437 protein-coding genes, 6 tRNA genes, 1 other RNA gene, 9 pseudogenes and 2 riboswitches (1 of these 455 only partly in view) are annotated in these 447,849 nt (G+C 60.7%); of the genes and pseudogenes, 248 read left to right on the top strand and 205 right to left on the bottom strand.

Annotated features, from left to right (window positions below; all coding sequences use genetic code 11):
- The first annotated feature begins 29 nt into the window (after positions 1-29).
- Positions 30-287 (top strand): hypothetical protein, encoded by a 258-nt coding sequence (locus QM780_RS00005; protein ID WP_415068438.1) that lies wholly within the window; start codon positions 30-32, stop codon positions 285-287.
- A gap of 201 nt (positions 288-488) precedes the next feature.
- Here the strand turns inward: QM780_RS00005 and QM780_RS00010 are convergent, their stop codons facing one another.
- The 9 genes and pseudogenes from QM780_RS00010 to QM780_RS00050 all read right to left on the bottom strand — a co-directional run bounded on the left by QM780_RS00010 (position 489) and on the right by QM780_RS00050 (position 4,982).
- A complete protein-coding gene (locus QM780_RS00010) occupies positions 489-920 on the bottom strand; it encodes a PEP-CTERM sorting domain-containing protein (RefSeq protein ID WP_415068439.1) in 432 nt (143 codons plus the stop codon).
- A 203-nt stretch (positions 921-1,123) separates the two neighbouring features.
- Complete coding sequence (locus QM780_RS00015; RefSeq protein ID WP_415068440.1) at positions 1,124-1,243, bottom strand: autotransporter-associated beta strand repeat-containing protein; 120 nt, start codon at positions 1,241-1,243, stop codon at positions 1,124-1,126.
- Positions 1,244-1,260: 17 nt separating this feature from the next.
- Positions 1,261-1,884 (bottom strand): autotransporter-associated beta strand repeat-containing protein, encoded by a 624-nt coding sequence (locus QM780_RS00020; RefSeq protein WP_415068441.1) that lies wholly within the window; start codon positions 1,882-1,884, stop codon positions 1,261-1,263.
- Entirely contained in the window at positions 1,838-1,978 is a 141-nt protein-coding gene (locus tag QM780_RS00025; protein ID WP_415068442.1) for a hypothetical protein, read from the bottom strand. Before QM780_RS00025 ends, QM780_RS00020 begins: the two co-directional genes overlap by 47 nt.
- A gap of 294 nt (positions 1,979-2,272) precedes the next feature.
- A complete protein-coding gene (locus QM780_RS00030; protein WP_415068443.1) occupies positions 2,273-2,713 on the bottom strand; it encodes a hypothetical protein in 441 nt (146 codons plus the stop codon).
- 717 nt (positions 2,714-3,430) lie between these two features.
- The gene (locus QM780_RS00035) at positions 3,431-3,877 is read right to left on the bottom strand and encodes a helix-turn-helix domain-containing protein (RefSeq protein WP_415068444.1); all 447 of its coding nucleotides are present in this window, start codon (positions 3,875-3,877) and stop codon (positions 3,431-3,433) included.
- A complete protein-coding gene (locus QM780_RS00040; RefSeq protein WP_415071949.1) occupies positions 3,832-4,248 on the bottom strand; it encodes a sigma 54-interacting transcriptional regulator in 417 nt (138 codons plus the stop codon). Before QM780_RS00040 ends, QM780_RS00035 begins: the two co-directional genes overlap by 46 nt.
- A pseudogene (locus QM780_RS00045) lies at positions 4,208-4,603 on the bottom strand (sigma 54-interacting transcriptional regulator); the annotation flags it as partial. The pseudogene QM780_RS00045 and the gene QM780_RS00040, both read right to left, overlap by 41 nt.
- Entirely contained in the window at positions 4,557-4,982 is a 426-nt protein-coding gene (locus QM780_RS00050) for a hypothetical protein (protein WP_415068445.1), read from the bottom strand. The gene QM780_RS00050 and the pseudogene QM780_RS00045, both read right to left, overlap by 47 nt.
- Before the next feature lie 444 nt (positions 4,983-5,426).
- Here QM780_RS00050 and QM780_RS00055 point away from each other — a divergent pair, with 444 nt between their 5' ends.
- The 8 genes and pseudogenes from QM780_RS00055 (at position 5,427) to truA (ending at position 12,608) form a co-directional block, all read left to right on the top strand.
- Entirely contained in the window at positions 5,427-7,193 is a 1,767-nt protein-coding gene (locus QM780_RS00055) for a type II and III secretion system protein family protein (protein ID WP_415068446.1), read from the top strand.
- A gap of 378 nt (positions 7,194-7,571) precedes the next feature.
- A complete protein-coding gene (locus tag QM780_RS00060) occupies positions 7,572-7,982 on the top strand; it encodes a hypothetical protein (RefSeq protein ID WP_415068447.1) in 411 nt (136 codons plus the stop codon).
- Positions 7,983-8,024: 42 nt separating this feature from the next.
- Positions 8,025-8,666 (top strand): tetratricopeptide repeat protein, encoded by a 642-nt coding sequence (locus QM780_RS00065; RefSeq protein WP_415068448.1) that lies wholly within the window; start codon positions 8,025-8,027, stop codon positions 8,664-8,666.
- An 87-nt stretch (positions 8,667-8,753) separates the two neighbouring features.
- On the top strand, positions 8,754-9,740 hold the full coding sequence (locus QM780_RS00070; RefSeq protein WP_415068449.1) for an NAD-dependent epimerase/dehydratase family protein: 987 nt from the start codon (positions 8,754-8,756) through the stop codon (positions 9,738-9,740).
- Positions 9,741-9,776: 36 nt separating this feature from the next.
- Positions 9,777-10,283, top strand: a complete 507-nt coding sequence (gene def / locus QM780_RS00075; protein ID WP_415068450.1) for a peptide deformylase — start codon at positions 9,777-9,779, stop codon at positions 10,281-10,283.
- Positions 10,284-10,405: 122 nt separating this feature from the next.
- Positions 10,406-11,346 (top strand): annotated as a pseudogene (fmt, locus tag QM780_RS00080) (methionyl-tRNA formyltransferase).
- A gap of 133 nt (positions 11,347-11,479) precedes the next feature.
- Positions 11,480-11,737, top strand: a complete 258-nt coding sequence (locus tag QM780_RS00085) for a hypothetical protein (RefSeq protein WP_415068451.1) — start codon at positions 11,480-11,482, stop codon at positions 11,735-11,737.
- Positions 11,738-11,807: 70 nt separating this feature from the next.
- Positions 11,808-12,608, top strand: a complete 801-nt coding sequence (truA, locus tag QM780_RS00090) for a tRNA pseudouridine(38-40) synthase TruA (RefSeq protein ID WP_415068452.1) — start codon at positions 11,808-11,810, stop codon at positions 12,606-12,608.
- Here truA and folE read toward each other — a convergent pair.
- Positions 12,556-13,150: pseudogene (gene folE, locus QM780_RS00095) on the bottom strand (GTP cyclohydrolase I FolE). The gene truA and the pseudogene folE overlap by 53 nt on opposite strands.
- Before the next feature lie 217 nt (positions 13,151-13,367).
- Positions 13,368-14,738, bottom strand: a complete 1,371-nt coding sequence (mgtE, locus tag QM780_RS00100) for a magnesium transporter (RefSeq protein ID WP_415068453.1) — start codon at positions 14,736-14,738, stop codon at positions 13,368-13,370.
- A gap of 339 nt (positions 14,739-15,077) precedes the next feature.
- Between mgtE and QM780_RS00105 the strand changes: the two genes are divergently transcribed.
- Both QM780_RS00105 and QM780_RS00110 read left to right on the top strand, forming a co-directional pair.
- The gene (locus QM780_RS00105) at positions 15,078-15,308 is read left to right on the top strand and encodes a hypothetical protein (RefSeq protein ID WP_415068454.1); all 231 of its coding nucleotides are present in this window, start codon (positions 15,078-15,080) and stop codon (positions 15,306-15,308) included.
- A gap of 344 nt (positions 15,309-15,652) precedes the next feature.
- Complete coding sequence (locus tag QM780_RS00110; RefSeq protein WP_415068455.1) at positions 15,653-16,672, top strand: NAD(P)-dependent methylenetetrahydromethanopterin dehydrogenase; 1,020 nt, start codon at positions 15,653-15,655, stop codon at positions 16,670-16,672.
- Positions 16,673-16,733: 61 nt separating this feature from the next.
- On the opposite strand, the gene QM780_RS00115 is transcribed toward QM780_RS00110, so the two are convergent.
- Positions 16,734-16,808 (bottom strand) — tRNA-Thr (locus QM780_RS00115).
- A 198-nt stretch (positions 16,809-17,006) separates the two neighbouring features.
- Between QM780_RS00115 and QM780_RS00120 the strand changes: the two genes are divergently transcribed.
- The 5 genes from QM780_RS00120 (at position 17,007) to QM780_RS00140 (ending at position 21,015) form a co-directional block, all read left to right on the top strand.
- Positions 17,007-17,183: a hypothetical protein gene (locus QM780_RS00120; protein ID WP_415068456.1), complete on the top strand. Its 177-nt coding sequence runs from the start codon at positions 17,007-17,009 to the stop codon at positions 17,181-17,183.
- Between the two features lie 127 nt (positions 17,184-17,310).
- Positions 17,311-18,603, top strand: coding sequence for a UDP-N-acetylglucosamine 1-carboxyvinyltransferase (murA, locus tag QM780_RS00125; protein WP_415068457.1), 1,293 nt, complete (start codon positions 17,311-17,313; stop codon positions 18,601-18,603).
- Positions 18,604-18,701: 98 nt separating this feature from the next.
- Positions 18,702-19,175, top strand: coding sequence for a DUF2948 family protein (locus QM780_RS00130; protein ID WP_415068458.1), 474 nt, complete (start codon positions 18,702-18,704; stop codon positions 19,173-19,175).
- A 37-nt stretch (positions 19,176-19,212) separates the two neighbouring features.
- Positions 19,213-20,511, top strand: a complete 1,299-nt coding sequence (gene hisD / locus QM780_RS00135) for a histidinol dehydrogenase (protein ID WP_415068459.1) — start codon at positions 19,213-19,215, stop codon at positions 20,509-20,511.
- 6 nt (positions 20,512-20,517) lie between these two features.
- Entirely contained in the window at positions 20,518-21,015 is a 498-nt protein-coding gene (locus tag QM780_RS00140) for a UPF0262 family protein (protein WP_415068460.1), read from the top strand.
- Positions 21,016-21,036: 21 nt separating this feature from the next.
- Here QM780_RS00140 and QM780_RS00145 read toward each other — a convergent pair whose 3' ends face one another.
- Together QM780_RS00145 and QM780_RS00150 are read right to left on the bottom strand one after the other, a co-directional pair.
- The gene (locus QM780_RS00145; protein WP_415068461.1) at positions 21,037-22,317 is read right to left on the bottom strand and encodes an adenylate/guanylate cyclase domain-containing protein; all 1,281 of its coding nucleotides are present in this window, start codon (positions 22,315-22,317) and stop codon (positions 21,037-21,039) included.
- 31 nt (positions 22,318-22,348) lie between these two features.
- Entirely contained in the window at positions 22,349-23,056 is a 708-nt protein-coding gene (locus QM780_RS00150; protein WP_415068462.1) for a Crp/Fnr family transcriptional regulator, read from the bottom strand.
- Positions 23,057-23,219: 163 nt separating this feature from the next.
- Here QM780_RS00150 and QM780_RS00155 point away from each other — a divergent pair, with 163 nt between their 5' ends.
- The 11 genes from QM780_RS00155 (at position 23,220) to QM780_RS00205 (ending at position 33,321) form a co-directional block, all read left to right on the top strand.
- Positions 23,220-23,954, top strand: coding sequence for a Maf family nucleotide pyrophosphatase (locus QM780_RS00155; protein WP_415068463.1), 735 nt, complete (start codon positions 23,220-23,222; stop codon positions 23,952-23,954).
- Positions 23,955-23,962: 8 nt separating this feature from the next.
- A complete protein-coding gene (locus tag QM780_RS00160; protein WP_415068464.1) occupies positions 23,963-24,187 on the top strand; it encodes a DNA gyrase inhibitor YacG in 225 nt (74 codons plus the stop codon).
- Positions 24,188-24,276: 89 nt separating this feature from the next.
- Positions 24,277-24,352 (top strand) — tRNA-Phe (locus QM780_RS00165).
- A gap of 224 nt (positions 24,353-24,576) precedes the next feature.
- Positions 24,577-25,716: an acyltransferase family protein gene (locus QM780_RS00170; RefSeq protein WP_415068465.1), complete on the top strand. Its 1,140-nt coding sequence runs from the start codon at positions 24,577-24,579 to the stop codon at positions 25,714-25,716.
- Positions 25,717-26,119: 403 nt separating this feature from the next.
- The gene (locus tag QM780_RS00175; RefSeq protein ID WP_415068466.1) at positions 26,120-27,238 is read left to right on the top strand and encodes an FkbM family methyltransferase; all 1,119 of its coding nucleotides are present in this window, start codon (positions 26,120-26,122) and stop codon (positions 27,236-27,238) included.
- Complete coding sequence (locus tag QM780_RS00180) at positions 27,235-27,870, top strand: acetyltransferase (RefSeq protein ID WP_415068467.1); 636 nt, start codon at positions 27,235-27,237, stop codon at positions 27,868-27,870. Before QM780_RS00175 ends, QM780_RS00180 begins: the two co-directional genes overlap by 4 nt.
- Before the next feature lie 68 nt (positions 27,871-27,938).
- Positions 27,939-29,045: a DegT/DnrJ/EryC1/StrS family aminotransferase gene (locus QM780_RS00185; protein ID WP_415068468.1), complete on the top strand. Its 1,107-nt coding sequence runs from the start codon at positions 27,939-27,941 to the stop codon at positions 29,043-29,045.
- Positions 29,042-29,827, top strand: a complete 786-nt coding sequence (locus QM780_RS00190) for a sulfotransferase family 2 domain-containing protein (RefSeq protein ID WP_415068469.1) — start codon at positions 29,042-29,044, stop codon at positions 29,825-29,827. Before QM780_RS00185 ends, QM780_RS00190 begins: the two co-directional genes overlap by 4 nt.
- A gap of 67 nt (positions 29,828-29,894) precedes the next feature.
- On the top strand, positions 29,895-30,926 hold the full coding sequence (locus QM780_RS00195) for a glycosyltransferase family 4 protein (RefSeq protein ID WP_415068470.1): 1,032 nt from the start codon (positions 29,895-29,897) through the stop codon (positions 30,924-30,926).
- Entirely contained in the window at positions 30,923-31,960 is a 1,038-nt protein-coding gene (locus QM780_RS00200; protein ID WP_415068471.1) for a glycosyltransferase family 4 protein, read from the top strand. Before QM780_RS00195 ends, QM780_RS00200 begins: the two co-directional genes overlap by 4 nt.
- A complete protein-coding gene (locus QM780_RS00205) occupies positions 31,957-33,321 on the top strand; it encodes a glycosyltransferase family 4 protein (RefSeq protein ID WP_415068472.1) in 1,365 nt (454 codons plus the stop codon). Before QM780_RS00200 ends, QM780_RS00205 begins: the two co-directional genes overlap by 4 nt.
- Positions 33,322-33,339: 18 nt before the next feature.
- Here the strand turns inward: QM780_RS00205 and QM780_RS00210 are convergent, their stop codons facing one another.
- The 3 genes from QM780_RS00210 to QM780_RS00220 form a co-directional block, all read right to left on the bottom strand.
- Complete coding sequence (locus QM780_RS00210; RefSeq protein WP_415068473.1) at positions 33,340-34,311, bottom strand: NAD-dependent epimerase/dehydratase family protein; 972 nt, start codon at positions 34,309-34,311, stop codon at positions 33,340-33,342.
- A 189-nt stretch (positions 34,312-34,500) separates the two neighbouring features.
- Positions 34,501-35,565 (bottom strand): FkbM family methyltransferase, encoded by a 1,065-nt coding sequence (locus tag QM780_RS00215; RefSeq protein ID WP_415068474.1) that lies wholly within the window; start codon positions 35,563-35,565, stop codon positions 34,501-34,503.
- A 152-nt stretch (positions 35,566-35,717) separates the two neighbouring features.
- Positions 35,718-35,993, bottom strand: coding sequence for a hypothetical protein (locus QM780_RS00220; protein ID WP_415068475.1), 276 nt, complete (start codon positions 35,991-35,993; stop codon positions 35,718-35,720).
- A gap of 428 nt (positions 35,994-36,421) precedes the next feature.
- Between QM780_RS00220 and QM780_RS00225 the strand changes: the two are divergent.
- Positions 36,422-37,677: pseudogene (locus tag QM780_RS00225) on the top strand (cupin domain-containing protein).
- A 38-nt stretch (positions 37,678-37,715) separates the two neighbouring features.
- On the opposite strand, the gene QM780_RS00230 reads toward QM780_RS00225, so the two are convergent.
- Positions 37,716-39,008, bottom strand: a complete 1,293-nt coding sequence (locus QM780_RS00230) for an MFS transporter (protein ID WP_415068476.1) — start codon at positions 39,006-39,008, stop codon at positions 37,716-37,718.
- A 288-nt stretch (positions 39,009-39,296) separates the two neighbouring features.
- Here QM780_RS00230 and QM780_RS00235 point away from each other — a divergent pair, with 288 nt between their 5' ends.
- Positions 39,297-39,845 (top strand): tetratricopeptide repeat protein, encoded by a 549-nt coding sequence (locus QM780_RS00235; RefSeq protein ID WP_415068477.1) that lies wholly within the window; start codon positions 39,297-39,299, stop codon positions 39,843-39,845.
- A 57-nt stretch (positions 39,846-39,902) separates the two neighbouring features.
- On the opposite strand, the gene QM780_RS00240 is transcribed toward QM780_RS00235, so the two are convergent.
- Entirely contained in the window at positions 39,903-39,983 is an 81-nt protein-coding gene (locus QM780_RS00240; protein WP_415071950.1) for a hypothetical protein, read from the bottom strand.
- Here QM780_RS00240 and QM780_RS00245 point away from each other — a divergent pair.
- Positions 39,982-40,680, top strand: coding sequence for a Crp/Fnr family transcriptional regulator (locus QM780_RS00245; RefSeq protein WP_415068478.1), 699 nt, complete (start codon positions 39,982-39,984; stop codon positions 40,678-40,680). The genes QM780_RS00240 and QM780_RS00245 overlap by 2 nt on opposite strands.
- Positions 40,681-40,687: 7 nt before the next feature.
- Here the strand turns inward: QM780_RS00245 and QM780_RS00250 are convergent, their stop codons facing one another.
- Both QM780_RS00250 and QM780_RS00255 read right to left on the bottom strand, forming a co-directional pair.
- Positions 40,688-41,212, bottom strand: coding sequence for a hypothetical protein (locus QM780_RS00250; protein ID WP_415068479.1), 525 nt, complete (start codon positions 41,210-41,212; stop codon positions 40,688-40,690).
- A 78-nt stretch (positions 41,213-41,290) separates the two neighbouring features.
- Positions 41,291-41,443 (bottom strand): hypothetical protein, encoded by a 153-nt coding sequence (locus QM780_RS00255; RefSeq protein WP_415068480.1) that lies wholly within the window; start codon positions 41,441-41,443, stop codon positions 41,291-41,293.
- Positions 41,444-41,728: 285 nt separating this feature from the next.
- Between QM780_RS00255 and QM780_RS00260 the strand changes: the two genes are divergently transcribed.
- The 3 genes from QM780_RS00260 to cbiB all read left to right on the top strand — a co-directional run bounded on the left by QM780_RS00260 (position 41,729) and on the right by cbiB (position 45,166).
- Complete coding sequence (locus tag QM780_RS00260; protein ID WP_415068481.1) at positions 41,729-42,541, top strand: rhodanese-related sulfurtransferase; 813 nt, start codon at positions 41,729-41,731, stop codon at positions 42,539-42,541.
- A 119-nt stretch (positions 42,542-42,660) separates the two neighbouring features.
- Positions 42,661-44,151: a uroporphyrinogen-III C-methyltransferase gene (gene cobA / locus QM780_RS00265; RefSeq protein ID WP_415068482.1), complete on the top strand. Its 1,491-nt coding sequence runs from the start codon at positions 42,661-42,663 to the stop codon at positions 44,149-44,151.
- Positions 44,152-44,191: 40 nt separating this feature from the next.
- Positions 44,192-45,166 carry an adenosylcobinamide-phosphate synthase CbiB gene (gene cbiB, locus QM780_RS00270; RefSeq protein WP_415068483.1) on the top strand — a complete coding sequence of 325 codons (975 nt, stop codon included), beginning with the start codon at positions 44,192-44,194 and terminating at the stop codon, positions 45,164-45,166.
- Here cbiB and QM780_RS00275 read toward each other — a convergent pair.
- Genes QM780_RS00275 through cobU form a run of 3 tightly spaced genes read right to left on the bottom strand, consistent with a single transcriptional unit; the run spans position 45,150 to position 47,770 of the window.
- Positions 45,150-46,622, bottom strand: a complete 1,473-nt coding sequence (locus tag QM780_RS00275) for a cobyric acid synthase (protein WP_415068484.1) — start codon at positions 46,620-46,622, stop codon at positions 45,150-45,152. The two genes, cbiB and QM780_RS00275, sit on opposite strands and share 17 nt — an antisense overlap.
- A complete protein-coding gene (cobO, locus tag QM780_RS00280; RefSeq protein WP_415068485.1) occupies positions 46,622-47,242 on the bottom strand; it encodes a cob(I)yrinic acid a,c-diamide adenosyltransferase in 621 nt (206 codons plus the stop codon). The genes QM780_RS00275 and cobO overlap by 1 nt, the downstream gene beginning before the upstream one ends.
- A gap of 3 nt (positions 47,243-47,245) precedes the next feature.
- Positions 47,246-47,770, bottom strand: coding sequence for a bifunctional adenosylcobinamide kinase/adenosylcobinamide-phosphate guanylyltransferase (gene cobU, locus QM780_RS00285; protein ID WP_415068486.1), 525 nt, complete (start codon positions 47,768-47,770; stop codon positions 47,246-47,248).
- Between the two features lie 72 nt (positions 47,771-47,842).
- Positions 47,843-48,028, top strand: a riboswitch (cobalamin riboswitch).
- A gap of 110 nt (positions 48,029-48,138) precedes the next feature.
- On the opposite strand from cobU, the gene cobW reads away from it, so the two are divergent.
- The 6 genes from cobW to cobJ are packed head-to-tail and all read left to right on the top strand — an operon-like array spanning position 48,139 to position 55,819.
- On the top strand, positions 48,139-49,176 hold the full coding sequence (cobW, locus tag QM780_RS00290) for a cobalamin biosynthesis protein CobW (protein ID WP_415068487.1): 1,038 nt from the start codon (positions 48,139-48,141) through the stop codon (positions 49,174-49,176).
- Entirely contained in the window at positions 49,176-52,436 is a 3,261-nt protein-coding gene (gene cobN, locus QM780_RS00295) for a cobaltochelatase subunit CobN (RefSeq protein ID WP_415068488.1), read from the top strand. The genes cobW and cobN overlap by 1 nt, the downstream gene beginning before the upstream one ends.
- Positions 52,433-53,701, top strand: coding sequence for a precorrin-3B synthase (gene cobG, locus QM780_RS00300; RefSeq protein WP_415068489.1), 1,269 nt, complete (start codon positions 52,433-52,435; stop codon positions 53,699-53,701). The genes cobN and cobG overlap by 4 nt, the downstream gene beginning before the upstream one ends.
- Positions 53,698-54,327, top strand: a complete 630-nt coding sequence (locus QM780_RS00305) for a precorrin-8X methylmutase (RefSeq protein ID WP_415068490.1) — start codon at positions 53,698-53,700, stop codon at positions 54,325-54,327. The genes cobG and QM780_RS00305 overlap by 4 nt, the downstream gene beginning before the upstream one ends.
- Positions 54,324-55,067 carry a precorrin-2 C(20)-methyltransferase gene (locus tag QM780_RS00310; RefSeq protein WP_415068491.1) on the top strand — a complete coding sequence of 248 codons (744 nt, stop codon included), beginning with the start codon at positions 54,324-54,326 and terminating at the stop codon, positions 55,065-55,067. Before QM780_RS00305 ends, QM780_RS00310 begins: the two co-directional genes overlap by 4 nt.
- A complete protein-coding gene (gene cobJ, locus QM780_RS00315) occupies positions 55,064-55,819 on the top strand; it encodes a precorrin-3B C(17)-methyltransferase (protein WP_415068492.1) in 756 nt (251 codons plus the stop codon). Before QM780_RS00310 ends, cobJ begins: the two co-directional genes overlap by 4 nt.
- Here the strand turns inward: cobJ and QM780_RS00320 are convergent.
- Complete coding sequence (locus QM780_RS00320) at positions 55,792-56,580, bottom strand: cobalt-precorrin-6A reductase (RefSeq protein ID WP_415068493.1); 789 nt, start codon at positions 56,578-56,580, stop codon at positions 55,792-55,794. The genes cobJ and QM780_RS00320 overlap by 28 nt on opposite strands.
- Before the next feature lie 14 nt (positions 56,581-56,594).
- Between QM780_RS00320 and cbiE the strand changes: the two genes are divergently transcribed.
- The 7 genes from cbiE to QM780_RS00355 all read left to right on the top strand — a co-directional run bounded on the left by cbiE (position 56,595) and on the right by QM780_RS00355 (position 62,088).
- Positions 56,595-57,818, top strand: a complete 1,224-nt coding sequence (gene cbiE / locus QM780_RS00325; RefSeq protein ID WP_415068494.1) for a precorrin-6y C5,15-methyltransferase (decarboxylating) subunit CbiE — start codon at positions 56,595-56,597, stop codon at positions 57,816-57,818.
- Complete coding sequence (locus QM780_RS00330; RefSeq protein ID WP_415068495.1) at positions 57,815-58,201, top strand: cobalamin biosynthesis protein; 387 nt, start codon at positions 57,815-57,817, stop codon at positions 58,199-58,201. The genes cbiE and QM780_RS00330 overlap by 4 nt, the downstream gene beginning before the upstream one ends.
- A complete protein-coding gene (gene cobM / locus QM780_RS00335; protein ID WP_415068496.1) occupies positions 58,198-58,956 on the top strand; it encodes a precorrin-4 C(11)-methyltransferase in 759 nt (252 codons plus the stop codon). The genes QM780_RS00330 and cobM overlap by 4 nt, the downstream gene beginning before the upstream one ends.
- Positions 58,956-60,272, top strand: a complete 1,317-nt coding sequence (locus tag QM780_RS00340; RefSeq protein ID WP_415068497.1) for a cobyrinate a,c-diamide synthase — start codon at positions 58,956-58,958, stop codon at positions 60,270-60,272. Before cobM ends, QM780_RS00340 begins: the two co-directional genes overlap by 1 nt.
- A 176-nt stretch (positions 60,273-60,448) precedes the next feature.
- The gene (locus QM780_RS00345; protein ID WP_415068498.1) at positions 60,449-60,649 is read left to right on the top strand and encodes a NepR family anti-sigma factor; all 201 of its coding nucleotides are present in this window, start codon (positions 60,449-60,451) and stop codon (positions 60,647-60,649) included.
- Positions 60,646-61,200, top strand: a complete 555-nt coding sequence (locus QM780_RS00350) for a sigma-70 family RNA polymerase sigma factor (RefSeq protein WP_415068499.1) — start codon at positions 60,646-60,648, stop codon at positions 61,198-61,200. Before QM780_RS00345 ends, QM780_RS00350 begins: the two co-directional genes overlap by 4 nt.
- Before the next feature lie 81 nt (positions 61,201-61,281).
- A complete protein-coding gene (locus QM780_RS00355) occupies positions 61,282-62,088 on the top strand; it encodes a response regulator (protein WP_415068500.1) in 807 nt (268 codons plus the stop codon).
- Positions 62,089-62,164: 76 nt separating this feature from the next.
- Here the strand turns inward: QM780_RS00355 and QM780_RS00360 are convergent, their stop codons facing one another.
- The 3 genes from QM780_RS00360 to QM780_RS00370 form a co-directional block, all read right to left on the bottom strand.
- Positions 62,165-62,362: a CsbD family protein gene (locus QM780_RS00360; RefSeq protein WP_415068501.1), complete on the bottom strand. Its 198-nt coding sequence runs from the start codon at positions 62,360-62,362 to the stop codon at positions 62,165-62,167.
- A 33-nt stretch (positions 62,363-62,395) separates the two neighbouring features.
- Positions 62,396-62,569 (bottom strand): DUF1328 domain-containing protein, encoded by a 174-nt coding sequence (locus QM780_RS00365; RefSeq protein WP_415068502.1) that lies wholly within the window; start codon positions 62,567-62,569, stop codon positions 62,396-62,398.
- Between the two features lie 342 nt (positions 62,570-62,911).
- Positions 62,912-64,828, bottom strand: a complete 1,917-nt coding sequence (locus QM780_RS00370) for a sensor histidine kinase (RefSeq protein ID WP_415068503.1) — start codon at positions 64,826-64,828, stop codon at positions 62,912-62,914.
- Between the two features lie 236 nt (positions 64,829-65,064).
- On the opposite strand from QM780_RS00370, the gene QM780_RS00375 reads away from it, so the two are divergent.
- From QM780_RS00375 to QM780_RS00435, 13 genes are all read left to right on the top strand, one after another.
- Positions 65,065-65,436, top strand: a complete 372-nt coding sequence (locus tag QM780_RS00375) for a hypothetical protein (protein ID WP_415068504.1) — start codon at positions 65,065-65,067, stop codon at positions 65,434-65,436.
- A gap of 150 nt (positions 65,437-65,586) precedes the next feature.
- On the top strand, positions 65,587-66,171 hold the full coding sequence (locus QM780_RS00380) for a DUF2796 domain-containing protein (protein ID WP_415068505.1): 585 nt from the start codon (positions 65,587-65,589) through the stop codon (positions 66,169-66,171).
- Between the two features lie 3 nt (positions 66,172-66,174).
- A complete protein-coding gene (locus QM780_RS00385; protein ID WP_415068506.1) occupies positions 66,175-66,933 on the top strand; it encodes an ABC transporter ATP-binding protein in 759 nt (252 codons plus the stop codon).
- Entirely contained in the window at positions 66,930-68,189 is a 1,260-nt protein-coding gene (locus tag QM780_RS00390) for an ABC transporter permease (RefSeq protein WP_415068507.1), read from the top strand. The genes QM780_RS00385 and QM780_RS00390 overlap by 4 nt, the downstream gene beginning before the upstream one ends.
- A 26-nt stretch (positions 68,190-68,215) precedes the next feature.
- Entirely contained in the window at positions 68,216-68,788 is a 573-nt protein-coding gene (locus QM780_RS00395; protein WP_415068508.1) for a DUF3299 domain-containing protein, read from the top strand.
- Between the two features lie 199 nt (positions 68,789-68,987).
- A complete protein-coding gene (locus tag QM780_RS00400; protein ID WP_415068509.1) occupies positions 68,988-70,022 on the top strand; it encodes a sulfate ABC transporter substrate-binding protein in 1,035 nt (344 codons plus the stop codon).
- Positions 70,023-70,184: 162 nt separating this feature from the next.
- Positions 70,185-71,039 carry an RBBP9/YdeN family alpha/beta hydrolase gene (locus QM780_RS00405; protein ID WP_415068510.1) on the top strand — a complete coding sequence of 285 codons (855 nt, stop codon included), beginning with the start codon at positions 70,185-70,187 and terminating at the stop codon, positions 71,037-71,039.
- A gap of 121 nt (positions 71,040-71,160) precedes the next feature.
- Positions 71,161-72,501: a porin gene (locus QM780_RS00410; RefSeq protein WP_415068511.1), complete on the top strand. Its 1,341-nt coding sequence runs from the start codon at positions 71,161-71,163 to the stop codon at positions 72,499-72,501.
- A 243-nt stretch (positions 72,502-72,744) separates the two neighbouring features.
- Complete coding sequence (locus tag QM780_RS00415; RefSeq protein ID WP_415068512.1) at positions 72,745-73,380, top strand: helix-turn-helix domain-containing protein; 636 nt, start codon at positions 72,745-72,747, stop codon at positions 73,378-73,380.
- Between the two features lie 221 nt (positions 73,381-73,601).
- Positions 73,602-74,438: a sulfate ABC transporter permease subunit CysT gene (gene cysT, locus QM780_RS00420; protein WP_415068513.1), complete on the top strand. Its 837-nt coding sequence runs from the start codon at positions 73,602-73,604 to the stop codon at positions 74,436-74,438.
- The gene (cysW, locus tag QM780_RS00425) at positions 74,438-75,331 is read left to right on the top strand and encodes a sulfate ABC transporter permease subunit CysW (RefSeq protein WP_415068514.1); all 894 of its coding nucleotides are present in this window, start codon (positions 74,438-74,440) and stop codon (positions 75,329-75,331) included. Before cysT ends, cysW begins: the two co-directional genes overlap by 1 nt.
- Positions 75,331-76,425, top strand: coding sequence for a sulfate/molybdate ABC transporter ATP-binding protein (locus QM780_RS00430; protein WP_415068515.1), 1,095 nt, complete (start codon positions 75,331-75,333; stop codon positions 76,423-76,425). Before cysW ends, QM780_RS00430 begins: the two co-directional genes overlap by 1 nt.
- Positions 76,422-77,360, top strand: a complete 939-nt coding sequence (locus QM780_RS00435; RefSeq protein ID WP_415068516.1) for a CysB family HTH-type transcriptional regulator — start codon at positions 76,422-76,424, stop codon at positions 77,358-77,360. The genes QM780_RS00430 and QM780_RS00435 overlap by 4 nt, the downstream gene beginning before the upstream one ends.
- A gap of 21 nt (positions 77,361-77,381) precedes the next feature.
- Here QM780_RS00435 and otnI read toward each other — a convergent pair whose 3' ends face one another.
- The 3 genes from otnI to QM780_RS00450 form a co-directional block, all read right to left on the bottom strand.
- Positions 77,382-78,173: a 2-oxo-tetronate isomerase gene (gene otnI, locus QM780_RS00440; RefSeq protein WP_415068517.1), complete on the bottom strand. Its 792-nt coding sequence runs from the start codon at positions 78,171-78,173 to the stop codon at positions 77,382-77,384.
- 16 nt (positions 78,174-78,189) lie between these two features.
- Entirely contained in the window at positions 78,190-79,158 is a 969-nt protein-coding gene (gene lipA / locus QM780_RS00445; protein WP_415068518.1) for a lipoyl synthase, read from the bottom strand.
- A gap of 158 nt (positions 79,159-79,316) precedes the next feature.
- Positions 79,317-80,588: a L,D-transpeptidase family protein gene (locus QM780_RS00450; RefSeq protein WP_415068519.1), complete on the bottom strand. Its 1,272-nt coding sequence runs from the start codon at positions 80,586-80,588 to the stop codon at positions 79,317-79,319.
- Between the two features lie 388 nt (positions 80,589-80,976).
- Between QM780_RS00450 and QM780_RS00455 the strand changes: the two genes are divergently transcribed.
- Positions 80,977-81,501, top strand: coding sequence for an OB-fold nucleic acid binding domain-containing protein (locus QM780_RS00455; protein WP_415068520.1), 525 nt, complete (start codon positions 80,977-80,979; stop codon positions 81,499-81,501).
- A gap of 53 nt (positions 81,502-81,554) precedes the next feature.
- On the opposite strand, the gene QM780_RS00460 is transcribed toward QM780_RS00455, so the two are convergent.
- A complete protein-coding gene (locus QM780_RS00460) occupies positions 81,555-81,812 on the bottom strand; it encodes a hypothetical protein (RefSeq protein ID WP_415068521.1) in 258 nt (85 codons plus the stop codon).
- 175 nt (positions 81,813-81,987) lie between these two features.
- Here QM780_RS00460 and QM780_RS00465 point away from each other — a divergent pair, with 175 nt between their 5' ends.
- Genes QM780_RS00465 through QM780_RS00475 form a run of 3 tightly spaced genes read left to right on the top strand, consistent with a single transcriptional unit; the run spans position 81,988 to position 85,256 of the window.
- On the top strand, positions 81,988-82,413 hold the full coding sequence (locus QM780_RS00465; protein WP_415068522.1) for a cupin domain-containing protein: 426 nt from the start codon (positions 81,988-81,990) through the stop codon (positions 82,411-82,413).
- A 57-nt stretch (positions 82,414-82,470) separates the two neighbouring features.
- Complete coding sequence (gene ggt, locus QM780_RS00470; RefSeq protein WP_415068523.1) at positions 82,471-84,216, top strand: gamma-glutamyltransferase; 1,746 nt, start codon at positions 82,471-82,473, stop codon at positions 84,214-84,216.
- Between the two features lie 41 nt (positions 84,217-84,257).
- Positions 84,258-85,256 carry an FAD-dependent oxidoreductase gene (locus QM780_RS00475; protein ID WP_415068524.1) on the top strand — a complete coding sequence of 333 codons (999 nt, stop codon included), beginning with the start codon at positions 84,258-84,260 and terminating at the stop codon, positions 85,254-85,256.
- Here QM780_RS00475 and QM780_RS00480 read toward each other — a convergent pair.
- Positions 85,215-88,658, bottom strand: a complete 3,444-nt coding sequence (locus QM780_RS00480; protein ID WP_415068525.1) for an acyl-[ACP]--phospholipid O-acyltransferase — start codon at positions 88,656-88,658, stop codon at positions 85,215-85,217. The genes QM780_RS00475 and QM780_RS00480 overlap by 42 nt on opposite strands.
- Before the next feature lie 188 nt (positions 88,659-88,846).
- Between QM780_RS00480 and thiS the strand changes: the two genes are divergently transcribed.
- From thiS to QM780_RS00515, 7 genes are all read left to right on the top strand, one after another.
- Complete coding sequence (gene thiS / locus QM780_RS00485) at positions 88,847-89,044, top strand: sulfur carrier protein ThiS (RefSeq protein ID WP_415071951.1); 198 nt, start codon at positions 88,847-88,849, stop codon at positions 89,042-89,044.
- Positions 89,045-89,063: 19 nt separating this feature from the next.
- Entirely contained in the window at positions 89,064-89,879 is an 816-nt protein-coding gene (locus QM780_RS00490; protein WP_415068526.1) for a thiazole synthase, read from the top strand.
- Positions 89,880-89,904: 25 nt separating this feature from the next.
- Complete coding sequence (locus QM780_RS00495) at positions 89,905-90,507, top strand: thiamine phosphate synthase (RefSeq protein ID WP_415068527.1); 603 nt, start codon at positions 89,905-89,907, stop codon at positions 90,505-90,507.
- A 113-nt stretch (positions 90,508-90,620) separates the two neighbouring features.
- Complete coding sequence (locus QM780_RS00500; protein WP_415068528.1) at positions 90,621-91,673, top strand: CHAD domain-containing protein; 1,053 nt, start codon at positions 90,621-90,623, stop codon at positions 91,671-91,673.
- Positions 91,674-91,714: 41 nt separating this feature from the next.
- Positions 91,715-92,776: a ferrochelatase gene (hemH, locus tag QM780_RS00505; RefSeq protein ID WP_415068529.1), complete on the top strand. Its 1,062-nt coding sequence runs from the start codon at positions 91,715-91,717 to the stop codon at positions 92,774-92,776.
- Between the two features lie 173 nt (positions 92,777-92,949).
- Positions 92,950-93,936 carry an SPFH domain-containing protein gene (locus tag QM780_RS00510; RefSeq protein ID WP_415068530.1) on the top strand — a complete coding sequence of 329 codons (987 nt, stop codon included), beginning with the start codon at positions 92,950-92,952 and terminating at the stop codon, positions 93,934-93,936.
- 43 nt (positions 93,937-93,979) lie between these two features.
- Complete coding sequence (locus QM780_RS00515; RefSeq protein WP_415068531.1) at positions 93,980-94,432, top strand: NfeD family protein; 453 nt, start codon at positions 93,980-93,982, stop codon at positions 94,430-94,432.
- A gap of 11 nt (positions 94,433-94,443) precedes the next feature.
- Here QM780_RS00515 and QM780_RS00520 read toward each other — a convergent pair whose 3' ends face one another.
- Together QM780_RS00520 and galU are read right to left on the bottom strand one after the other, a co-directional pair.
- Positions 94,444-95,478, bottom strand: a complete 1,035-nt coding sequence (locus QM780_RS00520; RefSeq protein WP_415068532.1) for a KpsF/GutQ family sugar-phosphate isomerase — start codon at positions 95,476-95,478, stop codon at positions 94,444-94,446.
- Between the two features lie 245 nt (positions 95,479-95,723).
- Entirely contained in the window at positions 95,724-96,620 is an 897-nt protein-coding gene (gene galU, locus QM780_RS00525; protein ID WP_415068533.1) for a UTP--glucose-1-phosphate uridylyltransferase GalU, read from the bottom strand.
- 202 nt (positions 96,621-96,822) lie between these two features.
- Here galU and galE point away from each other — a divergent pair, with 202 nt between their 5' ends.
- The 5 genes from galE to QM780_RS00550 all read left to right on the top strand — a co-directional run bounded on the left by galE (position 96,823) and on the right by QM780_RS00550 (position 101,492).
- Complete coding sequence (gene galE, locus QM780_RS00530; protein WP_415068534.1) at positions 96,823-97,824, top strand: UDP-glucose 4-epimerase GalE; 1,002 nt, start codon at positions 96,823-96,825, stop codon at positions 97,822-97,824.
- A gap of 84 nt (positions 97,825-97,908) precedes the next feature.
- Entirely contained in the window at positions 97,909-99,162 is a 1,254-nt protein-coding gene (locus QM780_RS00535) for a lytic murein transglycosylase (RefSeq protein ID WP_415068535.1), read from the top strand.
- A 112-nt stretch (positions 99,163-99,274) separates the two neighbouring features.
- Positions 99,275-100,606, top strand: coding sequence for a DUF459 domain-containing protein (locus QM780_RS00540; protein WP_415068536.1), 1,332 nt, complete (start codon positions 99,275-99,277; stop codon positions 100,604-100,606).
- Positions 100,607-100,657: 51 nt separating this feature from the next.
- Positions 100,658-101,056 carry a hypothetical protein gene (locus tag QM780_RS00545; protein WP_415068537.1) on the top strand — a complete coding sequence of 133 codons (399 nt, stop codon included), beginning with the start codon at positions 100,658-100,660 and terminating at the stop codon, positions 101,054-101,056.
- Positions 101,016-101,492: an EamA family transporter gene (locus QM780_RS00550; protein WP_415068538.1), complete on the top strand. Its 477-nt coding sequence runs from the start codon at positions 101,016-101,018 to the stop codon at positions 101,490-101,492. The genes QM780_RS00545 and QM780_RS00550 overlap by 41 nt, the downstream gene beginning before the upstream one ends.
- 15 nt (positions 101,493-101,507) lie before the next feature.
- On the opposite strand, the gene QM780_RS00555 is transcribed toward QM780_RS00550, so the two are convergent.
- From QM780_RS00555 to QM780_RS00565, 3 genes are all read right to left on the bottom strand, one after another.
- A complete protein-coding gene (locus QM780_RS00555; RefSeq protein WP_415068539.1) occupies positions 101,508-102,947 on the bottom strand; it encodes a glutamate synthase subunit beta in 1,440 nt (479 codons plus the stop codon).
- A gap of 49 nt (positions 102,948-102,996) precedes the next feature.
- On the bottom strand, positions 102,997-107,724 hold the full coding sequence (gene gltB, locus QM780_RS00560; RefSeq protein ID WP_415068540.1) for a glutamate synthase large subunit: 4,728 nt from the start codon (positions 107,722-107,724) through the stop codon (positions 102,997-102,999).
- Positions 107,725-108,264: 540 nt separating this feature from the next.
- Positions 108,265-108,723 carry an Hsp20 family protein gene (locus QM780_RS00565; RefSeq protein ID WP_415068541.1) on the bottom strand — a complete coding sequence of 153 codons (459 nt, stop codon included), beginning with the start codon at positions 108,721-108,723 and terminating at the stop codon, positions 108,265-108,267.
- Positions 108,724-108,937: 214 nt separating this feature from the next.
- Between QM780_RS00565 and QM780_RS00570 the strand changes: the two genes are divergently transcribed.
- Positions 108,938-109,906 carry an alpha/beta fold hydrolase gene (locus QM780_RS00570; RefSeq protein WP_415068542.1) on the top strand — a complete coding sequence of 323 codons (969 nt, stop codon included), beginning with the start codon at positions 108,938-108,940 and terminating at the stop codon, positions 109,904-109,906.
- Here the strand turns inward: QM780_RS00570 and hisN are convergent.
- Positions 109,903-110,715: a histidinol-phosphatase gene (gene hisN, locus QM780_RS00575; RefSeq protein ID WP_415071952.1), complete on the bottom strand. Its 813-nt coding sequence runs from the start codon at positions 110,713-110,715 to the stop codon at positions 109,903-109,905. The genes QM780_RS00570 and hisN overlap by 4 nt on opposite strands.
- Before the next feature lie 564 nt (positions 110,716-111,279).
- Positions 111,280-112,179, bottom strand: a complete 900-nt coding sequence (locus tag QM780_RS00580; protein WP_415068543.1) for an N-formylglutamate amidohydrolase — start codon at positions 112,177-112,179, stop codon at positions 111,280-111,282.
- 282 nt (positions 112,180-112,461) lie between these two features.
- Between QM780_RS00580 and cpdR the strand changes: the two genes are divergently transcribed.
- Both cpdR and QM780_RS00590 read left to right on the top strand, forming a co-directional pair.
- Positions 112,462-112,848, top strand: coding sequence for a cell cycle two-component system response regulator CpdR (cpdR, locus tag QM780_RS00585; RefSeq protein ID WP_415068544.1), 387 nt, complete (start codon positions 112,462-112,464; stop codon positions 112,846-112,848).
- Positions 112,849-112,934: 86 nt separating this feature from the next.
- Positions 112,935-113,009: transfer RNA gene (locus QM780_RS00590), tRNA-Val, on the top strand.
- Between the two features lie 78 nt (positions 113,010-113,087).
- On the opposite strand, the gene QM780_RS00595 is transcribed toward QM780_RS00590, so the two are convergent.
- Positions 113,088-113,732 carry a class I SAM-dependent methyltransferase gene (locus QM780_RS00595; RefSeq protein WP_415068545.1) on the bottom strand — a complete coding sequence of 215 codons (645 nt, stop codon included), beginning with the start codon at positions 113,730-113,732 and terminating at the stop codon, positions 113,088-113,090.
- A 239-nt stretch (positions 113,733-113,971) separates the two neighbouring features.
- On the opposite strand from QM780_RS00595, the gene ykgO reads away from it, so the two are divergent.
- Both ykgO and QM780_RS00605 read left to right on the top strand, forming a co-directional pair.
- Positions 113,972-114,097, top strand: a complete 126-nt coding sequence (gene ykgO, locus QM780_RS00600) for a type B 50S ribosomal protein L36 (RefSeq protein ID WP_013216601.1) — start codon at positions 113,972-113,974, stop codon at positions 114,095-114,097.
- A gap of 86 nt (positions 114,098-114,183) precedes the next feature.
- Positions 114,184-114,918, top strand: a complete 735-nt coding sequence (locus QM780_RS00605; RefSeq protein ID WP_415068546.1) for a tetratricopeptide repeat protein — start codon at positions 114,184-114,186, stop codon at positions 114,916-114,918.
- Between the two features lie 16 nt (positions 114,919-114,934).
- Here the strand turns inward: QM780_RS00605 and QM780_RS00610 are convergent, their stop codons facing one another.
- The 4 genes from QM780_RS00610 to QM780_RS00625 form a co-directional block, all read right to left on the bottom strand.
- The gene (locus QM780_RS00610; RefSeq protein WP_415068547.1) at positions 114,935-115,681 is read right to left on the bottom strand and encodes a DUF4336 domain-containing protein; all 747 of its coding nucleotides are present in this window, start codon (positions 115,679-115,681) and stop codon (positions 114,935-114,937) included.
- A 35-nt stretch (positions 115,682-115,716) separates the two neighbouring features.
- The gene (pyk, locus tag QM780_RS00615; RefSeq protein WP_415068548.1) at positions 115,717-117,162 is read right to left on the bottom strand and encodes a pyruvate kinase; all 1,446 of its coding nucleotides are present in this window, start codon (positions 117,160-117,162) and stop codon (positions 115,717-115,719) included.
- Positions 117,159-117,599 (bottom strand): DUF1036 domain-containing protein, encoded by a 441-nt coding sequence (locus QM780_RS00620; RefSeq protein ID WP_415068549.1) that lies wholly within the window; start codon positions 117,597-117,599, stop codon positions 117,159-117,161. The genes pyk and QM780_RS00620 overlap by 4 nt, the downstream gene beginning before the upstream one ends.
- A gap of 69 nt (positions 117,600-117,668) precedes the next feature.
- Positions 117,669-118,964, bottom strand: coding sequence for a glycerate kinase type-2 family protein (locus QM780_RS00625; RefSeq protein ID WP_415068550.1), 1,296 nt, complete (start codon positions 118,962-118,964; stop codon positions 117,669-117,671).
- Between the two features lie 180 nt (positions 118,965-119,144).
- On the opposite strand from QM780_RS00625, the gene QM780_RS00630 reads away from it, so the two are divergent.
- The 3 genes and pseudogenes from QM780_RS00630 to QM780_RS00640 all read left to right on the top strand — a co-directional run bounded on the left by QM780_RS00630 (position 119,145) and on the right by QM780_RS00640 (position 121,055).
- Entirely contained in the window at positions 119,145-119,453 is a 309-nt protein-coding gene (locus QM780_RS00630) for a DUF1244 domain-containing protein (RefSeq protein WP_415068551.1), read from the top strand.
- Between the two features lie 150 nt (positions 119,454-119,603).
- On the top strand, positions 119,604-119,900 hold the full coding sequence (locus QM780_RS00635) for a DUF2312 domain-containing protein (protein ID WP_415068552.1): 297 nt from the start codon (positions 119,604-119,606) through the stop codon (positions 119,898-119,900).
- Between the two features lie 225 nt (positions 119,901-120,125).
- Positions 120,126-121,055: pseudogene (locus tag QM780_RS00640) on the top strand (LysR substrate-binding domain-containing protein).
- Between the two features lie 9 nt (positions 121,056-121,064).
- On the opposite strand, the gene QM780_RS00645 reads toward QM780_RS00640, so the two are convergent.
- From QM780_RS00645 to QM780_RS00655, 3 genes are all read right to left on the bottom strand, one after another.
- Positions 121,065-122,621: a DUF882 domain-containing protein gene (locus QM780_RS00645; RefSeq protein ID WP_415068553.1), complete on the bottom strand. Its 1,557-nt coding sequence runs from the start codon at positions 122,619-122,621 to the stop codon at positions 121,065-121,067.
- 217 nt (positions 122,622-122,838) lie between these two features.
- A complete protein-coding gene (locus QM780_RS00650) occupies positions 122,839-124,923 on the bottom strand; it encodes a L,D-transpeptidase family protein (protein WP_415068554.1) in 2,085 nt (694 codons plus the stop codon).
- Between the two features lie 445 nt (positions 124,924-125,368).
- Complete coding sequence (locus QM780_RS00655; RefSeq protein WP_415068555.1) at positions 125,369-126,877, bottom strand: sigma-54-dependent transcriptional regulator; 1,509 nt, start codon at positions 126,875-126,877, stop codon at positions 125,369-125,371.
- 403 nt (positions 126,878-127,280) lie between these two features.
- Here QM780_RS00655 and QM780_RS00660 point away from each other — a divergent pair, with 403 nt between their 5' ends.
- The 8 genes from QM780_RS00660 to QM780_RS00695 all read left to right on the top strand — a co-directional run bounded on the left by QM780_RS00660 (position 127,281) and on the right by QM780_RS00695 (position 137,068).
- Complete coding sequence (locus tag QM780_RS00660) at positions 127,281-129,128, top strand: M3 family oligoendopeptidase (protein WP_415068556.1); 1,848 nt, start codon at positions 127,281-127,283, stop codon at positions 129,126-129,128.
- A gap of 194 nt (positions 129,129-129,322) precedes the next feature.
- Positions 129,323-131,239: a potassium transporter Kup gene (locus QM780_RS00665; RefSeq protein WP_415068557.1), complete on the top strand. Its 1,917-nt coding sequence runs from the start codon at positions 129,323-129,325 to the stop codon at positions 131,237-131,239.
- A 164-nt stretch (positions 131,240-131,403) separates the two neighbouring features.
- Entirely contained in the window at positions 131,404-131,562 is a 159-nt protein-coding gene (locus QM780_RS00670) for an aa3-type cytochrome c oxidase subunit IV (RefSeq protein WP_415068558.1), read from the top strand.
- Positions 131,563-131,676: 114 nt separating this feature from the next.
- Complete coding sequence (locus tag QM780_RS00675) at positions 131,677-132,816, top strand: Re/Si-specific NAD(P)(+) transhydrogenase subunit alpha (protein ID WP_415068559.1); 1,140 nt, start codon at positions 131,677-131,679, stop codon at positions 132,814-132,816.
- A gap of 11 nt (positions 132,817-132,827) precedes the next feature.
- Entirely contained in the window at positions 132,828-133,229 is a 402-nt protein-coding gene (locus tag QM780_RS00680; protein WP_415068560.1) for a proton-translocating transhydrogenase family protein, read from the top strand.
- Between the two features lie 67 nt (positions 133,230-133,296).
- Positions 133,297-134,724, top strand: a complete 1,428-nt coding sequence (locus QM780_RS00685; protein WP_415068561.1) for an NAD(P)(+) transhydrogenase (Re/Si-specific) subunit beta — start codon at positions 133,297-133,299, stop codon at positions 134,722-134,724.
- Between the two features lie 117 nt (positions 134,725-134,841).
- The gene (locus tag QM780_RS00690) at positions 134,842-136,230 is read left to right on the top strand and encodes a YiiX/YebB-like N1pC/P60 family cysteine hydrolase (RefSeq protein ID WP_415068562.1); all 1,389 of its coding nucleotides are present in this window, start codon (positions 134,842-134,844) and stop codon (positions 136,228-136,230) included.
- Positions 136,231-136,264: 34 nt separating this feature from the next.
- Positions 136,265-137,068, top strand: coding sequence for an alpha/beta hydrolase (locus tag QM780_RS00695; RefSeq protein ID WP_415068563.1), 804 nt, complete (start codon positions 136,265-136,267; stop codon positions 137,066-137,068).
- A gap of 71 nt (positions 137,069-137,139) precedes the next feature.
- Here the strand turns inward: QM780_RS00695 and rpsU are convergent, their stop codons facing one another.
- Entirely contained in the window at positions 137,140-137,493 is a 354-nt protein-coding gene (gene rpsU / locus QM780_RS00700) for a 30S ribosomal protein S21 (RefSeq protein WP_415068564.1), read from the bottom strand.
- Between the two features lie 253 nt (positions 137,494-137,746).
- Between rpsU and QM780_RS00705 the strand changes: the two genes are divergently transcribed.
- Entirely contained in the window at positions 137,747-138,277 is a 531-nt protein-coding gene (locus QM780_RS00705) for an SgcJ/EcaC family oxidoreductase (protein ID WP_415068565.1), read from the top strand.
- Positions 138,278-138,432: 155 nt separating this feature from the next.
- On the opposite strand, the gene QM780_RS00710 is transcribed toward QM780_RS00705, so the two are convergent.
- The 3 genes from QM780_RS00710 to QM780_RS00720 all read right to left on the bottom strand — a co-directional run bounded on the left by QM780_RS00710 (position 138,433) and on the right by QM780_RS00720 (position 141,147).
- Positions 138,433-138,747, bottom strand: coding sequence for a hypothetical protein (locus tag QM780_RS00710; protein WP_415068566.1), 315 nt, complete (start codon positions 138,745-138,747; stop codon positions 138,433-138,435).
- A 119-nt stretch (positions 138,748-138,866) separates the two neighbouring features.
- On the bottom strand, positions 138,867-140,189 hold the full coding sequence (locus QM780_RS00715; RefSeq protein ID WP_415068567.1) for a glycoside hydrolase family 3 N-terminal domain-containing protein: 1,323 nt from the start codon (positions 140,187-140,189) through the stop codon (positions 138,867-138,869).
- A 94-nt stretch (positions 140,190-140,283) separates the two neighbouring features.
- Positions 140,284-141,147 (bottom strand): transporter substrate-binding domain-containing protein, encoded by an 864-nt coding sequence (locus QM780_RS00720; RefSeq protein ID WP_415068568.1) that lies wholly within the window; start codon positions 141,145-141,147, stop codon positions 140,284-140,286.
- Between the two features lie 134 nt (positions 141,148-141,281).
- Here QM780_RS00720 and QM780_RS00725 point away from each other — a divergent pair, with 134 nt between their 5' ends.
- On the top strand, positions 141,282-142,823 hold the full coding sequence (locus tag QM780_RS00725) for a glycosyltransferase (RefSeq protein ID WP_415068569.1): 1,542 nt from the start codon (positions 141,282-141,284) through the stop codon (positions 142,821-142,823).
- A gap of 129 nt (positions 142,824-142,952) precedes the next feature.
- Positions 142,953-144,206, top strand: coding sequence for a class I SAM-dependent methyltransferase (locus QM780_RS00730; RefSeq protein WP_415068570.1), 1,254 nt, complete (start codon positions 142,953-142,955; stop codon positions 144,204-144,206).
- Between the two features lie 18 nt (positions 144,207-144,224).
- Here QM780_RS00730 and QM780_RS00735 read toward each other — a convergent pair whose 3' ends face one another.
- Both QM780_RS00735 and QM780_RS00740 read right to left on the bottom strand, forming a co-directional pair.
- A complete protein-coding gene (locus QM780_RS00735; protein WP_415071953.1) occupies positions 144,225-144,926 on the bottom strand; it encodes a lysophospholipid acyltransferase family protein in 702 nt (233 codons plus the stop codon).
- Positions 144,927-145,136: 210 nt separating this feature from the next.
- On the bottom strand, positions 145,137-145,283 hold the full coding sequence (locus QM780_RS00740) for a hypothetical protein (RefSeq protein ID WP_415068571.1): 147 nt from the start codon (positions 145,281-145,283) through the stop codon (positions 145,137-145,139).
- A gap of 348 nt (positions 145,284-145,631) precedes the next feature.
- Here QM780_RS00740 and QM780_RS00745 point away from each other — a divergent pair, with 348 nt between their 5' ends.
- Positions 145,632-145,817, top strand: coding sequence for a hypothetical protein (locus QM780_RS00745; protein ID WP_415068572.1), 186 nt, complete (start codon positions 145,632-145,634; stop codon positions 145,815-145,817).
- A 24-nt stretch (positions 145,818-145,841) separates the two neighbouring features.
- On the opposite strand, the gene QM780_RS00750 is transcribed toward QM780_RS00745, so the two are convergent.
- Complete coding sequence (locus QM780_RS00750; protein ID WP_415068573.1) at positions 145,842-146,069, bottom strand: hypothetical protein; 228 nt, start codon at positions 146,067-146,069, stop codon at positions 145,842-145,844.
- A gap of 365 nt (positions 146,070-146,434) precedes the next feature.
- Between QM780_RS00750 and QM780_RS00755 the strand changes: the two genes are divergently transcribed.
- Entirely contained in the window at positions 146,435-146,671 is a 237-nt protein-coding gene (locus tag QM780_RS00755) for a hypothetical protein (RefSeq protein WP_415068574.1), read from the top strand.
- Between the two features lie 11 nt (positions 146,672-146,682).
- Here the strand turns inward: QM780_RS00755 and QM780_RS00760 are convergent, their stop codons facing one another.
- The 9 genes from QM780_RS00760 to QM780_RS00800 all read right to left on the bottom strand — a co-directional run bounded on the left by QM780_RS00760 (position 146,683) and on the right by QM780_RS00800 (position 154,608).
- Entirely contained in the window at positions 146,683-148,008 is a 1,326-nt protein-coding gene (locus tag QM780_RS00760) for a GGDEF domain-containing protein (RefSeq protein ID WP_415068575.1), read from the bottom strand.
- Between the two features lie 103 nt (positions 148,009-148,111).
- Positions 148,112-148,990: a dimethylarginine dimethylaminohydrolase family protein gene (locus tag QM780_RS00765; protein WP_415068576.1), complete on the bottom strand. Its 879-nt coding sequence runs from the start codon at positions 148,988-148,990 to the stop codon at positions 148,112-148,114.
- Positions 148,987-149,580 carry a DUF1989 domain-containing protein gene (locus QM780_RS00770; RefSeq protein ID WP_415068577.1) on the bottom strand — a complete coding sequence of 198 codons (594 nt, stop codon included), beginning with the start codon at positions 149,578-149,580 and terminating at the stop codon, positions 148,987-148,989. The genes QM780_RS00765 and QM780_RS00770 overlap by 4 nt, the downstream gene beginning before the upstream one ends.
- Positions 149,580-150,365, bottom strand: coding sequence for a creatininase (locus tag QM780_RS00775; protein ID WP_415068578.1), 786 nt, complete (start codon positions 150,363-150,365; stop codon positions 149,580-149,582). Before QM780_RS00775 ends, QM780_RS00770 begins: the two co-directional genes overlap by 1 nt.
- 13 nt (positions 150,366-150,378) lie before the next feature.
- Complete coding sequence (locus tag QM780_RS00780) at positions 150,379-151,092, bottom strand: SDR family NAD(P)-dependent oxidoreductase (protein WP_415068579.1); 714 nt, start codon at positions 151,090-151,092, stop codon at positions 150,379-150,381.
- Complete coding sequence (locus QM780_RS00785) at positions 151,089-151,862, bottom strand: SDR family NAD(P)-dependent oxidoreductase (RefSeq protein ID WP_415068580.1); 774 nt, start codon at positions 151,860-151,862, stop codon at positions 151,089-151,091. The genes QM780_RS00780 and QM780_RS00785 overlap by 4 nt, the downstream gene beginning before the upstream one ends.
- A 24-nt stretch (positions 151,863-151,886) precedes the next feature.
- Positions 151,887-152,666, bottom strand: coding sequence for an ABC transporter ATP-binding protein (locus QM780_RS00790; protein ID WP_415068581.1), 780 nt, complete (start codon positions 152,664-152,666; stop codon positions 151,887-151,889).
- 10 nt (positions 152,667-152,676) lie between these two features.
- Positions 152,677-153,552 (bottom strand): ABC transporter permease, encoded by an 876-nt coding sequence (locus QM780_RS00795; protein ID WP_415068582.1) that lies wholly within the window; start codon positions 153,550-153,552, stop codon positions 152,677-152,679.
- Positions 153,553-153,582: 30 nt separating this feature from the next.
- The gene (locus tag QM780_RS00800) at positions 153,583-154,608 is read right to left on the bottom strand and encodes an ABC transporter substrate-binding protein (protein WP_415068583.1); all 1,026 of its coding nucleotides are present in this window, start codon (positions 154,606-154,608) and stop codon (positions 153,583-153,585) included.
- 138 nt (positions 154,609-154,746) lie between these two features.
- On the opposite strand from QM780_RS00800, the gene QM780_RS00805 reads away from it, so the two are divergent.
- Complete coding sequence (locus tag QM780_RS00805) at positions 154,747-155,679, top strand: LysR family transcriptional regulator (protein WP_415068584.1); 933 nt, start codon at positions 154,747-154,749, stop codon at positions 155,677-155,679.
- A 128-nt stretch (positions 155,680-155,807) separates the two neighbouring features.
- The gene (locus QM780_RS00810) at positions 155,808-155,975 is read left to right on the top strand and encodes a hypothetical protein (RefSeq protein WP_415068585.1); all 168 of its coding nucleotides are present in this window, start codon (positions 155,808-155,810) and stop codon (positions 155,973-155,975) included.
- A gap of 157 nt (positions 155,976-156,132) precedes the next feature.
- Here QM780_RS00810 and QM780_RS00815 read toward each other — a convergent pair.
- Positions 156,133-156,206 (bottom strand) — tRNA-Gly (locus QM780_RS00815).
- Positions 156,207-156,357: 151 nt separating this feature from the next.
- Here QM780_RS00815 and QM780_RS00820 point away from each other — a divergent pair.
- Positions 156,358-156,651: a hypothetical protein gene (locus QM780_RS00820; RefSeq protein WP_415068586.1), complete on the top strand. Its 294-nt coding sequence runs from the start codon at positions 156,358-156,360 to the stop codon at positions 156,649-156,651.
- Between the two features lie 84 nt (positions 156,652-156,735).
- On the opposite strand, the gene mscL is transcribed toward QM780_RS00820, so the two are convergent.
- On the bottom strand, positions 156,736-157,125 hold the full coding sequence (mscL, locus tag QM780_RS00825; protein WP_415068587.1) for a large-conductance mechanosensitive channel protein MscL: 390 nt from the start codon (positions 157,123-157,125) through the stop codon (positions 156,736-156,738).
- Positions 157,126-157,372: 247 nt separating this feature from the next.
- Between mscL and QM780_RS00830 the strand changes: the two genes are divergently transcribed.
- The 3 genes from QM780_RS00830 to pip (QM780_RS00840) all read left to right on the top strand — a co-directional run bounded on the left by QM780_RS00830 (position 157,373) and on the right by pip (QM780_RS00840) (position 160,507).
- Positions 157,373-157,633, top strand: a complete 261-nt coding sequence (locus QM780_RS00830; protein WP_415068588.1) for a DUF4212 domain-containing protein — start codon at positions 157,373-157,375, stop codon at positions 157,631-157,633.
- Between the two features lie 9 nt (positions 157,634-157,642).
- Positions 157,643-159,478: a cation acetate symporter gene (locus QM780_RS00835; protein ID WP_415068589.1), complete on the top strand. Its 1,836-nt coding sequence runs from the start codon at positions 157,643-157,645 to the stop codon at positions 159,476-159,478.
- A 69-nt stretch (positions 159,479-159,547) separates the two neighbouring features.
- Positions 159,548-160,507 carry a prolyl aminopeptidase gene (gene pip / locus QM780_RS00840; protein ID WP_415068590.1) on the top strand — a complete coding sequence of 320 codons (960 nt, stop codon included), beginning with the start codon at positions 159,548-159,550 and terminating at the stop codon, positions 160,505-160,507.
- 7 nt (positions 160,508-160,514) lie between these two features.
- Here the strand turns inward: pip (QM780_RS00840) and QM780_RS00845 are convergent, their stop codons facing one another.
- Positions 160,515-161,057 carry a hypothetical protein gene (locus tag QM780_RS00845; RefSeq protein WP_415068591.1) on the bottom strand — a complete coding sequence of 181 codons (543 nt, stop codon included), beginning with the start codon at positions 161,055-161,057 and terminating at the stop codon, positions 160,515-160,517.
- Between the two features lie 370 nt (positions 161,058-161,427).
- Here QM780_RS00845 and QM780_RS00850 point away from each other — a divergent pair, with 370 nt between their 5' ends.
- The 3 genes from QM780_RS00850 (at position 161,428) to QM780_RS00860 (ending at position 165,883) form a co-directional block, all read left to right on the top strand.
- Positions 161,428-164,055 carry a sel1 repeat family protein gene (locus QM780_RS00850; RefSeq protein WP_415068592.1) on the top strand — a complete coding sequence of 876 codons (2,628 nt, stop codon included), beginning with the start codon at positions 161,428-161,430 and terminating at the stop codon, positions 164,053-164,055.
- A 122-nt stretch (positions 164,056-164,177) separates the two neighbouring features.
- Positions 164,178-165,101, top strand: coding sequence for a sulfite exporter TauE/SafE family protein (locus QM780_RS00855; RefSeq protein ID WP_415068593.1), 924 nt, complete (start codon positions 164,178-164,180; stop codon positions 165,099-165,101).
- Positions 165,101-165,883, top strand: coding sequence for a TIGR02186 family protein (locus tag QM780_RS00860; RefSeq protein WP_415068594.1), 783 nt, complete (start codon positions 165,101-165,103; stop codon positions 165,881-165,883). Before QM780_RS00855 ends, QM780_RS00860 begins: the two co-directional genes overlap by 1 nt.
- A gap of 3 nt (positions 165,884-165,886) precedes the next feature.
- Here the strand turns inward: QM780_RS00860 and pdeM are convergent, their stop codons facing one another.
- The 4 genes from pdeM to QM780_RS00880 form a co-directional block, all read right to left on the bottom strand.
- Positions 165,887-166,609 (bottom strand): ligase-associated DNA damage response endonuclease PdeM, encoded by a 723-nt coding sequence (gene pdeM, locus QM780_RS00865; RefSeq protein ID WP_415068595.1) that lies wholly within the window; start codon positions 166,607-166,609, stop codon positions 165,887-165,889.
- Positions 166,606-169,095 carry a ligase-associated DNA damage response DEXH box helicase gene (locus QM780_RS00870; RefSeq protein ID WP_415071954.1) on the bottom strand — a complete coding sequence of 830 codons (2,490 nt, stop codon included), beginning with the start codon at positions 169,093-169,095 and terminating at the stop codon, positions 166,606-166,608. The genes pdeM and QM780_RS00870 overlap by 4 nt, the downstream gene beginning before the upstream one ends.
- Before the next feature lie 177 nt (positions 169,096-169,272).
- A complete protein-coding gene (locus QM780_RS00875) occupies positions 169,273-170,361 on the bottom strand; it encodes a quinone-dependent dihydroorotate dehydrogenase (RefSeq protein ID WP_415068596.1) in 1,089 nt (362 codons plus the stop codon).
- Positions 170,355-170,708 (bottom strand): DUF952 domain-containing protein, encoded by a 354-nt coding sequence (locus QM780_RS00880; protein ID WP_415068597.1) that lies wholly within the window; start codon positions 170,706-170,708, stop codon positions 170,355-170,357. The genes QM780_RS00875 and QM780_RS00880 overlap by 7 nt, the downstream gene beginning before the upstream one ends.
- Before the next feature lie 197 nt (positions 170,709-170,905).
- On the opposite strand from QM780_RS00880, the gene QM780_RS00885 reads away from it, so the two are divergent.
- Positions 170,906-172,696 (top strand): DUF262 domain-containing protein, encoded by a 1,791-nt coding sequence (locus tag QM780_RS00885; protein WP_415068598.1) that lies wholly within the window; start codon positions 170,906-170,908, stop codon positions 172,694-172,696.
- A gap of 17 nt (positions 172,697-172,713) precedes the next feature.
- Here QM780_RS00885 and QM780_RS00890 read toward each other — a convergent pair whose 3' ends face one another.
- Together QM780_RS00890 and QM780_RS00895 are read right to left on the bottom strand one after the other, a co-directional pair.
- Positions 172,714-174,366 (bottom strand): lysine--tRNA ligase, encoded by a 1,653-nt coding sequence (locus QM780_RS00890; RefSeq protein ID WP_415068599.1) that lies wholly within the window; start codon positions 174,364-174,366, stop codon positions 172,714-172,716.
- A gap of 71 nt (positions 174,367-174,437) precedes the next feature.
- Positions 174,438-175,049 carry an alpha/beta family hydrolase gene (locus tag QM780_RS00895; protein ID WP_415071955.1) on the bottom strand — a complete coding sequence of 204 codons (612 nt, stop codon included), beginning with the start codon at positions 175,047-175,049 and terminating at the stop codon, positions 174,438-174,440.
- Between the two features lie 270 nt (positions 175,050-175,319).
- Here QM780_RS00895 and mepA point away from each other — a divergent pair, with 270 nt between their 5' ends.
- Positions 175,320-176,780 carry a penicillin-insensitive murein endopeptidase gene (gene mepA, locus QM780_RS00900; RefSeq protein WP_415068600.1) on the top strand — a complete coding sequence of 487 codons (1,461 nt, stop codon included), beginning with the start codon at positions 175,320-175,322 and terminating at the stop codon, positions 176,778-176,780.
- 61 nt (positions 176,781-176,841) lie between these two features.
- On the opposite strand, the gene msrA is transcribed toward mepA, so the two are convergent.
- Together msrA and QM780_RS00910 are read right to left on the bottom strand one after the other, a co-directional pair.
- Positions 176,842-177,498 (bottom strand): peptide-methionine (S)-S-oxide reductase MsrA, encoded by a 657-nt coding sequence (gene msrA / locus QM780_RS00905; protein ID WP_415068601.1) that lies wholly within the window; start codon positions 177,496-177,498, stop codon positions 176,842-176,844.
- Positions 177,499-177,623: 125 nt separating this feature from the next.
- The gene (locus tag QM780_RS00910; RefSeq protein ID WP_415068602.1) at positions 177,624-178,115 is read right to left on the bottom strand and encodes a hypothetical protein; all 492 of its coding nucleotides are present in this window, start codon (positions 178,113-178,115) and stop codon (positions 177,624-177,626) included.
- Between the two features lie 132 nt (positions 178,116-178,247).
- Between QM780_RS00910 and QM780_RS00915 the strand changes: the two genes are divergently transcribed.
- The 21 genes and pseudogenes from QM780_RS00915 (at position 178,248) to hypB (ending at position 195,563) form a co-directional block, all read left to right on the top strand.
- Positions 178,248-178,337, top strand: a tRNA-Ser gene (locus QM780_RS00915).
- Positions 178,338-178,875: 538 nt separating this feature from the next.
- Positions 178,876-180,330, top strand: coding sequence for a sigma-54-dependent transcriptional regulator (locus tag QM780_RS00920; RefSeq protein WP_415068603.1), 1,455 nt, complete (start codon positions 178,876-178,878; stop codon positions 180,328-180,330).
- Positions 180,327-180,569, top strand: coding sequence for a hypothetical protein (locus QM780_RS00925; protein ID WP_415068604.1), 243 nt, complete (start codon positions 180,327-180,329; stop codon positions 180,567-180,569). The genes QM780_RS00920 and QM780_RS00925 overlap by 4 nt, the downstream gene beginning before the upstream one ends.
- 206 nt (positions 180,570-180,775) lie before the next feature.
- On the top strand, positions 180,776-181,738 hold the full coding sequence (locus tag QM780_RS00930; RefSeq protein WP_415068605.1) for a hydrogenase: 963 nt from the start codon (positions 180,776-180,778) through the stop codon (positions 181,736-181,738).
- Between the two features lie 51 nt (positions 181,739-181,789).
- Complete coding sequence (locus tag QM780_RS00935) at positions 181,790-183,388, top strand: nickel-dependent hydrogenase large subunit (protein WP_415068606.1); 1,599 nt, start codon at positions 181,790-181,792, stop codon at positions 183,386-183,388.
- Positions 183,389-183,479: 91 nt separating this feature from the next.
- Positions 183,480-183,797 carry a hypothetical protein gene (locus QM780_RS00940; protein WP_415068607.1) on the top strand — a complete coding sequence of 106 codons (318 nt, stop codon included), beginning with the start codon at positions 183,480-183,482 and terminating at the stop codon, positions 183,795-183,797.
- A gap of 33 nt (positions 183,798-183,830) precedes the next feature.
- Positions 183,831-184,160, top strand: a complete 330-nt coding sequence (locus tag QM780_RS00945; protein ID WP_415068608.1) for a hypothetical protein — start codon at positions 183,831-183,833, stop codon at positions 184,158-184,160.
- A 1-nt stretch (position 184,161) separates the two neighbouring features.
- A complete protein-coding gene (locus QM780_RS00950) occupies positions 184,162-184,653 on the top strand; it encodes a hydrogenase maturation protease (protein WP_415068609.1) in 492 nt (163 codons plus the stop codon).
- Complete coding sequence (locus tag QM780_RS00955) at positions 184,650-184,967, top strand: hypothetical protein (RefSeq protein WP_415068610.1); 318 nt, start codon at positions 184,650-184,652, stop codon at positions 184,965-184,967. Before QM780_RS00950 ends, QM780_RS00955 begins: the two co-directional genes overlap by 4 nt.
- 116 nt (positions 184,968-185,083) lie before the next feature.
- Positions 185,084-186,094 (top strand): hypothetical protein, encoded by a 1,011-nt coding sequence (locus QM780_RS00960; protein ID WP_415068611.1) that lies wholly within the window; start codon positions 185,084-185,086, stop codon positions 186,092-186,094.
- A gap of 27 nt (positions 186,095-186,121) precedes the next feature.
- Positions 186,122-186,331 (top strand): hypothetical protein, encoded by a 210-nt coding sequence (locus QM780_RS00965; RefSeq protein ID WP_415068612.1) that lies wholly within the window; start codon positions 186,122-186,124, stop codon positions 186,329-186,331.
- Positions 186,332-186,337: 6 nt separating this feature from the next.
- Positions 186,338-186,565 (top strand): hypothetical protein, encoded by a 228-nt coding sequence (locus tag QM780_RS00970; RefSeq protein WP_415068613.1) that lies wholly within the window; start codon positions 186,338-186,340, stop codon positions 186,563-186,565.
- Between the two features lie 6 nt (positions 186,566-186,571).
- Positions 186,572-187,447: a NifU family protein gene (locus tag QM780_RS00975; RefSeq protein ID WP_415068614.1), complete on the top strand. Its 876-nt coding sequence runs from the start codon at positions 186,572-186,574 to the stop codon at positions 187,445-187,447.
- On the top strand, positions 187,444-188,634 hold the full coding sequence (locus QM780_RS00980) for an NHL repeat-containing protein (RefSeq protein WP_415068615.1): 1,191 nt from the start codon (positions 187,444-187,446) through the stop codon (positions 188,632-188,634). Before QM780_RS00975 ends, QM780_RS00980 begins: the two co-directional genes overlap by 4 nt.
- Positions 188,631-191,087: a carbamoyltransferase HypF gene (gene hypF / locus QM780_RS00985; protein WP_415068616.1), complete on the top strand. Its 2,457-nt coding sequence runs from the start codon at positions 188,631-188,633 to the stop codon at positions 191,085-191,087. Before QM780_RS00980 ends, hypF begins: the two co-directional genes overlap by 4 nt.
- Positions 191,057-191,337, top strand: a pseudogene (locus tag QM780_RS00990) (HypC/HybG/HupF family hydrogenase formation chaperone). The gene hypF and the pseudogene QM780_RS00990 overlap by 31 nt, the downstream one beginning before the upstream one ends.
- Positions 191,338-191,372: 35 nt before the next feature.
- Positions 191,373-192,503, top strand: coding sequence for a hydrogenase formation protein HypD (gene hypD / locus QM780_RS00995; RefSeq protein ID WP_415068617.1), 1,131 nt, complete (start codon positions 191,373-191,375; stop codon positions 192,501-192,503).
- Positions 192,500-193,570, top strand: coding sequence for a hydrogenase expression/formation protein HypE (gene hypE, locus QM780_RS01000; RefSeq protein WP_415068618.1), 1,071 nt, complete (start codon positions 192,500-192,502; stop codon positions 193,568-193,570). The genes hypD and hypE overlap by 4 nt, the downstream gene beginning before the upstream one ends.
- Positions 193,571-193,604: 34 nt before the next feature.
- Positions 193,605-194,210 (top strand): HupE/UreJ family protein, encoded by a 606-nt coding sequence (locus QM780_RS01005; RefSeq protein WP_415068619.1) that lies wholly within the window; start codon positions 193,605-193,607, stop codon positions 194,208-194,210.
- A gap of 64 nt (positions 194,211-194,274) precedes the next feature.
- Positions 194,275-194,613: a hydrogenase maturation nickel metallochaperone HypA gene (locus QM780_RS01010; protein ID WP_415068620.1), complete on the top strand. Its 339-nt coding sequence runs from the start codon at positions 194,275-194,277 to the stop codon at positions 194,611-194,613.
- Positions 194,613-195,563, top strand: coding sequence for a hydrogenase nickel incorporation protein HypB (gene hypB / locus QM780_RS01015; protein ID WP_415068621.1), 951 nt, complete (start codon positions 194,613-194,615; stop codon positions 195,561-195,563). Before QM780_RS01010 ends, hypB begins: the two co-directional genes overlap by 1 nt.
- Before the next feature lie 18 nt (positions 195,564-195,581).
- Here hypB and QM780_RS01020 read toward each other — a convergent pair whose 3' ends face one another.
- Positions 195,582-195,947, bottom strand: coding sequence for a carboxymuconolactone decarboxylase family protein (locus tag QM780_RS01020; RefSeq protein WP_415068622.1), 366 nt, complete (start codon positions 195,945-195,947; stop codon positions 195,582-195,584).
- Positions 195,948-196,271: 324 nt separating this feature from the next.
- Between QM780_RS01020 and QM780_RS01025 the strand changes: the two genes are divergently transcribed.
- Positions 196,272-197,138 carry a hypothetical protein gene (locus QM780_RS01025; protein ID WP_415068623.1) on the top strand — a complete coding sequence of 289 codons (867 nt, stop codon included), beginning with the start codon at positions 196,272-196,274 and terminating at the stop codon, positions 197,136-197,138.
- 33 nt (positions 197,139-197,171) lie between these two features.
- Here the strand turns inward: QM780_RS01025 and QM780_RS01030 are convergent, their stop codons facing one another.
- Positions 197,172-197,441, bottom strand: a complete 270-nt coding sequence (locus QM780_RS01030; protein ID WP_415068624.1) for a hypothetical protein — start codon at positions 197,439-197,441, stop codon at positions 197,172-197,174.
- A gap of 142 nt (positions 197,442-197,583) precedes the next feature.
- On the bottom strand, positions 197,584-198,342 hold the full coding sequence (locus tag QM780_RS01035; RefSeq protein WP_415068625.1) for a type 1 glutamine amidotransferase: 759 nt from the start codon (positions 198,340-198,342) through the stop codon (positions 197,584-197,586).
- 399 nt (positions 198,343-198,741) lie between these two features.
- Here QM780_RS01035 and QM780_RS01040 point away from each other — a divergent pair, with 399 nt between their 5' ends.
- Positions 198,742-199,035 carry an MliC family protein gene (locus tag QM780_RS01040; RefSeq protein WP_415068626.1) on the top strand — a complete coding sequence of 98 codons (294 nt, stop codon included), beginning with the start codon at positions 198,742-198,744 and terminating at the stop codon, positions 199,033-199,035.
- A gap of 27 nt (positions 199,036-199,062) precedes the next feature.
- Here QM780_RS01040 and QM780_RS01045 read toward each other — a convergent pair whose 3' ends face one another.
- Both QM780_RS01045 and QM780_RS01050 read right to left on the bottom strand, forming a co-directional pair.
- Positions 199,063-199,557: a hypothetical protein gene (locus tag QM780_RS01045; protein WP_415068627.1), complete on the bottom strand. Its 495-nt coding sequence runs from the start codon at positions 199,555-199,557 to the stop codon at positions 199,063-199,065.
- 97 nt (positions 199,558-199,654) lie between these two features.
- Positions 199,655-201,328, bottom strand: coding sequence for an FAD-dependent oxidoreductase (locus QM780_RS01050; protein WP_415068628.1), 1,674 nt, complete (start codon positions 201,326-201,328; stop codon positions 199,655-199,657).
- A gap of 170 nt (positions 201,329-201,498) precedes the next feature.
- Here QM780_RS01050 and QM780_RS01055 point away from each other — a divergent pair, with 170 nt between their 5' ends.
- Entirely contained in the window at positions 201,499-202,089 is a 591-nt protein-coding gene (locus QM780_RS01055) for an NADPH-dependent FMN reductase (RefSeq protein WP_415068629.1), read from the top strand.
- A gap of 48 nt (positions 202,090-202,137) precedes the next feature.
- Here QM780_RS01055 and QM780_RS01060 read toward each other — a convergent pair whose 3' ends face one another.
- Entirely contained in the window at positions 202,138-202,356 is a 219-nt protein-coding gene (locus QM780_RS01060) for a hypothetical protein (RefSeq protein ID WP_415068630.1), read from the bottom strand.
- A 169-nt stretch (positions 202,357-202,525) separates the two neighbouring features.
- Here QM780_RS01060 and QM780_RS01065 point away from each other — a divergent pair, with 169 nt between their 5' ends.
- From QM780_RS01065 to QM780_RS01080, 4 genes are all read left to right on the top strand, one after another.
- Positions 202,526-203,596: an ROK family protein gene (locus QM780_RS01065; protein ID WP_415068631.1), complete on the top strand. Its 1,071-nt coding sequence runs from the start codon at positions 202,526-202,528 to the stop codon at positions 203,594-203,596.
- 263 nt (positions 203,597-203,859) lie between these two features.
- Positions 203,860-204,360: a hypothetical protein gene (locus tag QM780_RS01070; protein WP_415068632.1), complete on the top strand. Its 501-nt coding sequence runs from the start codon at positions 203,860-203,862 to the stop codon at positions 204,358-204,360.
- Between the two features lie 75 nt (positions 204,361-204,435).
- Positions 204,436-204,903, top strand: a complete 468-nt coding sequence (locus QM780_RS01075; RefSeq protein ID WP_415068633.1) for a hypothetical protein — start codon at positions 204,436-204,438, stop codon at positions 204,901-204,903.
- Between the two features lie 196 nt (positions 204,904-205,099).
- Positions 205,100-205,756 (top strand): Spy/CpxP family protein refolding chaperone, encoded by a 657-nt coding sequence (locus QM780_RS01080; RefSeq protein ID WP_415068634.1) that lies wholly within the window; start codon positions 205,100-205,102, stop codon positions 205,754-205,756.
- Positions 205,757-205,860: 104 nt separating this feature from the next.
- Here the strand turns inward: QM780_RS01080 and QM780_RS01085 are convergent, their stop codons facing one another.
- Positions 205,861-207,663 carry a DEAD/DEAH box helicase gene (locus QM780_RS01085; RefSeq protein WP_415068635.1) on the bottom strand — a complete coding sequence of 601 codons (1,803 nt, stop codon included), beginning with the start codon at positions 207,661-207,663 and terminating at the stop codon, positions 205,861-205,863.
- Positions 207,664-207,904: 241 nt separating this feature from the next.
- Positions 207,905-208,870: a prolyl aminopeptidase gene (pip, locus tag QM780_RS01090; protein WP_415068636.1), complete on the bottom strand. Its 966-nt coding sequence runs from the start codon at positions 208,868-208,870 to the stop codon at positions 207,905-207,907.
- Between the two features lie 269 nt (positions 208,871-209,139).
- Between pip (QM780_RS01090) and QM780_RS01095 the strand changes: the two genes are divergently transcribed.
- The 3 genes from QM780_RS01095 to QM780_RS01105 all read left to right on the top strand — a co-directional run bounded on the left by QM780_RS01095 (position 209,140) and on the right by QM780_RS01105 (position 210,882).
- Positions 209,140-209,568, top strand: coding sequence for a hypothetical protein (locus QM780_RS01095; RefSeq protein ID WP_415068637.1), 429 nt, complete (start codon positions 209,140-209,142; stop codon positions 209,566-209,568).
- A 294-nt stretch (positions 209,569-209,862) separates the two neighbouring features.
- A complete protein-coding gene (locus QM780_RS01100; protein WP_415068638.1) occupies positions 209,863-210,453 on the top strand; it encodes an HdeA/HdeB family chaperone in 591 nt (196 codons plus the stop codon).
- Between the two features lie 114 nt (positions 210,454-210,567).
- Positions 210,568-210,882, top strand: coding sequence for a hypothetical protein (locus tag QM780_RS01105; RefSeq protein WP_415068639.1), 315 nt, complete (start codon positions 210,568-210,570; stop codon positions 210,880-210,882).
- Between the two features lie 9 nt (positions 210,883-210,891).
- On the opposite strand, the gene QM780_RS01110 is transcribed toward QM780_RS01105, so the two are convergent.
- On the bottom strand, positions 210,892-211,101 hold the full coding sequence (locus QM780_RS01110) for a hypothetical protein (RefSeq protein WP_415068640.1): 210 nt from the start codon (positions 211,099-211,101) through the stop codon (positions 210,892-210,894).
- Positions 211,102-211,131: 30 nt separating this feature from the next.
- Positions 211,132-213,304, bottom strand: a pseudogene (gene scpA, locus QM780_RS01115) (methylmalonyl-CoA mutase).
- 220 nt (positions 213,305-213,524) lie between these two features.
- Between scpA and QM780_RS01120 the strand changes: the two are divergent.
- From QM780_RS01120 to QM780_RS01135, 4 genes are all read left to right on the top strand, one after another.
- The gene (locus QM780_RS01120) at positions 213,525-214,424 is read left to right on the top strand and encodes a DUF817 domain-containing protein (RefSeq protein WP_415068641.1); all 900 of its coding nucleotides are present in this window, start codon (positions 213,525-213,527) and stop codon (positions 214,422-214,424) included.
- Between the two features lie 92 nt (positions 214,425-214,516).
- On the top strand, positions 214,517-214,795 hold the full coding sequence (locus tag QM780_RS01125; protein WP_415068642.1) for a hypothetical protein: 279 nt from the start codon (positions 214,517-214,519) through the stop codon (positions 214,793-214,795).
- A gap of 140 nt (positions 214,796-214,935) precedes the next feature.
- Positions 214,936-215,139 carry a hypothetical protein gene (locus QM780_RS01130; RefSeq protein WP_415068643.1) on the top strand — a complete coding sequence of 68 codons (204 nt, stop codon included), beginning with the start codon at positions 214,936-214,938 and terminating at the stop codon, positions 215,137-215,139.
- Positions 215,140-215,394: 255 nt separating this feature from the next.
- Positions 215,395-216,045 carry a hypothetical protein gene (locus QM780_RS01135; RefSeq protein WP_415068644.1) on the top strand — a complete coding sequence of 217 codons (651 nt, stop codon included), beginning with the start codon at positions 215,395-215,397 and terminating at the stop codon, positions 216,043-216,045.
- Positions 216,046-216,075: 30 nt separating this feature from the next.
- On the opposite strand, the gene QM780_RS01140 is transcribed toward QM780_RS01135, so the two are convergent.
- On the bottom strand, positions 216,076-217,374 hold the full coding sequence (locus tag QM780_RS01140; protein ID WP_415068645.1) for a chloride channel protein: 1,299 nt from the start codon (positions 217,372-217,374) through the stop codon (positions 216,076-216,078).
- Positions 217,375-217,466: 92 nt separating this feature from the next.
- Positions 217,467-219,344: a methylmalonyl-CoA mutase family protein gene (locus tag QM780_RS01145; protein WP_415068646.1), complete on the bottom strand. Its 1,878-nt coding sequence runs from the start codon at positions 219,342-219,344 to the stop codon at positions 217,467-217,469.
- 216 nt (positions 219,345-219,560) lie between these two features.
- Between QM780_RS01145 and QM780_RS01150 the strand changes: the two genes are divergently transcribed.
- Both QM780_RS01150 and QM780_RS01155 read left to right on the top strand, forming a co-directional pair.
- Positions 219,561-220,997, top strand: coding sequence for a helicase HerA-like domain-containing protein (locus QM780_RS01150; protein WP_415068647.1), 1,437 nt, complete (start codon positions 219,561-219,563; stop codon positions 220,995-220,997).
- Between the two features lie 58 nt (positions 220,998-221,055).
- Positions 221,056-221,406, top strand: a complete 351-nt coding sequence (locus QM780_RS01155; RefSeq protein ID WP_415068648.1) for a DUF4236 domain-containing protein — start codon at positions 221,056-221,058, stop codon at positions 221,404-221,406.
- Positions 221,407-221,485: 79 nt separating this feature from the next.
- Here the strand turns inward: QM780_RS01155 and QM780_RS01160 are convergent, their stop codons facing one another.
- Positions 221,486-222,757 carry a patatin-like phospholipase family protein gene (locus QM780_RS01160; RefSeq protein WP_415068649.1) on the bottom strand — a complete coding sequence of 424 codons (1,272 nt, stop codon included), beginning with the start codon at positions 222,755-222,757 and terminating at the stop codon, positions 221,486-221,488.
- A gap of 228 nt (positions 222,758-222,985) precedes the next feature.
- A complete protein-coding gene (locus QM780_RS01165) occupies positions 222,986-223,576 on the bottom strand; it encodes a superoxide dismutase (RefSeq protein ID WP_415068650.1) in 591 nt (196 codons plus the stop codon).
- Between the two features lie 640 nt (positions 223,577-224,216).
- Between QM780_RS01165 and QM780_RS01170 the strand changes: the two genes are divergently transcribed.
- The 4 genes from QM780_RS01170 to QM780_RS01185 all read left to right on the top strand — a co-directional run bounded on the left by QM780_RS01170 (position 224,217) and on the right by QM780_RS01185 (position 227,980).
- Complete coding sequence (locus tag QM780_RS01170; RefSeq protein WP_415068651.1) at positions 224,217-224,546, top strand: H-NS family nucleoid-associated regulatory protein; 330 nt, start codon at positions 224,217-224,219, stop codon at positions 224,544-224,546.
- Positions 224,547-224,974: 428 nt separating this feature from the next.
- The gene (gene groES / locus QM780_RS01175; RefSeq protein ID WP_415068652.1) at positions 224,975-225,289 is read left to right on the top strand and encodes a co-chaperone GroES; all 315 of its coding nucleotides are present in this window, start codon (positions 224,975-224,977) and stop codon (positions 225,287-225,289) included.
- A gap of 42 nt (positions 225,290-225,331) precedes the next feature.
- The gene (gene groL / locus QM780_RS01180; RefSeq protein ID WP_415068653.1) at positions 225,332-226,978 is read left to right on the top strand and encodes a chaperonin GroEL; all 1,647 of its coding nucleotides are present in this window, start codon (positions 225,332-225,334) and stop codon (positions 226,976-226,978) included.
- A 267-nt stretch (positions 226,979-227,245) separates the two neighbouring features.
- Positions 227,246-227,980: a hypothetical protein gene (locus tag QM780_RS01185; RefSeq protein WP_415068654.1), complete on the top strand. Its 735-nt coding sequence runs from the start codon at positions 227,246-227,248 to the stop codon at positions 227,978-227,980.
- A gap of 43 nt (positions 227,981-228,023) precedes the next feature.
- Here the strand turns inward: QM780_RS01185 and QM780_RS01190 are convergent, their stop codons facing one another.
- On the bottom strand, positions 228,024-229,100 hold the full coding sequence (locus tag QM780_RS01190; RefSeq protein WP_415068655.1) for an acyltransferase family protein: 1,077 nt from the start codon (positions 229,098-229,100) through the stop codon (positions 228,024-228,026).
- A gap of 208 nt (positions 229,101-229,308) precedes the next feature.
- Between QM780_RS01190 and QM780_RS01195 the strand changes: the two genes are divergently transcribed.
- Positions 229,309-230,190, top strand: coding sequence for an IS1595 family transposase (locus tag QM780_RS01195; RefSeq protein ID WP_415068656.1), 882 nt, complete (start codon positions 229,309-229,311; stop codon positions 230,188-230,190).
- 112 nt (positions 230,191-230,302) lie between these two features.
- On the opposite strand, the gene QM780_RS01200 is transcribed toward QM780_RS01195, so the two are convergent.
- Positions 230,303-231,097 carry a hypothetical protein gene (locus QM780_RS01200; RefSeq protein ID WP_415068657.1) on the bottom strand — a complete coding sequence of 265 codons (795 nt, stop codon included), beginning with the start codon at positions 231,095-231,097 and terminating at the stop codon, positions 230,303-230,305.
- Positions 231,098-231,350: 253 nt separating this feature from the next.
- Between QM780_RS01200 and QM780_RS01205 the strand changes: the two genes are divergently transcribed.
- On the top strand, positions 231,351-232,124 hold the full coding sequence (locus QM780_RS01205; RefSeq protein WP_415068658.1) for a hypothetical protein: 774 nt from the start codon (positions 231,351-231,353) through the stop codon (positions 232,122-232,124).
- Positions 232,125-232,309: 185 nt separating this feature from the next.
- Positions 232,310-232,492: a hypothetical protein gene (locus QM780_RS01210; protein WP_415068659.1), complete on the top strand. Its 183-nt coding sequence runs from the start codon at positions 232,310-232,312 to the stop codon at positions 232,490-232,492.
- On the opposite strand, the gene QM780_RS01215 is transcribed toward QM780_RS01210, so the two are convergent.
- From QM780_RS01215 to QM780_RS01250, 8 genes are all read right to left on the bottom strand, one after another.
- Positions 232,485-233,036, bottom strand: coding sequence for a hypothetical protein (locus QM780_RS01215; protein WP_415068660.1), 552 nt, complete (start codon positions 233,034-233,036; stop codon positions 232,485-232,487). The genes QM780_RS01210 and QM780_RS01215 overlap by 8 nt on opposite strands.
- A 169-nt stretch (positions 233,037-233,205) precedes the next feature.
- Positions 233,206-233,859 (bottom strand): class I SAM-dependent methyltransferase, encoded by a 654-nt coding sequence (locus QM780_RS01220; protein ID WP_415068661.1) that lies wholly within the window; start codon positions 233,857-233,859, stop codon positions 233,206-233,208.
- A gap of 8 nt (positions 233,860-233,867) precedes the next feature.
- Positions 233,868-235,112, bottom strand: a complete 1,245-nt coding sequence (locus QM780_RS01225) for a DUF3419 family protein (RefSeq protein WP_415068662.1) — start codon at positions 235,110-235,112, stop codon at positions 233,868-233,870.
- A gap of 48 nt (positions 235,113-235,160) precedes the next feature.
- A complete protein-coding gene (locus QM780_RS01230) occupies positions 235,161-235,967 on the bottom strand; it encodes a UDP-2,3-diacylglucosamine diphosphatase (protein ID WP_415068663.1) in 807 nt (268 codons plus the stop codon).
- A 260-nt stretch (positions 235,968-236,227) separates the two neighbouring features.
- Complete coding sequence (locus QM780_RS01235; protein WP_415068664.1) at positions 236,228-236,461, bottom strand: hypothetical protein; 234 nt, start codon at positions 236,459-236,461, stop codon at positions 236,228-236,230.
- Between the two features lie 95 nt (positions 236,462-236,556).
- Positions 236,557-237,813: a CCA tRNA nucleotidyltransferase gene (locus QM780_RS01240; RefSeq protein ID WP_415068665.1), complete on the bottom strand. Its 1,257-nt coding sequence runs from the start codon at positions 237,811-237,813 to the stop codon at positions 236,557-236,559.
- Between the two features lie 4 nt (positions 237,814-237,817).
- Entirely contained in the window at positions 237,818-238,120 is a 303-nt protein-coding gene (locus QM780_RS01245) for a DUF6111 family protein (RefSeq protein ID WP_415068666.1), read from the bottom strand.
- Positions 238,117-238,773, bottom strand: a complete 657-nt coding sequence (locus tag QM780_RS01250; RefSeq protein ID WP_415068667.1) for a CoA pyrophosphatase — start codon at positions 238,771-238,773, stop codon at positions 238,117-238,119. Before QM780_RS01250 ends, QM780_RS01245 begins: the two co-directional genes overlap by 4 nt.
- A 124-nt stretch (positions 238,774-238,897) precedes the next feature.
- On the opposite strand from QM780_RS01250, the gene QM780_RS01255 reads away from it, so the two are divergent.
- On the top strand, positions 238,898-240,133 hold the full coding sequence (locus QM780_RS01255) for a hypothetical protein (RefSeq protein WP_415068668.1): 1,236 nt from the start codon (positions 238,898-238,900) through the stop codon (positions 240,131-240,133).
- 36 nt (positions 240,134-240,169) lie between these two features.
- Here the strand turns inward: QM780_RS01255 and QM780_RS01260 are convergent, their stop codons facing one another.
- The 3 genes from QM780_RS01260 to hemF form a co-directional block, all read right to left on the bottom strand.
- Positions 240,170-241,234, bottom strand: a complete 1,065-nt coding sequence (locus QM780_RS01260) for an alkene reductase (RefSeq protein WP_415068669.1) — start codon at positions 241,232-241,234, stop codon at positions 240,170-240,172.
- Between the two features lie 171 nt (positions 241,235-241,405).
- The gene (locus QM780_RS01265; RefSeq protein ID WP_415068670.1) at positions 241,406-242,575 is read right to left on the bottom strand and encodes a DUF2235 domain-containing protein; all 1,170 of its coding nucleotides are present in this window, start codon (positions 242,573-242,575) and stop codon (positions 241,406-241,408) included.
- A 207-nt stretch (positions 242,576-242,782) separates the two neighbouring features.
- Positions 242,783-243,691, bottom strand: a complete 909-nt coding sequence (gene hemF / locus QM780_RS01270; protein ID WP_415068671.1) for an oxygen-dependent coproporphyrinogen oxidase — start codon at positions 243,689-243,691, stop codon at positions 242,783-242,785.
- A 142-nt stretch (positions 243,692-243,833) separates the two neighbouring features.
- On the opposite strand from hemF, the gene QM780_RS01275 reads away from it, so the two are divergent.
- A complete protein-coding gene (locus QM780_RS01275) occupies positions 243,834-245,711 on the top strand; it encodes an ABC transporter ATP-binding protein (protein WP_415068672.1) in 1,878 nt (625 codons plus the stop codon).
- An 85-nt stretch (positions 245,712-245,796) separates the two neighbouring features.
- Here QM780_RS01275 and QM780_RS01280 read toward each other — a convergent pair whose 3' ends face one another.
- Together QM780_RS01280 and QM780_RS01285 are read right to left on the bottom strand one after the other, a co-directional pair.
- Positions 245,797-246,426 (bottom strand): methyltransferase family protein, encoded by a 630-nt coding sequence (locus QM780_RS01280; RefSeq protein WP_415068673.1) that lies wholly within the window; start codon positions 246,424-246,426, stop codon positions 245,797-245,799.
- Positions 246,427-246,502: 76 nt separating this feature from the next.
- Positions 246,503-246,973: a tRNA (cytidine(34)-2'-O)-methyltransferase gene (locus tag QM780_RS01285; protein WP_415068674.1), complete on the bottom strand. Its 471-nt coding sequence runs from the start codon at positions 246,971-246,973 to the stop codon at positions 246,503-246,505.
- A 236-nt stretch (positions 246,974-247,209) separates the two neighbouring features.
- Between QM780_RS01285 and petA the strand changes: the two genes are divergently transcribed.
- The 5 genes from petA to QM780_RS01310 all read left to right on the top strand — a co-directional run bounded on the left by petA (position 247,210) and on the right by QM780_RS01310 (position 251,583).
- Positions 247,210-247,782: a ubiquinol-cytochrome c reductase iron-sulfur subunit gene (gene petA, locus QM780_RS01290; RefSeq protein ID WP_415068675.1), complete on the top strand. Its 573-nt coding sequence runs from the start codon at positions 247,210-247,212 to the stop codon at positions 247,780-247,782.
- A gap of 13 nt (positions 247,783-247,795) precedes the next feature.
- Complete coding sequence (locus tag QM780_RS01295) at positions 247,796-249,112, top strand: cytochrome b (protein WP_415068676.1); 1,317 nt, start codon at positions 247,796-247,798, stop codon at positions 249,110-249,112.
- Positions 249,113-249,124: 12 nt separating this feature from the next.
- Complete coding sequence (locus QM780_RS01300; protein WP_415068677.1) at positions 249,125-249,985, top strand: cytochrome c1; 861 nt, start codon at positions 249,125-249,127, stop codon at positions 249,983-249,985.
- A gap of 96 nt (positions 249,986-250,081) precedes the next feature.
- A complete protein-coding gene (locus QM780_RS01305) occupies positions 250,082-250,954 on the top strand; it encodes an S-methyl-5'-thioadenosine phosphorylase (RefSeq protein WP_415068678.1) in 873 nt (290 codons plus the stop codon).
- 20 nt (positions 250,955-250,974) lie between these two features.
- Entirely contained in the window at positions 250,975-251,583 is a 609-nt protein-coding gene (locus tag QM780_RS01310; RefSeq protein WP_415068679.1) for a GNAT family N-acetyltransferase, read from the top strand.
- Here the strand turns inward: QM780_RS01310 and QM780_RS01315 are convergent.
- Positions 251,567-251,944, bottom strand: a complete 378-nt coding sequence (locus tag QM780_RS01315) for a hypothetical protein (protein ID WP_415068680.1) — start codon at positions 251,942-251,944, stop codon at positions 251,567-251,569. The genes QM780_RS01310 and QM780_RS01315 overlap by 17 nt on opposite strands.
- 178 nt (positions 251,945-252,122) lie before the next feature.
- On the opposite strand from QM780_RS01315, the gene QM780_RS01320 reads away from it, so the two are divergent.
- The 6 genes from QM780_RS01320 to QM780_RS01345 all read left to right on the top strand — a co-directional run bounded on the left by QM780_RS01320 (position 252,123) and on the right by QM780_RS01345 (position 257,014).
- Positions 252,123-252,662, top strand: a complete 540-nt coding sequence (locus QM780_RS01320; protein WP_415068681.1) for an adenine phosphoribosyltransferase — start codon at positions 252,123-252,125, stop codon at positions 252,660-252,662.
- A gap of 9 nt (positions 252,663-252,671) precedes the next feature.
- Positions 252,672-252,893 (top strand): hypothetical protein, encoded by a 222-nt coding sequence (locus tag QM780_RS01325; protein ID WP_415068682.1) that lies wholly within the window; start codon positions 252,672-252,674, stop codon positions 252,891-252,893.
- Between the two features lie 2 nt (positions 252,894-252,895).
- Complete coding sequence (locus tag QM780_RS01330) at positions 252,896-253,606, top strand: alpha/beta fold hydrolase (RefSeq protein WP_415068683.1); 711 nt, start codon at positions 252,896-252,898, stop codon at positions 253,604-253,606.
- Complete coding sequence (gene mtnA, locus QM780_RS01335; protein WP_415068684.1) at positions 253,596-254,696, top strand: S-methyl-5-thioribose-1-phosphate isomerase; 1,101 nt, start codon at positions 253,596-253,598, stop codon at positions 254,694-254,696. The genes QM780_RS01330 and mtnA overlap by 11 nt, the downstream gene beginning before the upstream one ends.
- Before the next feature lie 4 nt (positions 254,697-254,700).
- Positions 254,701-255,372: an L-fuculose-phosphate aldolase gene (locus QM780_RS01340; RefSeq protein ID WP_415068685.1), complete on the top strand. Its 672-nt coding sequence runs from the start codon at positions 254,701-254,703 to the stop codon at positions 255,370-255,372.
- Between the two features lie 133 nt (positions 255,373-255,505).
- Positions 255,506-257,014 carry a catalase gene (locus QM780_RS01345; RefSeq protein ID WP_415068686.1) on the top strand — a complete coding sequence of 503 codons (1,509 nt, stop codon included), beginning with the start codon at positions 255,506-255,508 and terminating at the stop codon, positions 257,012-257,014.
- An 83-nt stretch (positions 257,015-257,097) separates the two neighbouring features.
- Here QM780_RS01345 and QM780_RS01350 read toward each other — a convergent pair whose 3' ends face one another.
- On the bottom strand, positions 257,098-258,147 hold the full coding sequence (locus QM780_RS01350; RefSeq protein WP_415068687.1) for a PAS domain-containing protein: 1,050 nt from the start codon (positions 258,145-258,147) through the stop codon (positions 257,098-257,100).
- Between the two features lie 254 nt (positions 258,148-258,401).
- On the opposite strand from QM780_RS01350, the gene QM780_RS01355 reads away from it, so the two are divergent.
- Positions 258,402-258,704 (top strand): plasmid stabilization protein, encoded by a 303-nt coding sequence (locus QM780_RS01355; protein ID WP_415068688.1) that lies wholly within the window; start codon positions 258,402-258,404, stop codon positions 258,702-258,704.
- 10 nt (positions 258,705-258,714) lie between these two features.
- Here QM780_RS01355 and QM780_RS01360 read toward each other — a convergent pair whose 3' ends face one another.
- The 5 genes from QM780_RS01360 to QM780_RS01380 form a co-directional block, all read right to left on the bottom strand.
- Entirely contained in the window at positions 258,715-258,954 is a 240-nt protein-coding gene (locus QM780_RS01360) for a DUF3297 family protein (RefSeq protein ID WP_415068689.1), read from the bottom strand.
- 11 nt (positions 258,955-258,965) lie between these two features.
- Positions 258,966-260,063, bottom strand: coding sequence for a redox-regulated ATPase YchF (gene ychF, locus QM780_RS01365; RefSeq protein WP_415068690.1), 1,098 nt, complete (start codon positions 260,061-260,063; stop codon positions 258,966-258,968).
- A gap of 93 nt (positions 260,064-260,156) precedes the next feature.
- Entirely contained in the window at positions 260,157-260,882 is a 726-nt protein-coding gene (locus QM780_RS01370; protein ID WP_415068691.1) for a hypothetical protein, read from the bottom strand.
- Positions 260,883-260,909: 27 nt separating this feature from the next.
- Positions 260,910-261,638 carry an aminoacyl-tRNA hydrolase gene (pth, locus tag QM780_RS01375; protein ID WP_415068692.1) on the bottom strand — a complete coding sequence of 243 codons (729 nt, stop codon included), beginning with the start codon at positions 261,636-261,638 and terminating at the stop codon, positions 260,910-260,912.
- 108 nt (positions 261,639-261,746) lie between these two features.
- Complete coding sequence (locus QM780_RS01380) at positions 261,747-262,484, bottom strand: 50S ribosomal protein L25/general stress protein Ctc (protein WP_415068693.1); 738 nt, start codon at positions 262,482-262,484, stop codon at positions 261,747-261,749.
- 283 nt (positions 262,485-262,767) lie between these two features.
- On the opposite strand from QM780_RS01380, the gene QM780_RS01385 reads away from it, so the two are divergent.
- The gene (locus QM780_RS01385; protein WP_415068694.1) at positions 262,768-263,178 is read left to right on the top strand and encodes a Fur family transcriptional regulator; all 411 of its coding nucleotides are present in this window, start codon (positions 262,768-262,770) and stop codon (positions 263,176-263,178) included.
- A gap of 68 nt (positions 263,179-263,246) precedes the next feature.
- Here QM780_RS01385 and QM780_RS01390 read toward each other — a convergent pair whose 3' ends face one another.
- The 5 genes from QM780_RS01390 to lgt all read right to left on the bottom strand — a co-directional run bounded on the left by QM780_RS01390 (position 263,247) and on the right by lgt (position 268,392).
- Positions 263,247-264,182 (bottom strand): ribose-phosphate pyrophosphokinase, encoded by a 936-nt coding sequence (locus tag QM780_RS01390; protein ID WP_415068695.1) that lies wholly within the window; start codon positions 264,180-264,182, stop codon positions 263,247-263,249.
- A 178-nt stretch (positions 264,183-264,360) separates the two neighbouring features.
- Positions 264,361-265,413 (bottom strand): hypothetical protein, encoded by a 1,053-nt coding sequence (locus tag QM780_RS01395; protein ID WP_415068696.1) that lies wholly within the window; start codon positions 265,411-265,413, stop codon positions 264,361-264,363.
- 204 nt (positions 265,414-265,617) lie between these two features.
- Positions 265,618-266,400 (bottom strand): peptidoglycan editing factor PgeF, encoded by a 783-nt coding sequence (gene pgeF, locus QM780_RS01400; protein WP_415071956.1) that lies wholly within the window; start codon positions 266,398-266,400, stop codon positions 265,618-265,620.
- A 19-nt stretch (positions 266,401-266,419) separates the two neighbouring features.
- Complete coding sequence (locus QM780_RS01405; RefSeq protein ID WP_415068697.1) at positions 266,420-267,556, bottom strand: class I SAM-dependent methyltransferase; 1,137 nt, start codon at positions 267,554-267,556, stop codon at positions 266,420-266,422.
- Positions 267,553-268,392, bottom strand: coding sequence for a prolipoprotein diacylglyceryl transferase (gene lgt / locus QM780_RS01410; protein ID WP_415068698.1), 840 nt, complete (start codon positions 268,390-268,392; stop codon positions 267,553-267,555). Before lgt ends, QM780_RS01405 begins: the two co-directional genes overlap by 4 nt.
- 179 nt (positions 268,393-268,571) lie before the next feature.
- Here lgt and QM780_RS01415 point away from each other — a divergent pair.
- The 3 genes and pseudogenes from QM780_RS01415 (at position 268,572) to proC (ending at position 270,470) form a co-directional block, all read left to right on the top strand.
- Positions 268,572-268,833, top strand: a pseudogene (locus tag QM780_RS01415) (accessory factor UbiK family protein).
- Between the two features lie 266 nt (positions 268,834-269,099).
- Positions 269,100-269,597: a YbjN domain-containing protein gene (locus QM780_RS01420; RefSeq protein ID WP_415068699.1), complete on the top strand. Its 498-nt coding sequence runs from the start codon at positions 269,100-269,102 to the stop codon at positions 269,595-269,597.
- A 45-nt stretch (positions 269,598-269,642) separates the two neighbouring features.
- Positions 269,643-270,470, top strand: a complete 828-nt coding sequence (proC, locus tag QM780_RS01425) for a pyrroline-5-carboxylate reductase (RefSeq protein ID WP_415068700.1) — start codon at positions 269,643-269,645, stop codon at positions 270,468-270,470.
- 247 nt (positions 270,471-270,717) lie between these two features.
- Here proC and QM780_RS01430 read toward each other — a convergent pair whose 3' ends face one another.
- Genes QM780_RS01430 through QM780_RS01440 form a run of 3 tightly spaced genes read right to left on the bottom strand, consistent with a single transcriptional unit; the run spans position 270,718 to position 273,469 of the window.
- Positions 270,718-272,130: an ATP-binding protein gene (locus tag QM780_RS01430; protein ID WP_415068701.1), complete on the bottom strand. Its 1,413-nt coding sequence runs from the start codon at positions 272,128-272,130 to the stop codon at positions 270,718-270,720.
- A gap of 47 nt (positions 272,131-272,177) precedes the next feature.
- On the bottom strand, positions 272,178-272,882 hold the full coding sequence (locus QM780_RS01435; protein ID WP_415068702.1) for a response regulator transcription factor: 705 nt from the start codon (positions 272,880-272,882) through the stop codon (positions 272,178-272,180).
- The gene (locus QM780_RS01440) at positions 272,882-273,469 is read right to left on the bottom strand and encodes a MarR family winged helix-turn-helix transcriptional regulator (protein ID WP_415068703.1); all 588 of its coding nucleotides are present in this window, start codon (positions 273,467-273,469) and stop codon (positions 272,882-272,884) included. Before QM780_RS01440 ends, QM780_RS01435 begins: the two co-directional genes overlap by 1 nt.
- A gap of 196 nt (positions 273,470-273,665) precedes the next feature.
- On the opposite strand from QM780_RS01440, the gene QM780_RS01445 reads away from it, so the two are divergent.
- The gene (locus tag QM780_RS01445) at positions 273,666-274,562 is read left to right on the top strand and encodes a branched-chain amino acid aminotransferase (protein ID WP_415068704.1); all 897 of its coding nucleotides are present in this window, start codon (positions 273,666-273,668) and stop codon (positions 274,560-274,562) included.
- Between the two features lie 63 nt (positions 274,563-274,625).
- Here the strand turns inward: QM780_RS01445 and QM780_RS01450 are convergent, their stop codons facing one another.
- Entirely contained in the window at positions 274,626-274,925 is a 300-nt protein-coding gene (locus QM780_RS01450) for a hypothetical protein (RefSeq protein WP_415068705.1), read from the bottom strand.
- A gap of 353 nt (positions 274,926-275,278) precedes the next feature.
- Between QM780_RS01450 and QM780_RS01455 the strand changes: the two genes are divergently transcribed.
- Both QM780_RS01455 and arfB read left to right on the top strand, forming a co-directional pair.
- Positions 275,279-275,650, top strand: coding sequence for a glyoxalase superfamily protein (locus QM780_RS01455; RefSeq protein WP_415068706.1), 372 nt, complete (start codon positions 275,279-275,281; stop codon positions 275,648-275,650).
- A gap of 7 nt (positions 275,651-275,657) precedes the next feature.
- On the top strand, positions 275,658-276,077 hold the full coding sequence (arfB, locus tag QM780_RS01460) for an alternative ribosome rescue aminoacyl-tRNA hydrolase ArfB (protein ID WP_415068707.1): 420 nt from the start codon (positions 275,658-275,660) through the stop codon (positions 276,075-276,077).
- Between the two features lie 22 nt (positions 276,078-276,099).
- On the opposite strand, the gene QM780_RS01465 is transcribed toward arfB, so the two are convergent.
- From QM780_RS01465 to mnmA, 4 genes are all read right to left on the bottom strand, one after another.
- Positions 276,100-276,510 (bottom strand): hypothetical protein, encoded by a 411-nt coding sequence (locus QM780_RS01465; protein WP_415068708.1) that lies wholly within the window; start codon positions 276,508-276,510, stop codon positions 276,100-276,102.
- Between the two features lie 207 nt (positions 276,511-276,717).
- Positions 276,718-276,794: transfer RNA gene (locus QM780_RS01470), tRNA-Met, on the bottom strand.
- 136 nt (positions 276,795-276,930) lie between these two features.
- Complete coding sequence (locus QM780_RS01475) at positions 276,931-277,668, bottom strand: class I SAM-dependent methyltransferase (protein WP_415068709.1); 738 nt, start codon at positions 277,666-277,668, stop codon at positions 276,931-276,933.
- A 41-nt stretch (positions 277,669-277,709) separates the two neighbouring features.
- Entirely contained in the window at positions 277,710-278,888 is a 1,179-nt protein-coding gene (gene mnmA / locus QM780_RS01480) for a tRNA 2-thiouridine(34) synthase MnmA (protein ID WP_415068710.1), read from the bottom strand.
- A gap of 453 nt (positions 278,889-279,341) precedes the next feature.
- Here mnmA and QM780_RS01485 point away from each other — a divergent pair, with 453 nt between their 5' ends.
- Complete coding sequence (locus QM780_RS01485) at positions 279,342-279,620, top strand: DUF1153 domain-containing protein (RefSeq protein WP_045836900.1); 279 nt, start codon at positions 279,342-279,344, stop codon at positions 279,618-279,620.
- Positions 279,621-279,693: 73 nt separating this feature from the next.
- On the opposite strand, the gene QM780_RS01490 is transcribed toward QM780_RS01485, so the two are convergent.
- Together QM780_RS01490 and QM780_RS01495 are read right to left on the bottom strand one after the other, a co-directional pair.
- Entirely contained in the window at positions 279,694-280,380 is a 687-nt protein-coding gene (locus QM780_RS01490) for a hypothetical protein (RefSeq protein ID WP_415068711.1), read from the bottom strand.
- A 217-nt stretch (positions 280,381-280,597) separates the two neighbouring features.
- Positions 280,598-280,978, bottom strand: coding sequence for a flagellar export protein FliJ (locus QM780_RS01495; protein ID WP_415068712.1), 381 nt, complete (start codon positions 280,976-280,978; stop codon positions 280,598-280,600).
- A gap of 674 nt (positions 280,979-281,652) precedes the next feature.
- Here QM780_RS01495 and ctrA point away from each other — a divergent pair.
- Complete coding sequence (ctrA, locus tag QM780_RS01500) at positions 281,653-282,357, top strand: response regulator transcription factor CtrA (protein ID WP_415068713.1); 705 nt, start codon at positions 281,653-281,655, stop codon at positions 282,355-282,357.
- 96 nt (positions 282,358-282,453) lie between these two features.
- On the opposite strand, the gene QM780_RS01505 is transcribed toward ctrA, so the two are convergent.
- Positions 282,454-283,923 carry an outer membrane protein gene (locus tag QM780_RS01505; protein ID WP_415068714.1) on the bottom strand — a complete coding sequence of 490 codons (1,470 nt, stop codon included), beginning with the start codon at positions 283,921-283,923 and terminating at the stop codon, positions 282,454-282,456.
- A gap of 238 nt (positions 283,924-284,161) precedes the next feature.
- On the opposite strand from QM780_RS01505, the gene QM780_RS01510 reads away from it, so the two are divergent.
- Entirely contained in the window at positions 284,162-284,827 is a 666-nt protein-coding gene (locus QM780_RS01510; RefSeq protein WP_415068715.1) for an MBL fold metallo-hydrolase, read from the top strand.
- A 17-nt stretch (positions 284,828-284,844) separates the two neighbouring features.
- Here QM780_RS01510 and QM780_RS01515 read toward each other — a convergent pair whose 3' ends face one another.
- From QM780_RS01515 to QM780_RS01535, 5 genes are all read right to left on the bottom strand, one after another.
- Complete coding sequence (locus QM780_RS01515; RefSeq protein WP_415068716.1) at positions 284,845-285,225, bottom strand: hypothetical protein; 381 nt, start codon at positions 285,223-285,225, stop codon at positions 284,845-284,847.
- 36 nt (positions 285,226-285,261) lie between these two features.
- The gene (locus tag QM780_RS01520) at positions 285,262-285,759 is read right to left on the bottom strand and encodes a hypothetical protein (protein ID WP_415068717.1); all 498 of its coding nucleotides are present in this window, start codon (positions 285,757-285,759) and stop codon (positions 285,262-285,264) included.
- Positions 285,760-285,957: 198 nt separating this feature from the next.
- Positions 285,958-286,545 (bottom strand): histidine phosphatase family protein, encoded by a 588-nt coding sequence (locus QM780_RS01525; RefSeq protein WP_415068718.1) that lies wholly within the window; start codon positions 286,543-286,545, stop codon positions 285,958-285,960.
- A gap of 71 nt (positions 286,546-286,616) precedes the next feature.
- On the bottom strand, positions 286,617-287,321 hold the full coding sequence (locus QM780_RS01530; protein WP_415068719.1) for a histidine phosphatase family protein: 705 nt from the start codon (positions 287,319-287,321) through the stop codon (positions 286,617-286,619).
- A gap of 21 nt (positions 287,322-287,342) precedes the next feature.
- Positions 287,343-287,789 (bottom strand): acyl-CoA thioesterase, encoded by a 447-nt coding sequence (locus QM780_RS01535; RefSeq protein ID WP_415068720.1) that lies wholly within the window; start codon positions 287,787-287,789, stop codon positions 287,343-287,345.
- A 210-nt stretch (positions 287,790-287,999) separates the two neighbouring features.
- On the opposite strand from QM780_RS01535, the gene QM780_RS01540 reads away from it, so the two are divergent.
- Positions 288,000-288,302, top strand: a complete 303-nt coding sequence (locus QM780_RS01540; RefSeq protein WP_415068721.1) for a hypothetical protein — start codon at positions 288,000-288,002, stop codon at positions 288,300-288,302.
- Between the two features lie 32 nt (positions 288,303-288,334).
- On the opposite strand, the gene uvrB is transcribed toward QM780_RS01540, so the two are convergent.
- Positions 288,335-290,962: an excinuclease ABC subunit UvrB gene (gene uvrB, locus QM780_RS01545; RefSeq protein WP_415068722.1), complete on the bottom strand. Its 2,628-nt coding sequence runs from the start codon at positions 290,960-290,962 to the stop codon at positions 288,335-288,337.
- Positions 290,963-291,451: 489 nt separating this feature from the next.
- Between uvrB and QM780_RS01550 the strand changes: the two genes are divergently transcribed.
- Positions 291,452-291,655 carry a PsiF family protein gene (locus QM780_RS01550; protein ID WP_415068723.1) on the top strand — a complete coding sequence of 68 codons (204 nt, stop codon included), beginning with the start codon at positions 291,452-291,454 and terminating at the stop codon, positions 291,653-291,655.
- 109 nt (positions 291,656-291,764) lie between these two features.
- Positions 291,765-292,481 carry an SDR family NAD(P)-dependent oxidoreductase gene (locus QM780_RS01555; protein ID WP_415068724.1) on the top strand — a complete coding sequence of 239 codons (717 nt, stop codon included), beginning with the start codon at positions 291,765-291,767 and terminating at the stop codon, positions 292,479-292,481.
- Between the two features lie 36 nt (positions 292,482-292,517).
- Here QM780_RS01555 and QM780_RS01560 read toward each other — a convergent pair whose 3' ends face one another.
- Together QM780_RS01560 and QM780_RS01565 are read right to left on the bottom strand one after the other, a co-directional pair.
- On the bottom strand, positions 292,518-293,012 hold the full coding sequence (locus tag QM780_RS01560) for a hypothetical protein (protein WP_415068725.1): 495 nt from the start codon (positions 293,010-293,012) through the stop codon (positions 292,518-292,520).
- A gap of 125 nt (positions 293,013-293,137) precedes the next feature.
- Positions 293,138-293,569: a hypothetical protein gene (locus QM780_RS01565; protein ID WP_415068726.1), complete on the bottom strand. Its 432-nt coding sequence runs from the start codon at positions 293,567-293,569 to the stop codon at positions 293,138-293,140.
- 296 nt (positions 293,570-293,865) lie between these two features.
- Between QM780_RS01565 and QM780_RS01570 the strand changes: the two genes are divergently transcribed.
- Positions 293,866-295,068, top strand: a complete 1,203-nt coding sequence (locus QM780_RS01570; RefSeq protein ID WP_415068727.1) for a pyridoxal phosphate-dependent aminotransferase — start codon at positions 293,866-293,868, stop codon at positions 295,066-295,068.
- A gap of 69 nt (positions 295,069-295,137) precedes the next feature.
- On the opposite strand, the gene QM780_RS01575 is transcribed toward QM780_RS01570, so the two are convergent.
- Complete coding sequence (locus tag QM780_RS01575) at positions 295,138-295,386, bottom strand: hypothetical protein (protein ID WP_415068728.1); 249 nt, start codon at positions 295,384-295,386, stop codon at positions 295,138-295,140.
- Positions 295,387-295,747: 361 nt separating this feature from the next.
- Between QM780_RS01575 and QM780_RS01580 the strand changes: the two genes are divergently transcribed.
- Complete coding sequence (locus QM780_RS01580) at positions 295,748-297,832, top strand: elongation factor G (protein ID WP_415068729.1); 2,085 nt, start codon at positions 295,748-295,750, stop codon at positions 297,830-297,832.
- 166 nt (positions 297,833-297,998) lie between these two features.
- Here QM780_RS01580 and QM780_RS01585 read toward each other — a convergent pair whose 3' ends face one another.
- The 7 genes from QM780_RS01585 to QM780_RS01615 all read right to left on the bottom strand — a co-directional run bounded on the left by QM780_RS01585 (position 297,999) and on the right by QM780_RS01615 (position 306,115).
- A complete protein-coding gene (locus QM780_RS01585) occupies positions 297,999-298,244 on the bottom strand; it encodes a formate dehydrogenase subunit delta (RefSeq protein ID WP_415068730.1) in 246 nt (81 codons plus the stop codon).
- 30 nt (positions 298,245-298,274) lie between these two features.
- Positions 298,275-299,093, bottom strand: coding sequence for a formate dehydrogenase accessory sulfurtransferase FdhD (gene fdhD, locus QM780_RS01590; RefSeq protein WP_415068731.1), 819 nt, complete (start codon positions 299,091-299,093; stop codon positions 298,275-298,277).
- A 33-nt stretch (positions 299,094-299,126) separates the two neighbouring features.
- Positions 299,127-302,024, bottom strand: coding sequence for a formate dehydrogenase subunit alpha (gene fdhF, locus QM780_RS01595; RefSeq protein ID WP_415071957.1), 2,898 nt, complete (start codon positions 302,022-302,024; stop codon positions 299,127-299,129).
- Between the two features lie 58 nt (positions 302,025-302,082).
- Positions 302,083-303,648: a formate dehydrogenase beta subunit gene (locus QM780_RS01600; protein WP_415068732.1), complete on the bottom strand. Its 1,566-nt coding sequence runs from the start codon at positions 303,646-303,648 to the stop codon at positions 302,083-302,085.
- Positions 303,645-304,175, bottom strand: a complete 531-nt coding sequence (locus QM780_RS01605) for an NAD(P)H-dependent oxidoreductase subunit E (RefSeq protein ID WP_415068733.1) — start codon at positions 304,173-304,175, stop codon at positions 303,645-303,647. The genes QM780_RS01600 and QM780_RS01605 overlap by 4 nt, the downstream gene beginning before the upstream one ends.
- Positions 304,176-304,376: 201 nt before the next feature.
- Positions 304,377-305,282, bottom strand: coding sequence for a LysR family transcriptional regulator (locus QM780_RS01610; RefSeq protein WP_415068734.1), 906 nt, complete (start codon positions 305,280-305,282; stop codon positions 304,377-304,379).
- Between the two features lie 98 nt (positions 305,283-305,380).
- Entirely contained in the window at positions 305,381-306,115 is a 735-nt protein-coding gene (locus QM780_RS01615; RefSeq protein ID WP_415068735.1) for an SDR family NAD(P)-dependent oxidoreductase, read from the bottom strand.
- Between the two features lie 332 nt (positions 306,116-306,447).
- Here QM780_RS01615 and QM780_RS01620 point away from each other — a divergent pair, with 332 nt between their 5' ends.
- Together QM780_RS01620 and QM780_RS01625 are read left to right on the top strand one after the other, a co-directional pair.
- Positions 306,448-308,439: an EAL domain-containing protein gene (locus QM780_RS01620; protein WP_415068736.1), complete on the top strand. Its 1,992-nt coding sequence runs from the start codon at positions 306,448-306,450 to the stop codon at positions 308,437-308,439.
- 115 nt (positions 308,440-308,554) lie between these two features.
- Entirely contained in the window at positions 308,555-309,412 is an 858-nt protein-coding gene (locus QM780_RS01625; RefSeq protein WP_415068737.1) for a TIGR01459 family HAD-type hydrolase, read from the top strand.
- An 82-nt stretch (positions 309,413-309,494) separates the two neighbouring features.
- Here the strand turns inward: QM780_RS01625 and QM780_RS01630 are convergent, their stop codons facing one another.
- Entirely contained in the window at positions 309,495-310,493 is a 999-nt protein-coding gene (locus QM780_RS01630) for an NAD(P)H-quinone oxidoreductase (protein ID WP_415068738.1), read from the bottom strand.
- 155 nt (positions 310,494-310,648) lie between these two features.
- Between QM780_RS01630 and QM780_RS01635 the strand changes: the two genes are divergently transcribed.
- The gene (locus tag QM780_RS01635; RefSeq protein WP_415068739.1) at positions 310,649-310,837 is read left to right on the top strand and encodes a DUF1192 domain-containing protein; all 189 of its coding nucleotides are present in this window, start codon (positions 310,649-310,651) and stop codon (positions 310,835-310,837) included.
- Positions 310,838-311,211: 374 nt separating this feature from the next.
- Entirely contained in the window at positions 311,212-311,760 is a 549-nt protein-coding gene (locus QM780_RS01640; protein WP_415068740.1) for a DUF1465 family protein, read from the top strand.
- 90 nt (positions 311,761-311,850) lie between these two features.
- On the opposite strand, the gene rpmE is transcribed toward QM780_RS01640, so the two are convergent.
- Positions 311,851-312,075, bottom strand: coding sequence for a 50S ribosomal protein L31 (gene rpmE / locus QM780_RS01645; RefSeq protein ID WP_415068741.1), 225 nt, complete (start codon positions 312,073-312,075; stop codon positions 311,851-311,853).
- Positions 312,076-312,352: 277 nt separating this feature from the next.
- On the opposite strand from rpmE, the gene QM780_RS01650 reads away from it, so the two are divergent.
- Positions 312,353-314,176, top strand: coding sequence for an ABC transporter transmembrane domain-containing protein (locus tag QM780_RS01650; protein WP_415068742.1), 1,824 nt, complete (start codon positions 312,353-312,355; stop codon positions 314,174-314,176).
- A gap of 216 nt (positions 314,177-314,392) precedes the next feature.
- Here QM780_RS01650 and QM780_RS01655 read toward each other — a convergent pair whose 3' ends face one another.
- The 5 genes from QM780_RS01655 to QM780_RS01675 all read right to left on the bottom strand — a co-directional run bounded on the left by QM780_RS01655 (position 314,393) and on the right by QM780_RS01675 (position 319,216).
- Positions 314,393-315,421, bottom strand: coding sequence for a peptidoglycan -binding protein (locus QM780_RS01655; RefSeq protein ID WP_415068743.1), 1,029 nt, complete (start codon positions 315,419-315,421; stop codon positions 314,393-314,395).
- A 3-nt stretch (positions 315,422-315,424) separates the two neighbouring features.
- Entirely contained in the window at positions 315,425-316,477 is a 1,053-nt protein-coding gene (locus QM780_RS01660) for a flagellar motor protein MotA (RefSeq protein WP_415068744.1), read from the bottom strand.
- 117 nt (positions 316,478-316,594) lie between these two features.
- Positions 316,595-317,392 carry an inositol monophosphatase family protein gene (locus QM780_RS01665; protein WP_415068745.1) on the bottom strand — a complete coding sequence of 266 codons (798 nt, stop codon included), beginning with the start codon at positions 317,390-317,392 and terminating at the stop codon, positions 316,595-316,597.
- Positions 317,393-317,477: 85 nt separating this feature from the next.
- Complete coding sequence (locus tag QM780_RS01670; RefSeq protein ID WP_415068746.1) at positions 317,478-318,566, bottom strand: SEL1-like repeat protein; 1,089 nt, start codon at positions 318,564-318,566, stop codon at positions 317,478-317,480.
- Positions 318,563-319,216, bottom strand: coding sequence for a thiamine phosphate synthase (locus QM780_RS01675; RefSeq protein ID WP_415068747.1), 654 nt, complete (start codon positions 319,214-319,216; stop codon positions 318,563-318,565). Before QM780_RS01675 ends, QM780_RS01670 begins: the two co-directional genes overlap by 4 nt.
- A gap of 313 nt (positions 319,217-319,529) precedes the next feature.
- Between QM780_RS01675 and QM780_RS01680 the strand changes: the two genes are divergently transcribed.
- On the top strand, positions 319,530-321,962 hold the full coding sequence (locus QM780_RS01680; protein WP_415068748.1) for a L,D-transpeptidase family protein: 2,433 nt from the start codon (positions 319,530-319,532) through the stop codon (positions 321,960-321,962).
- Positions 321,963-322,048: 86 nt separating this feature from the next.
- Here the strand turns inward: QM780_RS01680 and QM780_RS01685 are convergent, their stop codons facing one another.
- Positions 322,049-323,083 (bottom strand): class I fructose-bisphosphate aldolase, encoded by a 1,035-nt coding sequence (locus QM780_RS01685; protein ID WP_415068749.1) that lies wholly within the window; start codon positions 323,081-323,083, stop codon positions 322,049-322,051.
- A gap of 78 nt (positions 323,084-323,161) precedes the next feature.
- On the bottom strand, positions 323,162-324,172 hold the full coding sequence (gap, locus tag QM780_RS01690; RefSeq protein ID WP_415068750.1) for a type I glyceraldehyde-3-phosphate dehydrogenase: 1,011 nt from the start codon (positions 324,170-324,172) through the stop codon (positions 323,162-323,164).
- Positions 324,173-324,455: 283 nt separating this feature from the next.
- Here gap and QM780_RS01695 point away from each other — a divergent pair, with 283 nt between their 5' ends.
- From QM780_RS01695 to QM780_RS01715, 5 genes are all read left to right on the top strand, one after another.
- On the top strand, positions 324,456-324,677 hold the full coding sequence (locus QM780_RS01695; protein WP_415068751.1) for a hypothetical protein: 222 nt from the start codon (positions 324,456-324,458) through the stop codon (positions 324,675-324,677).
- A 43-nt stretch (positions 324,678-324,720) separates the two neighbouring features.
- Positions 324,721-325,038, top strand: coding sequence for a cell division protein ZapA (locus QM780_RS01700; RefSeq protein WP_415068752.1), 318 nt, complete (start codon positions 324,721-324,723; stop codon positions 325,036-325,038).
- Between the two features lie 66 nt (positions 325,039-325,104).
- Positions 325,105-325,265, top strand: a non-coding RNA gene (ssrS, locus tag QM780_RS01705) — 6S RNA.
- A 27-nt stretch (positions 325,266-325,292) separates the two neighbouring features.
- Complete coding sequence (locus QM780_RS01710; protein WP_415068753.1) at positions 325,293-325,868, top strand: 5-formyltetrahydrofolate cyclo-ligase; 576 nt, start codon at positions 325,293-325,295, stop codon at positions 325,866-325,868.
- Between the two features lie 12 nt (positions 325,869-325,880).
- Entirely contained in the window at positions 325,881-326,708 is an 828-nt protein-coding gene (locus QM780_RS01715; RefSeq protein ID WP_415068754.1) for a TIGR00282 family metallophosphoesterase, read from the top strand.
- Positions 326,709-326,722: 14 nt separating this feature from the next.
- Here QM780_RS01715 and QM780_RS01720 read toward each other — a convergent pair whose 3' ends face one another.
- Entirely contained in the window at positions 326,723-327,022 is a 300-nt protein-coding gene (locus tag QM780_RS01720) for a hypothetical protein (protein WP_415068755.1), read from the bottom strand.
- 178 nt (positions 327,023-327,200) lie between these two features.
- Here QM780_RS01720 and QM780_RS01725 point away from each other — a divergent pair, with 178 nt between their 5' ends.
- Entirely contained in the window at positions 327,201-327,950 is a 750-nt protein-coding gene (locus QM780_RS01725) for a YebC/PmpR family DNA-binding transcriptional regulator (protein WP_415068756.1), read from the top strand.
- Positions 327,951-327,955: 5 nt separating this feature from the next.
- Here QM780_RS01725 and QM780_RS01730 read toward each other — a convergent pair whose 3' ends face one another.
- Entirely contained in the window at positions 327,956-328,264 is a 309-nt protein-coding gene (locus QM780_RS01730) for a hypothetical protein (RefSeq protein ID WP_415068757.1), read from the bottom strand.
- Between the two features lie 166 nt (positions 328,265-328,430).
- Between QM780_RS01730 and QM780_RS01735 the strand changes: the two genes are divergently transcribed.
- The 19 genes from QM780_RS01735 to QM780_RS01825 all read left to right on the top strand — a co-directional run bounded on the left by QM780_RS01735 (position 328,431) and on the right by QM780_RS01825 (position 348,802).
- Entirely contained in the window at positions 328,431-330,533 is a 2,103-nt protein-coding gene (locus tag QM780_RS01735; protein WP_415068758.1) for a hypothetical protein, read from the top strand.
- Positions 330,530-331,057, top strand: coding sequence for a crossover junction endodeoxyribonuclease RuvC (ruvC, locus tag QM780_RS01740; protein WP_415068759.1), 528 nt, complete (start codon positions 330,530-330,532; stop codon positions 331,055-331,057). Before QM780_RS01735 ends, ruvC begins: the two co-directional genes overlap by 4 nt.
- 13 nt (positions 331,058-331,070) lie before the next feature.
- Positions 331,071-331,700: a Holliday junction branch migration protein RuvA gene (gene ruvA / locus QM780_RS01745; RefSeq protein WP_415068760.1), complete on the top strand. Its 630-nt coding sequence runs from the start codon at positions 331,071-331,073 to the stop codon at positions 331,698-331,700.
- A gap of 37 nt (positions 331,701-331,737) precedes the next feature.
- Positions 331,738-332,175, top strand: a complete 438-nt coding sequence (locus QM780_RS01750) for a hypothetical protein (RefSeq protein WP_415068761.1) — start codon at positions 331,738-331,740, stop codon at positions 332,173-332,175.
- 74 nt (positions 332,176-332,249) lie between these two features.
- Complete coding sequence (ruvB, locus tag QM780_RS01755; protein ID WP_415068762.1) at positions 332,250-333,296, top strand: Holliday junction branch migration DNA helicase RuvB; 1,047 nt, start codon at positions 332,250-332,252, stop codon at positions 333,294-333,296.
- Positions 333,297-333,393: 97 nt separating this feature from the next.
- Positions 333,394-334,344, top strand: coding sequence for a metallophosphoesterase (locus QM780_RS01760; RefSeq protein ID WP_415068763.1), 951 nt, complete (start codon positions 333,394-333,396; stop codon positions 334,342-334,344).
- Complete coding sequence (locus QM780_RS01765; protein ID WP_415068764.1) at positions 334,341-334,832, top strand: YbgC/FadM family acyl-CoA thioesterase; 492 nt, start codon at positions 334,341-334,343, stop codon at positions 334,830-334,832. The genes QM780_RS01760 and QM780_RS01765 overlap by 4 nt, the downstream gene beginning before the upstream one ends.
- Positions 334,833-335,188: 356 nt before the next feature.
- A complete protein-coding gene (gene tolQ / locus QM780_RS01770) occupies positions 335,189-335,905 on the top strand; it encodes a protein TolQ (RefSeq protein ID WP_415068765.1) in 717 nt (238 codons plus the stop codon).
- Positions 335,906-335,908: 3 nt separating this feature from the next.
- A complete protein-coding gene (gene tolR, locus QM780_RS01775; protein WP_415068766.1) occupies positions 335,909-336,361 on the top strand; it encodes a protein TolR in 453 nt (150 codons plus the stop codon).
- A gap of 97 nt (positions 336,362-336,458) precedes the next feature.
- Positions 336,459-337,673, top strand: a complete 1,215-nt coding sequence (tolA, locus tag QM780_RS01780; RefSeq protein ID WP_415068767.1) for a cell envelope integrity protein TolA — start codon at positions 336,459-336,461, stop codon at positions 337,671-337,673.
- Between the two features lie 86 nt (positions 337,674-337,759).
- Positions 337,760-339,100, top strand: coding sequence for a Tol-Pal system beta propeller repeat protein TolB (tolB, locus tag QM780_RS01785; protein WP_415068768.1), 1,341 nt, complete (start codon positions 337,760-337,762; stop codon positions 339,098-339,100).
- 1,004 nt (positions 339,101-340,104) lie between these two features.
- On the top strand, positions 340,105-340,626 hold the full coding sequence (pal, locus tag QM780_RS01790; RefSeq protein WP_415068770.1) for a peptidoglycan-associated lipoprotein Pal: 522 nt from the start codon (positions 340,105-340,107) through the stop codon (positions 340,624-340,626).
- Between the two features lie 182 nt (positions 340,627-340,808).
- Positions 340,809-341,585 carry an OmpA family protein gene (locus QM780_RS01795; protein WP_415068771.1) on the top strand — a complete coding sequence of 259 codons (777 nt, stop codon included), beginning with the start codon at positions 340,809-340,811 and terminating at the stop codon, positions 341,583-341,585.
- A gap of 148 nt (positions 341,586-341,733) precedes the next feature.
- Complete coding sequence (gene ybgF, locus QM780_RS01800; protein WP_415068772.1) at positions 341,734-342,747, top strand: tol-pal system protein YbgF; 1,014 nt, start codon at positions 341,734-341,736, stop codon at positions 342,745-342,747.
- Between the two features lie 50 nt (positions 342,748-342,797).
- Entirely contained in the window at positions 342,798-344,144 is a 1,347-nt protein-coding gene (gene tilS / locus QM780_RS01805) for a tRNA lysidine(34) synthetase TilS (RefSeq protein ID WP_415068773.1), read from the top strand.
- Between the two features lie 149 nt (positions 344,145-344,293).
- A complete protein-coding gene (gene ftsH / locus QM780_RS01810; protein WP_415068774.1) occupies positions 344,294-346,243 on the top strand; it encodes an ATP-dependent zinc metalloprotease FtsH in 1,950 nt (649 codons plus the stop codon).
- Positions 346,244-346,342: 99 nt separating this feature from the next.
- Positions 346,343-347,446 (top strand): dihydropteroate synthase, encoded by a 1,104-nt coding sequence (gene folP, locus QM780_RS01815; RefSeq protein WP_415068775.1) that lies wholly within the window; start codon positions 346,343-346,345, stop codon positions 347,444-347,446.
- Between the two features lie 119 nt (positions 347,447-347,565).
- Positions 347,566-348,165, top strand: a complete 600-nt coding sequence (locus QM780_RS01820; RefSeq protein WP_415068776.1) for a glutathione S-transferase family protein — start codon at positions 347,566-347,568, stop codon at positions 348,163-348,165.
- Positions 348,166-348,181: 16 nt separating this feature from the next.
- On the top strand, positions 348,182-348,802 hold the full coding sequence (locus tag QM780_RS01825; RefSeq protein WP_415068777.1) for a pyridoxamine 5'-phosphate oxidase family protein: 621 nt from the start codon (positions 348,182-348,184) through the stop codon (positions 348,800-348,802).
- Here QM780_RS01825 and QM780_RS01830 read toward each other — a convergent pair whose 3' ends face one another.
- From QM780_RS01830 to QM780_RS01840, 3 genes are read right to left on the bottom strand one after another with little or no spacing between them, the layout of a single operon-like run.
- Positions 348,803-350,134, bottom strand: coding sequence for an APC family permease (locus QM780_RS01830; RefSeq protein ID WP_415068778.1), 1,332 nt, complete (start codon positions 350,132-350,134; stop codon positions 348,803-348,805).
- A gap of 31 nt (positions 350,135-350,165) precedes the next feature.
- Positions 350,166-350,651 carry a hypothetical protein gene (locus tag QM780_RS01835; protein ID WP_415068779.1) on the bottom strand — a complete coding sequence of 162 codons (486 nt, stop codon included), beginning with the start codon at positions 350,649-350,651 and terminating at the stop codon, positions 350,166-350,168.
- A 27-nt stretch (positions 350,652-350,678) separates the two neighbouring features.
- Complete coding sequence (locus QM780_RS01840; protein ID WP_415068780.1) at positions 350,679-351,587, bottom strand: ParA family protein; 909 nt, start codon at positions 351,585-351,587, stop codon at positions 350,679-350,681.
- 353 nt (positions 351,588-351,940) lie between these two features.
- On the opposite strand from QM780_RS01840, the gene glmM reads away from it, so the two are divergent.
- From glmM to QM780_RS01880, 8 genes are all read left to right on the top strand, one after another.
- Complete coding sequence (gene glmM / locus QM780_RS01845; RefSeq protein WP_415068781.1) at positions 351,941-353,293, top strand: phosphoglucosamine mutase; 1,353 nt, start codon at positions 351,941-351,943, stop codon at positions 353,291-353,293.
- A 141-nt stretch (positions 353,294-353,434) separates the two neighbouring features.
- Positions 353,435-353,740, top strand: coding sequence for a GIY-YIG nuclease family protein (locus QM780_RS01850; RefSeq protein ID WP_415068782.1), 306 nt, complete (start codon positions 353,435-353,437; stop codon positions 353,738-353,740).
- A 171-nt stretch (positions 353,741-353,911) separates the two neighbouring features.
- A complete protein-coding gene (locus QM780_RS01855; protein WP_415068783.1) occupies positions 353,912-354,703 on the top strand; it encodes an outer membrane protein in 792 nt (263 codons plus the stop codon).
- 277 nt (positions 354,704-354,980) lie between these two features.
- Positions 354,981-355,907 carry a hypothetical protein gene (locus QM780_RS01860; protein WP_415068784.1) on the top strand — a complete coding sequence of 309 codons (927 nt, stop codon included), beginning with the start codon at positions 354,981-354,983 and terminating at the stop codon, positions 355,905-355,907.
- A gap of 92 nt (positions 355,908-355,999) precedes the next feature.
- The gene (locus QM780_RS01865) at positions 356,000-357,181 is read left to right on the top strand and encodes a phosphoserine transaminase (RefSeq protein WP_415068785.1); all 1,182 of its coding nucleotides are present in this window, start codon (positions 356,000-356,002) and stop codon (positions 357,179-357,181) included.
- 141 nt (positions 357,182-357,322) lie between these two features.
- Positions 357,323-359,005: a mucoidy inhibitor MuiA family protein gene (locus QM780_RS01870; protein WP_415068786.1), complete on the top strand. Its 1,683-nt coding sequence runs from the start codon at positions 357,323-357,325 to the stop codon at positions 359,003-359,005.
- A gap of 102 nt (positions 359,006-359,107) precedes the next feature.
- Positions 359,108-360,397: an adenylosuccinate synthase gene (locus tag QM780_RS01875; protein WP_415068787.1), complete on the top strand. Its 1,290-nt coding sequence runs from the start codon at positions 359,108-359,110 to the stop codon at positions 360,395-360,397.
- Between the two features lie 22 nt (positions 360,398-360,419).
- A complete protein-coding gene (locus QM780_RS01880) occupies positions 360,420-361,214 on the top strand; it encodes a YdcF family protein (protein WP_415068788.1) in 795 nt (264 codons plus the stop codon).
- A 24-nt stretch (positions 361,215-361,238) separates the two neighbouring features.
- Here QM780_RS01880 and QM780_RS01885 read toward each other — a convergent pair whose 3' ends face one another.
- The 4 genes from QM780_RS01885 to QM780_RS01900 all read right to left on the bottom strand — a co-directional run bounded on the left by QM780_RS01885 (position 361,239) and on the right by QM780_RS01900 (position 365,106).
- On the bottom strand, positions 361,239-361,547 hold the full coding sequence (locus QM780_RS01885) for a hypothetical protein (RefSeq protein WP_415068789.1): 309 nt from the start codon (positions 361,545-361,547) through the stop codon (positions 361,239-361,241).
- Positions 361,548-361,686: 139 nt separating this feature from the next.
- Entirely contained in the window at positions 361,687-363,876 is a 2,190-nt protein-coding gene (locus QM780_RS01890; protein WP_415068790.1) for a DUF1217 domain-containing protein, read from the bottom strand.
- A 172-nt stretch (positions 363,877-364,048) separates the two neighbouring features.
- Entirely contained in the window at positions 364,049-364,567 is a 519-nt protein-coding gene (locus QM780_RS01895; RefSeq protein ID WP_415068791.1) for a GNAT family N-acetyltransferase, read from the bottom strand.
- 53 nt (positions 364,568-364,620) lie between these two features.
- Positions 364,621-365,106, bottom strand: coding sequence for an NUDIX domain-containing protein (locus QM780_RS01900; RefSeq protein WP_415068792.1), 486 nt, complete (start codon positions 365,104-365,106; stop codon positions 364,621-364,623).
- Positions 365,107-365,164: 58 nt separating this feature from the next.
- On the opposite strand from QM780_RS01900, the gene QM780_RS01905 reads away from it, so the two are divergent.
- The 3 genes from QM780_RS01905 to QM780_RS01915 all read left to right on the top strand — a co-directional run bounded on the left by QM780_RS01905 (position 365,165) and on the right by QM780_RS01915 (position 368,077).
- A complete protein-coding gene (locus tag QM780_RS01905) occupies positions 365,165-366,070 on the top strand; it encodes a metallophosphoesterase family protein (protein ID WP_415068793.1) in 906 nt (301 codons plus the stop codon).
- 325 nt (positions 366,071-366,395) lie between these two features.
- Positions 366,396-367,487 (top strand): patatin-like phospholipase family protein, encoded by a 1,092-nt coding sequence (locus QM780_RS01910; protein ID WP_415068794.1) that lies wholly within the window; start codon positions 366,396-366,398, stop codon positions 367,485-367,487.
- A 101-nt stretch (positions 367,488-367,588) separates the two neighbouring features.
- Entirely contained in the window at positions 367,589-368,077 is a 489-nt protein-coding gene (locus QM780_RS01915; RefSeq protein WP_415068795.1) for a DUF3280 domain-containing protein, read from the top strand.
- A 10-nt stretch (positions 368,078-368,087) separates the two neighbouring features.
- Here QM780_RS01915 and QM780_RS01920 read toward each other — a convergent pair whose 3' ends face one another.
- Positions 368,088-368,885 (bottom strand): helix-turn-helix domain-containing protein, encoded by a 798-nt coding sequence (locus tag QM780_RS01920; RefSeq protein ID WP_415068796.1) that lies wholly within the window; start codon positions 368,883-368,885, stop codon positions 368,088-368,090.
- Positions 368,886-369,117: 232 nt separating this feature from the next.
- Between QM780_RS01920 and QM780_RS01925 the strand changes: the two genes are divergently transcribed.
- A complete protein-coding gene (locus QM780_RS01925; RefSeq protein ID WP_415068797.1) occupies positions 369,118-369,501 on the top strand; it encodes a lysozyme inhibitor LprI family protein in 384 nt (127 codons plus the stop codon).
- On the opposite strand, the gene QM780_RS01930 is transcribed toward QM780_RS01925, so the two are convergent.
- Both QM780_RS01930 and QM780_RS01935 read right to left on the bottom strand, forming a co-directional pair.
- Positions 369,480-370,139, bottom strand: a complete 660-nt coding sequence (locus QM780_RS01930; RefSeq protein WP_415068798.1) for a septal ring lytic transglycosylase RlpA family protein — start codon at positions 370,137-370,139, stop codon at positions 369,480-369,482. The genes QM780_RS01925 and QM780_RS01930 overlap by 22 nt on opposite strands.
- A gap of 137 nt (positions 370,140-370,276) precedes the next feature.
- Entirely contained in the window at positions 370,277-370,822 is a 546-nt protein-coding gene (locus tag QM780_RS01935; protein ID WP_415068799.1) for a septal ring lytic transglycosylase RlpA family protein, read from the bottom strand.
- Between the two features lie 540 nt (positions 370,823-371,362).
- Here QM780_RS01935 and chrA point away from each other — a divergent pair.
- A complete protein-coding gene (gene chrA / locus QM780_RS01940; protein ID WP_415068800.1) occupies positions 371,363-372,670 on the top strand; it encodes a chromate efflux transporter in 1,308 nt (435 codons plus the stop codon).
- A 6-nt stretch (positions 372,671-372,676) separates the two neighbouring features.
- Here the strand turns inward: chrA and QM780_RS01945 are convergent, their stop codons facing one another.
- Positions 372,677-373,642, bottom strand: a complete 966-nt coding sequence (locus tag QM780_RS01945) for a magnesium transporter CorA family protein (protein WP_415068801.1) — start codon at positions 373,640-373,642, stop codon at positions 372,677-372,679.
- A gap of 189 nt (positions 373,643-373,831) precedes the next feature.
- On the opposite strand from QM780_RS01945, the gene QM780_RS01950 reads away from it, so the two are divergent.
- Positions 373,832-374,140 carry a hypothetical protein gene (locus QM780_RS01950; RefSeq protein WP_415068802.1) on the top strand — a complete coding sequence of 103 codons (309 nt, stop codon included), beginning with the start codon at positions 373,832-373,834 and terminating at the stop codon, positions 374,138-374,140.
- A 79-nt stretch (positions 374,141-374,219) separates the two neighbouring features.
- On the opposite strand, the gene QM780_RS01955 is transcribed toward QM780_RS01950, so the two are convergent.
- On the bottom strand, positions 374,220-374,729 hold the full coding sequence (locus QM780_RS01955) for a bactofilin family protein (protein WP_415068803.1): 510 nt from the start codon (positions 374,727-374,729) through the stop codon (positions 374,220-374,222).
- 191 nt (positions 374,730-374,920) lie between these two features.
- Positions 374,921-375,238, bottom strand: coding sequence for a hypothetical protein (locus QM780_RS01960; protein ID WP_415068804.1), 318 nt, complete (start codon positions 375,236-375,238; stop codon positions 374,921-374,923).
- 221 nt (positions 375,239-375,459) lie between these two features.
- Here QM780_RS01960 and QM780_RS01965 point away from each other — a divergent pair, with 221 nt between their 5' ends.
- Entirely contained in the window at positions 375,460-376,815 is a 1,356-nt protein-coding gene (locus QM780_RS01965; protein WP_415068805.1) for a polysaccharide deacetylase family protein, read from the top strand.
- Positions 376,816-377,497: 682 nt separating this feature from the next.
- Here the strand turns inward: QM780_RS01965 and QM780_RS01970 are convergent.
- The 11 genes and pseudogenes from QM780_RS01970 to QM780_RS02020 all read right to left on the bottom strand — a co-directional run bounded on the left by QM780_RS01970 (position 377,498) and on the right by QM780_RS02020 (position 391,793).
- Positions 377,498-378,148, bottom strand: a complete 651-nt coding sequence (locus tag QM780_RS01970; RefSeq protein ID WP_415068806.1) for a hypothetical protein — start codon at positions 378,146-378,148, stop codon at positions 377,498-377,500.
- A gap of 70 nt (positions 378,149-378,218) precedes the next feature.
- Complete coding sequence (locus tag QM780_RS01975) at positions 378,219-378,503, bottom strand: hypothetical protein (RefSeq protein ID WP_415068807.1); 285 nt, start codon at positions 378,501-378,503, stop codon at positions 378,219-378,221.
- Positions 378,504-378,570: 67 nt separating this feature from the next.
- Entirely contained in the window at positions 378,571-379,269 is a 699-nt protein-coding gene (locus QM780_RS01980) for a glutathione S-transferase family protein (protein WP_415068808.1), read from the bottom strand.
- A gap of 11 nt (positions 379,270-379,280) precedes the next feature.
- Positions 379,281-379,691 (bottom strand): hypothetical protein, encoded by a 411-nt coding sequence (locus QM780_RS01985; RefSeq protein WP_415068809.1) that lies wholly within the window; start codon positions 379,689-379,691, stop codon positions 379,281-379,283.
- A gap of 83 nt (positions 379,692-379,774) precedes the next feature.
- Positions 379,775-381,736, bottom strand: coding sequence for a phosphomethylpyrimidine synthase ThiC (thiC, locus tag QM780_RS01990; protein ID WP_415068810.1), 1,962 nt, complete (start codon positions 381,734-381,736; stop codon positions 379,775-379,777).
- A gap of 106 nt (positions 381,737-381,842) precedes the next feature.
- Positions 381,843-381,951, bottom strand: a riboswitch (TPP riboswitch).
- A 202-nt stretch (positions 381,952-382,153) separates the two neighbouring features.
- Entirely contained in the window at positions 382,154-383,749 is a 1,596-nt protein-coding gene (locus QM780_RS01995) for a DUF4332 domain-containing protein (protein ID WP_415068811.1), read from the bottom strand.
- A 98-nt stretch (positions 383,750-383,847) separates the two neighbouring features.
- Positions 383,848-384,618 (bottom strand): NAD(P)-binding domain-containing protein, encoded by a 771-nt coding sequence (locus tag QM780_RS02000; RefSeq protein ID WP_415068812.1) that lies wholly within the window; start codon positions 384,616-384,618, stop codon positions 383,848-383,850.
- A gap of 19 nt (positions 384,619-384,637) precedes the next feature.
- Positions 384,638-386,780: pseudogene (locus QM780_RS02005) on the bottom strand (hypothetical protein).
- A gap of 12 nt (positions 386,781-386,792) precedes the next feature.
- Entirely contained in the window at positions 386,793-389,792 is a 3,000-nt protein-coding gene (locus QM780_RS02010; protein ID WP_415068813.1) for a DUF4159 domain-containing protein, read from the bottom strand.
- The gene (locus QM780_RS02015; RefSeq protein WP_415068814.1) at positions 389,789-390,787 is read right to left on the bottom strand and encodes a DUF58 domain-containing protein; all 999 of its coding nucleotides are present in this window, start codon (positions 390,785-390,787) and stop codon (positions 389,789-389,791) included. The genes QM780_RS02010 and QM780_RS02015 overlap by 4 nt, the downstream gene beginning before the upstream one ends.
- Positions 390,788-390,794: 7 nt before the next feature.
- A complete protein-coding gene (locus QM780_RS02020; protein ID WP_415068815.1) occupies positions 390,795-391,793 on the bottom strand; it encodes an AAA family ATPase in 999 nt (332 codons plus the stop codon).
- Between the two features lie 220 nt (positions 391,794-392,013).
- Between QM780_RS02020 and QM780_RS02025 the strand changes: the two genes are divergently transcribed.
- The gene (locus QM780_RS02025) at positions 392,014-392,595 is read left to right on the top strand and encodes a DUF1285 domain-containing protein (RefSeq protein ID WP_415068816.1); all 582 of its coding nucleotides are present in this window, start codon (positions 392,014-392,016) and stop codon (positions 392,593-392,595) included.
- 79 nt (positions 392,596-392,674) lie between these two features.
- Here the strand turns inward: QM780_RS02025 and QM780_RS02030 are convergent, their stop codons facing one another.
- From QM780_RS02030 to QM780_RS02050, 5 genes are all read right to left on the bottom strand, one after another.
- Positions 392,675-392,884: a cold-shock protein gene (locus QM780_RS02030; protein ID WP_415068817.1), complete on the bottom strand. Its 210-nt coding sequence runs from the start codon at positions 392,882-392,884 to the stop codon at positions 392,675-392,677.
- Between the two features lie 352 nt (positions 392,885-393,236).
- Positions 393,237-394,412 carry a phosphatase PAP2 family protein gene (locus tag QM780_RS02035; RefSeq protein WP_415068818.1) on the bottom strand — a complete coding sequence of 392 codons (1,176 nt, stop codon included), beginning with the start codon at positions 394,410-394,412 and terminating at the stop codon, positions 393,237-393,239.
- A 253-nt stretch (positions 394,413-394,665) separates the two neighbouring features.
- Positions 394,666-395,043: a DUF930 domain-containing protein gene (locus tag QM780_RS02040; RefSeq protein ID WP_415068819.1), complete on the bottom strand. Its 378-nt coding sequence runs from the start codon at positions 395,041-395,043 to the stop codon at positions 394,666-394,668.
- Between the two features lie 264 nt (positions 395,044-395,307).
- Positions 395,308-395,784, bottom strand: a complete 477-nt coding sequence (locus tag QM780_RS02045; RefSeq protein ID WP_415068820.1) for an HXXEE domain-containing protein — start codon at positions 395,782-395,784, stop codon at positions 395,308-395,310.
- 186 nt (positions 395,785-395,970) lie between these two features.
- Positions 395,971-396,180, bottom strand: coding sequence for a hypothetical protein (locus tag QM780_RS02050; RefSeq protein WP_415068821.1), 210 nt, complete (start codon positions 396,178-396,180; stop codon positions 395,971-395,973).
- A gap of 320 nt (positions 396,181-396,500) precedes the next feature.
- On the opposite strand from QM780_RS02050, the gene QM780_RS02055 reads away from it, so the two are divergent.
- Entirely contained in the window at positions 396,501-397,514 is a 1,014-nt protein-coding gene (locus QM780_RS02055) for a sensor histidine kinase (RefSeq protein WP_415068822.1), read from the top strand.
- A gap of 66 nt (positions 397,515-397,580) precedes the next feature.
- Here the strand turns inward: QM780_RS02055 and QM780_RS02060 are convergent, their stop codons facing one another.
- A complete protein-coding gene (locus tag QM780_RS02060) occupies positions 397,581-397,868 on the bottom strand; it encodes an usg protein (RefSeq protein WP_415068823.1) in 288 nt (95 codons plus the stop codon).
- Between the two features lie 225 nt (positions 397,869-398,093).
- Here QM780_RS02060 and QM780_RS02065 point away from each other — a divergent pair, with 225 nt between their 5' ends.
- The 3 genes from QM780_RS02065 to QM780_RS02075 all read left to right on the top strand — a co-directional run bounded on the left by QM780_RS02065 (position 398,094) and on the right by QM780_RS02075 (position 399,852).
- On the top strand, positions 398,094-398,741 hold the full coding sequence (locus QM780_RS02065; protein WP_415068824.1) for a MarC family protein: 648 nt from the start codon (positions 398,094-398,096) through the stop codon (positions 398,739-398,741).
- 129 nt (positions 398,742-398,870) lie between these two features.
- A complete protein-coding gene (locus QM780_RS02070; RefSeq protein WP_415068825.1) occupies positions 398,871-399,272 on the top strand; it encodes an adhesin in 402 nt (133 codons plus the stop codon).
- A gap of 40 nt (positions 399,273-399,312) precedes the next feature.
- A complete protein-coding gene (locus QM780_RS02075; protein ID WP_415068826.1) occupies positions 399,313-399,852 on the top strand; it encodes a GNAT family N-acetyltransferase in 540 nt (179 codons plus the stop codon).
- A gap of 111 nt (positions 399,853-399,963) precedes the next feature.
- On the opposite strand, the gene QM780_RS02080 is transcribed toward QM780_RS02075, so the two are convergent.
- Together QM780_RS02080 and bcp are read right to left on the bottom strand one after the other, a co-directional pair.
- Entirely contained in the window at positions 399,964-400,365 is a 402-nt protein-coding gene (locus tag QM780_RS02080; protein WP_415068827.1) for a bactofilin family protein, read from the bottom strand.
- A 350-nt stretch (positions 400,366-400,715) separates the two neighbouring features.
- Complete coding sequence (bcp, locus tag QM780_RS02085; RefSeq protein WP_415068828.1) at positions 400,716-401,183, bottom strand: thioredoxin-dependent thiol peroxidase; 468 nt, start codon at positions 401,181-401,183, stop codon at positions 400,716-400,718.
- 167 nt (positions 401,184-401,350) lie between these two features.
- On the opposite strand from bcp, the gene QM780_RS02090 reads away from it, so the two are divergent.
- Complete coding sequence (locus QM780_RS02090; RefSeq protein WP_415068829.1) at positions 401,351-405,142, top strand: AsmA-like C-terminal region-containing protein; 3,792 nt, start codon at positions 401,351-401,353, stop codon at positions 405,140-405,142.
- A 7-nt stretch (positions 405,143-405,149) separates the two neighbouring features.
- On the opposite strand, the gene tyrS is transcribed toward QM780_RS02090, so the two are convergent.
- Positions 405,150-406,406, bottom strand: coding sequence for a tyrosine--tRNA ligase (gene tyrS, locus QM780_RS02095; protein ID WP_415068830.1), 1,257 nt, complete (start codon positions 406,404-406,406; stop codon positions 405,150-405,152).
- 87 nt (positions 406,407-406,493) lie between these two features.
- Between tyrS and QM780_RS02100 the strand changes: the two genes are divergently transcribed.
- Positions 406,494-407,615 (top strand): anhydro-N-acetylmuramic acid kinase, encoded by a 1,122-nt coding sequence (locus tag QM780_RS02100; protein WP_415068831.1) that lies wholly within the window; start codon positions 406,494-406,496, stop codon positions 407,613-407,615.
- A gap of 29 nt (positions 407,616-407,644) precedes the next feature.
- Here QM780_RS02100 and QM780_RS02105 read toward each other — a convergent pair whose 3' ends face one another.
- The gene (locus tag QM780_RS02105; RefSeq protein ID WP_415068832.1) at positions 407,645-408,436 is read right to left on the bottom strand and encodes an alpha/beta hydrolase; all 792 of its coding nucleotides are present in this window, start codon (positions 408,434-408,436) and stop codon (positions 407,645-407,647) included.
- Between the two features lie 306 nt (positions 408,437-408,742).
- On the opposite strand from QM780_RS02105, the gene QM780_RS02110 reads away from it, so the two are divergent.
- From QM780_RS02110 to QM780_RS02145, 8 genes are all read left to right on the top strand, one after another.
- A complete protein-coding gene (locus QM780_RS02110; protein ID WP_415068833.1) occupies positions 408,743-410,320 on the top strand; it encodes an aminotransferase class V-fold PLP-dependent enzyme in 1,578 nt (525 codons plus the stop codon).
- A gap of 56 nt (positions 410,321-410,376) precedes the next feature.
- Positions 410,377-411,846 carry a Fe-S cluster assembly protein SufB gene (sufB, locus tag QM780_RS02115; protein ID WP_415068834.1) on the top strand — a complete coding sequence of 490 codons (1,470 nt, stop codon included), beginning with the start codon at positions 410,377-410,379 and terminating at the stop codon, positions 411,844-411,846.
- A gap of 72 nt (positions 411,847-411,918) precedes the next feature.
- A complete protein-coding gene (sufC, locus tag QM780_RS02120; RefSeq protein ID WP_415068835.1) occupies positions 411,919-412,674 on the top strand; it encodes a Fe-S cluster assembly ATPase SufC in 756 nt (251 codons plus the stop codon).
- A 1-nt stretch (position 412,675) separates the two neighbouring features.
- Positions 412,676-414,013 (top strand): Fe-S cluster assembly protein SufD, encoded by a 1,338-nt coding sequence (gene sufD, locus QM780_RS02125; RefSeq protein ID WP_415068836.1) that lies wholly within the window; start codon positions 412,676-412,678, stop codon positions 414,011-414,013.
- A gap of 18 nt (positions 414,014-414,031) precedes the next feature.
- Positions 414,032-415,315, top strand: a complete 1,284-nt coding sequence (locus QM780_RS02130) for a cysteine desulfurase (protein WP_415068837.1) — start codon at positions 414,032-414,034, stop codon at positions 415,313-415,315.
- Between the two features lie 86 nt (positions 415,316-415,401).
- Positions 415,402-415,797 carry an SUF system Fe-S cluster assembly protein gene (locus QM780_RS02135; protein WP_415071958.1) on the top strand — a complete coding sequence of 132 codons (396 nt, stop codon included), beginning with the start codon at positions 415,402-415,404 and terminating at the stop codon, positions 415,795-415,797.
- An 82-nt stretch (positions 415,798-415,879) separates the two neighbouring features.
- Entirely contained in the window at positions 415,880-416,248 is a 369-nt protein-coding gene (locus QM780_RS02140; protein ID WP_415071959.1) for a HesB/IscA family protein, read from the top strand.
- A 25-nt stretch (positions 416,249-416,273) separates the two neighbouring features.
- Entirely contained in the window at positions 416,274-416,675 is a 402-nt protein-coding gene (locus QM780_RS02145; protein ID WP_415068838.1) for a TfoX/Sxy family protein, read from the top strand.
- A gap of 222 nt (positions 416,676-416,897) precedes the next feature.
- On the opposite strand, the gene QM780_RS02150 is transcribed toward QM780_RS02145, so the two are convergent.
- Both QM780_RS02150 and QM780_RS02155 read right to left on the bottom strand, forming a co-directional pair.
- Complete coding sequence (locus QM780_RS02150; RefSeq protein ID WP_415068839.1) at positions 416,898-418,505, bottom strand: DEAD/DEAH box helicase; 1,608 nt, start codon at positions 418,503-418,505, stop codon at positions 416,898-416,900.
- Positions 418,506-418,805: 300 nt separating this feature from the next.
- Entirely contained in the window at positions 418,806-419,477 is a 672-nt protein-coding gene (locus tag QM780_RS02155; protein WP_415068840.1) for an aquaporin, read from the bottom strand.
- A gap of 362 nt (positions 419,478-419,839) precedes the next feature.
- Between QM780_RS02155 and QM780_RS02160 the strand changes: the two genes are divergently transcribed.
- A complete protein-coding gene (locus QM780_RS02160; RefSeq protein WP_415068841.1) occupies positions 419,840-421,243 on the top strand; it encodes a fatty acid desaturase family protein in 1,404 nt (467 codons plus the stop codon).
- 53 nt (positions 421,244-421,296) lie between these two features.
- Here the strand turns inward: QM780_RS02160 and parE are convergent, their stop codons facing one another.
- Positions 421,297-423,303, bottom strand: a complete 2,007-nt coding sequence (parE, locus tag QM780_RS02165) for a DNA topoisomerase IV subunit B (RefSeq protein ID WP_415068842.1) — start codon at positions 423,301-423,303, stop codon at positions 421,297-421,299.
- Between the two features lie 171 nt (positions 423,304-423,474).
- Complete coding sequence (gene panC / locus QM780_RS02170) at positions 423,475-424,326, bottom strand: pantoate--beta-alanine ligase (protein ID WP_415068843.1); 852 nt, start codon at positions 424,324-424,326, stop codon at positions 423,475-423,477.
- A gap of 169 nt (positions 424,327-424,495) precedes the next feature.
- Here panC and putA point away from each other — a divergent pair, with 169 nt between their 5' ends.
- Entirely contained in the window at positions 424,496-427,678 is a 3,183-nt protein-coding gene (gene putA, locus QM780_RS02175; protein ID WP_415068844.1) for a bifunctional proline dehydrogenase/L-glutamate gamma-semialdehyde dehydrogenase PutA, read from the top strand.
- Between the two features lie 47 nt (positions 427,679-427,725).
- On the opposite strand, the gene QM780_RS02180 is transcribed toward putA, so the two are convergent.
- Both QM780_RS02180 and QM780_RS02185 read right to left on the bottom strand, forming a co-directional pair.
- On the bottom strand, positions 427,726-428,091 hold the full coding sequence (locus QM780_RS02180; RefSeq protein WP_415068845.1) for a cupin domain-containing protein: 366 nt from the start codon (positions 428,089-428,091) through the stop codon (positions 427,726-427,728).
- 68 nt (positions 428,092-428,159) lie between these two features.
- The gene (locus tag QM780_RS02185) at positions 428,160-429,833 is read right to left on the bottom strand and encodes a serine hydrolase (RefSeq protein WP_415068846.1); all 1,674 of its coding nucleotides are present in this window, start codon (positions 429,831-429,833) and stop codon (positions 428,160-428,162) included.
- Positions 429,834-430,512: 679 nt separating this feature from the next.
- Here QM780_RS02185 and clpS point away from each other — a divergent pair.
- Both clpS and clpA read left to right on the top strand, forming a co-directional pair.
- Entirely contained in the window at positions 430,513-430,860 is a 348-nt protein-coding gene (clpS, locus tag QM780_RS02190; RefSeq protein ID WP_372641756.1) for an ATP-dependent Clp protease adapter ClpS, read from the top strand.
- Between the two features lie 7 nt (positions 430,861-430,867).
- Positions 430,868-433,318: an ATP-dependent Clp protease ATP-binding subunit ClpA gene (gene clpA / locus QM780_RS02195; protein ID WP_415068847.1), complete on the top strand. Its 2,451-nt coding sequence runs from the start codon at positions 430,868-430,870 to the stop codon at positions 433,316-433,318.
- Positions 433,319-433,404: 86 nt separating this feature from the next.
- Here clpA and QM780_RS02200 read toward each other — a convergent pair whose 3' ends face one another.
- From QM780_RS02200 to QM780_RS02215, 4 genes are all read right to left on the bottom strand, one after another.
- Complete coding sequence (locus QM780_RS02200; protein ID WP_415068848.1) at positions 433,405-433,824, bottom strand: HIT family protein; 420 nt, start codon at positions 433,822-433,824, stop codon at positions 433,405-433,407.
- 47 nt (positions 433,825-433,871) lie between these two features.
- Positions 433,872-435,044, bottom strand: coding sequence for a GNAT family N-acetyltransferase (locus tag QM780_RS02205; RefSeq protein WP_415068849.1), 1,173 nt, complete (start codon positions 435,042-435,044; stop codon positions 433,872-433,874).
- Between the two features lie 106 nt (positions 435,045-435,150).
- On the bottom strand, positions 435,151-435,900 hold the full coding sequence (locus QM780_RS02210) for a glycerophosphodiester phosphodiesterase family protein (protein ID WP_415068850.1): 750 nt from the start codon (positions 435,898-435,900) through the stop codon (positions 435,151-435,153).
- A gap of 5 nt (positions 435,901-435,905) precedes the next feature.
- Positions 435,906-436,367, bottom strand: a complete 462-nt coding sequence (locus QM780_RS02215; protein ID WP_415068851.1) for a RidA family protein — start codon at positions 436,365-436,367, stop codon at positions 435,906-435,908.
- A gap of 149 nt (positions 436,368-436,516) precedes the next feature.
- Here QM780_RS02215 and QM780_RS02220 point away from each other — a divergent pair, with 149 nt between their 5' ends.
- On the top strand, positions 436,517-437,368 hold the full coding sequence (locus tag QM780_RS02220; protein ID WP_415068852.1) for a cell envelope integrity EipB family protein: 852 nt from the start codon (positions 436,517-436,519) through the stop codon (positions 437,366-437,368).
- A 6-nt stretch (positions 437,369-437,374) separates the two neighbouring features.
- On the opposite strand, the gene QM780_RS02225 is transcribed toward QM780_RS02220, so the two are convergent.
- Entirely contained in the window at positions 437,375-437,695 is a 321-nt protein-coding gene (locus tag QM780_RS02225) for a DUF3572 domain-containing protein (protein WP_415068853.1), read from the bottom strand.
- Positions 437,696-437,787: 92 nt separating this feature from the next.
- On the opposite strand from QM780_RS02225, the gene QM780_RS02230 reads away from it, so the two are divergent.
- Together QM780_RS02230 and QM780_RS02235 are read left to right on the top strand one after the other, a co-directional pair.
- Positions 437,788-438,222 (top strand): response regulator, encoded by a 435-nt coding sequence (locus QM780_RS02230; protein WP_415068854.1) that lies wholly within the window; start codon positions 437,788-437,790, stop codon positions 438,220-438,222.
- Between the two features lie 22 nt (positions 438,223-438,244).
- Positions 438,245-439,615 carry a PleD family two-component system response regulator gene (locus QM780_RS02235; protein ID WP_415068855.1) on the top strand — a complete coding sequence of 457 codons (1,371 nt, stop codon included), beginning with the start codon at positions 438,245-438,247 and terminating at the stop codon, positions 439,613-439,615.
- A gap of 598 nt (positions 439,616-440,213) precedes the next feature.
- Here the strand turns inward: QM780_RS02235 and rpmG are convergent.
- The 6 genes from rpmG to dprA all read right to left on the bottom strand — a co-directional run.
- The gene (gene rpmG, locus QM780_RS02240; protein WP_013946760.1) at positions 440,214-440,381 is read right to left on the bottom strand and encodes a 50S ribosomal protein L33; all 168 of its coding nucleotides are present in this window, start codon (positions 440,379-440,381) and stop codon (positions 440,214-440,216) included.
- Positions 440,382-440,459: 78 nt separating this feature from the next.
- Positions 440,460-441,164: an NUDIX hydrolase gene (locus QM780_RS02245; RefSeq protein WP_415068856.1), complete on the bottom strand. Its 705-nt coding sequence runs from the start codon at positions 441,162-441,164 to the stop codon at positions 440,460-440,462.
- A gap of 12 nt (positions 441,165-441,176) precedes the next feature.
- Complete coding sequence (locus QM780_RS02250) at positions 441,177-441,629, bottom strand: DUF983 domain-containing protein (protein WP_415068857.1); 453 nt, start codon at positions 441,627-441,629, stop codon at positions 441,177-441,179.
- 71 nt (positions 441,630-441,700) lie between these two features.
- Positions 441,701-443,977 carry a ribonuclease R gene (rnr, locus tag QM780_RS02255; RefSeq protein WP_415068858.1) on the bottom strand — a complete coding sequence of 759 codons (2,277 nt, stop codon included), beginning with the start codon at positions 443,975-443,977 and terminating at the stop codon, positions 441,701-441,703.
- 38 nt (positions 443,978-444,015) lie between these two features.
- Positions 444,016-446,793 (bottom strand): type I DNA topoisomerase, encoded by a 2,778-nt coding sequence (gene topA, locus QM780_RS02260; RefSeq protein WP_415068859.1) that lies wholly within the window; start codon positions 446,791-446,793, stop codon positions 444,016-444,018.
- 439 nt (positions 446,794-447,232) lie between these two features.
- On the bottom strand, positions 447,233-447,849 hold the 3' portion of the coding sequence (gene dprA, locus QM780_RS02265; protein ID WP_415068860.1) for a DNA-processing protein DprA. It continues 568 nt past the right edge of the window; only the last 617 of its 1,185 coding nucleotides appear in the window; its start codon lies off the right edge, out of view; the stop codon is at positions 447,233-447,235.

Below are 447,849 nucleotides of genomic sequence, written 5' to 3' on the forward strand. Positions count from 1 at the left end.
TCAGAAGCAAGTGACTCGTTTGCTGTTCATTGGCAAGACCGGGGAACTTTTTAACGACGTCGGGCGATCAATCGGTCAAGACCTGGGACAAGAACGGCAGGAACTCGAAGACGCTGCAAGGGGGAACTGATTTTGTCTATGCAGTGGGTTGCAGCGGCGACGGCAAGGTAGTAGTGACTGGTGGCGAAGAGGGCGTCATCCGCATGTATGGCGATGGCGGCAGCACACCCAAAGTGCTTTATCCGCCGGGTGAAGAGCCGAAAAAGGAAGAGCCGAAGAAAAAGTGAAGCGATCACGCCGATTGAAGACGGTCGACTCGACAATGCTCATTTGTTGGAATCAAAATGTAAGTGAATGACGAAAAGTTCACTGGGTGGGGGATGTTGCTATGGAGGCAGCGACGAGGCTGTCGCATCGGTGCACTTGAAGTCGCTCGCATTTCTTACATGGTCGTATTCGCGACTCAAACGCAACAAGGACCCGTTTGATCAACCTTGTGCAGCAACCATATCCCGCTGACGACGCATGAGAAGTCCAAGTCCCAGCACTCCCGCACAAATTAGGAGCACATGGCCGGGTTCCGGAACGGGCGCCGCGGAGAAAACAACATCGACATGGCCGCCGGTCACCAAGACTTGCCAGTTGCTCGTCGTGTTGAAATTGGCCACCGACACGTTGAGGACAGCTTGTCGGCCGCCACGTAAGGCGCCGCCCGCTCCGCTGCCGCCGCCGGCCGTTAGATTGCTCAACGTAGTATACGTCAAGACTCGCCGCGTATAGGATGTCGTGCCGTCCGGAAGGATAGTCCCGTTTGAGGTGAGTTCAATATTGATCAGGTTTCCGGACGAGCTGCTTCTCCCGAATTGCTGAGCCGCGATTAGGCTTTTCTGCAGTCGTGGTGTCAGTTGCTGTCCCGCCATTGCCTACAAACACATCGATGATGCCGTTGTTGGCGACAGACCGTGTTGCCGGTGGCGATCGTAGACGTCTGGCTTAACGCGGCCCCCGTGCCGCCGACGAGTGTTCCCCCGCCTTGAACGGTGATCGATTGGCCAGAGGTTAGCTGAATCCTTCCCGTTCCGCCTAAGATGCCGCCCGATTGCACGACGACATTGTTCGTGCCTCACGACGAGTTGGTAGCGGAGTTTGCCAACAGCGTGCCGGCCGAGATCGTTGTTCCGCCGGAATAAGTATTTGGGCCGGCGAAGATAACGACACCCGAGCCCGAACTATTGACGGCCACGGCGCCCGAGCCTGAGATTACGCTGGTGCTGTTGACCGTGATGCCGCCCGAGCTGGTAGCATAAAAGTCATCGTGCCGCCCGAAGCCACGGTCGTGCCTACGGTAGACAATTGGAGCAGATTCCCCGTCGTGTTGGTGAGACCGCCGCCGCCCGCGTTAACGGTGAAGCCACGAACGTAGGTAGCGGCCGAACCCGTATAACTCAGCGTTCCCGCGGTCGACGGCGAGTCCAAGATGACGGCACTCGACGCATTGCCGATTCCGCTCTTGGTCGCCGTCACGACGATGGTGTCCGCCGACAATGTTCCTTGCGAGATTGTGGTTGTCCCGGTGTAGGTGTTCGACGCGCCGCTCAGCGTGACCACGCCGGCTCCACTGCTGTTGACTTCGATTCCGCCACGCACCGAAATCACGCTTGAACTATTCACTGTGATCCCGCCGGTGCTCGTAGCGCTGAACGTCATAATTCCGTTCGTCGTGATCGCCGTGCCTCCCGTCGACATCTGCAATAAATTGGCCGTGGTATTGGTCAATCCACCATCGCCTGCATTGACGGTGAAACCGCGCGTGTATGTAGCTGCAGCGCCGAATAACTCAATATTCGTCTGGTGCTGGCATTCCCAAAACGGTCCTTGTTGCATTTCCCAAGCCGCTCGCCCCTGAAGCCACCACCACCGAGTCGACGACCAAGGTGCCTTGATTGATAGTTGTCGTACCCGTGTACGTGTCGCACACCGCCGAGCGTTTGCTGGCCCGTCCCTTGTTTCACCAGGCTGATTGCGCCGAAATGACTCCCGAATTGGCTGCGGTTCCGTCACCGTAGGCATAGGTTCCCGATCCGCCAATTGTCAGGGTAGCAGCGCTCGTGGAAGTGACGACATTAGTGCTTGCACCAAGTTGTTCCGGTGACCGAGTTCAAACCGGCAATTTGCTGGCTGAGTCCAGCCAGATGAGGTGTCCTAGATTGGCGCTGGCGGCTTGGCCAAGACTACAACAGTGCCCGTCGGCAAGCGATTACACTGCTTAATTTCAACGTACCGTTGGTGATGTTGGTATTGCCGCTGTAGGTAAAGGCCCACCTATTGTGAGAGTGCCGGTTCCTGATTTTGTGATTCCCGCCGAGCCGGAGATGACTGGCACTAAAGTCAGCGTCGCGGTTCCGTCAACTTGCATGGCTGCGAATGTGCCTGATGATCCTCCAAGTGCGATACTTAATGAACCGCTTCCCGTGCCGAACTCTTGAACGGTCAGCGTGCTCGTGTACCCACCCGTCAGCGTAATCCCGGTGTTTATCGTCAAAGTTTGGGCGTTATTTTTCGTGTTCTCGACCAGCAGATTGTTCGGGAGTGCGGTGTTTACGTTGCTAAATGTGATGGTCCCGACTGTAAAATTTGCTCCGAGCAATAGCGGCGAACTGAACGTTCCATTGTTGAAAACAAGATCCGACCCTGAAGCTGGCGTAGCCTCCACCCAATTCGTTCCCGAATTCCAGTTAAAACCGTGCACCGTTACCGTTCCAAGTGTAGGTGGCGGAAATCATTTTTCGCCGTGAAACTCAGCAAAGCACAACACAATAAAAAAATGATGGCTAATAGACGCATCAGGAGCAACTCTCAAGTTAGTCAATCAAGTTTGCGAGTAAACGCGTAAGGGCAGCATTCGATGTGCCAATAAGCGTTCCAAAGCTCAATTTCTTGCCGCAGCAAAGAGGTAACTGATTGATGAGTCGAATGTTCCGCTTCAAATGGCTTTAAATTCGCGCTGAATGAAGTTCGAACAAGGTTCTTAATACGATCATCAATCGCATACTTTTGAGGCAGAGTGTAAGCACTGTCAACATTTGTTGACAATGAATAAGGGGGGTTCGGTGTGATGGTCGAGCCGGTTGCCGGTATCACAAACCTGAGGCGCTTGCGAAGAGTCCATTCGCCTTATCAAGCGAAAATGTTCGCTTGTGCGTTTGGCTTGTGAATTATGGCGATTGAGCCATTCCTCGCAGGGAGAAGGATAGGTTTTTAATAGGGTGATTGTCAAGTAACGACCCGGGAAATTCGCCAAACCTTTACGATGCAATCACCAATTCATGTCCGTAAAATTAAGTGATAGCTGAATCAGCTGAAAGCGTCTATTCTCGGACATTAATCGTTCGCTCCCAACTGAAATCACTTCGCTTGGCAGCGGTTCAATTCAGTCAGTATGGCGTCGCGTGAAGCGACAGTTGGCAGTCGCTTCTTCCGAAGCCGGCCATGTGCCTTCCGAACCCGGCGTAACCAACCCGTAGCGATAAAGCTTCTTATAAAGCGTCATGCGACTGATGCCGAGGTCGGCGGCGGTCTTTTGCCGATTGTTGTTATTCCGCCGCAGTACGCGAGAGATAAAGGCCGCTTCAGCTCGCTCTCGAGCGGCCGTCAATGTCGCAATGTCGCTGCCGAATTCCAGATCGGTCGCACGACGGCCAATCCGATTCGTCCGGCGTTCCGCTCCAGGCTGCGCGTTGGAGACGCCCGAGGCTTCTTGAAGCGCCGGAAGTTTCGCGAACACCGGCCTCGGCCGTTCGGAAACGAATGGCCTCGGGAAGATCGACGAGTTCAATGCGCTCGCCGGCGCAAAGCATGACGGCGCGTTCCAGAACATGGGCGAAGTTCGCGAATATTGCCCGGCCATCCAAACTGCTGCAAGGCCGTCATCGCGTCGGGACTAATGCCGTACTCGGGAAAATTTAATTGCCGGCAGAACTCGACGATAAAACGGCCGACCAAGTTGGGGATGATCTCGCTTTCTTTGCGCAAAGCGGGAAGGTGAAACGTCACGCCGTTGAGTCGATAGAACAAATCGGAACGGAATCGTCCGGCCGCCACCTCCTGTTCGAGCGGCCGATTGCTCGCGGCAATCAATCGCGCTTGCATCGGGACGGTCTGATTGGATCCAACCGGTTCGAATACCCGCTCGTCGACAATGCGCACAGAGTTTTGCTTGAATCTCGATCGGCAGCGAATCGACTTCATCCAGTAGGATCGTACCACGACCGGCCTCGGTGAACTTACCTTTGTGATCGCGATCGGCGCTGGTGAATGCACCACGAACGTGCCCAAACATCTCGCTTTCGATCAGTGCGCCGTAAAGGGAACCGCAGTTAATCACCAGAAACTTCTGATCGCGCCGGGGCGAGAGATTATGGATCGCCTTGGCCGACGAGCTTTTACCGGTGCCCGTTTCGCCTTGAAGCAAAACGTTGATGCCGAGCGGGGCTATCTTGCGAATTTGCTTGAGCAAGGGCGATCGGGACGCCGACGAGTAGTCCAACGAACGATCGTCAATGCTGAGCTCGCCGGGACTCTGGCTGAGCGTGACCGGCGCCATGTCGCAGCCGAAGAGTGTGCACGTCGAGAAGATAGGCGAGCCGGCGCAGGTTCAGGGGGCGTTCAAGACATTCCGCAACACCGTGGCGCAGCATGGCCAGTGTTTGTTCCGGTTGGTTGCCATCCACAATCACCAGCGTGACAACTCGCTTCGCCAGAGTGGTCGTCTCTTGGATTAGACTCGCAATCCGCTGTGCATCCGCCGGTTCTTGAAGATGGGCGATGATGACGGCAGGAATTGGATCGCGCAGGGAGCGGCCGGCATTCGCATAAGTGGGAACGGATTTGAATTGTAAGCCGCTGATTGATTGGACGACTTCCGCAACCGACTGAACCAGGGACGATTCAGAGGAAATCATCTGGAGTAGAATATCGGCCATGACAATGCTCCTGGGGGGAGAGCAAGGAATCTTCCTTAAAACTCTCAAGCGAAACGCTACGTCAACGCTGTCAAACACATGGTGTGGAGAGTCAAATTCAACAACTTAAGTCGCGAGTTTCGATCTAAGTGTCAGCTATCACTAATGGAAATTCTCGAATGAAGTAGATCGCCCCGATGCGGCAATCAACGTTCACTCTAACAAGAGGGCAACTGTTAAAAGTCACTAGGTTGGGTAAGTTATCTGGAAGGCGTCCTTTGCGAATCTCACAATCCTTTCGCAGTCCATTTTTAACTACCTTAGTCTCGCAATTACTCCATATAAGTCAAGTCAAATCTGATACAAGCCGATAATTTTACCACACCAACGATTGACGGAAAATATATATGCCGGGGCGAAATGAGAAGAGGTGTTCCCATGCGATCATTTTACTGCCGCACACGAATGATCACGGCTTCGCCCCGATTGCATGCGAGTGCGATCATCACACTGTTTTTTTTATGCCTTACATCAATTGCTCAGACACCACAAATTGCCCAAACTACCCAATCTGGCTTTCCGCCTCATTTGCCTGCTCCTCCTGAAAAGCCCACACTTCCACCGAATGGTCCAGGTTCGGTCGACTCTTTTGTTCAAAGTATTGGCAAAAACGACTCGGCATTTGAAGTGTTGGCTGGCCAGGGACGCATCTTAACAACAAAAGCCGATTTGTCGGTGCGTGGCAAGCCATCGGCCTTGATCGCCATCGGCGACCCGCGCGTGATTGAATACGCCGTTCTCAACACCCGCCAGATTCGAATTGTCGGCCAACGGCTGGGAGTGACCGATCTGTCTATCACAACACCTGAAGGACAGACATTTAGTTTCGAAGTGCGCGTTGTGATGGATCTCGATGTGGTGCGCGGGCAGTTGGCTTACCTATTTCCCGATGCGAGCATCCGCCTCTATCAGGTCAGAGATCATCTCGTTGTCGAGGGGCAGCGGCGCGACACCGCCCAGATCAACCGAATCATGGAAACAATCCGCGCCTACCTGACCTCAGTCCAAAATCAACAACGCCAAGCGAATCAACAACAAGGTTCGGGGGCTGCCATATTGCCGCCAACTGCGCCTCCAGTGCCGATGCCGCCCGATGGCGCTGACTTACCGCGCCCCGTCGGTGTGGAGCTCGCTCGACGCGGCGGTGGTGGCGGACTTGGAACCGCGTTCGTCACGCCGCAAGTCATCAACATGCTGCGCGTTCCCGGTTCCAAGCAGGTGCTGCTCAAAGTTCGCATCGCCGAACTGAATCGCACCTCGTTTCGCCAGGTCGGAGCCGACATCCTGGTGAAAACCAAATCGTTCACGTTCGGAACCCAGTTGAGCAACTCGTCGATCAGCGGCTCGGCCTCGAACGTTCCAGGCGCCGGTCTGGAAGGGATGGCGTCGATTTTCAGCGCCCCCGCCACGAGTGCCTTCGCGATTTTCGACCGAGCCGATTTCGCACTCTTCTTTAGCGCCCTTCAGAAGAACAACTTGCTCAAGATTCTCGCCGAACCGAACCTGGTAACGCTGAACGGCCATGCCGCCAACTTCCTCGCCGGCGGCGAGTTCCCCGTTCCGCAGACGGTCACTACTATTAGCGGCGGCGCCACGCCGAATGTGACATTCAAGGAATTCGGCGTTCGTCTTGCCTTCTTGCCGTTCATCTTGGATGGCGACGTCATCCGCTTGAATGTCGATCCGGAAGTGAGCAATCTCGATTTCACGATCGCCACCACGCTGGTTCCCGGCGGATCGCCCGTTCCCGGCCTCAGCACACGCAAAGCCCATACCGTGGTCGAAATGAAAGAGGGACAGACGCTGGCCATTGCCGGGTTGATGCAGTTAACCCTAGACGGGAATACCACGCGTTTGCCCTTCTTGGGCAATCTGCCGGTTCTTGGGCCGTTCTTCAGCAACACCAACGGCAGCCGAACCGAGAAGGAACTCATCGTCCTGGTGACGCCCTATTTGGTCGAGGCGAGCACATGCGATCAGGTTCCGCCAGTCCCGGGCGACGAGGTCAACGCACCGAACAACTGCGAGTTCTATTTCCTCAATCGGATCGAAGGCCGTACGGGCAAGGATTTCCGAGCCACAACCAATTACGAAAACAAATTGCCGATTCTGCGGAGCCTGCTGAAGCTCGAGCAAGACAACATCAACGGCCCGCACGGATTCACCAAATAACGCACCGACCAAAACGCGGAGATGAGAGTCATGATCATTCGAATTGCCAGACCCGCGGTAGCGACCTCCTTGCTGATCGGTTGGGCGGCAGCGGACGTGAACGCTCAGCCTCGTCCCAATGCGCCGACGGCCGATCCGCGCGGCGGCGAGATTCGCGTATTGCCGGCGCCGGCATATTTACCTTCGCAAACGTCGCCCATAATGCCCATGACGCCCGGTTGCTTGCCTGGGAACCCGGCTCTGTCCGCGGCTCCGGTCGCGCCGAGGCACGACTATGAAGGCAAATGCATCGGTTACCTCTCCGAGTTCCAGTGCTCGCCGCTTGGCTACACGATCGCCGAGCATTTCCGGACGCACGTTCGCAATGGCTATCCGCGCATGACGCTTTACGATTTTGATTTCGTCCAGGGCACCAACCAACTCAATTATCGCGGCAAGGATCGAGTGGCCCAGTGCGCCCAGATGATGCAAGGGCTCCCCTTCCCATTGGTAATCGAGCGGACGCCGCGCTGCCCCGAATTGGCCATGGCTCGACGATTGGCCGTGCTGGACGAATTGGGCTTCATGAAGATTCCGATCCATCCGGAACAGGTAATTGTGGGCATTCCTCGCGCCTTTCCGCTCAATGGACAGGAAGCCGAGTTGATCTATCAGAACCTTCTGCACCAGACGGAGTCGCGCGGCGAGAGCCCCAACGGTTCGACTCAGTCTTCATCGGGCGCCTCGTCGGGTTTCGCTCCATCGACCGGTTTCGGCTCCAGTGGAAGCGGTTCGGGCGGCTCGCGCTGACGGCGTTTAACGAACACGCACCGGAACGGCCAAGCGATCCGGATGAGAATGCTTGACAGAGGAGTGATCTCTATGCCCCCGATCTTTCGCAGCAGAACCGGCGCCTGCATCGCCCTTGGGCTAACGCTCCTTTCCGGCTGTCAGTCGACGCTCGGACACAAACCGGCCGGTTCGGAAGACGTGGCCCATTTCGAGGGCGACAATCATCTAAACGGCGCCCAGGTGGCGGACGTGCAGGTAGCACTTGGACACGGCTTCGAGAATCGCGGCGAAATCGAACAAGCCCAGGCGACGTATACGAAGGCGATCGAAAAGGATCCGAATCGTTCCGACGCCTATGTCCGACTCGCGGTCTTACACGATCAGCAGGGGCAGTTCGGCGAATCGGCCAAGATGTACGAAAAGGCGTTCCAGCTTCAGCCCAAAGATGCGGACACCTGGAACAATCACGGCTACAGCCTGTATCTCCAGCAGCGCTGGGACGAAGCGGAACGCTGCTTCCGCCGGGCTCTGCTGAACTGGGGCCGGGCGACATTGGGAACCGTGCCTTTCGTGATCTGGGGCGGAAAGCTCTATGGCGCCGAAGGCGTGCTGGCGGGCAACATGGTCGGCGGCGTGGCTTTTGGGTTGATTGCCATATTCGCGGGCTATCGTTCTGATCGCGCGTCTTGGGGAAAACGCTGAGGCTTTGATCGCCGAAGCGTTGCACTTTCGGACAAGACGGTCCTAGATCGGCGGGCAAGTCGATCCCTTTTCGGACGGAGAGAGGGTGTGGGCATCGCGCAGCGCATTCTCGTGACCGGAGCGTCGGGCTTTATCGGTCAGCACGTGGTTCGGGTGCTGGCGGAGCGTGGCTACAGCATCCGGGCGGCTGCGCGGCATCCGATCGTGTTTGATAGTCCGCGTGTTGAAGGTGTGGCGGTTGGTGATATGTCGCGCTCGTTCGCCGCCGAGTTTCTCGTCCGCGGTGTCGACGCCGTTATTCACGCCGCAGGGCTTTCGGCGTCCCGCGCGGATCTGCCGGCCGCCGCCTATACCGCTATTAATGTCGATGCAACGCGGCAGCTGGCGAAGGCGGCGAGGGCAACGCGCGTGAAGCGCTTCGTTCTGATGTCGTCGATCCGGGCGCAGGTCGGCGCGACGTATTCGGGCGTCGTGAGCGAGGCGACGCCGCCGGCGCCCACCGACGATTACGGCCGTTCGAAGCTGGCGGCGGAAGCTGCAATGGCGGAGGTGCTGCAAGGCGCGTCGACGCACTGGACAGTGCTGAGGCCGGTGCTGGTCTACGGGCCGGGCGTCGAGGGCAACATGGCGGCCCTGACGCGGCTCGCGGCCCTGCCGGTGCCGCTGCCGTTCGGAGCGCTGAAAGCCAGGCGGTCGCTGGTCAGCATCGGCAATCTGATTAGCGCGCTGCAATATATCCTGCAAACGCAAACGGCCGAGAACGCATCGTTTATCGTCGCCGACCGAGAAGCCTTAACGATGGCCGAGATCATCCGGTCACTGCGACGGGGGCTCGGGCGTCCGGACCTGCTGCTGCCGGTGCCCGACGGCTCGCTCGCCAGCATCCTGCGGTTCGTCGGAAAAGGGGATTTCGCGGACCGGCTGACGGGCGATCTGGTGGCCGATGCGGTCGGCCTCCGGCGGATCGGCTGGTCGCCGCCCGAACCACGGCCAAGGCGCTCGAGGCGTCCGCCCGTGGCAACAAAGCCGTCAAACAACCGGCGTCCGGAACGGTATAGAGCCGCACGCCATTGACCGGGAAACCCGGCGGCCTTTCATATGTCAGGCGCCATGGCCGTACTTCCCATAATCACGATTTCAGATCCCGTCCTGCGCAAGATCTCAGATCCCGTCGAGCGGGTGGACGATGCCGTCGTCAAGCTGATGGACGACATGCTCGAGACGATGTACGCGGCGCCGGGCGTCGGACTTGCGGCGCCGCAGGTCGGCGTCCTGAAGCGGGTCGTCGTGCTCGATACCTCGGAAGAGGGGGAGCCGCCCAACCCGCTCGCCATGGCGAACCCTGAACTCGTCGCGCTCGGTTCGACTACGCGCCTGCACGAGGAAGGCTGTCTGTCGATCCCGGACGTGCGCGTTGAAATCGAGCGCCCGGCGGAGGTGACCGTCCGCTACATCGACCGGCACGGCAAGGAGCAGGAGCTCGCGGCCACAGGTCTGCTCGCGACCGCGATCCAGCATGAGATCGATCACCTCGACGGCCAGCTCATCATCGACTTCCTGTCGCGGCTCAAACGCGACATGATCATCCGGAAATTCAAGAAGCAGGCGAAGAGCTAAATTTTTTGCTGTCGCGCACGCCTCGCTGTCGTCCTCGGGCTCGTCCCGAGGATCCACCGGGCTTCGCTTGAATTGCGGAATGGATCCTCGGCATAAAGCCGAGGATGACGTATGGGGTCTGTATGCCGCTGAAGATCGTATTCATGGGGACGCCGGATTTTTCCGTGCCGGTGCTCGATGCGGTCGTGGCGGCGGGGCAGGAGGTCGTCGCGGTCTATAGCCAGCCGCCACGACCGGCGGGGCGCGGCATGGCCGAGGTCAAGTCGCCTGTGCAACGGCGCGCGGAAGCGCTGGGCATTGCGGTCCGCACGCCGGTGAATTTCAAAAGCGAAGAAGATCGCGATGCATTCGCGGCGCTTGGGGCGGACGCGGCGGTCGTCGTCGCATACGGTCTGCTGCTCCCGCCGAAAGCGATCCTCGAAGCGACCCGTCTTGGCTGTTTCAACGTTCATGCCTCGAAGCTGCCGCGCTGGCGCGGCGCGGCGCCTATCCAGCGCGCGATCATGGCAGGCGATACCGTCACCGCCGTCAACATCATGCGGATGGAACAGGGTCTCGACACGGGTCCCGTCTGCCTCGGGCGCGATGTACCGATTGCGGCGGACACGACAGCGGGGGAACTCCACGATCAGCTGTCAAAGCTCGGGGCGGAGCTGATGGTTCAAGCGCTCTCAATGCTGGAGGCGGGACGTCTTCAATGTGTTCCGCAGCCAAGCGACGGCGCGACGTACGCGGCCAAGATTGACAAGGGCGAGACGAAAATCGATTTCTCTCGGAGTGCCTCAGACGTCGCCAACCACATTCGCGGGCTGTCGCCCTTTCCCGGCGCGTGGTTCGATGCCGAGATCGGTGGCAAGAGCGAGCGGATCGAGGGTGCTTTTGGCGGCGCCGGTCGAGAGCTCTGGTGAACCCGGCGTGTTGCTCGACGATCGTCTGACCGTCGCGTGCGGAACCCGGGGCAATCCGGATCGAAAAGCTGCAACGGGCGGGAAAGCAACCGATGGCCGCTGCAGACTTCCTGCGCGGGACGCGGCTTTCTGTTGGAGAGCGGTTCGGGCGTTAATGATTTCGCCGATTTCGACTGCGAAACGTTCGCGCTTGAGGCTACAACTCAGCGGTTGGTAGCGGCGAGTACGAAGATGTTTCGGCGGATCTGCATTTTTCTAGTTTCGACGGCCGCGTTTCAAGGTGCCGCAATGGCTGCGGACTTCGGGGGGCCGAGGGCGGCAACGGGAAGGTATCTGGTGCCCGGCGCCGATGTGACGATCGAAGCGGGAGTTAGAGTTATTGGTCCGATTCCGTTCGATCCCGCCTGGGTGGTTGACGAAAAGACCGAGATTCCTGGCGGGGTCGTGTATCGGGGAGCCGCGTTCTACCGGGTTCCGAGCGCGCGAGCGCCGAAGGCCATCCATAAAGCCAAGCCCGAAAGTCCGGCGAAGCAGGACGAAGAATAGGCGTCAAACGTTGAGCCCGCGCTTCGGAACGTCTAGGGATGACGCAATCATCCCTCATCGCCGAGTTTGAATGCCGCGCTATCGCATCACCATAGAATACGACGGAACGTCTTTTGTCGGCTGGCAACGGCAGGCTGTCGGCGTGTCGATCCAGGGGTTGCTCGAAGACGCGATCGCCAAGTTTTCGCAAGAGGCGGTCGGCGTGCGCGGCGCGGGTCGCACGGACGCGGGTGTTCACGCGCTGGGCCAGGTTGCGCATTTCGATTTGAGCAAAGAGTGGGCGCCCGGCCGCGTTCGCGATGCGATGAACTTTCATTTGCGGCCGCACCCAGTCGGCATCGTGGCCTGTGCCGAGGTCGACGAGACTTTCGATGCGCGCTTCAGCGCAATCAAGCGGCATTACAAATATCGTCTGCTCACGCGAAGGGCGCCGCCGATCCTCGATCGCAACCGCGTGTGGTGGACGATGCAGGAACTCGATGCGGGCGAGATGCACGAAGCGGCGCAGGCGCTGGTCGGCAAGCACGATTTCACGACCTTCCGCGCCGCGCAGTGCCAGGCCGCATCGCCGGTGAAGACGCTCGATATCTTCGAAATTTCGCGCGACGGCGACGAGATCATCTGCACGGTTTCAGCGCGATCGTTTCTGCACCATCAGGTGCGGTCGATGGTCGGCAGCTTGAAGCTCGTCGGAGAAGGCAAGTGGACGCGTCGCGATCTTGAGGCTGCGCTGAGGGCAGCAAACCGCGAAGCGTGTGGACCCGTTGCGCCCGCGTCGGGCCTTTACCTGGTTGCCGTCAATTATCCGCCGCCTGAGGTCAGGACGTCTTCGTATCCTCCGTCACCAACGCCAGAAACTCCTGACGCGTGATCGGGTTGTCGCGGAAGACGCCAAGCATGCGGCTCGTCACCATATCGGTGCCGGGCTTATGGACGCCGCGCGTCGTCATGCAATGATGCTCGGCCTTGAGGATGACCGCGACGCCTTGAGGCTGAAGCACATCCTGGATGGTGTTGGCGATCTGCGCGGTCATCTTCTCTTGGATCTGAAGGCGCTTGGCGTAGGCGTCGACGATGCGTGCAAGCTTGGAAATCCCGACGACGCGGCCGTTCGGAATATACGCGACCCAGGCGCGGCCGATGATCGGCGCCATGTGAATGTTCGCAATGGCTTTCGAAGCGGATGCCGCGCAGGACGATCATCTCGTCGTAGCCTTCGATCTCTTCGAAGGTCTTATTCAGAATGGCTTCCGGGTCTTCGCCGTAGCCGCGGAACCATTCTTCGAAAGCTTTGGTGACGCGCTCGGGGGTTTCGAGCAGGCCATCCCGCGCCGGATCGTCGCCCGACCAGCGGATGATGGTTTTGACGGCCTCTTCGACTTCGTCGCGCGTCGGCTTGTTGTCTGAATTCATATGAACACTGAGCTGGTGTGAAATCCTGGCGGGGCCATCTACGGCAAGCGGAGCGCCCTTATAGACCCATCGGAATCGGAACGGCAAACATGAGCTTGCGTCGGGCTAAGTATGGTGATTGTCGCCGGCTTTGTCGACCCTATCGGGCCGGAGAAGTTAATTTGACCTCTCTCCCGCCGGAATGAGTATCCGGCGGGACGCACGGAAGGGCACCTTGTCAGAGCAATGTGCCTCGCAGCACGAGCATGGCGACGCTGAAGTAAATCATCAGGCCGGTGACATCGACGAGGGTTGCGACAAAGGGCGCAGATGCGCTCGCGGGGTCGAAGCCGACGCGCTTCAAAAGGAACGGCAGCATGGCGCCGGTCAGGGAGCCGAAGGTGACGATGCCGATCAGGCCGAGGCCGACAGTCAAAGCCACCAGTTGCCAGTGCTCGCCGTAGTCGAAAATGCCGATCTTTTGCCAGAGTGCGATGCGGCCCATGCCGATGATTCCGAGAATAGTGCCGAGGGTGATGCCCGTCGGGATCTCGCGGACTGCGACGCGCCACCAATCTTTGAGCCGCAATTGCCCAAGCGCCAGCGCGCGGATCAGCAGCGAGGTGGATTGCGAACCGGAGTTGCCACCCGAGCTCATGATCAGCGGGATGAACAGCGTCAGGACGACGGCTTTTTCAAGCTCGTCGGAATAGTGCTGCATTGCGCTCGCCGTCAGCATTTCGCCGAGGAAGAGGGCGCAGAGCCAGCCGGCGCGTTTGCGGATCATCTCGAAGAAGCCGATTTCGAGGTACGGTTCGGCCATGCCTTCGACGCCGCCGAACTTCTGCACGTCTTCGGTACTTTCGGCCAGAATGGCGTCGATCACGTCGTCGACAGTGACGATGCCGAGGACGCGATGGCGAGCATTCAGAACGGGAACGGCCAAAAGGTCGTGGATCGAGATCAGACGAGCGACTTCCTCGCGGTCGGTGTCTGGTTCGACTGTGATCGGATCGCGGTCGGGCGCGACGTCGAGGATGTTATCTTCCGGCGCGCCGGTGATCAGCTGACGCAGCGTGACGGTACGCACCAACTCGCGGGTTACGGGATCGGTGACGTAGATGGCGTAGACCGTTTCGCGCGTGTGCTCGACCTCGCGGATGAGCTTCAGGGTGTCGGCGACGGTGAAGGTCGACGGGACGCTGACGAACTCGGTCGTCATGATGCTGCCGGCGGTGCCTTCGTGGTAGGCGAGCAGCAGCTTCAGGGACTGGGCCGTCTCGAAGTCGAGGAGGGCGAGAAGGCGGGTCTGGTCCGGTCCGTCCATCTGCCGTAGCAGGTCGGCGGCTCGGTCGGCGGACATGCCGGTCAGGACCTTGCCGGCGAATTCCTCGGGCAATTCCAGGATCAGGTCGCTGGCGCGTGAAAGCTCGGGCCGGTCGAAGATCTCGACCACGCGGTCGAGAGGCAGCTGCGACAGGATCGATGCCGCCGTCTCGAGATCCTGCTCGTTGAGCTGAGCGACAATGTCGGCGTCGTGCTCTTCGAGCAACTCGACCAGGACGATCGGGTCGACATCGTCGCCCGATGCGTTACGGATGTTTTCCATGGCTCACCTTCCGATCCGCCGTCGCACGGATCGCGGGAGCCGACCCAACGGTCAGTCCACGAGCCTCGACGGCCGGGGCAATCGACTACTGTCGCTAGACAAGGGTTGGGTTCCTTCGGATTTGCGGCGTTGCAAACGCTTCGGCCGCACGCGTCACATGAGCCGTTCGCGACTAATAGTCAAGATAGACCCGTTGGCCTTTTCATTTTTTTGCGAAGGCGGCGATCGGGCTCCGCGTGGCGCAGGCAGAATTCGGGAGATGATGCGAAGGCTGCCTTGCGTATGACGCGATTTCGTCGGCAAACTCTGGTCGGCTCTGGCTGATGCGGTGCGCGGAACATGAGTGGCCCGAAAACAGGCACTCCTGATCTTCTCGAACCCGGGACCCACGTGTTCTCGGGAACGCTCCGAGTGTGGGGAAGCAATTATGCCGAGCTTCTGACCGACAGTGGGGTCACCATCCAGCTCGTGACCCAGGGATCCCCCAGCCTTAGGGACGGGGCCCGCGTTACGGTCGTCACGCGGCGATACCGGCCGCTTTATCAGGTCGAAGAGGTGCGCGAGAAGTAATCGCCGATTAAGCATTTAAAATGCCGTCCGATAATTTCTGGAAATACTAATAAATCGGCTCCCGCCAATTGATTTCAGCGTTTTTTATTTTCGTTTTCGGCCTTCGCGCCATTGCCGCCTTAACGCAATATTGGCTTTGGCCGACCTAATTTCGGCATGCGCACCGATGGCCGGAATAACGGCCTTCGCAGGCATGATGCCGAACGTCGCGCCGCCGTTGTCCGAACGGCATGTCTTAAGCGTTCTTCACATCCAGCCGAATGTTCTGGCCGTTGCGAACGGGTGATTTCATATCCCGTCCGAAAGTGCCTGCGTATCGGATCGACGGTCAAAAGGAATGAGTCATGCCGATGGACGAGTCGCTGCGAATTAAGATCGACACCGAGGATCGCCTATTCGATCTGGAAAGCGAAAGCATCGGTACAGAGAAGAGCGCGAAACAAAATAAGCGGACAAAAAAAGCCACACCCATTTTGCATTTCCTTTCGACGCAATCATTTGCGAGCCCGTTCGATGTGAACATGGCCGTGGATGCCGGCTTCACGGTTGTCGTTCCGCATACGAATGTCGGACTGGAGCACACGCGCGGCCTGGTGCAGGACGCCATCTTCTCGCGGCCGCCTGAATTCGGCAGCCGGACGGCGGTCTTTATTGGCGGCAAGGACGCGCTGCTGGCGCTCGATATGCTTGAGGCCGCGAAATCGGCGCTCGTGCCGCCGTTCACGCTTTCGGCGCTGGCCGATCCCGGCGGCTCGTTTACGACAGCGGCGGCCATGGTCGCGTGCGTCGAAGAGGTCTATCGGAATAAAACAGCGAAATCGCTGAAGGGAGCGACGGTCGCCGTGTTCGGCGCGACGGGCGTGGTGGGCTTTGCCGCCGCCGTCATCGCAGCACTTCAGGGTGCGAAAGTCGAAGTCGTATCGCATATGGGCCTAGCGCCGCTTCGGCCGTTGGTTCGGGCGGCGAAGGAGCGGTTTGGCGTCAACCTGGTTCCGGTTCTCGGCGGCCGCGACGCGGATAAGGCCAAGATCGTTGCGCGCGCCGACGTCGTTCTGTGCGCGGCAGCGGCAGGCATCCGGGTTTTGACGGCGAAGCAATTGCGCGCCTCGAAACGGCTCAAGGTCGTTGCCGACGTCAATGCCGTCCCGCCGTCGGGAATTGAAGGCGTCGAGCTGTTCGATTTCGGGCGCGAGCTGGAAAAAACGGCGATTGCGTCGGTCGGGCCGCTCGCGATCGGCGACATCAAATACAAGACGCAGGCTGCGCTGTTGCGCCGGATGATCGGAGCCAAGGCGCCGCTGATGCTCGACTTCACGCACGCCTTCGAAATGGCGCGGCGGCTTGCGTGGCAGAAAGCGCGATAATCGCCTAGCGTGTTTCGGATTGATGGGGCGCAGGCCAGGCGGCTTGCGCCCTGTCGTTTTATGGTGCTGCCGGAGGGGATTGAACTCTCGACCTCTCCCTTACCAAGGGAGTGCTCTACCACTGAGCTACGGCAGCTAAAGGGGCGGATTGCCTCGAAGATTTACAGAGATTTACGCGCACCAAACGGTGCGCCGCAAAGGCTCCTGCTTCGGGCGGGCGGACACTGCCACAAGGCTTGACGGCGAGCAAGCCGGAAAGCCAAGCTAATGCGTGGAAGACGACGGGGCGTAAATTGCGAGTTTTGCGACACGCATCGAAACGTGCGAAAGGCCGATGAACGAGGAATTGCCGCCAAAACCGTCAGTAAACTCGGGGGCGAAGCCGTCTTCGCAGCGGATGACGCGCAAGGAGCGGCTGGCTGAGGAACTCAGGGCCAATCTGAAGCGCCGCAAGGCTGCGGCTCGACGCGACAAAGAGACCAAAGCGGATGGCGGGGGAAACGCCGGTTGATGACGAGGCATGGCGGTCTTTCTGCCGGAAAAGCAGCTTGCCGAGACTAATGCGCAACGGATAATCACGCGCTTTCAGCCTTTCGGCCGATTCGCGCGATTTTCCTACCTGGAGACGATTGGAATTCATGGATCGCATCAGAATTGTCGGCGGCCAGCAGCTTCGCGGGACCATTCCGATTTCCGGCGCCAAGAACGCGGCTCTGCCCCTGCTGATCGCGAGCCTGCTGACTGAAGACCGCCTGACGCTCAAGAACGTTCCCAATCTGGCCGACGTCAATCTTCTGGTCCGGATTTTGCGCAATCATGGCGTCGACTTGGCGGTTGACGGCAAGCGGTCGAGCCCGCCGAGCCATCTCGGCGATACGATCCATCTCACCGCGCGCGACATCGTCGACACGACGGCGCCTTACGAGATGGTGTCGCGGATGCGGGCAAGCTTCTGGGTGCTGGGGCCGCTGATCGCGCGCATGGGGCAGGCGAAGGTTTCGCTGCCGGGAGGCTGCGCCATCGGCACGCGGCCGGTCGATCTTCATCTGATGGGGCTCAAGGAACTTGGCGCCGACATCGATATCGACAGCGGGTACGTGGTCGCCAAGGCGCCGAAAGGGCTCAGGGGCGCGCATATTGTTTTTCCGAAGGTTTCGGTGGGCGCCACCCACAACGTGCTGCTGGCTGCGGCGCTGGCGAAGGGCGAAACGGTAATCGAGAACGCCGCACGCGAGCCGGAAATCGGCGATGTCGCGGTGTGCCTTACAAAGATGGGCGCGAAAGTCGAAGGCATCGGCACGTCGGTGCTGCGTATTCAGGGCCGCGATAGGCTGGAGGGCGCCATTCATACGGTTTTGCCCGACCGTATCGAGACCGGCACGTTTGCGATGGCGGTCGCGGCGACAGGCGGCGACGTGATGCTGGAAGGCGCGCATTACCACGATCTCAAGACTGCGCTCGATGTTCTGGCCGAGACGGGTGCGTCGGTCGAAGCGACGGCGACGGGCGTGCGGGTTTCGAGGAACGGCGGCGGCATCGAACCGATTTCGGTCGAAACGCAGCCCTTCCCCGGCTTTCCGACCGATCTGCAGGCGCAACTCATGGCGCTGCTGACACGGGCCTCGGGAACGAGCGTTATCCGCGAGACGATCTTCGAAAATCGATTCATGCACGTCCAGGAGCTGGCGCGGCTTGGGGCCGATATTCAGCTGCACGGCGACACGGCGACGATCAAGGGCGTGAAGACGCTCAAAGGTGCGCCGGTGATGGCGACCGATCTTCGGGCGTCGGTGTCGCTGGTGATCGCAGGGCTCGCCGGCGAAGGCGAAACGGTGATCAACCGTGTTTACCATCTGGATCGCGGTTTTGAGCAGCTGGAGCGAAAGCTTGGCGCGTGCGGAGCCGAGATCGAGCGGTTGAGCAGCGGCTGACGTTGGCGCCGGGTGCAGCCGTTGCGGCATGCGACGCGTCTTTGTAACACTCGGCGACAGCCAAGCCGCCCGGCTACCTGCGGGAGACATTCGTTACGATGCCGGATTTGAAACTCATCGCATTCGATGCCGAAGATCTCGGGGTCATTTCCGCGCATTTACAGGATGCGGTTTTGCGCGTCGGGGATATGGCCTATCTGCCGAAGGAAAAGCGTTTCGTCGCCATCGCCAACCGCTTCGACTGGGCGAACGCGGCGGATGGAGCGCTAAAGGCGAAACGCGGGGCGGAGCCGCAGTTCGAGCGTCGCCGGGCCGCGGTCCGCTTCGAGCGGGTGAATGCCGCGCAAATCCAGGGGTTAGATCTGAAGGACAAGCGGACTTCATTGGCGCTTCTGGCCGTCACATTCGAGCCGACGGGGGGTGCCGAATCCCCCGAAGGCAATGTCACGTTGACATTTTCCGGTGGCGCGGCCATTCGGCTGGGCGTCGAATGTATCGAGATCGAATTGAAAGATCTCGGGGCGGCGTGGGCAGCCAAGCGCTCACCCGAGCATCCCGAGGGCGCAAGCTGAGTTTTGCTTCGATCAATTCCCAAGGACTGAAGTTCCGATGCCTGTGCGGCTTAACAACAACGATAAAGATTTCGAAGCGCGCTTCACGGAACTGCTCGGTCTGAAGCGCGAGGTGTCCGTCGACGTCGACAATGCCGTGCGCGAGATCATCAATGACGTTCGTGCGCGGGGCGACGCGGCGCTGATCGATCTGACCCAGAAGTTCGACCGGCTCGACCTGAAGCGCGCAGGCATTGCAGTAACGGCGGCCGAGGTCGACGCGGCGTATGCCGAATGCACCAAGGAAACGCTCGACGCGCTGACGTTCGCATGCAATCGCATCGCCGATCATCATAAGCGGCAGCTGCCGTCGGATGATCGCTATACCGATGCCGCCGGCGTGGAGCTTGGGCACCGCTGGACGGCGGTCGAGTCCGTCGGGCTCTATGTTCCGGGTGGCCTGGCATCATATCCGAGCTCGGTTCTGATGAATGCAGTGCCGGCGAAGGTCGCGGGCGTGCCGCGCATCGTCATGGTGGTGCCGTCCCCGAGCGGCGATCTCAATCCGCTCGTGCTGGCGGCGGCCAAGATCGCGGGCGTTTCGGAAATCTATCGTGTTGGTGGGGCGCAGGCTGTCGCAGCGCTCGCTTATGGCACGGAGACGATCAAGCCGGTGGTCAAGATCGTCGGGCCGGGAAATGCCTATGTCGCGGCGGCGAAGCGGCAGGTGTTCGGCGTCGTCGGCATCGATTCCATCGCCGGGCCTTCAGAAGTTCTCGTGATTGCGGACAAGAACAACAATCCCGAATGGATCGCTTCCGATCTCTTGGCCCAGGCCGAGCACGATACGGCGGCGCAGTCCATTTTGATGACGGATGACGCCGCTTTCGCGACGGCGGTCGAAAAAGCCGTAAAGCGGCAGCTCGAGACGCTGCCGCGTGGAAATATCGCGGGCGAAAGCTGGAACACGTTCGGCGCCACAATCATTTTGGATTCGCTCAGCGAGGCCGTGCCTCTCGCGGACCGGATCGCCGCCGAGCATCTCGAGATCGCGACGGCGGACGCCGAGGGTCTGGGGAAGCAAATCCGCAATGCCGGTGCGATCTTCATCGGCGGAGTGACGCCGGAGGTCATTGGCGATTATGTTTCGGGTTCGAACCATGTCCTGCCGACTGCGCGGAGCGCACGGTTTTCGTCCGGATTGGGCGTGCTCGATTTCATGAAGCGGACCTCGATCTTGAAGCTCGATCCGGCCGCGCTTGCGAAGCTTGGGCCAGCGGCAATGACGCTGGCGAGGTCGGAAGGGCTCGAAGGACATCGGCGGTCCGTCGAGATCCGGCTCGAAAAAGCAGGTTGAAACTCGATGGACCAATCCGTCGCATCACCGGAGAAGAGTCGGGATCGTTTGATCGAGATTACTCTCGATGCGAAATCGCTTGGCCGTGCCAACTCCAATATCGAGCATGAGCGCGAAGTGGCGATCTTCGATATCCTCGACGGCAATGCGTTTCGCATCGATGGCACCGATGCAGGTCCCTACAAGCTCCATCTTTCGCTGGCGGATGAGCGTCTGCTGTTCGCCGTCAGTCCGGCGGACGGCGGCGAGACGATCGAGCACGGCATCGCGCTGACGCCGCTCAAGAGGATCGTCAAAGACTATTTCATGATCTGCGAGTCCTACTACGAGGCCGTTCGCACCGCGCCGCCCGCGCGCATTCAGGCGATCGACGTCAGCCGCCGTGCTTTGCACGATGAAGGCAGCGTGCTGCTCAAGGAAAAACTCGGCCCGAAGATCATTGTCGATGACGACACGGCGCGGAGACTGTTCACGCTGGTGTGCTCGCTGCACTGGAAGGGCTGAGGCCGACCGAGAGCCATGCGGTCATTTGCGGCCGCGCAGATACCACGACTCCTGCTGGCCTACCCCCTTGATCTCGATGGCGCCGCGCGGATGTAGAACAAAGTCCTTTTCGAGCGCCGCGGCGCAGCCCGGGCAGATTGCGATCGAGCCTGCGACGCTCGATTGCTCGAGCCGGCTCGCCAAGTTCACCGGATCTCCCCAAATATCGTAGCTGAATTTGTTTTTGCCGATGATGCCGGCCGTCATCGGACCAGAGGCCATGCCGATGCGGACGCTGATCGGTATCTTTTCGCTGGCGCTGATGCGCGCAACCGCATCGACGAGATCGAGTGCCATCGACGCCAGCGCGTGGACATGGTCGTCGCGCGGAATGGGTACGCCAGATGCCACCATGTAGGCGTCGCCGATGGTCTTGATTTTTTCGACGCCGTGATTGTCGGCCAGATGATCGAAGGCGCTGACGAGTTCGTTAAGGAGTGCCACGGTTTTTTCCGGGCCGAGGTTGCGGGCCATGGCGACGAAGCCGGTGATGTCCGCGAACATTACCGAGGCTTCCGAAAAGCCGTCGGCGATGGCGTTGCCCGGCTGTTGCTTCAGGCGTTCGACGACGCTGTCGGGAAGCACATTACGCAGCACCATTTCCGTCTCGGCCTTGGCGTGCTCGAACAGATTGAAGGCGTAATAGACGCAAGCCGCGATCAGGCCGAATGTCGTGACGGCGCCCTGGATGTAGAGCGAGTTGATCGTGCGCTCGTCGGCGTGGAACTGAGCGGCTTCCATCGGAAACGTGAACCAGGAGAAAAGGTGCAGGCCGAGCGCGAGCGTTACGATGGCAATGATGATCCAGAAGCGTCGCGCCTCGAAAATTACGAAAGGCGCGGCTGCGGCGATGACGTATTGAAGCGGTGCTCCGCCCATCCTGCCGAAGAAAGCCGTAAAGCCGACAAGAGCGGAGAATTCGGCGACCACGAGCAGAAGACCGCCGGCAATTTCGTTGAAACGGTGCATCAGCGGCACCAGCGAGACGATGAGCGCAACGCCGAGATTGATGAATACGGCCGGCAGCATTTCCTTGTTGCCCGACGCCCAGAGCTGGAGCGCGTAGATGCAGGTCGTCATCACGACGAGCGCCGAGAAGACATTCACGATCTTGAGACGGCGCTGGATGTCGGGCGGATATCGCTTGATGCCGAGGTTCGCGATGCCGCGAATGAAGCGGCGAATGCCTTCGAACACGCGGCTCGCGCCGATGGCCCGGATGGCCGACCCAACACGCTCTTTCTGCCGATCAACGATCGTCATGCGCATGACCCGGCGAACGGTGCAACGGCGGCTATTCCTTGTCGTCGAGACGGCCTATGTCGCTCAGGGCCGCGACGTTGCAGATGACTTGCTGGCCTCGGCGCTCGATTGCGCCTTCCGATTCGAGCATGCCCAGGGCGGCGTTGACCTTGGGACGACTGGCGCCGACAAGAAGTGCAAGCTCGCTTTGTGAAATGGGCAGGGCGAGCGAAATCTTCTCGGCCTTGCCCGAAGGATCCTTCTGGCGGACGGATGCCAGGAAGAAGCGTGCGAGCCGGGCCTCGATCGGGTGCAGCGCGATCGCTTCGAGTTGCTCGTCGGCGTCGCGCAGCCGTCCGGCAAGAAAACGCACGGCGGCTTCGCCGACCGCCGGCTGAGTCGACAGCAGGCGGACGAAGGCGGATTTCGACAGCATCAGCGTCTCGACCTTGTTGACGGCGGTGGCGTCGGCTGAGCGCGGGCGGCCGTCGAAGACGGCGAGTTCGCCGAAGATCGAAGGCGGCTCAACGTGCGCAAACGACAGTTCGCGGCCGTCGGCGGTCAGCACCGAAAGGCGGACACGGCCCTTGGTGACGATATGGAGTTCGGACCCCGTCTGGCCCCGGGAAAAAATGATCTGTCCTGGTTCATAGGCAGATTCGCGAAGCTCGGCCGCAACGGCTTTCCGGCTCGGTTCGTCAAGGGTGCCAAAAAGCGGTGTCCGGGCGAGTAGGTCTGCTGGGTCTGGTTTCAGAGCCATTGCCGCCATCAATTCTGTGAAAGAATGGGGTATTCATGCCCTGTTTTCTGCGCCTCCGCAACGCGTGCGATCTTGCAAAACATTCAATGCCCAAGTCATTGTTCGCGCCGCGTGTGTCGCCTTTATTCTTTCGTCCGCGGTTGCGATCATGGTAACGACGCTCATGAGCAGTTTATTGCCCATTTTTGCCCGGTCCGCGGCTCCCGGCCGGGAAACGCTGCGGCGCACGCTGTCGCGCGAGCGGTCGGAAACAAATGCCGCCATCGAGCGGCCGCAACTCGTGCTGGCGAGCGCCAGCCCGCGCCGGGTTACGCTTTTAGCGCAGGTTGGCGTCACGCCCGATGCGCTCCGTCCGGCCTCGATCGACGAGACCCCAAAGCGGGGAGAAATGCCGCGTGCGCTGGTCTCCCGGCTTGCGCGCGAGAAGGCGGAAGTGGCGCGCGCCCAGATCGCCAATGACCCGGATCTGGCCGGCGCCTACATTCTTGCGGCCGATACCGTCGTTGCCATGGGGCGCAAGATCTTGATGAAGCCGGCGCATATCGAAGAGGCGATGGCGTCGCTACAATTGCTGTCGGGCCGGACTCACAAAGTCCAAACCTGTGTCTGCCTGATCACGCCAGACGACCGGGTGCGGACGAAGATCGTCGATACGCGCGTGCGTTTTCGCTATATCAGCAAGCCGGAACTCGAATCCTATATCGCCTCGCGCGAATGGCGCGGGAAGGCCGGCGGATATGCCATTCAAGGGCTGGCCGGATGCTTCGTCCAGCGTCTGATCGGGTCTTACACCAATGTCGTCGGCCTGCCCCTGACCGAAGTCGTCGGGCTTCTCAATTCGGAAAAATTTCCGATCCAGTATAATTGGCTGAAGTACGCCGAAGTCGACCACGATTGAGTTCCGTCATGTCTTCGTCTTCGTCAGGCGGCAAGCCGCTGCGCTGCCCGATTTGCAGCAAGGATGCCGTCGAAGCCTATCGACCATTCTGTTCCAAGCGCTGCGCCGATATCGATCTCGCGCGCTGGTTCACAGGGGGCTACGCGATCGGGGGGCGACATGAAGACGAGGGCGACAACGCGGCTCCGGCGGAGGAGCGGAAACGGGCCGACGAGGACGGCGAGGGGGAGTGAAATTGCGGCGCCTGAGGCGCTTGCATACCGCCGATCACCCCCCTATAAGGACCGCCTACTTCGTTCGGGGCTCAGCGCCGCGGAGGCAGGCCCAGGTAGCTCAGTTGGTAGAGCATGCGACTGAAAATCGCAGTGTCGGCAGTTCAATTCTGCCCCTGGGCACCATTTCACAAAAGCCAATCAAAACCTTAGAGCGCTCGTTGGGTCCCAGTCGGGTGCCGGGAACCGTTTCAAGCTTGAGTGCTCTCAAGGCGAGCGGTTGTGAGTGCGTGCGTCGCGCCACAACTCCGGCACTTGATCAACGTTGCCCACAACAGTCTGATCGCCTGCAATTGTTCGCTCGCCATTGGTCCAATAGCGTTCGTCCGGCCTGAAGCCGGACGGCGAGAATGACGAATAACCGTAAGTCTGCGCTCGATGGATTACGCGGGTTAGCGGCATGTGTAGTCGTTATTCACCACGGAATCCATCTGAGCGATAAAACGTTGTGGGGCCGTGTCAGCATCGGATACCCTCAGGATCTTCCGGCTTCTTATATCGTCGAGCGTGCGACCGTCAGCATTTTCAGCGGCGGCATGGCGGTCAATATCTTCTTCATTTTGAGTGGTGCGGTATTAGCGCAATCTCTTCTGCGCAATGAGGGACGGAACTTTTCTGCGACCGCGCTTGATTTCACCGTTCGCCGGATCTTCCGGCTCTACCCCGCATTGATCGCCGCCGTCTTACTGCTGGGCATCACTGGTCATATGGTGGGATCCAGGCTTGGAATGCCTGAATACGCTTTCCAGACCATTTTTGATAATGCTGCACTTCTCGGCAAAGGCGTAAACGGTGCGACGTGGACGCTGCAAATCGAAGTGATCGCTATACCGGTCATTCTCGCGGTATTCTATTTCTTCAGAATCTATGGAACGGCAGCGATTTTCGCGTTTGTCATGTATGCCGAATGTTGTTTCTTCGTTGGCGCGCCATTTGGTCCTGTGTCTTTCAACGTTGCCCTGCTCTGTTTTGCCCTCGGAATGCTGATACCCACCGACGTGATCAGCAAAGGATTGGCCAAGGTATCCGGTGATGCCTGGTTGCCGGCCCTTTTTGCGATGGCTGCGGTGCGCTTTATTTTTCCCGCTGCTTCCGGGGGCGCGCTTTTTGCCATTATTTGCTTGTCGTTCTTTTGTGTTGCCGTGCTCTATCACAGAGAACGACCGGACTGCGTTCTGAACCAGCCGGTTGTTCAGTTTCTCGGGCGCATCAGTTATAGTTTGTACTTAAATCATGTATTTTTCCTGCTGGTCCTTTTTCATATCATCAATCTCGTGCTTGGCGCGGGAACCATTGCCACCTACCATCTTCCTGTGGGGCTGGCCTTCGGCGCTCTAGTCTTGTTGATAACAATTCCGCTGGCAGTCTTCGCCGAGCGTTTTGTCGAGGTTCCCGGCATAGCCCTGGGCAGATATGTGGCGCGAAAATTTTCAGCTTTGTCCGAAATGGAACGACCGACGATCGCTGCCGGGTCGACAACGTCGTGCTAGAATTTCTGCCAACGTGATATCGTTGGCGGCGACGGCAGCATGCTGCTGACATTAAGACGGATGTCCTCTCCCAATGAATAGAGTGATGCGAAGCGGAGTAAGCCTGCAAGTCGCGGCAAGATCGATCGAGACAATTGCGGCTATCACAGAGCGGGATGGGGCCACGGCTTCGTTTGCTGACGAAGGGCCGAGTAAGACACAAAATCAAAGCTATGTATCTCGCTTCCGCCTCAAGACGCGCCCACTACGTCGAAAGATTTCTCTAGCGCTGAAGAGCGCCGGCGGTTTTCTTTTCGGGTCAACGAGACACGCCGAGGTCGTCGACAAAATCTCGACCGCCGGTGATTCACTGGCTCAAATTCTCAATCATTCGACCAGTACGACGCTTGGCCGCATCGATGCGGTGAAATCTTCAATAAATTCGCTTGGTCAGGTGCTGACGCGTGTGGAGGAACAGGGTCGTTCGGTCGAGGCCAGGCTTTCCCAGCTCGAAGCTGCGCAATCGACTTTGACTACCGTCTCAAGCCAGCTTCTGCGCATCGAAAGGCTGCTGAAGGATATGGCCGACGATCGGCGCGAGGCGATTAAAGGCGTTCATAGCGCGGGGATCGTGGCTACCAACCAAGTTCGCGCTGAAGCGGGCGCGATGCTTCGCGGAGTTGAGGCGCGAGTGGCGAAAATTTTGCCAGCTATCGGCAGGATTGAGAAATATTCGCTGACGAGCGCCAAGAGAGTGGCGTTGAATACCGGAGGCGGTGCGGCTCTAATCAGGACGGAGGTCGGTTACGTACTTTGCCCTTCCGATGATTTTGCGCTTCTTTCGCTTCTTGCAGAAAGGGGCGATCTGGAGCCAGGAACGCGGCTCTTCATTCAGCGATATCTGCGCGAAGGCGACACTTACGTCGATATCGGCGCCAACATCGGAATGCATGTCTTGGCGGCAGCTCGAGCGATGGGCGGCGTGGGAAAAGTCGTTGCGCTTGAACCCTATGGTCCAACGCGAGAGTTATTGACGAAATCGATTTCGAATAACGGCTTTTCGGACATCACCGATATTTATGGGGCGGCGGCCTGGAATCAGAATGGTCGCGCCCGTTTGCATCTCGCGACAACCTGCGGTTGCCATTCTCTCTTTCCGATCGGGCAAGACCAAAACAGCTCCACCGTCGAGGTGTCGCTGCTTCGCGTAGATGACGTCCTGGACTTTAATGCGTCGGTGGTTTTGATGAAGATTGATGCCGAGGGGGCCGAACTTGAAGTCCTGGCTGGCGCTTCGAAGACGATTTCGCGCTGTGCCGACATTGGGCTCATTGTCGAATTTGGTCCGTCACATATCGCACGTGCCGGCAAGTCTCATGACGAATGGATGAAGGCGTTCGCCGAGCACGGGCTCGAGTTCAGAGTTATCAATTCCGAGACGGGTAAGCTCGAGGAATGGTCTCTGGAACAAATGAAGCATGAGAATTCGCTAAATCTGTTCTTTTCGCGGAACACAGACAGCGTCCGCGATCGACTTCGATGACGAAGAGCGAAGTTGTCGTCGTCGGCGCCGGCGGGCACGCCAAAGTCTGCATTGAGAACCTGCAATCGTCCGGATTTGAGGTAGCTTATTGCGTCGCGAACGCATCAGCGCCGGATGCGTGCTTGGGAATTCGGGTATTGCAAGGAGACGATCACCTCCGCGAGCTTCGCGATCAGGGCTTTAGAAAGGTGTTTGTTGCCATCGGGAATAATTTTCTAAGAGCCCGCCTGGCGGAAGATATTTTAAACATGGGCTACACGCTCGTGAATGCCATCAGCGCGTACGCGATCGTGTCGCCGAGCGTGACGCTTGGAAATGGTATCGCGATCATGCCCGGCGCAGTTATAAATGCTGAGACGAACGTTGGAGATCTTGCAATTGTCAATACCGGCGCAACCGTAGATCATGACTGTATCATAGGAAGAGCTGCGCACGTGGGTCCGCAGTGCGGCCTTGCTGGCAACGTTGTCGTGGGAAAACATTGCTTTCTCGGTGTGGGTGTGAAGGCGATCCCAGGGGTTCGGATTGGAAGTGCCGCAACGATTGGAGCCGGCGCGGTCGTCGTAAACGATATCGATCCCGAAGTTACGGCGGTGGGCATTCCGGCGCGACCGTCAACGTTGTCGGCGTAAGGATTTTTGGACCGGTCAGCTTGCCGCTTTTTATACGTCGCGGCCATGGATTGGAATAAGGGGGGGGTATGGAACGAATACCGGTTGCGATGCCGGCGCTTCTTGGAAATGAACGCGCATATGTGATGGATTGCCTCGATACGAATTGGATCTCGTCGAACGGCAAGTACATCAGCGCTTTTGAGCAAGCTTTCGCGGACTTTTGTGGTGCCAAAAGAGCAATTGCGGTGTGTAACGGCACCGCTGCCTTGCATCTTGCTCTGCTGGGTTTGGGCGTTAGCGCCGGTGACGAGGTAATCGTACCAACGGTGACGTATGTCGCGACAGCGAATGCCGTGACCTACTGTGGAGCCACCCCGGTTTTCGCGGATGTGACGGAGAATTTTCTGACGATTGATCCTTCGGACATTGAGAAGAAAATCACTCCGAAGACTCGTGGCATTATCGTCGTGCACCTCTATGGCCATCCCGCTGAGATGCAATCAATCAGCGAGCTTGCTCGCAAGCACGGGTTATGGGTCGTCGAGGATGCGGCCGAGGCCCATGGAAGCGAAGCATATGGGAGAAAGATTGGTACATGGGGCAAATGCGCTACTTTCAGCTTTTTCGGCAATAAGATCATCACCTCCGGGGAAGGTGGAATGATTACTACCGACGATGTCGAATTGGCTGACCGCATCCGATTGTATCGCGGGCAGGGGATGGACCCGGAACAGCGTTACTGGTTTCCGGTCGTCGGCTACAATTACCGCATGACTAATATACAAGCGGCTATCGGGCTGGCGCAGCTCGAAGGCATCGATAGCGCATTGGAGGCACGGAAGCGCGTCGCGCGGTGGTATGATGAGGCGTTGTCCGAATTAGATGACGAAATTGTTCGGCCGGCCCAGGCGAATTGGGCTCAGCATGTTTTCTGGATGTACACGGTCTATCTTCGTAAAGGCGACGCGAAGCGGCGCGATGCAACCATGAAGCGTCTCGATGAAATGGGAATTGAAACACGGCCGGTATTTTATCCCATGCACGTGCTTCCTCCCTACAAGTCTGAAGAAAAGTTCCGGACGGCGGACAGTTGGTCCAGCCGGGGGATAAATCTTCCCACGCATCAACAGCTGACGAAAGACCAGATCGGTCACATCGCAAAATGCCTGAAGCTTGCGCTGGCTCAAGAATGAACGAGAACTTTCGGCCACTGCTCTTTATGCATATCCCGAAGACCGCCGGTACTTCGGTGCTGGTATATCTGAGATCGGTCTACGCCAGCCGCAATACACTTGAACTCAGATGGCAGGATGACTCTCTCGGAATTGTCACTGAAGATGCAGTCAAGGGCGCCGACTTTTTATGGCTTCATGAGCCGTTTTGCGAACTTCCCTACGACACGGGAAAATTTTTCAAGATCACCTTTTTAAGAGATCCGATTGATCGCGTTCGCTCGGCCTTTAGTTATCTGCGCGATCCGGCTGTCATCGCAGAGCAAAACTTCCTCTATACCTCGCGTCGAACCGTGCGTGCGCTCAAAGAAATATCTGAGATGTCGTTCCGGGAATTTGTCCTGTCGACGGATCCAGTACACGACGACAATGTACGAGCCGTATATCGCTCTTGGTTTAGATCCGACGGCGGGGTGCCGTTGGCTACGAGCGCGCTCCCCGAATACCTCGACTGCATGAGCAAGTGTTTCGATTATGTCGGAACGACAGAAACACTTAGCGAGGATATGGACGCGATCCGACGCTTTTGCTTCCCAACATACCCCGACAAGTTTGGTCGCACCCGCGAAAATGCCTCGCGAAAGATCGACGCTGACCTAATGCTCGATGACGCGGCGCTCGCCGTACTCAAAGAAAAACTCTATTTCGACTTCGTTCTCTACGAACACGCGAAGAAATTGCGCGAAGTTCACTACAACCGCTATGTGCTGGACGAACGGTGTGGGCCTGCGTATTTCGTATGATGGCCCTCTGGAGTTCTGACGTTGTGTGTCGTTGGCGGAAAAGTCGTAGTCTGGACGTCTCGAACTTATGAAAATTGCATTGTGCTCGTCGTTCGTACCGTTTGTTCGGGGCGGAGCTAGAAACATCGTCGATTGGCTTGCTATTGCACTCAGAGATGCCGGGCATCAGGTCGAGACCATATATATTCCCGAGGTCGACGAACCGGATCTTTTAATCGATCAAATGTTTGCTTTCAGGTGGCTCGATTTAAGTGCCGCGGATCGCGTGATTTGTTTTCGACCTCAATCGCATCTCATAAGGCATCCAAACAAGATAGTATGGTTTATCCATCACATACGCTTGTTTTACGATCTTTGGGACACTCCTTATCGAACGTTTCCAGATGATTCTCGACACCGTGGGATCCGCGAAACGCTTCATGCGCTCGATCGCGAGGCGTTGCTCGAAGCGAAGGCTGTGTTCTCCAATTCATCGATCGTGAAGAAACGGCTAAAGGCCTTCAACGATATCGATTGTGAAGTCCTCTACCCGCCGGTTTGGGCGCCAGAGAGGTTCTATTGTGCGGATTTCAATGACGAGATCGTAAGCGTCTGCCGCTTGGAGCATCACAAGAGGCCGCATTTATTGATCGATGCGATGAGCCACACCCAATCGAACGTAAAGCTGCGCCTGGCAGGGCAGGGGAGCGCGAGTTATGTTCGAAAACTTAAAGAGCAAATTGCAAAGTTGGGCTTGTCGGACCGAGTACTTCTCGAAGAGCGCTGGATCAGCGAAGCCGAGAAGGTTGGGTATCTCGCCAACTGCTTGGCCTCAGCATATCTGCCGCTCGATGAAGACTCATACGGTTATCCCACAATAGAAGCGGCGCATGCGGCGAAGCCGACTTTGACCGTAACCGACGCGGGCGGAGTGGGGGAGTTCGTGATCGATGGCATAAATGGCGTCATAGCCGAGCCCTCTCCGCAAAGTATTGCCGCAGAAATGGATAGGCTGTTTGTACAGCGGGCGACGACAAGTCAAATGGGCATCAACGCTCGTGACCGAATAGCCGGACTTGATATTCGCTGGTCCACGGTTCTTGAAAGATTACTGGCGTGAAAGTTCTGATCGTCAACAATATGGCCCCGTTTATTTGGGGAGGCGCCGAGGAACTCGCGTCACATCTTTGTCGGAACATCCAGATCGCTGGACACGACGCTGAAGTTTTGCGCATTCCGTTTCAGTGGGAACCTGCATATGGCATCCCGGCTCAGATGCTGCTGGTCCGCACATTGGAATTGACGAATGTGGATCTCGTCATAGCGCTTAAGTTTCCGGCGTATCTCGTGCGTCATCCAAACAAAGTGCTGTGGCTGCTACATCAGTACCGGCAGGCGTACGATCTTCATGACGCAGGCCAAAGTAATCTGCCCGAGGGCCGTGATGGCGTAGAGCTCCGATCTGTCATCAAGACCGCAGATAACGAAAGTTTTTCGGAGTGCACAAAGATCTTCACGAACTCCGAAGTGACCAAACAGCGACTTCAAAAATACAATGGAGTCGACGCTAAGGTTCTATTGCCGCCAATCAATGATCCTGAGTTGTTCCAGGGCGGCCCGCTGGGCGACTATATTTTCGCAGGTGGTCGGGTCAATTCAATGAAGAGACAACATTTACTTCTCGAAGCATTGGCGCGGACGAGCGATCGGGTAAGGCTCGTCATTGGCGGTCCGCCGGACAATCAGGCGGATGCAAATTTGCTGCGAGCAACAGTTGATCGACTTGGGCTGGAGAGCCGAGTGACGCTCGATCTTCGTTTCTTGCCCCGGGACGTATATGCAAATTACGTAAATGGATCTCGTGCGGTCGCCTATTTGCCGTTCGACGAGGATTCGCTGGGGTATGTCGCAATGGAAGGCGCCAATGCTTCAAAGGCGCTGCTGACGACCTCAGACAGTGGGGGAATCCTGGGGCTCGTCCATCACAAAACGACTGGTTGGGTAGCGGAACCGACTGCCCAGGCATTGGCTGACGTCATGGACGAAATTTTTACAGACGAGAGCGCGTGCGTCGGATATGGCCGCGAAGCGCGAATTCAGTGGGACGATCTTGGAATTAGCTGGCCTGAAACGGTGAAGGCGTTGCTAAGATGAATTTCGTTTTTTTCACGCCAACAATCACAGCGTCAGCAATCGGCCGCATGGCCAGCTTGGTGGTTCGTCAGCTGATCCGCGATGGGCATAGCGTTACGGTCATTCAAGCAGAGTCCGAGGAACTTCTGAAACTTCCAACTCATGACTTTGGCTGTCGCCTCTATCCGTGGACATCGGTTGATATCAAAAATCCAGATATCCGGGCGGCGGATGCCGTCATCTATCAAATCGGCGACAGCTATGAGATGCACAAAGGAGCCGTAAACTTTCTGCCTGCAATTCCAGGCATCGTTTGCTTGCACGATTTTTTTCTGGGCGATTTATTCTGGGGGTGGGCGGCAACACGGCGGCCGGAAGCGCACGGCGTTCTCCGAGCTTGGTATGGAGATGCGGTGGCATCCTCATACTTCCGCTACGAAAATAATGAAAGTTTCATCGAGGGCACGAGAAACACTGCTCCGATGGTCGAATGGATTTGCGCGCATGCATTAGCTTGCGTCACGCACAGCGCGTGGGGCTGTGATAGGGTGCTGAATTCATGCCCTGGACCTGTTTGCCTGGCGCCGCTCGCATATTCCGCATCTCGTCCGATTCCCATCGAAAGCAATTTGAGGCGTCGAGAAGGTGATAGGCTTTATGTGCTCACCATCGGACACGTGAATCCGAACAAACGTGTCGCACGCGTCATCGAGGCCATCGGAACGAGCGCTGCGCTTCGAGATTCAGTCACTTATCGTCTCGTCGGCCGCATATTGCCCGAAACGCGAGCCGAGATGATTTCTCAAGCGGAGGCTTTGGGAGTAAATCTTGTCGTCAGCGGAGAAGTCGATGATGATACTCTCGCCGAGGCCATCGAACAGAGCGATATCATAAGCTGTCTCCGGTGGCCGACGCTTGAAGCCGCTTCGGCATCCGCGATCGAGGGGATGCTTTACGGGAAGCCAATAATCGTTACTGATTTTGGATTCTATCGCGATATTCCCGATGACTGCGCCATAAAAGTTAATCACGAAAATGAGCTCGAGGACCTTCGATCGGCTATCGAGCATCTAGCCTCGAGCGAACAGGTTCGCCGGGAAATGGGCGCGCGCGCACGCGCATGGGCATCTCGTACTTTCACCGCGGAAAATTACGCGCGCGTATTGCTGAATGCTGTGGACGCTTCGTTGCGGGCCCGGCCTGTTCTTTCTGCATTCAATCGATGCTCAAACACATTGAGGAGATGGTCCGGTTCCGCCGGAATGATCGGCCGCAGCGAACTCATCGAACCCTTGAGCATATTTGAAAGCGGTCCGGTGCTCGAAACTGACACGGGCCAACTCCGCTCTTCAGATTTGCCCGAATTCAAAGGTAGAAGCTGACGCGATCTGCTTGTGAGTTTAGAGATCATTCACAACGATTTCCTTCGCCACCCGTTCTCGACAGTTGTCCAAGACGGCGGCGAGAGTATCAGAGAGAGTATATCTCGGCGTCCAGTTCAGAGTGTTCCGAAGCAAGGTTGAGTTCCCCAGAAATACCGGGAGATCGCTTGGGCGCATACGCGAAGGATCAATCTCAATCTGCATGTTCAAATGGGCCATCGATAAGAGATTTTGAAGCAGATCGCTCAATTTTGTGGGGACGCCCGAGGAGAGGTTAAGGACGGTGCCCGGCTCAAGCCGATCGCAGTATTTGATCGCTAACGAATAAGCGGCGACGACGTCTCTCACGTCGAGAAAATCGCGGACCGCTGAAAGATTCCCAACGCTGATACTGTTCGGCGATAGTCCTTTTTCCGCGCGCGCAATCTGCATTGCAAATGCGGGAACAGCAAATGCCTCTGATTGGTCAGGGCCGGTGTGATTGAAAGGGCGGAATCGAATGCAGCGCAAACCTCTTTGTGCCATCGCGCCAATGGCGAGATCGGCGGCAGCCTTGCTCGCGGAATACTCATCGATCGGTTGGAGCGAACTCATTTCGGTTACTGGCACACCTCGTTTTGCCGAAGCACCGTAGACCATTCCGGTACTGACATGGATGAGCCAGCACTCCGGTACATGGAGCATAATGGCCCTGGCTAAATTAAGCGTGCCCTGGAGATGAATTTTCCAGGCGGCATCAAGGTCTCGGTTCGCCTGCTGAGGTGCGGCAATGCCAGCCAAATTCACCACATGAGTGGGCCGAAAATCCAAGAGCTGTTGGCTAACGGAGTCGGGGTCGGTAACGTCCAGCCAGTGCATCCCCTGTTCAATTAAGTGATTTCGTCCAAGTGAGGTTCCTCGTATTCTGACGTCAGCTCCCAAAATTCTTGGAAGAGCCGATAGCAAGTGTTGGCCAACAAAGCCGCTTGCTCCAGTGACCATCACACGCATAGCGTCGTTCTTCACCTCGATTTGGCTCGAATGGGGAGTGCTGGAAGTTGTCGCTGTATCGCACTGAGTACTTGCGACTCTCATTAGAGCGTTGTGCGCTTTTCCTGGCAAGCCTCAACAGCATGATGTGAAATGGCGTTCCTATCGCGGTCGATTTCACGTCGATGGTCAAGAGTTTTGGAATAAGGGTTAGCGCGGCGGCATGCCGAGAAGGCGGCGTCCGATTTTGCGCAGCTCTCTCTTCTTCGGCCACAGGCGGCGCGATGTCGTCGGCGGTTGTGCTCCGGCGTCAGATTGAAGCCCAGCGGCAGGGCCGACGGATATTCCTACGGAGGTCGGTGCAGGAGGCTTCTTTGCCGCTTTGACGGAGTCGTCGAGATCGAACAGCGGATTTCGATAGAGACTGGTCGAATAGCGATTCAAGCTCGTGGGGATGTGTTCCAGCGCGAGCGGTTCGCGGCCAGAATAGGCGACGATCAAGCCATCTCCGCTGAAGCTTTCATGGACGTCGTGCTCGGAAAGGATCTTGACGCCCGCTTTTTGCAGAATGGCGAGGCACTTCTGGTGGGTGAGGGGATCGCCGCTGATGTAATGCGAGTGGGTGGAGATCACGCAGAACCTTATGCGATGATTCTTCAGGAGGTCTTCGCAGGATTCCAGGATTGCCGTTTCGGCGCCCTGGGTATCGCAGTGTAGAATATCGAGGGTTTCGATCCCGAACTTTTCGAGAAGGTCGGGCACCAACTCGTGCGGGGCGGACGCGAATTCCGCAGCGATTGGACTATCGGCCGGCAGCGGGCTGCCGAGATAGGCATGAAGAAATTCGATGTTGAGGCCGTTCAACGCCGCGTTTGTTTTTCCGACGGCGAGATTGTCAGGTTTTGGTTCGACGACGATCGAACGGCGTGTGTTGGGGGCTTGGCGCAGAAACCACATCGAATAATACGCCCAATAACCTCCGAGTTCGATCATCGTCGCGTTCGGGCCAACGTGCTTCAGCAGTTCGTCGAAGACTTTTTCTTCCTGCGGTTCGTGGTGGCCACTAAGTCGAGTGATGATCTCGGTCATCCAGCTGCCGTAGTAGCAGTCTTTGGTGATGCGCAGGCCGTTGTGCATGATCTGAACGGGCGAGCCGTTCTCATCGATGACTGCGCCTGCTTGCTCGACTTTTGCGATGTGATCGCAGTCGCGGCAACCGACGGTCATTTCGATGCGGAAGCGCTCGTTGCGCAGCCACGGTTCGGTCAAGTCCATTCGTGCCCTCTATGTCCTGGCCGCCTCAGCAATGGACGTCATCTCTATCACATGCGATGGGCGCGACCAACGCACCGATTGTTCCAGCAAAATAAAGCCCGCCGGGAGGAGCGGCGGGCTCTAACTACGCTGAGAAAATTTTGTCGTATTCGTTAGTGGGGGATCTGCTCGAGTTCCATCTTGACGAGCGATTCATCGTGCCCACGCGACGCAGAAGCATCCACATCAGGGCGAGCCGAGTTGCCGAACTGCTCGATTTCCTGCTCGGTGACCGAAGCGTCCGAGCCATGGGCGGCGCCAGAATAGGTCGGGACCGCGCGGTCGCTGATCTGCCCAATTTCAAGAGCCGGAAGAGATTCTGCGAAGGCCGGAACACCCGAGATTGCCAGTGCGCCGGCGACCAGGACGAGGGAAAAGATCTTGTTCATAGCGGTAACTCCCAAAAAGCTTTCGATTTGCCTATCGCTGCTTTCGGGCCTCGGAGGTGTCCGAGCAGCTGTCGTCAATTTGATCCGCGCACGGCATTGCCGCCATCGCACGTAGGTTCCGTCGGAAGGCACGTTTGGGTTAGCGTGCAAGACGATCGTTTTCCGAGAGCTATACGTTGGTATAGCCGGAGACCGGATTGGCCGCGCGTTTAGCGCCGCAGATGTTCAATTCCGACGCGGATAGCCAAAATGGGATCGCGACCGTGACGGAGGCGATTGCAATTGCGGTCCGCGGTTATGCGATTTCGAAACCCTGTCGGCATTTCGGAAAGAACTGTTGCGTTTGCAGGCCTACGTTCCAGCGACGCATTCGATCGGCGGCTGCGAGAGCGGGCCGAGTTCAATCAAACGAACAGGAGGACGGCTCCATGGATGATTTCTCCCGACGTAATATTCTCGCGCTTTCGGCGATGACGGGAACGCTTGCCGCTTCCGGCGCCGCGCGCGCAGCGACATTCGGAAATCCGGATCAGCCGGCGCAAGGCGCGATCAATGCCAATCCGGCGGGGCTTTCGGATCCCGGCCCGAAGAACCCTGTCCTCTACAGCCAGTTTCCTTCGTTCGAGAGTCCGCCTCCGACGGATGTCGGCGGCATGCCGCTGTTCTGGGGTTCGTTCAACAATGCGCAGAAGCGAATTCAGAACGGTGGCTGGGCGCGGCAGCTGACGCAGTCGGATTTCGCGATTTCGGAGGCCGTCTCGGGCGTCAACATGAGACTCGGTCCGGGCGGTGTCCGCGAGATGCATTGGCATTTGGCCGCCGAGTGGGCCATCGTGACGAACGGGCTTTGCCGGGTGACGGTTCTTGACCCGCAAGGGCGCGCTTATGTCGATGACGTCGGACCGGGAGATCTGTGGTATTTTCCGTCAGGGTTTCCGCACTCGCTTCAGGGGCTCGGGCCCGACGGCTGCGAGTTCGTGATCGTATTCGATGAAGGGCGGCAGTCGGAATACAACACATTGCTCGTCAGCGATTGGATCGCGCATACGCCGCCGGATATCCTCGCCGCGAATTTCGGCGTGCCGAAAGACGTCTTCAAGAATATTCCGCTGCAAGATCTTTGGATTTTCCAGGGCAAGGAACCGGGGCCGCTGGCGGCAGATCAGGCGGCCGTCGCTTCTGGAGGAACGCCGCCCAATCCGTTCACCTACAAGCTCGGCGCGTCCAAGCCGATCAAGGCCAATGCGTCAGGCGAGTTGAGATTGGCGGACAGCTCCGTATTCAAAGTGTCGAAGACGATCGCCGCCGCGATCGAGGTTTTGAAACCCGGCGCGGTTCGCGAGATGCACTGGCATCCGAATGCCGACGAGTGGCAGTACTGGATCGAAGGTGAAGGCCGCATGACCGTATTCGACGTCCGCGTGCCGTGACAGCTGACTTCAGGCCGGGCGATGTCGGTTACGTCAAGAAGAGCCAGGGCCATGTCATTCAGAACGTCGGCAAGACGGATTTGAAGTTTCTGGCGGTCTTCAAGGTTCCGGAGTACCAAGAGATCAGCTTGTCGGATTGGCTGACGCACACGCCGCCCGCGCTCGTCGCGCAGCATCTCAATGTCGACCTGGCGGATATCGCGAAGTTTCCGAGTGATGCGCCTGGTATCGTTCCCGGCAAGGTATCAGGCTGAGGGTCTCGAAACCGGGTAGGGGCGGGCCGGCCTTTCAATCATTGTGCTCGTCCGGCGCCTTGCTGCGAACGCAGCAGCCAAAGTCCCACGCCGACGCCGAGCAGGCAGAGGAATATCACGTAATAAATGTGCGCGAACGGATGGATTTGCATCAGCGGCGGCACGATCACGGGCGTCAGGCCGCCGGATATGGCGTACGCGACGTTGTAGGAAAAGGACAGACCCGAGAAGCGGACCGCCGGCGGGAAGACACGGACCATCACCACGGGCACTCCCGCCACGACGCCGACGAGAAATCCTGTCACCGCATAAAGCGGTGTGAAAAGCGCGAGGTCGGCGACGCCTTTCGTATAGAAAACGACGGCACTGACCGCGAGCAGCGCGCAGCCGTACGTGAAAAATCGTCCAGGGCCGATGCGATCGATGATCAGGCCTCCCGCCACGCAACCGATCGTCAGGAATAAGGTCGCGACGGTATTGGCCGCAAACGCCACTTCGCGCGGAACGCCCTGATGCTGCAGCAGTGCGGGCGTCATCAGGATGATCAAGACGATGATGCCGGAAAGCATCCAGGTCAGGATCATCGAGACGATGACCGCGGCGCGATGATCGCGGACGACGGCCTTCAGCGGTAGCTCGGCGGCGAGTTCCTTACGCGCCTGCATTTCCAGAAAGACCGGGGTTTCGGCGAGTAGGAGCCGGAGATAAATCGATATCATGCCGAAAGCGCCGCCGAGAAGGAACGGAAGCCGCCAGGCCCAGCTCGCGATTTCGGCAGGCGTATAGGCGTGGTTGATCAGCGTCGCGACGAGCGAGCCCAATAGAATACCGCTGGTCAGGCCGGCGGTCAGCGTTCCGCAGGCATAGCCGACGCGGCCGGGCGGCAGGTGCTCGGAGACGAAAACCCAGGCACCGGGGACCTCGCCGCCGATTGCGGCGCCCTGAATGATCCGAAGCGCGAGGAGGAGGATCGGCGCCCAAATCGAGATCTGGGCATAGGTCGGCAGGAAGCCCATGCCGAGCGTCGAGGCAGCCATCAGGACGATGCTGAAGGTGAACATCCGTTTCCGGCCAAGGAGGTCGCCAAAATGGGCCATTACGATGCCGCCCAATGGCCTCGCCAGATAACCGGCGGCGAAGATTCCGAAAGTCTGAAGCTGGCGGAGCGCGTCGGGCATCTCGGGAGGGAAAAACAGGCCGCCGAGGGCGTTTGCGAAGAAGACAAATATAATAAAATCGTAGAATTCGAGGGCGCCGCCGAGTGCGGCCAGCACGAGCGTCTTGTAATCGCTGGCGGTCAGAGGCCGCCTGGCGTCGTCGACGTAATCCATTTGCCGATATATCTCCCCCGGTCGGTCGGCGCGTCGGAGGTTTATTCCCGATTGGTGACGCAACGTCTACGGGCAGCGGGCCTCAGCCGACGGCCATTGGCGGGACAGCGTATTTTGGCTGCTTGATATCGAGACCGAAGGCAGAATGGCGGCCAGCGCAAATCAGGAGTGCATAGAGTCGATCTGTTATGGAATTTTTACCCGGGGCGCGCCATGTTTGATGCTGTGCCGAAACTGGCAGCTTTGATTGCGGAAAAGTCCTGTTTCTGAGTAACAAGGCATTATTCTGTGAAACATGTGGTCTTCCTGGTGTTCGGGATGTTGGCGGTTTTGCCGGCCACCGCCCGTGCTGACGCGATTTCGGACTGCAATGGCAGCTCCAACACGCTCCGGCAGATAAGCGGCTGCACGAAAGTGATCCAGCGGACGATGCTCGGCGATCCCTTGTCGACCGCCTACATGAACCGCGGCATCGCCTATGCCCAGCGGAACCAGCCGAAAAAGGCGATCGCGGACTTCACGTCCTCGATCGAGGCCAACCACGCGAACAATTTCGCCTATTACAATCGAGGCAATGTTTATCTCGATCAGGGTCAGGCGAAGGAAGCGATCGACGACTACACCAAGGCGGTCGAGCTGGCGCCCGACATGTCGCCGGCATTTCTGAACCGGGGTCTCGCCAACGAGATGCTTGGCGACCGAACGGCCAGCATCGCCGATTTCCGGGCCGCGCTGAGCCTGGAGCCGACGCTTTACGCGGCGTCCGAAGGCCTGAAGCGGCTCGGGGCGGATTCCTTGGGAGCCAATCCCCAGGAAGGCGCTCAGCTCGGGAATTGACCCCCGGAGAGGCCCATTTTCGAGGGGCCCGCGCCTATTACAATCTATTACAAACCGTCACGCCCCTCGCATAACGCACGGACGAAGCACCGTTAGACCTCCTGATGTACCGCAGACATCGCAATGGAGGACGGACATGCTTGGTGCTTCTCAGGAGATCTCGGCCAGTTCGTTTGGCGGATCGTTTGCTTCTACCGGCGCACTGTCCCCCAGCGAGATTCCGGCAGATCGTTTTGAACGCGGCACCATCCGGCGCGTTGATGCCAAAGAGCATGTCTTCTGCGACGGTGACCCAAGGACCCACGTTTTCCGCATCGAGGAAGGCGTGATCGCACTGTCGAAGCTTCTCGGCGACGGTCGTCGGCAGATCATCGAATTTGCGTATCCGGGAGATTACATCGGCCTCGGGACGCTGCGTGAGCATATCTTCGATGCGCAGGCGACTTGCGCGGCGAAGGTGCGATGCCTTTCCGCAGCCGCCCTTGAACAAGAAGCTTCCCGCGATGCAGCCCTGGCCTTGAGGCTTTACAAGGCAGTGTCGGCGGAGCTCGCTGCGGCTCGCAGCCTTCTGGTTTCGGTCGGTCAGCAGAGTGCGATGGAGCGTCTTGCTGGTTTTCTGCTCGGCCTGTCGGCGCGCGCTTCGTCGGACGGCAACGAAAGCGTCGTCAAGCTGCCGATGCGGCGTTCGGATATCGCAGATCTGCTGGGCCTGACGATCGAGACCGTCAGCCGGACGATCACGAAGCTGCGGACGATGAACGTCATCGACGTCGTGCGCGGGACGGAAGTGCATATTCTTGACGGCGACCGTCTGGCTGAACTTGCCGGGCAGTAAAGCGCGGTCAGGCTTTGGGCGCGTCGCCGTTGATCGGCGCGCCTGAGATTTTCGCGACCTCGGATGATGTTTCGGCGGTATCGTTGCGTGATCTCAGATTTCTAATCAGGGCTCCCATCAAGGGTAGGATAACCGAGCTGATCAGCGCCTCGCTCGCCGGATAAATGTAGGCGCTGGGGTTCACCGCATTGGTTCTGATATTCTGTTCAAGGGTGGAGATCGTCGATCGGCGCATCTCCATGGCGACCGAGAATTCACGCCCCGGACGCTGAAGCACGGCGACGGTTGCGATAATGCCGGCGACGAGGCAGCCGATAACGCCCACCAAGGCCGCCGCCCCGATGGCGCCGAGGCTACTTTCCAGAAGCCAATACAATGCCGCTCCTAGCAGGCCGAGCCCGCTTATCGCCAGAAGAGAAGCGAGGAAATAGAGCGCGCCCTTTCTGAAGACATACCTCAGGTAACTGTCGGCGACGACGGCATCGGCCGTTGCAAGTTTATCGAGGTCGCGGGCGAGACTTTGCAGATCCACGAGATGTCCGTTTTGGCAGGAAGCGGGCTTTATCGAGGATTGAATACTAGCAGAATGCTTAAAAATCGCGAATGGGCGTTACGCCGTGCCGCCCTCGCTGCGGTCGTTCTTGACCTTCCGGCTCGACAGCCAATCGGACAGATTTTCCCAGAACGCGGCTACTGCCACGGCGATCGTGATAAGAAAGAGGGAAACGACCATCTCGATGACGTTGAAGTTCACCGAAGTCACGCGAAACGAACCAGCCGGCGATGATGGCCGCAAAAAACAGTATAGGCCGAAGGAGAAGATTTACCATCGCGCTCGCTCCAGAAAGAACCAACGCTACTTCTACCGGAAAACATGGTCCTGATCCGTTGATGCCAATCAAGAAATGCGGTTCATTTTTTAGGGATTTCGCCGGCTGAGTGACCTCGGCTCTTGCGTGCCGCGGGCTGCGATCGTATTGGGTTCTAACGCCTGTTCAATCCATATCGATGCAGGCCATTTCATCGTCAATTGCCGGAAGTCGTTCGCGTGGCTGTCAACGTCGCTGCTTTCTATAAATTTGTTTCGATCGACGATTCCGGCGCGCTTCAGGCGAGGCTGCGCGATCGTTGCGCGGCACTTGGGATCAAGGGAACGATCCTGATTGCGAGTGAGGGCATCAACGGCACGTTGTCGGGAGCATCGGCGGCGCTCGACGCGTTGCTTTTCGACATCCGCGCGGACGATCGCTTTTCGGATCTTACCGTCAAACTCTCGGAGGCGGCGGAGCATCCGTTTCAGCGCCTCAAGATAAAAATCAAACGCGAGATCGTGACCTTCGGCGTGCCGGAGGCGGAGCCCGTGGTGGCGATGGGTGAACTCGTGGAGCCCGAGGACTGGAACGCGCTTATCGCCGATCCGGAGGTTCTCGTGATTGACACGCGCAACGATTACGAAGTCGAGATCGGAACGTTCGAGCGGGCACATAATCCGCACACGCGGGCTTTCAACGAATTTCCCGCGTACGTGCGACAGACGCTCGCGAATGACCGCTCACGGAAGATCGCGATGTTCTGCACCGGCGGCATCCGCTGCGAGAAGGCAAGCGCCTTTCTGTTGAAGGAGGGGTTCGAGAACGTCTATCAGCTGCATGGCGGAATCCTGCGCTATCTCGAACGCATCGCGCCTGAAGATAGTCTTTGGCGCGGCGAGTGCTTCATCTTCGACGAGCGCGTCGCGCTGGAGCATGGCGTTCGGCCGGGGCAGCATGTTCTTTGTTCGCAATGCGGCTTTCCAGTCAGGCGCCCCGCCGACGACCAGACCGCTCTATGCGACCGTTGTGGCGACCGAAACACAGGCTAACGGCATCCTCCGAACTAAGGTCGCAGGGCGGAAAAGCCGGCTCTTGCGCGGCGCGCACGGAATGGTGCTATAGGTCAGAAAGGCCGACGATCTTTCATTAACCGAGCGCAATTTCCGCAATGACCGCCCGCAATACCGGGGATGATCAGCACCAGGACGGCAGAGCCACGCTCGAGCAACTCGTGCGCTGGCGTCGCGACGTCCGGCGGTTCCGGACTGATCCCGTACCCGATGACCTAGTTGAGCGGCTGCTGAGGCTCGCGGATCTGGCGCCGTCTGTCGGCAACAGCCAGCCGTGGCGCATCGTCAATGTCAGATCGCGTGATGTGCGGTCGGCCATCGTCCGGAATTTCGAGGCGGTGCGTGGCAAGTCGGCGGAGGTCTACGCCGGGGAGCAGGCCGAGCTTTACTATCGGCTGAAACTCGCGGGTTTCGATGCGGCGCCGGTGCACCTTGCGGTCTTCTGCGACCGCAACGCGCTGCAAGGCCATGGCCTAGGGCGGCAGACCATGCCCGAGACGCTCGATCATTCGTGCGCGTGCATGGTGACTGTGCTGTGGCTCGCGGCGCGCGAGGCTGGGCTCGGCCTCGGCTGGGTTTCGATCATCGATCCGGCGGAAGTTTCGAAAGCGCTCGATGTGCCGCCCGACTGGAAGCTTGTCGGCTATCTGCTGATCGGCTGGCCGGAAGAGGAGCATCTCGATCCGGAGCTGCAACGCCACGGATGGCAGCCGCGCACGCCGTTCGAAGCTCGCTATTCGGTGGCTGGTTCGGTGCCGCCGGCAGTGGAAACGAAGGCTGCAGCAAAGGCGGATTCAGTTTCGGGATCGGTGGTGCTGGTCGGTGCCGGGCCGGGCGACCCCGAGCTTCTCACAATCAAAGCTTTGAAGGCGCTGCAGTCGGCCGACGCTGTCCTGTTCGACGATCTGGTCGCGAAGCCGATCCTCGATTTCGTCCGCCCCGGCGCGCGGATGATCGACGTCGGCAAGCGAGGTTATCGGAAGTCGTGCAAGCAGCCCGACATCAATGCCATGATGGTGTCGCTGGCGCGGGAAGGTTTGAAGGTGGTTCGCCTGAAATCGGGCGATCCGCTGATTTTCGGCCGCGCGGGCGAGGAAATCGAGGCGTGCCGCGATGCCGGTGTGCCGATCAGTGTCATCCCGGGCGTAACCTCGGCGCAGGGTGCGGCGGCGAGCCTCAAGGTTTCGCTGACCAACCGCGATCATGCGCGGCGGCTGCAGTTCATTACAGCGCATGATCGCCGCGGTCATCTGCCGAGCGATATCGATTGGAGCGCAGTCGCGGACGGCGCGGCGACGACCGTCATCTACATGCCGAAGCGGACGTTGGCGGAGCTGACCGAGGTCGCCCTGGTGCATGGCCTCGATCCCAAGACGCCGACGATCGCCGTCGCCAACGCGACGCGACCGGACGAGCGCGTCTTCGTATCGACGGTCGGCGCGATTGCGACGGAACTAGAAGCTGCACATCCGGACGGCCCGGTGCTCGTCATGGTCGGGGAAGCGCTGCGCTACGCGACAGTGCGGGATGCTGCCGAGCAAGCTGAGGCGGTGCTCGCGGCGTTGCAAGTTTTGCCGGGGCAGCCGTGACGCGCTCCGGTTGGACTATCGCTCCTTTCCGCGAAACGCCGTGACCGCCGGGCAAACGCTTTTCGTGCTGGTGGGCGCCTTGGTGCTCGAAGCCACGTTCGGTTATCCCGATTGGCTCTATCAGCGCATCGGCCATCCGGTATCGTGGATCGGCCGGCTCATTTCCTTTCTGGACCAGCGGCTCAACCGCGAGAGCGACAGCACACAGGCGCGGCGAAGAGCGGGCATGGTCGCGCTTCTGATCATCGTAGCGGTGCCGGGAGTGATCGCGTGGCTGGTCGAGGATATTCTCGATCATCATGTGATCGGGCCGGTTGTCGTCGCGCTTTTTGCGTCTACTCTGATCGCCAGCCGTAGCCTTTACGATCACGTCGGAGCGGTGGCGCGGGCGCTCGATCAATATGGGCTTCAGGATGCGCGGGAAGCGGTCGGACGGATCGTCGGGCGCAACCCGCAGACGCTCGATGAACATGGCGTCGCGCGCGCGGCAATCGAGAGTCTTGCGGAAAATGCCTCGGATGGGATCGTGGCGCCAGTGTTCTGGTTCGCAATCCTGGGGCTGCCGGGGTTCGTCGCTTACAAGGCGATCAACACGGCCGACAGCATGATCGGCCACCGCACGCCGAGGCATGAAGCGTTCGGCTGGGCCAGCGCGCGGCTGGACGATCTCGTCAATCTGCCGGCGTCGCGGCTGACCGCGCTACTGCTGGCGGTTGCGGCGATGGTGACGCCAGGCGCGTCAACTGCCGGGGCGCTGGAAGCCGTTTCACGGGATGCGTCCAAGCATCGTTCGCCGAATGCCGGCTGGCCGGAGAGCGCGATTGCCGGTGCGTTGGGGCTCAAGCTCAATGGCCCGAAAGTCTATGGCGAGGTGCGCGTCGAGGATGCCTATATGGGTGACGGCCGGCGCGATGCGACCGCTGACGACATACGGGCGGCGTTGCGGCTGACGGCGACGGCGTGGGGCATCATGGTCGCAACGTTGCTCTTTCTCGCGATCATTTTGCAAGATTGAGAAGGTCATCGACTGCGATGTGCCGCGCAAGATGTTCGGCGAGGCGATCGAGCGTGGCGTCGATCTCGGCCTCGTAGTTTGTCGAGGATGTTTCGATGCCGAATGTCGCGAGGAAGTCCGCGCGTGCGGCGTCGGATGAAAACAGGCCGTGGACGTAGCATCCGGAAACGCGGCCATCCGGGGATGTCGCGCCGTCGCGGCGGCCGCCGGGAAACGTCAGCAACGGGCGCGAGGTGTCCGGCCCCGCCGTTTTGCCGACGTGCATTTCGTAACCCTCGAACGGCGCGCCGGATTGCGTCAGCGTGCCGGAGACGTGTTCCAAGGTCTTTTCGGTTCCAAACTCGGTTTCGATGTCGAGAAGGCCGAGACCTTCGACGGTGCGCGGTGGTCCTTCAATGCCGTTTGGATCGGCAATGCGTTTGCCGAGCATCTGATAGCCGCCGCAAAGGCCGAGCACGCGGCCGCCGCGCCTGACGTGGGCTTTGATGTCGATGTCCCAGCCTTCGGCGCGGAGTGCCGCAAGATCGTCGATCGTCGTTTTGGAGCCGGGGAGGAGGATCAAGTCGGCATCGAGCGGAAGCGGGCGGCCGGGTTCGATCAACTCGATCGAAACGCCGGGCTCATTGCGAAGTGGATCGAGGTCATCGAAGTTCGAGATGCGCGGGAGCAACGGCACAGCGATGCGAAGCTTCGTTTTATCGTTCCGCTTTGATGATTTGGCGAGGTCGCGTAGCCCGAGGGCGTCTTCGGCCGGAAGCTTGCGGGCATCAGGGAAGAAGGGAACAAGGCCGAGCGGCGTCCAGGCGGTCTTCTCGGCGATTGCTGTCATGCCATCGGCGAAGAGCGTCGGGTCGCCGCGCATCTTATTGACGATGAAACCGCGGATCATCACGGCATCGGCCGGATCGAGAACATGCTTCGTGCCGACGATGCTGGCGATAACGCCGCCGCGGTCGATGTCGCCGATCAGCACGACCGGAACATCGGCGGCGCGCGCGAAGCCGAGATTGGCGATGTCGTTGGCTCGAAGATTGATTTCGGAAGCGCTGCCCGCGCCTTCGACGAGGATCAAGTCGGCGTCGGCTTTCAACAGCTCGAAACTTTCGAGGACGGCGGGCAGCAGATCTTTCTTTCTCGATTGGAATTCGCGCGCTCTGGCGGAGCCACACATTTTTCCTTGCACCACGATCTGCGCGCCGGTTTCGCTTTCCGGTTTGAGCAGCACGGGGTTCATGTGAACGGTGGGTGCGACGCGCGCGGCGCGAGCCTGCAAAGCTTGCGCGCGGCCGATCTCGCCACCGTCGGCGGTTACTGCGGCGTTGTTCGACATGTTCTGCGGCTTGAACGGCAATACGCGGAGGCCGCGGTTCGAGAACAGCCGGCAGAGGCCCGCGACGATCAGGGATTTGCCGACGTCGGAGCCCGTTCCGGAGAACATCAACGCGCGCGCGGGCATTAGAACTCGATGCCTTCCTGCGCTTTGATGCCTGCTGCGAAGTGATGCTTCACCGCAGCCATTTCGGTGACGCCGTCGGCGAGCGCGGTCAGTTCCGGCTTGGCATTGCGGCCGGTAACGACGACGTGCAAATCGGGCCGGCGGTCGCGCAGCGTTGCGATGACGTCATCGAGCGGCAGGTAATCATAGCGAAGCGCGATATTGAGTTCATCGAGGACCAGAAGACGAATGGACGGGTCGGCCATCAGCTCTTTGGCCATGATCCAGGCCCGGGTCGCGGCGGCGATGTCTCGGGCCTTGTCCTGAGTTTCCCAGGTGAAGCCTTCGCCCATCGTGTGCCACGAGACCTGATCGCCGAAGCGTTCAAGCGCGTCGCGCTCACCCGTTCGCCATGCGCCTTTGATGAACTGGACGACGCCGACGCGCCAGCCATGTCCGAGCGCACGTAGCGCCAGCCCGAACGCAGCCGTCGACTTTCCTTTGCCCGGGCCGGTGTGAACGAGAAGGACGCCTTTCTCGATCTGCTTGGAAGCGACCTCGGCGTCCTGGACGGCCTTGCGCTTGGCCATCTTCGCCTTGTGGCGTTCGGCGTCATCGGTCGCCGGCAGATTTTCGCTCACGGTTCAGCCTTTCAAAGTCAGCGGCAGGCCGGCGGCGACGAAGACGACCCTGTCGGCCGCGGCTGCGATTTTCTGGTTCAGGCGGCCGGCTTCGTCACGAAAAGCTCGAGCGAGAGCATTATCGGGCACGATGCCGAGGCCGACCTCGTTGGAAACCATGATGCAAGGCGCGACGCGACGGGCGGCAGAGGCGATCAGGGCATCGGTCGCTTCGGGAATGGCGCGGCCCGCATGAAGCAGGTTCGAAAGCCAAAGTGTCAGGCAATCGACGAGGGTAGGCACTTCGGCCGTCCGGTTCGCCAGTGTATCGGCAAGTTCGAGGGGCGTCTCGTGGTCGATCCAGCCGCTGCGTCTGCGGCTTTTGTGATGGGCGATGCGATCCCGCATTTCACCGTCGAGGGCTTCCGCCGTCGCGACGTACGCCCAGGGGCCTGGAATGCCAGTCAAAAGTCGTTCCGCATAGGCGCTTTTGCCTGAACGGGCGCCGCCAAGGACTAGCGTCAGCTGCGGAAAGTTCAGTTCGGGCATGACGCGCTCATAGGCGGACTTTCGGGCATGACGCAAGCGCCGGCTTGGCGATTGACGCCGGTTATGGCGTCACTTATCGATTGGGATGACGGTCCCTCGCAAGGGGGTTCAAAAGGGAATGCGGTTTCTATTCCGCAGCTGCCCCCGCAACTGTAAGCGGTGAGCACGGGCGAATGAACCACTGGGCGGATGCCCGGGAAGGTCGCTATGTGCCAGGACCCGCGAGCCAGGAGACCTGCCGTCACCCGAAGCTTTTAAGCCGTCGCCGGTGGGGCGAGAAAGGTTAAGATGAACGTCAGATCATTCCGCACACGGCGTTGTGCGGCATCCTGGACTTCGCAAACACTTGCCGACGGGGAGGTCTGCCGATGAGCGCGCGCAAAGTTCCGGTGACCATCGTCACAGGGTTCTTGGGTGCGGGCAAAACGACGCTCGTGCGCCATACCATCGAGAACGCGGAAGGTCGGCGCCTGGCGCTGATCGTCAACGAGTTTGGCGATGTCGGTGTCGATGGCGCGATCCTGCGTTCGTGCGGGATCGAGAACTGCCCGGAAGAAAACATCATCGAGCTGACGAACGGCTGCCTGTGCTGCACGGTTGCCGACGATTTCGTGCCGACGCTCGAAGCGTTGCTGGCGCGCGATCCGGCGCCGGACCACATCATCATCGAGACGTCCGGCCTCGCACTGCCGAAGCCACTCGTCAAAGCCTTCGAGTGGCCCGATATCCGCAACCGTGTGACGGTCGACGGGGTCGTGACGGTGGTCGATGGGCCGGCTGTTCGCGAAGGCCGCTTCGCGGATGATCCTGAGAAAGTCGCGGCGCAGCGCGAGGCGGATCCGTCCGTCGATCACGAGAACCCGTTGGAGGAAGTTTACGAGGATCAGCTGCTGTGTGCCGATCTCGTCGTTCTCAACAAGACCGATCTGCTTTCGGAGGACGAGGCGGCGGCAATCTCGCAAGAGATCAAGAGCAACGTGCCGCGAGCCATCAAGATCGTGGCCACGCGCGAGGGCAAGGTGCCGGCGAAAGTCCTGCTTGGGCTTTCGGCTGCTGCGGAAGATGATCTCGCCGCGCGGCCGTCGCACCACGATAACGAAGCGGAGCACGATCACGACGATTTCGAGACCTTCATCGTCGAGGTGCCGGAGCTTTCCTCGGCCGCTGATCTTGCGTCGCGGGCCAAGGCCATTGCCAACGAGCATGACGTGCTGCGGGTCAAAGGCTTTGCGGCAATCGACGGCAAGCCGATGCGGCTGTTGCTGCAAGGGGTCGGTGAGCGCATCGACACGCGTTATGAGCGCGCCTGGCAATCCGGCGAGCGGCGTGTCGGCAAGCTTGTCGTGATCGGGCAGAAGGGACTTGATCGCGACGGCATCACGCGGACATTGGCGGGCAGCAACTGATGCATATCGTCGTTCGCGAGAGCCGAGATCTGGATGAGGCGGCAGCGCCTCAGGAACTCGGACTCGCGCCTGCCGATATCGTGTTTCTGTCGTTCTCCGATTCCGATCTGGCAATGGCGGCGGCTGCGTTTCGCGCTGTCGAAGGCGAGCAGCCGAGCCTGCGGATCGCGAACATCAACGCCCTTCGCCATCCAATGTCGGTCGATCTTTTTGCCGAGTTGACGCTGAAGGGCACGAAGGCCGTGCTCGTGCGTTTGCTGGGCGGGCTCGACTATTGGCGTTACGGTGGCGAGCAGCTCGGGCGGCGGTGTCGCGAGCTTGGCATTACCCTGGCGATTGTGCCTGGCGATGGACGACCGGATATTCGGCTCGCGGCTCTATCGACGCTCGGGGTCGAAGATCTCGCGCGACTTGAGGCGCTGCTCGATGCTGGCGGCGTCGAGAACACGCGCGTTGCATTGAAGGCGCTGCTTGAGGTGCGTGAAGGCGCTGGCGGCATCGCGGCGCCGCGGGCGGTGCCGGATTTCGGGATCTACCGCACGACCGCAGCCGGCGAAGTCGGAACGGCTGCCGTCGTTTTCTACCGCTCGCACCTGTTGGCCGGAGACGTCGCGCCGGTCGATGCGTTGATCGATGCACTCGAAGAGCGTGGGCTGTCGGTGACGGCTTTGTATCTGCCAAGTCTAAAGCCGCCGGCGGCCGCCGCGTGGCTACGGGGTGAACTCGATCGCATCAAGCCTGATGTGATCGTCAATGCCACGGCATTTGCGGCGCGTGATGACGCCGAAGGATCGCCGCTCGAAATTGCCGATTGTCCGGTTCTGCAAGTGGCGATGGCCAATTCGACGTTTGCGCAGTGGGATAATTCGCAGCGCGGCTTGAGCGCATCCGATCTGGCGATGCACGTCGTGTTACCGGAGCTCGACGGACGGCTGTTCGCGGGCGTCATTTCGTTCAAGGAAGCGGACGAACTGGGTGAGCATCTCGGCGTCTCACTGATGCGTCATGCATCCTACGACGCGAGCATTGCGCACGTCGGCGATCTTGCTGCGCGATGGGTGAAGCTCAGGCGAGCTGCGCGCGCCGATATTCGCGTCGGATTATTGCTTTCGACGTATCCGGGGCGACCCGATCAGATCGCTCATGCTGTTGGGCTCGATGGCCTGGAGAGTGCGCGCAAAATTGCCTCGTGCCTACAACGCGAGGGATATGAGGTTTGCGACATCCATAGAGATTCCGGTGCGCTTGTCGAAAGCCTCGATCCCGCGTGCGGAATTGCGTGGCCGGTGGCCGATTATCGCGCGGCATTTGAATCGCTGCCGCAGGTCTTTCGGCAGAGTGTCGCCGCTGCTTGGGGTGAGCCGGAAGACGACGGTTCCGTCACGAATGATGCATTTGCGTTTCGTGTCGCCCGTTGCGGAAATCTGTTGATCGGATTGCAGCCGGAACGCGGGCAGGTACTCGATCGCAAGGCGCAATATCACGATCCGTCGACGCCGCCACGGCACAGCTATGTCGCGTTCTATCTGTGGCTCAGGCTGGTTGCGAAGATCGATGCGCTCGTTCACCTCGGCGCGCACGGAACGCTCGAATGGCTGCCGGGGAAGGCCGTGGCCGGAAGCGGTGGCTGCGCGCCGCGTGCACTGCTCGGGCCGCTGCCGATGATCTATCCGTTCATCGTGAACGATCCGGGCGAAGCAGCGCAAGCAAAGCGCCGGCTTGCAGCGGTGACTGTCGGTCACAAACCGCCGCCGGTGACGGATGCCGGTTTGGTGGGGCCACTCGCCGACGTGGAGCGGCTCGTCGATGAGTTTTCATCCGCCGAGGGGCTTGATCCGCGGCGGCGAAAGGTTCTCTCCGAGCAAATTGTCGATGCTGCGATCCGCGCGGGCATCGCCGAACAATGCGGTCTCGAAGCAGGCATGGCAGCGAACGAGGCGCTGACACGTATCGATGCGTTTCTTTGCGACGTGAAAGAGCTCGCCATCCGCGACGGCCTGCATGTGCTCGATGATAGCGAACTTGATGCGGTCGGCCGTGCGCTTGCGGGACGGTTCATTGAGCCCGGACCTGCGGGAGCGCCGAGCCGCGGTCGATCCGATGTGCTGCCGACGGGACGCAATCTCTTCAGCGTCGATCCAAGAAGCGTGCCGACGCCGACGGCCTGGACAAACGGAAGGCGCGCGGCGAAGGCCATTCTCGATCGGTATGTCTCCGATCATGGGAATTGGCCGCGCGCCATCGTGCTCGATCTTTGGGGCAGCGCGACGCTGCGGACGGGCGGAGAAGAGATCGCGGCGGCGCTGGCTCTCATCGGCGTGCGGCCGGTCTGGGATCAACGTTCCTATCGCGTGACGGGCGTCGAAACAGAGGCGCTGGCCGAACTCGGGCGGCCACGGGTGGACGTTACACTGAGGGTTTCCGGATTATTCCGCGATATGTTCGGCGCGCAGCTCACGCTCTTCGATAACGCCGTCGGGCTCGTGGCAGGTCTGGCGGAAGACGTTGGCGATAATCCTTTGCGTGCGGCTGCCCAAATCGAGGCGAGGCTTGATCGGATATTCGGACCTGCAGGCAGCAGCTTCGGCGCGGGCGTCATGCAGCACATCGATCGCGGCGACTGGAAGCAGCGTGACGAACTTGGGCGGTCGTATCTCGAAAGTTCGCGGGCTTCGTATCGCGGAGAGACGGGTGCACCGGCCGAAGGCGGTTTCGAAGATCGCGTCAAATCGGCGGACGCCTTCGTGCATGTGCAGGATCACGGCGAGATCGATCTGCTGACAGGCGGCGATTTCGCGGCGCACGAGGGCGGGTTCGCGGCAGCCGCGGCGGCGCTCGGCAATGATCGGGTGGCGCTCTATCACGGCGATACGGCGACGCCTGAAGCTCCGCGCGTGCGCACGCTGCAAGAGGAATGCGCTCGGGTCATACATGGTCGTGCCGCGAATACGCGTTGGATCGAAGGCCAGATGCGGCACGGATTTCGTGGTGGCGCCGAAATGGCGCAAAGCATCGACGCCGTATTTGCGTTCGCCGCGACGGCACATGCAGTCGACAACGGCGGCTTCGAGCGGCTCTACGAAGCTTATCTTGGGGATCCCGCAGTTGCGGCGTTCCTGGCACGCGAAAATCCGGCCGCCATCGAGGCCATGCGGCGACGGTTTGAAGAAGCGATCGCGCGCGGGCTATGGCAGCCACGGCGCAACGATCTTTCGGCGATGAGCGGCGACAAGACATCATCGCGTGAGGCGGCAGAATGACAAGAGCGGCGCATTTGAGAAAGGGCTGGTGCCCAGGCGCGCTTCGGCCGATGCGGTCTGGCGACGGTCTGCTCGTACGCGTCAGGCCGCGAGCCGGCGCGTTTTCTCTGCCTGCCTTGCGCGCGGTCGGTGCCGTTGCCGCGCAGTTCGGGTCCGGTGAGATCGACCTTACCAATCGCGGTAATCTGCAAATCCGGGGCGTGACCGACGCGACATTCCAGCCGGCGCTTGCCGCCCTCGATAGCACAGGCTTGCTAGATGCCAGCGCCGAAGCGGAAGCGGTTCGTAACATCGTTGTCGATCCGTTGAGCGGGATTGATCCAGGGCGTGCCGATGTTCGCCTGCTTGCGGCAGGGATGGAGGGGATACTCGCTCGCGATAAGCGGATGTGGGGGCTGCCTGCGAAATTCGGCTTCAGTCTTTCAGGCACGTCGGAGCCGCGCGTCGGTGATCGCGACGCCGACGTCATGATCTCGGCAGATGCAGATCACTTTGCGATTGCTCTGGACGGTGCACCCGATGTTCGGTGCGCGATTTCGCGTGACGAGGCCATCGACGCTGCGCATCGTCTGGCGCTGACGTTCGTCGAACTCAATGAAAATCATGCTGGCTTCCGGCGTATGCGCGACGCCGTTGCGAGGCTCGGCGTTGCGACGGTTTTTGCTATGTCCGGATTGCGAATGCCGGTGACGAGGACCACGGCCGCGCGAGAATCGCGCACTCCAATCGGCGTAGAATTCTATGGTGGAAACACTTTCGCCGTCGGAGCGGGATTGCCGTTCGGCCGTATCACCGCGCATCAGCTTGATGCGCTTTGTATGGCTGCGGCCTCTCATTCCGAACGGGTGCATCTCAGCCCCGAAAGAGCCTTTGTCTTTCCGGTCGAGGACGCCGAGGGGTGCAGTGCATTGCTTCACGACGCGGAAATGATCGGGTTAATAACGCGGAAGGACGATATCCGGCTAGCAATGGATGTTTGTCCGGGCGCGCCCGCGTGCAAGAGCGCGGTGACCGATACGCGACGGGATGCGGAACGGTTTGCGCAGATCTTTGCGGGAAGTCTCGGTGGTTGCTCGCTTCATATATCCGGCTGCGAGAAGGGATGCGCACGCCGCGGCAAAGCCAGCTTTACGCTCGTCGGCAGATGCGGACGCTACGACGTTATCAGAAACGGTCCGGCTGATGCTTCGAACGTGCTTGAAACCATCAAGGCGGAAGACATTAGCGACGTGATTTCGCGCCTGATCATGGAGCCGGTGACATGACGGCGCAGAGTTACATCCGCGACGGGGCGGCGATTTACGCGCGCTCGTTCGCGATCATACGGGCCGAGGCCAACTTGTCCGGGTTGTCGCCCGTCGAAGAGCGCGTTGCGGTGCGGATCATTCACGCCTGCGGCATGGTCGACGTCGCGCAGGATATCGTGATGTCGCCGACATTTGCGAGCGACGCGGAAGCTGCTCTAAAAAAAGGAGCTTCGATTTTGTGCGATTCGATGATGGTTGCCGACGGCATCACGCGCGCGCGGCTGCCGGCAAAGAATTCCGTCATCTGCACGTTGCGTGATCCGAAGGTGCCGGGAATTGCAGCGGAGATCGGCAATACCAGGACGGCTGCGGCGATGGAGCTTTGGCGCCCGGAGCTTGCCGGTTCGGTGGTCGTGGTCGGCAATGCGCCGACGGCTCTCTTCCGATTGCTCGAGATGCTCGACGAAGGTTCGCCGAAGCCCGCGGCGGTGATCGGAATGCCGGTCGGATTCGTCGGCGCCGCCGAATCCAAGGAGGCACTTGCCGCCGACGGCCGTGTCCCGTTCGCGATCGTCAGGGGCCGGAAGGGTGGCAGCGCGATGGCGGCAGCGGCAGTCAACGCGCTGGCAAGCGAGGCCGAATGAGCAAGACGACGTCCGGGACGCTGTTTGGCGTTGGGCTCGGACCTGGCGATCCCGAGTTGATGACGCTCAAGGCTGCCCGTGTTCTGCGCACGGCCCCCGTTGTCGCGCATTTTCGCAAGGCGGGGCGGTCCGGCCATGCGCGTACGATTGCGGACGCGCACATTCGTGCCGATGTGATCGAGGCGGCGTTTGAATATCCCGTCACCACGGAAGTGGACTTTCGCGAGGACGGCTACGTTTCGGCGATCCGCGATTTCTATTCGACAAGCGCGGCGGCGATCTCCGCGCACTTGCAGAGCGGGCGAGACGTAGCGCTGCTTTGCGAGGGCGATCCGTTTTTCTACGGCTCGTTCCTGCATATGTACGATCGCATCAAGGGATCGCATCCGGTGATGGTGATTCCCGGCATCACCGGCATGTCCGGATGCTGGACGGCGGCACAGGCTCCGATCACGTACGGAGATGACGTGATGACCGTGCTTCCGGGCACGCTCGGGAAGGACGATCTCGCGAAACACATCAAGGAGACGGACGCGGCCGTCATCATGAAGGTTGGCCACAATATCGCGAAGATCAAAGAGGCATTGCGCGTCGCGGGCAGGTTCGACGATGCGATCTACGTCGAGCGCGGAACAATGCCGGGCGAGCGTGTTGCGCGCCTCGCCGATCTCGGTGAATGCGCCGCTCCCTATTTTTCGATCATCCTGCTTCCTGGTGGACGGGGGCGCCGTATCGCATGAATGGCCGGCTGACCATTGTCGGGCTCGGACCCGGTCCGAAGGATTGGGTGACACCGGCTGCCGCCGACGCAGTCGCCGACGCAGATTACATTCTTGGATATTCGCCGTACGTGAACCGCTTGACGCCAAGGGCCGGGCAAGTGTTCGAAGCTTCCGACAATCGCGAGGAATTAGCACGCGCCCGACGGGCTCTGGAGCTTGCCGCGTGCGGCGGACGCGTGGCGGTCGTTTCCGGCGGCGATCCGGGTGTTTTCGCGATGGCGGCTGCCGTGTATGAAGCGGTGGAAGATAATCCGGCGTCAGCGGATGGCATCGATATACGCGTCGAGCCCGGGGTCACGGCGATGCTGGCGGCGGCAGCGCGCATCGGAGCACCGCTCGGCCATGATTTTTGCGCCATTTCTCTCTCGGACAATTTGAAATCGTGGGCGACGATCGAGAAGCGGCTGCGACTTGCGGCCGAGGCGGATTTCGTCATCGCGCTTTACAATCCGGCGTCGAAGGCGAGGCCGGAACAAATCGGTAAAGCGTTCGACATTCTGCTCGAGGTGCTGCCCGGAGAAACGCTCGTCGTATTCGCCCGTGCCGTCGGGCGGCTGGACGAAGAGATCGACGTCGTGACGCTGGCGACGGCAGGTGACGCGACCTGCGATATGCGCACACTGGTATTGATCGGTTCGCGTGCGACGCGGAAGGTCATATCCGGCGACGGGCGGTCATGGGTTTATACGCCGAGATCGGAACGCAAGTGATGGCGCTCATTCATCCAGGCCAGAGCTTCGTCGGCCGATGCCACGATCGGCCGTGGCGGAAGATCGGGACGGCGAACCATATGCACGGTGATGCCGAGTTGTCGGGCGGCCTCGATTTTGGAATAGGCAGCGGCCCCGCCGGCATTCTTGGCGAGGACATAGCGGATATCGTAGTCGGCGAAGAGCTTGGCGTCTTCTCCGGTTCTAAACGGCCCGCGCGAGACGACGGTTTCTGCGTGCGCGAGCGCGTCGGGAAGGTCGACGGGATCGACGACGCGGATGAGATAGCGGTGCCGGGGTGCGCGGCACAGTGTGGGAATTGCCTGCCGTCCGAGGCCGGAGAAAACATCCTGCGGCTCATCGGGCAGAGCGGCGACGGCGGCTTCGATACTGTCGTGCTCTACCCAATTGTCGCCGGCGATGGGCGCCCACGCCGGGCGTTCGATCGCAAGCAATTCGACACCGGTGATGGCGCACGCGGCGACGGCGTTGGCGCTGATCTGCGCGGCGAAGGGATGGGTAGCGTCGATCACGAGAGCGATTTTTTCCTGGCGGAGGTAGGCGGTGAGACCATCGACGCCGCCGAAGCCACCGACGCGCACGGGAAGCGCACTCGGGGCGGGGTTTGCCGTACGTCCGGCGAGAGACAGGATTGCCCGAACGTTTTTCATGCGCGCAAGACGTTCGGCGAGCGCGGTCGCTTCAGTCGTGCCGCCGAGAAGCAGAATGTGCAGCGCGTCCCTGGTCGTCGCCGTTGTCATGTGAGCCCCATGCCATGACAAAGCGCTGGTTGTCCATCATCGGAATCGGCGAGGACGGACGCGCGGGTCTCACCGCTGAAGGCATCCGTTTGCTCGACAAGGCCGAGCTCGTGATTGGCGGACGGCGGCATCTCGAACTCGTGGGTGACGTAGGGGGTGAGAAGGCGGAATGGGAGAAGCCGCTCGAAGCGACGGCGACGACGATCCTGGCGCGGCGGGGAACGCCGGTCGTGGTGTTGGTATCTGGCGATCCGTTCTGGTTCGGCGCAGGGGCGACGCTGGCGCGCTCGATCCCCCTGGAAGAGATGCGCGTTTTTCCCACGCCGTCGAGCTTTTCGATTGCCGCGGCTCGGCTTGGCTGGCCGTTGCAGATGGTGACGACGCTTGGGCTCAATATGCAAGGATTGACGCCGCTCATCCGTCGCCACCTGCATCATGGGCGGCGGATTCTTGCGCTCGCTCTCAATGGCAATACAGCGCGTGAGACGGCGGCACTTCTGACCGAAGCGGGGTTTGGTCCGAGCCAAGTGATCGTGATGGAAGCTCTCGGCGGCAAACGCGAGCAAATCCGTAGAAGGAAGGCGGAGAGCTTCGACCTCGGCGAGGTCGATCCACTCAACATCATCGGCGTTGACGTGGTCGCAGGTCCGAACGCGCGACCGGTTCCCTATGTCGGAGGCTTGCCCGATGGTTATTTCGAGAATGATGGGCAACTGACGAAACGCGAAATCCGGGCGGTTACGCTGTCGTCTCTGCGGCCGGGCGCGGGTGAGCTGTTGTGGGACGTCGGTGCCGGAAGCGGCTCGATCGGGATCGAATGGCTTCTCGCGCATCCGTCGAACACGGCAATCGGCATCGAGCGCGATGAGGAACGGGCGGCGCGGGCGAAGCGCAATGCCGTGGCGCTCGGCGTGCCGCATCTTGAGATCGAGATCGGTGCCGCGCCCGGCGCGCTTCAGCAACTGCCGCAACCGGACGCGATCTTCATCGGGTGCGGCACTGGGGGCGGGAAGGTCATCGACGCGTGTTGGGCAGGCCTGAAGGCCGGCGGGCGGATCGTCGCGAACGCAGTGACGCTTGAATCGGAATTGGCGCTGCTCGCGGCATATCATGCGCACGGTGGAGCATTGACGCGCATCAGTGTCGAGCGGGCGGAACCTGTCGGATCGCGAACCGCATGGCGTCCGGCCCTGCCGATCATGCAGTGGGTGGCACAGAAGCCATTGGGTCCGTCATGATCGCGATTGGAATTGGCGCCAATAGCCGGGCAAAAAAGCAGGACTTCGTCGCGGCGCTAGCTGAAGCGAAGCGGGCGGCGGCAGGCGCGGATGTGGTCGCGACTTTGGATGCTGCCGTCTTCACAGAGTATGTGCGCGATGCCGCAGGAAGCGCATCGCTGGCGTATCGGCCTGTTGCGCTCGATATTATGCGGGAAAGAAGCGGTGAGTGCCTGACCTGTTCGCAACGGACGTTGTCGCTCTTTGGTGTCGCGTCGATCGCTGAAGCGGCGGCGCTTGCCGGCGCCGGACCCGGCTCTCGTCTTATCCTGCCGAGGCGCGTCGTCGGCGATATCACGATCGCGGCGGCGCAATCGGCGGATGAAGCGGAGCGCGGAAAATGACGGTGCATTTCATCGGCGCCGGTCCTGGCGCAGCCGACCTCATTACGGTTCGTGGGCGCGATCTCATCAGTAAATGTCCGGTCTGCCTCTACGCGGGATCGCTGGTGCCCCATGCCCTGCTGACGCATTGCCCGCCCGGCGCGGAGATCGTCGATACGGCGCCGATGACGCTCGATGAAATCATGGCGCAGATCGTGACGGCGACGCGAGGAGGCAGAGACGTCGCGCGACTTCATTCCGGCGATCTGTCGATATGGAGCGCTCTCGGTGAACAGTTGCGGCGGCTCGATCAGCTGGGCATTGCATACACGATCACGCCGGGAGTGCCATCGTTTGCGGCGGCTGCGGCGGTGTTGGGCCGTGAATTGACGCTTCCGGAAGTGGCCCAGTCGGTGGTTCTGACGCGAACGTCGGGGCGGGCTTCGTCCATGCCAGAGACCGAGCAACTGGAAAAATTTGCAGCGACGCGGGCGACGTTGGCGGTGCATCTTTCGATTCATGCGATTGCGGACGTGGTGCGCCGTCTGCTGCCGTTCTATGGGCCCGATTGTCCGGCCGCCGTGGTCTACCGCGCAACTTGGCCGGACGAGCAGGTCATTCGCGGCACGCTTTCGACGATCGCCGAGCGCACGGCGGAGGCAGGTCCAGAGCGGACGGCGCTGATCCTTGTCGGCGAAGCTCTCGGGCGCGATGATTTTCGGGAAAGCGCGCTTTATAGCGTTGATTACCGGCGGCGCTTCCGAGGCGGGGCGTGATGACCGGCGCGCTGCCGCCAGGACTGATCATCGCGGCGCCGAGGTCGGGTTCGGGAAAGACCACAGTTACGCTCGGGCTCCTGCGGGCGCTGGTGCGGCGCGGCCTCAACGTGCAGCCGTTCAAGTGCGGACCCGATTACATCGATCCGGCCTTTCATGCCGTCGCGTCGGGCCGGCCCTCGTTCAACATCGACAGTTGGGCGATGCGCTGGGAGCATGCTTCCAGCATTCTTGGGGATGCTTCGCGCGGGGCCGATATCGTCGTCGGTGAAGCGCTGATGGGATTGTTCGACGGCGTTGCGCGACCTGGCTTCTGGGGTAACGGCGCGAGCGCCGACATCGCGGCCAAGACGGGCTGGCCCGTCGTCCTCGTGCTCGACGTATCGGGACAATCGCAGACGGCGGCGGCCGTCGCGCGTGGGTTTCAGGGGTTTCGCGATGGTGTAACGATCGCGGCGGTGATCTTGAACCGCGCCGGAAGTGCAAGGCACATTCGTTTTGCGACCGATGCGCTGGAAGCGGCCGGACTGTCGGTCGTGGGTGCGCTGCCGCGTGAGAATGCCGTCGTCCTTCCGGAGCGGCATCTTGGTCTGGTGCAGGCGGAGGAGACGGCCGAACTCGAAAGCCGTCTCGACGCGCTTGCGAATTTCATCGAGGCCAACGTCAATATCAATAAAATTTTGAGCGTCGCGACACCCGGGGCCCCCGGGGCGGGGGTCGGTTCGGCAAGCCGGCCGCCCGGGCAGCGGATCGCGCTGGCGCGGGATGCCGCCTTCTCTTTCGTTTATCCGCACCTGCTGGCCGGATGGCGGAAGGCGGGTGCAGAGATTCTGCCGTTTTCGCCGTTGGCGGACGAGGCGCCGGATTCGTCCGCCGATGTCGCGTGGCTGCCGGGGGGCTATCCGGAGCTGCATGCCGGGACGCTGGCGAACGCAGAGCGCTTCAAATCGGGACTGAGCATGTTCGCCCGGTCACGTCCTGTTCATGGAGAGTGTGGAGGCTACATGGTTCTCGGCGCCGGTCTCGTCGACAGCGAGGGCGTGCGGCATCCTATGGCCGGTCTTCTGGGTCTCGAAACGTCTTTCGCGGTGCGAAAAATGAACCTTGGCTACAGACGAGCGGAGCTTCTTGAAACGTGCCCGTTGGGCTCTCGCGGCGATATCCTGCGCGGGCACGAGTTTCACTACGCGACCGTGCTCTGTTCGCCGGATTTGCCTTTATTCAAATTGGAGAATTCGGACTGCGATCGCTTGCAGGGCGGGGGCGGCCGCCGAGGCCTGGCGACGGGGTCATTTTTTCATTTTATCGATAAATAGGCAGCCGGCAGCCGAAAGTCGCGGCTTAGGCGCCTGCCTTAAGTCGCATTATGAAATAACATCAACCGAGGATCGGAACTTTTTCGATCTCCAGGCATTTAGGTTGGAAGTCATATCGGGAACCCCGGGGCATGAGCAAAAGTTACCACGGAATCCGTCAACAAGGTTTTTAAACGATGGGCACTAGCAGTGACCCCAAGCGGGGGGATTCAGTCACTACGCATGCACCCTTACCTGTCGAACTGCAGGGGCAGATCGGACAGCGTCTGAGAGAGGCATATATCGAGCTTATCAACGAGCCGGTTCCCGACCGGTTCGTGGTTCTGCTGCAGCAGTTGAAACAGCAAGAGGACAACGGGCAAGGAGGCAAGTCGTGACAAAAAGCGACGACGACCTGCAGGCTCTGTTGATCAGTGCAGTGCCGAATCTCCGCGCGTTTGCGAATTCGCTATGCGGAGATCCGACGCGCGCCGACGATCTCGTGCAGGATACGCTCGTCAAGGCTTGGTCAAACCTCGAGAGTTTCGAACGCGGCTCCAACTTGAAGGCATGGCTCTTCACCATTCTTCGCAACACCTATTTCTCGGAGCTTCGCAAGCGCCGGCGGGAGGTGGAAGACGCCGACGGTGCGCTCGCCGAGCGGATGTCGGTGCTGCCGGAACAGCAAGTTCACATGGATCTCGTAGACTTCAGAAAAGCATTCGGAAAATTGAGCGACGACCAGAAAGAAGTTCTGCTTCTCGTCGGCGCAGAAGGATTTTCATACGAAGAAGCGGCGGCAATCACGAATGCTGCTGTCGGTACGGTCAAAAGCCGGGTCAATCGTGCGCGCGTTGCGTTGAACAAGTCGCTCGGCTTCGACGAAGGAGAGGATATCAATCCAAACGGCGAGTTCGCAAGCATCACCCGTTCCGTCAGTCGCGGGTGAGGGGCGATGCTCCCACGAGGCGATCGTGTACTTCATCGTGCGACGATCGCTTGCCATTCCCTGAGCTTATGAGGTGTACGAATGTCGATCGCCGAATCCATCGCTCCGCATCTTCCCTATTTGCGCCGCTATGCGCGATCCCTGACGGGCAGCCAGGTCTCCGGCGACAATTACGTGGCAGCCGTCCTGGAAGCGCTGATTGCCAACTCGGATGCGTTCGATAAAGCGCTGGCGCCGCGCGTCGCGCTTTACCGCGCCTTCACGAAAGTTTGGAATTCGGTGGCTCTCAATCGGATTTCCGACGATACAACCCAGATCGACAAGCCGCTGCCGGAGCGCCGCCTGGAATCGATCACGCCGTTGCCACGGCAGGCGTTCCTGCTGGTATCGGTCGAGGGATTCTCGACGGCCGAAGCGGCGCAAGTGCTTGACGTCACCCCCGCACACGTGACGGAACTCCTGCAGATGGCGGGCGCAGAAATTGCGGAGCAGCTGTCGGCTGACGTGCTGATCATCGAGGATGAGCCGTTGATCGCGATGGACCTTGAAGCGCTGGTCGTTGACATTGGCCATCGCGTTCAGGGTGTCGCGCGCACGCACAAGGAGGCGGTTGCCGAGGTGGCAGCGAAGGCTCCATCGCTGGTGCTCGCCGATATTCATCTGGCGGACGGAAGCTCGGGCCTCGAAGCGGTCAATGAGATCCTCGAATCAATCAGCGTACCGGTGATTTTCATTACCGCTTTCCCCGAACGGTTGCTGACAGGCACCAAGCCGGAGCCGGTGTTCCTGATCACAAAACCCTTCGAGCCGGCTGTGGTAAAGGCGATGATCAGCCAATCGCTGTTTTTTGGTCTGAAGTCGAAAAAAGCCGGGCAGCGCGCGGCCTGACGATCGATCGCAGGTGTGCGATCAAAAAAAAGCGGCCGGATTTATCCGGCCGCTTTCTTTTTTTGATTATCCCAACTCAGACGGTGGACAGCCAGTTATCGACTTCCTTACGGATCTGATCCTTGTCGTAGCCGTAACGCTCCTGAAGCTTACCCTCGAGCTGCTCGCGGCGGCCGTCGATGATTTTTAAATCATCGTCAGTCAGTTTGCCCCAATGCTCCTTGACTTTACCCGTGAGCTGCTTCCAGTTTCCTTCGATACGGTTCCAATCCATTTTCTTGTCCTCCCTTGATGGAAGTTCGAAAGATCAGGCGCGACGTAGGAAATTCGCGACGACCGACACGACGAACAAAACGATAGCGACCCAGAAGATGAGGCGCGCGCCTTCCATCGCCGTGCCTGCGACGCCGCCGAACCCAAAGGCAGCAGCGACGAGCGCAACGATCAGAAACACGATCGCATAATAAAGCAGGTTTCCCATTGGGATCTCCGATCCGTTAATGTGATGTTCCGATGGGATGCTAACGTGGAGATGGCGTCGGCAGTTCCTCTGATCGCGACGAGCATTCTCGTGCGTTAGTCGAATTCAAACAGCGCGGAGATGGGGAAGCGGGTGGCCCAAAAAGCTGAGTTCGCGCCGCTCGGGGGAAGCGGTCGCGAACTCATTCAACATATGCCGTACCCAGGGCCACGGGGGGAGTGGGAGGGAGTAAGCGGGCACGGTCACGTATGCTCAACGCTCTGGCTACCGTGAGGTTCCCGCCGTTCCAAGAGTTCTTGCGCGATCTTGTGGATAAAAAGGGCGAACGAAGCGGTGCCGTTTTCAAGCGTGGTCTTCCGCACGGGTGCCGATATTGGCGATGGGCCCGACCAGGGTCCATTTGATCCCGTCGTGGGCTGTCGTCGCACGCACGGAGAGCTTGAGGCCCTGAGACGAGAACCGCTCCACCACCGATCGTCCATAGCCAGACGATCCATCCATGATGACGCGGGGACCGCCGGTTTCATGCCAGCAAATCGAAATGGTATCCTCGTCGGGAAATGCCCACGACAGGCTGACTGCGCCAGTCGCCGAGGAAAGAGCACCGTGTTCGACGGCGTTCAATGCGAGCTCGGTTAAAACCATGCCGAATGTCTGAGCCGCTTCTGGGGTCAGCAGGACGGGAGGGCCGGAAACCGCAAAGCGATCAGCGTCGGTCCTAGCGACGGCGCCGATTTCGGCGGCCGCCAATGTCGCGAGATCGACGTTCTGCCAGTCCGAGGCGACGATGAGATCCTGCGACGCCGACAAGCCTGCGACGCGAAGGGTGAAATCCTTCAAATGCGATTTAACATCGACGGCGTCGCGTGCTGTCAACCTCGCCATCGCAAGAATAAGCGCAAGCAAATTCTTCGAGCGATGCGAGACTTCGCGGAGGAGGGCGTCTGTACGAGACAAGCTAAGCTTCTGATCGGTGATATCGTAGGCAACACCTGAGAGGCGCTGCGTTTCGTCGGCTGCACTCTTCGTCGTCGCGCCGCGAACCGCCATCCAGCGCAGTTCTCCGTCAGGTTGGCGGATGCGGATTTCGACGGCAATCGGTTTTGCCTCCTTGATCGCCGCTCTCACCGCCTTCAGCAATCGCCGCCGGTCATGGCGATCGACGCGCCACAGGACGTTGCGCACGAGCTGATTGCGGCTCTTCGGGACGGGTCCAAAAAGGCGCGAGATTTCCGAATCCCAATGAAGAAGGCCGGTCTGCGGCTCCCATTCCCAAACTCCGACATTGCCCGCCTGCAATATGCCGCGAATTCGCTCCTGCTCCGTTGCCGCAGGAGACGATGATTGCTGAGCGTTCGTCCTTCGGTCGGATGAAGACGGCATTGGAGATGCTTGTGTCAAAATGGTCGGGCCGGGTTGCTCAAAAAGGCTCCGTGTTAACAACGTCGCCCCGGTGAAAGATGCGATAGCGATCAATGAGGAAATCGCTGCGAAGGTCATCCAGTTGCGTCGGGCGTGTCCCTCGATGGAACGATCGGGCAGTCCCGCCGAGATTTTCCAGCCGAACTGCGACGTATCGGCAAATGCTTCGACGAGCGAAGCATTGCTTTGGGCCGCGTCCGACTGTGACTTTCCTGTTGCACCTGCGAAGATTTGGCCGTCGGCTCCGGTCACTGAGATCGACCAGGGGCCGTCGGTGACGAAATTCTTCAATGCCGAAGAGAGATAAGCGGCGGGGACTCGAGCCTGCAGCAGGATAGGTGAGGAGTCTTTTTCAGCCGATGCGATCCAGATGTTCACCCCGCCTTTGTCGGCAACTCCATAAGGCGTGATTTGGGGGGCAAGTGTCGCCAGCGCGGCCGCTGCTGCCGTGCGAGCGGGTGCGTCCAGGCTGATCAACGCAGCATCCGCGCCGCTGGCCGGCGATAAAACTGCAAGGTCGGCGCTTCTGATGAAGATCAAAACGCCGTGCCGGTCGAACTCGGATCGCAGATGGTCGCGAACATTCTCGGAGGCCGTCGCCGGTGTTCCGGTAAATTCCTTCAGACTTTCGAGCAGGGTGGTCATCTGCTCGTCGAAGGCCGAGGCGACCAGCATGGCCCGGCTCTGCGCCGATTGATGCAGGATGCTCAGTTCGCGCGCCTGCGTCTGACTCAAAATATAGGCGGCAAAACTCAGTGAGGGCAGGAGGATCGCCAAGCAAAGACCGTAAGCGAGAAGCCTGGAGCGTGCCGGGTGGTGAAATGTGAAAGTCAGCATCCGAGCGAATCGAGGTCCGGCCGACCCCCCTGTTTGATTAATATTCACAATTTGTTTCTAGTGGTCGGCACGGCGCGCTAGAATCTCCCGCCACATAAAATGTCGAACAAGCCCAATAGTTCCCCGTGATCGAGCAGGGTCATGTTTTTCGGCCGGCGTTCCGGTTTGGCGACGGCCGCCACGATTGTGACACAAGATCAGCCGAACTCTGCGTCGTGTAGATGCGCTGGAAACCGATGATCGTCTCCGGACTCCGTTCGAAGCTGCTCTGGCTGACGCTGTTTGCGTTCGGCATGCAGATCGCCGTCGTGGATTTCCATCACCATGTGACGCGCGGTACCGGTATCGAGTCACGAGCGATGACCGCCGGCATGTGTCGCGCTGGGCAGGATCGTTCTTGCGCGCCTCTGCAGAAAGACCATGACGGCTGCATGCTCTGCTGGGCGACGGCGATTGCATCGACGTCGCTGACGCCGGTTTCATTCGACATCGCGGCGCCTTCGGTCGTTGCCGGAGTGATCCTCAAGGCTGTCAATCGGCCGGGGTTTTTTGTCAGCCATTTTGCCGAATTGCGGGCGCGTGGACCGCCGGGCATCGCCCCCGGCTGATTTCGAAAATCTCGCGGCATCGGTCGCGATCATCTTAGTCCCAATCATTCGATCGAAGGCAAGCGAAAGCACGCGTCTTCCGCGCGTCCGTCGGTCAGCGTAGCGCATGTCGAGCATGCAGCGACGCCTTTTCCTTTGGAGAATTCATTCATGGCGAAAGTCTCAGCAACCGCTGCGTCGGCATTGGCTTCGTTGGCGATACTCGTTGCGTTGCCGGCACTTGCCGAACAAGCGGAGCATCGTCAACTCGGGCCACACGTCCACGGGCAGGGTACGCTCGATATCGCGATCGATGGCAACAAGATCGAAATGGAACTCGTCGCCCCAGGCATGGACATCGTCGGATTTGAGCACGTCGCGACGACGGACGACCAGAAGGCGGCCGTCGAGAAAGCGAAGGCGAAGCTCACCGACGTACTGAATGTCTTCAAACTGCCGGTAGCGGCAAAGTGCAAAGCCGATGCAGCCAATGTCGAAAGCCGCAAGGAGACGCATCAGCCGGGCGAGAAGGACGATGACGACGACAAACCCGGCGAGCCGCAGCATTCGGAATTCCACGCGACCTACACGATCACGTGCGAAGCGCCGGAGAATGTCACCGGACTCGAAACCGTCTATTTCAGCGATTTTGCCGGCGGTCAGCTTTTGAATGTCAATGTCACGACGCCGAAAGGGCAAACCCAGGCGCAGATGACTCGCGCAAAGCCGTCACTCGATCTTACCGGTGTGATGTAAGCGATGAACGAGCTTCTGGTAACATCGCCGGACGTCAGCGGAGAGAGCGCGGGCTCTCTTCGCGCCGTGTCGTTCGCGCAAGTCAAGTATACGTGGCCGGGGCCTTCTCCGTTCACGCTATCGATTGCGGGTTTCGATCTGCGTAGCGGTGAGAAGCTTTTGCTTCTTGGTCCGTCGGGCAGCGGGAAGAGTACATTTCTCAGCCTGCTTGCCGGCATCGTCGTGCCGGACACGGGGAGAATTGAAATCGCTGGTACGGACATGGCGGAACTCGGAGGACCGTCGCGCGACCGGTTCCGCGTCGATCACTTCGGCATCATCTTTCAGATGTTCAACCTGCTTCCCTATGCGTCGCTGATCGACAATGTGCTTCTGCCGCTGCGCTTTTCGAAAGTTCGGCGGGAGAATGCGTTGCGCGAGGGGCCTCTCGAAGAGGTCGCAAGGAAATTGCTTGTGGCGCTCGGTCTCGACGAGACGGTGATCGCGTCGAGCAAAGCGTCCAGCCTGAGCGTCGGCCAGCAGCAGCGCGTGGCGGCAGCCAGGGCTTTGATCGGGGCGCCGCAGATCATCGTCGCGGACGAGCCGACGTCCGCGCTCGATCGCAACACCGAGGGTGCATTTCTCCGACTGCTTTTCAGCCAAAGTGAAAAGGTCGACGCCAGCGTCATCATGGTCAGCCACGATGAAGGGCTTGGCGGGCATTTCGATCGTGTCGTGCGCTTGCAGGATATTGCCGTCTCGCAGCGAGGTGCCCGCTCATGATGATCGTACGTTTGGCACTACAATCTCTGCTCAATCGCTGGGTTACGGCATTGCTTACGGTCCTCGCGATCGCGATGAGCGTCATGCTGCTCTTGGGAGTCGAAAAGGTAAGGACCGGTGCGCGGGAGAGCTTCGCGGACACGATCTCGGGCACCGATCTGATCGTCGGGGCCCGCAGCGGCAGCCTGAACCTGCTTCTCTATTCGGTTTTCCGCATTGGGAACGCCACCAACAATGTGACATGGAAGAGCTATCAAGACATCGCCAAGATGCCGGAGGTTTCCTGGATCGTGCCGTTGTCACTGGGCGACAGCCATCACGGCTTTCGCGTGCTCGGCACGAATGCCGATTATTTCACGCACTATAAGTTTCGCCATGGGCAGACCATGAGCTTTACAGCGGGCGGCCCGTTCAAGGATTTGTTCGACGCCGTCATCGGATCGGATGTTGCGGAACAGCTCGGCTATAAGGTCGGCGACAAGATTATCGTCGCGCATGGCGTCGGTTCGATTTCGTTCATCGAGCACGAGGACAAGCCGTTTCGCGTTTCCGGCATTCTGGCGAAAACAGGTACGCCGATCGACCGGACAGTGCATGTCAGCCTGGAAGCGATCGAAGCGATCCACATCGACTGGCAGAACGGTGCGCCGGTGCCAGGCGAAAGCGTGTCGGCCGACCAAGTGCGAAAGATGGACCTGACACCACGCGCGATCACTGCGGCGCTGGTCGGGTTGAAGTCGCGGCTCGCGACTTTCAAAGTGCAGCGCTTCATCAACGACTATCAGGAAGAGCCGCTGTCGGCGATCATGCCGGGCGTCGCCCTGCAGGAGCTTTGGGGCTTGATCGGAACGGCGGAAACTGCGCTGTCGGTGGTGTCGATCATGGTCGTCGCAACTGCGCTTCTTGGCATGGTGACGATGATCCTGACGACGCTCAACGAGCGGCGGCGCGAAATGGCGATTTTGCGTTCGGTCGGCGCGACGCCAGGAACAGTGCTCGGGTTGTTGGCGGCCGAAGGCGGGCTGCTGACGCTTGCCGGAGTGGTGCTGGGCACGGCCGGACTTTATATCGGGCTTTATCTGGCGCGACCTTATATCGATCATGCGTATGGCTTGAGCCTTCCGATCGATCCGCCACGTGCGGACGAATGGGTGAAGCTCGGTGCGATCGTCGTCGCCGGGTTTTTCGCCGGCCTGTTGCCCGCTCTTCGCGCTTATCGACTGTCGCTTGCCGACGGAATGATGGTTCGCATTTGAATTCGATCCCCGGATAGGAGGGAGAAATGACAACCAACTTCGCGCCAACTCTGAAAGGAGTGATTGCGCTCGTATTCATCGGCGGCCTTTCGTCAGGCGTTGCGGCCGAGGCGCCACGGCAGCTCAAGTGGGCGGACCTCGTTCCGAAGTCCATGCCGGCAAATACCGTGATGAAATCGAAGACGTTCTTCGGCGGATCGGCGCCGATGACGGATGCCGGGCCGCCACCACCGCCATTGCCCGAGGGCAAGTTCATGTCGGTGAAGCGACATCAGCCGGGTGACGACAGGCCGCCGGCCGTCGTTACCGATCTCAACGGGCAGAACATTTCGATCGGCGGCTATGTTGTGCCGCTCGATTTCGATTCAACCACGGTGAAAGAGTTCCTGCTGGTGCCGTTCGTGGGCGCGTGCATTCACGTGCCTCCGCCACCGGCGAATCAAATCATCTATGTGAAGACCGCGAAGGGTTTCGAGGTCGGCGGTCAGTTCGATCCGGTGACCGTTAGCGGGAAAATCAGCACGACGGTGGCGTTTACCGGCCTCGCCGACGCGGGCTATACGCTCGATGCCGACAGCGTGGTGCCTCGCAAACAATAGCTTCCGATCGCACTCTGCGAGAAAGAGATTCCGGTGTGGCCGCTAATGCAGGATTCATCTTGCGCGCAATGGCCTATCTTCATTGCGCGCATTTCGTCGAGGGTGGGTTCTGATAAGCTCAGCAATTCTTCTTCGTTCGTGGAGGACACCCCCGTCGATAGGTTCGCTCTCAGGTTAACGCACACTTGAGAGGTTCGAAATGTCATTTCACAATCTGACACGCCGGTCGGCAATCGGAGCCGCGCTGGGGTTGGGGCTTGCCGGATTTTCGGGACTTGCCCTTGCCAACGATATTACGCTGCTCAACGTCTCCTATGATCCGACGCGTGAGCTGTATCAGGCCTATAACGTCGAATTCGCCAAGTACTGGAAGGAAAAGACGGGCGACACGGTCACGATCAAGCAGTCGCACGGCGGATCGGGCAAACAGGCCCGCGCCGTTATCGACGGTCTTGAGGCCGACGTCGTGACGTTGGCTCTCGCCGCTGACGTCAACGCACTTCACAAGAACGGCGATCTTGTGAAGGCTGACTGGATCAAGCAATTCCCGGACAACTCCGCACCCTACACCTCGACCATCGTCTTCCTTGTCCGGAAGGGAAATCCGAAAGGCATCAAGGATTGGTCGGATCTCGCCAAGGATGGCGTAGAAGTCGTGACGCCGAACCCGAAGACCTCCGGCGGTGCGCGCTGGAACTATCTGGCGGCATGGGGATATGCGCTGAAGCAGCCTGGCGGCAGCGATGCGACGGCGAAGGATTTCGTCGCGAAGATCTATAAGAACACCAAGGTTCTGGATTCTGGTGCGCGCGGTTCGACGACGACGTTCGTCGAGCGTGGTATCGGCGACGTGCTGATTGCCTGGGAAAACGAGGCTTATCTGTCGCTCAAGGAACTCGGTCCCGATAAGTTCGAGATCGTGACGCCGTCGGTCTCCATTCTGGCTGAGCCGAACGTTGCCGTCGTCGATAAGGTCGTCGACAAACGCGGTACTCGCAAGGTCGCAGAGGCTTACCTCGAGCACCTCTACAGCCCGGAAGGCCAGGAAATCGCGGCAAAGAATTACTATCGCCCGCGTGATCCGAAGGTCGCCGAGAAGTATGCCAGCCAGTTCGCTCCCGTGAAAACCTTCACCATCGATGAAGTGTTCGGCGGCTGGGGCAAAGCGCAGGCCACGCACTTCGCCGACGGCGGTGTGTTCGATCAGATCTACACACCCGGCAGCAAGAGCTAACAGGCTCTGACCACAATTCGTGCGTCGCCCCCTACGGGTGCTGAAGCTCCCGGATCAGCAGCACCCGAGCCGGGCGGCGCACGAAGCTGGCAATCCCCAGCATGTCCTTAACTCATGGAAACTGGAGACATCGGCGATGCGAGTGCGAGAGCGGGAGGCCTGTTGCCCGGCGCTGTTTTGTTGAAGGCAAGTGCCTTCGCCGCGCCACGGATCTTCAGAGCACAACGTCCACGCCCCACAAGGGCTCAGCATTCCAGGATGATTTCCATGTCCACCACTCTCATCATTCCCGGCCTCCGATCGAGCGGCCCGACTCATTGGCAGACCTGGCTCGAGCGCCGCGTCAGCGGCAGCATCCGGGTCTCGCAGAGCAACTGGAACGATCCGCATTTGCCCGACTGGGCCGCCCGCGTGCGACGTGAAATTGTACGTATCGACGGGCCGATTTTTCTCGCCGCACATTCGTTCGGTGCCCTGGCTGCCGTGCAGGCTGCAAGCGACCATGCTGAGCGAATCAGTGGGGCATTATTGGTCGCACCGGCCGATCCTGAGCATTTCGGGGTCGCGGAATTCCTGCCGACGACCCGGTTGACGTTCCCGACCATCGTCGTCGCCAGCGTCAACGATCCCTGGCTATCTTTCGCGTCTGCCAGCCATTGGGCGCGCCTGTGGGGCGCTGATCTCATCAACCTCGGCGAGGCGGGGCACATCAATTCCGAAGCAGGGTTTGGGCCCTGGCCGGAGGGGTTGGCGTTGATCGAAAGACTGCGCCGTGCCGCCGAATTTCGATTGGCATCGGAGCGGCTTGCAGCATGGAACCTGTCGCAAGCGCGCCAGTCGCGGGAACAGCAAACCAGACATGGCGGAGCGATGCGGCGGCAGGGGTTTGGTCGTCAGCGTTCGATGCTTGACCAGCGCGACATTGGGGGAGCGGCAGCGCTGCTTCGGGCGGCGGGTTGGAGCGTGCAGAGGCCAACAGCCAATATAGCAGGTGGCAAGATAACCACTCCGCTATGACGGAAAATCCTCATGGCTGCTGCAAGGAATTGACAGAGGACGGTGCTTCTAAAGAAAGTAATTGAAAACAAGGGGCTAGACGGAAATTTTTCTGTCGTAACAGACGGGGGTCTGAACTGAAATGGATCGGGTGTGGGGAATGAAGGGTGCCTGGCGGTATGGTGCTGCCGCGCTTTTGATCGGCGGATGGGCAATGCCCGCCGCCGCAGCGGATCTCGGTGGAGATTGCTGCGCCGATCTCGAGGAGCGCGTTGCAGAGCTTGAGGCGACGACGGCGCGCAAGGGCAACCGCAAAGTCAGCCTGACGGTCTCGGGTTGGGTGAACGAGAACTTGATATGGTGGGACGACGAGCACGAGAGCAATGTGTACGTCACGACCAACCCCGTGGAGCAATCACGCGTCCGCTTCATCGGTGAAGCCAAGATTGCCGCTGATTGGTCAGCAGGCTACGTGCTCGAACTCGGCGTGTGGGGTGGCAACGGCTCGAAAATCGACCAGAACAGCCCTGACGGTTCGACCAGTGCTAACAGCGTTTCCGTTCGTAAGAGCAGCTGGTTCGTGAAGAGCAATACTTACGGCAAGGTCACTGTCGGCCAGGACAGCACCACGACGTATCACTTGCTCGACGATGCCGATACGACCATGACGCGTAACTTCTACGACGGCGAAGGCGCTCCGGACTATGTGCAGAGCTTCTTCCTTCGCGATAAGAGCGGCAACAAAGTCGGATCCGGCAGCGGTTTGACCTGGGGCGGCATCCTTCGCGGCTTCAACAACTCGACGCCGGGCGACGATGGCCGACGCAACATCGTACGTTACGATACGCCGACGGTCGCTGGCTTCAGCATCGCCGCTGCATGGGGTGAGGACGATATCTGGGATATCGCGCTTGTCTATAAAGCGAAGTTCGGCGATTTCGACTTCAATGCGCGAACTGGTTACGGCCAGTCCACCGATGGAGCATCAACTCCTTGCCACGGGTCGTCGACATCGCCCGACAACGCGCTCAATTGCGAATGGTGGGGCGTGTCCGCCTTCCTGCAGCATACGCCGACGGGTCTTTATGCTTTCGCTGGCTATGGTGACCAGAACGACGGGTCGAACAATCCGGTCGTCGCCGCTGCCATTGTCGACAAAGACTCCAGGACCTGGTTCATCCAGGGCGGTATCGAGCAGAAGTGGTTCGCTCTCGGCAAAACCAATTTCTTCGGTGAATACCGCCGGGATGAAGCCGGATCGAACGTGAGCATTAGCAGCACGACCGGACTTCCGACGACAGTTACGCAAAACGCCAACGTCAACTTCTGGGCGGTCGGCGGAGCCCAGAACATCGCAGCTGCGGAGATGACATTGTACCTTCTCTACCAGCACGTCGACGGAGACGTTGTGCTGGGGAACGGTACGACGCCAGATCTGTCATCGTTCCAACAGGTTGTCGCGGGCGCGAAGATTAACTTCTAAGCCGCGACGGCAAGGCAATCTAAGTTTCATCTGACCCTCCCGTCAGAGTCTCGCGAGAAGAAGAACCTTCAGGTTCTCCTTCTCGCACTTTCTTGGGGCGAAGCGCCCTTTTAGGCTCCGAGCTGCGGTTATTGAGAATGCCGCATAAGCTCAGCATTTCTTCTTCGTTCCGCTGATATCGTAGGTCCGCTATCCGTATTCGCAGAGGTTCACATAACCGCGAGCGGCGCGATGGCAATTGCGATGGCAAGAAAAGAAGACAACCCTCAGCTTCGTGCTGCGGTGAGCGGACCGGCGAAGCTGTCGATGGTCGTCGGGGAAAATCTGAGGCATCTCAGGCGCCGGCAAGGATTGTCATTAGAGCAGCTTTCTTCGATCTCGGGTGTCAGCCGGGCAATGCTCGGCCAGATCGAAACGGGCAAAAGTGCCCCCACTATCAATCTCTTGGGACGTATTGCCGAAGCTCTCAAGGTGTCGGTCGCGGGCCTTATTTCGAGCCCAGGAGCCGGCGGCACTATTGTCGTCCCACGCGACCGGGCGACAATCGTCGCCTCCGGCGAAGGTGGATTTGTGAGCCGTGCACTCTTCCCGTGGGGAGATCCGCAGAACGTAGAGATTTACGAGCTGACCGTCGATCCGCACCACTCGGAAGGTTTCGATGCCTCGGCGGCAGGCACCAAAAAGAACCTCGTGGTCATATCGGGCGAGCTCGAAGTGACAGTCGGAGAGGACACGCCGGCACGACTTTGTACCGGCGACGCCATTCTCTTCAATGCGGACGCTACGCACCGTTTTCTCAATCCGAGTGACAAAGAAGCAAAAGCGTTCCTTGTCATTACGGTTTTCGATGGTCCGCATTCTCGCGGACGGCAGATTTAGAGATCCGCCGGCTTCTCATTCCGCAATCGAAAATGCTTAGCAACTCTTCTTCGTTCGAGGGGCGTGGTCTCTCGCATAGTGTGCGTTCTGTTCACTTTAGCGGACAACCGATGATGATCCTGAATGCTCACGGCATACACCTCGCGTTCGCCTGGGTGGCGCTACTCGCCGCCTCGGCTGTCGTCGTCGCGATAACAATTCTGACCTAGGAAGCATCGGGCATGGCTAGCGGGGTGCGAAGACAAGTGCTACCGGGCTTCGGGCTGTCGCTCGGGTTCACGCTTGTCTACCTATCTTTGATCGTCCTCATTCCGCTGTCGGCGGTTTTCATAAAGACAGCCGGTCTGACGTGGCCGCAGTTTTGGGCGCAGGTCGCGTCTCCGCGCGTCGTAGCTTCCTACAAGCTGACGTTCGGGGCGTCGCTGCTCGCCGCCGTGATCAACGCCTTCTTCGGCGTGCTGCTGGCGTGGGGGCTGACGCGCTATACCTTTCCCGGCCGCAAGGTGGTGGACGCCCTGATCGACCTTCCATTTGCATTGCCGACCGCAGTCGCGGGCATTGCGCTGACCGCCATATACGCAAAGAACGGCTGGATCGGCAGCTTACTCGATCCGCTTGGCATCAAAATCGCGTTCGGGCCGGCCGGCGTGCTTGTCGCTTTAACATTCATCGGGCTGCCGTTCGTCGTCAGGACCGTGCAGCCGGTTCTAGAAGATCTCGAAACGGAGTTCGAAGAAGCGGCCGCAAGCCTCGGCGCGACGCGTTGGCAGGCGATTTATCGCGTTGTCCTTCCGACGCTGCTTCCCGCGTTGCTGACCGGCTTTGCTTTGGCTTTTGCGCGGGCTGTCGGTGAATATGGCTCCGTCATTTTCATCGCCGGCAATATTCCGATGGTATCGGAAATCACGCCGCTGATCATCATCACGAAGCTCGAGCAGTTCGACTATCGCGGCGCCACCGCGGTTGCTTCGGTGATGCTGATTTTCTCGTTCATCCTGCTGCTGTTCGTCAATGGATTGCAGGCCTGGGCCGCGCGGCGCACAGGGAGGGCGATCTGATGGCGGGCATTGCCGCTTCGCTCGACGCGCGTCTGGATGGCGCGGAAAAGTTCGAGGCCAATCCTGCGACGCGAGATGCGTCGTGGGTCAAGCTCGCTGTTCTCGCAACGGGCCTGACGTATTTCACGGTTTTCCTGTTGCTGCCGCTCATCGCGGTGTTCGCGGAGGCGTTTCGCAAAGGGGCGGAGACGTACTTCGCAGCGCTCGTCGAGCCGGATGCGCTATCGGCCATTAAGCTGACGCTGTTGGCCGCCGCCATTTCGGTGCCGTTGAATCTGATTTTCGGCATATCGGCGGCCTGGGCCATCGCCAAGTTTCAATTTCCGGGCAAAAACCTGCTCATTACGCTGATCGATCTGCCGTTTTCGGTCTCGCCGGTCGTCGCCGGCCTCATCTATGTGCTGGTTTTCGGCTTGCAGGGCTGGTTCGGTCCGTGGCTGCGCGACCATGACATCAAGATCATCTTCGCTGTGCCCGGCATCGTGCTGGCGACGATCTTCGTGACGTTTCCATTCATCGCGCGAGAGCTCATCCCGCTGATGCAGGCGCAGGGGCGCGATGAAGAGGAAGCCGCCATTTCTCTTGGAGCGTCGGGTTTGCAGACGTTCTGGCGCGTCACCCTGCCGAACATCAAATGGGCGCTGATCTACGGTGTCATTCTGTGCAATGCACGTGCGATGGGCGAATTCGGCGCAGTTTCAGTCGTCTCGGGCCATATCCGCGGCGAGACCAACACGATGCCGTTGCATGTCGAAATTCTCTATAACGAATACCAATTTGCGGCCGCGTTCGCGGTGGCATCACTGCTGGCACTCCTGGCGCTCGTAACGCTCGTGTTGAAGACGTATGTCGAATGGCGCGCACGGCAATCCGCTTCCGGGGAGCATGGTTGATGAGCATTGAAGTCCAAAGCGTCAACAAGTCGTTCGGTGCATTCAAGGCACTCGACGATATAACGCTGAAGTTCCCGGACGGCGAGCTTGTCGCGCTTCTTGGGCCGTCGGGCTGCGGAAAGACGACGCTGTTGCGGGTCATCGCCGGGCTCGAATATGCCGACAGCGGCCGCATCGTGCTCGACGGAATCGACGCGACCGACAAGGACGTCCGGCAGCGCCGCGTCGGCTTTGTGTTTCAGCATTACGCGCTCTTTCGACATTTGACGGTGTTCGAGAATATCGCGTTCGGCTTGCGTGTGAGGCCGCGGCGCGAGCGTCCGAGCGAAAGCGAAATCAAAGCCAAGGTCACGCGGCTTCTGGATCTCGTGCAACTCGGGTGGGTCGCGAACCGGTTTCCGTCTCAGCTTTCCGGCGGCCAACGGCAACGGATCGCGCTCGCGCGGGCACTTGCGGTCGAACCGCGCGTGCTGTTGCTCGACGAACCGTTCGGTGCGCTCGATGCGAAAGTGCGCAAGGAACTTCGGCGCTGGCTTCGGACGCTACATGACGAACTGCACATCTCTTCTATTTTCGTGACGCACGACCAGGAAGAGGCGCTCGAGGTGGCCGACCGCATTGTCCTCATCAACAAGGGACACGTGGAGCAAGTCGGCTCGCCGAGCGACATCTACCAGAGGCCGGCCTCGGCGTTCGCCTTCGGGTTTATCGGGGCTGTCAACGAATTCCGCGGTAAGGTCGAAAGCGGATATGTTCGCGTGGGCGATGAAAAGCTTCGCATCGACGGCGACCATTTCAAGGATGGTCAGGATGTCATTGCCTTCAGCCGGCCGCAGGATACAGAGATCGTTTCCCACGATCGCTCCGAAGACGGAATCTCGGCTCGCGTTAACCGAATTCTCGGTAATGGAGCCGTCGCGCGGGTCGAGCTGGTCGCCAACGGCGACGCGCGTAAAGGCCAAAAGGAATTCTTCGAGGTTGAAATTCCGGGCTCGGAGCTGCAAACGCTCGGTCTTTCGACCGGACAACGTGTTAAGATCAAAGGACGCAAATTGAGCGTCTTCCTAAATCAGAGCGGTAGCCAGGCGTCGTGAACTTCCAACAGCTTCGTATCATCCGAGAGACTCTACGCCGCAATTTCAATCTGACCGAGGTTGCAAACGCGCTCTACACATCGCAGTCCGGTGTTTCAAAGCACATCAAGGATCTGGAGGACGAACTCGGCGTCGAGCTTTTCGTGCGCCGGGGCAAGCGGCTGCTCGGGCTGACGGAGCCGGGCAAGGAACTGGCGCAGATCGTCGATCGAATTCTGCTCGATACCGCGAACATCAAGCGGCTGGCCGATCAGTTCGCAAAATCGGACCGAGGCGAGATCACGATTGCCACTACGCACACTCAGGCGCGCTATGCGCTGCCGGGGCCGATCGCTGCATTCCGGAAAGAGTTTCCGAACGTCCATCTCGTTCTGCATCAGGGGACGCCGAAGGAAATCGCAGCGATGCTGAACGACGGCACCGCGGATATCGGCATTGCGACGGAAGCGCTCGAAGACACGCCCGAGCACGTGTCGTTTCCGTTCTATTCTTGGCATCATGGCGTGATCGTGCCGAAGGGGCATCCGCTCGACGACGGTAGTCCGCTGACGCTGGAAAAAATCGCCGAATGGCCGATCATAACTTATCATGAAGGTTTCACGGGCCGACCGGCGATAGATGCGGCGTTTGTCGCGGCCAATCTTACGCCCGATATCGTCATGGTTGCGCTCGACGCCGATGTCATCAAGACGTATGTCGAAGTCGGACTGGGCATCGGTATCGTTGCGTCGATGGCCTATGACGAAAATCGCGACACGGAGCTGACGCTTCTCGACACCACGCGGCTCTTTCCGAAGTCGACGTCGCGCATCGCGCTGCGCCGTGGGCGGTTTCTGCGCGGCTTCGCCTATCGGTTCATCGAACTCTGCACGCCGAGCCTGACGGAAAAAGTCGTGAAGGCCGGAACAGCCTTGCCATTGGACGCGAACGCCTGAGGCGCGGGTGCGCGTGTACGGTCAGGCGGCGTGCGGAGGCTTGAGCGCGCGGAACCATGCCAGGCTGTCGTAGGTCGACGCGAGCGGGCGGTATTCGCAGCCGACCCATCCGTCGTAGCCGATGCGGTCGAGGTGATCGAAAACGAACGGGTAGTTGATCTCGCCAGTGCCCGGCTCATGGCGGCCGGGCGTATCGGCGATCTGAATGTGGCCGATCATCTTTTGATATTTATCGATCGTCGGCGTCAAATCGCCTTCCATGATCTGCATATGATAGGCATCGTACTGCAGACGCAGGTTCGCGGCTTCGACGCTTTCGATGATGTCGGCGGCCTTCGAAGTCGTATTGATGAAATAACCCGGGACGTCACGAGTATTGATGGCTTCGATGAGCAGCGTGATGCCATCGCCGGCAAACGCCTGCGCGGCATAGCGAAGATTTTCGACATAGGTCTTGCGCATGGCGCGGACGTCGCCGCCGAGCGGAGCGACGCCCGCGAGGCAGTGAAGGCGCTCGCAGCCAAGCACCGCAGCGTATTTCGCGGCGCGGGCAACGCTGGCGCGGAATTCACCGACGAGATTGGGAAAGATAGCAAGGCCGCGTTCTCCGGCCGCCCAGTTTCCAGCCGGCAAATTGAAGAGCACAAGCCGGAGACCGTTGGCGTTCAGGCGCGCGTGAATATCCTCGGCCTCGAAGTCGTAGGGAAACATAAACTCGACCGCCTCGAAACCCGCAGCGGCAGCCGCCTCGAAGCGGTCGAGGAACGGCAATTCGTTGAACAGCAGCGACAGGTTGGCTGCAAATTTCGGCATCGGTTTTTCCGGATCGTTAGGGGGAGACGCGGGCGCGATGCGCGGCTTTGAGGCGCTGGAAATCGTCGCCTGCATGAAATGACGATCGCGTCAGGGGTGAGGCTGCGACGAGCAGGAAGCCCTTGGAGCGGCCGGCTTGCTCGAGGCCTTCGAACTCTTCAGGGGCGACGTAGCGTTTGACCTCGGCGTGGCGGCGTGTCGGCTGGAGATATTGGCCGATGGTGAGGAAATCGACGTCGGCGGAACGCAGATCATCCATTACTTGCAGGACTTCCTCGCGTGTCTCTCCGAGGCCGACCATCATGCCGGATTTCGTGAACACGGCTGGGTCTATTTCCTTTGCCCGTTGCAGCAATCGGAGCGAATGGAAATAGCGGGCGCCGGGGCGGATCTTCAAATACAACCCGGGAACCGTTTCGAGGTTGTGATTGAAGACGTCGGGACGGGCTTCAATGACGATTTCGAGCGCGCCGTCCTTGCGCAGAAAATCGGGCGTCAAAACTTCAATCGTCGTCGCGGGTGAGGCTGCACGGATGGCGCGGATGGTCTCGGCGAAATGAGTGGCACCGCCGTCGCTGAGATCATCGCGATCGACCGAGGTCACGACGATATGTTCGAGCGCCAGCTTGGCGACGGCATCGGCGACACGCTTCGGCTCCTCGGGATCCAGCGCGGCCGGCAATCCAGTCGCGACGTTGCAGAAGGCGCAGGCGCGCGTGCAGACGCCGCCCATGATCATCATCGTCGCGTGCCGCTTCTGCCAGCAGTCGCCGATGTTGGGGCAGGCGGCTTCTTCGCAGACGGTATGCAGCCGATGGCCGCGCACGATCGAGCGGGTCTCATGATAGCCGGGCGATCCGGGCGCGCGGACGCGAAGCCAATCCGGTTTCGGCAGTGTCGGCGTTTCCGGACGCGCAGCCTTTTCCGGATGGCGTGGGCGCGGGGTCATGCCGACGTTATCGAGAAGGGTGGTCAATGTCGCCATCAGGCTGGTGCGAGGATAGCGCAAGCATAGCTGTGGCGGCGCCGGGAATGCAACACGGCGTAAGTGCGGATCTGCTGCCCGTGGTCAGGGCCGGCGCATATAAAAAAGGGCAGCTCGCTACCGAACCGCCCTTTAATTTCTCTAGGCCATCAAAGGGGTTATTGAACCTGCACAGCGGCCTTCTGGACATGGACCGCCTCTGCGCCCGAGGCTGATGCCTTGGTGGCGGTGGGCGTCGCATCCGATTGACCCGTCGGGGCCGAGGCAGATGTCGGTTTGACCGGGTCGGGAACAGCAGCCATCGGGTCCGAGGACGGGTCGGACGTCGTGTCCGAGGCTACGGGCGATTTCGGAACCGCAACAGCAGCCGTCGATTTCTTCTTAGCAGGTGCGGCGTCGCTGACTTTCTTCTTCGGGGCTTCGTTCGAAGCGCGATCGTCGATCTCGGCCTTAGCCTCATGGACCTTCTTGGAAGGCTTTTCGGCGGTCTTCTTCTCGGCCTTCTCGAACGGCTGCGGCTTCTCAGCGACGAGATCGTCGTCGTCCTTCGTGGCGTCGCGCGAGGCCTGCTGGCTCTGATCGGGTTCATCGGCTGCCGGAGACGACTGTTGCTTCTTCGGCTGATCCCAGAAGAACAGGCTTTCGATGCTGCCGCCCGACGACTGGTTCGAAGCCGTGCGCGTCTGCGTCTTGCCGGAGCCATAAGCTCCGTACGAGTAGCTCGAAGAGCTGGACGGCGCCGGTTCGGCGGCTGCCGACTGCTGAGGCGCAGGCGCTGCGGCCGCTCGCGGGTTCGAATCCTTGTCGGTATAGCGCGGAAGGCTGCTGCCATCCGAGATGGTCTGCGTCTTGAACTGCTGCCACGTGACAGTGACGCGCGTCCCGACCGGGATCCGCGGGTAGAGATCGAGGACATCCTCGTTCGTCATGCGGATGCAGCCGTGCGAAACCGCCTGGCCGATGGTCCAGGGGGCATCGGTGCCGTGGATGCGATAGGCGCTCGAGCCCAAGTACATGGCGCGAATGCCGAGTGGGTTCATCGGGTGGCCGCCGGGAACCCAACGCGGCAGGCGCGGATTGTTGCGGACCATGTCGGGGGTCGGCGTCCACGGCGGGTTGACGCGCTTCGAGGTCACGCTGGTGACGCCCTGCCAACGCGCTTCGCCGGTCGGGATCGCGACCGGATAGGTCAGCGCGACGCCGGGTTTCATGATCCAGTAGAGGCGACGATCGGAGAACGAAACGATGATCTGGCCGGGCTTAAATTGGGGGTCGAATGACACGACGCTGCGGCCGCCGCCGTATTCCGGACTGCCGCCCCAAAGGAAATCGACAAGATCCTCGGCTTTGGCCGAAGACGCGGACATCGCACTGCCGGCCATGACGATGGCGGCAAGGGCAAGTCCGCTGAGGCGACGGGGCAGGTTCATCAATGGGGATGCTCCGATTTGGCAACAATAGTTAACTTTGCGCAGAACGAGGGGTCATCCTGTGCGTCGAAAGATGAAAGGCCGGTATAGTTCAGGACAGTTTTGCCCGGCAGAGCAGGGAAGTCACAGTTTCCCAAGGATTGTGCTCGAGCCTCTGACTTTCCTCGTATTTTCCCAAATTTTTGCACTGCGTGTTGCGGTTCGATGACGGTGCGGACGGTGTTCGTTCTTTGTCTGAACCACCTTGACGCGCAGTGGGTCAGTTTGAATTTTTTGGACGCTTAATGTTCCCGGCGTTGGCCGCGGGACTGTTGAAAAATTAGGCGCGCAAGCGCAGTGCCAGCCAAAACAAGCCCAGACGCTTCGGCTTTCGCTCAAAGCGCATCCCTTGTCGTTTCTGCGCGACGATTTTCGCGGCGACGGCGTGCTGTCGTGCGAGGATCTCGGCAAGGTGAAAGACGGCGCATGGGTGCGCGTCGCGGGTGTCGTGCTCGTGCGGCAACGGCCGGGAAACGGTACGGTCATATTCATGACCATCGAGGACGAGACCGGCATCGCCAATGCCGTCATCTGGCCGAAGCTGCTTGAAAAGTTCCGCAAGGTCGTGATGACGTCGCGGTTGATCCTGATCGAGGGACGCGTGCAAAAACAAAAGGAGGAACACGCCGACATCATTCATGTCGTCGCTGCAAGGCTGATCGATCGAAGCGACTGGCTGCTACGGCTTTCGGAATGGGCGGCCGACATGGCCGTGCCGGTCGCGAACGCCGATGAAGTGATCCACCATCCCGAACCGGGCTCCGCGCATCCGAGCCGCAAGGAGGCGCGCATTCATCCGCGGTTCTCGCGCGGGCCGAAGCCGCGGCATCCGCGTAACGTGCGGATCATTCCGAAGTCGCGCGATTTTCATTGAGGGCATGCATCACCGCACGAGCGCACGCGCGATGATGCCGGTTCGCTACCTGATTATTTGCAGGCGTTCTGCCAGGAGGTGCATTCAGTGCCGAACGTGCCGGGCTGGCATTTGGTGTGGACGGGGCCTTTGCCCGCGCGACCCTTGGCTTCGATGATGTTGGCGAGACCATGAGTTGACATGACCACAGCAAGATCGTGCGTCAGGCCATCGCCGACAGCGGCGACCCTTGTGCAATCCCCTGCTTGAGCCGTCGCTGAAAGCGCGCACATGACTGTCGCAGTCGCGAACCCGAGTTTCAATGAGTGCATCTGCCCCTCCGGATAAATGGGTCTCCCGGCCGGGAACCTAGTCGAGCGCCGAGTTCGAAAGACAGCCGGCCGCCCCGTGCTATAAACAAAGGAATTGAGGGCGTGCTGGAATTGCCACTCACTCTTTAGGGAGCGTCTGCAATCCGGCATGCGGAGTAAGCATGGAGTTCTGCTCATGACAGGAAAGTCCGAGGCGATCACGACCGGCCGGTTTGATATCGGGCAGGTTGCCGCCTCGTTCCCTTCGTCCGCCACGACTCTGCTCGTCGACCGTTATCTGACGAATCGGGAAGCGGCGAGCGCGCGCGTTTTCCGGGTCTATAAGCCGACGCCGCCGCATTATCATGCGACGTGTGATGAATATCTTTATGTGTTTTCGGGGCGCGGCACGTTCTGGATGAAGGACGCTTCGACGATTTCGGAGTTCGGGCCGGGACAGCTGTTGTTTTTCGAGAAGGGCACGATTTATGCGCTTCCCGATATTCTCGAAGAGCCGGTGGTGTTTCTGTCGGTCGATACGCCGCGGCGCGATCCGAAGGACGTGATTTTCGTCAACCCGCAAGACGGCACGCCAGAGAGCTTCGTTCAGCAGAGCTACTGAGAACAGATCCGTGCTCTGCTCGCCGACAATTTGAACTATATCGTGCCCGGAGACGGAATGGCGTTTCGGACTTTTATCGCGTTTCTCTATCTGCTGGCGGCAAGCGCGGCGACGGCACAGGAATTCCGGCCGCCCCCGGAAGCTGCATCGGGAACGACAGAGAAAACTCTCGTTACCGCCAAGCAGCATATGGTCGTTGCGGCGGAGCCGTTGGCAGCCGAAGCCGGGCGCGAGATCCTGAGAAAAGGCGGCTCGGCGGTCGACGCGGCGATCGCGACCGAGCTTGTGCTCGGGCTTGTCGAGCCGCAGTCGTCGGGTCTCGGCGGCGGCGCCTTCATCACCTATTGGGATGCGAAATCGCGGTCGGTTGCAACGATCGACGGGCGCGAGACCGCGCCTGCGGCGGCAAAGCCGGATCGGTTCCTTCGGAAGGACGGCGCGCCGATGGCGTTTAAGGATGCCGTTCTATCGGGACTGAGCGTTGGCGTGCCGGGGCTGCTGCGGGCGCTCCACGCGGCGCACGCCAAATACGGCAAACTGCCATGGAAGAGTTTGTTCGAGCCGGCGATCCGTCTCGCAGATGAAGGCTTTCCGATTTCGCCACGACTCGCCGCGCTTCTGAAAGCGGAGAACCCTGAAGACTTTCCGCAGGATGCTCGCAGCTATTTCTTCGAAGGAGGATCGAGGCCGCGTGCGGAGGGCGAACTGCTGAAAAATCCCGACTACGCGGCGACGCTTCGCATCATCGCGGACAAAGGGCCGGACGCGTTCTATTCGGGAGAGATTGCGGATGCGATCGTGGCGGCGGCGCGGAGTGCGAAGACCATTCCCAGCGACATGACGGCGGTAGATATTGCTTCATACACCGCAAAGGAACGTGAGCCTGTTTGCGCTGGATATCGAGGCCGCAGCGTTTGCGGCATGGGTCCACCGTCGTCAGGCGCTTTGACGGTCGGAGCGGTGCTGAAGCTCATCGAACCGTTTTCGCAAGTACATGGGCCGTCTGCTTTGATGACGGCGCCGGCGCTCAACATCATCGCGGAAGCCGAGAAGTTGGCGTACGCCGACCGCAATCGCTATATCGCTGACCCGGATTTCATCGCGGTGCCTTCAGGGTCGCTTGACGACGCATACATCGCCGAGCGGAGAAAGCTGATCGATCCGAACAAGGCGATGGCGAAAGCGGAAGCCGGATTGCCGCCGGGTCTGGCGAAAAAGACCTTCGGCATCGATGCGACGTTCGAGGTGCCGGGCACAACACAGGTTTCGATTATTGACGATGACGGCAATGCGCTCGCCATGACGGCGACGATCGAAAGCGCGTTCGGTTCGCATCTTTGGGCGAAGGGCTTCCTGCTCAACAACGAGCTGACGGATTTTTCGTTCAAGCCGGTCGACGATAACGGTGTTGCCGTCGCCAATAGAGTGGAAGGTGGCAAGCGGCCCAGAAGCTCGATGGCGCCGACGATCGTGCTCGGCGCCGACGGCGCGCCGGAGATCGTGACCGGATCACCGGGCGGCTCGCAGATCATTCTTTATGTCGTTAAAACTCTGGTCGCCATGATGGATTGGGGTCTCGATGCGCAGCAGGCGGCCGCGCTTACGAATTTCGGCAGCCAGGGAGGCCCGTTTCTGATCGAATATTCGTTGCCGGTCGTGTGGCCTGCATACGAATTAACGTCCTACGGCCAGGCGGTCACTGCAGTAACGATGACATCGGGCGTCAATACCGTTGCGCGACGTGATGGAATGCTTCAGGGCGGAGCAGATCCGCGCCGCGAGGGTGTCGCTCTCGGCGACTGATCAATGCTAGTGAAAGCGGAAAGTTCTGACGAGTTTCAGCCTTGAGCCATCGTTCCATAACCATCGTCGGCGCCGGCATCTTCGGCCTGTGGCAAGCCTATACGCTTGTGCGTGCGGGCTATCGGGTTCGCCTAGTCGAGGAAAGCAGTGAACCGTTCGAGCGGGCGTCAAGCCGCTGGGCCGGAGCGATGATCGCGCCGGAATGCGAAGCCGAGGCAGCGCCCGCAATCGTTCGCGATCTCGGGCGTGAGGCGCTTGGCATCTGGCGTGCGCAATATCCGCATACAATCAACAAGGGCACGCTGGTCGTGGCGCAGGCGCGCGATGCCGCCGATCTCGGACGGTTTGCGAAGCTGACTGAAAGGCATCAGGCAGCCGACGCTCGCTTAATCGGTCAGCTCGAACCGGCCCTCGCCCATCGCTTCGAACGCGGGCTCTATTTCGAAGGCGAGTCGCATCTCGATGCCCGCAAAGCGATGGGGTGGCTGCTTGATGAAATTCGAGGGAACGGCGGAGACGTCCGGTTCGGCACGTCGTGGGATGAGCGCGCCGACGGCGTTCTGATCGATTGCCGTGGCATCGGGGCCCGCAATGACCTGGCCGCGCTGCGCGGCGTTCGTGGTGAGCGGGTTCTTATCGAGACGCGGGACGTGCGCCTGGCGCGGCCCGTTCGGCTCTTGCATCCACGCCAGCCAATCTACGTCGTTCCACAGGGCGATGGCCGGTTCGTCGTCGGCGCGAGCGTGATCGAACGCGAGGACAACGGGCCAATGACGCTTAAATCGGCTCTCGATCTTCTGGGTTCAGCCTACGCTCTGCACCCGGCGTTCGGCGAGGCGTCGGTGCTGGAGATGGGCGCGGGCGTCAGGCCGGCTTTTCCCGACAACGTGCCGCGCATTCTCGTTGAAGAGGGTGGGCGCGTCATTCACGTCAACGGCGCCTACCGGCACGGGTTTCTGCTGGCGCCGGTGCTGGCGCGGGAGGTGCTGCGGTTCCTATCAGACGGCCGGCGTGAGGGGCTGTTGTTCAGCGCTGCCTGACGCGGTCGCCTTCGCGGCGATCGCCTGTTTTGCGAGTTCTAGGCTCGCCGCATAGTCGGGCTTGCCGGAGCCAAGCAACGGAATTTTGCTGACGACAAGCACCTCGGCGGGAACCATCAATTCGGTGGCGCCCTTCTGGCGGGCGAATTTCAGGAAGTCTTCGCGCTTGCAGGTTGCGTCCGTCGTTAGCAGCAAGAGGCGTTCGCCCTTGCGTTGATCGGGGACGGCGACGACGACACTGATGTGTTGTGGCCAGAGCTCGGCAGCCAAAGCTTCGACGGCCGAAAGCGAAATCATCTCGCCGCCGACTTTGGCGAAACGCTTGGCGCGTCCTTTGATGAAGATGAAGCCCTGCGGATCGATCTCGACGATGTCGCCGGTGTCGTGCCAGCCGCCTGTCGGCGGTTCAAGGACGCCTGGATGTTCAGCGCGATAATAACCGAGCATGACGTTCGGGCCGCGCACGTAAAGGCGCCCGCCCTGTTCGATGCCGGGTACGTGTTCCAGCTTGTAGTCCATCAACGGCGACATGCGGCCGACGCTATGCGCCTTATTCGCGAGCGGCGTGTTCAACGACAAGACCGGCGCCGTTTCGGTGACGCCGTAGCCTTCGAGAATGCGGACGCCGAAGCGGTCCATGTAGAGCTGACGAGTGCGATCCTTGATGGCTTCGGCGCCGGCGACGACGAGGCGCACGCGCGCGAAGTCGTATGGATGGGCGGCGCGTGCGTAACCGGAGAGGAACGTGTCGGTGCCGAACATGATCGTCGCGTTCGACTGGTACACGAGTTCGGGAATGATGCGGTAGTGCAGCGGCGTCGGATAGAGATAGATCGGAACACCGGCGATGAGCGGCATCAACACACCCGCCGTCAGTCCGAACGAATGGAACACCGGCAGCGCATTGAACACTTTGTCGGTGCCGTTGCAAGCGACGCGCGTCAGCGTCTGCGCGCAATTGGCGAGCAGGTTGCGATGTGACAGCACGACGCCTTTCGGCGTTCCTTCGGAGCCCGACGTGAAGAGGATGGCGGCGGGGGCATTGAAGTCGACCTCGACCTGCTGGCGGCCGCCCTGCCAAAGTCCTTTCAGCTTGTCGGAGAAGGTGATCGTGGCGCGTATGTCTTCGAGATATATGACGCGGGCGACGCCTTCGATGGCCTGAATCAGAGATTCGAAATGTCCCTTCTCGACGAAGACGCGCGAGGTCAGGACGACATCGACTTTCGCGGCTTTACAGGCCGACACCACATTCGCGGCGCCAGCGGAGAAGTTCAGCATGGCCGGAACGCGGCCGATGGTCTGGAGCGCAAAAAACGTCACCGCGACACCGGCGGAATTCGGTAAGAGGACGCCGACGGACGATCCGACGGGCGGCAGCATCGGAGCGATCTTGGCACCCAAGACCTGCGCGCCGACGATCAGCTTCTTGTAGGTCAGCTTGGTGCCGAGCGGATCTTCGATCGCGGGCTTACCGGTGTCGCGCGTCTTGTGCGCCAAGACGAGGGCTTCGAACAGTGTTTGGTCGATCGGCGTCGTCAGCACGGCCGTGTCGGTCATGACGTCCTGCAGCGCCGCGCCGGCTGCCTGGCGCCGGGCCTTGCCGCGTAACGCCGGATCGATTTTCAACCACACAGGCGGAAGAATGGTGACGGTGATCTTCGGGAACCAGGCTTTCTTGGTCTGCGCCTTGCTCAGATAACCGAAGTGAGAACGTTCGGCGCCATCGATGCGGACGGGAACGATCGGCGCGTCGGCCTTGTCGGCGATCACGGCGGTGCCGTCGTAGACCTTCATAAGGCCGCCGGTGACGGTGAGTCGGCCTTCCGGGAAGATGACGAGCGAGGCGCCGTCCCTCACGGCCTGAATGAGATTGCGCATGCCGAGGGGGCGCGTCGGGTCGATGGTATAGAACGTCGCCAATTTCAGGAATGGTTTTGCCCACCACTTCTGAGAGATGTCGGTATCGACGGCGTAAGCGGCGTGCGACGGCAGCAGCGAGTGCAACAGTAGTGCGTCGAGCAGGCTCACATGATTGGGTGCGATCAGGGCGCGCTCTCCGGCCTTTGGCATATTTTCAAGGCCGTGCACTTCCAGGCCGAAGAATGTCTTGAAGAGAAAGAGCCCGACATCCTTGATGCCTTCTCGTCCCCAGGCGCGAAGAACGAGCGCGACGACGACGAGGTTGGCGATGCCAAGTGCCGCGTAGGGCGCGGCGACGGGGATTTTCTCGAATTGCAACACTGCGATCAGCAAGCCGACGGCGGTCATGAAGGCGGCGGACAGGACGTTACAGCCGGCGATGACGCGCGATCGGCGCTCGACGGGCGACCACGCTTGAACCGCTGCGAACGACGGCACGATGAAAAGGCCGCCCGCGACCGCGATGCCCGCGAGGTCAATCAACATACGAAGGCCGCTGATCGAAGCGAGGACGTCGGCGGGCGTCATCGGAGTTGGGGCGCGCTCAATTCCAGACGCAAGCCACGCGAGATCGAGCAGGAAAATGCCCATCAGCAGCGCGCCGATCGGCACGAGTGCGAGATTGGGCCGGTTGGTGCTGGCGCGGGCCGCGATGACCGAGCCGACGGCAACGGCGACGGCGAATGTGAAGAGGGCGAGCGTGTAGACCGACGGCGCGCCGTTCAGGACTTGCGGAATGAGATTTTGCAGAAGGGCCAACACCGCGGCGCCGACCAGCCAGAACCAGGACGTAATCAGCGCGCCTTGCCAGATGCGTTTATCTGAGCGCAGGTCTTTCAGCAGTGTGACCGTCGACGTGACGATGTTCTTGTCGATTTTCAAATCCGGCACGGACGACGGCGCGGGCGGAATGAAATTTGCGGAAAACCAGCCGAGTACTGAAATGCAGACGATGGCAATCGAGACCGCGATCAGTTCCACGTGGCTGCCGGATGCGAAGTTGCCGCCGACGGTGCCGATCAGGATGGCGATGAATGTCGCGCCCTCGATCAACGCGTTGCCGGACGGCAGTTCCTTGACCTCAAGATGCGAGGGGAGAAGACCATATTTCACCGGTCCGAAAAACGCGCTCAAGGTTCCGAACAGGATCAGCGCCGCGAACAGCAGTGGCACCGACGGCAAGAGGAATCCGGCGGCGGCTACGACGGCAATCGGTATTTCGATCAGGCGGACGCGGGCGGCCACTTTGGCCTTGTCGAACTTGTCGGCGAGTTGTCCGGCAAGCGCCGAAAATAGGAAGAATGGAAGGACCAGCGCGGCGCCCGCGAGCGTGCCGAGGGCGGGCCCGTTTTCCATCGCAAGCTTATAGACGACCAGCATCGCCAGTGCGTTCTTGAGCAGGTTGTCGTTCAGCGCGGCGAGCAGCTGGCTCCAGAACAGCGGTGCGAAGCGACGCGACGACAGCAGGCGGGCGAACATGGTCGAGCGATCCTCAAAATTCGAGAGCCGGGAGCTTGACTGGAGCAATGCGGCGGATTGGCGGGCTCTTTTGACTGATTTTGAACATATGGGGTAAAAATTTGGCGCACGCTCTGGTAAACGGCGTTGAACTTCCCATGTCGGGCGATCACTTCAGAAGGCAGGCGATGGTACAACCCGAGGGCCGGATCGAACTCGTGCTCAACGGCCGCAAGGCCGAGAGCGCGGCTCGTACCCTGGCGGCGCTGGTCGAAGAGCAAGGGCTTCAGGACGCCAAGGTCGCGACGGCGCTGAATGGGCAGTTCGTGCCGGAAGCTCTCCGTGCTACGACGGCGCTGGGCGGCGGAGATCGCGTCGAGATCGTTTCGCCCCGGCAAGGCGGCTAGATAAGGTCTTTCGGTCGGCATGAATATTCGCGACGAGACGCTGCACGATGCGCAGAGCTTTGCCATCTATGGCGAGAAGATCGCCTCGCGTCTATTGCTCGGGACCGCGGGGTATCCTTCTCCCGCCATCGTGAAAGGTGCGGCGAAGGCTTCCGGCGCAAATGTCGTCACCGTGTCGCTGCGTCGAGAGTCGGCGGGCGGGAAGCTCGGCGAACGGTTTCTCGATATCATTCGCGATCTCGGCGTCAGGGTGCTTCCCAACACGGCCGGATGCCGGACCGTCGCCGAAGCCATCGCGACGGCGCAGATGGCGCGCGAGCTTTTCGGCACCGACTGGGTCAAGCTTGAAGTGATCGGCAACGACGACACCTTGCAGCCCGATGTTTTCGGCTTGGTCGAAGCGGCAGGCACGCTGACGCGCGATGGCTTCAAAGTGCTTCCCTACACGACGGAAGATCTTTCTGTCGCCGAGCGCCTGCAGCGCGCCGGTTGCGAAGTCATCATGCCGTGGGGTGCGCCGATCGGCAGCGGGCGTGGATTGGCGAACGCGCAGGCCCTGAAGAGCTTGCGGGCGTATTTCCCCGACGTCACGCTCATCATCGATGCGGGAATCGGTGCGCCGTCCCACGCCGCGTACGCGATGGAACTCGGATACGATGCGGTGCTGCTCAATACGGCGGTTGCCAAGGCGGCTGATCCCGTGCGCATGGCAGCGGCATTTGCCGCCGCGATTGAGGCCGGACGGCTCGGCTATGAGGCAGGTCTGATACCCGCTCGCGACATGGCGGTGCCATCGACGCCGGTCGCCGGGACGCCCTTTTTCGATCTCGAATGAGCAGTGAGCATCGAGATCGCCACGCATGAGGCTCGAGCGCTTTTATCCCATCGTGCCGGACGTCGAATGGCTGCAGCGCATCGTTCCGCTTGGCGTCAAGTTCGTGCAGCTTCGCATCAAGGACGCGTCGCGAGCCGATGTTGCGGCGCAGGCCAAGCGTGCGGCGAAGATCTGCGCGGACCACGGATGCACGCTCGTTCTCAATGATTATTGGGATGTGGCTCTCGATGCGCGGATTGGCTTTGTGCATTTGGGGCAGGAAGATCTACGCGACGCCGATCTTGCGGCGCTGAAGCGGGCGGGCGTCAAAGTCGGGATATCGACGCACGATCATGCGGAACTCGAACGAGCGCTCGCCGCCGAGCCCGATTACGTCGCGCTGGGGCCGATTTACGAGACGAAGCTCAAGGCGATGCGATGGGCGCCGCAAGGGCTTGATAAAATTAAGGAATGGCGCCGGAAAATCGGCAGTTTGCCGCTTGTCGCGATCGGAGGGTTGACGCCGGAGCGGGCCGATGGCGTGCTCGCGGCCGGTGCCGACAGCCTTGCGGTTATTACGGATTTCGTGACAGCCGCCGATCCCGAGGCGCGGATCAAACTCTGGTTGCGACAGTTACAAGCTCGATAATTGCCGTGTTTTCGTGTTAACCAAATCCTCGTGCGCTGATCGTTTATGACAGTTTTGTGTGGTTCGCATTTACATTATCGCCCGCCTTCTCCGGAATTCAGAGCCGTTCCTGCATGCCGTATCGCTTCAAGATCAACGAGCCCATCGAAAAGGGCGTTCGCCGGATAGCGCGCGAACAGCTTGATGTGGCGCTGACCGAACTCGGGGGCGAGCACGTCGGTCCGAAGAACGTGCATGAATGCCGCAAATCTTTGAAGAGGTTGCGCGCGCTGATGCGTCTCGTCGCCGGATCAGTCGGTGACAAGAAGGCCCGGCGGCGCATCAAATCGCTCGGCGAGATCGCGCAGCTGCTATCGGCTCGCCGCGATCAGACCGTCATGCTCGGGACGATCGAAAAGCTTTCCCGAGACGTCGCTGGCGCGGCCGAGGTGTTTGCACCTCTGAAAGCGGGTCTTACGGGCCAGAAGGCTGCCGATCCGGAGACGCTCGATCCTAAAATTGCCGAGCGCGCACGTTTGCTGCTGCTACAGGAATCCAAGAAATTCGCGCGGATGGAGCTCGGCAAACGGGGCTTTGCTGCTTTGGCGGGAGGGCTCGAAGCAAGTTACCGGCAGGGACGCAAGGCATCGAGCTACGCCTATGAAGAACCGACGGATGAAAACTTCCACGACCTGCGCAAGGCTGTGCAATGGCATTGGCGGCAGATGTCGCTGCTCGCGAAGGCGTGGCCGGAGGAATTTGCCGTTCGCGTCGATGCCGCCCGGGAATTGTCGCAACTACTCGGCGACGATCACGACCTGGCAATTCTTATCGCGGCGGCTTCGAAATCGGACACAATGACGGCCGAACAGAAGGAGGGGGCCGTCGCCATCTGTCGGCATCAGCAGGAGATCCTGCGGGCGACCGCCGAATATCGTGCCGCGCGGCTTTTTGCGGAGAAGCCCGAAGCGTTCATCGGCCGGGTCGCCGTCTATTGGCGTTGCAGCAGGTCGCTTGATCCGCGTCTTGAAGTCTCGCCCGTTGCGGGCCAAGTAGCAGCAGCGGACCATGATTTGTCGGCTGTTGCGGACGCGACACTCGCGGCGAAGGACAAGCGTCCGGTGGCCGCGAAGCCGAGACTGGCGGCCAAGTCCGAAACGTCGGTCCCGTCGCAACGCCGCGCCTGATCCGCTAGGATCACAAACGAATGCCGGCGCCGGGAGAGCAGATGAACGAAGTTCCCAAACAGGAACGCTTTGGCGGCGCCGAGAGCGCCATGCCTGAAGGGCATCCGCCAGTCGCGAGTGGCCGGCTCGGCGTGCTGCTCCTCAATCTCGGGACGCCGGACGGCACGGACTATTGGCCGATGCGCCGCTATCTGAAGGAATTTCTTTCCGACGAGCGCGTGATCGAAGAGCCCAAGTGGAAGTGGTGGCCGATCCTCAACCTCATCATCCTGACGGTGCGTCCATCGCGCAAAGGCCGGGATTATGCGACGATCTGGAATAACGAAAAGAACGAAGGGCCGCTGAAGACAATCACGCGGAACCAGGCCGAGCAATTGGCGCAGCGGCTCGGCAACGATCCGCGCATCGTCGTCGATTGGGCGATGCGCTATGCCAATCCGACGACGGAGAGCCGGATCGAAGCGCTCAAAGCGCAGGGCTGTGACCGAATTCTGCTGGTGCCGCTTTATCCGCAATATGCGGCCGCGACGACCGCGACGGCAAACGATCAGGCATTTCGCGCACTGATGAAGATGCGATGGCAGCCGGCGGTGCGTACCAGTCCGAGCTATCACGATCACCCCGCCTATATCGACGCGCTGGCGCGATCGATGACCGCGCAACTCGCGCAACTCGATTTCGAGCCTGAAAAGATTATCGCGACATTCCACGGGATGCCGCAGAAATATTTCGCGGCCGGCGATCCCTATCATTGCCAATGTCAGAAAACTTCGAGGCTGTTGCGTGAGAAACTGGGTATTGCGGAAGAACGCTGGTTGACGACTTTCCAATCCCGGTTCGGAAACGATCCATGGCTTCAGCCCTATACCGATAAAACGGTCGAGGCGCTGGCGAAATCGGGCATAAAAAAGATTGCACTCGTCGCGCCCGGCTTTTCAGCGGATTGTCTTGAGACGCTCGAAGAACTCGACAAGGAAAACCGCCATATCTTTAAATCGAATGGCGGAGAGAAGTTTGCGTATCTGCGGGCCCTAAATGACAGTCCCGAAGGAATGGATGTCATAGAGGCCGTGGTTCGGCGCGAGCTTTCGGGGTGGATTTAACAAGCGAAAAAGCGGCGGCTATTTTTTCTCCGCTAATTGCCGTTCAATTTCCGTCCTTTTGCCGCCTTATATCGCCATATTAGCCAATTTTTACGGATTGTTTGTTTCCGGGACTTAAACCCGGTGGACGAATTCCCATTTTCAATTCGATTCGCTCGCGAGGGAGAACGGAAATGTCCGGCTTTGGCGGCTTTGAGTCTTTTGGCTTCATTCTATTGGCGGCCGCGATCTGGGCGCTTTGGTCCACGGTCAAGATCGTTCCACAGGGATCGAATTACACGGTCGAGAACCTGGGGCGCTACACGCGGACGCTTTCGCCCGGGATGCACATCCTGATCCCGATCCTCGAGCACGTGACGCACAAGCTCAACATGAAAGAGCAGGTGATGGACATTCCGAGCCAGGATGTCATCACCCGCGACAACGCCATGGTCCGGGTGGACGGGGTCGCGTTCTATCAAATCCTGAATGCGGCGAAGGCTGCCTACGAGGTGGATAATCTCGAGCACTCCATCGTCAATCTGACGATGACGAACATCCGTACCGTGATGGGCTCGATGGACCTCGATGAGCTGCTTTCCAATCGCGATCAGATCAATCACCGACTGCTGCAGGTTGTGGACGCCGCCACCGAGTCCTGGGGCGTGAAGGTCACACGCATCGAGATCAAGGACATCGCGCCGCCGCGCGATCTCGTCGACAGCATGGCTCGGCAGATGAAAGCTGAGCGTGAGAAGCGTGCGCAAATCCTTGAATCGGAAGGCCTTCGTCAGGCGGCTATCTTGAAAGCCGAGGGCGAAAAGCAGGCCGTTGTGCTCGAAGCCGAGGGCCGCCGCGAAGCTGCCTATCGCGACGCCGAAGCCCGCGAGCGCGCGGCCGAAGCCGAGGCGAAGGCGACGAAGTTGGTGTCGGAGGCAATCGCCAGCGGTAATGTCCAGGCCATCAATTACTTCGTGGCGAACAACTACATGAAGGCGTTGGAAGCCTTGGCGAAGTCGCCGAACCAGAAAATCATCATGATGCCTCTGGAGGCGTCGTCCGTCATCGGGTCACTCGGCGGCATCGCGCAGATCGCGGGCGAAGCATTCGGTGGCGACGGTGGCGGTCCGAAGCCGCAAGGTCCGCGGACGCCGAGATCGGGCTCGGTTCCGAGCGCCTAACGCACCAAGATCGCAGCTAGCGTAGAGGGAAGGAACAGGATCAATGCAAGCCGTTTCGTCACTGGTCGAGCAGTTCGGGCCGTGGCTGTGGTTCGCGCTCGCGGTTTTCCTCTTCATCATGGAATCGATTGTCCCCGGCGTGCATTTCGTCTGGTTCGGGCTTTCGGCGCTGATCGTCGGCGTCATCGGACTGACGACATCGTTCGGCTGGCAATGGCAGCTCATTGCATTCGCGCTCATCGCGCTGGCCGCGGTGTTCTGGGTCCGGCAAAAGAGCCGCGAGGAATCAGCCAAGCCCGATGTTCCTGATCTCAACGTGCGCGGCGCGCAATACATCGGCCGTCTGGTGACGATCGAAGACGCCATCGTCAACGGGCGCGGGAAAGTTCGCGTCGGCGACACGGTTTGGGTTGCGGAAGGCGAGGACGGCCCGAAAGGGGCGAGCGTCAGGGTCACGGGCGTCGATGGCACCGTGCTGGTCGTATCGCGAGCTTAATTTTAGGTCTGTCAGGCAACGCCGGCGCGAAGCAAATCGTGGACGTGCACAATGCCGACCGGCTTCTGCTTCTCGACCACGAAAAGCGCGGTAATGCGCGATGAATTGATGAGTTCCAGCGCGGCTGAAGCGAGCAATGTGGGTGCGATCGTCTTCGGTTTCGTCGTCATCACTTCGGCGACGTTCGCTTGCAGCAGCTTAGGCCCCATGTGACGGCGCAAGTCACCGTCGGTTATGACGCCGATCAGCTTGCCCTTGGGATCGACGACCCCGACGCAGCCGAAGCTCTTTTCCGTCATCGCGACAAGGGCGTCGGCCATCGATGCGCCGCTGGCGATCAACGGAAGGTTCTCGACCTGATGCATCACGTCGGAGACGTACTTGAGATTGGCGCCGAGGGAGCCGCCGGGATGAAAGATCTTGAAGTCGTGGGCGGTGAACCCGCGTGCATCGAGAAGCGCAATCGCGAGGCTGTCACCGAGAGCAAGCTGGATTGTCGTCGAAGTCGTCGGCGCCAAACCGTGAGGGCAAGCTTCCTTGACGCGCGGTAGCTGCAAAACGACGTCGGCTTGCTCGCCAAGTGCGGAATTCGCCTGGGACGTAACGGCGATCAACGGTACCGCGAAACGGCGCGAATAGGTGATGATCGGCTTCAGCTCGACGGTTTCGCCCGACCATGAGAAGGCGACGATGATGTCTGCCTGCGTGATCATGCCGAGATCGCCGTGCGAGGCTTCGCTCGGGTGGACGAAGAATGCAGGCGTTCCGGTCGACGCGAAGGTCGCGGCGATTTTCTGGGCGACGTGACCGCTCTTGCCGATGCCGGTGACGATCACGCGGCCGCTGACGGCTTTGAGCTTGCGGACCGCTTCGTCGAATGAGGCCGCCATCGGGCCTGACATTTCGCGCGCGAGTTGGGCGAGGCCTTCGGCGCCGAGGTTGAGCGTGCGCAGAGCCGACGAGATCGGCGTCGTTTCATTATCGGGCGCGGTATCGGGACCGCGTCTGTCACCGTCGGGCAGCTGAAATGGAACGACCTTTTGCATGCCGTCGATGTCCCCCGTTTATCGGCCCCCGAAGCAGAGCATAAACGACCGCGGGGACGACGTTAACACTTTTCGCGTTCCTCGGCCGATAACGCAAGCGCGGCCACGCACACGGCCGCAATTAACCAAAATTCCTGGGGATGGACGGCAGGTCGTTCGCGGTTCGCCGGCGAAGCTGGCGACAACGAGGCGCCGCCGCGAATGATGATTCGCGGCGGATCAGCACTTGTGAAGCAAGTCGGATTTCAGGGATTGGCGCCGATCAGGCGTTTCAGGTCGCGGCGGAAGTCGTCGGCGAGATCGGCGCGTTCGAGCGCAAGCGCGACGTTCGCCGTCAGGAAGCCGAGCTTGGAACCGCAATCGTAGATGTCGCCATCAAAGCGGACGGCGTGAAACGGTTGGTCGGCATCGCTCATCAGCGCGATCATCGAATCGGTCAGCTGAATTTCGCCGCCCGCACCGCGTTCCTGCTTTTCCAGAAGACCGAAGACTTCCGGCTGTAAGACGTAGCGGCCCGTGATGTGCAGATTGGACGGCGCCGTGCCGGGCTTCGGCTTTTCGACCATTTCGGTGATGGGCGAGACTTTCGCCTTGGTGTCTTTGACACCGACGATACCGTACTGGTGCGTCTGGTCTTCCGGGACGGGAGCCACCGCAATGAGGTTGCCGCCGGTTCGCGCATAAGCGTCGATCATATCGGCGAGGCAAGACGACTTGCCGTGATGGAGCATGTCGGGAAGCAGCAGCGCGAACGGCTCGTCGCCGACCAGTTCACGCGCGCACCACACGGCGTGGCCGAGACCGAGCGGGGCTTGCTGGCGTGTGAAGCTCGTCTGTCCCGCTTGCGGCAGATCGCGGGCGAGCGCCTCGATCTCCTTTTTCTTGCCGCGGGAGGCGAGGGTCGCTTCGAGTTCGAACTGCTTGTCGAAGTGATCCTCGATGACGCCTTTGTTCCGTCCAGTGACGAATATGAAATGCTCGATACCGGCGGCACGCGCTTCATCGACGACGTGCTGAAGCACGGGCCGGTCGACGACGGTCAGCATTTCCTTGGGAACCGCCTTGGTTGCGGGAAGAAATCGGGTGCCGAGTCCTGCGACTGGAAAGACTGCTTTGCGAATAGGTTTCTTTGCAGCGTTCATCATATGCTCCGTAGGCGGGCGGACTGACCCGCTAAGGTCAATTGCTCACAATTTAGATTTAATGGAGGTCAGCCGATAAAAATTGTCGCGTGGGGGGACTGTAGCAAGCTATTTGCAACGGGTTCGGTCTCTATTAGGTCTGAGATGGGCCGGCAGAATCAGACGTGGACGTCGGTATAGAACTCGGGAGTTCATTGCAACTATGAGCGTGCTTGTCACGGGAGGCGCTGGCTATATCGGCAGCCACATGGTGCTGGAACTTCTGGATGAGGGCGAAGAGGTCGTCGTCATCGACAATTTGTCTACGGGATTTCGGTGGGCGGTCGATCCGCGGGCGACGTTGGTCGTGGGGGATATTGCCGATACCGGACTCGTCAAGGAAACGATCCTTTCCCATAACGTAAATGCGATCATCCATTTTGCGGGATCGGTCGTGGTGCCGGATTCGGTTGCCGATCCGCTCGGCTATTATCTGAACAATACGGTCAAATCGCGAGGATTGATCGCGGCAGCGGTCGAAACCGGCGTCAAGAATTTCATTTTTTCCTCGACAGCGGCCGTTTATGGCAATCCGGAGGAAAATCCCGTTTCGGAGGTGGCTCCGCCGGCGCCGATGTCGCCCTACGGGTCTTCGAAGCTCATGACCGAGATCATGCTTTCGGATGCCTCGCGCGCCCACGATTTCCGCTTCATTGCGCTCCGCTATTTCAACGTGGCGGGAGCCGATCCGAAGGGACGGTCGGGGCAATCGACGCCGCGAGCGACGCATCTGATCAAAGTTGCGTGCGAGGCAGCGCTCGGCAAGCGTCCGCACTTGGAAGTGTTCGGCATCGATTATCCGACGCCGGACGGCACGTGCGTGCGCGATTACATCCACGTCAGCGATCTTGCCATTGCCCACTCGGTAGCGCTCGATCATTTGCGTCGGGGCGGGGCGTCGGATATTTTCAACTGCGGATATTCCAAGGGCTATTCTGTTCTCGAGGTCGTCGCAGCGGTGAAGCGAGTCTCGGGCGTTGATTTCAAGGTTCTTCTTTCGCCGCGGCGTGCGGGCGATCCGGCGGCCATCGTTGCAGGATCGGCCAAAATCCGGGAAAATCTCGGCTGGCGACCGCAACACGACAATATCGAGCAGATCGTGGCGCAGGCGCTCAATTGGGAGCGGCGCGTCGACGAATTGAAAGCTGCTGCACTGGCTGGTTGAGCCGCAAAAATGCCCTGAAAATCCGTCACTCGCAGCAAGTATGACGCGAGTATTCACTGAAGCTATCCGGAAAGCAGCGTGGCCATGCCCCTGAAGCGACGGTATCTCATGGCATTCGCAGCGGCCATAGCATGGTTGCTCGGATCGGTGCCGGCGATGGCCGAGCCGCCGCCGATGCAGGATTTCCGTGCCTTCATCGCGAGCCTTTGGCCAGATGCCAAGGCCGCGGGCGTCAGCCGAAAAACCTTCGACGCGGCTTTCGCCGGTGTGAAGCCGGACTACACCATTCCGGACCTCGATCTTCCGGGGCGGCCGAAGGTCGATAATACCGGGCAGGCCGAGTTTACGAAGACCGCCGCCGATTATCTTTCGAAGCCGTATCTGGAGAAGCTCGCGGTGCAGGGGCGGCAGTTCCTGGCCGATCATAAGGCGGCGCTCGAGCGGATCGAAGGACTGACGGGTGTCGATCGCTATACGCTCGTCGCGATCTGGGGTCGCGAAACGGCTTACGGCAGCTATCATCCGCCGAACGATGCAATCCAGATGCTGGCGACGCTGGCGTTCGTCGGCAAGCGCAAGGACCGCTTTCATGACGAGCTGATCGCGGCGCTGGTCATGCTGCAGCAGGGCGTGCCCCGGTTGGATATGAAATCGTCGTGGGCCGGCGCAGTGGGGCTCACTCAGGCGATGCCGACGGAATATCTCAAATTTGCGATCGACGGAGACGGCGACGGTAAGATCGACATCTGGCGATCGGTGGCCGACGCGCTGGCATTTACCGCACGCCAGCTTGAGGCCAAAGGCTGGGTCCGGGGCGCGCGCTGGGGATACGAGGTCATCGCGCCGACCCATGCCGACTGTTCGCTCGAAGGGCCGCCCGATGCGCGACCGATCGGCGACTGGGTGAAGATGGGATTCAAAAAAGCGGGCGGCCGTCCGTTCACGAAGGCCGAGCTGTCTTCGGACGCTTACCTGATGATGCCAGCGGGCGCCTATGGCCCAGCCTTCCTCGCGGCGCAGAATTTCCGCGTTATTAGGCTCTACAACACGTCCGACCTTTACGCGCTGTTCGTGGGAAATCTCGGCGACCGGATTTGCGGCGGCGGCGACTTCGCGACGCCGTGGAAATCGTTCTCGCAGCCGAAAACCCGGACCGTTGCGGGAATCCAATCTCGGCTGCAGCAGCTCGGATTCCCGATGGACAAGATCGACGGGAAGATCGGCTCCAACACGCGCAAGCAAATCGGACTCTATGAGAAATCCAACGGGCTGCCGATCGATTGCTGGCCGTCGGAGCGGGTATTGGCGCACGCGGAATCCCAGGCGGCGCGGCGTTGAGCGAGCTGGCTGCTGGGCAATTGCGACATTGGAGCGCCGGACCCAAGGCTGTATGCTAGGCACCGGATTTGCCGGCCCGGCGGCTTGGAGCGTGTGAAAGGCACCTGAAGGCATGATCGCCTTTTCAAGGCATGTCCGCTTTTGGAGCGCGGCAATCGTCGTCGCGCTCGCGGTTGTGCTCGCGCCGTCGGCTTGGTCGGCGGACGACGATCAGGCAGGGACCTTTCTGACTTCGTTTCCCGACAATGACGTCTATCAGGTGAGTGTTTTCGGCGACGATTTCGCGCCGGGGCTGCTCAGAGGATTGACTGCGGCATTCAACGCCGATGCCCGGCTCGACATCCAGAAGCAGGTGACGCCGATCGCGGGAATCGCGATGCCCAATTTCGATTCCAAAGTCGCGGCGCTGGAGAAGGCGATCGCCGGCCAGACGTTCAATATCGCGATCGTGATGACCGGGCAGGACGACCGCATTTCGATCAAGGGTGCTGACGGCAAGCGGCTTCCGATCGGGAGCGAAGCCTGGATGATCGAATATACCCGCAGGATCGATCGCCTGATGCGCGTGTTCAAGACCCGCAACGCGGCGGTCTATTGGGTCGGCTTGCCGAACCTTGGGCGATCGGATGCCAACGATCTCGCGCAGCGCATCAACGATGCGATCCGCGAACGAGCCTACCTCAACGGGTACAAATATATCGATACGTATCAGGGCTTCACGGACGACAACGGCGATTATTCGGCTTATGGCCCTGATCTCGACGGCGCGATAAGGCTGTTGCGGCTTCGCGACGGCGTCAACTTCACGGAAGCGGGAAATCGCAAGCTGGCGCATTTCGTCGAAAAAGAGCTTCGTCCGGACCTCATTCAGGCCAAGGCCAACAGGAACATTCCGCTGCTTGGTTCGGAAGCCGAACAGGCAAAGATCAATCCGGACAACGCTGTAAAAACTCCGGCGCCGTCGTCACCGGTGGCGATGGCTGGCGATTCCAATCAGAAGACGCCGGTCGTGCGTTTTCACGGCGCGAGCGGGACGCCCGGACAATCAGGCGATTCTTCCGGCGACCAGAAGGAAGACAACGGCAAAGTCGTTCTGAAAATCATCGGCAGCAACGGTCGCGAGGAAACGCAGACGATCCCGATCGTCAGGCCTGCCATTCCAGCAGCTGTGGTGGCGCTGATGGCGCGGCGGGAAGCGTCGGGACAGCGTGGCGATCTGCTGGTCGATCAGATTGCGGGCGGCTTCACGTTGATGAGCTCGATTTCGCCGTCGGGCAATCGCGATCGGGGCCGGTTGTCGCCGACGCAGGCGCCGTACTTCAGGCTGCTCGTCAAGGGCGAACGTCTGCAGCCGAAGCCCGGGCGCGCCGACGACATGACATGGCCGCCGAAGCCCGATACGACGAGCCAGGCGAAGAGCCTGGAGCTATCTCCGCGCGGATAGCTCGATGACGCGATCGATTTGTGGCAGCGGGAAACGGCGTTCGGCCAGCGCATGACATTCTGGGTTTTCGCTTCGGTGTTGCTTGCGGCAGCGCTGCATGCGTCTTGGAATGCGGTTATAAAAAGCGCCGACGACAAAGTGTTATCGATGATCATGGTGGCGACATCGGCTGCCGTCGCGTCCGCGGTTTTGCTGGTCTTTGTCGAGGCACCACAGCGAGACAGCTGGCCTTTCATCGCCGCGTCTGTCGCGATCCACGTTGTTTATTTTTCGCTCGTGGGATTGGCCTATCGCATCGGCGATATGGGGCAAACCTATCCATTGATGCGGGGAACCGCGCCGTTTCTCGTCGCGCTGGTTGGTGCGTTCGTGATCGGCGAGAGACTTCTCACTACCGGCGTGGGTCGGCGTGCTGCTGATCTGCGCCGGCATCATCACGATGGTTCGTGACGCCAAAACGGGCGATGTCAGGAGCGTCTACGTGGCGCTTCTCAATGCCATCGTGATCGCGAGCTACACCTTGGTGGACGGCGTGGGCACGCGGCTGTCTCAATCTCCCGCCGCTTATGCCGCGTGGGTGTTCATGCTTACCGGCATTCCGCTTGCGGGGTGTGTCGTGGCCCGGAAACGAGCGGAGATTGCCCGCATGTTCGCATCGCAAGGCGGGGCAGCTGCTGTGGGCGGTGTCGCGACGGTCGTATCCTACGCCATCGTTCTGCACGCGATGACGCTGGCGCCGGTGGCGATGGTTGCGGCTCTCAGGGAGACGTCGATCCTATTCGGAACCGCTATCGCCGGTCTTTTCCTTCACGAGCGTCTCGGACCGGCGCGGCTCGTCGGCGCTGGTCTCATCGGGCTCGGGGCGGTGGCGCTGCGTCTCGCGTGAGTTCGACCGGGCTCATTAGCGCGGAAGGACGGTCGATCCCATCAGGAACTTGTCGATCGCATGCGCTGCCTGTCGGCCTTCACGGATCGCCCAGACGACCAGCGACTGACCGCGGCGGATGTCGCCGGCGCAGAAAAGCTTCGTCGACGTCGCGAGCTTATAGTCGCGGTCGGTTGCGTCGAGCCCCTTGAAGCGGCCGCGCGGCACGACGGGAAGTGCGAATTCCTTGACGATGTCCGACTCGATCGGACCGGAGAAGCCCATCGCGAATAGCACGAGGTCGGCGTCGAGTGCGCCTTCCGTGCCTTTGATCGGCTGCAGGTTGGCGTTGACGCGCGTGTAGTGAAGCTTTTTCACCTTGCCGTCGTCGCCGCTGAAGCCCGTGGTCGAGATGGAATATTCGGTATTGGCGCCTTCCGCCTGCGACGAGGAGATGCGCAGCTTCAACGGCCAATGCGGCCAGGAGAGCGCCTTGTTCTCCTTTTCCGGCGGCATCGGCATGATTTCGAGCTGGGTGACGCTCAGCGCGCCCTGGCGGAAGGATGTGCCGATGCAGTCGGAGCCGGTGTCGCCGCCGCCGATGACGACGACGTGCTTGTCCTTGGCCGAAATCTCTTTCGTCTTCGGCTTCTGCGGCTCGCCGGAGTTGCGGCGGTTCTGCTGCGGCAGGAAATCCATGGCGTAGTGCAGGCCATTGAGATCGCGGCCCGGCGATTTGGCGAAAAAGTCGAACGGTTGCTCTGAGCCGATCGCGATCAAAACGGCGTCGTGCTTGGATTCGAGATACTTCGCCGAGAGATCCTGGCCGACGTGGATGCCGCAATGGAATGTCACGCCTTCGGCTTCCATCTGCTTCACGCGGCGGGCTATGACGCCCTTTTCCATCTTGAAGTCGGGAATGCCGTAAACGAGCAGTCCGCCGGGCTTGGCGTTCTTTTCGTAGACGTGGACCTCGTGACCGGCGCGCGCGAGCTGCTGCGCGGCGGCGAGGCCGGCGGGGCCAGAACCGATGACGGCAACCTTCTTGCCGGTCTTCTTCTCGGGCGGCAGCGGCTGGATCCAGCCTTCCTCCCAGGCGCGGTCGGCGATGGAGCATTCGATGGTTTTGATCGTGACCGGCGTGTCGTCGATGTTGAGCGTGCAAGAGGCTTCGCACGGTGCCGGGCAGATGCGGCCGGTCACTTCGGGGAAGTTGTTCGTTGAGTGCAGATTTTCGGCCGCTTCCTTCCAGTCGCCGCGATAGGCGAGATCATTCCAATCAGGGATCTGATTGTTGACCGGGCAGCCGTTGTGGCAATAGGGGATGCCGCAATCCATGCATCGCGCCGCCTGCTTTTTCAGTTCAGGCTCGGACAGCGGAACGACGAATTCCTTATAGTGCTTCAGACGCTCTTCGACCGGCCGGTACTTGCGGTCGGCGCGCTCGATTTCAAGAAAACCTGTCGGCTTGCCCATACTTAAATTTCTTCTTTCGTCTGCTATCCGCGATGTGCCGGTGTGATCGTTACTGCTTTGCCGTCTCGAGCGCCGCCTCGCGATTGGTTTCGCGCGCCTTCGCCAGTTCCGCCAGTGCGCGGCGGTATTCGACCGGCATGACTTTCTTGAACTTCGGAAGATAGGTCGCGAAGTTCTTCAGAATTTCCTGAGCGCGGCGCGAATTGGTGTAGTGCGCGTGGCGCGAGATGAGCGTGTGCAGCCGCTCAGCGTCCTGCTCGCGCATGTCGACCATGACGTTGCGCACGGCGATCGCGACATCACCGCCCTGCTGGGCGAGTTTCTGCAGCGAACCCGGATCGGCGGTGATGGCTTCGAGCTGGACCATGTCCTTGTTCAGGTGGCTCTCGAAATCCCCGGTTTCGTCGAGCACGTAGGCGATGCCGCCCGACATGCCCGCCGCGAAGTTCCGCCCGGTCTGGCCTAGAACGACGACGACGCCACCGGTCATGTATTCGCAGCCGTGATCGCCCGTGCCTTCGACGACGGCGTAGGCGCCCGAGTTGCGGACGGCAAAGCGTTCGCCCGCGATGCCGCGGAAATAGCACTCGCCGGTGATGGCGCCATAAAGCACCGTGTTGCCGACGATGATGCTTTCTTCCGGAACAATGCTCGACTTCGGATCGGGCCGGACGATGATCTTGCCGCCCGACAAGCCCTTGCCGACGTAGTCGTTGCCTTCGCCGATGAGATCGAGCGTAACGCCGTGTGCGACCCAGGCGCCGAAGGCCTGGCCGGCGGTTCCCTTGAAGGACATCCAGATCGTATCTTCCGGCAAGCCAGCGTGACCAAAGCGCTTCGCCACTTCGCCCGACAGCATCGCGCCGGCGGAGCGGTTGACGTTGATGATGTCGACCTCGGCCTTGACCGGACGCTTCAGCTCGAGCGCGGGCTTGGCGAGCTCGATCAACTTGACGTCGAGGACCTTGTCGAGGCCGTGATCCTGGCGCTCGCTGTTATAGATCGCGACGCCCTTCGGCGCGTGCGGCTTGTGGAACAGCTTGGTGAAGTCGAGGCCGCGGGCCTTCCAGTGCTCGATGGCGCGATCCTTGTCGAGCTGATCGCTCTGGCCGATCATCTCGTTGAAGGTGCGGAAGCCGAGCTGGGCCATGATCTCGCGGACTTCCTCGGCGACGAAGAAGAAGTAGTTGATGACGTGCTCGGGCTTGCCCGAGAACTTCGCGCGCAGCACGGGGTCTTGCGTCGCGACGCCGACCGGGCAGGTGTTCAGATGGCACTTGCGCATCATGATGCAGCCGGCCGCGATCAGCGGGGCGGTCGCGAAGCCGAACTCGTCGGCACCAAGCAGCGCGCCGATGACGACGTCGCGGCCGGTGCGGACGCCGCCGTCGACCTGTACGGCGATACGGCCGCGGAGAAGGTTGGCAACCAGCGTCTGATGCGTTTCGGCGAGGCCGATTTCCCACGGTGAGCCAGCGTGCTTGATCGAGGTGAGCGGGGATGCACCGGTGCCGCCTTCGAAGCCCGAGATCGTGACGTGATCGGCGCGTGCCTTGGCGACGCCGGCGGCAACCGTGCCTACGCCGACTTCGGACACGAGCTTCACCGAGACGTCAGCCTTCGGGTTGACGTTCTTCAGGTCGTAGATGAGCTGCGCCAAGTCTTCGATCGAATAGATGTCGTGATGCGGCGGGGGCGAGACGAGCGTCACGCCCGGTGTCGAGTGACGGACCTTGGCGATGGTGGCGTCGACCTTGTGGCCAGGAAGCTGACCGCCTTCGCCGGGCTTCGCGCCCTGGGCCATTTTGATCTGCATCATGTCGGAATTGACGAGGTATTCCGTCGTCACGCCGAAGCGGCCGGAGGCGACCTGCTTGATGGCGGAGCGCATCGAGTCGCCGTTCGCCATCGGCTTGAAGCGATCGGATTCTTCGCCGCCTTCGCCGGTGTTGGAACGGCCGCCGATGCGGTTCATCGCAATCGCAAGCGTGGTGTGGGCTTCGCGGCTGATCGAACCATAGCTCATCGCGCCGGTCGCGAAGCGCTTGACGATGCTGGCGGCTGGCTCGACTTCCTCGAGCGGCACGGGCTTCCTGCCGAAGCTTTCGGCCGAGCGGATGCGGAACATCCCGCGCAGCGTCATCAACTGTTCGGACTGATCATTGATGGCCTTCGAGAAGTCGCGGAATTTCTGCGGAATACGGCCGCTCATCGCATCCTTGTTGTCGGTCGAGCGGACGGCGTGCTGCAGGTCGGCCACCGTTCCCGGCCGCCACATATGGGCTTCACCGCGGACGCGGTAGGCATACTCGCCGCCGACATCTAGAGCGTTGGCCAACACCGGAACGTCGCCGAAAGCCATCTTGTGACGCTCGACGGTTTCGCGCGCAATTTCGCGCAGGCCGACGCCTTCGACCTGGGTATGCGTGCCGGTGAAGTAGCGTTCGACGAAGCTCGAGCGCAGGCCGACGGCATCGAAGATCTGGGCGCCGCAATAGGACTGATAGGTCGAGATGCCCATCTTCGCCATAACCTTCAGCATCGCCTTGCCGATGGCCTTGATGAAACGCTTCTTGACCATTTCCGGGGTCGTGCCTTCGGGCAGCTCCGGGATCATGGTGTAGAGCGTTTCGAAAGCGAGATACGGGTTGATCGCTTCTGCGCCGTAGCCCGCGAGCGTGCAGAACTGGTTGATCTCGTGGGCTTCACCGGTCTCGACGACGAGGCCGACGGAGGTGCGCAGGCCCTGCTTAATCAGATGGTGGTGCACGGCCGACGTCGCCAGCAGCGAGGGTATAGCGATGCGGTCCGGTCCGGCGCGGCGGTCGGACAGGATGATGATGTTGAATTCCTTGGCGCGAACATACTCTTCGGCTTCAGCGCAAATGCCGTCGAGGGCGGGGCCCATGCCGCCTTCGCCCTTGTCTGCCGGATAGGTGATGTCGATCGTGATCGACTCGAAATCGTTGTCCTTGACGGCGCCGATGCCGCGGACCCGTTCGAGATCTTCGTTGGTCAGGATGGGCTGATCGACTTCGAGCCGCTTCTGCTTGGAGGTGCCCTGCAGATCGAGGATGTTCGGGCGCGGGCCGATGAACGAGACGAGGCTCATCACAAGCTCTTCGCGGATCGAGTTGATCGGCGGGTTCGTCACCTGCGCGAAGTTCTGCTTGAAGTAGGTGTGCAGGAGCTTCGACTTCGACGACAGCGCCGAGATCGGCGTGTCGGTGCCCATCGAGCCAGTCGCTTCCTCGCCCTTTTCCGCCATCGGCGTCAGCAGGAACTTGATGCTTTCCTGCGTGTAGCCGAACGACTGCTGCAGATCGAGCACCGCGACGTTCGACTTGGCAGCGGCGGCGGACTTTGCCGGCAGCGGAAGGTCCGAAACCTTGATCTGCGTCCGCTTCAGCCACGTTTCATAAGGATGGCTGGCGGCGATCTCGGCTTTCAACTCTTCGTCCGAGATGATGCAGCCTTTTTCGAGGTCGATCAGCAGCATTTTGCCCGGCTGAAGGCGCCACTTCTTGACGATGTTTTCTTCTTCGATCGGCAGCACGCCCGACTCGGACGACATGATGACGGTGTCGTCCTTGGTGACGAGATAGCGTGCCGGACGCAGACCGTTGCGGTCGAGCGTTGCGCCGATCTGGCGGCCGTCGGTGAAGGCCATGGCGGCGGGGCCGTCCCACGGCTCCATCAAGCAGGCATGATATTCGTAGAAGGCGCGGCGCTTGGTATCCATCGTCGGATTGCCGGCCCATGCTTCCGGGATCAGCATCATCGCGGCGTGCGAGAGGCTGTAGCCGCCCATGACGAGGAATTCGAGGGCGTTGTCGAAGCACGCTGTGTCGGACTGGCCTTCATAAGAGATCGGCCAGAGCTTGGAGATGCGGTCGCCGAACAACGGCGACGAAACCGAAGCCTGACGCGCGGCCATCCAGTTGACGTTGCCGCGCAGTGTGTTGATCTCGCCGTTGTGCGCGACCATGCGATAGGGATGCGCCAGCTTCCACGATGGGAAGGTGTTGGTCGAGAAGCGTTGATGGACGAGGGCGAGCGCGGAGACGAGGCGCGGATCCGACAGGTCCTTGTAGTAAGCCTTGACCTGGAACGACAGGAACATGCCCTTGTAGACGACGGTGCGCGTCGACAGCGACACGGTGTAGTGACCGATGTCGCGGCCCTTGTAGGCATCGTGGACGGCGTTCGAGACGACCTTGCGAACGATATAAAGGTGACGCTCGAATTCTTCCTGGTCGGCCATGCCGGCCGGACGCCGAACGAAGATCTGACGGTGCACGGGTTCGACGTCGCGAACCATGTCCGACAGGCAGCCGTTTTCGACCGGAACCGTGCGCCAGCCAAGAAGTTCGAGGTTTTCTTCCTTGAGGCAACGGGCCCAGACGCGTTCACAATGAGCGCGCAGACGCTCGTCACGCGGCATGAAGAGGTGGCCGACCGCATATTCGCCGGGGGCTGGGAGTTCGAAGCCCAGTGCCTTGGTTTCGGCGGCCAGAAAATCATGCGGGATCTGGATCAGGATGCCCGCACCGTCGCCCGACAGGGGATCGGCACCGACGGCTCCGCGGTGCTCGAGATTTTCGAGGATCTTCAGGGCGCCTTCGACGATGCTGTGCGACTTGCGACCCTTGAGGTTCGCGATAAAGCCGACGCCGCAGGCATCGCGCTCAAGTGCCGGGTCAAAAAGGCCTGCTGCCGCCGGACGGCTTCCCGTGCCGATTTCGTCCTCTAGCGGAGACAGATAACCTTCGCTCATTTCTCGCCTCGCGTGGCCAGTGGCCCAATTTCAGAACTTCGTTATTCGGAAGGGTGCCCGGTTGCGGGCAACTTTGCTCTTCGACCTTTGCGCAAGCTCGCCGGTCGAACAAAATTATACGGTCAGCCGACGTTTTCGGGCGCGGCGCACGGCAATAGGGTCGGTCATGGAATGGAGCCCGCCGCCGATATTATGGCCTTGCAAACCGCAAATCCTGTCTTCAAGCACCTGAATGTCTCCCACGCCGCCACTCGGAAGCCGTAAAGCGACGCTACGGCCGATCACACGTTCGCACTGTTCTTGCGGGCGCCGGGATGGCGCACAAAGGACAGCAATGTTGACCTATCTAACAAATTCTACAGATTTGACACTGCGGCACAAGCGATAACACGCAACCGGGGTGCGGATCGTTTCGGGCACGCTTTGGGTCGGCCTGAGCAACAATATTTCCCCTCGCGCAGCGCTTCCAGGTCTCAAACGAAAAAACGGCAGCCCTGCTGAAGCAGAGCTGCCGTTCGAGGTTGCCTTGGAGACGTGAGTTTAAGCGGCAGCTTTTGCTTCGAGCTGCTGAACCGGCTCTGCCGTTCCGATCGCAATCGTGCGGGGCTTCTTGCTCTCCGGGATGTTGCGAACGAGGTCGACGTGCAGGAGGCCGTTCTCGAACTTGGCGCCCGTCACATCGACGTGGTCGGCAAGCTGGAAGCGACGCTCGAACGCGCGAGCGGCGATGCCGCGATGAAGGTAGGTCTTGCCTTCGGCTTCAGCTGTTTTCTCGCCGGCGATCGAAAGGGTCTGCTCTTTGACCTCGATCTTCAGCTCATCCTGGGAGAACCCGGCCACAGCCAAAGTAATCCGGTACGCGTTCTCGCCGGTACGTTCGATGTTATAAGGCGGGTAAGTGGATTCGCTATCAAAGCCGACGGAACGATCGAGCGCCTGAAAGAGGCGATCAAAGCCGATAGCGGAACGATAGAAGGGGGCAAATTCTGCGTGTCGCATGACATATCCTCCATGAGAAGCGACATGTAAAACCGGCCGGCTGGCTCGGTCTTTCCTGATGCGGCCCCGCTTTGCGGCAGCCGCATTGGAGAAGTAGGGAGCAGGCGGTACGCTTCAAGGGGTGGAGCGGCCCAAATTATCCTGTGCGAGCGCGTTAATTCGTTCGGCGTCGTTGAATGTCCTTGCCTTTTTCACAAGGCATAAAGAGCGGCAGATGAAACTCGTTTCTCTCTCGATCAATCCCGTTCCGAGCGGCGCCACGGTGGCGGCCTTCGACGGTTACGACGGTCTGAAGCTTCGCCTAGCGCTATGGGACGCGACGCGGGGACCTGCGCGCGGCACCGTCGTCATCGTGCAAGGACGTGGGGAATTCATCGAAAAATATTTCGAGGTGATCGCCGACCTTCGGCGGCGGGGATTTGCCGTTGCAACTTTCGACCTTCGCGGCCAAGGCGGGTCGCAGCGAATCCTATCGAACCGGCGCAAGGGCCACGTGGTCGCCTTCACCGAATACGACCGTGACCTGGCGATCTTCATAGATGAGATCGTGCGGCCGACGCTGCCAGACCCGATTATCGGGCTCGGGCATTCTCTTGGTGGCCACATTCTTCTGCGCGGTGCGCAGGATGAGACGAGCCCATTCTCGCGGATGATCCTGCTTTCGCCGATGATCGAGATCCACGACAGCATGCTCGGGGCGAGCAGGCCGCTGGTGACCGCCTACGCATCGACCGCGTCCATGGTCGGCTTAGCGACAGCCTACGTCAGGGGCGTCGGCGACCAGCCGAACGATCTGACCGTATTCGAGAACAATCGGCTGACGGCGGACCATGTGCGGTGGTCGCGGATCAAGTCGATCATCGAAGCTGCGCCTGATCTGGCGCTTGGCGGGCCGACGATCGGGTGGCTCAGAGCAGCGCTGCGGAGCTGCGCGATGTTATCGCGGCCCGACTATCCGAAATACGTGTGTGTGCCGATGATGCTGTTCGGAGCCGGCGCCGATCGGGTGGTCTCGACACAGGCGATCGAGGACTTCGCCGTCGATCTGAAGTCGGGCGGCCACATTCTAATGCCGGGATCGCGACACGAGATCCTGCAGGAAACGGACGCGATCCGGCAGCGATTCTGGGCGGCTTTCGACGCCTATATGGGCATCGAAGCGGGGCCGTTGGAAGGTGTCTAGATTTTATTGATCAGGGCGAGGACGTCATCGTGCAGGCGCGGGTCGCCGGTTGCGATGATATCTCCTCCTGAGGACGCATTGCCGCCGGTCCAGGTGGTCACGACGCCGCCGGCGCGCTCGATGATCGGGATGATGGCGACGATGTCGTAGGCATTCAGGCCGGCTTCGATAATGACATCGACAAAACCCGATGCCAGGAGGCAATAGCCGTAGCAGTCGCCGCCGTAACGCGTCAGGCGAGCCTTCGCCTTGAGGTTGGCGAGAGCTGCAAATTGTTCCGGGCTTTCGAAGAGATCGGGATGCGTGGACGTCAGCACGGCGTCTTCGATGCGGCTGCATTGGCGCGTCTTGATCCGGCTCGGGCGACCGCCTCTCAGGCTATGATAGGATGCCTTGTCGCCCGACCAAAAGCGCTCGCCGGTGAAGGGTTGGTCCACCAGTCCGAAAATCGGTTCCTCGTCCTTGAGGACGCCGATCAGCGTCCCCCACAGCGGCGAGCCGATGATGAATGAACGCGTGCCGTCGATCGGATCGATGACCCAACGGTAGGGGCTCGTGCCCGGGCGCGTTCCGAATTCCTCGCCGACGATGCCGTGGTCGGGGAAACGGGTCGTCAGAGCCTGGACGATGGCTTTTTCGGCCCCGCGGTCGGCTTTCGTTACCGGATCGAATGCGCCTCCGGCCGCCTTGTTTTCCACAGGCATTGGTTTACGGAAATGCTTGAGGATCACTGAGCCGGAGATGTCAGCCAGTTCCTGTGCCACGCGGACAATGGCCTGGAAATCCGCAGCGGGGACGCTTCCCGACACGTGCTCACCCTGAAATTTCAATTATTTACCTCATGGCCCCGACGATGCCGGAACGTACTTCCACTTGAGGCGAAGTTGAAGCAGATACATATTAGTAACGTAAGTTGTGGCGAGGTGGATACAGCTTCCTTTTAATGTGCTACTGCAATACGCGTAGAGATTGCGATGCACGCCGAAGCAGATCATCGTTGTCTCGCGGGTGCGTTGACACGCTTCAGCGCATTTGCTGCCCAATTTGGGCGTTTCCTCCCTAGACTTGGGCCGTTCGGCTTTCGGACGGCCTTTCTTTGTTGAGGAACTTGTTGCGAGCTAGGCTCCCGCAGCAGTTGAGCTTATGCCTCCATTGAGAACCCCAGATATCAGTTGCGCGTTCTTGGACATGCAGCTCTGCGTAAATCGCATTTGCTGGTGATGCGCTGCACCTTTAATTTTTGCAGTGCGATATGTGAGCTCCGCTCGCGCTTCGCAGCCCTCCTTGGGCGTTTCCTCCCTAGACTTGGGCCGTTCGCGAAATTCGGACGGCCCTTTTTCTATGGTGAATCGCTTAGCTGCTGGCGCTGCGATTCACTCCGCCGCTGCGCGATAATCGAGAATCGCCGGGACCTCGCGGAACAGCGATGAGGAGATATCGATCAGAGCTTCAGACAGGCGGTCGTAGCCGGAATTTTTCTCGAAGGTCAGCTCGTTTATGTATAGGCCGCGATTGATCTCGAGCTGAATTGCGTGGGTGCCACGCGCGGGACGGCCGTGGTGCTCGGTAATGTATCCGCCGGCGTAGGGCCGATTGAGGTTCACCTTGAAGCCGCGGCGTTGGAACTCATCGCGCACCAGCAATGTCAATCGCGGATCGGCTGAGGCGCCGAAGCGATCGCCGACCACGATGTCGGGGCGCTGGGCGCCGCCGGGTGCCATGGCGGTCGACGGCATCGAATGGCAGTCGATCAAGACAGCGTAACCGAACATTTCTCTCGTTTGTGCGACAAGGCGCGACAGCTCGGCGTGAAATGGAAAGTAGAGTTGCTCGATGCGAGCGAGGACGCTCGCGAGGTTCAGACGCGTCGGGTAAATTTCCTCGCCGTCGGCGACGATGCGCGCGACGGTGCCAAGTCCGCCGGCGACGCGGATGGATTGTGTGTTGGCATGAGCGGGGAGCGGTTCGACGACGAGTTCCGGGTCGAGTTCATAGGGCTCGCGGTTGAGGTCGAGATAGGCGCGGGGGAACCGGGCGCTGATCAATGGCGCGCCAAGGTCGGCGACCGGGCGAAACAGCTTATCGACGAAACAATCTTCGGATCGGCGCAGCGTTTTCGGGTCGAGGCGCGAAATCGCCAGAAATTCCGGCGGATAGAGCCGGCCCGAGTGAGGCGAAGAGAAAACGAACGGTACGGCCTGGGCGCGCGGAGCCAGAACGTCATAGGACGGGAAGAACGCGCTTGGGACTTCTTGGGATCTATGGTCAGGCATGGTTCGGAGATGTCTCGTTCAGATCCCGGCCGCAAAACTATCGTTTCAAAGTGGGCTACATTGCCAAGGGGGTCGGTCGAAGTCCACGCAAGACTTTGATTGCCCTAGGATTGGGCAAGCACATGCGAGGCAAATCGTATTTCGAAGTAAACGCAAATGGGCCACCATAATATGCGGCCCTTTCCACAGTTTCATGCTCCGTTTACCTAAGTTGGGCCAAGTTTGCATACGACGAGATATGGGGTATTCCTCGTCCGGGGCCTTCGCACATTCAGAGTAGCCATGACAGCCGAGCCATCCAGCCTGCCGATCCGTCGAATCCTGCTCGCCGAGGATGACGATTCAATGCGCGGCTTTCTCGTCAAGGCGCTTGAGAAAGCAAACTACGACGTCGTCGCCTTTGAAAACGGCGAGGATGCCTATCATCGTCTCAAGACCGAGCCGTTCACGCTGCTGCTGACCGATATCGTCATGCCCAAGATGGACGGCATCGAGCTTGCGCGGCGCGCGAGCGAAATCGACCCCGACCTCAAAATCATGTTCATCACCGGCTTTGCGGCTGTCGTTCTCAATAGCGAGAACCAGCCGCCCAAAGATGCGCACGTTCTTTCGAAGCCCTTCCATCTCAAGGACTTGGTGAAGGAAGTGGACCGGTTGCTGGCGGCTTGATGCTGTCGGCCGGCGATAATCGTCGGATTGCGTCGTTGCGGGGCTTGACCTCGGTATCTCTAACCCTCTAGAAGCTCGCTTCTTCCGGGCACTTAGCTCAGCGGTAGAGCACTACCTTGACATGGTAGGGGTCAGAGGTTCGATCCCTCTAGTGCCCACCATCGAAGCCTGACGGTTTTGGTGGTTTTTCCGGAACGATCGTGTCGCCAACCGAGCAGAGGATCGTGACGACGACTCGCTCAGGCGGGGCGGAACGCTTCAAGCGCGCACTCGGCGATTCCGAGTTCCGGGTCTCGGAAACGGCTCGTTTCCTCAACCAAGTCGAACATGCTGTCGCCGCTGTCGCCAAGTTCGCACGGCCTTATTCCGACGAATCCCGCGGAGCGCAGCGCGGCCGTCATTGAATTTACATCCCACATCCAGCGATGATGCGAATTGCCGACGACGCGTCTCAACCGGCTTGAGAGGGAGCGTTCAGATTGCTCGGCACCGATCAAACAAGTGCGCAAAAATTGATCGGCTGCGGTCGCATCGTCTTCGGCAGCAAGGTAGCGTGCCGCGCGCGCTCTGAGGTTCGGCACGATCAGGCGAAATCGTCCGCCGCGTCGGAGAACACGCAAGGAGTTTCGGAGCGCGGCGATGCAGTCCTGCCGCGAAAGATGTTCGAGGATGTGGCTGGCATAGACTCCGGCCGCGGATTCATCAGCGACCGGCAATCCCTGGACAATGTCGCCATAGCGAACTGTCGTTGGAAACGGTGATCGAACCAAACGGCCGACGAGGGGCAATCGCGCGGCCCGCAAAGTTGGGGAGCTGTCGAAATTCAGCCAGGCTTCGGGTCCGGAGGCACCCGCGCCATATTGGATGTAGATTTTTTGGCGCAACGGCAAATAGACCCTTAGATATTGCATATCAATCTAAGGTTGCATAACATGCAAAATCAAGCGTCGAAAGCGCCCGCTTCGGAAATCCCCAACGGAATCGGGCAGGGACAGGCGAATTTGCCTCGCCGAAGGCCTTGTGTTCTTAGGTTACCGCGGGTAGAAGCCTCGCTCTATCCCAATCGTTCTTCCGACGTGACGGTGGCAACGCCCCGGACGCTCGGGTTTTAACCGGTGTCGTTATGAAAGTTAGAAACTCCTTGAAGTCCCTGCGCTCGCGGCACCGCGATAACCGCGTCGTGCGCCGCAAGGGCCGCGTCTACGTCATCAACAAGACTCATCGCCGCTTCAAAGCCCGCCAGGGCTGAGGCCCAAGCGTCGATTGCGCGACGTTACGGCGAATTCACCAAGAGTTGTTTTGACCAAATGGATCGCCTCGATTAGCTTTCGGGGCATGATCGCTTTTACCCGGATTTTGCCCGTTCTGGCGGCGCTCTCGTGCGGCGTGTCGAGCGCATTTGCGGACGACGAGCTTTTGAAGACGATGCCGTTCCCGGAAAATCCGGGGCCGGTGGAACGCCGCGAACCGCTGCCGCCTCCCGTCGCCAAGAAAGCGCCTCCGGTCGCGCCGTCACCTGGCGCTGCTGCGAAGACGCAAGGACTGCCCGGAATGATGGGCCTGCCTTGGCCGAAGTCGTCGGAGGAAGTCTCGAAAACACTCGACAATCTCTACGCCTACCTCGCGACCGAGGGCGATCATCGTCAGGCTGGCGAGATCGGCGCGGCGATCGAGCGGCTTTGGCGCATGCAGGGCGGCGACACGGTCAATCTTCTGATCGACCGGGGCGAGCTTTTCTCGTCGCGGAACGAGAACGACAAGGCGCTGCCCTTTCTCGACGCCGCCGTCGAACTTGAGCCGCAGTATGCGGAAGCGTGGAGCCATCGCGCCTACGTCGAATATCGCATGAACAATTACACGGCCGCGCTTGGCGATTTAAGACGCGCGCTTGCAATCGAGCCGAACAATTTTCGGGCTCTCGACGGCATGGCCAAAATTCTCGTGCTGATGGGTGAGAAGAAAGCAGCGCTGGAGGTCTACAACCAGCTTCTCAAGGTCCACCCCAACATCGAAGGCGGCGAGACGGCTCGCGACGCACTGAAGAAGGAAATCGAGGGGCAGGGAATCTGATCCTTCTCCGTCGCCTCTAATGCAGAAGCCAATCGAAGGCACGCTGTAACTCTTCTGTTCCGTTTCTTTCGTACCATCTTCCATGAGCGAGGATGATGCGCTCCGGCTGCCAAGCGGTCATCGTTTCGACGACGGCGCGAAATTCCGCTTTCCGTTTCGAGAATGTCATTCGCAAGTCGCGCGGCGTCCCGCCGTGCGGATCGAGGCAACCGCCAATCCGGGCAAGCCATCTCGTCAGAAGCGGGATTTTGGCGGGTTCGAAGTTTTCGATGAGGTCGGCGAGCACCAGCGTTCGGCTCGGGCGATGGAAGAAATCCATCTCCGTCATATAGCTGCCGGTGACCGCGATCGTCGCGATGTCGCTATCCCAGGGATAACCGTCGTTCTGCTCCAGACGCAGAAACGGGAAGTCGATGCGGTCGCCAGCTTGTTCCTCGACGCGCGGGGCGAGATAGACGTCTGCCCCGGAGAAAGTGGCCTTCCATTCCGGCGTCCACCAATAGTGCAGACGATTGGGCGCGACGATCCAGCGGACGCGTCCAATCTGCGCAATTGCGGTGCTCAGCTTCGGCGTAAGCGGTGTCGGTGAATGGACGAAGAGATCGCCGCCGCCGATCCGGATGATCGTCATCCGGGTTGGAAACGGCATTTTAAGGAGCGGGAGGCCGAAGCGGATGACGGGGCCGTCAACCAGCCAAACGTCATCTGCCACGGGCTTCAGTGTATTGAGCGGCGGATAGGTGTGGTTGTGATCGCGGTCCATTGCGAGGTAACGCGCAGGGCCGCGATGCGTTCGGCTTAAACTTCTTCCGCGATCGGAGAGCCGGTTTCGTCGACGAAGGCGATGCGGATCATGTTGGTCGCGCCCGGGCTGCCAAGCGGAATACCAGCGGTGATGAGGATGCCTTCGCGGGCCTTCACCAAGCCTTCTTCGAACGCGATGCGGCAGGCCTTGCGCACCATGTGCGAGAGATTCTCGGGGTCGCCTGTCAGGATTGTGTGCACGCCCCAGACGAGCGCGAGGCGTCGAGCGGTCGCTTCAACCGGGGTCAGGCCCATGACCGGAATGCCGGGGCGCTCGCGGGTGACGCGCAGCACAGTGGAGCCTGTCGCAGTGTAGCAGACAATGGCGCCGAGCTTCACGGTGTCGGCGATGGCGGATGCCGCCGCGGCGATGGCGTCGGCGCCGGTCGGCAACGGTTCGGTCTGGGTGGCGTAGAGCATCGGCTCGTAGACTGGGTCGTGCTCGACCTGAATGGCGATCTTGTCCATCATCTGGATGGCTTCGACGGGGTATTGGCCGACAGCGCTTTCGGCGGACAGCATGATCGCGTCAGCGCCATCGAACACGGCTGTCGCGACGTCGGAAACTTCGGCGCGCGTCGGCATCGGCGACGAAATCATGCTCTCCAGCATCTGGGTGGCGATGATGACGGGCTTGCCGGCAGCGCGGGACAGACGCGTAATCCGCTTCTGAAGGCCGGGCACCTTTTCAACCGGCATTTCAACGCCGAGGTCGCCGCGCGCCACCATGATGGCGTCGGACGCCGCGATCACCTCTTCGAGGGCGGCGACGGCGGACGGCTTTTCGATCTTCGAGAGAATAGCGGCGCGGTTGCCGATCAGGCGGCGGACTTCGTGGACGTCCTCGGCGCGCTGGACGAACGACAGCGCCACCCAATCGACGCCGAGTTTCAAGGCATGCGCCAGATCGGCCTTGTCCTTATCGGTCAACGGGCTGATCGGCAGCAGGGTGTCGGGCATCGAGATGCCCTTGCGGCTTGCGAGGGTGCCGCCAGTCGTCACCTCGGCCTTGATCTCGCCTGGCGAAGTCTCGATGACACGCATGCGCAACTTGCCGTCATCCAGCACAAGATTGTGTCCGGGCTGGATGGCATCGAAAATCTGCGGGTGGGGCAGGTGAACCCTATCTGCAGTGCCCGTTGTTTCGCGGCGATCAAACTTGAAGATCGCCCCGGTCGGCACATCGACGCGGCCGCCATCGAAATTGCCGATGCGGAACTTCGGACCCTGCAAGTCGGCGAGAATGCCGATCGGGTGGCGATGACGCGCGGCGCAGGCGCGAACGGTATTGTAAAGCGCTTTCGAGCCTTCATGCGTGGAATGGCTCATGTTGATACGAAACACGTCCACACCGGCCATGAACAACCGCTCGACCATTTCCGGGGCGGCAGACGCGGGTCCGAGCGTCGCTACGATCTTGACCCGCCGATTACGTCTCATTTGTCTGCTTTTCCTTGGCCCGGGTCGGTGAGGCGGATGGTCCACTCCTTCGCCTCGCCGGTATCAACTTCGAAAAACCCGGTGCGCTTATATCCGCGTTTCAGGCAATCCTGAACCCCCCGGATCGCGAAGGATTTTTCTGTCGTGCACATGTCGTTCTTGCCGCCCCATTCACCGCCGCGGTCGTAGTCGACGGCGTGAACGTAGACGAAGCGGCTCGGCAGCGCGCCCTTCAAAAGCGTCTCACAGGTTTGCGACGCGATGTTCCACCAGCCCTCGGTCGCCCAACCGGATGTATCCTGATAGCCGATCGCGACGCCTACTCGGCTCGACGTGGCGTTGCAGAGCTTCAGATCGGCATGAGCGGCCGAGGCGCAAAGACACAGGCTCAACGAGAAGACGGCGCGTTGGGCGAGGGCACGCAGGCAGGTTGGCAAGTCGGAGGCTCCATTCCCGTTGTGGAGGGTTCTGGTCGGGCCCGGCGTTCCGCCAACCGCGTTCGCGTTTTACGGGTCGACGAGGATGACCCGGAAATCGTTGACGTTGGTTTGGGTCGGGCCACACAGAATAAGATCGCCGATGGGACGAAAGAAACCCGTCGAGTCGTTGTTTTCCAGGAACTTGGCGGCATTGAGATTTTGTGCCGCAGCCCGGGCGAGGGTATCGGGGAAAACCATCGCGCCGGCGGGATCGCTGGCATGGCCGCCGCCGCCGTCGATGCCGTCGGTATCACCGGCAAGGCCGGAAATCCCGGGTGTGCCGTTGAGCGCGATGGCGAGGCCCAAGGCGTATTCCTGGTTGGGGCCGCCCGAGCCGTTCCCGCGAACGGTAACCGTCAGTTCGCCACCCGACATGATCGCGACCTTCTCGCCCTTACGCTTGGCTTCGAGGGCCATTTCGGCATGTTTGCGCGCGACCTTGTGGGCTTCGCCTTCGAGGTCGTCGCCGAGCGAAATAACGCGATAGCCAAGGTCGCGGGCGATAACGGCGGCGGCTTCGATCGAGGCGCGGGGTGCGGCGACGATCTGGTAGCTGGAGTTCGCGAGCTTCGGGTCGCCGGCCTTCAGCGTTTCGTTCTTCGGATCTTCAAGAGCCTTCGCGATCTCGGGCGACGGCGTGATCTTCCATTTGGCGAGCACGGCGCGGGCATCGGCCAGCGTCGAGCGGTCCGCTACGGTCGGGCCCGAGCCGATCTCGTCGGGATTGTCGCCGGGGACATCGGAAATCGCGAGCGTCAGCAGGCGAGCCGGATAAACGGCGGCGGCGAGCTTGCCGCCTTTGACTTCGGACAGATGTTTGCGGACGCAGTTCATCTCTGAAATCGGCGCGCCCGACTTCAGCAATTGCTTGGTCAGGGCCTGCTTTGCTTCGAAGCTGACGCCGGGAACAGGAGCCGCCCAGATCGCCGACGCGCCACCTGACAACAGACACAATACGAGATCGTTCGGTCCGGCACTTTTGGCGAGCGCAATGGCGCGCTCGGCGCCGACGATCGAATTCGCGTCGGGAACAGGGTGGCCAGCCTGCAAAATTTCGATGATTTTGGTCGGCAGGCCGAAGCCGTGACGGGTGGAGATCAGGCCGGAAATTTTGTCGGCTTCGCCGGTCGCGATGTAATGCTCCTCGGCGGCGACCGCCATTGCAGCCGAACCCTTGCCGGCGCCGATGACGATGATGCGGCCGCCCTCCGGCACCCGCGGCAGGTGCGGCGGAAGGCACACGGACGGGTGGGCCGTACGATAAGCGGTTTCGAACAGCGTGCTCAAAGTCGCGCGGACGCCGCCGTTCGTGCCGTCTTTCATAGCGTTTCCCCTGGGGCCGATGCCTGGTTGTTTCTCAGTTATTGGGGGTCTGGTTTGCGCAAACGCCCCCCGGCCGTCAAGGCATCAGAGGCCGCAGCATAGTTGGGGGTTTCAGGTGGCCCTAGGGGTGCTTATGTCGTATGGCCTGACCCAAGGATCCTGCCGGTCAAGGAGTTGACCATGAAGACTTTCGATCCGCAAACGACGGTCGAGCTCGAAGCGGCGGTGTTTCGCCGTCTGGTCGAGCATTTGCGGGCGCGCACGGACGTTCAGAACATCGATATGATGAATCTGGCAGGTTTCTGCCGGAATTGTCTGGCGACGTGGATGTCGGACGCGGCGGGGGCCCAGGGCCTCGAGCTTTCCAAGGATGAAGCGCGCGAAATCGTTTACGGCATGCCCTTCAAAGACTGGAAAGCCAAGTATCAGACGGATGCCTCGCCCGATAAGCAGGCGGCGTTCGAGCAGAATCGCCCGCGCGATCACTGACCGGTTCTGTCATTCCGGGCGAATCGCTGCGCGACATATACAACGTCAAGATGGAAGACTGAATTTATCCCTTTGGATTGCCGGGCTCGCCGCCTTGCTGTGCCTTGGTGCCGCCGCTAGCGTCAGGCGGCACTCACAGCAGGAGTTACCATGAGCACGCTTCAAGCCTCGGCGCAAAATCAGCTGCGCCAGTTCGTCGAGCAGATCGAGCGCCTCGAAGAGGAAAAGAAGCAGCTCGCGGCCGATATTCGCGACAAATACACGGAGGCCAAGGCCGTCGGGTTCGACGTCAAGGCGCTTCGGCAGATCGTGCGGCTGCGCAAGAAGAGCAATCAGGAACGGCAAGAGGAAGAAAGCATCCTCGAAGTCTATATGCACGCGCTCGGAATGCTTGACGGGCCTCCGAACACGGAGGCATTCGCCGACGCCATCCTGGCCGCGGAGTAACCGGGGATTGTTTGGGCGGCGTCCCTCGGGACGCCAGGCGGGAAACAGCGCCGCCCGGCCCCCATTCGGCGCTGAAGGCGGGCGGCGCTGGCGACGGCAACCTTTCGGCTGCCCTCTTCCCACGCGCGGAAAAGTGATCGGACCCGCGCGTCTATAAGTTCACGCTAGCCTGGGAGCATGATAAGGACAAATCGCGATTTCTTGCGACATGCATTAGTCCTTCTGATGGCCCACGTCACACTCAAGCAACTTCGATACTTCGATGCCCTCGCCCGCGAACAGCATTTCGGGCGTGCGGCGGACGCCTGCGCCGTGACTCAGCCGGCGCTGTCGATGCAGATTTAGGATTTGGAAGCCTCGCTCGGGATCGCACTGGTCGAGCGGACGCGTAACGGCATCAAATTGACGCCGAAAGGCGAAGAGATCGCGCATCGGGCGCAGCGGCTGCTCAACGACGTGCGCAATCTGATCGATTATGCCCAGCACGCGGGCGGCATTCTGTCGGGCACACTGCGGTTCGGCGTCATTCCTTCGGTTGCGCCGTATCTGCTGCCGCCGCTTCTGCCGCTTCTGAAGGAAAAGCATCCCGATCTCGAACTGCATGTGCGCGAGACGCAGACGCATATTTTGACCGAAGAGCTGATCGAGGGGAAACTCGACGTTCTGCTCTTGGCGTTGCCGATCAAGAATCCCGATATCGAGACGTATCCGATCTTCGAAGACAGATTTCTGCTGGCGCTTCCGAAGGCGCGCAAGCTTTCGGGACGCGTGCGGGCGACGAAGGAAATGGTCGAACACGATCGGCTGTTGCTGCTGGAGGAAGGCCATTGCCTGCGCGATCAGGCCTTGACCTACTGCAGCTTGCAGCAGGTCGATGACGTCAATACGTTTGGCGCTTCGAGCCTATCGACGATCGTCGAGATGGTTTCGGCGGGGTTCGGGATTACGCTGCTGCCGGAAATTTGCCTTGGGGTCGAGAGCCGCGGCCGCGATATCAAGATGATCCGGTTCGTCGATCCGGAGCCGTCGCGCTCGATCGGCCTCGCATGGCGGAGGTCGAGCCCGAGGCGCGAAGATTTTCTGGCTCTGTCGGAGATCGTCAACGAAGCGGGGCAAATTTCGCTCAAGCGCGGAGTGGCGGCGCTGCAGGCGTGACGAGCGCCGTCAACGGGCGCTGGTCTGGACCTGACGGCTTGTTATGCCAGTCGCCGCAATGCGGTTCTGTTCGAGTTCTTGCAGCGCTTCGGCGTGAACGGCCTTGCCCTTGAACTGGTCGCACCACATGGCTTCCGCCAATTGCCGTCCGGGCCGAAGCTTCATCGGCTCTATGACGCCCGCATCGTCGAGAACATTAAGCGTGGCGGCGACGTCGGGAGCCTGCATGGGGGCGAGCGGCTGGTCACGGGCGGTCGGCTTGTCGGTCAGGAACGGCGCCAGCGGAAACGGCCGGTAATCCATCTCGTCGGGATGATCATCGTCGTATGCGGGCGCCTGGGCCCATTCGCCGCCCGCGGGCGCGGACGTGTCGCCTGCGGTACCGGCTGACGGATCGAGGCTTGCAACCTGGGCGATCGGTGCGGCGGCGGGCTTGCGATTTTCATCAGCCAGGGCGGCGGCCGCCAACGCCTTCTGCGGGCGAACGGCCGGTTGCGGCGCCTGGATAAGCTCGGGCATCGGCATCGAAGCGGCGGAGGCGACCAGGGCATCGAGCTTGCCGCGATCGGCTTTCGAGGGAAGCGTGAAGAGCGACGAGCGTTCGACCGGTTTCGGGGCGGACAGCAGGCGCGGTTGGCTGTCATCGGATTCAAGCGATGCGACCTGGGTTGGCGGAGCGAACGGTCGTACCGGCGGCGTCAGCGACGGGTCGGGCTCGGTCGTCAGATTGATCGTCCGGCGCGTTGATCCATCGGCCGTTTTGGCGCGAGAGCCCAAATTGAGCGACGCCACCACATCCAAGCTCTTTTTCGGCGGGCTGATGCCGAGCGAGGCGACCATCGTCCGGGACGTGCCGGGCTCGCGGCGATCGTGGAAGAATTCGGCGACCTGTGTTGCGAGTTCGCCAAAGCGGCTGCGCGCGACCCTCACGTCGGAAGGCGTGATCGGGCGGCCGTCGGCGGGAACGAATTTCGAATGACCGTCCGGGAAGAGCAGCGCGAGTTCCTGGCGCGGCATGCGCGGCCACATGCGGACGTTCGCGGTATCGATGTGGATGAAGGGCACGCCGGACGTCGGATAATAGCCGACGCCGCCGCGTTCGCGGATCAGCGCGGAGTAGCGCATTTTCTTCAACGGTATATCGGGAAAGGTGATGTCGATCGCCTTGCCGGTGATGTGTTGGCTGAACTTGGCCTGGCCGCCGACGGTCTCGCGCAACATCTCGTTGGTGGCGGCGGAGCGATAGCCGCAGATGATGTTGATCGGCTCTTTCGAGCCCAGTTCCTCGTGCATTTCCCAGGCGAGGTCGATGGTGGCGGGCGCGATCTCCTTGATCTGGTTCTTACGCCAGTCGCGCATGATGTAGTTGATCTTCTGCATCGCCTCCGGAATGTATTTGCCATTCCGCTTGTAGACGACCGTCAGCCGCTCTTCGGTGTGAATGTGATAGAATGAAATGACGCGTTCGTCGGGCTGGCCAGCCGCCGTCATCTTGTCGGCGTTGAGGCACACGGACAAAATCAGCGCGAATGCGCCGAATACCAGCCCTGAGCGGCGAGCGGCCAAAATTCCCCCGTCCCTACTAACAAAACCCCCGAGCCCGACTGGGGCCAAAAATGCTCGGCCCTTAACGGTTAATCCCGAACCGTTAACAGGCGGTAACTATCCCGTATCGGCATCTAAAGCGTCGGAAAGGGCGATAAAAAGGCCGGTAGGCTCGCGGATATGAAAAAGCCGGCTGGGTTCACCCGAGCCGGCTTCGTCGTTCAATCGGGCGGACGCGTTAGAAGCCGCCGAAGACCTGCTTGAAGAAATTGCCGAGGCCGCCATTCTTTTTCTTGCGGCCGCGGCTGTCGTAATCGTCGTCGCCAAAGAGCGAGGAGAAGTTGTCGTTGCCCCAGCCGTCGTTGGGAATGTCTTCAGGCGAAACCTTCTTTTCGTCCGCCTTGGAGATCTGGTTCCATTTGCCGGCAAGCGCCAGCTGAATGCGCTTTTCGTGGCCATAGACGTCGGCGTAGGTCTGGACCTGACCGTCGTCGTCGACCCAGGCGGTGAAGTAGGTGACGTGCACCGGGATCGGATGATCGAGAGCGATCTCGTTTTCTTCCGGGCCGTTCTTGACGAGGTCTTCGACCTTCTCCTTGTCCCAGCCTTTGTCCTTGTTGAGGATCAGGTCGGCCAGCGCCACGGGATTGCGCACGCGCATGCAGCCATGGCTGAAGGCGCGGACGGGCTCGTTGAACAGGCTCTTGCTCGGCGTGTCGTGCAGATAGACGGCGTGCTTGTTCGGGAACAGGAACTTGACGACGCCCAAGGCGTTGCCGCCGCCCGGCGGTTGATAAATATTGAAGTTGCGAATGTCGGTGCGTGACCAATCAACATTGTACGGATCGATCTTGCGGCCGTTGTATTCCGCCACGAGGCCCTGCCGGCGAAGCGGGTCGCCGCCGCCCCTGAGGCCAGGCAGCAGTTCCTTGATCTTGATTGAATCCGGAACGTTCCACCGTGGTTGGATAACAACCGTTTTCATCGTCTCGGAAAAGATCGGAGACTGGGCATCTGGGCGGCCGGAAACGATGCGCTCTTCGTGAATAACCTGGCCGTTCGACACCACGCGGAATTTGAATTCCGGAATGTTGACCATGACGTAGTAGTCGCCGAGGTCGGCCGGCATCCACCGCCACTCTTCCATGTTGGCGATGAGCTTGGCTTCGCTGATGTCGTTGCTGGCATTGAGCGAGCGGCGCAGTGCGGCAGTGACCCAAAGCGTGGGATTGATGCCTTTGCTCTCCTTGTAGGCCTTCACGGCTTCGGCGAGCGTCTTGTCGTAATAGGTTTCGTCGGCGGGCGAGCCGTCGTCCTTGGTCGGAGCTGCCGTCACTTTCAGGCGTTTGCGTAAAATGGCGATCTGCGGGCTGCTCTGACCCGGTTTCAGGTTCGGGCCGTCCGGAATTTTCAGCTCGTCCGCTTTCTTGGTCGAAGCACGAAGTGCAAGGAGCTTTTCGCGCAGGCGGCGGAACTGTTCGGCCTGGGGATGAAGCGACGTGAGATATGCGGCTTTATCCGGAGCTGCAGCCAGATTGTTGATAACAGTGCGGGGCTCGATCAGCTCGGGCTTGCGATCGAGGAAGGTGCCGAGCTGGGACGAGGGATCGGGGATGCGGCCACCGTGTGCATCGCGGGCATATTCCATGGCTTCGAGCGACAGGCGGGTTTCGACCGCCGTCAGATCATCGAGGCTATAGGACCCGTCCGGATTTGCCTTGAGGTCGGGAATTTTGAAATCGGCCGAGCGCAGGCCCCAGTCGTCGGCGCTTTGCAGTGCCGAGATCAGGTTTTTCGCCTCCGCGGTGAAACCGCGCTTGTCGACCCAAAGCGTGGCGCCCATGCGCGACTTGTAAAAATCAGCCAGGGCGGCACGATCGTTGGCGTCGGTATCTGCGAGCAGTTTCTTGCCGTTGGCTTGAATGTAGTCGGCGATCGGCAGGTAGACGAGGTGGTCGTCGGCGACGATTTTCGCCGGCTCTGAACTGGCCGTAGCTGGCGCGGCCTGTTCGGGCGTCGCAGGAGCCGCTTTGGGATCGGCCGAACCAGTACCAGTTGCGGTCTCGGGAGTGGGCAGCGTGGCGGCGGCCGGAGCTGCTTCCTGCGGATTCGAGGGCTTTTCCGGCGAGATGTCCGTCGTCGGCTGATGCTCCATCGCCGTTTCCGCGGATCCAGCCGGTGCGGGGATCGCGGGATCGGATGTGCTGTCAGACCCTTTCGTTGGATCGTTGACCGGATCGAGCGCAAATGCTGCTGACCCCGGTCCGGCGGTCAGCAACAGGCCGACAGCCAGAACTTTCGCGACGCGCATACCGAAAACCACCTTTCAACTCCCCCGGCCACAGATAGGCGCCAGCGATTGCCTGACGAACCACAGCGGGAACGTGCTGCATGACACAGCGCTGTGGCGAAACTGTTGCTGCTTCGTGCTCATCCACGCGCAGAAACGGGAAAATACGGCGCGGCTAACGCACCGACCCGTTTCGCTTACTCCCAACACCATAGAAAATGGAAAGTTTCAATTTGATTGCACCTTGAAAGAATTCGCGACAGCTATCGCGAAAATGCAAAAGCCCCGGATGCAGCCGGGGCTTTTGCGGTCGAGGGCGAAGGGGCTCGCTCTCGCATTCAGGCGGTGATTTGCGGCCACCGGCCCGAATGTCATTCGTTCGACGTGTGCGGTCAGGTCGCACGTCGCTGCAATCCGGAGCGCGTGCGCCGGATTGAGATCTCGCCTTTGGCGTGCAGTTGCGGGGAAGTGCCGAAGATCAGTTGGTGCGCGGCTCGAGGCCGTATTCCTGCATCTTACGGTAGAGCGTCGAGCGGCCGATGTTCAAACGCTTGGCCACTTCCGTCATGTGTCCGCGATAACGGCCGAGGGCCAAGCGGATCATGTCGGCTTCGATGGCTTCGAGCGAGCGAATTTCGCCATCCTCGGCGACGGCCTGGATGCCGAGCGAGCTGCCGGTGGTCGAACTCTTGATCTCGACGGTGTGAGGGACGGTATTTTCGGCGCCGAGAAGAGCCGGTCCGGTGTAGGCCTGCGGCTTTTGCACGACGGACGGTGCGGCCGGAATTTCGGCTTCGAAGCCTTCGACGTGGGCCGCGATCTGAGGGAATTCGGCGACCGTCAGCTCGGTGCCATCGGCTAGGACGACGGCGCGGAAGACGGCGTTCTCAAGCTGGCGGACGTTGCCCGGCCAGGAATATGCCTGAAGCAGACGCATGGCCCGGTCGGAAATCGTTACGACGCGCTTGCCTTCCTCGGCAGCGAAACGAGCGACGAAGTGGCGTGCGAGTTCGGGGATGTCTTCGACGCGCTCACGCAACGGCGGGATGAAGATCGGGAAGACGTTCAGGCGGTAATAGAGATCCTCGCGGAACTTTCCGTCCTTGACCTGCTGGATCATGTCGCGGTTGGTCGCCGAGATGAGGCGGAAGTTGACCTTCACCGGACGCTTCGAGCCGATTGGATCGATCTCACCTTCCTGCAAAGCGCGCAGCAGCTTGACCTGAGCGTCGAGCGGCAGCTCACCGATTTCATCGAGGAACAGAGTGCCGCCGTCGGCCTCCTGGAATTTGCCGATGCGCTTGTCGATCGCGCCGGTGAACGAGCCCTTCTCGTGGCCGAAGAGGATGCTTTCGATCAGGTTCTCGGGGATCGCGCCGCAGTTGACGGTGATGAACGGTCGGCCGACGCGATCGCTCTCGCCCTGAATGGCGCGCGCGATCAATTCCTTGCCGACGCCGCTTTCACCTTCGATCAGCACCGGGATATTCGATGCGGCGGCGCGCTTGCCGAGCGTAATCACGCGCGTCATGGCCTCGCCGCGCAAAACGAGATCATTGAACGTCAGCGTGCCATCAGCGGTTTTCTTCAGGCGCGTGATCTCATCGCTCAGCGCTTCGATCTTCAGCGCGCTCTTGATAGAGACTTCGAGGCGTTCGGGCGAAGCGGGCTTCACCACGAAATCGACGGCGCCGCGACGCATGGCGTTGATCGCAGCTTCGATCGAGCCATTGGCGGTTTGCACGATGATCGGCGGCATGCCCGGGGCGCGGCCGATGCGATCCAACACGTTCATGCCGTCCATGCCCGGCATGATGAGGTCCAGCAGGACCAGGCCGATCTGCGGCCGTTCCTGGCCTTCGAGAATCTGGATGGCTTGCTCACCCGAACCGCAAGCTTTCGTTTCGAACCCAAAGCGCTTGATCGTTTCTTCAAGAATACGGCGCTGGGCGGGATCGTCATCGACGATGAGAATACGCTTTGACATTTTCACGCAACTTTTACTCTTAACTCGGACGCGAGATCGTTTCTGAGCAACGGAAGCCGATTGCCCCAGCTTCACACACTTGGTGACCTGGAACTTACGCAACGAGCACAAGACTGCCCGACAACGGTAAACGTAAGGTTTCGTCTTGGCGCAAATTTCAGCGATGACTCGCAAAAGGCTGGAGCGGCAGGAAAGTTTTTCCGCGCGGGTGCTGTAGCGGGCGGCGGAATCCCTAGATCGAAGGTCTCACACTATATTGTGGCCATCGGCAGCGCCTGAATGATCGTTTGTTCAACCGCCGTGGGTGATCGCGCAATGAATTCATGGCGCTTAAGCGACAAATTTTAACTTTCCGCGGCTTGTGCTAAGTCACGGCCGCAACTCTTCGACCTTTGAGGATCTCATGCGCCCGTGGCATTTGTCAGATGTCAACTTTGCTCCCCAGTCCGCAGCCGCGCTCGCAGCGGATAGGGATACTCTCGGGAAGATGCCGCAATGGGATCTAAGCGATCTCTATGCCGGGCCCGACGATCCGGCGATTCAGCGCGACCTTAAAGAGGCTGCTGCGGAGGCGACGCGCATCAAGGCGACGTATCAGGGACGTCTGGCCGAGCTTGCCAAGGACGGCGGCAAGCTGATCGAGCCAATCAAAGACTACGAGAAGCTTTCGGATCTGGCCGGCAAGCTAGGGTCGTATTCGGGGCTCTACTACGTTCTCAACCAGACCGATCCGGTGCGCGCGAAATTCAATGCCGATGTGTCGGAAGCGCTGACGAAGCTTTATACAGATCTCATCTTCTTCGAGCTGGAGCTCAATCAGATCGACGATAGCGTTCTGGAGGCGGCGTTGAAGCATGAAAGCCTCAAACGCTATCAGCCGTGGTTCGACGATCTCAGAAAAGAAAAGCCGCATCAGCTCGACGAGAAAATCGAGACGCTCTTCACCGAGAAATCACAGACGAGCCGCGGAGCCTGGAACCGGCTGTTCGACGAGACGATGTCGGCGCTGCGGTTCGACGTCAAAGGCGAGAAGGAACCGCTGTCGCTCGAGCCGACCCTCAATCTGCTGTCGGACGCCGACGAAAAGAAGCGGAAGGCGGGATCGGAGGCGCTGAGCAAAGTTTTCAAGGCGAATCTGCCGCTGTTTGCCCGCATCACCAATACGCTCGCCAAAGACAAAGAAATTTCGGACCGCTGGCATAACTTCAAGGATGTTTCCGACAGCCGCAATCTGGCGAACCGTGTCGAGGGCCCGGTGGTCGACGCGCTGGTTTCGAGCGTCCGCGCCAATTATCCGCTGCTTTCGCATCGCTACTACGCGATGAAGGCCAAGTGGCTCGGCAAGAAGAAGCTGGCTTCGTGGGATCGCAACGCGCCCCTTCCGGACAAGCCGGAGCGGACGATCACGTGGGAAGAGGCCGAGAAGATCGTGCTGCGTGCCTACAGCGGTTTCGCGCCCGAGATGGCGGCAATCGCCCGGCAGTTCTTCGAAAAGAACTGGATCGATGCGCCTGTGAAGCCCGGCAAGGCACCGGGTGCGTTCTCGGCGTCGACGGTTCCGTCCGTGCATCCGTATGTGATGATGAATTATCTCGGCAAACCGCGCGACGTGATGACGCTTGCGCATGAGCTGGGCCATGGCGTGCATCAATGGCTGGCGCGCGATCAGGGGCCGCTGCTAGCGCCGACGCCGCTGACGCTCGCGGAGACGGCATCGGTGTTTGGCGAAATGCTGACGTTCCGGGCACTCATCGCCGAGACCAAGGACGCGCGCGAGAAAAAAGCGATGCTGGCGGCCAAGGTCGAGGACATGATCAATACGGTCGTGCGCCAGATCGCATTCTATACTTTCGAACGAAAAGTTCACGAAGCGCGCCGGCAAGGCGAGTTGACTGCCGACCAGATCAACGACTTCTGGATGGAGGTTCAATCCGAGAGCCTCGGGCCGGCGATCGATCTCAAGCCCGGATATGAAGTGTTCTGGACCTATATCCCCCACTTCATCCATTCACCCTTCTACGTCTATGCCTACGCATTCGGCGACTGCCTGGTAAATTCGCTTTACGGGCTTTACGCCGAGGCGCACCCTGGGTTCGTCGCGAAATACTTCGATCTGCTCAAAGCCGGGGGATCAAAGCATCATGCGGAGCTTTTGGCGCCTTTCGGGCTCGATGCGCGCGATCCTCAGTTCTGGAACAAGGGCCTTAAGGTCATCGAGGGCATGATCGACGAGCTTGAGACGATGGGGTGACCGGCCGGGTCAAAGGGCAAGTTAATTTGCTTTCAGGTCAAGTGACGAATCTTTCGCTCGTGCATTGTCAATTGGTGGCGGGACCCGCGGCGGGGGTAAGAAGCAAATTTGCCGCTTTTCATTGGCTCGGCGCAGGAGTAGAAGCCCGCCACTTCGCTGCGTTGCAGCTCTATTCGATAGGTCGAGGTGCCTGAATGGCACAAGCGCCCGCTTCTACTCAGGCAGCCGCCGACTATGGCGCCGGAGAGGGGCATCACAGTAAGAATTTCTGGGCACTGGCGTTGGGTTCGGTAGGTGTCGTCTTTGGCGACATCGGAACCAGCCCGCTTTATGCCTTCAAGGAAGCCATTACGGCTGCCGCGCATCGCGGCTTGACGACCGCCGAGGCCGCGGTCGGCGTGCTGTCGCTCATCTTCTGGAGCATGACGTTCGTCGTGACGGTGAAGTACGTCCTGCTTCTCCTGCGAGCGGACAACAAAGGCGAAGGCGGCATGTTCGCGCTGATGGCGCTTGGCCAGACGGTGGCGCGACGAAGCGCGCCGCTGCTGGGTGCCCTCGGCATCGCGGGTGCGTCGTTTTTCTACGGCGATGCTGTGATCACGCCGGCAATTTCCGTTCTCTCGGCGGTTGAGGGTCTGACGCTCATCACTCCACAGTTCGAGAGCGCCGTCATTCCCGCCGCCGTCGTGGTACTTGCAATCCTGTTCTGGATGCAATCGCGCGGCACCGATCGGGTCGCGCGTTTTTTTGGCCCGGTCATGTGCGTATGGTTTTCCATACTGGCGCTCGGTGGGCTGATCCACATTGCCGACAATCTGCACGTTCTGAGAGCCCTCAATCCGATTGAGGGCATTTCGTTTGTCGCCCATCACGGTTTCCTCGGGCTGACGGTCATGGGTCTGGTGTTCCTGGCCTGTACGGGCGCAGAAGCGCTGTATGCCGATCTCGGCCATTTCGGGCGCCGGCCGATCACCGCATCGTGGATCTATTTCGTGATGCCCGCGCTGGTGCTCAATTATTTCGGCCAAGGCGCGCTTGTCATGCACGACGCGACCGCGGTCGAAAATCCGTTCTATCGCCTCTACCCCGATTTCATGCTGATTCCGATGCTGGTGCTGTCGACGTTCGCGACGGTGATCGCGAGCCAAGCCGTGATTACCGGGGCATTTTCGCTGACGCGGCAGGCGATCCAGCTGGGATTGGTGCCGCGGTTCGAGATCCGGCATACGTCCGAAAGCATGGCCGGGCAGATCTACATGCCGAGGGTCAACTGGATCCTTTTCATCGCGGTTCTCGTCGCGATCTTCGCGTTCCGGACGTCGTCAAATCTGGCGGCCGCGTACGGCGTGTCGGTGACGGCGGCGATGGTGATCGACACGCTGATGGCGTTCTTCGTCATATGGAAGTGCTGGAAGTGGCCACTGTGGCGCGTGGCGATGATCGTCATTCCGCTCCTGCTGTTCGAGCAGGCTTTCTTCTCGGCCAACATTCTGAAGCTGCTCGAAGGCGGATGGGTGCCGCTGGCGGTCGCGTGCATGCTGGCGATCATCATGTTCACATGGGTTCGCGGCACGCGCGTTCTCGCCAAGGTGACGAAGCGAAACGAAGCCGATCTCGACTGGCTGGTGCGCAAGCTCGAAGCGAAGCCGCCGCATCGCGTTTCAGGTACCGCGGTGTTCCTCACCGGCGATCCCTACGCGGCGCCGACGTCGATGATGCACAATCTGAAGCACAATCGCGTCATGCACGAGCGCAACATCCTGCTTTCGATCCGGACCGAAGAGACGCCACGGGTCGCGCGGCATGAGCGTCTGACGATCGAGCGGGTGTCGGACCATTTCATCCGCATCATCGCGCGTTACGGTTTCATGGAAACGCCGAGCGTTCCGAAAATCCTCGAGCATGCAAGGCGCAAGGATTGCAATATCGATATCGGCTCGACATCGTTCTTCCTGTCGCGGCGCTCGCTGCGGATGACAGCGAAATCGGAAATGCCGCGCTGGCAGGAGCGGCTGTTCATTGCGCTGGCGGGGAGCGCCGAAGACGCCACGACATATTTCCAGATTCCGACCGACAGGGTCGTCGAGGTCGGCACGCAAGTGGCGGTCTAGCCGCGTTCAATTGCGCACCTACAACCTAAGCTCGGTCGGCTGCGGACAATGCCCGCAAATCACGTCGAACCGATCGTGGAATCCCCATAAATGCGGAGACTGCGACACCTTGAAGCCCGTCGCGTCTTGGGATACCTAGCTGGTAACGATTTTAGAAAACACGAATGGGGAGTGAGACCTTGAGCATCGATATCTCGAAAGGTAGTCCTGCAATGGACTATGCGGCGCATCTCCAAACCTATCGGGATTTTCTGCGCTTCCTGAAGTGGGGCATCGCGATCGTGGCTGTCATTCTCATCGGGATGAAGATCTTCCTGGTCTGACGCTCGGCTCGCCCGACCCGCTAAGGTGAGTTCAAGACAGGGCAGACCGGCCATGGACTGCCCTTTTTTATTTCCGCCAATTTCGCCCCGACGCCCCTCCAATTGGACCGAGACATGGTTACGATAGCTGTCACCAGTGAGCCGGCCGACGAACCGCGCGTCGCTGTTTCGCCCGATACGGTCAAGAAGTTCACCGGCCTCGGCGCGCTCGTCCGCATCGAGCAGGGGGCAGGGCTGCGTTCGCGCTTTTCGGACGAAGCCTATCGCGCGGCCGGCGCCGAGGTCGTCGGCAAGTCGGAAGCGCTCGCGGGTGCCGACATCCTTCTGAAGGTTCGCCGCCCGTCAGTCGATGAGATCAAAGCGTTGAAGCCCGGCGCGATCGTCGCGGGCATGATCGATCCTTACGGCGACCGCGCGGAGCTGGACGCCTTGTCGGCCACCGGCGCGACCCTGTTTTCGATGGAGTTCATGCCGCGCACGACGCGCGCCCAGTCGATGGACGTATTGTCGAGCCAGGCCAACCTCGCCGGATACAAAGCCGTCGTCGACGGGGCGGCGATGTTCGGGCAGGCGCTGCCGATGATGATGACGCCGGCCGGCACGGTGCCAGCCGCGAAGGCGTTCATCATGGGCGTCGGCGTTGCGGGTCTGCAGGCGATCGCGACGGCGCGGCGGCTCGGAGCGCAGGTGACAGCGACGGACGTTCGGCCTGCGACCAAGGAACAGGTGCAGTCGCTTGGCGCGAAGTTCATCGCTGTCGAGGACGAGGAATTCAAGCAGGCGCAGACATCGGGCGGCTATGCGAAGCCGATGAGCGCCGAATATCAGGCGAAGCAAGCCGAGCTTGTCGCCAATCACATCAAGAACCAGGACCTCGTGATTACGACGGCGCTCATTCCGGGCCGTCCGGCTCCGAAGCTCATTTCGCGGGCCATGATCGAGAGCATGAAGCCGGGTTCGGTCATCGTCGATCTGGCCGCGGAACGCGGCGGCAATACGGAAATGACGGAGCCGGGCAAGATCATCGAGACCGCGAACGGCGTCAAGATTTTCGCTCCGCTCAATCTTGCGGGCACGATCGCCGTCAACGCTTCAAGCCTTTATGCGCGCAACCTTTTGGCCTTCCTCGAAACGATGATCGACAAGAAGGAAAAGACGCTGGCGGTCAATTGGGACGACGATCTCGTCAAAGGGACGCTGGTCGCCAAGGACGGCCAGATCGTGCATCCAAATCTCGCGACCAAGACGGCATGAGGAGCCTTGCCATGCGCTTCATTCAATCCCTGTTCGCGGCGCTCGCGATCACCGCATATACGGCGACGTCGGCTTTTGCGGCGGAAGGGCATCTGGTCAGCCCGCCGGTCTATGAGTTCATGGTTTTCGTCATTGCGGTCTTCGTCGGCTATTACGTCGTCTGGTCGGTGACGCCGGCGCTGCACACGCCGCTGATGAGCGTCACGAACGCAATTTCGTCGGTGATCGTCGTCGGCGCGCTCTTGGCGGTCGGTGTCTCGCTGACGGAATCCGACAGCGGCGTCGCGCGGTTGTTCGGTTTCCTGGCGCTGACGATGGCGTCGATCAATATCTTCGGCGGCTTCCTCGTCACCAACAGAATGCTCGCGATGTACAAGAAGAAAGAGACGCCGCCGCCGAAGAAAGAAGGCTGAGGCCGGAAGCAAGGCTGCCGCATGAGAACCGCCACAGGCATCAGAACATAGGCCCGGGAACGAACCAATGTCCGCAAACGTCGCCGCACTACTTTATCTCGCCGCCGGCGTTCTCTTCATCCTGGCGCTCCGAGGGCTTTCGAGCCCGGCGACATCGCGGAAGGGCAACCTCTACGGCATGATCGGCATGACGATCGCTATCCTGACGACGCTCGGGATCGCGGAGCCGACGGCTACCTCGTGGATTTTGATCGTGCTCGGCATCGGCATCGGCGGATTCATCGGCGCCAAGACGGCGCGCGAAATTCCGATGACGATGATGCCGGAGCTGGTGGCGGCGTTTCATTCGCTCGTCGGTCTGGCGGCGGTGTTTGTGGCCGCCAGCGCGCTTTATGCGCCATCGGCGTTCGGCATCCTCGCCGACCCGGCAAATCCCGCGGCCGGCATCAAAGGCGGAAGCCTATTCGAGATGGCCCTCGGCGTCGCGATCGGCGCCATCACGTTCACCGGCTCGGTCATCGCGTTCTCGAAGCTCTCGGGGCGGATGTCCGGCAAGCCGATTCTGCTGCCGGCAAGGCATCTGATCAATGCAGGCCTCGGAATCCTCCTGATCCTGATGATCTATGTCTTTATCCAGTCGGGCGGGTCGGCGTGGCTGTTCTGGCTGATCGTGGCTCTTTCGCTGCTGATCGGTGTGTTGATCATCATTCCGATCGGTGGCGCGGACATGCCCGTCGTCGTGTCGATGCTGAACTCCTACTCGGGATGGGCGGCTGCCGGCATCGGGTTCACGCTCGGCAACGTTGCGCTGATCATCACCGGCGCGCTCGTCGGCTCGTCGGGTGCGATCCTGTCCTACATCATGTGCAAGGCGATGAACCGGCAGTTCCTGTCCGTCATCGCCGGCGGCTTCGGCGGCGAGACGGCTGCCACAGGCGGCGGCGGGGCAGGCGGCGAACAGAAGCCGGTCAAGCTCGGGTCGGCGGAAGACGCCGCCTACGTCCTGAAGAACGCCTCCAAGGTCATCATCGTGCCAGGCTACGGCATGGCGGTCGCCCAGGCGCAACACGCGTTGCGCGAAATGGGAGACGCGCTGAAGAAGGCCGGCGTCGAGGTCAAGTATGCCATCCACCCGGTCGCCGGCCGTATGCCGGGTCACATGAACGTGCTGCTGGCGGAAGCCAATGTGCCCTATGACGAGGTGTTCGAACTCGAAGACATCAACAGCGAGTTCGCTCAGGCCGACGCGGTTTATGTCATCGGTGCCAACGACGTCGTCAATCCGGCGGCCGAAGAGGACAAAACCTCTCCCATTTACGGCATGCCCGTGCTTCAGGTCTGGAAAGCCGGAACGGTGTTTTTTAACAAGCGGTCGCTGGCGTCGGGCTATGCCGGCATCGACAATCCGGTTTTCTACCGCGACAACACCGTGATGCTGCTCGGCGACGCCAAGAAAATGACGGAAGAGATCGTTAAAGCGCTCGCGGCAGACTAGCCGGGCCTTGTGGGCGATGGGGCGGATCGGCAACAGCCGGTCGCCGATTACCAGGGCTCGGGGCGGAGCCGGGCCGGGCCTGCTATAGTCGAGTGGGTGTGGTTCTGAGGGTTTTCCGTGTTGGCTCCCGTTGCGTCGGCGTCTTTCGAAAATGATCTCGAGCACATCGAGGTTCTTGCCGCGACCCCGGTCACGAACTCGGCGCTGCTGGCGCGCAATCTCCAATTCATCTACGAGCGCGCATCGAAGGCGCGGTTTGCCGACTACGATATTGCCGGGATCGCGCGGCAGGCGCCGCAGCTGATGTACCGGCTGTTCGACCTTCGGGTCGGATTGCGCGACCACCTCTCTCATTATGAAATGCTGGGGCTTATGACGCCCGAGGTGACCCAGGGTTTTCGCGACGTCTTCCGCGTGCTCAGATACGTGTCCGACATGCTTGGTGAGATCACCACCGGCCATCCGCGCACGAACGAGAGCGGCTATCTGCTCCGCGGCTTTACCGGCACGGACAACAATACGTTGGTGAATTACGCATTCTATCGGAGCGGCGCGGCGCATCATTTCCGCTCAGGCGACGTGGTTCTGGTGCGCGGCACGGCACATAACAGTGCGGCAATCGCGCGTATCGGCGACGTCGACAGCCAGTTCAGCCACATCGGCATCGTCTACATCGATCCGGCAGGCGATCACTGGATGGTCGAAAGTCTGATCGAGGACGGCGCCACGATCAATCCGCTGGCGAAAGCGCTCGATCATAACATCGTGCGCGCCGTTCTTTATCGGCACCGGGACGCCGATCTTGCGGCGCGGGCGGCGAAATACATCTTCGATTATGTGGCGGCGTCACGCGCCAAGGGCGGCAAGCGGATCCTTTACGATTTTTCGATGCGCACCGACGATACTCGCAATCTGTTCTGCTCCAAGCTCGTCCGCCTCGCCTACGAGCAGGGCAGCTTCGGCATGTTCAGGCTGCCGACCTATCCGACGCGGATTGCGCGAAAGAACAGGGATTTTCTCGATCGCGTCGGGGTTGCCACGGATCTGACGTTCGCGCCTGCCGACATCGATATGGAATCCGGTTTCGATCTCGTCGCCGAGTGGCAGGACTATCGGGATACAGCGGGCATCCGCCTGCAGGACTTCACGATGGACAAGCTTTTCGAGTGGATGGAGAAATACAACTATCGCTTCGAAGAGACGTCGGCGATCAAGCTGGTGTCGGTGCTCGGCCGCTTCGCCGCGCACCTTTCAGATAGTGCTAAAGAAGTGCTGTCGTCGGTTTTCCCGCGCGTGCCGATCAACATGCCGAGAAGGACGGTTGCCGTCGTCGCCATGCTGCACAAGACGGCCGAGCCGATCTATCGCGAGTTGATGAAGCTTAATCAGGACAGCGTCGCCGAGACGGGCCTGCCGCTGCATGGGCTTGATGCGATGGCGGCGCTGGAAAGCATTCGTGAACGCGAAGGCGATAGAATCGGCTATCTGGTCCGTCACCGGGATTGATCAAAGGCGGGTGCTTTTGGTTTTCAAAGCCATATTGATCGGGGCTGTCGCTTTGTATGTCATCGCGGCCGGCGTGATGTATGCGGCACAGCGGAGGTTCATGTATTTTCCCGATCCTGTGCGCACGGCGCCTGCCGCTGCCGGCCTTCGGAACGTGTCGGAGATCATCATCCCGACCGTCGACGGCGAGAAGCTGATCGCGTGGTACGGGAAGGCGCGTCCCGGTCAGCCAACACTGCTTTATCTGCACGGCAATGGCGGGTCATTGGCCCTACGTGCCGAGACGATGCACAAATATCTACAGCATGGGCGCGGCATGCTGATGCTCGCCTATCGCGGCTTCAGCGGATCGACCGGATCGCCGACCGAAGCTGCGAATGTCGCCGACGCTGAGCTTGCCTACGACATGCTGGTGCGGGACGGCGTGAAGCCGGAAGACATCATCCTTTATGGGGAATCTCTGGGCAGCGGCGTCGCGATCCAGGTCGCAAAGAAAAAGAAGGTCGAGGGTGTCATCCTGGATGCGCCTTATACGTCGATCCTGGAGCTCGCCTCGGCGCAGTTTCCGTGGCTGCCCGTCGGCTGGCTGCTGAAGGACCGATACGAGTCGATCAAGTACATCGGCGACGTCCACGCGCCGATATTCATCCTGCACGGCGAGGCCGATGATATTGTGCCGGTCGAGATGGGGCGCCGGCTGTTCGCGGCGGCGAACCCTCCGAAAGAGATCAAGACGATCCCGGGGGGTGGGCACGTCATTCACGATGGGCCGTCGTTCGACTTCGTCAACGGCTGGATCGATCGGCTGCGTGCCGGCAAGGTGAGGGCGCCGGACTAGCTCCAGCAAACAAAAAGGCCCGCACCGATGAGGGTCGCGGGCCTTCGTTTTTTCGAATTTCGGTCGAGGACTTAGAAGCCGCCGCCCGTGCCGCCGCTGTTCTGGCCGCCGCGGAAACCACCGCCGCCGCCGAAGCCGCTGCCGCCACCACCCTGGCCACCACGACCCGGGCCGCCCTTACCGCCTGCGGCGCCACGTGCCGAAGCCGCCGGCTTGCTCGGAAGCAGGCCTTCACGCTGCAGCTTCTTGCGGGCGAGCTTGCGAGCGCGGCGCACCGCCTCGGCTTTCTCACGCGCTCTTTTCTCGGAAGGCTTTTCAAAATGACCGCGGAGCTTCATCTCGCGGAAGACGCCCTCGCGCTGCAACTTTTTCTTAAGCGCCTTGAGAGCCTGATCAACGTTGTTGTCGCGAACGAGAACCTGCAAGCAGTTGTATCCTCTGAAGAAAATCTGTCTCTTGAATGCGCAAAAACACCGACTCCGGAGCCTTCGCCGCCGGTGTCCGCGCTTTTTCTGGAGCGCCTTGTATCAAAGACGATGGAGAATGGCAATCGGCCAGGCAGTTATTCCGTCGCGGCCCAAGCCTCAGACGAATTTGCAACAATTGGCTTGGGAAAGGGAAACGAGGGTGAGCATGTTGCCCATTAATAGATCGCGGCGGGCCGGATTTGCGCATGCGATGCTTGGCCTTTTGCTCGGATTGGGTTGCGTCCAGGGACGTGGCGACGGCGCTCGGGCGGAGGAGGCGGCGAGCGAGGCGTGCGCAAAGCTCTCGGAGGTTCAAATCGTCCAGTTGCTCAACGCGTGGCGCGCGGCCTTCACGAGCGGAAACGCGGAGCAAATTGCGATGCTTTATAGCGACGACGCGAGCTTGATCGCAGGGAAAGACGGCAAGCCCTATACCGGCCGGACCGAGATCCGCGCCTTCTACAAAGATTTCCTGGCCAAGCGTCCCCGCCTGTCGATCCGTCCCGCCGCCCTTGCCACCGAATGCGGAGAGGCGACCGTCACAGGTCCCGTCGTCTACCGTATGACCGGGGAGCGGAAGGGAACGCGGCTGCTGCTCGGTGGGCAGTATCAAGCCAAGTTCAAACTGACCGGGGGAAAATGGGAGATCGTGAAGCATTCGCTCGCTGCCGATCCGCGAGCGATCGGCGATCCGTTCGGCAAGGCTGCGGAGAATTCCGCCGAGCCGTCTGCTGTTCCCTAACGGCAAAGAGACTCGAAGGGCGCGACCGGTGCAATGGCAGGGGGGAAGCTTGGCGCGCCCTTCGGTCATGATCCAAGATTTGGTGGCACCTCCTTTCTGGTCGTTGAGGTCCGGAGTGGGAATCAGGCGGACGGATTTTCAGGCCAGCCGCGAAATCATGGGCGCTTGCGCGCCACGAGGGCAGGCAGAGCGCGGAGAGCGACAAGGGAGGCCGCGGCTGCCGCTATCGCGATCGATATCGGGTTCTCGCCGAGCGCCTCTTTGAAAAGGGCGAAGACGGTTCCGTAGAAGGTCGCATCGAGAATTGCGAACGACAGCGACCATGTCCGGACGTCGGTGGCGCTGAACGGCTGGTCGAGGCGCAGATATCCGAGCTTCTTCATCGCCGCCCAAAGACTGGCGGTCAAAACGACGAAGATCGTTATCAGCGCGGAGACTCGAATGAGAAATGCTGCGAAAGGCTCGATCATGGCGAACTCCGTCGGGCGATGAGGCGCATCGGGCTGGCGGAGAATTTCGCTAATTTGGGTGCGCGCTGCTGTTCCGCGCGGAACGCGTCTCGATCGGGCGGGACGGCTGCGCCGCTTCGTTACTGCTGGGCTTGGACCGGCGCGGACGGCGGCAGATCGCGATCATCGGTGAAAACGTAGCGCTTCAGCCGTTCGTTGGTTTCGTTTTCGCGGACGAGAGAGATTTCGCCCTTCTGGTCAGCCTCGATGAGCGCAGACATCATGATGTCGTAGCTCTTGTCGACTGAGCAGAGGAGAATGAGGTCGATGCCGGCGTTCAGCGCTTTCACGCTGGCGCCGCCCAAGCCGTCTCGCGACCGTGTGACGGCTCCCATGCTGAAGTCGTCGGTGATGAGAAGACCGTCGTTGTCCAGGCGCGGTCTCATGATCGAATTGACGACCTTGTCCGAGAACGAAGCAGGCGTCGTGCTGTCGATTGCCGTCAGGCGAACGTGTCCAACCATGGTCGCGACGCCGGGTTCGGTCATCACGCGGCGGAACGGCACCCAATCGCTGAGTTCGAGCTGGCTTGCGCTCGCGCCGATATCGGCCGACATGACGTGGGTGTCTCGGGCGACGCGGCCTAGGCCAGGGAAATGCTTCAACGTGCAGATGATGTTGAATTTCGTCAGCGTATCGCAATACCAGCCGGCGACTTTGGCGACGAGATACGGATCGGCGTCGATGGCGCGCCAATAGAGGCGGGTTTCGCCATCGTTGCGGTCGGCCGTTCCGAGCCGCAGATCGACGACCGGGCCGAAATTCATTGAAATGCCGAGGCGTTCGAGCTCGCGCGCCTGGGTTTCGGCGTATTGGCGGACGGCTCTTTCGCGTTCGTCGTCGGTTTTGAGTTTGGCGATCAGCATGCCAAGCGTGGGCTGCCATTTGAGTGGCGGGGAGAGGCGGGAGACGTAGCCGCCTTCCTGGTCGGCGGCGACGATCAAGCGAGGCAGGCCCTGCTGCCTGCGGATGTTCTGCAGGTTCTCAATATCTTTGGCGACGTCCTGGATCTTACGGCCGCGGACGTTATGATCGGTCACGAAGATGCCGGCGATCGCTTTCTTTTCAACGAGCGGAACGACCTGCGAGAAGCTGTCGAAACCGACGATGATGCGGCCGCCGAGGCGTTCGAGACGAACGGGGTCGGTTGCGAGAATTTCGTCGCGCGTCAGCAATTTTTCAGGCCGGGCTGGAAGGGCAGGCGTTTGCGCTGCCGAGTCCGGTGATTTCTTCGCGGTGCTGGTGTTGCGCTGGGCGCGATGGCGCGGCGAATATCGCTTATGATATTTGCGCCAGCCGGATTTGTAGTATCCGGTACGCGCGTCGACCGAACCGTCCGGCGGCACGAGCAGCGCTACCGACAGCAAAGCAAGCAGGAATGCGCGGATCAATCGTTCGATCATAGCTCTTCAAATTAGCCCGCAGATCCGGACATCGGGCGGCGGCGTTGCATTAAGCTTGTTTTTTTATAGCGGCATCGCCGTTCGAACCAGTCAATCAGTAGATTCTGACCGGAAAGTAGCGTTGGACGAGTTCTTCGAAGCGGCCGGACGCGCGCACGCGATCGAGGGCTTTGTTCAACAGGAGCCTAATCTGCGGATCGGTCTTGGGTACGGCGATGGCCATTCCATCGCCGAAGAACTTGGGCTCGAGAAACGGTCCGCCGCGCATTTCACAGCATTGGCGCGACAGCGTTCCGTTGAGCCAAAAGGCCAGCGAGATGCCATCGTCGAATAAAAAATCAGCCTTTCCGGCGGCCAGTCCCTCGCGCGCCAAGTCGGCATTTTCATAAATTACCAGCGGGCTGTCGCGAAAGAACGCTTTGAGAAAGGCTTCATGCGGCGTGCCACGGGCAACCGCGATGCGCTTTCCGTCAAGACCGCTCGGCGTCATCTCGATCTGAGGGGAATCCTTGCGGCTGGCGAACCGGCCCGGGGTGTGGAAATAGCGGTCGGTGAAATCGACTTGTTTCAGGGCATCCGCCGTCACTTTGTGGCCTGCGATTACTGCGTCGGCGTCGCCTTTCAAGAGGTCGGCGATGAGTTCGTCCCAGGGCCGTACCTTGATATCGCACGAGGTGTTGAGTTCGAGGCAGATGGCGCGGGCGAGATCGACGTTGAAGCCGACGAGAACGCCGTCTTCGTCGTAGAAGTCGAAAGGCGGGTAATCGCTGTCGGTCAGAAAGCGAATGACGACGCGGCGTGGCGGGGTGGCGGTAGCGGACGATTGCGAAGAAGCGCCTTGGTCAGATCCCGGGGCATCCTGCGCGTATGCGGAGATCGATGCCGAAACGCCAACTGCGCCGGCAAGGATCAGGGCGATCGCAAATAAAAATCGGCCAGCCTCTGCCAGGGATCTCATGCCTAAGAAAAACTCCTGGATATCGAGCCATTCATTCGGTGACGTTCCAGCTTTCTTATTTGCGCACTCTGAGCATATAGTCATGTACTGGCTGGACGATGGCGGTCGTCGGCGGGGCCAGTCAGGTGCAGTTGATGTCGGAGCCTCGGCCAAGAACGCCCAAGGTGCGGACTGTCCGCGTGCCGCCGTCTGCCGTTCCCCCAAACGCGGCCGCACCGGGACTCACAATTCCGCTGCAGCCATTCCAACGCGATATTGGCCAACTTGACCGCGCGGTCAACGATCTGCGCCGGCGCGCACCCGACTTTTCCGCTGCCTCTCCGCTGCTTTTGTGGCAACGGGCGAGTTTGTTTCTGGCGCTCTCGGCACTCTCGGCCGGTTTGGTGCTGCTTGACGATTTCGGGGCCGTGCTGTGGTCGCTGACGATCGCCGTGCCGTTTCTGATGATTTCCGTGCTGAGGCTGGCGGCGCTGTGGGATGCGCTTCGGCGGCCGGCCGAGCGACAAGATCCGCGCTGGCTCGACCGCCGGTTCGACGACAGGTTGCCGACGTTTTCGGTGCTCGTTCCGCTTTACCGCGAAGTATCGGTTGTGCCGGGGCTCGTTGCCGCGATGGGGCGGCTCGACTATCCGAACGATCGGCTGGAGATTCTCTTCATTACCGAGGCGGACGACGTCGAGACCCGGCAAGCGCTGCTGCGTCGAGGCCTGCGCGCAAACATGCGCGTCGTGACGGTTCCTCCGGGACAACCGAAAACGAAGCCGCGGGCGTTGAACTACGCGTTGCAGGATGCGCGCGGTACGCTGGTCGCGGTCTTTGATGCAGAGGATCAACCGGATGCCGATCAGCTCCGGTTAGCAGCGTTGGCGTTCGTTCGCGGCGGCCCGCGGCTCGCGTGCGCGCAAGCGCGGCTCGCCATCTCAAATGCCAACGATTGCTTTCTCAGCCGGCAATTCGCGCTCGAGTACGGCGCTCTTTTCGGCGGCTTGCTGCCGGCGCTCGATCATCTGGGTTTGCCAATTCCTTTGGGCGGAACGTCGAACCATTTCCGTCGCGACGTGCTGCTCAAGAGCGGCGGGTGGGATCCGTTCAACGTGACGGAGGACGCCGATCTTGGGATCCGCCTGGCGCGGCTTGGCTATCAGGTTTCGGTGATTGATTCTCAGACCATGGAGGAAGCGCCTGTCCGCTGGAAGGTGTGGCTCGGGCAGCGCACGCGCTGGATCAAGGGCTGGATGCAGACGTACCTCGTGCACATGCGTCGACCTTGGCGCCTGTGGCGCGATCTTGGGGCATGGCGGTTCACAGGGCTTCAGGTGACGATTTCGGCGATGCTCATTTCGATGCTGGCGCATCCGTGGTTCTATGTGCTGGTCGGCATGCAGACGGCGCTCGGCCGCAACGTGCTGCCCGAAAACCAACTTCTGTACTTCGTGTTCGTTGGCGACCTGATTGCGGGCTACGTCACGGCGGCTCTGCTGATCTTGGTTACTTCGAGCAACGCGAGGCTTCCGGGCCGTTTGATTTCGGTCCTGCTTCTGCCGGTCTATTGGCTGGCGATTTCGGTCGCCGCCTACCGCGCCATCGTCGATCTCGCGCTCAGGCCGTTTTTTTGGGAGAAAACGATGCACGGCGTGCGATCGCTTTCGAGCGATCTTCGCCGTCGGCGGGCATGATGTGCGCTGCATCAGAACAATGCTGGAAAATCAGCGAAAAACTGCTAAGCTGCTGGGACTGACGGGAATTTGGGCGGAACTAAATATCGGCCCAAAGGTTTTGTTGGTTGGTTAGTTGCGGCTTGTACCATGAAACGTGCTCTTCAATCGTTTCTCAATCACTGCATCAGGACTGGCGGTCTGACGGTCGTTTTACCAAGCGGGGATCGCTTGACGACCGGAGACGGGACAGGGGTCCCGCTCGTTTTAACGCTCCACGATAGCAAAGCGGGCCGCGAACTTTTCTTTCACCCGCAGTTGGCGCTGGGCGAGCTTTTCATGGATGGCCGGCTCACGGTTTCCGGCGGATCGATTTACGATCTGCTTGAGCTGCTTGGGCGCAATCTGCACAGCCTGACGCCGCCGCAATTCGGGCAGATCAGACTTAGGTTTCGCAATATTCTCGATCGATGGACGAGGAGAAATTCGGAACGCCTGTCGCGCAGCAATGTCCATCATCACTACGATATCGACGACAAGATCTACGAGCTTTTCCTCGACTCCGACCGGCAATATTCGTGCGCCTATTTCGAAACGCCGGATCAGGATCTGGAGGCTGCCCAGCTTGCGAAGAAGCGGCACGTCGTAGCCAAACTGCTCGTCAAGCCCGGGATGAAGACGCTGGACATCGGTTCCGGATGGGGCGGCATGGCGCTCTATCTGGCAAATATCGCCGGTGCCGACGTGACCGGCGTGACGCTTTCGCCGGAGCAGCTCAAGGTCGCCTCGCGGCGCGCGGGCGAAAAAGGTCTGAGTTCGCGTGTCCGGTTCCGGCTCGAAGATTATCGCGCTTTGTCGGAGACGTTCGATCGCGTTGTCTCGGTCGGAATGTTCGAGCATGTCGGCCTCAAGGACTATGACACGTTCTTCAACGTCATATGCCGCTGCCTGAAGGACGATGGCGTCGCTGTTGTGCACTCGATCGGACGCAGCGACGGGCGCAGCGCCATGAATCCGTGGTTTGCGAAATATATCTTTCCGGGAAGCTACGTTCCGTCCTTAGCCGAGGTGTTCCCGTCGATCGAAAACGCCGGGTTGATCGTCACCGATGTTGAGATTTTGCGGCTGCACTATGCGGACACGCTGGCGGCTTGGCGAACGCGCTTTCTGGCTAGGCGAGGCGAGGCGGCCGCGCTTCTTGGCGATCGTTTCTGCAGGATGTGGGAGTTCTATCTGGCGGCAGGGGAGGCCGGTTTCCGCTACGGCGGCCTCATGGTCTTCCAAATTCAGCTGGCGAAGAAGATCGATACCGTCCCGCTCAAGCGCGATTACATAGAGTCCGAGGAAGAGCGGTTGCGGGAACGCGAGGCAATTGTCTTCAATCATACGGTGGCGGCGGAGTGAGGCTGCGGCGGTCGACCTTTAGAAAAACTGAACGGTCTTGTTTGCGGCTTTAGCGTCCGGAATTGCTTGAGGGTCAATAGCGTTGGCGAGTTCGTAGGCGCGCGCTGTGACGGCGTTGAGGGCCGCCTCGATCTTGAGCCGCGCGTGCTCGATCGCGTCGTCGTCGGCGGCGGGAGCTACGAATATCGGATCAGCGGCTACCCACGCCAATTTCGAGAGCGGCAGGTTGACGGTCATTTTGCTCCAGGTGTTGAGCACGATGAATCGCGAGGTCGCTGCGGCCACGGGAATGATCGGACGGCCAGACAGGCGCGCCAGTGTGACGACGCCTTCGCCGGCGATGCGCGGTTTTCGGGGTGGAATGTCGGCCGTCATGGCGACGATCGAGCCGTTCTCAAGAGCTTTCACGGCGGTGCGAAGGGCGTAGGCGCCGCCACGATCTCGTTTGCGATCTCCGGCGCCGGCGCCGCGGATTGAGGAGATTCCAAATCGGGAAAGAACGTAGGCGACTAGCTCGGCGTCTCCATGGCGGGCAACCATGGCTTCAACCGGATATTCCCGCGTGTTGAGATCGGGCAACATCATGAATTGGCCGTGCCACATCGCCATGATGAACGGCACTTGAGAGCGGAGGCGGTCGATGAAATCAGCTGGTTCGTAGACGGTCGACGATGTCCGTCTGACCGTTCGAATAAGGCCGGAGACGAAGCGGCCGGCCACGCCGATCAATATGCGGTTTTTTCTATTGGACGGCCCGGACATTTTCCAATTTGTGCGTGTCGTCGTTCCGATCGAGTTAGGCGGCGATTTGGGAGGCCCTTCGCGCGACGATAGCTCAACTGCGCGAATGGGCAAATGTCCCCCGGTCAAGGGTGCCCCGTTCCAGCGCTATTTGTCTGAAATTTCCGTGTCGCGGTAACCTCGCAAAGCTCAGAGGATCATTTCGATGCCGAAGGCCAAAACGATAGCGGACGTCATCGCGGCGACTGCACAGATCACCGATACAAACACATAATATCCATCGGACGTGTGGTGATCGTCCTCACAGATACGAATTTTTGCAGCATGCTTCTGCATACAGGAACCCAAAACTAGAACAGCTCGAATTTGAAGCGCGCGAAATAAGGCTCAGCGGAAGCACATACAAGCTGCCAGCTTGGAATTGCTGGCTTGCATTTTCGCATTGCGTGCGGCGCTTGGTCCCGCCTCGAGGACACGCCGCCGACGCCCGCCAGCCCATAATTTGTGGGGTTTCGTGTCGGCCGCGGGCCGCAAAATACGGCTTTTCGCCCGCGATCTTACTTTTGGGAATTCCAGAGGAAGGTGCCGCATCGTTCATGATGAATTCATCGGACAGGGTGGAAAAAGGAGGGATGCTGCGGTGCAGCTAAAAATACTCGTCCGAAGACTTTCACGAGGGTAGTTATGGACAAATTTCGGGTCGTCGTCTGGTGTGAATCCTGTCGGGGAGACGACGAAGGCTGCTTCGGGGGATCGTCCGAAGTCATTGGCGCGGCATTCGAAACCGTCGAAGAGGCCGAGCAGGCGGCTGCTCACTACTGCTCCGACCTGCCCTATCGCTATCGCGTCGAACAGGCCGATTTGCATTAGCGAGAAGCGAGGTTCCGGTGCGCGTCAAGTGACGCGCATCAGTTCGCGCTCCTTGCCAAGCGCTTCCTGCAGCGTTCGCTGCGCCATCTGCAGCTTTTTCAGCATATCGTCCCGGTCGGTTGAGGCGTCGAGCGCTTCCGCCAGCAAGTAGTCGGCCTGCGAGACTTTCGCCTCAAGCTGGGCAATCCGGGACCGGGCATCAAAAAGCTCAACCGGTTGGTTGTTACTGACTGCGATGCTTTCCATGATCATGAGCATAATTCCTAATTACCCTCCATTATAACGCACAGCGGGAAGCAGGGTTCCGATGCGCATTTTTTCGGGGTCTTTGAATTTCTCTCGATGAAAGAATGGCTTAGCCATTTCTTTCTGAGCAACATGCGCGTCGGCGCTTATCGGACGCCACAGTCGCAGCCATGGGCAAACGCAATCGGCGACGGCGGTAGACCGGTTTTAATCGTCGGCGTCGGGTGCTGGAACCCGGACAGGCGGGGGCTTTTCGACGCGGCTTTTAACGCACACATGATTTTAGGGTGACGGTTATCGCGGTAGCACGCGAGCCGTCAGGTGGGCATGATCGGAGGGAGGTTTGGACTAACGCAAAGGAAGGAGAGACTATGGCCCTCTTTTCCGATGGAAACCACGATAACCACCCCGGGTTCGGATCTACCGGGGAAGGCGACGGTGCGCTCGATGCGCTGATCATCTTCCTGCTGTTCGCTTTCTCGTTCGCGGTCTGGTTCATCTGTGGCGCGCTTCGGCCGGTTTTGGACGACACCAATCCGAGCCTGATGGCCAATCCCGCGCCGGTCTCGGTCTCGTATACGGATCCGCGGGCGCCCACGTCGAAATAGTGTCGGCCCCTTCAGCTGTGGCTCGATTTCCTCGCTCGTGCCGCGACTGCATGCGGGACGTCCGCATTCTCTTCCTGCGAGGATGGGTCTGCCGATCGCGGCGATTCCCCCTTCGTCTGGCAAGGCTTCGCTTTGATCGACATCTCTTCATCCTGTGTTGAGAAGACGACGACTCGATTGCGGCCGGATCTTTTCGCCATGTAAAGCGCGGCGTCGGCCTGAAGCATCAGATCATTCAGGCATGCGCGTGTGCCGATTTGCGAAATGCCTACGCTGACAGTGCTGCCGAAGAGCTGGCCATTCGACAGGAAGCGCTGCTCGGAAAATTTTTTACGGATCCGTTCAGCGACGGTATTTGCCATTTTCAGCGATGCATCCGGAAGCAGCACGGCGAATTCTTCACCGCCGACACGCGCGGTCAGATCTTCATCGCGGACGGTATCGCTCAAAATGTTCGCGAAGCTCTTCAGCACCGTGTCGCCGAGCGAATGACCGTGCGTGTCGTTGACTTGCTTGAAGTGATCGATGTCGAGGCCGATGACGACGATCGGGGTCGAGGTCCGCATTTCCGGCACGCGATCGAAAAGGGCGCGGCGATTGAGAATGCCGGTAAGCGCATCCGTTTCCGCCTCCAGCTTGTGGCGCCTCGTGATGCGGATCTGATTTAAGCCCAGTGACAGCGCGCCGGCGGCGGTCAACGTCGCCAGACAGGCGATGAGATTGATGTTCGTTGCCCAGTCGTTTTGGGCGCGGTTCATGATCCAGCTGCGGCGATCAATCAACACAGCGGCGCAAAGCGCGAATGATATGCCGGCTACGATATAAAGCGCCGACAGAAGAATGAGCGGCGCGGGTGCTTCTTTGCGCCAACGCCAATACTCCGATCCTGTCGCAAACAGGAGCGCGCACGCGATCGTATCGACGAGGATATAGCAAACACCGTCGTAGCCCAGAAACATCGGGATAGCGATGACCGCACTCGACAAGAGGATCGCCTGAACCATGAGCTTTGCAGGAAACTTGCCGGTGCGAAACTGACGTGCCGCCGCGAAGAAGAACATCAGGCTGATAAGAAGCGCCGAAAACGCGAGCATTCCCAAAGTGGGCGAAAAGTCCGTGACGAAGCGGGCGTAGGTCAGGACGAAAATCGCCAGGACCGCCGCGCCGGTCGCCCACGACAAGAGTTCGGAATTGGTCCGCGTGACGAACCAACTTATCACAAACGACAGTGCCAAACTCGCCGCGGAAAAGCTCATGGCGAGGAGCAAGGAGTGATAGTCGAGTGAAAGCATCGCGGAAAAATCGGCAAAGAAAATTTTGCCGAGGATGATGCTCACTTCCTAAGATCAAGTTAGCCGCGATGACGCGTGGTTAAGGATGTCCTTCGCCGATCGGCAAAAAGCCGGTAGTTCATCGTCGTTTGCTTAGGGAACGGCCGTCTCAGAGCGGATCGCGCTTCAGCGCCTGGCAGAGGCAGTGGGGGCCGCCGCCTCCGAGCGTGAACATCCTGAGGTCGGGATCGAAGACCTCGATGCCGTGAGCGCGCATGCGTTCGTTCAAATCTTTATTGGCGGCGGTCGAAAGCACGCGGTCGTTGCCCAATGCGACGATGTTGGTGCCGAGCTGCGTCGCGTCGTGGTATGAGACGGGCAAGATTTCGTAGCCCTTCGATTTCAGCAGATCGAGAAACCAGGGCTGGTGTGCATCCGGGGCGACGGCGACGAGCTTCTTGTTGATGAAGCCGACCGAAACGTCGAGGTGGACGAAATGCGATGGGAAGGGCACGGCGTAGGCTTCCCATCCCTTTTCCCGGAACCAGGAGCACATCTGCTCGGCCCCTTCCTTTTCCGAGCGTTCGCCGCCGTAGCCACAGAGCACGAATCCCGGCTCGACGACCATGAAGTCGCCGCCTTCAAAATGGCCGGCCGTGATCATGTTCCAGATCGGTATGCCGGCTTCCTCGTAAAACTTCAGCGTCAGGGCGTAGTCGCCGCGGCGGAAGCGCGTTTGCAGTAGCGTGATGACGGCGCCGAATGGTGTCATCACGCTCGAGTCGCGGGCGAAGACGCCGTACTTCAGCTCAGGACGCGCATCGAGCCAATGACAGGTGACGCCGGCTTTCTCGAAGACGTCGACCATTTCGCGATGTTGCGACATGGCGGCCTGCGCGTCGAAGTGCAGTCCGAGAGCTAGCGTCTGGCGCGATACGGCGCCAACGGGGCGCCATTCAAAGTAGTCGGGTTTGCCGAGAAGAACATGCCGCAGCACGCCGGTTTCTGAATCCAATCCCCACGGAACGGAGACGGTTGCCACGTTCATGCCAAGACCTCGTAATGCGCATCGGTCGGAGCGCCCTTGTTGATGCAGATGATGTCCTGCGGGCAGGCGGACATGGCGACGATGCAGTCCATTTCGGCTTTCAGAACGACATAGTCGCCGGGCTTGGAGACGGGTTCTTTCCAGCCGATGCTGCCGTCGGCGTTGACCGGAATGTTCATCCAAAGATTGAGCGGGGATGGAACTTCGGGCGGCGTGAGGCCGAGGCCGGCAAGGCCCGCGCGCAGATTATCGGCGCAGTTGTCGTGGTAATCAGAAACGCCCAAGCCCTGATAGCGATAGATGTCGCAGGCCGCGATGAACGTGTCGTGCACGCCGGGCGAGGTGTCTTCCACCAAGGTCAGGATCGGCCGCCGCTTGTTGGTGACGAGCTTGTCGCCAGCGAGTGGGCGGATGCGGTCGATGGCGGCACGCATGTGCTCCATCGACAGGAATTCGGCGAGATCGTGGGCGTTGAAGGCCCAGGTGTCGACGACCTGATGGCCGTGCGTGTTGATGATCTTGATCGATTGGCCGGCTTTGAGCGCGACCGCGCGGCCCTGGCGCGCCGGGACGATGTGGATGTCGCTCATCACTTATCCTTTACGTTCGGGAATTCTTTGCGGATCGCGGCGGTGACGCCTGTGACGTAATCGTCGGCGAGCAGCTTGCCCTTCTCTGCGGAACAGCCGTGCGCGGGCGACAACACGCCGGAGCATGGCACCCAGCCCGTGCGCGTCGGATAGACGTCGTAAGGGGGAAAGCTCGCGGGCTTGTCGTCCGGCAGAACCGAAAGATCGACGAGATGGGGATGATGGTGGAGCATTAGGGATGTTTCCATCACGGCGGCGTGCTCGAGGTCGTAGCCGGGGAAGCCATCGGGAAAGATCTTTTCGAGAGTTTGTCGTCTGGTGAAGTCCCAATATTCCAGGCGCATGACCTCGAAATCGTGGATGCCCATGTAGGCAAGTTCGCGCCGCGCAAGGTCGACGCCTTCGATGGTGAACATCATGTTTTCGTAGTGGCCGTTAATCAGCACGAGCCGGCGCGCGCCATGGCGAGCGAATTCCTTGATGACGTCGCGGAGCACGTGAGCCAGGGTATCGGCGTCGAGGCTGGTCGTGCCGCAGAAGTGATTGCCGCCGCCCATTTTGGGTTGCGATTTGTAGCCGAACGACAGGACAGGGGCGACGATCGCATCGAGCTGTTTGGCGACGCCGGCGGCGACTGCGGTGGCGAGCATGGCATCCGTGCCCATCGGCAAGTGCGGTCCGTGCTGTTCGGTGGCGCCTGTCGGCAGAAGGATCAGCGCGCCATCCTCGATGCGCTGCTGGTACGTCGTCCAGCTCATCTCGTTCATGAAAATTCGGTCGGTCATCTTCGTCCTTCCATCAAACCATCGAGGCGCCGCCGTTGACGCCGATCACCTGTCCGGTGATGAAGCTCGAACCGGGGCCCGCAAGAAACATGACCACTTCGGCGACTTCATCCGGCCGGCCGATGCGGCCGAGCGGGTTCGACGTTTCGAGACGCTTCCATTCTTCGGGCAAGTTGTCGAAGTCGAGCAGCGGCGTGTCGGTCGGGCCCGGCGCGACGGCGTTGACGAGAATGTCGGGGCCGAATTCCTTCGCCCAGCAGCGCACCATGGCGCTGATGCCTGCTTTCGACGCGCAATAGGCGGCGTGATGCTCGCGTCCGAGCTGAGCGAGTTCGGAGCTGAAGAGAATGATCTTGCCGCCCTTGCTCCGGCTCTTCATGGCGCGCACGGTTTCGCGGGTGATCAGAAACGAGCCGATGAGATTGACCTCGAGGACCTTCCGGGCATCGGCGACGGGTGTTTCGAGCAACGGGCCATAGCGGAAAATGGCGGCCGAATTGACCATCACGTCGATACCGCCAAGGGCGATGTCGGCGGCTGCGACGGCTTCGGCGACCTGGATTTCGTCGGTAATATCGGCGCGGAATGATAGCCCGGAGGAGATAGGAGCGGCGTCGAGCCTGGCAACATTGGCGCCGTTTCTTTCCAAGAGGTCGGCGGTCGCCAGCCCGATGCCGCTTGCGGCACCGGCAACGACGATCTTGAGGCATTCGACAGTGCTGCTCATCCGAGGAACTCTCCGCGATCGACGCCGATGGCCTGGCCGGTGATGTTCGCGGCGAGATCGCTCGCGAGGAACAGGTAAAGACCCGCGACGTCCGACGGCTCCATCAGGCCGGGTAGGCACTGGGTTGCGGCGACGTCGGCGAAAATATCGGCGTCGCTCCGGCCGGATCGCTCGGCCATTGCGCTGGCAGATCGAAGCGAGGCGACGGTGCGTACCCAGCCTGGGCAGACCGCATTGACGTTGATGCCGCGGGGGCCGAGTTCGCGCGCGAAGGTGCGCGTCAAGCCGACGACGGCGTGTTTCGATGCGATGTAGGCAGCGAATTCCCCGACGGCGCTTTTCGACCAGACGGAGGCGGTATTGATGATGCCGGCGCCGGGCTTCAGCAGCGGCAGGGCGGCGCGCGTCACGTTCCAGGTGCCGCGGACGTTGATGTCCATGATGCGCGCGAACGTGGCGTCGACCTCGTCGCTTGGATCATCGAGCGGGGTGATGAGTTCGAGACCGGCATTGTTGACGAGAACGTCCAGCTTGGCGAATTCCGAAAATACGCCCGCGACGGCGCCTTTATTGGTGATGTCGCAAACGAAGGCGCGGATTGAGCGGCCGCAGGCGCGTGTCAGCTTCGCGGCGGCGTCGTGGATCGCTTCGTCGTCTGCGAGGATTGCGAGGTCGGCACCGGCATTGGCGAAGCCTTCGGCGATACCGAAGCCGATGCCACGGCTCGCGCCGGTGACGAGTACGCTCTTGTTTTTGAGGTCGATAGGCATGCGTTTCCTGCGGCGCTTGGCGCTCTAATTTTCGTGGCCCGCGGCAGCGCGGACGAATTTCAAGACTTCGGTTCGGAGTTTGAAGAAGCGTTCGCTGTCGCGTAGCTCGAGGGTGCGTTCGTTGCCGAGCGCGGCGGCAATATCGACCTCTTCCAGCATGCGCGCCGGGCGCTTTGAAAAGACGATGATCCGATCAGCGAGGAAGACGGCTTCGTCGACGTCGTGTGTGACGAAGATGATGGTCTTGGCGTCCTGCTGCTGAATGCGACGTAGTTCGAGCTGCAAGTCTTCGCGGCGCTGGGCATCGAGGGCGCCGAACGGCTCGTCCATCAGCAGGACGTCGGAGCCGGCGGCGAGCGTTCGGGCGATGGCGATGCGCTGGCGCATGCCGCCAGAGACCTTGTTCGGATAGGCGTCGGCGAAATCCGACAAGCCGACAAGCCGCAAATAGTGGGCAAGCCGCGCCTGTTTGCGCTCGGGCGTCATGTCGAGCCGGTATTTCATTCCATAGGCAACGTTCTGCGCGACGGTCAGCCAGGGAAACGACGAATAGGACTGAAACACCATGCCGCGATCCCGGTCGGGGCCGTCGATCGGTTGGCCGCGCAGCCGGATCTCGCCTTCACTCGGGGTTTCGAGACCGCCGACCATGCGCATAAGTGTGGTTTTGCCCGAGCCGGAAGGGCCGAGGAATACGATGAACTCGTTGCGCTTGACGTCGAGGTTGAAGGTCGGCGCAACGACTTCGAGGTCGCCGAAATATTTGGCGATGCCGTCGAATACGAGGTAGGGAGCGGGTGTCACTGTGCGCCTCTCAGAGATAACGGAAAAGGCGCTTGTGCATGAGGCGCAGGAGCTGATCGGTCAGGAGGCCGATCAAACCGATGGTGACGACGCCTGCCATCACCTCCGACGTATTCATGTATCGCCGCGCCGCCCAGATGACGAAGCCCAGGCCGTTATCGGCAGCGACGATCTCGGCGATGATCAGATAGGTCCAGCACCAGCCAAGCGTGATGCGGAGGTTGTCGAACAGGCTCGGCAGCATAGCGCGAAAGGCGACATCCTTCAGCATCTGGAACGGCCGAGCGCCGACGGTATAGGCGATCTCGACATATTCCTGCGGGACGCGGCGCATGTCGTCGGCGACGAGCAGTACGAGCTGAAAGAAGGTTCCGAGCCAGAGAAGAAAGATCTTCGTCGTCTCGCCGACGCCGAACCAGATGATGCTCAAGGGCACGAGCGCGGGCACCGGCAGATAGCGGATGAAATCGATGATCGGCTCGAGGGCCGCGCCGACGCCGCGAAAGCTCGACATGGCAATGCCGATCGGCACAGCCATGACGACCGAAAGCGCGAAGGCGACCCAGACTCTCAGCGTCGAGATGCCGGCATTCATCAGCAAATTCTTTTGGGTGATCATCGTCCACAGCGTCTCGACGGTGACGCTGGGGGGCGGCAGGAAAAGCGAGTTGATCCAACCGAGCCGTGTCGAAATTTCCCAGGCAGCGAGCACGAGCAGGCTCGCGGTGACCGACGTCAGGATCTGGGCGCGTTTCGACAGCGTGCCGCGGAACGCAAAAAACTGATTGCGAACCGTCTTGCGGACACTCGGCGGATGAGAGATCGGCGTGGCAGCCGATGTTTCTCCGGCATCCGCCGCCGTCGATAGTGTGGCTTTGCTTGTCACGCGAAATCCGGCTCGGCTGTTTCGCTAGTCTTACTTCACGTCGGCTTCGGTGATGCCGGCCACGATCGAACTATCGATTTGGTCTGCGGCCTTCAGGTTGTGATCGGCGGCGCCGTTCTCGAGGTTCAGCTGCATCACTTCATCAAAAACTTTATAGAGCGAGCCCGGCGCTCCCGGTTTGCCGAAGTATCCGGCTGTTTGCGCGTAGCCGGTGTAATCCAGGCTGCCGTCGATCGAGGCGGCGAACTCTTCGGGCGTCAGATTGAAATGGGGGGCCGACAGCTTGATGAAGTCGGCCTTGTTGGTCTTGAAGTAATCGATCGCCTTGAAGATGCCGATCATGAACTTCTTGTATTTTTCCGGGTTGGCCTTGAGATCATCCTGGCGGACGATGATGACGTCGACGATGATGCCGGGATACTGAGCCGACGAAATCAGAACGTGCGGATTGCGCTGTTTGATCTTGTCGACGGCCTGGGAAAGGTTTGGCTGATAGGAGACGACGGCCGAGATCGACGGGTCGGCGAAAACTGCGACGGTATCTGCGGTCGCAATTTGCTTCACATTGAGGTCGGCGAGGGTCAGCCCCTTTTTCTTCAGCTCCATCTGGAGAAGCAGGCGGCCGGGAATGTTGGGTTCGGAAGCGACCGTCTTGCCCTTCAGCTGCTCGACCGAGGTGATGTCGCCGGGCGCAAGGACGCCGTCGCCGCCGAGAGATTCATCGATGGTGCCGATGATGACGCCGGGAGTCGTCGCATCGCGCGGCTTGCCCTGGTATTCGCCGACGGTGCGCATGTCCATCTCGATGTCCTTGCGGACCATGGCGGCCATGACGTTGGCGCGCTCGTCTTCGAACTTGATATCGACGTCGATGCCGAGCTTTTTGAAGTAGCCAAGGTCCTGCGCGACGAAAACGGGAGCGTAGCCGCTCCAGGTCGGGCAGAGAATGCGGATCTTGTCGTCAGCCCGCGCGGCTGTCGAGATCGACATGCCAGCCCAAAGTGCCACTGCCAGACCGACGCCGGCGAACTGCCGGAAACCTACTCTGTTATGCATGGTCAAAACCCCTCGCTGACGACACCACTTGTCCGGCGAAGAGTTGGGCAAAATAACATCTATGAAAATATTGATTATTTGAACGATACATTGAAAACTGTCGATGTAATGTGACCCGGCTTTGCGCGAGGTGTCCGGATGCGTCGGCTCGACAATATCGATATCCGCCTGTTACGCGTGTTTATGACGCTGGTTGAAGCGCGTAGCTTCGCTGACGCGCAAATCGCGCTTAACCTGTCGCAACCGACCCTCAGCACCCACCTTGCGGCGCTTGAGCGCAAGGTCGGCGGGCAATTGTGCGTACGCGGACGACGCGGTTTCCGGCTGACGCCGTTCGGAGAGGCGACGTATATCGCCACGCAGAAGCTGTTCGCGGAGATCAGCTCGTTCGAGGAGCGGGTCGGGCAGTATAATGGCCAGCTGGTCGGGCGACTGCGGATCGGCATCGTCGACGGCATCGTGACCAATTCGGCGCTGGGCCTACAGCATGTTGTCGGCCGGTTCATGGAGAATGCCGAGAACGTCTTCATCGATCTCGAACTCGGGACGCCGCATTACCTGGAGCAAGCCATCGCGGACGGGCGGCGCGACGTGGTGATCGGGCCTTTTTCGCAGAAGGCGCCGGGCGTGACGTACGTGGCGCTGCATCGCGAGCCGCACGGCCTTTATTGCGGCAAGGGCCATCCGCTGTTCGAGGCGCCGACATCGGCGATTACGCGGGAGGCCATAGAGAAGGCACTGTTTTCGGTGCGCGGCTATCGCCAGTTCGATGATCTCTATCGCGCCGATCATCCCCGTGCGACGGGCAATGTCGTGCAGATGGAAGCGCAGGTGATGCTGATCCTGTCGGGATATTTCATCGGGTTTCTGCCGCGCCATATCGGCGAGAACTGGTCGAAGCAGGGGCTGATGCGCGAGATCAGGCCGCAGACGTATCAGTTCGTTTCGAGCCATTTTGCGGCTTACCGGAAGAGCGATGGCGACCGGCAGCTGGTGCGAAGCTTCGTGCGCTTTCTCAGCCAGCATGCCAACCAGACGCGGAAAGGCGGGGCGGCCGGAAAAGCCGCGTAAACTGCGTATTTTGCTCGGATTCTGATCTGGGTCATAGCTTCGTTGCTCAAGCCCGCCACCGAGTTGACGCGCGTCAATTCTCGGGTCTCGCGCGGATCTAACGTTGGCCTCCTATTTGGGAGGAAACGATGACACCTATCGAGTCCTATTACTTGGCCATGTGCGTCGGAGCGCTGATCGTGTTCGGGTTCGCGCTCGGATACAACACATGGACCTGGAAGCGTTCGCAGACGGAGGCAAACGCCAAGGCGGAATCTGCGGTTTATGCTAAGCCGCAGCAGAAGCTGGCCGCGTAACCGGCACGCTTAGAAATTTCGCCCAATAAAAAAGGGAGGGGATTTCAAGTCCTCTCCCATAATTTTTTCTGAAATGGCGGGCATTGGGCGTGGCTACGCGCATCATCAGCCGCGCGGCGATGTGCGAATCGAATTGATCAGGAATTCGTCGGGTTGCTGGAGCGGGCGAAGGGAATCGAACCCTCGTATGCAGCTTGGGAAGCTGCCGTTCTACCATTGAACTACGCCCGCCAACCCCGCGAGATTCTTTGGGTTGTGGCACTTTCCCCGCGTTCTCGCAAGCGAGCCTCATATGTCTTTCGGCCGATGCGTTGCGTTTACAGAAATTGATCGGCGAGGCGGCGGTCAGATGATAAAGTGCGTCGTGCTTCGGGAGGGGACAATGAAGTTCGGCGCGATTCTGTTTTGGGCCATTGCAATGACGGCCGGGGTGCTTTTTGCCGGAGCGGCGTGGGCGGGCGATGCCGGACCGGCGACCGGCGGGCAGACGTCCTCCAAGCTCGATCAGCAGATCAATCAGGCCGTCGGGTCCAACGGCGCGTCGGAGGATGTCGACGCGCGAATCAAGGACCTCGACGCGACGCGCGCCGCCATCGATGAGAAAAAGCCCGCGACCATCAGTCTGGGCGTCAGCGGCTGGGTCACCCAGCAAGTGCAATACAACATCAAACAGTAACTTTCCCGCTTGTGCGGGCTGAGCAGCGGCCTGCGGGCGCGAGCCACCTGAGGCGCGCCGGCAGGCCTTCGTTGCGGTGTTTTTTCAAGCCTTCTTGGCGAGAAGATCGCGGATTTCCTTGAGGTATTCTTCTGTCGGGGTCGGTGGCGGCGGGGCGGCAGCGGCTTTTGGCTTCTTCATCGTATTGACGGCCTTGACGAGCAGGAAGATCGCGAAGGCGGTGATCATGAACTTGATGATGGCGTTCAGGAAGATACCGTATTTGATGGCAACAGGGTTTGTCGGGGTCGGGATGTCGACGGAAAGACTGGAGAAGTCGATCCCCGCCATCAAATAGCCAATCGGGGGCATAACGACGTTATCGACGAGGGACGAGACGATCGGAGCGAAGGCAGCGCCCATGATCACGCCGACGGCGAGATCGATGACGTTGCCGCGCATGGCGAATTCCTTGAATTCGTCAAATATCTTCATTCTGACTGTCCTTCCGTGCTGATGTTGCCGTTCCCGCCTGGGCAATCGCGATCGATCTGTTAGACCGCCTTGCACGATTCCCGGGCAAAACTTAGGGGATAGCGGGACTGACGACAACGGAACGTTGGTCAGAGACCGTCGTCGGGGCGAGGGCGGGGGTATTGGACACGTTTCGGCGGGGACGGGCATAATCGGTTGGTCGTGCTTCGTCTGTCACGGATCGGGCTTGGAATTCGGGGGGAATGGGATGATTGAACGGAAAGAACGCAAGCCCTATTGGCGCCATACGAAGTGGCAGGTTCTGGCCAGCATCATTCCCTTTCTGGCCCTCGTCGTCGTTTTGCCGCTCTACGCCGAGCAGCTCAATGCCAACCGGTTTCTCGGCTTTCCGCTGGGGTATTTTCTCGCCGCTCACGGGTTTTTCGTCGTGGCGCTGGTGACGGTCGCGAGCTACGTCAATCGCCAGAATGCCATCGATCACTGGCACGGCGCCCACGAAGACAATTGAGGCCCGGCCATGGCGTTCAGCGCACGCGCGAGGATGGTCAACCCGCGCCTCGGCACGTACTTCAGCATCTTCGCTGCGCTCTACACCGCGCTGTTCCTTCTCATTCTGATTTTCGAACAGCTGAAATTCTCCGAGCACTTGTTGGCCGGCGCCTTCCTGGCGGTTCCGATTTTCATTTATGCCGCGATCGGCCTGAGCGTCGGGACCAACGAGATCCTTTGCTATTTCGCGGCCGGCCGGCGCGCGCCGGCGATCTATACAGGTCTTCTGCTCGGAGCCTCCGCCATCGGCGGCACGTTCATCGTCGCGGGAACGGGCGCGTTCTTTTTCTCAGGCTTCGATGCGCTGGTGCTGCTGATGGGCACGCTGACAGGTTTCGTCATCATGGCGATTGCGCTGGCGCCGTTCTATCGCAAATTCGGCGCGTTCACGGTGCCGAGCTATCTCGGCCGCAGGTTCGAAAGCCGGACGCTCAGGGTCATTACGGCGGGCGTGGCGGCGGTGCCGATGCTGCTGGTGCTGTCGGCGGAGCTTCGGGTCGGAGGCGGGGTCGCTCAGCGCCTGGTCGGAGGGAGCGCCAATAATCTCATTTTGTTGCTGGCGCTGACGGTCGCCATTTCGACGGTCGCTGGAGGAAAGCGGTCGTTCACCTGGGCCGGCGTCGCTCAGTCGATCGCGCTTTTTCTCGCATTGCTAGGAGTGGCCACGACGGTCAGCGTCATTGTGACCAGCCTTCCCATTCCGCAACTCGCGAACGGGCCGATGGTGCGCGGGCTCGTGCGCAACGAGGTCAATGAGGGACTGCAGTTCATCAACGTCTGGCCGCTTGCCTTTCAGTTGCCGCCGGAAGGCTTTGCCGCGCTGACGAAGCCCTACACGCAGCCGTTCGGTGCGATCGGCCCGCTGGCGTTCATCATAGGCGTTTTCGCCATTGCGACCGGCATCAGCGTCGCGCCTTGGCTGCTGCCGCGCGTGGCGGCGTCGCCCAGCGTTTACGAGGCGAGAAAGTCGCTTGGGTGGGCGACCGTCTTTTCGGGCTTGGCGCTTCTGACGGTTTCGTCGATTGCGATCTTCATGCGCGATTTCACGCTCGAGGTGGTGATGAAGGATCGGCTCGGCCCGCTGCCGCAGTGGCTGTTTCAAGCGGCGGCGCAGCACATCGCAGCTTTCGATCAGGCGTCGCCGCATCTGGGTTTCGAAGGCTTGAAGTTCGATCGCGACGGCGTGCTTTTCGCCCTGCCGCTGGTCGTCAACCTTCCTTCTGCATTTTCGTATCTTCTGATGGCCGGAGCTTTGGCGGCGGCGCTCGTGACGGCGAGCGCGACGACTGTGTCGCTTGCCGCGGTCCTCGGTGAGGACGTCGTCCAAGGCATGTCGTGGGAGCCACCGTCGCCCATGCGCCGGATATGGACGATGCGGGGCTTCATTGTCGTCGTCGCGTTTTGCGGAGCAACGCTGTCGATCGCTGCGCCGACCGATCCGTTGCGTTTGGTGCTGTGGGCGCTGTCGATAACGGGATCGAGCCTTTTCCCCGTCATGGTCCTGTCGATCTGGTGGAAGAGATTGACGGTCAGCGGCGCGGTCGTCGGCGTCGTATCAGGTTTCGTCGCGGCGGCTTTTGCCATCATGACGGGCGAGGTGGGAGCGCTGTCGTCGCCCAGTCCGATAGCGGGCATTCTCGGGCTGCCGGTCTCGTTCGCGTTCGCGATCGGCCTCAGCCTGATGCGGCCGGAGGCCGACCGGCACGGGCTGGAAGTCGTGCGCGATATCCGGGTTCCCGGAGGGGAGATCATCTACGATCGAGAGATGCAGCGGCTGCAGCTTCGCAAGCATGCGCGCACTTAGGGCCGTGTGCGCGGGCTCTCAGATGGAGCAGGATTGCTCGGGCCTTCCGAGCCCTCTAAAGAACAAGCCATGACTATTCGCGATCGTTTGGATCTCTATCCGCCTCTCGTGGCTAATCGGGAGTACCGTTTGCCGGTCAGCGGCGGGCACGCGCTCCACGTCGAAGAGTGCGGCAATGCCAACGGCCAGCCGGTCATCATTTTGCACGGCGGCCCGGGCGGTGGCTGCAACCCGACGATGCGCCGGTTTCACGATCCCGATCGCTATCGCATCGTGCTGTTCGATCAGCGCGGATGCGGCCGCTCGACCCCGAATGCATCGCTCGAAAACAACACGACCCATGATCTCGTGGCCGACATCGAACGCATTCGTACGGAGCTGCGGATCGAGCGCTGGCAGATTTTCGGCGGCTCGTGGGGCTCGACGCTGGCTCTTGCCTATGCGGAGAGCTACCCCGAGCGCGTGACGTCGCTGGTGCTGCGCGGCATTTTCCTGCTGACGCAGGCGGAGCTCGCCTGGTTCTATCAGGATGGTTGCAGCTGGCTCTTCCCGGAAGCGTTCGCGGAATTTCAGCGGCCGATCCCGCAAGACGAGCGCGGCGACATGATCGGCGCCTATCATCGACGGCTGACGTCGAGCGATCTCAGCGTCAGGCTCGCAGCGGCGCGGGCGTGGAGCATCTGGGAAGGCACGACGCTGTCGCTGATCCCCGAAGCGGACCGGGTAGCAAGGTTCGGTGCGGACAGCTATGCACTGGCATTCGCGCGGATCGAAAGTCATTACTTCGTCAATGCCGGCTTTTTCCGGCGCGACGGTGAGCTGCTGCTCGAAGCACATCGGCTCCGGGACATTCCTGGCGTGATCGTTCATGGGCGCTACGATGTCGTCACGCCGGTCAGGAACGCAGTTATGCTGGCGAAGGCGTGGGGCGGCGCGGATCTGCGCATCGTGCCCGACGCCGGCCATGCCATGACGGAGCCCGGCATCGTTCACGAACTTATCCGGGCCACGCGGAAGTTCGCGGGCTGACGATTATCTAAAGTGCACCTTTGGGAGCAGGCGACGCATCGGGCGCCGGTGGGGGAGGAGGCGTGTGCCCGTCCGGCGGCAGCGGCTTGTCGAGATCCTTGATGTGGTCGCGGATCTTTTTGTAAACGCGCGACATGTAGTCGAGGGCCTGATCGACTTCTTCTTCGCTCGGCAGCTGTGATACGCCGCCCGGCGGACCGTCAGCCAATGGGCCGTCCAGCGGTTTGCCCGGCGGCCGCGTTTCGAGAAGATCTTCGAGTTCTTTGACACGGGCTTTGAGGTCGCGATTTTCGGCTTCGAGGCGGGTAATCGCGTTCGCCGGAACGATCGCGGTTTCGTCGGAGACGGCCTTGCAGCTCCATTGCTCCGCCGACTTCGCACACATCGAGACGGCGCCAGTCTGTTTGTCGAGACGCAGGACTCCGCCATCGACGGGCGAAAGCGCAAAACGGTCTCCCGCATTCTCGGGGGACTCCGCAACCGATGGGGTCGCCAGCAGGGAAAGGGTGAGCAGTCCGAGACAGGCGATGGTTGGCGTCTTCAGCATCATTTCCGAACTCCAAGCAGGGGCGTTGAACCCGAGATGGTCATATCGACCGAGTGTGGCAAGACGGCCGAGGATCATGCGCAACTCGAATCGGCTCGTAAATTCCCCGAGGCAAAGGTTTTGCTCGGCTAAAAGTTTACGACAATAAGCTGCTGAAATATTTAAAGTTTTATCAAAACGGCACGAATTTTAACGGACCGTTTACCCGCTCGGCGGAAGAGTCTGCCTTTAGCTGAATTGTGCCGCGTCCGCCGACGATTGCATTCGACCTGCGCGGTACGGACCCCCTGACGTCCTGAGCCCCGCTGCCGTTGCGCTCTCCCCGGACCGTCAGCAATCGCGCTGTCTTGAGGGGCAAATGTCGAATTCGGAAATGAGCGGAGAACGCCGGGAAGGAAAGGACCCGCTCGAGTCCGGCGACGACACCCGCGACGAGCTCAAATCGATGCTCGATGTCATGGCCTCGCAACTTCAGGACGCTGACCGGCGGCACATGGCGGCGCTCAATGAAATGCAGGACAAGATCGCCGGCATGGGGCGCGAAGCCGATACATTGCGCGCGCGCATTCCGGATCAATTCGCTCCGGCATTCGAACGCATCGAAGCGGGTATCGGTGAACTTGCGCATCGGCTCGCTGATGCAGCTCCGGCTGCGAACGTCTCGCGTCCACGCAAGGTGGCGGCAGGCCAACGCTCGGGGGCGGCCGATCCTTTCGATCCGTGGGATCAGGAATCGGCCGATGCGTTCGCGGGTCACTTTGCTCCGGGAGGCGCCGTTTTTCCCGCCGAGAGCGCAGGCGGTGAAACCAGCAGCGGCGGCGCGCTTGCTCCCCACATCGACGAAACCTGGATCGAGAACCGGTTCGCCGAAATCGTCCGCGGACTGGAATATTCGCTGGCTAATCTGAAGCCGGACAAAGGGCTGTCGGAAATAACCGATCGGTTCGATCATTTCGAACGGCAATTCTCGAAACTGTTCGAAGGTGTCGCGACGCATGACGATTGCGCCGCCGTGCAGCAGGTCGAAAAGCACATGGACGAGATGATCCGGCATCTCGAAAAGACGAACGTGCAGCTCGATCGTCTGGAGACGATCGAGACGAAGCTCGGTGATGTTTCGAAGACGCTGGCCGAGCTGCAGACGCAGGCGCCCGCGTTGGCATCGGGTGGCATCGACGTGCAAGCCATTGTCCGGGCAGCAGCCGAAGAGACCGCGCAGCGCTTTGCGAAGCATCCCGTCGATCATAAGGATACCGCGGCCGACGAACTGCGTCCGCTGATCGAGCAGTTGATGTCGGAGAGCCGCCACAGCAGCGAGCAGACGGCAGCCATTCTCGATACGATGCAGCAGGCGATGGTGCGCCTGATCGACCGCGTCGATGCGATCGAAGCGGTGCCGATGCCAACGGCGCCGGCTTCGGGCAATGACGCCGTCAGCGACGAAGCTTCGAGGCCTGGCGCGGGATCGGAGAAAGCAGCGGAGTGCCGCACAAGCAGCTCTTATCCGGGTGCGAATTCGCCAGTTGTTCATTCGGGCAGCGATGAACTCGACATCCCACTCGACGAGATGGTCGCGAGGACCGAAAAGCTACGGCAGGAATTCGCCGCCGACGCACGACGCGCGAAGATGCGGCTCGGCTCGGATGAGTCCGATATCCTTGAGCCGGTACTGCCGGCGCAATCGATGCCGTCGGCCGATCCCACAATTGCGCATCCGGGCAGCCGTCCGATCCGGCCCTCGGCACGGGCCGCCAAGAATATGTCCGGGCCGTCAGCACCGTCTCCTCGATTGATGCTGGTGGCGGGTCTGGTGTTCGTGCTCCTGGCGGGCCTCTGGTACACGTTCGGCTTCGAAAAGCCGGAACCAAGTGCCTCTTCGCAAGCTGTCTCGGGCACCACCGTGGAGAAATCGGCTCCCGTGGGAGCCGGCACTTCGGCATCGCCGTCCGCTGCGCCTTCGGACACGACACCCGCGACCAACGGACCTCGGGGAGATCTTGCTCCGAACGGCAGCGACGACGTCTCGACCGCTGCGTCGGATGACGGCTCGCAGCCGCGGACGGCTCTGCCGATGCTCGGCGTCGCTGTCGATCTCGATCGGCCGGTGACGGAAGAGGAAATGCAGCAGGCTCGCCGCCATCAGGCCATGGCGAACATCTCGGGCGAACTCGGAAGCGCGATGTCTCGGCCAGGGGAATCGGCATCGGTGCCGTCGTCGATGGTGCCGACCGAAGCTGAGACCGAGGGCAATTCGGCGCGCATTCAGACCTCGGCGCAAAATCAGAATTCCGGCCCGGCGCTCCCGCAGGATGCGACGAGATCGGGACCGGTCGACATGCCGTCGGCAATGGTCGGACCGCTGTCGCTGCGGCTCGCGGCATCCAACGGCGATCCGTCCGCGCAGTTCGAGGTTGGCGCGCGCTTCGCCGAAGGCGAAGGGGTGAAGCAGAATTTCATCGAAGCAGCGAAATGGTATCAGCGCTCGGCAGATCAGGGCTTCGCGCAGGCGCAATACCGCCTCGGCACGCTTTACGAGCGCGGCCTGGGCCTGAAGCCCGATCGCGGCCAAGCGGCGAGTTGGTATCAGCGCGCGGCAGAGCAGGGCAACATCAAGGCCATGCACAATCTCGCCGTCCTGAGCGCCAATCAAAACGATCGTTCGCCCGATTACGCGACCGCCGCCAAGTGGTTCGAGCAAGCGGCAAGGCGCGGGCTGCCCGACAGCGAATTCAATCTTGCCGTCCTCTACGAGAACGGGCTCGGCGTGCCGCGCGACATGAAGCAGGCGTTCATGTGGGTTTCGATCGCGGCACGGGCGGGTGACGCGGATGCGATCCGCCGCCGCGATATTCTGCGAGGGAAGCTGACAGCCCAGGAGATCTCGGACACCGAAAAAATGATCGCTGCGTGGCGGATCGTGCCGACAGATCGTACCATCAACGATGCACTGGTGGCGGGCGAACAGTGGAAGAAAAATCCCAAGAACGGTGTGAATGGTTAGCCCCTGGGCTTTCTGATCGGCGCGGCCGGGCGAGGCGGCGATGCCGCCTGCCATTGTCCGTTGGGGAGAAATCCTGCTAGAGGCTAGCCCACTCTCAGCTACCTGCCGTTCCGGGACCGAGAATGACCCTTTATTTGCCGATTGCCGAGATGTCGGTTTCCGTCATCGTCTATGTGGCTCTCGGCCTGAGTATCGGTTTTCTTTCGGGTTTGTTCGGCGTCGGCGGCGGCTTCTTGCTGACCCCGCTGCTGACCTTTCTCGGTGTGCCGGCGGCCGTGGCGGTGGCGACGAGTTCCTCGCATGTCGTGGCGTCGTCGGTCTCAGGTGCGGTTACGCACTATCGCCGTGGCAATATCGATATCAAAATGGGGCTCGTTATGCTGGCGGGCGGCCTGGCGGGCACCTATCTCGGCGTCAGCGCCGTCAAGGTGCTTCGCCGCGCGGGCTATTTCGATCTTACCGTGGCGATCATCTACGTCATTTTTCTCGGCATCGTCGGGACGATTATTTTCGTCGAAGGGCTAAGCGCATCGCGGCAACCGAAGGCGACAGGTGGGCCTGTGCGCAAATCCGGCCAGCATAGCTGGATGGAAGGCCTGCCGTTCAAGATGAGGTTTCCGCGCTCGAAACTTTACATCAGCGTGATACCGCCCATCGTGATCGGAACGTTCATCGGCTGTATGTCGGCGATCATGGGAACCGGTGGCGGGTTCGTGATCATTCCGGCGATGATCTATCTGCTGCGCATGCCAACGGGGCTCGTCATCGGCACAACGCTGTTTCAAGTGCTGTTCGTATCCGCACTGGCGACGGTGCTGCATGCGGTGGAGAACAGGACGGTCGATATCGTCCTCGCTCTGATCCTTATCGTCGGAGGCGTGATCGGCGCGCAAATCGGTGCGTCGGTTGGAGAGAAGCTACGCGGCGAGCACCTTCGAGCTTTGCTCGGCGCGGTCATCCTATTGGTCGCGGCGCGCATGGCCTACGATCTCGTGGTTCCGCCCGCCGATGTATTTTCGCTCGCGTCGATGGCGGGGGCGCGCTGATGCGAACCGCCATCCGCAGCATGATTTTCCTGGCGTTCGTGATGACAAGTGCGGCATCAGCCGAGACGCCGAAAGAGAACGTCGAGGCTGACGCATCGACGCGACAGGTCGCGATCACGTCGAGCTTCACGGGAACGGAAATTCTCGTGTTCGGCGCGGTCGGCAACAGCGTGCAGCCGAGCCCCGAAGCCGGGACCTACGATGTCATCGTCATTGTCGAAGGCATTCCGGCGCCTGTGGTGGTGCGAAAGAAGTCTCGCGTCGGCGGCATCTGGATCAATACGCAAGCACTCAAGTTTTCCTCGGTGCCGAGCTATTACGCCATTGCCTCGACGCGGCCGATCGACGAAATCGCCGACCGGTCGGTGCTGGACGCGCATGAGATCGGGTTCGATCACGTCAGCATGATCCCGGAATCGGGTACCGCCAATGCCGCGGAATTCGAGGCTTTCAAACAGGCGCTCATCCGGCTGAAAGAGGATCAGCACGTTTATGTCCGGTCGGATTTCGGGGTGTCGTTCGTCGGGCGAAGTCTTTTCAGGGCGACGATCGCGTTGCCGCCGAACGTGCCGGTCGCGCCGCTGACGGCGAGGGTCTATCTTTTCAAAGCGGGGCAGCTGCTCGGCCAGTACAGCAATCGCGTCATGCTGCAGCGGGAAGGGATCGAGCGCTACATTCACGAAACGGCGTTGTCCCAGCCGCTGCTTTATGGCCTCGCGACGGTGTTGCTCGCGGCGGCAAGCGGTCTTGCGGCGGCATTTGCGTTCCGGAAACCAGTCTGAGGATCAATCGTCGCGCAACAGGCGGGGGGCGACCGGATACAGGCCCTCGTGGCCCAGCATCCAGACGTCGAGACCGTCGATTCCGAACAACGGCTCGAATGCAAGATCGAGAATGTTCAAGCCGCCGGTGTAGGCGCCGAATGCCGGCATGACAAGGCGGAGGCGGTTGCCGACGAAGCACGGGCGGCGCAGCGACGTGCCGTGAAAGACGAGGCGGGCGGCGGGATGGAAATGCCCGGCGATCTCGTGCGTTGCGGCGCCCGGGCGCGGTTCGTGACGCAGGGCTATGCCGCCGACAACGATTTCCTCGGCGACGTGGCCTGCGAGCGCTCGGTCGATCTTCGGGTCGTGATTGCCGGTGATCCAGATCCAGTCGCGGTCGTCCTGCAGCATGTGCAGCGTTTCGACGTCGGCGGCGTCCATGCGGGAGGCGCCATCGGAATCGTGCAGGCTGTCGCCCAGCGAAATGACGGTTTCGGGCTGGTAGCGGTCGATGACCTTGGCCAGCTTCCGTAGCGTTTCCCGGGTATCGTAGGGCGGCAGCATCTGGCCGCGGGCTGCAAAGGCCGAACCTTTTTCAAGATGGAGATCGGAGACGATCAGCGCGCTTTCGGCAGGCCAATAGAGTGCGCCGAACTGGTGGGCGATGAAGGTCTTGCCGCAGATGTTGACGGGCTGATCGGCGAAATCGTCGAGCCCGATCCGCTCAGGTTTCAGCATGTTCATTGCTGCGCGTCCCCCGTCGCTTCCCGTATCAATTGATCGGCCGCCGCTCGCAGAACCGCATCACGATCGTGACCGTAAACCAGCTCGACGCCGATCTCCAACAGCACCGGCACGGCAAGCGGCGAAACATGGTCGAGAATTTGGTGCCTGATTCGGTCCTTTATGCGAGCGAGAAACGCGCCGAGCCGCTTGATGTCGAGCAATCCCGTGGCGGCATCGGCCCATGCGGCTTCGAGCAAAAGGTGGTGCGGATCGTGGCGGCGGAGCACGTCGTAGATCAGATCCGTGGAAATCGTGACCTGGCGGCCAGATTTCACCTTGCCGGGGTGCCGGCGCTCGATCAGGCCGGCGATGACGGCGGCGAGGCGGAACGTGCGTTTCATCAGCGCGCTTTCGGCGAGCCAGGCATCGAGGTCGTCACCCAGCATGTCTTCGGCGAAAAGCTCAGCGAGCGACAGCCTGCCGTCTGCGATCAGCGCCGAGATGTCGGCGTGGCACCAGACAGCGAGTGCGTAATCATTGGCGACGAAGCCCACGGGATGCGCGCCGATGCGATCCAGGCGTCGCGTCAAAAGCATTCCCAACGTCTGGTGTGCCAGGCGGCCCTCGAACGGGTAGGCGACGAGGAAATGCCGGTTGCCGCGCGGGAAGGTCTCGACAAGAACTTCGTCGGGCGCAGGGACGACTGAGAATTCGGTCTGCAACTCGAGCCAGTTGGCGACAGGGTTCGGAAGCGCCGACCAGACGCTCGGGTCGGCCAGCATGTCGCGCACGCGTCGGGCGAGGTGTGTCGAGAGCGGGAACTTGCCGCCGTCGTAGCTCGGCACCATCGGGTCTTCGGTGGTGGCGCGCGTCACGAAGACCTCGGTGTCGCGAATGCCTTCGAAGCGCAAGACCTGGCCCGCGAAAACAAACGTGTCTCCCGGCGTCAGTTGCTCGGCGAAATATTCCTCGACCTCGCCCAGCACGCGGCCGCCCATGCTCGGTAGCCGCTTGGCGCCGCGATGGGCGATGAGACGGACTTTCAAATGCGGCGCGTCGACGATGGTGCCGATGTTCAGGCGGTATTGCTGCGCGATGCCGGGATTGGCGATGCGGAGTTTGCCGTCGTCGGTTGGGCGAAGCTTGGCGAAACGTTCGTAGTTCCGCAGCGCGTAGCCGCCGGTCGAAACGAAATCGACGGTACGATCGAACTGGCTGCGCGCCAGAGCCGCGTATGGAAGGGCCGAGCGGACTTCGTCGAAAAGCGTCTCAGGATCAAAGGGGGCTTCGCAGGCCATGCCGAGCACGTGCTGGGCGAGGACGTCGAGGGCGCCGCTGCGCGAAAGCTGCGCGTCCTGGTCGCCGGCTTCCGCGGCCTGCTGGGCGGCGCGGCATTCCAAGACTTCGAAGCGGTTGCCCGGTACGAGGAGTGCTTCGGACGGCTCGTCGAGCCGGTGGTTGGCGCGGCCGATGCGTTGAAGCAGCCTGCTTGCACCCTTCGGCGCGCCGAGATGGATGACGAGATCGACGTCGCCCCAGTCGATGCCAAGATCGAGCGTGGAGGTTGCTACGACGGCGCGGAGGCGGCCGTCGGCCATCGCCGCTTCGACCTTCTTGCGCTGGGCAGTTTCGAGCGAACCGTGATGCAGACCGATCGGGAGGCTGGCGTCGTTGATGCGCCAGAGTTCCTGGAAAGCGTATTCCGCCTGCATGCGCGTGTTGACGAACACCAGCGTGAGCTTGTGCGCGAGGATCGCCTCGTAGACCTCGTTCATTGCGTAGCGTGCGGTGTGGCCGGTCCAGGGAATTTCGTTTTCGGCTTCGAGAATTCTGATGATCGGCTTGGCGCCGCCTTTGACCGTGACGATGTCGGACAGATGCGTGACCGTTTCGGGTTCGGTTTGCGCGACGAGATAGCCACGGAGTTCGCTTGGACGCGCGACGGTCGCCGATAGGCCAATGGTCATTACGTCGGGTGCCAGTTTGCGCAAGCGAGCAATGTCGAGCGCCAGGAGATCACCGCGCTTCGACGCCGCGAGTGCGTGAAGCTCGTCGAGGATGATGGTGTCGAGATCGGCGAAGAGATAGGGCGCGTCCGGGTGGCTCAGCAGCAGCGCGACCTGTTCCGGCGTCGTCAGTAGGATGTGGGGCGGCTTGACGCGCTGGCGCTGGCGGCGAGCGAGGGACGTATCGCCGGTGCGGGTTTCGGTGCGCACCTTGAGACCCATTTCGGCGATCGGGTGGTTGAGGTTGCGCTCGACGTCGGCGGCAAGGGCTTTCAGCGGCGAGACGTAGAGGGTGTAAAGTCCTGCGCCGGTCTTTCTGCGCTTTCCCTGGTGGATAGAAATCAGGCTCGGCAGGAAGCCGGCCAGGGTCTTTCCCGCTCCGGTCGGAGCGATGAGCAACGTCGATCGCCGCTGGCGGGCCGCATCGAGCAGCGCAAGCTGATGCGGTCTCGGTGTCCAGCCGCGGCGCGCGAACCAGGCGGCGATTTCAGGCGGCAATTGTACTGCAGATGGGGGCGCGGCGGCGGGCTGCGATTTCTTTCTCGACGTCCGCGCGACCAACGCAGCGCTTCGCGGCTTCGCCGTGCGGCCCGAACCCTTGCGCGATCGGTCCGGAGGTTTGTCTTTGGCTTTACGCGACACGTGTCCGGCTTCGTTGCAATGGGCGCCTGGCCCCTAAAGCGGCTGTTTCGCCCAGTAGTCGGCGTGACGGCCGCGAATGGCTGCGAGGCTCGATTGGCCACCGCTTTTCAATGTCGTGGTGAGGAACGATTTGATCTCGCCGATCAGACCAGGACCTTCGTACACAAGGCCGGTATATAGCTGCAACAATGTGGCGCCGGCTTCGATTTTTTCGAGGGCCTGCTTGCCGCTACCGATGCCGCCGATGCCGATCAGGGGAATTTTGCCGCCGGTTTCCTTGTAGACGCGGGCGAGCATTGCGGTCGAGCGCGCGAATAGAGGCTGGCCGGAGAGGCCGCCTGCTTCTTTTGCCGCGGCCGATTTCAGGCCGGGGCGCGCCAGCGTGGTGTTGGAAACGGCGATGCCGTCGACGCCGTGGGCAAGAATACGCTCGACGATCGGACGAATGTCTTCTTCGGTAATGTCGGGCGCGATCTTGACGACGATGGGCCGTCGCGGCGCGCCATCGCTGATCAGGCGCGTTCGCGTGGCCATGATGCGCGTCAGCAGTTCGTCCAGGGCTTCCGGCGCTTGCAAATCGCGCAGGCCCGGTGTGTTCGGCGATGAGATGTTGACGGTGAAATAGCTGGCGAGCGCATTGAAGCGCACCAACCCCAGCACATAATCTTCGCCGCGATCGTCGCTGTCTTTGTTGGCGCCGATGTTCACGCCGACGATGCCGCCGCGATCGCCGCGGGCTTCCAGGCGCGCGAGCGCGGCTGCGTGGCCGCCGTTGTTGAAGCCGAGCCGGTTGATGAGCGCTTCATCGTCGATCAGCCGGAAAACGCGCGGGCGTGGATTGCCGCTTTGGGGTTTCGGCGTGATCGTGCCAATTTCTGCGAAGCCGCATCCCAAGCCGAGAACGGCGTCAGGAACGCGGGCGTCCTTGTCGTAGCCTGCGGCGATGCCTACCGGATTTGGAAATTCCAGTCCGAAAACCGATTGCGCCAGGACGCGGTCGTCGGTGCTCAGCGGGCGGGGATAGATGCCGCATTCCAGCGCCTTGAGTGAGGCCTCATGAGCTTCTTCGGGGCTGAGCGCAAACAGCGCGGAGCGTGCGAGACGATAAAAGTTTTTCAGCACGCGAACCATTCCTCGTCGATCTGCGCGACGCCGTTTGCATCATTGCTCAATGGCCGCTGCCACATCGCGTCGGAAACTGATATATTGGCGTAGAGATGAGGAAAGAGATCCCCGCCTCGGGATTGTTCCCATTTAAGTTGGGCTCCTAGCTTCGAAGCCTCAAACGCGATGAGAACAAGATCGCCTTTGCCTTTGAAATGCTTTTCTAATGTACCGAGGAGCTGATGTCGCGACGAAAGATGGATGAAGCCGTCGCGATGATCGTCCGCCGAGCCTTGATATATTCCGGACGTGGTTGCTTTAGACCATTCACGAGCGGTAGCAATTTTGAATACGATTTTTGTCATTGCGGAGTTTGAGCTGTGATCGGTTTGCCGCAGGATTTTTATGACGCCGCAGTCGCACGCGAAGTATGGCGTCGATGTGCGGTCGTTGCTATCACGGCTATCCCCGTGCGCAACCCGTTTCGCGTTCCGGGGTTCTGAATTTCAGGTCGCGGTGGGTCTTCAACTCCGCCAACGGCAGTCAAGGGGTTTTGATTTTCGTGTATCCGACGGCGTCACTCACGATTTCAGAATTGTTCTTCGGTCCTTATCTGTTGAACATTCCGCTGTTTCAAAGGCCGTATTCGTGGGGCCGGGAACAAGCCGAACAGCTTCTTGACGATCTGATGGAGGCTGCCGGCGTCGGGTGCGAAGGGCGTGCCGCGGACCCGGCATATTTTCTCGGTGCGCTGGTGCTGATGGATGCGCCGGGCGCAGAGACGTTGAAGCTTTCGCCAAAGATGACGCCGCGAGAATTCGGGGTGATCGACGGACAGCAGCGTCTCGTGACACTGATGACGCTGCTTTCGGTCCTGCGCGATCTCGAAACGGATGCCAAGAAGCCTGTCGGCAAGCGGGTCCAGGGCATGCTGATCGCCCAGCTTGGCACGCGGTTCTTCCGGACCGAGCGCTTCCGGCTGCATCTGTCGACGCGGGAGCGGGCCGTTTTCGAGGATCATATCCTGTTGCCGGGAAGCTCGGTGCAGCCGGCTTATCTTTCGGCGCCGTCGCTGCCGGAAGCGACGCTGCTCGAGGTTCGCGACCGCTTCAAGGAATTGCTGTCGGAGATGACCAATTCCTCGCGACGGGCGCTGGCGGATTTCATCGCCGATTCCTGCTATGTGGTGGTGATTGTCGGCAGCGACATCGACCGGTCGCATCAGATGTTCGTTGTGCTAAACGAGCGCGGAAAGAAGCTGCAGCGCAACGACATTTTGAAGTCCGACATTCTGGCGCGTATGGCGACGAGCGATGCAACGTGGGCCGTGCGGATGTGGGACGATATGAGCCTCGCGCTCGGGGAGGGCTTCGAGCCATTCTTCGGGCATCTGAGGACGATATTCGGGCACGGCCGGCTGCAGATCGTCTCGGGCGTGCGGCAGGTCATTCGCGACTGCGGCGGGTCGGAAATTTTCTTCAAGGACGTGTTTCTGCCGAAAGCCAAATCGTATGTGCTGGTCCGCAGCAGCGGCGAAGGCGTGCTACCGCGCGCGATGCAACAGACGCTCACCTATCTCAATCGATTGCCTGAAGCCGACTGGGCGCCGGCCGCCATCGTGGCGCTGAAAGACTGGAGGCGAGACCCTGAGCGCGCGGCGTTTCTTTTGAGCGAGATCGAGCGGCTCGCGATGCTAATGCGCCTGCTGTGTGCGGGTTCGGGCAAACGCGTCCGCCGTTTCGCGGAGTTCATCAAGGTCATACGCTCGGGTGCGCCGATCGACACATCGCATCCGGTCCTGCAGATGTCGCGCGAGGAAATGCGCGGGATTGCTTTTCATCTCAGGGATTTTCACAAACGCAATCCGAAGGTGTGCAAGCTGCTGCTGATGCGGCTCGGTGACGAGATGGCGGGCGAGATGGATGCGGTCGATCCCGATCTCTACACCATCGAGCATGTGCTGCCGCAACGGCCATCGGCGTCGAGCACGTGGCGACAGATGTTTGCGAGCCCGGAAGAACGCGTGCAGCTTGTCGACAGTCTCGGCAATCTCGTGCTGATCACCCAGCAGGAGAACGACCGGGCGCGCAACGCATCGTGGCAGGAAAAGAAAGAGATCTACGCACGCGCTTCGGCCAAGGCGCCGCTGCTGGCGATTACGCGAGACGTGCTCGCAGAGCCCGAATGGCGGAAGGCACAGATCGAGGCGCGCGAGATGCGTCTTCTGGCGTTGCTCGATGAGCTATGGCGCATCGATCTCGTCGGACAAAAGCCGGCCGTGCGAACGGCTCCGGTCAAGGACGTCGATTTGAGCGAAGATGTACGGCCGCCACGCGTGGCCCAGGCGCGTTGAGCCAGTGAGCGGCCGCTTCAGGCGGCCGCGAGTTCACCGCCGAGCGCCTTTGCGATCAAGGCGCGCGTTTCCGGAATGCCGTAGAGCGCAATGAATGTGCCGAGGCGCGGTCCGCGTTCCTGGCCGAGCAGAATTTCGTAGATGGCCTGGAACCAATCGAGCTTGACGCCGGGGCCGCCGTTCGGGCTCGTTTTTGTCGTGTCCTGGTAGCGCGGAATGGCGCGGCCGACATCGAGCAGGGCGTTCTGGATGGTGTCGCCATCGCTTCCCGGGGGCAGCGCTGCAAGCGCCGCATCGAGGCTCTTGAGGGCGTCGATCTCGACACCGTCGGGGGCGCGGAACTTCTTCGTCGGTTTAACGAAGTCTTCGTAATAGCGGATCGCATAGCCTGCGAGCTTGTCGAGGATCGGCGCGGTTTCGGGTGAAGCGCCCGGCGCGTAGCGGCGCAGGAAGCCCCACAGCACGTCCTTGGTGTGGGCGTGGGAGACAGACACGAGGTTGAGCAGCAGGCCGAACGTGACCGGAATTTCCGGCTTCGGCGGCGTTCCGGCGTGAATGTGCCAGACCGGGTTGTCGATCTGCTGCTTGGAATCCTGCTTCGGGAACGACGACAGGAACTGCAGGTATTCGTCGACTGCGCGCGGGATGACATCGAAGTAGAGCCGCTTGGCGCTGCGCGGCTTCTGATACATGAACAGCGCTAGGCTTTCTGGCGACGCGTAGGTCAGCCATTCGTCGATGGTCAGGCCGTTGCCGCGCGACTTTGAAATCTTCTCACCCTTGTCGTCGAGGAAGAGCTCGTAGACGTAGTGCTGGGGCGGGATGCCGCCGAGGATCTCGCAAATCTTGTCGTAGATCGGCGCGTTGGTCTGGTGATCCTTGCCGAACATTTCGAAGTCGACGCCGAGGGCGACCCAACGCATGCCGAAGTCGGGCTTCCATTGCAGCTTCACCTTGCCGCCGGTGACAGGCAGAGTGACGTCGCGGCCGTCTTCGTCCGCGAAAGTAATGGTGCCGTTCTTGGGATCGACTTCCTTCATCGGGACGTAGAGGATGCGACCGCTCGTCGGCGAGATCGGCAGGAATGGGCTGTAGGTTGCCTGGCGCTCCGGGCCGAGCGTCGGCAGCATGACCTTCATGATCGCATCGTAACGTTCGACTGCGCGCAGAAGCATCGCGTCGAAGCGGCCGGCCTTGTAATATTCGGTGGCGCTGGCGAATTCGTACTCGAAGCCGAAGGTATCGAGAAAGCGGCGGAGCATGGCGTTGTTGTGGTCGCCGAAGCTCTTGTAGTCGCCGCCGAATGGATTAGGGACGACGGTCAGAGGCATCTGCAGATAGGGTTCGAGAGCCTTACGGTCCGGAACGTTTTCCGGAATCTTGCGCATGCCGTCCATGTCATCGGAGAAGCACAGCAGGCGCGTCTTGCGCTTGCCGCCGGTCAGCGTCTCGAAGGCGTGGCGGACCATAGTCGTGCGCGCGACTTCGCCGAAGGTGCCGATGTGCGGCAAGCCCGAGGGACCATAGCCGGTCTCGAAAAGCACGGTCTTGGTGTCGCCGTCCGGAACGGTTTCGAGGCGCTTCAACAACCGGCGCGCTTCTTCGAAAGGCCAAGCCTTGGAGTTGGTGCTGGCGGCGGTCTGCTCGGGCGTGAAAACGAGTGCGGTCATCGGTCTATGGCGGTTGTTGCGGCTGGCTTTTGCGTCGAAGGCGCGCACCGTAGGTGCACCGACGGGCAGCGTCAACGCGCGTCGGAAATTCGGGCGACAAATGCCGCAACGGCATCGGCGGCGTCTGCGAGATTTCCCTTCCGGGTGAAGCCGGAAGCGCCGCGCGGGCCGAAATCGTGATCGCCGTCGTTGATCCATGCGAATACGATTTGAGGCGAAAGCCGAAGTTTTTCGACCTCGGCGCGGCTTCCGAACGGGTCGCGTTCGCCCTGGACGATGAGAGCCGGACAGCGCAAGTCTTTCAGATGCGCGGTGCGGAGCTGGTCGGGTTTGCCGGGCGGATGAAATGGGTAGCCGAGGCAAACGAGTCCGGCGATCTGGCGGGATTGGTACAATTCGTCGGCGAGGAGGCTTGCGACACGGCCGCCGAGCGATTTGCCGCCAATAACGAGCGTCTGGCGGGGATGCTTTTTGCGGACCGCGGCGACCACGTCGCGATATTCCGCGACGAGAGCTTCGGCGCGCGGCGGCGGTCGCTTCGTTCCGCCGTCGCGGCGGCCTGCCATGTAGCCGAATTCGAACAGGGTGAGGGCCAATCCGCGGTCCGCCAGAAGATTGGCCATTGATTCCAGGAATGGAGAAGTAATCCCCGCCCCTGCGCCATGAGCTAAAATGAGCCGCACGCGGGCTGCGGCTGGCCCGCGATCGACGCTGAAGGTGCGTGCGGCCGGCGTTTTGGGCGGTTGGGCAGCTTTGGCCGAATGTTTTTGAACACGGATCATGACGGTTTCATCGCGAAGAAAATGGGCTGGTACAGTATGGTTCAAACAAAATCGACACCCTGTTGCCAGGGGTGTGGCAGTTGGCACGCTGCAGCCGGGAATTGCATCACGGGTCTGAATTTCGCCCGAGATTGAGCTAAAGTAGGTTTTGAAGCGAAACGGGAACGAAGCATGAGAGCCGCGAAAGCATTGGGGCTCGCGGTCGTCTGTTTGTTGGCGATGATTTTTGGATCGCTGTTTCAGGCGCCTGGCGCACCGCAGAGCTTACCCAGTCTCGTCGAGGCGTCGTGGGCGGATAGCGCGCACGGCGGGGACGCGAGTGGCATTCCCTCTGCGCCCGATCCAGGCCATCCGGACGCCGCGAAAGCTGCGACGCTACCCGATTTCGTCCCGCAACCTCATGTCTTGAGCGGGTCAGACCAAAGTCAATCGGGGCCCGAGGAGCCCGACGGTTCGCCGCCGCCGCCTTCCGATTCCGCAGCGGCGCCCGCCACGACCGGGTCGACGACAGGATCCGTATCGTCCGGAACCGATACGCCATCGAAGGCGCGTCCGGTTTCGATCAAAGTCGAGCCGATCCCCGGGACCGAGCAACCACAAAATATTGCCTGGCCGAAGTTCGTGGGCGCCAAGAGCTTGTTCGGCACGGCCAAGAAGCCAGCGTCGATGGAGGCTCGCGCGATCGGCAGCTATTCGCGCGGTTGTCTTGCAGGTGCGGTGCCGCTCCCGATCGATGGTCCGGCGTGGCAGGAAATGCGTCTGTCGCGAAATCGAAACTGGGGGCATCCGCAACTGATCTCGTTGATCGAGACGTTCGCCAAGGATGCGCAGAAGCTCGACGGCTGGCCCGGGCTGCTGGTCGGCGATATCGCGCAGCCGCGCGGCGGTCCGATGATCACCGGACACGCCAGTCATCAGATCGGGCTCGATGCCGACTTCTGGCTGACGCCGATGCCCAAGCGCCGCCTGAACCGCAATGAACGCGAAACGTTGGAAGCGACGTCGATGCTCGACAGCACGGGGCTCAAGGTCGATCCGAAAGTCTTCACTTCAAAACAGGTGGCGCTGATCAAGCGGGCGGCATCCTATCCGCAGGTCGAGCGGATCTTCGTGCATCCGGCGATCAAGAAGGCGCTGTGCGAAGCGGCGGGAACGGATCGCGCATGGCTTGGCAAAGTGCGTCCGTGGTTCGGGCATTACTATCACTTCCACATGCGTATCAAATGTCCTGCGGGCTTCGGCGGATGTACTCCGCAACCGCCGCCCAGCGGCGATGACGGTTGCGGTAAGGAAGTGACGCAATGGCTCGCCAAAGTCGTGCCTGCCAAGGGGCCGCCGGCTGCGCGTCCGCCTGGGCCGCCGAAGGCTCCGTCGGCACCGATCATGCTGTCGGATTTGCCCAAGGAGTGTCAGGCGGTTCTGGCGTCCGGGCCCGAACCCGTCGCCATCCCGAAAGCGGCGCGCATGACGACGATTCAAGTCAAGATTGCGCTGAAAAAGGCGTTGGCGGTGAACCTCGCCCTTTACAAGGCGTCAGCCGTGTCGGGGAGCAAAGGTTCAGCTTCGGATCTCTCAAAGAGCCCGGCGCTGCGCCCTCATTTGCACAAGGCGGAGACGACGGATCCGAAGTAGCACGAATGTCGTCCCCGAGACGGTCCCGAGGACGACACCGAGTTTGATTTGCAGTCGGACTTCAGGTCTTCGACGGCTCGGATCCCGGGCAGGAAACACCGGTTCCCTTGAGACCGCAGTAGCCTTGAGGAATCTTGGCCAGGTACTGCTGGTGATATTCCTCGGCGAGGTAGATCGGCGGGGCCTCTTTGATCTCCGTCGTGATCTGGCCGAAGCCCTTCTTGGCGATCGCAGCCTCGTAGGCCTTTTTCGAAGCCACTGCGGCGGCGAACTGCTCGGGCGTCGTAGTGTAAATCGCCGAGCGGTACTGCGTGCCGATGTCGTTGCCCTGGCGGAAGCCCTGGGTCGGATCGTGGGCTTCCCAGAACGTCTTCAGCAGCGTCTCGTATGACATGACCTTGGGGTCATAGACGACGACGACAACTTCGGCGTGTCCGGTCCGGCCGGTGCAGACCTCGTCGTACGTCGCATTCGGGGTATAGCCGCCGGCGTAGCCGACCGCGGTGATCCAAATGCCGTCGCCGAGCTGCCAGAACAGGCGCTCCGCGCCCCAGAAGCAGCCAAGACCGAAGATTGCAACTTCGAGACCGGCCGGATAAGGGCCATGGAGAGGACGCGAAAAGAGATAATGTTCGGCACCGGCGGGAAGGATCGGAGTCGAGCGGCCCTTGGGTGCCAACTCCGGGGCCGGCATGCCGGCGGGTTTCCGTGCGAACATGATTAGCTCCTTTTTATTCTTGAGTTCTTCTTGGGGGAGTGATGCCCCAATATACGATGCTCAAGCCGGATTTGTTACCGGTTGAGACCTTTCAGAAATCGCCGTTTCATGCCCGCGGGAGGGCATCAATAATCGTTGGCGAAGATCCGCACGCGCCGGCGAGGCCGTCCGAGATAGCCGCAGGCGACCGCAAGCAGCAGGAAAATCATCGTTGCCGGCAGCGACAGGATCGTCGTCAGCACCGGGTCCCAGACGAACGAATCCGAGATGCGGGTAACGGTCCGCTCGAGCGCGGAGACAAGCGCCGGGGTCAGCTTTTCAAGGTGATGGAGCAAGGAAATGGCGCCTTCGCCATCGGACCTCGGCCGCGAAACGTCGGCGGCGAACGAGATCAAGGTGAATAAGGCAAAGAGCGCGGCGAGAAACCGCAGCATCAGCCGGGGACGGGTGTCGGCGTTGGCGACGCCAGCAACCAGCGCGATCAGGAAACTGGCGGCGGCAAAGCGTATTAGCCAGGGCGTCGGAGGCTCGCCGTCCGAATACCAGAGCCAAGCGTAGGCTGCCGCGGAGAAAGCGGCGAGAGCCGAAAAGACCTTAAGGAGCGTCGAACTGGTCATCGCTGGCGTGTGCTCGTGAAGCCGCGACTCTTTTGGGCCGCGAAGGCATCCCGGTCAAGTTCGGAAAATGATGCCCGGGTGCCGTTGCACTCAAGGCGCGGATGCGTATAGTGCGCCGCTTCCAGGCTCGACGGAGAGATGGCCGAGTGGTTGAAGGCGCTCGCCTGGAACGCGTGTAGGCTCGTAAGGGTCTCGTGGGTTCGAATCCCACTCTCTCCGCCACATACAATATTTAAATTATTGATTTTAATAATCGACAGACTGACCCGGTGGGGATCAACAGGGGTATCCGTATCGCCGATGATCCTTCGGAACGCGCGCGGAAAGAGGTCGCAAGGCGCGACGCTGTATCGGGCAGGAGCGGCGAATCTCAAAACCCCGCCTGATGCAGCTGCTGAAGCGCTCTAGAAGGATCATCGCTCGCTAGGTGACAAAATGGGCATTGATCATGTGCCCATCGATGGGCCCATCGATCCTCGGCCCCGTTTGATGCCAACGAGCAAAACGGCTGACGATAGCGCAACCCAATGCGTGGACGTTCGCGCTGGACGGATCGATTGCTTAGCCTGAGTTGATTGACGATTGCTTGGAGCAGCGCAGCGGGCATCGCAATCACTTTGAACCAATCCTCATCGTGAGCTCGGGGTGACATCAGAGCGAATTAATCCCGAGACGTTGTCGAAACAGCGCGCCCGCGGATTGCATCCCTCAGGTCTGAGCGCTATTGCTAACTTAGCTGACATATTGGAAATGTGGTTTCATGGATCGGAACTACACCATTCTGATCGTCGCACGCGACGAGGGCTCCTCGGCCGAGCTTGCGGACGTCCTGGCGGATCGCAACGGTTATCGCGTGCTCGTCGCCGCTACGGTGTCGGACGCACAACAGCTCATCAGGGATGTTCACATCGACTTGGTCGTTGCCGACGAGGGGACCAAAGATTTCGACGGCTGTGCCTTCCTTTCCAATCTGCGCATCTCCAACCCGGACGTTGTTCGCGTCCTCGTCCTTGCCAAGGTCACGAGCCGGCCATCGAAGGCATTCAAGGAAGCCTCGGTCTACCAGTACGTACGCAAACCTCTCGAGGTTGAGCAGATCGTCCTCATCGTCAAACGCGGGCTTGAAAGCCGTGAACTCGCCCGCCGCCATCGCCTGATCTCACGCGAGTTCAAGATGAGCGATGACAGCATCGCCTATCATCCGCCGCACGATCTGCGCCTGATCAGCGAGGGCCAGCAGTTCGAAAAGCTCGTCTACGTCAGCGAGAAAATGGCGACGATCTGCGAGATGGCGAAGACGGCGGCAAAAACCGATCTACCGATCCTCATTCAGGGCGAGACCGGGACCGGCAAGGAGCTTCTCGCGCGCGCGATCCACTATAACTCGTCGCGCAAGTCGAGCCCGCTCCTGATGCAGAACTGCGGTGGCATGAATGATGAGCTTCTGCAGTCGGAACTCTTCGGTCATAAACGCGGGGCCTTCACCGGCGCCATCTCCGATCGCCTCGGGCTTTTTCGCGCGGCGGACGGAGGCACAGTATTTCTCGACGAGATTTCCGAGGTTTCTCCGTCGTTCCAGGTTTCGCTCTTGCGCTTCCTGCAAGAGGGGGAAGTAAAGCCTCTGGGTTCGGACCGGACGACGCACTCCAACGTGCGCATCATCGCCGCCTCAAACCGGCCGCTGGCGGAATTGGTCGCGACTAGGGAATATCGCCGGGATCTCTACTATCGTCTTAAGGGCATAGAATTCGAAGTCCCACCCTTGCGCGATCGCGTCGCCGACATTCCCGCGCTCGCAGAATTTTTTGCAGCCAAGCACAGTGAAGGCATGGGGCGGAAGATTCTCGGCCTCTCGGCCAATCTGCTGGAGAAGCTCTCGCATTACGATTTTCCTGGAAACGTTCGAGAGCTCGAGAACGAGATTCGTCGCTTGGTCGCGTTGACCGGAGATGGAGAATATTTGACGACTAGGCATCTTTCGCCCAACATTCAGGATGCCCCGCGCCGGGTAGCCCCAAACCGAGATCGAGGTTTCGTGCCCGAGGGCAAGACGCTGAAGGATCAGGTCGAAAGCCTGGAGCGCCATCTCGTCGAGCAGACGCTCAAGCGTTACCGTTGGAATCAAAGCAAGGCGGCCGAAGAACTCGGCCTTTCGAGAGTCGGACTTTCGAATAAAATTCGTCGCTATCGCCTCAATGAGGAAAATGCAACATGACGGCCGGCCCGTCTGACGACGACAAGAAAGCGCCCGCAGAAATCGTTCCGTTTCCCTTTTCGCGCGTCAAGCCGAACCGTACCGCCGACTTCGAAGGCGTGATCTATGGCACGCTCGCGCGCGAGATCGGCATTCCCGTCGAGCAGACCACCGGACACTGGTGCAGTTACTGTCAGAAAATTTGGTTCGGATATCTTCTTGAAGTCGCGTGCCCCACATGCGGCAGCCGTCAAGGCTGATCTGGCGCGCAGTTTTGCAAAGCAGGTTTACTGCTGCTTAGATACTTTACAGTGATGTTCACGCTCTCGGCTCACGAATTTTTTCTGCGGCATTGCGGGAACGATTTGAAATAGCGACGCATTCGAAAAAATTCTCCAAGTGGCCTGCTTCTTGCTCCCCTTAACTAACAAGGCGAACGCAATCGCCGGATCAGGGGAGAAAACGAATGGCCAATCTTCTGTGGCTCCAGGGCGGCGCATGTTCTGGCAACACGATGTCGTTCCTCAACGCGGAGGAACCAAGTGCCTGCGATCTCGTCACCGACTTCGGCATCAACGTTCTCTGGCATCCCTCGCTCGGGATGGAGCTTGGAGAGAATCTTCAGAAGCTCATGCGCGCGCTTGTCAGCGGGCAAATGCCTCTCGACATTTTCGTGTTCGAAGGCACCGTCGTCAAAGCTCCGAACGGAACCGGCGAGTGGAACCGCTTCGCTGGCCGCCCCATGATGGATTGGGTGCGTGAGCTTGCGAGCGTTGCGTCCTTCACGGTTGCTGTCGGCGACTGCGCCACATGGGGCGGCATCCCGGCAACCGCGCCGAACCCGTCTGAGAGCGTCGGCCTGCAATTCCTGAAGCGCGGACACGGCGGGTTTCTCGGCAAGGACTACAAGTCGAAAGCCGGACTTCCTGTCATCAACATCCCGGGCTGCCCCGCCCACCCCGACTGGATCACCCAGATCGTTGTTGCGGTCGCGACGGGACGCGGTGGAGATTTGACGCTCGATGAATTCCAGCGTCCGAAGACGTTCTTCCAAAGCTTCACGCAGACCGGCTGCACCCGGAACATGCACTTCGCCTACAAGGTTTCGGCGACCGAATTCGGTCAGCGCAAGGGATGCCTGTTCTACGATCTCGGCTGCCGCGGACCGATGACTCACTCACCGTGCAACCGGATTCTCTGGAACCGTCAGTCGTCAAAGACGCGCGCCGGTATGCCCTGCATGGGCTGCACCGAGCCCGAATTCCCCTTCTATGACTTGGCGCCAGGCACGGTCTTCAAGACGCAGACCGTGATGGGCGTGCCGAAAGACATGCCTCTCGGCGTCGACAAGACCGGCTACATCAAACTGACTGCTGCGGCCAAGGCGGCGTCTCCAAAGTGGGCCGAAGAAGACATCTTCGTCGTTTGAGCCACTCAAAAAACCATTCATTCGAAATCGACGTAGGGAGCGAGACCTTCGATGTCAGCAGCAGTTCAAACCCTGGATATTTCGCCGGTCGGACGTGTCGAAGGCGACCTCGACGTTCGCGTCGATATTCAGGACGGTGTTGTCGTCAATGCTTGGACCAACGCGGAGCTTTTCCGCGGCTTTGAGGTCATCCTGCGCGACAAGGACCCGCAAGCGGGCCTCGTCGTCACGCCGCGCGCGTGCGGCATTTGCGGCGCATCGCACCTCACCTGCGCCGCATGGGCGCTCGACACCGCGTGGAAGACTGAGGTGCCGCGCAATGCCATCCTTGCTCGAAACCTCGGGCAGATCGTCGAGTCGATTCAAAGCCTGCCGCGCCACCACTATGGCTTGTTCATGATCGACTATACGCACAAGAACTACTCGCGGTCCCAGTTCTATGAGGAGGCCGTCAAGAGATGGGCGCCGTTTACCGGCAAGAACTACGAGCTTGGCGTGACGATCTCGGGACGGCCGGTCGAGATCTACGCGCTGCTCGGCGGGCAGTGGCCACATTCGAGCTATATGGTGCCAGGTGGTGTCATGTGCGCGCCGACGCTCACCGACGTGACGCGCGCCTGGTCGATCCTCGAGCATTTCCGCCGCAACTGGATGGAGCCGGTCTGGCTTGGCTGCTCGCTCGAGCGTTATGAGGAAATTCGCTCTTACAGCGACCTGCTGACCTGGCTCGACGAGAGGCCGGAGCACGCCAACTCAGATCTCGGCTTGTTCTGCCGCATGTCCTCGGACATTGGCGTGGACAAGTACGGTCGTGGCCATCACAAGTACATTTCGTGGGGATACCTGCCGCACGAGGATCGTTACAACAAGCCGACGATCGAAGGCCGCAACGCGGCCGTCATCATGAAGAGCGGTGTGTTCGACGGAGCCACCGGCACCCACAAGCTGATGGATCAGCAGTTCACGCGCGAGGATTTGCAGCACGCTTGGTATGACGAGCCGCAGGCGCTGCATCCTTTCGACCGTACGACAAAGCCGATGCAGAAGAACGCAATCGACCACAATGGCAAATACTCGTGGGCGTCGGCGGTCTTGCACGTGCAGGACGGCCGCCTCGAAGCGGGTCCCTTGTCGCGCCAGCTCATCGCGGGCGGCAAGCACGGCGAGCCCTGGCAGCACTACGATCCGCTGGTACTGGACATGTACAATAATCTTGGAGGCGCGAGCGTCATGCTCCGGCACTTCGCGCGCATGCACGAGGGGGTGAAGCTCTATCGGGAGGCCGAGCGCATACTGCGCGAACTCAAGCTCAAGGATCAGTGGTACATCAAGCCGACGGAAAAAGATGGCCGCGGCTGGGGCGCTACAGAAGCCATCCGCGGAGCCCTCTGCCACTGGATTGAGATTCAGGGCGGCAAGATAAAAAACTATCAGATCATTGCCCCGACAACTTGGAACGTCGGTCCGCGGACGACGGATGGCTCACGGGGACCCATCGAAGAGGCGCTTGTCGGGACGCCTATCGCCGATCCGCATGATCCGGTTGAGGTGGGACACGTCTGCCGATCCTACGATAGCTGTCTCGTTTGCACGGTGCATGCATATGATGCGAAAACCGGCGAGCAGCTCGCTCGCTTCCGTACAGCCTGAGGTCTGGCGTTCTTCTGCAGTGCCGGCGCGAGAGAATAGTCTCTCGACCGGTACGTCGGAGACGGCGCGCGTCTGGAATCAGGGTGGAAGAATGAGCGCGAACGGGAAAGACGAGGCTTTGCTGAAAACCATCTCCGATATGATGGCAGCGGGCCTCGAAACGAAAACAGAACCGTTTCCGGAGACCGAGAAGGAATTCGGCGCGATTCTCGCCGAGCTTCGTCAACTCGAACCCGAAGATCTCAAATCGAAGCTCGTGATCAGCGGCTTCGTCAACCACCCCTACGGGCCTGACCAGCAGCGGTGCCTGGAGTGCATGTACTATCTCGTGCATCGCAAATGGTGTGACTTGCCGGAGCTTTCGGTACCGGTCGAGCCGGACTGGTGGTGCCGGTTGTGGAGAATCTAACAGCAGCGGCAACCGAAAAATCGAGGTGATGCTGTGGCGATTGCCCTGGAAACAACGAGCGATGATCAGAGGCGCGAGGAGATCAGAACGCTTCTTGCGTCGGGCCTTGAAACCGAAGTTTTTCCGCGCGGCGATTCCCACGACGAGGTGCAGTCGATCATCGCGCGGCTAAAGCAGGCGGGCGACGATCTGAAAGCCAAACTGGTCATCGCCGGTTTCACAGACCATACCGTCGAGCACGGCGGCATCGAACAGCCGTGCGAAACGTGCATGTACTATCTCGTCCACCGTAGATATTGCGAGCTGCCGGAACTCGATTGCCCTGTCGAGCCCGAATGGTCTTGCCGCCTTTGGCGGATCTGACATGATCGCGGTGATCGGTTGCGGCAACGCCAACAGGAAGGATGACGCCGCCGGGATCGAGGTCATCCGCCTGCTCCGCTGCCAAGGCGATCTTCGCGCCCGGGACGACGTTCGGCTGCTCGACGCAGGCACCGACGGCATGAGCGTGATGTATGCCGCGCGAGGCTGTGCATCCCTTATTATTGTCGATAGCTCGCGGACGGGGTCTGAGCCAGGGTCCATTTTTGAAGTTCCGGGAATAGAGCTCGAGACGCAGCACGTCCCCTCGCTCAATCTCCATGATTTTCGCTGGGATCACGCGCTGTTCGCGGGGCGCCAGCTCTACCGCGATGAATTCCCATCCGACGTGACCGTCTTCCTGATCGAGGCAAACGATCTCGGTCTTGGGATCGGTCTTTCGCCCGAAGTCGATGCAGCCGCCACCAGTGTCGCGGATCGCGTCGCGGCGCGTCTTGCTTCCTTCTTACCAACCAACACTGCCGGTGCCGAATGACGGAGCGCGCTATCCTCACTATTCGCCGCGGCGCGCTCCATCTCACACGCGAGGCTTACGAACGCTTCTTTAAAGACCTCGACAACGTCGTTCTCCTTCGTGACGGCAACGATCTCGTCGTACTGCCGGTCCGTCACCGCGCCGCCGGGGGCTACGTCATTAAGATCCGAACAGGCGCGGGAGATCGTGCCGTCGTTGCCTCTGACTTCTTCCGCGACAACGGCATTGAAGACTCCGTCGAAATGACGTTGCCCGCGGCATGGGATGACGACCGCGCAGCACTCGTCGTTCGGCACGTCTTTGCTGACAACTAAGTTTGCAAACTGAAATGTGAATAGACGCCCCTGACCGCTCGCAGAATAGTGACCTCCCAAGCGGCAAAGCCGCAATGAAGAGCTCGCAAGAGCCGAAATTTCCGGGAGGAATGCGCGTGGCAGTCGGTGCGCAGGAGCAGGTGCAAGCCGCCTTGGCCGCGGCAGACGCCGATACCGCTTCTCCTGAAGAACGCGCCGAAATGCTGATGGAAATCGCGCTCGGTCTCCAGATCCGGCCGCAGTCCGCCAATGATCTCGTCGCCGCGATCGAACTCTACCGCAAGGCGCAGGAAATCTGCCCGCCAGAGCATGCGCTGCTCAATGCCCGCATTGCGGCGCGCAAAGCGACGGCGCTTCAGGCGTTGCCGGAGAGTGGGTCCCAATCGCTCGAACGCGCGCGCGATGAGCTGCAGTCGGCGATCCCCGCCATTCGGGAACAGGGGACCACCGAAGAGCTAGCGGAAGCCGAGATGAACCTTGGTCTCGTCTTGCAAAGTCTCGCCGGCGCCGGAAAGGCACGCATCACCGATGCGATCTCGGCTTATCAACGCTCGCTGCGCACCTTTGACCGCGTCGCATTCCCCAAGGAATACGCCATCCTGCAGAACAATCTGGCGACGGCCTTCCTGTCGATCCCGTTTACGGATGAGCGGGCCAAGATGCGCGAAGCGCTTGCCGTGCAGGCCTTCGAGGAGGGTCTCAAGGTCGTCAATCTGATCGATCATCCGATCGAATACGCCATGCTTCAGAACAATCTCGGAAATGCGCTTCAATATGCATCGTCGAGCCATGTTCTGGAAAACAACCTTCGCGCCATCGAAGCCTATAATGAGGCATTGAAGATTCGTGATCGCGAGACGACGCCGCTCGAATACGCCAACACAATCTCGAACAAGGCGAACTGCCTTTGGAATCTTCCCGACGATGTCGGCGATCCGACGTCTGGCAATCGCAAAAACATCGGGGCGGCGCGAGACCTCTATGTCGAAGCGCGAGAAATTTTCGCTGCCGCAGGCGAACAAGGCAAAGCCCGCATCGTCGCCGAAGCGCTCGATCAGATCGATCGCGAGGTGCTCGCGTCTGCACCACCGCGCGTTTCCAACGGGCACATGCTCGAAGCCGATTAAATAAAGCAAGCGAAGGAGCCGAGGCTGATGATTGGAAATATCCCGATTGGAGTTGCTGTTCTCGCGCTGATCGCGGGGTTCATTGCGTCACTCGCCGGCGGAGCCTTCGGCGGGGTACTGACCGGAGGCAAAGCTCTCGGCACCGAACTCGCCGCTTACATGGGCTCGTTCTACGGCGTCGTCGCTGGAACGGCTGGCGTCCTCCTCGGCATCATCGTCTCGGCTTTCATCGGGTGACGCATAATGTTTGAAATGGTTCGAAGCTCCATTGGTCTTTTCTTTCGCGGCAAGCTCTTCGCGGAGCCGACACGGGCCTATACGCAGCTTGCGATCGGAATTCTCTTTGCCGCGCTCTGCTTCATCTTGGCAGCGAGAGTGGCTGGACTTCCCTATTGGGCGTCCGCGGCGATCGCGGGGTTCTTCGGCGGCGCGTTGCAGCCACGACTTTTTCGCGATTTGAGATATCGGTGAACCGCTGTGACAGCCGTTGAAGCCATCGAGCGCGAACAATCCGGAATCGTCGATCTCGCAGGCGATATCGAGCGCCTGGAGATGATCTTCGAAGGCTGGGATGAAACGCCGCGCGGAGTTGCGCTTGCCTACGGCCGTGCCATCGAAGCGCTGAATGGCGAGGCGCTACGCCGCCTCGTCAGCGCATTAAAGAGAGATCCTGCCGCGCTGAAGGCGATGAAGGCCGCCGTCACCGACGATGTCGTCTATGGCGTCCTGCGCCGTCACAACATCATCAAACCGAGTCTGACCGAGCGCGTCGAGACGGCGCTCGAAAGCATCCGTCCGATGCTTGCCTCTCACGGTGGCGACGTCGAATTGATCAGCGTCACGCCCCCCTCGATCGAGGTCCGCTTTGTCGGATCCTGCGACGGATGCCCTGCTTCAGCGTTGACGTTTCACGCGGGCGTCAAAAAGGCCGTCGAGGAGGCGTGCCCGGAAATCACTAAGATTCTACAGGTCAAAGGTTCCGCGAGCGGCCATCAGGATGGAGCTTCACTCCGCTTCATAAGTCCGTTTGCGAATGGCGCTAATGGTCGGTGGCATTATGCGGCCCGCCTGAGCGAAATTCCCGACGGCGGTGTCAAAGCGCAAATCCTCGAAGGGGAAAAGATTCTTCTTTCGCGTCGTGGATCGATCGTGACGTGCTTCGAAAACGCTTGCGCGCATCTCGGTCTTGCGCTGGACGACGGAGAAATCACCGACGGCGTCATCACTTGTCCGTTCCATCAGTTCCAATACGACTTGATGACGGGCGAGTGCCTGACCGCGCCGACAGTTCAACTTCATCCACATGCCGTTCGCGTTATCGGATCGCAAGTCGAGGTGAGGCTCGCCAAATGACCATGCGCGTGTCCCTTGCTCCGGCCCGACGGCAATCGCTATTTGATGGCAAAACTCCCGCGCCGCTTACGGTTGGCGGCGCGCGCGTCATTCTCGGCAATGTGTCGAGCCTCGACGGGCTCGTGAGTCCGATCAAGCCTTCGGCGATCACGCTCTTCGGCCCGCGCGGCGCGGCCTTGGCAGCCGAAGGCGGACCTCTTTTCGTCTGTGACACCGGCCACCATCGTCTCCTGATTTGGAGCCGGACACCCGCGCACGATGGAACCGCGGCCGACATGCACATCGGCCAACCAAACTTTGAAAGCGAAGGCCGCAATGCCAAAGGCGGTCCGGGATCCACGACGCTGAACGTGCCGACGGGCGTCTCCGTGAGCGGCGAAGTGCTTGCCGTTGCCGACGCCTGGAACCATCGCGTACTGATCTGGCATGGGCTGCCGACACGTTCGAACCAGCCCGCCGACATTGTGCTCGGGCAGCGGGATTTCGAAAGCGGCCTTGCAAATCGTGGTGCAGCGGCAGCAGCCGACACGCTCAACTGGTGCTACGGCGTGACGATTGCCGATGGCGCCCTTTGGGTCGCCGATACCGGCAACCGCCGCGTCCTGAAATGGAACCGGATTCCGACGGAAAGCGGCGCGCCAGCCGATCTCGTCCTAGGCGAAACCGACTTCGTCACGCGCGACGGCAATGCCGGACGCGCCGTTGCCGATGCGGGCATGACGTGGCCGCACTCCGTTGTGGTGGCCGATAGACGCCTTCTCATCGCGGATGCGGGAAACAACCGCGTCATGGTTTGGGACGAGTTGCCGGAAGCGAATGGGGCGCCGTGTTCTTTCGTGCTCGGGCAGAAGAGTTTCGCGTCTATCGATCATAACGCCGGCTCTTACTATCCGACGTCTGCGACTCTGAATATGCCTTATAGCGTTGCCCGCGTTGGCAACCGCGTCGCCATCGCGGACACAGCGAACTCCCGCATCGTCGCTCATGATATCTCTGATCTTCATATGTTCGCTGGCGCGCGTTATCTCGCGGGCCAAGCGACATTCTGCGACAAGGGCGACAACCGTTGGCGCTTCCCTCAGCGCGATAGCCTTTGCTGGCCGTATGGAATTGCAGCGTGCGGCTCAACGATGGTGGTCGCAGATAGCGGCAACAACCGCGTCATGCTTTGGGATGTGTCGCCATGAGCTTCGCCGTGCGCATTCCCACCGAACCGTCTGTTGAGAGCGTCGAGATTCGCGTGCGTGGCCGTGTGCAAGGCGTCGGCTTCCGGCCGTTTGTCTGGCGCAGCGCGCTCGATCTTGGCTTATCCGGATACGTCCGGAATGATGCCGACGGCGTGCTCATTCGCGTTCGCGGCGGGCGCTCGGCAATCGAAGCGCTTCTCAAGGAAATTCGCACGGGCGCGCCGTTGCTGTCTTCCGTGGAGGCTATCGAATGTCGGGCCTTCGCGGGCGACTTACCGAATACCTTCGAGATCGCGGAAAGTGCGAGCGGCGACAGCAACACAGAAATATCGCCTGACGCCGCGCTTTGCGCCGATTGCGCCCGAGATATCTTCGATCCGTTCTCGCGACGCTACCGCTATCCGTTCACGACCTGCACGAATTGCGGCCCGCGTCTCTCGATTGTCAGGCGTGTTCCTTACGATCGCATGACGACGAGCATGGCCGCCTTCGATCTCTGCCCCGATTGCGCTGCCGAATACGTCGACCCGCGCGACCGTCGCTTCCATGCGGAATCGACAGCGTGCCATGTCTGCGGTCCGAAGGCTCGCCTCTTTCGCTTCGACGGCAAACCCTTCAGCTTCGACCAAGCGTCGATGCTCGATGACGTTGACGCAGCGTTGGGGCTCATTCAGCGGGGCGAGATCGTCGCCATCAAAGGGCTCGGCGGCTATCAGCTCGCCTGCGACGCGACCCGCGCCGACGTCGTCGAGCGGCTCCGCGAGCTCAAGCATCGCGACCGCAAGCCCTTCGCCCTCATGGCACGCGACGTCGAGGTAATCAGGCGCTTTGCAAACCTTGCACCCGATAGCGAGGCACTTCTCGATAGCGCCGCGGCGCCGATCGTTCTTCTCGATGCGCACGGCGGCAAGCCGCTTCCGGAGGCCATCGCGCCGGGATTACGAACGCTCGGCTTCATGCTCCCGACCACGCCTCTGCATGCGCTTCTCCTCCGGCGCATGGGTCGTCCGGTCGTGATGACCTCCGGAAACCGCTCCGACGCGCCGCAAGTGATCTATGACGCCGATGCGCGACGGGAACTCTCGGCCATCGCGACCTACGTGCTCACCCACGATCGCGACATTCTCAATCGCGTGGACGATTCCGTCGTGCGGATTGCTGCGGGGGCGACGCGAATTCTGCGACGTTCGAGAGGATATGCGCCTGCTAGCATCCGTCTGCCACGCGGCTTCGAGCAGGCGCCCCAGCTGTTTGCTGCCGGCGGTGACTTAAAGAATACGTTCTGTTTCGTGAAGGCGGGGAACGCCGTCTTATCTCAGCACATCGGCGACCTTGCCGACGCACGTACGCGCGACGATTACAGCAAGACGATCGGTCTCTACCGGAACATGACCGATGCGAGACCGGAGGCTATCGTTTGCGATCGCCATCCCGGATATCACAGCGAGACCCGCGCCGAAGATATGAGCCGGGAACTCGGAATTCCGCTCATCGAGGTTCAGCATCACCATGCCCATATCGCGAGCTGTCTGGCGGAGAATGGCTGGCCGCTGAACGGCGGTCGCGTTCTCGGAGTCGCGCTCGATGGATTGGGCTATGGCGAGCATGGCGAGATTTGGGGCGGCGAATTCCTTCTGGCAGATTATACGCGCTACGAACGGCTCGCGACATTCAAACCCGTCGCGATGATCGGAGGCGACGCCGCTTCGCGCGAACCTTGGCGTAATCTCTACGCACATCTGATGGCGGAGATGGGCTGGCCGACGTTCGCGATGAACTTCAGCGATCTCGAAATTCTCTCCCGGCTCAAAGAGAAGCCGCGCACAAACCTCGATGCAATGCTGCGCTCTGGGCTCAATTCGCCCAAAGCCTCGTCGTGTGGGCGATTGTTCGATGCCGTGGCGGCGGCGATGGGGCTTTGCTTTGAACGCCAGGGTTACGAAGGCGAAGCAGCCGCGATGCTGGAGAGCGCCGTCGATGACGACGCGCTATTGAATGAGGATGAGGCGCTCGCCTACCCATTCACCATTCCGAACCTCAAGGAAGCGCGGCTTCCCTATATCGAGCCGCTCGCGGTCTGGAATGCCATCCTCGGCGATCTCATCCTCAAGACGCCCGTCGGCGTCATGGCCGCGCGTTTCCATCGCGGGTTGGCGCGCGCTGTAGCCGCCATGTGTGTGAAACTCGCCGCGCACGATGCCGAGACAGGACCCCGCTTCGACACTGTCGCTCTTTCGGGCGGCTGCTTCCACAATCGCATTCTGCTTGAGCAAGTAATCGGCCAGCTGGAAGCAGCGAAGTTCAAAATTCTCACCCAAGCCAAAGTGCCGTCGGGCGACGGCGGGCTATCGCTCGGCCAGGCAGCGATCGCAGCCGCCCAACTCCTAGACAACAAGAACAAGACAGCTGGAGGAAACAGGTCATGTGTCTCGGAATTCCAGGGCGTATCGTAAGAATTGACGATGCGGCGAAGAGACTTGCGACCGTCGATGTGAGCGGCGTCAAACGCCAGGTGAACATCGCCTGCATCGTCGACGGCGTGAATCCACCGAGTCGTGCGTCGGCGCGTGGGTTCTCGTTCACGTCGGCTTCGCGATGAGCCGCATCGATGAAGCCGAAGCTGCCGAGACGCTGAAAATTCTGCACGAGCTCGGCGAGGCGCAGGCGGAAATGGAGGCGATGCGCGCTTCTGGACTGCAATAGGACGACAGCGAAACACACGGCCGGGAGATTGTGTGATGAAGTACGTCGATGAATTTCGCGATCGCGACAAAGCCAAAGCACTGGTGAAGGAAATCGATGCCCTCGTGCGTGAGATCGATGTCGCGAAGGAACGCCCGATCGCGATCATGGAAGTTTGCGGCGGCCACACGCACTCGATATTTCGCTACGGTCTCGAAGGCATGCTGCCCAAGGAGATCGAACTCGTCCACGGTCCCGGCTGTCCGGTCTGCGTGCTGCCGATGGGCCGCATCGACGATTGTGTCGCAGTGGCCGAGCGACCCGACGTAATCTGCACAACTTTCGGCGATGCCATGCGTGTTCCGGGCTCTCGCAAGAGCCTTCTGCAGGCGAAAGCGGACGGCGCCGACATCCGCATGGTCTACTCACCGATGGATGCGCTCGCGCTTGCCCGCAAAAATCCGGAACGCGAAGTTGTGTTCTTCGGTATCGGCTTCGAGACGACGATGCCGTCGACGGCGTTGACGATCCTGCAGGCCGAAGACGAAGGCATCACGAACTTTTCCGTGTTCTGCAATCACATCACGATCGTGCCGACGATCAAGGCGATCCTCGACGATCCAGACATGCAGATCGACGGCTTCCTCGGACCTGGGCATGTGTCGATGGTCATTGGCACGAACCCCTATGAATTTGTTGCTCACTATTACAAGCGGCCGATGGTCGTTGCCGGCTTCGAACCGCTCGATGTTCTGCAATCGATCTGGATGGTTCTGAAACAGATCAAGGACGGTCGCGCCGGAATCGAGAACCAATATACGCGCATTGTCCCTGAAGAAGGCAACGGCCGCGCGCTCGATGCCGTATTCAAGGTCTACGAGCTGCGCGAATTCTTCGAATGGCGCGGTCTCGGATCGATCGACCATTCAGGTGTAAAAATCCGTGAGGCCTACGCGCGTTACGATGCGGAACGCAAATTCGCGATGCCCAATATCCAGGTCGCCGATCCGCAGGCGTGCCAATGCGGGAGCGTTCTCAAAGGTCTCATCAAACCGTGGCAATGTCAGGTCTTCGGAACGACATGCACGCCCGAGACGCCGCTGGGTGCGCTGATGGTTTCCTCGGAGGGCGCCTGTGCGGCTTATTACCAGTACGGCGGCGTGAAAAAGCAGTCGGTGGCGTCATGAATGTCATTCCGATCAATCGACCGCATCGCAAGCTCGGCACCGTATCGGTTCCGAACGTCACGCTTGCGCACGGCGGCGGCGGCAAGGCGATGAAGGACCTCATCGACGACGTGTTCATCTCAGTATTCGGCGGCGGCGCTCCCGATGCGCTTGAAGACCAGGCCCGCATCGACCTTCTGGGCTTGACCAAGCTCGGAGATCGCGTTGCGTTCACCACCGACAGCTTCGTCGTCGATCCGTTGTTCTTTCCGGGAGGCGACATTGGCAAACTGGCGATTTGCGGCACCGTCAACGACCTCGCCGTCGGAGGTGCCAAGCCGCTCTATATTTCCTGCGCCGCCATTATCGAAGAAGGTGTGCCCGTCGAGCTTCTGCGAAGAATTGCGCGCTCGATGGCCGAGACGGCGCAGGCCGCCGGCGTAAGGATCGTCACCGGAGACACCAAGGTCGTCCACAAGGGCGCTTGCGACAAGGTCTTCCTGACGACGACCGGCATCGGCGTCATCGCCGACGAAATTTGTCTTGGCGTCGATCAGGTGAGACCCGGCGATATCGTTCTCGTTAATGGCCTGCTTGGCGATCACGGTGCTGCGATCCTCGGCGCGCGGGGCGATATGGCACTCGACAGCCCTATCGTCAGCGACTGCGCGCCTCTGCACGAGCTGATCGCCACTCTTCTCGAAGCAGCGCCGCGCACACGCGCCATTCGCGATGCAACGCGCGGAGGCATCGCGACTGTTCTGAATGAGATCGCGGACGCCTCAAGCGTTTCGATTTCGGTTGACGAGGAGCACACCCCGATACGACCGGAAGTGAAGGGCTTTTGCGAAATTCTGGGCCTCGACCCGCTCTATCTCGCAAACGAAGGAAAGCTCGTCGCGGTGGTTCCTGCCGACGAGGCCGATGCGGCCCTTCAGGCTTTACGTTGCCACCCGTTGGGGTGCGACGCCGAGATCATCGGAGAAGTCGGGCAGGGAGAGCCCGGCCGCGTGACGATGAAGACAGTGTTCGGCGGCGAACGGATTGTCGACATGCTGGTCGGCGAGCAGCTTCCTCGAATTTGCTGACGTCTTGAGAAAAACATCCACCGGGAGAAATGCCATGTTACGAAAATTGCCTTTACTCGCATGCACCGCGCTTTTCATGACTGCCGGACCGGCGTTCGCCCACGTTGGAGTGGGTCCGGTCGATACGTTCAGTCATGGCTTCATGCATCCGCTGACGGGTATCGACCATGTGCTGGCTATGGTTGCGGTCGGCCTGTTCGCTGCCAATCTCGGCGGCGCCGCGCTCTGGCTCGTGCCTTCCGCCTTCGTCGGCACAATGATCTTCGGCGGCGCTCTCGGCTATTATGGCTGGCCGTTGCCAATGGTCGAGGAAGGTATCGGTGCTTCGGTCGTCGTCATGGGTCTCGCGATCGCTTTGGGCGTGAGATTGCCGACGATTGCCGCGATGGCGCTGGTCGGGCTGTTTGCACTGTTCCACGGCCACGCGCACGGATCGGAGGGTATAGGCATTGGAGTCAGCTTTCTTCCCTATGCGGCGGGCTTTGTCGGCGCGACTGCGCTTCTCCACATCACGGGTATTGCTCTCGGCCTCAGCCTTGATCGATTGGGAGAAACACCCGCGGCTATCATGAAGAAATGCGCGGGCGTTGCCGGAGCCATCGCTGGCGTGTCCATTTTGGCGGGTTGGCTCGCAACGTGAGTTTGCGCAAAGCGGCGCGACGGTAGGATGCCGTCGCGCCGTGAGACGATCGGGACGCGACGCCATGCACGAACTCAGCATTACTCGGAATATCGTGGCTATCGCGTCCGAAGCCGCCAATGGGCGCCGCGTTCGAGCCGTCACGCTCGAAGTCGGTGCGCTTTCGGGCGTCATGGCCGATGCAATCGCATTCTGCTTTGGCGTCGTGTCCGCTGAGACGCCTATCGAGGGCGCCCGTCTCGACATTCGCGCGATCGACGGTCGGGGCCGCTGCCGTTCGTGCGGCTCCGAGTTTCCGGCGCCGACGCTCTATTCCCCCTGTCCCTGCGGCAGCCGGGACGTTGAGCTGATCGGCGGCGAAGAACTGAATATCAAATCGCTAGAGTTGGAGGAGGCGGCCTGATGTGTACGACTTGCGGATGCAGCAGCGGAGCCAAGACAACGCTGACCAATCTCGAGACGAGGGAAGCGCGGGAACTGAGCGATCACTCTCACCACGATCATCATCATCACGAGCACGGGCATGCGCACGAACATCTGCACCCCGACGGGACGCGACATAGCCATGCGCATGACCACAGCGAACATCATCATGATCATGAGCGCTTCCATGACCATGATCACGAACCTGGGTCGCATGGGACCGGTGCAGCTTCGATTGTGGAACTCGAAGCGCGGGTGCTGGAGAAGAACGACAGGCTCGCAAGCCTCAATCGTGCATGGTTCTCAGGGCGGGAGATCCTCGCTCTCAACGTCGTAAGCTCACCGGGCGCCGGCAAGACGACGCTACTCGAAAGAACGATCCGAGATCTGAAAACGAAGAACGACCTTTTCGTTCTTGAGGGGGATCAGGCAACTTCGGCGGATGGAGAGCGCATCCGCGCCGCAGGGGCGCCTTGCATTCAAATCAATACGGGTACGGGCTGCCATCTCGAAGCCGATATGGTTGCTTGCGGCCTCGAAGAACTGAAGCCCGCCTTCGGCTCGATCGTTCTAATCGAGAACGTCGGCAATCTTGTCTGCCCAGCCCTCTTCGATCTTGGCGAACGATCAAAGGTCGCCGTTTTTTCAGTGACGGAAGGCGAGGACAAACCGCTGAAATACCCGCACATGTTCCGCGCGTCTGATCTCGTTTTGCTGAATAAGGTCGACCTGTTGCCCCATTTGGATTTTGATATCGAGCAGGCAATCGAGAATGTGAAAGCAGTCAATCCTCGCGCGACGGTCCTTTCCTTATCGGCGCGTACAGGGGAGGGCCTCGATCTTTGGTATGACTGGCTTCGCGTTCAGTCAGATGCCGTCAAAGGCTCACGAGAACCAAGACCGGGAGAGCTTTCCGGCGCTCATCATTGAGCGCCGGGCCTCTTTTCGTTACGGAGGGCTTGGCGGGTTCGTGGCAGCTTCGAATTGGCGAACTGCGTCTACGGCGTGGGCGGCATACATGACCGATGGGCCCGCCCCCATATAAATCGCCATCCCGAGGGTCTCGAAGATTTCTGCGTCGGATGCTCCTTGAGCGACAGCCGCCTTGGCGTGAAACGCGATGCAGTCTTCGCAGCGGACCGCGACGCCGATGGCGAGGGCGATCAGCTCTTTTGTCTTCGTGTCCAACGCTTCCGCCTTGGTGGCTGCCTGCGCGAGCGCGCCGAAGGCTTTCATGACGTCGGGCGAACCGCCGCGAAGCTCTTTGAGGGTTGCGCCAATGTTTTTGGTAATCTCGATATAGTCGGTCTTCATATCTGCGAATGCCTTGTTGCCAGTGACAAGCAACGACCGCATTGAGGCGGGGGCCAGCCATGACGTGGGTCAAATTTTGCCGGCCGATTTTCGGCGAAAGACATTGAATCTGAGGTGTTTCGAGGTCGCGGGCCCGCTGCGCGCTTTCCGGCGGGCGATCAACTCGAACGGTCAGGCTATTCCGTATCACGGCGTCGCTCTTCGACGCGGACGGGAAAAAATCCCACCTCGTTCATGAGGTCGGATTTGGACTATAGCTCTCGGCCTAGGTTCATTTCGACGCGGACCGCCAGCCTCTTTATGTCCTATCTCGACGACCGGTTCATGACATTTTGCCTGCCTGCAGATTTGCAGGCGAGATCGGTGCTGCTGGTTGGACAAACCGAACCAGGGTTGGCAGACGAGTTCGAACGGCGTGGGGCGGGCAAGGTGATCGTTTGTCCGATCGAGCCCGGGGCGTTGTCTGCGGACATCTACACGAGGGAGGCGCTCACAGCTCACCTGGCTCGGTACGGGGTGAGCGGAGACAAACTCGACATCGTCGTGTTGACGAGCTTGCCAACCAACCACGAGATGGTCCGCCGCTATCTCGGTCTCTGGAAGCACTTTTTGCAGGACGGCGGCGTTCTTCTCTTCGACATGCAATTCCATGACAGCGAAATCGACGATGTGTTCGGCTCCGGCCTAGGTCCTTCGGTCGACATGCCGTCCAAGTCGATGGTGGTCGACGATTGGCTGGCGGATTACGCCGTCCGGGACTTGTCTCCGTCAGCTAGGCCCGGTCCGCCGGCGCGGGTTCTCCAATGCGCGCCGAGGAAGCCGATCCTGTTATTGGTCAGGGGATCGCCGATGGCCGGCAAGACGACGCTCAGCCGAGAACTTGGAAAAATGGCGGGGCAGGTTCTCAGTCTCGACAAACTGATAAGGGCTTTGGTTCGCGGAGCGGGACCGTCGTCTGCGGCCGCAGAGTTTTTCCGCCGGCAGCCCAGCGTTCGCGAGGCTATCGAAAGCCTGAACAATGAGACGGGCAAGATCCTCGAAGACTTTATCGATGTGGTCGTTGATCGGATACGGCTCGCGGAAAGGTGCGTCGTCGTCGAAGGCTACGCGCTCAACGATGCGGTGGTATCCGGGTTGCGGGCGAGGCTTGGGGGACTGGCGGTGATCTGGGAACTCAATCGCACTTGCTGATGCGCGGCCTCGGCCGCGAATGCCCGGATTGGATCAGACGTCCTTCGCCAGTTCTTCGCGGCCCTTGCCGGTCACGCGATATCCGTTTGATGTTTCCTCGAGCAGGCCTTTGTCGATCAGCCGGTCGACAACGTCGCCACGGTCGGGAACTGTGCTGCTGGCGGGATTATTGGAGACGAAATTGAGGACCTTGAGCTCGGCCCGTGTGCAGGTACTGACCGGCTTCTTGCGCGTAAACGCGTAGATCAAGTAGCCGATGATGAGCAGCCATATCGGGCCGAGCACATACCACGCAGTGTCCATCGCCATATCCCCCGGCTGCCGCCTTTGCTCTGATGCGGCGAGAGATCCGCGTCAACAAGTTTCGATTTGTTTTCCTGCCCTCTTCGCCGCAGCGGAACGAAACCTTAGGCGAGAGGGGAATATTTCCGTGGGCATCGGCGGGCTAGCGGGAGTTCCCGTCGGCCTGCCGGCGCGTCCAAGTGGTCTTGATGATGGCCGGACGGATCAAAGTCTCATAGACCGTGCGAGCGACGGCGTTGATATCGGTGAGATTGGCTTCGACGCTGCGTGACAAACGATTGATGTTGTCCGGACTGTATGCCGGATCATCGCACTTTTCGTATTCGGGGAGCTTCGCCCATTTGCGAATCGTGTCGCGCGTTGCTTCGATATGCCCTTGGAAGCCATAGGCGCGGTCGCCGTAACGAAACGCCTGTACGGGGCAGAGCGGGGAACTTGCGAGAAGTTCGGCGTCTTGCGGCAGCGCGGTCACTTCAGCTCCGTGCCACTGCAATGCGGTGAAGGGATCGGGAAGGGAACTGACGACCGGATCGCGGCGTCCGGCGTCGGTTTTGGTGTTGGTCAGAACGCCGATTTCACCGGTCTTCGCTGCCTCAACCCTGCCGCCGACTGCTTCGGCGAGCAGTTGATGGCCGAGGCAGATGCCGAGATAGGGCCGCTGCATTTCGAGCACGAACTCACGGATTGCCGCTTTCTCGTCTTTGAGCCAGGGGTATTCGTCCTCCTGCCAAACATTCTGCGGTCCGCCCATGACCATCAGAAAATCAAAGCGCTCGAGAGCCGACGGCTTTTGACCGCGATCGAATTCTATGATGTGGAGCGCGGCGCCGTCGGCGTGAAATAATTCGCAAAAGCTGCCGGGATTTTCGGAGGTGGCATGCTGGAAGACAAGAATGTTCACGGTTGATGGCACCCCTTCGGCACACGCAATCGATTGGGCCGAGCGTACCGAACCATTAGGCTTGTGAAGAAAGGCAAATAGCGCATTTTCGATTTTTCGACTTGACCGCAAGGCCGCCGCTTTTGATCTGGTCCATGTGCGAAGTCTCGGCGATGCCGAGGCGCTGGAAAGAAAGCATTAAGGCTGTCGCGGTACTCTCGGTACAGATTCTCCGCGGGGGGAAAATCCAAAAAATCTGACGAGTTTCGAGGGGCGCCAATCCCGCTGGCGTCCTCGCGAGCGCCTGTCCGCACACAATTCGAGGGCGCGGGCAGGCGTGTCAGGGCTTTTTATTTTCATTCATCGGACTTTCAGCCAAGGAGAGTGTAGATCGAAGGTCGCAATATACGGGAGACCTTCATGGCCAAAGCCACCATCGCTATTCTCGGCATTGTTTGCGTTTCATCGCTGCCGTTGTCCGGCGCTTACGCGCAGGACGAATTTCACTATGTCTGCGCGGACGGGACGAAGCTCAGCGCGTCGTTCAAGCCGTCTTCGGCGCAACTGAAGTTCGAAGGCAAAGACGAACTCACGCTGCCGCAGGTGCTGTCTGCAGACGGGGGACGATATGCGGTGGGCGACACCGAATTCTGGATCAAGGGCAGGGATGCGACGCTGACGCGCGGACAAAACCGGACGACGTGCAAAAGCTGAGTCGGTCCGCGGAAGCAAAAGCCTGCCTTATTGCGGAGGTGCTTCCTTGAGTTTCGAAATGCGGATACGCGTCGAACCGCCGGTTCCCGTCGTCGTCACGCATTCAAAATGGATGCCGTTGACGTCGTAAATCGCGCTGTTGTCGTTGGCGTTCATCGCTCTTTGCGCGCAAAGCACCGATCCGCTTCGGATGGCCGAAGTTGTGCTCGCAGATATGACTGCGCCGGCGGATGCGAGGACGTCGTAGAAATTCGACGACGGCCATGTCGCATTGGCCTTCGCCGTCAGTTCGGGCTGACGCTCGACATCGCCATTTTCGCAAGTCAGCGTCAGTTCGTCGATGTCGGGATTTTTCAGCGTGACGACGACCGTCTGGTCGACTGTCGCGTGGCCGGCGACTTTGATTTCGGGAACTTGCGCGCCGACATTCGCCGCTACGGCTTCGCATTGATCGGCGCGGCCTGGGGACGCCCAGACCGCAGTCGCCATCGCGGCAAGAGCCAATGCTCGCAAGCTCGTCATTCGCTTTTTCTCCTTATCCGGGTCGCCGATAGACTACAGGGGCGTCCGGGCGATTGTCTTCTAGTTCAGATGAACGGCCGATATACGGTTGATCGCGCTATGCCGCCGGATGGGCCGCGTGTTGCGCGGCAAGAAAGCCATGAAGAGCAGCGACGACCTGGGCGCCTTCGCCGACACCGGCGGCGACGCGTTTGATCGAACCGGCGCGGACGTCACCGATAGCGAAAATCCCGGGGATGCTTGTTTCAAGCGAGGCACCTTGTCGGGCGGCGTCCGAGCCCGTCAGCACAAAGCCTTTGGGATCGAGGCGGACGCCGGTGTCCGTCAGCCACGCAGTCTCGGGATCGGCGCCGATGAAAAGAAACAGGTGACGGATCTTGCGGCAGCAATCTTCGCCGGACGCCGTGCGCCACGTTATGGTGTCGAGGATGCCGTCAGCGCCTTCGAGTTGGGTGATTTCAGATTGCGTCTGTATCTCGACGTTCGGAAGACCACGGATCCGATCGACGAGATATTGGGACATGCTCGCCGATATGTCGCCGCCGCGAGCGAGCAGCCAGACTTTTTCGGCGCGTCCGGCCAGATAGACGATTGCCTGACCGGCAGAGTTGCCGGCGCCGACCAATACGACCTCCTGCCGCGAGCACAATTTGCCTTCTAGCGGAGACGCCCAATAGTGGACGCTGCTGCCCTCGAACTCGTGCAAATTGTCGATGCCAAGGCGGCGATATCGAACGCCGCTCGCGATCACGACGGTACGGGCGCGTACGCGCTGGTCATCCGATAGCTTCAACGTGAAAAATTCACGGTGTCCGTTCGCCGGTATTTCGAGGCCGACGACCTCCGATGGGATCGCGAATTCAGCGCCGAATTTCCCAGCTTGATTGAAAGCACGGGCCATCAGGGCCATGCCGGTGATGCCGGTCGGGAAACCGAGATAGTTTTCTATGCGAGAGGATGCTCCGGCTTGGCCGCCGAACGCGCGGCAATCGAGAACAAGCACGGATAGACCTTCGGAAGCCGCGTATACCGCAGCTGCCATTCCGGCCGGTCCGGCGCCCACGATCGCGACATCGTAGAGATGTTCGCCGTCCAGCGGGCCTACAAGGCCGAGACAGCGTGCCAGCTTCAACTCGGTTGGATTCTGGAGAAGGTCGCCGCGCGGGCAAAGGACGATTGGAAGATCGGAAGGCTTTAGATTGAAGCGTTCGACCAATGCGCGGGCTTCGGCATCGGTCTTGGGGTCGAGGCCCGTGTGCGGGTGACCGTTGCGCGCGAGAAAATTCTCAAGGCGCATAACATCGCTGCTGCCAGCCGTGCCGACGATGACCGGACCGCCGGTGCCGGTTTCGATCAGACCCACACGGCGGAGGATAAGACCGCGCATGATTTTCTCGCCGAGTTCGGCCTCGGCGATAAGCAGCGAACGCAATTTGTCCGTCGGAATGACGAGCGCCTTCACCTTACCCGTCGCGCGCGCATCGACGAGCGAGGGCCGTCCGGAAAGCTGAGCGAGTTCGCCGAGAAATGATCCGGGTTCATGGGTAACGATAAGACTGCCTTCGCTCGCGAGGTCGCGTCGCGTGACATCGACATGGCCCTCAAGCAGAACGAGCAAGCCGGGGCCAACCTTGCCGACTTCCACGACGGCCTCACCCGGCGCAAACGATCGCAATTCGCCGAATTTTTGGATGCGTTCAATCTCGTGCGAGGAGAGCAGCGGAAACATCTGCCCGCGTCTGTTTTCGACCGATTGCCCGTCAGGTGCCATATGCGCTCGCGTGTGTTCGTTTGGCTGCTTGCAAATATGTCGGGTTTTCGCGAATGCGCAACGATATTGCGGGCAACGCATTTTCCATTGGACGGAAAGGACGCCAGGATTATGGATGCATTGCTTCTTTCTGCTTTACGAGGTCGCACCTCGACGCTTGGGAGGTTCGCGTGACAGATAAAGTTCTCGTCTTTTATGGTTCCTATCGCAGCGATCGGATGGGCATCCGGCTCGCAGATTTCGTTGTCGAGCGATTGGAAAAGCGGGGCCTCGACGTCGAGTTCATCGACGCGAAGGCGGTCAATTTGCCGATGCTCGACCGAATGTACAAAGAATACAAACCCGGCACCGCACCGGAGGCGCTTGAGGCGCTGGCGGAGAAAATAAAAAGCGCCGACGCGTTCGTGTTCGTCGTCGGCGAGTACAATTGGGGCGTTCAGCCCGGCCTCAAAAATCTCACCGACCATTTCCTTGAGGAGTGGTTTTGGCGGCCCGCCGCGATCGCGAGCTATTCGGCGGGGCGGCTTTCGGGCGTGCGATCGGCGACCGCATGGCATGGAACGCTGTCGGAAATGGGAATGATCGTCGTATCGAGCACGCTTTCCGTCGGGCCGATCGGGCAAACGCTCGGGCCCAATGGAGAGCCATTGGGCAACGCGGGCGATGCGCTGGAGAAAGCGTTTCCACGGTTCGCAGACGATCTGGCGTGGTGGACGGAAGCTGCAAAAACGCAGCGGCAAAAAAAGCCGCCGCCGTACTAAGTCAGAGATGTTGTCTGCCTGCCACTCGACGTTATCGGCTGGTGGCCCTCAGTGTTGGGTCGCAAACCCCAATCTTTGCAGTGCGCTTTCGCCGAGAGTGCGATCGTCGCCGCCGCATTGCACCAGCCGGTCGAGGTGCCGAACGGTGCGCGTTAGATTGCGGCGCATGGTGTGCTGGAAGAAGATTCTCACGACCTCTTCTTCTCTGAGGTCGAGTATGAGCCGGGCTTCGGATCTGGCCTCTTTGATATCGCTTTCCGATGTCATGTTGCTCACCCTACGTTTACTCACACGACTTTCAGGGTTCAATACGCATATCGGGTGAGCCACATCAAGTGTTTGGCGGATCGCGGTGCCACATTGATCAGGCCGCGACTGTCACAATTTCATTCAGCGAAGCGGAACTTATCGGATCCCTTCGGCGTCGTTGTCTTTGATGGACAAGCCGAATTCTCCTAGATCCGATCTTCCCACTCACGGCGCTGCGGTTCTGCCGAGTGTCACCATTGATAGCTACAACATCGAAGTACGCGACGGGGATGGGTTCATCGGCGACAAGGCGAGCAAGAGCGCGTTCTGGGAGATCGTCGAGAAGTGGCGAAAGCCGTTGAGGAAAATCGGCGAGGATCCGTTTGGCGGTGCCAGCACGCAGACCCTCACCAAGCAGGATCTGGCGGACGAGCTTGAAACAGGCGCCGCCGAGGCGGCAGGTATCGTGCAAAGCGCGGTCGAGGAATTTTCGCAGCAATTCGCCGAGGTCATCCGCCGCTTTCTGGAAACAGAGGCGTGGAAGGGGACGGAAGCGATTGTCGTCGGTGGCGGATTTCGCGGTAGCCGAATAGGGGAACTCGTGGCTGCTCGCACGGGTCTCATTCTGAAAGCCGACGATGTGAACGTCGATATCGAGCTGATCGATAATGATCCGGACGAAGCCGGCCTTCTCGGCGTGGCTCACCTGCTTCCGGCCTGGATGCTCAAGGGGCACGATACGATGCTGGCCGTCGATATCGGTGGAACGAACATCCGCGCCGGTACCGTTCAGCTCAATCTCAAGAAAGCGAACGATCTGCGGAAAAGCAAAATCGTCAATTCGGAAATCTGGTGTCATGCCGATGCCGAGACCAATCGCACCGAAGCGGTCGCCCGGCTGGTGAAAATGCTCGAGGCCCAGATACGCTGGAACGAGAAAGAAAAGTTTGCTTTAGCGCCGGTCATCGGCATCGGCTGCCCCGGGATCATCCGTGAGGACGGTTCGATCGACAGAGGCGGCCAGAATCTTCCCGGTAATTGGGAGAGCCGCGGCTTCCATCTTCCGGCGGCGATAAAGGCGGCCATTCCGGAGATAGGCGGTTCGGAAACGATGGTCGTCATGCACAACGATGCGGTCGTGCAGGGGTTGAGCGAATTACCTAGAATGCAGGAGCGGAACCGTTGGGCCGTGTTGACCATCGGGACGGGGCTTGGCAACGCCCGCTTTACAAATCGCCACGTGAAAATGGACGATTGAAATATTTGGCCTTAGTCCGTTTTTTGTTCCGTAAGTTACAGGCTTCTTAGAATTTATCTGGCAAACAGGTTCAGCCATCCGCGCTTGTCTTCACAAACAACAAGCTTGGTGGCCGGGCACCTCTTACCGATCTTCACGTCTGGAGGTGCCCGTCATGCTTTTTCGCGGCTCGCAGTGGCCATTGCGCGCGAAGCATTTACAAACGGTCCCGAATTCCCTTACCGAGATTGGACGAGGGCTTGCAGATCGGGTGACTGGAACGCGTGGCCGAGATCAAGAACAACAACATGCGGAGCCGCTTGGGGCCTTCATGTCCGCGATGGTCGTTCGTTGCGGTGATAGCAAACGTCTTCGCGGCAAGTCTTGCCGGATGCTCGGGCCAGGGTGCGGGCGTGGCGCCTCTTCAACCCGGGACGAGCGATGCGCCGGCGGATGTGGCGGTGAGATCGACGCCGGTTGTGCCCGGGCGTCGCGCACGCGTTTTTATTTTTGCCGGTCTCGGCGACAAGTGTGAGCCGTTGCCGGCGCCTGCGATCACGATCACAGAGCCGCCGTCGAAGGGTGATGTGACTTTCGTTCCCGGCCAGGAAACGACGATCGAATATTCGGCCAAGGGAACATGCCTCGGAAAAAAAGCGACGGGAACGGGCGTTTACTACACTGCCAGAGAGGGCGCCGAGGGAAAGGACCGCTTCGCGGTTTCGGCCAAGCTGGCGAGCGGCGAGACCGTCGGCCGGACTTTCGAAGTCACGATCGCTCAATAGCTGCGCTTTAAGCGTTTCATTAACCTCGGTCCGGCACACTCGTTGCGAATTTATTCAGTTTCGGAGCCTGCCGTTATGCGTAGCTCTTTGCGGTCGATCGGACCTGCAGCATTTTTCGCGCTCTTCATGCTTCTTCCGGGAGCCGGCGCATTCGCCGAAAACGCGAGCGTCGAGAACTCGAGTTCGGACGGATCGCAGATCGAACCGGCCGGTGCCGATTCCTACGTGCCGCAGAAAGGCAATCTCAACAGCGTTCCCGAAGACGAGTCGTCGACCAAATCGGGCATGTCGGCGGACAATCCCCTGGTGAAGCAGATCATGGCGGCGCGTCCAGGCGAAGATCTCGTGATTTGCGTCGCCGGCTGCTACACGGGCCGCAATCGCGTGGTCTATGCGCAACCCTCCGCCAATGCGCTGCGCGGGACACTATCGCCGCAGACCATGCTTCCGGTCGATCCGCGAGACGCAGCCGGTACCGGCAAACCGAACCGGTCGGCTTCGGCGGATCCGCGCGCGCCGCTGGTCATCAATCGGACGAACTGATCGCTCGCGGAATCGCGGCGTTTCTGCGCTCGCGCAATACCGCGTTTTTGCCTGATTTCGTTCATCTTTGTTCATGTTGAAGCCGTGTTGAGATCTGTCGTTTCGCGCGACGGATCGCGTCAACGGCTGCGTTTTTATCTCCGACGGCCGGGCAATCCTTTCCCCCACTGCCTCTCCCGGCCCCGAAGGAGAAACCATGAAAAATCTATCTCGCGGCACCTGGATCGCCCTTGCAGCCATCGCTGCTGTTCCGGCCACGGTTGCTATCGCAAGAACCGCCGACAATGGCGGCTGGCCGATGATGTCGCCCGAGACCCGCTCGCGCATCGAGGACGGCAAGCTGGCGATGGTGAAAACCGCGCTGCAGTTGACGCCGGACCAGGAAAAGCTTTGGGCGCCGGTCGAAACGCAGGTTCGGGACGCCTTCAAAGCTCGCGAAGCCCGCATCGAGGAATGGAAAAAGAAGCGCGAAGAACGCAAGGCCGAGGGCGAAAAGGGCGGCGAGCATAAGCGTGCCGATCTCGCCAGCCGGTTCGAAAAAATGAGCCAGCGGATGGGCGAGCGGGCCGACCGGATGAAGGCATTCTCGACGGCATTCTCGCCGTTCTATGCGTCGCTTTCGGATGAGCAGAAGGATGTGCTGCGTCCGCTGATCCGTGAGTTGTCGCCGGGCTTCGGCGGTCCGCGTGGCCATCGCTTTGCCGGCGGATGGGGCCCGGGCGGACGCCACGGCGGCTGGTTCGGTCATGACGGACCGCGCGATCACGGTGGTCCGGGGATGCATGACAACGGTGACAACGATGGCGGTCCGGGACCGGATCAGGCTCCCGCTGAGCCCGACAAGAAGGGCTGATCCGCCTCACTTCGCATCTTCTCTCCAGCCTGGCCGGGACCTAAAAAGCCCGGCCTTTTTTTGAGGCCGGGCTGATCAATTTTCGAAAAAGTCCGATCGGTCGTTTAGCGCGACGGGCGGGCGCGGCGATCGTCGTCGCGGCGCTTCATGAATTTAGGTGCGCCGTCGTTACCCCAAGGCCGGCCCTGCTCGTTGCCATGACGCGGACGTGCGGACTGATGGCCACCTTCACGATTTGCACCGTTGGCTTCGTTGCGGCCTTCCGACCGGCGATGGGCGTTGCGATGATCGTGGCCATTTTCGCGGCGCTGATCGCCCCGACGATCGTTCGGGCGATGATGATCGCCGGTTCCGTGGTCGCGGCGGCGTTCGCCGTTTTCGTGATGCGGGCGTGCTCGCTGCTCGTGGTTGCGCGGCCGGTCACCGTCGCGATGCTGGCGTCCCTGGCGGTCACCTTCGCGATGGGGCCGTTCGTGGCGTTCGCCGCGGGGCGGGCGCGGGCGCTCGTGGTCGGAGACGCCAAACACGGCAGGCGCATCGACATGACCTTCGTCGTGGCGAACGCCGTGGTTGCGGGGTCGGCTCGCGGCGTGCGGACGATCACCGCGCCTGTCATCGCGCCGATCGCCGGAAGGCCGTCCCTGGCCTTGGTGGCGTGATCCGCCATCGCGGCCGCGCGTCTCGCCGCCACGGCGCTGATTGCGGCCGCCTTCGCGATGCGCGCCTTCGCCGTTGTCCGGACGATGGTTGCGCGGCAGAGGAGGAAGCACTTCGCCGCCGACGTCGTCGATGACTTCGATCGGCTGTTTCATCATCCGTTCGATGGCGCGGACTTCCTGGCGCTCTGAGGGATCGCACAGTGAAATCGCGATCCCACTGGTGCCCTTGCGCGCTGTGCGGCCGACGCGATGGACATAGGTTTCGGGGTCGAGCGGCATGTCGAAGTTGATGACGTGGGTGATGTTCGAAACATCGATGCCGCGCGCGGCAATATCGGTCGCGACGAGCACGCGGATGTGGCCCATCGTGAAATCGTTGAGAGCGCGCTGGCGGGCGTTCTGCGCCTTGTTGCCGTGGAAGGCAGAGGCGCTGATTCCCGCCATCGCAAGACGGCCCGCGACACGGTCGGCGCCGCGCTTCGTCTTGGTGAAGACGATGACGCGGGAGGTAGCCTCATCGGCCAGAATGGTGTGAAGACGGCTCTGCTTTTCGGGCGTCCTTACGATCATGATTTTCTGATCGATGCGATCGACGACGATCTTTTTCGGCGAAAGATCGACGCGATAGGGATCGTGCAGGATGTCGTAGGCGAACTTCTTGATTTCGTCCGGCATCGTTGCCGAGAAGAGCGCGGTACGCCGCTTCTGCGGGATAAGCGAGACGATCTTCTTGATGTCGCGGATGAAACCCATGTCGAACATGCGATCGGCTTCGTCGATGACAAGCGTCTGCACGCCCGAAAGATCGCAGCTGCGCATGTTGACGTGATCGAGCAGTCGCCCGGGAGTCGCAACAAGGATATGAACCCCGCGTTTCAGGGCGCTGATCTGGGGGCCTTTGCTGACGCCACCAAGGACGACGGCGCGGCGAATGTTCATGTTGCGGGCGAGCTTGGCAACTTCCTGGTCGATCTGGATCGCGAGTTCGCGCGTCGGCGCGAGGATCAGGGCCGAGACCTGCTTCCATTGCGGGTCGGCAGGGTTAGCCGCGAACCTGTTCAGGATCGGCAGAAGGAACGTTGCGGTCTTGCCCGAGCCGGTTTCGGCCATGCCGAGGAGATCGCGGCCTTCGAGCTGCGGTGGCAGCGCCTGCGACTGGATCGGTGTAGGTTTGGAGTATCCGCACTGCGTCAGGGCACGTGCGAGAGGCTCGGCGAAGCCGAATGCCTCGAAAGTGTCGTTCGTCAAAGTAAAAAAATCCCAAGGGCTTCGAGGCCCGCGCACGGCTTGTGCCGGGGGCTCGTCCCATGGCCCACACCGGCGCTTTCGGGGTGCGGCCTTGTCTCTATGGAATTGATCTCAATGCAGGGTCGAGCGCGGTGATTGAACCGCTTTTGAGTGGCACGAGGACCCGAGCGCCATCGGAGAACAATGCGCTGCTAGTGACTGGGTTCGGAGGCAAAGTCAAGGCGCCACGGTTAATTAGTGTTCAGCTGTGTCGCTCGGACGCGGAGTTGCCCAGGTTGGTGATGGACCGGCGCATGGCGTCCATAACGCCGGGTTCGGTCATCGAATGGCCGGCGTGGTCGATGATCTCGAGGCGGGCTGCGGGCCAAACCGATGCCAGCGCGTGGGCATTCTTCGGGGGGCAAAGGAGATCGTAACGCCCCTGAATGATGGCTCCGGGAATGTCGCGCAGGCGGGCGGCGTTCGAGAGCAGTTCGCCGGGTGCAATGAAGAAGCTATGCTTAATATAGTGGGCTTCTATGATCGGCGTCGGCGGAAGGCGGGCATCGTCAGCGACCTCAGAGGGGATCGCGGCGTTCTTGGGAGCAAGCTCGGAGAGCGCGCGCTCGTAGGCATTCCACGCATGGGCAGCTGCGGTTCGGTCAGGGCCGAGGGAGCCGGTCAAACGCTTAACGTAGGCGGCGAGCGGGTCGGCGCGTTCTTCGGTAGGAAGACGAGAGCAGAACGCTTCGAAAAGTTCGGGCCTGAAAATCCGGGGACCATCGACAAAGGCCCAGCGAACCTCCTCATCGGTGCCGAGAAAGAGCGCGCGCAGAACCAGGGCCGTTACTCGATTGGGATACTTTTGCGCATACGCGAGCGCGAGCGTCGATCCCCACGAGCCGCCGACGATCATCCATTTCGCGATGCCGAAATGCGTGCGGATGACCTCCAGATCTTCGATGAGGTGTGCCGTCGTGTTGGCTTCACATGACAGATAGGGATGGCTGCGACCGGCGCCGCGCTGATCGATCAGGAAAACATGGTCCCGCGCCGGGTCGAACAATGTCCGATGCAGCACCTGCGATCCGCTTCCCGGGCCGCCGTGCAGGAATAGGATCGGGCGGCCACCGCGCAAGCCGACTTCTTCGACGTAGAGCCAATGGCCGTCGCCGACGTCAAGCATGCGGGCATCGAAGGGGCGGAAGGATTCCGGGAGGGTCTTCATGGCCCCTGCTGAGCATGCTTTTGCATAAACGACAAGTTCGGTCGGTAAGAACGGTGCAACCAAGCAATGAGGTAGGGCTGGACGGATCGCAAGGAGGCCGGCTCTGCTGCGTCTCCGCCTTGGGTCCATAGGGCGCGTCGTACGAAACGCCGAGTTTGGAATTGACGGCAATTGACGAAATTCTTTCCGATGCCTACTTGCCCCCCACTGCAACGCTCGACATGGTGCGCTATATTCGGCGAGCGCTCCGGCCTTGAAGGAGTATCCGTATGATCGACAGCCCAATTCGGAAAGCCTGCCTAGCTTCGGTTTTCGCAGTGGCGTTTGCAGGCGGGATGGTTTCCGCGCTTGCTGTCGGCGAGGCTCGCGCCGAGGCTGTGCTGCTGGTCGGAACGTGGTCCGGCAACGGCAATATCAATTTCTCGTCTGGCTCGAAGGAGACGGCGCGGTGCCGGGCTTACTTCTCGAAGACGGGCGAGCGAAGCTATGCAATGTCGGCCTCATGCGCGACGTCGTCAGCGAAGGTGGAGCAGACTGCGGAGCTGACGAAAGTCGGGGCGAATACCTACGTCGGCCGATTTTTCAATGAGCAGTACAACACGGGTGGTTCGATCAAGATCACGGTGTCGGGACGTACCGGATCGGTAAACCTCGCGGGCGAGGCGGGCACGGCGTTCTTCCGCTTGCGGAGGAATTAACGGCCGTCGTCCTGCCATAGCCGGGACGGAATAATATCAGCACAGAGACGATTTTATCGCCGCATGCACCCACAAACTGGCCTGCGGCGCTCGGCGCCGTAATGCCAATCGTCGAGGTGCCTTCAATTCAATATAATTCGCATACGAACTTTATTGCTTTGCGGCGTATGTTGGCCGCATCGCTGGTTCGTGCCGGGGACATGCTGCCATTCGGCGGGTCCGATCCGGGTGCGAAAAGGGACAGCAGCGATGATGGCTAGCTCACCCTCTTCAAAATATATCCGGAGTCTACCTATGACGCGCATTCTGTGGAGTGCAGTTGCCGCTTTCATGCTGCTTGTCCCCGTCGTCCATCCGGCCGCCGCCGATACGATCGACGCCTCAACGTTTTCTTGCAGAGACCTTGTGCAAAGCGCGCAGTCTTCCGACAAGACCGCCGTCTACGGCGCCAGCGTCATCCTTTATTGGATGGAGGGTTATCAGGCGACATCGGACCAGGGCACCGTTGTCGACTTCGACCACGTCGCGAAGGAATTTGCAGCGACGACCGAATATTGCGCGAAGAATCCGGCCGTGGGCGTGATGTCGGCATCCGAAAAGTTCATGGGTGAAAATGCCGAAGAGGCAACGCCGAAGGCGGTCGACCTTTCCATCCTGAAGTGCGAGGCCATCAATTCGAGCAAGGACGGCGATGCGGAAGGCCTGGGTCAGATCCTGATGTGGCTCGCCGGCTATCATGCGAGCGTGGCCAAGAGCACCGTCATCGACCTGGATAAGTTCAGCGAGAGCGCTGCCAAAATGGGTGCCTATTGCGCCGAAAATCCGGAGATGGGCCTGTTCACGGCAAGCGAGAAGTTCATGAGTGAAGAGGGCGACGGAGAGTAACGGGCCGTCGCGGGTGCGCACGCCGGTCGTTCCTTGGTCCGGCGTGCGCCCCGAAGCAAATTGATGCCGTTGTTTGGTGGCAGGGTGGGTCGTCTGGTTTTTCCGGAGGGCCTTATGCGCATCCTGGGCGCCATCATTTCGACGGTCGTTTTGCTGGTCGTCGAGCTTATCCTGACGATACTCGTCTACACCGCACTCAATGTTTACAGCTTCGAATTCTTCGGGGAACTCGTGCGGTTTGCGGGCGGCGTTCTCGATGCGCTTGCGGGATTGGTCGAGCGCTTCTTCTCCGGTTCATCGAGCACGGCCTATGCAAGCCTGTTCGGCGAGCTCGGGCCGAAGTCGATGCTGCTTTTGCTGATAGGGCTCGCGGTGGCTGCGATCGTTCGCCTGCTGACGAGCCTCATTCGTGCGCTGACGCGGGGGTAGGGACGAGCGCTATTTTTCCCCGTCGCTCTGCTCGGAGGCGAATTCGGCCTCAAGCTCGTGCTCGAGGGTGACGAGGTCTTCCGGAAGGGGCATGCCGGTGGCTTTGAGCTGGTTCAGCTTTTCCACCAACGACAGATAGATCTCATGCTTGTCCTCGGGCTCGTTCTGCATCTCGGTGAGAAGCTGAGCGATTTCCAACTTGATCAGATCGAAGGCCATTGTCGGCGCCTTTCGTAAAATGGGTGCAGGCTATTCCGCCGCCTGCTTGTCGACGTAGCCGAGCTGCGCGTTGAGCTTTTCGACGAGATCGGCGGCGGCGTCCGGAATGTTGGTGCCCGGACCGAACACGGCCTTGGCGCCGGCCGCATAGAGCGCATCGTAATCTGACGGCGGGATGACGCCGCCGACGACGATCATGATGTCGCCGCGGCCTTCCTTGTCGAGCGCTGCTTTCAGTTCCGGCACGAGTGTCAAGTGGCCGGCGGTCATGGTCGAGACGCCGACGACGTGCACGTCGTTTTCGACGGCTTGGCGCGCCGCTTCATCGGCGGTGGCGAACAGCGGCCCGATGTCGACGTCGAAGCCCAAATCGGCGAATGCGGAAGCGATCACCTTCTGGCCGCGGTCGTGACCATCCTGACCGAGTTTGGCAATCAAGATGCGCGGGCGGCGACCGTCGTTCTTGTCGAACTGCTCGACGAGCTTCTTGACTCGGTCAAGGCTCGGGTTCATCGCCGCTTCCTTTTTATAGACACCGCTGATGGCGCGAATTTCTGCCTTGTGACGCGAGAACACTTTTTCCAGCGCATACGAGATTTCGCCCACGGTTGCTTTCTTACGCGCGGCCTTGACGGCGAGGTCGAGCAGATTGGCGTTGCCCTTGGCGCCTTCGGTCAGATCGTCGAGCGCGGCCTGGGTTTCGGCCTCGTTGCGTTCGCCGCGCAGGCGTTCGAGTTTCGCAAGCTGGGCTTCGCGAACGGCGTGGTTATCGACTTTGAGGAAGTTGATCTCCTTGTCGCCCTTGATCTGATACTTGTTGACGCCAGTGATGGTCTGGCGGCCACTATCGATGCGGGCCTGCGTGCGGGCGGCGGCTTCCTCGATGCGCAGCTTCGGAATGCCGGCAGCAATCGCCTTCGCCATGCCGCCTTGCTCTTCGACCTCGTTGATGTGCGACATCGCCTTCTTGGCGAGTTCGTAAGTCAGGCGCTCGACGTAATGGCTGCCGCCCCACGGGTCGATCGTGCGCGTCGTGCCGCTTTCCTGCTGCAGGAGAAGCTGGGTATTGCGGGCGATGCGGGCGGAGAAGTCGGTCGGCAGGGCGATGGCTTCGTCGAGGCCGTTCGTGTGCAGCGACTGGGTATGCCCTTGCGTTGCGGCCATGGCTTCGAGACAGGTGCGCGTGGCGTTGTTGAAGATGTCCTGCGCCGTCAGCGACCAGCCTGACGTTTGCGAGTGCGTGCGCAGCGACAACGAACGACTGTCCTTCGGCTTGAACTCTTCCTTGATGAGCTTCGCCCAGAGCAGACGCGCGGCGCGCATCTTGGCGATTTCCATGAAGTAGTTCATGCCGATCGCCCAGAAGAACGACAGGCGCGGTGCGAACGCGTCGATGTCGAGGCCGCCCGCGACGCCAGCGCGGGCGTATTCGATGCCGTCGGCGATCGTGTAACCCAATTCGAGGTCGGCCGTCGCACCGGCTTCCTGCATGTGATAGCCGGAAATCGAGATCGAGTTGAACTTCGGCATGTTCGCGCTGGTGTAGGCGAAGATGTCGGAGACGATGCGCATCGAAGGTGCGGGCGGGTAGATGTAGGTATTGCGCACCATGAACTCTTTCAGAATGTCGTTCTGAATGGTTCCGGCAAGCTTCTGCGGCGGCACGCCCTGTTCTTCCCCCGCGACGATGAAGAGAGCGAGCACGGGAAGTACGGCGCCGTTCATCGTCATCGAGACGGTCATGTCCTGCAGCGGAATGCCGTCGAACAGCACGCGCATGTCGTAGATCGAGTTCGATCGCGACGCCGGCCATGCCGACGTCACCCTTCACGCGAGGATGATCGGAGTCGTAGCCGCGGTGGGTGGCGAGGTCGAAGGCGATTGAGAGGCCCTTCTGTCCGGCGGCAATGTTGCGGCGATAGAAGGCGTTGGAATCTTCCGCCGTCGAGAAGCCTGCGTACTGGCGGATGGTCCAGGGCTGCAGCGCGTACATCGCGGGATAGGGGCCGCGCACGAACGGAGCGATGCCGGGTAGCCCGTCTATGAAGTCGAGCCCGGCAGTGTCTGCGTCGGTGAAGACCGGCTTCACCGGGATGCCTTCCGGCGTTTCCCAGACCGGCGCCTCCGGTGTGGCCGCCGCCGTGGGCTTGGCCGGGGTCTCCGGATCGAGGGGAACCTGAGCAAAATTCGGGATCGAGGTCATTCGGGGCGCTGATCGCTCAAAAAAAGGACTATCCGGCCGCACGGTACGGCAAAACGGGGGGCGGGGACAAGTTTTGATGGGGCGGGTGCTCCTTTGGCGCAGAAGCGGCCGCCGTGGTCCGTTCGGCGTAGGCCGCCGAGCGTTTTCATCCGAAATGATAAAGCCACAAACCTCGGCAACAAGCCCGACCGGGTGAGCCTCTCAAAGTCCGAGGGTAGATATGCAACGCAAGGTCGCGGACGACGCGGCGCGCCAAAGCGCGGCCCGGACCTGGCCGCCGCTCGCTCGCTTCATCGACTGGGAGTTTCGTCTCGGCGAAAGGGCGCAGGCGAGGGGGCGTGCGGCGCACTTCGCCTACGAGTTCGTTCGGTTTGGGATCAAGCAGGCATGGGCTTGCCTGTTCGGCGCCTTGCTGCTGGCGCTGCTGGTCGCGACGCATTTCCTCTATCCGAAGGGCGCGGTGCTTGCGCGCTACGATTTCCTCGTTATCGCGGCGGTGCTGATCCAGATCGTGATGATCGTGTTCAAACTCGAGACGATGCAGGAAGCCAAAGTGATTTTGGTTTTCCATGTCGTCGGCACGGCGATGGAAATCTTTAAGACCTCAGTCGGATCGTGGATCTACCCGGAAGCGAGCCTGTTGCGGATCGCAGGCGTGCCGCTTTTTACCGGGTTCATGTATGCGTCGATCGGTTCTTATATCGCGCGCTGCTGGCGGCTTTTCGATTTTCGCTTCACGCGGCATCCGCCGGTGTGGGCGCTGGGATTATTGAGCGTCGCGATCTATGTGAATTTTTTCGCTCATCATTACGTGTGGGATTTCCGACCCGTGCTGTTTGCGGCGGCCATCGTGCTGATCGGGCCGTGCACGATCTATTACAAGATCTGGAAGACGCACCGGCACATGCCGCTCTTGCTCGGGCTGTTTCTCGTCGCGCTTTTCATCTGGTTTGCGGAAAACATCGGGACGTTTACCGCGGCATGGGCCTATCCGCATCAGCGCCACGGCTGGGAGCTCGTCGGCCTGGGAAAGCTTGGCTCGTGGTTTCTACTGATGTTGATTTCCTATACGCTGGTTGCTGCATTAAACCGGCCTTGTTCAATGAAGATTGAGGATTAGAGAATAGAATATTTACTCCGAATTCCTGTGCCGGCGGCTGCCGGGCGGGTTTCGGCGTATAAAGATCGTCTCTAGTCCCTGGAACAAGTCGTATGCGCAACTCACTCATTCTGACAGTCTCCGCGATCCTGATGGGAGCTGCCGCTTCGGGCACTGTTGCCGAGGAGAAGGGCATCGAGCCACCGATGGATATTCTGGCGACGCAGCTTCGCGATCAGGGTTTTGCCTGCGATCATCCCGATCACGCTAAGCTCGATGAGACGGCCTCGAAGCCCAACGCGAAAGTCTGGGTCGTCGAGTGCAAAGGGGGCAGCTACCGGATGACAGTGGTGCCCGATCTCGCCGCCAAGATCGAGAAGCTCGGCAACTAAGCCGGCGCCCAAGCCTTTTCCTCTTTTTTCGGCCGCTCAACACTTGTCTCGCGCGTGACAGCGAAGGCGGGGTCCTTCGCGCATTCTGCCTCTCGTCAGGGCCGATACGGGCCGAACCGATTTCGAGAGGAGAGCACGCCATGTCCGCCGTCGTTGCTGGATCCGCCGCCGCCGCGATCGTCACTGCCGCGACCGTTCTTGTTGCGACCTTTCCCGATGCGAAGGCGTTGCTTTCGCCTTTGACCGACGGCGGCAACGAATATCTCGTCGAGACCGCCTCGCTTCTCGCTTCCATTCCGATGCTCGGCATCATGGCCGTGCTCGCCGCATCCGGCCGGGAATGACATTCACTGCGCTTCGCTTCCCCTTGCTTGCCCCCCGTCCCCTTGACCGGCTCCCTCGCGGAGCCGGTTTTTTTATCGGCGCCGCTTTGTGCGGGCGTGCCATTCTCCTGCCTTGGTTGGCGCTATCAATGCTCTCGGGGAACGGGGGGTAAGGGGAAAAGCTGCCTTACCTGTGTGTCTTTGAAGGATGCCGCTGCTCCGGTTCGAGCCGGAGCTGACGGGCAATCCCATCGAGTACTGCGTGGGGTATGCGTCGTGAGATTCAAAACGATCACTGTTCTTTTGGGTGCTGTCGTTGCGTCGTCGTTTTTCGCATCGACTAAGTTCGGAGCCGGAAACCGGGCCGACGCAGCAGATGCGATCGTGCCCCCGCCGCCCGAGGTGATCCGGGTTCCTGAATTCGTTCCTGTCGTCAATTTCAGCGAATTCGTCCTAGCCATGCAGACGTTCGCGGCGGAAAGCCCTGCGGGCGCGCGCCTTGCGGCGGAGGCATTGAGCGCGAAATTCGATGCACCCGCCGACGAGGCGCAGAAGCCCGCTTCTGCTCCGCCTTCGCAACAGGCGGCCGCGCAGCCCGCGAAGCCGGCATCGGTTATCGTCACGCGGCCGGTTTATGTCGCCGATATTCCGTCCATGCCGGATCCCCGCGTACAGCCATCCGCCGTCGCGGATCCGGTGAAGATCATTACGCCCCGTTCGGAGAAGCGCGCCGACGCCGGTACGCGCCGCCACAAGTCGGAGAAGAAAGTCGCGGCTGCAGCGGCAAAAGCAGAGCGGCAGAGCAATCCGTTCGAGCCGGCAATGGGCCTCGGCATGGTGATCGATTCCGCTGAGAACGCGCCGCCGATGTCGTCGCTGACGGAGAAGAAGAGAAAGAGCAAGCCTGCTTCTCAAGATGCCGAGTAGTTTTGACTGAAGCGGCCACGCTTAACTTCTCTAACGAGGCGGGGCCTTTGCGGCTTCCTCCGGCGACGGCTTAAAGCCGTACGACAGCGCATGATAGAGCGGTTCGCGCTGGACGAGACGCGAAATGCCAGCTGCGAGCAGTGAGGTCGCCATCAGTGGAATGACCATGTTGCGGTCGCTCGTCATCTCCATCACGATGACGACTGCGGTCAGCGGCGATTGCACGACGGCGGAGAAATAGCCGACCGTCATCATCAAAATCAGGGCGCTGGGTTCGATGAACGGGAAGATTGGCGTCACCATTGATCCAAGCCCTGCGCCGACGGCGAGTGACGGCGAAAAAAGGCCGCCGGGGATGCCGCTCGCCGAAGAGAGCAGCGTGCTGACGAGCTTGAATGGTCCGTACCAGAACGGAATGTAGTTGCCGGAGACCAGAGCGGCGTGCGTTTCGGCGTAACCGTTGCCCGACGCGTAGCCCCCGGTGGCGATGCTCAGAGCCGCGACGATGAAACCGCAGAACGCAGCAAACACGGCTGGGCGCCGGCGCAGCCGGGAGATGATTGCGGGAGGCCGACGGATCAGAGCCACAAGGGAACGGGAAAAGAAGCCGCCCATCAGGCCGCCTAACAAGGCGCAGACCGGAATGGAGATCCAATCTCGCGCGTGTGACATCGTCGCCGACACGACGCCGAGATAAGAGTAGTTGCCGAGGATGAGCCAGCTGACGCCGGCCGCAATTGCAACGGAGGCGATGACAAGCTCGTTGATGCGTCCCGCGTAGGATTTTGCAACTTCCTCGATCGCAAACAGTATGCCGGCGATCGGGGCATTGAACGCAGCGGCGATGCCGGCGGCGGAGCCCGCGAGCACCAAGCCATTGTGGCGGCCGATGCCGGCAAAACCGGCGACCGCGTACATCACCGATGCACCGACCTGCACCGTCGGGCCTTCGCGGCCAACAGATGCGCCGAAGACGAGCGCGATTGCGGTCATGACGATTTTGGCGACCATGGTCGGCCAGCCGAGCAGCCGCTTGCGGAAAGATGCGTTTTTGTGGCGACGGGCGGCGATGACCTGAGGGATGCCGCTGCCGACGGATTCAGGGAACCAGCGAGCGGTGACATATGCCAGTGCGGCGAAACCCGCCGGCGCGATGAAAAAGGGAAGCCACGGCCAGCGCTTCAGGATCATGCTGTAGAGATTCTGAGAAGCGTCGGCCAGTTGAGCAAAGCCGACGGCGACGAGGCCGATCAACACCGCTCCGCTGAAGAAGATCGCACGGCGAAGCCAAATCCGTCGGGACAGACCGACGTAATGGTAACGACGCAAGCGTAATGTTCTGCGATGTGCCGCCCTTCGGACGATCGGCGATTTTGAATCCACGAGCCGAGCGCTTTCTTCGCTTTTTCAATGTTTGTTGTTCAGGCCAGTTTGTCTTGCAAACCTTTGAGAGTGGCGACGGCATCGGCGCCAGCCGACAGGAACTGATCGATCCCGGCAGATTTGAGTGCCGCTTCGGTTTCTCCGGGGCGTCCCGCCATCAAGACGAATTTGGCGCCCGCGGCCTTCAGAGCTTTTGCGGTCGGCTCGGCGAGAGAAGCGTAGATAGCGTCGGAAGAACAGATGCAGCCAGCAGAGGCACCCGAAGCGCGGAACGCTTCGGCCGCGGCGTCGGCGGTCTTGTAGCCGTCGCTGACGAGCGTGGCGATGCCACCGGCCGCGAGATAGTTCTTCGCCCATGTGGTGCGGACATTGTGATCGGCAATCTCGCCCATGCTGGCAACGAACAGCTTGAAGCCGCCATGAGCGTCGGCGGCGTCGCGCAGCGCTTCGAAAGCTTCGCCGAGCCTGTGCGGTTTTAGCGGGGTGATCTCGATTGCGGCCGTTCCAGTTGGCGCTTGGGCTGTGGGCCAAGGGTCGGTGTGGACGCCGTCGTCGCCGAGGAGCGGGAACGCATTCACGCCTGTCAATTCCTGGCGGATGGTCGCGACCGATTTGGCGCGTGCATCGGCGGTCTTGGCGATCATCTGTTGGATGAAGCCGGACAGCAGAGACGCGAGCAGGCCGCCGCGCGCTTCGATGTCCTGGAAGATTTCCCAAGCCTTTTTCGCCATGTCGTCGGTCAGGTTTTCGACATACCAGGAGCCGCCGGCCGGATCGTTGACGCGGCCGAGGTGGCTTTCTTCCTGGCAGACGATCTGGATGTTGCGGGCGACGCGGCGCGCGAACGCGTCGGGCTTGCCAAGCGCGAAGGTGAAGGGCAGCACGGTGATGGCGTCGGCTCCGCCGAGAGCAGCGCCGGCGCAGGCGATGGTCGTGCGCAAGATGTTCGTCCACGGATCGCGCTTCGCCATGATGCGATACGATGTCGGGCAGTTGATCGTGACGGCAGAAGCAGCGGCGCCTGCTCCAGAGGCGTCCGCAATGCGCCAGATGAGCCGCCGGGCGGCGCGAAGTTTGGCGATGGTGGAGAATTCATCGATGTCGGCCGCGAGCGCGACGTTGATTTTTGGAAGTGCGTCCGGCGGCGAAACGCCCCCCTCTTCGGCGGCCCGCAAATAAGAGACGAGCGCCGAGAGCATGAAGGCGAGTTCCTGCGCCTCGCTGGCACCGGCGGTGTGGGCGACGACGCCATCTGCCGTCATCACCTGGACGCGCGGGCATGCTTCCGTTGTCTTCATCAACGCGACGGCACGGGCGAGTGCTGTTTCGACTGGCTCGGACAAGCGGCCCGTTGCGGCGAGCGTGCCTAGCGGATCGGCGCCGAACGAACCCTGCCGGTCTGCCGGCTGGATGCCCTTCGCGTCCCATTCCATCATCAGCGCCAAGGCGGCGTCGAAGACGTTTTCGCCGGCGACCAGAATGATCGGGCAGACGTCGAGAAGAACGCCTGCGAGGGCGGTGTCGAATGCTTCCTTGGTCGCGGGCAAGCCCGAGGCGCCTCCGACTTTCAGGGCGATCGACGTCACGCCGCCTTCGAGGTCTTCCAGGATCTCGGCGTTGGCGGCTTTCGGATCGGGCTCGGCGTGAAACGTCCGGATGTCCCAGCCGAGACCGTCGCGCGCAGGCTTCATACCGCGGGTCAACGGCGGCTTGCCGGGCAGGGCGTTTACCGTGCTTTGCAGGGCGTCGGCGCGGGTATAGAGCGGATTGATTTTAAGGCCGTCGGCCGTGCGCGCGACCAGTCGCTTTTCAAAATCCGCGCCTTTCAGGGCTTTTTCGACAAGCGCCCGCCACTCTTCGATCGTTGCCGTGGGAAAATCCTGCGCGAGATGCAATTCGGGCGACTGGGTCGTCATACAACTTTGTTCCCAAGGCAGAGGACGTTATCGATAAGGCGTCTTTCCGATATACCCCCTTGGGAGGCTCGTGCGAGCCTGAATTTTCCCCGGGGCTTGGCCTAATTGCCGCGCTCGGCCTCGAAGGCGCCTGCGTTTGCTTCGGTGGGCCCAGCATGGCATCACCACCACAACGGAGCACGGCTGAGTCGCCGGTCCAAGACGTGAGGAGGCGAGATGACTGGAAAGCATGGCCCGGGGGACTCCGGCGAAGCGGTCGCCGATCCTCGCGACTATGTACAAGACGGACTGATCCTCATCGGTGTGAGCAAGTCCGGCCAGGATCTCGTGCCGGAGTGTATCGAACTCGCGCTCGCCAACCGGCATGGGCTCGTAACGGGCGCGACCGGGACGGGCAAGACGGTCACCTTACAAGTTTTGGCGGAAGGATTTTCCGCGGCCGGCGTTCCGGTTTTCGCGGCGGACATCAAAGGCGACCTTTCGGGAATTGCCGCGAAGGGCAATCCGGCGCCGAAACTCGTGGAACGTGCGCAGGAGATCGGCCTTACGCGCTACGGCAATACGTCGTTTCCGACAGCGTTCTGGGATATTTTCGGCGTCGATGGACATCCCGTACGCGCGACGGTGCAGGAGATGGGGCCGCTGCTGCTCTCGCGCCTGATGGAATTGACCGAGCCGCAAGAAGGCGTGCTGAACATCGCGTTCCGCTGGGCGGCCGACGAACGTGCTGCCGGCGATGACAAGATGACGATCCTGGATCTGCAGGATCTGCGCTCCGTCGTCGACGAGATGGGAAAGCGCGCGGCTGAGCTTCGGAGCAAATACGGCAACGTGGCGCCGGCTACCGTGGGCGTCATCCAACGCCGGCTGCTGGTTCTTGAAGAACAAGGTGCGGGCAAATTCTTCGGCGAGCCTGCGCTCGATATCATGGATTTTCTGAAGACGGCGCCTGATGGGCGGGGCATCGTCAACGTGCTTGCAGCCGAGAAGCTGATGAACACGCCGCGGCTCTACGCGACGTTCCTGCTCTGGCTGTTGACGGAATTGTTCGAGAAGTTGCCGGAAGTCGGCGATCTCGACAAGCCGAAGCTCGTGTTCCTGTTCGACGAAGCGCACCTGCTGTTCAACGAGGCGCCGAAGGCGGTGCTCGAGCAAGTCGAACGTGTCACGCGGCTTATCCGGTCGAAAGGTGTCGGCGTCTATTACGTGACGCAGAGCCCGGCCGATGTTCCCGACCGCGTATCGGCGCAGCTTGGCAACCGTATTCAACACGCGCTGCGCGCCTTCACGCCGAAGGAGCAGAAAGCCATCCGTGCCGCGGCGCAGACGTTCCGCCCGAACCCGGCCATCGACACCGAGCGGGCAATTCAGGAACTGAGAGTGGGCGAAGCGCTGGTGTCGCTGCTGCACGACAAGGGCGAACCCTCGATGGTTCAGCGCACGCTGATCCGGCCGCCGATGTCGCGCGTCGGCCCTCTGACGGCGGAGGAGAGAAAGGCGATCATCCGGGGCGACGACGCCAACGGCAAGAAGTACGGCCAGGGCCTCGATCGCGAATCGGCGCACGAGCGGCTGCAGTCGCGAAATACGATGGTCGGTCAGCTGAAGCAGCGACTGTCGTCGTTCTCCAACATCCTTCGCGGCAAGGGATGACGTGCTGCGAATCGTTGAAAGTCACAATCGGGGCCGTTAGATTTTTTGAAGATTCGCAGTGCCGAGCGCTTCGGTCGAAATGTTCCAACCGACCGCCGACGAGGAGAACGAGATGGGTTACTTCCGGTTTCGCAAGACGTTCACGATCTTTCCGGGCGTTCGCGTCAATCTCAGCAAGACCGGCGTCAGCGGCAGCCTCGGCGGACGAGGCGCGACACTCAACGTCGGAAAGCAGGGCGAGAACGTCACACTCGGTATTCCGGGGACCGGCCTCAGCTATCGCACGCCGCTGAGCACGACACTTTTTCTTCTGCTTCTTGCAGTCGCTGTCGTCGCCGGGATCGCCTATCTGGTTGCGCCGGAGACGGTGAAGATGCTGTTGCACTGGTGGCAGCCGCGCTGGTTCTGATCGCGCGTCATAGCCAAGTTTAGCATTGAGGCATCGACAGACGCCGGTGCCCTTTCGTTTTCGCGGTGCGAGGGCGTGATCAGCCGCTTCCTGCCGCCGCGGCCGCAGCGATTGGCTCTGGTGCGCCCGGGCGAGGCTGCTCGCCGTTGACGTTGATCGGAGCCTGGCCCGGCGGATGCTTCATCCAAATTCCGCGTCGGCCCACCTTCATGCCCTCGGCAAAAAGCGCCGCCTGATATTTGGGATCGTAAATTTCCTTGGTCTGGAAGTCGAACGAGGGCGGCACCGCAAGGAAGTTGAAGTCGGCACCTGCATCGAGGGCGACGCGATAGATGTGATAGACCTCGCCCATGTTCTGGCTCTTGATGAGCGTCGAAATGGAACGGCCGGCGATTTGCAAAGTCGTCGGCTTCACGACTTCCTGCGAGGGCGTGGCTTTGCCATTCTTGATGATAAAAATGCGCCGGATCGGCGGCTTGTCGTAAAGAACGTCAAAGGCTTTCAAGGGGGCTTCGACGGGGCTGACGAAGACCTCGCGCGTGGTGCCGCCGTCGACGTGCAATTCATCATACATCTTGCCGCCGGCTTCGACCTCGATCTGAACAGGTGGGAAGGCTGCCGGAATTGCGGCTGATGCGAGGATGACCTTGCGGAACAGTTCGGTGGCCTCGGGCGACCGGTTGAGCGCGATTTCGCCCATGTTCCAAACCACGGGACGCTGGGCATCGAGGTTCGTCGTCAGGACCAGGAGAATTCTGCCGCGCTTGTATTGAGCGGCGATGCGATCGAGGAACGGGCGATCGATGTAATAAGCGATCAGGCTCTGCAGAGGTGCCGTGCTCGAGAGAGCCGGACCGCCAAATAGACCTGACAGAATTTCAGGCGTTACCACCTGGTCCTGCTTGTATTGCGTCCAGATGGTGTGAAGCTTCTCGTCCTCGGATGGTCCGAGAAAAGCGAACGGCGCGATGATGGCGCCGGCGCTGACGCCGGTGACCAACTGGAATTCGGGGCGATCCCCGCGCTTTGTCCAGCCGGTTAACACCCCGGCGCCGAACGCGCCGTCGGAGCCGCCGCCGGAGAGCGCGAGCGTGTCGACGACCTTGCGGCCCTCGATCGTTTTGGCATGGCGGGCGAGCTGCGGCATGTGGGCGGTGCGCCGCCGGACTTCCGTCAGTGGATTGGTCGGGACTTCATCGGCCCAGAAGCGAACCCCGGGCATGCCGGGGATTTCGGCGGTTTCGGCGAGGCTCGCGCTTGAAATTCCGTTGCGCGTAAGGATCGTGGCGCAGCCGGTCAGCGCCAACGTCAAAACGAGCAAAAGAGCAACGTGCAGCCTTGGCACGAGCACTTAGATCCCCCCGGCCGCGAAATATCCCGCCTACTGCATGTGTTTTAGGGCAGCGCGAGGGCGGGAGCAACGGCGTCAAACCAGCACCGATCACAAGTCTCAGATTCAGTACATCTTCCCGTGGCGTTCGGGCATCAGATCTCGGGCTATTCCCGCCCGGAAACGGAGAGGGCGCCCATGTGAGCGCCCTTTCGCGATGTTTCGGACCTTTTGCGGGGCTATCGGCTGTCAGCCCGCGAGAGCTTCGACATGCTCCCAGTTCACGAGATTATCGAACCAGGCCTCGAGATATTTCGGGCGGGCGTTGCGATAATCGATGTAGTAGCTGTGCTCCCAGACATCGACACCGAGGATCGGCTTTGAGCCGTGCATCAGCGGGTTCTCGCCATTCGGAGTCTTAACGACTTCGAGTTTGCCGTCCTTCACTGCAAGCCAGGCCCAGCCGGAGCCGAACTGGCCCTTGCCGGCTTCGATGAAATCGGTGCGAACCTTGTCGTATCCGCCGTAGCCGTCGACGAGTTTCTGGACGTTGCCCGGCAGCTTCTTGCCGCCGCCGCCCTTTTTCATCCACTGCCAGAAATGCAGGTGATTGTAGTGCTGGCCGACGTTGTTGATGAGGCCCTGCACCTTGTCGGCATAGGCGTTCTTGACGATGTCTTCGAGCGACTGGCCCTCATATTTGGAGCCAGCGAGGAGCTTGTTGCCATTTTCGACATACGCAAGGTGATGCTTGTCGTGATGGAACTCGAGGGTCTCGGCCGACATGAACGGTGCGAGAGCATCGTAGGCGTAGGGAAGATCGGGGAGTTTCAGCGTCATAGACGGCTACTCATCTGATTGCGGGGTGGGTTGAAAGACGCGGGAAAGTAGCTTCTGCGACCGCCGCACACAAGTCGAACGCTGAACTCATGCCGTCGGGCGCAGTTCCATTCGCCGCGAATTAATATCGGAGGGCTTTCCGATTTTCGCAGATATCGGATGGTTGGCCGTGGTGTTGAAACAATTCAGTAAACTGTTTGTTTCCGGTGATTGGCACTCTTTTTTACGGATTTCGGGGACCAGTTTTTTGCCCGGGATCAAGAGGCATTGCGCCTTTCTTCTTTTGGCAGACATGCACATCATGCAACGGCAGTTGATTGCGATATTTATCCGGATCACCAAAAAGTATCATTCAAATCCTGGATTAACCGCTTTGGCTTTGTGCTATTTCTCAAGTTGAGCGTTTCGTGCGCCGATGATATTTCAGGCAATATCGGTTTTTTTGGGCCGATAAACGCTGCTGCGTGAAAATGCGCCGCATAGTAATTTATCGTTTGTCGAATATTCACGACTATTGACGAGCTTGCGTTGACAACGGACGCGTCTTGAAGATTCCTGCGCGGCGGAAGTCAGGTGACACCGTCCGTAAGCGGAGCAGATTCAACAGAGGTTTTTGGTAGCGATGCGAAAGGCAAAAACAATGGCGACGGTCAATGTCGACAAGCTTTCTCTCAAGGATCTTGTCGATCTTGAAGCGAAAGTTCAGAAGGCAATCGCCGCCGCCCGGGATCGCGAGCGGACTGAGTTGAAAAAGAAAGTCGCCGATCTCGCAGAAACGCACGGATTTTCAGTCGCCGAATTATTTGGTGCTACCCGCGGTCGCGGAGCGTCAAAAGGCAAGTCGGTCGGTGTCGCCAAATACGCAAATCCCGAGAATAAATCCGACACTTGGACGGGTCGCGGGCGCAAACCGAACTGGCTGGTCGAACGGCTGAAAAAAGGCGCCAAACTCGCCGATTTCGCTATTTGATCCCGATACGATCAGCAGGCTGCCGTATCGGGAGAAAGCGAAATTCACTTTTCCAAATCTCGATACGGCGAAGGCCGGAATTGAAGTTTTCTAAAGCGAGAAATGCTTCGGCGGCGGGCACGCGAAATTCGAAATGTGCCCGCATTTGTCGGTTATTGGTGTGCTGCTGCAACCTGGCCGCGCGGGATTTTCAAACGTGGAAGCGCAGGCGGTGTCGCCCGTCAAAGAATGACAGGGGCGTGGACACCATTTTTAGCACTCAAGCATTGACAGTGCTAGCAGTCATCAGCATATAACCGGCGCGTTCGGGCTCGCAAGCGGCCAAGACGCAAATGACGGGCGGCGGGTAGCAATGCCGGCCGTCGGCGACTTGGCCCCCAGGTTGCGAACTGAGACCAATCATTTAGCCAAATCATGAGGTTAATCCCATGGCGTTCCGTCCTCTCCACGATCGTGTTGTCGTGAAACGCATTGAGGAAGAAGCAAAGACCGCGGGCGGGATCATCATTCCCGACACCGCCAAGGAAAAGCCCCAGCAGGGCGAAGTGGTGGCCGTTGGCCCTGGCGCTCGCGATGAAGCGGGCAAAGTCGTTCCGCTCGACGTCAAAGTCGGCGACCGCGTTCTGTTCGGAAAGTGGTCGGGCAGCGAAGTAAAGATCGACGGCGAAGATCTTCTGATTATGAAAGAGAGCGACATTCTCGGCGTTCTCTCGGCCCCCTCCAAGACCAAAGCCGCCGCTTAATTCCCCTTTCCCCCAAATTGCAAAGCTTAGGAGTTGCTCAACATGGCAGCTAAAGACGTCAAGTTTTCGCAGGACGCACGTGAGAAGATGCTTCGCGGCGTCGACATTCTTGCCAACGCTGTGAAAGTCACGCTCGGTCCCAAGGGCCGCAACGTCGTCATCGAGAAGTCGTTCGGCGCGCCGCGCATCACCAAGGACGGTGTGACGGTCGCGAAGGAAATCGAACTCGAAGACAAGTTCGAGAATATGGGCGCGCAGATGCTGCGCGAAGTCGCCTCGAAGACGGCTGACCTCGCCGGTGATGGCACCACCACCGCGACGGTTCTTGCCCAGGCGATCGTTCGCGAAGGCGCTAAGTCGGTTGCGGCCGGCTCCAACCCGATGGACCTGAAGCGCGGCATCGACCTCGCCGTTCAGACCATCGTCGAAGACCTCAAGACCAACTCGAAGAAGGTCACCAAGGACCAGATCGCCCAGGTCGGCACGATCTCTGCCAACGGCGACGAAGTCGTCGGCAAGAAGATCGCCGAAGCGATGGACAAGGTCGGTTCGGAAGGCGTCATCACGGTTGAAGAATCCAAGACGCTCGATTTCGAACTCGATGTCGTCGAAGGCATGCAGTTCGACCGCGGCTATCTCTCGCCGTACTTCATCACCAATGCCGACAAGATGATTGCCGAGCTCGAGAGCCCCTACATTCTCATCCACGAGAAGAAGCTTTCGGGTCTGCAGGCGATGCTTCCGGTTCTGGAAGCCGTCGTCCAGTCGGGCAAGCCGCTCCTCATCATCGCTGAAGACGTCGAAGGCGAAGCGCTCGCAACGCTCGTCGTCAACAAGCTGCGTGGCGGCCTCAAGGTTGCTGCTGTCAAGGCTCCGGGCTTCGGCGATCGCCGCAAGGCCATGCTGGAAGACATCGCTGTCCTCACGGGTGGCACGGTGATCTCGGAAGACCTCGGCATCAAGCTCGAGACGGTCACGCTGCAGATGCTCGGCCGCGCCAAGAAGGTGACGATCGACAAGGAAAACACCACGATCGTCGATGGTTCGGGCAAGAAGGCCGACATCGAGGCTCGCGTGAAGCAGATCAAGGCGCAGATCGAGGAAACGTCCTCGGACTACGACCGTGAGAAGCTGCAGGAGCGTCTTGCCAAGCTCGCCGGTGGCGTTGCCGTTATCAAGGTTGGCGGCGCGACGGAAGTCGAAGTGAAAGAGCGTAAGGACCGCGTTGACGACGCCCTGCACGCAACGCGCGCAGCCGTCGAAGAAGGCATCGTACCGGGCGGCGGCGTTGCACTGCTCCGCGCTGCCAAGGCTCTCGACAGCGTGAAGCCGGAGAACGACGACCAGAAGGTCGGCATCAACATCGTCCGTAAGGCGCTGCAGGCTCCGGCCCGTCAGATCGCTGCGAACGCTGGTGAGGATGGCTCGGTCATCGTCGGCAAGATCCTCGAGAACTCGAAGTACGCGTTCGGCTACAATGCGCAGTCGCACGAGTACGGCGATCTCTACGCCCAGGGCGTCATCGATCCGACGAAGGTCGTGCGGTGCGCGCTGCAGGACGCAGCCTCGGTGTCGGGCCTCCTGATCACGACGGAAGCCATGATCGCCGACGTGCCGAAGAAGGACGCCGGCCACTCGCACGGCGCTCCCGGCGGCGGCATGGGCGGCATGGGCGGCATGGACTTCTAAGGAAGTTTTGCAGTCGTTCCTTGAACGCCCAGAATTCCACGAATTAAAAAGCCCCGCAGTGATGCGGGGCTTTTTTGTTGGCAGCGGGTGGGTCGCTTTGAACACTGCCAAGAATAATATCGTTGAAAATGGCTTCATTCCTATTTTCGATACATTCCGCCCTCGCTTAGTTTGCTCTTCAGTGGGCGCCATAATTTCGGATGAAGCGGACAGCGGATGCTTTTCTCATTTTGGTCGGGCCCGGTCGGTTGGCTTGAAAGGCTCTGCGTGGCCTCCGCCCGCGCCATCGGCGAAGAGATCACCGTCTTCAGCTATGACAATCACGCCAAGCTCAGCCGTCAGCTCGGGTGCGAGGTTGCCGATGCGGCGACTATTTTTGCTCGAGACCAGCTATGTGAGAACTCGTGGCCGCATTTTTCCGACCACTTCCGGCTCGAAGGCATCGAGCGCGGACTTGGCACTTGGACCGATCTCGATGTGATTTTCGTGCGTCCGCTTCCCGCGACGGATTACGTTTTCGGATGGCAGAACGACAAGCGGCTCGGAAACTCGGTTCTCCGGCTGCCGAGGGACAGCGAGCTTCTGCAATCGTACCTGGCGTTCTGCCGCGAGCGTCCGCTGCGCAAGTACGTCATGCCGTGGATGCCGTGGTACACGAAATGCGGTCGCATCGCGAAGGCCGCGTTGGGAGCGGTGTCCGGCGCTCGCGTACCGGCGGCAAAGTACGGACCGGCCGCGTTCACCTATTTCGCGGAGCGCTGCGGCGCCGATCGCTTCGCTTTCCAGCCGGAGGTGCTTTATCCGCTGGCGATTGAAGAGAAGGCAATCGCGCGGGCGTATGAGCCCGGGTATCTCGAATCTCTCATTCGGCCCGAGACGGTGTGTGTCCATCTCTGGCATTCGACGTTCGCCGGAATTCACGGGCTGCAATATCCGAAGCAAGGATGGCTTGCCGAGCGGGCCAATGCGTTGCTGTCGAAGCCTCCCGCCGCGGTGGCGTGAATGTCGAAAGCTTTCGATATTCGTCTTGCATTCGAATTGGGCGTTAAGCACCGGCCACTGGTGCAGGCTCTTCGATCGCTGATCTGATCCAGCGGCGGAGTTTACCGGTGTTGCCCTCGAACAGCAGGTAAAGAACGTGCACACAAACGAAGATCACGAACAGCCGGGCTGCGAAGTGCGTGATGGCGGCGAGTGACACGTCCGCCGACTTCGGAAAGACTCTGTCGAGCGCAATGTTGATCGGATAGTGAAACAGGTAGAGCGAATAGGAAATCCTGCTCAGATATCCGATGGGGCGGCGCGCCAATGTCAATGCATTGGTAACGCCGGACGTACACAGCCACGGCAGAAGAAGCGCCAGTCCGGTACAAATCAGCGCCTCAGAAGCAGCGGGCGGACAAGATGTGATCGTCGCGAACGATTTGCTTGCCGATGAAATTTGAAAGCCGGCGATGCCGATAGCGGCTGCGAACGCTCCAATGATTGCCATCGATCCCGGCTTGGCGCGAAGGTAGATCGCAAAGGCGCCGAGACACCAAAACGCGAGAAAGCGCGCCTCCAATATCGAAAAGACGAGAATGCCGAGCGAGAGCACCACGAACGCCGCAAGAGATTCGCTCAGCGCCAGGCAGGCGGTCGCGGCGGCGACGATATAAAACCAGATCTCGTAGGTCAGGCTCCAGAGAGGGGCGTTGCCGGCAAGCGTTGGTCCGGCGACGTTGGCCAATCCGATCATGTTGATCGGCAAGACCCACCATTCCTGTTTCGGTTCCGGGGAAGTTACGCCGAGCATGGCCGTGAGCAGGCACGCCGGAATAAGTGGCAGGAAAATGCGAGTCGTTCGCTCGATCGCGTAGTCGGAGAGGATGAAGGTTCGCGCGCGCACGCGCTCGAAAATTTTTCCGCCGACCAGGAAACCGCTCAAGACAAAGAACGCCAGCACCGCCTCGTGGCCCAGGCGGGTGAGCAGGTAGAGGACAGCGACTAACGGTGTTTGCGAGGCCACCGGTAACGCGCCGTATTCGACAAACGATGCGCCGCGGACGTGAGCGAGGCAGACTGAGAGGGCCGCCAAGCCGCGCATCATGTCGAGGCCGGGAAATTGCGAACCGCTTTTCATGGGGCCAAGCTTCGACGGTTCCGATCGCGTCGTCAATCTAAGGTTGCCATAATTATCGCAATTCAACTGAAAAATATCTCGGCGCGGCAAGCTCGATTTGGATGCGGCAGGCCGCAGGGTCGGGAAGCAGGCGAAACTTATCGCGTTTGGCCAGTTGACGTATGTAAATTAATGGCTATATTAGGCTGTAACGAGGGAGTTCCGCGCCATGGCCAAGCCCATGACCATCATAGAATTCATGAAGTTGTTCCCGGACGATGATGCTTGCTTAGAGCATCTCTTTCAGGCCCGCTTCGGCTCCGAGTATAAATGCGCCCGATGCGGCGACGTGGGGTTGTACAAAAAGCTCACCAACATGCCCGCCTATACCTGCTCATGTGGCGAGCACGTCCACCCCATGGTCGGCACGCCGTTCTATCGCTCGCATACGCCGCTGCAGAAGTGGTTCTATGCCATGTACCTGTTCACGACGACGCGCCATGGCGTGCCTGCCAAGGAACTGCAACGCCAGCTTTCCGTGAACTACAAGACCGCCTACCGGATGGGGATGCAAATCCGGAAGTATCTCGCCTATGTCGATGCCGATCCGCCGCTTGGTGGCCACGTTGAGATCGACGAGACGCTTGTCGGCGGCAAGCACTCGGGCGACGGCAAAGGCCCGCAGGCGCAATACAAGACCATCGTGCTCGGCATGGTCGAGCGGAACGGCGACGTGATTACCCGCGTCATCCCGAACGTGCGGCGCAAGACGTTGGAAGCGCACATTCTGAAGCACGTCAAGCGCGAGGCGAAAGTCTCAACCGATGAACTTCACAGCTACAAGCGGCTTTGGATGTACGGCTACGACCACGAGAGCGTGAACCACTTTTTGAAGGAATACGTTCGCGGCGACCGTCACACGAACACGATTGAGGGCTTCTGGTCGATCATCAAGCGGTCTATTCGCGGGACGCACGTCCACGTTTCTTCGCACCGCTTGCCTTTTTACCTTGGCGAGTTCGAGTTCCGCTGGAACCTGCGTCGGCATCCGGAGAAGATGTTTCCGACTCTTCTAAGACGCCTTTCGACATCGCTTCCAACAGACTTTTAAAGCGAGTGCTGTCGGCCTCGCTTGGATGTTCCTTGGCGAACTGGTCAAGTTTGCCCGCGTTGCGGGCCTCTTCGAGCGAAAGGTATTTGCCTCGGGACATTGATCCTCATTATCACGGTGGCCGATCTATGGGTAACGATCCAAGAATTTCCGAGTTTGGTGCATTTATCAATCGAAAGGATGATCGCGTTCCGCCTTCATCGCTGCTGATCTCGACCTCATAGACACCTTTTCGCGGTAACACGTTTCGTCCTGAAGCGATTACGGTCAATGCATATCGACCGGCGGACAAGTGAACTCCTAAACTACGTCCTGGCGCCAGCTCAATTTCGAACGCTCCCTGATTGCGTTCTATTTTTCGGCACAAGCGGAATGCCTTATTCCGTAGAGGATCTATACGCTCGCTCTCCCGACCACTTTCGCTTGCTAGGGTAATGGGCAGCGCTGGCAGCACGAGGTGACTGGAAACCGAAGAATTGGCGTCGCGCACCTGTATGAGCCTTACCTCGACGTCATCGATCGTTTCCGATGTCCTTGCGTTGCGAACGAAGGTTCGAATCTCAAGACCTTCAGGTCGGCCATAAAACCAATCGTGCTCGCTTGATAGTTGAACGAATTGCAGCGGCGACGGGCCGATGTGCTTTTGCACGAACTCTCGCCGGATCAGATGATAAACGCCCCATAGCGCAACCCCCATTGCTGACCCGAATATTGCGATCTGCATAAATATCGCTGTCACCTGCGCCTCCGGTATGCCGAAGCGCGCGCCGATCGTGCTGACAATAAAATCGGTAAGGAAGTTCCCGAAAACTTGCTCGAATAGCCACTTGCCGAACAGCGTGAGTGAGGCCCATAGGGCCGCCCATTTGAGCCACCCAAGGAACTTTGCAAATCCTCTCTTGACCATCTTTCTCCCCGCCAGCCCGTCTCGCTGACCATATCGCGCCACAGGGATGTGGGAAATCTGTTACATACGTCAACTGGCCATAGGCGAAACTTATAGTTGTGTACAATCTGTCGCAGGCGTTCGCGGCGGCTCGAATTCCTGTACTTTATTACTGCGCATTACTGGAAAATTTGAAGATGAGCGTCCGCATGTTCAGTCATGCGCAGGCGAAGCGAAAACTTATTCTCAAAACCCCAAGAAAAAGGAAGAATAAATGTCGGCCGATATCCTGTCCCAGCTCAAGACCTTACACGACGACGTTCGAGCGCGTATCGAAGCCACGACGGACTTCAGAGCCATGAAAGCCGTCGAGCGTGTGATCGGTGAACTCAATGATATTTTCGCTCCATCGGCGATGGCGGAGAGCGCGGCCGTAGAGGCCGAATCCGTGCCGGAAGCGGTGGTGGCAGCGGAGCCGGCCGAAGCCGCTGGGGAGGCGTCCGCGGCCGCGGAAGAAGCCTCTGGTCCTGAGACTGCCGATGCCCCTGCGTCTGAAGCCGCCGCTGAGCCGACGGTCGAAGAGGTGGTGGAGGCCGCGGTCGTCGAGACGGCTGAAGCAGCCGGTGAGCCGGTAACGGAACCGGCCGTGGAACAGGCTTCAGCCGAACCCGAAACGGCGGTCGAGGCGGCGGCTTCAGAGGCACCGGTCGAGGAAGCCGCGCCGGTTGAGGAAGCGCCAGCGGCCGAGGAGGCTCCAGCCGTTGCAGAAGCCGCGGCAGAAGCTCCTGCTGCCGAAAGTGTGTCTGCCGAGCCGGAGCCCGAAGCAGGAGAGCAGGCAGCTTCCGGCCAAGCCGCCGAGTCGCCACCGGCCGCTGCGGAGGCAACTCCGGAACCCGAAGCACCCCAGGCGTGCGCTACGGCTTGCGATTCCGGCGAAGCTCCGGTCGCCGAAATTCCTGCCGAAGATAAAGAGCTGGTTGCCGCGATCGTGACCAACGGCGCGGCGCATCCGGCCGAAGCTCCAGCGGCAGCTCCAACGGCCAACTGACGTCCTCCAAGAGCCAAGTGGTTGTCGTGACGGCGAAAGCCCCGGTGGAATGCCGGGGCTTTTGCGCAATCGCGGCGAAGTGCGGGAACGGGGGCGGCTTGTTTCGGTTTTCAGGCTTGGCAGATGCGCGGGCTGACTTAAATCATCAGGTTCAATGAAAAGAAGAAGCCTAGGGAGGTGCAATCATGAACGGCGTTGAAATCCACGATCATGCGCGCAAGCTCTACAGCGCCCAGGGTGCAAAGGCGTTGGCGGAAGCCGCGCAGATGGTTCGCCGCTACGAGAAAACGGGCGACGAGCGCGCGGCAGAAGACTGGCGGCGCATCGAACTGGCGCTCCGGCAGATGCAGGGGCCGCGCGTCAGTTAGGCTTGTCCGTTGCCCTCGGTTCGGCTCTGTCGGGGTACGCCTCGGTGAATTTGAACGCTGCGTACAAAGCTCCGATAGTCAACAGAACGCTCAATTTGTGAGGGACGTCGGGCCTGAACAGAAGAATGAGATCGGCGACGATGATGGCGGCGAATGCAGCCAGCCAGACGAGAGTGATGACTTGATTGGTCCGGAGGAATTGCGGGCTGTCCCACAAGTCTCGTGGGACGGTCTCGCGTGCGTATTGGATCGTGAAGGGGCGGCCGACCACCAACGAAAACAGCACGATCGCGAGCAAGCCGATATCGACCGCGAGCTTCACGCCAACGATCGGCCAATTCGCGTTCGACAGGTAGGCATAGACGGCCAAGCCGCCAAACAAAATGCACGTGCCCACTTCGAGGATTTTCGCGGAATGTCCGAGCACGATTTCTCGGCCAATCAGGCCAAGCGAAATCAGTGCGGCAATCGCTAGTGCTGCAGTCGGCGATATAAAGTGGTTCAGAACTGCAAAAGCAACGAACGGCGCAAAAGCCAAAAGCATGAAACTTCCCCCCGCGTGATGAACTCTCGCTTATGTCACCGCGATAAGGCGGCTGCTCGTGAGCGAAGAAGTTCAAGGGGGAGAGTACATTTGCTTTTGGGATGTATAAAGACGAAATCGCCTGCTGGGTTCGGATTGGTCGCGAGAAGCTGATCCGCAGAACGCCCTCTTATGGAATCCTGGCGCCGATCCGCGCGATCGCGGCGTAGTCGAAGCGGCCTTGGTGAAAGTCCGCGGTGCGTCCGTGACGGCGTGCCGTCTCCCGCACGACGGATTCGAGATCAAGGCGCGGTGTGACGCTGAACTTTGTCAGCCACGCGCGCATCCCTTGCCGCGCCAAGGCGGGCATCGCGGCCATGGTGCCGAAGTCGACGATGTGGAGTTCGCCCGACGGCGCAAGCTGAGAGACGGTGCGGTCGACGACCGCCTGCCATGGCGGGATCATCGACAGCGCATATGAGATGAAAATGCGGTCGACGGAGTCGAGGCCGAAAAGCTCGCTGGACGAGAATGATGTCGCGTCGGCTTGCGCGAGCTTAATGTCGGCGGGGAACTGGCTGCGCGCTATCGAAGCGCGCGCCGTTTTCAGCATCTCTTCCGAAACGTCGAGGCCGAAGAATTTTGCGCGCGGATAGCGGCGCGCGGCGTGCAGCAGATTGCGCGCGGTACCACAGCCGATTTCGAGCACCGTACCGCTTGGCGGCGGGTCGAGTCCGGCAATCATCTCGTCGCGGCCGATGAGATAATAGCGTCGCGTCAGATCGTAAATGTAGCGCTGATGGCGGTACATGCCATCCATTGCGCTGGCGGCAGTTTCGGTCATCGCGCCGGTCAAGCGTTCTTGAGGTAGAGGTGGAAGCCGCCATAGATCGCGGAGCGGTCCTTGGCGTGGATCTCGGCCGACTTGGCGGCGTCGTACGTCCATAGCTTCAGGATCGCGTCGGCGACGCGCCCGGGCAGAATGCTGTCCTCGCCCGCTGTACGGAAGATGACGCGAGCGCCGGGCCGGGCGGTCCGGGTGATCTCGCGCCAGAGCGAATTCAGGGCGTCGTCGTCCATCCAATCCTGGGCGTCGAGCAGAATGTAGCGGTCGAGGCTTTCGGCGGGTTCACCAGACAGGAAATGGATCATGTTGTCGTGGACGACCTGGACCCGATTGGCGCGGGCCTTGACGGCCATGAAGTTCGCTTTTTCGAGATAGGGCGGGCAGGGGCCTTCGCCGTGCGCCGCATAACCGCGGCCGAAAGCCTGCCAGGCGAAATAATTGTCCTTGAGGTCGAAGCCGGTCGCCAGGCGTTCAGCGCGCTCCTTCAATACTTCCGACATCGGCCGGGCGCCGCCTCCCGACAATGCGTCGTACTGGACGGGCGGGATACCCAAGCCGAACAGCGAAGCGCGGTTCGAGGTGATCCAGCGCAGGATCGGATGGGCAAAGGCTGGTCCGATTTCGCGGTTGAAGATCTCGCGCTGCTCTTCGATCGAACCGGCTTCGAGCAGGCGCTTCGGATTGGCGCCGAAAACGTGGGCGGCGAGATGACCGGTGGCGATGAAGCGGCCGAGCAGGCCGAAGTGATAGAAGTTGCGTGCGAAGCGAGAGATGCGGCGGCGGCCGGTCAGCTCGCGACCTTCCCAATAGGCGCGCGTATCGGCGTCGAGATGGGGCGCGATCAGATCGTTATAGAGCGCGACGTTGCGGCGATCGTTGGCGGCGCCGAAGAAGCGGAAAAACGTGGCGTGGTTCGGCAGATGCTGTGCGGCCGCGACCTTGAGCTTTAAAAGCGCGATGTGGGTGGCGTTGAGGTCGATCGCGTAAATGCGGGCGGGGTTCGCCGCCAGGTAGCTCATGACATTGCAGCCGCCGGACGCGATCGTCATGATGCGGGTTTGTGGCGTGATTTCGAGCGCTTCCATGTCGGCGCGCGGGTCTTCCCAGATCTGCGGGTAGACCATCGAGCGGAAGGCGAACGTAAATGTGCGTTCGAGAATGCCTGCGAGGCTCAGCGCACGATTTTGGTGCACGGCTTCGCTTAGCAGATCCGCGCTCGTCGGTTCGAGGGCTTTGGCGGTTGCGTTCACTTGCGACTCCCCGTTCGCCGGCTCGCTTTTCGTCCGGCATAATTGCCGTTAAGCGGCTTCGATAAACCAGCGGCCCGAAGGTGCTTGTGACGCGCGGGCGGCCAGATGTTCTTTCCAGCGGATGATTTCGAATTTACCGTCGAAGCGTTCGCCGATGGCGGTGCAGCTTTCGACCCAGTCGCCGCAGTTCAGGTAGTGAATGCCGTCGATCGTACGCTCGTTGGCATGATGGATATGGCCGCAAATGAGGCCCTGGGCGTCGCGACGTCTGGCTTCTCCGGCGAGAGCATCCTCGAATTCGCCGATGTAGTTCACCGCGCTTTTGACTTTGTGCTTCAGGAACGCCGACAGCGACCAGTGGCCGAGACCCAACAGGCGGCGTGCGAAATTCAGCGGCACGTTGAGCGCGAGCGCGGCGTCATAGGAGCGGTCGCCGAGAAACGCCAGCCAGCGGGCATAGCGGACGACGACATCGAACTCGTCGCCGTGCAGAATGAGGTAGCGCTTGCCGTCGGCGGCTTCGTGAATGGCGTCGCGGCGGATCTCGACGCCGCCGAAGTTCATGCCGGCGTATTCGCGCAGAGCGTCGTCATGGTTGCCCGGAATGAAGATGACGCGGGTGCCTTTGCGCGATTTGCGCAGGAGTTTCTGCAGGACGTCGTTATGGCTTTGCGGCCAGTAAGGTCCGCGCCGCACCTTCCAGAAATCGACGATGTCTCCGACCAGATAGAGGTTCTGGCATTCGACGTATTTCAGGAAGTCTAGAAGGGCGGTTGATTGGCAATTGCGCATTCCGAGATGGATGTCGGAGACGAATACGGTGCGGTAGTTCAATTCCGGGTTCGGTGCGCTCAATGTCGGCCCCCAGTCAGCACGCTTTCCATAAATGCGGCTTTGCATTTCATGTAAAACGTAGGACCGGATTCATGTAACAGGCGTATGACGAAGCGGTGCGACGGGATGGATCCGACGCGCAAATCCGGGCCTTGTGGGCGTTTACCAACAGTGTGCTGAAGAGCAGGGCCGGCGCCGCGTCAGCAGGATGGCTGTCGCAGAATCGTTATGCGCCGTGATTGAAGAAGCGCTGCCACTGAAGCGGGCAGCGCGCTCGACGCTCAGAATTCCGAGCGCTGAAAAATGCGTTCCCAGGCATAGAGCAGAATGGTGTCGACGGCGCCAACCAAGAGGAAGGCCAGCGCGATCGGATAGGTCGAGCTTTCTGGCAGGCCCCAATCGACGCCTCGCGTCGATACGGCCAATGCGAGAACGAGACTGAGAAGAGCGAGAACGGCAAAGACGATTTGAACGAACTTGAGCGAACGTCCACGCTCGCGGCCGATGCTGTCCATCAGGTCAATTCCTCAACGCGATACAAATGAGACTTCCCCGCGTCTTCGACCTTAGTCGGAGCATAACGAAAGATGAAGTGAAATTTAATGCTTTGTTAAGCAAGTGTCTTGAATGCCAGCTCTTTAAGCATCTTGCTTTGACGTTCGGCGTCGGCTGGGAAATTTTCCGCCATCCACCAACGCTCGAAGGCGTCGAGGATGCGACCGACATTGGGGCCAGGTGCGATTCCGAGCGCAAGCACGTCGCTTCCCGAAACGGGCATTATCGGGGCTTTCCAACGCGATGGCAGTAGCGCGCGCGCGCGCCAACGAGGATCGGCCGCCGGTGCGCCGGAGCGAGCCCATGCAAGCCGTATGGCGCGCGAAAAGGTTTCGGGGCCGAGTTTGTAGAGCGCGGTGCGCGCGGCAAGGTCAGAGCTTGCTGGATCAAGGCCGGGATCTCCGGCGACAGCGGAAGCTAGGCGCGAGGCATCGGCATTCGAAAGGCGAAGCTCCTCGGCGAGAAATGATGCTTCGCTCGGATCGCTGACGGCGAGAGCGGCGAGCCGCGTCAGCGCATCGGGAGGCTCGCCAAGCGCTGTCTCGATGGCCGCCAACCGCGCAAATCGTTCGGGTTCAAGACGAGTCCTGACCGCAAGTTGAAGAATGCCGCTTCGGTACATGGCATTGACGACGTCGACCGCACTCGGCGCTGCGAGCAGCTTTAATATTTCGGTGCTGACGCGTTCGGCAGAGAGAAGCGGAAGCCCCTCTTTCAATGCCGTCGTCGCCGCCAAGCCTTCGGGATCGAGTTGGCCCCTGCCGTATTGGGCGCTGAAGCGAAAGAAACGGAGGATGCGCAGATAATCCTCGCGAATGCGGGCTTCCGGATCGCCGATGAAGCGCACGCGGCGCTGGCGCAAGTCGTCGATGCCGCCGACAGAGTCGTAGATGGCGCCGTCGGGTCCGCAATAGAGGGCGTTGATCGTGAAATCGCGGCGGCCGGCATCTTCCTCCCAAGAGGTGGTGAAGGTGACCACTGCGTGGCGGCCGTCGGTTTCGATATCGCGCCGGAGCGTCGTCACCTCAAAGGGATGTTTGTCGGCGATGACTGTGATGGTGCCGTGCTCGATGCCGGTCGGATGGGCTCCAAGACTGGCGTTTCGCGCGAGACGGATAACTTCTTCTGGGCGCGCGGTGGTGGCGATGTCGATGTCTTTCACGGGGCGGTCGAGCAGGGTGTTGCGGACGGCGCCGCCGACGACGCGGGCTTCAGCGCCTTCCGCAGTGAGTGCGGCAAATACCTTCGCCAGCTCCGGTGATCGAAGCCAGTTCGCGGTGATGCGCGGCCATTTGAGAGCGGCAACCGTCATGAGATCATGGGCCCGTGGCAGAGGGTTTCGTCTCGGGCTCGTGAACGCTACGGGCGGGCTCGAGCTTGCCGTTGACGACCGAAGCCGGCACGTAGTCGTCATTCGGATTATTGGAAACGCCGGTCGAAAAGAAGATGAGGGTTCCGAGCATCAATGCAGCGCCCGCAAAGAACAGGCGTATCAGCGGCGCCTCGCTCAAGGTCGTCATCAGGCCCGGCCATTGTTCCTTCGAGAAGGCAACCCAGACCACGTAGAGGAACGTCGGCAGCAAAAAGAAGAAAACATTCTCGATAACGATGCGGATCATGCCTCGAAGAGTCTCCGATAGAGCGTGCGGATTATTCCCGCTGTCGCTCCCCAAATATAGCGTTCGCCATAGGACATCGCATAGAAGCGCCGCTCGGCGCCCTTCCAATGGCGGCTGTGGATCTCGTGATTGGCTTCATTCATCAGAAAGGTGAAGGGAACCTCGAAAACATCGGCGACTTCGCCAGGATCGGCGGTGAGTTTGAAGCCGGGACGGACAAGCGCCACGGATGGCGTGATGATGTAGCCGGTGCCGGTCCGATAAGGCGAAAGATAGCCGACGGGCTCGATGAAGGCTTCGTCGAGTGCGATTTCTTCCCGGGCCTCCCGCAGTGCAGCAGCGAGCGGGCCGGCATCATACGTTTCGACCTTGCCTCCCGGGAACGCAATCTGCCCGGCGTGCGATGGAAGATGGTCTGTACGGGCCGTCAGCAGGACGGTCAGGGGCGAACGTGCAACGACGGGAACCAGCACGGCGGCGTGGCGCAGACCGGACGCAAACCGGCCGAGCGTCGGATTGAGATCGTCGTCGCCGGGGGATTGCGGCTCGTTGAGCAAGGGCGGATTAGCGAGCAGACGGGCACGCGCTAACCGCTCGAAACTGGCGGCATCAAGATCGGGTGTTGCCATATTGGAGGCAGAAAGCGGGTTCATTTCGCAACCTGATTGCAACCGGTGCGTGGTTGGCTTTGGGTGGCCGGGGCCGCCTGAATCACGTTACCCTCAATTCGTCGTATCAGATTGTGCCTCGTACTCGGGTAAATGGGACAGACTGCGCGTGGCCTATTTACGTATGACATTGCCGTTCCGGACGCAGGGCCTTTCGGTGCTGGCGATGGCGCTCGCGCTGGTTTGCCTCATGGCTCAGCCGCGCGCCGAGGCGATGTCGACGATCGATTTCCTGACCTCCCTCTCCGAAAACGAGATGGCCTCGTTCCAGGTCTGGAAGACAGCACGGCAGAATTTCGAAGACCAGCTTGATGCCTATTGGGATGCGGTGGAGCGCAAGCGCGCCGTGCGGCGGCAGAAACGGGCGAAGGGAGTTCCGTTTTCGGCCAGCGATTACGTAATGAGTTTTCCCCCAAAGTATAAGGGACCGTTTCTGTCGGGGGAACTGGCGGCGAAGTACGACCGGTTTCTGACTGCGCAGAGGGACGCCAACCCGTCGCCGCCGAAAGAGCTGGCGACGCTGCCGGATTATCTCGCTGCGGCCAAGAGGGTCTACAACTTCGTGCCGGAGCGCGTTTCCGAGAAGGAGTTCAAGTTGCGCTATGCGGCCGAAGCCGCGGCGCTGGGTCTGTCGAAAGAACAGGTCGTGCGGGTCTATGCGCTCGAAACCGGTGGAGTGGGCACCTACGACACGCAGGCGGGCATTCATCCGATCAAGAAAACGGGGCGGGCGATTTCGAGCGCGCTCGGCTATGGGCAGCTTCTCGACGCCAATTCGGTGAACGAACTGGCGCGCAGCGGCGCGACCTTCATTCGGCTGCTGACGCAGAAATATCAGGATCCGCGCAATCCCCCGGCGCGCAAAGCGCTGCTGAAGCACAAGCTTGCCGTCTTGAAGAAAATGTACGCGAACGTGAAGCATCAGCCATTCGAATGGGACGTGCAGCAGGCTTACGCGAAGACGCCGCCCGGGATGGGCATTCACGCGCTCAATATCGATGGCGATCTCGGGCCGATGCTGCAGGCGATGAAGCTTCGGACTTTGCAAGATCTGGCGGCGAAGGCTGGCCGCACGTCGCTTTCGGGGGCCGAACTGGAACTCATGAATTTGGCGGGCCCGATGACCGGACTCGAAATGATGGCGGGGCCGGGATCCGACGCGCCGACGCCCAACTTTTTCGCGAGGCGCGCGTACTACGTCAATAAAATGGTGATCGGCCTGACAGGTACGCAGCTGCAAGCAGAACTCGACAGGCGCATGGCGCAGGCGATCACCAATCCCGGCTCGCAGGAATTCGCGGATGCGTTCGATTCCGTTTCCGGGTTTCGAAGGGTCGATCGCTGAGCGAGCGACCCTATCCGAAATGGCGGATGTGCTGTGTCAGGCGTTCTGCGATTCGAGCGCGGGATAATCGACGTAGCCCTTTTCGTCGCCGCCGTAGAACGATGCGGGATCGGGGGCGTTCAGCGGCGCGTTGAGCCTGAAGCGAAGAGGCAAATCCGGGTTGGCGATAAAGGTCTTGCCGAACGCAACCGCATCGACGACGCCGGCGCTGATGGCGGCTTCGGCCGTTTCCTTCGTGAACTTCTCGTTGCCGATAAAGGCCCCGCCAAAGCGCTTCTTTAGTTCGGGACTGATTGCGTCCGGCCCTTGATATTCGCGTGTGCAGATGAACGCGATGCCGCGTTTGCCGACTTCGGTTGCGACGTAGCCGAATGTTTCAAGCGGATTGCTGTCACCCATGTCATGGGAATCGCCGCGCGGTGCGAGATGCAGGCCGACGCGATCGGCACCCCAGACGCCGATGGCGGCATCGACGGCCTCGAGCATCAAGCGGGCGCGGTTCTGAAGCGAGCCGCCGTATTCGTCGGTTCGTTTGTTGGTTGAATCCTGCAGGAACTGGTCGAGCAGATAACCGTTGGCGCCGTGGATTTCGACGCCATCGAAGCCGGCGCGCTTGGCGTTCTCGGCGCCTTTGCGATATGCGGCGATCACGCCGGGGATTTCACTCAATTCGAGGGCGCGGGGCGTAACATAGTTTTTTATCGGCCGCACGAGGCTGACGTGTCCCTTTGGTGCGATTGCACTTGGTGCAACGGGAAGGGCGCCATCAAGATAAATCGGATCGGAGATACGGCCGACGTGCCAGAGCTGAAGCACCATGGTTCCACCGGCAGCATGAACGGCGTCGGTGATCTTTTTCCATCCGGCGACCTGCTCGTCCGACCAGATGCCGGGCGTATCAGGATAGCCGACGCCCATCGGCGTCACGGAGGTAGCTTCCGAGATGATGAGGCCTGCTGAAGCACGCTGAACGTAATAGTCGCGCATCATGTCGTTGGGAACGCGGCCGGCGCTGGCGCGGCAGCGCGTCAAAGGCGCGAGGACAATGCGGTTCTTCAGCGTCAGCGCGCCGGCCTTCAGCGGGTTAAAAAGCGTTGTCATGGGGGATTTCCCGATTTGTCGAATGGAACGCAACTGCGGGCTTCAGCATATAGTCCGGTATCGCCGAACTATCGAACATGTGGCACGCTGGGTATGGCAGACAACTGCGGCTTTCCACCGCTGCCGTTGTGCCAGCGCAGAAAAATGCGTTTTCGGGGATTTTTGCGAATTTCAGGCGGCTTCGCCGCTTGCCTCGTTCGAGATGTCGTGCACGGCGGCGGGATCCTTGATCGGATCGGATTTTCGGGAAAGTGCCAAAGGCCGGTAGACGATGTCTCTGACCCTATCGTTGCGCGCTTCCTTGACGGTTTGGCCGAGACGCTTGAGGGCGCTTTCGTGGATGCTCTCGTTAAGAGAGACGAGGCTTTGGGAAATCCGGTTCGTTCGCCTGCCGCCGACCGGCGCGTGATCGTGCAGGCTTTCGCGGATAAGACGCACATGAGGCATCATGCGGCTCAGAGCGTAGATCCAACCCGTCGACGAATTGTGCTGAAGCCCGAGGTGATCGGGATTGCAGTCGCGCTTCAGGCGATCGATATCGATTGCCAGTCCCGTCGTCGCGCGGACGCGTTCGGCCATCCAAAGCAGGGCAATATCGGAAAGCGCCGTTTCCGGCCAGCCGCCGCCGACATCGGCATGAGTTCCCGGGAACCACGCCTGCTCGACGTGCTGGAACGACGGCGGCTTCTCGTCGTCGGGATAGGTGAATAGCGCCGGTCGAAACGGGCTGCGAGTCTCGTCAATCGAAAGAGCATGAAGGGCGACATCGATCGTGTCGTGGAGACGGGTGTCGTGGTAATCGAGTTTGCGCGACAGCCATGCCGACGACAAAAAAGGATTGCCGATATTGCCGACGGTATCCCAGACGCCGAGGCAGCGGATGCGGACCGGATAGTGGCAAGGCGCGCTGATTTCGGCCACTTGGTTGAAGTCGCGCTTGCGCGCCTTCTGCCGATATACGGTCCAGGCGTCATCGATGCGGAAATCGCTATCCTTTCGGGCAATCCCAAAAAGCGTGATGAAACTCGCGAGGCTGCGAGCCTCGTAGGCGCCGCGAGAAAATCCGAAAAGGTAGATTTCGTCGCCCGGCTCGTAGAGGCCGCTCAGGAACCGATAGCCGGCCTTGATGCGATCGCCGATCTCGAAGCCAAGTGCACCTTTGAGGAACGAGAAGCCTTTGTCCTCGGATGTCGCGATGCCAACGATATAGCGGGTGAGCTGCCGGACGCCGCGGCTGTCGCGGAAAAGAATAGCGCGGTTCAGCTTGGCGACGTTCGTCGGCGGCGCCAAACCATCGTCGTCATTCCAGGTGCCGTCGAATGAGCAGACGAGCCGCTTCATTTCGCGTTGCTCCCGAAAGCCTCACCGTTTGCTCGCCGTGTGCATAAGTGCCGACGGCAAGCACTGCTCAGTGCTTATACGGGTGCGCGAAAGGGTAAACCACTCCGGCAAAAGCGAGAGTAACAGGTTCGTGCGGGCATGGCGAAACTGCAACAATCATCGTCCTTGGCATGATGCCGAGGACGGACGCCGCCGCCGCCGCTTAAATCACGGCCACTTCACCACGGGCGGCATCGACGACAGGATCGATTCGGTATTGCCGCCGGTCTTCAATCCGAATGTGGTGCCGCGATCGTAAAGCAAATTGTATTCGACATAGCGGCCACGACGGATGAGCTGTTCTTCACGTTGAGCTTCGGAATAAGGCAACGAGTAATTGCCTCGCACCAGCATCGGGTAGACGCTCAAGAAAGCGCGGCCGACATCCTGCGTGAATGCGAAGGCTGCATCCCAGCCGCCGTCGGCGTCGGACGGCGTCAGGTAATCGTAGAAAATGCCGCCGATGCCGCGCGGCTCGTTGCGGTGAGGCAGGAAGAAGTATTCGTCGCACCAGTTCTTCAGCTTGGTGTAATCCACGATCGCGTGGTTGGCGCAGGCGCCGTACATCGCGGCGTGGAACGCAAGCGTATCGGCGTCGGTCTGCGTGCGCCGTTTGTCGAGAACAGGCGTCAGGTCGGCGCCGCCGCCGAACCACCACTTGTTGGTCACGATCATGCGCGTGTTCATGTGAACGGCAGGCACGTTCGGGTTGACGGGATGCGCGATCAGCGAAATGCCGGACGCCCAGAACTCGGGGTTTTCTTCGGCACCGGGAATTTGTTTGCGGAACTCGGGCGAGAATTCGCCGTAAACCGTCGAGGTGTGCACGCCGACTTTTTCGAAAACGCGGCCGTGCATCAGGCTCATGACACCGCCGCCGGCGTCGGCTTCGCCGTCTTTGGCGCGCGACCAGGGCGTGCGCACGAACTTTCCCGGAGCGTCGGAGCCATGCGGGGCCGATGCAGGAAGGTCCGTTTCGAGCTTTTCGAACGCCGCGCAGATATCGTCGCGCAGCTTCTCGAACCAAGCACGTGCAGCCGCTTTTTTAGGAGCCAGAGGCAAATCAGGAGCGTTCATCGAATATTCTGCGCCATGTCTTGTTTTTGACCGAAAAGACCCTTAGCTGCAAACGGTATCCACGATCAACATCCGGTCGCCGTCGCCAGTCGGATCCAGCCGACTTTGCGATCAGGCGCCTTTATTGTCTTTGCGATAGATCATGTTGCGCCGCCTTATGAGCTGGGGTGAGACCCGCATCAAGCCGTTCGACGAGCGCGCGATCGTGCGCCCGCCTGATACGCTTGGGGCCTTCTACTGGTTCTTCGTCAAGCCGCTCTGGCCTTATTTCGTCCTGCTGCTGATCGCGGGCTGCCTCGGCTCGACCATCGAAGTCGCGCTGATGGGCTTCGTCGGCGCGATCGTCGACAAGATGCGCACGCTGGGCGACCCGTCGACGTTTTTGTCCGTCTACGGTTGGACGCTTACTGGCATGGCGTTCGTGGCATTGGTGCTGCGGCCGCTTGTTTCCGCCGCGCATGACTTCATCAAGAACCAGATGCTGGCGGCTGCGTGCACGTCCCGCATTCGCTGGCAAACGCACCGCTACGTTCTGCGCCAGAGCCTGAGCTTCTTCCAGAACGACTTTGCCGGACGCGTCGCCAACAAGATCATGCAGACGGGCACGTCGCTGCGCGAGAGCCTGGTGCAGCTCATCGATGCGATCTGGTATGCGAGCGTGCAGTTCGTCGGATCGGCTTTGCTGTTTGCGGCGTCGGACTGGCGGTTGACCGTTCCGCTGATGGCGTGGCTCGTCGCCTACACCGTAACGCTCAGGCATTTCGTGCCGCTCATCAAGGCGCGCTCGACGGAATCGTCGGAAGCGCGGTCGATGCTCGTCGGCCGGATCGTCGACAGCTACACAAACATCATGACGGTGAAACTCTTCGCGCATGCCGAGCGTGAGGACGTTTACGCGCGCGAGGCGCTGACCGAGCAGATGGAAAAGTGGCAGGCCTCGCTCCGGCTCGTGACCTCGATGCAGATCGTTCTTTACATTTTGAACGGCATCCTCCTGGTCACGACGACCGGCACCGCGATCTGGCTGTGGACGCTGCATCATGTCTCGGTCGGCGATATCGCGGTCGTCAGCGGTCTCGTCATTCGCATCGTCACGATGTCGGGCTGGGTGATGTGGACGATCGCGGATGTGTTCGAAAACATCGGCGTCGTGCATGAAGGCATGGAGACGATCTCGCGGCCGAACCTGCTCGTCGATGCGGCCGATGCGAAGCCGCTCACGGTGCCGCGCGGGGAGATCCGCTTCGATCACATTCACTTCCACTACGGCGCGGGCCGCGCCTCGGCGGAGGATGCGCCGCCGCGCGTGATCGAATCGCTGTCGCTCAATGTGCGGCCCGGGGAGAAGGTCGGTCTCGTCGGACGTTCCGGCGCGGGGAAATCGACGCTCGTCAATCTGCTGCTGCGCTTCTACGATCTCGAAGGCGGTCGGATCCTGATCGACGGGCAGGATATTTCGCGGGTGACGCAGGACAGCTTGCGCGCGGAAATCGGCATGGTGACGCAGGATACTTCGTTGCTGCACCGGTCGGTGCGCGACAACATTCTCTACGGCCGCCTCGATGCCACGGATGCGGAGGTCATCGCAGCGGCAAAGCTCGCGGAAGCGCACGAGTTCATCGTCGGTCTCGAAGACTTGAAAGGCCGCAAGGGCTACGACGCCCATGTCGGCGAGCGCGGCGTCAAGCTTTCGGGCGGCCAGCGGCAGCGGATCGCGATCGCGCGCGTGCTGCTGAAAAACGCGCCGATTCTGGTGCTCGACGAAGCGACCAGTGCTCTCGATTCTGAAGTCGAAACCGCGATCCAATCGAGTTTCGAGAAACTGATGGACGGCAAGACCGTTATTGCGATCGCGCACCGGCTTTCGACAATCGCGGCGATGGACCAACTCGTGGTGATGGAAGATGGGCGCATCGTGGAAGAAGGTTCGCACGCCGAACTTCTGAAGCGCGGCGGTCTTTATGCCAAGCTCTGGCTGCGCCAGTCCGGCGGCTTCCTCGCGCGCGAAGCGGCGGAGTAGTTCGAGTTTTCGCGATTTCGGAAATGCTGTCATCCTCGGGACGAGCCCGAGGATGACAGAAATCCAGATGATAGCTGACCATTTGTTAGCGTTTGCCGCGGGCGTTGCTCACGAAGGCGGGGATGAGTGCGTGCAACTCAGCGGCGGTCCGGCGAATGCTGAAGAAGCGCGGAACCTTGGCTTTATAGGCGAGATAGGCGCTGCCATAGCGGTCTTCGAGCCAAGGCTCCTCGGTTGCGGCCATCATGGCATAGACACTGACGACAGCGGCGGCGAGAGCGGTGGCGTCGAAGCTCCAAGCCGCGAGTCCTAGAGCGGTAAAGGCGAGAATAGCGGTGGCGTATTGGGGGTTGCGCGTCCAGCGATAGATGCCGGACGTCTGCAGGCCGCTTGCCTGGCAATAGGTTGCCTTTCGACCGAGCGACCAGAGTGTGTAGGCATAGGCGATACCGGCAACGAACGCCGCCACCGCCAGCACAATTCTGAGAGGAAGCATCGGACCCGACAGCGTCGTTAGGAAACGTTCGGTCGCAAGTGCCAGGACCGAAACGTTCAAAGTGCGGAAGAGTGTCCAGAACGCGAAGCTTTTGAGGGAGCCGACCGGCGGCGCGGGCCATATCCGCCATTGGCTTTTTGAGCGACCTGCGAGCATCCCGAGGATCAGCAGAAATGCCGATGCGGCGCCTGCAGTCGTCAAAATTTCATCAATCGGCATACGAGTCTGCGGACTTGCGGGTGATCCGACAGATTTGCAGCAGTCGCGTGTCACGTGTGCGACAGGCGGGATCGATTCAGGCGGATGGAAAGCCGCCCGTCTGGCGCAACGCTTCGGCGAGAACGATCGCGGCCGCGACGGCGACGTTCAGCGATCGGAGACCCGGGCGCATCGGTATCGTAATGCGCGCATCTACGCGTTCGTGGACCGCATCGGGCACGCCTGCACTTTCGCGGCCGAGCATCAGCGTATCGTCGGCGGCGAAAGTGAAATCGATATGGGGCGTCGTCGCTTTGGTCGTCAGCAGGAGGAGGCGGCCCGGCGACGAAGCGGCCGAACGTTGTGCCATGAAGGCGTCGAAGCTCGCGTGGCGCGTGAGGTCAACGAACGGCAGATAATCGAGCGCGGCGCGCTTCAGCGCACGATCGCTCATGTCGAAGCCCGTGGGGCCGATGACATCGACCGGCACGCCGAAACAAGCGGCGAGGCGGAGCATCGTTCCGGTGTTTTGTGCGATGTCGGGTTGATAAAGGGCGAGGCGGGTCATTGCGGCCGGTGTCTGCCGTCTGATGAAGATCTGTGTCCATGCGACATATGCGCTAAATTGCCTCTCACTTTTTGTCGCGCTTTCCGATTGATAGTGGCATCAAACGCTGTCAAAACACTCAATCAGGGAAGAAACACACGAGCTAGAGTCCAAAAAACGGGCAATCGGTAGCGGGATCAAGTTTTCTGCCGCTGGCAAGCCTTCGGGGCTCTAGTTCCCAATGCGGGAGACACGCGTTGAGCACTGATGCCTTGGAGCCCAATCGCCGGGATTTCCTGGTGGTTGCGGGCAACGCGTTTGCCGCAGTCGGCGGCGCGGCTCTTTTGTGGCCATTCATCCAACAAATGAATCCGGACGCCAGCACGATGGCGCTGTCGTCGGTCGAGATCGATCTTGCTCCGGTGAAGGAGGGTCAGGCGATCACCGGGATGTGGCGCGGCAAGCCGATCTTCATCCGCAATCGCACCAAGGCCGAGGTCCAGTCGGCGATCGATGTCGACGTCAAGGCTTTGCCCGATCCGCTGGCGCGAAACGAAGATCTGCCGACTGACGATCCGGCGACCGATGCCAACCGCACCAAGGCGGGGCATGAGAACTGGATCATCATCATCGGCATCTGCACGCATCTGGGCTGCATCCCGAAGGGGCAGGCGCTGGGCGACGAGCGCGGCGAGTTCGGCGGCTGGTTCTGCCCGTGCCACGGCTCGCAGTACGATACCTCGGGGCGCATCCGAAAGGGGCCGGCTCCACGCAACATGGAGGTGCCGCCGTACGCGTTCACAGCCGATACCAAGATCAAGATCGGTTAGGGGGAGAGAGCAAATGGGAGCCCGATCCTCGGATTACGTGGCGACGACGCGCTGGGGCAAATGGCTAGACGAGCGTTTGCCGATCGGCCGTGTGGTGAAGAACCAGTTCATCGATTATCCGACGCCTCGCAACCTTAACTATCTTTGGACCTTCGGCGGCATCCTGACGATCATTCTCGTCGGCCAGATCGCAACCGGCGTGGTGCTCGCGATGCATTACCAGCCGAGCGCGGCGGCCGCCTTCGATTCGATCGAGCAGATCCGGCGCGACGTGAACTACGGGTGGATGCTGCGCAACCTACACTCGGTCGGCGCGTCGATGTTCTTCTTCGCGGTCTACATCCATATTTTCCGCGGCTTCTATTACGGCTCCTACAAGGCGCCGCGCGAAGTGCTGTGGATTCTCGGCGTGCTCATTATGCTGCTGATGATGGCCACGGCGTTCATGGGCTACACGCTGCCTTGGGGGCAGATGAGCTTCTGGGGCGTAACGGTTATCACCAACCTCTTCTCGGCCCTGGATACGATCTGGAATGGGCTCGGAACCGCCATCGTCGAATGGCTGTGGGGCGGCTACGCAGTGTCGGGCGTGACGCTCAACCGGTTTTTCTCGCTGCACTATCTGTTGCCGTTCGTTTTGGCGGGCGTCGTCGGGCTGCACATCTGGGCGCTGCATATCGTTGGGCAGAATAATCCGACCGGGCTCGATCTCAAGGAACCGAGCGACTGCGTTCCGATGCATCCTTACGCGACGTCGAAGGACTCGGTCGGGATTTTCGCCTTCCTGCTGCTTTATGCCTGGTTCGTGTTCTTCGTGCCCGACTATCTGGGGCACGCGGACAATTACGTCGAGGCCAACCCGCTCGTCACGCCGCCGCATATCGTGCCTGAATGGTATTTCCTGCCGTTCTACGCGATCCTGCGTGCGTTCACGAGTTCGTTCCTGGGTATTCCGCTCGGGCAATATGCGAAGCTTTGCGGCGTCGTCGCGATGTTCTCGGCGGTCGTCATTATCGCGTTTGCGCCGTGGCTCGATACCTCGCGCGTCCGATCATCGAAGTATCGGCCGATTTTCAAATGGTTCTTCTGGTTCTTCGTCTTTACGTGCGTTGCGCTCGGATATCTTGGCTCGAAGCCGGCCGAAGGCGTCTACGTGACGGCGGCGCAGATTTTCACGGTCTGCTACTTCCTGTTCTTCCTCGTCATCATGCCGATCGTTGGTTTGGTCGAGACGCCGCGCAGGTTACCGCGTTCGATCACGGAATCGGTGCTGGAGAAGGGTGGGGCTGGTCTTCCGTCAGGTGCGGCCGCCGCACCAGAAGTGCGCTGAGGAGAGCGATTGATGAAACAGCGCATCTCACTCACGCTTCTTTTCGCCCTTTCAGCGATCCTGGCGGCGACGAGCGTTTCAGCCGAAGAGGGCGGCCATCCGGAAATCGTGCGGCAGCCATGGTCGTTTTCTGGCTTCACCGGACAGTTCGACACGGCCCAACTGCAGCGTGGATTCCAAGTCTACAAGGATGTTTGCTCGAACTGCCATGGCCTGAAGCGTGTGGCGTTTCGCAATCTCGTGCAGCGTGGCGGTCCGGAATTTCCGGAAGCCGCCGTGAAAGACCTGGCGAAGGCATGGCCGAACCAGATCACTGACGGTCCGAACGACGAAGGAAAGATGTTCGAGAGGCCGGCGCTGCTGTCCGACCCCATCCGTGGCCCTTATCATAACGATCAGGAAGCGCGAGCGGCTCAGAACGGCGCGCTGCCGCCGGATCTTTCGCTGATCGCGCGGGCGCGCAATGTCGAACGCAATCCGAGCTGGTGGATCCATCCTTTCCTGATGCTTGGCGATATCGCCGAGGCCTATCAGGAGGGCGGCGCCGACTACATCTATGCGCTGCTGAACGGGTTCTCCGATCCGCCGGATGGTTTCAAGCTGGTCGACGGCAAATTCTACAACAAGGTCTTCCCGGGGCATCAGATCAGCATGCCGCCGCCGCTGACCGACGGCGTCGTCCAATATCAGGACGGCACACCCTCGACCGTCGAGAATTACTCGAGGGACGTTGTCGCATTTCTGTCATGGGCCGCCGATCCGTCGCTCGATACGCGCAAGCAGATCGGATGGCAGGTCATTCTGTACCTGATCGTCACCACCGTCTTGCTCTATCTGGGCAAGAAGCGGATCTGGGCCAGCATCAAGCACTGACCCAAGGCGCTTGTGACGATTTGCAAACTGGAAGGCCTCGCTTGCGGGGCCTTTTTCTTTTAACTGGGGGCAAACGTAAGACTGGCGAGGTGAGGGATGACGGCATCGGTTCTGGGCATTGTCGGCGGCAGCGGGTTCTATCAACTGCCGGGGCTGAGCAATCCGGAATGGAAAGCGGTCGACAGTCCGTGGGGCGCGCCGTCGGACGAAATTCTGTTCGCCGAAATCGATGGTCTTCCGATCCGCTTTCTCCCCCGCCATGGCCGCGGCCATAAGCTGTCGCCGACCGGCATCAACTACCGCGCCAACATCGATGCGTTGAAGCGCGCCGGGGTGACCGATCTCATTTCCGTTTCGGCGTGCGGATCGCTGAAGAAAAAATACAAGCCCGGCGATTTCGTGCTGCCCGATCAGTTCATCGACCGGACGTTCGCGCGCGAGAAATCATTTTTCGGCAACGGATGCGTGGCGCACGTGGCGATGGGCGATCCGATCGGCCCGCTGTTGACGAAAGCGCTGGAAAAGTCAGCGAAGGCCGAGCGGATCAAGGTGCATAAGGGCGGCACGTATCTGGCGATGGAGGGGCCGCAGTTCTCGACACGGGCCGAGAGCAACCTCTATCGCTCATGGAATTGCGATGTGATCGGCATGACCAACATGCCGGAGGCGAAGCTCGCTCGGGAGGCCGAGATCTGCTACGCGAGCGTCGCCATGGTGACAGACTACGACTGCTGGCACGACGACCATCAGGACGTCGATGTCGCGTCGATCATCGCGGTGATGCGGGACAATACCGAAAAGGCGCAGCGGTTGGTCGCGCATCTGGCGCGCGATTTTCCGCGCGAGCATCCCGCATGTCCGATCGGATCGGATCGGGCGCTGGAAGTTGCGCTCATCACGCCGCCGGAAGCGCGGGATCCCGAACTGCTAAAAAAGCTCGATGCGGTTGCGGGGCGAGTGCTGGGGTAAGGCGATCGGCGCGCTTCATCATGGACACGAACAGCCGAATTCGTCGCGCACACATTAATGACGCGCTGGACATCGCGGCGTTCGTCGATATCGCCGGGCACGGCGTCGATCTCGACCAATGGATGACGGCACGCGATGGCGATGAATTGGTTTTTTCCGCTGCGCGCCGCCTCGTGACGGAAGATCTGAGTCTCCCGTATCACTATTCGAGAGCGCACATTGTCGAGGTCGGCGGCCGGGTGGCTGGCGGACTGATTGGCGGGCTGATAGCTAAGGAGGAGGCCGCGCAGGAAGGCGATCCAGCGCACGTCGAGCCGCTGATCGCATTGGAAAACCGCGTTCCGGGCTACTGGAACATTTTTGCCATTGCCGTCTATCCGGAGTTTCGCGGCCGGGGCCTCGCTTCAACGCTTCTCGACTACGCCGATCACTTGGCATTGCAGATCGGCGCCCGGGGACTCTCGATAGTCGCCGAAGACACCAACGCACGGGCCCGCGCCCTCTACGAAAAGAGAGGCTTCAAAATAGAGGCGTCATTGCCATGGATCGCCTTCGGCGGTCGCGTCGGCCCGAGCCAGTGGCTGATGCTCACTAAGCCGTTAGTCGACAGAGCTAATTCGGGAAGCTGATCAGGATCTTCATCTTGATCAGCCAGGGGAAGGCCAGCTCCAGCAGGTTGCCAAGTATCCACAGAGCAGCCCCGAGCAGGATCAAAGCTGGGATTGCGGCGAATACGGCCTTCAGGAAAAAGAGCATGAGCTCAACGAACGGAACGTCGATCTTCTTGACCGTGACCGGGCCTGCGGTTGCCGAACCGGGATTGAAGTCGGCCGACGCATAGATCTGCGGCTGTGGTTTCGGGCGCTCGTCCGACCCCATCGGCAGGCTCGGCGCGGCGGCGCGTTCCTGGGCGTCACGTTCGCGGGCCTCACGGGCCCGGGCTTCCTTTTCGCGTCTCAATGTCCGCGGCAGGTCTTCGGACTCGTCCAAGAGTGGGTCGAAATCTGGTCCTGCCATTGCCGACATGCCTGAAGATGCCATCACTTTTCCCTCAAGCATAAACTCTGAGGTCGTGCCAAATGATTAAGCACGACGGCGTTGCTCTAAATCTACCTTGAGGGGAGAGATATTGCTATTTTGCGCCGTCAATTTGACGGGAGTGGAGCAGGTGAAGAACTTCGACGGCCTTCAAGAACTCATTCGTACGATCCCCGACTATCCGAAACCCGGCATCATGTTCCGGGACATCACGACGCTGCTTTCCGATCCGAAAGGGCTGAAAAAAGCGATCAAAGGCATGGCAAAGCCGTTCGAAGACAAAAAAGTTGCCGCGGTCGCGGGCATCGAGGCGCGCGGCTTCATTCTGGGCGGGGCGATCGCGGATCGCCTGGAATGCGGCTTCATTCCGATCCGCAAGAAGGGCAAGCTGCCGTGGAAGACGATCGGCCAGTCCTACACGCTGGAATATGGCGTCGACGTGATCGAGATGCACGAAGATGCCGTCGAAAACGGGTCGCGGATCCTGGTGGTCGATGATCTGATTGCTACGGGCGGCACAGCGGAAGCGGCCGTTAAACTCATTCAGCGATCGGGCGGAAACGTGGTCGGGGCGACGTTCATCGTCGATCTACCGGACCTTGGAGGCATGAAGCGCCTCGATGACCTTGGTGTTACAAGTCATGCGCTCGTCGCATTCGGCGGGCACTAGGGGCCGGCCGTGGACCTGAAAAGCGAACATCTTCCCAACGCCCTCGATCGCATCGCCGCCTGGCGTTGCGATCCCTTTTCGGTCCAGAAATGTCCTGCCTGCGACGTCGCCGGCATCGAGATCATCGATCGGTCGGCGCGACCTTATTCGGAGTGGTATGCGCTGAAGTGCGGAGCCTGCGGTCTCGATGCCGCGCTCCACATCCCATTGCCCGGCCCCGCCGGCTATTGAGCATGGTCAACGGCGTACCAGAAATCGTTCTGTTGCCCGGCCTCGACGGGACGGGCGACCTGTTCGATCGTCTGGCGGAGCGGCTGGCGCCCGAACTTGCCGTGAAAGTTGTGCGCTACCCGCAGGATCCCTCGCTCGGATATGCCGGCTATGCCGAGATCGTGCGAAAGGAGATCGGTTCCAGAAACGTGTATCTGCTGGGTGAGTCGTTCTCCGGGCCGGTCGCCATTCGCGTTGCGACGCAGTTGCGGCGGCAGGTCAAAGGCATCGTTTTGGCTGCGACCTTCGTTAAAAACCCGTGGCCGTCCTGGTTCATCCGCCATGCGGCGCGCGTCGATCCGCAATCGACTCCGGCGAATATTCGTGACGCGATCCTGATGGGACCTTTCGGCGATCCGGAGCTTGCAGGCAAAGTCGATCAGATCGTTCGGTCACTGTCGCGGCCGGTCCGGGCGGCGCGATTGCGGGCCATCGCAGGGGTCGACGTGCGGGACGATTTCGCCCGGCTTTCGTGCCCCATCCTGGTGCTGCATGGTCGAGGCGATTGGCTGGTCCGCAAGTCCGCGATGCAGCGGGCCGTCAGTGAGCGGGGCCGCGCGCGCATGATCATCATTCCCGGTGCCCATATGCTGCTGCAGACGCGGCCGGCGGAAGCCGCAGCCGAAATCATTCACTTCACAAGGTCAACGGCGGAGGCACACTATGAAGCTTGACGGGGTGCCGTCGCGCACGATCTGGCTGGAGCCTGATGGCTGGTCCGTCGGCATCATCGATCAGACGCTGTTGCCGCACAAGCTGGTGCGGTTGTCGCTTAAAACAGTCGAGGATGCCGCGCGCGCCATCAAGACGATGCAGGTACGAGGCGCGCCGCTGATCGGGGTGACGGCGGCATACGGTGTCGCGCTGGCGATGCGCGTCGATACTTCGGATGCCAGCCTGGCGCGTTCTGTTGCGTTCCTCGGCGAGCAACGACCGACGGCGATCAATCTGCGCTGGGCGCTGGAGGATATTCGCTCAACGCTCTTGCCTCTCGCCCCCGCTGTTCGCGCGGCGGCCGCCTATGCCCGTGCCGCCGAGCTTGCGAACGACGATGTCGAGACGTGCCGCAGGATCGGCGTCAACGGCTTGAAGTTGATCGAGGAGATTTCGAAAAAGAAAAGCGGCCGGCCGGTCAACGTGCTGACGCACTGTAACGCCGGCTGGCTGGCTTGCGTCGATTGGGGAACGGCGACATCGCCGATCTATCACGCGCACGATGCGGGCATTCCGGTGCATGTGTGGGTCGATGAGACGCGTCCGCGCAATCAGGGCGCGGCGCTGACCGCGTTCGAGCTTTTGCAGCATGGCGTTCCCCACAGCCTTATTGCCGATAACGCCGGTGGACATTTCATGCAAACAGGCGAGGTCGATCTCGTCATCGTCGGAACGGATCGGGTAACGGCCAATGGCGATGTTGCGAACAAGATCGGCACGTATCTGAAGGCGCTGGCCGCGCATGATATGCAGGTGCCGTTCTACGTCGCGCTACCTTACTCGACGATCGATTGGCGGACGGAAAGCGGCCGGGAGATTCCGATCGAAGAGCGCAGCGAAGACGAGGTTTTGCGCGTGCACGGCAAACTCCCGGATGGGGAGGTGTCGTCGGTGCTGATTGCGGCGGAAGGGACGCATGCGCGCAATCCGGCCTTCGACGTGACGCCGTCGCGCCTCGTCACAGGGTTCATCACCGAACGCGGGCTATGTGCAGCATCGCGCGAGGGCCTTCTTTCGCTCTATCCCGAGAAGACGAACGCGGCGGCATAGAAACGTGAAACAACAAAGCGAAAAGAGCCTCAGAAAAGAAGTCATCGCGACCGCTCTCGAGATGAGCCGGTCGGGGCTTTCACCGGGGCGGGCCGGGAACGTCTCGTGTCGCTTCGGTGAGGGTATGCTGATCACGCCGACAGGGAAGCACTACGAAGATACGGACCCTGATGACATCGTCTTCGTCAATGAAGACGGGAGCGTTCCCGAAGGTCAGCTGAAGCCGTCGAGTGAGTGGCACTTTCATCTTGCGGCCTATCGCGTGCGGCCGGACAGGCAGGCCTTGGTTCATACGCATTCACTGCATGCGACCGTGCTCGCCTGTGCGCACAAGCCGATCCCGGCTTTTCATTACATGGTCGGAGTTGCGGGCGGGAAAGACATTCCATGCGTGCCTTACGCAACGTACGGTACGGAAGAACTCGCGCAGCATGTGGCAGTGGGCCTTCGCGACCGCGACGCATGCCTGATGGCCAATCATGGGCTGATTGCTTGCGGTGTTTCGCTGGCGCATGCGCTCGAACTTGCGCGAGAGGTGGAAGTTCTGGCCGAGCAGTATTACAAACTCCTTGTGCTCGGCGATGTGCATGTTTTGGATGACGCCGAAATGCTCAAGATTGTCGAGCGATTTAAAGGCTATGGCAGGAATGCTGAGCTAAATCAGAAGTGCAGATAGCAGTGAATGATCGACTACGGTCAGAATTTCAGCACCATAAGTTTGCCTTATAAGGAATTCCTGAACATTCGATTGGTGAAGTAAGTTTTTCTGATCTTAGGTCTCTTTGGTTTCCTCCAGGAAGGACGATCACATGACCGATATCGCGAAACTCACCACATCCGCAGGGGCTCCTGTCGCAGACAACCAGAATTCGCTGTCAGCCGGGCCGCGCGGTCCGCTGCTCATGCAGGATTACCAACTCATCGAAAAGCTCGCGCATCAGAACCGCGAGCGCATTCCCGAGCGCACCGTGCATGCAAAAGGATGGGGCGCTTACGGCACCCTGACAATCACGGGCGACATTTCGAAATATACCAAAGCAAAAGCGCTGCAGCCTGGCGCCAAGACCGACATGATCGCGCGCTTCTCGACAGTTGCGGGCGAGCTTGGCGCGGCGGACGCGGAGCGCGACGTGCGCGGGTTTGCGCTGAAATTCTATACGAGCGAAGGCAACTGGGATCTCGTTGGGAACAACACGCCAGTGTTCTTTGTGCGCGACCCGATGAAGTTTCCGGATTTCATTCATACGCAGAAACGGCATCCGAAAACGAACCTGCGTTCTCCAACGGCGATGTGGGATTTCTGGTCGCTGTCGCCGGAAAGCCTGCATCAGGTGACGATCCTGATGTCGGATCGCGGTCTGCCGGTCGGCGTTCGCAACATGAACGGCTATGGCTCGCACACATACTCTTTCCTCAACGCGCAGAATGAGCGCTTCTGGGTGAAATTCCATTTCAAGACGCTGCAAGGGCACAAGCACTGGACCAACAAGGAAGCCGTCGAGATCGTCGGACATACCCGCGAGTCGACGCAGGAAGATCTGTTCACCGCGATCGAGAGCGGCGACTTCCCAAGATGGAAGGTGCAGGTGCAGGTGATGCCCGAGGCGGAGGCCGATAAGCATTGGTACAATCCGTTCGACCTCACCAAGGTGTGGCCGCACGCCGATTATCCCCCGATCGACATCGGTATTCTCGAGCTCAACCGCAATCCCGAGAACTATTTCGCCGAGATCGAGCAGGCGGCTTTTTCGCCGTCGAACATTGTGCCCGGTATCGGATTCTCGCCCGACAAGATGCTGCAGGCGCGGATATTCTCGTATGCCGATGCGCATCGCTATCGGCTCGGGACGCACTACGAGCATCTGCCGGTGAACGCGTCGCGCTGCCCGGTTCATAACTATCACAAGGACGGCCCGATGCGGTTCTTCGCACCGGAGACTGGCAACGTCGATGCTTACTATGAGCCGAACTCGTTCAATGGCGCCGCGCAGGACAAGTCGGTTGCCGAGCCGCCGCTCAAGATTTCGGGCGACGCCGATCGCTTCAATCATCGCGACGGCAACGACGATTACCGGCAGGTGACGGCGCTGTTCAATCTCTTCAACAAAGAGCAGAAGGCGCGGCTGTTTTCCAACCTAGCCGAGGCGATGTGGGGCATTCCCGATTTCATCGCCGAGCGTCAGCTTGCGCATTTCAAGAAGGTGCATCCGGATTATGAGGCGGGTGTTCGCGCGGCTCTGGAGCACATGACGCGACAGAAAGCGTCAGAGACGGCGCAGCAGCAGAAGATGCCGCGAGGCGCGGAAGCGGCAGAGTAACCACGTTTCATCGCAACGCCGTATGCCTTTCGTGTACGGCGTTGCGTTTGGGAAGCGGTCTGCTTTCGTAAATTCGCGCGTGCTCAAGCCAGATCTGAATTCGGCAAATGTAATTGCGCGATCATACCGTCTCGCGACCAGGTCCTGCTGATGCGTCCTCCGACCGAGCCGACGATCCTGCCCACCATTTCGCTGCCGAAACCTTGCTCACGGGGCTCCGTCAGAATCGGTGGCCCCCCGCTTTCGGACCACAGCAAGCTCAATTCCTGGTCGTTCATCGCCCAATTTATTGAGACGGCGCCTTCGTCGGAACTGAAGGCTCCGTATTTCACCGAGTTCGTTGCGAGCTCGTGCAGAAAAAGGGCGATGGTGGTCAAATTCTTGTGGCGGACAGAGGTTTGACTTCCAGAGGCGCTATAGCGATTGCCGTACGGCTTCAGCACTGAATGGACGAGGGAGCCGATATCAAGCCGCGAATTGGCGACGTTTTTGATCTCCGATAGTGGGAAGGCCACCTCGGAGGCGCGGGACAGCGCACCGATTTTCGCACGCAGGATTTTGGTTGCGCTTTGTGAAGCATCGTCTCTGCCAGCTTCCTTTTCCGAAATAGTTATGAGAGCGGAAACGATTGCGAAAACATTTTTTATGCGATGCTGCATCTCTTGAGAGAGAAGCTTTTCGCGGCTGACCGCATTCTCCAAATCTCTTTCAAGCTCGGTCTTTGCCGTTACGTCGCGCGAAACGCAAAGAATCGAGAAGACGTTACCGGTTGTGTCGACGACCGGGGTCAGAAGATTGTCCCAGTGCTGAGTCCCCTTCGGAGAATGGCTTTGGCCCGGGAAACGGGCGCTTTGTCCTGTCGCCGCCGTGCGCAGCGCCTCGAGGCCCGATTGATGGACGCCTGGCGGAAGCAGTGGAAGCCACAGCATGCCAAATTCGGAATCTTCTGGAACGCCGAGCGCCTTGCAACCTGCCCGATTCATCATCAAAAGCCGACCATCGACCGACAAGATCTTGATGCAATCGGGCGTCGCATCCAGCATCGCTTTCTGCAACTCGGAGAGATGGTCGCCGGTGTTTGTCGGAATAACCGGAAAAAGAATGCTCTTGTAGACGCCGGCCGCAAACTCCAAAACCCGTACTCCAGCGAATAGCGCGACTTAACAGCGTTCCACGCTAAGACAGTGCCCCACCTCCTACAACTTTACATCTGTTCGACTTTAGTTGCACGATCTGAGCAGAGCCAAGCTGTGTGTCGCGCGATGGGGCACATCGCGAGTATTTCGGCGCCATATTTGCGGACGGCGCATAGGCCGCGACACTCCTGCAACTCCTCTCCGCCGCCGCGCGTTGCCTGATTGGTGCCAGATTGAAAGAGGAGCGCGTCATGCCGAGAGGCGATAAGTCGAGCTATACAAACAAGCAGAAGCGCAAGGCCGAACACATCGAGGAGGGCTACGAGCAGCGCGGCGTCGGCAAGGGAGAGGCCGAGCGGCGTGCGTGGGCGACCGTTAACAAAGAAAGCGGCGGCGGCAAGAAGAGTGGCTCGGGCCGCGGCAAGACCGAAACGCATACGGCATCGCGGCGCGGCGGCCGGATCGGCGGCAAGGCGTTGGCATCACGACCGGCAGCCGCGCGCAGCGCCTCGGCGCGGAAAGCAGCCGCCACGCGCAAACGGCGCGGAAGCTAGCAAGACGCGATCAAGCGTTGCGGAAATAGGGCTCCACTTTGCCTTTGAGCTTCAGCGTCATCGGGCGGCCTTTGCGATCCCTGGCGTTTCCGGCGGCGACGCGAATCCAGCCTTCGCTGATGCAATATTCCTCGACGTTCGTCTTCTCGGTGCCGTTGAAGCGGATGCCGATGTCGCGCTTTAGAAGTTCTTCGTTGAAGAACGGGCTGGCTGGATCATTGCAGAGGCGGTCGGGAAAGTTTTCGGACATGTCGGATCGTCCTAGTTGGCGAAACGGAAGTGCATGACGTCGCCGTCCTGGACGACGTAGTCCTTGCCTTCGAGACGCATTTTTCCGGCTTCTTTAGCACCAGTTTCGCCATTGCCGGCGACATAATCGCCGTATGCGATCGTTTCGGCCCGGATGAAGCCCTTTTCGAAATCGGTGTGGATGACGCCCGCGGCCTGCGGCGCCTTGGTGCCGCGCGTGATCGTCCAGGCGCGTGCTTCCTTCGGGCCGACGGTGAAATAAGTTACGAGGTCGAGCAAACTGTAGCCTGCGCGGATCAGACGATTGAGGCCCGGCTCGTCCAATCCCATCTCGGCGAGAAAGGCGTTGCGGTCTTCCGGCGCGAGGCCGGCAAACTCGCTTTCGATTTTCGCCGAGATGATCACCACAGCGGCACCTTCGGCTTTGGCGCGATCCTCGACCTGCTTGGAGTAGGCGTTGCCGTTGGCGGCGGCGGTTTCTTCGACGTTGCAAACGTAGACCACCGGCTTCGATGTCAAAAGCTGAAGCGCGCGGAAGGTCGGCATTTCTTCCGCTGTCATCTTGGCGAGGCGGGCGGGCTTGCCTTCACGAAGGAGCAGCAATGGCTTTTCCATCACGGCGAACTGGGCCTTGGCTTCCTTGTCGCCGGATTTCGCTTTCTTCTCGATTTGCGCGATCCGTTTTTCTAGGCTTTCGAGATCGGCGAGCATCAGCTCGGTTTCGACGACGTCGGCGTCGGCGAGCGGATCGATGCGATTTTCGACGTGGGTGATGTCCTCATCGACGAAGCAGCGCAACACGTAGGCGACGGCATCGACCTCGCGAATGTGCGAGAGAAACTTGTTGCCGAGGCCTTCGCCTTTCGAGGCGCCGCGGACGAGGCCGGCGATGTCGACGAATGTCAGGCGCGTCGGCAGGATCTCCTTGCTGCCGGCGATCTTGGCCAGCGTTTCGAGGCGATCGTCTGGGACAGCGACCTCGCCGACGTTCGGTTCGATCGTGCAGAAAGGATAGTTGGCAGCCTCGGCCTGTGCCGTTTGTGTGAGCGCATTGAAGAGGGTTGACTTGCCGACGTTCGGCAAGCCGACGATGCCGCATTTGAAGCCCATGGTGGGGAGATATCCGTTTAGGTTGTGGCCCGTGGGTTAAGCGAGTGGGGGCCTATTGTGAAGCCTTGTCGGCGCCGTCTGCGGCCCTATGGCTCACCGTTTGAATTTCGCAAACGCGAATGCTGAATAACGTGAGGGCGCAGGGAGGTTGGTTGTTCCTGACATGGCATCCGCCAATGCCTCGGAAATGTGGGCGCCTTCGTCGGCTTGGCGGACGGCGATGACAATGAACGGCCGCTGCCAGCTGGTGTCGGTGTCTTCGCAGTCGGCGCAGGGATCGACGTAGCGACCGAGGTTCAGCGTCCACATCGGGATACGATCACCGAGCGCCGACTGGACCCACCGTGCGGTGCGAACTGAGCGTTCGGCGCCGCGCTGCTCCTCGCGCGCGACATCGCCTTCCTGGCTTGCCAGTCCGACGGCGATCAATCCGAGCGCGGAGCCCAGACCTTGGCGCAATTGCGGAGCCAGGACTTCGTCTTGAATTTCATCTGCCGAGAGGCGGCGATCGTCTTTTGCGAGTTCGGTCGTCGAGCCGCGCACCCAGCCGTAATTCTTGGTCAGCACGACGACATCGAATACGGCGCGGCGGCCTTGGCGGTCTGTGCCTTCGATCGGGAATACGAGCGTGCGATCGTTCCAGCGCTTGGCGATGATACGGCGAACGCCGGTCTTGTCCTTATCATTCGCGAGATACGCATCCCAGGCGACGCTGGCGAAAACGCCCGTGGTGAACAGCAGGATCAGCGCGCCGAGGATCCAATCGAAAGTAGATCCCGAGCCGTCGCGCGCGCGGCTATCTTCCTGATACTCGGACATCGACAGCTCCGCGCGTTACTCGATTGCTCAGCGGTTTTCGTCGCCGGATTTTCGCGAGCTGAGCCATTTTTTCAAGTTCTCGGCGAGCGCAGACTGACGTTTGGACGCGCGTTCACCGGCAGGGTGTGGCGCCGATGCCTTCGGTTGCGGACGAGGCTGCTGCGGTGCGCTCTCGGGTTTATCCTGTTCGCTCTGGGATTTGAGAGCGACGTCACTTAGGAAACGCGCATCGTCGCCCTTTGCGAGATAGGTGGCGGCATCGGAGACGGCATCGAGCAGGGCGTCGAGCCAGCCGCGCTCGGATTTCGCGAAATCGTTCAGGACGTAGTAGACGACCGCGTCTTTCGAACCCGGATGACCGATGCCGAGGCGTACGCGCTTGTAATCGTTTTCGATGTGGGCAGTGATCGAGCGCAGGCCGTTGTGACCGGCATTGCCGCCGCCAACTTTGACCTTAACCTTGCCCGGCGCCAGGTCGAGTTCATCGTGGAAGACGTAGACGTCGGAGAGCGGAATTTTGAGAAAGCGCTGGGCTTCGCCGACAGAGCGACCGCTTTCATTCATGTAGGTTTCGGGCTTCAGGAGCGTGACGCGCTCGCCGCCGATCGTGCCTTCCGACATGAGGCCTTGAAACTTCTTGCGCCAAGGTCCGAAGCCGTGACGGTCGGCAATCCGGTCGACCGCCATGAAACCGATGTTATGGCGGTTGGCGCGATACTTATCGCCCGGGTTACCGAGGCCGACGAAGAGCTTCATTTTCGATTGCCCCTTCCGACTCCCCTCCGGGGAGCCGGCCGGAAGGGGCGAACAGCCAACGTCGAGACCGACGCGATCAAATGATGATCGCGCCGGCTCCTTGGGTTCTTACTTCTTCGCGGCGGGTTTGGCGGCCGGAGCGGCAGCCTTCGCTGCCGGAGCAGCCTTGCCAGCAGCCGCGGGAGCGGCCTTGGCACCGGCGGCAGGAGCAGCACCCTTGGCGTCCGCAGCCGGAGCGGCGGCGGCATCGGTGGCCGCACTCGCGGCTTCGTCGTCACCCTTCAGGGCGCCGGCGATCGTGGCGATCGTGAAGTCGCGGCTCTTGATAACGGGTGAGACGCCTTCCGGCATGGCCACAGCCGAAATGTGGATCGAGCGGCCGATTTCCATGCCTTCGAGATTGACTTCGAAGAAGCGCGGGATCTTGTCGTAGGGGCAGAAAACCTCGACGTCGTGGCGCACGATGTTGAGGACGCCGCCGCGCTTCAAACCTGGCGACAGCGTTTCATTGACGAAGTGCACCGGGATCGAGACGCGGATCACGCCGTCCTTGCCGACGCGCTGGAAGTCGACGTGCAGCGGCGTATCGCGGACCGGGTCAACCTGGACGTCGCGGGCGAGCACGATGTGCTTCTTGCCTTCGACGTCGAGTTCGATCGCGGTCGAGGTGAAGTGGCCGCGCAGGACCTGCTTCCACAGTTCGTTGTATTCGAGGTTGATGGTCTCAGGGGTTTCCTGGTTGCCGTAAATGACGGCGGGCACATTTCCATCGCGGCGAGCTTGGCGTGCGGCCCCCTTGCCGGCACGCGGGCGCGCCGTAGCCTTGAGCGTGATGAGCTCAGACATGGCATCGTCTCCGAGTGTTAAAGGCTCTGCTGCCTATCAGAAGAGCCAAAAGCCGCTTGCCGGCCTCCAAGGGTGCCGGGCGGCGTCTCAGGAAAGTCTTTCTTGAGATGGCGCGTGTATACCTGGGGTTGCCGGGACGCGCAACGGCCGTATAGGCGAGATTTCGCCATGCAACTCGCGGCTCCGCACTGGTAAGGTGCCAGAAAAATCATCATATTGGGGCAGATAAACTGGAATCGCGGCGTTCAGCCGCCTGTTGTGGTCGCCGGAGAGCCCCGAACCCATGATCAAAAAGCCGAGCAAACGCCGGAGCGCGGCCGACCAGGACAAGATCATCGTCGAAGCGCTGCGCGGCGTCGGCAAACCGGTGAGCGCCTACGAGCTGATCGAGCAGGTGCGGGCCAAAGGCGTCAGTGCACCGCCGACCGTTTACCGGGCCCTGCAACGTCTGATCGACGACGGGCTGGCGCATCGGCTCGAAAGCCTTAATGCGTTTGTCGCGTGCGATCATCCCCACCACAGCGGCAAAGCCGTTTTCGCGATCTGCAACTCCTGTGGAACCGTGAAGGAATTCGATAGCCCGGCGGCGGTGAAAAGCCTGCAGACCTGGGCGGGCAAGAACGATTTCAATATTCGTTCGATGACGATGGAAATTCGCGGCCGCTGCGGGGATTGCACGGCCGGTCACGATTGACGCCGGGCGACGAAACAGCGCCAATGGCGGCCAGTGCGGGTTCGGGCCGAGGGTGTGTTGGGAAAAGCCTAGTAGAAGAGGCTTGAGACGCTTTCTTCGCGGCTCGTGCGGAGGATCGCCTCGCCGATAAGGGGGGCGATCGAGATGACGCGGATGTTGCGCGCGGCTTTCACGGCCTCGGTCGGGAGGATCGAATCCGTGATGACGAGCGATTTCAGCCGCGAATTCTGGATGCGGCTTACGGCGCCGCCCGATAGCACGGCGTGCGAAATGTAGGCGGAGACTTCGGTCGCGCCATTCTTCAAAAGAGCCTCGGCGGCGTTCACGAGCGTGCCGCCGGAGTCGACGATGTCATCGATCAGGATGCAGCGTTTACCGTCGACCTCGCCGATGACATTCATGACTTCACTCTCGCCGGGGCGCTCGCGGCGCTTGTCGCAAATCGCGATCGGGGCAGAGATGCGCTTGGCTAGGGCGCGGGCGCGGACGACGCCACCGACGTCGGGCGAGACGACGACGATATCGTCGGTGTTGCCGTACTGCTCTTCGATGTCGCGCGTCATGACCGGCGCAGCGAAGAGATTGTCGGTCGGAATATCGAAGAAGCCCTGAATCTGGCCGGCGTGGAGATCGAGCGTCAGAACGCGATCGGCGCCGGCGCGCTCGATCAGGTTGGCGACGAGCTTGGCTGAGATCGGCGTGCGCGGCCCAGGCTTGCGGTCCTGGCGGGCGTAACCGAAATAGGGAATGACCGCGGTGATCCGCCGGGCTGACGAGCGTTTCAGCGCGTCGAGGAGGATCAAAAGCTCCATCATGTTGTCGTTGGCGGGAAAGGACGTCGACTGAATGACGAAGACGTCCTGTCCGCGGACGTTCTCCTGGATCTCGACGAAGATCTCCATGTCGGCGAAGCGCTTCACCTGGCCCTTGGCCATCGGCAACTTCAGATAGGAACAGATCGCCTCGGCGAGGGGCCTATTGCTGTTTCCTGCAACGATTTTCACGCCCAGCTTCCCTCGGCCGTCCTGGTTCCGGGAGTCACCCTTGGAATCGAAAGGCATTTGCGCTCCAGAAACCTTATCATTTGCGGGCTTGTAGCAATTGGGCCCGGACGATTCAACCGTCCGGGCCCAGGGTTATCCATACCGGTGCAGCCAGGGGAAGCCCCGGCCGAGCGTTTGGTTATTCAACGCTTTTCGCTGGTAACAGCTTGATAATGCCTTGTGCGGCGGCCGCAGCCGCGGCGTCGGCTGTCTTACCCCAAGCCCCGTCGAGAGATCCGGTGGGCACTTCGTTCTTCTGCGACACGGTGCCAAGCTTTTTGCCGGACGGGTCGATGACGTTCCAATCGATCTGAATAGGCTGCTTGCCATCCTTGCTGGCGCCCATCGCGACCTTGCCGACGACCTTATAAGCCTGAGAGTCGGGTACGGTTGAGAGCTTCAGGCCATTCTTCGAGAGTTCGCGCTGGATTGCGGAGGTCAACGTCGAGCTGCCGTCGCCGGGAGCCCCGGTTACGAGCGGCACGACGGCGGATACGGGACCGGAAGACGTTATGCTGCCGGTAGTCGGGGCCGCCGGCTCGGTCGAAGCAGTTGCGATCGACGATGGTTTCGGCGGCGGCGCGTTTGCGGCGACGTTGGTCGACTGGGTGTTGATGTTAGAGGCGACGGGAACGCTGCCGCCGGTCGCGATCCAGCTCGTGATCTGCTTCGACGTCTTGTCGGAAATCCTGCCGATGACAGCCGGTGTGACGGCAGACCAAGGATCTTTTCCGGCGCCCGGCACGACTTCCTCGCCGGTGACGCGATGAACGCGCTTGCCGCTCTGATCGGTCACGTCCCAGATGTAGGAGATCTTGGCCTTGGACTTTTCGCGTGCGGCGACAACGTATCCGCGCACGACGTATTCACCGGTCTCGTTGCCAGCGGTGACGACCGTCAGGCCCTCACGGCCGATGGCGGATGCGAGCTGCGACTGCATATCGCGCGCGACGTTCTCAGGCGAACCGATGACCGGTGCGATCTGAAGCTTGGCACTTTGCGTGGGCGATGCCGACGGAGATGTCGGAATTGCCAGCGACGTCTGGGACGAAGGCGTGCCGCCGCCCAGGATGTTCGGTGTCGATCCGCAGCCGGAGAGCCCAGCGGTTACGATCGACGCCAAAAGAATTGACCCGATCGTCCAAAGACGTGTTCGGCGCTCGCGCACCCAAGCAGAGCAAAAGGTCGCCACTCGACGTCCCCCCTTATCCAACCGCGACTTCCCGGCGGCCGGAACTCCTTACCCCCGCGGCCTGAACTCCTCTGATTACTACCGGAACTGACCTATTCCCTCTAGATCAGCCCCGAACTGCCCGTCCAGACGGGCGCTCGGCGAAACTGTTATCGACCGGTGTAAACGCAGGCGTTGCCTCGGACTTCCCTGTGGATTGTGCCGTTAAGCCACGACGATGGCGGAGATTTGACGGCCATAATCCAGTTCCCCGACGTGAGTTTTACGCCTGTAGCTGAAGAAAAGCGATTCGTTCTTGCAGGTGCAGAGCGCAACGTCGTCGATGCTGCCGACGCCGGCTTGGCGAAGCCGCATCGCAACAAAGCCCGGCAGGTCGAAATGAGGCCGCGCGCCAAGCGCCGGATGGCTGAAGAACATGCTGAACGCCGGGTCTCGTTCAACGAACGTTGTTTCGAATTCGGGGCCGACCTCGTAGGCGGCCTGGCTGATGCAGGGTCCGATGGCTGCGGCGATGCAGTCGCGGCGCGCGCCAAGGCGTTCCATCTCCGTGACCGCGCTGCCGATGATGTCGTCGATCGCGCCGCGCCAGCCGGCATGGGCGGCTGCCACGACGCCAGCTTCGGCGTCCGCGAGCAGGACAGGAGCGCAGTCAGCGGTCAGGATGCCGATTACGAGCCCTGGCGTTCGCGAGATCACCGCGTCGGCGTGCGGGAGGGTGGCACGTGAGGGTGTTTCCGTGACCTCAAGCGCCGTCGTGCCGTGCTCCTGGTAGAGCGTGACGACGCCGCCGCCGAATTTCTCGTCGCAACCGAGGTGTTGGCCGATCCGGTGGCGGTTCTCGGTCACGCTTTGCTGATCGTCGCTTGATCCCCAGCCGCAGTTGAGGCTGGCGTAAAGTCCGGTTGAGACGCCACCCTCGCGCGTGAAGAAGCCGTGACGAATGCCCTTCACGCCTGCGAGGTTCTGCGCTTCGACGGGCTTCAGCATCATGGCGTGTTGGCCTTCGTCATGCTGGCCCCGCAGCCGCGCTCGGCGCACGCGAGGCGCTGAAGCCTGGGAGCGACGGCAACCCTGCGGATCGTGCGGCGAGCACCTTGAAACGCGATCCCATGCCATTCGGGGCGAGGAGGCGAGCGACTCCCGTTTCGATTTCCGAGGCACGGGCCGGATTGGCCGACATCAACCGCGAGGCACGCTCGACGATGCCGAGGGCGCCAAGAAATTCCGATTGTGTCACCGGGCCGTCGAGCGCGAGGCCAGCGCGATGCAGGGTCGAGGCGAGATCGTAGAAATTGACGTGGACGGTGAGGTCGGCTTCGCCGGGAGAGGTCAGAGGCGACTCGTACTTATGATTGCGGACGGCCTGCAGGGTGTCTCCGGCGGCCGGGGTCGTGTGACCGTAATCGATCATCAGGAAGGCGATCGGACCGCGCTCGGCAAGTGCTTGCAGCGCGTCGGCGAGTTGATCGAGGCGCTGGGTTTCGATGACGGTTCCGGGCGGCGCGTCGGGGAGAAGGGCCTCGAAGGCTTCGCGCGGGCAATCGCCGTCGATGGCAGCAAACTGCAACTCGCCGTTGGCATCGAGCGTAATGGCACGAATGCGCCAGCCTTTCGGCGTCTTGATCCACTGGGCGACGGGCCAGGAATCGAGGAATTCATTGGCGAATATAATCGCGGGTGGATTGAATTCGTCGAGTTCGCGTCCCCAGCTCAGAAGGTTTTTGAAATCGGAAAGCGTCTCGGTTTGCATTTCGATCAGCGCTTCGCTGGCCTCGACGAGGTGCACGCGGGCGACGCTGGAGAAGCCGGGGACGATGCGGGCGGCGCGAAGCACGTCTCGCATCATGGTGCCGCGTCCCGGGCCGTATTCGACGATCGTAATGGGGTTTGGAGCGGCGAGAACGCCCTGCCAGACGACACCCGCCCAGACGCCGAGCAGTTCGCCGAAGACCTGGGAGATGTCGGCGGCGGTGATGAAATCACCGGAGGCGCCGAAAACCTGGCGGCGGCGATAATAACCGTGCTCGGCATCCCAAAGACATGCCGACATGTAGGTATCGATCGTCATCGGGCCGTCGCGGCGGATCTTTTCCTTGATCCGGCGAGCCAGCGGAGTATCTCGCCGTGCCTCGCTGTTGCTCACACCGGGGCCTTTCCGGGCTCATCGTTTTTGCGAGCAGACCAGATCAGATAGATTCCCAGAACGACCATCGGCACGCAGTAAAGCTGGCCGGCGGTGAACGGTCCGATGTTCATGAGATTATAGGTTTCCGGTTCACGGAAGATTTCCGAGAAGCTGCGCGCGATGGCGTACCATATCATCCAAATTCCGGTCGTGAGCCCCGGTCGCTTGAGCGTGAAAAAGTGGTGCGTGGCAATGCGGATGATGATGAACATCACGATGCCTTCAAGGGCTGCTTCGTAGAGTTGACTCGGATGGCGCGGGTTGTCGCCGCCGTTGGGGAAGACCATGCCGACCCATGCGTCGGTGACGCGGCCCCAGTGTTCGGAATTTATGAAATTGGCGATGCGGCCGAAAAAAAGCCCAAAGGGAGACGATGCGCAGACGAGGTCGGCGACCGATCGGGCCGATACCTTGTAGATGTTGGCGAAGGCGATGATCAGGAGGGCGCAAGCGATGACGCCGCCGTGGAAGCTCATGCCGCCCTTCCAGACCTTGAAGATCTCGGCAGGGTTGGAGAAGTAGAAATCAGGATCGTAGAGCAGCACCTGGCCCAGACGACCGCCGATGATGATCGCGCCCGTCATGTACAAGAGAAGATCGTCGATCCGTTCCAGGGTCAGGGGAGGATTGCCGCCCGACCAGAGGCGCGGCGTCGAAACGAGCTTTCGGATATAATACCAGCCGAGCAAAAGCCCGGCCATGTAGGATAGGCCGTACCATTTGACGGATACGGGACCCAGGTGGATCGCGACGGGATCGATATCGGGGTAGGTCAGCAAGGCGAGGGGCGTCATTGGCTCTCCGCAAATGGCCGTATCGATCGACCAGCATTATCCGGCCGGGGTGCGTTGTTTGGGAACCCTTCTGCAATGTCAAGACGATAAGGGGCGCGGCGAAGGTTACGGCGCCGTATGCTTGCAGCCATGGGCGCCAATCGCCATAGTTGAAACAAACCCCTTATCCGAGATCGCAAATGACCCAGACGACAAACAAATTCTTCGACGACTTTGCCAAGCTCATGACGGACGCGGCGGGTGCGGCAGACGGCTTCAAGAAGGAAACCGAGGCGATTTTCCGCGGACAGGCAGAGAAGTTTCTGCGCGACATGAATGTCGTGAACTCGTGAGGATTTCGAAGCGGTGCGCGAAATGGCGCAGAAGGCGCGTCAGGAGAACGAGGCGCTCGCTGCCCGCATCGCGGTGCTCGAAGCCCGGATCGCGAAGCTTTCGCCATAGGGTGACGGGGTCGCGCGGCGGCATCCACAGCTTCGGTGGCTTTTCACCAGCAATCGTGGGCGTGAGGGCTATTAGACTCTGTTTTGCCAGCGCTTTGCCACTTTGACCGTGGACAAGATTTTCCGGTCCGCCGGGTCAGCTTGCGACTCGCAGGGGCGTCTGGTTTTGTCCGGCGCAGCAGCACGAAAGCGGCGCCATCGTGGGGCTTAACTTGCGCCGTTGCTTCGTGGCCATCCCGGCGCGCGGCAGAGTGGAGAGCGATATCAATGGCAGTTGCGGAACAGGGTTCTGACCGCGTTCTCAATCCGATCGATCTGATCGAGCAACTTGCCCATGGGCATGACTGGCCGTGCGAGCGCGCGAGCGATGAAGAGATGACGCTGATCGTCGCCGGGACCTGGGCCGACTATCACATCTCGATCAACTGGCGCGACGATCTCGAAGCATTGCACCTCGCGTGCGCGTTCGATTTCCGCGTGCCGGAAAACCGCCTGACCGAGATGTACCGCCTGATCGCCCAGATCAACGAACAACTATGGCTCGGCCACTTCGATCTTTGGACGCAGGAAGGCCTCGTCATGTTCCGCCATGCGCTGCTGCTCAATGGGGCGGTCGCGACGGTGCGGCAGTGCGAGGCGATGCTGAAAGCCGCGCTCGAGGGCTGCGAGCGCTATTACCAGGCCTTCCAGTTCGTTGTGTGGGCAGGTAAGGAAAGCCGCGAAGCTCTGGTGTCGACGATGTTCGAAACGCAAGGGCAGGCTTAAGCCGGGGCGTTTCCTTTCCCGGCCGCTTTCCAAGGTGACCGGGTCATGGCTCTCAAACTCAACGGTTCCGTCGTGCTTGCGGGTGCAGGCAAAATGGGCGCCGCCATGCTCGCCGGGTGGCTGGAGCGCGGGCTCGATCCGTCGCAGGTCATCATTCAAGAGCCGCACCTGTCCGGAGCCGCGCTAGAGTTGGCGAAGACGCACGGGATCAAATCGGCGACGACGATTGAACCGCAGTCGCGGTCGCCGGCCGTGATCGTCGTCGCGGTCAAGCCGCAGGTTATGGAGGACGTATTTCCGCCGCTGGCGAAGATCGCCGGGCGCGACACGGTCGTCATGTCGATTGCGGCGGGAAAGACGATTGCAAGTTTCGAACGGCATTTGCCCGTCGGCACGGCTGTCGTGCGTGCCATGCCCAACACACCGGCTGCGATCGGGCGGGGGATTACGGGCGCGGTCGCGAATTCGCATACGTCGGCGGCGCAGAAGGACATCTGCGAGAGCCTTCTGCGCGCGGTGGGAGACGTCGTGTGGGTGCCGGACGAGAGCCTGATCGACGCGGTGACCGCGGTATCGGGCTCAGGCCCGGCTTATGTTTTCCTGTTGGCGGAAGCCCTCGCCGATGCCGCGGTCGCCGCGGAACTCGATGCGGAAACGGCCAAGCGGCTTGCCTGCGCGACGGTGTCGGGGGCGGGTGAACTCTTGCATCAATCGGGATTGGATCCGGCAACGCTGCGGCAGAACGTGACGTCGCCGGGCGGCACGACAGCGGCGGCGCTCGCCATTTTGATGCGCGAGAAAAACGGCCTCAAGGACCTGATGACGGAAGCAGTGCTGGCGGCACAAAAGCGTGGCCGCGAGCTCGGACGTTGACCAGGCTGGGATCCGATCTATCCGAGGCTCGCGGCCCTATTGTTGCGTTCCGATGGGTTGGCGACCCGAAACAAGCGTGCGGAACGATCGATCCTAGTGACTGCAGGCATTGGAGGACACCTTGCCGAAGTCGGACGGGAAACCGTGCCAGAACCGATGCCATCAGAGTGTAACTTCATAACATAACAGTCAAATCACAAGGACGTGTTTGCGCGTCAACCCGACGGACGTCGGAAAGGAAATTTTCCTACTGCGGCAAGGAGATAATCGCGCGGAGACCGCCCATCGAGCTTTCGCCGAGAGCGATCTCGCCGCCGTGGCTCTTGGCAATATCGCGGGCGATGACGAGGCCCAATCCGCTGTTGCCTTCGTCCTGATTGCGGGCGTGATCGAGACGGTAAAACGGACGGAAGACGTTCTCGCGCTCGTCCTCGGGAATGCCGGGGCCGTTGTCATCGACTTCGATGCGGACCCAGCGTCCTTCGGGTGCGACGCGGATGATGACGCGGTCGCCGAAACGCGCGGCATTGGTCACGAGATTCATGATGGCGCGCTTTAGCGCCTGTCGTTTGAGAGGCAGGACGATGTCGCCCTTGCTCTTGCGGATCTTGAGGTCGATCGTGCAGGCATAGATCGAGGCGTCGTCGACGATCTCTTCAAGCAGCTCTTTCAGATTGGTCGGTTTCGCTTCCTCGCCGCCGTCGCCCTTGGCGAAGGCCAGATAGTCTTCGAGCATGTGCTGCATTTCGTCGACGTCGCTGGAGAGCGCTCTGGTCTCGGGCGTGTCTTCCAGCAAAGCGAGTTCGAGCTTGAAGCGGGTCAGAACCGTTCTGAGATCGTGGCTGACGCCTGCGAGCATGGTCGTGCGCTGCTCAACGTGCTGCTTGATGCGGTCGCGCATCTGAAGGAAGGCTAGCGCGGCCTGCCGGACCTCGCGGGCGCCGCGCGGACGGAAATCTTCAGGGATGCCGCGGCCCTTGCCGAAAGCGTCGGCAGCGTCCGCGAGCCTGAGGATCGGCCGGATCTGGTTGCGCAGAAACAGGATCGCGACGGTCAGCAGAATGACGGAGGATCCGACCATCCAGAGCAGGAAGATATGCGAGTTGGAAGCGTACGTCTGGCTGCGCGTCGCGACGAAGCGCAAGATCGCATCGTCGAGCTTGACCCGGATTTCGACGTTCTGATCGCCGACCGTGTTGATCCAGAACGGCAGTTGCACGCGCTTGCGCAATTCGTTCGAAAGGGCGCGGTCGAGCAGGCGGAAAAACGGCTTCGGGCCTGGCGGCGGCAGGTCGCCGTTGGGCAGAACTTCCATCGAAAGATTCAAGCGTTCGCGGGCAAGATCGATGATCTTTTGCGGCCCCTCGGTCTTTCCGATCTCCTGGTAGATTTCAATAACGGCGGCGATGTCGCGCGCCGTCGCTTCCGAAAGGCGGCGCGTGACCGCCTGCCAATGGCGTTCCATGAAGGCGAAGGCGATGACGCCTTCGAGAACGACGATTGGCGTGATGATGATGAGAAGGGCGCGGGCATAAAGGCCCTTCGGCAGCATCTCTCCGCCGAGGCTCAGGATGCGCAGCACGATCGGATGCTCGCGAAAACGCCGATACCGCGCGGCGAGGCCGCCGTCCTCCGGTGTCGTTTCAGGCACAACGGCCATCAGGTGCAATCCGTCCTGGGTTCGCGAGAGTGCGCGCGTTGCTGCGGTCAATCGGTGTAGAGGATGTAGCCCTTGCCACGAACCGTCTGCAAATAGACCGGGTTCGAAGGATCGGCCTCGATCTTGCGTCTCAGTCGATTGATCTGCACGTCGATTGCGCGCTCGCTGCCGGTGCTGTCGTCGCTGGAAAGCTCGTGACGTGGAACGGCAACGCCGATGCGCTGGGAGAAGAGGCGCAGCAGATCGCGCTCGCGTTCCGTCAGCTTGATCGCTTCATCGTCACGTTTGAGTTCGCCGCGGGTGATGTTGAAAACACAGCCGCCCATGCGGATTTCGTCGCGCGGCGCGGTTTGCGCCTGGCCCCGGCGAAGAATGTTGCGCACGCGGAGCAGCAGTTCGCGCGGGTCGAAAGGCTTCGAGACATAATCATCGACGCCGGCTTCGAGGCCGGAAATGCGATCTTCGGCTTCCGCGAGCGCAGTCAGCATGCAGATCGGCACCGGGCGCGTCAGCTTCAGGTCACGTGCAAGCGAGAGACCGCTTTCGCCCGGCATCATGACGTCGAGCAGCACCAGATCGAACGCCAGCCCGCGCATGAACGCGCGAGCGGTGGCGGCGTCGGAGGCTTCCGTCACGCGGAAGCCGTTGCTTGAAAGAAAGCGGCCGAGCAGTCCCCGGATTTTCTGGTCGTCGTCGACGACGAGGATGTGCGGGGCATTATCGGCCAGAGGCTCGGTTCGGTCCTGCGCCATCAGAGATCTCGTGAGTTGCAATCAGGTTCAGCGGCAGGCGACGTGCGCTGCCTTCGGATAAGGGTTTCGACCTGGGGCCTGTCCTTCTCGGCGATCATCGCAAATAGAAAGTTCTTTGCGACCTCGTCGGATCCCGATCCGATCTCGGCGAGAGCGCCCTCGATCCGTTTGGCCTGGATTTGTGTCAGTTTATCGGTCAAGCGCGCGCCCTTTGCCGACAGGTAAAGGCGGCGTTCGCGGCGATCCTCGTTTCCCGCCTTCTGGATGATGAAGCCTTCATCTACCAGTTGCTTCAAGACACGCGCCAGCGACTGTTTCGTGATCTTTAAAATGTCGAGCAATTCCGCAACCTTCAGGCATGGATTGCGATGGACGAAATGCAAAACCCGATGGTGTGCGCGGCCAAAACCATATTGCTCGAGAATGGTGTCGGGGTCGCAGGTGAAGCCGCGATAAGCGAAGTAAAAAAGCTCGATGCACGCGATCAGGTCGGCGCTCGGTAAGCGGCGCCCGTCGTCTGCGGGGGAGGGCTGTCGTACAGCTGCGTCGCGGTGGTCCGCCGGACCTTCTGACGTTATGTCAGTCATGTTGACTTATTGGCCTTGATTGTATTCTGTTGCAAGCCAAATTGCTGGCTTGTCCTGCAGGTCCCAAGTTCTGACGCGGCGCGCTGAAAATACCGGATTTTCCGGTCATTTCGAGTTGCTTGCCGCATCGGATCGCGCGACATACACCGGCGCTTCATGATCGCCAACGATAAACACCAGGAAGGATAACACTGGGATGGCCGACCTTATTCCCTTTCACGATCGCGACGGGTTTATCTGGATGGACGGCGCACTCGTCCCCTGGCGCGACGCTAAAGTCCATGTCCTGACGCACGGCCTGCATTACGGCAGCTCGGTTTTCGAAGGCGAGCGGGCATACGACGGCGAAATCTTCAAGTTAACCGAGCATTCGGAGCGGCTGGTCGAAAGCGCCCGCATCCTCGACTTTACGATTCCGTATACCGTCGCGGAAATCGACCAGGCGTGCCGCGATGTGGTCGCCGCCAACAAGCTGTCGGATTGCTACGTCCGCCCCGTGGCATGGCGCGGCAGCGAACAGATGGGCGTCTCGGCGCAGAACTCTAAAATTCACCTTGCGGTCGCCGCTTGGGATTGGGGCTCGTATTTCCCCATGGAGCAGCGGTTGAAGGGCATCCGCATCACCAATGCCGTCTATCGCCGGCCGGATCCGGCGTGCGCGCCATCGAAGGCCAAGGCTGCGGGCCTCTACATGATCTGTACGATCGAGAAACACCGCGCCGAGCGCGCCGGCTATTCCGACGCCTTGATGCTCGATTGGAAGGGACGCGTGGCGGAATGCACCGGCGCCAATGTCTTTTTCGTCAAGGACGGCGTCATTCATACGCCGACCGCCGACTGCTTCCTGAACGGCATCACGCGTCAGACGGTGATAGGGCTTGCGAAGGCACGCGGTATAACGGTTGTCGAACGCGATATCATGCCGGAAGAGCTGGCAAGCTTTAGCGAGTGCTTCATCACGGGAACGGCTGCAGAAGTAACGCCGGTTTCCGAGATCGGGCAGCACAAGTTCAAGCCGGGCACGATCACCGAGACGCTGCTTCACGACTACATGGAAATGGTGAAGCCGAAGAAGCGGGTTGCGGCCGAGTAAGGCCGCAATCATCCGTTTTGTTTGCAGCGCGAACGTTCGATGAGGAAGGGATTTTTCGGCCTGCTAGGCGCTGGTCTTAGCGGTGCGGACACGTGTCTCGACTTCCGCCGACGGCTTGCGGAGCATCAGCGGAGCGCAGACGGCGAAGAGGAAAAGCGCGATGGCCATGCCGATGACGGCAATCGTGGCGGAGGAAAGCGGTTTGCCGAGCCAAGCTGCGCCTAGTTCGATAATTGCGCTCCAGAACACCGCAGGGATGAGAGAGGCGATTGCGACACCCACCAAGCGCGCAGAACCTGACCTCTCCCCAACGCGCTTGGGGCGATCGATCGTCGGTATTGCCGCAGTCGAAACGGTTCGCATGGCGATATCCCTGACACTCGCCTTTAATCTGATTCTCCTCACATCCAGCCATTTCAGCTTGGGTGTGCGATTGCCCCAAACGCTAAGCCGGCCGCCTTCAATGCTTCGTTAAGAAGATCGTTAAATTGCGTGCAGCCGATGGCAGAGCGCCGAATTCCGCGACTTTTGCAGCGCGAAAAGTCCAATTCGATTGGCGTACTGATCGTTCCCTATTTTTATCTTTGATGATGAGAAAGCATCATATGTCGCAGCTCAAGTCTCAATCAATAGTTGTGGCACGTTATTAACGCATCTTAGCGGTGTTGTTAACGTTTTTCGCTCGCCTCTCGCCGGGGCAAAATGGGAGTTTCGGCATGCAATTTTTGCCCGCAGTACCGATTTTGAGAATTTTCGACGAGGCGAAGGCCAAGGAATTTTACTTGGGTTTTCTCGGGTTCAAGCTCGATTGGGAACATCGCTTCGAGCCTGGCATGCCGCTTTATGCGCAAGTTTCCCGGGGCGGGGCGGTGCTCCATCTCTCGGAACATCACGGTGATGCTTCGCCCGGCAGCGCTGTGAGAATTGCGGTCGATGACATCGACGGCTATCACGCAGAGATCATGGCGAAGGGCTACAAATACATGCGCCCCGGCATTGAGCAGATGCCGTGGGACACGCGCGAGATCAAAGTGCTCGACCCGTTCTTCAATCGGTTGATGTTCTTTTCGCCGATCAAGAAAGGCTGAGATTGGCATGCGCGTGTCGAATACGGTCGACATCGACGAGTCTGAACTCGAGGAGCGGTTCGTCAGGGCGTCAGGGCCGGGCGGGCAGAACGTCAACAAGGTGTCGACCGCGGTCGAGCTGCGCTTCGACTTCGCATCGAACACGTCGATCCCGGAATTCGCACGCGAGCGACTGAAGCGTCTCGCAGGGCGCAGGCTGACAGGCGAGGGTATCATCGTCATCCAGGCAGATCGCTTTCGCAGCCAGGAGCAGAACCGCGCCGATGCCCGCGCACGCCTCGTCGAACTCGTGGAAAAAGCGCTGTTGCGGCCCAAACCAAGGATCAAGACCAAGCCGTCGCGTGGGGCACGCGAGGAGCGCATGAAAGCAAAGACCGTACGCGGCAAGGTCAAGAAAATGCGCAGCCGCAAAGTCGATTTCGACTGAGTGGCAGGCAGGCGCGCCGACGTCAGACGATGATCGAGGCGATGCCGGCGGCGGTCTTCAGTAAATCAGCGAATTCGTCGAGCGCTTGGCTAAGCGCGTCGGTCGTCGTCGATGCGTTCGTCGTTGTTGCGGAGGCATCAGCCTCGTTCGTTGTCGGGTCGGTTTGCGAAGCGGACTGATGGTGGTGGCCGTGTGCGGGATGCGGGCGCGAGTTGCCATCCTGCGAGGAATTGAGGCTCGTCAGGTCGGCTTTGAATTTGGTCGTGAACGAGTTTGACGAAGACTGCTCGGTCCAGCTCTGCGGCGCGACGTACGACGGAGCGGTGGTCTGCTGAGCCTGTGTGCCGGGCTGTGACGGCGAAGCCAGAAGATCCAGGGCCTGCTGGCGATAGCGTGCATAGGCGTCTGAGTTGCCGACGGGTGAAACGGACATGCGGGCTCCTATGGGGGCAGGGCGTACGCGGGCCTTTTGCGCGACTTCATCTCTTTCTAGAACAATGTTTTGTTAACCTTTGAAGCTCGCGCCAAGCTGACATCGTCATCAACGCGAGGGGCGCCGAGGTGCAGGATAACTGTCATAAATCAGACGGATAGTGCGATCCGCCGGCAGCATTCGAGGCGAGAAAATGGATTTGAAGATTGGTAGCGGGAGGCGGACTTGAACCGCCGACCTGCGGATTATGAGACCGCCGCTCTAACCACCTGAGCTATCCCGCCACAGCCCGGCAGGCGCGCCGCCGGCGAAGGACCGTCTATAGGGAGCGCCGCGCCTTCCTGTCAACACAGCGCACCGTCACGCCGGCATTGCAAACGCGGATTGCCGACGCAACGCAGTCGGCGCGCATGCTTGTTTCTATTCGGCGGCTTCCGGGCGAACAGTTGCGGCGTCCTTTTCCTTGCGGAAGCGCATCATTGTGAAGATGCCCCAGGGGCGCAGCGCCTTGCGATCCATCAGCTTCAGATCGGGGCAGACCATGACGCGCGAGACGTCGAAGACCGAGTGCCAGCCGACGAGATCGGCAAAGGGCGCCATCTGGCGTTCGACCCAACCGCGAACGCCTTCTTCCTGGCTGAAGTGATTGACGAGCATGACTTCACCGCCAGGTTTCGTCACGCGGGCCAGTTCGAGCATGACCTTCGTCGGCTCGGGCACGACGGTGATGACGTACATCGCCACGGTGGTGTCGAAGGTGTTGTCAGGGAACGAAAGGTTGCCGGCGTCCATTTCATGAAGGCCGGAGACGTTGGTCAGGTTCTCGGTCTTTACGCGCTCACGCGCTTTCTCCAGCATCTCGGGCGCGAGATCGATGCCGACAATATCGAGATGCTTTTTGTAGTTCGGAAGAGAAAGGCCCGTGCCGACACCGACTTCGAGGACGCGCCCGGCTCCGCCGTTGATGATCTCGACGGCATGGCGGCGCCCGGCAGTCGAGACGGCGCCGAAGGTGTAGTCATAGACCGGAGCCCAACGGCGGTAGGCATCGCGAACCTGCCCTTCGTCGAGTTGAACGATCTTGGGTTCGGAGCGCCTTTTCTGTTCTCCCGCGCGCACGGCCGCGGCGCGGAAGCTCGAAGGCTTGTTGTCACTCACTGCCGATCTCCATCAGTCCGCAAACAGTTTTGCCCGATGTCCTAGCGTCCCAACCCGGCCATCGTCGTCGCCACGTCAAGTTCGGCAGTATTTGCCTTGATCGTTTTCGCGATCCAGCCGCCGCCGAGAACTCGTCCTTCCGTGCCGTCGTCGGCATAAAACACGCACGCCTGACCGGTCGCAATACCTTCCTCGCCGTCATGAAGTTCAACTCTGACCATGCCATTTTGTTCAATTTGGAGCACTGCAGGGCGGAGCTTCTGCGACGAACGCATGCGAACATAAAGGGGCAATCCGGCGTCTGCGAGCGTTTCAAGAGGCTTTTCCCCGAGCCAATTGACGTTCCGCAGCATAAGCCCTGTCGTCGTCAGCGCCGAGCGGGGTCCGACGATCACCTCGTTGCGGGAGGCGTCGAGGTGAACGACGTAAAGCGGTTCGGCGGCCGGGATCTTGATGCCGCGGCGCTGGCCGACCGTGTAGTGAACGATGCCGTCGTGCCGGCCGAGGATGCGTCCGTCGAGGTGAACGATGTTGCCTGAATCGAGCGCGCTCGGCTTCAGACGTTCAATGACGTCAGTGTACTTCCCAGTCGGAACGAAGCAGATGTCCTGGCTGTCCGACTTGTCGGCGACGGGCAGATTGAACGAGCGTGCAAGTTCGCGCACGTCGGATTTGTTCATGCCGCCGATAGGGAACCAGAGCGATGCGAGCTGCTCTTTGGTGATGCCGAACAGAAAGTAGCTCTGATCGCGATCGGGATCGACGGCGCGGGCGAGGACGGGACCGTCCTTGGTCTCAAGGCGCTGCACATAATGCCCCGTGACGAGAATTTCCGCGCCGAGATCCTTGGCGGTATCGAGCAAATCGCGGAATTTGATCTCGTTATTGCAGGTGACGCACGGGATGGGCGTTTCGCCGGCGACGTAGCTTTCGGCGAAGCTTTCGATCACCTTAGCGGCGAAGCGCGTCTCGTAGTCGAGAACGTAGTGCGGGATGTCGAGAGCTTCGGCGACGCGGCGCGCATCGTGGATGTCCTGGCCGGCGCAGCAGCTACCCTTCCTGCCGGTCGCGGTGCCGTGGTCGTAAAGCTGGAGGGTGACGCCGATGACGTCATGGCCAGCGGCCTTCATGATTGCGGCGGCAACCGAGCTGTCGACGCCGCCCGACATGGCCACGACAACGCGCTTGCGCGCTGCGGTCGCCAGTGCAGGCTCAGGCATTGTGCCGCGGTCGGCAAATGTCGTTCGAGGTTCGGTCATCCAGGTCAAACAGGGCTTCAGAGGCTTCGGCAGAGGCGCTTCAAAGAGCCCCTACAACATCATCCAAATGCCGCTTTCCTTAAAAAGATTGAACAGTTTCAGATCATTGCTTTGGCCAAGCCTGGAAAGATCCAAAGCGATGTCGACGGTCGGTAATCAATAGTTCTCAAATCGGCGGTCGGCAAGGCGAGTGTGTCGTTCGGAGGCCCGTGTTGGCCCGTTTTTAGCTCTTACGGCTGTGTGGTTAGCGATTGCCCCGCATCGATACGGTTTGCCTCAACGGCGCCCTAATTCGGTGGCGGCAATGGTGAAATTGGCACGCCCGTTTAAGTCTTTTTCACTCAATGGGTTAGTGCTAATTTAATCGCAAACAGGTTATAAGTTCCCCGTGGTCAAGAGTGTGTATCGAGTATCATGACCGAACAGCAGATGAGAGCGCGCGGGCGCTATGTGATCGGACCCGATGGGTCTCCGCTCACAGTCGCAGATCTTCCCCCGCGGGATACAAAACGATGGGTCATCCGCCGCAAGGCTGAAGTGGTCGCTGCCGTGCGCGGCGGTCTGCTCAGCATCGAGGAGGCCTGCGAGCGATATACGCTAACCGTCGACGAGTTCCTGTCGTGGCAGCGTTCCATCGACAAGCACGGACTTCCGGGTCTCCGGGCGACGCGCCTGCAGGATTATCGCGACTGACCTCGCGTTCCTGTCAGAGCTAAAGCGGCGGCTTGCGTATGCAGGCCGCTTTGTCGTGTCCGATCGATGCCCATCAGGGTTGAGCAGCGGGCTGAGACGACGCGGACTTCGCTTTCGCGGCGTTGGGTTTCGCTTTGGCTTTTTTGGTGGGTTTCGATGCGGCGGCCGTCGCTGTGACCGGCGCCGGTGCCCAGCCGGCCGCGGTCTTCGGACCGGTGCAGCCTTCTTCGCCCTTCGACCAGCGCGAAATATCGTCGGTCATTGCTGTTGCGTAGGCCTCCGACATCTTGCGGTTCTCGGCTCTGACGCTGGCCGAAGATTCGCCGGTCGGCTGAATATCGACGATGTAGGCTTTGGCTCCGCGCGGATTGGGCTGCGTCGGATCGCGCTGATGAATCGTAACGGTCGCCTTGCCGCCTCGTGAAGGCGCGTCGGCCGCGGCGTGGAAGATATAATCTTTTTTCAAGGGGCCGTTGACGGCGAACCAGCAGGCCATCGCGCCCCGCGCGATGTGCGAATAAATGTCGGTCGCCGAGCCGACGGCGCCAAGTATCGGAACGCCCGGTGGTTCTTCTGCATTTCCTGGCATGCCCTGGGGCGGCGGAGTGGGCTCAGCCGACGCAACGGTTTCCGGCGTCAGGGTTCCGGACGTCGCTTGCATGCTCGGCGACGGCAATTGCGGCCCGTTGCCGGCGCAAGCCGACACCGCGACCGCAGCGACAAGCGCCGGGAGCATGCTCGATAGACGGCGAACCAACATTTTCCCCCATGTGGCAGCCCAAGCGAATCAATAACCGGCACCGAACTCCGTCGAGACTCGTGCCCGCCGCGCCGGATTTCGGCAAGGGGGCGGCGGCGGCTGCAACCGAAAAGCCAACAGAATTTGCGACGAAAAAGGCGGCGCCTTTCGGGCACCGCCTTAAAACCACGATATTTCAGTCATCTCCCGGCTGGAGATGAGGCCCGGCTAAAACGATTTAGCGAAGGGCCGTGAAGCCGAGCGGGCGCTCGCGCCGGCCACGGGGGTCGTCCATGGCCGCCGACTGCTCGGATGCGCGCGAAAACTGTTCGACGGTGTCGTCACGCTCACGGACGGCAGCGGCGAGCTTTTCGCGAAGTCCTTCCGTCGATTGGCGAAGGTTGTCGCGACGCTGGGCAGCGGCCTTTGCGAATGTCGAATAGGAAAAGTGACCACGGTCGCGGATGCCGGTGCGGTCTTCTTCGAGCTGGATCTGACGCTCGAGATCGGCGGCCATTTGGTCGAATTCACGAATAATTCGCTCGAGATCGTCAACCTTTCTCGACTTCTCTTCCACTTCACGACGCTTCAGGCGGATGGCCGTCTCACGTGACTTCATCGTTCGATACCCCAAACTCGTTCGAACCCTTGTTACTCAAGAAGCGTGCCAGCAGATGATAGGGCGTCGCCGTTGTAGCAACCAGGAAGAAATGCGTTAAACTTGGCCGAAACGCTGCGTTGCAACAGCGCTTTTGGCTCCCAATACTCTAAATAACATTCTGCACTTAAGTTGCGGTAAAGCAACGCGTAACTAATTCTGATGCATCGTTTCGTTTGGGGGCAGATTTTAGCCCAGATGCGTCTAGGGCAAAGACGCGAATTCTGTTAGCTCTTGATTCGAGCCGTATGCGGGTTGCGAAGCGATTGTATAGGCCAATCAATGGGGTGGGCGCCCCGGCGAAAGGCTTCGCTTAGGATCTGTTGGCGGGTCGAGAGGGGCAGTTCTTATAATTCTATTTCTGCGGCGGGCCATGCTTTGGCGCGAACGGGGTTGCTTGGCCCCGCGACCGACGGCGCGTGACCTGCGAACGTGAAAGCCGTATCATCCACGGTAGGGGCCGGTTTGTGCCGGCGTGCCAACTGCATGATGAAATGGCTAACGCGGATTAGGGTTTGTTAACCTCTCGTCGCTAACTTCCTAACGATCGCTTAGCTCGACTGTAGTGCGTTCACTTTGAGCAAAGAGCAGACATAGCGCGGACACGGATCGGATAGGGCACCAGAGGGACGGTCATGCGGGTTCTACTCATTGAAGACGATAGTGCCACGGCGCAAAGCATCGAGCTTATGCTGCAGTCGGAAGGTTTTAATGTTTATACGACGGACCTTGGGGAAGAGGGCGTCGATCTCGGTAAGCTTTATGATTACGACATCATTCTTCTCGATTTGAATCTTCCCGACATGAGCGGCTACGAAGTTCTGAAAACTCTTCGCGTGGCGAAGGTCGGAACGCCAATTCTCATCCTTTCGGGTCTGGCCGGTATTGACGACAAGGTTCGCGGTCTCGGCTTCGGCGCTGACGACTACATGACGAAGCCGTTCCACAAGGACGAGCTCGTTGCGCGTATCCAGGCGATCGTGCGCCGCTCCAAGGGACATGCGCAGTCGGTCATCGAGACGGGCGATCTTCGCGTCAATCTCGACACCAAGACGGTCGACGTCAACAATCAGCGTGTGCATCTGACGGGCAAGGAATACCAGATGCTCGAGCTGCTCTCGCTGCGCAAGGGCACGACGCTGACGAAAGAGATGTTTCTCAATCATCTCTACGGCGGCATGGACGAGCCGGAGCTGAAGATCATCGACGTGTTTATCTGCAAGCTGCGCAAGAAGCTGCAGGCGGCGACGGGCGGCAAGCACTACATCGAGACGGTGTGGGGCCGCGGTTACGTTCTGCGTGATCCGGGACACGAAGGGTCGGGCTCGGAAGCGGCCTGATCCAAGACGCTCACGAAATTTTCTATCCGCGCACAAGGGCCATGATGGCCCTTGTCGTGTTTTTGGGGCCGTATTTTTATTGTTGCTTTGGCGTTGCTATTTCAGCGGCGGAGCGGGTTCGGCGCGGGCTCCGAAGCGATAATTGAGCGAGATGCGGCCCATTTGGATGTTGGGGTCGAACTTCGTCGAGATGATCTGGTTTATCTCCGGCAGGTCATTCGGCAGTAGAGTCATGTTTTCGCTACCGAGATCGACGTAGCGATATTCGGCCTTGAGGGACAGCGAATCCCAGATCTTGGTTTCGATGCCGCCACCGACGAAGAAGCCGTCGAAACGACGTCCGTCTATCAGCTCGATGCCGCTGTTTCCGCCGCCCAAGTCAAAGTTGGCGTTGGTCGGATCCATTCCGGCATTTGCATAGCCGACGCTGCCGAATAAAAGCGTGTCCGGCGTGATGAGATAACCCAATCGTGCGCCGACCATCAGGATGTTGTCGAACTCGGACGTCGTTCCGCCGCCGATTGAATTTACGCCGTCGGTGAGATTGAGCGAGTTGCGGTGACTGAGATTGGAAAAATCGCCGTCGAAAAAGGCGCCGACGACGTAGCGCGGCGCAAACTGGTAATCGTAGCCGACCGTTCCCGAAATAAATCCGCCATCGCTTCCGATGCCGTCGATGACAACGTTGAAAAGCGATCCGGGCTGCGGTGAGCGATCCTGCAAGGTCGCCTGGTTGTTGGCGACGCTATAGCCGCTGCCGATGCCAAGATAGGCGCCTGTCCAGCTACTTGCGACGGGCGGCGGAGGATCGACAATCTCGTCGTGGCTGCCATCGCCAAACCGGTAGTTGAGCGACAAGCGCGCCGTTTGAATTTGGGGTTTGATTGATGCCGATACAAACTCGCTTGCTATGGTGCCAGGGAGAACTGTCGCGTTCTCGGCATCGAGCGAAGTGTAGCGATACTCGGCCTTGACGCTGAAGCCCTTGCCGATGAGGGTTTCAACCCCGCCGCCGAAGAAGTGGCCATTAAAGCTGCCGACGCTTGCGAGCGTGCCACTGATACTGCCTGAGTTGGAGGAGAGACGGGCGTCGAGATTGCTGGTCTCCGCATGCGCATAGCCGCCCGTTGCGAAGAAAAGAGTGGACGGGGAGACGAGGTATCCAAGTCTGCCGCCGACCGACAATTGGTTATCGATGCGGAATTTTGCGCTGGCGTTCAGGTTGTCCAAGGGTGGAATGCCAAGCGCGGCTTCGGTTTCGATATCGGCGAAGTCGTAGTCGATGAAGGCGCCGACGACGAAGCGGTTTGGAAGAACGTGATCGTAGCCTGCTCCGAGCGTGAAGAAGCCCCCGGTGCCGCCCAGGCCGTTGATGTCCAAGCCGCCGCCGATGCCTGTCGTTTCGGGCCGGGGGCCCACTTTTACCTCGTTGTTGGTCATGCCGTAGCCGCCGCCCGCGCCGAAGGAAAATCCGTTCCACTCCCCTGCCAGCGCCGTGCCTGAGGCCAACCCCCCAGCCAAGAAGGAGGCCAGCACAAGGAGCGATTTCGTTTTGCTTTTCGACATCTTCGGTTTTTCCCGCGCCGAGCAAAAATTATTCGTATGCGGACATTTGTGCGATTCGGGTTTTGTGAGCAGAGGCAGAAAGGCCGTGAACGATGATTATTAATTAGGCAGAACTTCTCGCAATCGCGAACGGAACGCTCTTAATTTTGGGACGGATCATGTTCGTTAGCGCCAACGCGACGCTTCGTTGAGCGGCCGGAGATGCGCTAAGACGGGCAAGAGCAACACGGAGCCCTTCATGACCGAAGCGACCGCGAAGAAAGTTTCGTCCCCTCTTGCGGCTGCGATCGTCCGCGTCACGCCCTTCGAGCAGAACTGCACGCTGATCTGGGACGAGGCAACGAAGGTCGGCGCCGTGGTCGATCCGGGCGGAGATCTCGACCAGATCGAAAAGGCGATCGAGGAAAGCGGGATCAAGGTCGAGAAAATCCTGCTGACGCATGGCCACATCGACCACGCAGGCGGGGCGGCCGATTTGCGCGATAAGCTCGGGGTCGAGATCGAGGGGCCGCACAAGAACGACGCGATCCTGCTCGATGCGCTCGAGAAGCAGGGTGAGATGTACGGCATTTCCGGGGTTCGCGTTGTCGCCCCCGACCGGTGGCTCAACGAAGGCGACACCGTCACCGTCGCCGGACATACGTTCGAGATTTTTCATTGCCCGGGTCATTCTCCGGGCTCGGTGGTATTCTTCAATCGCGCGCAACGCTTTGCGCTGGTCGGCGACGTCATCTTCCGCGGCTCGATCGGGCGCACCGATTTCGCGTACGGAGACCACGACGCGCTGATCTCGTCGATCAAGGAGAAGCTATTGCCGCTCGGCGACGATATCGCCTTCATCTGTGGCCACGGTCCGCCGAGCCGGTTCGGTCACGAGCGCAAGACCAATCCGTTCCTGGTTTAGTCAGGCGGCGCCAGAGTTCAGAACGAGAATTCGTAAGAGCCGCCGAGGCAGCCGAAGATTCCGCATTCACGCGATAGCGAGCCGTACCCGCCGTCGCTAATGGAATTGCCGCCGCTGAAAAAGTCGATCGTCTGGACGCGCAGTGTTTCCTCGCAGCTCCGGCGGCAGTAGGTCCAGTTGCCGCTCGGCAGCTTCACCTGCCAGCCGTTTTGTCCGCGGCGAACGACACTCCGGATCGCGCCGTTGCCGTGGCGGCTGTAGGCCGTGATGATCTGACCGGATTTGTAGTTCGATTTGAGACGGCCAATGCTCAGGCCCTCTGCTTCCGCCGGGACGACCGCGGACGCGCCCAAAAGAGCCGCCAGGATCGGTACGAGGGTCAATAGTCTGGCGCGCATCGCGGTCTCCTTCTACGTCTGGATTTGTCGAACCGGTCAGCGCGACATGGAAATGTGGACACCTTTGAACGACGGGCCGCTCGATGCGACGGTGACGACGTGCGAGCCGCCGGAGATCGCGACGGTCATCGTGCCTGTGATGCCGCCGGTTATCGAAAGCGTCATGCGCCCGGCAGTCGCCCGGCCGGTTACGGTGCCGGATTGATTGTAGGTTCGCTCTTCCCAGTTGCCGGAGACTGCGCCGTTGGTATCGACGAGGTTGGCGCGCAGTTCGAGCTTTGCCGAGGCATTGGCGCAGCGGATCGATAGCCCGAGGTTATGCGGATTGCCGTTGTTGGTATAATAGCCCTTGCAACGCAGGCTTTCGGTTTTGCCGTCGTCGAAGCGAGCGGTGCCTGAACCGCCCCAGGTGCCAGCCAGCGTCACGAAAGGATTGTCGGATTCCGCCCGTGCCGGAAGCGCATAGGCCGCCAGAGCCAGCGCGACGGCGGAAGTGCAAGCCGACATCGACGCGGCACGTTTCAGATTGCGCATCACGTAAGTCTTCCTTCCCCAGAGATGTGCGGGCCGTTCAAGCGGCGCGCATTATCGTCCGATGTTAGCGGTTTTGCGAGCCGTATGGATGTAGTTCTCTTTCGGGGCAAAAAGTGTGACTTCGAAGCGACACTGACAAGTGGCTTTTGTCCGAAATCGCCGGCGATCGTTCGGTTTGCGCCGCTCGGCTGCAGAAAATCAGAACGGTTCGACGATTTGAGCGACGATGGGCGGTGTGTCCGGCTTCGAATCGTATCGGAAATCCAGAATCAGATTGAAGACGTCCTGCGGCCACGGGTCGGGAAAGGTGCCGCTTCGGCCGCCAAGGAGGGCAGCGATCTCCGGCAGCTTGCCGTGATGCCAGCAGATGGTAATCGCCTTGCCGCGATATTCGGGTTTGGAAAAGATCTCGGCAACGAGGATTTTAAACTCCTTGTCCTCGATATGATATTGCACCTCGATGCCGAGCGCCGCCGCGAGAGGCTTCATCGTCTCGATCGAGCGGACCGAGCGCTTGGATCGCGCGGCAGCGTAGATGAAGTCGGGCCGGCCGAAGGCTTGTGGAATATAGGTTACGAGCCGCTCGGCCCGTTTCATGCCTTCCTTCGAGAGATAAATGTCGTCCGTCTTGCCGGTCTTCTCCGCATGACGCATGAGCAGAATACGGGCCGGGCCACGGCCGGGGTGGTGTATCGCCGTGACTTCCGTCCGCCCACACCAGGCTTGCCACAGCGCGCTCAGCCAGCCGACTTTCGCCTTCGGGTCTCCCCCTTGTGATTCCAGCACCTATTGCCCCCGCATAAAACTAGTAACCGCCCGGTTGGTCCGAGCGTCAAACCCGCAAGTGTGCACGCCCATCAAAACGGTTCGATGACGCGCGAAACTTTGGGCGGACTGCTGGAGAACGGATCATACTGGAGGTCGAGGATGATATTGTAGGCGTCTGCGGGCCATGGATCGGGATAGCTTCCGGTGGGGGCGCCGAGCATTGCCGCCATCGCCGGCAAATTGCCGTGATGCCAGCAGATCACGACGGTTTTGTTCTTGTAGTCGGGATCATTGAAGATGTCCTCGACGAGGTCGGGGAAGTCTTTGTCCTCATAATCGTGCTCGATCCTCAGCCCCACTGCATCGGCCAGCGGCTGCACCGTTTCTTTGGGGCGGTCCGAATGCTTCGAATGCGCGGTCGCGATGATGATGTCGGGTTTGCCGAAGGTTTCGGGGATGTAGGTCGCGAGGCGCTGGGCGCGCGCCTCACCTGCATCCGACAAATCCTCGTCTTCTGAATCGTCGGTTTTGTCGGCGTGGCGCATCAGGATGATGCGCTTCGGGCCGCCCATGAAATGCTCGACCGGTGCGTAGTCGCTCGCGGCCTCGCGGGTCCGAATGCAGATGGCGCATGTTTGGACCGTCTCGATCCGGGGAAGGCTCAATGCGAGTAAGCCGATGTTGATGCCATCCGCTGCTTCGGTGCCGGCGCCAAGACCGAATGCGACGGCGGCAAAACCCGCAAGCAGACAGATTTTTATCAGCGAGTGCCGGTAAGCGCGGAGAGTTTTCATGCGTTCCACTCCTGCAGGAGGCTAAACCCAAGTTTCGCCGTCGGTGACGTCAGGCACGGGCCGGGGGCGGCCGTTTTCATCGAGGGCCACGAACGTGAAGTGGGCTCGGGTGACGCACAACTGGGTTTCACCGTCCCGCGGTCGCCGCCAAGCCTGAACATCGAATGTCATCGACGATCGGCCGCGCCGGATCAGCCGAGCCCATACGGTCACCTCGTCTCCCACTTTCACGGGTGAGTGGAAAGTCATACCTTCGACGGCGACCGTCGCGCAGCGGCCCTGGCTGAGCCGGGCGGCGGCGTTTCCGGCAGCGAGATCCATCTGCGACATGATCCAGCCTCCGAAAATGTCGCCGGAAGGGTTGGTGTCGGCGGGCATGGCGATGGTGCGGATCACGGGGTCGCCGGTTGGCATCGAAATATGCAATTGCGCACGCTGACGATTAGCGTCGGGTTTCTCAGCAGTCATGCCCGCGAGCCCTTCCTGGATCTTTCGCGGCTTCCCGGCACGCGATACTGGCACCACCTTTATTCGGACTTGGCGAAATGGGCTATGCGCCGGACGGGCGCGGCGCCCCTGCACGTCCAAATTCGGCACGTCGTCAACCCTTGCGCAACCTTCGTTGCCTAAATTTGACGTTTGAACCGTCGTTTTCGATTTGAACTCTGAGACCGCGCGATGAAATGGTCGACTCTTGATCGCGAACTGCTGCAGCAACTCGCGGATATTCCCGAGGTGACGCTGAGCGGGTTTTCCATCAGGGAAGGCCTGAACGGCACCGGCGTGACCGTGCTCAAGGGCCATGATTATTTCGGCAGCTGGCGGCAAGTCGCAACGCAGCTTGTCTGGGAGCCGGCGGACCTGACGGTGCCGGGAAATCTCGTCGAAAGCGTCGACGAGGCCGTGCGCTACACGCTGCTGCTGATCTTGCGCAATCTAGAAATGCCGTCGCGAAAGCCGCCGCGTGCGCTCGCGGGCTGAGCCTTCGGGTTAAAGTCACGTCGTGCGTGCACCTATTGCCCGGGCCTACCGGTTTTGCGTGGGCGGCCGCGGCGGCCCTTTTTCTCTTCGGGCCCGTCGAATTCACGTGTGCGTGTCGGCACCGTAATGCGCGACGGCTTCTCGCCGGACTTCACCGGGAGAGACGCGTGCGGGCCCATCTCGTCGAGCGTCGGTTTGTGCGGGCCGGAAATATGTTCGCCGAACGCTCCTGCTTTGGTGCGGCTGTCGACTGTCGGCGCGCGTGCGGGCACGGGACGGTCGGTGCCCGGCCCCATGTCGTCGAGTGACGGCTTCTTGATGCGTGAGGTGGACTGCGCGTAGGTCGGCTGCACAGGCTCGTATTCGTTCTTCACGCGTGAAGAATTGGGTGACGGCGGAACATTGGCCTTTGCACCGTATTTGCGATCGCCCTTGAAGCCGCCAGATTTGTCTTCGATCTCCGACTGGCGCGCCAGCGGATCATCGGAAATTGCAAGTTCGGTCTGCTGCAAGCGTTTGATCTCGTCGCGCAACCGTGCGGCCGTTTCGAATTCGAGATCGGCGGCGGCCTCCTTCATGCGCCGCTCCATGTCGGTGATGACGGCCTGCAGGTTATGGCCGAGCGTCTGGACCTTATCGCCATCGGCGAGGCCCGCGTCGACGGTGACGTGATCCTGCTCGTAAACGGATTGCAGGACGTCGGCGATGTTCTTTTTCACACTCTCGGGCGTGATGCCGTTGGCTTCGTTCCAAGCCATCTGTTTTTCGCGGCGGCGCGTCGTCTCGGCGATGGCGCGATCCATCGAGCCGGTGATCTGATCGGCATAGAGAATGACTTTGCCGTCGACGTTGCGAGCGGCGCGGCCGATCGTCTGGACGAGCGAGGTTTCAGACCGCAGAAAACCTTCCTTGTCGGCATCGAGAATGGCGACGAGTGCGCATTCGGGAATGTCGAGGCCTTCGCGCAGCAGGTTGATGCCGATGAGGACATCGAACGCGCCGAGGCGGAGATCGCGGATGATCTCGATGCGCTCCAAGGTTTCGATGTCGGAGTGCATGTAGCGAACGCGCACGCCGTTCTCGTGCATGTATTCAGTCAGGTCCTCGGCCATGCGTTTCGTGAGAACGGTGACGAGTGTGCGATAACCTTTCAGCGACACCTGACGAACTTCGTCCAAAAGATCGTCGACCTGCGATTTTGCGGGACGCACCTCGACCACGGGATCGATCAGGCCCGTCGGGCGAATGACCTGCTCGGCGAAAGCGCCGCCGGTTTGTTCAAGCTCCCAGCTCGCGGGCGTGGCGGAGACGAACACCGACTGCGGCCGCATCGCATCCCATTCCTCGAAACGGAGCGGGCGATTGTCCATGCAGGACGGCAGGCGGAAGCCGTACTCGGCAAGCGTCGCCTTGCGGCGGAAGTCGCCGCGGAACATGCCGCCGATCTGGGGCACGGTGACGTGGCTTTCATCGGCGAAGACGAGGGCGTTGTCGGGCAGATATTCGAACAGCGTCGGCGGCGGATCGCCGGGATTGCGGCCGGTGAGATAGCGCGAATAGTTTTCGATGCCGGCGCAGGAGCCGGTCGCTTCCATCATCTCCATATCGAAGGTCGTGCGCTGTTCGAGGCGCTGGGCTTCGAGCAGCTTGCCGCCGTTGTAAAGCTCGTCGAGGCGTTGCTTCAACTCGGATTTGATCGATTTGATGGCCTGCTGCAGAGTCGGCTTCGGGGTGACGTAGTGCGAGTTCGCATAAAGTTTGACGAGGGCGAGTTCGTCGGTTTTCGCTCCGGTCAATGGGTCGAATTCGACGATGCTTTCGATTTCGTCGCCGAACATCGAGAAGCGCCAGGCGCGGTCCTCCAAGTGAGCGGGGAAGACTTCGACGGTGTCGCCGCGAGCGCGGAAGGATCCACGGACGAAGTTCTGATCGTTGCGGCGGTAGTGAAGGGCAACGAGGTCGGCGAGGAGCTGGTCGCGCGAAAGCTGCTCACCCTGGCGCACCGTGAACGTCATCGCGGTATACGTTTCGACCGAACCGATACCGTAAATGCACGATACGGACGCAACGATGATGACGTCATCACGCTCCAGAAGCGAGCGCGTCGCGGCATGGCGCATGCGGTCGATCTGCTCGTTGATCGAGGATTCCTTCTCGATGTAGGTGTCGGTGCGCGGGACGTAGGCTTCGGGCTGGTAGTAGTCGTAATAGGAGACGAAGTATTCGACTGCGTTGTCCGGGAAGAAGCTTTTGAATTCGCCGTAGAGCTGTGCGGCGAGCGTCTTGTTCGGTGCGAGGATCAACGCGGGGCGCTGAGTGCGCTCGATGACATGCGCCATCGTGAAGGTCTTGCCGGAGCCGGTGACGCCGAGCAGCACCTGATTGTGCTCATGCTTGCTGACGCCCTCAACGAGTTCGGCGATGGCTTGCGGCTGGTCGCCCCTCGGTTCGAATTCCGACGCGATCTTGAACTTTACGCCGCCTTCGCTCTTTTCCGGCCGCTCGGGACGATGTGGAACGAACGTCGGCATGCCGCCCGAGACGATCGGATGGGTCGCCATCAGCGGCTGGCGGGAAAGGATCTCGCGGGCGCGATCCGTTCGCTCCTCGGGCTTGGTTAGGAGCGCGGTCAAGCTGTCGGTCAGGCTTTCACTTCCCATCGGTGGCCGCGGGCCTGACTGGCGCAGCGCAGGCAGACTCGGAAGTCCGTTGGCCGACTTGTGTCCCGAGAAATCGGCCGGCGCAAAATAGCCGCCAGCTTCGCCAAAGCCGGGCGTCCCAGCTTCCGTCTCGACGGGCGGAGCCGTTGGCTTTCCCGATTTGCCGCGGGATGGGCGGGGGGGCTTTGACCCGGAGGATTTTGCTGGGGGCGACACGGGCAAAATATAGGGATTAGGGGGCCGATCATAAATGCTGTTTTGACGCCACAGTGTCACGGTCCGGCAATAGTACGAAATGGCGACCGCTTCCATGCCCGTGATCGATGTCCTTACGGAACAGTATGTACGGGTGTCATCGGCCGCGTGATAGCGAAACGAAAGCCGGGTCTGCGCAATTCCCAGCAAAGGCCCGGTGGGGGGCCGGCCTGCCAGCATCGTCTTGGTGCGGCGTGCCGAAAACAACCCTGGAAATGGAACACGGAGACCACGATGATCACGACCCGACTGATTGCTGCAGCCGTTGCTGCCACGTTCGTCATTGGCGCAGGCGCAGCAGTTGCTGCGGATAAGCCGCGTTCGCCGGAATCGATCGAGTGCTCGAAGCAGGCTGACGCGAAGGGCTTGCATGGCAAAGAGCGCAAGAAATTCCGCGAGCACTGCAAGCACGACATGAAGAAGACAGAAAAGAAGTAAGAAGCGACAGCGTTCGCGTCTCGGTGAGAAACCCCGTCGCTTGCGACGGGGTTTTTCTTTGGGTGGGGCCGAAGGCTAAACTTGTCCGCGAAAGCTTGGAGTGACGCAGATGGTTAAGCTTGCCCTGGTGACGGGTGCCAATCGCGGCATAGGTTTTGCCATTGCAAACGGGCTCGCGGCGAAGGGGATGCGCGTGCTCGCGGGCGTGAGATCGGAAGAGACGGCTGCGCAGGTGCGAGCCGATTTCAAGAAGGCCGGCGTCGACGCGGTTCCGGTTATTTTAGACGTTGCGAATGCAGCGGCCATTCCGGCGAGGCTCGCGGATATCGAACGCGATTACGGAGCAATCGACGTGCTCGTGAACAACGCAGCCATTCTCATCGATGCCCCGGGCGGCTTCGCGGCGAGCTTGTTCGATATGACCGACGATGTGTTTAGGCGGACGTGGGAGACGAATGTGCTTGGTCCAGCGGCGACGATCCGCGCGCTTGTTCCGGGAATGAAAGCAAGGGGTTTCGGTCGCGTGGTCAACATGTCGTCGCGGGCGGGGCAACTCAGCGGCATGGGCGCGGGCTTTCCGGCCTATCGGGTCTCGAAGGCGGCGCTGAATGCGTTGACCAGGATCGCGGCGGCGGAAGCGGCGACACCGAACGGGGACGTGAAGATCAACGCGTGCTCGCCGGGTTGGGTCAGAACCCGCATGGGCGGGGCGGAGGCATCGCGTTCGCCAGAAAAAGGGGCGGAGACGGCGATCTGGCTCGCGGCGCTCGGCCACGACGGACCGAGCGGAGGATTTTTTGAAGATAAAAAGCCGCTGCCGTGGTGACGGCGAGCGGCTTAATTCAGGTAACGATCAAAAACGTCAGAGCGTGTTGCCGGAGCGGCCACCAGCGACGACCGGCATATTCGGCTGCTGGATCTCCATCACGAAGCGGATCGGGCGAGCCGCTGAATCGTTGAGGTCACGCGCCGTCACGAGGACGAGATGATTGGGCGCGTTCGAGGTGTCGATCTGGGTGATCTGCGGCGTGAAGTCGGAAACCGTCGAGACCTCCAGCGTGCGGCGAACGCCACCGAAGCTCAAAGCGATCTGGTCGCCGACGGCGATCGTCTTGTTGACCGGACCGGAACCGTCACGCATCGCCGACAGCCAGAAATCTTCCGAACCCGAGATCGGCGACGTCGCCGACGCATAGTTGCGAGCCAGTGGAACAACCCTGTTGTTCAGCGCGGTCTGGAAGCTCGAACGAAGAACCGATTCGCTGCTTGCAAAAAATAACGCCCCGGCGGCGACGGCGATTGCAATGCCAGCTGTCAAACCCAGCCAAAAGGGTCGCGCTACTTCCTGCTTCGTCATGCTTCCGTCTCCAGCATTCCTATCAGGCCGATCGCCAGTCGCGATTCCATCACACCAGCGCCATCAGACGTACAAACGACATTACGGCAATTCAATAGCGCGCCGCAGCACATCAGCCAATTGCCCTATTTCTCAGGTGGGAAACGGCGAGGCGGGGTCGCGTAGGCACGCTTCAGATGGCGCACCATGGCCAAATTCAGCGCGGCGAGCAAGGAAAATGCAACCCCAAGTAGGCTCCAGGCTGCAGTTACGCTCGTGCGGCGAAACACGGCGTCGGCAGGGGAAGCGGCCGTTGCGATCTGGACGATGGGCAATGGACCGGGCTCGGCGACCGCCGCGGTGAAGGACGGCTGCGGAGTGGCGGCGACGACGCCCGAAAATGCGGCCGGGATGATCCCTGCTTTGGCATGGTTGCAAATCAGGGTGGAGCTGACGAGCGTAAAGACGATGCCCGCAATCGCTGCGTCGAGAAGCGGCCGCCATACGAGGCCCCGGCGCCGGGATTTGGAGCGGCGGCCGGTCCGTGCAGGATTCCCTGTTTGAACGCTTACCCTCATCGTCTCATTCCCTCCCGCTTGGCATCAACTTGGTAACGACAGCACGTTAAGGCAAAGTTGAACTCGCATCTGGGCGGAGGTGGGATCGGATTGTGGCGCGTGCAGCTCAATTCCGGTTTTTGATTGAAATGTCGGGCAGTGCGTGGCTCGCCGGCATCATGGTCTGTTCCGAGCGGCGATAAGAGATCTGCAAAACCTCAGCTTGCCGCACGGAAACATTGCAATTACGGTCCGCGCCGCTTATTTCGCCGGTGCGAAACAAGCTAATCTCATTTCTGATCACAGGTCGCTCAATCATGGGCTTCATCGCCGACAGTCTGAACAGAATCCAACCCTCCGCGACCATCGCCGTCTCGACGAAAGCGCGTCAGCTCAAGGCTCAGGGCCGGGACATCGTCTCGCTCTCGGCGGGCGAGCCGGATTTCGATACGCCTCAAAACATCAAGGACGCCGCAAAGCGCGCGCTCGATGAGGGCAAGACGAAATATACGGACGTCGACGGTATTCCCGAGCTCAAGGCGGCGATCGTCGCGAAATTCAAGCGCGATAACGGTCTCGACTACAAGCCGAGCCAGGTTTCGGTCGGCACGGGCGGCAAGCAGGTGCTTTATAATGCGCTGCTGGCGACGCTCAATCCGGGCGACGAGGTTGTCATTCCGGCGCCGTGCTGGGTCTCCTATGCTGACATCGTCCTGCTCGGCGGCGGCAAGCCGGTGTTCGCCGAAACGAAGCTTGAAGACGGCTACAAGCTGAAGGCCGAGGCGCTCGAAAAGGCGATCACGCCGAAGACGAAGTGGTTCATCTTCAACTCGCCGTCGAACCCGACCGGCACGGCTTACTCCGCCGCCGATCTCAAGGTTCTGACGGATGTGCTGCTCAAGCATCCTCATGTCTGGATACTGACCGACGATATGTACGAGCATCTGCTCTATGACGGGCTGGCGTTCGCAACGCCGGCGCAGGTCGAGCCGAAGCTCTATGACCGGACGCTGACGATGAACGGCCTTTCGAAAGCTTACTGCATGACCGGCTGGCGCTTGGGTTATGCGGCGGGGCCGGAGGTGCTGATCAACGCCATGCGCAAGCTGCAGTCGCAATCGACCTCCAACCCGTCGTCGATCGTGCAGTGGGCGGGTGTCGAAGCGCTCAACGGTCCGCAGGATTTCATCGCGGCAAACAACAAGATTTTCGTCGAGCGGCGCGATCTCGTGGTCAGCATGCTGAACCAGGCCAAGGGCATTCAATGTCCGAAGCCGCAGGGCGCATTCTATGTCTATCCGAGCATCAAGGCGACGATCGGCAAGACCAGCAAGGGCGGCACCGTGATCAAGGACGATGAAGCATTCGTCACGGCGCTGCTTGAAGAAGAGGGCGTGGCGGTCGTGCATGGCGCGGCGTTCGAAGGTTCGCCATCGTTCCGCGTCTCTTATGCCGCTTCGACCGAGTCGCTGAAGGATGCCTGCACCCGTATCCAGCGGTTCTGCGGAAACCTGTCCTGAAAAGCAAAAAGCGCGCGATCATAGTCGCGCGCTCGAAAGCTTGCTCAGCTAATTGCTAAATTGGCGGTCTCAGGCTGGGGTCGCGCCGTGATGCATAAAGCGGCCGGCAAACCAGTCCCACGCATGTGCGAGATGGCTGGTGATCGGCTTGCCATCGACTGCGGGTACAACTGGACGCCAGATCGCAATCGCAGTCGCGGGCTGCGCCTTGAATTCAAATACCGTCGGCTCGGCGCCAAAGGTCTCGGGGAGCTGTTCCTCGGCGGCCATGACGTACCCGGCAGCGTTTGCCGCGGACATCAATGTTTCGATACTCATAACCCTTGCCTCACGTTTCTGAGCCATTTTCCCTCTGGCCCATTCCGTATTTCTCGCCAGTACCCCTAGAACGCGCGAAACACCGGAAGAGTTCACAATGCGACGAATATAAAGTTATTCAAGTTATTTTTCGCTTGCGAACCCCGTTCGACATGCTTGCGCCTCAAAGTAGGTTTGGCGGCGCAAAATAAAACTTTCTCCGGCAGCGGATATTCCGCATTGCAACAGATCAAATTCACGAAACTGTGCGCGGAAGCTCGTTGTGCCGTTCGTCCTTTGGAGCGAGCATCTTGTTGCCGCTCCTTTCCGAGGTGCGGGGTGCGGCCGCGTGAGGTGGCGCGCCTCGCAATCGGAGGCAATCATGACAAGTTCAGATGGCCCAAAAGGCGGAAACGGCACTCAAAGCGGCAGAGGCGGGGTCCGGGGCGCGCGGTGCGTTGCGCTCATCGGACCCTTCGCAAGCGGTAAGACGACACTTCTCGAAGCCATTCTCGCCCGCACCGGATCGATCACGCGAGCGGGCTCCATCGCCGGTAAATCAACCATAGGGGACAGCAGTCCGGAAGCCCGCGATCACGTGATGAGCGTCAGTCTCAACGTGGCGGAAGCATCCTTTCTCGGAGAACAATATACCTTCATCGATTGCCCAGGCTCGGTCGAGTTCGCATTCGAAGGCGCACTCGCGTTGCCAGCTTGCGATATGGCGATCGTGGTCTGTGAACCGGATCCCAAGCGCGTCTCGGCGCTGCAGGTCATCCTGAAACAGCTTGATGATGCGGGCGTTCCGCACCTCCTGTTCCTGAACAAGATCGATGCTTCGACGATTCCCGTGCACGACGTCATTCCGAGCCTGCAGCCCGCAAGCGCAAAACCGCTGGTGCTGCGCCAGCTTCCGATCTGGGAGAATGGGATCGCGACCGGTTTCGTCGATCTGGCATCAGAGCGCGCCTACGTCTATCGCGAGCACGCTTCAAGCAAGGTCATCGAGCTGCCGTCGGCGATCGCCGCGCGTGAGAAGGAAGCGCGCTTTCAGATGCTCGAGAAGCTCGCCGATTATGACGATGAGCTGATGGAGCAATTGCTCGTCGATATTCCGCCGCCCAACGACCGCGTGTTCGACGATCTGACCAAGGAGCTGCGCGACGGTCTCATCTGTCCGGTTCTGATCGGCTCGGCCGAGCACGGCCATGGTATTCTGCGGCTTCTGAAGGCGCTCCGGCATGAATGCCCGACGGTCGAGGACACGGCGAAGCGGCTGAAGATCGATGGCGCGAAGTCGGCCGCCTATGTGTTCAAGAGTGTGCACACGAAGGCGGGTGGCAAGCTGTCGTTGGCGCGCGTGTTCGCGGGCGAGATCGCAGATGGTACCACGGTGACAAGTGCCGATGGGCACGAAGAGCGTGTGGCTGGCATCTTCACGATACGCGGCGAAGAAGCAGTGAAACGCGGAGCCGCGAAAGCGGGTGATACGGTCGCGTTCGGGCGTCTCGATTCCATCCGTTCGGGCGAGACGATCTCGGTGGGAAAGGCTCCAGCCATGCAAGCCGCGGTGCCTAAGGCGCCGCAACCGGCGCTCGCCATCGGGCTTGGCCTCAAAGACCGGAAGGACGAGGTGAAACTTTCGTCGGCGGTGACGAAGCTTACCGACGAGGACCCGTCGCTGACGCTCGAACACAATGCTGAGATGCATCAGATCCTGCTGCACGGCCAGGGCGAGATGCACCTGCGCGTCGCGCTCGAACGGCTGATGCGCAAATACGGCATCGATGTTGCGCGCGAGAAGCGGCGGATCGGCTACAAGGAGACGATCCGAACGGCGACGGAAGTCAGGGCGCGGCACAAGAAGCAGTCGGGCGGTCACGGTCAGTTCGGCGATGTGAAACTCGACATCAAGCCGTTGCCGAGGTCGGGCGGCATCACATTCAACGAAACGATCACGGGCGGTGTTATTCCGAAGAACTTCATACCTTCGGTCGAAATCGGCGTCCGCGATTATCTCATCGAAGGACCGCTCGGGTTTCCGGTGGTCGACGTCGCCGTGACGCTGACCGATGGCTCCTATCATACCGTCGATTCATCCGACATGGCGTTCCGGCAGGCGGGACGGCTGGCGATGTCGGAGGGCATGCCGAAGTGCAACCCGGTGCTGCTCGAGCCAATCATGGCGGTGACGATCGCGGTGCCGTCGGAATCCAACGCTCGCATCAACGGCATCATTTCGCAGCGGCGGGGGCACATCCTGGGCTTCGACGCGCGACCCGGCTGGCCGGGATGGGATTTGATCCAAGCGCAAATTCCAGAAGCCGAGATGGACAACCTGATCATCGATCTCAGATCGGCGACGGCGGGCGTCGGATCGTTCACGTTCGGGTTCGATCATCTTTCGGAGGTGTCGGGGCGGCTCAGGGATCAGGTGCTAGCGGCCAGCAGGGCGGCGGCCGAATAGCCTTCTTCGCGTCCTCGGTATCGAGATTGGAGCAAGGGCGGCGCAAATGCCGCCCTTTTTCGTGGCCGTCCTGCTAACGTGCGCGCGAATTCCAATGCGGAGCGATGATGGCCGTTGGCTGTTCACGCACAAGGACGGCACGCCGTATTAGGCGCTCCTTCCCGCATCAGCGCGATGCGGCGGTCTTTGCCGGGGATTTGGGGCCCTTGAAGTAGCCGCTCATGGCTTCGAGGAAAAGCGGTGACAGGCCTTCGCCGCCCTTGTCGAGATAAGCTTTCAGTTCATTGCGCATCCGTGGCTCCCAGAAATTGTGGATGTGCATCGAAATACCGTCGAGAGCTTCCTGCTTCGGATAAGATTCGAAATAGGCGGCGATCTGATTGGCCATGCGGACGAGATCGGAGCTTTGCATCGTTGGACCGATTTTGACTTTCTGTTGAGTTCAGCGATTGAAGACGACCGGGCCGCCGGGGCCGAGCGCGGCGAGAAAGAGATTGGCATTGGTCGCGAGATCGAGCGCGAGTGCGGTCGGCGCCGAGACCGTCACGAGTGCGCCGATGCCGGCGGTGACGGATTTCTGCACGAGTTCGAAACTGCAACGGCTGGTCATCAGCACGAAGCCTTCGGAGCGGTCGATGGCCTTGGCGTACAGCGCGCCGATCAGCTTATCGAGGGCGTTGTGGCGGCCGACATCCTCGCGAACGAGGAGAATTTCACCGTCTTTCGATACCCAAGCCGCGCCGTGAACCGACCTGTTGAACTGGTTCATCGGCTGATGATCGGACAGACCCTTGGCGGCACGACGGATGGCGTCGGCAGATGGCGCCCAGGAACGCACGAGCGGCTTCAGCGGCCGGACGGCCGATTCGATATCTTCGACACCGCACAGACCGCAGCCGGTGCGGGCTTCGATTGTCCGGCGCGAAAGCCGTGATGAATCGACGGCCTCGTCGGGGACGGCGACATCGATCGCGACGCCGCCATCGACCGGCATCACAAGGATGCCCTGGATCTTGGTGGGATCGGGCACGATACCTTCGCCGACGAGAAAGCCGACGGCGAAGTCACGAAGATCCGCCGGAGTCGACATCATCACGGTGTAGGGCACGGAGTTTAGCTGCAGCGCGACGGGCGTTTCCTCGGGAAGCTGCCAGGTGATCGTCTGAGTGCCGGCAGGCGTCGTCAATTCACCCGTGGCGGGGCGCGAGCAAAGCTCTGCTCCGCCTTTGGGTTCCGAGACCGATTTCGGCACGACGTTCATGGCGATCAGACCTTGGCCCGAACAGCCGGCAGATTACTCAGCCGGCTCGAGCTTCTTCTCCTTGGAGATGCGCTTGTTCTCGATTTCGCGCTCCTGCCATTCCTCCTGCCACTCGGACGGGTGGTTGGAGACGTGGACCTGCACGGCCGTCACCTTGTATTCGGGGCAGTTGGTCGCCCAGTCGGAGTTCTCCGTGGTGATGACGTTGGCGCCGGTCACCGGATGGTGGAAGGTGGTGTAGACGACGCCTTGCGGCATGCGGTCGGACACCTTCGCGGTCAGCGTGGTGGCGCCGACGCGGCTTGCAAGAGACACTTTCATGCCGGTCTTGATGCCGCGGACTTCGGCGTCGTGCGGATGAAGCTCGAGGATATCCTCGGGGTGCCAAGCGACGTTGTCGGTGCGGCGGGTCTGGGCACCGACGTTGTAGTGCGCAAGGATACGCCCCGTCGTCAGGATCAGCGGGAAGTTGCGGTTGGTGCGTTCGGCTGTCGGCACGAAGCCCGTCAGCATAAAGCGGCCCTTGCCCCGGGTGAATTCGTCCGTGTGCATGACCGGTGTGCCGGTCGGGTGCTCTTCGTTGCACGGCCACTGGATCGAGCCGAGCTCATCGATACGGTCGAACGACACGCCCTCGAAGGTCGGTGTAACGCGCGCGATCTCGTCCATGATCTCGGCGGCCGAATTGTAGCGCATCGGATGGCCCATCGCGGTGGAGATACGGGAGATGACTTCCCACTCCGGCATGCCCTGCTTCTCGCGCATCACCTTGCGGACGCGGTTGATGCGGCGCTCGGCGTTGGTGAAGGTGCCGTCCTTTTCGAGGAAGGAGGTTCCCGGCAGGAAGACGTGGGCGAAGGCCGCCGTCTCGTTCAGGAACAGGTCCTGCACGACGACGATATCCATCGCTTCGAGCGCGTGCTCGACGTGGTGGGTGTTGGGATCGGACTGGGCGATGTCTTCGCCCTGGATGAAGATGCCGCGGAACGAACCGTCGGATGCTGCATCGAACATGTTCGGGATGCGGAGACCTGGATCCGGATCGAGCTTGGTGCCCCACTCCTTTTCGAAGAGCGTGCGAACGTCGGCGTTCGAAACGTGACGATAGCCCGGCAGCTCGTGCGGGAATGAGCCCATGTCGCAAGAGCCCTGCACGTTGTTCTGGCCGCGCAGTGGGTTCACACCGACGCCTTCGCGGCCGATGTTGCCCGTCGCCATCGCGATGTTGGCCATCGCCATGACCATGGTCGAGCCCTGGCTGTGTTCGGTGACGCCGAGACCGTAATAGATCGCAGCATTGCCGCGGGTGGCGTAGAGGCGAGCCGCCTCACGAACCATTTGGGCCGGAACGCCGGTGATCGGCTCCATCGCTTCGGGAGAATTTTCAGGACGCCTGATGAACTCTTCCCAGCGGTAGAAATCGGCGGGCTCGCAGCGGCGTTTCACGAACTTGGTATCGATCAGGTTCTCGGTCGCGATGACATGGCCGATGGCGTTCATGATCGCGACGTTGGTCGAGGGCTGAAGCTGAAGGTGATAGGCAGCCTCGACGTGTGGCGAGCGGACGATGTCGGTGCGGCGCGGGTCAATGACGATCAGCTTTGCGCCTTCGCGGATGCGCTTCTTCATGCGCGAGCCGAAAACGGGGTGACCGTCAGTCGGGTTCGCGCCGACGACCATGATGACGTCTGTCTGGTCGACGCTCTTGAAGTCCTGAGTGCCGGCAGATTCACCGAACGTCTGCTTCAGGCCGTAGCCGGTCGGCGAGTGGCAGACGCGGGCGCATGTGTCGATGTTGTTGGTGCCGAAGGCGCCGCGGACCATGCGCTGCACCGCATAAACTTCCTCGTTGGTGGTGCGCGAGGAGGTGATGCCGCCAATCGAGTCCTTGCCGTATTTCTCCTGAGTTTCTTTCAGGCGCTTGGCGGCATAGTTGATCGCTTCGTCCCACGACACGACCTGCCACGGATCGGTGATCTTCTCACGGATCATCGGCGTCAGCACGCGATCCTTGTGCGTCGCATAGCCGAACGCGAACCGGCCTTTGACGCAGGAGTGTCCCTCGTTGGCTCCGCCGTCCTTATAGGGCATCATGCGGACGACTTCTTCGCCACGCATTTCCGCCTTGAACGAGCAGCCGACACCGCAATAGGCGCAGGTGGTGACGAGCGAGTGTTCAGGCTGCCCGTGATCGAGCACGGATTTTTCGATGAGGGTCGCTGTTGGGCAGGCCTGAACGCAGGCGCCGCAGGAAACGCATTCGGACGCGAGGAATTCCTCATCCATGCCCGCCGCGACGTGCGAGGCAAAGCCGCGGCCGTCGATCGTCAGTGCAAACGTGCCCTGGACTTCCTCGCAGGCGCGGACGCAGCGCGAGCAGACGATGCACTTTGACGGATCGAACTGGAAGTAGGGATTCGACTTGTCCTTCGCCTTGAAGCGATCGTTGATCTCACCATCGGTGCTCTTGGCGAAAACGTGGTTCTCGCCATCGTAACCGTAGCGAACTTCGCGGAGACCGACAGCGCCGGCCATGTCCTGCAATTCGCAGTCGCCGTTGGCGCCGCAGGTGAGACAGTCGAGGGGATGGTCGGAGATATAGAGTTCCATGACGCCACGGCGGAGTTTCGCCAAGCGGGCGTTCTGGGTCGTGACCTTGATGCCGGGTGCGACCGGAGTGGTGCAGGACGCGGGCGTTCCTTTGCGGCCTTCGATTTCGCAAAGACAGAGCCGGCACGAGCCCCAGGGATCGAGACTGTCGGTGGCGCAGAGCTTCGGGATCTGGACGCCGAGCTGCATGGCCGCATTCATGATCGAGGTACCTTCGGGCACCGTCACTTCGCGGCCGTCGATCTCGAGCGTCACCATCTTGGTGGCTTCGTGGATTTCGGGCGTCGGCGTGCCGAAATCCGTCTCCTTGATGAGCGTCATCGGCTTAACATGGTGGTTCATCGAGCGTCCTCTTTGAGGTCAGCTGATCCTGGAAATTTCATTCTGCGGCATCTGCAAGAAACTTGTTCGGTGACGGCTTGTGGAAGTCCTCGGGAAACCCACGGAGCGCGCTCATGACGGGGAATGGCGTCAGTCCACCCATCGCGCACAGCGATCCGTCGGCCATGGTTACGCATAAATCCTCAAGCAGCACTAAATTCATGTCGCGTTCGACGTCTGCGATGATGCGGTCGATCACTTCGACACCGCGCGTCGAGCCGATCCGGCACGGCGTACACTTGCCGCAACTCTCGATGGCGCAGAATTCCATCGCGAAGCGGGCCTGTTTAGCCATATCGACAGTGTCATCGAAAACGACAAGGCCGCCGTGGCCGACCATGGCGTCAACCTTGGCGAATTCTTCGTAATCCATCGGCACGTCGAACTTCGATTCCGGGATGTAGGCGCCGAGCGGGCCGCCGACCTGCACCGCGCGGACGGGACGGCCCGTTGCCGTGCCGCCGCCCCAGTCCTCGATCAGCTGGCGCGTGGTGACGCCGAAAGCCTTCTCGACGAGACCGCCCTGCTTGATGTTGCCGCCAAGCTGGAAGGCTAGCGTTCCGCGCGAGCGACCGACGCCGTAATCACGGTAGAATTCGCCGCCCTTCGACAGAATGATCGGCACGGCGGCGAAGCTCATCACGTTGTTGATGATGCTCGGCTTGCCGAACAGACCTTGGATGGCGGGGATCGGCGGCTTGTAGCGGACGATGCCGCGCTTGCCTTCGATGCTTTCGAGCATCGAGGTTTCCTCGCCGCAGATGTAGGCGCCGGCGCCCATGCGGACGAAGAGATCGAAGGAGAATTTCGTCCCCTGGATATTGTCGCCGAGCCAGTTTGCCTTTTTCGCGATTTCAATCGCTTCACGCAGAACGTGGACCGAATGCGGATATTCGGAGCGGACGTAGATGTAGCCTTTCTGGGCACCGCCGGCGACGGCCGCGATGGTCATTCCTTCGATCAGGCAGAAGGGATCGCCTTCCATTAGCATGCGGTCGGCGAAGGTGCCGCTGTCGCCTTCGTCGGCGTTGCAGCAGACGTATTTCTCGCCGGGCGGCAGGTCGTGAACCGTCTTCCATTTGATGCCGGTCGGGAAGCCGGCGCCGCCGCGACCGCGAAGGCCCGAGGTCGTCACTTCGGTGACGATATCGATCGGCTTGATGTTCAGCGCTCTGGTGAGACCGACAAAGCCGCCGTGGGCGCGATAATCTTCGATGGAGAGCGGATCGGTGATGCCGCAGCGCGCGAACGTCAGCCGTTCCTGGCTCTTGAAATAGGGAATGTCTTCGGTACGGCCATGCGCGAGCGGATGGCCCTTGCCTTCGAGGAATCCGGCATCGAAAAGGCTTTTCACGTCGGTCGGCTTGACAGGACCGTAGGCGACACGGCCGCCCGGCAGTTCGACTTCGACGAGCGGCTCAAGATAAAGCATGCCACGCGAGCCGTTGCGGACGATCTGAATGTCGAGCTTGCGCGACTTCGCTTCGCTGCCGATCGCGGCGGCAACTTCGTCGGCGCCAACGGACAGCGCCGCGGCATCTCTGGGAACGAAGACCCTGATCATTCCGCGGCTTCCTTCTCGAGGCTGCCCATGATCTCGTCGAAGCGTTTCGAATCGACCATCCCGTAAAGTTTCTCACCAACCATGATCGCGGGCGAGAGCGCGCAGTTGCCGAGGCAGAAGACCTGCTCGATGGTAATGAGGCCGTCTTTCGTCGTGCCGCCGAGCGGCGTGCCGAGGGATTGTTCGGCGTGCTTGCAGAGTTTGTCGGTGCCCATCGACTGGCACGCCTCGGCGCGGCAGATCTTGACGACGTGCTTGCCCACCGGGTGGCGCTTGAATTCGTGATAGAACGTCAGCACGCCATAGACTTCGGCGCGCGAGCGATTGAGCGCTCTGGCAATGACCGGAAGAGTTTCGTCCGGCACATAGCCAAGCTGATGCTGCAACTCGTGGAAGATCTCGAGAAGCTCATCGGGCTTGTTGCCGTGACGGGCGCATACCGCCAGCGCGTCGACCTCAAAAGGGGTCAAGGCCGGGGAAAGCATCGCCGATGAGCCGTTTGGTTTATTTCCGGCTTTCTTCGCCATATCTGGCGTTTCCTCATTGTTTGTGGCGGTTAGTCGTGCCGCAGTGCGCACTTTGCCGCATGATTTTTACTGGGTCATTCCGACCTTTCGTTCAAATCGATATAGTCGATCCTTCGATAGACGGCATCAATAATGCGGCGCGAAAACTAAGCCGTTTGGCATAGTTTATTCCCATCAGGACAGTTAATTGCCTGGGAAGGTTCAGGAAATGCTTTTGGTTGAGAGGACCTTGGCAGCCTCGCGGAAGACCCGGACCAGGGGAGCAACCGGATCACGATCCTGTGTCACCATCCCGACGCTGTGAGCGACCTCCGGCTCGACGAGGGGAATGGCCCGAATCTCGGGGTCGTCGCCGAGGAGGTTCAGAAGGTAATGGGGCATGACGCTCGCCAGTCCCATCAGGCGGACGTTTGAATAGAGATTGATCACTGAATTGGTTTCGAGGGCCGGTTCGGGATGGCTGCCGGCGACCTCGAAGGCGCGGTCGATGATGCGCCTGTTCTGCATGTTTGGCGTCAAAAGTCCGAGCGGCAATTCCGCGGCTTCGCGCCAGGTGATCTTCTCGCGCCCGGCGAGCGCGTGGCTGCCGGGAATAAATAGGCAATAACGCTCAGTGTAGAGCGGTGTCGCGACAAGGCCGTTGATCGGTTCATTGTCGAGATATGTGATGCCGGCATCGATCGAATATTCGCCGAGACCACGCAGGATCTCTTCCGAACTCATCGACGTGATCGTGAAGTTGATCTGCGGATGGAGCTGCTGAACATCGCGCGTCAGATAGGGCAGGATCGGCAAGGCGGAGGGGATGGCGCCGAGGGCCAGTCGCCCGGTCAGGCCGAAATCGCTGATCGCGAGCTGCGCCAGTTCCTGGTGCATCGACGCCCAGTTGTTGAGAATGAGCTGCGCCCATTTGAGGATGCGCTCGCCTTCCTGCGTCAGCCCCTGATAGCGCTGGCCGCGTTCGACGATCGGAACGCCGAGTTCAAGCTCGAGCTGACGGATGCGGCCCGAGAGCGTCGGCTGGGTGACGTTGCAAGCCTGTGCGGCGCGCGTAAAATGTTTTTCGCGCGCCAGCGCAACGAGATATTGAAGCTGCCGGATATCCATTCTCAACTCTCTCGCCCGAGAGAGAGCCGGTTATCCGCGTTCCGGTCGACAAAAGCAATTGCGGACGGACGTGCCCGGCCGCCGCGGCGGGAAAGGCGTCAGCCGCCCATTCCCGACGCGTCGAAGACATGTCCGGACAGAGCGCGGCCGCGGCGCGAGGCAAGATGCAGCGCGAGCGAGGCGATATCGGGCTCGTTGGAGAGGTAGGCGCCGGCGGTGCCGTCAAAATAGGAACGGGGTCCGACGCCGTTGATGCGAATTCCCTTCGAGGCCCACTCGCGGGCTTCCTGGGCGATCATGGAGGCAAGCGCCGTCCGGGCAAAACCCGCGACCGCGGCCGAGCGGGCGTCGCGCGGCTCGGGCATGTTCAGGACATTCAGAATCAGGCCTTCGCTCAGGACCACGCACATGCGGTTGGCGATAACGCGCGTGAGCTGAGCGAGCGGCGCCAGTTTCTCCTGGATGAGCACATCGAGGTCGCGGTCATCACGGATGGCATCGATTTCGTCGGCGGAGATCGATGCCATATTGATGGCGGCATCGACGCCGCCGAAAGCCTGCGCGGACGTCTGTGCAAAGCGGGCGGCGGAATTGGCGCTCGAAATGTCGAGAGTATGCAAACGAATCTCGCTGGCGCTCTGCGATAGAAACGCGAACAGCTCGACGAGTTCGGGAGATAGTTCGGTCGTATGGACAACGAGGCGGACGCCGAGGTCAGCGAAAGCGCGGGCTACGTCGATACCGGAAGTGCCTGTTAAACCTGTGATTAGGATTCGCGCCTGCGAAAGCTCTTTGGAGACATCATTTTCGACGCTGGTACCAACTCGATCCATGTACATGGCGCTCTTCCCCTCCTGACAACACGCTGAACCGGCGAACGCGAGAGGCGTCGTCGGTCGGATGATAGCACGCCGATTCGCCTAACGAGACCTAAACAGCCAGCCGATTCGGGTTTGCGGGCGACGGGTCAAGGGCGCTTTTGCGGCTATGCACCGGCCCGTCGATTATTATGCTGTGACCCTGACGCCCCGGAGGCGGTTCGATCTGCGCTCGAAGCGGCGGCCCCGGTGCAAAAGCTGGTGATAGTCGGCGCATGGCACGTTGCTTCTCGTTTCATGCGTCTGCGAAAGTTGATGCCAACGAATCGACTAGCTGCTTGGATCAGATGACAAAACAGGACAACGCAAAGCCGCAGGCCAGTGTCGCTCCGCCCGATGCTGCTCCTCCGACACCGGCTCTTGGGCCTGCTCCAACAAGCGGTCCTGCCGTTCCGCTCGCGGTTCAGGAACAAGAGGCCCATCGCGAGCCCAAATCTCGCGATGGACTGATCGTCTTTTCGATAGCGATCGTCTCCGCCGCCATTTCGGTCATGTGTTTCTCGCAGCTCGGCCTATCGCTGCCGATTTCGGCGGTTGCCGGGGTGGTCACGCTGGCGCTGCTGATGCTTGTTCATACACAGATGCAGAAGTCGGCTCAGATCGCACAGCTCAAGAGCGAGCTTGCGCATACCCGGCAGGCCGCCAAACCGAGAGTGGGCGTGCCGCGCGTTGCTCCGGCGGCGCCTTTGCCTGCAAGCTCGACGGAAGAGCGGATCCGCGAACTCAGCCGCGATATCGGCAATCTCGTTCCCCGTCCGGAGACGGCCGCTGTTCCGTCTTCCGAGCCGCCCGCTGCTGCGGCACCCGTAGTGCCGGAACGCGTCGCGCGCAGGCCGCTGCGGGCTTTGCGGCCCAATCCCGAAGACGGCGCGGGACCTGCCGCCGAAACGAATGCGGCGCCCGCCGTTGCGCCGGTCTTGGCCGAGGTGCCGGTTTCGCCCACCAGCGAGCCGGTGCGGGAACAATGGTCGTTCCGGCCGCGGACCGACTCGCAAGCCTCCATGCCGGAGACTACGGCAGCGCCGAGCGGTATGAACGTCGGGCCGCAGGCTCCGAACGCTCCAGTCGCAACGACTGTCGAAGGCGATCTGGAACTCGTGCAGCGGAAGATCAAAGAACTGGCGGACGAGGTGAACGCGGCTGAGGCGCTGCGTCCGAAGCCGCAGCTCGTCAATCCTCGCGCGAAGGGGCCGTCAAACGCGCTGGAAGATTCGATCGGTGCGCTTCGTGCGGCGGCAAAGAACATGCGGTCGCGGCCCTCGCTCGGCGATTTCGTTCCAAAGCTTGAAGCGCGTGCCTTCGCTCCCCCCTCGGTTCCGGCTGCGGAGCCCGAGGCGCCGGCGGCGACAGGTCTTCAGGATCTCGTCATTCCGGCGACGGCGGAAAGAATCGCGGGACCCGATCTGTCCAGTCCGGCGCCGATAAGCAGCGAACGGGACGTGGCGCCGCCAAGTCTCGAACTGCCGCTCCCCAGCTTCGCGGAGCCTTCAATTCCGCCTCAATCTCCCAGGGCAGCGGCGATCGCTCGTGCCGTCGAGGGCGAGGCGATGGAGGTTTTGCTCGGGCCCGTCGTCACGCTCGCGGAACATTCCGTCAGCCATTACGACATGACGGCGAATCTGCGTTCGGCAACCGGCGAACCGCTCGGCGCCAACGATGACGAATTCGCGCTGATCGACGGCGAAGTCGGGACGCAATTCGATATCGCGCGGCTCAATCGCGCTGCGGCGCTCGCGGCACGGATGAACGTACGCGATCGGGAAGGCACGCTATTTGCCGAATTTCTCGGATCATCACTATCGAACAGAGCCTTCCTCGAAGCGTTCGCGCGTGTTTACGAGGCGCGGCAACGCATCTCGTCGCAACTCGTGCTGACGTTTTCACAGCGCGCCGTCGATGCGTTTTCGCCGTCGGCTTGGCAGGCGGTCCACGATATGCACGCCTACGGCTTCCGTCTGGCAATGGATCATGTCCGTCATATGGGGACCGACTTCGCAGCGTTGCAGCGGGCCGGCTTCCGTTTCGTGCGGGTCGAGGCTGGAGCGTTGCTCGAAGGTCTGCAAACGGCGGAGCGGTTCGTTGCGGCCGACGAGATTTTGCAACGTGCGACGCTTGCCGGACTTTCGATCGTTGCGGGCGGCATTCAAGACGCCGCGACACAGAAACGGCTCCTCGACTCGGGCGTTCTGCTCGGTCAGGGCCCGCTGTTCGGCGCGCCGAGGCAGGTCAACGTCGACGGCGGCGGTCACGCCTCTGCGGATCACCCGGCTGCTGCCTGAGCGGCTGCCTTGGCATCGCACTGTGACGACGGCGCCGGATGACAGTCCGGCGCTCGTTCGTTTATAGGGCCGCACTATGGGGCCGCATGAAGCGGTGTCCGTCGAAGGCCCGCTTATGACTGCTATTCCCGTTCTTTCGTCGATCGCGCCGCTGGCAGAGACCTCCGATCTTTGGTTCGTGGATATCTGGGGCGTGATGCACAATGGCGTTCATGCTTTCGCGTCATCGGTTGCGGCGTGCGAAGCCTTCCGCCGGCAAGGGGGCACGGCGCTCCTCGTCACGAACTCGCCGCGGCCGCGCGGAAGCGTCGCGAGGCAACTCGACAGCATCGGCGTGTCACGGGACGCGTATGACGGCATCGTCAGTTCGGGCGATGTTTCCAGAAGTCTCATCGAAGCCTGGGCAGGACATCCCATTCTGCACATCGGACCGGCGCGCGATCTTTCGACATTCGCGGGTCTAAGGGCGCAGCCCGGCGCAACAGCTGGGACTGCGGATGTCGCTGTCTGCACCAATCTCTACGACGACGAAGAAGAGACGCCCGACGATTACGCGGAAATGCTCGCCATGCTCAAGGCGCGCGACGTGCCGATGATATGCGCCAATCCTGACCTCAAAGTCGAACGCGGCGGACGCATCGTTTATTGCGCGGGAGCGATTGCGGCGGCATATGCGGAACTCGGCGGTCCGGTGAGCTATGCGGGCAAGCCCTATCTTCCGATCTACGATCTGGCGCTCAAGACCGGTTCGGAATTGCGCGGGCAGACGATCGACAAAGAACGCGTGTTAGCGATCGGCGATGGTGTTGCGACCGACATCGCGGGGGCGAGCGGTTTTGGTGTGCGTTCGGTCTACATCGCCAGCGGCGTCTATGTGCGATCCGGCGAGGCCATCGGTCATGCGGCGGGGCGACTGTTTGCGGGTGACGGTGCCCCCAAGCCCGTCGGGGTGATGAAAGATTTCGTTTGGTGATTTGTTTGGTCGTCGCGCGCGGCCACCATACGAATTGTCGTCTTCAGCTTCATGCCGAGGATGATATTGCGGTTTTGAGCGATTACGTGATCGTCAGAACGATCTTGCCGATGTGCGCGCTGCTTTCCATGCGGACGTGAGCGTCGCCGGCGCGGGCGAGCGGGTATGTGCTGTCGAGCGGAATTTTGATCTTTCCTGAGACAATCAACGGCACCACACGGTCGGCGATCGCGCGCGCGATCTCACCCTTCACTTCAGGCGTTCGGATGCGCAGGGTCGAGCCGGTCAATGTCAGGCGCTTCAGCATCACGCGCATGAAGTCGATGGTCGCGGTCGAGCCTTTCTGGAAGGCGATGTTGACGAGGTGGCCGTCGTCGGCGAGCGAACGGATGTTTTTCTCGATGTAATCTCCGCCGACCATGTCGAGGATGACGTTCACGCCTTTGCCCGCCGTTTCGTTTTTGATCACCTGAGCGAAGTCTTGCGTGTGGTAGTTGATGGCGACATCGGCGCCGAGTGCACGCGCCGCTTCGCATTTTTCATCCGAGCCGACTGTCGTGAAGACGATGGCGTCGAAGGCTTTGGCAAGCTGGATCGCGGTGACGCCGATGCCGCCGGTGCCGCCATGAACCAAAAATCTTTGGCCGGCCCGCAAATGCCCGCGATCAATGACGTTGTGCCAGACGGTGAAGAAGGTCTCGGGGATCGCGGCGGCTTCGACGAATGAAAGCGAGTCCGGCTTCTTGATGCAGGTCAGCTGCGAGACGGCGACATATTCCGCATAACCGCCGCCGGGGACGAGAGCCATCACAGCATCGCCGACGGCGAAATGTTTCGCTCCTTGGCCCAAGGCTGCGATGGTGCCGGAGACTTCGAGACCGGGAAGATCGGAATGGCCTTTGGGGGCCGGATAATTTCCCTGCCGCTGAAGCACGTCCGGCCGATTGACGCCGGCGGCGGCAACCTTGATCAGGACTTCGCCGGCCGCAGGCTCAGGCACCGGCACGTCCGTCAAGGTCAAAACTTCGGGTCCGCCGGCGCCGTTGATGGCTACGGCTTTCATAGTCGTGGGGAGGCTCATCGGCTCGCTTTCCTGGGATCGTCGATCGGCGAAAGGAATGCACGGCGGCGGCGATCGGGGCAAGCCGGTACGCGGCCGGCGGAGGCGTCATCGATCTCGACCTTTGGCGCTTCTTGCCCTTAGACTGGCGGAAAACAAGAACCGGAGGATCCGCCATGGATCTCGATGATCTTCTGCCGCCGAAAAAGCCGAGTGGCACGGCCATCGGCGAGAGCCTCGAAACGCTGTCGGTGGCGGAACTCGAAAGACGCATCAAGGAACTCGAATCCGAAATCGTTCGGGTGCGAGGCGAACTCGATCGCAAAAAGCGCCACGAGGAAGCTGCGCGGGCGCTATTCAAATAGTAAAGCAGATGCTTCGGATGAATTTGAAATGCGCTGCGTGGTGTTCGATTTCGAGATAGGGCGATTTTTGCGGGCGCATTCGAATCCTAATTTCGCGATCTGCGCGTCGCCTTTCCACTTAACTGAACTTTAAGCATATTGGCGCAAATTCGGCATCAATCCAGGCCATCTGGATTTGAAGCGGCCCCTCTGCCGTTTCGTTTGACGCCTCTCTGATGACTTTCGAGCCGCTCCTTTAGAGCGGCTCTTTTTTTGCACTGTCCACAGAAGCGATCGGCAGTGCCCCGTTTTGGGCGATGTTGTTAACTATGGTGCTCTAGTGTTGGTTCATGGTAGCAGTTGCGAACGGGTAAGCGTTTGTATCGTTGAGGGTCATGAGTAACGTATATCGCGTGGATGGTGCGCCGGTTGGTGGCGCCACGACGGTCTCGTTCGGAGAGCGGTTTCAGTCCTCCGAGCAGTTCGACCACATCTTCAAGGAAGGCATGTCGCTCGTTGAGCGCACAGCGAGCTACCTTGATGGCCCGGGCCGCAAGGAAGCGAAGGGACTCGCCGGTGGGGTCGGCGTTCTCTATGCAACGGAAAGCATGCGGCTGACGACTCGGCTGCTCGATCTTGCATCGTGGCTTTTGATCCGCCGCGCGTTGCGCGAGGGTGAGATCACCGAGGAAGAAGCCCGGAAGAAGCGTCGCCGCGTCAAGCTGCAGGCTTTCGGCCGGCCTTCGCACGTCAAAGGATATTCCGAGCTGCCGTCGGGTCTGCAGAACCTGATCGAGGAAAGCTTTCAGCTACATGATCGCATTTCGCAGATCGACCGCATTCTGACGTCGCCGTCGGCGGCAGAAGCGCCGGAAGCAGCAGTCAATCCTGTCGCGCATCAGGTCGGGCTGCTGCAACGTGCGTTCGCGGCAAAGGTCAGCTGAAGACGATCGTAACAAGCAAATCAAAAAGGCCCGTTCGAAAGAGCGGGCCTTTTGATTTTTGCCGGTGATGTTCCTGAGATCCGCGCCGGATCAGAACATGCCTTCGAACTTCTTCTTGAAGCGCGACAAGCGGCCGCCACGGTCCATCAACTTCGCGTCGCCGCCTGTCCAAGCAGGATGCGTATTCGGATCGATGTCGAGGGTGAGCGTGTCGCCCTCCTTGCCATAGGTCGAATAGGTCGTGAACTGGGTTCCGTCCGTCATAACCACCTTGATCTGGTGGTAATCGGGGTGAAGGTCAGCGTCTTTCTTCATGGTCTTAAGGTCCGTCTAGAAATACGATTTTCGCGGCGAAGCCCAGAAGAGCTCCGGCCCCGGTGTTGGCGAAAGGGGACTGAATTGGCCGGTTGTTTAGCCGAGTTGTCCGGTCTGCACAAGGCGCGCGGCGTCGCAAACCTGAGCAATTCGTAATTTTACTCGGACCGCCCGGCGGCCCATTGCCTCTTGAGCCGGCGGCGTCGGTCGGGCATGGTCCGGCGGCCTTCGGAGAAGAAACCATCTTTTCTCCCCGCGACTTGGATCATTAAAGCCTATGAGCAGCGACCTCGAAGACGAGCGCCTGAAAGCGGCGCAACCCACGGGCGAATCCAACCCGGCGGGCCGTCGGGTGTCACTCAAGCCGCTGCTCACGCTGAAGCCGCTCATTTTCGCTCACAAGGGCGCTTTGTGGGGTGCGGTGATTGCGCTCGTCGTATCGGCGGTCGCTATGCTCGCGGTGCCGCTCGCCGTCCGCCGGATGATCGACAAGGGCTTTGGCGGTAACGATTCAGCGCTGATCAATAATTACTTCCTGACGCTTATCGGGATCGGGCTGATCATCGCAATTGCGAGTCCGGCACGGTACTATTTCGTCAATTGGATCGGCGAGCGCGTCGTCGCCGACCTCAGGGCCAAAGTTTTCGCGCAACTCGCCAAGCTCGGGCCCGCCTATTTCGACGTCAATCACTCCGGCGAGATCATGAGCCGGCTGACCGCGGATACGACGCAGATCAAGGCGGTCGCCGGGTCGTCGCTCAGTCAGGCCGCACGCAACATGATCATGCTGGTCGGCGCGCTGATCATGATGTTCATCACCAGCCCGCAGCTATCGGCACTGGTGTTTCTGGCGATACCCGTCATCGTGCTGCCGCTTGTCGGCTTCGGTCGCCTTGTCCGGCGCCTGTCGCGTGAGGCGCAGGACACGCTCGGCGACGCGTCGGCTTATGCCGCCGAAAATCTCGGCGCCTACCGGACGATGCAAGCCTACGTCAGCGAGAAGGCGGTGTCGGATCGTTACGCGCGCGCGGTCGAGCGGACATTCGCGGCTGCGCGGCGACGGATGCGGGCACGCGCGGCGCTGACCGGCATTGCCATCTTTCTCACGGTCGCGAGTGTGACGGCGGTGCTCTGGTACGGCGCTTCTGCCGTGATCACGGGCGATCTGACCGGCGGCCGGCTCGGACAATTCGTGCTTTACGCGCTGTTCGCGGCGGGTGCGCTCGCCGAAGTTTCCGAAGTCTGGGGAGAGATCAGCCAAGCGGCGGGTGCTGCAGAGCGCCTTTCGGAGATGATGGCGACCGTGCCGGAGATCCGCTCACCGGAACATCCGACGCCGTTGCCGCAACCTGCGATCGGCAGCGTCGCTTTCGAAAACGTGTCTTTTGCCTATGCGACGCGCAAGGCTGACAAGGCGCTCGACGACGTTTCCTTCCGCGCCGAGCCCGGCGAGACGCTGGCGCTCGTCGGCGCGTCGGGAGCCGGCAAAAGCACGATCTTCAATCTTCTCTTGCGGTTCTATGATCCCGACAGCGGCGTCGTGCGCGTCGATGGCGTTAACGTCAAGGACGCGGATCTGTCGGCACTGCGTAATCGCATCGCGCTCGTTCCCCAAGACGTAGCTTTGTTCGCCGATACGGTGGCGGAAAACATTCGCTATGGAACGCCGGGCGCGACACTCTCAGAAGTTCGGCGTGCGGCGACGGCGGCACAGGCTGACGAGTTCATCCGTCGACTGCCGGATGGCTACAATACGCGGCTTGGCGAGCGGGGCACGTCCCTTTCGGGTGGCCAGCGCCAGCGGATCGCAATCGCGCGCGCCATATTGAAGAATGCGCCGATCCTCCTGCTCGACGAGGCCACGAGCGCCCTCGATGCGGAAAGCGAAGGCGCGGTTCAGCGGGCACTTGAGGGTCTGATGAAGGACCGGACAACCATTGTCATCGCCCACCGCCTGGCGACGGTTCAGAAGGCCGACCGCATTCTTGTCATGGAACACGGGCGCATCGTCGAAGCGGGCACACACAACGAACTCGTCCGGCGAGGCGGCATTTATGCCCATTTGGCCGAACTGCAGTTTGGCCGCGAGGCTGCGGAGTAGGCCGAGAGGGGTAGGTTGCAGTTAACTGGTTGTTAACATTTGTATACAGATCATTAGCGCCATGAAAGCGCTCACGGCCATAGTCATTGCGTTTGCAGTGTTTGCGTATGATCTCTCGTTCAACAATGCAGAGATCGTGCGCTGGATCGGCTCTTTCCTCGGCATGGCTTGATGTGAATGTGCGCCGGGTTTCGCGCCGTGCGGAGCCACGACGGACTACCGGTTGGTGAGCTTCAGCTCGATGCGCCGGTTTTTCTGATACGCCTCTTCGGTGTTGCCGGTATCGACCGGCTGGAATTCCGCATAACCCGCAGCGACGAGACGATCCGCCGGTACACCGCGCGAGATGAGGTATTTCACAACCGATGAGGCGCGTGCGGTCGACAGTTCCCAGTTCGACGGGAAGTCGGCTTTCGCAATCGGACGCGCGTCGGTGTGGCCGTTGATCTGCAGCGCCCAGTCGATGTCAGGTGGAATTTCTTTCTGAAGCTCGACGATCGCTTCGGCGATCTGGTCCATCGCGGCCATGCCTTCCGGTGTCAACGTCGCCGAGCCGGATGCGAACAGCACTTCCGATTCAAACACGAAACGATCGCCGACGACGCGAATGTCCTTTCGATCCTTCAGCAGTTCGCGAAGACGGCCGAAGAAGTCGGAGCGATATCGCTTCAGTTCCTGCACCTGTTGGGCGAGCGCGGTGTTGAGGCGGGCGCCGAGATCCTTGATGGTCTTGTCGCTTTCAGCGCCTTTTTTCTCGGAAGCTTCGAGCGCGTCGTTGAGCGCAGCGATCTGGCGGCGAAGGGCGACAAGCTGCTGGTTCAGGAGGTCGACCTTCGAAAGTGCTTCGGTCGAAATGCTCTTCTGCTTGTCGAGTTCGGCCGTGAGGCCCGCGATCTGGCCTTCGGCGGTCTTGGCGCGCTCGTCGGCGCCAAGTCCAGCTCCCGTCAGCTTCTCGTTGTCGGCTTTGAGGGAATTGAGCGTCGCCTGGAGCGCGGCCAATTCATCCTCGGCCGACTGCGATTTGCCCTTTTCGAGCGAGAGCATCGAGGTGAGCTCGCTGATCTGCTGCGTCAGGCGCTGGAGCGCGGAGTCCTTGCCGGTCACTTCCTGGGCGGAGAAATACTGCGCGATCATGAAGATGGACATCAGCAGCGTGACGACGAGGAGCAGCGTCGAAAGCACGTCGACATAGGCGGGCCAGAACTCGCCGTATTCGCCGCCGCGGCGGGAACGTCCGCGCGCCATCGGTTAGCCCCCGCGCTTCATCGCGTCGGCGAGACTGCGCAGCATGCTGGCGACCTCGGCCTGTTGCTGGGCCTGCTCGTCGACCCATTCGCGCACGACTTTCTGCTCGGTCCGCATCTGTGTGACGAGTTGGTTGACGCCGCGCGCCAGATCTCGGACCTCATCCTGGCCCTGCGGAGGGGCGGGCTTCGCGGTCGCGACGGGTTGCTCCACGATACGGTTGGTGAAGTCTTCAAGCGAGCGCTGCATGTCGACGACGGCCGACAGCAGTTGGCGGTTGACGTAGTCGCTCGACGACACGCCGCTCGCGGGTGTCAGTTCGGTGATGCCCGAGAGCCATTCTTCAAGCTCGTTATAGAAGCGATTGTGGGCATGGCTCGCCTGGAGTTCGAGGAAGCCCAGTATGAGAGAGCCAGAAAGGCCAAGCAGCGAAGATGAAAACGCCGTGCCCATGCCTCGGAGTGGCGCGGCAAGGCTGGCTTTCAAATCGCTGAAAAGTTGGACGTTGTCGGTCGCCTTGCTGTCGAGTGTGTCGATGGCGTGACCGACGGACTGAATGGTTTCGAGCAGGCCCCAGAAGGTTCCGAGCAATCCCAGGAAGACCAGGAGGCCGACGAGATAGCGGCCGGTGTCGCGGGCTTCATCGAGGCGCGAGCCAATCGAATCCATGAACGAGCGCATGGCCGCCGTCGTTAGCGAAAGGGTGCCGGTCCGGTCTCGGAGCATGGTCGCCATCGGGGCGAGCAGCACGGGGCGGGCGCTGATCGTCAGGCCGGGGTCGGAAATGCGGAAGGCGTTGATCCAGCGAATTTCCGGGTAAAGGCGGAAGACCTGGCGATAGGCGTAGATGATGCCGAGAAACAACGTGCCGAGGATCAGGCCGTTCAATCCCGGATTGTTGAGAAAGGAATGCTGAAGCTGATCAAAAAGGATGGCTACAAGGAAGCCCACCAACGTCAGAAAGATCGTCATGCGCAGCAGAAAGACACCGGGTGGTGTCAGGCGCCGTGAAACCGGCGCGAGTGCCGAGGCATCGCCCGGGCGGATCTTGGCCATTCGTCGTCTCCGGAACGTCCCCGCTGTCCCATTGCGAGACCTTAGCGCAACGCTGTGTCATCTAAAACCGGCAACATCAAGCCGGAGTTCCGACAACGACGGGGCGTCTGGCCTCAGTCAACCCTTGGAGAAAAGCACGGACCCGAAAGCTTTGTGAAGGTGAAGATTGGCCGCGAGGACGTCGCCGGTCTCCATCATCTTGTCGCCGCCCTTCAGGTCGCTGACGAAGCCACCGGCTTCGCGGACGATGACGACGCCGGCTGCGACGTCCCAGGGTTGCAGATTATGCTCCCAATAGGCATCGAAGCGGCCGGCCGCGATGAAGGCTAGATCAAGGGCTGCCGATCCGGTGCGGCGGATGCCGGCGACTTCCCCCATCAGCTTTTCCATCTCTTTCAGGAAGCGCGGGTGACCCTCGCGGCCGCGGTGGGGAATGCCGGTCGTCACCAGCGCATCCCCCAACGACTTGCGTGCGGCGACGCGCAGGCGGCGGTCGTTCAGATAGGCGCCCTTACCCTTTTCGGCAGTGAACAGCTCATCGCTGGCAGGATTGTAGATGACCCCGGCGACGAGCTGGCCTTCACGCTCTAATCCGATCGAGACGGCGAACATCGGATTCGAGTGCAGAAAGTTGGTGGTGCCGTCGAGGGGGTCGACGATCCAGCGGTGCGTTTTGTCGGCGCCGATAATCTCGCCGCGCTCCTCCATCAGAAAGCCGTAGCCGACACGGGCCTTCGACAGTTCTTTGAAGATGATGTCTTCGGCCTTGTGATCGGCGGCGGAGACGAAGTTTGCCGGGCCTTTGATCGAAACCTGCAGATTTTCGACTTCGCCGAAGTCCCGGATGAGGCTGCGCCCGGCCTTGCGGGCGGCGGAGATCATGACGTTCAGGGTCGGGGAAACGTTGCTGCTCATGGCATCATGTCCGGAAGTGGCGCGAGGAAAGGGCAAGACGCGCGCTCTAGCGGCTCTTCACATTCCTGGCAAGGCGACGGAAAGCCTAGGGAACCGCCGACATCTCGGGATCCACCGCGATGCGGTCTATCCAGGCGGAGGCTTCGACCGAGGCTTTCAGGCGATCGCCTTTCGACATTTTGGCGAGGATCTCGTCGAAATTCTTGTCTTCGAAACCATTCTTCTGGGCGATCAAGCGCCATTTGGCGGCCTCGATCGGGTCCTTTTTGACTTTGATGCCGTCGAGATAGACGTAGGCCAGCCGGTTTTGGGCGCCGGCAATGCCGCTTTCCGCGGCGGACTTCAGAAGCGCGGGGATCTTGGGCTCGTCCGCCGTCAGGCCGAAGCCTTGGAGAAGGCGGACGGCGTAATCGTATTTGGCGACGGCGAGGCCGTGGTCTGCTGCACGCGAAAGCCATTTGGCGGCTTCGAGGGCGTTGGCATCGACGCCGGTTCCGCTCTGATAAAGCTCGGCGAGATCGTACTCGGCCTGCGGGATGCCTTTCTCGGCGGCATAGCGGATGTGCTGGAAGGCGCGGATCGGATTGAGCGGCTTGCCGGTGCCGTTGAGAAACAAAAGACCGAGATTGTAATTGGCGTCGGCGTTTCCGGTCAGCGCGGCCTTCTCGAAAAAGTCGCCGGCGAGCCTGTAATCTTTTTTGACGCCCTTGCCTTCAGCATAAGACATACCGAGGGCGAACGTGCCTTGGATGTCGCCCAGGTCGGACGCACGCTTGTAGTAGTCGAAGGCCTTCTTCTCATCTTTCGGGACACCGAGGCCTTCGGCATAGATGCGTGCGATGAGGGTGTTGGCCTGCGGCTCGTTGCGGGCGGCTGCCGCCTGCGCGAGTTTCAGCGCAGTCAGATACTGGCCCTGATCGAAGGCGGTATAGGCCGCGTCGTCGCCTGTTGCGGGAACGGTCGAGGGGATCGTCGTGCCGATGCCATTGCCCTTTGGCGCCGGGGCTTCCCTTTCGGGCGCGGATTTTTTCAGACTTGGAGCGAGCTTCGGCACGGTCGTTTCATCTCGCGAGAACCACGAACTGCTCTCGGCCATAGCAACCGAAGCGGCGCTCAGTGCGGATGCGGCTGAGAGAGCCAAGCGAACGATGATTTTTGTCCGCGACACGATCATTCAGTCGTCTCTTGCGTATGCAAGGCTTCCAAAAAGGCGCGAACGCGCGCGGCGGCAGACTGTTCGGTGTCCGAACTCGATACGTGGACAGACACGAAATCCGCGCCCGCGCCCGCGGCAGCGAGCGCGCGCGCGATATCGCATTCCGGTACATCGAAGGCGACGCATGGCACTTCAAATACCTCGCTCCACCATTCGACGAGATCGAGCTGGCGCTCGGTCGCCTTGGCGCGGTCTTCGACATGAGGCGGAATGCCAAAGGCCACATAGTCGGCGCCGGCTTCGCCAAGTTCCATGGCGTCGTGGCGGCTGCGGCCGGCATCAGCGCCGATGATCGCGTTAGGCCAAGAGGCTCGCGCATTCTTGAATGCGCGAACGATATCAGCCGACCACGACAGATGAAAACCGTCGGCTCCGAGATCGGCGACGCCGTCGATGTCGGCGGGTACGAGCACAGCGATGTCCTTCTTTTGAGCGAAGCCGATGAGTTGCCGCACGGTTCCGGCATTCCAATGGCCGGTTCCGACAGGCCTCAGCAATACGCTTGCGATCGGGGCGGCGGCGATCGCCGCCGAAAGCGCGGTCATTGCGTTCGCGCCCGTCTCATCATCGAGTTGAAAATCCAAATACAAACTGGTCGAGGTCGACACGCGTCGATGGCTCCGGTTTTTGAGGGCTCAAATCCGTCGGCAATGCGGCGGAAACAAGAACTCGTGTCAATTGGTCAGGTTTCGTCCCCTGCCTTGCAGTTATCGAGGGCTGTACTCAAGGCGAATCGGGTTTTAAGGGCCACAGCACGGTTTTTTCGCCGGAAATTCGCCGTAGCGGAGTTTACCAAGCTGCGGGAACGGGCCATGGTCGCCTATCTCTGAGTTTAGGCGTTTTTCCGCCAACTTGAGGGCTCACGTAGTGTCGGCAAGGTCGGCATGCCGCTCTCTTTCGCCCATCGGAGCCAAACGGGGAATGATCAAACAATTCGCTCTTCGCCTTTTCGGCGTCAGTTTGTTGGGGATTTGCTGGGCGGGAACCGCGCCATTGGTGATGGCGGAATCGTCCACGCAAGAGACGCCCGGCGGAACAACGACGTATTTTCCAACCGATCAGAAGCCGTCTGCTGCGCCGTCCGCACCCGCAAGTCCAACGCCCGCGACGACTGCAGCAATTCCCACGTCATCCGATCCGCCCAAGGATACGAACGCCGCGCCGGCCGCCGTCTCGCCGAAATCGCAGACGCCTGCTTCAACGGCGGCTGTCAGTCCGCCGGCAAGCCCGGCCTCGGACTCCAAAGCTGCGACTGGAGATAGCAAGGCAGCGCCCGCCGCCGGTCCGGCTCCGGTCACACCTGAAGCAACGCCACCAGCGGCTCAAACCGATACGGCAATCGTCACGCCTCCGCCCACTGGCGATAGCTCGGCTCCGGCAGCGTCGCCTGCACCGTCAGCGCCAACGCCGCCGCCGGCGACATCACCGGCCGCCGCGCCTTCTACGCCTCCCGCCGCTCCGGCGGGCGATACCGCGCAGCAGCCGAAGCCTGCGGAGCCGACCCCGACGGTCGCTGCGCCGCCTCCACCGCCGCCTGTCAATCCCGCGGTTCTGGCTGCGCGATCGAAGCTCTCAGACAAATCGTTCGCGAGCGGAAGTGCGAACGACGATGTGGCGGCGGCACGCGACTACTACGACTCGCATGAGGAACCGCTTTGGGTGAAGGGCGGTGAGTTCACGCACAAGGCCAAGGAAATCATCGCGACGCTGAAGGGCGCGGATGACTGGGGGCTCGATTCGTCCGCGTTCGCTATTCCGGCGCTCGGCAACGGTTCGGCTTCGGAAGGAGCGGCCGAGGCTCAGTTGACGCTTTCGGCGCTAAAATATGCACGTTTTGCGCGGGGTGGACGTCTCGATCCGGTGTCGCTCAGCAACATTCTCGATATGAAGCCGCCGGTCAAAGAGCCGAAGGCCACGATGCGAGAGCTTGCCAGCGCCTCCGATCCCGGCGCGTTCCTGCGTGGCCTCAATCCGAAGCATGTCGGATTCGAGCGCCTTCGTCAGGCGTTGCTCAAGGCGCGGGGCGGCCAAGCGGCCGAGGAACCGGCTGAACCTGTCGATCCGGCGTTGCTCGTCAAGCTGCCGAACGGCAAGTCGCTGAAGCGCGGCGTCAAGGACAACCAGGTCTCGCTGCTGCGCCAGCGTCTCAAGGTGCCGGCGGACAATCCCGACGACGAAAATCTCTATGACGACCAGCTCGCAGATGCAGTGCGCGCCTTCCAGCAGGACAACGGCCTGAAGGCGAACGGCGTCGTGACCAATCGCGTGCGTTCGGCGCTCAACAGCCAAGGCCAGCCCAAGGCAAAGCGGCGCGATCCTTCGGGCGATACCGACCGGCTGATCGCCAACATGGAACGTTGGCGCTGGCTACCGACCGATCTCGGCAAGTTCTACGTGATGAACAACATCCCGGAGTACACGAGCGAGATCTGGAAAGACGATCGGCTTGACCTCAAGCAGAAGATCATCGTCGGTCAGCCGTCGTGGCCGACGCCGCTGCTGGCGGCAAAGATGCAATTCGTGATCTTCAAGCCGAGCTGGGGCATGCCGGACGGCATCAAGGCCAAGGAGTTGATGCCGCGGCTTCGGCAGGCATCGGGTAATTCTGGTTTTGGGTTCTTCGACCAACTTTTCGGTGGCGGGCCTGGGTATACCGGCGCTGATGTCATCCAGGCTTACAAGTTGCAAGTCTATTACAACGGCCAGCGGATCGATCCGACGACCGTAAACTGGAGAACGGCGGACATCCGTCAGTACAGCTTCATCCAGCCGCCGGGCGGTGACAATCCGCTTGGACTGGTGAAGTTCCGGTTCCCGAACCGCCATGACGTCTACATGCACGATACGCCGGAGCGGAACCTTTTCGGCCAATCTTCGCGGGCTCTGAGCCACGGCTGCATGCGCGTCGAGGATCCGCGCCGTACCGCTGAGGTGATCCTGCAGGAGGACAAGGGCTATTCGCCCGAGAAAGTCGGTGAACTGTGGGACAGCGGGGCCAGCGTCACGCTGTCGAAGGAGATCCCGGTCTATCTCGTCTATTTCACCGCGCGTGTCGGCGATGACGGCCAGCTCGACACCTATTCCGATATTTACGGCATCGACGATCGCGTGATGTCGGCGTTGCGCGGGCGTCCAGTGCGCTTCGTGGCGCAGGAAGCGATCGATCCGACGGAGGCTTCCGAGCCGGGCGCCAGCGGGTCCAGCGGCTATGGCGACAGCGCCGTCGATGCGGGGTCGGACAACCTTCAGGATTCGCCGCGGAAGAACCGGAAGAATGCGAAGAAGAACGGTCCGGGATCGGGATCGACGGGCAATCCGATTCAGGACGCGCTGCAGAACATCTTCCTGAACTGAACCGCGCGGCAGAAAATCTGAAATCAAAAAAGGGCGGATCAGTTGATCCGCCCTTTTCCTTTGAACTCGGTAGAGTTGAGAGGCCGTCAGGCTGCCTTCTCGAGCTTTTGGTCCCATTTGCCAAGGGCGGCGAGGCCGTTCATCTTGGCGCGATGCGTGAACGCGCGCTGACCGGCGGCGACGTTTTCAGGCTTGCCGCCCCATGCCTGGATGGCAGCAGCCTGCAGAGCGCGGCCGTAGGAGAACGTCAGCGGCCAAGGCAACGGGCCTGAGGCATTCATCAGCGAAAGATGCTCAGTCGCGGCTTCGTCCGATTGTCCGCCCGACAGGAATGCGATGCCGGGAACCGCGGCTGGAACGGTTGCCTTCAGGCATTTGACCGTCTTTTCGGCGACTTCGGCGGCGCTCGCCTGCTTCGGCGACTTCTGGCCGGCGATGATCATGTTCGGCTTCAGCACGATGCCTTCGAGATTGACGCGAGCGTCGTAAAGTTCGCGGAACACGGTGCGCAGCGTCCATTCGGTGACGCGGTAGCATTCGTCGATGTCGTGCGAGCAATGGTCGCCGTCCATCAGAACCTCGGGCTCGACGATCGGGACGATCTTGGCTTCCTGAGCGAGTGCTGCATAACGGGCGAGGGCGTGGGCGTTGGCCTTGACGCAGTTCCAGCTCGGCAGGCCGTCGGCGATGGTGATGACCCCGCGCCACTTGGCGAAGCGGGCGCCGAGCTTGTGGTATTCGGCGAAACGTTCGCGCAGGCCGTCGAGGCCTTCGGTGATGGTCTCGATCTTGGAGGTCGGGCCGGGAAGGGGCTTGGCGCCGACGTCGACTTTGATGCCGGGGATCGAGCCGGCGGCTTTCATGATGTCGACGAGCGGCGTGCCGTCCTTGGCTTTCTGGCGAATCGTCTCGTCGTAAAGAATGACGCCCGAGACGTGGTTCTTCATGGCGTCGGTCGCGCGGAACAGCATTTCGCGGTAATCGCGACGGCTGTCCTCGGTCGAGGTCAGATTGATCTTATCGAAGCGCTTCTTGATCGTGCTCGTGCTTTCGTCGGCGGCCAGAATGCCCTTGCCAGGCGCAACGAGCGCGTGGGCGATATCTTCGAGTTTTTCGCTCATGTTTGCCTCCGTAAGCCGTTCTATCAGCAATACTCAAAAGAACGGGCGCCGTTCATGGCGCCCGCCCGAAAATCAGATTCAAATCAGCTTGGCCATTGCGACCGCGGTATCGGCCATGCGGTTCGAGAAGCCCCATTCATTGTCGTACCAGGAGACGACACGAACGAAGTTGCCGTCGATCACCTTGGTCTGATCGAGGGCGACGGTCGAAGACGACGGGTCGTGGTTGAGGTCCATCGATACGAGCTTTTCGTTCGTGACCGTCAAAATGCCGTTCAGCCGGTTCGACTTGGCCGCCTCGACGATGGCTTTGTTGACCTCTTCCGCAGTCGTGTTGCGCTTGGCGACGAACTTGAAGTCGACAAGCGACACGTTCGGCGTCGGCACGCGCATTGAGGCGCCGTCGAGCTTGCCGTTGAGATCAGGAATGACGAGGCCGACAGCCTTGGCCGCGCCGGTCGTCGTCGGGATAATGTTCAACGCAGCGGCACGGGCGCGATAGAGATCCTTGTGCAGTGTATCGAGCGTCGGCTGATCGCCGGTATAGGAATGGATCGTCGTCATGAAGCCGTGCGCAATGCCGACGGCGTTGTGGAGCACATGGACGACGGGGGCGAGGCAGTTCGTGGTGCACGACGCATTCGAAACGACGAGATGGTCTTTCGTCAGCTTGTCATCGTTGACGCCATAGACGACGGTCAGATCGGCGTTGTCGGCGGGAGCAGAGACGAGCACGCGCTTGGCGCCAGCGTCGAGATGGGCTTTGGCTTTTTCTTTCGACGTGAAAATACCAGTGCACTCGAGCGCGATATCGACGCCCAGAGCCTTATGCGGAAGCTCTGCCGGATTTTTAATCGCCGTTACCTTGATCGGACCGCTGCCGGCGTCGATTGTGTCGCCATCGACTTTCACGTCCTTCGGGTAGCGGCCGTGGACGCTATCGTAACGGAGCAAATGGGCGTTGGTTTCGACGGGGCCGAGATCGTTGATGGCGACGACCTCGATATCGCTCCGACCGCTTTCAATGATTGCGCGCAGCACGTTGCGACCAATGCGGCCGAAACCGTTGATCGCGACCTTCACAGCCATTCTGGGGGATCCTCCGGTGATCGAGAAATTGTGACGGACGCGAGCGAGACTTTGCTCTCGATGCCATCAGTCTCAAGGTTTTGCGGGTCTTTAACGTCAGTTGGTGGCCGCCTGTCAATCAGGCAAGGCTGGGCGTTATGTTACGCTCGCTGAATTCTTTTCATTCCCCGGTGGCAAACACGGTCTCGTTTATTGACGACATTTACCTTCGCCACGTAACTTAGCCGACAAGCAAAGGTGATCGATGCGTCAATCGTGTCGCCCGCGAGGGCGATGAGAGGCCATGACTGAACGCAACACCGTTAAGATCAAGCGTGCGGAAGACTTGAAGTCTGCCCGCAAGCCGACAGGCAGTGTCGATTTGCAGTCTGAGAACGCGCGGCTCAGGGCTGAGCTCGCGACCGCCCAGCAGCGCATAGCGGAGCTGGAGCAGCGGACCGCGGACGCTCTCAATCGCATTGATTGGGTTCTCGATTCGCTCCATAGTCTACAGCGAAACGAGTGACTGTGAGCGTCGTTCAGGGGAGACCGGCGGGTTGCCGGGCACTATGGCCGAGGTCCCGTTCACCTTCAATCAGCGCACCTATCGGTTCCAATGCGAGGAGCACGATGTTGCGCGGCTGTCCGACATTGTCTCGTATTTCAAGTCAAAGCTCGATGAACTGGTGATTGAGCACGGGGCCATCGGTGACGAGCGCCTGATTTTGATGGCCGCGCTGATGATAACGGACGAGCTTTTCGACACCCGTGCCGACGTCGACGATCTGCTCGAGGGCAGTGCGGCCGAGCTTCGGACTGCCGCAATCCGCAGCCTCGAATCGGACGACGAGGAAGCGGAACCGGAGCGGCGCCGGGCCAAGGGGTGAGACCCTTCGGCCCGTGAACAAGGCCGCGGCGGCTCTGGATTTTTGCCGCCCGCTCACATACATCAGTCGGTGCTGCGGGGCTCGTCAGGGACAATATGACCCGGGGGCCTATAAGATCCGCACGGGTGCTGTCCCTGACCGGAGCCGTGGCTCCGGACACATGGTGCCCACCTACGCTCGTAGGGACCACGCGGGTTCATGATCCCAACGGCCTTCGCGGCATTTCTCTTTTTTGGGCAAGTGATCGAAACGGAATGGCGGAAGCGAAAAAGCAGCTGCGCGCCGAGGCGGTTCTTCGCCGGAAAGAGGCATTCGAGCGCCATGGAGCCGAGGCAAGCCGCAAGATTGCCGCGCAAGGGCTCGATTTCATTGGGATAAAGCCCGATACGATCGTTTCGGGATTTGCCGCCATCCGCGACGAGATCAATCCGGCGCCGCTTATGGCTTGGCTGCAGGCGGAGGGAATGAAACTGGCACTGCCGGTGATGCTGGGGAAGGGTAAGCCGCTTGTCATGCGGTCCTGGTCGCCCGGCGACGTCATGGCGCCTGCCGCCTGGGGCATCGCGGAGCCGACCGACGACAAGCCCGAGGTCGATCCGGACATCGTTCTCGTACCGCTTCTGGCCTTCGATGAAAGGGGCTACAGGCTCGGCTACGGAGGTGGGTTCTACGACCGGACGCTCAACAGATTAAGGAAGTTGAAGCCGATCATCGCCATTGGGCTTGCCTACGACGAACAAAGGGTCGACGTGGTGCCGGCCGAAAGCTATGACGAAAAGCTCGATTGGGTGCTGACGCCCTCAGGGCCCCAAAAATTTAAAAAATTCTAGCCCGGATTTTTCATGCGTCTCTTGTTTCTCGGCGATATCGTCGGCCGTTCGGGCCGGACGGTGGTTTGCGATGCGTTGCCCGGGCTCATCAAGCGCTATGACTTGGACTTCGTCGTCATCAACGGCGAGAACGCGGCGGGCGGCTTCGGCATCACGGAAGCAATCTTCAACGATTTGATCGATGCGGGCGCCGATTGCGTCACGCTCGGAAATCATGCCTTCGACCAGAAGGAAACGTTGGTCTACATCGAACGTCACGACCGGCTGATCCGGCCGCTCAATTATCCGAAAGGCACGCCCGGCAAAGGCGCAACGCTTTTGCAATCGAAGAAGGGCGCGGAGGTGCTGGTGATCAATGCGATGGGCCGTGTTTTCATGCCTGAGATCGACTGCCCCTTTCGCGCCATCGACTCAGAACTGACAGCGTGCGCGCTGAAGCAGGGTGCGGATGCAGTGGTGATCGATTTTCACGCCGAGGCGACGAGCGAGAAGCAGGCGCTGGGGGTGTTCCTCGATGGGCGCGTGAGCCTGCTGGTCGGCACGCATACGCACACACCGACGGCAGACGCGCGCGTGCTGCCGGGTGGAACGGCCTATCTTTCCGACGCTGGCATGTGCGGCGACTACAACTCGGTGCTCGGCATGGAGCCGGACGAGCCGGTCAACAGGTTCCTGTCGCGTATTCCGCGCGGCCGGTTCGAGCCGGCGGTCGGGCCGGGAACGATTTCGGGGTTTGCGGTGGATACCGACGACAGTACCGGGCTTGCGGTCAACGCTGCGCCGCTCAGGCTTGGTCCGCACCTTGAGCCGACGACGCCGTCGTTTTGGGTGGCTGCTTAGAGCGTCGCCCAAGGCTACGTTACATCGACGTGAAAAGGCTTTCCGCGCGCAAACGGATCCCATCCGGTTGCCAGTGCGAGCCTGACTGCCGCTTCCACCTCTGCTTGATGAACCTGTGGTCGATGTCGGTAGTCCCGGCGAAGCAGTGCGACCTTCTTGGGAATTGGAAATTGAAGAAGCGCCTCGCGGCCGCCGGCCTTGACGGCACGGACCGCAACCTGATGTCCCTGCAAACCGTAACCGGTGCGCCAGCGCGGCTCACGGCGAAATTCCCACTCGTAATCAGTCCCATCAAGGGCAAACGAGCCGGTCAATGTACGGTTCGGCAACATACGCGCAGACTACCAAGCGACTGTCAGCCAATGCCAGGCCAAAAATCGCTCCCGTTTTTGGGGCCGCCTAATGCCTGAGCAGGGGCGCTCTTGACCGCTGAGCGGCCGTTGCGCAAAAGACGGGGCTTCCACGCAATTCCCTAAAGCAACGAGCACGCCCATGGCCGGTCATTCGCAATACAAGAACATCATGCACCGCAAGGGCAAGCAGGACGCGATGCGTTCGAAGCTCTTTGCGAAGTTCGCGCGCGAAATCACGGTTGCGGCGAAATCGGGAACGCCCGATCCGGATATGAACCCGCGCCTGCGGCTCGCGATCCAGGAAGCGCGGGCCGAGAACATGCCGAAGGACAATATCGAGCGCGCCATCAAGAAGGCGGCCGGCGGCGATCTCGCGAACTATGAGGCCGTGCGCTACGAGGGCTATGCGCCGGGCGGCATCGCTGTGATCGTCGAAGCCCTGACCGACAATCGCAACCGCACGGGCGGCGTCGTCCGCAGCGTGTTTACAAAATTCAACGGCAACCTGGGCGCGACGGGTTCCGTGAGCCATATGTTCAATCATATCGGCGAGATTACCTACAAGCCCAACGCCGGGACGGCGGACGGCGTGCTGGAAGCAGCGATCGATGCCGGTGCCGACGACGTTCAATCGGATGAGAGCGGGCACGTGATTACCACGGCGTTCGAATCCCTCGGCACGGTCGCGTCGGCGCTGGAAAAGAAGCTCGGCGAAGCACAAAGCGTCAAAGCGGTCTGGAAGCCGAATCTTTCGACGTCAGTCGATGAGGACAACGCGCAATCGATCATGAAAATGCTGGCGGCGCTTGAGGACGACGACGACGTTCAGAACGTCTATGCCAACTTCGAGATTTCGGACGAGGTGCTGAAGAAGCTGACGGCGGCCTAGGCCCGTTAGGGGAGGCTACCGCTATAGAAAACACCGAAAACAATCGAAACCAATCCGGCGATGGCCATCAGGGTGCCGACAATCCCGAAGAATTGGGCCATCGAGCTGCGGAAGCGGACGGCCGCCAGCCCTGGTTTCGGGGCACTTTTCTGGCCGGGCTTCTTGCGGAGTTTGTCGAATGCGGCTTCGGCGGTCGCAGCGGAGATTTCGGCGCTGCCGTCATTCCTGCGTGCCCAGCGAATTAACCACAATCCCGCAAGGATCAGTATGATGCCGGTCACAATCCAGCGCGGGTGAACCAAAGTCAGATCCATCACCCTTCCCAAAGGCCGCGGCGGGTTGCCAAGTTATTTTTCATTTCGCACACTAAAGCCGAAATCTTGAGTTTTTACGAGGCCCAGGGCGGCCGCAAAGCGAGGGAAACGTGCTTTGCGGGCAAAACGCCTTATGATTGGGCGTACACGGCGTACGGGAGTGGGTATGGCGGCGGACGGACACTCGGGGGGAAGGGGCCGGGTTCGTGTCGGACTGGTCGTTGTCCACGGTGTCGGCGAAACAGAGCCCGGCTACTGCGTGAACGCCGTGCTGGATACTCTGGCCGCGACACGACCGGGCTACAGCGTATCTCCTGCAAACGAATACAATCGCATGCCCGAGCCCGAGGCCGGCAATCCGCCACCGGTTTTTCCGGTGATCCGCCGGGGCGCTGCCCACAACAGCGGTATCGAGATCGAGGCCGTCGAGCTGCATTGGGCCGATCTGACCGAAGGCCAGCCAGGCCGGGTCAACACGCTGCTGCAGCTTTTCCGTGTGATCTTCGAATCCCACCATCTGGTCGATGCGATGCTCGACCGATCGCGAGACGCGACCTCATGGATCCTGCGCAAGCTTTTGTGGGTTGCCGGATGGCTGATCCGTGGCCCGAGCGCGGCGTTGACAATCGTGACGTCAGCGATCTGCACGCTCTTCCTATTCGAGCCGGCGGCCCTGACGGCGGACGCGATGGATGTCAGGTCGCAAGTCCTGATCGTCACCGGCGCGATCTTCATCGGCTCGCTGTATGTGTTCTACAGGATAAGCCGGACGCAGGAATATTCCTGGTACGACACGGTGTTCTGGTTGGGAATCTCGGCGCTGGCGGTGTTCGCGCTGACCTACAACAATTCGTTGCTCGGACTTCTGAAGCATGTGCCCGAGCTTGAGATCGGGCCCCAGAGGCTCGCGGCTCCGCAGGCTTTGAATTGCGTCGATGGGGCGTCGAATGCGGCCTGCTATATCAACGGCCTCTACAAGGTGATCATCTGGGGTTGGCGCTTCTGGGGCGGCCTGATGGTGTTCGCGACATTCCTGCTCGGCATCGCCTGGGTTCGTTCACGCATCACGCGCGATCGTTCGCGGCTTGGCACACTTTCAACGAGCATCGCCATTCTGATCATGCAGTTCATGCTGTGGACGACGGTGGTCGTCAGCGTGATCTATCCGATGCTGAACCGCGCCGAGACGATCACGACGTTCAAGGAAGCGCGGCCGGTCATCCAGCGCGCGGTCGAAGCGCACCAGCTCGACCCCGACAGCGCGATCGTGAAGCTTGTGCAAGTGCCGAACATCGAGCTCGACTGGATCGGACGCTTCAAGTTCATCTACGCGTCGGCGGCGTTCACCGTCTTGATGATGATCCTGGCCGCCATTCTGCTCATCGAGATCCGGCAGTTCAAAGCGCGGCGCGGACTGTCCGACCTCGAGCAGACGGCACGCAACATGCCGAGGCTGCTGTTCAACCCGGTGCTGGTCGGATTGTTGATCTTTGCGTTCCTCGTCGTTTTCGCGCTGGTTTTCATCCAGCCCTATCTCGACAGAAACCAAATGTTCGTGACGCTTCGCGGCTATATCCTGCCGGTGGCGGCGGTCGTGGCGCTGACCCTGCCGTTCTTCTTCGGCCGGCGCGTCGCCAACGTCGCGAATTTTGCGCGCGACCTCATCGATCACCATTATCAGCCGAGGCAGGAGACGGCAGCATATTTCATACCATCGGTGTTTCGCATGCGGCACCGGCGTCTCCGGCGTGAACGAATTCAGAGCCGCCTCAACCTCGTGCTCGAACACTTCGTGCAGAATCAATCCTATGACGGCGTGATCTTTCTGGCGCACAGCCAAGGATCCGTCGTCGTCTATGATTTCCTGCGCGATAACGGTCCGAACTACACGCGCCTCGGCGATGCGGCACCGGCGCTTTTGACCTTCGGCTCGCCGCTCGGCAGCATCTATCAGAAGTACTTCCACGAATACGCGGCGTCGAAATCGGTGCCGCTCGGGATCGCGTCGAAACTCAAGTGCTGGATCAACCTTTACCGGGTCGACGACTACATCGGCGGCCGCATCTCGCCGCCGCCAGGGCTGCGTGTCGACAATCACGTCATGGCGACCGGCGGCCATACTGGCTATTGGTCGGAGCCCGACGTCGCCGAGGCGCTCGATGCGATCCTCACCGGAAAGGTTGCCGACGCCACCAAGCCGCCGCCTCTGCCGCCGCCGCCAATGACGCCTTCGGCGCCGTATGCGGTTCGTGATATGCGAAAGGTATGAATGGACGAACGATTCGCATCATCGGATTCGACCCAGGGCTTCGAAGAACGGGCTGGGGTGTCATCGAAAGCGATGGCGTCCGCCTCGTCTATGTGGCCTCGGGCGTGATCACGCCGCCCAAAGAGGATGATCTCGCCTATCGCCTTTCGGCGCTGTTCGATGAAGTGACCGGCGTCATTCAGAGCTTCAGCCCTTCGGAAGCGGCGGTCGAGGAAACGTTCGTCAACGAGAACCCGCGTTCGACGCTGAAGCTTGGGCAGGCGCGCGGCGCTGTTCTGCTCGCGCCGGCAAGGCTGGGGCTCAGGGTTGCAGAATACACGCCGAACCTGATCAAGAAGTCGGTGACCGGCACGGGGCATGCCGAAAAGCAGCAGATCCAGGCGATGATCGCGTTCCTGTTGCCGAAGGCGACATTTGGCTGTGCCGACGAAGCCGATGCGCTCGCCATCGCCATCACGCACGCGCATCATCGCGTCAGCCGCCAGCGAGCAGCGGCATTTGCGGCCAAGGTCGCGGAAACATGATCGGCAAGCACTTATGATCGGTAAGCTCAAGGGCAAGGTCGATGCTATCGGCGAGAGTCATCTCGTCATCGATGTCAACGGTGTCGGCTACGAGGTGCAGGCTTCGACCAAGACGTTGCGCAATCTCAAGGTCGGCGACGACGTGGCGCTGACCATCGACACGCACGTACGGGAAGACGCAATCCGGCTATTCGGATTTCAGAGCGAGTTCGAACGCAGCTGGTTTCGGACGCTGCAGACGATCCAGGGAGTCGGCGCCAAGGTGGCGTTGAGCGTGCTCGGCGTCCTGGCACCGCAGGATCTTGCAAATGCCGTCGCATTCGGAAACTGGGCCGCGGTCGAAGAGGCGCCGGGTGTCGGCAAAAAGCTCGCTCAGCGGATCGTGGCCGAATTGAAGGACAAGGCGCCGGGCCTTTCGCTCAGCGGGCATAACATTCCGGCGGCAGGAAGCGGCATAGCAACTCCGGGACCAAGCGTTCCACCTGCGAGCCTGGCGTTCGCCGAAGCACTCTCTGCTCTCACCAATCTCGGATACAACCCGGCCCAGGCGAATGCGGCGGTGGCGGCGGCGTCCCAGGAGCTGGGTGCAGCGGCCGATACCGCGGGCCTCATCAAGCGCAGCCTGAAAGAGCTGGCGCGCTAGGCCACCGCGTCTCGCTCAATCGAACAGGAAAGCGCCATTGCCCGTCGAAAAGAATAAAATCAGCAATCCCATTCGCGCGCTTTGGACGGTTTTGATTACGTCGCTGGCGGCGCCATTCTTTGCGGGCCTCGTCGTCGTGACGCTGCAATTCTTGAGTCCGGCGACGGACTTTCTATTGCCTCCGCGTCCGGGCGAAGCAATCGGCGAGATCGCGGTCGATGCGTTCATTTGGAGCGCACTTCCGGCGACGGTTGCGGCGCTGGGGCTGACGCCGTTCATTCTGCAACATGGCACCTATTCCTGGCTGCAGGCGGCAGTCGCGGGCGTGCTGGCGTTCATGGCGGGAGCGATCATTTTTCCGTTCCCAGTGGGCAGTGCGCTGCCATTTCTGGCCTTTCTGGCGGGGCTTGTCGCAATCGGGCTCCGAGCGCTCCTGATCGCGGGCGGCATTTTGCGCGCCGAGCCGAAAAGCTAGCGCTTTGCACCGCTTTGTTCCGCCCCTCGGGGCGCCGACTTGACGGCGCAAGCGAATAGCCTCACGAACAAACCATGACCGACCGGCTCGTCAGCAGCGCGCGCAAGGATGTGGACGCCTTCGAGGCGACGATCCGCCCGCAGTCGCTCGATGATTTCGTCGGGCAGGAGCAGGCGCGCGCCAACCTCAGAGTTTTCATCAAGGCTGCGCGCGGACGTGGCGACGCGCTCGATCATGTCCTTTTCGCGGGGCCGCCGGGGCTCGGAAAAACGACGCTGGCGCAGATTCTATCGAAAGAATTGGGTGTCGGATTTCGCGCGACGTCGGGGCCAGTGATTTCGAAGGCGGGTGATCTCGCGGCGCTGCTGACCAATCTGGAAGAGCGCGACGTGCTGTTCATCGATGAAATTCATCGGCTCAATCCGGCGGTCGAAGAAATCCTCTATCCGGCGATGGAGGACTTTCAGCTTGATCTGATGATCGGCGAAGGGCCGGCGGCGCGCTCGGTGCGCATCGATCTGCCGAAGTTCACGCTTGTGGGCGCGACCACGCGGGCGGGGCTTCTGACCAATCCGCTGCGTGACCGGTTCGGAATTCCCGTCCGTCTCAATTTTTATTCGGTGGCTGAACTCGAACTGGTTGTTGGGCGCGGAGCGCGTGTGCTTGGTGCCCCGATGTCGCCGGACGGCGCGAGAGAGATCGCCAAGCGGTCGCGGGGCACGCCGCGCATCGCGGGCCGGCTTCTGCGGCGGGTGCGGGATTTTGCGGCAGTCGAGGGAGCAGTCGTCATCAATGCCGATGTTGCGGACCGTGCACTGACGATGCTGGAAGTCGATGCCGAGGGACTGGATGCGCTCGATCATCGCTATCTCGGCTGCATCCTGAAAAATTACGAGGGCGGCCCTGTCGGCATCGAGACGCTGGCGGCGGCACTGTCGGAGCCGCGCGATGCGCTCGAAGAAATCGTCGAGCCTTATCTGTTGCAGCAAGGATTCATAGGGCGGACGCCGCGCGGGCGAGTGCTGACGCTCAAAGCTTACCGGCATCTGGGTGTGAACGGCCCGGCGCGGGGTGCAGCCCCGGAATTGCCGATCTTCGAAGACGGCGAGGACGAGACTTAACGTCGCTCGTCAACCAAATTCGCAGTTTGTTCATGCTTTAAACAGCATTTCCTGGCGATTGTCCGCACTGTTTCCTGATTTCAATCGAGGGTCTGCCGTGATCAGCCGCCGTGATCTGCTGAAAATGACAGGCGTCGTCGGCGTTGGCTCGACGGCGCTCAGCGGGTACGCGGTGGCGGAAGCCTTCGACGAGCATGTCACCAGCTACGCCTTCACGCCACCGAACTGGACGCCGGGGCTAAAGCTGCGCTTAGCGGTGCTCGCCGACCTGCACGTCTGCGATCCATGGATGTCGCTGGATAGGCTCGAACGCATCGTCGAGCAGACGAACAGTCTTCACGCCGACGCCGTGCTGTTACTCGGGGATTTCGTCGTCGGTTTGCGGCTCGGCGCCTATTCGGGAACGATAGATAACGATGCGTGGGCGCGCGTGCTCGCGAAGCTCAAGGCCCCGTACGGCGTGCACGCAATACTCGGCAATCACGATTGGTGGCAGTCGGCCGAAGTCCAGAGGCTGAGACAGGGGCCGCCGCCTGCGGCGCAGGCTCTCACCGCCGTCGGGATTCCGGTTTATCAGAACACGGCCGTCCGATTTGAAAAGGATGGCCGCGCTTTCTGGATCGCGGGGCTCGGCGACCAGTGGGCGTTCCGGCCCACGGGGGATGATCGCGACGAGATCGTGCCGGCGCGGCTGGCGAACCTTCCTTACACCGGCGTCGATGATCTTCCCGCGACGATGGCCGCGATCAAGGACGATGCGCCCGTCATTCTGATGGTGCACGAGCCAGATATATTCCCCGAGATTTCGAAGCGCGTTTCGCTGACGCTCGCCGGGCATACGCACGGCGGTCAGGTGCGGATTTTCGGTTATGCGCCGGTGGTGCCGTCGATCTACGGGCCGCGATACGCATACGGACATATCGTCGAAGACGGTCGCCATTTGATCGTCTCGGGCGGGCTTGGCTGCTCGTCGTTGCCCGTCCGGTTCGGATCGCCGCCCGAAATCGTCATCGCCGATCTCGGCGGATCGGACGGAGGCGAGGTTTGAGCGTCGAGCAATGGCCGGATATCGCGGGCCGCATCATTCGGGATGAGATGGGTCAGCGCCATATTCTGCCGGTCCGGGTTTATTTCGAGGACACAGATGCGGGCGGCGTGGTCTATCACGCCTCGTTCGTGCGGTACGCGGAACGCGGGCGGACGGATTTCCTGCGCCTGCTCGGCACCGATGCGCGCCGGCTGATCGACGGCTCGGACAGCGGCGAACCGGCGGCCTTCGTCGTCCGTCGTATGTCGTTCGATTATGCGCGGCCTGGCCGGATGGACGATCTCTTGGAGGTCGAGACCCGGGTGAAGGAACTGGGCGGGGCGAGCGTGACGCTCGATCAGACCATCAGCCGAGATGGCGTGCGGCTTGTTTCCGCGGAGGTCGTGGTCGTGCTGGTGGCGATCTCGGGAAAACCTCTGCGCCTGAGCGCCACAGTGCGTGACGCTTTTCTGGCCTACAGCGAAAGCGCGAAAAGCCCGTCGCCTTAATGAGATGCGGGATCGCTTCGGTCCGCGCGGCCGGATTGCGTCCAGACGCCGATTGACATTCAACAAGGTGGCCGTCATGGCTCCAGACGAGGCCAACGGCCGCAATTTTCGTGGATAAACACGCGGATGCGTCGTTGCCATGGGCTGCAGTAAGCCCTCGTTTGGTCATATTGGGCGGCAAAAGCTCTCAGTTCAATGTGCATGTGTGGCGGGGGCGCTGCTGCCGGGGTGGACGTCATTACGCCGTCATACGCTTTCTTCATCGGGCCCGCGCCAAGCGCGTTCCAAAGCTCTCGGAATCTCAACGCTCGTGTGAGTGCGCACGGGTATCGCAGTTCTACGACATGGATGGTGAAATGAATCCCGCGGATGTCGCCCAAAGCGCCGTTGCCCCGGTTACAGCGGGTGGTTTTTCCTTCGTCGAGCTTTTCCTGCACGCGAGCATCGTGGTGCAGATCATCATGTCGGGGCTGGGGCTCGCCTCGATCTGGTCGTGGGCGATCATTTTCGAGAAGCTGCTGGCGTTCCGCCGCGCGCGCGTCGAAAGCGACCGCTTCGAGCAGATGTTCTGGTCGGGCCAGTCGCTCGATGAACTTTATGCCAACCTGTCGCGCGGACGCACGATCACGATGGCGGCGCTGTTTGTGGCGGCAATGCGCGAGTGGAAGCGATCGGTCGAAGGCAATATCCGGGCGCTCGGCGGTATTCAGCTTCGCGTCGAGAAGGTGATGGACGTCACGATCAGCCGCGAGATGGAACGGCTCGATCGCCGGCTGCTGTTCCTTGCGACCGTCGGCTCGACGGCGCCGTTCGTCGGCCTGTTCGGCACGGTGTGGGGCATCATGACGAGCTTCCAGTCGATCGCGGTGTCGAAGAATACGTCGCTCTCGGTCGTCGCGCCGGGTATCGCCGAAGCACTGTTTGCCACGGCTCTCGGCCTGATGGCCGCTATTCCTGCCGTTATTTTCTACAACAAGTTCTCGGCAAATTCGGCTGCGATATCGCAGCGTCTCTATGCATTTTCCGACGAGTTTGCCGCGATCGTATCGCGTCAGATCGATGTGAGGGCTTAGCCGATGGGTATGAGCGTCAAGGCGGGCGGGGGCGGCGGTCGCGGTCGGCGTCGCGGCAAGCACATGCCGATGAGCGAGATCAACGTCACGCCGATGGTCGACGTGATGCTCGTGCTGCTGATCATCTTCATGGTGGCGGCGCCGCTTCTGCAGACGGGCATCGACGTCAATCTGCCGGAAGCCAAGGGGCAGCAGATCCCGACGCCGAAGAAGGATCCGCTGGCGGTCACCGTGAAAGCCAACGGCGACGTCTTCATCGGCGATTCCCAGGTTCCTCTCGATGATCTGGCGACGAAGCTCAAGGCGATCGCGCAGAACGGCTACGACGAAACGATCTTCGTGCGTGGCGACAAAGGCGTGAACTATGGAACGGTGATGCAGGTGATGAGCCGCATCAATCAGGGTGGCTTCAAGAAGCTGTCGTTCGTTCTCGATGGAGAAAAGGGAGGCACCTAGCGGGATGCGTGCCATGACGGACGTGCCGCTCGTGCTGGTTGGTCGCAGGTATCGGCGACTTGGCGTGTCGTCTCTTAGAGATCGCGGGTGCTGAACCGTGCCCTTCGGACTTTTTCTGTCCATTTTGCTCCACGCCTCGCTCCTCGCGTGGGTGCTTATCGATCTGCATTCGCCGCCGCCGCTTTCGCCCGATACGCCTGCGATTTCGGCGGAGCTCATCACGCCGTCGGAATTCCTGCGCCTGAAGCAGGGAAGCGAGGACGCAAAGCATCTCGAGACGAAGGCCAACGACAAGCCGACGACAGACGACAGCAAGAACGACACGAAGAAGACCGCCAACGCTCCGCCGCCTCCACCGCCGCCGGCCGAAGAGCAGGTCGCTAAAACCGAACCGCCGCCCGAGCCGCCGCAGCCCGACGTTGCGGAGCCTCCTCCGCCACCGCCGCCGCCCGAGGTGGCGAAGCCCGAGCCCGATCCGATCGCAAAGAAGCTGCAGGAAGCGCCGCCGCCTCCACCTCCGGCCGCGGAACCGCCTCCGCCGCCGGAACCTGGCCCGACGCCCGAAGAGAAAAAGGCGGAGGAAGAACGTCAGGCCGCGGAAGCAGCAAAAAAGAAGGCCGAAGAGGAAGCCAAGCAGAAGGCGGAAGAAGAGGCGAAGAAAAAGGCCGAAGAGGACGCGAAAAAGAAGGCCGAAGAAGAAGCCAAGAAGAAAGCCTTGGCGGAGGCAAAGAAGAAGGCGGCCGAAGAAGCGAAAAAGAAGAAGCTCGCAGAGCAGAAGAAGAAAAAGCAGGAGGAGGCCCGCAAGAAAGCCGAGGCCGCCAAGAAGCAATTCGATCCGAGCAAGATCGCGTCCCTGCTCGAGAAGTCGCCTGACGATGCAACTCCGAAGGCGTTGCTCGACAAGGACCCGCGCAAGAAAGGGCAGCAGGCGTCAGGCTCGAAGAACGATGCGTTCGATACCGGGAAGGAAGCCGGAACCGCAACGGGCAGCGATACCGTGCTGTCGGCGCGCGAACAGGACCTTCTCAAGGGAATGCTGAAGTCGCAGCTCAATGGTTGCTGGCGGCCGCCGGGGACCGGTGGCGGCGATGAAGTGCCCGTCGTCGAGCTTCATTGGGAACTTAATCCCGACGGCACGCTCGCGGGCGATCCGCGCGTTACCTCGGCGCCCAACACGACGGCCGGGCAAGTCTATGCCGAGGCGGCGCTTCGGGCGGTCAGGATGTGTGCGCCGTTTCACCTGCCTCCCGACAAATATGAAGGAGGGTGGAAGATCATCGATTGGATTTTCGATCCCAGACAGATGTTGTAAACGCCTCAAAGTTGCTTCAATCGACCGCGAAGCGAGACGACCGCCTGAGTTCACGATTTGCCGCAGAGACGCACGAGAGAGCCTTCATGATCTTGAAAGTCCGCCTGAAACGGCTGTTTAGCATTGCCAGCCTCGTCGCCATCTGCGTTTGGCTCGTTCCAGGTCTGGCGACGCCAGCGCTGGCGCAGCTCAAAGGCACGCAGACGGAGGGTACGATTGCGCCCATTCCGATTGCGATCCCGACATTTCTCGGCGACGATCAGCAACTCGCGCAGCAGATTTCGGGAGTCGTCGAAGCAGATCTCGAGCGCTCCGGGCTGTTCCGGCCGCTCGATCATGCGTCGTTCCTGGAGCAGGTGCGCGACGTCAACGCGGCGCCGCGCTTTCAAGACTGGCGGTCGATCCAGGCCGATGCGCTCGTCATCGGACGTGTCGTGAACGGCGGCGACGGCCGGGTCGGAGCCGAGTTCCGGGTGTGGGACGTCGCTGCCGGACGGCAGCTTACGGGGCAGCGGTTCTCGACGGCCGCCCGGAACTGGCGCCGGATCGGACATCTGATCGCCGACAGCGTCTACGAACGGCTGACGGGTGAGAAGGGCTATTTCGATACGCGCGTCGTGTTCGTCGATGAAACAGGCCCCAAGGAACGCCGGATCAAGCGGCTCGCGATCATGGATCAGGATGGCGCCAACGTCCGCTTGCTGACGCAGGGCAATGAGCTGGTGCTGACGCCGCGGTTTTCGCCGACGAACCAGGAAATCACCTACATGTCCTACACCGCCGACCAGCCCAAGGTTTTCATCATGAACCTTGAGACGGGCCAACGGGAGCTTGTGGGGGACTTTCCCAACATGACGTTCGCGCCGCGGTTCTCGCCCGATGGCCAGCGGGTGATCATGAGCCTCGGCCGGCCCGACGGCGGCTCGGACATCTATGAAATGGATCTTCGCTCGCGCCAGCCACGCCGCCTGACCCAATCCAACGGGATCGACACCAGCCCGAGCTATGCGCCGGACGGCAGCCAGATCGTGTTCGAAAGCGATCGGGGCGGACGCCAGCAGCTCTGGGTCATGAACTCCGACGGCTCGAACCCGCACCCGATCTCACAGGGGGACGGCAGCTACTCGACACCGGTGTGGTCGCCGCGCGGGGACTACATCGCCTTTACCAAGCAGACGGGCGGGGAGTTCATCATCGGGGTCATGAAACCCGACGGTTCCGGGGAGCGCACCCTGACCGAGGGTTTTCACAACGAGGGGCCGACCTGGGCGCCCAACGGCCGGGTCCTAATGTTCTTCCGCGATCTTGGCGGCGGGGAGAACAGCGGACCGCGAATCTTTTCGGTCGATATCACCGGCTACAACGAGCGGAAGGTCGACACGCCATCGTTCGCTTCCGATCCTGCGTGGTCGCCGCTTCTGAATTAAGAACGCATTTACAAATGAAGCGTCACAATTATTAACAGCGGCCACTGACGACCTCAAAAGAGCAAGGTAAATCAGGTTTTTGAGTATCTTAACGGCGCGGAGAAAAGTGTTGAAATTTGCCCACTCGGGCCCGTTGCATTTTCGCACCTATGGGGTTGGAAAACTTGAGTTTTGGTGCCTCCGTTCTTGATCGTGAGCCGGGCTCCCGGTACCCCAGAGTACGGCTTTTGCCGGAATCGTATCAGGAGATATGACCATGCAGGGTGTGAAGGGGCTGATCCTTTTGTCAGCGGTTGTTGCGGCTGTCGCTCTTGGCGCTTGCCGCCGCGAGGCTGAGCATACGCCTTTGAAGCTCGGCGGTCCGACCGCTAGCGACTCGGTTGCTCGCTAATTTAGCGCGCAATCAAGAACTCAAAGGAGACTACAATGAAGAACGCAATCGTTCTTGCTACAGTTTTGGTTGCTGTTGCTCTCGGCGCTTGCCGTCGTGAGGCCGAACATACGCCGCTGAAACTTGGCGGGCCCGTAGCTTCGGAGCAGGTTGCGCACTAAGCGCACCCTGCCTTCTTAAGTACTGCGTTTTTCATCTCAATCTTCAAGACCGAGTTGTTGGCGATTTTATCGCCACCAACTCGGTCTTGAGCTTTTTTAGGGCCATGTTGATCCAGCGCATTCTCTTTGCGCGGACGATCAATGAGAAATGCAAAGTTCCGTTATTCGCTGCCTGTGTCGTGAATATGGGGAAAAACGCATAGAAAAGTGCTCGTAATTCAAATTGGTCGCACACACACCTTTAAACTCGATGGTAATAGTTTCGATAACAGGTTGCGTGGCGCACCTAAACGCATCGGATCTTCTTGCTCGAGATTGGGTTTCCATTGTGGAAACGGCCACATTTTGGGCCGAACGCTCCGCTAGATGCGTGGGATAAACAGCTCTCTTGGCGAAGGTTACGCGGTGCGTCTCGCGCAAGATACCGGATCGATACGAAGGGGATTAGCGAAATGATGGCATCGTTTGCGCGGAGCTTGGGTCTGCGCCTCGCCGCCGTTTCGATTCTTGCTGCTCTTGCTGCGGCGCTCGGTGCGTGCGCCAACAAGGACATGCAGCCCGACTCGCTCAGCGGCAAGTACGGCAACGCTACTCCGGGATCGCAGCGCGACTTCACGCAGAACGTCGGTGATATCGTCTATTTCTCGACCGACTCGGTCGACCTGACGCCTGAAGCCCAGCAGACGCTGACGAAGCAAGCGCAATGGCTGCAGCAGTATCCTCAGTACACGATCACGATCGAGGGTCATGCCGACGAGCGCGGCACGCGCGAATACAACATCGCGCTTGGTGCCCGCCGCGCGACCACGGTTCGCAGCTTCCTGTCGCAGCACGGAATCAATGGCGCGCGGATCCGCACGATCTCGTACGGCAAAGAGCGCCCGGTCGCAGTCTGCAACGACATTTCGTGCTGGTCGCAGAATCGGCGCGCGCAGACGGTGCTCAATAGCGGCGGCGTAGTCAGCCAACGTTGATCGGCTCGAAAGCGGCGTGCTGCAGCGGGGCTTTTAATGTGGCTCAATTTGGCCACACGTTAACAAAGCTTTAACGCCACTTAGAATTAGCAAAGTTTAGCCCAATTGGACTCGCATAACGGCGCCGTTCATTCTCGGTTGCGGCGCCGTTTTCGATGTTGAAATTGCGGACTTCAGTTTTTGTGGCCAGCGTTGTGTGCTGTGTCCTGGCGGTCATGGGTGCGCTGGTGACGCGCGTCGCTGCCCAGGAACAGGAAAATGACAGCGATTTTGACGGCATCACGGCCGCGGAACTTCTCGAAGACGGTCTCGATGCGCTTTCGGACCATGCCGATGAATCGGGACGGCGGCTGCTTGAGCGCCTTGTCAGCGAATATCCGGGAACAGCGGCGGCGCAGCGCGCAAAGCGGGCATTGGCCGCTCTCGATCGCGGCGAGCTCGCGCCAGAGGATCGCGAACGTCTGAAGGCCGACGAGACCGAGCGGACCACCGAATATCGCCGCGCTTTCCTGGTCGACGTGGGGGATCGTGTTTTCTTCGCGGAAAACAGTGCCGCGATCGGCGGACGGGCGCGCGGCATCATCGAGCAGCAGGCGCGCTGGCTGGCCGCACGGCCTGAACTTTCGATCATGGTGATCGGACGAGCGGATGGTGAAGGCGACGGAAAATCGGCTCGGGACCTTTCGCTGCTTCGGGCTCAAGCCGTCCGGGATCGGCTGGTCGCTGCGGGCCTTGAGCAAAATCGTATCGAGATCAAGGCGGCGGGCGATCAGGATCGCATTGCGGTTTGCTCCGATCCCATTTGCTCGGCGCAGAATCGCAATGTCGAGGTTCTGATCAACTACTGGCATTCCTACGGTAGCTGGCGGCCCAACCAACAGGGGCAGGGGCTGGCGAAATCCGCATCGGAAGGGCCGAATCGGCCGTTGCGTGAAACGGCGGATCAGTTTTCGCAGTAAGTTGTCCGGAAATGCGGGTTGAAGAGGCCCTGCGACCCGGCGTAGGTGGAGGCGCGGGGGCGCCTGGGTTAAGCTCCTGCCGTTGCGTGGCGGATGCGATTCCGGCCAGGTAGCGTGCACGTCATTTCTTCCGAGGGGCAGAGCCGGTATGGCCAAGCTAGGGCAGATCTTCAGAGGCGGCTTTGGCATCGAGGCGGTCGCGCTGGCGCTCATGCTCGCGTCGGGACCGGCCGTCGCTCAGACAAGCGATGCGCGTCCTGCGAAAGGTGCCGCGGCGGCATCGGCAGACGATGGGCTGAAGGCACGCGTTGAGGCTCTGGAAGAGCAACTGGTCGATATGCAAGTCGTCGTCGGCACGCTGGAATCGCTTTCCAAGAATGGCGGCGGAGCAGGAGCGACCGTGGCCTTTCCCTCGGCCGGCGGCGCCGATGGCGCCCGTATCGAAAGTCTTGAAACGCAGGTTCGTGCCCTGACCGTTCAGGTGCAGCAGCTGACGGATCAGATTCACAGTATGGGCGGGGTTACGCACCGTTCGGATATTCCGTCGACGGCCGATACGGCCTCGCTCGGCAGCGGAAATGGGACCTCGCAGGCGGACGCCGGGCCGGGGTTCGGTTCGACGACGGTCTCGGCAGGTGGCAACGGAAACGATGCCATCGGCGGCCTGTTAAACAGTCAGGGCGCACAGCAAGGGCCGCAAGGCCAGGAGGCTGGTACGGAGCCGCCGCCCGGGTCGGTGTCGACGGCCGCATTGCCGCCGGCGAGCGAGCCGGCCGGCGATCCGAAGCAGGCTTATGAAACGGCCTATGGCTACCTGCTGCAGCGCGACTACGGATCGGCAGAAGGAGCTTTCTCCGATTTTCTCAAGAAGTTCCCGAACGATTCGCTGTCGGGAAACGCCCAGTACTGGCTTGGCGAAACGTATTTCGTGCGCGGTCAATATAAGGCCGCTGCGAGTGCCTTCCTCAAAGGCTATCAGACCTACGGACAGGGCGGGAAGGCCGCCGACAGCCTGTTGAAGCTGGCAATGTCGCTGGACAGGCTTGGTCAGAAGGATGCAGCCTGCTCATCGTTCTCGGAGCTTTCGGCGAAGTTTCCGACCGCACCGCAGAGCGTGAAGGCGCGGGCGCAGAGCGAGCGTCAGCGCATCGGTTGTCAGTAAAATTGGAGTTTGCCGGGCGCGCATGATTGCCCGTCCGAGAGTTGGCCCCCTTGAGTAAGAACTCGCATTTGCCGATTTGCGATGCCGAAGCCGATGCGGCTTTCGCGGCGTTGGCGCGCTTCGATCATGTCGTGCTTGCCGTATCGGGTGGTCCTGACAGTCTGGCGTTGATGGTTCTCGCCGCCGAATGGCGCGCACGCTCCCCGAATTCGAAGCCGTTTCTTTCGGTCGCGACGGTTGATCACGGTCTTCGACCCGGCTCTGGCGACGAGGCGGACGCTGTCGGTGCTGAAGCACGACGACGGGGTTTATCGCATGTGACTCTGATCTGGGACGGCCCGAAGCCGGCGTCGGGATTGCCGATGGCTGCGCGAGAGGCGCGGTATCGGCTTCTCGAAGATCATGCATGTGCCGCAGGCGCGGATCGCATCGCAATCGTCACCGCGCATCATCGCGACGATCAGGCCGAGACGTTCGCGATGCGGTTGGCGCGCGGCGCGGGGATCGACGGTCTTGCGGGCATGCAAGCGGAACGGCCGCTGCGCGATGGCTCGCCGGTCATGTTGGTGCGTCCGTTTCTGGCGTTTCCGAAATCGCGCCTGGTTGCGACGCTTCATGCGCGCGGCATCAGGTATGCCGAGGATCCAACCAACAGCGATCATCGCTACGAGCGCCCACGTGTGCGGTCGCTTTTGGCGGCCCTCGATGCCGCTGGCCTTACTCCCGAGGCGATCGCTGTCTCGGCGCGACGCCTCAACAACGCGCGCGAGGCGCTGGCTTATGCGGAGAAGCAGTTCGTCGCGACGCTCGATCTGTCGTTCGGCAACGAGGTCTTCGCCCGCTTCGACCGGCAAGCGTTTGAGGCCGGACCAGCCTTCCTGCGGCAAAAGACGATTGCGCGCCTGATCGACCGTTATGGCGGCGCGAGCCCGCCACCGCAGCTGGCTGAGGCCGAAGATCTGGTGGCGCGTATGCAACGCGACGGTGGGACGACGGCAACACTTGGCGGTACGATGATTTCGTGCGGGCCGCGCTTTGTCCGTGTGTGGCGGGAGGTCGGCCGGCTCGATCATGCCGAGCACGTCCTCGCTTCGGGCGAGACGAAAATCTGGGATCACCGCTTTGCGCTGCGGTTTTCGGCAGACGAGCGCGAGGCGGACGGAGGGGCTCGGGTGACGGTCAAACCGTTGGGCGAAAAGGGGTACGGGGCGATCAGCTCATGGCTCCAGCCCGGACGGCGTCCGCCCACGCGTGCGGCTTTCGCACTGCCATCGTTCTGGTCCGGCGACCTTCTGCTTGCGGCCCCTTCTCTTGCCCCATTTGTCCGTTTGGGTGCGCCCTGGCTTGATCCCAATGGTTGCGATCTCAACCCTTTGGCAACCAGCACCGGGATTTAAGGAATTGGACGCATTCTTCCGGGCCGGCATTGGTAAACGCACGAACTTGTGCGGAGTTACGCCGGCACCTATGTTAGTCTCTCGCTTGGGGGCAGCGGTGCCGCCGAGTACGTGCCGTTTTGGTGCCGACGGCACCATCAAGGAAAAAAATGAACCCGAATTATCAGAAACTTGCGATCTGGGCGGCGTTGTTCGTCCTGTTGCTTGCCCTCTACAATCTCGTCAGCAATCCGAGCACGACGCGGCGGACCAACGAAATTCAATATTCTGAATTTCTCGACGCCGTCGATAAGGGTAACATCTCGGAAGCTGTGATTGCGGGCAATCGGATCACGGGGACGAAACGGGACGGGGCGGCGGGCGACACGTCGTTCTCCACCTATGCTCCCGAAGACCCGAATCTCGTGACACGCTTGCGCGAGAAGGGTGTAAAATTCAAAGCGCGACCCGCCGAGGATGAAGTGCAGTCGATCACGAGCATTCTTCTGAGCTGGTTCCCGATGCTGCTGCTCATCGGCGTGTGGATCTTTTTCATGCGCCAGATGCAGTCCGGCTCCGGTCGAGCCATGGGTTTCGGCAAGTCGCGCGCGAAGCTTCTGACCGAGCGGCACGGACGCGTGACGTTCGAGGATGTGGCAGGCGTTGATGAGGCCAAGGCCGACCTTGAAGAGATCGTCGAGTTCCTGCGTGATCCGCAGAAGTTTCAGCGCCTGGGCGGACGGATTCCGCGCGGCTGCTTGCTGGTCGGCCCTCCGGGCACCGGCAAGACGCTGATCGCGCGCGCCGTTGCCGGCGAAGCCAACGTGCCGTTCTTCACGATCTCGGGTTCCGACTTCGTCGAGATGTTCGTCGGCGTCGGCGCCAGCCGCGTGCGCGACATGTTCGAGCAGGCAAAGAAGAATGCGCCGTGCATCATCTTCATCGACGAAATCGACGCCGTCGGCCGCCATCGTGGCGCCGGTCTTGGCGGCGGTAACGACGAGCGCGAGCAGACGCTCAATCAGTTGCTCGTCGAGATGGACGGCTTCGAAGCTAACGAAGGCATCATCATCATCGCGGCGACGAACCGCCCCGACGTGCTCGACCCGGCGCTGCTGCGTCCGGGCCGCTTCGATCGTCAGATCGTGGTGCCCAACCCGGATGTGCTGGGCCGCGAGAAGATCCTGCGCGTGCACATGAAGAAGGTGCCGCTGGCTCCCGACGTCGATCCGAAAGTGATCGCGCGCGGAACGCCCGGCTTTTCCGGCGCCGATCTCGCCAACCTCGTCAACGAGGCCGCGTTGCTCGCCGCCCGGCGCAACAAGCGTCTGGTGACGCAGGCCGAGTTCGAAGATTCCAAAGACAAGGTCATGATGGGCGCCGAGCGCAAGACCATGGCCATGACTGAGGAAGAGAAGCTCGCGACTGCCTATCACGAGGCTGGTCATGCCATCGTCAATCTGATCGTGCCGGGCAATGATCCGCTGCACAAGGTGACGATCATTCCGCGCGGCCGGGCGCTGGGCGTTACGATGAGTTTGCCGGAGCGCGATCGGCTCAGCTATTCGAAGCAGTGGTGCGAGGGGAAGATCTCGATGGCGTTCGGCGGACGTGTGGCCGAGCAGCTGATCTACGGCAGAGAGCACCTCAACACCGGTGCTTCGAGCGACATCAGTCAGGCGACGAACATCGCTAAGCGGATGGTCACGGAGTGGGGCATGAGCGACAAGCTCGGTCCGCTGCTCTATTCCGAGAACCAGCAGGAAGTGTTCCTCGGACATTCGATCACGCAGCAGAAGAACATGAGCGAGGAAACCGCCAGGCTTATCGACGAAGAGGTGCGCCGGATCGTGACATCCGGGCAAACTCTCGCGTGGGAGGTGCTGACGAAGCACAAGGGCGAGCTCGAGGCCATGGCGCAAGCGCTGATGGAATACGAGACCATCACCGGCGATGAGTGTCAGGCGATCATGCGCGGCGAAAAGATCGTTCGTCCGACGGATGACGACAACAGCAAGGGCCCGGCGGGTTCTGCGGTGCCGAGCGCTGGCCGTCAGCCGCGTCCGCGCAGCGAACCCACCGGCGGCATCGACATCGGTCCGGAACCGCAGCCGCAGTAAGTGGCGCGTGGGATGTTCGGCTATCAATCTTCGGGCGGCCGCGATAGTTTCGCGGCCGCTTTTGCTTGAGCCCAACTGGCAGTCGTAGGCGCACCCGCAATGAAACGTTCGATCTATCTGCAGCCCACTGCCATTTTCTGGGACCGGAGCGGGCGTCGCGCTGTCGATGAGGCCGACCTTCCGGAGTGGAAGGGATTGCCGTTGGCCGGCGGACGTTTGTCGTTTGCGGCGCTCGACGTGCTGACGCGCGGCTCGCCAGAGACGAAGCGGCGGACGGTCGTGCTGGGCGACGCATTCAGCGGCGATTGGGGCCGTGAGGCGCTGGCCGCCGCCGACATTCTGGAGCAGCTTTCGGAGCCCCGAGCGCGGCTCGCCGGTTTGTCGCTCGATCGACCCCGGATCATGGGTATCATCAACGTCACGCCTGATAGTTTTTCCGATGGCGGCGAATTTCAAACGACGCGCGACGCGGTCGAACATGGCCTACGGCTGATCGAAGAAGGCGCGGACATTCTCGACATCGGCGGCGAGAGCACGCGTCCGCAGGCGGATGACGTCGGGCTCAATGAGGAGCTTCGCCGCGTCATCCCGGTCGTCGAGGGGCTCAGGGCGAAGACGGATGCCGTGATTTCGGTCGACACGCGCAAGGCGGAAGTGATGAGACAGGCGGCGCGTGCCGGCGCCGACATCCTGAATGACGTCTCTGCTTTTACGCACGAGCCGGACTCGCTCGAGATCGCGGCAGACTCGGGACTTCCCGTCATCGTCATGCATGCGCAGGGCGATCCGAAGACGATGAACGATAATCCGCAGTATGACGACGTGGTGCTCGACGTTTACGATTATCTGGAAAGCCGGGTGCAGGCGTGCATTTCGGCGGGCATCCCGAAGTCGAAGATCATCGCCGATCCCGGCATCGGCTTCGGCAAGCATCTTCATCACAACGTCGCGGTGATGGCGGGGCTCGCGCTCTATCACGGTCTTGGCGTGCCGATCCTGCTTGGCGCCAGCCGCAAAAAGATGATCGGGCAGCTTTGCAATGTCGACGATGCGAAGGAGCGCGTCCCCGGGTCGTTGGCGTGCGCGATCGCCGGGGTGGCGGCCGGGGTGCAGATCGTCCGCGTCCACGACGTCAAGGAGACGAAGCAGGCGATCGAAGTTTGGCGCGCGTGCTCTGCCGGCACCGAGAAGGGGCTCGACTAGCTTCGCTTTCGGAAGCCTTCCAAAAATTGGAAGGATGACTGTCGGAATGGCGGACTGCCACCAATCTGCGCGATGCATTAACTCAGCAGCCAACAAGAACGCGCTGAGAGGAAATGCCTATGGCGATCAAACTTTACGATCTGGATGTGTCGGGCAACTGCTACAAAGTCCGGCTCTTGTGTGCGCTGCTGAACGTTCCGCTGGATCGCGTTCCGGTTGATTTTCTCGCCGGTGCGCACAAAAGAAGTCCGCTCATTGATCTCAATGTCTTCGGACAGCTTCCCATTCTGGAAGATGGTGATCTGATCCTGCGCGATAGCCAGGCGATCCTGATCTACATCGCGCGGAAATTCGGCGGCGAGTCATGGCTGCCGACAGATGCGGCCTCGATGGCGATCGTGACGCAATGGCTGATGGTTGCCGAAAACGAAATCGCGCGGGGGCCGAACGACGCCCGGCTGCACGACAAATTTGGCGACAAGCTCGATATCGTCGTCGCTCGCGAAAAAGCCAAGCGCATCCTGACGATCATGGACGAGCATCTTTCATCCAGACAGTGGCTGGCGCTCGATCGCCCGACCATCGCGGACATTGCCTGCATGCCTTACGTCGCCTTGAGTTGGGAGGGCGGAATACCGCTCGAACCTTATCCGGCGGTTTCGGCCTGGATCGAGCGGATCAAGAAGCTTCCCGGCTTCGTCTCGATGCCGGGGATTTGATGGGGGATGGTTCGCCATGCCTGCAATAGCATCGGATGTTGCGTTCACGCCAGCTGTGAAGGCCGAACAGGTGCGTCATGGCTCGCGTACGCAGTACGAGCGCATGGAGCGGCTCAAGGGCTGGCCGACGACGGTCAATGACGATCTTGCCGAGACGATCGCGGAGACGCGGTCGTTTTATCTCGCGACGGCGAGTGCAGACGGGCAACCTTATATTCAGCATCGTGGCGGTCCGGCGGGATTTCTGAAAATCCTCGACGAGAAGACACTGGCGTTCGCAGATTTCGCCGGCAACAAGCAATACATCACCGTTGGTAATCTGGCGGAAAATCCGAATGCCTACATCTTCATCATGGATTACGTGCATCAGCGCCGGGCAAAGCTTTGGGGCACGGCGAAGGTGGTGGAGAACGACGAAGAACTGCTGACGTCGTTGAGCGATCCGACGTACCGGGCGCGGCCGGAGCGGGCGATCGTGTTCACACTCGAAGCGTGGGACCGCAACTGCCCGCAGCACATTCCGCGCATGCTGCCGTTCGACGACGTCAAGGAGGCGATCGGCCGGCTTCAGACACGTATCGCAGACCTGGAAGCGGAAAACGGCCGCCTTAGGAGCAATGACAGCGCAGCGCACTGATCAGCGGGAAGTCGCGTTGGTCAAACGCAGTAGTGCGTAGATGACAAGAATTCCGGCGAGAAGGGCGGCCGCCAGTGCGGGAGCCTGCCAGTCGGAACTCGAAAGGCGGGCGATCAGCAGGATGGCACACACCGCGATGCCTAAGATCGGCAATGCAAGCGGTATCTCGAAGCTGCCCTGAGGTTCGCCGATCCTGCGCTTCAAGACGACAAGCGCGGCGTTAACGGCGATAAAAATAACCAGCAGCAGAAGGACGGTCGCCGCGGCGAGATCTGCGATCCGTCCGGCGATCACGAGCAGCAGCAAGAAGCCCAGCAGCACCGCGATGGCAACGTGAGGCGTTCGCCGGGTTTGATGTACGCGACCGACGAAATTCGGCAGCAATCCCTGACCTGCCATGCCGTAGATCAATCGCGATGCCGTGACGTAATTGACGAGGGCGGTATTGGCGACCGAGAAAAGGGCGATGAATGTCATCAACTCGGCCGGAATGCTCGGCGCGCTTTTCTGCATTACGGCGGTCAGTGGGCTTGGTGCGGACGCTAGTTCCTGCCAAGGCACGACGGAGACGGCGGTGATCGAAACGGCGACGTAAAGTACGGCGGCCGCTACTGTCGCAATGACAAGGCCGCGCGGGATGGTGCGCTCCGGATCGCGGCATTCCTCGGCGACGTTCACGGCGTCTTCGAACCCGATGAAAGCAAAGAACGCCAGCACGGACGCCTGAAGCACGACGACGCCGAGGCCGAAATCGACGCGATCGGGCGGAATTTCGAAATAGTCGATCGTTCCCCAGTACGAAAGCCCGGACGCGATGACGATCAGAAGTCCGGACACCTCCATCAGCGTGCAGACGACGTTGACCCACATGCTTTCGCGAATGCCGCGAAAGACGATGCCGGATAGAATGAGAGGAAACCCGACCGCTATGGCGGTCGATGAGGCGGCTTCCCAGCCCGCCAGGTCAGCGATGATGGCGCCGAAAATCTTCGACTGCGTCGCGATCGAAGTGAGCCCGGACGCCACCAACGCGAGGCCGATGGTGAAGCTCAATGCCGGCCATCCGAAGGCGCGATCGGTCACGTAAGCTGCGCCGCCGGCGCGGGGATAGCGTGAGCCGAGAGATGCGTACGACAGCGATGTCAGAAGCGCCGCGACGAGAGCAATCAGAAACGACAACCAAACGGCGGATCCGGCTTCGCCCGCAGCCTTGCCGATCAGGCCGTAAATGCCTGAGCCCACCATGCTGCCGAGGGCATAGAGCGCGAGTTGCGTGGTCCCGATCGAGCGGCGGAGGTGAGGGGTTCCGTCGCTTCCACTCTCGGCTACCAACGCGCTTCTCCCCTTGTGAACGCCGAAAACCTCAGCTCGCAGCGGCCTTGCGATCGGCGAGGCGGCGTTCCACTCCGGCGACGATGGCTTTGCGGATTTCGTCGGTCCGGGTCAAGGCAGCGTCCACGGGCACGTGCTGGGCCTCGGCGAAAGCGCGAAGATGCTCGGCGGATTTGATGTCTTTAAGGCGCAGCATCAGGCCGTCGCGTCCGTGTTTGGCGAGAGCAACGAGGGCTGAGAACAGGTAGGGGTTGAAATTCTCAGCGCGGTCGTGCCGCTCCTGCGTTTTGGTTGTGGCAGGGCTTTCGACCGTGGCTGACTTGGGTGTGACGGCAGGCGCAGGCGCTTCGGGAACGTCCGCGGGCATTTCGCGCACGAGCATCCGGTTGACTGCCTTCGTCAACGCGGCTGCGAGCTTCTCGGCTTCTTCGCCGCCAAGCGTCGTTTCGCGCCGGATGTGGGCGCGAAAGAAGCCAAGCATCTCGTCGCCGGGCCAGAGCTGTTTGCCTTTGCTCATGATCGACGTCTTCTCGGGCCTTATCGGTTAAGAAACTGCGACTTTGGCTTTCTTCTTCGCGGCGACGGAATCAACGAGCCGCGAAATTTCCTGGTGAAGCTCTTTCACGTCGCCTGCCGCATCGGAATACTTGGCATCGATCGAGCGCAACTGGCCAAGGTAGTCAAACGCATTGGCGATGCCGTTGCGCTGGGGCAGGAACGTCTCGAGCACGGGATGCACGAGGCTGATTTCCTCGATCATCATATAGTCACGGTCGTCATTGCGCACGTAATTCGCGAGGCAGACGTAGCGGCGGTCTTCGGGCGGCATCTCGGACAGATCGTCGAGACTGCGCAGGTCTTCGATCAACATGGCGACGCGATCGACGGCGAGTTGCGAGACGTAGTCGGGGCGGAACGGAACGATGACCTTGTCGGCGGTTTTCAGCGCGGCAAGGGCCGCGAATGACAGGCCCGGCGCGCAATCGAGGATGACGACGTCATAGTCGCCCTCGAAGCGGCGGATGAGGCTTTCCATGCGGCCGCGGACGCGGTTCGCCACAACTTCGGGGACATTGCTCTGATTGGCCTGCTTCAAATAGAGCTCGCCCTGGATATCTTCGAGCAGCAGCGAGCCCGGCACCAGTGAGATGGGTGCCGGCTTGCCGTTGGCGGCGGCAACATCACCGACGTTCTTGGCCACGTAATCGCGGGCGTTGGCAGGGATGCCGTCAAAAAGATCGTAGAAATAATCGGCAATGGTCCTTCCGGCCTTGCGCGCTTCGTTCCAGCCCTGGCCGCCCATCAGGATCAGTGAGGCGTTGCATTGCGAGTCGAGGTCGATCAGCAGAACGCGTTTGCCGCCGAACACGGCGAGGCCATGCGCCAGCATCACCGCGACCGTGGATTTGCCGACGCCGCCCTTACGGTTTGCGACCGCCAGAAACACTGCCATGATTGCGTTACCTCTCAGATCGCGCACGCCAATTCAGCCCTCTGCGGCGCGCGAACTACCAATAGCCGAGCTATGGGCCGATTCCATGTCGGTTCACCAGTCCGGACGCGGAAGCACTCAGCATGAGACTTTATTAGCGCTGTCTGCAACCCTTAGTGGAATTCCGTGCAAAATTCGGGTTCATTCAACCAAGGGGATGGAATGCGAAGGCGCGCTCGGGCATCTATGATGGCGCGAGAGGACGCGAGGGGAGCCGGTCGAAAGATGCGGCGCGTGTCGCTCCGCATATTCCAGCTCGGCGAGCGCAAGACATTGTTATGGGCTCGCTCACTCTGGGTGGACGGGAGGATCGAATGACCAGGCGCTATTTCGGAACGGACGGCATTCGCGGCCTCGCCAATCGCCACCCGATGACGGCGGAGCTTGCCCTGAAGGTCGGCATGGCAGCCGGAACCGTCTTTCGTTCGGGCACGCATCGCCATCGCGTCGTCATCGGCAAGGATACGCGCCTGTCGGGTTACATGTTGGAAGCGGCGCTGATGTCGGGTTTCACGTCGGTCGGCATGGACGTGTTCCTGCTGGGGCCGATGCCGACCCCGGCGGTCGCGATGCTGACGCGCTCGCTGCGCGCAGATCTCGGCGTGATGCTGTCGGCGTCGCATAATCCGTCGCACGACAACGGCATCAAGCTGTTCGATCCGGACGGCTACAAGCTGTCCGACGAGATGGAAAAGGATATCGAGGAACTGATCGAGGCGGACAGCCGCACGCTGCTGGTCGATGCCGATCGGATCGGGCGCGCGACGCGGGTCGAAAGCGCGCAGGAGCGCTACATCGAATTCGCCAAGCGGACGATGCCGAAGCAGCTTCGCCTTGCTGGGCTCCGGATCGTCATCGATTGCGCCAATGGGGCTGCGTACAAGGTCGCGCCGGAAGCGCTGTGGGAGCTGGGTGCCGAGGTTATCAAGATCGGGGTTGAGCCGAACGGTCTCAACATCAACTTGAACTGTGGTTCAACGTCGCCGGAGACGCTGGTCGAAAAGGTCAAGGAGTTGCGAGCCGACATCGGAATTGCGCTCGATGGCGACGCCGATCGGGTTGTGATCGTCGACGAGAAAGGCGAGATCGTTGACGGCGATCAACTGATGGCGGTGATCGCGGAGAGCTGGCATCGGACTGGCAAGCTGGCGGGTGGCGGCATCGTCGCGACGGTGATGAGCAACCTCGGGCTCGAGCGGTATTTGCGGTCGATCGGGCTCAGCCTGGCGCGGACTCCGGTCGGCGACCGGTACGTTACCGAGCACATGCGCAAACACGGTTTCAACGTCGGGGGCGAGCAGTCGGGCCATATCGTGCTGTCGGATTTCACGACAACCGGCGACGGGCTCGTTTCGGCGCTGCAGGTTCTGGCGTGTGTGGTGGCGACCGGTAAGACGGTGTCGGAAGTCTGCAATCGCTTTCGGCCGCTGCCGCAGATCCTGCGCAACGTTCGATATGCCAGCGGCCAGCCGCTCGAGGACACGCGCGTCGTCAAGGCGATCGAGGGCGCGAAGGCGAAGCTCGGGGAAAACGGCCGCCTCGTCATCCGGCCTTCGGGGACGGAGCCGGTCATCCGCGTGATGGCGGAAGGCGACGACGAGAAGGTCGTGTCGAGCATTGTCGGCGATATCGTCGATGCCGTTAAGTCCGCCGCCGCGGCGGCTTAATTCGTCCGTCATCAAGTCCGACGCTGAGATGTGAACTTGGGTCCCGGGTCTCGCAAGAGCTCGCCCGGGATGACAAGAAATGGCACTGTCAGTTTGTCATCCCGGACGAGCGAAGCGAAGAGCCGGGATCGAGGGCTAACAATGTTCGCCGCTCATACATACTTCGTGTACATCCTTGCCAGTCAACGCAATGGAACGCTTTACGTCGGCGTTACGAATGATCTAGTCCGGCGCGTTCAGGAACATCGCGAAGGCTTGGTGCCAGGGTTCACCAAACGTTATGGCGTAAAGGCGCTCGTCTACTATGAAGTCCACTCCGACATTTCCGAAGCTATTCTTCGCGAAAAGCGCATCAAGCGATGGCTTCGACCCTGGAAGCTTCAGCTCATCGAAGCCAATAATCCGCAGTGGGTGGATCTATGGGCGGACCTGACGTCAAATGTCTAAGTCTTCAGTTGTCGTCTACAACGCCGTTTACGACTTGTTAGGAATCCGGCTGCCGCTGCGTTTCACATTTCGACGGCGATTAATGCCTCTTTAAACACTCTCGGCAATATTCGGGTTTGGATTTTGAGCCGGTCGGTGCTTCGCGCCGGTCGTCTCCGATAGGGAACCCGCATGGCTTTTGCGCGCACAGTACCATTTCTTGGCGCTGCACTGGTATTCGGCGGCGCCATCGGCGCGTCGGCGGCAGATCTCGGCTCGCCCGATCTCAACACGGCGCCGACCATGGCGCCGATGCCGGGCGGTTACACCTGGAAATGGTATGTCCGGGCGGACGGTGGATATTCCTGGTATCCGACCCCCTCGATGAGCCTCAACGGTTTCGACAGTCACGAAACTAAGCAAAGCGGCGCCTGGACCGTGGGCGGCGGCATCGGCCAATATTACGCCTGGGGTTTCCGCGGCGACCTCACCATCGACCACATGTTCGACGCCAAGAACGATGCCGACTTCGACTTCGGCTCGACGCGCCTCGATTTCAATAGCACCGTCGTGCTGGCGAACCTCTATTACGAATTCAATCGCGACGGCCGCTTCATGCCGTATATCGGCGTCGGCATAGGCTGGGCGCATAACGAAACGAATTCGGGAACGGTTGTCGACGGCGGCGGCGCTTCTTCGATCGACGGACGATCGACAAATAATTTCGCGGCCGCCGCGATGGCGGGCGTGTCGTGGAAGCTCTGGGGCGGCCGCACGATGTACGTTTCGGGAAGCTCGAAAGATGGCGACCCGGTCGAGGTCAATACGGGCCATGCCGTCTATCTCGATTTCGGATACCGCTTTCTCTATCTCGGCGACGCCAAGACGGCTGCTTTCGATGCTGACGGCGCAACGGCGACAGAGACGCTCAAGCAAATCACCGCGCACCAGTTCCGTATCGGTGTGCGTTACGACCTGAATTAGTTCTCGTCGCGGGCGCGTTGCGCCCAAAGACGAATGAGTAGGCAGGAGCGGCTTTGCCGGTCTTGCTTGGAATGCCAACAGGTGCGGTTTGTACTGCGGTGTTTCGCGTTCGTGTGTCCACGTCACGCGTCGTGCGCTTCCCGTGAGGGGAGCGCACAGGACACCGAACGAAAGCCCGTTTTTCCCTCCCTTGGCTTTGTTAGCGCAAGCGTAGCGTTGAGCAGGGTCACGAGTGGCGCGCGTATTGTCAGCGGCGCCAAGATCAGAGGGTGGGGCTATGAAATCTGCGACAACGTGGATTGCGACGGCATTCGTTTTGGCTTTCGGTGCGGCGCCTGCGATGGCTGCCGACTGGGGTGGCGTCAAGGACATGGGAGGCGGGGTGCCGATCCCGGTTCCGGCTCCAGCGCCGGTGCCGACTTATGACGCGGATAGCGATTGGTATATCGGGCTGACGCTCGGCGGCAATCTTCTGACGGACGCGAATATCAAAGACATCGACATCGATAATCTCGGGGCGTCGAGTACTGCTCCGCTGGCGCGCAGTGGCAGCGATGTTCCTTCGCAGATGATTTATGGTCTCGTGTTCGGCCGTTACTTTACGCCGTCGCTGCGCTGGGAAGTCGCGATCGATTACTCCCCAGACACCCAGATCAGCCGCGACGGAACAGTCAATTACAGCGCGACGAACCGGGCGTTCAACACGGGCGATGGCGGCACCGATACGACGACCTATGACGTGGCTCGCCAGGAGACGGTGCAATTGTCACGAACCACCGCTCTGTTCAACGTTCTCTATGACATTCCGACGGGCACCCGCTTCACGCCGTATATCGGTGGCGGCCTGGGTGTCACTTGGCGGCGGATGACACGATCCTATTCGGAAGCGTCGGGCTGCACGGGGTCGAGCAACTCGCTTGATCCGACGCTTTATTCCGGCGGCGGTTGCTCGCCCTATCTTCCGACGGCCAGTTCGCTGTCGGGCTCGGACACTAAAAATCAGATCGATTTAGCAGCCGCCGTGCAGGCCGGCATCGCGACCGAACTGACCAATTCAATCATCTGGGACAACGGCTGGCAGATGCTGTGGGAGGGCGGCTCGCTGACGTCGTCGGCGTCCTCGATCGCCGGCACGAACAGGTTCTCGTTCAAAAACTCCGTCCTGCAGCAGTTTCGCTCCGGCATCCGCATCAAGTTCGATTAGAAAGCGCGCACCCTTGTGTTGCTTTGGTGCCGAAAGGCGGCCGTTCGCGGCCGCCTTTTTCTTTGTGCGGGCGTCATGCTAAGAGGCGCCGCATGCAGAAGCCTGTGAAACCGAAGACCAAGCCGGAACGGCCATTTTTTTCGTCCGGTCCGTGCGCCAAGCGGCCTGGCTGGACGCCGGACGCGCTTTCCGGCGCGCTAGTCGGACGTTCGCACCGGTCGGCGGAAGGCCGCGAGCGATTGCGGCTTGCGATCACGCGCACGCATGAGCTTCTGCGGCTGCCGCCGGGCTATCAGGTCGCGATTGTGCCGGGATCGGACACCGGCGCGTTCGAAATGGCGATGTGGAATTTGCTTGGGCCGCGCGGCGTCGATGTGCTGGCGTGGGACGTGTTCGGGCGGAACTGGCTGCGCGATGCGACGGCGGAACTGAAGCTGCCTGATCTCCGAACCTTCGAAGCCGAAGCGGGGCATCTTCCCGATCTCGGCAATGTCGATTTCGCGCGCGATGTGCTGTTCACCTGGAACGGCACGACGACCGGCGTTCGCGTGCCGGATGCAGAGTGGATCGCTGACGATCGCGAGGGACTTACCTTTTGCGACGCGACCTCGGCGCTGTTCGCCGAGCACATCGATTTCCGCAAGATCGACGTCCTGACCTTTTCCTGGCAGAAGGCGCTTGGCGGCGAAGGCGCGCACGGAATGCTCGTTCTGTCGCCGCGTGCACTCGATCGCCTGGCGTCGTATCGGCCGCCCTGGCCGGTGCCGAAGCTTTTCAGGCTGTGGAACAGCGACAGCATTCTTTACGACGTTTTCGAGGGCGTGACGTTGAACACGCCATCCATGCTGTGCGTCGAGGACTATCTCGACGCGCTTGCCTGGGCGCATGAGATCGGTGGTCTCAATGCGACGATCGCGAGGGCTGCCGCCAATTCGGCGGCACTCTACGATTGGATCGAGCGGTCCGATTGGGCAAAGCCGCTCGCGGTCGATCAAAGTACGCGATCGCACACGTCGGTCGCCATTCGGTTCGCCGAGCCGTTGCTGGCGGGGGCAGATGAAAGCGTGCGTCTTGATGTCATGCGAGAGATGGTGAGGCTGCTCCAGGACGAGGGCGTGGCGTTCGACGTCGCAGCCTATCGCGGGATGCCGGCGGGGCTCAGGATCTGGTGTGGGACGACGATCGAGACGCGAGACATCGTGGCGCTTCTCCCCTGGTTTGATTGGGCTTATGCGGAAGCGCGCGCCGCAGCGACGAAGGCTGGAAAATCATAAGATCCTTCTCGGAAACTGGTTAAAACCGGCGCTGTCAATGCCTTTTTCTCGGCTTCGCCATCGGCCATAATCGCCGGGGCCGCCAGCCGCGATGGCGATGCTTCTCAGCGTGTCAGAAACGATTCAAGAGGTCAGAGAGAGATGCGTCTTGTCTTAGCGGTGGTTTTCTTCGCCGCTTCCGCCGTGGTTGCGTTCGCCGACCAGGTTCCGGCGCCATCGACGGTCGATGCCGTGACAGTCTTTCTGTCGGGCGCGGAAGTTACGCGCCTTGCAAAGGCGCATGTCGACAAGGGCGAGAATACGATCGTTGTCAACGATCTTCCCGCGAGCGCCGTACCGGGATCGATCCGCGTCGAAGGCCGGGCGACGGGCAAGCTCGAGATCGGTTCGGTCGATACGGCGCAAAAACTTCTTCAGCACGCAGAAAGCGAAGCGGCCGACGCGCAACGCAAGGTTCTCGAAGACAAGATCCAGACTTTGAAGGATCAGCGCAAGACGGTCGAGGCTCAGGCCCACGCCGCCAAGACGCAGCAGAAGCTGATCGCCAATCTGGCGCAATTGCCGACGCGCCCGGCGCCGCAATCAGGGACGGCAACGCCGACCGACGACTGGACCAAAATTCTGGCGTTGATCGTGCAGGGAACGACGGATGCGAGCAAACTCGCGCTCGATGCGGAACAGAAGACTCGCGAGATCGATCGGCAGATATCGGACGCCAACACGCTGCTGTCGTCGCTTGCGCCGGCGCGGACCGAACAAACGGAAGTTCGCATTCATGTCATCGCGCAAAGTCCGCTCGATGTCGATTTGAGCATCCACTATCAGGTGCCCGATGCGGAGTGGTCGCCGCTTTATGATGCGCGGCTGGTGACGGGAACGAAGACCGAGCCGCCGAAGCTCTCGCTCGATCGCAGGGCCGCAATCACGCAGCGTTCCGGCGAGGACTGGAGCGGCGTCGCGATGCAACTTTCGACCGCGCGGCCGTCGGACGGTTCGTCGTCGCCGGACATCGATACGCAGTTCGTCGATTTCGAAGCGCCACCGAAGCCCGTTGCCGCAGCCGCGCCGCCACCGCCGCCAGCGCCGGTGCTGATGGAAAAACGCGCGGCAGCTCCCGCGCTCGGTGGTGCCGCCGATACCGCGGAAGCGCCGCTCGAGCCTGCGCCGATCGAAGAGACGGCCGCCCAGATCAAGAGCGCACCGTTCGAGGCGACGTTCGAGGTTCCGGGCCGCGTGACCGTCGCCGCAACGGGAGAGCCGAAGCGTGTCTTGCTGTCGACGGACGACAGTGAACCGGCGTTAAGCTGCCGTTCGGTGCCCAAGATCGACACCAACGCCTACCTTTACGCCAAGGTCAAAGTGGCCAAGGGTGCCCCACTGCTGCCGGGTACCGCCTATCTGTTCCGGGACGGAACCTTCGTTGGTACCGGCAATTTGCCGCTTTTGCGCCCCGGAGAGGACCACGATCTCGGTTTCGGCGTTGACGATCAGGTCAAAGTCAAGCATGCGGTGCTCGAGGACGTGCGCGGCGAGACCGGTATCATTTCGACGTCGCACGTCGACAGCCGGAATTTTCAGGTCAACGTCAAGAATATGCACGAGCGGCCGATCGACGTGACGATCCTCGATCGCGTGCCGGTCGCGCGTAACGACGACATCAAGGTCGAGATCGTGGGGCGGGTGATGCCGACGACCCAGAATGTCGACGACAAGCGCGGCGTCATCGCGTTCTCGGCGCGGCTCGAGCCGGACGAGGAGAAGATTTTCGAGTACGGCTATCGCGTATCGTGGCCGACGACGAAGTCGATCGTTTACGGGCCTTGAGGCGTCGCGCCCGAGGTCTTGGACGGTAACAAGCGGATATACCGCGAGGCCCTGGCTCAAGCCGGGGCCAAATCATGAGAAGGACGAGAAGGTTCAAGTCGAATGGCGAATGTCGTCGTGATCGGAGCCCAGTGGGGCGACGAGGGCAAAGGCAAGATCGTGGATTGGCTCTCGGAGCGCGCCGATGTCGTCGTGCGTTTCCAGGGCGGGCACAATGCCGGGCATACGCTCGTCATCGGCGGAAAGACGTTCAAGCTGTCGCTGCTGCCGTCGGGTGTGGTGCGGCAGGATAAGATGTCGGTCATCGGCAACGGCGTGGTCATCGATCCCTGGGCATTGGTCGGCGAGATCGAGCGCATCAGGGAGCAGGGTATCTCGATCACACCTGAAAATCTCAAGATTGCGGAGAATGCGGCGCTGATCCTGCCGTTGCACCGGGAACTCGACCTATTGCGCGAGACGGCGGCGGGCACCGAGAAGATCGGCACGACCGGCCGTGGCATCGGCCCTGCGTATGAAGACAAAGTCGGCCGCCGCGCCATCCGGTTCCAGGATCTGGCGTCGCCAGCGACGCTCGGGCCGAAGGTCGATCGGCTGCTTGCGCATCACAACGCGCTGCGCCGTGGCCTCGGCCAGGAGGAGATTTCGAAAGAGAAGCTGATCGCGGAGCTTGTCGAGATTGCGCCGAAGGTGCTGCCGTTCGCCGACGTGACCTGGGAATTCCTGGACAAGGCATGGCGCGAGGGTCAGCGTATTCTGTTCGAGGGCGCGCAGGGCGCGCTGCTCGATGTCGATCACGGCACCTATCCGTTCGTGACGTCCTCAAATACGGTGGCCGCGCAAGCTTCGACCGGATCGGGGATCGGGCCGCGCCATGTCGGCTACGTTCTCGGCATCGCCAAGGCTTATACGACGCGCGTCGGCTCAGGGCCGTTTCCATCGGAGCTGACGGATGCCATCGGCGAGAAGATCGGCGAGCGGGGGCGCGAGTTTGGCACCGTGACGGGACGCAAGCGCCGCTGCGGCTGGTTCGACAGCGTGCTCGTGCGGCAGGTTGCGAAGGTGTCGGGGATCGACGGCATCGCGCTGACGAAGCTCGACGTGCTCGACGGTTTCGAGACGATCCGGATTTGTGTCGGTTACAAGCTTGGCGGAGAGACGCTCGACCGTCTGCCCGCAAGTGCCACGGCGCAGGCGCAGATCGAGCCGATCTACGAGGAATTCGAGGGCTGGTCGGAATCGACCTATGGCGCGCGACGCTGGGCGGACCTGCCGGCGCAAGCGGTGAAATACGTTCGCCGTGTCGAGGAGCTGATCGAATGCCCGGTCACGCTTCTGTCCACGAGCCCGGAGCGCGATGATACCATTCTGATGAAGGATCCGTTCGTCTGATCCGGCGACCTCGGGGGAGTACATGTTCTTCGTCGCGTCGAAGGTGATCTTCTTCTTCATCCAGCCGTCGAACGTGGCGTTTTTCGCGTTGCTGCTCGGCGGCCTTCTGATGTTTCGGCATCCGCGCTGGGGGAAGCGATTTCTTGCCGTGGGGCTCGGCATCGTCGTTCTGTTCGGCTTCCTTCCCGGCGGCAATCTTCTCGTGCTCCCGCTCGAAGAACGTTTCGGCTCGCGCGTGGAGCCGGTGCCGGTGGGGAAGATCAGCGGCATCATCCTTCTCGGTGGCTTCGAGGACATCGCGGTTACCAAGGCGCGCGGCGCACTCGCCGTCAACGAGGCGGCAGAACGGCTGACGGAGACGCTTCGGCTGGCCAAGGCGTTGCCATACGCAAAGATCATTTTCACCGGCGGTAGCGGTTCACTGTTCGGCGGTAGCGGCGTCGCCGAGCCCGTCCGGCAGTTTTTCATCGATGCCGGGATCGCACCGGATCGGATCGTCATCGAGAAGGATTCCCGCAACACTTACGAAAATGCGGTGTTCACGAAGGCGCTGCTGAAACCGTCGCCGGACGATCGCTGGGTGCTCGTGACTTCGGCGTATCATATGCCTCGGTCGGTCGGGATTTTCCGCAAGGTCGGATATAACGTCGTACCCTATCCGGTCGATTTCCGGACCAGAGGCTGGCAGGATGCGCTTAGCCCATTCGACAGCATCGCGGACGGTTTGAAACGGACGGATCTCGCCGCGAGGGAGTGGATCGGCCTTGTCGCCTATTGGCTGTCAGGGCGAACCTCGGCGCTGTTTCCAGGTCCCTGACAGGCGGCCGTTCGGCGCAAACGGCTATTGCCCGAGAATGATGCGTGGCTTGTGACGCGGTCTCGGCAACGTTGGAAGCGGCGGTCCGAACAGCGGCTGGACCATGTTGTAGTTTGGCCCTGCTGCACCGCCGCTGTTGCTGCCATTCCAGCCGGAATCCGGTCCGAGCATGGTGTCGGGCGGCAACGTCGGCCCAAGCCGGTCGACCGGGGCCACGGGCACATCTCCTGCCGCCGCCCGCGGGCCCGAGCCCGAACGTGGTTCTGCATCGGCAATGCCCGAGAACAGGGCGACGATGGCCGCAGCGGCACCTGTCAGGGCGAGAGGTCTCATCTGGTTGTCCTCGGCGTGAGACGTAAATTTCCCATCAGCAGATTAAACTCTGCAGCTGCCGCGGAAAAGAACCATCCGGCCGTATCCTGGCCGCTGCTGCTTAAAGGGCACAATCGGCTCGCAAACGCCATTATGGGCCTCAGGTGGCGATCGATGACGTAATCGGGTCGATGGTGATGATGCCGTTCGACGAGCTGGAACTGCCGTTCAGAATTTGAAGAACGGGCGAGGTCGAGGCGACGTCGGAATTGTTGATGTCGTAAAGAGCCGAGAACTGGGCGATCAACTTGTTTACCTTGGTGGGGTCCTGGAGGTCGTCAAGATCGAGTCTCTTAGTGATCATCGCGGCCTGAACGTCGATATCGGCATTCGACATGTAGGTCGATAAGCCGAGCGCGGTCTGCGCGAACTGCAGAAGCGCTTTATCGCCCAGGATCTGATAGGCCGACGTGATGGACGAAGCCTTCTTCAAGAAGTAAAGCGCGAGCTGGGCGCCGGTGCTTTGGTCGCCGGCTTCCGTTTCCATCGTCTGTTCGAGATAGCCGGCTGTGGTGGCGACGAGATCACTGCGGTCTTGAACCTGGTTCTTCGGCACACTCAGGGTCTTGCCGTCGGTGCCGAAATTGAACGCGACATCTAGCGCTTTGTATGCGGCGTTTTCCGACTGGTTGATGTAGCTGTCCGGATCGGTTGGGTCGCTCGTCAGTATCTTGCGCAACTGCGTGGTCGAGAGATTTGCCTTCGACAGCCCGTATGCGCTCAGAGCGTAATTGACGAGGCGGCTGTCTTTCAGGAAGTCGTCGACGTTCGTGATCGTACCAATCGTGCTGGTGTAATACGTACTCTCGGTCGTCGCTGCCGTCTGTTGCGCAGTCGCGGTGGCGCCATCGGCGACCGCCCCGCCATTATTCGTCGTGTAAAGCGTAACGATCGACGTCAGGTTGGAGTTCGTCTGTGCGAGCGATGCTGTTTTGGCGTTGCCGTCGGAATCGAAATTGAAGTCGCCCGCGAGCTTGATGTAGGCCGCGTTATGAGACTGATTGGCGAAGCTGTTGGGATCGCTCGGATCGCTCGTCAGGATCTTCGTCATCGTGTACTTCGTCATCGTATCGGCATCGAGGCCATAGGCGCTGATGAGGAAGTTATAGGCGGTGGTATCCAGCAGATCAGATACGGTCTTGACGCCTTCCACCGCATCCTTGTAGCCCGAGATAGCGTTGTCGTTTGAGGTTTGCAGGGTGTCGTCGAACGTATCCGAATAGAGATTGACGAGGCTGGTGGTCTGAGCCGTCGTCTGCGCGCTTCCGTTGACCGTTCCGTCGGTGTTGAAGCTGAAGAGCTGCGCGAGCTTTTTGTATGCGGTGTTGGTCTGCTGGTTAGCGACGCTGCTGGAATCGGACAGGTCGCTCGTCAGCACCTGCTTGATCAAGGTCTTCGAGGCCGTGGCCGGTGTCAGGCCGACGGCTGTCAGCGCGACATCGTAGAGGGCGTAATTGTTGATCAGGTCGTCCGCCGAGGTAACGCTCGAAATGGCCGACTTGAAGTATTGGATTTTGTAAGATTCCGCAGCGGCGGTGGAACCGGTGCCGGTGGCGTTGAAGTACTGATAGACCGTCGTCGAAATATTGGCGGACGATTGCGCCGTGCCGTTGACGCTGCCATCGGTATTGAAGTTGAACGCCTTGGCCAGTGTTTGGTAGGCGCTGCCCATCGTGTTCGCGGTGCTATTGGAATCGGACAGATCGCTGGTCAGGACGGCGCGGATCGTCGATTTCGACATTAGGTCGGGATCGATTCCGTAAGATCTGACGGCGACGTCATAGAGGCGCGGATTGGCGAGGAGCTGATCGACGGATGTGATGTTTCCGATGTTCGCCTGATAGTATGTCGCCTCAGTGGACGCCGCGTTGCCCTTGTTGACCTGGGCCTGGGTGTAAAGGTCGATGGTATCGTCTTCGTCGGTCGAGTTCTGGGCGATGACAGCCTGATCGGCGATCGTGCCGTCGGTGGAAAATTGATAGGCCTTCGCGAAGGCGAGGAAGCGCGTGTCGGTGAGCTTATTGACGAAGCTCGTGCTGTCGCTCAGGTCGCTCGTCAAAACCTTTTTCATGAAGGCCTTGGCATAGGTCATGTCGCTCAGGCCATACGCTGTCATCGCATAGGAGAACAGGCGCGTGTTGTTCATGAAATCATCGACGGACGTCACCTTGCCGATGTTGTCCTGATAATATTTCTGCGCGCTGGAAACGTCGGGCTCGGCGCCGATGCGGGCGTATGTCTTCGTGAGATTGGCGGCGTAGCTCTGATAGAGCAGGTAAGTCGAAATCATCGCCGGCGTTCTCGTTTCAATGCTCGGGTTCGGCTGACTTTCGAATCCGCAGCTTGCGCGGGCCTGCCGCAAGCGGGTTATTGCCGGATACAACTCAAGTGAGCGCGCTTACGCCGAATCGTCGGCGGATTCGGTTACGGGGTCGTTACGATTTCGAGGTCCGGGGGCCGCTTCAGCCAAGTTTTCCGGCTGGTGGCTCTGCAACTACAAGGCCACGATAGTCGCCCAGTGCATTGGGCGCGAGTTCGCAGGCAAGAATGCGCTGCGGGTTGACGGGGCCCGGGAAAACAATCTGCCCCATCGGCACGACGTTGAAGCCGAAGCGGCCGTAATAGGGGCTGTCGCCCACGAGGACGACGAGCCGCGCGCCTCCGGTGCGGGCGGCGTCAAGGGCGGCGATGATCAGCTTGCTACCGAGGCCGAGGCTGCGATGGTCGCCGTCAACGGCCACTGGGCCGAGCAGGACCGCGCCGGACTTGCCCCCGATGGCGATTTCGGTGTTCCGGATCGAAGCAATGATGTCGTTGCCGAGACAGGCGACGAGGCAGAAGCGTGAGATGTGCCCCTTGCCCTCGCGTACCCGATAGGCCGATCGGGCAAAGCGTCCCGGGCCGAAGACGCGCGCATGCAACCTCGATATCTCGGCGAGATCGGCAGGCTGTGCGGGACGTATGGTCAGGGACGGGGACATGCTTGGACACGAAAGGATTGAAGACCGGAGCCGATAGGCAGGCGCGGCTTCTATCACACTTGCGAAATTGTGCGATCCTCCGTTACGCGGCGAATTCGCTCGGCCGCGGACGGGCAAACGTCCCCCGGCAGCGCGTGGGCTGGAAAAAAGCTTGGCTCCGGGGCTGACGCTGCTGCCCGGCGCCGCCAATGCCGGACGAGGCACAGTCCTGTTTGCTCGTATTTGCCGCGGGCGTAAAAGAATGCCGGCTCGGGTCTGCCGTTAACCTCGATGCCTAGGGTCCCGAGGAGCCGACGCAGTGCCATGTCGAAACTTTCGTCTTTCAGCACCTGTCCGATTGGCAATTCCCAGTTGCCGCCACTTTCGTTCCGGACCATGAGAACGCGTCCCGTTTCATCGACGATGCAGGCTTCGACCGAAAGGCGCAACCCACGCACGATCCGCCAATATTTCTGAAAAACGCGGGAAATCCACCGAGCTGGAAGGGATCTGTCTTCTCTCGCCCGGAAACTCCCGTTCTGGTTTGCGTCGCTGGACATTTCCCAATCGCAAGGTGAAGTTGACGTTGCCCACCTCAATATACCTCTCCCGCCGCAAATGACCGAAGCTTTCACGCTCGCGCACTTTTCCGACGTGCACCTGCCGCTCGCGCACGGCGTGGGATGGCCTCATCTCAATGCGAAGCGCGCACTCGGCTATATGAACTGGATCAGGAAGCGGCGGCATGTCCATCAGAGAGCGGTCGTCGACAGGCTCATTGACGATGCCAAGGCGCTGCGGCCGGACCATATCGCCATCACCGGCGATCTCATCAACCTCGGGCTGCCACGGGAATACGAGACGGCGCTCGATTGGCTGGAGAAAGTGGGCGCGCCGGAACGCGTGACGGTCGTTCCCGGCAATCATGACATCTATTCCGCATTACGCGGCGATCCCGGCGTCGGGCGATGGGCGGCCTACATGGGCGGCGAGGGGGATACGCTGGCATTCCCCTTCGTCCGGCGGGTCGGACCGATCGCGCTCGTCGGATTGAATTCAGCGGTTGAAACGCCTCCGTTCCGTGCGAGCGGCAAGCTCGGCCAACACCAGCTCGAGATCGCGGCCGAGATGCTCGATGCGCTCGGAGAAGAAGGTGCCATTCGCGTCGTGCTCATCCATCATCCGCCGTTGCCGAATCTCGCGCCGCCGCGGCGGGCGTTGAGCGATGCAGCGCATCTTGCTCATCTTCTCGAGCGCGGCACGGCCGAACTCGTGCTCTACGGTCATAATCACAGAACACGCGTCGACTGGCTGCCGTCGAGCCGCGGCGCTATTCCCGTCGTCGGCATCGGTTCGGCATCGGCGGCTGTTCCGCACGGAGATGAGCCGCTGGCGAACTATAATCTTTTCACATTCTTCAGAAACGAGAACGGACTGCGCATCCGTCATATCGTTCGCGGCATTGACGGCGCGGACTTGAGTGTGAAGAAAATCGGCGAAATGATTTTGACACCGCCCGCGTAAATTTCCGCGCGATGTCGCGTGCTGAATTGCGTCGCGGCCAAATGCCACGCGGGAAAGAAAACGCGCGGTTCAACATCTCTTCTACGACGCGCTTTTGCGGCACGTATTCGAACGTCTGCTTACGCTCTGAGCACGTATGACGGTGCCGCCGCTCACAGGATGGGCAAGAAACGCGCGACGAGTCCGTGTAATATTTCCGCGCTAGTGAATAATGTGGGTGAAAGCCCCTGTCGATCTGCCGCGACGCCGATGACACAAGCTTGCCGCGAGCAGCAGTGATATGATCTGGCGCTGGCTTTCGTTGTTTGGTGGCCTGCGGGGAGCAATGGCAAAACCTGTCGACATCAATCTCGCTCTTCAGGGCGGTGGAGCACATGGCGCCTTCACATGGGGCGTGCTCGATCGTCTGTTGGAAGACGATTCACTCCAATTCGGTTGGATCAGCGCGACGAGCGCAGGTGCGGTCAACGCCGTCGCGCTGGCTGCGGGTCTCGCGGAAGGCTCGCGTGCAAAGGCGCGCGAGAAGCTGTTCAAGATCTGGCACGCGATCCATCAAGCAGGCGTGCCGGACCTGACGCGCCTCAATCCGTTCCTCAACGGTCTCGTACGTCCGTCGCAATTGACGACGCATCTGGCGACGATGTTGTCGCCGTACGAGTTCAACCCGCTTGGTTTCGATCCGTTGCGGCGGCTGATTACCGAGCATGTCGATTTCGAGCTCATCCGCGCGAAGTCGCCGGTTGAATTGCTGATCGCAGCGACGCATGTCGCTACCGGCAGGGCGCGTCTTTTCCGGCAGGACGAAATTACCGTCGATGCAGTGCTTGCTTCGGCCTGTCTGCCGGTGATGCACCATGCCGTCGAGATCGAGGGCGCAGCCTATTGGGACGGCGGCTTCTCGGCCAACCCCGATCTCGTCACGCTGTCGAGCGAAAGTCCCATTTCCGATACGCTTCTGGTAATGGTGTCGCCGCGCGTCAACGAGCACCTGCCGACGACGGCGCGCGATATCTCAAACCACGCGAACCGGTTGACGTTCAATGCGCCGCTCCTGCGCGATATCGAAGTCATTACGGCGGTGCGCGAGACGTCGGGAGCGTTGCTTGCCAAGGGACGGCTGGCGCCGATCTGCCGCCACAGGTTCCATCTGATCGACGGCGGTCCGATCACGGGGACGCTCAATCCCGAGACGACGCTGAAGCCCGACTGGGACATCATCACCTATCTGCATGGTGCGGGCCGTAATCACGCCGAGAAATGGCTTGAAGTCGCGCGCTCGGCGGTCGGGCGGCTCGAAACGGTCGATCTCGCGAATTACTTCTTCCCGCCGGTCGAGGACGGCATTCAGTTCCGGACGGTTTCGTCGCCCAAGCGACCGGCGCAGCGGCGCGGCGTCGGCGTCAAGCGCGCAAAATAGGCTTCGACGCAACCATCCGGCGGCCCGCTCGTTTCGATCCTATAGAGCGAGGACCGCTGGTAATGGGTCATGGCAGGAAAGCTATACTGAATCTGCTGGCGATGATTGTGCCTTTGCTCGCCCTCATCGCAGCGAGCATACCCGCGAACGCCGAACCGCTGCGGCTCGCTTTTCTAGGCGTCCGGCTGCAGAACGACAACGCAGCGTTCGAGCCGACGACGGATGCGGAACGCAATCGCATGACGACGACAGGCGAACAGTTCACTGATGCGCTTGCGGCGTCGGGCGGCTACCAAATCGTGCCCCTGACCGACGACATCCGATCAAAGCTCGTGCACGGTCAGCCGGCAGGCCAATGCGGCGGGTGTGAGGCCGATTATGGAAAAGCGCTGAAAGCGGATCGTGTCGCGTGGATCATGGTGCAGAAAGTCTCGAACCTGATCCTCAATATGAATGTTTATATCGTCGATCCGGCGAGCGACAAATACACCTTCGTCAAGAGCGTCGACATTCGCGGCAACACCGATCAATCGTGGTCGCGAAGTCTGGCGTATCTGCTCAACAATTATTTCTTTGAGCGGAAGGCGTGACGGACTGCTGTTATCCGACGAGGCGGGCATAGCCTTCGGCGACGGTTTCATCGAGCAGCCGCTTGTAGGCCGCGAAAGCGGGATTACCCGGCGTGATTTCACCGAACGCGTCGGTGTCGAAGTTCTGTCGCTGGGCGTAGAGGATCGGTGTTGCGACGGGAATGAAGGTCGCGCGTTGCTTGTTGAGCGTCGTTATGATGCCGCGCATTTCGCCGGCGCGATCGAGCTGCGAGACGACGACCATGCGCATCGCGCCCTTGGTCAGCGAGACGAGGTGAATGAAGCTCGACGATGCGGGAATATAAAGCCGGCCGCGATGGGCATACGGCGCATCGGGCCGATCACGTTCCTGGAACAGCAGGCTCGGCCATTCCGGATCCCAGCTGATGTCGGTGCGATAGGCGACAATCGTGTCCGGCAGCGAGAATGAGCGCCGCAGCGTCAGATAACTGCCGATGTAGTGGTCGACAGCCGCCTGCGTATAGGCGCCCATATAGATCGGGGCGATGCCGCCGCCGTTGCCCCTCAATTCGAGCGGGCCGTTGACGCTTTCGACCGCGACCGTCTCGCCGTGCCAGGCGTCGCGAAGGCCATGGAAATCGAGTCCCAGCACCATGCAGACATCGAACAGTGTCTGATCGCGGACCGATCGGCCGCCGAGTAGGTTCTGAATGGTCTTTTCGTGGCAGTCGGAGGCGTCGGCAAGCTCAGCCTGCGTCAGCTTTTTCTCGACCATTGCCGTTTTGATGCGGTCGAGCGCTTCAAAACGGGTGGTGGCGGGTGCGATCGGGGCTGCGGCTTTCTTCATGGACCACGAGTTTCGATGCGCGGCGACAAATGCCGCCGATACCGGAAATTACCGATTTTTTCCGGTCGGAAGCAATCGGAATCGAAGGCGAACTGCGGTCTTCCTGCGGTTGCCGCTTCCTGGGGTCTGACAGGCTCAAGTTTCCGCGGCGATTTCGGCATTCTGCTCATCACCACCGCTGGGGTGGAACGGCGCGCACCAGATGCGCGACAGTTTGAAGGAGATGGGCACCATGTCGGACACGATCACTTTGAAATTGGCGGCGGCGGTTTCGGCTGCTTCGCTGCTCGGCCTTGCAGTCATGGCGGCTGGAGCGTCCCCCGCCGCGTCACAGGAATTCGATTGCCGGAACGCGGAAATCGCATCTGAACGGACGATTTGCGGAAGCGACAGGCTTTCGGCGCTCGATGAGCGCATGAATGCGCTTTATGCGGATTTGAGAGCGGCTTCAGGAAGCAAATATGAACGCGCCGATCTCAAAAGCTATCAACGGCAGTTTCTCGATGCGCGCGACGGCTGCGGGCGTGATGCCGAATGCATCAAAGGGGCGTATCTCGATCAGATCAGCGTTCTGGAATCGCGCCTGGAGCGGGCCTATCGCCGGAGCGAGCGCTGAGCGACGGTTTCGACGCGGGCCGGCTGGTCGTCCCGGTCGACCACCTCTAATCTGACGTCCGCCAGACCCTTGTCGGTGATGCGGAGATCTTCTGCGGCTTTCTCCGACAAGTCGATGACGCGTCCCGGCTTGAATGGGCCACGGTCGTTGATGCGGACGATGACGCTGTCGCCGGTGTCGACCCTGGTCACACGAACGCGGGTGCCGAAGGGCAATGTCCGATGGGCGGCCGTCATGGCGGTCGGATCGAACGTCTCTCCGGTGGCGGTCCGGGTACCCGCGCTTATGCCGTAGAAGGAGGCTAGGCCCTTCATCGCGTGGTCGGGCGCGGGTTTGGCAATGCCGTCCGAGATTGGGCCGTGAAGGGCATAAGGCTTATCCGACGGGCCGCCGGATGCGATCTGATTTGGGTGTTTGAACGAGGGGTTCGCCAACGTGATCTTGGCCTGCCAATGATCGAACTGGGCGGCCGTGGGCTTTGGCGGATCGGTTTCGACGACGGTTGACCAGGCGCCGTTACCGGCCGCATCGGCGGCGGCTTTGGCTGGACCCGAAAGGGCGTCAGACAGCGATTGGGCCTGCGACAGGCTCGATCCTGCGACGGCCGACAAGCCGACCCCAATGGCAACAAAAGCCACGCGTGTACTTCGGCGCACGCACATCCCCCCGGACGTCCCCTCGAATCAGTCTGATTATGACGATTCCAATGGCGGAAAAACGTCGGGAGGCGCTGGTTATCCAACGCCTCCCGAACATTCAGTCTGAGCACAAGCCCTTAGTTCAGGACCTGGAGCGATACGCGGGCAACGCCGGCTCCGGTCATGCTGATCGCACGAGCCGCGCCGCGCGACAGGTCGATGACGCGACCACCAACGAACGGACCGCGATCATTGATCGTGACGACGACCGACTGGCCGTTCGACTGGTTCGTAACGCGAACGCGGGTGCCGAAGGGCAGTGTGCGGTGAGCGGCTGTGAGGCCATCGGGATTGAACCGCGCGCCGGAAGCAGTCTGCTGGCCCTGCCAATAGTAGGACGCCATGCCACCGCCCGAGCCACCGCCGGAGGCGTAGTGGCGCTTCCGCGACGGAGCCTGTGCATAGTGCTTCCGAGACGCCTTGTAGGCGTACCGGGAGTTCGATGACTTGTGGTAGGATTTATAAGACGACTTGCGATAGGTAGCCTTACGGTATGTGGCTTTCTGGTGCGAGGAACCGCAGACATACTCTGCGCCTTGACACTTCCAGGCCGCATTAGCGGGCATGGCAGCAACCGTAACCCCGGCCAGCGCGAACGCGGCTACCGCGATTGTTGAACGCATAATGCACTCCTTCATCGGGAGCAGCAGTGGTGGTGGGTCGAATGGGCGGTTTCCCCCGCCCGCGATCGGCTAAGGCGACCACGGGTCAACCGCCTCGGTGGCGGCACCGTCATTAGTGTTGGGAGAAAGTAGCCCTTGTTTGGAAACCCCTGTTTGACCCGTACCTGAACTCCAGAACCCAGTTCGTTACTGCTGCCCGTGCTTGTTGACTGGGGTTACCCCCGTCCTGGCTCGCGACAACGAGCATCGGGAGCACATGCGGTCAACCCATCGCTGCTACCACCTTTTAACCATAATTCGTAACCTGCGGAAAAGTATGATTTATTTTAACCGCATCTTTAGGTTGCGCGACGCCAGGTCGCAGAAATTCCGGGCTTTTAGCGGAACGAAAACGTTAACGGGCACGGCGCCGTATTTCGTTTACCAATCAGTAAGCTAGCAAGTCGGGGACGGAAGATCTTCCGCGCACGCCATTTGCGCGCGATTGGCTTGGCCTCCAATCGGCGGGGATAGATCGGTGTCGAGTTTGGCATTCTGTAAATGAGCGAGCAGCCGGAAGCGGTCGTTGGTCCTTCATTCGCTGAAGCGCGAAACGCCTGGGCGCGTATCGGTCTGATGTCGTTTGGCGGACCGGCGGGGCAGATCGCGATGATGCATAAGGTCATTGTCGACGAGAAGCGGTGGCTCGATGAAGAGTCGTTTCTGCTGGCGTTGAACTTCTGCATGCTGCTTCCAGGGCCGGAGGCGATGCAACTCGCGACCTACACCGGGTGGCGACTGCACGGAACGCGCGGCGGGTTGGCGGCAGGCCTGCTGTTCGTTGCTCCCGGTGCGCTGATCATCCTGCTGATCACGATCCTCTACGCGAACTTTGGAAGCGTGCCTCTCGTGTCTGCGCTGTTTGGGGGGATCAAGGCTGCGGTGCTGGCAATCGTCGTCGAGGCGTTGCTGCGGATTGCGGGACGATCGCTCAAGGGCTGGACCGAATGGTTGATTGCGGCGTTTTCGTTCGTCGCGATCTTTCTAATCAAGATCCCGTTCCCGCTGATCGTGCTGGCTGCTGCAGTTATCGGGTTCGGCAAAACGCTTTTACAGGCGCCGCGCGAGGTTGCGCCGCTGCCTGCGATGGCGGCCGTTCCAATTGTGACGACGCTCAAAACCGTCAGCATCTGGGTGGCAGTCTGGACGCTTCCCTTGGCCGCCATTGCGCTGCTTTTCGGGTTTGAACATGTACTGGCGCAGCTCGCCGCCTTTTTTTCGAAGCTTGCGGTCGTAACGTTCGGCGGCGCCTACGCCAGCCTTGCCTACATGGCACAGGCAGTCGTCGAAACGTATCGATGGCTGAAACCCGGTGAGATGCTGGACGGCCTCGGCCTCGCAGAGACGACGCCGGGTCCGCTGATCCTCGTCAACGAGTTCGTCGGCTATCTCGCTGCGGCGCGTCACGGTGGAGGATCGCCGCTGGGCTTCGGGGTTCTCGGGGCCGTAGTGACGCTCTGGGCGACGTTCGCGCCGAGCTTTCTTTTTGTTTTTGCCGGCGCGCCTTACGTCGAACGACTGAAATTCGCGCCGCGCCTCAAGGGGGCGCTATCGGCGATCGGAGCGGCGGTAGTCGGCGTCATTTTCAACTTGTCGCTCTGGTTCTCGCTGCACGTATTTTTCCGAGCGCGCACGGAATTGACGCTCGGACCGTTGCGGCTCGAGGTGCCAACGCTGGCCAGCATTGATTTTGCGGCCGTAGCGCTGGCCGTGCTGGCTGCGATATTGCTTTTCGTATTGCGTCTGGGCATCGTCGCGACGCTCGGCATTTCAGCAATCGCGTCTCTCATGCTGGGGCTGTTTGCGTGAGCACGCTCAGAGCCAGCCCTTCCTTTTGAAATAGAGGTAGGGGATCAAGCCCGACACGAACATGAGGAAGAGCGCCATCGGATAACCGAATGGGAAATCGAGCTCGGGCATATTCTTGAAGTTCATGCCGTAGATCGATGCGACCAGAGTCGGCGGCATCAGCATCACGGCCATGACCGAGAACAGCTTGATGATCTGGTTCTGCTCGTTTGAAATCACGCCGAGGGTGGCGTCGAGCAGAAAGCTGGTCCGGGCCGAGAGAAAGCGCATGCTCTCCATCAACGACAGAATGTCGTGATTGGCGGCCTCGATGCGGCCGAGCACGCGCGGATCATCTTTGCGCTCGCGGGCGGCGTTGGCGAAATAAAGCGAGAGACGATGGAGGGACATGGCGCTTTCCTGCGCTCTGGCGGTGATATCGCCCTCCTTGCCGACGGTTCTCAGAATGACGTCGAGGCGGCGATTTTGCGTCGCCTGACCTTTCTGGGCGAATACGAGCGGGGCAATGCGTTCCACTTCGTCCTGGATGCGTTCGATCAGATCGGCTTGCCGTTCGATCAGCATTTCGAGCAGGCCGATGAGGACGCCGGCTCCTGTCACGCAATCGACATCGCCTTTGGCGGCGCGTGCGACATAGACCGGGAAGGCCTTCGGCTCAGCATACCGCACGGTGACGAGGTGAGACCCGGAAAGAATAAAGGTGATGACCGAGGTCAACGGCGCCTCCTGCACACCGGAGTGCAGAATAATGCTCGTCATGTAGTAGGCGCCGTTTTCTGTGTAAAATCGGTTCGACGCCTCGATTTCGCGCATCTCCGAGCGCGTCGGCACTTCGATGCCGAGGGCCTGCTCGATGGCTTTGTCTTCGTCTTCGCCGGGATTCACCAGGTCAATCCAGACGCTGGTGGCGAGGTCGCCGGGTTCGGTGCGCTCTATCAATTTGCCGCCGGCGGCGTCATAGACCGTTATCATTGATTGCAACCTTATCGCGTCAGGCGTGGTGCGGAAGTGCTAGCTAAGCCTCGATATGCCGGACCGGGAGCCATTTCATGTCAGCCGGCGTCCTGCAAGTCTGCTAAATGGACAAGATCGATTCACCGGAGCTGTCGGCGGAGACGGGCATCCGGAAAAGGGCGAATAAAGCTTTAATGGAGAAGACACATGTCTCCACGATCGGCCATCACCGTAGCTGCGGCGGGCGTCGTCATCGGTATCCTCAGCGTGCCGGCCGAGGCCAAAATCGTTTGCAACAAAGGCTTTCAGCAGGTCGCGGGCTCGTGGCTCTCGACGCCTTATTGCAGCGATGCGTACGTCGCGGAAGTGGCGCGCGCCTATGGTTTCAGCGCGTCGGCGGACAAGGTTCGCAATAATCCGATGTTCAAACAGCGGCTGTGCCGCTTCATCGGACAGGACATCCGGATCAAGGAATCCTGTGACGAGGTCAATCCGAATTCGCGTGGCCGGTTCTAGCGGGAAGTCTGTGGACGTAAGAACGGCGACGAGCGCTTGCGCGTCCGTCGCCTTGTGTTTCTTGCAAGCCGCAGAAAGCTCAGCTCAGATCCGGCGTGACTTCGCCGACGTCCTTGGCTCGACGGACGCTGCCATCGAACTGCGCACCTTCGTCGATCGAAAGCGTCTGCTTGACGATGTCGCCGTCGACACGCGAGGTCGCGTTGAGATTGACGGATGAACCTTTGAGGGCGCCGCTGACCTCGCCCTGAACCGTGATCGTGCGCGCGGTAATTGTGCCGACGACGCTGCCGGTTTCGCCGACCGTTACAGCCTCGCCGTGAACATCGCCCTGGATATGTCCGGCGATGAGCAGCGAGCCCTTCGTCTTGATGACGAGTTGGTGTCCGGCGATCGTGATGTCCTGTCCGAGAACGGATGTCGGAGCATCGATGGCGTGGTTGTGGGTGTGTGTTGATGTTTGTTGGATCGGCGATCCGAAGAGCGGCGGAGCCGGAGCTTTGAGCGGCGCCATTGCCGGTGCTTGCGGAGAGAGTGTCTTGGCTGGCTCTGCGGCGCGTGGTTCCGGCGTCGCTGCGCGGTTGAACATCGGTTTACCCCCAACAAAAAACGAGTGCTGTCGCCCTTCCCCGCTCGAGCTTCAGCTTGGTCACGCTAGTTTGGGGAGATTATGTCCAAGTTTGCGCTGGCGCCAGAATTGTTTCGCCGCGCCCGCGCAGATTTCGAAAAAAAGGGCCGCCCTTGCCCGGCAGCCCTCTCATTTCATTCGCTCGGATTTCGTTAACGCCACAGATCGACGAACGGGGCGACGACATGTGTTCCGTGGCGGCCGTCGTAGACGTGAACGAATGGCGCATCGACCACGGTCCGGTGTCCACTTTCGACGCGCGTGAAGGGTGCATGGACGACATGGCGGTGATCATAATGGTGGCGATACCGGTAATCGCCGCGATCGTAGCGATCATTGACCTTGAGGACGCGCGTTGATCCAGCGGAAACTCCCGGCTTGGCGGCGGGCAGTGCACTGGCGGCGGAGGCCGCGATCAGCGACGCGGCAACTGCAGAGATGATGGTAAGAGGACGGGAAAAAGCCGTCATGACAAAACTCTCTCGTTTTCTGTTCCTACGCTTTCGTAACGGCTGAGGTGAGCGTTCGGTTCGCAAAATGCCATGCGGCATATGGCTGAACGGCCGATGCTTTGTGCTCATAAAGACACAATCGGTGACGCGCGAATGCGACGTACCCTGCAGAAATTGCGCTGCCGGGCTTCCGGGAGAGGGGGAGTCTGTTAGGTTCGTTAACAAAAAGGGAGGACGCAATGGTCATTCACCGGGTGGGATTCGCCATTTTCTGGTTGGCACTTCTTCTCGGTCTTCCGGCGGCGAGAGCGGCTGATGAAGCACCCTGTCCGAGAGCAGGCACGCTCGGCGTTTCGCGCACGGTCGAAATCGACACCACTGGCGGTCCCGGCTTCGGCATGGAGCACTACAAGGCCTACGACTTCCTGCAGGACAAGGAAGTCGTGCTGACGTTCGACGATGGCCCGCAGAAATACACAACGGAAGCGGTGCTGAAGGCGCTCGCCGACGAATGCGTGAAGGCAACCTTCTTCTCGATCGGCAAGATGGCGCTCGGCTATCCCGAGATCATCCGCGAAGTCTCTAAAGCCGGGCATACGGTCGGCACGCACACGTGGAGCCACAAGGCGATCGCGAAGCTCAAGACGTTCGACGACGGCAAGGACGAGATCGAGCGCGGCATCAGCGCCGTGCATCGGGCCGTCGGTGGTCCGATCGCGCCATTTTTCCGCTTTCCGACGCTCGTCGATACGCAAGAAGCGGTCGCCTATCTCGGCAAACGCAACATCGCGATGTTTTCGACCGATATCGATAGCGTCGATTACAGGCCGCAGACGGCTGATCATCTCGTCAAATCGCTGATGCAGAAGCTCGACAAGAGGGGCAAGGGCATCCTCTTGATGCACGACATTCACAAGACGACGGCGAAGGCCCTGCCGATGATCCTCGCGCAGCTCAAGGCCAAGGGCTACAAAATCGTCCATATGACCGCGAAGTCTCCCGTGACGACGCTGGCTGAATACGATCAGGCAATCGAAAAAGAAGCGAAGGGTCTGCCTCAGGTCGGCGCCGAGAAGCCGCTTTCGAGTATCGTGAAGACGGTTGGCGGAACGCCGCCAGCGGAAGATTCGAGCGCGGCGGGAGAAGAGCCTGAGGGGCTTCCGGCTCCGCCACCCGCGGAGGCCGCGTCGTCGTCGCCATCGGGTGCGGCGCTTCCATCGTTCCCGGCGGCTGCACCAAAAGCCGAACCACAATCTTCGCCGCCATCGCCTCCAGTGCAAAACATGCCGGGCAAGCAATCATCAGCCGAGCCGGCGAAGGCCGCGGATAGTCCGGCAGCGGCTGCAGCGGCGGCGGCACGGCCGATTGAAGCCCCGGTCTCGACTGTTTCACAGAGCGGCGGCGCGCCGGTCAGCGTTGCGACGGCGGAATCCTCTCCGGTCAAGACCGTGTCGGGCGTGGGGCCTGTAGCAACGGTGCATTCTGCGGAGCCGGCGCCGAGCGGTGATACGCTGGACGCGCCGCATTCCGGGCAACCGGCAAAGTCGATTTCCGAAAAACTCAAGGAAACCTGGAAATTCTGGTTCGGCGAGTGACGCTGGTGCAAATAAAAAGAAATGGGTGGCAAGGTGTGCCACCCATTTCTTTTTTGGACGCCCTGTAAGGCCCCCCCGGGCCCGCCGCAAACCAAGTCTTCCGTCCGAGCGCAAGACAGCGCAACGGTAAGTTCTTGGGCGTTCGCCACGGTCTGACGCTGATAATCAGAGACGTAGCGTTTCCGGCATCGTGTGGGCTTGGTCCCCCCAATCGACCCCCCGATCGATTGCCCACGGACAGGAAGCTATTTGAGGTCGGAGGGCTCTTCCACAGAAAAACGAATCACCTCGATGCGAAAGCGAATCCGTGTTGCGTATTGGATACAACGAAATGAATATTCCGTGCCCCGATTAATGAGCTGTGGATCACGCTCTCGATCCTTTTAAGAGGCCGCTCATTCGTTGCCGCGTGACATGCGCGAAAAGAGAAAGGGCCGCTCTTGCGAGCGGCCCCGTGAGATCATCGTCTGAAAGCGGAAGTGCAATGTCTGCCGCTTAGGTGTCAGGCGCACTCCAGGAGAGTTCCGTGTGCAAGCCCGAGCGACCTCGACATCGACCGCCTCAAGATCCCACTCGACATCGGATCACCTCCTCTCTGTTGTTGAAAGACGAGATAAGCTTGCATTGTTCGCCGTGTTTGAAAAGTCTTTGTTTTATGACGGTTTGTTAAGTTTCGTTCGCGTCATTCGTTGATGCAACTCGGATAAGGAGGAGCTTCGCCGGGCTTGATCGCACAGAGGCGCACAGGTGCCAGCTTCGATAGCCGTGCTTTCCACTTGCTCTCGTCGATGGTGAGATTTTCCGCGTTTGCCGGAGTGCGTTCGGCCCATTGGATGGTGTAGACGTCGGCTGTTCCTTTGATCGCGATGATGAGTGCCGTCTCGCTGTGTTTGTCCGCGCTGGCTTCGACCTTGCCGCAACTCGCGATCGCGACGAAGCCATCCTGTCCGCTGATCGTCACGGGCCCCATTGGCTTCACGTTGAATGTTGCGGGACACGCTTTCTGAAAACCGCTGGCGATCTGAGCCGCGAAATATTGGGCCGACATTTCCGGCTTGGCGGCGAGGCCTTTTGCTCCGGTAACCGTGATCATTTGCGACCACTTGTCGACGGTTTCGCCCTTCAACACGGCTTCGCGAATGTATCTATCCGCGGTCGGCTGCTCGAAGACGGTTTTGAAATCGGTCGGCAGCGAGAACATGACGAGTTGTCCGAAGATCGGAGAGATGACCGCGAGGGGTTTGCTCTCGGATGCTGTTTTGGAGACGTCTTCCGCCGAGGCGACGCATGGCATCACGCAAAGCAGAAGAGGCAAAATCGTCAGCCGGCGCATGCGAAGGTCCTTGGTCTATTTTCGACAACCGCTAGCTCGGGGATATGTCGATAGTCGGACGGCGCCGGCCTCAATTCCATCGCGGCTGAGAAATCAGAATCGTCAGGACGAACAGTCCGGCGAGGATTGTCGGCACGCCAACAAGGGCGAGAACCAGATTGGCTTTGGCAAGCTCGCCACGAGTGCGCAAAGCATAGCCGGCTGCGGGTACGCCGATGAGGACCGCCAGAACCGTCAACCAAAGCGTGATGTTGAACGAGGATATGCTGCCATCGCCGATGCCGACGAAAAAGAAATAAACGGCGATCAGGAGGGCTGCCGCGTCGGCGGCGAGAAGAAGAATGAAAATGCGCATGGGCGATCAATACGGCGTCTGCCTCGTATTTCAATTACAAATATGACACCTACGGCATTCTGCAGGTCTACGCGGGAGTGCTGACGGCGGCATGGATGGCGCGGCAGTGGCGCACCATGTTTTCGTGTGAGCCGACGAATTTTTTCAGTGGCGTTTCGATATCGTAGAAATAGATGTTGGCGATGAAGCCGTAGATGGCGGCGTCGATGGTCGTCGGCGTCGGCCGGTGTACGAAGCCGATTGAAGGAATGAGTTTGGCGAGCACGGAGAGATCGGCGAGACCGCGCGCCATCGCTTGATCAGGTTCGTAGCGCCCGATGCCCTGGAAATAATAGCGCTTGGCATTGAATTCCTTTGCGGCGATGAGGCATTCCTCGGTGAGCTGCGGATGCTCGCGCAACAACGCGTCGCGGAATTGCTTCCAATAGCGCTCATCCTGCCAGCGCGAATAGGACATGACCCAATAGAGATCGTCGAGCAGACGGGTGACGAGAAAGTCGGTGTCGCGCTGGGCTTCCGACAGTCCGTCATCCATCGTCACGGCGTACTTGTGCTTGACATGGGCGATGATGGTTTCGCTGTCGCCGATGGTTTCGCCGTCGTCGACGATGTAGGGGAGCTGGCCGCGCGGGGCTTTCGAAGCGTCGAAAATGTGCTCGTGCAGGAACGGCATACCGGCGAGTTTCAAGAAGGCGTAGACCTTCAGGCCATAGCCGTTGTTGTCGGCGACGCCGAACAGGGTCGGATAAGAGTAGAGCGTAAGCATCTGCGGTCTCGTCAATCCGGACGCGCGCGCATTTCCATCGCGCGGCCAAACCCGGCGAGCAGTGTGCCGAGCGCGAACAGCGCGAGTACGATGTACTGCAAGTTATCCTCGACGCTTTCCTTGTCGATCATGAAATCGGAGATGTTGGCGTCGGCGGTCTTGAAGCGGTTCAGGCTTTCGTCACGCGCCGCTTCGGCTTCCTTGATCTTATCGGCGGGAGCGTTCAGCGCCTGCAATAAGATGATGCGATTGTCGTGAATGGCTTTGATCTCGACCTGGGCCGATTGCTGCGTGCTGAAGGCCGCAAGCCGCCATTCAATCTCGCGCTTCAACGGATCGAGATAGAACATCTGCATCGCGGTCGAGCCGAGCAGCAGAATGATGCCGAACAATTCGCCCAGCTGATAAGTCTTGAACCCCATGGCGTTTCCCCCGTTACTTTGAGCGCGCGATGCGTGAGGTGCACCGCGCGCTGGCGGGATACTAGCAAAAGGGCGGATGCTGCCTATGGCTTTTCGGCTTCGACGTAGATCTGGTTTCCCATCTCCTTGAACTTCGCGCTCATCTCGAGCATGCCGACCTGCTGATCGTTGAGGGTCGCGGCGTAGTCGCGGACGTCTTGGGTGATCTTCATCGAACAGAACTTCGGGCCACACATCGAGCAGAAGTGCGCGACCTTGTGGGCGTCCTTCGGCAGCGTCTCATCGTGGAACGCCATCGCCGTGTCGGGATCGAGCGACAGGTTGAACTGATCCTGCCAGCGGAACTCGAAGCGGGCGCGCGAGAGTGCATCATCGCGAAGCTGTGCGGCCGGGTGACCTTTTGCAAGATCGGCGGCGTGGGCCGCAATTTTGTAGGTGATGACACCGGTCTTGACGTCGTCGCGATTGGGCAGCCCGAGATGCTCTTTCGGCGTCACGTAGCAGAGCATCGAGGTTCCAAACCAGCCGATCATTGCCGCGCCGATGCCGGACGTGATGTGATCGTAACCAGGAGCAATGTCCGTCGTAAGGGGCCCAAGCGTATAGAACGGAGCTTCGCCGCAGGCTTTCAGCTGCTTGTCCATATTGGCTTTGATCTTGTGCATCGGCACATGGCCGGGCCCTTCGATCATCACTTGGCAGCCCTTGGCCCAGGCGATCTTGGTCAGCTCGCCGAGCGTTTCGAGTTCGGCGAATTGGGCGCGGTCGTTGGCGTCGGCTATCGAGCCCGGGCGTAGGCCGTCGCCCAGAGAGAACGACACGTCGTACTTTCTCGCAAGGTCGCAGATCTCGTCGAAGTGTTCGTAGAGGAAGCTTTCCTTGTGATGCGCGAGGCACCACTTGGCCATGATCGAGCCGCCGCGTGAGACGATGCCCGTTATGCGATTGGCGGTGAGGGGAACGAAGGGCAGACGAACACCCGCGTGTATCGTGAAGTAGTCGACGCCCTGCTCGCACTGCTCGATCAGCGTGTCGCGATAGAGTTCCCAGGTGAGCTTGACTGGATCGCCGCCGCATTTTTCCAGCGCCTGATAGATCGGAACGGTGCCGATGGGTACGGGCGAATTGCGGATGATCCATTCACGTGTGGTGTGGATGTTGCGGCCGGTGGAGAGGTCCATCACGGTGTCGGCACCCCAACGGATCGCCCACACCATCTTTTCGACTTCCTCTTCCACCGATGAGGTGACGGCGGAGTTGCCGATATTGGCGTTGATCTTCACCAGGAAGTTGCGGCCGATGATCATCGGCTCCAATTCGCCGTGGTTGATGTTTGCCGGGATGATGGCGCGGCCGCGGGCGATTTCGGAGCGCACGAACTCCGGCGTGATGTGCTCGGGGATGTCGGCGCCGAAGCTTTCGCCGTCGGCGAGTGCTTCCTTGGCGCGGGCGAGCGCGGTTACGCGACCGAGGTTCTCGCGATGCGCGACATAGATCATCTCTTTCGTGATGATGCCGGCGCGGGCGTATTCGAATTGGGTGAGTGGTTGAGCGTTCCCTCTCTCCGTTTCTTCAGCGGGGAGAGGGTTGGGGTGAGGAGCGGAAACATGTGCCGGAGTTTGGTTCTGCCCCTCACCCCAACCCTCTCCCCGCCGTCGGGGAGAGGGGGAAGCGGTCGCTCGTCTCGGCCGATGGACGATCGGAAACATGCGCGCGGCGTGTGCGTCGGAGACATTGCCGTTGTCTTCCGGTTTGACCAGTCGGCCGTCGTAGGTTTCGGTTCCACCGCGTTCGGCGACCCAGGCGTCGCGGATGCGCGGTAGGCCCTTCGCGACATCGATCGTGGCATTGGGATCGGTGTAAGAGCCAGACGAGTCATAGACGCGGAATGACTGTTCGTTCGGGTCGGTCAATGCGATCTCGCGGAATGGGACGTGGACGTCGTCATGGCCCTTGGGAGAGGAATAGACTTTGGTCGATGCGCTGAGCGGGCCGGTCGTGACCTTCGGCGTCTGGATGTCGGCAGCGCGCGTCGGTTTGTTCATGGGGTTCGCTCCTTTCGACCTCTCCCTTGGTAAGGGAGTGCTCTATCTGGTTGCGCGTATGCGCGCAGAGTTTGCACTATCCAGAAAAGGTGCGGAATGTGGCTCCAGCCACTTCATGCTCCGTCCCTTCGCCGGCATGATCCGGATCAGGTTCTAAGGGTGCTCGCGATGATTACGCGATCTCAGCCGGACAACCGGCGCCCCTCGGAAACAATGCCATTGTCGCGCCGATGCGGCGGGAAGGCAAGCCGCTTAACTGCAATCGCAAGCCGTCATTCTCGAACGGGCGAGCAGTGCGAAAATGTTCAGGAATCCGGCGTTACGAGCGCCGAGGGAACAATAACGGATCTGCGACGAGTTTTTCGCTGAATCCCCGCCCTACGACGCGGTGTTGCCGCGCTTGGCCGAGGATGACGATCAAGCCGCAGCGGCGAGCTTGGCGAATTCGACCCAGCCTTTGATCTTCTCGATGTCGGGCGGCCGGCCCTCGCGCAACACGCGCTTGCCGGCCGACGTAGTCGCGAACTTCAGTACGCTGGCGGACAGAACGAGCGGGTCCGATTCGGCGACGGCCTGCGCGGTCTTGTATCCCGCACCGACAAGCAATTGTGCGTGCGTGCCGCGCAGGCCGGGGACGGCCATGACGAGCTTCGCCTGATCCTGCCAGTCGATCAGCGTTTCGGAGTCGAAATGCGGATCGTTCAGGCTGTCGGCAAGTTGCTCGGGGTCGCGGGAGAGAAAATCGCGGACGGTATGAACGCCGACGGCGGCAAAGCGTTCGGCGATTTTCGGCCCGATCGACGGCGCGGCTTCGAGGTCATCACCTTCAGCCAAATAGACTTTGGCATTTGCGGGCGCGGGCTCTTGAGTTTGTCGCGGCGGCGGGGCCGGGCGAGGCTCACCCAGGCGCAGCGGTTCCATGCGCGCCGCGATACTCGGAGCCGCACGGGGCATCGGCGGCGGCGTCTTTGAGATGGGAATTGTCGGTGGCGTCTCGGATAAGTCCATCTTGGTGGTCGCCGATTTGGCGACGGCAAGCTCGAGAGGCGTATTGTCGGCGCCATTGACGCGCGCCGTGCGCGCTGCGTCGCGCTCGGCGAGTTTTGGCGCCAGCACCTCGGCATTGTGCAGGTCGCGGACGACGCGGTCGTCCTCCGGCAGCGCGCGGTCGACGCGTCCTGTGGTTTTCAGTTCGTCGTAAATCGCGGCAACGAGCTTTCTGTCCGCCTCGTTCGACAGCCGTTTTTCGATGAACTTGCGTGGGATCTGCGTCATAGCGAGGAATGTTTCAGCGGTAAGTGAAACGTCCGGCGCGCTCGCGCCCGATTCTGCTATCGCCTTGTCGAGGACTTTGCCGAAGCTCGTCGCGGCGTAGATCAGCAGTTCCGCGACAATGGGCTTGGCGATGTCGTCGAGACCTTCCTCGGGCCGTGTTGCGCCTTTGTGAATGTCGTAGTGCGCGATCAGCTTTTCATAGTAGCGATGCGAGAATTCCGCGCCGTCGCAGACGAATTCCGGCAGCCATTTCGGGCCAGACGGAACGGCAATGCTGAGCCTGCCGAAGCGCGCCTCGCCAAGCGCTCGAAGCGTATTGTAAGAGCGATTGATGCTCCATTCGGTGGCGCGATGGATGGCGTTCTCGGCTTCCGTCTGGCCGGTATGGAACGGCATGACGGGGTCGGTGAAATAGTGGCTGAGGACGCCTGCCGCATAAACGGCTTCCGGCCAGTTCCCGGCTTTGAGCTCGAAGACGGTGCGGTTGTACCATTCCTGCGTCTTCTCGGGCGCTCCGCCCCAGTAGTTCTCCGAGACGTGCAAGACGTGGTTCTTGAAGTCCTTGAAGGTGTTGTCGGGGTCCTTCGAGCCTTTCAGATAAAGCTCGACGTGTTTGAGGAAGAGGCGAGTCCAATCGGCGCTGTCGGGGCGCGTCATCGCCTCCAGCGCGTCGAGCGCCAGCTTGTGATGCGTGCCATTGGCATGCGTGGCATACACAATTCGAAAGAGCGGCGACATCGGAAGCCCCAGTGTTCGCGGAAAACGGCAATCAGCGAACGATCCTTACGCGAGTCGCGGGGCTCACTCGATCCGGAGGGAGATGGCGCCGGCAGTCATCAACGGTTTTCGCGTTGCGAGCGTGCGAGCTTCTCGGCCGCAAGATCGACGATCTCGGCGCCGGGGTTCTGGTCGCGGGCAAGACGGCGCGCGAGATCGGCGCGCCGCGCGAGTTGGACCACATTCATGCCGAAGGGCGGCGAGCGTTCGGACAGGACACGGGAGATCATGTCAGGCGTCAATCCGCAGGCGGCGCCAAGGGCCATGGCTTCTTCGCGGGCGACGGCATGGGCTGCTTCGACGTATCCCATCAGTGCCGCGGCGGCATGGGCGCTGCCAAGCGGACCTGTGCGCTCGACGCCACCAAGGAGCGAGATCACGCTGGCGGCGACCTCGACCGCGGCTTCGTTACCGCCTAGCAGAACTTTAGCACGGCCTTCGATTGCGGCTTCGGGACCGCCGATCAGCGCGGCGTCGGTCAGCGCGATGCCACGCGGTTCAACGAGTTCGAGAAGGGCGTCGAACTCGCGCGGGGTGCGGGCGCCGAGATCGACGAGTACGGTGCCGGACGTCGGAGTAAAATTAACGCGCGTGCGGCCATCCAACAGGGCACGAAAGGTCTCTGTATCCTCGATGGCGACAAGAATGACCGGACAATCCGAGAAATCGCCTTCTGTTGAGGATTCGGGCGACGTGCGCGTGGCCGATATCTCTATCGGTGCCGCGTACTGCGCCGGGAGGTTGCACGCGGCTATGCGCTCGGCGATTGCGGGGCCGAACTCGTCGTTGCCGATAATGCCTATCGGCCGTCTGATCGAAGCGGTGCCCATGACGTCTCGCGCCCTTTCGTCATCGTCCCTCGCGCCACCAGGCCAAGGCGATCAAGGCGAGCAGCGCGGAAAGCGCAGCGAAGCCCGTGAACATCGGCGTCAACTTCACGCCGCGTGTCAAGAAGGCCTGACGATCCTTGAGGCCAAGCCAATCGGAACCCGCCATCACCTTGGCGGCCGACATCATTGAAATACGCGGTACGTCGACTTCGGTTGCAGTCGCCAAAAGGCCAGTGGGCTTCGTCCAGAAAATGCCGCCGCCCGTTGCGTCCGCGATCGGCTTGATTTTCTGGTCTGTGGCGGTGACCTCGCTCATTTCACGCGGATCTTCGACGCCGGCGTTGGCGACGGCCGTCAGCGGGCCGTTGGGGCCGTCGGTCTCGATCTTGTAAAGGCCCGGCAATTTGACATCGATGGCCGAACGCCAGACGCCGGGCTCGACCGGCACCGAGTTCGAGCGTGATCGTCGAGCTGTCGCCGCCCGGTCCGAGGACTTTCACCTGCGGGATCGTGCTTTCCATCGAGCGCCGCTCGATCGTGAGCTTCATGCCTTTGGCCGAGGCGATCAGGCGTTCTTCTTCGAGATCGGGTTCTTTCATCAGCCAGTGCGAGAGACGCCGGAGCAAATCGGTATGCGGGCCGCCGCCGTCATAACCGCGCGCCCACAACCAAGCGTGGTCTGAGGTCAGGAGTGCGACGCGACCCTTGCCCTTGCGATCGAGGATCAGCAACGGCTTGTCTTCTGCGCCGCTCATCAGGACACGGCCGCGCGAGGGTGTGACCTCGGCCTGGCGGAACCATTTGCCCCACGACGGCTGCGGGGAATTGTCGGCGACCTGGGCGCCGTTCCAGCCGGGCAGATCATGCGTGACGGGATGCTTCTGGCCTTCGGTCGTTACCTTCGCCTTGAACGGCATTTCCAGAACGCGGCCCGTCGGCGCGGCGGGAAGCACCGGCGCGAGTGGTGTATTATAGATGCTGTAGGGACTGGCGTAATCGTCGCCCGCTGCAACGAGCAGCGCGCCGCCGTGCTCGTTCACGTAGCGAGCGATGTTGTCGTAATAGAGCAGCTGCAAGATGCCCCGGTGCTCGTACCTGTCGAAGATGATCAGGTCGAACTCGTTGATCTTCTCTGAGAAAAGTTCGCGCGTCGGGAATGCGATCAGCGACAGCTGGTTGATGGGAGTTCCGTCCTGCTTTTCAGGCGGACGCAAAATCGTGAAATGGACGAGATCGACGGCAGCGTCGGATTTCAGCAGGTTGCGCCACGTGCGCTCGCCCGGATGAGGTTCGCCGGAGACCAGCAGCACGCGCAAGTTTTCGCGCACGCCCTCGGCTGCGACGACGGTACGGTTGTTGGCCGTCGTCAGTTCGCCTTCGACGGGCTGGAGTTCGATCTCGACGATATTGGTTCCCGTATGCGGGATCGGCATGTCGATCTTGACGTTGCGGTTGATCGCGGTCCGGATTGTTTCGTCGGGTTGGCCTTCGCGGCGAACCTTGAGCACGGCGGTGCCGGAATTTGCTGACGGGGCACTTCCCGTTTCGCGAACAGCGACTTCGATTTCACGCGACTGGCCGACCAGTCCATAGCGCGGTGCTTCGATGACCTCGATGCGGCGGTCGAACTCATCGCGCTTGCCAGTCAGCAGCGCGTGGACCGGTGCATCGAAGCCGAGCGCGGCCGGTGATTTCGGAACGTCATGGATCTCGCCGTCGGTCACGAAGATGACGCCGGCGATGCGGTCTGGCGCCGTGTCGTTCAGCGCGGCATTGAGATCGGTGAAGAGGTTCGTCCCTGGCGCGGCCTGCTCGGAGGGGACGCCGCCTGTCACCCATTTGATGTCGAGGTTGGGGATTTTCGCGAATTTGGTTTCAAGGTCGGCGCGGATCTCATCCATCTGCTTGGTGCGGTCGGCGAGTTTCTGGCTCGGGCTTTCGTCGAGCACGACAATGGCGACGTTGGCGAGACTTTCGCGCTGCTCTTCCTTCAGGATCGGATTGAAGAGGGCGCAGATCAGCGCGGCGAGCGCGCCAGCACGCAACAGCGCGCCACGACTTCGGCGGAGCAGCAGCAGTAAGATAAGCGCAAGCGCCACCACCGACAGGCCGATCAAGATCGGCATCGAAATCAGGGGCGCGAATGTAATCGACCAGTTCAAAACCTGAAGCCTCTACTGACCCAGCCGCTCAAGGAGGGCTGGCACGTGAACCTGATCGGCTTTGTAATTACCGGTGAGCGCGTGCATGACGATATTTATGCCGCCGCGAAACGCCATTTCGCGCTGCATCTCGCCACCGGGTACGACCGGGTACAGCGGACGGCCGCGATCGTCGAGCGCCCAAGCGGCGGCGAAATCGTTCGACGTAATCATGATCGACGTCACGCCGTCGGAGACGCGGGCCTTGTGCGTGTCGTTGTCGTTCTTGGGTGTCGCTTCGACCCAAAGCTGGCCGCCGTCCCATCGGCCGGGGAACGAGCGGAGCAAATAAAACGACTTCGTCACCACGTGATTTTCTGGAACGGGTTCAAGCGGAGGCACGTCGAGCTTGCTCAAGAGCCGCTGCAGGGCTGTGCCGCCGCGTCCGGCGAGCGGGATGAGATCGGCGCCGCCGTCACCATAGTCGCGGGTGTCGAAAATGATCAGGCCGCCTTCTTTCATGTAGGCGTCGATCTTGGCGATGGTGGCGTCCGGCAGTGCTTCGGCGGTTTTCAAAACTGGCCAATAGAGAACCGGATAGAAGGCGATCTCGTCCTTGGAGATGTCGACGGCCGCGGGCTCGCCCGGCTCGACGGCGGTGCGTGTCTGCAGGACGCGGCCGAGGCCCTTGAGACCGGCGCGGCTCGTTTCGTCGGTATCGCGGTCACCGCTGACGACGTAGGCGAGGGTGACCTTGCTCGTCGCGTCGATCGCGGCGTTATCCGCGGGCGAAGCCGGCGGCCGGACGATCACCGGACCGTTGGATTGCGATGGCATCGACGGCGAGAAGCCGTCGAGCTGCGGAATGGCATCGCGGAATTCGGGCGGCAGCTCTTGCGCTTTGGTGTTCGACGCACCGACGACGATGCCTGCCCCCAATGCGAGGACGCCGAACACGACGGCTGCTGCTGCGGTTCGCCGCGCGCGCGATCCTGGGCGACGCGAGAAGAGCCCGGCGATGCCGCCCGCCTGCAGGATCGTCACCGCGATGATGTCGATGAAGAGGAGAGCGAGCGCGAGTGTGAGTAGCGCGGGCTTCAGCGATGTGCTGGCGGCGTTGTCGTAGGTCAGGCGTTCAACACCGGGAGGTAGTGCAGGAAACGGTGTAAGCGCGCTTTTGGTCGTCAGGACGTTGACGGCACGAGGCGCGGCCGATTGGCCATAATATCCGGGGGGATGCTCGAAGCTCGGACGGATGGTGCCGATGTCGGCGGCTTTCAGCGGCTCAGCGGTTGGAGGCGGAGCGACAAGCGTGCCGATGCCGTTCAAGGTTTTCAACGGCGCAAGGACGCTCGATCCCGGCGTGTTGGTCTTTGCCGTGGTGTCGGTGGTGGTGGCACTGGTGTCGGATTGGCCGTCGGCAGATGCGGCGCCGACGGCGCCCATGGTCGAAAGACGACGAAGCATCTCGACGAAGAGGCCGGAAATCGGGAGGTTCGACCAGTCGGAATTGGCTGTTACATGAAAGAGGACGAGGCGGCCGTTGCCGCGCTTGGCGGAGGTGACGAGCGGCGTGCCGTCTTCCAGTCGCGCCCAGATTTCGACGTCCGGGGTGAGTTCAGCGGGATCGGCGAGCACCTGGCGATTAACGGTCACGTCCTTGGGAACGGTCAGCCCCGCAAACGGGCTTGATTCATCGAAAGCGGCGAGCCGCTGCGGCGAAGACCACGACAGCGCGCCGCCGAGCGATCGGCCGCCGCTTCTGAGTACGACCGGCAAGAGGTCGTCGCCGGCCTTTTCGAGGCGCGGCCCGGCGAAGCGGACAAGCAAGCCGCCATGCTTGACGAAGTTGTCGACCTTTTCGGCGGCTTCGCCGCTCAAGGTGCCGATGTCGGCGAGCATCAGCACTGAAATGTTCTGCCTCAGAACGGTATCGAGCCCTTCGACGAGGTTGGAATTGTTCGCCGCCACCACGTCAGCATAAGGCTTCAGGGCCTTTTCGATGTAATAGAGCGGCGCGAGAAGGGGCTGCGCTTCCTCGCGGCTTTCGCCTGAGATCAGGCCGATGCGGTGCCATTGAGTCATCGCATCTATAAGGCTGACGGCGCCCGCAGAGCGCTCTCCTGCAATTTCGATGCGTGCCACCTGATTGCGAAGTTCGAGCGGCATTTCGAATGTTGCTTTCGACGACGTGGCTCCGGGCTGCAGCTTGAACGCGGCTTCTCCGAGGCGTTCGCCGCGGCCGGAATAGGCGTTGATGGTGCCTTCGCGTGCCGGTCCTCCAGGTGACAGTACCGTTGCTTCAAGCTTGCCGCGCTCGGCGAGATCGGCGACGAGACCCAAAGGCTCGTGGCCCTTCGTTTCGTCGATGACGGAGAGCGTGCCGCTGCCGGCGAGTGACTGGAGCTTCTCCGCCACATCGGCAGCTTTGCCTTTGTGATCGACGCCATCTTCGATCCAGACGACGGAGGGATTTTTAACGCCTGCCTCCGTCAACGCGGTCTTCAGGGCCGTGTATGCAGCTTCGCGATCGGGCTCGAACGGCTGAGGATTGATGGCGGCGGCTGTGCTGCGCGCTTCACCCGGCGGTTCGATCTTGACGGTCGGCAATTTATTGGCGGCGGCTGTCGGGGTGATCACGACCGGACGGCCGGCGCTTTCGGCCTCGCTGATGATGCGCTGGATCATGTTGGCGCGTTCGGGCCAGCGCGATGCCGAGGCCCAGCCGTTATCGACGAAAACGACGACCGGGCCGGTGCCCGCCAGTCCCTTGTTCTTCGCGGCATTCAGCATTGGGTCGGCAAGCGCGAGTATGACCAGCGTCGCGGCGACGAGGCGTAGGAGCGTCAGCCACCAGGGTGTCTTCTCAGCCGTCTTCTCGTCATCCTCGATGCCGACCAAAATCCGCGTTGGCGGAAATTCGACCTGGGTCGGGCGCGGCGGCACGGCGCGCAACAGCCAATAGATCAGCGGCAGCGTGACGAGCGCGGCAAGCAGCCAGGGATTGAGGAAAGCGAGCGAGCCGATGCTCATCGGGCGGGCTCCTTATGGCCGCTGCCGACAGCGTCGGAACTCGACGACATCCAGCGGTAGCCCGCGGCCGAACCGTTGAGGCGCATCAGAAGCGAGAGCAGAGGCTCGGACGCTGGTCGATCCGTGTGATGGGTCAGAAGCGACCAGCCGAAGCGCTTCGTCATCTCTGCAAGCTCGGCGCGGTGAGCGGCGAAGCGGGCCTGATACTTCGGCCGTAAAGATTCAACACGGTCGGCGACCCAACGCTGGCTGCCAGATGGGGTCAGAAATTCCGTTCGGCCCTGATAGGGCAGCGTCTCTTCGGCCGGATCGATGATTTGCACCAGATGACCGCCGACGCCATTGCCGGCATAGCTTTCGAGGCGCTCGCGAATGGCATGAACCGGCGCCAGGAAATCGCTGAACAGGATCACGCCGGAGAAACGATTGAGGCCCGCGTTCGGCGGCAAGCTCTTCTGCACATGCTGCGAATTGGCATTGGCGACGATGGTTTCGGCGATGCGCGTGACGGCGTTGCGGCTGGCGGTCGGCAGCATCTGGGCCAGCAGCGCGACGCGCTCGCCGCCGCGAACGAGAAGCTCGGCGGACGCCAATGCCAGAACAAGCGCGCGGTCGCGCTTGCTGATCGGAGCGAGATGACTCTTGAAATCCATGGACGGAGAGACGTCCGGCCAGAGATAAAGCGTATGCGCCGCTTCCCATTCGCGCTCGCGAACGTAGAGATGATCGGAACTGGCGGAGCGCCGCCAATCGACGAGGTTGGCGTTTTCTCCCGGCTGATACTGCCGAAACTGCCAGAAGGTTTCTCCCGGTCCGGCGCGGCGGCGGCCGTGGATGCCCTGGGCAACGGTCGAGGCGATGCGCGCGGCTTCCATCAGAAGCTCCGGCATCCGGTCAACGAGCGAAACGGCTTCGCGCTCAAGCGCGAGCACGCGCCGCGTCTCAGGGCCCGGACCTTCGCCGCCTGGGGTTTTGCGCCCGAGTGGGCTCGCCATTCCGCACCTACTCCACGGCTGCCGCGAGACGGGCGATGATGTGGTTCAAATCCTCGCCTTCGGCGCGCGCCGCGAACGTCAATGCCATGCGGTGCTTCAGGACGGGCTCTGCGAGCGCGATCACGTCGTCGACGGAGGGAGCGAGACGGCCATCGATCAGCGCCTTGGCGCGAACCGCGAGCATCAGCGCCTGGCTAGCACGGGGGCCTGGACCCCAGGCAATGAACTTGTCCGTTTCCTCGTTGGCGCCAGTGCCCGGACGGGCGGAGCGCACAAGCTTCAAAATGGCTTCGACGACTTTGTCGGGCACCGGGATCTGGCGGACGAGGCGCTGCGTCGCCATCAGTTCCTGCGCGCCGATGACGGTGTCGATTTTCGGCGTCTCGGTGCCGGTGGTGGCATAGAGCATGCGCCGCTCGGCGATGAGATCGGGATAGGTGACGTCGATCTGCAGAACGAAACGGTCGAGCTGGGCTTCGGGCAACGGATAGGTGCCTTCCTGCTCCAGCGGGTTCTGCGTCGCCAGCACGTGGAACGGTGCCGGCGTGTCATGGCGCTGGCCTGCGACGGTGACGTGATGTTCCTGCATCGCCTGCAAGAGCGCAGATTGCGTCTTCGGCGAGGCGCGGTTGATTTCGTCCGCCATCAGAAGCTGGGTAAAGATCGGACCCTTGATGAAGCGAAAGGCGCGGCCGCGGCCCGGCTCATCTTCGAGAACTTCCGAGCCGATGATGTCCGAGGGCATCAAGTCCGGCGTAAACTGAATGCGCTTGGCATCGAGTCCCAAGACCTTGCCGAGTGTTTCGACCAGCAACGTTTTCGCAAGACCCGGAACGCCGATGAGAAGTCCATGCCCGCCAGATAAAATCGTGATCAGGGTGCGCTCGATCACCTCGTCCTGACCGAAGATGACGCTCGCCGCCGTCTTATGGGCGCGCTGGATGCGCTCGGCCGCGGCTTCGAGCCGAGGCACGATATCGGTTTGGGTTTCGACGACGTTGCTCATAAAAGGGGGCCTCGCGCAGAGCCGTTAAGTTTCATCTTACGGCGAATTTCGCCATATAAAACAATGGCCGAGCAGCGGCGTTCCCGGCATCGCGTTAAGCCTAGACGATCCTGCCCGCCCCTCATAGGGTCAAGTGAATGTTACGTTAGGATGTGGTGCATCAGAGGGCGCACGCAAACGATGAGCGCAAATGCCGAATGAAAATCCGCAAGTTGTTTCAATGACCGGAAATTCTGCCGCACCGTCGCCGGGTTTGGAGGGGCTTTTGCAGGCCGCGCGCGAGGGCGGGGCCGCAGGCGCAAGACCGGTGGAAAAGTGGAACCCGCCCTACTGCGGGGATATCGGCATGGCGATCCGCCGGGACGGTACGTGGACGTATCAAGGTAGCCCCATCGGCCGCATCGGGCTCGTCAAGCTGTTCGCCTCGATCCTGAGAAAGGATGCGGACGGACGAACGTATCTCGTCACTCCGGCTGAGAAGGTGGATGTGGCGGTCGAGGACGCGCCGTTTCTCGCGGTCGAGATGGCCGTCGAGGGCGAAGGCGCGGCGCAGCGGCTGACGTTCCGCACGAACCTGGACGACGTGGTGACAGTCGATGCCGAGCATCCGCTTCGGTTCGAACGCTCAGGACCCGATGGAGGCCTGAAGCCGTACGTGCAGGTCCGCGGACGATTGGAAGCGCTGTGTACGCGGGCGGTTTATGCGGAGCTTGTGGATTTGGCGGTCGATCGGGCGGAAGGCAGCGATGAAGTCGGCGTATGGAGCAGCGGAACATGGTTCACCATGACGCTTGAACGATAAAAGCCGCGACCGAGTGCCGGCCGCGACTTCTATGAATTCGGTGATTCACGTTCGTTCGGGCGGGAGCCCGGTCGAAAAATCAAACGGCTCGCAGATTGTCGGCCGCAGATTTGCCGCTCCGGCGATCGGCCACGACATCGAACGAGACCTTCTGGCCTTCGTTGAGGCTGCGCAATCCGGCCCGCTCAACGGCACTGATGTGCACGAAAACGTCGTTGCCGCCCTCATCCGGTTGAATGAAGCCGAAGCCTTTTTGGCTGTTGAACCACTTCACGGTTCCTGTCTGCATAGATGAAATCCTCGAATAGATGCGCGCCGACTATCGAAACGCTCAGAGTTTAGGTCGAGATTTTTTGGAAGGTCGTCGGTCAGGCGCGCACTTCGCGGGCGAGGCCAAGTCGTTTTCAGCGAAGCTCGATTTGGGCGCCACCATAGGGAGACTGGTGGTTTGCTGCAAGCCCCAATCGTATTTGTGGCCCGGGAAGTGAGTTTCAACGGGAATTTTTCGTAGTAGGCCGGCGCTCTCTACCGCGAGGGGCCCCGCCGGCCCATCCTTTGTTTGATCGGCGCAATCGACTGTCTTCCGCGAGCCGGCCGTTGGTGTAGGCGAGGCTTAAACGCTCTAGACTTTTTGATCGGGTCTAGGCGGCGACAGGTTGCTGCGTCGTCGGCTTCGCGGTCGGAGCCGAATCGAGCGCTGGAAGCTCTTCCAGCACGCGATCGAAATCCTTCACGAAATCGAGGCTGTGCCACCACCTCGCGGCGGGTAGCGAAACCCGCCAGAAGAGCCCGGTCAGTGCGAACGCGACGTAACCGTCTACGGCGTAATGCCAGCCGAGCCAGATCGAGCCGATGAAGACGAGGATGCAATGGGTCCACATCGTGATCGCTATGACGCGCCCGAAGTGCAATCCAGTCAGCGCCAGAAGCAACGCCGTCGCATTGTGCATGCTGGGCATCGCCGAAATGCCGGCGATGAGCGCGTGATTTGAATAGCCCTGCCAGAGCGTGTCCTGTGTCAGGAGAACCGCACGCGTAAATACGTTGTTGGACGCATGAAGATTTTCCATCACTCCGCCATACGGGTTTCCGGGCAGATTGAGGCTCTGCCAAAAGCACGGTCCGGCGGAGGAGAATGCGATTGCAAGCAACGAGCCTCCGATCGACCATGTCAGCATGAACGTCAGGAAGAAGCGCGTGCGCAGAACGTTATTTTTTCCGGAGAAACCGAGGGCAACTGTGGTTCCCCAGAGAAGCGCGCCCCAGAGGACATAGTTGGCGCAGAGCAGGGACGTGACGGTGGGGTTGCCGAGCAGCGGCGCGAGCCACTGCCATGGGTGCAATCCGAAATGCAGCATACGGCCCCACACCTCGAACGTTTGATCCCACGAGAACGGAGCGATGAGGGGAATATTGTATTTGAAGATCGCGTAGACATACATGAACGCGAGCATGGCGACGCCCATCGGGAAGCCGGTTGCCCAGCGGCGAGGATCGAACAATCGCGCGGCAAGGTCGGCCATGAAATACATGCCAGGGCGCTCGGGCTTGGCGTGGATGACCATGTGATAGAAGCGCTGGAGCACGATCGCGATCAGCGTCAGCAAAACCGAAATCTGAAAGATGCTGCCGACGACGGCGAAGAAGGGCACCGTGATCGCGTCCGGCCGGGTCCAGATCGTGAGGGCCATTAACAGGAAATAAATGGCGGCGATGGCGAGCACGAGGGCGTGCGCCTTGAACCCCGCGACGAGGGTCCGGGAAAAGTCGTTCCAAATGCGCAGATTTCGAGCTGCCAGAGTCGGATCGGCTCGCATCGGCTATCTCCCGATAGGACGTCCGCCCATTATTGTCCTAATTAGCTTAATATTTGCTTGGCCGAAGGGGCGAGGCCCAGGGCCGCGAGCGCGAAAATGAGTGGCCTTGCGCTTGGAAACCGCGGGTGGACGTAAATCGGGTATCAGCGAGCCGTCCGATCGGCTGCAGCGAGAATTTGGGGTTTCCGCTTCTTGTTGCGCGTGGCGGGGACCACTTCATCAAGAACTGTTGGGAGGCAGCTGATACTACGCCTCATTTCCAAAGACCGAGATCTTCATAGCGGTCCTCGGGGATCTCGGGCCCGATCTTATATTCGAATGATGTGGCCTTCATCTGGTCCTTGCCGACCTTGCAGGTGAATGTCAGCGAGTACCAGTGACTGTTGGCGCGCACGGCGCCTCCCTTCGCAACAACGGTCACGCCGTCGAACGTCGCACGCGAGAGTATACTGGTCTTGAGCCTGTCGACCTTCTTCAGTTTCTTGGATCGATTGATATCGTCGATGCCCCTCAGGATGCAGGCCTGATGAGCGCGTTCTTCGGGCTCGAGCTTAAGCATGGATTCGTCGATTGACGCTGCGTACGCGGAGGTCGTCGAGACCATTATTATCAGAATTGCCGAACGCTTCATTTCCCCCAACTTCTTCCGTCTGTTCTTACGGTTCTGGCGCGCTCGGTCCGGAAGGACGCGAAGGCGCGCTACTTATGCCCCCCGAATGTGCAAAGCATCCATCTTTTTTGTGGCGCCGGCGCGGGGATGCCAATAGGCGCGTGCGGCTTTTTTTAACCCGCATCCGGAAATTGCGCCGCAAAAGTTATCCTTTTCCCTAGCGGTGGGCATCTTGGTTCCGAGCCGAATATTTGGTGCGCCGACAATCGCGTCGGAGACTGCCGGTCAGGGATGATCCTGGCGGAAATAGGCTTTGGATTTGATATGCAGCAGAATGATCGGCATCGCCATCAGTAGAGCGGCGAGTGCGAAAGACAGTGCCAAGGTACCGGTGTTCAAAGCCCCGCTGTCGTTTGCGACCGCGAAGCAAGCGGCGCCGATCGGCAGAAAGAGCAGTATTGCAGTGATCAATCCGGGCGAGAACCGTCCTCGCGTCCAGAAAAAAGGTGCGATGTGGAAGAAGACGGCATTGATCAACATGAGGGCCGGAAACGTGAGCGCCAGGCCGGGTGATGCGGGTGCCAGTTCCGCCGCGACGATGCCAAGTACGATCACGAGAAAATTGACGACGTAGAAATCGTGCCATTCGACCGGCAAGCCGATCACCGCGCGCGCCCAATTGCGCCAATCGAGTTCAAATTCCTCGAACGCATGAACGCCGTATGCTGCAGTTGCGAGCCAAATCCAATGCGCGAGATCCATTTCGCGAGCCCCAATGCGCTAGCCAACAGGTTCGGCCCCGGAGAAATTCGAGCCTTGAGCATTAGGATACGCGAATCGCGGTCGATGTCTCCATTGTTCGCGCTGACTTGTTGTCCGGCGGCCTTTTTGGAAAGCCGCCGGCCAGACAAATAGCTGCGTAAATGCTGCGCAACAGCAATTGGCGGATCAGCTCTTCGTTTTCTTGCTGCGCGCGTCGAGACACTTGCCGTCCTTGAGGTACTTGTACGTGCCGTTGCAGGACTTCCAGCCCTTGATGTGGTGGGACTTGTGCGACCCGGCGTGTTTGGCTTTCTTGGCTTTGGCCGCAAAAGCTACAGGTGCGGCCGAGACCGCGATGGCGATCGCCGCGATGGTGAGCAAGGTTTTTGCTTGCATAACTTGGTCCCCCAAAAATTATGTGAGCGTGCCGGACACCGGTCCGCAGGCGGACGACCTCAGGCCGCAAGGGGCGCGATAAACTAGTTTTGTAACAAATGAGTGTAATTGTGATGATCTGCTGTAGCGGAACATCCGGTAAAGCCGCTCAAAGTTAGAGAGACCGCTTTAGGTCACAATGAAGCAGTGAAGCGAAAGGTGCTAAGCGCACGACGACGCTGAAGCTTTAGGATTGACCGGCATCGACGCCCGCGCGGCCGTTGGTCAAAGTTCCTATGCGCGAAACTGAACAATTCCCTCACCTCAGGCGTTTGCCCGGCATGGATAGATGGGTTTCCACAATTCACAAGACGGCGCTGGCTGCTCGAGATATTCCGGTCGCATTGCGCTATTCGATCAGTGCACTCCTTGTTTTTCTCACGGCGTGGCTGCAGGTGGCGTGGGGCAGTTCGGCTGGCGATCGCTATCCATTCCTGACATTTATTCCGGTGGTCTTTGTGTGCGGCACCCTGTTTGACCGCGGCAACGGGTTTTTCGCGACTATCCTCAGTGCGGTGGTGTGCGCGTTCTATTTTCTGCCGCCTCACCATTCGCTGGATATCGTAAGCCCGGCCGATCAGGGCGGCTTCGTGCTTTTTCTGGTCATCGGTTTTGCAATTTCCTCGGTCGTCGAGGCGCTGCACGTTGGACTGGTCTCGCTCTCGGCGGAGCGAGAGAACGCGCGAACGGGAATCAAAGAACGCGAGCTGCTTTTGAACGAGCTTGCTCACCGCACGCGCAACGATTTCGCCAACGTCGTAACGTTGTTGAACCTGCAATCGCGGTCGGCCAATGCGGAAGCGCGCGAGGCACTGCAATCGGCGGCGGAACGCGTGCAGACGATTGCTCGGGTTCACCGGCAGCTCGAGTTGCGCAACGATCGCGTCGTGGTCGATACCAAAGCGTATATCGGCGAGTTATGTGCCGATCTCAGGCTGTCGCGTCTCGCGATGCGGCCGATCGCGCTCGAAGATACCGTCGAGAGCCATTCTATCAGCCTGGAAAAGGCTGTGCCGCTCGGATTGATCATCAACGAGTTGGTGACCAATGCCGGTAAACACGCTTTTCCCGGCCAACGGTCAGGAACCATCGCCATCAATTTCAGGCGTGAGGGCGACACGTACAAGCTGGTCGTGGCCGATAACGGTGTCGGCAATGGCGACGTATCGAACGGCGGCATCGGCAATCGGCTGATGGCAATGCTCGCCGCGCAACTGAACAGCAAGCTTGAGTTCCAGCCGATGTCGCCCGGCGTCGCCGTCGTTGTCACCATCCCGGTAAAAACGGTGAAGTGAGGAATGCGGTGCGCTTGCGGCGTTCGATGCCGGAACGTGGCGGTCCGCCGATGAGCGTCGCGAAGACTAGTGAAGTTTCACTTCCATGCCGATGAACTTCAGCTCGCATGGTCGGATCAACTCGGAATGAGCGACGGTCACCCGGTAGAGCTTGCCTTCGAGCTTCGCGATCCAGAAATCGAGGAAGGATTTGAGTTTCGGAAACCGCGGGGCGGAATTGTATTCCTGCCAGATATAGCTTTGTAAAAGCGAAGGATGATCTGGCATGCGGTAGAGAATTTCAGCGGTCGTCAGGCTGAACCCTGCAAGCTGAGCCTTGAAGCCGCTATCACAAGACAATTTTTGTTCGGTCACTTAGCAATCTCCCCTATCGTAAAGGTGATTGGGCGCCCTCCCTGAGCCAACGATGATCGAGTGAGATTCGTTGCTTGTCTATCGCGAAGTGAAGCGAATAGGCATTGTTAGCAGGTGCTTACTTCGAGTGCTGGCGGTTTCTGCCGAAGTGCTGTGCAGGGCGCTGCCCGAACCGGCGAGGCAACCATTGGCGAGGCCGCTGTCGATTTGAAAAGGTCGGATCGGATGCTTGAGACGGCGCTGAAAAGCTTCACGACCTTCTTTGCGACTGTCGGTCCGATCGAAGCGGCGGTGCTGTTCGCGACGCTGACGCCCAAGATGCCCTATGCCGAGAGGCAGGCGATCGCAACGCGGGCGACACTGATTGCTTCGGCCATTCTCGGCTTTTTCACGCTTCTTGGCGGTCCGATTCTCAATCAGCTTGGGGTTTCGCTTGCTGCACTGCAGGCCGCCGGTGGCGTTATCCTACTGATGATCTCGCTCGACATGATTTTCGCGCGGCCCGGCGGTTCGATAAAACTGACGCCGCCGGAAGGCGCGGAAGCGCACTCTCGCGATGACGTGGCAGTGTTTCCGTTGGCGACGCCCTTGCTCGCGGGGCCGGGCGCAATGAGCGCCGGCATCCTGCTTGCTGCGAACGCCCATGGGGAGCCGCTCGGACTTGCCGTCGTTACCGGTGCGCTCGTGGCGGTGATGGCAATCACGTTGGTGCTGCTGATGATGGCCAATCAGCTCAATCATTTTCTCGGGGTGACGGCGCAGCGCGTGCTCGTCCGGGTCTTCGGGATTTTGCTCGCGGCGATTGCGGTGCAGGCGCTTTTTAACGGCATCGGTGCATCCGGACTCGTGCCGACGGCTGCGCAACTTCCATAGCGATCTGAGCAACTCGACGGCGGTTCAGATGCTGCCGGGCGTTAGGGTGGCTTTAACGCCCGGCTGTTTCAATCCCGGACATCTGTTGAGCTTGCGTAGCGTTTTGTTGCGTTTCCGAAGGCGTATCCGATGTTCGCGTTTTCTCTTTGCCACCCGGCTGCCAACGCCGCGCGGTCAGTCGTTGTTCGTTTTGCTTCCGCTGCGGCGGCAGTCTGCCTGGCCGGATGCGCCAGCGGCAACGCAACCTATCCGACCACTCCGGCATACGTTGCACAGGGACCATCGGTGCAGATGGAGAGCGACGGCATTCCGGTGCAAGCGGCGCCGTCGGCACGGATCAGGCAGTTGCCCGATGATCCGAGCCAGCCGTTCAGTCCGAATTACGGGGGAGAGAATCCCGCGAGCACGGTCCCGGCGCAGCCGACCGTGAAAGCTGCCAACGACAAGCCCGCCTCGACGTTCCCGATCCCTCAAGACCTGCCGGCGGGATTCCGGAAACAGCTTGTCGCGGCGGTCGACGCCGAGGGCTGACGCCGATGCGGTCGGGCGTGAGGCGTGTTAAGGCGGCTTGATGTCCGAACCAATCACCATCCGGCGCTACGTCGATGTCGAGCTGACGCCCCGGCAGGTCAGCGCACTCGACCGGATCTTTTTTGAATCGAGCAACACGAAGTCGTTCGCGAGCGATGACGCGCGGGCGGCGTTCCGCGAGCGCTGGCTCGGCCGCTATCTGACGCACGATCCGCAGTTTTGCTATCTGGCTGTTAATGGTCGCGGTTCAGTGGTCGGCTATCTTGTCGGCGCTATCGACGATCCGGCGAAAGCGGCGCGGTTTGCGGACATTGCCTATTTCTCGGCGCTCGCCTCCGAGACGGAGCGGTTTCCTGCGCATCTGCATGTCAACGTCAGCCCGGCCTTTCGGAACAAGGGCATCGGCAGCCGATTGATCGATCGCTTCGTGGTGGATGCAAAGGCGGCGGGCGTGGCCGGGGTGCATATCGTGACGAGCGCCGGAGCGCAGAACGTCGGCTTCTACAACAGGAATGGATTTGAAGAGATCGCGCAGGCGGGGACGGGCGGTAGCCTCGTCATGCTGGCGCGGGAACTATGAGGTGATGGAAATCCCTTCCGGACGCCGACGAAGCAATACAAACTGGCGACCGGAAAGGTGAAGTTGAGACCCTTGGGGGAAGGGTCTTGGGGGTTTGGGGTGGTGGGGAAACTAATTCGGTAATTCGGGTGGACGCGTCGGCAGAACGAAGCCGATCGGCTCGGACTTGATTTCCGCAGTGAGGGGGTCGTCTTTCGTGCGACGTGACTTGCCTTCGAACATCGCACCCTGCTCGATCGACAGCGAGTTATGATAGATGTCGCCCTCGACTTGGCTGGTCGTCTGCAGCATGACGCGACGGCCGCGCAGCGATCCGATGACATGGCCGCGAACGATGACCTCGTCGCCCGAAATGCTGCCGGTTACAGTCGCGCCTTCGCCGATGATGACATGGCTGCCCTGAATATCGCCATCGACCGTTCCGTCGACCTGGACTTCGCCTTTGCAGATGAGATTGCCGGTGATGGTTAGATCGGCGCCGATGACCGAGACCGCTTTGGGGCCGGCAGACACCGCGCGCGGAACACTAAGGAAAGGGCGCGGCTGGAATGCCGGAGCTGCGGGCGAATTCGGATCAGTTGCGGAGGCAGTGGGCTGGGATTCGGTTCGGCGAAAATTTGGCAGCATGGTCGGACTTCCCTCTGACACAACTTAAGCAACAATCCGCACCCGAAACAACTCAACGCATCACAGTAATCGCTTTGCGACGAGCGCGTTTGATTCGCGTAGCACTTTTACGGCTTCCGTCCACCGCTTTGCCCTGAGGTTTCCACCGGAAATTCGACAGCGCTACGCGGCATCTCGCCTCTTGGCGAAGAACTGTGGCGGAAGATCAACGGCAATGAGGGTTCTTGCCGATATGGTTACGCTTTGAGGGCTTTAACCGCAGCAAGCACCTCCTCGGCATGGCCGGGGACTTTGACCTTGCGCCAGCTTCTGACGAGCTTGCCGGTCTTGTCGATCAGGAATGTGGAGCGCTCGATCCCCATGTATTTTCTGCCGTACATCGATTTTTCGACCCACACGCCATAAGCGTTGGCGGCCTCCTTCTGCTCGTCGGCGAGCAATCGAATGGCAAGTCCGTGTTTCGATTTAAACTTCTGATGGCTCTTGGGGCTATCGGGCGAAATGCCGAGCAGCTCGGCGCCTGCGGCCGCGAACTGGTCGGCGATGCAGGTGAAATCCTTGGCCTCCTGGGTGCAGCCCGAAGTGTCGTCCTTGGGATAGAAATAAACGACGACGGGACGGCCTTTGAGTTTCGCAAGCCGGACTGTTTCTCCACTGTCGTCGGGCAACGTGAAGTCGGGCGCCTTCTTGCCATCTGCGATCATCTTGAAAGTGCCTTTCTTTTGTCGTTTTTGCCGCTAGTAGCTGACATTACGAGAGCGGGGGCTTGAGAGTTTAGTCTTTCTTGCGAAAGGGTTTTCTGTCCGTTCCCGGGCTACAGTATGGGTGACCGGCATGCAACGGGCCGGTTGGGGGTTTTTGAGGAGCGGCGTTGACGAAACTGGCAACCGGCGGACGCGCTTCCAATCGGCGTGTCGCTGACCAAGGTGCGCAGCGACAAACTTCGCAACGCCTGCCGGTAGCTCCGCAGCGCGAACCTCTCGCTTTGCCGCCGCCGATGCCGACGGAAGATACAACCGTGGCATGGGGGAAACGGCACTTCTTCCGCGGCTGCCGCATTCTTTTTTACCTCGTGATGCCGCTGACACTTCTGGCGATGATTGCGATTGGCGTCTTGTACGTTCGGCTTCGGCATGGGCCGATCGCCTTCGACTTTGTCGTGGCGCCGATCGAAAAGGGTATCAACGCCGAGCTTCTGACCAGCTCGGTCAAGATCGATGGCGCCGAGTTGCGGCTGGGGCCGTCGGGCGAGTTAGAATTCCGGCTGCGCGACGTTAGCGTGCTCGAAAAAGGCGGCGACGTGGTGCTGTCGTCGCCACTCGCGGCGGTCAATATTTCGCTAGGGGCGCTGATGCGGGGGCGGATCGTTCCTGCGCGGATCGAGCTGATCGATCCCATCATTGCGCTGGCCTATTCCGAGAAGTCTGGTTTCGTGTTTGAGAGGGCCGTGCCGAGGCCGGTGCCTCTGCATCCGGATAGTGGAGGCGGTTCTTCCCCGGCGGCGGGAGCGAGCGTCCCATCGGCAGCAAATGTTGTGGTGCAAGCACCCGTCGCAACAGGTGCGAAAGTCAATCTCGCTAAAATGCTGAGCGACTCTTCGCATCGCGCACGCCAGCGACTGGATGCGACGTCGTTCCTGACGGAATTCGGCATCTCGAACGCGACCGTCGTCGTCGATTACGAGGGGCAGAGGAGTTCATGGCGCATCGATGAGGCAAGCGTCGACTTCGATCACGCGGCGCGGCGCAGCGTCATCGTCGGGCGGGCGACGGTCGCGTCGCAGCGAGGGCCATGGTCGGTCTCGTTCCTGACCGACGAAAGCGAGCAGACCGGAAAGCTCGAAGTCAAAGCGACGATCCGCGATCTGGTACCTTCGACACTGGCATCGGCAGCACCGCCGCTGGCGCTTCTGGGCAATTTCGAAACGCCGCTTTCAGGGGATGCCACGGTCGATCTTTCGACCGGCGGCGACATCGAAGCTGCCGATCTTTCGCTCGAGCTTGGCAAGGGACGGGCGCGGCTGCCGTACATGGTGCAGCCGATGGAAGTGACGGCGGGGGTGTTCAAGCTCGCCTATGACGGGAAGGGCAAGCGCTGGGATTTAAAGCCGAGCCCGGTCAAGTGGGCGGACGGAACGATCATGTTCACCGGCGGCATGACGGACGTCGCCAAGGCTGGCGAGCCTCCGACCTGGAATTTCGCGATCGATGGCCGGAACGGCGTGTTCGAGGCGTCCGAGTTCGGCGTTCCACCGGTTACGATCGACAAGTGGACGGCGCGCGGCACGATCGTTCCGCGGCGCGGCTTCATAGATCTCGCCGAATTCCGGCTGGCGGGCGGCGGCGGCGAGGCCACCGTCAAGGCGACGACGCAGGCGGGACCGCAGGGCCAGAGCATGTCGGCGGAATTCCATGTCTCGCCGATGCCTCTCAATACGTTGAAAGCGCTATGGCCCAGGGCGGTTGCGACCGGCACCCGCGATTGGGTCGGCAAGAACGTCAGCGCAGTCGATTTCAAAGGCGGCACGCTGACATTTTCGAACAGCGACGTCGGCGGCATAGAGCCCGGGACTGTCCAGACGGCGACAGAGCGCGCGAATGCGGACTTCGAGGCTGAGAATGCGGTCTTTACGCCTTTGCCGGACATGCAGCAGATCACGGCGCCGAAAGTCTCGATGCAGGTGCAGAACAACGCATTGCTGATAACGGTGCCAACCGGAACGGTGGCGCTGTCGAGCGGCGGTCAATTTCCGCTTAAAGACGGAACGATGCGCGCCGACAACGTCATCTCGGACCGGCCGAACGGCGAGATCGCTCTAACGGCGGTCGGCGATCTCGGCCCGTTTATCGAGACGATCGAGAGGCTGCCGGTTCGCGCCGTGCGTGATGCTTCGCCGTTGCCTCGGGCCGGCGACGGCAAGGTCAACGCGCAATTCCTTATCAAGATGCCGCTCTATCCGGGCGTGTCGGGCGACGACATGACGATCACGGGCAAGGCGCGCGTCTCGGATGGGCGGTTCGGAAAAGTAGCCGGGCGTTTCGACATTCAGGGCTTTTCGCTCGATCTCAATCTGACCGAAACGTCACTCGATGCGAAAGGCGATCTGCTGGTCAACGGCGTTCCCGCCAAGGTGGTCGGCCAGCGCCTGCTCGGACCGGACGCCGGAGAGCAACCTCCGCTGAAGATCATCGCCAAGCTCGACGAGGCGGATCGCACTCAACTCGGTTTCGATGTCAACGATCTCGTGCACGGCGTGGTGCCGGTCGAGCTGTCGTATCAGAAGGGTGACCGCCCGGAACCTGTGATCAAAGTGCACGCGGACCTGACCGGCGCCGAGATCACGCTCGACAAGTTGCAATGGCGGAAGGCCTCGGGTCGGTCGGCGTCGCTCGATATGGACGTCATCACGACTCCGGCGCACGAGACGGAATTGCAGAACTTCAAAGTCATCAGCGACGACATGGCCGCCAATGGCCATATTCTTTTGGGAGCTGACAACAAGATCAGTTCGTTTGAATTTCCCGATCTGAACCTCAACGTCATCTCGAAGCTCGACATCAGCGGCACGCGCAGCAAGGACGATTTCTGGACCGTCGATATCAGCGGATCGAACTATGACGCGCGCAACTATTTCAAGTCGCTGTTCAGCGTCGGAAACGGACCCGGACGGACGAACAAGCAGGCAGCGAAGGGCTCGCACGTTACCGTCAACCTCGACAACGTCATTGGCAGCTCGGACGTCTCGCTGCGCAATCTGAAGCTCGAGGCGGAGACGAAGAACGGCAACCTTTCAAGTCTGGATGCGAGAGGGAAGCTCGATGGCGGCGCGCCGCTGGTTGCGTCGCTGGATCAAAGCTCGGGATCACGGCGGCTGATCGTGACTTCAAGCGATGCCGGGCAGGTGATGAAGCTCGTCAACTTCTATCCGAACATGCAGGGCGGCAACATGCGTCTGGAGGTCGGGTTGGACGGAGCGGGTCCGGCCGAAAAGACCGGCACGCTTGTCGTCGACAATTTCCGCATTCTCGGCGACCCGATCGTGACGGAAGTCGTCAGCAGCGCCGACGCAGGCCATCCGGCGATCGGCGGCGGCCAGGGCGTGGTACGCGAAGTTTTCGATTTCAACCGGATGCGTGCGCCGTTTTCGGTCGGATACGGCCAGTTCGTGCTGCAGGAATCCTATTTGAAAGGGCCAATGCTCGGGGCAACGCTGCGCGGCAAGGTCGATTTCACCACCAAGCGCGTGAACATCGGCGGCACGTATATTCCTCTGCAGGGCCTGAACGGTGCGCTCGGCGATATTCCGGTGCTTGGGCAGATACTGTCCGGGACGCAGGGCGAGGGCATTCTGGGCATGACGTTTGCGGTGCAGGGGCCGACGTCCAATCCGCAGGTCATCGTCAATCCGTTCTCGCTGGTCGCGCCCGGCATCTTCCGCGACATCTTCCAGATGACATCGATGGACCCGACCATTCAGGTGCGGGATGGCGGATCGCAGGTGCCTGCCTTCAACGGTGTTCGCGCCTCGCCGCCGGACGAGAGCCCGGCAGCCACCAAGCCGAAGTCGAAATCCAAATCGAAATCGCAGGCCAAGGCAAAAAAGACCGCGCCGAAGGAAGCAGACGCAATCGACGGCTGGTCGTCGACGACGACCGCGCATTAGTCCGCGGTCAAACCGGTTTCAGCAGCACGTGTTTCTTCTTGCCGAGCGATAGCTTGATGACGCCGCTTTTCAGCATGTCGGCATCGGAAAGATTAGCTTTATCGTTCGTCACCGCCTGATCGTTGACCTTCAGACCGCCGCCCTGAATTTGGCGGCGCGCCTCGCTGTTGGAAGCAACCAGCCCGGCTTTCACGAATGCCGTCAGAATGCCAAGGCCGGCATCGAGATCGGCGCGCGGAATTTCAATGGTCGGGAGATCAGCGGCGAGTGCGCCTTGCTCAAAGGTTTTGCGCGCGGTCTCGGCGGCGGCGTTGGCCTTTTCGCGGCCGTGGAGCAGCGCGGTCGCTTCGGTGGCGAGAATTTTCTTGGCCTCGTTTATCTCGGAACCCGAAAGCGCTTCGAGCTTGGCGATTTCGTCGAGCGGCAGGAATGTGAAGAGTTTCAGGAAACGCGAAACATCGGCGTCTTCGGTGTTCCGCCAAAACTGCCAGTAATCGTAAGCGGAAAGCTGCGCCTCGTTGAGCCAAATCGCGCCTGCGGCCGTCTTGCCCATCTTGGCGCCCGACGCAGTCGTGAGCAGCGGGCATGTCAGTGCGTAGAGCTGCTCCTTGACGCCCATGCGTCGGCCCAGATCGATGCCGGTGACGATATTGCCCCACTGGTCGGAACCGCCCATCTGCAGATTGCAGCCGTAGCGGCGGTTCAGCTCGACGAAGTCGTAGGCCTGCAACAGCATGTAGTTGAACTCGATGAACGACAGCTCTTGCTCGCGATCGAGGCGAAGCTTGGCCGAATCCATCGTCAGCATACGGTTGACCGAGAAGTGGCGGCCGACATCGCGAAGGAATTCGATGTAGTTCAGCGGCGCCAGCCATTCGGCGTTGTCGACCATCAGGGCTTCGGACTTGCCTTCGCCGAATTGCAGGAATTTCGCGAAGACCTGTTTGATGCCGTCCTTATTGGCTTCGATCTCTTCGATCGAGCGCATCTGGCGCGTTTCGTCCTTGCCGGATGGATCGCCGACGCGGGTCGTGCCGCCGCCCATCAGCGCAATCGGCTTGCCACCGAGCTTCTGCAGCCATGCCAGCATCATAATCGAAATGAGCGAGCCCACATGCAGGGACGGCGCGGTGCAGTCGTAGCCGACATAGGCGACGATACGGCCGTCGGTCGCCAGCTTGTCGAGACCTTCTAGATCCGAGCATTGGTGGAAAAAGCCGCGCTCGGTCATGGTTTTGAGAAATTCGGAATTTGGTGTGGTCATCGCAATTCAGGCTTTCACTTCGGTCGTCGCGGACTATTCTTTCTGGCCGTGCCGTAAGGCGGCGGCACCATGCACGGGAAGGTCCAAATGGGCAAGTTGATGAGGGCGATCGGATTGATGAGCGGCACGTCGCTCGACGGCATTGACGTCGCCTTCATTGAGACCGATGGGGAGGACGCGCTGGTTCGCGGCCCCGCGAGGACATTTCCGTACGATGAGGCCATGCGCCGTATGCTCGTCAATGCGATCGCGGACGCCAAAGACCTGAAAACGCGCGGCGAGCGGCCTTATTTGCTGGGGGATGCCGAACGGGCGCTGACCGAAAGCCACGGGATCGCGGTGGCGCGATTTCTGAAGGAAGCGGGGATCGAGCGGTCTTCGATCGACGTGATCGGATTTCACGGCCAGACTGTGCTTCATCGGCCGGAGATCGGGCTGACGGTTCAGCTCGGGCTCGGGGATCTGCTGGCGAATTTCACGCGCTGCCCTGTTGTCTACGATCTTCGCGCGGCCGACGTGGAGGCGGGCGGCGAGGGGGCGCCGCTCGTTCCGGCTTATCACCGGGCGCTCACCGCCAAGCTGCCGCAACGGCCGATTGCGATCGTCAATATCGGCGGTGTCGCGAACCTGACCTGGATCGGCAGCGATGGCGGGCTGCTGGCGTTCGATACCGGGCCGGGCAACGCGCTGATCGATGATTGGATGCGGCGAAAGACCGGCGCGTTTCTCGACTCGGGCGGAGCCACAGCGGCGCAGGGCCGCGTCAACGAGGATGCTCTGATATCTCTGTTGAGCCATAGCTTCTTTGCGGAAACGCCGCCCAAATCGCTCGACCGCAATACCTTCTCGTCGGAGGCAGTGGAAAGTTTGAGTGCCGAAGACGGGGCGGCGACGCTGACGGCTTTTACGGCGCGGGCGATCGCAAAAGCGCGCGAGCACATGCCCGGCGAACCGGAGCTTTGGATTGTCGCGGGGGGCGGGCGGCGAAACCGCACGATCATGCGGATGCTGGCGGAGCAAGTGCACCATGCCGTCGTTCCGGCGGAGGCGATCGGGCTCGATGGCGACAGCCTGGAAGCGGAGGCCTGGGCATATCTCGCGGTTCGATCGGTTCGGGGGTTGCCGATCACATTCCCTGGAACGACCGGGGTTCCCGAACCGATGAGCGGCGGTCTCAAAGCCGATCCCACCGCTCACGTCATTCACTAGTCAGGCTATAACGGGCAGCCGGACCGGGCTTATTCGTCGTCGCCGTCGTCGTCGCTGCTGCCGCCGCCGGCACCCGCGGCTGGTGCGCTTTGGGCTTCGAGACGCTCAAGTTCGCGCTGGCGCTGACGTTCGCGCTCACGCTCGCGTTCGCGTTCCTTATTGCGCTCGCGGTCGAGTTCGAACTGGATCATGCGCTCGTCGAGATAGGATCCGACGATGTTGCCGAGTTCTTCGGTCTTGTTCTCGAAGAAGTGGTTGGCGCCCTGTACGATTTCGTGGGTGATCTTGATGCCCTTTTGCACCTTCACCTTTGCGGCCATCTCGACGACGGAGGGTGTCGGGACGACGCGGTCCATGTCGCCGTTGATGATCAAGCCCGACGATGGGCAGGGCGCCAGGAACGAGAAATCGTAGAGGTTCGAAGGCGGAGCAACGCAGATGAAGCCATCGACCTCGGGCCGGCGCATCAGAAGCTGCATGGCGATCCAGGTTCCGAACGAGACGCCGGCTATCCAGCAGGTTTTCGCGTCGGGCTTGACGAGCTGAAGCCAGTCGAGGGCGGAGGCCGCATCGGCAAGTTCCCCGGGGCCGCCGTCCCAGACGCCCTGGCTGCGGCCGACGCCGCGGAAGTTGAAGCGCAGCACCGAAAATCCGCGGGCGGCGAAGGTGTGATAGAGCGTGTAGACGACCTGGTTGTTCATCGTGCCCCCGAACTGCGGATGGGGGTGGAGGATGAGCGCGATCGGGCTGTCGGCGTTGCTCTCGTGGTGATACCGGGCCTCAAGGCGTCCGCCGGGGCCATTTATTATGAGTTCAGGCATTCGTTACTCGATTTCGTTCGTGTGGAATGGAGCCGCCGGCAAGCGCCGGGGCGACGTCAGCTAGGCTGACTGCGGCGTTTTGGCGTTCAAATCCTTGTGGCTCGAACTCTCAATCCTTGACTTCAGCACTCAGGATTTCCATAAACTTAGAACCGTTCGAAATGTAGGGGCTCGCGTTGGTAAACGTCAGACCCTGCCGGTCGGGCGGGTCTCTTAGCACAATCCGGGGTGCCGGACGCAAGCTAAGGATGCGCGAGACATGGATTCCGCCGCCATTTGGGGCGACGACAGTCCGGAGATCAAGACGTGGAACTGACGACCAAAGGCCGGTACGCGGTCATGGCCATGGCGGACCTTGCCGGCCATGCGCAGGATGGAGCGACATCCCTTTCGGTCGTGGCAGAGCGCCAGAGCCTGCCGCTTTCCTATCTCGAACAGCTTTTCGTTCCATTGCGCCGCGCAGGCCTGGTCGAGAGCGCCCGAGGCCGCTCGGGCGGTTATCGGCTTGCGAAGCCGGCAGCCGAGATTTCGATCGCCGACGTCATGGGTGCTGTCGAAGAGGATACGCGGTTCACGCGCTGCTCTCACAACGATCCGCGCTGCTCGGCCTCGACGCCATGCGTGACGCACGGGTTGTGGAGTGCCCTCAGCGATACGACCGAAAAGTTTATGTCGTCGGTCAGCTTGGCCGATGTCATTGCGGGCGGAAAATTTTCAGCGCGGACGACGCGCGGTGCGCATCAGGCGTCTGCGCGCGGGAGCGTTCGGAGAACGTATCTCGACTACAACGCGACCGCGCCGCTCAGGCCGGAAGCCAAGGCGGCGATGGTCGAAGCACTCGATGTCGTCGGCAATCCGTCATCGGTGCATGCCGAAGGTCGTCGCGCACGTTCGATCATCGAAGCGGCGCGTGAAAGCGTGGCACGGCTCGTTGGGGCGAAGCCTTCGGAGGTCGTCTTTACCAGCGGTGCGAGCGAAGCGAACACCTGGGCATTGTCGCAGCCATGGGTGACGATTTTCACGAGCGGCATCGAGCACGATTCAGTGCTGGCGCCGGCGCGAGCGTCGAAGGCAGCGCTTCATATGCTGGCCGTTGGGACCGACGGCAGGGTGAAGATTGACGACATTGCCGAGCGTTTGGCATCGGAGAATTTCGCCCGTCCCGCCGTCATCGCGGTGCAGCTCGCGAACAACGAAACTGGCGTGATTCAGCCGGTCGCGGAAATCGCCGAACTCGCTCGCGCAAACGGCGTAAAAATGCACGTCGATGCGGTGCAGGCCGCAGGGCGGATCGGGATCGACTTCGAAAGTCTCGGAGCCGATACGCTGGCGATCTCTGCGCACAAGTTTGGCGGCCCGAAGGGTATCGGCGCGCTGGTCATTCGCGATCATTTCGATCTCGTGCCGCTGATCAGAGGCGGCGGCCAGGAGCGTCGTCGCCGGGCCGGGACGGAAAACATCGCGGCAATCGCCGGCTTTGGCGCGGCCGCGGAAGCAGCGCTTCGCGAGATCGGTGAAATCGGCGCCATCGAAGCGCTACGCGACAGGTTTGAAGCCGAGTTGAAGCGCATCACGCCGACTGCGGTGATCGTCGGTGAGGGCGCGCCGAGGCTGGCAAATACCACTTCGCTTGCGGTGCCGGGAAAGCTCGCCGAGACGCTGGTCATTCGGCTTGATCTCGCGGGCATTGCTGTTAGCGCGGGTTCGGCGTGCTCGTCGGGCAAGGTCGGCGCGAGTCATGTGCTGGAGGCGATGGGTTTGGGCAACGACGTCGTATCGAGCGCCATTCGCATCAGCCTCGGTCCGACGACGACGGAAGACGATATCGCGGCATTTCTCGCTGCGTGGAAGACGATTGCTGGCGAGCCGGCGCTCGCGGCGTGAGGATTTAGGTTTTCGAGTGCGGCCGAAAGGTTGCGCGTAAGGAAGAGAGACGAAGAATGGCTGCTGTTCAGGAGACGATCGATCAAGTTCGCAAGATCGATGTCGACCAGTACAAGTATGGTTTCGAGACGAAGATCGACAGCATCATGGCGCCGAAGGGCCTTGATGAAACGACTGTGCGTTTCATTTCGGCCAAGAAGGGCGAGCCGGAGTGGCTTTTGAACTGGCGGCTCGAGGCGTTTACGCGCTGGAAGGCGATGACCGAGCCGACGTGGGCGAAGGTCCATTATCCGAAGATCGATTTTCAGGACCTTTATTACTACTCGGCGCCGAAGTCGACGGAGGGGCCGAAGAGCCTCGCCGAGGTCGACCCGGAACTGCTTGAAACCTACAAGAAGCTCGGCATTCCGCTGAAAGAGCAGGAAGTGCTGGCGGGCGTGCAGGGTTCGCGCGTTGCTGTCGATGCCGTGTTCGACAGCGTGTCGGTGGTCACGACCTTCAAGGACGAACTGAAGAAAGCGGGCGTGATTTTCTGCTCGATTTCGGAGGCGGTGCGCGAGCATCCCGAGTTGGTGAAGAAGTATCTGGGCTCGGTCGTGCCGCAGTCCGACAATTTCTATGCGGCGCTGAACTCGGCGGTGTTTTCCGATGGCTCGTTCGTCTACGTGCCGGAAGGCGTTCGCTGCCCGATGGAGCTTTCGACCTACTTCCGCATCAATGCGAAGCAAACGGGCCAGTTCGAACGCACGCTGATCATCGCCGACCGCGGCGCATATGTTTCCTATCTCGAAGGCTGCACGGCGCCGATGCGCGACGAGCATCAGTTGCACGCGGCAGTCGTCGAACTCGTCGCGCTGGACGATGCCGAGATCAAATATTCGACCGTCCAGAACTGGTATCCAGGCGATGCCAACGGCAAGGGTGGCGTTTACAATTTCGTGACGAAACGTGGCGACTGCCGCGGTCATCACTCGAAAATTTCGTGGACGCAGGTTGAGACGGGTTCCGCGATCACGTGGAAGTATCCGAGCTGCATCCTGCGCGGAGACTACTCGCGCGGCGAGTTCTATTCGATCGCGGTATCGAACGGACATCAGCAGGTCGACAGCGGCACCAAGATGATTCACCTCGGCAAGAATTCGTCGAGCCGGATCATCTCGAAAGGCATCGCGGCGGGGTTTTCGCAGAATACGTATCGCGGGCTTGTGTCGGCGCATCGGAAAGCGACGAACGTGCGCAACTTCACGAACTGCGACTCGCTTCTGATCGGCGACAAGTGTGGTGCGCATACGGTGCCGTATATCGAGGCGAAGAATTCGAGCGCGCACTTCGAGCACGAGGCGACGACGTCGAAGATATCCGACGACATGCTGTTCTACTGCCGTCAGCGCGGGCTTTCGTCGGAGGAGGCGGTGGCGCTTGTTGTCAATGGCTTCGTGCGCGATGTGCTGCAGCAGTTGCCGATGGAGTTCATGGCCGAAAGCCAAAAGCTGATCGGTATCAGCCTCGAAGGTTCGGTCGGTTGATGGTTGTCGTGGATGGCCGCCTTCGCGGCCATGACGGATTGAGAATTGAAGTTTGTAGGAACGGTTGTTGAAATGCTTGAGATCAAAAACCTGCACGTGAAGCTCGCGGACGAGGATCGGGAGATCCTCAAAGGGCTGTCGCTGACGGTGCCGAAGGGTGAAGTGCACGCGATCATGGGACCGAACGGTTCGGGCAAGTCGACGCTGGCCTATGTGCTCGCGGGTCGTGACGGCTATGAGGTGACTGACGGCGACATCCTGTGGAACGGCGAGTCGGTGATCAACATGGAACCCGATGAGCGGGCGGCCAAAGGCGTCTTCCTGGCGTTTCAGTATCCGATGGAGATTCCCGGTGTCGCGGGGCTGACTTTCCTGCGGACCGCGCTCAATGCGGTGCGGAAGAAGCGCGGGGAAGCCGAGCTGACGACGCCTGCATTCCTGAAGCTCGTCAAAGAAAAGGGTCAGAAGCTCAACATCGACGTCGATATGCTGAAGCGGCCAGTGAATGTCGGGTTCTCGGGCGGCGAGAAAAAGCGTTCGGAAATCCTGCAGATGGCGTTGCTGGAGCCGACCCTGTGCGTGCTCGATGAAACGGATTCGGGACTCGATATCGACGCGCTGCGGATTGTGTCGGAAGGTGTCAACGCGCTGCGCGACAAGGATCGCGCGTTTCTCGTCATCACGCACTATCAGCGGCTTCTGAACTACATCGTGCCCGACAAGGTGCACGTGCTAGCTGACGGGCGCATCCAGAAGACGGGTGGCAAGGAATTGGCGCTTGAACTCGAAAAGTCGGGCTACGCTGAATACACCCATAAGGCGGCGTAACATGAATGTTGCAGTAATGAAGACCAAGGCCGAGCAGGCCATTTCGGAGAGCTTCGAGACAGCCGCTCCGAAACTGCCGGGAACGGAAGTCATAAAGGAGCGGCGCGCCGGTGCGATGGGCATGTTCGGCGGCCTTGGCTTGCCCCATCGGCGCATCGAGGAATGGAAGTACACGGATCTGCGCGCCAACGTGAAGGAGATCCTGCCGGCGGCGGTCGAAGATCAAACGCCGCTGACGATCGCCGAATTGATCATTGCGCTCGGACCGCTGGCGCATGTCGACGCGCATCGCATCGTGTTCGTCAACGGTCATTTCCGCGCCGGGCTCGGCGACTTCGATCAGGTGGACGGCATCCAGATTTCGGCCCTCGGCGCGTTGCTATCGTCGGCCACGGAAGACATGGGCGCGGCGCTTGCAACGACACCTGAGGGCGGCGATGCGGTCGAAGCGCTAAACACCGCTTTTATGACCGACGGCGCGGTTGTGACCGTTGCCGAAGGCGCTTCGGTCGAGAAGCCTTTGCTGATCGTTTTCGTGCGGGCCGGCGCTGAGGCATCGTCCGTCGCCGTTCGAAATTTCCTGACGGTCGGAAAAGGCGGGACGGCGACCATCATCGAAGCGCATGTGGTATTGCCCGGCGCAGCGGACGAGGCGCAGCTCAACGCGCTGACAGAAGTGACGGTGGGCAAGAGCGCGACGCTGCATCACGTGAAAGTCGCGGTCGATCGAGGCAAGGCGCTGCACCTGAGCAATTGCGATGTCACACTTGAGGCTGATGCAAGTTATCGCAACTTCCAGTTTTCTTCGGGCTTGGGGATTGCGCGCAACGGCCTCAACGTGATTTTCGACGGCGAGGGCGGCAAGCTCGATCTTTCCGGGGCGTATCTCGCACGGAAGGCCGAACATATTGATACGACGCTGGTCGTCGATCATGCGGTGCCGCGGTGCGAAAGCCGAGAGCTGTTCAAAGGGGTTCTCGACGGCCATGGCCGCGGCGTGTTCCAGGGCAAGATCATCGTTCGTCCGGATGCGCAGAAGACCGACGGCAAGCAGATGTCGCAGGCGCTGATGCTGTCGGAAGACGCGGAATTCGATTCCAAGCCCGAGCTCGAGATCTATGCGGACGATGTCGTCTGCGGTCACGGGACGACGGCGGCCGAACTCGATACGGATCTGCTTTTCTATTGCCGGTCGCGCGGCATTCCGGAGAAAGAAGCGCGCGCGCTGATGATCGAATCCTTTATTGGTGAAGCCATCGAGAAGGTTGAAAACGAGCAGCTTCGGGATGCGCTGACGGCCTACGCCGTCGAGTGGCTCGGGCGCTCTCCTCGCCGATAGCTTGGGCGGACAGATATCATGGGACGTGAATCGACCATTGCCGTTGCTCGAAGCTCCGCATCGCACGCGGGCCTTACGGCCGCTCCTTACGATGTCGAGCGTATCCGTGCGGATTTTCCGATCCTTTTTCGGGAAGTGAACGACAGGCCGCTGGTCTATCTTGATAACGGAGCGTCGGCGCAGAAGCCTCTGCCGGTCATCGAAGCGATGGATCATGCGTATCGCTTCGAATACGCGAACGTGCATCGCGGCCTGCATTACTTGTCGAACACGGCAACCGAGAAATACGAAGCCGCGCGCGAGACGACGCGCCGGTTTCTCAATGCCGAGCATTCGGACGAGATCATTTTTACCCGCAACGCCACGAGCGCGATCAATCTCGTGTCGCGATCGTTCGGCGAACCCAGGATCGGCGAGGGTGATGAAATCGTCATCACGATCATGGAGCATCATGCCAACATCGTGCCGTGGCATTTTCTTAGAGCGCGGAATGGCGCGGTTCTGAAGTGGGCGCCGATGACTGATCGCGGCGAACTGATCGTCGAAAAGCTCGACGCCCTGATCAGCAAGCGCACGAAGCTCGTCGCTGTGACGCATATGTCGAACGTGCTTGGCACGATCAACCCGGTGAAGGAAATCATTCGAATCGCGCACGGCAAGGGCGTTCCGGTGCTGATCGACGGTAGCCAGGCCGCGGTCCACATGGCTGTCGATGTGCGCGATCTCGATGCCGATTTTTATGTGTTCACGGGCCATAAGACCTACGGGCCGTCGGGCATCGGCGTGCTTTATGCGAAGCGTCAATGGCTGCAATCGATGCCGCCTTACGAGGGCGGTGGCGACATGATCGAGAGCGTGACGCTCGATAATGTCACGTATAACCAGCCGCCGCACAGGTTCGAAGCTGGTACTCCGCCGATTGTCGAGGCTGTCGGTTTGGGCGCGGCGCTCAATTACATGATGCAGATCGGGCGCGAAAAGATTTCACGCTACGAAGCGGAACTCGGCGCTTACGCGGCGGAGCGATTGGCGGAATTGCCATGGCTGAAGCTTTACGGCACGGCTCCGGGAAAAGGCGCGATCTTTTCGTTTACGATCGACGGGTTGCATCCGCACGACGTGTCGACGATCATCGATCGCTCGGGCGTGGCGATCCGCGCCGGCCACCACTGCGCGCAGCCACTCATGGAGCGTATGGGCGTGACTGCAACCTGCCGCGCGTCTTTCGCGTTGTACAACACCAAGGCTGAAGTCGAGGCGCTGGTGGCGGCGCTCACTAAAGCCCATGACTTGTTTACGTAAGGAGCTTCCGGATGGACGATAGGAAGCCGATAGATGATCGTGAAGCGCTGAAGTCGGCGGTTGAGGCGATGGATGCGCCGCCGGTAATGCCGCCCGACGGCGGCGTCGCGCCGGATACTGGCGAGGATGGCGGTGCAAAGGCCGATGCCAGTGCGTCGTCGCTGCCGCCCGAGGAGATCGAGCGGCTGACCAATGACATCGTCGCGGCGCTGAAGACCGTCTACGATCCGGAAATTCCGGCCGACATCTATGAGCTCGGACTGATCTATAAGGTCGAGGTCGACGACGACCGCAATGTCGACATCAACATGACGCTGACGGCGCCGGGCTGTCCTGTCGCAGGCGAGATGCCGGTGTGGGTCGAGAACGCTGTTAATGCGGTCCCGGGTGTCGCTGGAACGAAGGTCAACATCGTGTTCGACCCGCCGTGGGACCAGAGCCGCATGTCGGACGAAGCGCGGCTGGCCGTCGGCATGTTCTGACGGGGCTCGCTTTTGAACGCCGAATTCCCATATACTTGCCAACACTCGCCCAACCACGGAGGCCGCTGTGCCCTCGCTTAGAATGATGCCAAAGGTGATGACCCTGACCGATGCGGCCGCGGCGCGCGTCTCTGCGCTGCTTGCGCAGAAGCCGGGCGTCAAGGCACTCAAGATCGGCATCAAGAAGGGCGGCTGCGCCGGCATGGAGTACACCCTGACCTGGGCGGAAGAGATCGGCAAATTCGATGAAGTCATCGAGGATAAAGGCGCGGTCGTGCTGATCGATCCGGCGGCGATCATGTACCTGATCGGCACCGAAATGGACTACAAGACCGATAAGCTGGCATCGCAGTTCGTGTTCAACAATCCGAACCAGAAGAGCGCCTGCGGTTGCGGCGAGAGCGTCAATCTGGAGCCTGCGACGCCCGAGGGCTTTGCTCCGGCCGGTTGATGACATGAACGCGGGCGGTTGATCCATGTCCGCGAATGATGATCTGCTCGAGATTCTAAAAGAAGCGTTGGATCGCGCCGGTTCCGTCAGCGGGCGGCGCATGTTCGGTGGTGTCGGCGTCTATTTCAACGGCACATTTTTCGCCATCATCGACGACGGAGCAGTTTACCTCAAAATCTCGGACGAGATGCAGGCCCAGTTCGAAGCCGAGGGGTCACGCGCGTTCTCATACATGACAAAAAAGGGCGCGGCGGAGCTGCGCACTTATTGGCGGCTGCCCGAACGGCTTCTCGATGAGCCGGATGAGTTGTACGAATGGGCGCGGGCGTCCATTGCTGCCGCGCGGGATGTGGCGGAAAGAAAAAAAGCGCCAGCTTCAAAATCTCGAGCAAAAGCCAAATCGAGAACGTCCAATAACCGACGTTGACGTGGATGGCCGCCAGCGCGGCCATGACGGTAGGTTGAGGCATCGAGCGCTCAACTCTCATGCTGTCTGCTCGGCAGCCCCGGACCGCACGAGACGATCAAATGAATCGTCGTCTACAATCCACGTGATGGCCGCGCAGGCGGCCATCGACGCGATGCGCCGGGAGAAAAACCCTTCTCCTCAGCGACGCCTTTATCGCGAGAGAGAAGGAACAAGCCGGCTTTAACCGCGACCGGGGACCTTGATTGGCCGTGCGGGCTTGCGCATGAAGGCCGGCATGTTTTCGGCGAAGCCGAGCCGGTCGCCACTTTTCTGTTGTGGAGGTGGCGGGGATTTGCGCGACTGTTCGTGCGCCGGCTGACGTTTTTCGGGAGTGCCCTCGGTACGGCGCGGCGCTCTCGGCTGGTCCGTCCAGGCGTCAACCTTTGGCTGCTCGCTGTGTTTGGCCGCGCGCGGCTGTTGCGGGCGTTTTGGTTCAGACGGAGGCCGGTCTTGCACGTGAGGTTGCTCGCCATGGCCCGGGGGCGGTGGGCTTTTAGCGGCACGTGCAGGCGCATGGCTTCGTTGCCGGTCGCCCGATGGCTTCTGATCGCGATGACCGGATTGCTGTCCGCGATGGGGCTTTCCTGATTTCTCGTGGCCGCGTCCGCCGCGTCCCCGGCGTCGCTTGCCGGCGCCTGCAATGTCTTCTTCGGTGGGCGGCTCTCCAAGCCAAACGGGTGTTTCGCCGGTGATTTTCTCGATGTCCTTTACGAACTTCAGGTCATCCGGGCTGACAAGCGAAGCGGCGTAGCCTTCGCGACCGGCACGACCGGTGCGGCCGATGCGGTGGACATAGTCGTCGGCGGCCCACGGCAGATCGAAGTTGAAGACGTGCGAAACATCCGGGATGTCGAGGCCGCGGGCGGCGACATCGGAGGCCGCGAGCAGCATGATCTCGCCGTTACGGAACTTGTCGAGCGTGTCCATGCGGCTCGTCTGATCCATATCGCCGTGAAGCGCGCCGGCGTTGAAGCCGTGTTTGGAGAGAGATTTGTAGAGAACGGCGACGTCGCGCTTGCGATTGCAGAAGATGATCGCGTTCTTGACGTTGCCGTTGCGGATCATGTCGCGAAGAACTTCGCGCTTGGCCCAGTCCTCGCCGTTCGGGCAATAGACGAAACGCTGGGTGATGGTTTTGGCGGTGGTCGCTGGTTTGGCAACTTCGATGCGTTCGGGATTGGTCAGGAATTGATCGACCAGACGCGTGATCTCCGGCGGCATCGTGGCCGAGAAGAACAGCGTCTGACGGCGTGGCGGAAACAGCTTGCAGATCTTCTCGATATCCGGGATGAAGCCCATGTCGAGCATGCGATCGGCTTCGTCGATGACGAGAATTTCGACGCCCATCAGCATGACGCGGCCACGGCCGAAATGATCGAGCAGGCGACCGGGCGTGGCGATCAGCACGTCGACGCCGCGGTCGAGCTTTTTCACCTGATCGTCCATCGAGACGCCGCCGATCAGGAGCGCGAGCGATAGCTTATGATTGACGCCATATTTCTCGAAGCTCTGCGCCACCTGGGCGGCGAGTTCGCGCGTCGGCGCCAGGATCAACGAACGCGGCATGCGCGCGCGGGCGCGGCCCGTTTCGAGGCGCGTGATCATCGGAAGAACGAAGGAGGCGGTCTTACCGGTGCCCGTCTGGGCGATGCCGAGGACGTCTCGGCCGGTCACGGCGACCGGAATGGCAGCGGCTTGTATCGGGGTCGGGTTGACGTACCCCGCGGCTGCAATAGCTGCTTGAACCTTGGGCGACAGCCCGAGGTCAGCGAACGTCTTGGTTTCCAAAAGCAGGTATCTCCATCTGCATAGGCTCGAATAGTCCGGCGCGAAGCGTCAGACGATCTTTCGAGAGCGCAGGGGGGACGGGTGCCGAAAGGACCTAAGCCGAATAGGAGTGCGGATCAAAAAAGCATTTAAAAAATGCGCAAATCGATCCCCTGCGCTCCGGCACGCTCGGGTGCTCGCATACATCTTGGAGAATCGCAAGGAAAACCGACCGGTTTTCACGGAGTTGTCCGCGGGGTTGTGTCACAGGGGCGCCGGCGGGGTGATTAAACCCCGCCGGGCGGCGTGTTGGCCCGTTGGTTATTCCTCCAGCAGCCATTTGCCGAACAGGCCGCCAATGACGCCGCCGAGGATCGGCGCGACAAAGAACAGCCAAATTTGCGACAGCGGCTCGCCGCCGGCGTAAACGGCAGGGCCGAAGCTGCGGGCCGGGTTGACGGACGTGTTCGAGATCGGGATCGACATGATGTGGATTGCCGTCAGCGCCAGGCCGATGGCGATAGGCGCCATGAGCGATGGCCCGTTGGCGCGGGTAACGCCGACGATGACGACCAGGAAGAACGCGGTCAGGACGGTTTCGAGGATAAAGACCTCGGAGAGGGTGGCTTTCAGCATCGACAGATCACCGTAGCCATTGGCAGCGAAAGTCGGACTCGTATGGCCGACGAGCGAGAAAATTCCGCAGGCGGCGCAGGCGCCAAGAAGCTGGGCGACAACATACTGCAGGGCGGTGCCGAGTTCGAAACGGCCGGCGGCGACGAGCCCAAGCGATACGGCAGGATTGTAATGGCCGCCAGAGATCTGACCTATCGCAAAGGCGGTGACCATGACGGTGATGCCGATGCAAAATGCGACGCCGAGAATTCCGGCCGCCCCGGAGGGCGCTCCGAAGGAATAGAACGCCGATCCAAGAATGGAAGACATCAGCATAAATGTGCCAAAGGCCTCAGCCGCTAATGCTCTGCTATTCATGCGAAATGTTCTCCTTGAGGTTTTCTGTCTCTTTAGCGCGAGCTCTTTTTCTTCGCGGCGCAAACTCAAGCTCCGCTCCGACGCACGGCTGCAACTGAACTCAGGCCGTAGACTCGCCGGCCCAACGCGCAGGCTGAATTTTGCTTAACGACCCGCCACAGGCGGACAAGAGCTTATTTGTCGTATCAACGAAATTGACTTTGTGGCCCATATTCGGCGGCGTAGATTTCGGCGGGGGGATGCCGGCTACAGTGCTTGAACATCTCAAGTAAGCTAGAGTGGATGGCGCTGCGGAACCTGATTCGCGCCCTTTGTCTTATGGGCTGGACAGATGCGCAGGGCAATTCGCGAGGATCGTACAGATGGCCGTAAATGCGCAATCAGCGGCAAGTGGTCTGACAGCCCGCAATGCTGCAGCGAGCCCGTCCGACGCTCGTCCGAAAGGCGTGCGCCGAGGCGACGCCATCCGGGAATTGAAGAAGCGAAATAACTATACGAACTTCGCCCACATCGGCTTCGTCTATCTCGTCATCGTCGCGACGATCGCGGCCACGATCTGGAGTTATGGCGCCGTTGCGGCAGCCGGTCTCGAATGGTGGTGGAATATTCCGATGACGCTGCTGTGCATCGCCATCATTGGCGCTTCGCAGCATCAGTTCGGTGGCGTCATCCACGAGGGTACGCACTTCACGCTGTTCGAAAACAAGATCCTGAACGAAGCGGTTTCCGATTGGCTCGGCGGCTTTCCGATCTTTACGTCGACCTTTCAGTACCGGCTGCATCACCTCGCGCATCATCAGTTCATCAACGATCCGCTACGTGACCCCGATTGGGCGCAGCTCGATGAAAGTGGGCACCATCTCGATTTCCCGATTACGCATGTCGAAATGCTGAAAGAACTGGGGAAGCAGCTCTGGCTGCCGAACCTCTTCCGCTACATGATCGTGCGTGCTCGCTACAGCGCGCTCGGAACTGACAACAATCCGTATATGGACCGCGAGCGGCAGGGCGAGCGCCTACCGACGCTGATGGGAGTGATTTACGCTGTGGCGGTGCCGATCGCTGCGATCCCGCTGATCAGGGGAGGACACGGCGCCTGGGCATTCGCGGCTATTGGGGCACTGACGGCGATCGTCGTGTCTTACTTTTATTTCCTCGACGAAAACAAGCTGCCGCACGCGCATGTCGACACGGTGATTTCGCATCGGGTGACGAACATCAGCCGCATTGTCTACATGGCGATCACCTATACGGCGCTCACTGCAGTCGAGGTCGCGGGGTGGGGCAGGGCATGGGATTTCTACGGCCTGCTCTGGATCTTGCCGCTGTTTACGACATTCCCGCTGTTCATGATCATGCGGCAGTGGGTACAGCATGGGAATGCCGATCGCGGGCGGTACACGAACACGCGTGTTTTCCTCGTCAATCCCTTCATCCGCTATGCCGTGTTTCCGTTCGGAATGGATTATCACCTGCCGCACCACATCTATGCGTCGGTGCCGCACTACAAGCTCAAGGGTTTGCACGAGCTGCTGCTGGAAGATCCGCAGTATCGCGAGAAGGGCATTGTCGTGGAGGGGTATTTCAATTCGCCTCACGGCAAGGTCGAGGAGCGCAACCCGACCGTCATCGAAGTGCTCGGCGAAAAGTATGCGCCCAAGCCTGACGGCGAGATCTACGTCGATACCGATACTCTCGAATATGCGAAAGTGAGCGACGCGGCTGCTATCGAGCAGCAGAACGAAAAGTCCGCGCGCGGCGAGTAAGCGGTAGTTTGCGCCGCCCGCGCGGCCATGACGGGGCGGCGTGGACTTGCCCGTCAGATATCTAGATCCTTGGCGAAGGCGGCGTTTTCCTGGATGAAACGGAAGCGCGCTTCGGGCTTTGAGCCCATCAACGCGTTGACGACTTCCGACAGGCTTTCGCGGGCGCCTTCGGCGATGGCGACGCGCAGAAGCGTGCGGCGCTTCTTGTCCATCGTCGTTTCCTTCAAGTCCTTGAAGTCCATTTCGCCGAGGCCTTTGAAGCGTGTCACCTTCGGCTTCTTGTTCTTGAAGTGGGTCGCGAGCAACTCGTCGCGGTGCGCCTCGGTGCGGGCGTAGGCCACGTCGCTCTTGTCGGAGATCTTATAGAGGGGCGGGACAGCCAGGAAGAGGTGGCCGTTTTCGACCAGCTCAGGCATCTCCTGATAGAAGAAGGTTATGAGCAACGATGCAATGTGGGCGCCGTCGACGTCGGCGTCTGTCATGACGATCACGCGTTCGTAGCGCAGATCCTCATCGCGATATTTGGTGCCGGTGCCGACGCCGAGGGCCTGGATCAAATCCGCAAGCAGCTGGTTCTGCGACAGCTTCGCCGATGACGCGTTGGCGACGTTGAGGATCTTGCCGCGCAGCGGCAGTACCGCCTGGGTTTCGCGATCGCGCGCGCTCTTGGCACTGCCGCCGGCCGAGTCGCCTTCGACGATGAAGATTTCGGTGCCAGCGGCCTGCTGGATCGAGCAGTCGGCGAGCTTGCCGGGAAGGCGAAGCTTGCGTGTTGCGGACTGGCGGCCGACCTCTTTTTCGCGGCGGCGCTTCAGGCGTTCTTCGGACTGGTCGATGGTCCACTCGAGCAGGCGTGTCGCCTGCTGCGGACTATCTGCCAGCCAGTGGTCGAAAGCGTCCCGCACGGCTGTTTCGACGATTTTCGTAGCTTCGACAGTTGCGAGCTTGTCCTTGGTCTGGCCCTGGAATTCGGGCTCGCGCACGAAGACCGACAGCATAGACGCGGCCGTCCCCATGACGTCTTCGGAGGTGATCTGCTGGGCCTTTTTGGAGCCGACAAGCTCACCGTAAGCGCGCAGTCCCTTGTAGAGCGCCTGGCGCAGACCGTTTTCGTGCGTGCCGCCTTCGGGCGTCGGAATGGTGTTGCAGTAGGACGAGGAGAAACCGTCTTCGTCGGAGATCCAGGCGACGGCCCATTCGACTGAGCCGTGGCCGGCATCCTTTTCGACGCGGCCCGCGAAAATCTCTTTTGTCACTCGCGTCCGGCCTTCGATCGACGAGGTCAGGTAATCGCTGAGGCCGCCCGGGAAATGGAAGGTCGCCTCAGCGGGCGTATCGTCCTTGATGAGCTCGGGCGCGCATTTCCAGCGGATTTCGACGCCGCCGAACAGGTAGGCTTTCGAGCGGGCCATTTTCATCAGGCGTGCCGGCTTAAACGCGGCGCCCTTGCCGAAGATCTTTTCGTCCGGCTTGAAGCGGACCTTGGTGCCGCGTCGGTTCATAATGGAGCCGAGCTTTTCGAGCTTGGTCTGCGGCTCGCCGCGCGAGAACACCATGCGATAAAGCTGCTGGTCGCGGGCGACCTGGACTTCCAGCGTTTCCGACAGTGCGTTGACGACCGAGACGCCGACGCCGTGCAAGCCGCCGGAGGTGTTGTAGGCCTTTGAATCGAACTTGCCGCCAGCGTGCAGGATGGTCATGACGACTTCGAGCGCGCTCTTGTTCTTGTATTTCGGGTGCGGGCCGACCGGAATGCCGCGGCCATTGTCGGTAACGCTCAAGAAGCCGTCGGTGGAAAGTTCGACCTCGATCCAGGTGGCGTGGCCGGCGACGGCCTCGTCCATCGAGTTGTCGATGACTTCGGCGAACAGATGGTGCATCGCCTTTTCGTCGGTGCCGCCGATATACATGCCGGGGCGGCGGCGCACGGGCTCCAGGCCTTCCAGCACCTCGATGTGCTGTTCGCTGTAGGCGCTTTCGACAGGTTTGCGGGCACGCGACGATTTCTCAGTCATTTCGCTTTCGAATTCCGGAAAAAGGTCTGTTTGCGATCGGCTCATTGGCAGCCTCGGTCGTGCTATGGCGTAACCACGCATTCGGGAAGAAGCGGCGGGGACGCACGACGGCTCAAGCCGCTGAAGCGAATCTTGCGAGGCTTCTTATAGCCCGAGCCGGGCCGCGGCTACCATGCCGTTTCCGACTTGTGGCCGCTCTGCAACTTGCGGTCGGTATCAGACTGCGACGTTATCGATCAGACGTGTCTTGCCGAGCCATGCGGCGGCCAGAACGCGCATCGGGCGACCACTTGAATTCGGCACGGGTTCCAGTGTTTCGGCATCTCGGACCTCGACATAGTCGATTTTGCCGAACCCAGCCGAGGTAAGCTTTCGTTTGGCAGTGGAAATGCCGGTCGGAATATCGGCGCCGTTGGCAACGTCCTGAGCGAGAGCGGAGATCGCCGCATAGAGGGCGGGCGCGATTTTGCGGTCGGCAACGGAAAGATAGGCATTCCGCGACGATAGCGCCAGGCCATCGGTATCGCGTTTCGTCGGCATGCCGATCAGTTTTAACGGCATGTCGAGATCGCGGACCATCTGGCGAAGGACGGCCAGCTGCTGAAAATCTTTTTCCCCGAAAATGGCGATATCGGGTGTCACCTGATTGAAAAGCTTGGCGCAGACGGTCGCGACGCCATCGAAGTGCTGCGGGCGAAAGCTACCTTCGAGGTCCTTTGCGGCGCTTCCCGCACGAACGCTGGTCGAGAAGCCTTCCGGATACATTTCTTCCACTGTGGGCGCCCAAACGAGATCGGCGTCGGCCGCCGCAAGCTTTTTCAGATCGCCGGGCTCGTCGCGGGGATAGCGCGACAGATCTTCGTTGGCTGCGAACTGCGTCGGATTGACAAAGATCGAAACGACGGCCCGGCCGGCCTTCTTTTTCGCGAGTTTGACGAGCGCGATGTGGCCGGCATGCAGCGCACCCATCGTCGGCACCAGGCTGATCGAATGGCCGCGTCCACGCCACTTGGCGACTATTTTTCTAAGGTCGTGAACGGTGCGGGCGATTTTGACTGTTTCGGACAAGGGAAAGCCCCGAGCTTATTTTTTGGCCACTCGTGCCGGGATTAATGGGCAACCGTCAAGGGGACAAGGCAAAGTTCCTCGCATCCGAAGGGAGGCGGAGGAAAACCGATCTGCTAATATCCGTCGACGGGCGAATCGTATCCGATGGCCTTATTTCAGCGGAGACGGCATGGTCGCGACATTGCGGCATGAGGACAGCGTGACACAGCGGAGCCTCCCGTCGCGGGAAGAGTTCGATGCGCAGTATCTCATGGATGAGCACCGACTTCTCGGTGCCTTGATCGAGCGCGCATTCTTTACCGAGGACGAACGCCGGCGCACCGCCGATATTGCCCGGCGTCTGGTCTATACGGCGCGTGCGGACAAGGCTCGGCACGCCGGCGTAGACGCCTTCATGCATGAGTATGGGCTGGCGACGGATGAAGGCATCATCCTGATGTGCCTCGCCGAGGCGCTGTTGCGCATTCCCGATGCGGAGACGGCGAATGCGTTCATCGCCGACAAGATTTCCGGCGGCGCCTGGGACAAACATCGCGGCCACTCGGACAGTCTCTTCGTCAACGCATCGACCTGGGGATTGATGCTCACCGGCCGCATCATGCGGCTCAAGGAAGCCAAAGGCACCAATCCGCTGCAGGCGATGAAGCGGCTGGTGGCGCGCTCCGGCGAGGGCACCATTCGGCTTGCGGTCCGTCATGCCGTCAAGCTGCTCGGCGAGCAGTTCGTTCTGGGCTCGACCATTGAATCGGCGCTTTCCCGCGCCCGGGCATTCGAGGAAAAGGGCTATCGCTTTTCCTACGACATGCTGGGCGAGACCGCGCGGTCCGAACAGGATGCCGAGCGCTATTTTCAGCGCTATGTGGCGGCGATCGACGCGGTCGGAAATGCTGCCGGGCCGTTTACGACGCAACATGCAGCGGCGATCTTCGCGCGGCCTTCGATCTCGGTGAAGCTGTCGGCGCTGCATCCGCGTTTCGAGCCCGGAAAAGAACGCCGGCTTCGGGCGGAGCTTGCACCGCGGCTGTTGACGCTTGCACGCGCGGCGAGGGCTCGGGGGCTCGGACTCACGATCGACGCGGAAGAGCAGGATCGGCTGGATATCACGGCGGAGCTGTTCGGCGAGACATTCGTCAATCCGCAGCTCGAGGGATGGAACGGGCTGGGCATCGCCGTGCAGGCCTATGGCAAACGGGCCATTCCGATGCTGCGCTGGCTCAGGCGCTTGAGCGAAAAAACGGGAAAACGCATTCCAGTGCGGCTCGTCAAAGGCGCCTATTGGGACAGCGAGATCAAATGGGCGCAGGAGCGGGGACTGGAGGACTATCCGGTCTTTTCGCGCAAACTCAACACTGATGTTTCGTATCTCGCGGCGATGCGGCTTTTGATCTCCGATCCGGTCGCATTCTATCCGCAGTTCGCGACGCATAACGCGCACACCATCGCGGCGGCGTCGGTTACGGGCGGCGCAGTGGAGTTCGAATACCAGCGCCTGCATGGCATGGGCGAAGCGCTTTACGATCAGGTCGTCGGCGAGGGCAAGTTCGGCCGTGCGTGCCGTGTCTATGCGCCGGTCGGCGGCCACGAAGATTTGCTCGGCTATCTCGTGCGGCGCCTTCTCGAAAATGGCGCCAACACGTCGTTCGTCAACCGGCTTGGCGACGAAGAGACGCCGATTTCCGAGATTATTGCTGATCCCGTCGAGATCGCGGATCGCGAATTCAGCTCGGGCGAGCGGCCGAAGCTGATCGTCCGTCCGCGCGACATCTTTCTGCCGGAACGGAAGAACAGTGCGGGATTGGCGCTCACCGAAATGAGCGTGCGCGAGGATCTGCAAGGCGACATCGCCAAGGTCTTGAAGACGCCGTTCGCGGCGGGGCCCATCGTCAACGGCGTTGCGACGGTTGGCGGCGATGTCGCGGGCATCGTTGCGTCACCCCACGACCATCGCGATCGCATTGGCACCGTCCGCCTCGCCACGCCCCAGCACCTGGAAGACGCGATCTCGTCGGCGACGACGACGGCTCCCGCTTGGGAGAAAACGGATGCGGCCGAGCGCGCTCGCATTCTCGAAGTTGCGGCCGATCTTTTCGAGCGCGATCGCGCGGGGCTGATGGCGGCTCTCATCCGGGAGGCCGGGAAAACGCTTGAGGCGGCACAGGCGGAAGTGCGGGAGGCCGTCGATTATCTTCGCTATTACGCGGTCGAGGCGCGCCGGCTGTTCGCAAATCCCGCCCTGCTCCGCGGACCAACGGGAGAAGAAAATCTTCTATCGCTGCGAGGGCGCGGCGTTTTCGGCTGCATTTCGCCTTGGAATTTCCCGGTCGCGATTTTTGTCGGGCAAGTTGCGGCCGCCATCGCGGCCGGCAACGCGGTCGTCGCGAAGCCCGCCGAGCAAACTCCGATCTCAGGTTTTCTCGTGATCAAGCTGCTGCACGAAGCGGGCGTTCCGCGGGGAGCGCTGCATCTCGTGACGGGCGGCGGCAAGCTCGGCGAAGCGCTGGTCAAGGATGTTCGCGTTCAAGGCATCGCCTTTACCGGCTCGAACGAAACGGCGTGGGCCATTCAACGGGCGCTCGCCGATCGCAGGTCGTCCATCGTGCCGTTCATCGCCGAGACCGGCGGCATCAATGCCATGATCGCCGATTCCTCGGCTCTGCCCGAGCAGGTCGTGCGCGATGCCGTTCGATCGGCGTTCGACAGTGCTGGTCAGCGTTGCTCCGCCGCGCGCATCCTGTTCGTGCAGGACGACAACGCGCCGCGCATACGTTCAATGCTGGCGGGGGCGATCGAAGCGCTCGATATTGGCGATCCGTTCGACTACGGGACAGATATCGGGCCAGTGATCGACGAGGCTGCGCAGGACAATCTCGAAAGCCATAAGGTTTTGATGCAGCGCGAGGGGCGCGAGATCATCGATCTGGCGATGCCGGAAGCCTGCCGAGCGGGAACCTACGTGACGCCGGCGCTTTACGAGATCGATCGGATGGATCGGCTCGACCATGAGGTGTTCGGGCCGATTCTGCACATGGTGCGTTATGAACGCGGTCATCTCGACAAGGTGATCGCGGCGCTCAACGCCACCGGCTACGGGTTGACGCTTGGCCTGCACAGCCGCATCGAAAGCGTCGCCGATTACGTCGCCGAGAATGCGCATGTCGGCAATCTCTACGTCAACCGTAATCAGATCGGGGCGGTTGTCGGCGTGCAGCCATTCGGCGGCGAGGGACTATCCGGCACGGGTCCCAAGGCCGGGGGTCCCAACTATTTGGCACGCTTCGCGACCGAGCGGACATGCTCGACCGACATCACGGCGACTGGTGGCAATTACACGCTGCTTGGTGGGAGAGGCTAGCGGTCACGATTGCAATTCCGGCGGCGAAACGCTGGGATCGAGCTGCATCACTCATAGACCGCGTAAAACTTCCGGGCAGGCTCGACGATTTCCCAGGTTCCGGTGAATCCGGCGGGCGTGACGAAAGCATCCCCGGCGCGAAAGGTTGCTTCGCTTCCGTCGTCGCCGCGGACGACGATGACGCCTTCGAGGATATGACAGAACTCGGATTCGGTGAAAACGACGCGCCAGGTTCCAGGGTCACCGCTCCAGATACCCGAATTGAACCGGCCGTCGGCAGACTGGAACAGGTTCTGAGCGGATTGGACGGGGTCTCCGGCGACAATTCGATCTTCGGCCGGACGAAAAGTTTCTCCGGGCGGGAGGACGCCCTGGAAAAGGACGAGCCGGGGGAATGCTGTGGTCGCTGTCACGGATGTGCCTTGCATTGCGAGCGGGTTCGCAATGCTAAGATCTCGCCGGGTGGTTGGACAAGCGGTCGCTATTCGCCGGCCATGACGAAGCAGTCGACGGACTGACGGCGGAGCGCGTTGCACGTCGTCGCCGCGCGATTGGCATCCAAACCAGTGAAGCGGGCGCGGAAGATCTGATGGCCGTCCTTCATCGCGGGATTTGTGACGGTCGACACACCGGCGAGCAGCCGGCCTGCACGGTCCTGCACACTTGAAAGGGCGCGCTGGGCATCATCGATCGAGCCATAGGCGCCGATCTGGACGGCATAACGTCCGCTTGCGGTACGCGTAGCGCTTGCGCGGGGCTCGTAGCTTGCGGGTTCGACGGAGCCAAGGGCGCGGGCTTGGGCGCCTAGCGTGGATGGCGGCATTCCACGGATGACGGGGGGCTCGTGAAGGGTGGCGCTGGCGACCTTCTGCTGAGTCGGACGCATGCGCTTGGCTTCCTTCGGACGCGGCGGCGGAGGTTCGGCAGCAGCGACCGGCGGCAGACTATTCCTCGGCGCCGATAGATTTACGGGCGCGAATTGACGGAGTGGCGCCGGTTCAGGGTCGCGTGGCTCCGGGCTCGCCGTCGAAGCTGTCCGTACGGAAGCCGGCGGGGTCTCTTTGATTGGCGGGACCGACTGTTCCGGCGTCTGATCGACGTCTTCGGTGTCGGTCGTTTCGTCGGGAGACGGAGGCGCGGGACGGGGCTTGGCCACGATCGGAACGGCGCGGACCTTGAAGACCTGGACCGGGGTTTCGGTCGGTTCCATTGCCGGGGCTGCCTGTTGCGGCGCGGGTTCGCTTGCTTCGGCGACCTTCACGGCAGGCATGCGCTTTGCGGGCCGCTGGGCGATGCGGGGTTCGGCTTTCAATCGGGCGAGGAGCAATGGCTTGCGCGTCTTGACCGGGGATGCGCGTGTCACGGTTCGTGTCAGCAGCGTACGCATTTCGGCGTTTCGTTCGCCCGCCGTGTCGCCGCCGAAGACGACGCCGATCAGATGGCGATTGCCGCGGCGCCACGACGTCACGAGATTGAAGCCGGATGCGCGCGTATAGCCGGTCTTGATGCCATCGACGCCGGCGAAGGAATTCAGCATCGTGTTGTGGTTGCGGTACGACTTGCCGCCGTAAGCGAACACCCGTGTCGAAAAGACGGGGTAATACTGGGGAAAATCATCCTGAAGGTGCAGCGCCAGGGTCGCCATGTCGCGGGCGGTGGTGATCTGGTCGTCGTTTGGCAGGCCGGAAGCGTTTTCGTAATGCGTTGTGGACATGCCAAGGTCGCGGGCGCGGGCGTTCATCAGACGCGTGAAATTGGCTTCCGTCCCGCCGATGCGTTCGGCGAGAGCGATGGCGATATCGTTAGCGGATTTGGTGACGATGGCTTTGATGGCGTCGTCCACCGAGATCTGGTCGCCAGGATCGAGATCGAGCTTCGAGGGCGCGGCGTTGGCGGCGTGCTCGGAGATCGTCAGCTTATCGGACATTCTCAGACGGCCGGACTGAAGGGTCTCGAACGTCAGGTAGAGTGTCATCATTTTCGTGAGAGAGGCGGGGTGACGCGGTTCGTCGCCCTCGGAGTTGTGGAGAACAGCTCCCGAATTGGCATCGAGAATCAGCGCAGCGTAGCGCTTGCCACGGGCGTTGGCGCTCGTCAGGGCTAGTCCGAAGACGATCAGTAATGCCGATGCGTACGCAAACGCTCGTCGCAACACGACGCTCTTTCCCTCTGAGCCGCCCCGCAGCGGTTGAATTTTGATGCCTGTTCGTGAGTTGGCCGGACGGCATCCCACGAGCGCCCCCGCCCGTCGATACAGGGAGAGCATTGTTTTTAGGCACCTTTTGGGCGTCAAAGAGGCTTTGGCGCTTTCCGATGCCGTTCTGACTTTAGCGGCGGGAAGACTTCGTTAGCGTTAAGCAGTACGGTAAAATTTCCCTTTTGAATCGTCCCTTTATTGCACGCTAAGGTCGGGGGACCGGTTGTGCCGACGAGGTCGGGAAAAGGTGGAAAGTTGTGGGGTGAAGGAGCGGCTTTGGTGCGCTCATACGAATTGTGGCCAGGCTTGGGTTTGCCACTGCTCAAAGAGCGCAGCCGCCGACCGGATGTTGCAATTGGCATCTGCGAAAGCGTCTGATGCGTCACTCCGCTCGTTCTACTTTTTGTTCGCGGGGGTGCCTATATTACGTGCTTGAAGGAAACGGGTGTTTCGCTTGAACATTTGGAATGAACGACAGGTGCTCCGAGAAGGGGCGCATTTGGTGGGTGAGCGTCACTTTTCTGCCTCCAACAATACCGCGTCGCGGGATAACGTTTGGGGATCGGATGGATTCGGGTTTCGCCCGAGGCTCGCGATGACGAAGGTGAAAGATTATTCGCCGGTGAATGCTGCGCGTATGGCAGCTAACGAACCGCCCGATGGCCCGCGCCGCGACGATGGCGACGGCGAGTCAAAGACGGGTATTGTCACAAAGACCCGTCCAAAAACAAAGAAGCCCAACCTATATAAAGTTCTTCTGTTGAATGACGACTTCACGCCGATGGAGTTTGTCGTGCTCGTGCTGCAACGTTTCTTCAACAAGGGACAGGAAGACGCGACCCGCATCATGCTTCACGTCCACCACAAAGGCGTCGGGATTTGCGGCGTCTATACGTACGAGGTTGCTGAAACCAAGGTGACCCAGGTCATGGATTTTTCCCGGCAGCATGGCCACCCACTTCAATGCACCATGGAGAAAGAGTAGGACTCGATTGACATCGCTCTCCAAAAATCTCGAAGCCTCGCTGCACAGGGCGGTGCAGTACGCCAATGTCCGCCATCACGAATTCGCAACGCTCGAGCATTTGCTTCTGGCGCTGGTCGATGATCGGGATGCGGCGGCGGTGATGCGTGCCTGCTCGGTCGATCTGGAGCAGCTCAGAGCCCGTCTGATCGAGTACCTCGATACGGAATTGAAGCCGATCGTATCGAAATCGGCGCGCGATGCGCACCCGACGAACTCGTTCCAGCGGGTCGTTCAGCGGGCGATCGTGCATGTTCAGACGTCGGGCCGCGAAGAGGTTACCGGAGCCAACGTTCTGGTCGGGATTTTCTCGGAACGCGAGAGCCACGCCGCCTATTTCCTGCAAGAACAGGAAATGACGCGGTTCGATGCGGTCCAGTACATCGCACATGGCATTGCGAAGCGGCCGGGCATGTTCGAGCCGCGCACTGTTCGCGGGGTTGACGACGAGGTGAACAATACCGAGAGCGAAGAGAAAAAGCCCGGCGATGCGCTCAACACCTATTGCGTCAATCTCAACAAAAAGGCGCGCGACGGCAAGATCGATCCGCTGATCGGCCGTGAGCAGGAGGTGATGCGCACGGTGCAGGTGCTCTGCCGCCGGCAGAAGAACAATCCTCTGTTCGTCGGCGATCCGGGCGTCGGCAAGACGGCGATCGCGGAAGGCTTGGCGCGCAAGATCGTTCAGGGGCAGGTCCCGGATGTGCTGAAGGGCGCCACGATCTTCGCGCTCGATATGGGCGCGCTGCTCGCGGGCACGCGCTATCGCGGCGATTTCGAGGAACGGCTGAAGGCCGTGATGAAAGAGGTCGAGGCGTTTCCGGGCGCCGTGCTCTTCATCGACGAGATCCACACCGTCATCGGTGCTGGTGCGACGTCGGGCGGAGCGATGGATGCTTCGAACCTGTTGAAGCCGGCGCTGCAATCGGGGGCGCTGCGCTGCATCGGCTCGACGACCTACAAGGAATATCGTCAGCACTTCGAGAAAGACCGGGCGCTCGTTCGCCGGTTCCAGAAAATCGACGTGAAGGAGCCGACCGTCGAGGATGCGATCGAGATCTTGAAAGGTCTGAAGTCGGTCTTCGAGGACTATCACAAGATCAAGTACACGAACGAAGCCATCAAGGCGGCGGTCGAGCTTTCCGCGCGGTACATCCACGACCGGAAGCTTCCCGACAAGGCGATCGACGTGATTGACGAGACTGGCGCATCGCAGATGCTGGTGCCGGAAAGCAAGCGGAAGAAGAAGATCACCACCAAGGAGATCGAAGCGACCGTTGCGACGATGGCGCGCATTCCGCCAAAGACCGTGACGAAGAGCGACGCCGAGATCATCGCCCATATCGGACGCGATCTGAAGCGGCTCGTGTTCGGCCAGGACAAGGCGATCGAGGCTCTTTCGAGCGCGATTAAGCTGGCGCGTGCCGGCTTGCGCGAGCCCGAAAAGCCGATCGGTTGCTACCTGTTCTCGGGTCCGACGGGTGTCGGCAAAACAGAAGTTGCCAAGCAGCTCGCCAACCTGATGGGCGTCGAACTGCTGCGCTTCGACATGTCGGAATACATGGAGAAGCACACGGTTTCGCGCTTGATCGGCGCGCCTCCGGGTTATGTCGGCTTCGATCAGGGCGGTCTACTGACCGATGGCGTCGATCAGCATCCGCACTGCGTGCTGCTGCTTGACGAGATCGAGAAGGCGCATCCGGACCTGTTCAACATCCTGTTGCAGGTGATGGATCACGGCAAGCTCACCGATCACAACGGCAAGTCGGTCGATTTCCGCAACGTCGTGCTGATCATGACGACGAACGCGGGCGCCTCCGACATGGCGAAGCCGCCGATGGGCTTCAACCGGGCAAAGCGTGAGGGCGAGGATACGGAAGCCGTGTCGAAGCTCTTCACGCCGGAGTTCCGCAACCGTCTCGACGCGATCGTGCCGTTTGCCGGTCTGTCGCCGGAGATTATCGCGCAGGTCGTCGAGAAGTTCATCTTCCAGCTCGAAGCGCAGCTCGCAGATCGCGGCGTTTCGATCGAGCTTTCGGATGAAGCGACGCGTTGGCTGGCGGAGAAGGGCTACGACGAGAAGTTCGGTGCGCGGCCGCTGGGGCGCGTCATCCAGGAGTACATCAAGAAGCCGCTGGCCGAAGAGCTGCTGTTCGGCAAGCTCGAGAATGGCGGTACGGTGAAGGTGCTCGTTGCGGGCAAGGGCCCGGACCGGACGCTGACGTTCGATTTCCTGCCTCTCGATCCTTCCAAGAAGGTGAAGACGCCGGAAGACGAAGAGACCGACGACGACCTCCCGCAGCCGGTTCTTGCCGATGCGACGCCGAAAAAGGCGCTGCCTGGGCCGAAGGACAAGGGCGACAAGCCCAACGGCTCCGGTGCGGTGCCAAGCGTGCCGCGGAAGAAAAAGGAAGAGTAGGCCGCGTTCCTTTGCATCAGAGATATGAAACGCCGGGATCGTGGGTCCCGGCGTTTTTCGTTGCGAATGTCGATCTGGCGGGGGCGCTACGCCAACGCTGCCTTTAGCTTTTCCGCGTTGGCCGCGAGTACGGCGGAATCTTCCATCTTGCGGGCGTGCGTTTGCAGCGGCTGGCCCTCGTAGCGCGGAATGATGTGGAAGTGCAGGTGAAAGACGGTCTGGCCACCAGCCGGCTCGTTGAATTGCGCAATGCTGATGCCATCTGCGTTGAACGCCGACTTGGCGGCGACGGCGACTTTCTGGACCAAAGGAATGACTTTCGCCAACACGGCCGGATCGGCATCGAGGAGGTTCCGGGAAGCGGCTTTCGGCACGACGAGTGTGTGGCCCGGGCTCTGAGGCATCACGTCCATGAAGACGATGGCGTCGGCATTTTCATAGACCTTGTGGGAAGGGATTTCGCCGCGCAGGATTTTCGCGAAGATGTTGGAACTGTCGTACGACATGGGGCTCGCTCTGGCGGGTTCGTGCGAAACCCCGGCCGGGTTCCGCTTCAGGCCTCGTCTTTGCGATAGGGGGCCATTTCGGTCAAGTCGGCATTCATCTGGGCGATGGCCTCGCGTTCTTGCGTCAGGAATCGTTCGACGGCGCGCCGCAGCGACGGATCGGCAATCCAATGAGCGGAATAGGTTTCGACCGGCAGATAGCCGCGCGCGAGCTTGTGTTCGCCCTGGGCGCCGGCTTCGACGCGAGGCAGCTCGTTGGCAATGGCGTAATCGATAGCCTGATAGTAGCAAAGTTCGAAATGCAGCGCCGGGTGGTGCTCGATCGCGCCCCAGTAGCGGCCGAAGAGACAGTCTCCGCCAATGAGATTGAGTGCGCCGGCAACGTAGCGTCCTTCGCGCTTGGCGAGGACGAGGAGGCAGCGGTCAGGCATTGTTTCGCCGAGCAGCGAGAAGAACGTGCGGTTGAGATAGGGCCGTCCCCACTTGCGGCTGCCGGTGTCCATGTAGAATTTGAACATGGCGTCCCAGTGCGCTTCGGTGATGTCGCGGCCCGATAGCTGTTCAATCTCGATGCCGGGTGCGAGGGCGGTTTGGCGTTCTTTCCTCACGGCCTTTCGCTTGCGAGACGCGAGGCTGGCGAGAAAATCGTCGAACGTTGCGTACCCGTCGTTCTGCCAGTGGAACTGCTGGCCGACGCGGATCAGGAAGCCCAAGTCCCTGAGGCGTTCGGCGACGGCGGACTCCAGGAATGTCACGTGCGCGGACGATAGCCCGCCCTGGCGCACGACCTCGGCGATGGCGGTGGCAAGAAGCTGTTCGCTGGCGGCCGCGCCCTCGCCCGGCTTGACGAGCAATCGGGGGCCGGGCACGGGCGTGAACGGTACGGCGATCTGGAGTTTCGGGTAATAGTGGCCGCCCGCGCGTTCGTAGGCGTCGGCCCAACCATGATCGAAGACGTATTCGCCCTGGCTGTGTGATTTGATGTAAGCGGGCGCCGCGGCGGCAATGCTTCCGGCATCGTCGTTGACGACCAGGTGGCGCGGCAACCAGCCAGTATTGCGGCCGACGGTGCGCGCATCTTCGAGCGCCTTCAGAAATGCGTGGCTGACGAAAGGGTTGAACTTCGCAGGATCAGGGTTCGCGCAAGCATCCCACTGCGCAGCGTCGAGCGTCGCGATCGAGGGGACGAGATTGACGGCGGTATCTGAAGAAATCGACATTGATGGCGTTGTCGCGTGCGTCTGTTCTCTATGCAACGCCTTGATATAGGATCGAAGCGCCGGCAAGGCAGACATGCGGAATAAGCCTGATGTCGCAGAGCCTGCTCTAAGGCCGGAAGCCTTCGAAAATCATGGCATCGGCCCAGGTCTCGGCAATCTTGCGTTGTTTCGGCGTTCTGACGGTCCACGTGAAGACCGGCAGCCCGTTGGAGCGACGGACATATTCGGTGACGGGAGTGGGCAGTGCGTCGACCTCGTAGGCGTAGAAATCGGGCGCTGCTTGTCCGGATTCGAGCAAATCGCGCAGGGCTTCGGCGCGCGCCTTGCCGATTTTGCGCGGCCACCATCCGGGGCCAGCGTAACTACCGGAAACAATACCGCGGAGGACTTCGGGCGCTGCCACTCTAATTGCAGCCATGACGGCCGGATCGAACGACATCAGCGCAATCGGGCCGGGGTAATCGGTTACGAGCGAGGCGATATTGGCGATAAACGCTCTGTTCGGCGGTTGCCATTCGCTCTTAATCTCGACGAGCAACGGCACGCGGCCCGCGACGAGGTCGAGGAGCGCGGCAAGTGTCAAAATTGGTGTATCGCTGTCGCGATAGCGGAGCGTTTTGAGATCGCTTTCCTTGAGATCGGACGCCGATCCCTTTCTACCGATGAGCCTTTGCAGAGTTTCGTCATGAAATACGATCGGCACGCCGCGCTTGATCGGCCGGATGTCGCATTCAATGCCGTAGCCGCCTGCAATGGCGGCATCAAAGGCGGGGCCTGTGTTTTCGATAATGCCGCCCCTGGGGTCATGCAGCCCACGGTGGGCAATCGGCCGAAAGAATTGCTCGTGTCCTGCCATCGACTTCAGCGAACCTTGAAAATCGCATCGATTTCGACGCAGGCGTTCAGCGGCAAGCTCATCACTCCGACTGCAGAACGCGTATGGCGGCCGGCGTCGCCGAGAACGGCCACGAGCAAATCGGAGGCGCCGTTGATGACCTTCGGCTGGTCGGTGAAATCGGCAGCGGACGCGACAAAGCCGGTCAGCCTCAGAACCTGTACAACACGGTTCAAATCGCCGAGTGCGGCTTTTGCTTGGGCGAGCAGGTTGAGGGCGCAATGACGGGCGGCGGCCTGCCCCTCTTCAATGGAAACACCTTTACCAAGCGTACCCGTCAGCACTTGTCCGCTCGCGTCCTTGGCGATCTGACCGGAGATGAAAAGTTGATCGCCGTTGAGCAGGAAAGGCACGTAATTGGCGACGGGTTGCGGGGCATCAGGCAGTTTCAGCCCCAGCTCGGATAATCGCTGATCGATAGAGGTCATTGAAGATTACTCGATGTTTAGGTTGTTCCGGCGCTTTTGGCCCCCGGGGCGCCTCTTTGCAATGCTATATCTGGCAACTAGACTGCAGTTGCTATAAACTTTTCTGACCGGAGAGTGAGCCAAGTCCGATGATCCCGCGTCGTTGCTGCGTGTCCGTAGCATTTTTGAGCCTTGCGGCTGTTGCTGTGGAGTGCAAACCAGCAGCGGCTTCCGATCTCGTGACTTTCGCGCCGCATCGGGCCGTCTACGATCTGTCGCTTGGCGATGCGACGGCGGGATCGGGCGTTACCGGGATTGCCGGGCGGATGGTGTATGAGCTCAAAGGTTCGCCCTGCGACGGCTATACGCAAAATATGCGTTTCGTCACGGTGATGTCGAACCAGGATGGCGCCGAGACAGTCAGCGATCTCAGAAACTCGAGCTGGGAAGAGGCCGACGCCAAGAAGCTCAGATTTTCGTCGATGCAATATCAAAACGATGAACTGGCGGATTCGAGCCAAGGCGATGCGCTGCGCACGAAGGGTGCGACGCCGGTCGTCGGTGTCGATCTGGTCAAACCGGCCAAGAAAAGTCTGTCGCTGCCGACCGATATCTATTTCCCGATGCAGCACGCCTCGACGCTGGTGCAGGCGGCCAAGAGCGGCGTCAAGATGTTCACTGCCAATCTTTATGACGGATCGGAGAAGGGCGAGAAATATTATCTGACCAATACGATCATCGGCAAAAAGTTCGAAACGTCATCGCAGGCACCGATCGGTACGTTCAAGGGCGCTGACCGTCTGGCGCAGATCGAATCCTGGCCGATGACGATCAGCTATTTCGACGCCGGAAAGGATCACGAAGACCAGACGCCGGCCTATGAACTGTCGTTTCGCTATTTCGAAAACGGCGTGACGAGCGACCTCAAGATCGACTACGGTGAGTTCTCGATCAAAGGCGAACTCAAGGAATTGACGTTCCTACCCGCGGAAACTTGCCCGGCTGCAGGCAGCTCGCGGTAATCTCTCTCAATCGTATTGTGTGCCCGAGAGGAGCTGGTGAGCCGGCGCGATCGACGCTGGGTCTAGCCCGGCGTCCTGGCAGAACGTCAGCAACAGACCTTCATCGGAGAGAAGATATTCGAGGGTCGCAATCTGCAACTCGCGCGATGAGCCTGTATTTCTGAGTTCGTCGGGTGTCGTTCCCGTCAGCGACAGGAAGCGCGAAATCTGCTTGGGATCGGCCACTAAAAAAGCCAGCACCTGCAACGCAAGGGCCTCGGCTCGTTCCTCGGTAAGTCTCGGAGATTTCGATCGAAACATGCCTGCGACCTGATCATCTGGGGACATTAACTGTTGGTTACCGCTTTCGAGAGCAAAGTCGAGCGCCGTTCAATCGAGAATCGGTGCACAACGGCCGCGATGGAGAGTGGGCGGTTGCTATGACGTACCAAGAAACGAGAGCGAACGTCGAGCGTCGCGGACCCGAGCCTCGGCTTGGCGGGCAATCGGTACTGATCGTCGAAGACAACGAGCTCAATATGAAGCTCTTCAACGATCTGCTCGTCGCTTACGGCTATAAAACGATCCAGACGCGGAACGGCTTCGAGGCGCTCGAACTGGCGCGCAAGCACCGTCCCGATCTCATTCTCATGGATATTCAGCTGCCTGAAGTATCCGGTCTTGAAGTGACGCGGTGGCTGAAGGACGACGACACTCTCTGTCAAATTCCGATCATTGCGGTCACGGCGTTCGCGATGAAAGGCGATGAAGAGAGAATTCGTTCGGGCGGTTGCGAAGCGTATATTTCCAAGCCGATTTCGGTTTCCTCGTTCCTGGAAACGGTACGCAAATTCATCGGATCTTCCAGGCCATAGGCGCCTTACCGAATTTTGACCCATGACCGCCCGCGTTCTTGTCGTTGACGATATTCTGGCCAATGTGAAGCTTCTCGAAGCGAGGCTGCAGGCCGAATATTTCGAAGTGCTCACCGCACACAACGGACAGGAGGCGCTCGACATTCTCGAACGCGAAAGCGTCGATGTCGTCCTCCTCGACGTGATGATGCCGGGCATGGACGGCTTTGAAACGTGCCGGCGCATCAAGGGCAGCCACCTGACGCACCACATTCCCGTCGTCATGGTGACAGCGCTCGACCAGCCTGCCGACAAGGTGCTGGGCCTTGAAAGCGGCGCCGACGATTTTCTGACCAAGCCCGTCGATGACATCGCGCTTGTGACGCGCGTGAAAAATCTTGCCCGCCTGAAGATGCTGAACGACGAAATGATCATGCGGGCGTCGACCGGCAAGACAATGGGAATTCCCGACGACGGCTCGCTGGCGCGCGTTCTCTCGGCGCGATCAGGGCGCGTGCTGCTGGTTGACGATCCTCCGCGTTCCGCGGCCCGACTGCTCGAAGTTCTGTCGCGCAGCAACGATGCCTATAGCGAGTCTGATGCCCAGACCGCGCTGGTGCGGCTGGCAGAGGGCAATTTCGACCTTCTGATCGTCTCGCTCTCTCTGCAAAGCTCGGACGGATTGCGGCTGTGCTCGCAAGTGCGTTCCCTCGAGCGCACGCGGCACTTGCCGGTGATCATGCTGGTCGAGCCGGGCGACGAGGCGCGGCTGCTTCGCGGCCTCGACATGGGCGTGAATGATTATTTGATGCGGCCGATCGATCGCCATGAGCTGCTCGCGCGCGTCAAGACGCAGATCAAGCGGAAGCGACATTCGGATTTTCTCCGGCACCGTCTTGCCGAGAGCGTTGAGATGTCGATTACGGATTCCCTCACCGGCCTCCATAATCGCCGTTATATGGAAGGGCACATGCGAACGCTTGTGTCGGAGGCTGAGCGCACCGGGCGCAGCTTGTCGATGCTGGTTGCCGACATCGATCACTTCAAGAACGTCAATGATACTTACGGCCACGATGCCGGAGATGCGGTGCTGAAGGAATTCTCCGTGCGCCTCAAACGAAACACGCGGGGCATAGATCTCGCGTGCCGGTTCGGCGGAGAAGAGTTCGTTATCATCATGCCGGACACTGACCTCGCGCATGCTTATCAAGTCGGGGAACGTCTGCGGGCGTGCGTGGCATCCGACGAATTCGTGATCGGGGACGGGCAGAATATTCGCGTTACGGCAAGCGTCGGCATCGCGACGCTCGAAATGCAGAACGATACGCCAGAAATGATGTTTAAGCGGGCAGACAGCGCCCTTTACATTGCGAAACGGCGCGGACGAAACCGCGTCGTGTCCGATGCGGCTTGAATGCTTCTTTAGGCCAAATGCCGTTGCCTTGATGCCAAATGCTCAATGCGGCCGGAACGTCTCGAATGAGAATTCGAGAAAATTTCTAGTATTTTCTGATGCTTAAAGAAGCGGCCTAACTCGGCGCTGCCGATCGATTCGTATCTGAAACGCAACAGTAAAGCAGTTGTTGCTTTCCGCATCGTTATCTGGCACCAATCTACCCGCTAAAAGTGGGGATAAACAGGAATTCGTGCGAATTCAACGCTAGCTTTGCGGGTCCTCTGCTGTGCGCTAGCGAATATGAGATCCCGCGCTATCGGGCCCGCCGCATAGCCTGGTAGAGTGGGTATGATCGAGCCAAGCGACCACACGAGTGGCCTCCTCGAACGGTTGCAGAGGGTCGATCGCGAAGCTGGGTGGGGAACAACGCCCTCTTTGAACCTCGCCCGGTCGTGGCCAGGGTCGCGAAGCTGCCTCGGAACGATTTACCCCGCTGCCGAGTTTGCTTTAAGCCCTGGCCACATCAATCTGGCCAGTGCTCTTCCTTAATAAAATGTTGCTTGCGGCCTAGGCCGCGATCTGTCGAATTCAGCCAAAACGGCTGAGCGCAGGCAGCTTACTTAATCTTCGTTTCCTTGAATTCCACGTGCTTGCGCGCAACGGGATCGTATTTCTTGAAAACAAGCTTTTCCGTCGCGGTACGCGGATTCTTCTTCGTAACGTAGAAGAAGCCTGTTCCGGCAGACGACAACAATTTGATTTTCTGAGTGACTGGCTTCGCCATGAGATCGTGGCCTTAAGTGAAAAAATGCCAAGGGACCTTGGCCAAGGAGCGCGCAACATACGCGCCAACTTCGCCATGTCAAGGCGTCGGGGGTGCGACTTTACACGATATCAGGTCGCGGCGGAAGGCCGAGCCGTCTGAATAATAAAACGGCAGTGTTTCCGCGGTGTCGTGGGTGATGTTCGCCGCACGAAGGATCGAGGCGACATCGTCGAGCACAAGCCGCGTGATGTTGGGCAGATCGAGCGCACCGGCCTCCGCGAGTGTAAACCATCCCAGATCGAGAAGTTCGCCATCGGTTGTGGAATGGTCGGCAGAAATGGCTTCGGCATCGACCATGAAGAACCATGTGTCGTAACGGCGGACACGGCCTGGAGGCGTGATCGCTCGTGCCAGAGGGAAGAGCCGAGCCGGTGCGGGCATCTGGCCGGAGACCGCGAATGTTCGCCAGGTGGGGCTGGGATCGGGCAGCGGACCGGCTGTCCCGATCGTCAGTCCGGTTTCTTCGAAGAGTTCGCGGATCCCGGCGAGCGCAAACGGCTTGATCTCGCGGGCGAGATCTCCCGGTGAAAACAGGCCGCCGAAGACGTCGGCAAAGCGGCGGTCTTCATCTTCTACGCGGCCGCCAGGGAACACCCATTTGTTCGGCAGGAACACCTGGTCGGAATGGCGGCGCCCCATCAACAGTTTTGGTTCCGGTCCGGCGCTGTCGATAACCAGCAGGCAGGCAGCGTCGCGGATCAAAGTTTCGGCAGCCGAATTTCCGGTTTGGACTTTGGACATGTCGCCGCCACGCTAATGGAGACTTGTCTCAGCCGGCGGCAACTCTTCAGGCTCGTCCATGCTCGGATCGCCAAAGCCGTGCATCCGAAGTGCCCATTGATAGCCGATCAACGCGCCCTTGACGCGCGGCAACAGCCACAAGCTCAAGATCACGAGCGTCGGCATCCAGATAGACAACTGCACCCAGGTCGGCGGGGAAAAAAGACGTTCGCAAATGAGAATGCCGCCGACGATGACGTGAGCGGTGATCGTCATCACGAAATAGGGCGGCGCGTCGTCGGCGCGCTGATGAAAAAGCTCGGTGCTGCAATCGGAGCAGACGTCGTTGACCTTGAGGTATTTTCCATACATGCGGCCAGTGCCGCAGCACGGACAACGCTCCTGCCAGCCGCGACGCATCGCCTGCCAAGTGTCGCGATCCGAGCCGTCATCGGTCGCGATCGATTTTTCCGCTGTTTGCATCATGGTTCGGTGATGGGACGTCTGTTTCGCAAGGTCAAGACAAACGGTTCTTCCTGCGTCGTTTGCACCGCGATTTAGCGCCTGCCGCCACGGAATTTGCCGAACTTTCTTTTGCCGCCCGTATTGCGTCGCAATACAGCCTTTGCGCCGAAGCTCGAACGGGACGGTTCGGTCAGCATTTCGAACCGGAGCGCTCCGGCCGATGGAATGGCTTCAAGAAGACGGACCTCGACGGTATCGCCCAGACGATAGCCTTCGCCCGAGCGGGCGCCGATCAGCGCATGAGCCGCTTCGACGTGATGATAATAGTCGTTTCCGAGGCTCGAGATCGGGATGTAGCCGTCGGCGCCGGTATCTTTCAGGCGAACGAAAAGGCCGGAGCGGGTTACGCCTGCAATGCGGGCCGTGAACGTCGCGCCGATCCGGTCGGCGAGATGGGCTGCGATCAAGCGATCCGTCGTTTCGCGCTCCGCCGACATCGCACGCCGCTCGGTGTCGGAAATGGCTTTCGCGATCGTTCCAAGCCGGGGGATTTCCTCATCCGAGAGGCCGTCGGCGCCGAGGCCCAAGGCACGGATCAGAGCGCGATGCACGATCAGATCGGCATAACGCCGGATCGGCGACGTGAAATGCGCATAGCGCACGAGGTTCAGACCGAAGTGGCCGATGTTCTTCGGATTGTATTCGGCCTGCGACTGGGAACGTAAAATCACTTCGTTGATAAGATCGGGAACGGGCAGATCCTTTGCCTGCTCGAGAACGCGATTGAATGCCTCGGGCTTCAGCGCGCCTGCGTGCGGGATTTTCATGTCGAGCGTTTCGAGAAAGTCGCGCAGGCCTTTGAGCTTTTCGGGGCTTGGCGCGTCGTGAACGCGGTAGACGAGAGGCAAGCGTTTTTCTTCCAGCGTCTCGGCTGCGGCGACGTTTGCCTGGATCATGAATTCTTCGATGAGGCGATGGGCCTCAAGCCGCTCGGGTGTCACAACCCGCGCAACCTTGCCATGCGCATCGAGAACGATCCTGCGTTCCGGGAGGTCGAGGTCGAGAGGACCGCGTTTATCGCGCGCCTTTGCGACGGCACGGTAAGCTGCCCACAATGGCTGAAGCGCGCGTTCCATCAGCGGTTCGCACTTCGCTGACGGTTTGCCGTCGATGGCGGCCTGCGCCTCCTGATACGAGAGTTTCGCCGCCGACTTCATTATGGCGCGGATGAACGTGTGCCTGCGCTTTTCGCCGTGCTTGTCGAAGATCATGCGGACGCAGAGGCAGGGTCGTTCCTCAAGCTCGCGCAGCGAGCACAGATCGTTCGAGATCTTCTCAGGCAGCATCGGCACGACGCGATCGGGGAAGTAGACCGAGTTGCCCCTGAGTTGCGCTTCGCGGTCGAGCTTGGAACCGGGGCGGATGTAATGCGCAACGTCGGCTATGGCGACGGTCACTATGAAGCCGCCTGAATTCTTGGGGTCGGAATCGGCTTCGGCGTGAACCGCATCGTCGTGGTCGCGCGCATCGATCGGATCAATGGTCAGAAGCGGAATGTTTCTGAGATCGGTGCGGCCTTCCATCGAGGGTGGCGGCAGCGTTTCGCATTCCTTCAGGACGGATTCGGGGAAGTCCTCGGGAATGCCGTGGGCGTGAATGGCTATGAGCGAGATCTGGCGCTGGTCGTCGGGATTGCCGAGGCTTTCGACGATCTCGGCGCGGGGCGTCGCGAAACGTCCGCGGCGATTGAGCTGGAAGCGGACGAGATCGCCATCGGCGGCGTCACCTGCGTCGTCGGGCAGGATCTGCCAGCTTTTGAGCTCCTTGCGGTCGATCGGCTCGATTGTGCCGCCGCCACGCTTCGAGGCGCGATAAATGCCGAGCAGGCGGCGCTTCTCGCGCGGCAGCTTCTTGACCGGCGTCGCTTCATACGATGCGAGTCCACTGCCGCGCGGCAATTTTTGCAGGCGCGCGAGAATATGGTCGCCAATGCCGATCTCGGCGTCGCGTCCATCGCGAGCGGCAACGATGCGCACGACCGGCCGCTTGCCGTCGGATTCTTCCCATTGCAGAGGCTTGGCGATGAGATCGCCGTCGTCGTCGCGTCCAGTGATTTCGAGGGTGGTGACGGGCGGCAGCTTGCCCTTTTCGCGCAAGTGCTTCTTGTCGCCGGCGAGCGAGCCTTCTTCCGCCATTTCGGCCAGCAGGCGTTTCAGCGCGATCTTGGCGCCTCCAGAGACGCCGAAAGCGCGCGCGATCTCACGCTTGCCGGCTTTGCCGGGCGAGGAATTGAGGAAATCGAGGATTTGCTCCTTCGTCGGCAGACCGCCGTTGGCGGGGGCTCGCGTTGCAGGCGATTTGCGGGCCACCTTGGCGCCTCGTTGTTTTGCGGTCTGATTGTTTGGGCTCAGGCTTTTTCCCGTGCGAGCTTTTTAGCGTCGCCCGCGGGCGGCGCCGATTTCTTGGCAGGCGCTTTCGCAGATTTCGCAGCTGGCTTTGCAGCGGAAGATTTTTCAGACTTCGAAGCTTTTGCAGTCTTCGCCGGCTTCTCTTCTTTTTCCTTCGCGACTTTAGCCTTGGTGCCGCGCGTAGGCTTGCCCTTCTTGCCACCGCCGTTGGCGATGCGCTCGTTGATGAGGGCGACGGCTTCGTCCATCGTCAGCTCGGCCGGGTTCTTGGCGCGCGGAACCGTGGCGTTGACCTTGTTATGCGTGACGTAGGGGCCATAGCGGCCTTCGAGCACCTGCACGGGGCCGCCTTCGGTTGGATGCGGTCCCAAATCCTTGACGACCTTCGGAGCGTTGCGCTGGAACCGGCTCTTGCCGCCGCCCGCGCGTTTCTCCGCGATCAGCGTCACCGCGCGATTGAGGCCGATGGTGAAAAGATCTTCGAGGCTTTCGAGGTTGACGTACGTCTTGGCGCCATCCTTCTCGTGAACGATGAAAGGTCCAAAGCGGCCGAGACCGGCGGTGATTATGCCGCCTTCGTCTGGATGCACGCCGACTTCGCGCGGCAGCGACAGGAGCTGCATCGCCTTGTCAAAGTCGAGCGTGGCGGCGTCGACGCCTTTTGGGATGCTCGACCGTTTGGGTTTTTCGTCGCCTTCGGCTTCGCCAAGCTGGATGTAGGGTCCGAAGCGGCCGGTGCGCAGCGTTACGGCAAGGCCGTCATCGTTATAGCCGAGGATCTTACCATCGAGAGCGGCGGCGTCGCCGTCGGTGCTTTGCGTGAGTTGGCGCGTATAGTTGCATTCGGGATAGTTGCCGCAGCCGATGAAGGCACCGTATTTGCCGGAGATCTTGAGGCTCAGGCGTCCGGTGCCGCACTTCGGGCAAAGGCGCGGGTCGCTGCCGTCGCCCTTATCGGGGAAGACGTGCGGCCCAAGCATTTCGTTCAGCGCTTCAAGCACGTCACCGACGCGCAGATCCTTGATCTCGCCGACGGCCGCCATGAAGTCGCGCCAGAAGTCGCGGAGCACTTCTTTATATGCGAGTTCATCGTTGGAGATGAGGTCGAGCTTTTCCTCAAGATCGGCCGTGAAATCGTATTCGACGTAGCGCTTGAAGAAGCTTTCGAGGAACGCAATGACAAGGCGGCCCTTGTCCTCGGGAATGAGGCGCTTCTTCTCGATGCGGACGTAATCGCGGTCGACGAGGACGGCCATGGTCGACGCGTAGGTCGATGGGCGGCCGATGCCGAGCTCTTCCATGCGTTTCACCAGCGTCGCTTCCGAGAAGCGGGGCGGTGGCTGAGTGAAGTGCTGGTCGGCGCTGATTTCCTTGTCCTTCAGGCGATCGCCGACGGCGAGCGGCGGCAGACGGCGGCTATCGTCATCCTCGTCGGATGGATCGTCCTTGCCCTTCTCGATGGTGCGGACGCGGTCGTCGCGGCCTTCCTCGTAGACCTTGAGGAAGCCGTCGAACATCAGAACCGAGCCATTGGCGCGAAGGCCGTAAGCCTTGCCGTCCGCACCTTTGACTTCAATTTCGGCTGTGGTCTGCTCGATGTCGGCGGGTGCCATCTGGCTGGCGATGGCGCGCTTCCAGATCAGCTCATAAAGTGCTGCCTGGTCCTTTTCGAGGTGCTTGCGGACCTGATCAGGCGTGCGGCGCGGGTCGGTCGGACGGATCGCCTCGTGCGCTTCTTGGGCGTTCTTGGCCTTGGTTTTGTATTCGCGGGCGAACGGCGTGTAGTTCTTGCCGTATTGCGCGCTGATGACGTCGCGGATCTGGCTGACGGCCTCGGGGACGATCTGGACGCCGTCCGTTCGCATGTAGGTTATGAGGCCGACCGTTTCGCCGCCGATATCGACGCCTTCATAAAGGCGCTGGGCGATCTGCATCGTTTGCTTGGCGGAAAAGCCGAGCTTACGGGATGCATCCATCTGCAGCGTCGAGGTCGTGAACGGCGCATAGGGATTGCGCTTGGTCGCCTTTTTCTCGATCGAGGCGACACGGAAATCCTGGCCGAGCAGGGCTTTGCGGATCGCGGTAGCTGTGGCTTCGTCCTTGATGTCGAGCTTCTTCAGCGCCGTTCCATCGATGCCCACGAGGCGGGCGCGGACGTCTTCATTCTTTGCGGTCGAGAGTAGGGCTTCGATCGTCCAGTATTCTTCGGTCTTGAATGCCTCGATCTCGGCTTCGCGGTCGCAGACAAGGCGCAGCGCCACTGATTGCACCCGTCCGGCGGAGCGGGAACCGGGAAGCTTGCGCCAGAGCACCGGGGACAGCGTGAAGCCGACGAGGTAGTCGAGGGCGCGGCGGGCGAGGTAGGCGTCCACCAGCGGTTCATCGATCTTGCGCGGCTCTTTCAGCGCGGCGAGGATCGACTGCTTGGTGATGGCGTTGAAGGCGACGCGTTCGACTTCCGTCCCTTTGCCAAGCGCCTTCTTCTGATTGAGAATTTGCAGGATGTGCCAGGAGATGGCCTCGCCTTCGCGATCAGGGTCGGTGGCAAGGATCAGCTTGTCCGCCTTTTTGACGGCTTCGGCGATCTCGCGCATGATTTTCTGGGATTTGCCGTCGACCTCCCAGTGCATCTCAAAGTCATGGTCGGGCTCGACCGAACCATCTTTCGGCGGCAGATCGCGCACGTGCCCGTAGGACGCGATGACCTTATAACCCGAACCCAAATATTTATTGATCGTCTTGGCCTTAGCGGCGGATTCGACGATGACGACGTTCATCTGGCGATTTCGCTCCTGGCGCCGTCTCCGCTCGTGGCGCGGATCGACGGCCCCAATTTGGTGCCGCTCGGCGGGGCGGGAACATGGTTGATCGCCGCAGCGCTGTCAAATCCCTGGTTGTCTCAATTAATGGTTGTGAAAAACATTAATATTGCTATCTATGGGGGAGTGAATCGCAAGCGGACGTGCGGAAGTTGCGGGATGCTATCGAATAAGATGAACCATTTGCACAACAGCCAAAATGCTGGTCAAGCGGACGCGAACCAACGGGATCGGCTGGAATACCTCGCTGATTTGTTGAGCGAGCTACAGCAAATGGCGCAGCGGGAGGGTTGCCGGAGGCTATCGCGCATGCTGGCGATATCCTATGCGGAGGCGCTGCGGGAGGCCCTTCGGAGAAGTACGGTCTAGGCCGCACGGAGCATAGAATGGCGGGCGCTCAGGGGCCTCTGAGGGCGACGAGGCTTTGCCCCTGGCGCTCGATGCGCCCTGCCAGATCAAGCTCCAGCAGCGCGATTTGGACCGTCTGGACGCTAAGCCCTGTCTGGCGGGTAATGGCATCGATCGCCACCGGAGCCGGGCCCAACGCCGTTAAAACGGCTTTCAAGGCGTCCTCTGGGGCGACGTCGGCCAGGGGGGCAGGGGGCGGGAAATCCTCGGGTTCCGGGTGCGCTTGGTCCGCATAGCCAGACCTGCGCTCCTGCAACCCCAGAATAGGGCGCAGGACGTCGACAATGTCCGCCGCTTCAGTCACCAGCGTCGCTCCATTTTTGATGAGCCGGTTTGTGCCTTCGGCGCGAGGATCGAGGGGATGGCCGGGAACCGCGAAGACCTCTCGCCCGAGTTCGTTGGCAAAGCGGGCGGTGATGAGAGTTCCGGAACGCGCCGCCGCTTCGACGACGATTACGCCGTAGACGAGGCCGGCTATGATGCGGTTGCGCCGGGGGAAGTCTTTGTCGCGCGGCTGCAGCCCGGGGGGGCGTTCGGTCACTAGGCAGCCTTCGGCTGCGATCCGCGCCTGCAGTTCGGCGTGCTCCGGCGGATAGATCCAGTCAA

Source organism: Hyphomicrobium sp. (assembly GCF_047600905.1).
Taxonomy (GTDB): Bacteria; Pseudomonadota; Alphaproteobacteria; order Rhizobiales; family Hyphomicrobiaceae; genus Hyphomicrobium_B.

What these genes read in the sequence shown, in the direction of transcription:
- QM780_RS00010 (WP_415068439.1), bottom strand. Translation starts at nt 920, where the DNA reads ATGGCGGGACAGCAACTGACACCACGACTGCAGAAAAGCCTAATCGCG.
- QM780_RS00020 (WP_415068441.1), bottom strand. Translation starts at nt 1,884, where the DNA reads ATGCAACAAGGACCGTTTTGGGAATGCCAGCACCAGACGAATATTGAG.
- QM780_RS00035 (WP_415068444.1), bottom strand. Translation starts at nt 3,877, where the DNA reads ATGTTCTGGAACGCGCCGTCATGCTTTGCGCCGGCGAGCGCATTGAAC.
- QM780_RS00040 (WP_415071949.1), bottom strand. Translation starts at nt 4,248, where the DNA reads ATGAAGTCGATTCGCTGCCGATCGAGATTCAAGCAAAACTCTGTGCGC.
- QM780_RS00050 (WP_415068445.1), bottom strand. Translation starts at nt 4,982, where the DNA reads ATGGCCGATATTCTACTCCAGATGATTTCCTCTGAATCGTCCCTGGTT.
- QM780_RS00055 (WP_415068446.1), top strand. Translation starts at nt 5,427, where the DNA reads ATGATCACGGCTTCGCCCCGATTGCATGCGAGTGCGATCATCACACTG.
- QM780_RS00060 (WP_415068447.1), top strand. Translation starts at nt 7,572, where the DNA reads ATGACGCTTTACGATTTTGATTTCGTCCAGGGCACCAACCAACTCAAT.
- QM780_RS00065 (WP_415068448.1), top strand. Translation starts at nt 8,025, where the DNA reads ATGAGAATGCTTGACAGAGGAGTGATCTCTATGCCCCCGATCTTTCGC.
- def (WP_415068450.1), top strand. Translation starts at nt 9,777, where the DNA reads ATGGCCGTACTTCCCATAATCACGATTTCAGATCCCGTCCTGCGCAAG.
- QM780_RS00085 (WP_415068451.1), top strand. Translation starts at nt 11,480, where the DNA reads ATGGCTGCGGACTTCGGGGGGCCGAGGGCGGCAACGGGAAGGTATCTG.
- truA (WP_415068452.1), top strand. Translation starts at nt 11,808, where the DNA reads ATGCCGCGCTATCGCATCACCATAGAATACGACGGAACGTCTTTTGTC.
- mgtE (WP_415068453.1), bottom strand. Translation starts at nt 14,738, where the DNA reads ATGGAAAACATCCGTAACGCATCGGGCGACGATGTCGACCCGATCGTC.
- QM780_RS00105 (WP_415068454.1), top strand. Translation starts at nt 15,078, where the DNA reads ATGAGTGGCCCGAAAACAGGCACTCCTGATCTTCTCGAACCCGGGACC.
- QM780_RS00110 (WP_415068455.1), top strand. Translation starts at nt 15,653, where the DNA reads ATGCCGATGGACGAGTCGCTGCGAATTAAGATCGACACCGAGGATCGC.
- QM780_RS00120 (WP_415068456.1), top strand. Translation starts at nt 17,007, where the DNA reads ATGAACGAGGAATTGCCGCCAAAACCGTCAGTAAACTCGGGGGCGAAG.
- murA (WP_415068457.1), top strand. Translation starts at nt 17,311, where the DNA reads ATGGATCGCATCAGAATTGTCGGCGGCCAGCAGCTTCGCGGGACCATT.
- QM780_RS00130 (WP_415068458.1), top strand. Translation starts at nt 18,702, where the DNA reads ATGCCGGATTTGAAACTCATCGCATTCGATGCCGAAGATCTCGGGGTC.
- hisD (WP_415068459.1), top strand. Translation starts at nt 19,213, where the DNA reads ATGCCTGTGCGGCTTAACAACAACGATAAAGATTTCGAAGCGCGCTTC.
- QM780_RS00140 (WP_415068460.1), top strand. Translation starts at nt 20,518, where the DNA reads ATGGACCAATCCGTCGCATCACCGGAGAAGAGTCGGGATCGTTTGATC.
- QM780_RS00145 (WP_415068461.1), bottom strand. Translation starts at nt 22,317, where the DNA reads ATGACGATCGTTGATCGGCAGAAAGAGCGTGTTGGGTCGGCCATCCGG.
- QM780_RS00150 (WP_415068462.1), bottom strand. Translation starts at nt 23,056, where the DNA reads ATGGCTCTGAAACCAGACCCAGCAGACCTACTCGCCCGGACACCGCTT.
- QM780_RS00155 (WP_415068463.1), top strand. Translation starts at nt 23,220, where the DNA reads ATGAGCAGTTTATTGCCCATTTTTGCCCGGTCCGCGGCTCCCGGCCGG.
- QM780_RS00160 (WP_415068464.1), top strand. Translation starts at nt 23,963, where the DNA reads ATGTCTTCGTCTTCGTCAGGCGGCAAGCCGCTGCGCTGCCCGATTTGC.
- QM780_RS00170 (WP_415068465.1), top strand. Translation starts at nt 24,577, where the DNA reads ATGACGAATAACCGTAAGTCTGCGCTCGATGGATTACGCGGGTTAGCG.
- QM780_RS00180 (WP_415068467.1), top strand. Translation starts at nt 27,235, where the DNA reads ATGACGAAGAGCGAAGTTGTCGTCGTCGGCGCCGGCGGGCACGCCAAA.
- QM780_RS00185 (WP_415068468.1), top strand. Translation starts at nt 27,939, where the DNA reads ATGGAACGAATACCGGTTGCGATGCCGGCGCTTCTTGGAAATGAACGC.
- QM780_RS00190 (WP_415068469.1), top strand. Translation starts at nt 29,042, where the DNA reads ATGAACGAGAACTTTCGGCCACTGCTCTTTATGCATATCCCGAAGACC.
- QM780_RS00195 (WP_415068470.1), top strand. Translation starts at nt 29,895, where the DNA reads ATGAAAATTGCATTGTGCTCGTCGTTCGTACCGTTTGTTCGGGGCGGA.
- QM780_RS00205 (WP_415068472.1), top strand. Translation starts at nt 31,957, where the DNA reads ATGAATTTCGTTTTTTTCACGCCAACAATCACAGCGTCAGCAATCGGC.
- QM780_RS00210 (WP_415068473.1), bottom strand. Translation starts at nt 34,311, where the DNA reads ATGCGTGTGATGGTCACTGGAGCAAGCGGCTTTGTTGGCCAACACTTG.
- QM780_RS00215 (WP_415068474.1), bottom strand. Translation starts at nt 35,565, where the DNA reads ATGGACTTGACCGAACCGTGGCTGCGCAACGAGCGCTTCCGCATCGAA.
- QM780_RS00220 (WP_415068475.1), bottom strand. Translation starts at nt 35,993, where the DNA reads ATGAACAAGATCTTTTCCCTCGTCCTGGTCGCCGGCGCACTGGCAATC.
- QM780_RS00230 (WP_415068476.1), bottom strand. Translation starts at nt 39,008, where the DNA reads ATGGATTACGTCGACGACGCCAGGCGGCCTCTGACCGCCAGCGATTAC.
- QM780_RS00245 (WP_415068478.1), top strand. Translation starts at nt 39,982, where the DNA reads ATGCTTGGTGCTTCTCAGGAGATCTCGGCCAGTTCGTTTGGCGGATCG.
- QM780_RS00240 (WP_415071950.1), bottom strand. Translation starts at nt 39,983, where the DNA reads ATGTCCGTCCTCCATTGCGATGTCTGCGGTACATCAGGAGGTCTAACG.
- cobA (WP_415068482.1), top strand. Translation starts at nt 42,661, where the DNA reads ATGACCGCCCGCAATACCGGGGATGATCAGCACCAGGACGGCAGAGCC.
- QM780_RS00275 (WP_415068484.1), bottom strand. Translation starts at nt 46,622, where the DNA reads ATGCCCGCGCGCGCGTTGATGTTCTCCGGAACGGGCTCCGACGTCGGC.
- cobU (WP_415068486.1), bottom strand. Translation starts at nt 47,770, where the DNA reads ATGCCCGAACTGAACTTTCCGCAGCTGACGCTAGTCCTTGGCGGCGCC.
- cobW (WP_415068487.1), top strand. Translation starts at nt 48,139, where the DNA reads ATGAGCGCGCGCAAAGTTCCGGTGACCATCGTCACAGGGTTCTTGGGT.
- cobN (WP_415068488.1), top strand. Translation starts at nt 49,176, where the DNA reads ATGCATATCGTCGTTCGCGAGAGCCGAGATCTGGATGAGGCGGCAGCG.
- cobG (WP_415068489.1), top strand. Translation starts at nt 52,433, where the DNA reads ATGACAAGAGCGGCGCATTTGAGAAAGGGCTGGTGCCCAGGCGCGCTT.
- QM780_RS00305 (WP_415068490.1), top strand. Translation starts at nt 53,698, where the DNA reads ATGACGGCGCAGAGTTACATCCGCGACGGGGCGGCGATTTACGCGCGC.
- QM780_RS00310 (WP_415068491.1), top strand. Translation starts at nt 54,324, where the DNA reads ATGAGCAAGACGACGTCCGGGACGCTGTTTGGCGTTGGGCTCGGACCT.
- cobJ (WP_415068492.1), top strand. Translation starts at nt 55,064, where the DNA reads ATGAATGGCCGGCTGACCATTGTCGGGCTCGGACCCGGTCCGAAGGAT.
- QM780_RS00320 (WP_415068493.1), bottom strand. Translation starts at nt 56,580, where the DNA reads ATGACAACGGCGACGACCAGGGACGCGCTGCACATTCTGCTTCTCGGC.
- cbiE (WP_415068494.1), top strand. Translation starts at nt 56,595, where the DNA reads ATGACAAAGCGCTGGTTGTCCATCATCGGAATCGGCGAGGACGGACGC.
- QM780_RS00330 (WP_415068495.1), top strand. Translation starts at nt 57,815, where the DNA reads ATGATCGCGATTGGAATTGGCGCCAATAGCCGGGCAAAAAAGCAGGAC.
- cobM (WP_415068496.1), top strand. Translation starts at nt 58,198, where the DNA reads ATGACGGTGCATTTCATCGGCGCCGGTCCTGGCGCAGCCGACCTCATT.
- QM780_RS00340 (WP_415068497.1), top strand. Translation starts at nt 58,956, where the DNA reads ATGACCGGCGCGCTGCCGCCAGGACTGATCATCGCGGCGCCGAGGTCG.
- QM780_RS00345 (WP_415068498.1), top strand. Translation starts at nt 60,449, where the DNA reads ATGGGCACTAGCAGTGACCCCAAGCGGGGGGATTCAGTCACTACGCAT.
- QM780_RS00355 (WP_415068500.1), top strand. Translation starts at nt 61,282, where the DNA reads ATGTCGATCGCCGAATCCATCGCTCCGCATCTTCCCTATTTGCGCCGC.
- QM780_RS00360 (WP_415068501.1), bottom strand. Translation starts at nt 62,362, where the DNA reads ATGGATTGGAACCGTATCGAAGGAAACTGGAAGCAGCTCACGGGTAAA.
- QM780_RS00365 (WP_415068502.1), bottom strand. Translation starts at nt 62,569, where the DNA reads ATGGGAAACCTGCTTTATTATGCGATCGTGTTTCTGATCGTTGCGCTC.
- QM780_RS00370 (WP_415068503.1), bottom strand. Translation starts at nt 64,828, where the DNA reads ATGCTGACTTTCACATTTCACCACCCGGCACGCTCCAGGCTTCTCGCT.
- QM780_RS00375 (WP_415068504.1), top strand. Translation starts at nt 65,065, where the DNA reads ATGATCGTCTCCGGACTCCGTTCGAAGCTGCTCTGGCTGACGCTGTTT.
- QM780_RS00380 (WP_415068505.1), top strand. Translation starts at nt 65,587, where the DNA reads ATGGCGAAAGTCTCAGCAACCGCTGCGTCGGCATTGGCTTCGTTGGCG.
- QM780_RS00385 (WP_415068506.1), top strand. Translation starts at nt 66,175, where the DNA reads ATGAACGAGCTTCTGGTAACATCGCCGGACGTCAGCGGAGAGAGCGCG.
- QM780_RS00390 (WP_415068507.1), top strand. Translation starts at nt 66,930, where the DNA reads ATGATGATCGTACGTTTGGCACTACAATCTCTGCTCAATCGCTGGGTT.
- QM780_RS00395 (WP_415068508.1), top strand. Translation starts at nt 68,216, where the DNA reads ATGACAACCAACTTCGCGCCAACTCTGAAAGGAGTGATTGCGCTCGTA.
- QM780_RS00400 (WP_415068509.1), top strand. Translation starts at nt 68,988, where the DNA reads ATGTCATTTCACAATCTGACACGCCGGTCGGCAATCGGAGCCGCGCTG.
- QM780_RS00410 (WP_415068511.1), top strand. Translation starts at nt 71,161, where the DNA reads ATGGATCGGGTGTGGGGAATGAAGGGTGCCTGGCGGTATGGTGCTGCC.
- QM780_RS00415 (WP_415068512.1), top strand. Translation starts at nt 72,745, where the DNA reads ATGGCAAGAAAAGAAGACAACCCTCAGCTTCGTGCTGCGGTGAGCGGA.
- cysT (WP_415068513.1), top strand. Translation starts at nt 73,602, where the DNA reads ATGGCTAGCGGGGTGCGAAGACAAGTGCTACCGGGCTTCGGGCTGTCG.
- cysW (WP_415068514.1), top strand. Translation starts at nt 74,438, where the DNA reads ATGGCGGGCATTGCCGCTTCGCTCGACGCGCGTCTGGATGGCGCGGAA.
- QM780_RS00430 (WP_415068515.1), top strand. Translation starts at nt 75,331, where the DNA reads ATGAGCATTGAAGTCCAAAGCGTCAACAAGTCGTTCGGTGCATTCAAG.
- otnI (WP_415068517.1), bottom strand. Translation starts at nt 78,173, where the DNA reads ATGCCGAAATTTGCAGCCAACCTGTCGCTGCTGTTCAACGAATTGCCG.
- lipA (WP_415068518.1), bottom strand. Translation starts at nt 79,158, where the DNA reads ATGGCGACATTGACCACCCTTCTCGATAACGTCGGCATGACCCCGCGC.
- QM780_RS00450 (WP_415068519.1), bottom strand. Translation starts at nt 80,588, where the DNA reads ATGAACCTGCCCCGTCGCCTCAGCGGACTTGCCCTTGCCGCCATCGTC.
- QM780_RS00460 (WP_415068521.1), bottom strand. Translation starts at nt 81,812, where the DNA reads ATGCACTCATTGAAACTCGGGTTCGCGACTGCGACAGTCATGTGCGCG.
- QM780_RS00465 (WP_415068522.1), top strand. Translation starts at nt 81,988, where the DNA reads ATGACAGGAAAGTCCGAGGCGATCACGACCGGCCGGTTTGATATCGGG.
- ggt (WP_415068523.1), top strand. Translation starts at nt 82,471, where the DNA reads ATGGCGTTTCGGACTTTTATCGCGTTTCTCTATCTGCTGGCGGCAAGC.
- QM780_RS00480 (WP_415068525.1), bottom strand. Translation starts at nt 88,658, where the DNA reads ATGTTCGCCCGCCTGCTGTCGTCGCGTCGCTTCGCACCGCTGTTCTGG.
- QM780_RS00490 (WP_415068526.1), top strand. Translation starts at nt 89,064, where the DNA reads ATGAATATTCGCGACGAGACGCTGCACGATGCGCAGAGCTTTGCCATC.
- QM780_RS00495 (WP_415068527.1), top strand. Translation starts at nt 89,905, where the DNA reads ATGAGGCTCGAGCGCTTTTATCCCATCGTGCCGGACGTCGAATGGCTG.
- QM780_RS00500 (WP_415068528.1), top strand. Translation starts at nt 90,621, where the DNA reads ATGCCGTATCGCTTCAAGATCAACGAGCCCATCGAAAAGGGCGTTCGC.
- hemH (WP_415068529.1), top strand. Translation starts at nt 91,715, where the DNA reads ATGAACGAAGTTCCCAAACAGGAACGCTTTGGCGGCGCCGAGAGCGCC.
- QM780_RS00510 (WP_415068530.1), top strand. Translation starts at nt 92,950, where the DNA reads ATGTCCGGCTTTGGCGGCTTTGAGTCTTTTGGCTTCATTCTATTGGCG.
- QM780_RS00515 (WP_415068531.1), top strand. Translation starts at nt 93,980, where the DNA reads ATGCAAGCCGTTTCGTCACTGGTCGAGCAGTTCGGGCCGTGGCTGTGG.
- QM780_RS00520 (WP_415068532.1), bottom strand. Translation starts at nt 95,478, where the DNA reads ATGCAAAAGGTCGTTCCATTTCAGCTGCCCGACGGTGACAGACGCGGT.
- galU (WP_415068533.1), bottom strand. Translation starts at nt 96,620, where the DNA reads ATGAACGCTGCAAAGAAACCTATTCGCAAAGCAGTCTTTCCAGTCGCA.
- galE (WP_415068534.1), top strand. Translation starts at nt 96,823, where the DNA reads ATGAGCGTGCTTGTCACGGGAGGCGCTGGCTATATCGGCAGCCACATG.
- QM780_RS00535 (WP_415068535.1), top strand. Translation starts at nt 97,909, where the DNA reads ATGCCCCTGAAGCGACGGTATCTCATGGCATTCGCAGCGGCCATAGCA.
- QM780_RS00540 (WP_415068536.1), top strand. Translation starts at nt 99,275, where the DNA reads ATGATCGCCTTTTCAAGGCATGTCCGCTTTTGGAGCGCGGCAATCGTC.
- QM780_RS00545 (WP_415068537.1), top strand. Translation starts at nt 100,658, where the DNA reads ATGACATTCTGGGTTTTCGCTTCGGTGTTGCTTGCGGCAGCGCTGCAT.
- QM780_RS00555 (WP_415068539.1), bottom strand. Translation starts at nt 102,947, where the DNA reads ATGGGCAAGCCGACAGGTTTTCTTGAAATCGAGCGCGCCGACCGCAAG.
- gltB (WP_415068540.1), bottom strand. Translation starts at nt 107,724, where the DNA reads ATGAGCGAAGGTTATCTGTCTCCGCTAGAGGACGAAATCGGCACGGGA.
- QM780_RS00565 (WP_415068541.1), bottom strand. Translation starts at nt 108,723, where the DNA reads ATGCGACACGCAGAATTTGCCCCCTTCTATCGTTCCGCTATCGGCTTT.
- QM780_RS00570 (WP_415068542.1), top strand. Translation starts at nt 108,938, where the DNA reads ATGAAACTCGTTTCTCTCTCGATCAATCCCGTTCCGAGCGGCGCCACG.
- QM780_RS00580 (WP_415068543.1), bottom strand. Translation starts at nt 112,179, where the DNA reads ATGCCTGACCATAGATCCCAAGAAGTCCCAAGCGCGTTCTTCCCGTCC.
- cpdR (WP_415068544.1), top strand. Translation starts at nt 112,462, where the DNA reads ATGACAGCCGAGCCATCCAGCCTGCCGATCCGTCGAATCCTGCTCGCC.
- ykgO (WP_013216601.1), top strand. Translation starts at nt 113,972, where the DNA reads ATGAAAGTTAGAAACTCCTTGAAGTCCCTGCGCTCGCGGCACCGCGAT.
- QM780_RS00605 (WP_415068546.1), top strand. Translation starts at nt 114,184, where the DNA reads ATGATCGCTTTTACCCGGATTTTGCCCGTTCTGGCGGCGCTCTCGTGC.
- QM780_RS00610 (WP_415068547.1), bottom strand. Translation starts at nt 115,681, where the DNA reads ATGGACCGCGATCACAACCACACCTATCCGCCGCTCAATACACTGAAG.
- pyk (WP_415068548.1), bottom strand. Translation starts at nt 117,162, where the DNA reads ATGAGACGTAATCGGCGGGTCAAGATCGTAGCGACGCTCGGACCCGCG.
- QM780_RS00625 (WP_415068550.1), bottom strand. Translation starts at nt 118,964, where the DNA reads ATGAAAGACGGCACGAACGGCGGCGTCCGCGCGACTTTGAGCACGCTG.
- QM780_RS00630 (WP_415068551.1), top strand. Translation starts at nt 119,145, where the DNA reads ATGAAGACTTTCGATCCGCAAACGACGGTCGAGCTCGAAGCGGCGGTG.
- QM780_RS00635 (WP_415068552.1), top strand. Translation starts at nt 119,604, where the DNA reads ATGAGCACGCTTCAAGCCTCGGCGCAAAATCAGCTGCGCCAGTTCGTC.
- QM780_RS00655 (WP_415068555.1), bottom strand. Translation starts at nt 126,877, where the DNA reads ATGTCAAAGCGTATTCTCATCGTCGATGACGATCCCGCCCAGCGCCGT.
- QM780_RS00660 (WP_415068556.1), top strand. Translation starts at nt 127,281, where the DNA reads ATGCGCCCGTGGCATTTGTCAGATGTCAACTTTGCTCCCCAGTCCGCA.
- QM780_RS00665 (WP_415068557.1), top strand. Translation starts at nt 129,323, where the DNA reads ATGGCACAAGCGCCCGCTTCTACTCAGGCAGCCGCCGACTATGGCGCC.
- QM780_RS00670 (WP_415068558.1), top strand. Translation starts at nt 131,404, where the DNA reads ATGGGGAGTGAGACCTTGAGCATCGATATCTCGAAAGGTAGTCCTGCA.
- QM780_RS00675 (WP_415068559.1), top strand. Translation starts at nt 131,677, where the DNA reads ATGGTTACGATAGCTGTCACCAGTGAGCCGGCCGACGAACCGCGCGTC.
- QM780_RS00680 (WP_415068560.1), top strand. Translation starts at nt 132,828, where the DNA reads ATGCGCTTCATTCAATCCCTGTTCGCGGCGCTCGCGATCACCGCATAT.
- QM780_RS00685 (WP_415068561.1), top strand. Translation starts at nt 133,297, where the DNA reads ATGTCCGCAAACGTCGCCGCACTACTTTATCTCGCCGCCGGCGTTCTC.
- QM780_RS00705 (WP_415068565.1), top strand. Translation starts at nt 137,747, where the DNA reads ATGCTTGGCCTTTTGCTCGGATTGGGTTGCGTCCAGGGACGTGGCGAC.
- QM780_RS00710 (WP_415068566.1), bottom strand. Translation starts at nt 138,747, where the DNA reads ATGATCGAGCCTTTCGCAGCATTTCTCATTCGAGTCTCCGCGCTGATA.
- QM780_RS00715 (WP_415068567.1), bottom strand. Translation starts at nt 140,189, where the DNA reads ATGATCGAACGATTGATCCGCGCATTCCTGCTTGCTTTGCTGTCGGTA.
- QM780_RS00720 (WP_415068568.1), bottom strand. Translation starts at nt 141,147, where the DNA reads ATGAGATCCCTGGCAGAGGCTGGCCGATTTTTATTTGCGATCGCCCTG.
- QM780_RS00725 (WP_415068569.1), top strand. Translation starts at nt 141,282, where the DNA reads ATGTCGGAGCCTCGGCCAAGAACGCCCAAGGTGCGGACTGTCCGCGTG.
- QM780_RS00730 (WP_415068570.1), top strand. Translation starts at nt 142,953, where the DNA reads ATGAAACGTGCTCTTCAATCGTTTCTCAATCACTGCATCAGGACTGGC.
- QM780_RS00740 (WP_415068571.1), bottom strand. Translation starts at nt 145,283, where the DNA reads ATGCAGAAGCATGCTGCAAAAATTCGTATCTGTGAGGACGATCACCAC.
- QM780_RS00745 (WP_415068572.1), top strand. Translation starts at nt 145,632, where the DNA reads ATGGACAAATTTCGGGTCGTCGTCTGGTGTGAATCCTGTCGGGGAGAC.
- QM780_RS00750 (WP_415068573.1), bottom strand. Translation starts at nt 146,069, where the DNA reads ATGATCATGGAAAGCATCGCAGTCAGTAACAACCAACCGGTTGAGCTT.
- QM780_RS00755 (WP_415068574.1), top strand. Translation starts at nt 146,435, where the DNA reads ATGGCCCTCTTTTCCGATGGAAACCACGATAACCACCCCGGGTTCGGA.
- QM780_RS00765 (WP_415068576.1), bottom strand. Translation starts at nt 148,990, where the DNA reads ATGAACGTGGCAACCGTCTCCGTTCCGTGGGGATTGGATTCAGAAACC.
- QM780_RS00770 (WP_415068577.1), bottom strand. Translation starts at nt 149,580, where the DNA reads ATGAGCGACATCCACATCGTCCCGGCGCGCCAGGGCCGCGCGGTCGCG.
- QM780_RS00775 (WP_415068578.1), bottom strand. Translation starts at nt 150,365, where the DNA reads ATGACCGACCGAATTTTCATGAACGAGATGAGCTGGACGACGTACCAG.
- QM780_RS00780 (WP_415068579.1), bottom strand. Translation starts at nt 151,092, where the DNA reads ATGAGCAGCACTGTCGAATGCCTCAAGATCGTCGTTGCCGGTGCCGCA.
- QM780_RS00785 (WP_415068580.1), bottom strand. Translation starts at nt 151,862, where the DNA reads ATGCCTATCGACCTCAAAAACAAGAGCGTACTCGTCACCGGCGCGAGC.
- QM780_RS00800 (WP_415068583.1), bottom strand. Translation starts at nt 154,608, where the DNA reads ATGCATAACAGAGTAGGTTTCCGGCAGTTCGCCGGCGTCGGTCTGGCA.
- QM780_RS00805 (WP_415068584.1), top strand. Translation starts at nt 154,747, where the DNA reads ATGCGTCGGCTCGACAATATCGATATCCGCCTGTTACGCGTGTTTATG.
- QM780_RS00810 (WP_415068585.1), top strand. Translation starts at nt 155,808, where the DNA reads ATGACACCTATCGAGTCCTATTACTTGGCCATGTGCGTCGGAGCGCTG.
- QM780_RS00820 (WP_415068586.1), top strand. Translation starts at nt 156,358, where the DNA reads ATGAAGTTCGGCGCGATTCTGTTTTGGGCCATTGCAATGACGGCCGGG.
- mscL (WP_415068587.1), bottom strand. Translation starts at nt 157,125, where the DNA reads ATGAAGATATTTGACGAATTCAAGGAATTCGCCATGCGCGGCAACGTC.
- QM780_RS00830 (WP_415068588.1), top strand. Translation starts at nt 157,373, where the DNA reads ATGATTGAACGGAAAGAACGCAAGCCCTATTGGCGCCATACGAAGTGG.
- QM780_RS00835 (WP_415068589.1), top strand. Translation starts at nt 157,643, where the DNA reads ATGGCGTTCAGCGCACGCGCGAGGATGGTCAACCCGCGCCTCGGCACG.
- pip (WP_415068590.1), top strand. Translation starts at nt 159,548, where the DNA reads ATGACTATTCGCGATCGTTTGGATCTCTATCCGCCTCTCGTGGCTAAT.
- QM780_RS00845 (WP_415068591.1), bottom strand. Translation starts at nt 161,057, where the DNA reads ATGATGCTGAAGACGCCAACCATCGCCTGTCTCGGACTGCTCACCCTT.
- QM780_RS00850 (WP_415068592.1), top strand. Translation starts at nt 161,428, where the DNA reads ATGAGCGGAGAACGCCGGGAAGGAAAGGACCCGCTCGAGTCCGGCGAC.
- QM780_RS00855 (WP_415068593.1), top strand. Translation starts at nt 164,178, where the DNA reads ATGACCCTTTATTTGCCGATTGCCGAGATGTCGGTTTCCGTCATCGTC.
- QM780_RS00860 (WP_415068594.1), top strand. Translation starts at nt 165,101, where the DNA reads ATGCGAACCGCCATCCGCAGCATGATTTTCCTGGCGTTCGTGATGACA.
- pdeM (WP_415068595.1), bottom strand. Translation starts at nt 166,609, where the DNA reads ATGAACATGCTGAAACCTGAGCGGATCGGGCTCGACGATTTCGCCGAT.
- QM780_RS00880 (WP_415068597.1), bottom strand. Translation starts at nt 170,708, where the DNA reads ATGACAAAAATCGTATTCAAAATTGCTACCGCTCGTGAATGGTCTAAA.
- QM780_RS00890 (WP_415068599.1), bottom strand. Translation starts at nt 174,366, where the DNA reads ATGACCGCACTCGTTTTCACGCCCGAGCAGACCGCCGCCAGCACCAAC.
- mepA (WP_415068600.1), top strand. Translation starts at nt 175,320, where the DNA reads ATGAGAGCCGCGAAAGCATTGGGGCTCGCGGTCGTCTGTTTGTTGGCG.
- msrA (WP_415068601.1), bottom strand. Translation starts at nt 177,498, where the DNA reads ATGTTCGCACGGAAACCCGCCGGCATGCCGGCCCCGGAGTTGGCACCC.
- QM780_RS00910 (WP_415068602.1), bottom strand. Translation starts at nt 178,115, where the DNA reads ATGACCAGTTCGACGCTCCTTAAGGTCTTTTCGGCTCTCGCCGCTTTC.
- QM780_RS00920 (WP_415068603.1), top strand. Translation starts at nt 178,876, where the DNA reads ATGGATCGGAACTACACCATTCTGATCGTCGCACGCGACGAGGGCTCC.
- QM780_RS00925 (WP_415068604.1), top strand. Translation starts at nt 180,327, where the DNA reads ATGACGGCCGGCCCGTCTGACGACGACAAGAAAGCGCCCGCAGAAATC.
- QM780_RS00930 (WP_415068605.1), top strand. Translation starts at nt 180,776, where the DNA reads ATGGCCAATCTTCTGTGGCTCCAGGGCGGCGCATGTTCTGGCAACACG.
- QM780_RS00935 (WP_415068606.1), top strand. Translation starts at nt 181,790, where the DNA reads ATGTCAGCAGCAGTTCAAACCCTGGATATTTCGCCGGTCGGACGTGTC.
- QM780_RS00940 (WP_415068607.1), top strand. Translation starts at nt 183,480, where the DNA reads ATGAGCGCGAACGGGAAAGACGAGGCTTTGCTGAAAACCATCTCCGAT.
- QM780_RS00950 (WP_415068609.1), top strand. Translation starts at nt 184,162, where the DNA reads ATGATCGCGGTGATCGGTTGCGGCAACGCCAACAGGAAGGATGACGCC.
- QM780_RS00955 (WP_415068610.1), top strand. Translation starts at nt 184,650, where the DNA reads ATGACGGAGCGCGCTATCCTCACTATTCGCCGCGGCGCGCTCCATCTC.
- QM780_RS00965 (WP_415068612.1), top strand. Translation starts at nt 186,122, where the DNA reads ATGATTGGAAATATCCCGATTGGAGTTGCTGTTCTCGCGCTGATCGCG.
- QM780_RS00970 (WP_415068613.1), top strand. Translation starts at nt 186,338, where the DNA reads ATGTTTGAAATGGTTCGAAGCTCCATTGGTCTTTTCTTTCGCGGCAAG.
- QM780_RS00980 (WP_415068615.1), top strand. Translation starts at nt 187,444, where the DNA reads ATGACCATGCGCGTGTCCCTTGCTCCGGCCCGACGGCAATCGCTATTT.
- hypF (WP_415068616.1), top strand. Translation starts at nt 188,631, where the DNA reads ATGAGCTTCGCCGTGCGCATTCCCACCGAACCGTCTGTTGAGAGCGTC.
- hypD (WP_415068617.1), top strand. Translation starts at nt 191,373, where the DNA reads ATGAAGTACGTCGATGAATTTCGCGATCGCGACAAAGCCAAAGCACTG.
- hypE (WP_415068618.1), top strand. Translation starts at nt 192,500, where the DNA reads ATGAATGTCATTCCGATCAATCGACCGCATCGCAAGCTCGGCACCGTA.
- QM780_RS01005 (WP_415068619.1), top strand. Translation starts at nt 193,605, where the DNA reads ATGTTACGAAAATTGCCTTTACTCGCATGCACCGCGCTTTTCATGACT.
- QM780_RS01010 (WP_415068620.1), top strand. Translation starts at nt 194,275, where the DNA reads ATGCACGAACTCAGCATTACTCGGAATATCGTGGCTATCGCGTCCGAA.
- hypB (WP_415068621.1), top strand. Translation starts at nt 194,613, where the DNA reads ATGTGTACGACTTGCGGATGCAGCAGCGGAGCCAAGACAACGCTGACC.
- QM780_RS01020 (WP_415068622.1), bottom strand. Translation starts at nt 195,947, where the DNA reads ATGAAGACCGACTATATCGAGATTACCAAAAACATTGGCGCAACCCTC.
- QM780_RS01025 (WP_415068623.1), top strand. Translation starts at nt 196,272, where the DNA reads ATGACATTTTGCCTGCCTGCAGATTTGCAGGCGAGATCGGTGCTGCTG.
- QM780_RS01030 (WP_415068624.1), bottom strand. Translation starts at nt 197,441, where the DNA reads ATGGACACTGCGTGGTATGTGCTCGGCCCGATATGGCTGCTCATCATC.
- QM780_RS01040 (WP_415068626.1), top strand. Translation starts at nt 198,742, where the DNA reads ATGGCCAAAGCCACCATCGCTATTCTCGGCATTGTTTGCGTTTCATCG.
- QM780_RS01045 (WP_415068627.1), bottom strand. Translation starts at nt 199,557, where the DNA reads ATGACGAGCTTGCGAGCATTGGCTCTTGCCGCGATGGCGACTGCGGTC.
- QM780_RS01050 (WP_415068628.1), bottom strand. Translation starts at nt 201,328, where the DNA reads ATGGCACCTGACGGGCAATCGGTCGAAAACAGACGCGGGCAGATGTTT.
- QM780_RS01060 (WP_415068630.1), bottom strand. Translation starts at nt 202,356, where the DNA reads ATGACATCGGAAAGCGATATCAAAGAGGCCAGATCCGAAGCCCGGCTC.
- QM780_RS01065 (WP_415068631.1), top strand. Translation starts at nt 202,526, where the DNA reads ATGGACAAGCCGAATTCTCCTAGATCCGATCTTCCCACTCACGGCGCT.
- QM780_RS01075 (WP_415068633.1), top strand. Translation starts at nt 204,436, where the DNA reads ATGCGTAGCTCTTTGCGGTCGATCGGACCTGCAGCATTTTTCGCGCTC.
- QM780_RS01080 (WP_415068634.1), top strand. Translation starts at nt 205,100, where the DNA reads ATGAAAAATCTATCTCGCGGCACCTGGATCGCCCTTGCAGCCATCGCT.
- pip (WP_415068636.1), bottom strand. Translation starts at nt 208,870, where the DNA reads ATGAAGACCCTCCCGGAATCCTTCCGCCCCTTCGATGCCCGCATGCTT.
- QM780_RS01095 (WP_415068637.1), top strand. Translation starts at nt 209,140, where the DNA reads ATGATCGACAGCCCAATTCGGAAAGCCTGCCTAGCTTCGGTTTTCGCA.
- QM780_RS01100 (WP_415068638.1), top strand. Translation starts at nt 209,863, where the DNA reads ATGACGCGCATTCTGTGGAGTGCAGTTGCCGCTTTCATGCTGCTTGTC.
- QM780_RS01105 (WP_415068639.1), top strand. Translation starts at nt 210,568, where the DNA reads ATGCGCATCCTGGGCGCCATCATTTCGACGGTCGTTTTGCTGGTCGTC.
- QM780_RS01110 (WP_415068640.1), bottom strand. Translation starts at nt 211,101, where the DNA reads ATGGCCTTCGATCTGATCAAGTTGGAAATCGCTCAGCTTCTCACCGAG.
- QM780_RS01120 (WP_415068641.1), top strand. Translation starts at nt 213,525, where the DNA reads ATGCAACGCAAGGTCGCGGACGACGCGGCGCGCCAAAGCGCGGCCCGG.
- QM780_RS01125 (WP_415068642.1), top strand. Translation starts at nt 214,517, where the DNA reads ATGCGCAACTCACTCATTCTGACAGTCTCCGCGATCCTGATGGGAGCT.
- QM780_RS01130 (WP_415068643.1), top strand. Translation starts at nt 214,936, where the DNA reads ATGTCCGCCGTCGTTGCTGGATCCGCCGCCGCCGCGATCGTCACTGCC.
- QM780_RS01145 (WP_415068646.1), bottom strand. Translation starts at nt 219,344, where the DNA reads ATGACGACCCAGTCGCCCGAATTGCATCTCGCGCAGGATTTTCCCACG.
- QM780_RS01150 (WP_415068647.1), top strand. Translation starts at nt 219,561, where the DNA reads ATGACTGGAAAGCATGGCCCGGGGGACTCCGGCGAAGCGGTCGCCGAT.
- QM780_RS01165 (WP_415068650.1), bottom strand. Translation starts at nt 223,576, where the DNA reads ATGACGCTGAAACTCCCCGATCTTCCCTACGCCTACGATGCTCTCGCA.
- QM780_RS01170 (WP_415068651.1), top strand. Translation starts at nt 224,217, where the DNA reads ATGGCGACGGTCAATGTCGACAAGCTTTCTCTCAAGGATCTTGTCGAT.
- groES (WP_415068652.1), top strand. Translation starts at nt 224,975, where the DNA reads ATGGCGTTCCGTCCTCTCCACGATCGTGTTGTCGTGAAACGCATTGAG.
- groL (WP_415068653.1), top strand. Translation starts at nt 225,332, where the DNA reads ATGGCAGCTAAAGACGTCAAGTTTTCGCAGGACGCACGTGAGAAGATG.
- QM780_RS01190 (WP_415068655.1), bottom strand. Translation starts at nt 229,100, where the DNA reads ATGAAAAGCGGTTCGCAATTTCCCGGCCTCGACATGATGCGCGGCTTG.
- QM780_RS01195 (WP_415068656.1), top strand. Translation starts at nt 229,309, where the DNA reads ATGGCCAAGCCCATGACCATCATAGAATTCATGAAGTTGTTCCCGGAC.
- QM780_RS01200 (WP_415068657.1), bottom strand. Translation starts at nt 231,097, where the DNA reads ATGGTCAAGAGAGGATTTGCAAAGTTCCTTGGGTGGCTCAAATGGGCG.
- QM780_RS01205 (WP_415068658.1), top strand. Translation starts at nt 231,351, where the DNA reads ATGTCGGCCGATATCCTGTCCCAGCTCAAGACCTTACACGACGACGTT.
- QM780_RS01210 (WP_415068659.1), top strand. Translation starts at nt 232,310, where the DNA reads ATGAACGGCGTTGAAATCCACGATCATGCGCGCAAGCTCTACAGCGCC.
- QM780_RS01215 (WP_415068660.1), bottom strand. Translation starts at nt 233,036, where the DNA reads ATGCTTTTGGCTTTTGCGCCGTTCGTTGCTTTTGCAGTTCTGAACCAC.
- QM780_RS01220 (WP_415068661.1), bottom strand. Translation starts at nt 233,859, where the DNA reads ATGACCGAAACTGCCGCCAGCGCAATGGATGGCATGTACCGCCATCAG.
- QM780_RS01235 (WP_415068664.1), bottom strand. Translation starts at nt 236,461, where the DNA reads ATGGACAGCATCGGCCGCGAGCGTGGACGTTCGCTCAAGTTCGTTCAA.
- QM780_RS01240 (WP_415068665.1), bottom strand. Translation starts at nt 237,813, where the DNA reads ATGACGGTTGCCGCTCTCAAATGGCCGCGCATCACCGCGAACTGGCTT.
- QM780_RS01245 (WP_415068666.1), bottom strand. Translation starts at nt 238,120, where the DNA reads ATGATCCGCATCGTTATCGAGAATGTTTTCTTCTTTTTGCTGCCGACG.
- QM780_RS01250 (WP_415068667.1), bottom strand. Translation starts at nt 238,773, where the DNA reads ATGAACCCGCTTTCTGCCTCCAATATGGCAACACCCGATCTTGATGCC.
- QM780_RS01260 (WP_415068669.1), bottom strand. Translation starts at nt 241,234, where the DNA reads ATGACAACGCTTTTTAACCCGCTGAAGGCCGGCGCGCTGACGCTGAAG.
- QM780_RS01265 (WP_415068670.1), bottom strand. Translation starts at nt 242,575, where the DNA reads ATGAAGCGGCTCGTCTGCTCATTCGACGGCACCTGGAATGACGACGAT.
- hemF (WP_415068671.1), bottom strand. Translation starts at nt 243,691, where the DNA reads ATGAACGCTCCTGATTTGCCTCTGGCTCCTAAAAAAGCGGCTGCACGT.
- QM780_RS01275 (WP_415068672.1), top strand. Translation starts at nt 243,834, where the DNA reads ATGTTGCGCCGCCTTATGAGCTGGGGTGAGACCCGCATCAAGCCGTTC.
- QM780_RS01280 (WP_415068673.1), bottom strand. Translation starts at nt 246,426, where the DNA reads ATGCCGATTGATGAAATTTTGACGACTGCAGGCGCCGCATCGGCATTT.
- QM780_RS01285 (WP_415068674.1), bottom strand. Translation starts at nt 246,973, where the DNA reads ATGACCCGCCTCGCCCTTTATCAACCCGACATCGCACAAAACACCGGA.
- QM780_RS01295 (WP_415068676.1), top strand. Translation starts at nt 247,796, where the DNA reads ATGGGAGCCCGATCCTCGGATTACGTGGCGACGACGCGCTGGGGCAAA.
- QM780_RS01300 (WP_415068677.1), top strand. Translation starts at nt 249,125, where the DNA reads ATGAAACAGCGCATCTCACTCACGCTTCTTTTCGCCCTTTCAGCGATC.
- QM780_RS01305 (WP_415068678.1), top strand. Translation starts at nt 250,082, where the DNA reads ATGACGGCATCGGTTCTGGGCATTGTCGGCGGCAGCGGGTTCTATCAA.
- QM780_RS01310 (WP_415068679.1), top strand. Translation starts at nt 250,975, where the DNA reads ATGGACACGAACAGCCGAATTCGTCGCGCACACATTAATGACGCGCTG.
- QM780_RS01330 (WP_415068683.1), top strand. Translation starts at nt 252,896, where the DNA reads ATGGTCAACGGCGTACCAGAAATCGTTCTGTTGCCCGGCCTCGACGGG.
- mtnA (WP_415068684.1), top strand. Translation starts at nt 253,596, where the DNA reads ATGAAGCTTGACGGGGTGCCGTCGCGCACGATCTGGCTGGAGCCTGAT.
- QM780_RS01345 (WP_415068686.1), top strand. Translation starts at nt 255,506, where the DNA reads ATGACCGATATCGCGAAACTCACCACATCCGCAGGGGCTCCTGTCGCA.
- QM780_RS01355 (WP_415068688.1), top strand. Translation starts at nt 258,402, where the DNA reads ATGCCGAGAGGCGATAAGTCGAGCTATACAAACAAGCAGAAGCGCAAG.
- QM780_RS01360 (WP_415068689.1), bottom strand. Translation starts at nt 258,954, where the DNA reads ATGTCCGAAAACTTTCCCGACCGCCTCTGCAATGATCCAGCCAGCCCG.
- ychF (WP_415068690.1), bottom strand. Translation starts at nt 260,063, where the DNA reads ATGGGCTTCAAATGCGGCATCGTCGGCTTGCCGAACGTCGGCAAGTCA.
- QM780_RS01370 (WP_415068691.1), bottom strand. Translation starts at nt 260,882, where the DNA reads ATGTCCGAGTATCAGGAAGATAGCCGCGCGCGCGACGGCTCGGGATCT.
- pth (WP_415068692.1), bottom strand. Translation starts at nt 261,638, where the DNA reads ATGAAGCTCTTCGTCGGCCTCGGTAACCCGGGCGATAAGTATCGCGCC.
- QM780_RS01380 (WP_415068693.1), bottom strand. Translation starts at nt 262,484, where the DNA reads ATGTCTGAGCTCATCACGCTCAAGGCTACGGCGCGCCCGCGTGCCGGC.
- QM780_RS01385 (WP_415068694.1), top strand. Translation starts at nt 262,768, where the DNA reads ATGATCAAAAAGCCGAGCAAACGCCGGAGCGCGGCCGACCAGGACAAG.
- pgeF (WP_415071956.1), bottom strand. Translation starts at nt 266,400, where the DNA reads ATGCTGAAGCCCGTCGAAGCGCAGAACCTCGCAGGCGTGAAGGGCATT.
- lgt (WP_415068698.1), bottom strand. Translation starts at nt 268,392, where the DNA reads ATGACGCCCCTCGCCTTGCTGACCTACCCCGATATCGATCCCGTCGCG.
- QM780_RS01420 (WP_415068699.1), top strand. Translation starts at nt 269,100, where the DNA reads ATGGCAGTTGCGGAACAGGGTTCTGACCGCGTTCTCAATCCGATCGAT.
- proC (WP_415068700.1), top strand. Translation starts at nt 269,643, where the DNA reads ATGGCTCTCAAACTCAACGGTTCCGTCGTGCTTGCGGGTGCAGGCAAA.
- QM780_RS01430 (WP_415068701.1), bottom strand. Translation starts at nt 272,130, where the DNA reads ATGGCCGTTGTGCCTGAAACGACACCGGAGGACGGCGGCCTCGCCGCG.
- QM780_RS01435 (WP_415068702.1), bottom strand. Translation starts at nt 272,882, where the DNA reads ATGGCGCAGGACCGAACCGAGCCTCTGGCCGATAATGCCCCGCACATC.
- QM780_RS01440 (WP_415068703.1), bottom strand. Translation starts at nt 273,469, where the DNA reads ATGACTGACATAACGTCAGAAGGTCCGGCGGACCACCGCGACGCAGCT.
- QM780_RS01445 (WP_415068704.1), top strand. Translation starts at nt 273,666, where the DNA reads ATGGCCGACCTTATTCCCTTTCACGATCGCGACGGGTTTATCTGGATG.
- QM780_RS01450 (WP_415068705.1), bottom strand. Translation starts at nt 274,925, where the DNA reads ATGCGAACCGTTTCGACTGCGGCAATACCGACGATCGATCGCCCCAAG.
- QM780_RS01455 (WP_415068706.1), top strand. Translation starts at nt 275,279, where the DNA reads ATGCAATTTTTGCCCGCAGTACCGATTTTGAGAATTTTCGACGAGGCG.
- arfB (WP_415068707.1), top strand. Translation starts at nt 275,658, where the DNA reads ATGCGCGTGTCGAATACGGTCGACATCGACGAGTCTGAACTCGAGGAG.
- QM780_RS01465 (WP_415068708.1), bottom strand. Translation starts at nt 276,510, where the DNA reads ATGTCCGTTTCACCCGTCGGCAACTCAGACGCCTATGCACGCTATCGC.
- mnmA (WP_415068710.1), bottom strand. Translation starts at nt 278,888, where the DNA reads ATGCCTGAGCCTGCACTGGCGACCGCAGCGCGCAAGCGCGTTGTCGTG.
- QM780_RS01485 (WP_045836900.1), top strand. Translation starts at nt 279,342, where the DNA reads ATGACCGAACAGCAGATGAGAGCGCGCGGGCGCTATGTGATCGGACCC.
- QM780_RS01490 (WP_415068711.1), bottom strand. Translation starts at nt 280,380, where the DNA reads ATGTTGGTTCGCCGTCTATCGAGCATGCTCCCGGCGCTTGTCGCTGCG.
- QM780_RS01495 (WP_415068712.1), bottom strand. Translation starts at nt 280,978, where the DNA reads ATGAAGTCACGTGAGACGGCCATCCGCCTGAAGCGTCGTGAAGTGGAA.
- ctrA (WP_415068713.1), top strand. Translation starts at nt 281,653, where the DNA reads ATGCGGGTTCTACTCATTGAAGACGATAGTGCCACGGCGCAAAGCATC.
- QM780_RS01505 (WP_415068714.1), bottom strand. Translation starts at nt 283,923, where the DNA reads ATGTCGAAAAGCAAAACGAAATCGCTCCTTGTGCTGGCCTCCTTCTTG.
- QM780_RS01510 (WP_415068715.1), top strand. Translation starts at nt 284,162, where the DNA reads ATGACCGAAGCGACCGCGAAGAAAGTTTCGTCCCCTCTTGCGGCTGCG.
- QM780_RS01515 (WP_415068716.1), bottom strand. Translation starts at nt 285,225, where the DNA reads ATGCGCGCCAGACTATTGACCCTCGTACCGATCCTGGCGGCTCTTTTG.
- QM780_RS01520 (WP_415068717.1), bottom strand. Translation starts at nt 285,759, where the DNA reads ATGCGCAATCTGAAACGTGCCGCGTCGATGTCGGCTTGCACTTCCGCC.
- QM780_RS01530 (WP_415068719.1), bottom strand. Translation starts at nt 287,321, where the DNA reads ATGAAAACTCTCCGCGCTTACCGGCACTCGCTGATAAAAATCTGTCTG.
- QM780_RS01535 (WP_415068720.1), bottom strand. Translation starts at nt 287,789, where the DNA reads ATGACTGCTGAGAAACCCGACGCTAATCGTCAGCGTGCGCAATTGCAT.
- QM780_RS01540 (WP_415068721.1), top strand. Translation starts at nt 288,000, where the DNA reads ATGAAATGGTCGACTCTTGATCGCGAACTGCTGCAGCAACTCGCGGAT.
- uvrB (WP_415068722.1), bottom strand. Translation starts at nt 290,962, where the DNA reads ATGGGAAGTGAAAGCCTGACCGACAGCTTGACCGCGCTCCTAACCAAG.
- QM780_RS01550 (WP_415068723.1), top strand. Translation starts at nt 291,452, where the DNA reads ATGATCACGACCCGACTGATTGCTGCAGCCGTTGCTGCCACGTTCGTC.
- QM780_RS01555 (WP_415068724.1), top strand. Translation starts at nt 291,765, where the DNA reads ATGGTTAAGCTTGCCCTGGTGACGGGTGCCAATCGCGGCATAGGTTTT.
- QM780_RS01560 (WP_415068725.1), bottom strand. Translation starts at nt 293,012, where the DNA reads ATGACGAAGCAGGAAGTAGCGCGACCCTTTTGGCTGGGTTTGACAGCT.
- QM780_RS01565 (WP_415068726.1), bottom strand. Translation starts at nt 293,569, where the DNA reads ATGAGGGTAAGCGTTCAAACAGGGAATCCTGCACGGACCGGCCGCCGC.
- QM780_RS01570 (WP_415068727.1), top strand. Translation starts at nt 293,866, where the DNA reads ATGGGCTTCATCGCCGACAGTCTGAACAGAATCCAACCCTCCGCGACC.
- QM780_RS01575 (WP_415068728.1), bottom strand. Translation starts at nt 295,386, where the DNA reads ATGAGTATCGAAACATTGATGTCCGCGGCAAACGCTGCCGGGTACGTC.
- QM780_RS01580 (WP_415068729.1), top strand. Translation starts at nt 295,748, where the DNA reads ATGACAAGTTCAGATGGCCCAAAAGGCGGAAACGGCACTCAAAGCGGC.
- QM780_RS01585 (WP_415068730.1), bottom strand. Translation starts at nt 298,244, where the DNA reads ATGCAAAGCTCCGATCTCGTCCGCATGGCCAATCAGATCGCCGCCTAT.
- fdhD (WP_415068731.1), bottom strand. Translation starts at nt 299,093, where the DNA reads ATGAACGTCGTGCCGAAATCGGTCTCGGAACCCAAAGGCGGAGCAGAG.
- fdhF (WP_415071957.1), bottom strand. Translation starts at nt 302,024, where the DNA reads ATGACGCTCATCAAGGAGACGGATTTCGGCACGCCGACGCCCGAAATC.
- QM780_RS01600 (WP_415068732.1), bottom strand. Translation starts at nt 303,648, where the DNA reads ATGATCAGGGTCTTCGTTCCCAGAGATGCCGCGGCGCTGTCCGTTGGC.
- QM780_RS01605 (WP_415068733.1), bottom strand. Translation starts at nt 304,175, where the DNA reads ATGGCGAAGAAAGCCGGAAATAAACCAAACGGCTCATCGGCGATGCTT.
- QM780_RS01610 (WP_415068734.1), bottom strand. Translation starts at nt 305,282, where the DNA reads ATGGATATCCGGCAGCTTCAATATCTCGTTGCGCTGGCGCGCGAAAAA.
- QM780_RS01615 (WP_415068735.1), bottom strand. Translation starts at nt 306,115, where the DNA reads ATGGATCGAGTTGGTACCAGCGTCGAAAATGATGTCTCCAAAGAGCTT.
- QM780_RS01620 (WP_415068736.1), top strand. Translation starts at nt 306,448, where the DNA reads ATGACAAAACAGGACAACGCAAAGCCGCAGGCCAGTGTCGCTCCGCCC.
- QM780_RS01625 (WP_415068737.1), top strand. Translation starts at nt 308,555, where the DNA reads ATGACTGCTATTCCCGTTCTTTCGTCGATCGCGCCGCTGGCAGAGACC.
- QM780_RS01630 (WP_415068738.1), bottom strand. Translation starts at nt 310,493, where the DNA reads ATGAGCCTCCCCACGACTATGAAAGCCGTAGCCATCAACGGCGCCGGC.
- QM780_RS01635 (WP_415068739.1), top strand. Translation starts at nt 310,649, where the DNA reads ATGGATCTCGATGATCTTCTGCCGCCGAAAAAGCCGAGTGGCACGGCC.
- QM780_RS01640 (WP_415068740.1), top strand. Translation starts at nt 311,212, where the DNA reads ATGAGTAACGTATATCGCGTGGATGGTGCGCCGGTTGGTGGCGCCACG.
- rpmE (WP_415068741.1), bottom strand. Translation starts at nt 312,075, where the DNA reads ATGAAGAAAGACGCTGACCTTCACCCCGATTACCACCAGATCAAGGTG.
- QM780_RS01650 (WP_415068742.1), top strand. Translation starts at nt 312,353, where the DNA reads ATGAGCAGCGACCTCGAAGACGAGCGCCTGAAAGCGGCGCAACCCACG.
- QM780_RS01655 (WP_415068743.1), bottom strand. Translation starts at nt 315,421, where the DNA reads ATGGCGCGCGGACGTTCCCGCCGCGGCGGCGAATACGGCGAGTTCTGG.
- QM780_RS01660 (WP_415068744.1), bottom strand. Translation starts at nt 316,477, where the DNA reads ATGGCCAAGATCCGCCCGGGCGATGCCTCGGCACTCGCGCCGGTTTCA.
- QM780_RS01665 (WP_415068745.1), bottom strand. Translation starts at nt 317,392, where the DNA reads ATGAGCAGCAACGTTTCCCCGACCCTGAACGTCATGATCTCCGCCGCC.
- QM780_RS01670 (WP_415068746.1), bottom strand. Translation starts at nt 318,566, where the DNA reads ATGATCGTGTCGCGGACAAAAATCATCGTTCGCTTGGCTCTCTCAGCC.
- QM780_RS01680 (WP_415068748.1), top strand. Translation starts at nt 319,530, where the DNA reads ATGATCAAACAATTCGCTCTTCGCCTTTTCGGCGTCAGTTTGTTGGGG.
- QM780_RS01685 (WP_415068749.1), bottom strand. Translation starts at nt 323,083, where the DNA reads ATGAGCGAAAAACTCGAAGATATCGCCCACGCGCTCGTTGCGCCTGGC.
- gap (WP_415068750.1), bottom strand. Translation starts at nt 324,172, where the DNA reads ATGGCTGTGAAGGTCGCGATCAACGGTTTCGGCCGCATTGGTCGCAAC.
- QM780_RS01695 (WP_415068751.1), top strand. Translation starts at nt 324,456, where the DNA reads ATGACTGAACGCAACACCGTTAAGATCAAGCGTGCGGAAGACTTGAAG.
- QM780_RS01700 (WP_415068752.1), top strand. Translation starts at nt 324,721, where the DNA reads ATGGCCGAGGTCCCGTTCACCTTCAATCAGCGCACCTATCGGTTCCAA.
- QM780_RS01710 (WP_415068753.1), top strand. Translation starts at nt 325,293, where the DNA reads ATGGCGGAAGCGAAAAAGCAGCTGCGCGCCGAGGCGGTTCTTCGCCGG.
- QM780_RS01715 (WP_415068754.1), top strand. Translation starts at nt 325,881, where the DNA reads ATGCGTCTCTTGTTTCTCGGCGATATCGTCGGCCGTTCGGGCCGGACG.
- QM780_RS01725 (WP_415068756.1), top strand. Translation starts at nt 327,201, where the DNA reads ATGGCCGGTCATTCGCAATACAAGAACATCATGCACCGCAAGGGCAAG.
- QM780_RS01730 (WP_415068757.1), bottom strand. Translation starts at nt 328,264, where the DNA reads ATGGATCTGACTTTGGTTCACCCGCGCTGGATTGTGACCGGCATCATA.
- QM780_RS01735 (WP_415068758.1), top strand. Translation starts at nt 328,431, where the DNA reads ATGGCGGCGGACGGACACTCGGGGGGAAGGGGCCGGGTTCGTGTCGGA.
- ruvC (WP_415068759.1), top strand. Translation starts at nt 330,530, where the DNA reads ATGAATGGACGAACGATTCGCATCATCGGATTCGACCCAGGGCTTCGA.
- ruvA (WP_415068760.1), top strand. Translation starts at nt 331,071, where the DNA reads ATGATCGGTAAGCTCAAGGGCAAGGTCGATGCTATCGGCGAGAGTCAT.
- ruvB (WP_415068762.1), top strand. Translation starts at nt 332,250, where the DNA reads ATGACCGACCGGCTCGTCAGCAGCGCGCGCAAGGATGTGGACGCCTTC.
- tolQ (WP_415068765.1), top strand. Translation starts at nt 335,189, where the DNA reads ATGAATCCCGCGGATGTCGCCCAAAGCGCCGTTGCCCCGGTTACAGCG.
- tolR (WP_415068766.1), top strand. Translation starts at nt 335,909, where the DNA reads ATGGGTATGAGCGTCAAGGCGGGCGGGGGCGGCGGTCGCGGTCGGCGT.
- tolB (WP_415068768.1), top strand. Translation starts at nt 337,760, where the DNA reads ATGATCTTGAAAGTCCGCCTGAAACGGCTGTTTAGCATTGCCAGCCTC.
- pal (WP_415068770.1), top strand. Translation starts at nt 340,105, where the DNA reads ATGATGGCATCGTTTGCGCGGAGCTTGGGTCTGCGCCTCGCCGCCGTT.
- ybgF (WP_415068772.1), top strand. Translation starts at nt 341,734, where the DNA reads ATGGCCAAGCTAGGGCAGATCTTCAGAGGCGGCTTTGGCATCGAGGCG.
- ftsH (WP_415068774.1), top strand. Translation starts at nt 344,294, where the DNA reads ATGAACCCGAATTATCAGAAACTTGCGATCTGGGCGGCGTTGTTCGTC.
- folP (WP_415068775.1), top strand. Translation starts at nt 346,343, where the DNA reads ATGAAACGTTCGATCTATCTGCAGCCCACTGCCATTTTCTGGGACCGG.
- QM780_RS01820 (WP_415068776.1), top strand. Translation starts at nt 347,566, where the DNA reads ATGGCGATCAAACTTTACGATCTGGATGTGTCGGGCAACTGCTACAAA.
- QM780_RS01825 (WP_415068777.1), top strand. Translation starts at nt 348,182, where the DNA reads ATGCCTGCAATAGCATCGGATGTTGCGTTCACGCCAGCTGTGAAGGCC.
- QM780_RS01835 (WP_415068779.1), bottom strand. Translation starts at nt 350,651, where the DNA reads ATGAGCAAAGGCAAACAGCTCTGGCCCGGCGACGAGATGCTTGGCTTC.
- QM780_RS01840 (WP_415068780.1), bottom strand. Translation starts at nt 351,587, where the DNA reads ATGGCAGTGTTTCTGGCGGTCGCAAACCGTAAGGGCGGCGTCGGCAAA.
- glmM (WP_415068781.1), top strand. Translation starts at nt 351,941, where the DNA reads ATGACCAGGCGCTATTTCGGAACGGACGGCATTCGCGGCCTCGCCAAT.
- QM780_RS01850 (WP_415068782.1), top strand. Translation starts at nt 353,435, where the DNA reads ATGTTCGCCGCTCATACATACTTCGTGTACATCCTTGCCAGTCAACGC.
- QM780_RS01855 (WP_415068783.1), top strand. Translation starts at nt 353,912, where the DNA reads ATGGCTTTTGCGCGCACAGTACCATTTCTTGGCGCTGCACTGGTATTC.
- QM780_RS01860 (WP_415068784.1), top strand. Translation starts at nt 354,981, where the DNA reads ATGAAATCTGCGACAACGTGGATTGCGACGGCATTCGTTTTGGCTTTC.
- QM780_RS01865 (WP_415068785.1), top strand. Translation starts at nt 356,000, where the DNA reads ATGCAGAAGCCTGTGAAACCGAAGACCAAGCCGGAACGGCCATTTTTT.
- QM780_RS01870 (WP_415068786.1), top strand. Translation starts at nt 357,323, where the DNA reads ATGCGTCTTGTCTTAGCGGTGGTTTTCTTCGCCGCTTCCGCCGTGGTT.
- QM780_RS01875 (WP_415068787.1), top strand. Translation starts at nt 359,108, where the DNA reads ATGGCGAATGTCGTCGTGATCGGAGCCCAGTGGGGCGACGAGGGCAAA.
- QM780_RS01880 (WP_415068788.1), top strand. Translation starts at nt 360,420, where the DNA reads ATGTTCTTCGTCGCGTCGAAGGTGATCTTCTTCTTCATCCAGCCGTCG.
- QM780_RS01885 (WP_415068789.1), bottom strand. Translation starts at nt 361,547, where the DNA reads ATGAGACCTCTCGCCCTGACAGGTGCCGCTGCGGCCATCGTCGCCCTG.
- QM780_RS01890 (WP_415068790.1), bottom strand. Translation starts at nt 363,876, where the DNA reads ATGATTTCGACTTACCTGCTCTATCAGAGCTACGCCGCCAATCTCACG.
- QM780_RS01895 (WP_415068791.1), bottom strand. Translation starts at nt 364,567, where the DNA reads ATGTCCCCGTCCCTGACCATACGTCCCGCACAGCCTGCCGATCTCGCC.
- QM780_RS01900 (WP_415068792.1), bottom strand. Translation starts at nt 365,106, where the DNA reads ATGTCCAGCGACGCAAACCAGAACGGGAGTTTCCGGGCGAGAGAAGAC.
- QM780_RS01905 (WP_415068793.1), top strand. Translation starts at nt 365,165, where the DNA reads ATGACCGAAGCTTTCACGCTCGCGCACTTTTCCGACGTGCACCTGCCG.
- QM780_RS01910 (WP_415068794.1), top strand. Translation starts at nt 366,396, where the DNA reads ATGGCAAAACCTGTCGACATCAATCTCGCTCTTCAGGGCGGTGGAGCA.
- QM780_RS01915 (WP_415068795.1), top strand. Translation starts at nt 367,589, where the DNA reads ATGATTGTGCCTTTGCTCGCCCTCATCGCAGCGAGCATACCCGCGAAC.
- QM780_RS01920 (WP_415068796.1), bottom strand. Translation starts at nt 368,885, where the DNA reads ATGAAGAAAGCCGCAGCCCCGATCGCACCCGCCACCACCCGTTTTGAA.
- QM780_RS01925 (WP_415068797.1), top strand. Translation starts at nt 369,118, where the DNA reads ATGTCGGACACGATCACTTTGAAATTGGCGGCGGCGGTTTCGGCTGCT.
- QM780_RS01935 (WP_415068799.1), bottom strand. Translation starts at nt 370,822, where the DNA reads ATGCGTTCAACAATCGCGGTAGCCGCGTTCGCGCTGGCCGGGGTTACG.
- chrA (WP_415068800.1), top strand. Translation starts at nt 371,363, where the DNA reads ATGAGCGAGCAGCCGGAAGCGGTCGTTGGTCCTTCATTCGCTGAAGCG.
- QM780_RS01945 (WP_415068801.1), bottom strand. Translation starts at nt 373,642, where the DNA reads ATGATAACGGTCTATGACGCCGCCGGCGGCAAATTGATAGAGCGCACC.
- QM780_RS01950 (WP_415068802.1), top strand. Translation starts at nt 373,832, where the DNA reads ATGTCTCCACGATCGGCCATCACCGTAGCTGCGGCGGGCGTCGTCATC.
- QM780_RS01955 (WP_415068803.1), bottom strand. Translation starts at nt 374,729, where the DNA reads ATGTTCAACCGCGCAGCGACGCCGGAACCACGCGCCGCAGAGCCAGCC.
- QM780_RS01960 (WP_415068804.1), bottom strand. Translation starts at nt 375,238, where the DNA reads ATGACGGCTTTTTCCCGTCCTCTTACCATCATCTCTGCAGTTGCCGCG.
- QM780_RS01965 (WP_415068805.1), top strand. Translation starts at nt 375,460, where the DNA reads ATGGTCATTCACCGGGTGGGATTCGCCATTTTCTGGTTGGCACTTCTT.
- QM780_RS01970 (WP_415068806.1), bottom strand. Translation starts at nt 378,148, where the DNA reads ATGCGCCGGCTGACGATTTTGCCTCTTCTGCTTTGCGTGATGCCATGC.
- QM780_RS01975 (WP_415068807.1), bottom strand. Translation starts at nt 378,503, where the DNA reads ATGCGCATTTTCATTCTTCTTCTCGCCGCCGACGCGGCAGCCCTCCTG.
- QM780_RS01980 (WP_415068808.1), bottom strand. Translation starts at nt 379,269, where the DNA reads ATGCTTACGCTCTACTCTTATCCGACCCTGTTCGGCGTCGCCGACAAC.
- QM780_RS01985 (WP_415068809.1), bottom strand. Translation starts at nt 379,691, where the DNA reads ATGGGGTTCAAGACTTATCAGCTGGGCGAATTGTTCGGCATCATTCTG.
- thiC (WP_415068810.1), bottom strand. Translation starts at nt 381,736, where the DNA reads ATGAACAAACCGACGCGCGCTGCCGACATCCAGACGCCGAAGGTCACG.
- QM780_RS01995 (WP_415068811.1), bottom strand. Translation starts at nt 383,749, where the DNA reads ATGTCGCCGCTCTTTCGAATTGTGTATGCCACGCATGCCAATGGCACG.
- QM780_RS02000 (WP_415068812.1), bottom strand. Translation starts at nt 384,618, where the DNA reads ATGGGCACCGCTTCGATCAGACGGCCGATAGGCATTATCGGCAACGAC.
- QM780_RS02010 (WP_415068813.1), bottom strand. Translation starts at nt 389,792, where the DNA reads ATGAGCATCGGCTCGCTCGCTTTCCTCAATCCCTGGCTGCTTGCCGCG.
- QM780_RS02015 (WP_415068814.1), bottom strand. Translation starts at nt 390,787, where the DNA reads ATGGCGAGCCCACTCGGGCGCAAAACCCCAGGCGGCGAAGGTCCGGGC.
- QM780_RS02020 (WP_415068815.1), bottom strand. Translation starts at nt 391,793, where the DNA reads ATGAGCAACGTCGTCGAAACCCAAACCGATATCGTGCCTCGGCTCGAA.
- QM780_RS02025 (WP_415068816.1), top strand. Translation starts at nt 392,014, where the DNA reads ATGACCGGAAATTCTGCCGCACCGTCGCCGGGTTTGGAGGGGCTTTTG.
- QM780_RS02030 (WP_415068817.1), bottom strand. Translation starts at nt 392,884, where the DNA reads ATGCAGACAGGAACCGTGAAGTGGTTCAACAGCCAAAAAGGCTTCGGC.
- QM780_RS02035 (WP_415068818.1), bottom strand. Translation starts at nt 394,412, where the DNA reads ATGCGAGCCGATCCGACTCTGGCAGCTCGAAATCTGCGCATTTGGAAC.
- QM780_RS02040 (WP_415068819.1), bottom strand. Translation starts at nt 395,043, where the DNA reads ATGAAGCGTTCGGCAATTCTGATAATAATGGTCTCGACGACCTCCGCG.
- QM780_RS02045 (WP_415068820.1), bottom strand. Translation starts at nt 395,784, where the DNA reads ATGGATCTCGCGCATTGGATTTGGCTCGCAACTGCAGCATACGGCGTT.
- QM780_RS02050 (WP_415068821.1), bottom strand. Translation starts at nt 396,180, where the DNA reads ATGCAAGCAAAAACCTTGCTCACCATCGCGGCGATCGCCATCGCGGTC.
- QM780_RS02055 (WP_415068822.1), top strand. Translation starts at nt 396,501, where the DNA reads ATGGATAGATGGGTTTCCACAATTCACAAGACGGCGCTGGCTGCTCGA.
- QM780_RS02065 (WP_415068824.1), top strand. Translation starts at nt 398,094, where the DNA reads ATGCTTGAGACGGCGCTGAAAAGCTTCACGACCTTCTTTGCGACTGTC.
- QM780_RS02070 (WP_415068825.1), top strand. Translation starts at nt 398,871, where the DNA reads ATGTTCGCGTTTTCTCTTTGCCACCCGGCTGCCAACGCCGCGCGGTCA.
- QM780_RS02075 (WP_415068826.1), top strand. Translation starts at nt 399,313, where the DNA reads ATGTCCGAACCAATCACCATCCGGCGCTACGTCGATGTCGAGCTGACG.
- bcp (WP_415068828.1), bottom strand. Translation starts at nt 401,183, where the DNA reads ATGATCGCAGATGGCAAGAAGGCGCCCGACTTCACGTTGCCCGACGAC.
- tyrS (WP_415068830.1), bottom strand. Translation starts at nt 406,406, where the DNA reads ATGACCACACCAAATTCCGAATTTCTCAAAACCATGACCGAGCGCGGC.
- QM780_RS02100 (WP_415068831.1), top strand. Translation starts at nt 406,494, where the DNA reads ATGGGCAAGTTGATGAGGGCGATCGGATTGATGAGCGGCACGTCGCTC.
- QM780_RS02105 (WP_415068832.1), bottom strand. Translation starts at nt 408,436, where the DNA reads ATGCCTGAACTCATAATAAATGGCCCCGGCGGACGCCTTGAGGCCCGG.
- sufB (WP_415068834.1), top strand. Translation starts at nt 410,377, where the DNA reads ATGGCTGCTGTTCAGGAGACGATCGATCAAGTTCGCAAGATCGATGTC.
- sufC (WP_415068835.1), top strand. Translation starts at nt 411,919, where the DNA reads ATGCTTGAGATCAAAAACCTGCACGTGAAGCTCGCGGACGAGGATCGG.
- sufD (WP_415068836.1), top strand. Translation starts at nt 412,676, where the DNA reads ATGAATGTTGCAGTAATGAAGACCAAGGCCGAGCAGGCCATTTCGGAG.
- QM780_RS02130 (WP_415068837.1), top strand. Translation starts at nt 414,032, where the DNA reads ATGGGACGTGAATCGACCATTGCCGTTGCTCGAAGCTCCGCATCGCAC.
- QM780_RS02135 (WP_415071958.1), top strand. Translation starts at nt 415,402, where the DNA reads ATGCCGCCCGACGGCGGCGTCGCGCCGGATACTGGCGAGGATGGCGGT.
- QM780_RS02140 (WP_415071959.1), top strand. Translation starts at nt 415,880, where the DNA reads ATGATGCCAAAGGTGATGACCCTGACCGATGCGGCCGCGGCGCGCGTC.
- QM780_RS02145 (WP_415068838.1), top strand. Translation starts at nt 416,274, where the DNA reads ATGTCCGCGAATGATGATCTGCTCGAGATTCTAAAAGAAGCGTTGGAT.
- QM780_RS02155 (WP_415068840.1), bottom strand. Translation starts at nt 419,477, where the DNA reads ATGAATAGCAGAGCATTAGCGGCTGAGGCCTTTGGCACATTTATGCTG.
- QM780_RS02160 (WP_415068841.1), top strand. Translation starts at nt 419,840, where the DNA reads ATGGCCGTAAATGCGCAATCAGCGGCAAGTGGTCTGACAGCCCGCAAT.
- parE (WP_415068842.1), bottom strand. Translation starts at nt 423,303, where the DNA reads ATGAGCCGATCGCAAACAGACCTTTTTCCGGAATTCGAAAGCGAAATG.
- putA (WP_415068844.1), top strand. Translation starts at nt 424,496, where the DNA reads ATGGTCGCGACATTGCGGCATGAGGACAGCGTGACACAGCGGAGCCTC.
- clpS (WP_372641756.1), top strand. Translation starts at nt 430,513, where the DNA reads ATGGCAGCTAACGAACCGCCCGATGGCCCGCGCCGCGACGATGGCGAC.
- QM780_RS02200 (WP_415068848.1), bottom strand. Translation starts at nt 433,824, where the DNA reads ATGTCGTACGACAGTTCCAACATCTTCGCGAAAATCCTGCGCGGCGAA.
- QM780_RS02205 (WP_415068849.1), bottom strand. Translation starts at nt 435,044, where the DNA reads ATGTCGATTTCTTCAGATACCGCCGTCAATCTCGTCCCCTCGATCGCG.
- QM780_RS02210 (WP_415068850.1), bottom strand. Translation starts at nt 435,900, where the DNA reads ATGGCAGGACACGAGCAATTCTTTCGGCCGATTGCCCACCGTGGGCTG.
- QM780_RS02215 (WP_415068851.1), bottom strand. Translation starts at nt 436,367, where the DNA reads ATGACCTCTATCGATCAGCGATTATCCGAGCTGGGGCTGAAACTGCCT.
- QM780_RS02225 (WP_415068853.1), bottom strand. Translation starts at nt 437,695, where the DNA reads ATGTCCCCAGATGATCAGGTCGCAGGCATGTTTCGATCGAAATCTCCG.
- QM780_RS02230 (WP_415068854.1), top strand. Translation starts at nt 437,788, where the DNA reads ATGACGTACCAAGAAACGAGAGCGAACGTCGAGCGTCGCGGACCCGAG.
- QM780_RS02235 (WP_415068855.1), top strand. Translation starts at nt 438,245, where the DNA reads ATGACCGCCCGCGTTCTTGTCGTTGACGATATTCTGGCCAATGTGAAG.
- rpmG (WP_013946760.1), bottom strand. Translation starts at nt 440,381, where the DNA reads ATGGCGAAGCCAGTCACTCAGAAAATCAAATTGTTGTCGTCTGCCGGA.
- QM780_RS02245 (WP_415068856.1), bottom strand. Translation starts at nt 441,164, where the DNA reads ATGTCCAAAGTCCAAACCGGAAATTCGGCTGCCGAAACTTTGATCCGC.
- QM780_RS02250 (WP_415068857.1), bottom strand. Translation starts at nt 441,629, where the DNA reads ATGATGCAAACAGCGGAAAAATCGATCGCGACCGATGACGGCTCGGAT.
- topA (WP_415068859.1), bottom strand. Translation starts at nt 446,793, where the DNA reads ATGAACGTCGTCATCGTCGAATCCGCCGCTAAGGCCAAGACGATCAAT.